The organism is Leifsonia sp. 466MF (assembly GCF_900100265.1).
In the GTDB taxonomy this organism is placed as follows: Bacteria; Actinomycetota; Actinomycetes; order Actinomycetales; family Microbacteriaceae; genus Leifsonia.
The window spans coordinates 2487069-2946557 of record NZ_LT629696.1 but is presented as its reverse complement, the minus strand read 5'-3'; the positions used below and the strand labels follow the sequence as shown (position 1 = coordinate 2946557).

At 69.7% G+C, this 459489-nt stretch carries 433 protein-coding genes, 4 tRNA genes, 1 other RNA gene and 1 riboswitch (2 of these 439 running past the window's edge); of the genes, 279 read left to right on the top strand and 159 right to left on the bottom strand.

Going from position 1 to position 459489, the window contains the following annotated elements; genetic code table 11:
• The 4 genes from BLR91_RS14045 to BLR91_RS14030 form a co-directional block, all read left to right on the top strand.
• On the top strand, window positions 1–484 hold the 3' end of the coding sequence (locus tag BLR91_RS14045; protein WP_089881153.1) for an ROK family transcriptional regulator. 695 nt of this gene lie to the left of the window's left edge; the window shows 484 of its 1179 coding nt (coding positions 696–1179); its start codon lies off the left edge, out of view; the stop codon is at window positions 482–484.
• A 377-nt stretch (window positions 485–861) separates the two neighbouring features.
• Entirely contained in the window at window positions 862–2091 is a 1230-nt protein-coding gene (locus BLR91_RS14040; protein ID WP_018189894.1) for a multidrug effflux MFS transporter, read from the top strand.
• Between the two features lie 121 nt (window positions 2092–2212).
• A complete protein-coding gene (locus BLR91_RS14035; RefSeq protein WP_197674297.1) occupies window positions 2213–2938 on the top strand; it encodes a phosphatase PAP2 family protein in 726 nt (241 codons plus the stop codon).
• 5 nt (window positions 2939–2943) lie between these two features.
• Window positions 2944–4845, top strand: coding sequence for a helicase HerA-like domain-containing protein (locus BLR91_RS14030; protein WP_089881156.1), 1902 nt, complete (start codon window positions 2944–2946; stop codon window positions 4843–4845).
• Between the two features lie 25 nt (window positions 4846–4870).
• On the opposite strand, the gene BLR91_RS14025 is transcribed toward BLR91_RS14030, so the two are convergent.
• The 5 genes from BLR91_RS14025 to BLR91_RS14005 all read right to left on the bottom strand — a co-directional run bounded on the left by BLR91_RS14025 (window position 4871) and on the right by BLR91_RS14005 (window position 8094).
• Complete coding sequence (locus BLR91_RS14025) at window positions 4871–5695, bottom strand: aminoglycoside phosphotransferase family protein (protein ID WP_089881159.1); 825 nt, start codon at window positions 5693–5695, stop codon at window positions 4871–4873.
• A complete protein-coding gene (locus tag BLR91_RS14020; protein WP_089881162.1) occupies window positions 5692–6519 on the bottom strand; it encodes a helix-turn-helix domain-containing protein in 828 nt (275 codons plus the stop codon). Before BLR91_RS14020 ends, BLR91_RS14025 begins: the two co-directional genes overlap by 4 nt.
• 63 nt (window positions 6520–6582) lie before the next feature.
• Complete coding sequence (locus BLR91_RS14015; RefSeq protein ID WP_231371091.1) at window positions 6583–7149, bottom strand: hypothetical protein; 567 nt, start codon at window positions 7147–7149, stop codon at window positions 6583–6585.
• A 91-nt stretch (window positions 7150–7240) separates the two neighbouring features.
• On the bottom strand, window positions 7241–7690 hold the full coding sequence (locus BLR91_RS14010; RefSeq protein WP_089881165.1) for an iron chaperone: 450 nt from the start codon (window positions 7688–7690) through the stop codon (window positions 7241–7243).
• Window positions 7691–7749: 59 nt separating this feature from the next.
• The gene (locus BLR91_RS14005; protein WP_089881168.1) at window positions 7750–8094 is read right to left on the bottom strand and encodes a metalloregulator ArsR/SmtB family transcription factor; all 345 of its coding nucleotides are present in this window, start codon (window positions 8092–8094) and stop codon (window positions 7750–7752) included.
• 66 nt (window positions 8095–8160) lie between these two features.
• Between BLR91_RS14005 and BLR91_RS14000 the strand changes: the two genes are divergently transcribed.
• The 7 genes from BLR91_RS14000 (at window position 8161) to BLR91_RS13970 (ending at window position 19331) form a co-directional block, all read left to right on the top strand.
• Complete coding sequence (locus BLR91_RS14000) at window positions 8161–9102, top strand: NAD-dependent epimerase/dehydratase family protein (protein ID WP_089881173.1); 942 nt, start codon at window positions 8161–8163, stop codon at window positions 9100–9102.
• Between the two features lie 145 nt (window positions 9103–9247).
• The gene (locus BLR91_RS13995; protein WP_231918925.1) at window positions 9248–9931 is read left to right on the top strand and encodes an AfsR/SARP family transcriptional regulator; all 684 of its coding nucleotides are present in this window, start codon (window positions 9248–9250) and stop codon (window positions 9929–9931) included.
• A 228-nt stretch (window positions 9932–10159) separates the two neighbouring features.
• A complete protein-coding gene (locus BLR91_RS13990; RefSeq protein ID WP_089881179.1) occupies window positions 10160–12616 on the top strand; it encodes a hypothetical protein in 2457 nt (818 codons plus the stop codon).
• Entirely contained in the window at window positions 12613–13869 is a 1257-nt protein-coding gene (locus BLR91_RS13985; protein WP_089881182.1) for a hypothetical protein, read from the top strand. Before BLR91_RS13990 ends, BLR91_RS13985 begins: the two co-directional genes overlap by 4 nt.
• A gap of 128 nt (window positions 13870–13997) precedes the next feature.
• The gene (locus BLR91_RS13980) at window positions 13998–14426 is read left to right on the top strand and encodes a hypothetical protein (RefSeq protein ID WP_089921695.1); all 429 of its coding nucleotides are present in this window, start codon (window positions 13998–14000) and stop codon (window positions 14424–14426) included.
• Window positions 14423–15568, top strand: a complete 1146-nt coding sequence (locus BLR91_RS13975; protein WP_020075528.1) for a hypothetical protein — start codon at window positions 14423–14425, stop codon at window positions 15566–15568. The genes BLR91_RS13980 and BLR91_RS13975 overlap by 4 nt, the downstream gene beginning before the upstream one ends.
• Window positions 15569–15581: 13 nt before the next feature.
• Window positions 15582–19331, top strand: a complete 3750-nt coding sequence (locus tag BLR91_RS13970; protein ID WP_089881189.1) for a D-Ala-D-Ala carboxypeptidase family metallohydrolase — start codon at window positions 15582–15584, stop codon at window positions 19329–19331.
• A gap of 26 nt (window positions 19332–19357) precedes the next feature.
• On the opposite strand, the gene BLR91_RS13965 is transcribed toward BLR91_RS13970, so the two are convergent.
• Window positions 19358–20065 carry a hemerythrin domain-containing protein gene (locus tag BLR91_RS13965; RefSeq protein ID WP_089881191.1) on the bottom strand — a complete coding sequence of 236 codons (708 nt, stop codon included), beginning with the start codon at window positions 20063–20065 and terminating at the stop codon, window positions 19358–19360.
• Between BLR91_RS13965 and BLR91_RS13960 the strand changes: the two genes are divergently transcribed.
• Window positions 20064–21437 (top strand): DUF445 domain-containing protein, encoded by a 1374-nt coding sequence (locus BLR91_RS13960; protein WP_089881194.1) that lies wholly within the window; start codon window positions 20064–20066, stop codon window positions 21435–21437. The two genes, BLR91_RS13965 and BLR91_RS13960, sit on opposite strands and share 2 nt — an antisense overlap.
• 8 nt (window positions 21438–21445) lie before the next feature.
• Here BLR91_RS13960 and BLR91_RS13955 read toward each other — a convergent pair whose 3' ends face one another.
• A complete protein-coding gene (locus BLR91_RS13955) occupies window positions 21446–22702 on the bottom strand; it encodes an amidohydrolase family protein (RefSeq protein WP_089881197.1) in 1257 nt (418 codons plus the stop codon).
• Between the two features lie 92 nt (window positions 22703–22794).
• Between BLR91_RS13955 and BLR91_RS13950 the strand changes: the two genes are divergently transcribed.
• Window positions 22795–23379: a TetR/AcrR family transcriptional regulator gene (locus BLR91_RS13950; protein WP_089881201.1), complete on the top strand. Its 585-nt coding sequence runs from the start codon at window positions 22795–22797 to the stop codon at window positions 23377–23379.
• Window positions 23380–23400: 21 nt separating this feature from the next.
• On the opposite strand, the gene BLR91_RS20045 is transcribed toward BLR91_RS13950, so the two are convergent.
• Together BLR91_RS20045 and BLR91_RS13940 are read right to left on the bottom strand one after the other, a co-directional pair.
• Window positions 23401–24204, bottom strand: coding sequence for a hypothetical protein (locus tag BLR91_RS20045; RefSeq protein WP_157694627.1), 804 nt, complete (start codon window positions 24202–24204; stop codon window positions 23401–23403).
• Between the two features lie 69 nt (window positions 24205–24273).
• Window positions 24274–24361, bottom strand: a tRNA-Ser gene (locus tag BLR91_RS13940).
• Between the two features lie 103 nt (window positions 24362–24464).
• On the opposite strand from BLR91_RS13940, the gene ffs reads away from it, so the two are divergent.
• The 23 genes from ffs to msuE all read left to right on the top strand — a co-directional run bounded on the left by ffs (window position 24465) and on the right by msuE (window position 53702).
• Window positions 24465–24561: signal recognition particle sRNA small type (gene ffs / locus BLR91_RS13935), an RNA gene on the top strand.
• Window positions 24562–24675: 114 nt separating this feature from the next.
• Window positions 24676–26007, top strand: coding sequence for a DUF1254 domain-containing protein (locus BLR91_RS13930; protein WP_089881207.1), 1332 nt, complete (start codon window positions 24676–24678; stop codon window positions 26005–26007).
• A gap of 1 nt (window position 26008) precedes the next feature.
• Window positions 26009–28144, top strand: coding sequence for a phosphate acetyltransferase (gene pta, locus BLR91_RS13925; protein WP_089881210.1), 2136 nt, complete (start codon window positions 26009–26011; stop codon window positions 28142–28144).
• Window positions 28141–29343 (top strand): acetate/propionate family kinase, encoded by a 1203-nt coding sequence (locus BLR91_RS13920; protein WP_089881213.1) that lies wholly within the window; start codon window positions 28141–28143, stop codon window positions 29341–29343. The genes pta and BLR91_RS13920 overlap by 4 nt, the downstream gene beginning before the upstream one ends.
• Before the next feature lie 16 nt (window positions 29344–29359).
• On the top strand, window positions 29360–30721 hold the full coding sequence (locus BLR91_RS13915; protein ID WP_089881216.1) for an acyl-CoA thioesterase/bile acid-CoA:amino acid N-acyltransferase family protein: 1362 nt from the start codon (window positions 29360–29362) through the stop codon (window positions 30719–30721).
• The gene (locus tag BLR91_RS13910) at window positions 30718–32019 is read left to right on the top strand and encodes an acyl-CoA thioesterase/bile acid-CoA:amino acid N-acyltransferase family protein (RefSeq protein WP_089881219.1); all 1302 of its coding nucleotides are present in this window, start codon (window positions 30718–30720) and stop codon (window positions 32017–32019) included. Before BLR91_RS13915 ends, BLR91_RS13910 begins: the two co-directional genes overlap by 4 nt.
• Window positions 32016–33254, top strand: coding sequence for an acyl-CoA thioesterase/BAAT N-terminal domain-containing protein (locus tag BLR91_RS13905; RefSeq protein WP_231918922.1), 1239 nt, complete (start codon window positions 32016–32018; stop codon window positions 33252–33254). Before BLR91_RS13910 ends, BLR91_RS13905 begins: the two co-directional genes overlap by 4 nt.
• Before the next feature lie 48 nt (window positions 33255–33302).
• Window positions 33303–35831 (top strand): DNA polymerase III subunit gamma and tau, encoded by a 2529-nt coding sequence (locus BLR91_RS13900; RefSeq protein WP_089881226.1) that lies wholly within the window; start codon window positions 33303–33305, stop codon window positions 35829–35831.
• A 3-nt stretch (window positions 35832–35834) separates the two neighbouring features.
• Window positions 35835–36431 (top strand): recombination mediator RecR, encoded by a 597-nt coding sequence (gene recR / locus BLR91_RS13895; protein ID WP_018189921.1) that lies wholly within the window; start codon window positions 35835–35837, stop codon window positions 36429–36431.
• Window positions 36432–36878: 447 nt separating this feature from the next.
• Window positions 36879–38165 (top strand): aspartate kinase, encoded by a 1287-nt coding sequence (locus tag BLR91_RS13890; protein WP_018189922.1) that lies wholly within the window; start codon window positions 36879–36881, stop codon window positions 38163–38165.
• 70 nt (window positions 38166–38235) lie between these two features.
• Window positions 38236–39321 carry an aspartate-semialdehyde dehydrogenase gene (locus BLR91_RS13885; RefSeq protein WP_018189923.1) on the top strand — a complete coding sequence of 362 codons (1086 nt, stop codon included), beginning with the start codon at window positions 38236–38238 and terminating at the stop codon, window positions 39319–39321.
• Between the two features lie 121 nt (window positions 39322–39442).
• Window positions 39443–40918 (top strand): malate:quinone oxidoreductase, encoded by a 1476-nt coding sequence (locus BLR91_RS13880; RefSeq protein WP_089881229.1) that lies wholly within the window; start codon window positions 39443–39445, stop codon window positions 40916–40918.
• A gap of 229 nt (window positions 40919–41147) precedes the next feature.
• Window positions 41148–42761, top strand: a complete 1614-nt coding sequence (locus BLR91_RS13875; RefSeq protein WP_089881233.1) for an ABC-F family ATP-binding cassette domain-containing protein — start codon at window positions 41148–41150, stop codon at window positions 42759–42761.
• Between the two features lie 27 nt (window positions 42762–42788).
• The gene (locus tag BLR91_RS13870; protein WP_089881236.1) at window positions 42789–43958 is read left to right on the top strand and encodes an Rv2578c family radical SAM protein; all 1170 of its coding nucleotides are present in this window, start codon (window positions 42789–42791) and stop codon (window positions 43956–43958) included.
• A 126-nt stretch (window positions 43959–44084) separates the two neighbouring features.
• On the top strand, window positions 44085–45359 hold the full coding sequence (locus tag BLR91_RS13865) for a sensor histidine kinase (RefSeq protein WP_089881239.1): 1275 nt from the start codon (window positions 44085–44087) through the stop codon (window positions 45357–45359).
• Window positions 45356–46600, top strand: a complete 1245-nt coding sequence (locus BLR91_RS13860) for a hypothetical protein (RefSeq protein WP_089881243.1) — start codon at window positions 45356–45358, stop codon at window positions 46598–46600. The genes BLR91_RS13865 and BLR91_RS13860 overlap by 4 nt, the downstream gene beginning before the upstream one ends.
• Window positions 46597–47301 (top strand): response regulator transcription factor, encoded by a 705-nt coding sequence (locus BLR91_RS13855; protein ID WP_231371087.1) that lies wholly within the window; start codon window positions 46597–46599, stop codon window positions 47299–47301. Before BLR91_RS13860 ends, BLR91_RS13855 begins: the two co-directional genes overlap by 4 nt.
• Before the next feature lie 44 nt (window positions 47302–47345).
• Window positions 47346–48020, top strand: a complete 675-nt coding sequence (locus tag BLR91_RS13850) for a thymidine kinase (RefSeq protein ID WP_018189930.1) — start codon at window positions 47346–47348, stop codon at window positions 48018–48020.
• Between the two features lie 46 nt (window positions 48021–48066).
• Window positions 48067–49374: a UDP-glucose dehydrogenase family protein gene (locus BLR91_RS13845; RefSeq protein WP_089881246.1), complete on the top strand. Its 1308-nt coding sequence runs from the start codon at window positions 48067–48069 to the stop codon at window positions 49372–49374.
• A gap of 67 nt (window positions 49375–49441) precedes the next feature.
• Window positions 49442–51319 (top strand): DUF4012 domain-containing protein, encoded by a 1878-nt coding sequence (locus BLR91_RS13840; RefSeq protein ID WP_089881250.1) that lies wholly within the window; start codon window positions 49442–49444, stop codon window positions 51317–51319.
• A gap of 52 nt (window positions 51320–51371) precedes the next feature.
• The gene (locus BLR91_RS13835) at window positions 51372–51935 is read left to right on the top strand and encodes a hypothetical protein (protein WP_018189933.1); all 564 of its coding nucleotides are present in this window, start codon (window positions 51372–51374) and stop codon (window positions 51933–51935) included.
• A gap of 77 nt (window positions 51936–52012) precedes the next feature.
• Window positions 52013–53023, top strand: coding sequence for an LLM class flavin-dependent oxidoreductase (locus BLR91_RS13830; RefSeq protein ID WP_089881253.1), 1011 nt, complete (start codon window positions 52013–52015; stop codon window positions 53021–53023).
• Between the two features lie 88 nt (window positions 53024–53111).
• Entirely contained in the window at window positions 53112–53702 is a 591-nt protein-coding gene (gene msuE / locus BLR91_RS13825; RefSeq protein WP_089881255.1) for an FMN reductase, read from the top strand.
• A 192-nt stretch (window positions 53703–53894) separates the two neighbouring features.
• Here msuE and BLR91_RS13820 read toward each other — a convergent pair.
• The 3 genes from BLR91_RS13820 to BLR91_RS13810 all read right to left on the bottom strand — a co-directional run bounded on the left by BLR91_RS13820 (window position 53895) and on the right by BLR91_RS13810 (window position 57539).
• Window positions 53895–53968: transfer RNA gene (locus BLR91_RS13820), tRNA-Pro, on the bottom strand.
• 68 nt (window positions 53969–54036) lie between these two features.
• Complete coding sequence (locus BLR91_RS13815) at window positions 54037–55017, bottom strand: metallophosphoesterase (protein ID WP_018189936.1); 981 nt, start codon at window positions 55015–55017, stop codon at window positions 54037–54039.
• Window positions 55017–57539, bottom strand: coding sequence for a transglycosylase domain-containing protein (locus BLR91_RS13810; protein ID WP_089881258.1), 2523 nt, complete (start codon window positions 57537–57539; stop codon window positions 55017–55019). The genes BLR91_RS13815 and BLR91_RS13810 overlap by 1 nt, the downstream gene beginning before the upstream one ends.
• Window positions 57540–57620: 81 nt before the next feature.
• Here BLR91_RS13810 and BLR91_RS20040 point away from each other — a divergent pair, with 81 nt between their 5' ends.
• Window positions 57621–57788, top strand: a complete 168-nt coding sequence (locus BLR91_RS20040; protein ID WP_157694628.1) for a DUF4177 domain-containing protein — start codon at window positions 57621–57623, stop codon at window positions 57786–57788.
• Window positions 57788–58258 (top strand): RidA family protein, encoded by a 471-nt coding sequence (locus BLR91_RS13805; protein WP_089881261.1) that lies wholly within the window; start codon window positions 57788–57790, stop codon window positions 58256–58258. Before BLR91_RS20040 ends, BLR91_RS13805 begins: the two co-directional genes overlap by 1 nt.
• Before the next feature lie 130 nt (window positions 58259–58388).
• Here the strand turns inward: BLR91_RS13805 and BLR91_RS13800 are convergent, their stop codons facing one another.
• A complete protein-coding gene (locus BLR91_RS13800) occupies window positions 58389–59057 on the bottom strand; it encodes a peptide ABC transporter substrate-binding protein (RefSeq protein WP_157694629.1) in 669 nt (222 codons plus the stop codon).
• A gap of 148 nt (window positions 59058–59205) precedes the next feature.
• Entirely contained in the window at window positions 59206–61155 is a 1950-nt protein-coding gene (acs, locus tag BLR91_RS13795) for an acetate--CoA ligase (protein WP_089881267.1), read from the bottom strand.
• Between the two features lie 346 nt (window positions 61156–61501).
• Between acs and BLR91_RS13790 the strand changes: the two genes are divergently transcribed.
• From BLR91_RS13790 to BLR91_RS13770, 5 genes are read left to right on the top strand one after another with little or no spacing between them, the layout of a single operon-like run.
• Window positions 61502–62518 (top strand): TadA family conjugal transfer-associated ATPase, encoded by a 1017-nt coding sequence (locus BLR91_RS13790; RefSeq protein ID WP_089881270.1) that lies wholly within the window; start codon window positions 61502–61504, stop codon window positions 62516–62518.
• Window positions 62515–63426 carry a type II secretion system F family protein gene (locus tag BLR91_RS13785; protein WP_231918921.1) on the top strand — a complete coding sequence of 304 codons (912 nt, stop codon included), beginning with the start codon at window positions 62515–62517 and terminating at the stop codon, window positions 63424–63426. The genes BLR91_RS13790 and BLR91_RS13785 overlap by 4 nt, the downstream gene beginning before the upstream one ends.
• Window positions 63427–63485: 59 nt before the next feature.
• A complete protein-coding gene (locus BLR91_RS13780; protein WP_089881277.1) occupies window positions 63486–63770 on the top strand; it encodes a DUF4244 domain-containing protein in 285 nt (94 codons plus the stop codon).
• A gap of 8 nt (window positions 63771–63778) precedes the next feature.
• Complete coding sequence (locus BLR91_RS13775) at window positions 63779–64120, top strand: hypothetical protein (RefSeq protein ID WP_089881800.1); 342 nt, start codon at window positions 63779–63781, stop codon at window positions 64118–64120.
• A gap of 8 nt (window positions 64121–64128) precedes the next feature.
• A complete protein-coding gene (locus BLR91_RS13770) occupies window positions 64129–64506 on the top strand; it encodes an Rv3654c family TadE-like protein (RefSeq protein WP_231918920.1) in 378 nt (125 codons plus the stop codon).
• 43 nt (window positions 64507–64549) lie between these two features.
• Here the strand turns inward: BLR91_RS13770 and BLR91_RS13765 are convergent, their stop codons facing one another.
• Window positions 64550–64795 (bottom strand): hypothetical protein, encoded by a 246-nt coding sequence (locus BLR91_RS13765; protein ID WP_089881283.1) that lies wholly within the window; start codon window positions 64793–64795, stop codon window positions 64550–64552.
• 296 nt (window positions 64796–65091) lie between these two features.
• Here BLR91_RS13765 and topA point away from each other — a divergent pair, with 296 nt between their 5' ends.
• The 6 genes from topA (at window position 65092) to BLR91_RS13735 (ending at window position 72214) form a co-directional block, all read left to right on the top strand.
• Window positions 65092–67872, top strand: a complete 2781-nt coding sequence (topA, locus tag BLR91_RS13760; protein ID WP_089881286.1) for a type I DNA topoisomerase — start codon at window positions 65092–65094, stop codon at window positions 67870–67872.
• The gene (tmk, locus tag BLR91_RS13755; protein WP_020075495.1) at window positions 67869–68489 is read left to right on the top strand and encodes a dTMP kinase; all 621 of its coding nucleotides are present in this window, start codon (window positions 67869–67871) and stop codon (window positions 68487–68489) included. Before topA ends, tmk begins: the two co-directional genes overlap by 4 nt.
• Before the next feature lie 57 nt (window positions 68490–68546).
• On the top strand, window positions 68547–69737 hold the full coding sequence (locus BLR91_RS13750) for a DNA polymerase III subunit delta' (protein WP_089881289.1): 1191 nt from the start codon (window positions 68547–68549) through the stop codon (window positions 69735–69737).
• The gene (locus BLR91_RS13745; protein WP_089881293.1) at window positions 69734–71308 is read left to right on the top strand and encodes an alpha/beta hydrolase; all 1575 of its coding nucleotides are present in this window, start codon (window positions 69734–69736) and stop codon (window positions 71306–71308) included. Before BLR91_RS13750 ends, BLR91_RS13745 begins: the two co-directional genes overlap by 4 nt.
• Before the next feature lie 63 nt (window positions 71309–71371).
• Complete coding sequence (locus tag BLR91_RS13740; RefSeq protein WP_231371085.1) at window positions 71372–72061, top strand: TetR family transcriptional regulator; 690 nt, start codon at window positions 71372–71374, stop codon at window positions 72059–72061.
• 80 nt (window positions 72062–72141) lie between these two features.
• Window positions 72142–72214 (top strand) — tRNA-Thr (locus tag BLR91_RS13735).
• On the opposite strand, the gene BLR91_RS20475 is transcribed toward BLR91_RS13735, so the two are convergent.
• The gene (locus tag BLR91_RS20475; RefSeq protein WP_442911337.1) at window positions 72170–72430 is read right to left on the bottom strand and encodes a helix-turn-helix domain-containing protein; all 261 of its coding nucleotides are present in this window, start codon (window positions 72428–72430) and stop codon (window positions 72170–72172) included. The two genes, BLR91_RS13735 and BLR91_RS20475, sit on opposite strands and share 45 nt — an antisense overlap.
• 142 nt (window positions 72431–72572) lie before the next feature.
• Between BLR91_RS20475 and BLR91_RS13725 the strand changes: the two genes are divergently transcribed.
• From BLR91_RS13725 to BLR91_RS13625, 21 genes are all read left to right on the top strand, one after another.
• The gene (locus BLR91_RS13725) at window positions 72573–72788 is read left to right on the top strand and encodes a hypothetical protein (RefSeq protein ID WP_089881297.1); all 216 of its coding nucleotides are present in this window, start codon (window positions 72573–72575) and stop codon (window positions 72786–72788) included.
• An 11-nt stretch (window positions 72789–72799) separates the two neighbouring features.
• Window positions 72800–73636 carry a helix-turn-helix domain-containing protein gene (locus BLR91_RS13720; protein ID WP_089938090.1) on the top strand — a complete coding sequence of 279 codons (837 nt, stop codon included), beginning with the start codon at window positions 72800–72802 and terminating at the stop codon, window positions 73634–73636.
• A gap of 145 nt (window positions 73637–73781) precedes the next feature.
• The gene (locus BLR91_RS13715; protein ID WP_089881305.1) at window positions 73782–74093 is read left to right on the top strand and encodes a hypothetical protein; all 312 of its coding nucleotides are present in this window, start codon (window positions 73782–73784) and stop codon (window positions 74091–74093) included.
• Window positions 74090–74437 (top strand): hypothetical protein, encoded by a 348-nt coding sequence (locus BLR91_RS13710; protein WP_089881308.1) that lies wholly within the window; start codon window positions 74090–74092, stop codon window positions 74435–74437. Before BLR91_RS13715 ends, BLR91_RS13710 begins: the two co-directional genes overlap by 4 nt.
• Window positions 74438–74725: 288 nt before the next feature.
• Complete coding sequence (locus tag BLR91_RS20190) at window positions 74726–74974, top strand: hypothetical protein (RefSeq protein WP_157694630.1); 249 nt, start codon at window positions 74726–74728, stop codon at window positions 74972–74974.
• Entirely contained in the window at window positions 74967–75668 is a 702-nt protein-coding gene (locus tag BLR91_RS13700; protein ID WP_172823220.1) for an HNH endonuclease, read from the top strand. Before BLR91_RS20190 ends, BLR91_RS13700 begins: the two co-directional genes overlap by 8 nt.
• 103 nt (window positions 75669–75771) lie before the next feature.
• Window positions 75772–76173: a hypothetical protein gene (locus BLR91_RS13695; protein ID WP_089881318.1), complete on the top strand. Its 402-nt coding sequence runs from the start codon at window positions 75772–75774 to the stop codon at window positions 76171–76173.
• A complete protein-coding gene (locus tag BLR91_RS13690) occupies window positions 76103–77563 on the top strand; it encodes a hypothetical protein (protein ID WP_172823219.1) in 1461 nt (486 codons plus the stop codon). The genes BLR91_RS13695 and BLR91_RS13690 overlap by 71 nt, the downstream gene beginning before the upstream one ends.
• Before the next feature lie 124 nt (window positions 77564–77687).
• Window positions 77688–78893 carry a phage portal protein gene (locus BLR91_RS13685; RefSeq protein WP_157694631.1) on the top strand — a complete coding sequence of 402 codons (1206 nt, stop codon included), beginning with the start codon at window positions 77688–77690 and terminating at the stop codon, window positions 78891–78893.
• Complete coding sequence (locus BLR91_RS13680) at window positions 78886–80685, top strand: head maturation protease, ClpP-related (RefSeq protein WP_089881327.1); 1800 nt, start codon at window positions 78886–78888, stop codon at window positions 80683–80685. The genes BLR91_RS13685 and BLR91_RS13680 overlap by 8 nt, the downstream gene beginning before the upstream one ends.
• Window positions 80686–80687: 2 nt before the next feature.
• Entirely contained in the window at window positions 80688–81017 is a 330-nt protein-coding gene (locus tag BLR91_RS13675; RefSeq protein WP_089881331.1) for a hypothetical protein, read from the top strand.
• Between the two features lie 2 nt (window positions 81018–81019).
• The gene (locus BLR91_RS13670; RefSeq protein WP_089881333.1) at window positions 81020–81394 is read left to right on the top strand and encodes a hypothetical protein; all 375 of its coding nucleotides are present in this window, start codon (window positions 81020–81022) and stop codon (window positions 81392–81394) included.
• A gap of 11 nt (window positions 81395–81405) precedes the next feature.
• On the top strand, window positions 81406–81813 hold the full coding sequence (locus BLR91_RS13665; RefSeq protein WP_089881336.1) for a hypothetical protein: 408 nt from the start codon (window positions 81406–81408) through the stop codon (window positions 81811–81813).
• Between the two features lie 6 nt (window positions 81814–81819).
• The gene (locus tag BLR91_RS13660) at window positions 81820–82203 is read left to right on the top strand and encodes a hypothetical protein (RefSeq protein ID WP_089881340.1); all 384 of its coding nucleotides are present in this window, start codon (window positions 81820–81822) and stop codon (window positions 82201–82203) included.
• Between the two features lie 2 nt (window positions 82204–82205).
• Window positions 82206–82562 carry a hypothetical protein gene (locus tag BLR91_RS13655; protein WP_089881343.1) on the top strand — a complete coding sequence of 119 codons (357 nt, stop codon included), beginning with the start codon at window positions 82206–82208 and terminating at the stop codon, window positions 82560–82562.
• A gap of 102 nt (window positions 82563–82664) precedes the next feature.
• Entirely contained in the window at window positions 82665–84557 is a 1893-nt protein-coding gene (locus tag BLR91_RS13650; protein ID WP_089881346.1) for a phage tail tape measure protein, read from the top strand.
• Complete coding sequence (locus BLR91_RS13645) at window positions 84554–85960, top strand: hypothetical protein (RefSeq protein WP_089881350.1); 1407 nt, start codon at window positions 84554–84556, stop codon at window positions 85958–85960. Before BLR91_RS13650 ends, BLR91_RS13645 begins: the two co-directional genes overlap by 4 nt.
• Window positions 85957–86724, top strand: a complete 768-nt coding sequence (locus tag BLR91_RS13640) for a hypothetical protein (RefSeq protein WP_089881355.1) — start codon at window positions 85957–85959, stop codon at window positions 86722–86724. The genes BLR91_RS13645 and BLR91_RS13640 overlap by 4 nt, the downstream gene beginning before the upstream one ends.
• A gap of 19 nt (window positions 86725–86743) precedes the next feature.
• A complete protein-coding gene (locus tag BLR91_RS13635) occupies window positions 86744–87370 on the top strand; it encodes a M23 family metallopeptidase (RefSeq protein WP_089881358.1) in 627 nt (208 codons plus the stop codon).
• A gap of 19 nt (window positions 87371–87389) precedes the next feature.
• Window positions 87390–87767 (top strand): hypothetical protein, encoded by a 378-nt coding sequence (locus BLR91_RS13630; RefSeq protein ID WP_197674296.1) that lies wholly within the window; start codon window positions 87390–87392, stop codon window positions 87765–87767.
• The gene (locus BLR91_RS13625; protein ID WP_089881362.1) at window positions 87764–87976 is read left to right on the top strand and encodes a hypothetical protein; all 213 of its coding nucleotides are present in this window, start codon (window positions 87764–87766) and stop codon (window positions 87974–87976) included. The genes BLR91_RS13630 and BLR91_RS13625 overlap by 4 nt, the downstream gene beginning before the upstream one ends.
• Before the next feature lie 43 nt (window positions 87977–88019).
• On the opposite strand, the gene BLR91_RS13620 is transcribed toward BLR91_RS13625, so the two are convergent.
• Both BLR91_RS13620 and BLR91_RS13615 read right to left on the bottom strand, forming a co-directional pair.
• Entirely contained in the window at window positions 88020–88217 is a 198-nt protein-coding gene (locus BLR91_RS13620; protein WP_089881366.1) for a hypothetical protein, read from the bottom strand.
• A 331-nt stretch (window positions 88218–88548) separates the two neighbouring features.
• Entirely contained in the window at window positions 88549–89403 is an 855-nt protein-coding gene (locus tag BLR91_RS13615; protein WP_157694632.1) for a tyrosine-type recombinase/integrase, read from the bottom strand.
• A 275-nt stretch (window positions 89404–89678) separates the two neighbouring features.
• On the opposite strand from BLR91_RS13615, the gene BLR91_RS13610 reads away from it, so the two are divergent.
• From BLR91_RS13610 to BLR91_RS13510, 24 genes are all read left to right on the top strand, one after another.
• Window positions 89679–92231 (top strand): PKD domain-containing protein, encoded by a 2553-nt coding sequence (locus tag BLR91_RS13610; protein ID WP_089874692.1) that lies wholly within the window; start codon window positions 89679–89681, stop codon window positions 92229–92231.
• A 38-nt stretch (window positions 92232–92269) separates the two neighbouring features.
• Window positions 92270–92482: a DUF2945 domain-containing protein gene (locus BLR91_RS13605; protein WP_089874694.1), complete on the top strand. Its 213-nt coding sequence runs from the start codon at window positions 92270–92272 to the stop codon at window positions 92480–92482.
• A gap of 153 nt (window positions 92483–92635) precedes the next feature.
• Complete coding sequence (locus BLR91_RS13600) at window positions 92636–94243, top strand: D-alanyl-D-alanine carboxypeptidase/D-alanyl-D-alanine-endopeptidase (protein WP_089874696.1); 1608 nt, start codon at window positions 92636–92638, stop codon at window positions 94241–94243.
• 40 nt (window positions 94244–94283) lie between these two features.
• Window positions 94284–94859 (top strand): isochorismatase family protein, encoded by a 576-nt coding sequence (locus BLR91_RS13595; RefSeq protein ID WP_089874697.1) that lies wholly within the window; start codon window positions 94284–94286, stop codon window positions 94857–94859.
• An 80-nt stretch (window positions 94860–94939) separates the two neighbouring features.
• On the top strand, window positions 94940–97141 hold the full coding sequence (locus BLR91_RS13590) for an MMPL family transporter (RefSeq protein WP_089874699.1): 2202 nt from the start codon (window positions 94940–94942) through the stop codon (window positions 97139–97141).
• Window positions 97142–97208: 67 nt separating this feature from the next.
• On the top strand, window positions 97209–98240 hold the full coding sequence (locus BLR91_RS13585) for a thiamine pyrophosphate-dependent enzyme (protein WP_089874701.1): 1032 nt from the start codon (window positions 97209–97211) through the stop codon (window positions 98238–98240).
• A gap of 10 nt (window positions 98241–98250) precedes the next feature.
• On the top strand, window positions 98251–99225 hold the full coding sequence (locus BLR91_RS13580) for an alpha-ketoacid dehydrogenase subunit beta (RefSeq protein ID WP_196802835.1): 975 nt from the start codon (window positions 98251–98253) through the stop codon (window positions 99223–99225).
• The gene (locus tag BLR91_RS13575) at window positions 99218–99541 is read left to right on the top strand and encodes a biotin/lipoyl-containing protein (protein ID WP_018189959.1); all 324 of its coding nucleotides are present in this window, start codon (window positions 99218–99220) and stop codon (window positions 99539–99541) included. The genes BLR91_RS13580 and BLR91_RS13575 overlap by 8 nt, the downstream gene beginning before the upstream one ends.
• A 6-nt stretch (window positions 99542–99547) precedes the next feature.
• Complete coding sequence (locus BLR91_RS13570; RefSeq protein ID WP_089874703.1) at window positions 99548–100276, top strand: alpha/beta fold hydrolase; 729 nt, start codon at window positions 99548–99550, stop codon at window positions 100274–100276.
• A 53-nt stretch (window positions 100277–100329) separates the two neighbouring features.
• On the top strand, window positions 100330–101010 hold the full coding sequence (locus tag BLR91_RS20340; protein ID WP_231918919.1) for a hypothetical protein: 681 nt from the start codon (window positions 100330–100332) through the stop codon (window positions 101008–101010).
• Window positions 101010–107201: an RHS repeat-associated core domain-containing protein gene (locus tag BLR91_RS13560; RefSeq protein WP_231918918.1), complete on the top strand. Its 6192-nt coding sequence runs from the start codon at window positions 101010–101012 to the stop codon at window positions 107199–107201. The genes BLR91_RS20340 and BLR91_RS13560 overlap by 1 nt, the downstream gene beginning before the upstream one ends.
• Window positions 107201–107668: a hypothetical protein gene (locus tag BLR91_RS13555; RefSeq protein WP_089874705.1), complete on the top strand. Its 468-nt coding sequence runs from the start codon at window positions 107201–107203 to the stop codon at window positions 107666–107668. Before BLR91_RS13560 ends, BLR91_RS13555 begins: the two co-directional genes overlap by 1 nt.
• 319 nt (window positions 107669–107987) lie before the next feature.
• Entirely contained in the window at window positions 107988–108683 is a 696-nt protein-coding gene (locus BLR91_RS13550; protein WP_089874707.1) for a hypothetical protein, read from the top strand.
• A 490-nt stretch (window positions 108684–109173) separates the two neighbouring features.
• On the top strand, window positions 109174–109701 hold the full coding sequence (locus BLR91_RS20035) for a hypothetical protein (protein WP_157694633.1): 528 nt from the start codon (window positions 109174–109176) through the stop codon (window positions 109699–109701).
• 25 nt (window positions 109702–109726) lie between these two features.
• Window positions 109727–110944 carry an RHS repeat-associated core domain-containing protein gene (locus BLR91_RS13540; protein WP_089874710.1) on the top strand — a complete coding sequence of 406 codons (1218 nt, stop codon included), beginning with the start codon at window positions 109727–109729 and terminating at the stop codon, window positions 110942–110944.
• Window positions 110945–110979: 35 nt separating this feature from the next.
• Window positions 110980–111615 (top strand): hypothetical protein, encoded by a 636-nt coding sequence (locus tag BLR91_RS20030; protein WP_157694634.1) that lies wholly within the window; start codon window positions 110980–110982, stop codon window positions 111613–111615.
• A 550-nt stretch (window positions 111616–112165) separates the two neighbouring features.
• Window positions 112166–112822, top strand: a complete 657-nt coding sequence (locus tag BLR91_RS20025) for a hypothetical protein (protein ID WP_157694635.1) — start codon at window positions 112166–112168, stop codon at window positions 112820–112822.
• Between the two features lie 77 nt (window positions 112823–112899).
• Window positions 112900–113028 carry a hypothetical protein gene (locus tag BLR91_RS20425; RefSeq protein ID WP_269457359.1) on the top strand — a complete coding sequence of 43 codons (129 nt, stop codon included), beginning with the start codon at window positions 112900–112902 and terminating at the stop codon, window positions 113026–113028.
• Between the two features lie 48 nt (window positions 113029–113076).
• Window positions 113077–113862 (top strand): hypothetical protein, encoded by a 786-nt coding sequence (locus BLR91_RS13535; protein ID WP_089874712.1) that lies wholly within the window; start codon window positions 113077–113079, stop codon window positions 113860–113862.
• 26 nt (window positions 113863–113888) lie between these two features.
• Window positions 113889–114434, top strand: coding sequence for a hypothetical protein (locus BLR91_RS20185; RefSeq protein WP_089874713.1), 546 nt, complete (start codon window positions 113889–113891; stop codon window positions 114432–114434).
• A 108-nt stretch (window positions 114435–114542) separates the two neighbouring features.
• Window positions 114543–115082: an Lrp/AsnC family transcriptional regulator gene (locus tag BLR91_RS13525; RefSeq protein ID WP_089874715.1), complete on the top strand. Its 540-nt coding sequence runs from the start codon at window positions 114543–114545 to the stop codon at window positions 115080–115082.
• Window positions 115082–116545: an NAD-dependent succinate-semialdehyde dehydrogenase gene (locus BLR91_RS13520; protein ID WP_018189967.1), complete on the top strand. Its 1464-nt coding sequence runs from the start codon at window positions 115082–115084 to the stop codon at window positions 116543–116545. The genes BLR91_RS13525 and BLR91_RS13520 overlap by 1 nt, the downstream gene beginning before the upstream one ends.
• A 1-nt stretch (window position 116546) precedes the next feature.
• Window positions 116547–117737, top strand: a complete 1191-nt coding sequence (locus BLR91_RS13515; protein ID WP_089874717.1) for a thiolase family protein — start codon at window positions 116547–116549, stop codon at window positions 117735–117737.
• Window positions 117738–117782: 45 nt separating this feature from the next.
• Entirely contained in the window at window positions 117783–118544 is a 762-nt protein-coding gene (locus BLR91_RS13510) for a 3-hydroxyacyl-CoA dehydrogenase (RefSeq protein ID WP_089874720.1), read from the top strand.
• A gap of 92 nt (window positions 118545–118636) precedes the next feature.
• On the opposite strand, the gene BLR91_RS13505 is transcribed toward BLR91_RS13510, so the two are convergent.
• Complete coding sequence (locus tag BLR91_RS13505) at window positions 118637–120091, bottom strand: XRE family transcriptional regulator (RefSeq protein WP_089874722.1); 1455 nt, start codon at window positions 120089–120091, stop codon at window positions 118637–118639.
• Between the two features lie 115 nt (window positions 120092–120206).
• On the opposite strand from BLR91_RS13505, the gene BLR91_RS13500 reads away from it, so the two are divergent.
• A complete protein-coding gene (locus BLR91_RS13500; RefSeq protein ID WP_089874724.1) occupies window positions 120207–122039 on the top strand; it encodes a phosphoenolpyruvate carboxykinase (GTP) in 1833 nt (610 codons plus the stop codon).
• Window positions 122040–122136: 97 nt separating this feature from the next.
• On the opposite strand, the gene BLR91_RS13495 is transcribed toward BLR91_RS13500, so the two are convergent.
• The gene (locus BLR91_RS13495) at window positions 122137–124128 is read right to left on the bottom strand and encodes an ABC transporter ATP-binding protein (protein WP_089874725.1); all 1992 of its coding nucleotides are present in this window, start codon (window positions 124126–124128) and stop codon (window positions 122137–122139) included.
• A 53-nt stretch (window positions 124129–124181) separates the two neighbouring features.
• Window positions 124182–124397, bottom strand: a complete 216-nt coding sequence (locus BLR91_RS13490; RefSeq protein ID WP_018189973.1) for a hypothetical protein — start codon at window positions 124395–124397, stop codon at window positions 124182–124184.
• 96 nt (window positions 124398–124493) lie between these two features.
• Between BLR91_RS13490 and BLR91_RS13485 the strand changes: the two genes are divergently transcribed.
• From BLR91_RS13485 to BLR91_RS13465, 5 genes are all read left to right on the top strand, one after another.
• Window positions 124494–125420: an ABC transporter ATP-binding protein gene (locus tag BLR91_RS13485; protein WP_018189974.1), complete on the top strand. Its 927-nt coding sequence runs from the start codon at window positions 124494–124496 to the stop codon at window positions 125418–125420.
• The gene (locus tag BLR91_RS13480) at window positions 125417–126298 is read left to right on the top strand and encodes an ABC transporter permease (RefSeq protein WP_018189975.1); all 882 of its coding nucleotides are present in this window, start codon (window positions 125417–125419) and stop codon (window positions 126296–126298) included. Before BLR91_RS13485 ends, BLR91_RS13480 begins: the two co-directional genes overlap by 4 nt.
• A 47-nt stretch (window positions 126299–126345) precedes the next feature.
• Window positions 126346–127125: an ABC transporter permease gene (locus tag BLR91_RS13475; protein ID WP_172823277.1), complete on the top strand. Its 780-nt coding sequence runs from the start codon at window positions 126346–126348 to the stop codon at window positions 127123–127125.
• A 157-nt stretch (window positions 127126–127282) separates the two neighbouring features.
• On the top strand, window positions 127283–127522 hold the full coding sequence (locus tag BLR91_RS13470; protein ID WP_089874726.1) for a helix-turn-helix domain-containing protein: 240 nt from the start codon (window positions 127283–127285) through the stop codon (window positions 127520–127522).
• Window positions 127519–128775 carry a type II toxin-antitoxin system HipA family toxin gene (locus BLR91_RS13465; protein ID WP_231918917.1) on the top strand — a complete coding sequence of 419 codons (1257 nt, stop codon included), beginning with the start codon at window positions 127519–127521 and terminating at the stop codon, window positions 128773–128775. Before BLR91_RS13470 ends, BLR91_RS13465 begins: the two co-directional genes overlap by 4 nt.
• Before the next feature lie 7 nt (window positions 128776–128782).
• Here BLR91_RS13465 and BLR91_RS13460 read toward each other — a convergent pair whose 3' ends face one another.
• Window positions 128783–130177: an MFS transporter gene (locus tag BLR91_RS13460; RefSeq protein WP_089874728.1), complete on the bottom strand. Its 1395-nt coding sequence runs from the start codon at window positions 130175–130177 to the stop codon at window positions 128783–128785.
• Between the two features lie 169 nt (window positions 130178–130346).
• On the opposite strand from BLR91_RS13460, the gene BLR91_RS13455 reads away from it, so the two are divergent.
• The 5 genes from BLR91_RS13455 to BLR91_RS13435 all read left to right on the top strand — a co-directional run bounded on the left by BLR91_RS13455 (window position 130347) and on the right by BLR91_RS13435 (window position 132807).
• Window positions 130347–130775, top strand: a complete 429-nt coding sequence (locus tag BLR91_RS13455) for a DUF2269 family protein (RefSeq protein ID WP_089874731.1) — start codon at window positions 130347–130349, stop codon at window positions 130773–130775.
• Between the two features lie 96 nt (window positions 130776–130871).
• On the top strand, window positions 130872–131228 hold the full coding sequence (locus BLR91_RS13450) for an ArsR/SmtB family transcription factor (RefSeq protein ID WP_089881377.1): 357 nt from the start codon (window positions 130872–130874) through the stop codon (window positions 131226–131228).
• Window positions 131225–131707, top strand: coding sequence for an SRPBCC family protein (locus BLR91_RS13445; RefSeq protein ID WP_089874733.1), 483 nt, complete (start codon window positions 131225–131227; stop codon window positions 131705–131707). The genes BLR91_RS13450 and BLR91_RS13445 overlap by 4 nt, the downstream gene beginning before the upstream one ends.
• 27 nt (window positions 131708–131734) lie before the next feature.
• Window positions 131735–132373 (top strand): dihydrofolate reductase family protein, encoded by a 639-nt coding sequence (locus tag BLR91_RS13440; RefSeq protein ID WP_089874735.1) that lies wholly within the window; start codon window positions 131735–131737, stop codon window positions 132371–132373.
• The gene (locus tag BLR91_RS13435) at window positions 132370–132807 is read left to right on the top strand and encodes a VOC family protein (protein WP_020075468.1); all 438 of its coding nucleotides are present in this window, start codon (window positions 132370–132372) and stop codon (window positions 132805–132807) included. Before BLR91_RS13440 ends, BLR91_RS13435 begins: the two co-directional genes overlap by 4 nt.
• Before the next feature lie 37 nt (window positions 132808–132844).
• Here the strand turns inward: BLR91_RS13435 and ribH are convergent, their stop codons facing one another.
• The 5 genes from ribH to BLR91_RS13410 form a co-directional block, all read right to left on the bottom strand.
• Window positions 132845–133321, bottom strand: a complete 477-nt coding sequence (gene ribH / locus BLR91_RS13430; RefSeq protein ID WP_089874737.1) for a 6,7-dimethyl-8-ribityllumazine synthase — start codon at window positions 133319–133321, stop codon at window positions 132845–132847.
• Complete coding sequence (locus BLR91_RS13425) at window positions 133318–134619, bottom strand: bifunctional 3,4-dihydroxy-2-butanone-4-phosphate synthase/GTP cyclohydrolase II (RefSeq protein ID WP_018189984.1); 1302 nt, start codon at window positions 134617–134619, stop codon at window positions 133318–133320. Before BLR91_RS13425 ends, ribH begins: the two co-directional genes overlap by 4 nt.
• Window positions 134616–135245 (bottom strand): riboflavin synthase, encoded by a 630-nt coding sequence (locus tag BLR91_RS13420; protein ID WP_089874739.1) that lies wholly within the window; start codon window positions 135243–135245, stop codon window positions 134616–134618. Before BLR91_RS13420 ends, BLR91_RS13425 begins: the two co-directional genes overlap by 4 nt.
• A 5-nt stretch (window positions 135246–135250) precedes the next feature.
• Window positions 135251–136339 (bottom strand): bifunctional diaminohydroxyphosphoribosylaminopyrimidine deaminase/5-amino-6-(5-phosphoribosylamino)uracil reductase RibD, encoded by a 1089-nt coding sequence (ribD, locus tag BLR91_RS13415; RefSeq protein WP_231918916.1) that lies wholly within the window; start codon window positions 136337–136339, stop codon window positions 135251–135253.
• A gap of 90 nt (window positions 136340–136429) precedes the next feature.
• A riboswitch (FMN riboswitch) is annotated at window positions 136430–136583 on the bottom strand.
• A 66-nt stretch (window positions 136584–136649) separates the two neighbouring features.
• On the bottom strand, window positions 136650–137675 hold the full coding sequence (locus BLR91_RS13410) for a sugar-binding transcriptional regulator (protein ID WP_089874743.1): 1026 nt from the start codon (window positions 137673–137675) through the stop codon (window positions 136650–136652).
• Window positions 137676–137821: 146 nt separating this feature from the next.
• On the opposite strand from BLR91_RS13410, the gene BLR91_RS13405 reads away from it, so the two are divergent.
• From BLR91_RS13405 to BLR91_RS20015, 4 genes are all read left to right on the top strand, one after another.
• A complete protein-coding gene (locus BLR91_RS13405) occupies window positions 137822–139561 on the top strand; it encodes a glycerol-3-phosphate dehydrogenase/oxidase (protein WP_089874745.1) in 1740 nt (579 codons plus the stop codon).
• 180 nt (window positions 139562–139741) lie between these two features.
• Complete coding sequence (locus tag BLR91_RS13400; RefSeq protein ID WP_020075463.1) at window positions 139742–140470, top strand: MIP/aquaporin family protein; 729 nt, start codon at window positions 139742–139744, stop codon at window positions 140468–140470.
• 72 nt (window positions 140471–140542) lie between these two features.
• Window positions 140543–142063, top strand: coding sequence for a glycerol kinase GlpK (glpK, locus tag BLR91_RS13395; protein WP_018189990.1), 1521 nt, complete (start codon window positions 140543–140545; stop codon window positions 142061–142063).
• Between the two features lie 208 nt (window positions 142064–142271).
• A complete protein-coding gene (locus tag BLR91_RS20015; RefSeq protein ID WP_157694637.1) occupies window positions 142272–143003 on the top strand; it encodes a hypothetical protein in 732 nt (243 codons plus the stop codon).
• A gap of 130 nt (window positions 143004–143133) precedes the next feature.
• On the opposite strand, the gene BLR91_RS13385 is transcribed toward BLR91_RS20015, so the two are convergent.
• From BLR91_RS13385 to sdhC, 12 genes are all read right to left on the bottom strand, one after another.
• Complete coding sequence (locus BLR91_RS13385) at window positions 143134–143865, bottom strand: HAD family hydrolase (protein WP_089874749.1); 732 nt, start codon at window positions 143863–143865, stop codon at window positions 143134–143136.
• On the bottom strand, window positions 143862–144455 hold the full coding sequence (locus BLR91_RS13380; protein WP_089874751.1) for a GNAT family N-acetyltransferase: 594 nt from the start codon (window positions 144453–144455) through the stop codon (window positions 143862–143864). The genes BLR91_RS13385 and BLR91_RS13380 overlap by 4 nt, the downstream gene beginning before the upstream one ends.
• A complete protein-coding gene (gene trpS, locus BLR91_RS13375) occupies window positions 144455–145465 on the bottom strand; it encodes a tryptophan--tRNA ligase (RefSeq protein ID WP_089874754.1) in 1011 nt (336 codons plus the stop codon). The genes BLR91_RS13380 and trpS overlap by 1 nt, the downstream gene beginning before the upstream one ends.
• A gap of 44 nt (window positions 145466–145509) precedes the next feature.
• A complete protein-coding gene (locus tag BLR91_RS13370; protein ID WP_018189994.1) occupies window positions 145510–146346 on the bottom strand; it encodes an exodeoxyribonuclease III in 837 nt (278 codons plus the stop codon).
• A 33-nt stretch (window positions 146347–146379) separates the two neighbouring features.
• Window positions 146380–147606: a YihY/virulence factor BrkB family protein gene (locus BLR91_RS13365; RefSeq protein WP_018189995.1), complete on the bottom strand. Its 1227-nt coding sequence runs from the start codon at window positions 147604–147606 to the stop codon at window positions 146380–146382.
• Between the two features lie 93 nt (window positions 147607–147699).
• Entirely contained in the window at window positions 147700–147852 is a 153-nt protein-coding gene (locus BLR91_RS20010) for a hypothetical protein (protein WP_157694638.1), read from the bottom strand.
• A gap of 286 nt (window positions 147853–148138) precedes the next feature.
• Window positions 148139–148483, bottom strand: a complete 345-nt coding sequence (locus BLR91_RS13360) for a DUF4190 domain-containing protein (protein WP_089874756.1) — start codon at window positions 148481–148483, stop codon at window positions 148139–148141.
• Between the two features lie 8 nt (window positions 148484–148491).
• Window positions 148492–148872 (bottom strand): hypothetical protein, encoded by a 381-nt coding sequence (locus BLR91_RS13355; protein WP_089874757.1) that lies wholly within the window; start codon window positions 148870–148872, stop codon window positions 148492–148494.
• A gap of 137 nt (window positions 148873–149009) precedes the next feature.
• Window positions 149010–149771: a succinate dehydrogenase iron-sulfur subunit gene (locus BLR91_RS13350; protein ID WP_089874759.1), complete on the bottom strand. Its 762-nt coding sequence runs from the start codon at window positions 149769–149771 to the stop codon at window positions 149010–149012.
• On the bottom strand, window positions 149771–151573 hold the full coding sequence (sdhA, locus tag BLR91_RS13345) for a succinate dehydrogenase flavoprotein subunit (protein ID WP_020075455.1): 1803 nt from the start codon (window positions 151571–151573) through the stop codon (window positions 149771–149773). Before sdhA ends, BLR91_RS13350 begins: the two co-directional genes overlap by 1 nt.
• A gap of 21 nt (window positions 151574–151594) precedes the next feature.
• Complete coding sequence (locus BLR91_RS13340) at window positions 151595–152038, bottom strand: succinate dehydrogenase hydrophobic membrane anchor subunit (RefSeq protein ID WP_018189998.1); 444 nt, start codon at window positions 152036–152038, stop codon at window positions 151595–151597.
• A gap of 1 nt (window position 152039) precedes the next feature.
• Window positions 152040–152456 carry a succinate dehydrogenase, cytochrome b556 subunit gene (gene sdhC, locus BLR91_RS13335; protein WP_081626591.1) on the bottom strand — a complete coding sequence of 139 codons (417 nt, stop codon included), beginning with the start codon at window positions 152454–152456 and terminating at the stop codon, window positions 152040–152042.
• 161 nt (window positions 152457–152617) lie between these two features.
• On the opposite strand from sdhC, the gene BLR91_RS13330 reads away from it, so the two are divergent.
• Window positions 152618–152842: a hypothetical protein gene (locus BLR91_RS13330; protein WP_018190000.1), complete on the top strand. Its 225-nt coding sequence runs from the start codon at window positions 152618–152620 to the stop codon at window positions 152840–152842.
• A gap of 16 nt (window positions 152843–152858) precedes the next feature.
• On the opposite strand, the gene BLR91_RS13325 is transcribed toward BLR91_RS13330, so the two are convergent.
• Window positions 152859–153998, bottom strand: coding sequence for a mannose-1-phosphate guanylyltransferase (locus BLR91_RS13325; protein ID WP_020075454.1), 1140 nt, complete (start codon window positions 153996–153998; stop codon window positions 152859–152861).
• A gap of 74 nt (window positions 153999–154072) precedes the next feature.
• On the opposite strand from BLR91_RS13325, the gene BLR91_RS13320 reads away from it, so the two are divergent.
• The 11 genes from BLR91_RS13320 (at window position 154073) to BLR91_RS13270 (ending at window position 165890) form a co-directional block, all read left to right on the top strand.
• Window positions 154073–155206 carry a glycosyltransferase family 4 protein gene (locus BLR91_RS13320; RefSeq protein ID WP_089874761.1) on the top strand — a complete coding sequence of 378 codons (1134 nt, stop codon included), beginning with the start codon at window positions 154073–154075 and terminating at the stop codon, window positions 155204–155206.
• 332 nt (window positions 155207–155538) lie between these two features.
• Window positions 155539–156672 carry a magnesium and cobalt transport protein CorA gene (locus tag BLR91_RS13315; RefSeq protein ID WP_089874762.1) on the top strand — a complete coding sequence of 378 codons (1134 nt, stop codon included), beginning with the start codon at window positions 155539–155541 and terminating at the stop codon, window positions 156670–156672.
• A 178-nt stretch (window positions 156673–156850) separates the two neighbouring features.
• Complete coding sequence (locus BLR91_RS13310) at window positions 156851–157933, top strand: BMP family lipoprotein (protein WP_018190004.1); 1083 nt, start codon at window positions 156851–156853, stop codon at window positions 157931–157933.
• 213 nt (window positions 157934–158146) lie between these two features.
• Window positions 158147–159667: an ABC transporter ATP-binding protein gene (locus tag BLR91_RS13305; RefSeq protein WP_020075451.1), complete on the top strand. Its 1521-nt coding sequence runs from the start codon at window positions 158147–158149 to the stop codon at window positions 159665–159667.
• Window positions 159664–160962: an ABC transporter permease gene (locus BLR91_RS13300; protein ID WP_089874764.1), complete on the top strand. Its 1299-nt coding sequence runs from the start codon at window positions 159664–159666 to the stop codon at window positions 160960–160962. The genes BLR91_RS13305 and BLR91_RS13300 overlap by 4 nt, the downstream gene beginning before the upstream one ends.
• On the top strand, window positions 160959–162251 hold the full coding sequence (locus tag BLR91_RS13295) for an ABC transporter permease (RefSeq protein WP_018190007.1): 1293 nt from the start codon (window positions 160959–160961) through the stop codon (window positions 162249–162251). Before BLR91_RS13300 ends, BLR91_RS13295 begins: the two co-directional genes overlap by 4 nt.
• Complete coding sequence (locus BLR91_RS13290; RefSeq protein WP_089874766.1) at window positions 162248–162685, top strand: cytidine deaminase; 438 nt, start codon at window positions 162248–162250, stop codon at window positions 162683–162685. The genes BLR91_RS13295 and BLR91_RS13290 overlap by 4 nt, the downstream gene beginning before the upstream one ends.
• A 16-nt stretch (window positions 162686–162701) precedes the next feature.
• A complete protein-coding gene (locus BLR91_RS13285) occupies window positions 162702–164009 on the top strand; it encodes a thymidine phosphorylase (RefSeq protein ID WP_089874769.1) in 1308 nt (435 codons plus the stop codon).
• Between the two features lie 10 nt (window positions 164010–164019).
• Window positions 164020–165138 (top strand): adenosine deaminase, encoded by a 1119-nt coding sequence (locus BLR91_RS13280; protein ID WP_089874771.1) that lies wholly within the window; start codon window positions 164020–164022, stop codon window positions 165136–165138.
• A gap of 24 nt (window positions 165139–165162) precedes the next feature.
• Window positions 165163–165621, top strand: coding sequence for a PTS sugar transporter subunit IIA (locus BLR91_RS13275; RefSeq protein WP_018190011.1), 459 nt, complete (start codon window positions 165163–165165; stop codon window positions 165619–165621).
• Window positions 165618–165890 carry a PTS sugar transporter subunit IIB gene (locus BLR91_RS13270; RefSeq protein WP_018190012.1) on the top strand — a complete coding sequence of 91 codons (273 nt, stop codon included), beginning with the start codon at window positions 165618–165620 and terminating at the stop codon, window positions 165888–165890. The genes BLR91_RS13275 and BLR91_RS13270 overlap by 4 nt, the downstream gene beginning before the upstream one ends.
• 1 nt (window position 165891) lies before the next feature.
• Here BLR91_RS13270 and BLR91_RS13265 read toward each other — a convergent pair whose 3' ends face one another.
• Window positions 165892–166194, bottom strand: a complete 303-nt coding sequence (locus tag BLR91_RS13265; protein ID WP_018190013.1) for an ArsR/SmtB family transcription factor — start codon at window positions 166192–166194, stop codon at window positions 165892–165894.
• 50 nt (window positions 166195–166244) lie between these two features.
• Here BLR91_RS13265 and BLR91_RS13260 point away from each other — a divergent pair, with 50 nt between their 5' ends.
• Window positions 166245–167432 (top strand): MFS transporter, encoded by a 1188-nt coding sequence (locus BLR91_RS13260; RefSeq protein ID WP_089874772.1) that lies wholly within the window; start codon window positions 166245–166247, stop codon window positions 167430–167432.
• 79 nt (window positions 167433–167511) lie between these two features.
• Here BLR91_RS13260 and BLR91_RS13255 read toward each other — a convergent pair whose 3' ends face one another.
• Window positions 167512–169233, bottom strand: coding sequence for a phospho-sugar mutase (locus tag BLR91_RS13255; RefSeq protein WP_089874774.1), 1722 nt, complete (start codon window positions 169231–169233; stop codon window positions 167512–167514).
• Window positions 169230–170063, bottom strand: a complete 834-nt coding sequence (locus BLR91_RS13250) for a purine-nucleoside phosphorylase (RefSeq protein WP_018190016.1) — start codon at window positions 170061–170063, stop codon at window positions 169230–169232. The genes BLR91_RS13255 and BLR91_RS13250 overlap by 4 nt, the downstream gene beginning before the upstream one ends.
• Window positions 170064–170147: 84 nt before the next feature.
• Between BLR91_RS13250 and BLR91_RS13245 the strand changes: the two genes are divergently transcribed.
• From BLR91_RS13245 to BLR91_RS13235, 3 genes are all read left to right on the top strand, one after another.
• Complete coding sequence (locus BLR91_RS13245) at window positions 170148–171581, top strand: NAD(P)H-quinone dehydrogenase (protein ID WP_018190017.1); 1434 nt, start codon at window positions 170148–170150, stop codon at window positions 171579–171581.
• 15 nt (window positions 171582–171596) lie between these two features.
• Window positions 171597–173528 (top strand): cation:proton antiporter domain-containing protein, encoded by a 1932-nt coding sequence (locus BLR91_RS13240; RefSeq protein ID WP_089874776.1) that lies wholly within the window; start codon window positions 171597–171599, stop codon window positions 173526–173528.
• A gap of 215 nt (window positions 173529–173743) precedes the next feature.
• Window positions 173744–174601 (top strand): hypothetical protein, encoded by an 858-nt coding sequence (locus BLR91_RS13235; RefSeq protein WP_089874778.1) that lies wholly within the window; start codon window positions 173744–173746, stop codon window positions 174599–174601.
• Between the two features lie 169 nt (window positions 174602–174770).
• Here BLR91_RS13235 and BLR91_RS13230 read toward each other — a convergent pair whose 3' ends face one another.
• A complete protein-coding gene (locus tag BLR91_RS13230) occupies window positions 174771–176534 on the bottom strand; it encodes an acetyl/propionyl/methylcrotonyl-CoA carboxylase subunit alpha (RefSeq protein ID WP_026307072.1) in 1764 nt (587 codons plus the stop codon).
• A gap of 94 nt (window positions 176535–176628) precedes the next feature.
• Entirely contained in the window at window positions 176629–177267 is a 639-nt protein-coding gene (locus tag BLR91_RS13225; RefSeq protein ID WP_172823276.1) for a Maf family protein, read from the bottom strand.
• Window positions 177268–177291: 24 nt separating this feature from the next.
• Here BLR91_RS13225 and BLR91_RS13220 point away from each other — a divergent pair, with 24 nt between their 5' ends.
• From BLR91_RS13220 to BLR91_RS13205, 4 genes are all read left to right on the top strand, one after another.
• Window positions 177292–178584 carry a class I SAM-dependent RNA methyltransferase gene (locus BLR91_RS13220; protein WP_089874783.1) on the top strand — a complete coding sequence of 431 codons (1293 nt, stop codon included), beginning with the start codon at window positions 177292–177294 and terminating at the stop codon, window positions 178582–178584.
• A gap of 136 nt (window positions 178585–178720) precedes the next feature.
• A complete protein-coding gene (locus BLR91_RS13215; protein WP_018190023.1) occupies window positions 178721–179380 on the top strand; it encodes a response regulator transcription factor in 660 nt (219 codons plus the stop codon).
• Entirely contained in the window at window positions 179367–180692 is a 1326-nt protein-coding gene (locus BLR91_RS13210) for a sensor histidine kinase (protein WP_089874785.1), read from the top strand. The genes BLR91_RS13215 and BLR91_RS13210 overlap by 14 nt, the downstream gene beginning before the upstream one ends.
• Window positions 180689–181711: a hypothetical protein gene (locus BLR91_RS13205; RefSeq protein ID WP_018190025.1), complete on the top strand. Its 1023-nt coding sequence runs from the start codon at window positions 180689–180691 to the stop codon at window positions 181709–181711. The genes BLR91_RS13210 and BLR91_RS13205 overlap by 4 nt, the downstream gene beginning before the upstream one ends.
• Before the next feature lie 356 nt (window positions 181712–182067).
• Here BLR91_RS13205 and BLR91_RS13200 read toward each other — a convergent pair whose 3' ends face one another.
• On the bottom strand, window positions 182068–182316 hold the full coding sequence (locus BLR91_RS13200; protein ID WP_018190026.1) for an acyl-CoA carboxylase epsilon subunit: 249 nt from the start codon (window positions 182314–182316) through the stop codon (window positions 182068–182070).
• Entirely contained in the window at window positions 182313–183935 is a 1623-nt protein-coding gene (locus BLR91_RS13195) for an acyl-CoA carboxylase subunit beta (protein ID WP_018190027.1), read from the bottom strand. Before BLR91_RS13195 ends, BLR91_RS13200 begins: the two co-directional genes overlap by 4 nt.
• Window positions 183936–184029: 94 nt before the next feature.
• Between BLR91_RS13195 and BLR91_RS13190 the strand changes: the two genes are divergently transcribed.
• Both BLR91_RS13190 and BLR91_RS13185 read left to right on the top strand, forming a co-directional pair.
• A complete protein-coding gene (locus BLR91_RS13190) occupies window positions 184030–184791 on the top strand; it encodes a biotin--[acetyl-CoA-carboxylase] ligase (protein ID WP_018190028.1) in 762 nt (253 codons plus the stop codon).
• A gap of 6 nt (window positions 184792–184797) precedes the next feature.
• The gene (locus tag BLR91_RS13185; protein WP_231918914.1) at window positions 184798–185346 is read left to right on the top strand and encodes a PH domain-containing protein; all 549 of its coding nucleotides are present in this window, start codon (window positions 184798–184800) and stop codon (window positions 185344–185346) included.
• Here BLR91_RS13185 and BLR91_RS13180 read toward each other — a convergent pair.
• Window positions 185308–185886, bottom strand: a complete 579-nt coding sequence (locus tag BLR91_RS13180; protein ID WP_089874789.1) for a GtrA family protein — start codon at window positions 185884–185886, stop codon at window positions 185308–185310. The two genes, BLR91_RS13185 and BLR91_RS13180, sit on opposite strands and share 39 nt — an antisense overlap.
• Window positions 185887–186004: 118 nt before the next feature.
• On the opposite strand from BLR91_RS13180, the gene BLR91_RS13175 reads away from it, so the two are divergent.
• A complete protein-coding gene (locus BLR91_RS13175) occupies window positions 186005–187147 on the top strand; it encodes a 5-(carboxyamino)imidazole ribonucleotide synthase (RefSeq protein ID WP_026307074.1) in 1143 nt (380 codons plus the stop codon).
• A gap of 42 nt (window positions 187148–187189) precedes the next feature.
• Here BLR91_RS13175 and BLR91_RS13170 read toward each other — a convergent pair whose 3' ends face one another.
• Together BLR91_RS13170 and purE are read right to left on the bottom strand one after the other, a co-directional pair.
• Entirely contained in the window at window positions 187190–188548 is a 1359-nt protein-coding gene (locus BLR91_RS13170; protein ID WP_018190032.1) for an LCP family glycopolymer transferase, read from the bottom strand.
• Window positions 188549–188558: 10 nt separating this feature from the next.
• Window positions 188559–189062 carry a 5-(carboxyamino)imidazole ribonucleotide mutase gene (purE, locus tag BLR91_RS13165; protein WP_026307075.1) on the bottom strand — a complete coding sequence of 168 codons (504 nt, stop codon included), beginning with the start codon at window positions 189060–189062 and terminating at the stop codon, window positions 188559–188561.
• Between the two features lie 149 nt (window positions 189063–189211).
• Here purE and BLR91_RS13160 point away from each other — a divergent pair, with 149 nt between their 5' ends.
• Complete coding sequence (locus BLR91_RS13160) at window positions 189212–190477, top strand: acyltransferase family protein (protein WP_231918913.1); 1266 nt, start codon at window positions 189212–189214, stop codon at window positions 190475–190477.
• Here the strand turns inward: BLR91_RS13160 and BLR91_RS13155 are convergent.
• The 4 genes from BLR91_RS13155 to rfbB all read right to left on the bottom strand — a co-directional run bounded on the left by BLR91_RS13155 (window position 190454) and on the right by rfbB (window position 194700).
• Window positions 190454–191641, bottom strand: coding sequence for an acyltransferase family protein (locus BLR91_RS13155; protein ID WP_020075438.1), 1188 nt, complete (start codon window positions 191639–191641; stop codon window positions 190454–190456). The two genes, BLR91_RS13160 and BLR91_RS13155, sit on opposite strands and share 24 nt — an antisense overlap.
• Before the next feature lie 76 nt (window positions 191642–191717).
• Complete coding sequence (locus BLR91_RS13150) at window positions 191718–192866, bottom strand: glycosyltransferase family 4 protein (RefSeq protein ID WP_089874795.1); 1149 nt, start codon at window positions 192864–192866, stop codon at window positions 191718–191720.
• Window positions 192863–193711 (bottom strand): dTDP-4-dehydrorhamnose reductase, encoded by an 849-nt coding sequence (rfbD, locus tag BLR91_RS13145; protein WP_089874796.1) that lies wholly within the window; start codon window positions 193709–193711, stop codon window positions 192863–192865. Before rfbD ends, BLR91_RS13150 begins: the two co-directional genes overlap by 4 nt.
• A complete protein-coding gene (gene rfbB / locus BLR91_RS13140) occupies window positions 193711–194700 on the bottom strand; it encodes a dTDP-glucose 4,6-dehydratase (protein WP_089874798.1) in 990 nt (329 codons plus the stop codon). The genes rfbD and rfbB overlap by 1 nt, the downstream gene beginning before the upstream one ends.
• A gap of 107 nt (window positions 194701–194807) precedes the next feature.
• On the opposite strand from rfbB, the gene BLR91_RS13135 reads away from it, so the two are divergent.
• Genes BLR91_RS13135 through rfbA form a run of 3 tightly spaced genes read left to right on the top strand, consistent with a single transcriptional unit; the run spans window position 194808 to window position 199359 of the window.
• Window positions 194808–197891 (top strand): rhamnosyltransferase WsaF family glycosyltransferase, encoded by a 3084-nt coding sequence (locus BLR91_RS13135; protein ID WP_089874800.1) that lies wholly within the window; start codon window positions 194808–194810, stop codon window positions 197889–197891.
• Window positions 197863–198486, top strand: coding sequence for a dTDP-4-dehydrorhamnose 3,5-epimerase family protein (locus tag BLR91_RS13130; protein ID WP_089874802.1), 624 nt, complete (start codon window positions 197863–197865; stop codon window positions 198484–198486). The genes BLR91_RS13135 and BLR91_RS13130 overlap by 29 nt, the downstream gene beginning before the upstream one ends.
• A 3-nt stretch (window positions 198487–198489) precedes the next feature.
• The gene (gene rfbA, locus BLR91_RS13125; protein WP_020075432.1) at window positions 198490–199359 is read left to right on the top strand and encodes a glucose-1-phosphate thymidylyltransferase RfbA; all 870 of its coding nucleotides are present in this window, start codon (window positions 198490–198492) and stop codon (window positions 199357–199359) included.
• Window positions 199360–199389: 30 nt separating this feature from the next.
• On the opposite strand, the gene BLR91_RS13120 is transcribed toward rfbA, so the two are convergent.
• The 8 genes from BLR91_RS13120 to BLR91_RS13085 form a co-directional block, all read right to left on the bottom strand.
• Window positions 199390–200763: a glycosyltransferase family 4 protein gene (locus BLR91_RS13120; protein ID WP_089874804.1), complete on the bottom strand. Its 1374-nt coding sequence runs from the start codon at window positions 200761–200763 to the stop codon at window positions 199390–199392.
• A 16-nt stretch (window positions 200764–200779) separates the two neighbouring features.
• On the bottom strand, window positions 200780–201637 hold the full coding sequence (locus BLR91_RS13115) for a glycosyltransferase family 2 protein (RefSeq protein WP_089874806.1): 858 nt from the start codon (window positions 201635–201637) through the stop codon (window positions 200780–200782).
• A 14-nt stretch (window positions 201638–201651) separates the two neighbouring features.
• Window positions 201652–202890 (bottom strand): ABC transporter ATP-binding protein, encoded by a 1239-nt coding sequence (locus BLR91_RS13110; RefSeq protein WP_020075429.1) that lies wholly within the window; start codon window positions 202888–202890, stop codon window positions 201652–201654.
• Window positions 202891–202900: 10 nt separating this feature from the next.
• Window positions 202901–203803 (bottom strand): ABC transporter permease, encoded by a 903-nt coding sequence (locus tag BLR91_RS13105; protein ID WP_020075428.1) that lies wholly within the window; start codon window positions 203801–203803, stop codon window positions 202901–202903.
• Between the two features lie 94 nt (window positions 203804–203897).
• Window positions 203898–205019 carry a glycosyltransferase family 2 protein gene (locus BLR91_RS13100; protein ID WP_231918912.1) on the bottom strand — a complete coding sequence of 374 codons (1122 nt, stop codon included), beginning with the start codon at window positions 205017–205019 and terminating at the stop codon, window positions 203898–203900.
• Window positions 205020–205027: 8 nt separating this feature from the next.
• Window positions 205028–207064 carry a glycoside hydrolase family 99-like domain-containing protein gene (locus BLR91_RS13095; RefSeq protein WP_172823218.1) on the bottom strand — a complete coding sequence of 679 codons (2037 nt, stop codon included), beginning with the start codon at window positions 207062–207064 and terminating at the stop codon, window positions 205028–205030.
• Window positions 207065–207084: 20 nt separating this feature from the next.
• Window positions 207085–207909, bottom strand: a complete 825-nt coding sequence (locus BLR91_RS13090) for a rhamnan synthesis F family protein (protein ID WP_089874810.1) — start codon at window positions 207907–207909, stop codon at window positions 207085–207087.
• A gap of 3 nt (window positions 207910–207912) precedes the next feature.
• Entirely contained in the window at window positions 207913–208149 is a 237-nt protein-coding gene (locus tag BLR91_RS13085) for a hypothetical protein (protein WP_020075424.1), read from the bottom strand.
• 232 nt (window positions 208150–208381) lie between these two features.
• On the opposite strand from BLR91_RS13085, the gene BLR91_RS13080 reads away from it, so the two are divergent.
• The 3 genes from BLR91_RS13080 (at window position 208382) to BLR91_RS13070 (ending at window position 213900) form a co-directional block, all read left to right on the top strand.
• On the top strand, window positions 208382–210379 hold the full coding sequence (locus tag BLR91_RS13080) for a hypothetical protein (RefSeq protein WP_089874811.1): 1998 nt from the start codon (window positions 208382–208384) through the stop codon (window positions 210377–210379).
• A gap of 72 nt (window positions 210380–210451) precedes the next feature.
• Complete coding sequence (locus BLR91_RS13075) at window positions 210452–212929, top strand: glycosyltransferase (RefSeq protein WP_089874813.1); 2478 nt, start codon at window positions 210452–210454, stop codon at window positions 212927–212929.
• Window positions 212926–213900, top strand: a complete 975-nt coding sequence (locus BLR91_RS13070; RefSeq protein WP_089874815.1) for a glycosyltransferase family 2 protein — start codon at window positions 212926–212928, stop codon at window positions 213898–213900. Before BLR91_RS13075 ends, BLR91_RS13070 begins: the two co-directional genes overlap by 4 nt.
• A gap of 1405 nt (window positions 213901–215305) precedes the next feature.
• Here the strand turns inward: BLR91_RS13070 and BLR91_RS13065 are convergent.
• The gene (locus BLR91_RS13065) at window positions 215306–216853 is read right to left on the bottom strand and encodes a DUF2142 domain-containing protein (RefSeq protein WP_231918911.1); all 1548 of its coding nucleotides are present in this window, start codon (window positions 216851–216853) and stop codon (window positions 215306–215308) included.
• Between the two features lie 180 nt (window positions 216854–217033).
• The gene (locus tag BLR91_RS13060; RefSeq protein WP_231918910.1) at window positions 217034–218419 is read right to left on the bottom strand and encodes a lipopolysaccharide biosynthesis protein; all 1386 of its coding nucleotides are present in this window, start codon (window positions 218417–218419) and stop codon (window positions 217034–217036) included.
• Between the two features lie 29 nt (window positions 218420–218448).
• Between BLR91_RS13060 and BLR91_RS13055 the strand changes: the two genes are divergently transcribed.
• From BLR91_RS13055 to BLR91_RS13045, 3 genes are read left to right on the top strand one after another with little or no spacing between them, the layout of a single operon-like run.
• Window positions 218449–219336, top strand: coding sequence for a glycosyltransferase family 2 protein (locus tag BLR91_RS13055; RefSeq protein ID WP_020075417.1), 888 nt, complete (start codon window positions 218449–218451; stop codon window positions 219334–219336).
• 52 nt (window positions 219337–219388) lie between these two features.
• On the top strand, window positions 219389–220126 hold the full coding sequence (locus tag BLR91_RS13050; RefSeq protein ID WP_020075416.1) for a glycosyltransferase family 2 protein: 738 nt from the start codon (window positions 219389–219391) through the stop codon (window positions 220124–220126).
• Window positions 220123–220524, top strand: coding sequence for a DUF2304 domain-containing protein (locus BLR91_RS13045; protein ID WP_020075415.1), 402 nt, complete (start codon window positions 220123–220125; stop codon window positions 220522–220524). The genes BLR91_RS13050 and BLR91_RS13045 overlap by 4 nt, the downstream gene beginning before the upstream one ends.
• A 33-nt stretch (window positions 220525–220557) precedes the next feature.
• Here BLR91_RS13045 and BLR91_RS13040 read toward each other — a convergent pair whose 3' ends face one another.
• From BLR91_RS13040 to manA, 3 genes are read right to left on the bottom strand one after another with little or no spacing between them, the layout of a single operon-like run.
• Window positions 220558–221847 (bottom strand): O-antigen ligase family protein, encoded by a 1290-nt coding sequence (locus tag BLR91_RS13040; protein ID WP_089874819.1) that lies wholly within the window; start codon window positions 221845–221847, stop codon window positions 220558–220560.
• Between the two features lie 9 nt (window positions 221848–221856).
• Window positions 221857–223200, bottom strand: coding sequence for an O-antigen ligase family protein (locus tag BLR91_RS13035; protein WP_089874821.1), 1344 nt, complete (start codon window positions 223198–223200; stop codon window positions 221857–221859).
• Between the two features lie 43 nt (window positions 223201–223243).
• Window positions 223244–224401, bottom strand: coding sequence for a mannose-6-phosphate isomerase, class I (gene manA, locus BLR91_RS13030; protein WP_089874824.1), 1158 nt, complete (start codon window positions 224399–224401; stop codon window positions 223244–223246).
• A gap of 115 nt (window positions 224402–224516) precedes the next feature.
• On the opposite strand from manA, the gene BLR91_RS13025 reads away from it, so the two are divergent.
• From BLR91_RS13025 to BLR91_RS13010, 4 genes are all read left to right on the top strand, one after another.
• Window positions 224517–225695: an acyl-CoA dehydrogenase family protein gene (locus tag BLR91_RS13025; RefSeq protein ID WP_018190068.1), complete on the top strand. Its 1179-nt coding sequence runs from the start codon at window positions 224517–224519 to the stop codon at window positions 225693–225695.
• 133 nt (window positions 225696–225828) lie between these two features.
• Window positions 225829–227049: a hypothetical protein gene (locus BLR91_RS13020; protein WP_089881387.1), complete on the top strand. Its 1221-nt coding sequence runs from the start codon at window positions 225829–225831 to the stop codon at window positions 227047–227049.
• Window positions 227046–227441, top strand: coding sequence for a hypothetical protein (locus BLR91_RS13015; protein WP_089874826.1), 396 nt, complete (start codon window positions 227046–227048; stop codon window positions 227439–227441). The genes BLR91_RS13020 and BLR91_RS13015 overlap by 4 nt, the downstream gene beginning before the upstream one ends.
• Entirely contained in the window at window positions 227438–227872 is a 435-nt protein-coding gene (locus tag BLR91_RS13010; protein ID WP_231918909.1) for a hypothetical protein, read from the top strand. The genes BLR91_RS13015 and BLR91_RS13010 overlap by 4 nt, the downstream gene beginning before the upstream one ends.
• 105 nt (window positions 227873–227977) lie before the next feature.
• Here BLR91_RS13010 and BLR91_RS13005 read toward each other — a convergent pair whose 3' ends face one another.
• On the bottom strand, window positions 227978–228475 hold the full coding sequence (locus BLR91_RS13005) for a hypothetical protein (RefSeq protein WP_089874830.1): 498 nt from the start codon (window positions 228473–228475) through the stop codon (window positions 227978–227980).
• Between the two features lie 94 nt (window positions 228476–228569).
• Between BLR91_RS13005 and galE the strand changes: the two genes are divergently transcribed.
• The 4 genes from galE (at window position 228570) to BLR91_RS12985 (ending at window position 234832) form a co-directional block, all read left to right on the top strand.
• On the top strand, window positions 228570–229532 hold the full coding sequence (galE, locus tag BLR91_RS13000; protein WP_020075405.1) for a UDP-glucose 4-epimerase GalE: 963 nt from the start codon (window positions 228570–228572) through the stop codon (window positions 229530–229532).
• A gap of 186 nt (window positions 229533–229718) precedes the next feature.
• Window positions 229719–230042 carry a WhiB family transcriptional regulator gene (locus tag BLR91_RS12995; protein ID WP_018190075.1) on the top strand — a complete coding sequence of 108 codons (324 nt, stop codon included), beginning with the start codon at window positions 229719–229721 and terminating at the stop codon, window positions 230040–230042.
• Window positions 230043–230115: 73 nt separating this feature from the next.
• Window positions 230116–233403, top strand: a complete 3288-nt coding sequence (locus BLR91_RS12990; RefSeq protein ID WP_089874832.1) for a glycosyltransferase — start codon at window positions 230116–230118, stop codon at window positions 233401–233403.
• A complete protein-coding gene (locus tag BLR91_RS12985) occupies window positions 233396–234832 on the top strand; it encodes a DUF5719 family protein (protein WP_089874834.1) in 1437 nt (478 codons plus the stop codon). The genes BLR91_RS12990 and BLR91_RS12985 overlap by 8 nt, the downstream gene beginning before the upstream one ends.
• A 41-nt stretch (window positions 234833–234873) precedes the next feature.
• Here BLR91_RS12985 and BLR91_RS12980 read toward each other — a convergent pair whose 3' ends face one another.
• Window positions 234874–235317, bottom strand: a complete 444-nt coding sequence (locus BLR91_RS12980; protein ID WP_089874836.1) for a metallopeptidase family protein — start codon at window positions 235315–235317, stop codon at window positions 234874–234876.
• Window positions 235318–235359: 42 nt separating this feature from the next.
• Here BLR91_RS12980 and BLR91_RS12975 point away from each other — a divergent pair, with 42 nt between their 5' ends.
• From BLR91_RS12975 to BLR91_RS12960, 4 genes are all read left to right on the top strand, one after another.
• Window positions 235360–235569: a DUF3499 family protein gene (locus tag BLR91_RS12975; RefSeq protein WP_026307082.1), complete on the top strand. Its 210-nt coding sequence runs from the start codon at window positions 235360–235362 to the stop codon at window positions 235567–235569.
• 66 nt (window positions 235570–235635) lie between these two features.
• Window positions 235636–237057, top strand: coding sequence for a phosphomannomutase/phosphoglucomutase (locus BLR91_RS12970; RefSeq protein ID WP_089874838.1), 1422 nt, complete (start codon window positions 235636–235638; stop codon window positions 237055–237057).
• Window positions 237058–237104: 47 nt separating this feature from the next.
• Window positions 237105–238583, top strand: a complete 1479-nt coding sequence (gene ahcY, locus BLR91_RS12965) for an adenosylhomocysteinase (protein WP_089874840.1) — start codon at window positions 237105–237107, stop codon at window positions 238581–238583.
• On the top strand, window positions 238583–239134 hold the full coding sequence (locus tag BLR91_RS12960; protein WP_089874843.1) for a GNAT family N-acetyltransferase: 552 nt from the start codon (window positions 238583–238585) through the stop codon (window positions 239132–239134). The genes ahcY and BLR91_RS12960 overlap by 1 nt, the downstream gene beginning before the upstream one ends.
• 13 nt (window positions 239135–239147) lie before the next feature.
• Here the strand turns inward: BLR91_RS12960 and BLR91_RS12955 are convergent, their stop codons facing one another.
• Both BLR91_RS12955 and BLR91_RS12950 read right to left on the bottom strand, forming a co-directional pair.
• Window positions 239148–239828 carry a cyclase family protein gene (locus BLR91_RS12955; protein WP_089874846.1) on the bottom strand — a complete coding sequence of 227 codons (681 nt, stop codon included), beginning with the start codon at window positions 239826–239828 and terminating at the stop codon, window positions 239148–239150.
• A gap of 41 nt (window positions 239829–239869) precedes the next feature.
• A complete protein-coding gene (locus tag BLR91_RS12950) occupies window positions 239870–240709 on the bottom strand; it encodes an RDD family protein (protein ID WP_020075398.1) in 840 nt (279 codons plus the stop codon).
• Between the two features lie 17 nt (window positions 240710–240726).
• Here BLR91_RS12950 and BLR91_RS12945 point away from each other — a divergent pair, with 17 nt between their 5' ends.
• Entirely contained in the window at window positions 240727–241722 is a 996-nt protein-coding gene (locus BLR91_RS12945; protein ID WP_018190085.1) for a stage II sporulation protein M, read from the top strand.
• A 13-nt stretch (window positions 241723–241735) separates the two neighbouring features.
• On the opposite strand, the gene BLR91_RS12940 is transcribed toward BLR91_RS12945, so the two are convergent.
• The 5 genes from BLR91_RS12940 to BLR91_RS12920 are packed head-to-tail and all read right to left on the bottom strand — an operon-like array spanning window position 241736 to window position 247338.
• Window positions 241736–243067, bottom strand: coding sequence for a DUF58 domain-containing protein (locus tag BLR91_RS12940; RefSeq protein WP_089874848.1), 1332 nt, complete (start codon window positions 243065–243067; stop codon window positions 241736–241738).
• An 8-nt stretch (window positions 243068–243075) separates the two neighbouring features.
• Window positions 243076–244083, bottom strand: coding sequence for an AAA family ATPase (locus tag BLR91_RS12935; protein ID WP_020075395.1), 1008 nt, complete (start codon window positions 244081–244083; stop codon window positions 243076–243078).
• Window positions 244080–245372, bottom strand: coding sequence for a DUF4350 domain-containing protein (locus BLR91_RS12930; RefSeq protein ID WP_231371077.1), 1293 nt, complete (start codon window positions 245370–245372; stop codon window positions 244080–244082). The genes BLR91_RS12935 and BLR91_RS12930 overlap by 4 nt, the downstream gene beginning before the upstream one ends.
• Window positions 245369–246028 carry a DUF4129 domain-containing protein gene (locus BLR91_RS12925; RefSeq protein WP_089874850.1) on the bottom strand — a complete coding sequence of 220 codons (660 nt, stop codon included), beginning with the start codon at window positions 246026–246028 and terminating at the stop codon, window positions 245369–245371. Before BLR91_RS12925 ends, BLR91_RS12930 begins: the two co-directional genes overlap by 4 nt.
• A complete protein-coding gene (locus BLR91_RS12920) occupies window positions 246013–247338 on the bottom strand; it encodes a hypothetical protein (protein WP_089874852.1) in 1326 nt (441 codons plus the stop codon). The genes BLR91_RS12925 and BLR91_RS12920 overlap by 16 nt, the downstream gene beginning before the upstream one ends.
• A 180-nt stretch (window positions 247339–247518) precedes the next feature.
• Here BLR91_RS12920 and mtrA point away from each other — a divergent pair, with 180 nt between their 5' ends.
• From mtrA to hpf, 5 genes are all read left to right on the top strand, one after another.
• Window positions 247519–248202, top strand: coding sequence for an MtrAB system response regulator MtrA (gene mtrA, locus BLR91_RS12915; protein ID WP_018190091.1), 684 nt, complete (start codon window positions 247519–247521; stop codon window positions 248200–248202).
• Between the two features lie 15 nt (window positions 248203–248217).
• Entirely contained in the window at window positions 248218–249852 is a 1635-nt protein-coding gene (mtrB, locus tag BLR91_RS12910; protein ID WP_020075393.1) for an MtrAB system histidine kinase MtrB, read from the top strand.
• Window positions 249849–251558: an LpqB family beta-propeller domain-containing protein gene (locus BLR91_RS12905; protein WP_231918908.1), complete on the top strand. Its 1710-nt coding sequence runs from the start codon at window positions 249849–249851 to the stop codon at window positions 251556–251558. Before mtrB ends, BLR91_RS12905 begins: the two co-directional genes overlap by 4 nt.
• 99 nt (window positions 251559–251657) lie before the next feature.
• Window positions 251658–252413: a ComF family protein gene (locus BLR91_RS12900; protein WP_089874855.1), complete on the top strand. Its 756-nt coding sequence runs from the start codon at window positions 251658–251660 to the stop codon at window positions 252411–252413.
• Window positions 252414–252504: 91 nt separating this feature from the next.
• Window positions 252505–253206 (top strand): ribosome hibernation-promoting factor, HPF/YfiA family, encoded by a 702-nt coding sequence (hpf, locus tag BLR91_RS12895; RefSeq protein WP_018190095.1) that lies wholly within the window; start codon window positions 252505–252507, stop codon window positions 253204–253206.
• 76 nt (window positions 253207–253282) lie between these two features.
• Here the strand turns inward: hpf and bla are convergent, their stop codons facing one another.
• Window positions 253283–254221: a class A beta-lactamase gene (gene bla / locus BLR91_RS12890; protein ID WP_089874856.1), complete on the bottom strand. Its 939-nt coding sequence runs from the start codon at window positions 254219–254221 to the stop codon at window positions 253283–253285.
• A gap of 156 nt (window positions 254222–254377) precedes the next feature.
• On the opposite strand from bla, the gene BLR91_RS12885 reads away from it, so the two are divergent.
• The 4 genes from BLR91_RS12885 to secA all read left to right on the top strand — a co-directional run bounded on the left by BLR91_RS12885 (window position 254378) and on the right by secA (window position 259740).
• Window positions 254378–255247: a LysR family transcriptional regulator gene (locus BLR91_RS12885; protein WP_089874858.1), complete on the top strand. Its 870-nt coding sequence runs from the start codon at window positions 254378–254380 to the stop codon at window positions 255245–255247.
• A complete protein-coding gene (locus BLR91_RS12880) occupies window positions 255244–256155 on the top strand; it encodes a serine hydrolase (protein ID WP_089874860.1) in 912 nt (303 codons plus the stop codon). The genes BLR91_RS12885 and BLR91_RS12880 overlap by 4 nt, the downstream gene beginning before the upstream one ends.
• Before the next feature lie 120 nt (window positions 256156–256275).
• Window positions 256276–256857, top strand: coding sequence for an RBBP9/YdeN family alpha/beta hydrolase (locus tag BLR91_RS12875; protein WP_089874863.1), 582 nt, complete (start codon window positions 256276–256278; stop codon window positions 256855–256857).
• 81 nt (window positions 256858–256938) lie between these two features.
• Window positions 256939–259740 (top strand): preprotein translocase subunit SecA, encoded by a 2802-nt coding sequence (gene secA, locus BLR91_RS12870; protein ID WP_018190100.1) that lies wholly within the window; start codon window positions 256939–256941, stop codon window positions 259738–259740.
• 61 nt (window positions 259741–259801) lie between these two features.
• On the opposite strand, the gene BLR91_RS12865 is transcribed toward secA, so the two are convergent.
• Complete coding sequence (locus tag BLR91_RS12865) at window positions 259802–260422, bottom strand: Rv3235 family protein (protein WP_231918907.1); 621 nt, start codon at window positions 260420–260422, stop codon at window positions 259802–259804.
• Between the two features lie 158 nt (window positions 260423–260580).
• Between BLR91_RS12865 and BLR91_RS12860 the strand changes: the two genes are divergently transcribed.
• The gene (locus BLR91_RS12860) at window positions 260581–262074 is read left to right on the top strand and encodes a sensor histidine kinase (RefSeq protein WP_018190102.1); all 1494 of its coding nucleotides are present in this window, start codon (window positions 260581–260583) and stop codon (window positions 262072–262074) included.
• A gap of 140 nt (window positions 262075–262214) precedes the next feature.
• Here BLR91_RS12860 and BLR91_RS12855 read toward each other — a convergent pair whose 3' ends face one another.
• Window positions 262215–262463, bottom strand: a complete 249-nt coding sequence (locus BLR91_RS12855; protein WP_018190103.1) for a WhiB family transcriptional regulator — start codon at window positions 262461–262463, stop codon at window positions 262215–262217.
• Between the two features lie 225 nt (window positions 262464–262688).
• Here BLR91_RS12855 and BLR91_RS12850 point away from each other — a divergent pair, with 225 nt between their 5' ends.
• The 7 genes from BLR91_RS12850 (at window position 262689) to BLR91_RS12820 (ending at window position 268985) form a co-directional block, all read left to right on the top strand.
• On the top strand, window positions 262689–263129 hold the full coding sequence (locus tag BLR91_RS12850) for a hypothetical protein (RefSeq protein ID WP_089874865.1): 441 nt from the start codon (window positions 262689–262691) through the stop codon (window positions 263127–263129).
• A gap of 35 nt (window positions 263130–263164) precedes the next feature.
• On the top strand, window positions 263165–263920 hold the full coding sequence (locus BLR91_RS12845) for a DUF1684 domain-containing protein (protein ID WP_089874867.1): 756 nt from the start codon (window positions 263165–263167) through the stop codon (window positions 263918–263920).
• Between the two features lie 74 nt (window positions 263921–263994).
• Entirely contained in the window at window positions 263995–265491 is a 1497-nt protein-coding gene (locus BLR91_RS12840; protein ID WP_231918906.1) for an ABC transporter substrate-binding protein, read from the top strand.
• 86 nt (window positions 265492–265577) lie between these two features.
• Entirely contained in the window at window positions 265578–266540 is a 963-nt protein-coding gene (locus BLR91_RS12835; RefSeq protein WP_089874871.1) for an ABC transporter permease, read from the top strand.
• A complete protein-coding gene (locus tag BLR91_RS12830; protein WP_018190108.1) occupies window positions 266537–267412 on the top strand; it encodes an ABC transporter permease in 876 nt (291 codons plus the stop codon). Before BLR91_RS12835 ends, BLR91_RS12830 begins: the two co-directional genes overlap by 4 nt.
• Window positions 267409–268224, top strand: coding sequence for an ATP-binding cassette domain-containing protein (locus tag BLR91_RS12825; protein WP_089874873.1), 816 nt, complete (start codon window positions 267409–267411; stop codon window positions 268222–268224). The genes BLR91_RS12830 and BLR91_RS12825 overlap by 4 nt, the downstream gene beginning before the upstream one ends.
• Window positions 268221–268985 carry an ABC transporter ATP-binding protein gene (locus tag BLR91_RS12820; RefSeq protein ID WP_089874875.1) on the top strand — a complete coding sequence of 255 codons (765 nt, stop codon included), beginning with the start codon at window positions 268221–268223 and terminating at the stop codon, window positions 268983–268985. Before BLR91_RS12825 ends, BLR91_RS12820 begins: the two co-directional genes overlap by 4 nt.
• Here BLR91_RS12820 and bcp read toward each other — a convergent pair.
• From bcp to BLR91_RS12795, 5 genes are read right to left on the bottom strand one after another with little or no spacing between them, the layout of a single operon-like run.
• Window positions 268982–269458: a thioredoxin-dependent thiol peroxidase gene (gene bcp / locus BLR91_RS12815; protein WP_089874877.1), complete on the bottom strand. Its 477-nt coding sequence runs from the start codon at window positions 269456–269458 to the stop codon at window positions 268982–268984. The genes BLR91_RS12820 and bcp overlap by 4 nt on opposite strands.
• Before the next feature lie 4 nt (window positions 269459–269462).
• Window positions 269463–270974, bottom strand: a complete 1512-nt coding sequence (locus tag BLR91_RS12810) for a DUF2142 domain-containing protein (protein WP_089874879.1) — start codon at window positions 270972–270974, stop codon at window positions 269463–269465.
• The gene (locus BLR91_RS12805) at window positions 270971–272014 is read right to left on the bottom strand and encodes a Gfo/Idh/MocA family protein (RefSeq protein WP_089874881.1); all 1044 of its coding nucleotides are present in this window, start codon (window positions 272012–272014) and stop codon (window positions 270971–270973) included. The genes BLR91_RS12810 and BLR91_RS12805 overlap by 4 nt, the downstream gene beginning before the upstream one ends.
• A complete protein-coding gene (locus BLR91_RS12800) occupies window positions 272014–273108 on the bottom strand; it encodes a DegT/DnrJ/EryC1/StrS family aminotransferase (protein WP_089874883.1) in 1095 nt (364 codons plus the stop codon). The genes BLR91_RS12805 and BLR91_RS12800 overlap by 1 nt, the downstream gene beginning before the upstream one ends.
• Window positions 273105–273659 (bottom strand): acyltransferase, encoded by a 555-nt coding sequence (locus BLR91_RS12795; protein WP_231918905.1) that lies wholly within the window; start codon window positions 273657–273659, stop codon window positions 273105–273107. The genes BLR91_RS12800 and BLR91_RS12795 overlap by 4 nt, the downstream gene beginning before the upstream one ends.
• A 300-nt stretch (window positions 273660–273959) precedes the next feature.
• Here BLR91_RS12795 and BLR91_RS12790 point away from each other — a divergent pair, with 300 nt between their 5' ends.
• Genes BLR91_RS12790 through BLR91_RS12780 form a run of 3 tightly spaced genes read left to right on the top strand, consistent with a single transcriptional unit; the run spans window position 273960 to window position 277385 of the window.
• Window positions 273960–275027, top strand: coding sequence for a UDP-N-acetylglucosamine 2-epimerase (locus BLR91_RS12790; protein WP_089874886.1), 1068 nt, complete (start codon window positions 273960–273962; stop codon window positions 275025–275027).
• A complete protein-coding gene (locus BLR91_RS12785) occupies window positions 275017–276327 on the top strand; it encodes a hypothetical protein (protein ID WP_231918904.1) in 1311 nt (436 codons plus the stop codon). The genes BLR91_RS12790 and BLR91_RS12785 overlap by 11 nt, the downstream gene beginning before the upstream one ends.
• Complete coding sequence (locus BLR91_RS12780; RefSeq protein ID WP_089874890.1) at window positions 276324–277385, top strand: glycosyltransferase family 2 protein; 1062 nt, start codon at window positions 276324–276326, stop codon at window positions 277383–277385. Before BLR91_RS12785 ends, BLR91_RS12780 begins: the two co-directional genes overlap by 4 nt.
• A gap of 9 nt (window positions 277386–277394) precedes the next feature.
• Here BLR91_RS12780 and rsgA read toward each other — a convergent pair whose 3' ends face one another.
• Together rsgA and aroA are read right to left on the bottom strand one after the other, a co-directional pair.
• Window positions 277395–278459, bottom strand: coding sequence for a ribosome small subunit-dependent GTPase A (rsgA, locus tag BLR91_RS12775; protein WP_018190119.1), 1065 nt, complete (start codon window positions 278457–278459; stop codon window positions 277395–277397).
• Window positions 278456–279823, bottom strand: a complete 1368-nt coding sequence (gene aroA / locus BLR91_RS12770; protein WP_089874891.1) for a 3-phosphoshikimate 1-carboxyvinyltransferase — start codon at window positions 279821–279823, stop codon at window positions 278456–278458. The genes rsgA and aroA overlap by 4 nt, the downstream gene beginning before the upstream one ends.
• Before the next feature lie 154 nt (window positions 279824–279977).
• Between aroA and BLR91_RS12765 the strand changes: the two genes are divergently transcribed.
• Together BLR91_RS12765 and BLR91_RS12760 are read left to right on the top strand one after the other, a co-directional pair.
• Window positions 279978–280589 (top strand): sigma-70 family RNA polymerase sigma factor, encoded by a 612-nt coding sequence (locus BLR91_RS12765; RefSeq protein ID WP_172823274.1) that lies wholly within the window; start codon window positions 279978–279980, stop codon window positions 280587–280589.
• Window positions 280586–280831 carry a zf-HC2 domain-containing protein gene (locus BLR91_RS12760; protein WP_018190122.1) on the top strand — a complete coding sequence of 82 codons (246 nt, stop codon included), beginning with the start codon at window positions 280586–280588 and terminating at the stop codon, window positions 280829–280831. The genes BLR91_RS12765 and BLR91_RS12760 overlap by 4 nt, the downstream gene beginning before the upstream one ends.
• 43 nt (window positions 280832–280874) lie before the next feature.
• Here the strand turns inward: BLR91_RS12760 and BLR91_RS12755 are convergent, their stop codons facing one another.
• Window positions 280875–281657 (bottom strand): VOC family protein, encoded by a 783-nt coding sequence (locus BLR91_RS12755; protein WP_018190123.1) that lies wholly within the window; start codon window positions 281655–281657, stop codon window positions 280875–280877.
• Between the two features lie 86 nt (window positions 281658–281743).
• On the opposite strand from BLR91_RS12755, the gene BLR91_RS12750 reads away from it, so the two are divergent.
• Window positions 281744–282649: a formylglycine-generating enzyme family protein gene (locus tag BLR91_RS12750; RefSeq protein ID WP_089874895.1), complete on the top strand. Its 906-nt coding sequence runs from the start codon at window positions 281744–281746 to the stop codon at window positions 282647–282649.
• Window positions 282650–282722: 73 nt separating this feature from the next.
• Here the strand turns inward: BLR91_RS12750 and BLR91_RS12745 are convergent, their stop codons facing one another.
• Window positions 282723–286595: a multifunctional oxoglutarate decarboxylase/oxoglutarate dehydrogenase thiamine pyrophosphate-binding subunit/dihydrolipoyllysine-residue succinyltransferase subunit gene (locus tag BLR91_RS12745; protein WP_172823217.1), complete on the bottom strand. Its 3873-nt coding sequence runs from the start codon at window positions 286593–286595 to the stop codon at window positions 282723–282725.
• Between the two features lie 136 nt (window positions 286596–286731).
• Between BLR91_RS12745 and BLR91_RS12740 the strand changes: the two genes are divergently transcribed.
• Window positions 286732–288171, top strand: a complete 1440-nt coding sequence (locus BLR91_RS12740) for a GuaB1 family IMP dehydrogenase-related protein (protein WP_018190126.1) — start codon at window positions 286732–286734, stop codon at window positions 288169–288171.
• 107 nt (window positions 288172–288278) lie between these two features.
• Here the strand turns inward: BLR91_RS12740 and BLR91_RS12735 are convergent, their stop codons facing one another.
• The 4 genes from BLR91_RS12735 to BLR91_RS12720 all read right to left on the bottom strand — a co-directional run bounded on the left by BLR91_RS12735 (window position 288279) and on the right by BLR91_RS12720 (window position 292754).
• Window positions 288279–289712, bottom strand: coding sequence for a DHA2 family efflux MFS transporter permease subunit (locus BLR91_RS12735; protein WP_089874899.1), 1434 nt, complete (start codon window positions 289710–289712; stop codon window positions 288279–288281).
• A gap of 77 nt (window positions 289713–289789) precedes the next feature.
• The gene (locus tag BLR91_RS12730) at window positions 289790–290341 is read right to left on the bottom strand and encodes a TetR/AcrR family transcriptional regulator (RefSeq protein WP_089874901.1); all 552 of its coding nucleotides are present in this window, start codon (window positions 290339–290341) and stop codon (window positions 289790–289792) included.
• Window positions 290342–290401: 60 nt separating this feature from the next.
• Window positions 290402–291439: a hemolysin family protein gene (locus tag BLR91_RS12725; protein WP_020075362.1), complete on the bottom strand. Its 1038-nt coding sequence runs from the start codon at window positions 291437–291439 to the stop codon at window positions 290402–290404.
• Window positions 291432–292754 carry a hemolysin family protein gene (locus tag BLR91_RS12720; protein ID WP_172823273.1) on the bottom strand — a complete coding sequence of 441 codons (1323 nt, stop codon included), beginning with the start codon at window positions 292752–292754 and terminating at the stop codon, window positions 291432–291434. Before BLR91_RS12720 ends, BLR91_RS12725 begins: the two co-directional genes overlap by 8 nt.
• A gap of 229 nt (window positions 292755–292983) precedes the next feature.
• On the opposite strand from BLR91_RS12720, the gene BLR91_RS12715 reads away from it, so the two are divergent.
• Complete coding sequence (locus BLR91_RS12715) at window positions 292984–293361, top strand: VOC family protein (protein WP_018190131.1); 378 nt, start codon at window positions 292984–292986, stop codon at window positions 293359–293361.
• Between the two features lie 37 nt (window positions 293362–293398).
• On the opposite strand, the gene BLR91_RS12710 is transcribed toward BLR91_RS12715, so the two are convergent.
• Together BLR91_RS12710 and BLR91_RS12705 are read right to left on the bottom strand one after the other, a co-directional pair.
• Window positions 293399–294478 (bottom strand): NADH:flavin oxidoreductase/NADH oxidase, encoded by a 1080-nt coding sequence (locus BLR91_RS12710; protein ID WP_020075359.1) that lies wholly within the window; start codon window positions 294476–294478, stop codon window positions 293399–293401.
• Window positions 294479–294486: 8 nt separating this feature from the next.
• Complete coding sequence (locus BLR91_RS12705) at window positions 294487–295104, bottom strand: HAD family hydrolase (protein ID WP_089874905.1); 618 nt, start codon at window positions 295102–295104, stop codon at window positions 294487–294489.
• An 84-nt stretch (window positions 295105–295188) separates the two neighbouring features.
• Here BLR91_RS12705 and BLR91_RS12700 point away from each other — a divergent pair, with 84 nt between their 5' ends.
• The 5 genes from BLR91_RS12700 to BLR91_RS12680 all read left to right on the top strand — a co-directional run bounded on the left by BLR91_RS12700 (window position 295189) and on the right by BLR91_RS12680 (window position 299436).
• Entirely contained in the window at window positions 295189–296046 is an 858-nt protein-coding gene (locus tag BLR91_RS12700; protein ID WP_089874907.1) for an ADP-dependent NAD(P)H-hydrate dehydratase, read from the top strand.
• 57 nt (window positions 296047–296103) lie between these two features.
• Entirely contained in the window at window positions 296104–297444 is a 1341-nt protein-coding gene (locus BLR91_RS12695) for a glycosyltransferase 87 family protein (protein WP_089874909.1), read from the top strand.
• Between the two features lie 15 nt (window positions 297445–297459).
• Window positions 297460–297768, top strand: a complete 309-nt coding sequence (locus BLR91_RS12690; RefSeq protein ID WP_018190136.1) for a thiamine-binding protein — start codon at window positions 297460–297462, stop codon at window positions 297766–297768.
• A 1-nt stretch (window position 297769) separates the two neighbouring features.
• Window positions 297770–298006: a hypothetical protein gene (locus BLR91_RS12685; RefSeq protein WP_089874911.1), complete on the top strand. Its 237-nt coding sequence runs from the start codon at window positions 297770–297772 to the stop codon at window positions 298004–298006.
• Window positions 298007–298143: 137 nt separating this feature from the next.
• Window positions 298144–299436, top strand: coding sequence for an MFS transporter (locus BLR91_RS12680; protein ID WP_089874913.1), 1293 nt, complete (start codon window positions 298144–298146; stop codon window positions 299434–299436).
• A 15-nt stretch (window positions 299437–299451) separates the two neighbouring features.
• On the opposite strand, the gene BLR91_RS12675 is transcribed toward BLR91_RS12680, so the two are convergent.
• The 5 genes from BLR91_RS12675 to BLR91_RS12655 form a co-directional block, all read right to left on the bottom strand.
• Complete coding sequence (locus tag BLR91_RS12675) at window positions 299452–300105, bottom strand: response regulator (RefSeq protein WP_018190139.1); 654 nt, start codon at window positions 300103–300105, stop codon at window positions 299452–299454.
• Between the two features lie 32 nt (window positions 300106–300137).
• On the bottom strand, window positions 300138–301355 hold the full coding sequence (locus tag BLR91_RS12670) for a hypothetical protein (RefSeq protein WP_018190140.1): 1218 nt from the start codon (window positions 301353–301355) through the stop codon (window positions 300138–300140).
• Window positions 301352–302518 (bottom strand): sensor histidine kinase, encoded by a 1167-nt coding sequence (locus BLR91_RS12665; RefSeq protein WP_018190141.1) that lies wholly within the window; start codon window positions 302516–302518, stop codon window positions 301352–301354. Before BLR91_RS12665 ends, BLR91_RS12670 begins: the two co-directional genes overlap by 4 nt.
• A gap of 16 nt (window positions 302519–302534) precedes the next feature.
• Window positions 302535–303740, bottom strand: coding sequence for a homoserine O-acetyltransferase MetX (gene metX / locus BLR91_RS12660; RefSeq protein WP_018190142.1), 1206 nt, complete (start codon window positions 303738–303740; stop codon window positions 302535–302537).
• A gap of 155 nt (window positions 303741–303895) precedes the next feature.
• The gene (locus BLR91_RS12655) at window positions 303896–305218 is read right to left on the bottom strand and encodes a bifunctional o-acetylhomoserine/o-acetylserine sulfhydrylase (protein WP_018190143.1); all 1323 of its coding nucleotides are present in this window, start codon (window positions 305216–305218) and stop codon (window positions 303896–303898) included.
• Window positions 305219–305358: 140 nt separating this feature from the next.
• Between BLR91_RS12655 and BLR91_RS12650 the strand changes: the two genes are divergently transcribed.
• On the top strand, window positions 305359–306132 hold the full coding sequence (locus BLR91_RS12650) for an SDR family oxidoreductase (protein WP_172823216.1): 774 nt from the start codon (window positions 305359–305361) through the stop codon (window positions 306130–306132).
• A gap of 1 nt (window position 306133) precedes the next feature.
• Entirely contained in the window at window positions 306134–306838 is a 705-nt protein-coding gene (locus BLR91_RS12645) for a potassium channel family protein (RefSeq protein ID WP_089874917.1), read from the top strand.
• Window positions 306839–306856: 18 nt separating this feature from the next.
• Here the strand turns inward: BLR91_RS12645 and BLR91_RS12640 are convergent, their stop codons facing one another.
• Both BLR91_RS12640 and BLR91_RS12635 read right to left on the bottom strand, forming a co-directional pair.
• A complete protein-coding gene (locus tag BLR91_RS12640) occupies window positions 306857–307651 on the bottom strand; it encodes an aminoglycoside adenylyltransferase domain-containing protein (protein WP_089874919.1) in 795 nt (264 codons plus the stop codon).
• A 2-nt stretch (window positions 307652–307653) separates the two neighbouring features.
• Entirely contained in the window at window positions 307654–309114 is a 1461-nt protein-coding gene (locus BLR91_RS12635) for an MFS transporter (RefSeq protein WP_089874920.1), read from the bottom strand.
• Between the two features lie 42 nt (window positions 309115–309156).
• On the opposite strand from BLR91_RS12635, the gene BLR91_RS12630 reads away from it, so the two are divergent.
• The 6 genes from BLR91_RS12630 (at window position 309157) to BLR91_RS12605 (ending at window position 312933) form a co-directional block, all read left to right on the top strand.
• A complete protein-coding gene (locus tag BLR91_RS12630; RefSeq protein WP_018190148.1) occupies window positions 309157–309678 on the top strand; it encodes a phosphoribosyltransferase in 522 nt (173 codons plus the stop codon).
• A gap of 8 nt (window positions 309679–309686) precedes the next feature.
• Window positions 309687–310379, top strand: coding sequence for a uracil-DNA glycosylase (locus BLR91_RS12625; protein WP_172823215.1), 693 nt, complete (start codon window positions 309687–309689; stop codon window positions 310377–310379).
• Between the two features lie 34 nt (window positions 310380–310413).
• Entirely contained in the window at window positions 310414–310992 is a 579-nt protein-coding gene (locus tag BLR91_RS12620; RefSeq protein ID WP_172823214.1) for a GNAT family N-acetyltransferase, read from the top strand.
• A 114-nt stretch (window positions 310993–311106) separates the two neighbouring features.
• Window positions 311107–312132 carry a hypothetical protein gene (locus BLR91_RS12615; RefSeq protein ID WP_089874925.1) on the top strand — a complete coding sequence of 342 codons (1026 nt, stop codon included), beginning with the start codon at window positions 311107–311109 and terminating at the stop codon, window positions 312130–312132.
• 19 nt (window positions 312133–312151) lie between these two features.
• Window positions 312152–312703, top strand: a complete 552-nt coding sequence (locus BLR91_RS12610) for a DUF2781 domain-containing protein (RefSeq protein ID WP_089874927.1) — start codon at window positions 312152–312154, stop codon at window positions 312701–312703.
• Window positions 312703–312933 carry a hypothetical protein gene (locus BLR91_RS12605; RefSeq protein ID WP_089874929.1) on the top strand — a complete coding sequence of 77 codons (231 nt, stop codon included), beginning with the start codon at window positions 312703–312705 and terminating at the stop codon, window positions 312931–312933. The genes BLR91_RS12610 and BLR91_RS12605 overlap by 1 nt, the downstream gene beginning before the upstream one ends.
• A 7-nt stretch (window positions 312934–312940) precedes the next feature.
• Here the strand turns inward: BLR91_RS12605 and BLR91_RS12600 are convergent, their stop codons facing one another.
• The 4 genes from BLR91_RS12600 to BLR91_RS12585 form a co-directional block, all read right to left on the bottom strand.
• A complete protein-coding gene (locus BLR91_RS12600; RefSeq protein ID WP_442911219.1) occupies window positions 312941–313285 on the bottom strand; it encodes a DMT family transporter in 345 nt (114 codons plus the stop codon).
• Between the two features lie 206 nt (window positions 313286–313491).
• The gene (locus BLR91_RS12595; protein WP_089874934.1) at window positions 313492–314265 is read right to left on the bottom strand and encodes a hypothetical protein; all 774 of its coding nucleotides are present in this window, start codon (window positions 314263–314265) and stop codon (window positions 313492–313494) included.
• On the bottom strand, window positions 314262–315179 hold the full coding sequence (locus BLR91_RS12590; protein ID WP_089874936.1) for an ABC transporter ATP-binding protein: 918 nt from the start codon (window positions 315177–315179) through the stop codon (window positions 314262–314264). The genes BLR91_RS12595 and BLR91_RS12590 overlap by 4 nt, the downstream gene beginning before the upstream one ends.
• Window positions 315176–315598 carry a GntR family transcriptional regulator gene (locus BLR91_RS12585; protein WP_018190157.1) on the bottom strand — a complete coding sequence of 141 codons (423 nt, stop codon included), beginning with the start codon at window positions 315596–315598 and terminating at the stop codon, window positions 315176–315178. The genes BLR91_RS12590 and BLR91_RS12585 overlap by 4 nt, the downstream gene beginning before the upstream one ends.
• 124 nt (window positions 315599–315722) lie before the next feature.
• Here BLR91_RS12585 and BLR91_RS12580 point away from each other — a divergent pair, with 124 nt between their 5' ends.
• From BLR91_RS12580 to BLR91_RS12570, 3 genes are all read left to right on the top strand, one after another.
• Window positions 315723–316865: an alpha/beta hydrolase family protein gene (locus BLR91_RS12580; RefSeq protein WP_231918903.1), complete on the top strand. Its 1143-nt coding sequence runs from the start codon at window positions 315723–315725 to the stop codon at window positions 316863–316865.
• A gap of 9 nt (window positions 316866–316874) precedes the next feature.
• Window positions 316875–318302 carry an amidase gene (locus tag BLR91_RS12575; RefSeq protein WP_089874940.1) on the top strand — a complete coding sequence of 476 codons (1428 nt, stop codon included), beginning with the start codon at window positions 316875–316877 and terminating at the stop codon, window positions 318300–318302.
• Window positions 318303–318380: 78 nt separating this feature from the next.
• Entirely contained in the window at window positions 318381–319757 is a 1377-nt protein-coding gene (locus BLR91_RS12570) for a pyridoxal phosphate-dependent decarboxylase family protein (RefSeq protein WP_089874942.1), read from the top strand.
• A gap of 12 nt (window positions 319758–319769) precedes the next feature.
• On the opposite strand, the gene BLR91_RS12565 is transcribed toward BLR91_RS12570, so the two are convergent.
• The gene (locus BLR91_RS12565) at window positions 319770–321566 is read right to left on the bottom strand and encodes a gamma-glutamyltransferase family protein (protein ID WP_089874944.1); all 1797 of its coding nucleotides are present in this window, start codon (window positions 321564–321566) and stop codon (window positions 319770–319772) included.
• Window positions 321567–321568: 2 nt separating this feature from the next.
• Window positions 321569–321943 carry a DUF1844 domain-containing protein gene (locus BLR91_RS12560; protein WP_089874946.1) on the bottom strand — a complete coding sequence of 125 codons (375 nt, stop codon included), beginning with the start codon at window positions 321941–321943 and terminating at the stop codon, window positions 321569–321571.
• Between the two features lie 268 nt (window positions 321944–322211).
• On the opposite strand from BLR91_RS12560, the gene infC reads away from it, so the two are divergent.
• From infC to BLR91_RS12495, 14 genes are all read left to right on the top strand, one after another.
• Complete coding sequence (infC, locus tag BLR91_RS12555) at window positions 322212–322868, top strand: translation initiation factor IF-3 (RefSeq protein WP_081626596.1); 657 nt, start codon at window positions 322212–322214, stop codon at window positions 322866–322868.
• Window positions 322868–323062, top strand: coding sequence for a 50S ribosomal protein L35 (gene rpmI / locus BLR91_RS12550; protein ID WP_018190164.1), 195 nt, complete (start codon window positions 322868–322870; stop codon window positions 323060–323062). The genes infC and rpmI overlap by 1 nt, the downstream gene beginning before the upstream one ends.
• A 33-nt stretch (window positions 323063–323095) precedes the next feature.
• Window positions 323096–323488, top strand: coding sequence for a 50S ribosomal protein L20 (rplT, locus tag BLR91_RS12545; RefSeq protein WP_026307091.1), 393 nt, complete (start codon window positions 323096–323098; stop codon window positions 323486–323488).
• Between the two features lie 154 nt (window positions 323489–323642).
• On the top strand, window positions 323643–324443 hold the full coding sequence (locus tag BLR91_RS12540; protein WP_089874947.1) for a TrmH family RNA methyltransferase: 801 nt from the start codon (window positions 323643–323645) through the stop codon (window positions 324441–324443).
• A gap of 85 nt (window positions 324444–324528) precedes the next feature.
• Window positions 324529–325569, top strand: coding sequence for a phenylalanine--tRNA ligase subunit alpha (gene pheS, locus BLR91_RS12535; RefSeq protein ID WP_089881395.1), 1041 nt, complete (start codon window positions 324529–324531; stop codon window positions 325567–325569).
• Window positions 325569–328112 carry a phenylalanine--tRNA ligase subunit beta gene (pheT, locus tag BLR91_RS12530; RefSeq protein ID WP_089874949.1) on the top strand — a complete coding sequence of 848 codons (2544 nt, stop codon included), beginning with the start codon at window positions 325569–325571 and terminating at the stop codon, window positions 328110–328112. Before pheS ends, pheT begins: the two co-directional genes overlap by 1 nt.
• Window positions 328113–328443: 331 nt before the next feature.
• Window positions 328444–329502 carry an N-acetyl-gamma-glutamyl-phosphate reductase gene (gene argC / locus BLR91_RS12525; RefSeq protein ID WP_089874951.1) on the top strand — a complete coding sequence of 353 codons (1059 nt, stop codon included), beginning with the start codon at window positions 328444–328446 and terminating at the stop codon, window positions 329500–329502.
• A gap of 55 nt (window positions 329503–329557) precedes the next feature.
• Complete coding sequence (argJ, locus tag BLR91_RS12520) at window positions 329558–330712, top strand: bifunctional glutamate N-acetyltransferase/amino-acid acetyltransferase ArgJ (RefSeq protein WP_089874953.1); 1155 nt, start codon at window positions 329558–329560, stop codon at window positions 330710–330712.
• Window positions 330712–331659, top strand: coding sequence for an acetylglutamate kinase (argB, locus tag BLR91_RS12515; protein WP_089874955.1), 948 nt, complete (start codon window positions 330712–330714; stop codon window positions 331657–331659). Before argJ ends, argB begins: the two co-directional genes overlap by 1 nt.
• 26 nt (window positions 331660–331685) lie before the next feature.
• A complete protein-coding gene (locus BLR91_RS12510; protein ID WP_089881398.1) occupies window positions 331686–332912 on the top strand; it encodes an acetylornithine transaminase in 1227 nt (408 codons plus the stop codon).
• 38 nt (window positions 332913–332950) lie between these two features.
• Window positions 332951–333889: an ornithine carbamoyltransferase gene (gene argF, locus BLR91_RS12505; RefSeq protein ID WP_089874958.1), complete on the top strand. Its 939-nt coding sequence runs from the start codon at window positions 332951–332953 to the stop codon at window positions 333887–333889.
• Window positions 333886–335355: an argininosuccinate lyase gene (gene argH / locus BLR91_RS12500; RefSeq protein ID WP_089874961.1), complete on the top strand. Its 1470-nt coding sequence runs from the start codon at window positions 333886–333888 to the stop codon at window positions 335353–335355. Before argF ends, argH begins: the two co-directional genes overlap by 4 nt.
• Window positions 335355–335477, top strand: a complete 123-nt coding sequence (locus BLR91_RS20420; RefSeq protein WP_018190175.1) for a hypothetical protein — start codon at window positions 335355–335357, stop codon at window positions 335475–335477. The genes argH and BLR91_RS20420 overlap by 1 nt, the downstream gene beginning before the upstream one ends.
• 1 nt (window position 335478) lies before the next feature.
• Window positions 335479–336108: a DNA-3-methyladenine glycosylase gene (locus BLR91_RS12495; RefSeq protein WP_089874963.1), complete on the top strand. Its 630-nt coding sequence runs from the start codon at window positions 335479–335481 to the stop codon at window positions 336106–336108.
• A 22-nt stretch (window positions 336109–336130) separates the two neighbouring features.
• On the opposite strand, the gene BLR91_RS12490 is transcribed toward BLR91_RS12495, so the two are convergent.
• Together BLR91_RS12490 and BLR91_RS12485 are read right to left on the bottom strand one after the other, a co-directional pair.
• Window positions 336131–336736 carry a hypothetical protein gene (locus BLR91_RS12490; RefSeq protein WP_089874965.1) on the bottom strand — a complete coding sequence of 202 codons (606 nt, stop codon included), beginning with the start codon at window positions 336734–336736 and terminating at the stop codon, window positions 336131–336133.
• On the bottom strand, window positions 336733–337401 hold the full coding sequence (locus BLR91_RS12485) for a DNA-binding protein (protein WP_231918902.1): 669 nt from the start codon (window positions 337399–337401) through the stop codon (window positions 336733–336735). Before BLR91_RS12485 ends, BLR91_RS12490 begins: the two co-directional genes overlap by 4 nt.
• A gap of 218 nt (window positions 337402–337619) precedes the next feature.
• Here BLR91_RS12485 and tyrS point away from each other — a divergent pair, with 218 nt between their 5' ends.
• The 8 genes from tyrS to xerD all read left to right on the top strand — a co-directional run bounded on the left by tyrS (window position 337620) and on the right by xerD (window position 345898).
• Complete coding sequence (gene tyrS, locus BLR91_RS12480) at window positions 337620–338858, top strand: tyrosine--tRNA ligase (protein ID WP_442911222.1); 1239 nt, start codon at window positions 337620–337622, stop codon at window positions 338856–338858.
• 22 nt (window positions 338859–338880) lie between these two features.
• Window positions 338881–339042, top strand: coding sequence for a hypothetical protein (locus BLR91_RS20180; protein WP_172823213.1), 162 nt, complete (start codon window positions 338881–338883; stop codon window positions 339040–339042).
• The gene (locus tag BLR91_RS12475) at window positions 339029–339829 is read left to right on the top strand and encodes a TlyA family RNA methyltransferase (RefSeq protein WP_089874968.1); all 801 of its coding nucleotides are present in this window, start codon (window positions 339029–339031) and stop codon (window positions 339827–339829) included. Before BLR91_RS20180 ends, BLR91_RS12475 begins: the two co-directional genes overlap by 14 nt.
• Window positions 339830–339928: 99 nt before the next feature.
• Window positions 339929–340846, top strand: coding sequence for an NAD kinase (locus tag BLR91_RS12470; protein ID WP_018190182.1), 918 nt, complete (start codon window positions 339929–339931; stop codon window positions 340844–340846).
• Window positions 340839–342581, top strand: coding sequence for a DNA repair protein RecN (recN, locus tag BLR91_RS12465; RefSeq protein ID WP_018190183.1), 1743 nt, complete (start codon window positions 340839–340841; stop codon window positions 342579–342581). Before BLR91_RS12470 ends, recN begins: the two co-directional genes overlap by 8 nt.
• Before the next feature lie 40 nt (window positions 342582–342621).
• The gene (locus BLR91_RS12460; protein ID WP_081626597.1) at window positions 342622–344349 is read left to right on the top strand and encodes a CTP synthase; all 1728 of its coding nucleotides are present in this window, start codon (window positions 342622–342624) and stop codon (window positions 344347–344349) included.
• Entirely contained in the window at window positions 344349–344996 is a 648-nt protein-coding gene (locus BLR91_RS12455) for an NUDIX domain-containing protein (protein ID WP_089874970.1), read from the top strand. The genes BLR91_RS12460 and BLR91_RS12455 overlap by 1 nt, the downstream gene beginning before the upstream one ends.
• A complete protein-coding gene (gene xerD, locus BLR91_RS12450) occupies window positions 344993–345898 on the top strand; it encodes a site-specific tyrosine recombinase XerD (protein WP_089874971.1) in 906 nt (301 codons plus the stop codon). Before BLR91_RS12455 ends, xerD begins: the two co-directional genes overlap by 4 nt.
• Before the next feature lie 101 nt (window positions 345899–345999).
• Here the strand turns inward: xerD and BLR91_RS12445 are convergent, their stop codons facing one another.
• Window positions 346000–346518 carry a GNAT family N-acetyltransferase gene (locus BLR91_RS12445; protein WP_231919000.1) on the bottom strand — a complete coding sequence of 173 codons (519 nt, stop codon included), beginning with the start codon at window positions 346516–346518 and terminating at the stop codon, window positions 346000–346002.
• 115 nt (window positions 346519–346633) lie between these two features.
• Between BLR91_RS12445 and BLR91_RS12440 the strand changes: the two genes are divergently transcribed.
• The 7 genes from BLR91_RS12440 (at window position 346634) to der (ending at window position 353270) form a co-directional block, all read left to right on the top strand.
• Entirely contained in the window at window positions 346634–347533 is a 900-nt protein-coding gene (locus BLR91_RS12440; protein ID WP_018190188.1) for a ParA family protein, read from the top strand.
• Window positions 347517–348368 (top strand): segregation and condensation protein A, encoded by an 852-nt coding sequence (locus BLR91_RS12435; protein ID WP_089874975.1) that lies wholly within the window; start codon window positions 347517–347519, stop codon window positions 348366–348368. Before BLR91_RS12440 ends, BLR91_RS12435 begins: the two co-directional genes overlap by 17 nt.
• A complete protein-coding gene (scpB, locus tag BLR91_RS12430; RefSeq protein ID WP_089874976.1) occupies window positions 348358–348996 on the top strand; it encodes an SMC-Scp complex subunit ScpB in 639 nt (212 codons plus the stop codon). The genes BLR91_RS12435 and scpB overlap by 11 nt, the downstream gene beginning before the upstream one ends.
• On the top strand, window positions 348986–349738 hold the full coding sequence (locus BLR91_RS12425; RefSeq protein WP_089874978.1) for a pseudouridine synthase: 753 nt from the start codon (window positions 348986–348988) through the stop codon (window positions 349736–349738). The genes scpB and BLR91_RS12425 overlap by 11 nt, the downstream gene beginning before the upstream one ends.
• A 277-nt stretch (window positions 349739–350015) precedes the next feature.
• A complete protein-coding gene (locus tag BLR91_RS12420; protein WP_089874980.1) occupies window positions 350016–351104 on the top strand; it encodes a prephenate dehydrogenase in 1089 nt (362 codons plus the stop codon).
• Window positions 351101–351772 carry a (d)CMP kinase gene (gene cmk / locus BLR91_RS12415; RefSeq protein ID WP_089874982.1) on the top strand — a complete coding sequence of 224 codons (672 nt, stop codon included), beginning with the start codon at window positions 351101–351103 and terminating at the stop codon, window positions 351770–351772. The genes BLR91_RS12420 and cmk overlap by 4 nt, the downstream gene beginning before the upstream one ends.
• Entirely contained in the window at window positions 351765–353270 is a 1506-nt protein-coding gene (der, locus tag BLR91_RS12410; RefSeq protein ID WP_018190194.1) for a ribosome biogenesis GTPase Der, read from the top strand. The genes cmk and der overlap by 8 nt, the downstream gene beginning before the upstream one ends.
• 118 nt (window positions 353271–353388) lie before the next feature.
• Here der and BLR91_RS12405 read toward each other — a convergent pair whose 3' ends face one another.
• Window positions 353389–355314: a hypothetical protein gene (locus BLR91_RS12405; RefSeq protein WP_089874984.1), complete on the bottom strand. Its 1926-nt coding sequence runs from the start codon at window positions 355312–355314 to the stop codon at window positions 353389–353391.
• A gap of 252 nt (window positions 355315–355566) precedes the next feature.
• On the opposite strand from BLR91_RS12405, the gene BLR91_RS12400 reads away from it, so the two are divergent.
• The 4 genes from BLR91_RS12400 (at window position 355567) to BLR91_RS12380 (ending at window position 361345) form a co-directional block, all read left to right on the top strand.
• Window positions 355567–358008, top strand: a complete 2442-nt coding sequence (locus tag BLR91_RS12400) for a glycosyltransferase family 2 protein (RefSeq protein ID WP_089874986.1) — start codon at window positions 355567–355569, stop codon at window positions 358006–358008.
• The gene (locus tag BLR91_RS12395; RefSeq protein WP_089874988.1) at window positions 358008–359618 is read left to right on the top strand and encodes a chitinase; all 1611 of its coding nucleotides are present in this window, start codon (window positions 358008–358010) and stop codon (window positions 359616–359618) included. The genes BLR91_RS12400 and BLR91_RS12395 overlap by 1 nt, the downstream gene beginning before the upstream one ends.
• A gap of 465 nt (window positions 359619–360083) precedes the next feature.
• Window positions 360084–360157, top strand: a tRNA-Pro gene (locus tag BLR91_RS12385).
• Window positions 360158–360568: 411 nt separating this feature from the next.
• Window positions 360569–361345 (top strand): DUF4241 domain-containing protein, encoded by a 777-nt coding sequence (locus BLR91_RS12380; RefSeq protein ID WP_089874992.1) that lies wholly within the window; start codon window positions 360569–360571, stop codon window positions 361343–361345.
• Between the two features lie 30 nt (window positions 361346–361375).
• Here BLR91_RS12380 and BLR91_RS12375 read toward each other — a convergent pair whose 3' ends face one another.
• The 4 genes from BLR91_RS12375 to BLR91_RS12360 all read right to left on the bottom strand — a co-directional run bounded on the left by BLR91_RS12375 (window position 361376) and on the right by BLR91_RS12360 (window position 367240).
• Complete coding sequence (locus BLR91_RS12375; protein WP_089874995.1) at window positions 361376–364855, bottom strand: DEAD/DEAH box helicase; 3480 nt, start codon at window positions 364853–364855, stop codon at window positions 361376–361378.
• Entirely contained in the window at window positions 364840–365451 is a 612-nt protein-coding gene (locus tag BLR91_RS12370) for a hypothetical protein (RefSeq protein WP_197674295.1), read from the bottom strand. The genes BLR91_RS12375 and BLR91_RS12370 overlap by 16 nt, the downstream gene beginning before the upstream one ends.
• Before the next feature lie 465 nt (window positions 365452–365916).
• Entirely contained in the window at window positions 365917–366183 is a 267-nt protein-coding gene (locus BLR91_RS12365; RefSeq protein ID WP_089875000.1) for a hypothetical protein, read from the bottom strand.
• 160 nt (window positions 366184–366343) lie between these two features.
• Window positions 366344–367240, bottom strand: coding sequence for an AraC family transcriptional regulator (locus tag BLR91_RS12360; protein WP_089875003.1), 897 nt, complete (start codon window positions 367238–367240; stop codon window positions 366344–366346).
• Between the two features lie 122 nt (window positions 367241–367362).
• On the opposite strand from BLR91_RS12360, the gene BLR91_RS12355 reads away from it, so the two are divergent.
• From BLR91_RS12355 to BLR91_RS12345, 3 genes are read left to right on the top strand one after another with little or no spacing between them, the layout of a single operon-like run.
• Complete coding sequence (locus BLR91_RS12355; protein ID WP_089875005.1) at window positions 367363–368142, top strand: SDR family NAD(P)-dependent oxidoreductase; 780 nt, start codon at window positions 367363–367365, stop codon at window positions 368140–368142.
• Window positions 368139–368972: an SDR family NAD(P)-dependent oxidoreductase gene (locus tag BLR91_RS12350; protein WP_089875007.1), complete on the top strand. Its 834-nt coding sequence runs from the start codon at window positions 368139–368141 to the stop codon at window positions 368970–368972. Before BLR91_RS12355 ends, BLR91_RS12350 begins: the two co-directional genes overlap by 4 nt.
• Window positions 368969–370165, top strand: coding sequence for a low temperature requirement protein A (locus BLR91_RS12345; RefSeq protein ID WP_089875009.1), 1197 nt, complete (start codon window positions 368969–368971; stop codon window positions 370163–370165). Before BLR91_RS12350 ends, BLR91_RS12345 begins: the two co-directional genes overlap by 4 nt.
• Here BLR91_RS12345 and BLR91_RS12340 read toward each other — a convergent pair.
• Window positions 370162–371115 carry a glycosyl hydrolase family 32 gene (locus BLR91_RS12340; RefSeq protein WP_089875010.1) on the bottom strand — a complete coding sequence of 318 codons (954 nt, stop codon included), beginning with the start codon at window positions 371113–371115 and terminating at the stop codon, window positions 370162–370164. The genes BLR91_RS12345 and BLR91_RS12340 overlap by 4 nt on opposite strands.
• Before the next feature lie 125 nt (window positions 371116–371240).
• Between BLR91_RS12340 and BLR91_RS12335 the strand changes: the two genes are divergently transcribed.
• From BLR91_RS12335 to BLR91_RS12315, 5 genes are all read left to right on the top strand, one after another.
• Complete coding sequence (locus BLR91_RS12335; protein ID WP_089875012.1) at window positions 371241–372686, top strand: GH32 C-terminal domain-containing protein; 1446 nt, start codon at window positions 371241–371243, stop codon at window positions 372684–372686.
• A gap of 43 nt (window positions 372687–372729) precedes the next feature.
• Entirely contained in the window at window positions 372730–374064 is a 1335-nt protein-coding gene (locus BLR91_RS12330; RefSeq protein WP_089875014.1) for an ABC transporter substrate-binding protein, read from the top strand.
• Between the two features lie 62 nt (window positions 374065–374126).
• Window positions 374127–375008, top strand: coding sequence for a carbohydrate ABC transporter permease (locus BLR91_RS12325; RefSeq protein ID WP_089875017.1), 882 nt, complete (start codon window positions 374127–374129; stop codon window positions 375006–375008).
• Window positions 375005–375910, top strand: coding sequence for a carbohydrate ABC transporter permease (locus tag BLR91_RS12320; RefSeq protein WP_089875019.1), 906 nt, complete (start codon window positions 375005–375007; stop codon window positions 375908–375910). Before BLR91_RS12325 ends, BLR91_RS12320 begins: the two co-directional genes overlap by 4 nt.
• A 37-nt stretch (window positions 375911–375947) precedes the next feature.
• Entirely contained in the window at window positions 375948–376994 is a 1047-nt protein-coding gene (locus BLR91_RS12315) for a LacI family DNA-binding transcriptional regulator (protein ID WP_089875021.1), read from the top strand.
• Window positions 376995–377163: 169 nt separating this feature from the next.
• On the opposite strand, the gene BLR91_RS12310 is transcribed toward BLR91_RS12315, so the two are convergent.
• The 3 genes from BLR91_RS12310 to BLR91_RS12300 all read right to left on the bottom strand — a co-directional run bounded on the left by BLR91_RS12310 (window position 377164) and on the right by BLR91_RS12300 (window position 380383).
• Window positions 377164–379767, bottom strand: coding sequence for a helix-turn-helix transcriptional regulator (locus BLR91_RS12310; RefSeq protein WP_157694639.1), 2604 nt, complete (start codon window positions 379765–379767; stop codon window positions 377164–377166).
• A 95-nt stretch (window positions 379768–379862) separates the two neighbouring features.
• Window positions 379863–380105 (bottom strand): hypothetical protein, encoded by a 243-nt coding sequence (locus tag BLR91_RS12305; RefSeq protein WP_089875024.1) that lies wholly within the window; start codon window positions 380103–380105, stop codon window positions 379863–379865.
• Window positions 380102–380383: a DUF4242 domain-containing protein gene (locus BLR91_RS12300; RefSeq protein ID WP_089875026.1), complete on the bottom strand. Its 282-nt coding sequence runs from the start codon at window positions 380381–380383 to the stop codon at window positions 380102–380104. The genes BLR91_RS12305 and BLR91_RS12300 overlap by 4 nt, the downstream gene beginning before the upstream one ends.
• Window positions 380384–380611: 228 nt before the next feature.
• On the opposite strand from BLR91_RS12300, the gene BLR91_RS12295 reads away from it, so the two are divergent.
• The gene (locus BLR91_RS12295; protein ID WP_231918901.1) at window positions 380612–381184 is read left to right on the top strand and encodes an RNA 2'-phosphotransferase; all 573 of its coding nucleotides are present in this window, start codon (window positions 380612–380614) and stop codon (window positions 381182–381184) included.
• Window positions 381185–381200: 16 nt separating this feature from the next.
• On the opposite strand, the gene BLR91_RS12290 is transcribed toward BLR91_RS12295, so the two are convergent.
• Window positions 381201–381419 (bottom strand): hypothetical protein, encoded by a 219-nt coding sequence (locus tag BLR91_RS12290; protein ID WP_018190213.1) that lies wholly within the window; start codon window positions 381417–381419, stop codon window positions 381201–381203.
• 101 nt (window positions 381420–381520) lie between these two features.
• On the opposite strand from BLR91_RS12290, the gene BLR91_RS12285 reads away from it, so the two are divergent.
• The 4 genes from BLR91_RS12285 to trxA all read left to right on the top strand — a co-directional run bounded on the left by BLR91_RS12285 (window position 381521) and on the right by trxA (window position 384774).
• Complete coding sequence (locus BLR91_RS12285) at window positions 381521–381970, top strand: GNAT family N-acetyltransferase (protein ID WP_018190214.1); 450 nt, start codon at window positions 381521–381523, stop codon at window positions 381968–381970.
• Between the two features lie 109 nt (window positions 381971–382079).
• Complete coding sequence (locus BLR91_RS12280; RefSeq protein ID WP_089875027.1) at window positions 382080–382637, top strand: PadR family transcriptional regulator; 558 nt, start codon at window positions 382080–382082, stop codon at window positions 382635–382637.
• Window positions 382638–382642: 5 nt separating this feature from the next.
• Window positions 382643–384361, top strand: a complete 1719-nt coding sequence (locus tag BLR91_RS12275) for an ABC1 kinase family protein (protein WP_089875029.1) — start codon at window positions 382643–382645, stop codon at window positions 384359–384361.
• 38 nt (window positions 384362–384399) lie between these two features.
• Entirely contained in the window at window positions 384400–384774 is a 375-nt protein-coding gene (gene trxA, locus BLR91_RS12270) for a thioredoxin (RefSeq protein WP_018190217.1), read from the top strand.
• Window positions 384775–385156: 382 nt separating this feature from the next.
• Here trxA and BLR91_RS12265 read toward each other — a convergent pair whose 3' ends face one another.
• From BLR91_RS12265 to BLR91_RS12255, 4 genes are all read right to left on the bottom strand, one after another.
• Entirely contained in the window at window positions 385157–386140 is a 984-nt protein-coding gene (locus BLR91_RS12265; protein WP_089875030.1) for a hypothetical protein, read from the bottom strand.
• Complete coding sequence (locus BLR91_RS20175; protein ID WP_172823212.1) at window positions 386137–386292, bottom strand: hypothetical protein; 156 nt, start codon at window positions 386290–386292, stop codon at window positions 386137–386139. Before BLR91_RS20175 ends, BLR91_RS12265 begins: the two co-directional genes overlap by 4 nt.
• 1 nt (window position 386293) lies before the next feature.
• Window positions 386294–386602, bottom strand: a complete 309-nt coding sequence (locus BLR91_RS12260; RefSeq protein WP_089875032.1) for a hypothetical protein — start codon at window positions 386600–386602, stop codon at window positions 386294–386296.
• Window positions 386603–386684: 82 nt separating this feature from the next.
• Window positions 386685–387704 carry a LacI family DNA-binding transcriptional regulator gene (locus tag BLR91_RS12255; RefSeq protein ID WP_089875034.1) on the bottom strand — a complete coding sequence of 340 codons (1020 nt, stop codon included), beginning with the start codon at window positions 387702–387704 and terminating at the stop codon, window positions 386685–386687.
• A 201-nt stretch (window positions 387705–387905) separates the two neighbouring features.
• Between BLR91_RS12255 and BLR91_RS12250 the strand changes: the two genes are divergently transcribed.
• The 8 genes from BLR91_RS12250 to BLR91_RS12215 all read left to right on the top strand — a co-directional run bounded on the left by BLR91_RS12250 (window position 387906) and on the right by BLR91_RS12215 (window position 399415).
• Window positions 387906–389219 (top strand): ABC transporter substrate-binding protein, encoded by a 1314-nt coding sequence (locus BLR91_RS12250; protein ID WP_089875035.1) that lies wholly within the window; start codon window positions 387906–387908, stop codon window positions 389217–389219.
• Between the two features lie 85 nt (window positions 389220–389304).
• Window positions 389305–390267 carry a carbohydrate ABC transporter permease gene (locus BLR91_RS12245; RefSeq protein WP_089875037.1) on the top strand — a complete coding sequence of 321 codons (963 nt, stop codon included), beginning with the start codon at window positions 389305–389307 and terminating at the stop codon, window positions 390265–390267.
• Window positions 390264–391097 carry a carbohydrate ABC transporter permease gene (locus BLR91_RS12240; protein ID WP_018190224.1) on the top strand — a complete coding sequence of 278 codons (834 nt, stop codon included), beginning with the start codon at window positions 390264–390266 and terminating at the stop codon, window positions 391095–391097. Before BLR91_RS12245 ends, BLR91_RS12240 begins: the two co-directional genes overlap by 4 nt.
• Before the next feature lie 5 nt (window positions 391098–391102).
• The gene (locus BLR91_RS12235; RefSeq protein WP_231918900.1) at window positions 391103–393424 is read left to right on the top strand and encodes an alpha-L-rhamnosidase; all 2322 of its coding nucleotides are present in this window, start codon (window positions 391103–391105) and stop codon (window positions 393422–393424) included.
• A gap of 67 nt (window positions 393425–393491) precedes the next feature.
• Window positions 393492–394655 carry an L-rhamnose isomerase gene (gene rhaI / locus BLR91_RS12230; RefSeq protein ID WP_089875038.1) on the top strand — a complete coding sequence of 388 codons (1164 nt, stop codon included), beginning with the start codon at window positions 393492–393494 and terminating at the stop codon, window positions 394653–394655.
• 2 nt (window positions 394656–394657) lie between these two features.
• Complete coding sequence (locus tag BLR91_RS12225) at window positions 394658–396694, top strand: bifunctional aldolase/short-chain dehydrogenase (RefSeq protein ID WP_172823211.1); 2037 nt, start codon at window positions 394658–394660, stop codon at window positions 396692–396694.
• Window positions 396691–398154, top strand: a complete 1464-nt coding sequence (locus tag BLR91_RS12220; RefSeq protein WP_089875042.1) for a rhamnulokinase — start codon at window positions 396691–396693, stop codon at window positions 398152–398154. The genes BLR91_RS12225 and BLR91_RS12220 overlap by 4 nt, the downstream gene beginning before the upstream one ends.
• Entirely contained in the window at window positions 398147–399415 is a 1269-nt protein-coding gene (locus BLR91_RS12215; protein ID WP_089875043.1) for an alpha-hydroxy acid oxidase, read from the top strand. The genes BLR91_RS12220 and BLR91_RS12215 overlap by 8 nt, the downstream gene beginning before the upstream one ends.
• A 542-nt stretch (window positions 399416–399957) precedes the next feature.
• On the opposite strand, the gene BLR91_RS12210 is transcribed toward BLR91_RS12215, so the two are convergent.
• Window positions 399958–400251, bottom strand: a complete 294-nt coding sequence (locus BLR91_RS12210) for a hypothetical protein (protein WP_020075312.1) — start codon at window positions 400249–400251, stop codon at window positions 399958–399960.
• Window positions 400252–400356: 105 nt separating this feature from the next.
• Here BLR91_RS12210 and BLR91_RS12205 point away from each other — a divergent pair, with 105 nt between their 5' ends.
• The 4 genes from BLR91_RS12205 (at window position 400357) to BLR91_RS12190 (ending at window position 403474) form a co-directional block, all read left to right on the top strand.
• Window positions 400357–400899 (top strand): MarR family winged helix-turn-helix transcriptional regulator, encoded by a 543-nt coding sequence (locus BLR91_RS12205; protein WP_089875046.1) that lies wholly within the window; start codon window positions 400357–400359, stop codon window positions 400897–400899.
• Window positions 400896–401582, top strand: a complete 687-nt coding sequence (locus BLR91_RS12200; RefSeq protein WP_089875049.1) for an NADPH-dependent F420 reductase — start codon at window positions 400896–400898, stop codon at window positions 401580–401582. The genes BLR91_RS12205 and BLR91_RS12200 overlap by 4 nt, the downstream gene beginning before the upstream one ends.
• Before the next feature lie 51 nt (window positions 401583–401633).
• A complete protein-coding gene (locus tag BLR91_RS12195; protein ID WP_089875051.1) occupies window positions 401634–402680 on the top strand; it encodes an LLM class flavin-dependent oxidoreductase in 1047 nt (348 codons plus the stop codon).
• Between the two features lie 134 nt (window positions 402681–402814).
• Window positions 402815–403474 (top strand): hypothetical protein, encoded by a 660-nt coding sequence (locus tag BLR91_RS12190; RefSeq protein ID WP_089875053.1) that lies wholly within the window; start codon window positions 402815–402817, stop codon window positions 403472–403474.
• A 128-nt stretch (window positions 403475–403602) separates the two neighbouring features.
• On the opposite strand, the gene treS is transcribed toward BLR91_RS12190, so the two are convergent.
• On the bottom strand, window positions 403603–405885 hold the full coding sequence (gene treS, locus BLR91_RS12185; protein WP_089875055.1) for a maltose alpha-D-glucosyltransferase: 2283 nt from the start codon (window positions 405883–405885) through the stop codon (window positions 403603–403605).
• Between the two features lie 78 nt (window positions 405886–405963).
• Window positions 405964–406377, bottom strand: a complete 414-nt coding sequence (locus BLR91_RS12180; RefSeq protein WP_089875057.1) for a Rho termination factor N-terminal domain-containing protein — start codon at window positions 406375–406377, stop codon at window positions 405964–405966.
• A gap of 102 nt (window positions 406378–406479) precedes the next feature.
• Here BLR91_RS12180 and BLR91_RS12175 point away from each other — a divergent pair, with 102 nt between their 5' ends.
• From BLR91_RS12175 to BLR91_RS12155, 5 genes are all read left to right on the top strand, one after another.
• Complete coding sequence (locus BLR91_RS12175) at window positions 406480–406833, top strand: ArsR/SmtB family transcription factor (RefSeq protein ID WP_089875059.1); 354 nt, start codon at window positions 406480–406482, stop codon at window positions 406831–406833.
• Window positions 406830–407744, top strand: a complete 915-nt coding sequence (locus BLR91_RS12170) for an SRPBCC family protein (protein ID WP_231918899.1) — start codon at window positions 406830–406832, stop codon at window positions 407742–407744. The genes BLR91_RS12175 and BLR91_RS12170 overlap by 4 nt, the downstream gene beginning before the upstream one ends.
• 31 nt (window positions 407745–407775) lie before the next feature.
• Window positions 407776–409668 (top strand): Na+/H+ antiporter NhaA, encoded by a 1893-nt coding sequence (gene nhaA / locus BLR91_RS12165; RefSeq protein WP_020075305.1) that lies wholly within the window; start codon window positions 407776–407778, stop codon window positions 409666–409668.
• A gap of 111 nt (window positions 409669–409779) precedes the next feature.
• Window positions 409780–410376 (top strand): YdeI/OmpD-associated family protein, encoded by a 597-nt coding sequence (locus BLR91_RS12160; RefSeq protein ID WP_018190241.1) that lies wholly within the window; start codon window positions 409780–409782, stop codon window positions 410374–410376.
• A gap of 82 nt (window positions 410377–410458) precedes the next feature.
• Entirely contained in the window at window positions 410459–411499 is a 1041-nt protein-coding gene (locus tag BLR91_RS12155) for a cupin domain-containing protein (RefSeq protein ID WP_089875063.1), read from the top strand.
• A 7-nt stretch (window positions 411500–411506) separates the two neighbouring features.
• Here the strand turns inward: BLR91_RS12155 and BLR91_RS12150 are convergent, their stop codons facing one another.
• From BLR91_RS12150 to BLR91_RS12135, 4 genes are all read right to left on the bottom strand, one after another.
• Complete coding sequence (locus BLR91_RS12150; protein WP_089875065.1) at window positions 411507–412223, bottom strand: hypothetical protein; 717 nt, start codon at window positions 412221–412223, stop codon at window positions 411507–411509.
• 1 nt (window position 412224) lies between these two features.
• On the bottom strand, window positions 412225–412743 hold the full coding sequence (locus BLR91_RS12145) for a hypothetical protein (RefSeq protein WP_089875067.1): 519 nt from the start codon (window positions 412741–412743) through the stop codon (window positions 412225–412227).
• A gap of 105 nt (window positions 412744–412848) precedes the next feature.
• Window positions 412849–414327 (bottom strand): MFS transporter, encoded by a 1479-nt coding sequence (locus BLR91_RS12140; RefSeq protein WP_089875069.1) that lies wholly within the window; start codon window positions 414325–414327, stop codon window positions 412849–412851.
• Window positions 414328–414347: 20 nt separating this feature from the next.
• Window positions 414348–415013, bottom strand: coding sequence for a TetR/AcrR family transcriptional regulator (locus BLR91_RS12135; protein ID WP_020075301.1), 666 nt, complete (start codon window positions 415011–415013; stop codon window positions 414348–414350).
• 59 nt (window positions 415014–415072) lie between these two features.
• Between BLR91_RS12135 and BLR91_RS12130 the strand changes: the two genes are divergently transcribed.
• From BLR91_RS12130 to BLR91_RS12115, 4 genes are all read left to right on the top strand, one after another.
• On the top strand, window positions 415073–415936 hold the full coding sequence (locus tag BLR91_RS12130) for an SDR family NAD(P)-dependent oxidoreductase (RefSeq protein WP_089875071.1): 864 nt from the start codon (window positions 415073–415075) through the stop codon (window positions 415934–415936).
• Window positions 415937–416054: 118 nt separating this feature from the next.
• A complete protein-coding gene (locus BLR91_RS12125) occupies window positions 416055–417398 on the top strand; it encodes an MFS transporter (protein WP_089875073.1) in 1344 nt (447 codons plus the stop codon).
• Window positions 417399–417486: 88 nt separating this feature from the next.
• Entirely contained in the window at window positions 417487–417690 is a 204-nt protein-coding gene (locus BLR91_RS12120) for a hypothetical protein (protein ID WP_018190249.1), read from the top strand.
• 56 nt (window positions 417691–417746) lie between these two features.
• Entirely contained in the window at window positions 417747–418535 is a 789-nt protein-coding gene (locus BLR91_RS12115; protein ID WP_089875075.1) for an EAL domain-containing protein, read from the top strand.
• A gap of 61 nt (window positions 418536–418596) precedes the next feature.
• Here BLR91_RS12115 and BLR91_RS12110 read toward each other — a convergent pair whose 3' ends face one another.
• Entirely contained in the window at window positions 418597–418854 is a 258-nt protein-coding gene (locus tag BLR91_RS12110) for a hypothetical protein (RefSeq protein ID WP_018190251.1), read from the bottom strand.
• Between the two features lie 125 nt (window positions 418855–418979).
• On the opposite strand from BLR91_RS12110, the gene BLR91_RS12105 reads away from it, so the two are divergent.
• A complete protein-coding gene (locus BLR91_RS12105; protein ID WP_089875077.1) occupies window positions 418980–419294 on the top strand; it encodes a DUF7882 family protein in 315 nt (104 codons plus the stop codon).
• Window positions 419295–419432: 138 nt separating this feature from the next.
• Window positions 419433–419690 carry a hypothetical protein gene (locus BLR91_RS12100; protein ID WP_018190253.1) on the top strand — a complete coding sequence of 86 codons (258 nt, stop codon included), beginning with the start codon at window positions 419433–419435 and terminating at the stop codon, window positions 419688–419690.
• 101 nt (window positions 419691–419791) lie between these two features.
• Here BLR91_RS12100 and BLR91_RS12095 read toward each other — a convergent pair whose 3' ends face one another.
• Complete coding sequence (locus BLR91_RS12095; protein WP_089875079.1) at window positions 419792–422350, bottom strand: DUF4062 domain-containing protein; 2559 nt, start codon at window positions 422348–422350, stop codon at window positions 419792–419794.
• 126 nt (window positions 422351–422476) lie between these two features.
• On the opposite strand from BLR91_RS12095, the gene BLR91_RS12090 reads away from it, so the two are divergent.
• Entirely contained in the window at window positions 422477–422752 is a 276-nt protein-coding gene (locus tag BLR91_RS12090; RefSeq protein ID WP_089875081.1) for a hypothetical protein, read from the top strand.
• Between the two features lie 39 nt (window positions 422753–422791).
• Here the strand turns inward: BLR91_RS12090 and BLR91_RS12085 are convergent, their stop codons facing one another.
• From BLR91_RS12085 to BLR91_RS12050, 8 genes are all read right to left on the bottom strand, one after another.
• Window positions 422792–423439, bottom strand: a complete 648-nt coding sequence (locus tag BLR91_RS12085) for an NADPH-dependent F420 reductase (protein WP_089875083.1) — start codon at window positions 423437–423439, stop codon at window positions 422792–422794.
• 52 nt (window positions 423440–423491) lie between these two features.
• Window positions 423492–424664 (bottom strand): OmpA family protein, encoded by a 1173-nt coding sequence (locus BLR91_RS12080; protein WP_231918898.1) that lies wholly within the window; start codon window positions 424662–424664, stop codon window positions 423492–423494.
• Window positions 424665–424771: 107 nt separating this feature from the next.
• The gene (locus BLR91_RS12075) at window positions 424772–425677 is read right to left on the bottom strand and encodes a hypothetical protein (RefSeq protein ID WP_089875087.1); all 906 of its coding nucleotides are present in this window, start codon (window positions 425675–425677) and stop codon (window positions 424772–424774) included.
• Window positions 425678–425687: 10 nt separating this feature from the next.
• A complete protein-coding gene (locus tag BLR91_RS12070; RefSeq protein WP_018190258.1) occupies window positions 425688–426041 on the bottom strand; it encodes a hypothetical protein in 354 nt (117 codons plus the stop codon).
• Window positions 426028–426702, bottom strand: a complete 675-nt coding sequence (locus BLR91_RS12065; protein ID WP_018190259.1) for a hypothetical protein — start codon at window positions 426700–426702, stop codon at window positions 426028–426030. The genes BLR91_RS12070 and BLR91_RS12065 overlap by 14 nt, the downstream gene beginning before the upstream one ends.
• 84 nt (window positions 426703–426786) lie before the next feature.
• Window positions 426787–427473, bottom strand: a complete 687-nt coding sequence (locus BLR91_RS12060; protein ID WP_089875089.1) for a glycosyltransferase — start codon at window positions 427471–427473, stop codon at window positions 426787–426789.
• The gene (locus BLR91_RS12055) at window positions 427470–428720 is read right to left on the bottom strand and encodes a PIG-L family deacetylase (RefSeq protein WP_231918897.1); all 1251 of its coding nucleotides are present in this window, start codon (window positions 428718–428720) and stop codon (window positions 427470–427472) included. The genes BLR91_RS12060 and BLR91_RS12055 overlap by 4 nt, the downstream gene beginning before the upstream one ends.
• Window positions 428721–428740: 20 nt before the next feature.
• Window positions 428741–429751: an acyl-CoA dehydrogenase family protein gene (locus BLR91_RS12050; protein ID WP_231918896.1), complete on the bottom strand. Its 1011-nt coding sequence runs from the start codon at window positions 429749–429751 to the stop codon at window positions 428741–428743.
• Between the two features lie 128 nt (window positions 429752–429879).
• On the opposite strand from BLR91_RS12050, the gene BLR91_RS12045 reads away from it, so the two are divergent.
• Complete coding sequence (locus BLR91_RS12045; protein WP_089875095.1) at window positions 429880–430695, top strand: ABC transporter ATP-binding protein; 816 nt, start codon at window positions 429880–429882, stop codon at window positions 430693–430695.
• Entirely contained in the window at window positions 430692–431486 is a 795-nt protein-coding gene (locus BLR91_RS12040) for an alpha/beta fold hydrolase (RefSeq protein WP_089881411.1), read from the top strand. Before BLR91_RS12045 ends, BLR91_RS12040 begins: the two co-directional genes overlap by 4 nt.
• Here BLR91_RS12040 and BLR91_RS12035 read toward each other — a convergent pair.
• The gene (locus BLR91_RS12035) at window positions 431479–432873 is read right to left on the bottom strand and encodes a DUF2252 domain-containing protein (protein ID WP_089875097.1); all 1395 of its coding nucleotides are present in this window, start codon (window positions 432871–432873) and stop codon (window positions 431479–431481) included. The genes BLR91_RS12040 and BLR91_RS12035 overlap by 8 nt on opposite strands.
• Before the next feature lie 100 nt (window positions 432874–432973).
• On the opposite strand from BLR91_RS12035, the gene BLR91_RS12030 reads away from it, so the two are divergent.
• Together BLR91_RS12030 and BLR91_RS12025 are read left to right on the top strand one after the other, a co-directional pair.
• Window positions 432974–433327 carry a hypothetical protein gene (locus tag BLR91_RS12030; RefSeq protein WP_089875100.1) on the top strand — a complete coding sequence of 118 codons (354 nt, stop codon included), beginning with the start codon at window positions 432974–432976 and terminating at the stop codon, window positions 433325–433327.
• 97 nt (window positions 433328–433424) lie between these two features.
• Entirely contained in the window at window positions 433425–434513 is a 1089-nt protein-coding gene (locus BLR91_RS12025; protein ID WP_089875102.1) for an ATP-binding protein, read from the top strand.
• A gap of 51 nt (window positions 434514–434564) precedes the next feature.
• On the opposite strand, the gene BLR91_RS12020 is transcribed toward BLR91_RS12025, so the two are convergent.
• The 6 genes from BLR91_RS12020 to BLR91_RS11995 form a co-directional block, all read right to left on the bottom strand.
• A complete protein-coding gene (locus BLR91_RS12020) occupies window positions 434565–435809 on the bottom strand; it encodes an AI-2E family transporter (RefSeq protein WP_089875104.1) in 1245 nt (414 codons plus the stop codon).
• Window positions 435810–435965: 156 nt separating this feature from the next.
• Window positions 435966–436457 carry an SHOCT domain-containing protein gene (locus tag BLR91_RS12015; protein WP_020075280.1) on the bottom strand — a complete coding sequence of 164 codons (492 nt, stop codon included), beginning with the start codon at window positions 436455–436457 and terminating at the stop codon, window positions 435966–435968.
• A gap of 116 nt (window positions 436458–436573) precedes the next feature.
• The gene (locus BLR91_RS12010) at window positions 436574–437446 is read right to left on the bottom strand and encodes an NAD(P)H-hydrate dehydratase (RefSeq protein WP_089875106.1); all 873 of its coding nucleotides are present in this window, start codon (window positions 437444–437446) and stop codon (window positions 436574–436576) included.
• Window positions 437439–438146 carry a histidine phosphatase family protein gene (locus tag BLR91_RS12005; RefSeq protein ID WP_089875107.1) on the bottom strand — a complete coding sequence of 236 codons (708 nt, stop codon included), beginning with the start codon at window positions 438144–438146 and terminating at the stop codon, window positions 437439–437441. Before BLR91_RS12005 ends, BLR91_RS12010 begins: the two co-directional genes overlap by 8 nt.
• Window positions 438143–439093, bottom strand: a complete 951-nt coding sequence (locus BLR91_RS12000; protein WP_089875109.1) for a hypothetical protein — start codon at window positions 439091–439093, stop codon at window positions 438143–438145. Before BLR91_RS12000 ends, BLR91_RS12005 begins: the two co-directional genes overlap by 4 nt.
• Before the next feature lie 9 nt (window positions 439094–439102).
• Window positions 439103–439960: a helix-turn-helix transcriptional regulator gene (locus BLR91_RS11995; RefSeq protein WP_089875111.1), complete on the bottom strand. Its 858-nt coding sequence runs from the start codon at window positions 439958–439960 to the stop codon at window positions 439103–439105.
• 101 nt (window positions 439961–440061) lie between these two features.
• On the opposite strand from BLR91_RS11995, the gene BLR91_RS11990 reads away from it, so the two are divergent.
• Complete coding sequence (locus tag BLR91_RS11990) at window positions 440062–440835, top strand: SDR family oxidoreductase (RefSeq protein ID WP_089875113.1); 774 nt, start codon at window positions 440062–440064, stop codon at window positions 440833–440835.
• A 36-nt stretch (window positions 440836–440871) separates the two neighbouring features.
• On the opposite strand, the gene BLR91_RS11985 is transcribed toward BLR91_RS11990, so the two are convergent.
• From BLR91_RS11985 to BLR91_RS11975, 3 genes are read right to left on the bottom strand one after another with little or no spacing between them, the layout of a single operon-like run.
• Window positions 440872–441957, bottom strand: coding sequence for a DNA glycosylase AlkZ-like family protein (locus BLR91_RS11985; RefSeq protein ID WP_089875115.1), 1086 nt, complete (start codon window positions 441955–441957; stop codon window positions 440872–440874).
• Between the two features lie 22 nt (window positions 441958–441979).
• The gene (locus tag BLR91_RS11980) at window positions 441980–442690 is read right to left on the bottom strand and encodes an alpha/beta fold hydrolase (RefSeq protein WP_089875117.1); all 711 of its coding nucleotides are present in this window, start codon (window positions 442688–442690) and stop codon (window positions 441980–441982) included.
• Window positions 442691–442736: 46 nt separating this feature from the next.
• Window positions 442737–443201 (bottom strand): DUF2000 domain-containing protein, encoded by a 465-nt coding sequence (locus BLR91_RS11975; RefSeq protein WP_089875119.1) that lies wholly within the window; start codon window positions 443199–443201, stop codon window positions 442737–442739.
• Between the two features lie 103 nt (window positions 443202–443304).
• On the opposite strand from BLR91_RS11975, the gene BLR91_RS11970 reads away from it, so the two are divergent.
• The 4 genes from BLR91_RS11970 (at window position 443305) to BLR91_RS11955 (ending at window position 450034) form a co-directional block, all read left to right on the top strand.
• Window positions 443305–443760: an Lrp/AsnC family transcriptional regulator gene (locus BLR91_RS11970; RefSeq protein WP_089875120.1), complete on the top strand. Its 456-nt coding sequence runs from the start codon at window positions 443305–443307 to the stop codon at window positions 443758–443760.
• Between the two features lie 56 nt (window positions 443761–443816).
• Window positions 443817–444635, top strand: coding sequence for an aldo/keto reductase (locus BLR91_RS11965; RefSeq protein WP_089875121.1), 819 nt, complete (start codon window positions 443817–443819; stop codon window positions 444633–444635).
• A gap of 110 nt (window positions 444636–444745) precedes the next feature.
• Complete coding sequence (locus BLR91_RS11960; RefSeq protein ID WP_089875123.1) at window positions 444746–447292, top strand: ATP-dependent Clp protease ATP-binding subunit; 2547 nt, start codon at window positions 444746–444748, stop codon at window positions 447290–447292.
• Window positions 447293–447556: 264 nt separating this feature from the next.
• On the top strand, window positions 447557–450034 hold the full coding sequence (locus tag BLR91_RS11955; RefSeq protein WP_089875124.1) for a transglycosylase domain-containing protein: 2478 nt from the start codon (window positions 447557–447559) through the stop codon (window positions 450032–450034).
• Between the two features lie 33 nt (window positions 450035–450067).
• On the opposite strand, the gene BLR91_RS11950 is transcribed toward BLR91_RS11955, so the two are convergent.
• The 4 genes from BLR91_RS11950 to BLR91_RS11935 all read right to left on the bottom strand — a co-directional run bounded on the left by BLR91_RS11950 (window position 450068) and on the right by BLR91_RS11935 (window position 453395).
• On the bottom strand, window positions 450068–450997 hold the full coding sequence (locus BLR91_RS11950) for a 3-methyladenine DNA glycosylase (RefSeq protein WP_089875126.1): 930 nt from the start codon (window positions 450995–450997) through the stop codon (window positions 450068–450070).
• On the bottom strand, window positions 450994–451602 hold the full coding sequence (locus BLR91_RS11945) for an HD domain-containing protein (RefSeq protein ID WP_089875128.1): 609 nt from the start codon (window positions 451600–451602) through the stop codon (window positions 450994–450996). The genes BLR91_RS11950 and BLR91_RS11945 overlap by 4 nt, the downstream gene beginning before the upstream one ends.
• A gap of 366 nt (window positions 451603–451968) precedes the next feature.
• Window positions 451969–453000: a zinc-dependent alcohol dehydrogenase family protein gene (locus BLR91_RS11940; protein ID WP_089875130.1), complete on the bottom strand. Its 1032-nt coding sequence runs from the start codon at window positions 452998–453000 to the stop codon at window positions 451969–451971.
• Window positions 452997–453395: a (deoxy)nucleoside triphosphate pyrophosphohydrolase gene (locus BLR91_RS11935; RefSeq protein ID WP_231918895.1), complete on the bottom strand. Its 399-nt coding sequence runs from the start codon at window positions 453393–453395 to the stop codon at window positions 452997–452999. The genes BLR91_RS11940 and BLR91_RS11935 overlap by 4 nt, the downstream gene beginning before the upstream one ends.
• A 53-nt stretch (window positions 453396–453448) precedes the next feature.
• Here BLR91_RS11935 and BLR91_RS11930 point away from each other — a divergent pair, with 53 nt between their 5' ends.
• Entirely contained in the window at window positions 453449–454141 is a 693-nt protein-coding gene (locus BLR91_RS11930; protein WP_089875134.1) for a DUF1345 domain-containing protein, read from the top strand.
• A 2-nt stretch (window positions 454142–454143) separates the two neighbouring features.
• Here the strand turns inward: BLR91_RS11930 and BLR91_RS11925 are convergent, their stop codons facing one another.
• Window positions 454144–454443, bottom strand: coding sequence for a DUF1905 domain-containing protein (locus BLR91_RS11925; protein ID WP_089875136.1), 300 nt, complete (start codon window positions 454441–454443; stop codon window positions 454144–454146).
• A 65-nt stretch (window positions 454444–454508) separates the two neighbouring features.
• Here BLR91_RS11925 and BLR91_RS11920 point away from each other — a divergent pair, with 65 nt between their 5' ends.
• Complete coding sequence (locus BLR91_RS11920; RefSeq protein WP_018190291.1) at window positions 454509–454895, top strand: DUF7144 family membrane protein; 387 nt, start codon at window positions 454509–454511, stop codon at window positions 454893–454895.
• Window positions 454896–454961: 66 nt separating this feature from the next.
• Complete coding sequence (locus BLR91_RS11915; RefSeq protein ID WP_018190292.1) at window positions 454962–455588, top strand: hypothetical protein; 627 nt, start codon at window positions 454962–454964, stop codon at window positions 455586–455588.
• Here BLR91_RS11915 and BLR91_RS11910 read toward each other — a convergent pair.
• The 3 genes from BLR91_RS11910 to BLR91_RS11900 all read right to left on the bottom strand — a co-directional run bounded on the left by BLR91_RS11910 (window position 455582) and on the right by BLR91_RS11900 (window position 458358).
• Window positions 455582–457039, bottom strand: a complete 1458-nt coding sequence (locus BLR91_RS11910) for a lipase maturation factor family protein (RefSeq protein WP_172823210.1) — start codon at window positions 457037–457039, stop codon at window positions 455582–455584. The genes BLR91_RS11915 and BLR91_RS11910 overlap by 7 nt on opposite strands.
• Window positions 457040–457109: 70 nt before the next feature.
• A complete protein-coding gene (locus tag BLR91_RS11905; RefSeq protein WP_089875140.1) occupies window positions 457110–457652 on the bottom strand; it encodes a cysteine hydrolase family protein in 543 nt (180 codons plus the stop codon).
• Window positions 457653–457680: 28 nt separating this feature from the next.
• The gene (locus BLR91_RS11900) at window positions 457681–458358 is read right to left on the bottom strand and encodes an endonuclease/exonuclease/phosphatase family protein (protein ID WP_018190295.1); all 678 of its coding nucleotides are present in this window, start codon (window positions 458356–458358) and stop codon (window positions 457681–457683) included.
• A gap of 154 nt (window positions 458359–458512) precedes the next feature.
• On the opposite strand from BLR91_RS11900, the gene ligD reads away from it, so the two are divergent.
• Window positions 458513–459489 carry the 5' portion of a non-homologous end-joining DNA ligase gene (gene ligD, locus BLR91_RS11895; protein WP_172823209.1) on the top strand. 43 nt of this gene lie beyond the right edge of the window, so the window shows 977 of its 1020 coding nt (coding positions 1–977); the start codon lies at window positions 458513–458515; the stop codon falls past the right edge of the window.

Sequence of the window (459489 nt, the reverse complement as noted above, 5' to 3'; positions counted from 1 at the left end):
GCCCCTCACGGGGATCAGCGGGTACGCGGGCGAGCTCGGGCACACCCTGGTCAACTCGGCGGGCGTCCGCTGCCACTGCGGCGCCGTCGGCTGCCTCGAGACCGAGGTGAGCCAGAGCGCGCTGCTGCACGTGCTCGGGATGGATGCGGCCGACCCCGAGGAGCTCGACCGGGCGCTCTCCGCGGCGATCGCGGCGGGCGATCCGGCCGTGACGGCGGAGGTCGACCGCCAGGTCGGCTTCCTCGCGACGGCGCTGCGCAACGCCACCAACGTCTTCGACCCGCAGCTGATCGTGCTGGGCGGCTTCCTCGGTGCGCTCCACGCGCTGGATCCCGAGCGGCTGCCACGGCTCGTGGGCGAGCAGGCTCTCGCCGCCAGCGCCGAGCGGCTCTCGATCGTCCGTGCGGGGCTGGGCTCGGACATCCTCATGATCGGTGCGGCGGAGCTGGCCTTCCGCCCGCTCCTGGCCGCGCCCGCATCCTGACCGCATTCCGCCCGCATCCTGTCGCGTCGCCTCCGTGCGCCTCCGCGGTGCTCGAGATTTGGCGCAAATCCACGTTCTGACGCCGCGATAACCGAGATCTGGCGCAAATCCACCTCCCCGCGGCGCTCTAAGCACCGAGGTGGGTGCCGAATGTGCGCTTTGCGACGCCATAACGCACATTCGGCACGAATCTCGGCGAAGAGAACCCGATGTGCACGTTCACATTCGGGGGCTGTACGGTATAGGATTCCTTGTAGTCGATCAATCGAATCGATTCGAACCACAATCCCGACAGCACCGCTTCCGCGCGGTGCTGTTGTCATTGCGTCCGACGGCGGGCGCGGCCTCATCCACCTCGACCTGCCAAGGACCCTTTCGTGACCACCGTCGTGCATCCCGGAGACTCGCTCTCCGGCCGCCAGCGCCTCGCCTACATCCTGATCCTCGGCGCGCTCACCGCACTGGGCCCGTTCACGATCGACACGTACCTGCCCGCGTTGCCGACGCTGCAGAACGACTTCAACGTCTCGACCGCGGCCATCCAGCTGACCCTCACCGCCACGACCATCGGCTTCGGCGTCGGTCAGCTGCTGGTGGGCCCGTGGTCGGACAAGATCGGCCGGCGCACGCCGCTCATGGTCGCGACCGGGGTGCACATCATCGCGTGTCTGGCGGCCGCGATCGCCCCGAACGTCGAGCTGCTCGGCGTCGCGCGTGCCCTGCAGGGCATCGGCGCCGCGGCCGGTGGCGTCGTCGCGATGGCCATGGTCCGCGACCTGTTCGGCGGGCGTCCGCTGGTCCGGATGCTGAGCCGCCTTGCCCTCGTCAACGGCCTCGCCCCGGTGCTCGCGCCCGTGCTCGGCTCCTGGCTGCTGCTCGTGATGCCGTGGCGCGGAATCTTCGTCGTGCTCGCCTGCTACGGCCTGTTCGTCGTCATCTGCGTCGCCCTGTGGATCGTGGAGACGCTGCCCAAGGCGCGCCGCCACGACGCCGGGCACTCGACGGTCGGCCAGCGGTACAAGGCCGTCCTCAGCGACCGGGTGTTCGTCGGCATCGCCATCGTCGGCGCCGCCAACTTCACCGGCCTGTTCTCGTATCTCTCGTCGAGCTCGTTCATCTTCCAGGAGATCTACCGGTTCAACGCGCAGGAGTACGGCCTGCTGTTCGCGATCAACTCCATCGGCATCATCATCGGCGTGCAGTCGGCCGCACGCCTCACCAAGTACGTCGGTCCGCAGTGGATCCTGGCGTGCTCCACCATCGTCATGTTCCTGGCATCGGTGACCATCGTGGTGCTCGACCAGTCGCACGTCGGACTGTGGGGAACGGTCATCCCGCTGTGGTTCTTCATTGCGGCGTGCGGTTTCGGATTCCCCTGCGTCCAGGTGCTCGCGCTCAACGGCCACGGTCACGAGGCGGGGACCGCGGCGAGCCTGCTCGGTGCGCTCAACTTCGGCATCGCCGGCATCGTGTCGCCGGTCGTCGGCATCCTCGGCGTCGGCAGTGCCGCCCCGATGGGCGCTGTCATGGCCATCTGCGCGCTCGTCTCGATCGCCTCGCTGTGGATCGTCGTGCGGCCGCGCACCGTCCCGCAACTCGCGCACTAGCCGCCAAGCCCCTACCGCCCACCGTCGAGTACGCGAAAACTGCACGCGCGCGCGGCGATTCGTGTGCAGTTTTGGCGTACTCGACGATGGGCGGACTGTGGGCGCGGGTACGTTTGGGCGCATGACAGAACCGCATCCCGCTCCGCCGCCGCCCGAGGATGCCGAAGGCCACGACGTCGTCAAGGCGGCGCGGGTCACGCGGAGGTGGCCGGTCGTGGCGGCGTCGGTGGCCGTCGTTCTCGTCGTCGGCCTCGGCCTCATCATCGCGCTCCGTCCTCGGGAGCCGTTCGCGATCGACGCCGAGTGGATGGGCGAGATCGTCGAGCATCGCTCCCCGCTCTGGCTCGGACCGGCGCTCTTCTTCAACTACGTCGGCGGCAGCATCCTCGGTTCGGTCGTGATCCCTGTCCTGATCTTCCTGCTGCTGGTCGCGTTCCGGAGGCCCTGGGGCGCCACCTTCTTCGCGATCGCCAGCGTGCTGTCGGTCGTCTGCGTACAGCTGATCAAGCACACGGTCGGACGAGCCCGCCCGACGGAGATCCTCGTGAACGCCGACACCGGTTCATTCCCGTCCGGGCATACGGCGAATGCGGCAACGATGGTGGTCGTGCTCGGCATCCTGTTCCCGAGGGTGTGGGTGTGGATCCTCGGCGTGGTGTGGGCAGTTCTCATGGCGGTCAGTCGCACGTACCTCGGCGCGCACTGGATCAGCGACACGATCGGCGGGCTGCTGCTCGGCGCCGGGGTCGCCGTGATCGTGTGGGCGCCGCTCGCGCACCGCCTCGCGAGAGAGGCGGCAGAGCCGCATCCATTCTGGCTCGCACGCCGTCACGCGCCAGTAGAGTGAGCCGCATGAGCGACGCGGACGCGCTGGCGAAGGCGCAGGCGGAAGCACTGGCGGCGGCCGAGGAGGCCGAGCGGCTGCAGGCGGAGGCGGCCGAGGCCGTCCGGAGGGCGCAGGAGGCGTCGGCCGCGGCGGAGGCCCAGGCCGCATCCCTGCGCGAGGCCGCTTCGACCGCGGCGGCCGCGGCGACTGCTGCAGCGGCAACGCCCGCGGCTCCCGAAGCCAGCACCCCGCCGACCACCCCGCCGCCGCCGACCTCCGGCCCGCTGGACGCCGCCGCGGTCGAGACGATCCGAGCCGGCTACGCGTTCGAAGGCGACGTGCTGGAGTTCGGCGCCCTCGTCAACGGCGATCCGCTGCCGGACGTGCCGATCCGCATCCCGATCGCCATGACCAACCGTCACGGCCTCGTCGCCGGAGCGACCGGCACCGGCAAGACCAAGACGCTCCAGGTGCTCGCCGAGCAGCTCTCGGCGGCGGGCGTCCCGGTGTTCGCGGCCGACATCAAGGGCGACCTCTCCGGCATCGCGGCACCAGGCGAGGCGAACGACAAACTGCTCGAACGCACCGGCGGCATCGGCCAGCACTGGGCACCGCACGCGGCGACGACCGAATTCTTCTCGCTCGGCGGCGTCGGCCGCGGGGTGCCGGTCCGGGCGACGGTCGCCGGGTTCGGACCGCTGCTGCTCTCGAAGGTGCTCGGCCTCAATGCGACGCAGGAGTCGAGCCTCGGGCTGGTCTTCCACTACGCGGAGCAGGCGGGGCTGCCGCTTCTCGATCTCGCCGATCTGCGTGCCGTGCTGACGTACCTGGCGAGCGACGACGGCAAGGAGGAGTTGACGGGGCTGGGCGGGCTCTCCGGCGCGACCGTCGGCGTCATCCTGCGCGAACTGATCGCGTTCGCCGACCAGGGCGCCGACGCCTTCTTCGGCGAGCCGGAGATCGACACGGCCGAGTTCCTCCGCACGGCTCCCGACGGTACGGGCGTCGTGAGCCTGCTGGAGGTGCCCGGCGTCCAGGACAAGCCGGCCGTCTTCTCCACCTTCCTGATGTGGCTGCTCGCCGACCTGTTCAACGACCTGCCCGAGGTCGGCGACCTCGACAAGCCGAAGCTGGTCTTCTTCTTCGACGAGGCGCACCTGCTGTTCCGGGATGCGTCGAAGGACTTCCTGGCGGCGATCACGCAGACGGTCCGCCTCATCCGCTCGAAGGGCGTCGGCATCTTCTTCGTCACCCAGACGCCGAAGGATGTGCCCTCGGAGGTGCTCGCGCAGCTGGGCTCGCGCGTCCAGCACCAGCTGCGGGCGTTCACACCGGATGACGCCAAGGCGCTGAAGGCCACGGTGTCGACGTATCCGACCTCCGGCTACGACCTCGCCCAGGTGCTGCAGTCGCTCGGCACCGGTGAGGCCGTCATCACGGTCATGAACGAGAAGGGCGCGCCGACGCCGGTCGCCTGGACCCGCCTCCGCGCACCGCAGGGCTCCACGTCTCCGGCTCCCGAGCAGCAGGTGGATGCGACGATCGCCGCCTCCCCGCTGCAGGCGAGATACGGCACCCCGCTCGACCGCGACTCCGCCCGCGAGATGCTCGGCCGGAAGCTCGACGCCGCCGCGGCCGCCGCAGCGAAAGCGGAGGCCGAGGAGGCCGCGGCCAAGGCGGCCGCCGAGGCGCAGAAGGCGGCCGAAGCGCAGGCCAAGGCCGACGCGAAGGCGCGCGAGGCCGCCGAGCGCGCAGCGCAGAAGGAGTATGACCGCATCCTGCGCCAGACCTCGCCGCGCAGCACGACGCGGCGCACCTCATCCGGCTCGTCGAAGACCGTCTTGGAGCAGGTGCTCGGCTCGAAGGCGACCCGCGACATCCTGGGCAGCGTGGTGGAGGGCATCTTCGGCACCCGCCGCCGTCGCTGAGCCGCGGCCGGAACGTGGAGCCGGGTCAAAGCCCGAGGAGCGTCCGTGCCCGCTGCGCCACACCGGCCGCCGAGGCGTGCGCGGCGCCGTCCTGCTCCGCCCAGACCGTGGACAGCGCGCCCCAGGCCAGCGCCCAGCGCAGCACCCTGTCCTCGCTCTGGCCGGTCTCCGCGGCGATCACCGCGACCGCGCGCTCCAGGCGACCCGGCGCGAGCGCCGTCGCGGGGTCGGGGTTGCAGAGGATGTTGGCCGCGTCGAAACCGGGGTCGCCGTGCAGCGGCTTCGGATCGATGGCCAGCCACCCGCGCGGCCCGAAGTCGAGCACGTTGCCGTGGTGCAGGTCGCCGTGCAGCACGACGTCCCCATCGGGATGCCGCAACAGCCCCTCGGCGACCCGCGCGGCGACGACGAACAGATCGTCGCCGGCCGCATCCCCTCTCTGCAGGAGATCGCGGAACCAACGACGGAGGTCGAAGAGGCCGTCCGGGCGCGGCCCGGTCCCCGCCGCATGCAGCCGACGGCCGGCCCGGCAGAGGATGCGCGTCGCCTCGTCGTCGCCCGCGGCGCCCGAGCGCGAGAGCTGCCCGAGGTCGCGGGCCCCGGTCGCACGCTCGAGGAGCACAGCATCCGCGTCGGCTTCGACGACGGCCGCGGCGCCCTCGCCGCTCCACCAGGCGATCACGGTTGCGCCCGCCCGTTCCTCCTCAGCGGTTGCGACCTTGAGGAAGAGGGGCTCCCCACGGCGCCGGACGAGCTGCAGAACACTGGACGGTGTGGTGAAGGCCTCCCCGTCGGGGTCGAGTCGCCACCGCTCGCGCCACGGCGCCAGCACGGCGTCGAGGTCGGTCACTCCGGTCCTTCGGCTGCGGTGTAGGCGCCGGGAGTTGAGCCGATGACCGACTTGAACTCCCGGCTGAAGTGCGCCTGGTCGGCGTAGCCCAGCTCCGCGGCGAGGTCCGCGAGCGAGGGAGGGGTGCTCGATCGCAAAGCGGCGGCCGCCTCCTGCAACCGGTACCGCTGGATGAGCCACTTGGGTCCGAAACCGATGTGCCCGGCGACCAGGCGCTGCAGGTGCCGGACGCCCAGCCCGAAGCGGTCGGCGAGCTGCTCGACCCGCAGGAGGGTGCGGTCCTGCTCCACTTCCGCGACGATGCGGTCGACCAGGCGCGCATCGTCGTCCGGTTCGGGGATGCCGCCCAGCCACTCCTCGAACGCGGCGATCGCGCTCGCGTCGTCGCCGTCGGCCATGCGCTCGCGGACGGCGGCGACCGTCCCCGCCGCGCCCTGCCCGATCGGCAGCCGGTCGAGCGGGACGGAAGGCGGCAGGCCGCGCAGGGAGATGCCGGCCCATCCCCGCGAGACACCGGGATGAAGGAGCACGCCGAACGCCCATCCCGAGCCCTCCAAGGTGCGCGAGCTCATCCCGCGGTGCGCCCGGTACAGCGCGGCGGACCGCTCTTCCATAACGAGGTTCGCCGTCGGGTACTCGAGCACGTCCTGTCGAATGCTCGTCCCGTCCGGGAGCTGCCAGCGGGGGAGCCAGTAGTGCCGCACGAACGCCGCCGCCCGACCTTCTGCGGCGTGCCGCGCGATGGATACCGGGGCGGCCGGGGCGATCCGGCTGGGCGTGAGCAGACCCTTGCTGCGCGGCTCGACCTCGGTGCGCGGCGTCACGCTGTCATCCTGCCACGCCCGCTGGGTGCGGGGCGTCGACTCCGGCGGGGAGCCGTCGGCGGCTCAGCGACCGACCGGGATGCGCTCGAACCAGTAGAGCAGGCGCGGCCACGCGCGGCGCAACTGCCCGTGCGTCATGGGCTCCTCGGGTCGGGTGACGGGCACATCCAGCTCCTCCGCGATGCGCTCCATGTCGTCCGCGGACCAGAACTGACCGCGCATGCGGATGAGCAGCCGCCCCTCGGGGGACGCCACGAAGAGCTGGGGGAGGACGTCGAGGGTGCTGCGCTCGTAGACCTGCACCAGGATCACCGCGCCCGCCTCGCCGTGGCCGACGCGTACCGTCCGCCCGAAGAATCCGCGCTCGCGCACGCCGTCCGGCCCGTAGGTGATGGTCGTGTTGAGGAACGACGCGACCCCGACGACCGTCGCCGCGATCACGACAAGGTGCGCGATGAGCACGAAGACCCAGGCTCCGGACGGGATGGTCAGCCAGTAGAGGACGGCGAACACCGGTGTGGTGAGGGCCAGCACCGCGACGATCCCCCGGGTGAACAGGTGCCGGTGCGGACGGAGGACGGTCTCACGGGTCGCTGCCACATCCGTCCCCACCTCGGCTGGTTCACTCACCAGACGAGCCTCGCCCAAACCGCAAGGGCTCGGTAGCGGCATTTTGGGGGACACCCATTCGTGGGACGGACGGCTCCCGTCGCCGCCCGGATCAGCCGGCGGCGGTGCGCACCAGCTCGCGGATGCGCTGCTCCTCCTCCGGTCCGAGGTCCAGAATGGCGAACGCCGTCGCCCACATGGGCCCGTCGTCCAGCTTCGCCGGGTCGTTGAAGCCGAGCGTGGAGTAGCGCGTCTTGAACTTCGACGCCGGCTGGAAGAAGCAGAACGTCTTGCCCCCGATGGCGTAGGCCGGCTGCCCGTACCAGAGCTTCGGCCAGACGTCCGGCACCGTCTCGGTGACGATCGAGTGGATGCGCTCGGCGAGCGACCGGTCGTGCTCCGGGAGCTCGGCGATCTTGGCGAGCAGGTCGCGGCTGTCGTCCTCGCGCGTGGTCTTGCCCTTGCGCGCGGTCTTCACCTCTTTCGACCGCTCCTTCATGGCGGCGCGCTCCTCGTCGGTGAAGGCGGGAGCCGTGGATGAGGTCTCGGTTGTCTTGGTCATAGTCCGACCGTAGAACGGGCGGGGTGCTGTGCGCTTCTCCGAAACTGCTCACCTGGCCGCTATGCGGTCGCCGCGGACTTCCGTCCGTCGGTCCGTCCCGTGCCCCGCTTGCGGACCTCTCGAAGGACGATCTGCTCGGGGCAGACGGTCGACAGGAAGTCGCCGACCGAGAGCGCCAGTCGTTCGCCCGCCAGCGAGTAGAGGATGCGGTTCGCATCCCGTCGTTCGGTGACGAGGCCCGCCTGGCGGAGCACGCTGAGGTGCCGGGAGATGGTCGGCCCGGTCGCGTTGAAGCGGGCGGCGATCTCGCCGGCCGCGAGCTCCCCGTCTTTCAGGTCCTGCAGGATCTGCCGCCGGGTCGGGTGGGCCAGCGCGGCGAAGATGTCGCTCGCTGAGTCTGTCATGTTTGCACTATAGCACCATTGCTATATACAGTTTAGCTACATTGCTAATAAGCGAAGGAGTGAAGGATGCGAACAGCCATCACCGGAGGGACCGGCTTCATCGGCCGCCATCTCGCAGAGCGTCTCGGCGACGAGGCCGTCGTGGTCTCGCGCCGCACCGGGGTCCAGATCGACGACGTGGATGCGCTCGCGGCGGCCTTCGCGGGCTGCGACACGGTCGCGCACTGCGCCGGGATCAACCGTGAGATCGGCGACCAGACGTTCCAGCGCATCCACATCGACGGCACCCGGGCCGTGATCGAGGCGGCGCGGCGAGCGGGTGTGCGCCGCATCGTGATGGTCAGCTTCCTGCGGGCACGGCCCGACTGCGGTTCCGGCTACCACGAGTCGAAGTGGGCGGCGGAGGAGCTGATCCGGGCCTCGGGCATCGACCACACCGTCCTGAAGCTCAGCATGGTCTACGGCCCCGGCGATCACATGGTGGATCATGTCACCCGCGCGGTGCGGACTCTTCCGGCCTTCGCGACGGTCGGGTTCCGCGAGCGGACCGTGCGCCCGGTCCCGGTCGATGACGCCGTCGACGTGCTGGTGGCGGCGCTGGAGGGCCGGGTCGCGGAGCCGACTGTCGCCGTGATGGGTGCAGAGGCGTTCACGCTCGGCGAGGCGGTGCGCCGCATCGCGCGGGTCGCCGGCCGTCGTCCGATCTTCTTCCCGGCGCCGGTCTGGACGATCCGCGCGCTGGCGCAGCTGACCGAGTGGACGATGGTGGTCCCGCTGGTGGCGAAGGCGCAGGCCCGGATGCTCGCGGAGGGCGTCGCCGAGTCCGCGCCGCATGCTCCCGAGCTGCCGGCCGACCTGCGGCCGTCGCGTCCGTTCAGCGACGACAGCATCCGCGCCGCGATGCCCGAGGGTCGCTTCTCTCTCGACGACCTGCGGATCGTGCGTCGCCTCGGGCGCAGGCAGGCAGCGGCCCGGCGCGTCCGGCCGGCCGCCGCCTCCCGTCGCTGACCGACCCGCCGGCGCCCGGCCGGATTGTGTATTGACGCGGGTGGAGGGCCGGGTCCACCCTTGAGGCGAGCGGCGGGGGAATGGCTCGCGTCGCGGGGAGATCACGTGCCGTGCCCGGGGCACGACGCGTCTGCAGGAAGCCGTCATGCCTGAGCCGACGCGGAGACTCGCTGTGGTCGGGGGACTGGGAGTGTTGCCCTCCGTCCGGCTGTCGCTGCCGTCGCGCCGCCTGCTCGCCTTCCTCGCGGTCGCCGGTCCGGAGGCCTCGCGCGGCGTCGTCGCCGGCCGGTTGTGGGCGGACATCCCCGAGACCCAGGCGCGGGCGAACCTCCGGCGCGCGATCTGGCAGTCGCCGGGAGGATGGGTGGTCGCCGACGGCGACGAGCTGCGTCTGGACGCCGAAGTCGACCTGACCCGGCTGCACGAGGTGGCGTGCGCCGCGATCGAGGGCGCCCCGCTGACGATGGACGAGATCGACCTGCTGTCGCGCGACCTGCTTCCTGGGTGGCATGAGGAGTGGGCGATCCCCGCGCAGGAGGCCTTCCACCTGCTGCGCGTTCAGGCCCTCGAGGCGGCGTGCGTGACCATGACCCAGCAGCGGATGCACGCACTTGCCACGCAGGCGGGCACGGCGGCGCTCGCGGCCGATCCGCTGCGGGAGTCCGCCGCCTACGCGCTGATCCTGGCGCATCTGCAGGAGGGCAACCGTCACGCGGCTGCCATGCGGTTCCGGGCGTTCGCCCGCACCCTCGAGGAGGAGCTGGGCGTCGCGCCCGATCCGCGGCTTGCCCGCGCGGTCAACTCCGCCGTGGCGGTCCGCTCGCTCTGAGCCCGACCCGGCTGCGGGCAGGCGGCTGCCCGCGCGACGCTCCGACGACGCCGGAGGCACGCCGGCCGGACGCACCGCGGACGCGGCAGGCAGCGGCTACCGACGCCCGCATCCCTCCGGCGCGACGGCCGGCGCACGGAAGTCGGTCGCTCGCGGCCACGGCGGAGGACGGGTCGTCTGGTGCAGTGGGACCACGGGGTTCGGATGCCGCCGGAGGGAGTTCGCGCGATGACCATCATCACGAACGAGGAGCAGTTCACGCTGGAGAGCCAGCCGTTCGCCGAGGCGGCTCCCGGGGGCGAAGCGGAGCAGACCGAGTCCCCGACGTCCGAGGGAGCGACGTCGGAGAGCCTGGCGTCGTTCTCGCCGTGGGCCGAAGGACTGACGCCGTTCTCAGAGGCGGGGTCGCCGGCGGGGGAGCAGGAGGCGCTGCTCGAGAGCGCGTTCGAGGCCGTGCGCGACGAGGCGTTCGACGAGGCCGTCTCCGAGCTGCTCGCCGAGACGGAGGACGCCGTCGGGCAGCGTTTCTCGGACGAGTCGCCCGCGACGGCGGGGGAGCGCGAGCGGCTCGCCGCAGCGCACCTGGCGCCGACGCAGTACGCAGCGGAGCAGTACCTGGAGCGGCTGAGCGAGGCGCTCGTCGGGCAGGACGTCGAGTCGCTCAGCGATGAGCAGCTCGACGAGCTGATGGATCGGGTGCAGCCGGAGCTGAGCGAGGTCTCGCCCGCGGGCGAGCAGTTCATCGGCGGTCTGATCCGGAAGGCCCGCAGTGCCGTCAGGTTCGTCGCCAACGCCGCCAAGAAGGTGGGCGCCGCCGCGGGAGGGCTGCTGACCGCGGGTCTGAAAGGTCTCACCAAGCTGGTGCGGCCGCTCCTCAAGCGGGTGCTGAGCTTCGCGATCGGACGCCTGCCTGCGCCGCTGCGCGCACCGGCCCGGCTGCTGTCGTCCAAGCTCTTCGGCGAATCCGAGGGCTTCGCCGAGACCTCCGCAGAGACCGAGGCCTTCGAGGCGGAGCGCGAGGGCGAGGCCTTCGCGATCTCCCCGGCCGTGTCGCGCGATACCGAGGCGCTGACCGAGTCGTTCGATGCGGCACTCGCCGAAGCGCTCGTTTCCGGAGAGACGGGCGAGGTGGGCTTCGCCGGAGAAGGGGAGGCGGAAGCCGAAGGCGAGAGCGAGGCCGCTCAGGGCAGCTCGGAGCTCGAACTCCTCGCGGAAGCGCGCGGACGCCTCATCGATGCGCTCGCGGAGGCCCGCAGCGCCGATGAGGTCGCGCCAGCGGTCGAGCAGTTCATCCCGGCGCTCCTCGGAGCGCTCCGGATCGGCATCAACCTGGTCGGTCGTCCCCGTGTCGTCGGCTTCCTCGCTAAGTTCCTGGGGAAGCTGATCGGCAAATGGGTCGGCCCGCAGCTGTCCGGTCCGCTCTCCAACGCCATCGTCGACACCGGGCTGCGGCTCATCTCGCTCGAGCAGCTCGAGCCCGAACTGGAGTCGGAGGCCGTCCCCGCGATGCTCGCAGGCACGATCGAGGACACTGTGCGGCAGCTGGCGGAGGCGTCCGAGTACGAGCTGGAGGACGAGTCGCTCATGCGGGCGGCGACGGCCCGCGCGTTCGACCGCTCGGTCGCCGCGACCTTCCCGCCGTCGCTCCTACGCTCGGGAGTGCAGCGCGGAGCGCAGCTCGGCGGCCGGTTCGTCACGCGCAAGGCGCGTTCGCCCCGGCCCTACCGGCGGTACAGCCGCTCGATCGACGTCGAGGTCACGGCGGGGATCGCCGACGCGATCGACACCTTCGGCGGTGTCAGCCTCGGGTCGAGCCTGCGCGCGGCCGGTCTGACGCTGCCGGCGCGGGTGCGCATCCATCTCTTCCAGGCGACCATCGGCACGTCGTTGCGGCGGATCGCGGCCATCGAGCGGACGCGCAGCGGTGTCCGCCTCTCGAGCTCGCAGCTGCACCCGCTGACGCCGAGGGCCGCAGGGCTGCTGCTGAAAGACCCGGGGATGGGCGTCGCCGTGCCCGCGGAGTTCCTGCGCAGCCGCGCCCGCGTCGCCGCAGGGCAACGGTTCTACTGGCTGGAGCCGCTCGACCAGACCCTGCTGCCGACCGTCGGCGGCCCGGGCAAGCGGAGCGGCGGGGAGCCGTCGCAGGGCTGGGTCGTGGTCGACACGCGAGCCTCCGTGATCCGGGTAGGACTGTTCTTCTCCGAGGCGGAGACGCAGACGATCGCCGCCGCCATCCGGGAGGGACGGTCCGAGGCCGTGCTGCTGCCGGCGCTGACGAAGGCCTACGACGGCCTCGCGCGCCGCTTCGCGCAGCGCACCGGCCGGCTGCGGATCCGCGCCGAGCTGGAGCAGTCCGAGGCCGTCTCGCGGCTACCCCGGGTGCTGGACCGCATCCCTCCGGGGGCAGTGGCCGGACTCACCGTCGCCCTGCGGCGCTGGCTGCTGCCCGCCTTCGCGATGTGGTCGCGCGAGGGCAGCGCCGAGTTCGCCCGCGCATCGGCCGACCCGCGGAACGGCGTGACCGTGACCGCCACCATCCGGTCCGCACCCGGCCTCGACCTGGTGCGGCAGGCGGCCTCCGGCGCGTTGAGCGCCGCGTCGCTCGCCGCTCTCGCGTCGGGGAGGGCCTTCCGCGGCGCTCCCGCGATCGCCGTCACCGCGCACCCCGGGCGGCGCCGGCCATGATCGCCGACGCCGCGACGCGAGCGGTCGCCGCCGACCTGGAGCGGCAGAGCGCGCACTGGGTCGCGGCTGCGACTACATTCCTCGACGCGGAGGAGTTCGCCTCAGAGGCCGCGTGGCGATCCGTCGAGACCTTCGTCGGGCTGCCCCTGCGGCGGCACCTGAAGGTCATCGTCGAGGAACTGATCGATATCGGCCGGGCGACGATCGCGCTGACGCGCGCCGCACGGCGGGATGCGCTCGCCCTCCCCGAGGCGATGGCAGCGGTGCAGAAGCTCCGCCGCCGGTACACCCAGGTCGAGACCACCCTCGACTTCTTCGGCGACGCCGTCTCGTCGCGCACCAGTCCGCAGCTCCGCGCAGCCCTGCAAGCGCTCGACGCCTTGGCCGGAGCCAGCATCGCACCCGTGCTCACCCGCGCCGGACTCGCGCCCATCCCGGTGCTCACCTATGTCGACAAAGGGATGGGCGCCTCCATCCTGCGCGCCGACATCCGGCTGTGGGCGCCGGGCAGCATCAACCCGGTCGCCGCGATCAAGATCGTGCGGCACAACCTCTACCGGCCGACATCGCTGTTCCACGAGGCCGGCCATCAGGTCGCCGCAGTGACCGGCTGGGTGCCCTCCCTCCAGGAGTCGTTGGGGCGATCGCTCGCCGGGGATGCGGAGTTGCGCGCGATGTGGCTGCCGTGGGCCTCGGAGATCGCGGCCGACGTCTTCGCGTTCGCGCATACCGGCTACGCGTCGGTCACGGCCCTGTTCGATGTGGTGGGGGATGCGCGCACGCTCCTCCGCTGGCCGATCGGCGATCCGCATCCCGTCGGCTGGCTGCGCACCCTGCTGGGCTGCGCGATGTGCCGCGCGGCGTTCGGAGCCGGGCCGTGGGACGACCTCGAGGCCGCCGTTGTGACGGGGTTCCCGCTGCGCCGGGCCGACCCGACGGTGCGCGCGCTCCTCGAACGCTCGCGCAGCCGGATGCCGGGCATCGCGGTCGCGTGCCTCACGGCTCCCGTCCCCGGACTCGGCGGCAGCCCGATCGGGGCTGCGGTCGACCCGGCGCGCGTCTCGCCCGCCGCACTGGCCGAACTGGAACGGACCGCCGGGGCCGCCCTGTGGACCTCGCCGCATTGGCGGCGCACCGAAGGCATCCGCATCGTCGCCCTCGCCGGGCTGCGCGAGGCGGAACAGCCCGACAAAGCGTCCGCGTGGATCGCGCGGGCCCGCGAATGGATGACCGCGACGCCGCTCGCGGCGTGACCGCCGACGGCGAGGCCGCCGGCGCTTCAGACAGAGAGATCGGAGACGAAATGGCCCAGTCAGCTCCCCCGGGAGGAGGCTCCTCGGGGTCCTCGGGGCGCCAGAATACGACGCAGCGGCTCGAGGCGATGGAGGCGCTGATCGCCGTCGAGACGGCGCGGCTGGCCGAGGAGCGCGAGGCGCTCCGCCAGGAGTACGAGCAGCTGCGCAGCGAGCAGTCCCAGCTCCGCCGCGAGTACGAGGACCGCCAGCGCGACCTGTTCCTGGTCAGCGGCCTGGATGCGATCAGCACGGTGCTCGAGAACGGCTTCGAGCAGGTGATCGGGCAGCTCGAGCCGCTGACCGAGTTCCGGCCGCCGAGCGGGGAGACCCCGCTCCCTCTGCCGACCCAGTACCGCTTCGCGTCGCTGCAGGCGACGCAGCAGCGCATCCAGGCCGACTCGTACCAGGTGCCGCTGGGCGAGTACGACGTCGGCTTCCTCAACGACCCGCGCGACCGGCCGGACACCGGCGCCGCCGGCTCGGCCGGCTACACCCAGGAGGGAATGCCGTCATGATCCCGCAGCTCACCAACCGTCTGCTCTCGCCGCCGTCGGCGCCCGGGCCCGTCCTCCCGATCGGGAACGCCGCAGACGCGGCCGCCGCCGTGCTGAAGGCCGACCCGCTCGACCTCGTGCTGTACCTGGAGGAGGTGTGGGACAGCGCCGACGTCTGGGCGCCGAACGGCTACCGCGCCGGACCGGCACGCAGCGCCCTCTTCGCCACCGGTCAGTTCGCGGGCTACGTCCCGGTCGCGGGGCCGGCCTGGGACCACTTCCTGTCCTCGTACGTGCTCGAGAACACCCGCATGGTGCAGATATTCGCCCGCGTCGTGAAGGAGTACCGCACGGGCGAGAGCCTCGGCGTGCCGTCCATCGCGACCCAGCGTTGGCTGGACACCACGGAGGCGCTGCTCCTCGGCGCATGGAATCCGCTGCCGCTCTGGCTGAGCACCAGTTCTGTGCGCACGGACCCCGAGGCGGTGCGCCGGAACGCGTACTGGCGGATGTTCGGGATGGACCTGTCTTTCGGGATGGACGACAACCGGCCGGCGACCTACGCCCGCTCCACCGCATCCAACTCGACGTTCGTTCGGCTGTTCGAGGAGCTGCTGTACGAGGTCTGGCAGGCGATGGTGAACCTGCGGAACGTCGCCGGCGTCAACTCCGCCGACAACGACCGCATCTACGCCATCGCCCAGGAGCTGAAGTACATCCTCCGATCGCGGCGGCAGAACGCCGTGCTCGCGCGCGAGGAGCTGGCGGCCGCCACGGTGGTCGGCTGGCTGAACCTCACACTGGACTCGAACACCTCCGTCATCACCGACCTCAAGTCCCAGGCGACGAGCGCGGGCGACCGGCTGCGGTTGGTCGGCGAACGGGTCGGCCTGGCGGCGCACTCGAAGTCGACATCGCTCATCACGATGGCACAGGACCTGTCCATCCTGATGCGGACCATCGAAGCCGACATCGTCACCGGGCCGGAGTTCGCCTGGGTGCTCTACGACACGGTCGCGCCCGGTCCGTCGCCGGTGCAGCCGCTCGGCTCCTACACGCGCCGGGTCATCACCGAGTGGTCCTCGGCCGCCGGCCGCGACCTGAAGGCCCGCAAGGCGCCGGTGGACACCCAGCAGCGCCGGCCCGCGGCCCTGGCACGCTGAGACGGAGGCGATCATGCCGACGCAGACCTTCGACGAGCAGCCGGTGCCCGGCGGGTTCGAGTCGCCGTTCGAGGTGACGCCCGGCGAGCGGTTCACCGTGAACGAGAGCGGATTCACGGCGGACGAGTCCGAGGAGTACGAAGGATACGAAGCGTTCGAGGGATACGAGGGCTTCACGCTCGAGGGTCCCTCCGCGGAGAGCGAGACGTTCCCCTCCGGGCTGGTGCTCTCGGAGACGACCGGCGCGACCGGTCCCGGGCAGGAGCACTGGGACCCGAACGACACCGGGATCCCGCTGCTCTCGACCGGCCCCGCTGTGCGATCGCAGAAGGTGTCGCGCAACTTCACCGTCGGCGAGTTGGTGCGCAGCGGCGGCGTGTACGCCGATCCCGCCCGCATCGCTCCGGCGCTCGTCGACCTGCTGCAGCGCATCCGCGACCGCGCAGGCAGGGCGGTACGGATCACCTCCGGCTACCGATCGTGGAAGCGGAACGGCGTCGTGTACAAGGGCTACGGCAAGCCGCCGACCCTGAGCCGCCACTGCTCGGGTCAGGCCGCAGACATCCGGATCTCCGGTTACAGCGGGATGCAGATCGCCAAACTCGCGATCGACGTCTGGGGACCGACGATCGGGGTCGGGATCGGCGGCGACTACGCCCACGTCGACGTGCGGCCGAGGTGGAGTCGCTGGACCTACCTGAAAGGGGAGGCGAACCGGCGTGCGATCGCCGAGATCGACGCGTATCGCGCGGCGAAGAAGGCGGGGAAGCTCCCGCAGCCGGTTCCGGTGCCCGTCCCTCCCGTGCCCGTCCCGATCGTCCCCGTCCCCATCGTCCCTGGCGCAACGGGAGCCGGCGGCCTGGTGATCCGCAGATCGCCGCTGCTCGCGTCGCACCGCGGCACGCATCCCGATCTGATCCTCGGCTGGAACGCGATGAGCTCTCCGACGGCGATCGACGTCGTCGTCCATCTGCACGGCTTCTCGGCGAGCGGTGCCGCCATGCGCCTCGACACCGAGAAGCTGCCGGTGAGCGGTCTCGGGCTCGGGAGCCGCGCCCGCCCGACGCTGACGATCCTGCCGCGCGGCGACTACTTCGGCGGGGACTCCGGGCGCGGCTACGATTTCCCCGCGCTGACCCCCGCCGGGCGGCTGGACGCGTTGATCGCATCGGCGTTCGCCGCGTTCACCGCCCGGACCGGGGTGGGAGCGCCGCGGGGCCGTCTCATCCTCACCGCGCACTCAGGCGGCGGGAAGGCGCTCCTCGCGATCCTGAACCACACCGATCCCGACGAGGTCTTCGTCTTCGATGCCCTCTACCAGCGGGCGACGGCGCTCGGCACGTGGATGGAGAGACGCGTCGCCAGGCACATCGCGTCGCCCTCCGCGCCTGCCCCGGCGCTGCGTGTGCTGTACCGCGCCGACGGCAAGAAGTCGACGCAGCCGTCGAGCGAGGCACTCGCCCGGCAGCTCGCCGCCGTGCTCTCCGTTCCCGCCGCCGCGCCGCTGCGACCGCGGTTCCGGGTGGAGCGCACCACGGAGCAGCACGGGACGATCCCGAAGCGGTACGGGAGCACACTGCTCGGGGACGCGGGCGCCGACCTGTCGGGAACCAGCCCGGTGCCCGGTGTCCAGCAGGAGGCGTTCGACGGGCAGGAGTCGCTGGCCTGGGATGCGTACGAGAGCCCGTATCCGGGCGAGAACCTGGACGAGGGCGAGTTCTTCGAACCCGAGTACTACGCGGAGTCGTTCGCCCTGGAGGGGCTCGACGAGGGCGAGGCAGAGTATCTGGACACCGAGGGGGAGGGGTTCGACGAGGCGGAGTCGGAGACCGAGGGCTTCGAGGAAGCGGAGGGGTTCGACGAGGGCGAGGCCTTCGATGAGGCCGAGGCCTTCGATGAGGCCGAGGCCTTCGACGAGGGCGAGGGCTTCGACGAGGGTGAGACCTTCGACGAGGGCGAGAGCTTGAATGAGGGCGAGAGCTTCGACGAGACCGGGGCCGGGGAGGCGGAGTCGTTCGACTCCGAGCGCGGCCACGACGAGTGGTCGGAGGCCGAGCAGTCCGGCTCCGAGGCCTTCACGCCTGCGGCGATGGTGGCGGAGGAGTCGGAGGACGAGGACGGCGAGTCGGAGGGCTTCGAGGGGCTGGAGGAGGGGTTCGTCACGACCGGCGTCGTCTATCCGTCCGGTCTGGTGCTCGCGCCCGCCCCCGCATCCATCGCCGCGGCTCCGGGATACGCCGACCCGAACAACACGGGCGTCCCACTGGTGGCGACGCCGCCGTCGACCCACCGGCAGAAGTTGGCGAGCAACTTCGTCGTCCGCGAGCTGGCGTCGAGCGGAGGAACGGCGTCGCCGTACTCGCGCATCTCGCCCGAACTGGTCCGCGTGCTCCAGGCCATCCGCTCGCGCCTGGGGCGCCCGGTGTACGTCGACTCCGGCTACCGGCGGTGGGCCCAGGCGCTGGCCGTCGCGGAGGCGCGCGGCGGCCATCCGAAGAACACCCGGCACGCCTCGGGCCAGGCCGCGGACATCCGCGTGGTCGGACTGACGGGCACCCAGCTGGCGCAGGCGGCGATCGACGCTGTCGACGACGACCTCGCGCTCGGCATCGGCGGCAACTACCTCCATGTGGACGTCCGCGGCACCTGGAACCTGTGGACGTACCTCCCGGGGGCAGCGGGCCTGGCGGCGAAGCAGGTCGTCCTCGCCCACCACGTCGCGAAGAAGGGCAAGAAGAAGCCGCAGCCCCATCCGAACCCGCAGCCGCAACCCACGCCGACGCCGGTCGTCGACGACCGGTTCCGGATCATCAAGCCTGCGTTCATCGCGGCGACCGACCCCGCGGCGCGGGCCGCCGTGCTGCAGCGCGGCATCGCGTTCGCCCGCACCCACGCCGCGCAGGCCCGTCGTGACGCCGGCAGACCGACCAGCCGGACCTCGACGTCCCGGCGGAGGATCGCCGCCGAGACCGGTGTGGACGCGGAGCGCAATCCGTACGCCGCGAACTCCACCGACGACCGGTTCGAGCAGGCGTATCGGGCGTGGGCGGAGAACCCCTTGCAGTCGGTCGAGCCGTGGACGCTGATGGCCCTCTGGGTGAAGGAGGGCCTCGGGCAGCCGCAGGTCGCCGGCGAGGTCGTCGCGACGAGCCCGGCGGACGCCCGCTCGATCTGGCGCTCGCGCTGCTACTTCGTCAACATGGGAATCGATCACTACATCCTGCTGAAACCCAAGCAGCCGAACCGCGACAACGAGATCGACGACAGGCCGGGCACCGGTACGCAGCACGACGCGATCCTGCGCGCTGCGGTCGCACAGCACGTCTCGGCGGGGAGGCTGCCACGGGATGTATCGGCGGAGATCGATTCCCAGCTGACGGTGAGCCGCGTTCCGGGGACCACGGACCGATTCACCGTGGTTCCCACCACCCGGTTCTTCGTCCTGTCGCTCATGCTGGTGGACGCGTTCTGGCGGCAGAACAAGGCCGACGTCGTGGCGGCGCCGGAGATCGCGGCGGCCACGCCGACCCCGCTCGACCTCGACGGTCTCACCTACATGCGATGGAACATGGTCGCCGAGTCGTTCCGGAAGTTCCGCCGCCGGGACATGTCCACGAGTGCCGATCCGGACGGCACCATCCCCACGCTGCCGGTGTGGGCTTTCCACCGCACGCCGAAGGAGGGCCAGTTCCGGCAGTCCCGCATCAATGCGATCAAGCTGCAGCACCTGATCTCGGTGCTCCAGGAGGCGTACGACGGCTGAGACGCCGGACGCGGAGCGGTGAGCGGTCAGGCCGCGGGCGTCACCCGCCCCTCGAGAGCGGCGCGGTACCGCGCGTACTTGCGCGAGCCGACCCACCGCCAGGCCAGGGCGACCGGTGCGGGGAGGTTCTTCCCGAGCCATTCCTTGCCGCCGTCCGGCTGCGCAGCGAGGATCGCACCCAGCATGTTCCAGGTCTGACCCTTGGGCGTGCTGGCGCGTCCGTGCTTCGCGAACCACTCGACCTCGGGCTTGGTGAGCGTGTACTCCATCACCGGAACGATGTTCGCCTCCTCGTCGGGGAGGTGCTCCTCCAGTGCGGCGTTGATGCCCGTCAGCGCCGCCTGCACCGGAGCGGCCGTCGTCGCGCTGGGCGCCGCCCTCCATGCGGGGACCGCGCGATCCAGCTCCTGAAGGTGGACGAGCATCGCGGCGTGCTGCTGTTTCATCCGCTCGACGTGCAGGGCGCAGGAGGGACGTCTCTCGTCGATCACCGGCCACAGCCGGGCGTCCTCTCCCTCGTGGTGGCCGTGGAGTGAGACCGAGAGGAGGTCGAGCTGTGAGGCGACGACGTCCGCGTGCGCGGTGTCGCCGTCGGCCACACCCTCGACCAGGCCGGGAGCCTCGGCGAAGGAGTGGCGGAACAGCCGATGGATCTCGATCATCCCGCTCGCGTCGCAGGTCTTCGGGCCGGTGAGGGGAGGTTCGCCGGAGGAGGGCAGGGAGGTCGCCGACATGGCGGAACTCTACGACCCCGCGGCGGGATGCGCGCTCCCCAATTTCCCGCGACGAGCGGCATCCGACGCTCACCGTGCGCTCTCGCCGGGCGTGAGTAGCATCCACAACGTGACCGCAACCCTCCCGACCGACGCCGAACGCCGACTCGCCCTGCGGCGGATGAAGGCCCTCGCGACGAGCCTGCTCGCCGTGGCCGCCGTGGTGTTCGCCGTCGCCTTCGCACTGCAGGACCGCTACCCGTGGCTCGGGTTCGTGCGCGCCGCCGCCGAGGGGGCGATGGTGGGGGCGCTCGCGGACTGGTTCGCCGTGACCGCCCTGTTCCGGCATCCGCTCGGGCTCCGCATCCCGCACACGGCGATCATCCCGACCCGTAAGGACGAGATCGGGGCGACCCTCGGGGATTTCGTCGAGACCAACTTCCTCTCCGACGAGGTCGTCGCCGGCAAGCTTCGGGGCATCGACCTCGCCGGGGCGGTCGCCGACTGGCTCTCCGAGCCGCAGAACTCGCGCCGCGTGGTGGCGGAGTCCTTCCGTGGCATGACCGGGCTGGCCGCGCTGCTCGACGACGATCGGATGCGGGAAGCGATCGAGGCGGTCGTGCGCACGCACGTCGTCGCGCCGGAGTGGGGTCCGCCGCTCGGACGGCTCGGGGAGCGTGTGCTCAGTTCGGGCGGCCACCATGAGGCGGTCGACCTGCTGCTGGACCGGCTGGATGAGTGGCTCGCGGCGAATCCGGAAGCGTTCGGCCCGGTGGTCTCGCGGCGTCTCCCGTCGTGGCTGCCGTCGTTCGTGGATCGTGTGATCGACGAGCGTCTCCATGCGGAGGCGCGCCGGTTCGTCCGCGAGATGCGGGACGACCCGGACCACCGCCTCCGTCGCTCGCTCGACGACTACCTCGCCCAGCTGACCGACCGGCTGCAGCACGACGAGGCGACCATCGAACGCCTGGAGGCGGCGAAGGGTCGCGCGTTCGACGACCCGCGGATCCGCGAGCTCGCCGCATCCACCTGGTCAGCCGCACGCACGGCCGCGCTGGATGCGCTCTCGGAGGAGGACAGCGACCTGCGCCGCCGCGCGGAGGCCTTCGTCGCCGACGTGGCGCGGCGCGTCCTGGCCGACGACGACATGCGGGCATCCCTCAACACCCGGCTGACCGACGCCGCCCTGCACCTGGTGACGAACTACCGCAGCGACATCTCGCACGTCATCACCGAGACGGTCCAATCGTGGGATGCGGCCGAGACCACCGACAAGATCGAGACCCAGGTCGGCCGCGACCTGCAGTTCATCCGCATCAACGGCACGGTCGTGGGCGCGCTCGCGGGCCTTGCGATCTACAGTGTGGCGACGGGTATCTCGGCGCTGCTCTAGCGTCGCGGTCACTCGTCGGCGAAGAGAGCGCTTCCGCGCCGCCAGACCTGGCGGATGTTGAGGGTGTCGGCGATCCGCGTCGTCGGGTCGCCGTCCACGAGCACGAGGTCGGCCCGCAGCGACTCCCGGATCCGTCCACGGTCGTCGAGGCCGAACCGTCGCGCGGGGACCGCTGTGGCGGCGCGCAGTGTTTCCGTGGGCGTCAGACCGGCGCGGACGAGGAGCTGGAGTTCGTGGTGGACGCTGGCCCCATGGGCCATCCCGCCGAGCGTGGGCAGCGGGAACGAAACGTCCGTACCGACGAGGATGTCGACGCCGGCTGCGTGGAGCGCGCGAACGGATGCGAGAACGTCGTCGAGGTCGCCCTGCGGGTACCGGTTGTAGCTGCTCTGCAGGGTGGAGATCCAGGCGTCGTCGAGCTTGGAGCGGACGCGCGGATCCTCGGCGAACTCGGCCGCGGAAATCCCCATCATGGAAGCGTTCAGGACGACGCAGGGTACGACGAATGCCCCGGATGCTGCGATGGTGTCGATGATCTGCGACGTGTGGGGGCGGTCCATGAAGAGGTGGACGAGTCCGTCGATGCCACCCGTGATCGCCGAGGCGGTCGCGTCCACGGTGAGTGTGTGGGCGACGGTCAGGAGGCCGCGGCGGTGGGCTTCTTCGACGCCGGCCGCGATCGTCGCGTCATCGAGCAAGGGGAGGCCGGGGGCGCCTTCGACAGTCCCGTCGTCGATCATGAACTTGATGTAGTCGGATCCGGTGGCCTGGAGCCGTGGGATGAACGCCACGGCCTCCTCGGGCGTCGTGGCGAACGGCATGACGATGTCGGCCCACTGGTCCGCGTCGGCATCATCCGCCTCCCACGGAGCCTCGTCGCCGTCGTCGTCGTGGCCGTCACCGCCCATCAGTTCGCTGGGATGTCCGCCGGGCGGGGTGATGCCGAATCCCGCAGAACGTACATCTGCGACCCGATCGTCATCGGTGACCTGGCTCCGTCTGTCCCGGGTGAACATCCCCTGCATCTCCAGTTCGGTCGTCACCCCGAAGGTGAGGGCCAGCTCGAGCCCCTCCAGGGACGTGTGGACGTGTGAGTCGATCAGGCCGGGGATCACTGTCCCGCCGCGGCCGTCCACGACGTACGCCCCGTCGGGGATGTCGTCGCCGATCGACCGGATCCTGGTTCCTTCGATCACAACCGACGCAGCGGGGAGCACCTCCTCGCCGTCGAAAATCCGTGCGCCGACGATCGCTGTCGTGTTCATCGCTTCTCCTTTGGTGTTCGTCCGATGCGGAACGTCATTTTCTGTAGTGACTACAGAAAACTAGTAATACCATAATTGAAACTGCTGCCTCGATGCAGTACGCTCGTCTCGTGGCAGCCGGTACGGGACTTCGCGAGCGGAAGAGGGCGCAGACCCGTCGCGCCCTTCACCGCGCCGCCGTCCGGTTGTTCGTGGAACGCGGATTCGATGATGTGACCGTCGCTGAGATCGCCGATGAGGCGAATGTCGCGTTGACGACGCTTTTCACGTATTACCCGGCGGGCAAGGTCGGCCTGGTCTTCGAGCAGGAGGAGGACCGCGCGGCCGCGCTGGTGCAGGCCATACGCGATCGCCCCGCCGGGACGGACCCACTGAGCGCCATCGAATCGTTCATGGAAAGCCGAGTCCCGTTCGACGACGGTGACCCGCGTTCCCGGGAGCTCCTCGATCTGATCTTCTCGACGCCGCAGCTCCGCGCCTACGTCCGGCAGAAATGGACCGACTGCGAAGATGCACTGGTCTCTGAGCTCGCCGCGGAGTGGCATGAGCCCGACGGTGCAAGCCTCCGCTCCCTCGCGCGCTTCATCCTCGAGAGCCCCGACATCGCCGCGCGCGAGCCAGCGCCCGAAGACGCGCTACGGCTCATCTTCACGAATTTGCGCCGCGGGTGGAGATAGCGCCGTCCCGGGTGACGTGGTTCAGGCGGCGGTGTTGGCCGCGGTCGCGATGGCGGTGAGGACTGCTGCGTAGAGCCTTCGCGTCACGTCGAGATATGCGCTTTGCTGGGCCTCGTCTTGGAAGACCAGGTCATTCCAGGACCCCATGCCTCCGAAGACCCATGCTTGAACTGCGGCGGCCAGAAGCTGCCGGTTCTCTGTGGGAGCAGTCGACGGGGCGAGGTCGGGGTTGTACGGGATCGCTGGTTCGCTCGTGTCGAGGAGTCCGAGTGCCTGAGCAAACCATCCCGCCCAGGAGCGGAGATCTGTCGATTGTGCAAAACGCTCGATGGCCTGCAGTGCAGTCCGGAGGTCAGTGCGCGCGGAGCCCAGATCAACGACCGGTTCCATCGCTGCGGGCAGGTCCCGGCTGGTCATCTCGACGGCCCAGATTCGATTGTTCGGGTCTGCCCGGTCTCGAACAGACCATGCGCAGAACCAGATCCGCGGCCGAGGGCCGTCGGTGCATATCGCCCAGCGACCGCCGTTCGCGAACGATGCCTCTATGTGGCCTGGAAGCCCACTGGACGCGGCGCCGTCTCCAATGAGCAGTGTGAGCCGCTGGCTTCCGCCTTCCTTGACATGCTGGAGCCAAGCGGCGACGCCGTCGCCCTCCCATGAACGGTGGCGGAACAGGCCGCGCTCCGAGCACTGCGACCGCCACGAGCTCACAAATCGGAAGGCCGAATTCGATGCATCCAACGCGGGTGCGGGCTCGGCGCTCCTGGACAGCCAGTCGTTGCCATGCAGGCACAGCGCAACAAGGGCTGCCAGTTCCCCGTTCATGCCTCGATCCTGCCCGAGAATTCCCGAACCCGGAGGACGCTGCGCGCGCACCAGGTGGCGCATCCCAATTGGCGGAGAATGGGGGATTCGAACCCCCGAGGGCTTGCACCCAACACGCTTTCCAAGCGTGCGCCATAGGCCACTAGGCGAATTCTCCTGGTCGTCGCCTTCCGCTGTCGCGGCCGGCGGCTCCCAGTATCTTACCCGAATGCCGGAGGGCCTCGCGCACACGGCTCCCATCCGTAGCCGCTACAATCGTTGATGGCTCCCCACGTGGCGCCATCCAGGCCAACTCCCCCAGGGCGGAAACGCAGCAAGGGTAACCGGGCTCTGGCGGGTGCGTGGGGAGTCTTTTCATGTCCAGCCGCGTGTCACCGCCGCCGCGTATATTGTGGCCACCAGTGCCGGACCTTCTACGCCCTGTAGAATGGTCCGTGTCTTCCGTGGAGCGATGGAGGGACGGGTGCCGCAGTGACCGATCAGCTGACCGAGCTGTCGACCGAGGCGTACGTGGTGGGCTTCCCGCTCGTGTTCGACCTGGAGCAGGTCGTCCGGTTCACGGAGGAAGGCATCGGGTCGGTTCCCCCGACTCCCTACAACTCGTTCGGGCACGCGCGCGAGCTGGCCGGACTCGACGACACATTCGTGTCGATCAACAACGACACCGTGTACTCGATCGCCCAGGTCGATCTGGGGGTCGGTCCGGTGAGGCTCAGCGTCCCCGCTGCCGGTGACCGCTATTTCGTCCTGCAGTTCGTGGACGCCTGGACCAACAATTTCGCCTACATCGGCACGCGGGCCACCGGGGGAGAGGGTGGCGAGTTCCTGCTGCTGCCGCCCGACGACGAGGCCGCGCCCGACACCTCCGGACTCCCGGCCATCCGCTTCCCCACACGCGTTGCGACGATCGTCGGACGGTGGGCGGTCGACGGCGCCGACGACCTCCCTGCCGTCCACGCGCTGCAGGACGCACTGACGTTGACTCCGCTCCACCAGACCCTCGTCCCGCCGCAGGGCGTCCCCTCGGTGGACGGTGGCCAGGGCGAGGCGCTCGACTTCTTCGAGAAGCTGCGGGTGTGGTCGCAGGCCTTCCCGCCGGCGCTGCGCGATCGGCCCGCGCTCGAGTCGTACGCGCCGCTCGGGCTGGTGAGCCCGTACACGATCGCCGAACAGCCGGAGGGGGTGCGCCAGGCGCTCACCGCCGGCTACGCCCTCGGCAAGGACGCACTGGAGTCGGCACTGCGCACCTCCGGGACGCTGACCGACCACTGGGCGGTCAACCTCCACGTCTTCGACTACAACCTCGACTTCTTCGAGCTGGGGGCCATCGACGCGCCCGAGTGGAAGCTGAACGACCCGCGCACCCGGTACGCGCACCGCGCTGCGGCGGCGCTCGGCGGGCTGTGGGGAAACCACGCCTATGAAGCGGCCTACATCATGACCTACGAGGACGCCGACGGCGAGCCGCTCAGCGGCGAGCACGTCTACCGCCTGCGGCTGAACCCCACGCCGCCGGTGGGCGCCTTCTGGTCGCTGACCATGTACGACCTCCCGCACTACTACCTCGTCGCCAACCCGATCGACCGCTACTCGGTCGGCGACAGGACCCGCGGGCTCGTGTACGACGACGACGGAGGACTGACCATCACGATGAGCGCCACCCGACCGACCGACGAGAAGGCGGCCGCCAACTGGCTGCCCGCACCGACCGGACGTTTCCGCCCGATCCTCCGCCTGTACCTGCCGGGTGACGAGGTGCTGGACGGCCGTTACGGCATCCCGGCGATCGAGCGGATCGGCTGACGTGGCGCGCTCCATCTACATCACCTCCGCCGAAGGGCACACCGGCAAGTCCACCGTGGCCCTCGGGGTGCTCGAGTCCCTGCGTCACTCGGTCGAGCGGGTGGGCGTGTTCCGACCGATCGCGCGGTCGACCGACGAACGCGACTACGTGCTCGAGCTTCTGCTCCAGCGGATCACGGCCGACATCTCGTACGAGGATGCGCTCGGCGTGACCTACGACGATGTCCATGCCGACGCGGATGCGGCCCTCGCCGAGATCGTGCAGCGCTTCCGCGCGGTGGAGGCGCAGTGCGACACCGTGGTGATCCTCGGCTCCGACTACACGGACGTCGGCAGCCCGACCGAGCTCGGGTACAACGCCCGGATCGCCGCGAACCTGGGCGCACCGGTGCTGCTGGTGCTCGGGGGCCGCATCGGCCAGGGTTTCGGGGAGCGTCTCGGGCAGGCCGACCCGCGCTCGCCTGAGGAGCTCCGCCAGCTGGCGGAGATCGCCGTCGCCGAGCTGCGGACGGAGCACGCCGGACTGCTCGCGGTCATCGCGAACCGGGCGGACGACGGGATGCTGGATGAGATCGTCGCCGCGGTCGGGTCGGTCGTCGGTGCGGCGGCGGTCGCGGCCGGCAGTGCGGACCGCCCGCCGGTGTGGGCCATCCCGGAAGACCCGTTCCTGGTGGCGCCGAGCATCCGCTCCATCATGGAGGAGACCGGTGCGACCCTGATCGCCGGCGAAGAGGCGCTGCTCACCCGCGAGGCGCTGGGCGTGGTCGTCGCCGGGATGTCGATGAACAACGTCCTCCCGCGCCTGGTCGACGGCGCGGTCGTCGTCGTGCCGGGCGACCGCACCGAGGTGCTGCTGGCCGTGCTGATGGCGAACGCGTCCGGCACCTTCCCGTCGATCGCGGGCATCGTCCTCAACGGCGGGTTCGACCTGCCGGAGCCCATCCAGCGGCTGCTCGCCGGCCTTCGGTCGCCGCTGCCGATCGTGCGGACCGGGCTCGACACCTACGACACAGTGGTGCGGATCACGCACGCGCGCGGCCGGCTCGCCGCCGACTCGCAGCGCAAATACGACACCGCGCTCGCCCTCTTCGAACGGCACGTGGATGCGGGAGCGCTCCTCGCGCGCCTCAACGTCTCCCGGCACGACGTCGTCACCCCGCTCATGTTCGAGTACGACCTGATCGAGCGCGCGCGGGCGGCGAAGAAGCACATCGTGCTGCCCGAGGGGGAGGACGACCGCATCCTGCGTGCCGCCCACACCCTGCTGGCGCGCGGTGTCGCCCAGCTGACCATCCTCGGCGAGCCGTTCGAGGTGCGTTCGCGGGCGATCGAACTGGGTCTCGACCTCTCCGGCGCCGAAGTGCTCAGCCCGTTCGACGATGTGATGCGGCTGCGGTTCGCGACCGAGTACGCCCGGTTGCGCGCGCACAAGGGCATCACGATCGAGCAGGCGTCCGACACCATCACCGACACGTCCTACTTCGGCACGATGATGGTGCACCTGGGGCTCGCCGACGGGATGGTGTCCGGCGCCGCGCACACGACGGCGCACACCATCCGGCCGGCTTTCGAGATCATCAAGACGACGCCGGGCGTCTCGGTCGTGTCCAGTGTCTTCCTGATGGCCCTCGCCGACCGCGTGCTCGTCTACGGGGACTGCGCCGTCGTCCCGGACCCGACCTCCGAGCAGTTGGCCGACATCGCGATCTCGTCCGCTCGGACCGCCGAACAGTTCGGGATCGAGCCACGCGTCGCGATGCTGTCGTACTCGACCGGCGACTCGGGCGCCGGGGCGGATGTGGAGAAGGTGCGGACCGCGACCGAGCTGGTGCGGGAGCGCGCGCCGCAGCTCGCGGTGGCAGGCCCCATCCAGTACGACGCGGCGGCGGATGCGGCGGTCGGCGCCGCCAAGATGCCCGGTTCGGAGGTGGCCGGTCGGGCGACCGTGTTCATCTTCCCGGACCTCAACACCGGCAACAACACCTATAAGGCGGTGCAGCGGAGCGCGGGCGCCGTCGCCATCGGTCCCGTCCTGCAGGGCCTCCGGAAGCCGATCAACGATCTGTCCCGCGGCGCGACCGTCGACGACATCGTCAACACCGTGGCGATCACGGCGATCCAGGCGGCGCTGTCATGAGCGCCGTCCTGGTCGTCAACAGCGGTTCGTCGTCGTTCAAGTACCAGCTGATCGACAGCGAGACCGAGGAGTCACTGGCCTCCGGGCTGGTGGAGCGGATCGGCGAGTCGAGCGGGCACACCACGCACCGCGGGCCGAACGGCACGACGGAGCGCACGCTCGAGATCCCGGACCACACGGCCGGGTTCCGTGCGATGCTCGACGCGTTCGCGGCGGAGGGTCCCAGCCTCGACGAGAACCCGCTGGATGCGGTCGGCCATCGCGTGGTCCACGGCGGCAAGCGCTTCTTCGAGCCGACGATCGTCACGCCGCTCGTCGAGATCAACATCGAGGACCTGTCCGACCTCGCGCCGCTGCACAACCCCGCGAACCTCGAGGGCATCCGTGCTGCCAAGAAGGCGTTCCCGGACGTGCCGCACGTCGCGGTGTTCGACACCGCGTTCCACCAGACACTGGCGCCGGAGGCGTACACATACGCCATCGACGCCGACCTGGCCGAGCGCCATCGTGTGCGGCGGTACGGCTTCCACGGCACGTCGCACAAGTACGTCTCCGAGACGGCCGCGGAGTTCGTCGACCGCCCGCTCGGCGAGCTGCGCCAGATCGTCCTGCACCTGGGCAACGGCGCGTCGGCGTGCGCGATCGATGGCGGACGCTCGGTGGAGACGTCGATGGGCATGACGCCGCTGGAGGGCCTGGTCATGGGGACGCGGTCGGGCGACCTCGACCCGGCGGTGCTCATCCACTTGGCGCGGCGCGCGCACCTGTCGACGGATGCCCTGGACGAGTTGCTGAACCGCCGGAGCGGGCTGCTCGGCCTCTCCGGCCGGGGCGACATGCGCGATGTCCGTCAGGCGGCGGGTCGCGGGGATGAGGCTGCGCGGCTCGCGCTGGATGTGACGGTCCACCGCCTGAAGCACTACATCGGTGCGTACACAGCGCTGCTCGGACGCCTCGACGTGCTGACCTTCACGGCCGGAGTCGGCGAGAACGACGCGGCACTCCGCGCGGAGGTGCTCTCCGGGCTGGAGGTGCTCGGTATCCGGCTCGACACGGAGCGCAACGCGAGCCCGTCGCGCGACGCGCGGGTCATCTCGGCCGACGACTCCGCCGTGACGGTGCTGGTGGTGCCGACGAACGAGGAGCTGGAAATATCCCGGCAGTCGCTCGAGGCGGTTCGGGCAGCGACCGGGGGCTGACGGGAGCAGAGAGGCCATGCGGCGACGGCGCGGCGACGGCGAACGGCACGGGATGCCGCGACGCGTGTCCGCCGCGCGCCGCCCCGGCCTGCTGCCGCGGATCGTGGCGGCCGTCGCCTCCGCACTCGTCGCGGTCACCGCGCTCGCCGGGTGTGCGACCGGGGACGTGGCGGCCGGCGCCCGGTTCGTGACCTCACCGCTCGTCCGCTACAGCGCCGTGCTCTGGCCCTTCCCACTGGAGCTGGTAGGCGCCGAGCCCGGGGCGCGCTTGCGGCTGACCGCGCGGCTCGCCACGGCGCACGGCACCTGGACGTCGGCGGCGACCTACACGGTCCCGGCTTCGGGGACGCTCGACCTCGCGGCCGCCCGGCCGCAGCTCGCACCGTTCACCGAGCCCGACTCGGCTGGGCTGTTCTGGACATTGCGTGGGCCGCAGCTGTCGGGTGAGGCGGCTGCCCGGCAGTGGATGCGCGACACCATCCGCGTCACCGTCGCCGCCTCCGACGCCGGCCGCGTCGTCGCCTCCCGATCGTTTGAACTCGACGGGCTGGCATCGTCCCTCGCGGTGCGCACCATCTACACGCGCGACCTCCGGCCGGCCATCGACCCGCGCTTGCCGCGGCAGACGCACGAGGACGTCGCACTCGCCACCTTCTACAGTGCGGCGAGCCTGGAGCACCCGCAGACGCCGGTGGTGCTGATGTTCGACGACGCGCGGCCGGGTGCATCCGGCGACTACGTCGCCCCGGTGATCGCGCAGTTCGGCGCCTCGGTGCTGCGCATCCCGGTCGCCGCGGCGGCGGACGGCGTGCGTTCGACCGGCATCGTCGCGGACACGACCGTGCAGGCCGTGTTCGACTGGCTGTCGGAGCGTCCCGACATCGAGCAGGACCGCGTCTTCGTCTACGGCACCGGGGCGGCCGAGCAGTTGGCCGTCTGGGCGGCGACACGGTTCCCGTCGCGCATCCACGGGCTGTTCGTCGCCGGGGGCGCGCCGGCGCTGCTGTGCCTGCCCGCGGCGAGGGTGGCCCCGGTCTTCGAGGATTCGTCCGGCCTTCCCTGCCTCACCGACGCGGAAACCGTCGTCCCCTCCGCGGTGCCGTCCATCGACGGCGTCGACGGCCCGGTCGTGCTGGCCTGCGGCACGCAGGACGCGACCTTGCCGTCGTCGTGCGCCTGGCAGCGCTCCCTGGCGGCCACCCGGGAGCCGCGCCCCGGCGACCGGACGATCTACGCCGACGGCGCGACGCATCCCGTCAGCGTGCCGCCGGGCCTGCCGATCGCCCTCCCGGCGACCGGCGGCCAGCCGACCGAGAAGGCCCGCATCGCGTTCTGGAACGCGGTCGGCCGCGACCTGCTCCGGGCGGTGCTCGGATGACCAGGCAGTGGGCGCTGCGACGGCTGCTGCGGGTCGCGGTGGTCGGAGCGGTGGCGGCACTCCTCCTCTCGGCCTGTGCGACGGGCTCGGGAGGGGGCGCGCGGTTCGTGTTCAGCCGGTTCGGCGACGGGATCACCGAGCCCGTCGGCATCCAGATCGTCGGCCTGGAGCCGGGCGAGCCCGTCGTGCTCACCGCACGCGCGCACTCCAGCGCCGGCTCGTGGTCGTCGCGGGCGGTCTACGCGGTTCCGCCCACGGGGAGCGTCCGGCTGTGGTCGCAGGAGCCGACGGCAGCGCCCTACCCGCGACCGGACAGCTCCGGTCTGCTGTGGAGCCTGACGGGACCGTCGCTCAGCCAGCAGCAGCTGGAGGCGCAGTGGGTGTACAGCCCGCTCGATATCCGGTTCTCGGCCGAGCAGGCGGGACACCAGGTGGCCTCCGGCGAGCTCCACCGCACGCCGCTCTCGGCGGGGACCATCAGCCGGGATGTGCTGGGCAGCGATCTCATCGACACCGGCGACCCCGAGGCGTCCGGGCTCGCGCCGACGGCCACCGTCGGGACGCTGGTCGACTCGGTGCCGACGCCGGTCGACCTGCGTCCCGGCGTGATCGTCATCGACGGCGACGACGGCGGAGCGTCCGGCGCGTTCGTCTCGCGACGGATCGCATCGGCCGGCTTCCCCGTCGTCGTGCTGCCGGCGTTCGTCCCGGCCGGACGCATCCCCGGATCCGCCGCGCTCTCGGTCGAGACGTTCGACGCCGTGCTGACCTGGTTCTCCTCTCTTCCCGTCGTGGATGAGGGACGCATCTTCGTCTACGGCACCGGTCGTGCCTCGTCGCTGGCCCTCTGGTTCGCCGCGAACGACCCGGATCGCGTCCACGGAGCGTTCGCCGCCAGCGGCGCGACGGCGCTGCAGTGCACGTCGTCCGCGGGCAGCCCACTGCTCATCCAGCACGGGCGGGCGTTGCCGTGCGCCAACCCGGAGCGCACGATCGCGGGCACGGACATCCTGCCGCTGCAGCGCATCAGCGGGCCGCTCGTGCTCGCCTGCGGCACCGACGACCGGCTGCTTCCGACCGCGTGCGACTGGACGCGGGCGGGGGAGCAGGTGCGCGGCGACGAACCGGGAGACGCCTTCCTCTACCTGGACGGCGCCGGCCACGACATCACCACGCCGCCCCTGCTGCCGATCGGGCTGAGCGACCTGGCTCCGGCGACCGCGCAGGCGACCGAAGCGGCGCGGGCGCAGTTCTGGCAGCTCGTCATCGCGAAGCTGGCGGGGGCGATGCGGCCATGAGGCGGATGGTGGCGGGCGTGGTCCTCGCGCTGCTGGTCGCATCCCTCGCCGCCTGCGTCGCCATTCCGGGCGCGGGCGGACCGCGCGTCGAGGTCAGCGAGGAGCCGAGCGGGGTGTGGAAGCCCATCCACGTCCGGGTCGTCTCGCTGCCGCCGGGTGGACGGGTGACGGTACGCGCGACGGCGCGGTCCGGCGCGGCGGCGGGTGAGCGGTGGAGCTCGCAGGCCGTCTACAGCGTCCCGTCGTCCGGCGTGGTCGACCTGGACCACGACGTGGCCGCCGAGGCCCCGTTCTCCGGAGCGGACGGGATGGGCCTGTTCTGGACGCTGCAGAGCGACTCGGGCCGCGAGGCGAACTCCCCGCATGTGTGGGGCGGCTCGACCATGACCGTCGACCTGGAGGCCGTCATCGACGGTCGCCGGGTCGCCGCCCGCCGCCTGCATCGGGTCGGGCTGACCTCGGTAGCGCCGTCACGGGCGGTGTTCGACGACGGCATCACGGGGGACTACTTCCAGCCCGCGTCGGCCGCCGCGGCGCCGCGCCCGGCGGTGCTCGTCTTCGACGGGACCGAGCCGGATGTGCAGACCGGCGTGCTCTCGGCGGCCACCCTCTCCGCGATGGGGTATCCGGCGCTCGCCCTCTCGACCTACGGGTCGGCGGGCCAGCTCGGGCCGGTCCGCGTGCTCCCCGCCGAGCGCGTCGTCGCGGCGCTGAACTGGCTGCGCGCACAGCCGGGGGTGGATGCGCGGCGCGTCTTCGTCTTCGGGACCTCGCGGGGCGCGCAGCTTGCCCTGTGGACCGCGGTCGCGCATCCCGAGCTGGTCTACGGCGCCATCGCGCCCGCCGGAACCACCGGGCTGGTCTGCCCATCGCCCGTTCCCGGCCCGGCGATCACCGTCGGAGGCTCGTGGGTGCCCTGCCTCAGCGGCACCCACGTGGTGACGCGGGCCGCCGTGCTCGACCTGGACCGCATCCCCGGTCCGGTGGTGCTGGGATGCGCGGGGGAGGACGAGCAGCTCGGGAACGGCTGCCGGTGGCTCGACGTCGCGGCCGAGGTGCGGCCGGCGCGCGGGGGAGACGCGTACGTCCGGGCGCCGAAGGCGACGCACACCTTCTACCTCCCGCCCTACACACCGCTCGACCTGCCTCCCGCGCCGCAGGCGCAGCCCACGGAGGACGCCCGGGCCGCCCTGTGGTCGGCGATCGGCCGTGCCCTCAACGTCCGGGGGCCGTGATCGTCGCCGACCCAGCCGAATGTCGGCGGCGGTGAGTAGCATGTGTGAGTGGTAACCGCCCTGTATCGCCGCTACCGGCCCGACACCTTCGCCGAGATGATCGGCCAGTCTCAGGTGACGGAGCCGCTGATGACGGCGCTGCGCACCAACCGGGTGAATCACGCCTATCTCTTCTCGGGTCCCCGCGGCTGCGGCAAGACCACGTCGGCCCGCATCCTGGCCCGCTGCCTGAACTGTGCGGAGGGCCCCACCGACACCCCGTGCGGGAAGTGCGCCAGCTGCATCGAGCTGAGCCGCGACGGCGGCGGCTCCCTCGACGTGGTCGAGATCGACGCGGCCAGCCACAACGGCGTCGACGACGCGCGCGACATCCGCGAGCGTGCGATCTTCGCCCCGGCCCGCGACCGCTACAAGATCTTCATCCTCGACGAGGCGCACATGGTCACCCCGCAGGGCTTCAACGCTCTGCTGAAGATCGTGGAGGAGCCGCCGGAGCACGTGAAGTTCATCTTCGCGACGACGGAGCCCGAGAAAGTCATCGGGACCATCCGCTCCCGCACCCACCACTACCCGTTCCGCCTCGTCCCTCCCGCGCAGATGCTGGAGTACGTGCAGAGCCTGTGCGACAGCGAGGGCATGACGGTCGCACCGGGCGTCCTCCCGCTGGTGGTGCGCGCGGGCGGCGGTTCGCCGCGCGACACGCTCTCCCTGCTCGACCAGCTGATGGCCGGGTCCGAGGGAAGCGCCATCGACTACGAGCGGGCGGTCGCCCTCCTCGGTTACACGCACGCCGCGCTGCTCGACGACGTCATCGACGCGATCTCGGCTCGGGATGCGGCGGGCGCCTTCGCCGCGGTCGACCGCGTCATCCAGACGGGGCAGGACCCCCGGCGGTTCGTCGAAGACCTGCTGGAGCGGCTGCGCGACCTGATCGTGGTCGCCGCGACGAGTGTCGAGGGGGCTGCGGCCGTGCTCCGCGGAGTCCCACAGGACGAGCTCGACCGGATGGGCGTGCAGGCCATGAAGTTCGGCGCGGCCGAGCTCAGCCGTGCCGCTGACATCGTGAACGCCGCGCTCACCGAGATGACCGGCGCGACATCGCCGCGGCTCCACCTCGAACTCATGATCGCCCGCGTGCTCGTGCCGTCGAGCGACGAGAGCGAGCGCGGTGCGCTCGCCCGCGTAGAGCGGCTCGAGCGCCGCGTCGGCGTGAGCGACGCCATCGGCTCCGAGCCCGGTCGTGCCGAGTCCGGTCGGACGGAGCGTGCGGCCGCCGAGCGCGGTGCGCCGGCCGCGGCGAACTCGGCTCCGCCGCGCGAGCCGGTTCGTGCCGCAGCTGCTGCCCCCGCTGCTCCCGCGCCGGAGCCCGCTCCTGCTCCCGTCGCCGCATCCACTGCGGGTGCCGCTCCGGCTGCCGGTGCTGCCCCGGCAGATGCGGGTGCCGAGGCAGAGCCCGCCGCAGAAGCCGCGACGGTCACGCCGCCGGCGGAGAAGCCCGCCGCGGCGCCGGCTCCCACGGAACAGCCCTCCGCGCCCGCTGCGTCTCCGGCTCCCGCGGCGGCCGCCGTCGGCCCCGTCACCACGCAGCAGGTCAAGGACGCCTGGCCGCAGATCCTCGACGCCGTGCAGCGGGCGAAGCGCAGCGCCTGGATGGTCGTGTTCACCGCGCAGGTGCGCTCGCTGAACGGCGACGTCCTGTCGCTGTCGTTCCCGAGCGACAACGACGTCCAGAGCTTCCGGCAGCCCGACGCCGGCGGTGCCCCGGGCGTCAGCGAGTACCTCCGTCAGGCGATCGTCGACGTCCTCGGCATCCGCGTGAAGTTCATCGCGAAGGCCGACTCGGCTCCCGGGTCGGGCGGGTCGCCCCGCCCCTCCGCCGGTGCGCCCGCCGCGCCCGCGGCCGAGACCTGGCCGGGCGCCGAGCCCGGCGACGCTCGCGAGGCGACGCCGGCCGCCCGCACGGCATCCGCTCCGAGCACTCCGGTTCAGCGCGACACCGCCTCCCCGAGGTCGACAGCAACCGACGCGGCGTCGACTCGCACCACGTCCTCGGACGCCGCCGCCCCGGCGGCCGTGGTCACGGAGTGGGCGACGGTCACCATCCCCTCGTCGCGCGAGACGGCCGAGGCGGCCGCAACGGTGACGTCCGCGGTGGCGACCATGGAGCGTCCGGCCGCGCCGGCGGCAGCACCTCAGGCACCAGCGCCTGCCGCCGCCCCGCAGGGCGCCCCAGCGCCGGAGGAGCCGCCGTACGACGACGTCCCTCCGCCCGAGATCGAGCCGCCGTTCGAGCCGCCCGTCCCGGAGGAGCCCGTGGGCGACTGGGCCGCCGCTCCGTCCGCGACGGCTGCCGCCGCTCCGTCCGCTGCCCCGTCGGCTCAGCCTGCGCGCAGTGCCGAGAGCGCATCGTCCGGCGATGCCTCACGCGCCGCGCGCCCGTCCTCCGCCCCGGCCGCAGGCTCCCGAACGCCGACCTTCCAGCAGCCGCAGCGGTACGGCGAAGCTGTGGTGCGCGAGATCCTCGGAGCCACCTTCATCGAGGAGCAGCCTGCACCTCCGACCCCGGGGATGAGGTAGCCGGTGTACGAAGGCATCGTCCAGGAGCTGATCGACGAGCTCGGGCGGCTGCCGGGCATCGGCCCGAAGTCCGCTCAGCGCATCGCGTTCCACATCCTGCAGACCGAGACGTTCGACGTCACCCGCCTCGCGGAGGTGCTGCTCGAGGTGCGCGACAAGGTGCGCTTCTGCGAGATCTGCGGAAACGTGTCGGAGGAGGTCACCTGCTCCATCTGTCGTGACCCGAGGCGCACACCGAACCTCATCTGCGTGGTGGAGGAGGCGAAGGACGTCGTCGCGATCGAGCGCACCCGCGAGTTCCGCGGGCTGTACCACGTGCTCGGCGGGGCGATCAGCCCCATCGACGGCGTCGGGCCCGACGACCTGCGCATCCGCCAGCTGATGCAGCGACTCGCCGACGGCACGGTTCAGGAGGTGATCATCGCCACCGATCCGAACCTCGAGGGCGAGGCCACCGCCACCTACCTCAGCCGCCTGCTCACCACGCTCGAGATCCGCGTGACGCGGCTCGCCTCCGGCCTGCCGGTCGGCGGCGACCTCGAGTACGCCGACGAGGTCACGCTCGGCCGCGCGTTCGAGGGCCGCCGCCAGGTCTCCTGACCTCGCCCGGCCTGACCACCTCCGCCCAGCCCCCACTCCCGCCCAGCCCCCACCTCCGCCCGGCCTGACCACCTCCGCTCAGCCCCCACTCCGCCCAGCCCCCACTTCCGCCGAGCCCCACTCCCACGGTGCAAAACGGAGGAGTTCCCACCTCCACGGCGGGGCATCGACCTCCGTTCTACGCAGATCCCGTCCATCTCGCGCGCAGACTCCTCCCTTCCGCATCACGTCGTGCCTCGTCCAGAACGGAGGAGTCCTCACCCGCCACGCCGTGTGCCGCTCCTCAACGGAGGAAGACGGCTCCGTAACGCCCCGCGAACTCCTCCGTTCGGGCACACCGCACGCACACGTCCTCCGATGACCGTCCTTGTCAACAGGTGTCGTCACATGAAGGAACGGTCATATCCCGATCGGTAGGATGGGAAGCCCGTGAGTTCAGGAGAGTCTGTGGCCCTCATCGTCCAGAAGTTCGGCGGTTCGTCCGTCGCGACAGCTGAGAGCATCAAGCGCGTCGCGAAGCGCATCGTCGAGACGCGCAAGGCCGGCAACGAGGTCGTCGTCGCCGTCTCCGCGATGGGCGACACGACGGACGAACTCATCGACCTGGCGCACGAGGTCACCCCGATCCCCGCGCCCCGCGAGCTCGACATGCTGCTCACCGCGGGCGAGCGCATCTCCATGGCGCTGCTCGCGATGGCGATCAAGAGCATGGGATACGACGCGCGCTCGTTCACCGGCAGCCAGGCCGGCATGATCACCGACGCGCAGCACGGCTCCGCGCGCATCGTCGACGTCACGCCCGGCCGCATCCAGGATGCGCTGACCGAGGGCGCCATCGCGATCGTCGCCGGATTCCAGGGGTTCAGCCGCGAGTCGCGCGACATCACCACGCTCGGTCGCGGCGGGTCCGACACGACGGCCGTCGCCCTCGCCGCCGCCCTCGGCGCGGAGGTCTGTGAGATCTACACCGATGTCGACGGCGTCTTCACCTCCGATCCGCGGCAGGTGCCGCTCGCCCGCAAGATCGACCGCATCACCAGCGAGGAGATGCTGGAGCTCGCGGCGGCCGGCGCGAAGGTGCTGCACATCCGCGCCGTCGAGTACGCACGGCGTCACAACGTGACCCTGCACGTGCGCTCGTCGTTCTCCAACAAGGAGGGCACGTATGTCCTCAACGAAGCAGCGGCCGCCGAGGCCGCCAAGAAGGATGGAACCGTGGAAGAGCCCATCATCTCCGGCGTGGCCACCGACCTGAGCGAGGCCAAGATCACCGTCGTCGGCGTGCCCGACGTGCCCGGCAAGGCCGCGCAGATCTTCAAGATCGTCGCGAAGGCGAACGCGAACGTCGACATGATCGTCCAGAACGTGTCCGCTGCGGCGACGAGCCTCACCGACATCTCCTTCACCCTTCCCAAGTCGGAGGGGCAGCGCGTGCTGACCGCCCTCACCGCCGAGCGCGACGAGGTCGGCTACCAGTCGCTGCAGTACGACGACCAGATCGGCAAGCTGGCCCTGGTCGGCGCCGGGATGCGCACCAACTCCGGCGTCTCGGCGAAGCTCTTCGAAGCGCTCTACGACGCGGGCATCAACATCGAGATGATCTCCACCAGCGAGATCCGCATCTCGGTCGTCACCCGCGCCGACACGGTCGCCGAGGCCGCCCGTGTCGTCCACACGGCCTTCGGGCTCGACGGGGACGAGAAGGCCGTCGTCTACGCCGGCACCGGCCGGTAGTTCGCTCGCCGAACGGGAATGGCCGCGCGACCGGCGCGGTTGACCACACGAAACGACCCAAGGGGCTGACATGACCGAGTTCACCGATTTCGACAGCAACGGCGTCCGTCTGGCCGTCGTCGGCGCGACCGGCCAGGTGGGCGGCGTGATGCGCCGCCTGCTGGAGGAGCGCGCGTTCCCGGTGAAGAGCATCCGCTTCTTCGCCTCGTCCCGTTCGGCCGGAACGACCCTGCCATTCAAGGGCCAGGAGATCACGGTCGAGGATGTGGCGACCGCCGACGTCTCCGGCATCGACATCGCGCTGTTCTCGGCGGGTGCCACCGGGTCGAAGGCTCACGCCCCCCGGTTCGCCGAGGCCGGCGCCATCGTGATCGACAACTCGAGCGGCTGGCGCATGGACCCGGACGTCCCGCTCGTGGTGTCGGAGGTCAACCCCGACGCCATCGCCGACGCGCGCAAGGGCATTATCGCGAACCCGAACTGCACGACCATGGCGGCCATGCCCGTCCTGAAGCCGCTGCACGACGAGGCCGGCCTGTCCCGCCTCGTGGTCAGCACCTACCAGGCGGTCTCGGGCTCCGGCCTCGCCGGCGCCGAGGAGCTCGCCGAGCAGGCGCGCGCCGCGATCGCGGACGAGCACCTGCTCGACCTGGTGCACGACGGCTCGGCGGTGACCCTGCCCGCGCCGGTCAAGTACGTCCGTCCGATCGCTTTCGACGTCATCCCGCTGGCCGGCTCCATCGTCGACGACGGGTTCAACGAGACCGACGAGGAGAAGAAGCTGCGCAACGAGTCGCGCAAGATCCTCGACCTGCCGGGTCTCCTCGTGAGCGGCACCTGCGTCCGCGTCCCCGTGTTCACCGGTCACTCGCTCTCGATCAACGCCGAGTTCGAGAAGCCCATCAGCCCCGAGCGGGTCGCCGAGCTGCTGGCGGATGCGCCCGGCGTGCAGCTGACCGACGTCCCCACCCCGCTGCAGGCCGCCGGAAGCGACCCCAGCTTCGTCGGCCGCATCCGCGCGGACGAGGGTGCACCGGAGGGCCGCGGTATCGCGCTGTTCATCAGCAACGACAACCTGCGGAAGGGGGCGGCACTCAACGCGGTGCAGATCGCCGAGCTGGTCGCCGAGCGCCTGACCAATCCCGTCACCGCCTGATCCACTCGGGCCGTTCGGTCGCGGCGAGCGGAGTTGTCTCGATATCGAGACAACTTCCTCGCCGTCGGCCGTGTCCGCGCCTGCGGGCGGTCGGATGGCCGCCGCATCATAGGATTGACGGGTGAGCAATTCTCCCATCGACGTCGTCCTGATCGGCGGCGGCATCATGAGTGCGACGCTCGGGGCCATGATCCAGCGTGTCCAGCCCGACTGGAGCATCCGCATCTACGAGCGCCTGGGCGAAGTGGCCCAGGAGTCGTCGAACCCGTGGAACAACGCCGGCACCGGCCATGCCGCCCTGTGCGAGCTCAACTACATGCCCGAGGCCTCCGACGGCACCGTCGACCCCGCCAAGGCGATCAGCATCAACGAGCAGTTCCAGCTGAGCCGGCAGTTCTGGGCGAGCCTCGTGGCCGCGGGCGACCTGCCCGAGCCGCACACGTTCATCAACTCAACGCCTCACATGACGTTCGTGCGCGGCCGGGACAACGTGCGCTACCTCCGGAAGCGCTACGAGGCGCTGAAGGACCAGCCGCTGTTCGCCGGCATGGAGTACTCCGAAGACCCTGCCGTCATCGGAGAGTGGACGCCGCTGCTCACCAAGAAGCGCAACGCGAAGCAGCGCATCGCCGCGACCCGTCAGACGTCCGGCACCGACGTCGACTTCGGCGCTCTGACGCGTGCGCTCATCGACAACCTGATCGAGAACGGCGCGGAGCTCGCGCTCAATCACACCGTCCGCAGCATCAAGCGCACCAAGGACGGCCTCTGGCGGCTCTCCGTCAAGCACGAGGTCGGCAACACCCCGCACGTCGCGACCGCACGGTTCGTCTTCGTCGGCGCGGGCGGCGGCGCGCTGCACCTGCTCCAGAAGTCCGGCATCCCGGAGATCAAGGGCTTCGGCGGCTTCCCGATCTCCGGTCAGTTCCTGCGGACCACCAACCCGAAGCTGGTCGCTCAGCACCAGGCGAAGGTCTACGGCAAGGCCGCCGTCGGGGCCCCGCCGATGTCGGTGCCGCACCTCGACACCCGTGTCGTCGACGGCCAGGCCTCGCTGCTGTTCGGCCCGTACGCCGGTTTCAGCCCGAAGTTCCTGAAGACGGGCTCCTGGTTCGACCTGCCCGGCTCCGTCCGCCCCGGCAACATCGGCCCCATGCTGGCGGTCGCCCGCGACAACTTCGACCTCATCAAGTACCTCGTCGGCGAGCTCCTCGCCAACCGCGCGAAGAAGCTGAAGGCGCTGCAGGAGTTCATGCCGACCGCCAAGATGGACGACTGGGAGCTGATCACCGCAGGCCAGCGCGTGCAGGTGATGAAGAAGGATGCCAAGAAGGGCGGCGTCCTCCAGTTCGGCACCGAGGTGGTCGCGGCGGAGGACGGCTCGATCGCCGGTCTCCTCGGAGCCTCGCCGGGCGCATCCACCGCCGTCCCGATCATGGTGGATCTGCTGAAGCACTGCTTCCCCGACCGTTTCGGCGACTGGCTGCCGACGCTGAAGGAACTGATCCCGACGGTCGGAACGACGCTGAACGATCGACCGGACGAGGCCAAGCGCGTGCTCGACACCACGGCGGAGACCCTGCAGCTGCAGCAGTAGTCCTCTGGACATGTCCTCTGGACAGCCGCGTGGACGGCCTGGTATGGTCGTCCACGCTATGAAGTGAGAACCTCCTGACGTCCCGCGCCTGAGGCGCCGTCGATGTGAGTGAGGACCCTTCGGTCGCTGCGCTGCCCGGTCAGGCACCTGGGCGCTCCGGCGCCACTCACGACGGAGATCGCCCGGCGGGAAACCGCTCCTCGTGGAGCGCCCGGAAAGGCGGTTCCCCATGCCAACGATCACTCTCACCCCGCTGCGCGCCGACGGCGTCTCGGTCACCTACGGAGAGCGTCGCGTGCTCACCGACGTCTCGCTGACCGTCGGCCCCGGCGCCCGGCTCGGCCTCATCGGCGAGAACGGTGCGGGCAAGTCCACTCTGCTGCGCGTCCTGGCCGGTGCCGAGACACCGGACGCAGGCGCGCTGACCCGGCCGGAACGGACCGGCTTCCTCTGGCAGGAGGTGCGGTTCGAGCCGGGCGAGACGCTCGCAGCGCTGATCGAGGATGCGCTCACCGATGTCCGTGCGATCGAGCGCGAACTCGAGGAGGCGGCCTCCGCGCTCGGCTCCGGCGACCCGATCACCGATGCTCGTTACGACGCTGCCCTCGCGGCGGCCGAACGCGCCGAGATCTGGAGCGTCGAGGCGCGCCGGGACGAGTTGCTCGACGGACTCGGGGTCGGTGACATCCCGCTGTCGCGGAGGCTGAGCGAGGTCTCCGGTGGTCAACGCAGCCGGTTCGCTCTCGCCGCGCTGCTCCTCGCCCGCCCGGAGGCCCTGCTGCTCGACGAGCCGACGAACCACCTGGACGACGAGGCGGCGGCCTTCCTGGAGCGACAGCTGCGGGGATGGGCGGGACCGGTCGTATTCGCCAGCCACGACCGCGCGTTCCTCGATGCGGTGGCCACCAGGCTGCTCGACCTCGACCCCGCGCGCTCGGGCACCACGGTCTTCGGCGGAGGGTACAGCGCGTATCTGGCCGAGAAGGAGGCGGAACGGGCGCGATGGGAGAAGCAGTACGCCGATGAGCAGCACGAGCTCAAGGAGCTCGAGCATGCCGTTGACGTTACTGCCCGGTCCATCGCCTGGTCGGGGAAAGTGCGCGACAACGACAAGTTCGCCAAGGCGTTCAAGGGCAACGCTCTCGATCGCCAGATCAGCCGACGTGTCCGCAACGCGGACGGGCGACTGCAGGAGCTGCGCGCCGACCAGGTGCGGAAGCCGCCCGCCCGTTTGGCCTTCGCGGGGATCCCGTCGGGGTTCCAGGTGCTTGGCGACGGTTCGGGGTTGCTCGTCCAGGCGCGCGGGGTGCACATCCCGGGCCGTCTCCGGGTCGAGGAGTTCGTCGTCGCGCCCGCGAGCCGCATCCTGGTGACGGGGGCGAACGGAGCGGGCAAGTCGACCCTGCTGTCGGTGCTCGCCGGCCGCCTCGAGCCGGCGAGCGGTGCCGTGCAGCGACGGCGCGGTCTCCGCGTCGGATTGCTGGAGCAGGATGTGCGGTTCGCCGATCCTGCGCTCTCACCGCGCCGGATCTACGAGTCGGCGATGGGGGAGCGGCGGTCGGAAGCGGTGCCGCTCACCTCGCTCGGGCTCATCGCCCCGCGCGACGTCGATCGGGCGGTGGGCACGCTGTCCGTCGGTCAGCAGCGCCGGCTCGCGCTGGCTCTGATCCTCGCCCGTCCGCCGCACGTGTTCCTGCTCGACGAGCCGACCAACCACCTCTCGCTGACGCTCGCGTCGGAGTTGGAGGATGCACTGGGCGCCTATCCGGGCGCGGTCGTGGTGGCGAGCCACGACCGCTGGCTCCGCTCGGGCTGGAGAGGAGAGACGGTGCATCTTGCTTAAGATTCGAACATATGTTCGAATAGGGACATGCGCTGGAGTGGTCAGGAGTTGTCGGTCGATGAGCCGTCCGCCCTGCCCGGGCTTGCGCGGCTGAACAACCTGGTGCGCTCGGTGCGCACTCCCGACTTCGCCGGCATCACGTTCCACGAGGTGCTGGCGAAGTCGGCGCTCAACCGCATCCCGGGTGGTGGAGGGCCGATGCCGTTCGGGTGGACGATCAATCCGTACCGCGGGTGCTCGCACGCCTGCGTGTACTGCTTCGCCCGGCCGACGCACACCTACCTCGACCTCGACTCGGGCAAAGACTTCGACAACGAGATCATCGTCAAGGTGAACGTGGCCGATGTGCTGCGCAAAGAGCTCGCCAAGCCCAGCTGGGGTCATCATCCGGTGGCTCTCGGCACCAACACCGATCCGTACCAGCGGGCGGAGGGGCGATACGGGCTGATGCCCGGGATCATCGACGCGCTCGCCGACTCGGGCACGCCGTTCAGCATCCTCACGAAGGGGTCCCTGCTGCGGCGCGATCTCGACCGACTGGTCGAGGCGAACAAGCGGGTGCCCGTCGATCTCGCCATGTCGATCGCGGTCTACGACGACGATCTGCAGCAGTCGATCGAGCCCGGCACTCCGACGACCAAGGCCCGCCTCGCCACGGTCACCGCGGTGCGCGAGCACGGCCTCGACTGCTCCGTGTTCCTGATGCCGATCATCCCGTACCTGACAGACACCCGCGCCCATCTCGACGAGGCGCTGCGGCAGGCGAAGGAGGCGGGTGCCACCTCCGTGCTCTATTCGGCGCTGCACCTGAAGCCGGGCGTCAAGGAGTGGTTCTACCTCTGGCTCGGGCAGGAGCATCCCGAGCTGTTGCCGCAGTATCGCCGCATGTACGGGCGCGGCACCTACGCGCCGCAGGAGTACCGCCGGTGGCTGGCCGGACGCATCAAGCCGCTGATCCGAGCGCATGGTCTGGAGCGGGGCCGCGAAGACCCGACGACCGGCGGGGTCCGCTCCAGCGCGCTCGGGATGCTGCGCGACGACGAGGGGGAGCGGCAGCTGGTGGGGTCCGCTGTGCGTGCGGCAGGGTCCGCGGCGGGGGCGGCGGGATCCGCTGCGTCGCACGGAGAGGCGCCGGATGCGGCGTCGATCGTGAGCGCCTCCCTGACCGGATTGGGGGTGCAGCCGACCCTGTTCTGAGAGTGGTCCTCTCGCAGGCAACTCCACAGAGACATTCGGGGGCAGCAATGTTCGGGCGACCGGGGTACGAGCGGCCGGGGTACACAGAGTCCGCGTCGGATGCCATAATCCGGGAGGGACCGATGAGTGCTCGGATCCGGAAGGGACGACGACGTGTCGCTCGGTCTGCCCAGCCATCTGGCACGACCCGCGAACTCGCGCGCCCTCGCCACGGCTGCCCGCTGGGCCGGCCTGATCTGCCTCGCCGCCGCCGTCGTGAACGTCGGCAGCGCTAGTCTGACCGACGGCAACGTGACCTCCTGGGTGACGCTGCTCGTGCTGGTGCCGATGGTGGCCCTGCTGCTGGCCCTGGCGCGCGGCCGCACCGCGGGACTCACGATCGCGTACCTGCTCGTCGGCACCGTGTGCACGTACTTCTACGTCGTCGCCCTGTTCACCAGCACGCCGGCGTACCGCGACACCAACCTCTTCGTGGTCGCTCTGCCGGTGGTCGCGATGACGCTGGTCGGCGGGACGGGTACGGGGGCGCTCGCCGGGATCCTCTGGGCGACTCTCGGCTTCGCCCTCGCGGAGGCGGCCGTGATCTTCGGTGCTGCGACGACCGAGCGCGCCTACATCCCCGACGCCATCTCGCTCGGGGCGTACCTGCTGCTGGTCGGTGTGCTGACGTTCGACGGGCTGACCCGCGGAACGCGTTCGCGCGCGCAAGCGGCTCTGCATCGCGCCGTGCGCGATGCCCGGCTTGTCGACCTCCGCCGGGAGCTGCTGGCCGCATCCACCGCCGACCTTCACGACACGGTTCTCAGCGAGCTGGTGGCCGTCGCCGGTGCGCAGCCCGGGCCTCTGGACGAGCGTCTCGCGCGTCGTATCGACGCCGACCTCCGTGGTCTCGCCGCTGGCGTGCCGGCAGCGGAAGGCGGCGGGGCCGAGGTGGCCGGGGTTGCCAGGGTCGCCGGGGTCGGGCTTCCCGATGCGGATCCCTGGTACGACAGCGAACTCCACCGCGCCATCGAGGCGGCTCGCGACGAGGGGCTCACGGTCGACATCTCGGGAGACCGCACGGCGTACACCACCCTCGGTGACGAGGCCCGTCGCGCCCTCGGGCTGGCGGTCCGGCAATGCCTCGTGAACGTCGTCCGGCATTCCGGTAGCCCGAGCGCTGAAGTGGCCCTGTCGGCCGGCGGCGGGTCCCTCTCCGTCATGGTGGTGGATGGCGGCAGCGGCTTCCCGGCGTCGGCCCCCGCAGCCGATCGCCTGGGGCTCCGCCAGTCCGTCGGCGACCGGATCGCCCGGGTGGGCGGCACCGTCGACATCTACTCGAGCGCCGATGTGGGCACGACCGTCATCCTGACCGTTCCGATCGGGCCGGAAGCCGCCGTCTCCGAGGGGCGCGCCGGATGACCGCACTGAACCCCCGCACGATCGTCGGGGCCCGATCGGTGACGCTCGAGCGGACGCCACAGCGGCTCGACCCGCTCGGAGCCCAGTCGGCGTGGCCGCTCGTGCCCCTGCTCGGAGCCGTCGCGCTGGCGTACGCGGTGTACTCCACGATCATCCACGCCGGCCAGCTGCGGAACACCTCCCTCGCGATCGTCGCCATCGGCGTCCTCCTCCTCGCCGTCGTGATCGCCGCCATCCGCACCCATCCCGGGTTCGCCCCGTTCGGGCGCTGGTCCCATTTCTCGGTCGTCGCGTTCGCCGTCACCGCCGCAGCGCTGTTCGACTCGGCCGTGTGGGGCCGCAACGAACGCATCCAAGACGACTGGGGACAGATCGCCGTCGCCCTCCTGCTCGTCGCGATGCCGCTCTATCGCCCGATCGGAGAGGTCGCCGGCTCGGCGCTCGTCGCCGCGATCGTCCTCGGCGGATTGGCCGCGGTCCAGCACTCGCTCGTCATCGCGAACGACCCCCTGGTGTACGCCACGGTGGCGGCGACGCCGATCCTCGCCTTGGCCGCAGGAGGTGCCGGGTACGCCTGGACGTTGACGGGGGAGACGTTGCGCTGGCGGGAGGTCGCGCGGGAGGGTCAGCTCCGGTTGGAGTCTGAGCTCCGCCAGGCGGCCGAGCGCATGATCGCTCAGGAGCGCATGACCGCGCTGAACGCGGAGGCTGTGCCGTTCCTGACGGCTATCGCCCATCGCGGCGCCGTGACCGAGGAAGACACCCTGCGCGCCCGAGCCATCGCCGAACGCCTTCGGGGGATGTCGGTGCGCGCCGTCTCGCGCACCTGGCTGGAGGACACCCTCGAGCTCGCCCTCGCCCCTCGACTGGTGGAGGCGCCCACCCCGCCCGTCGACGAGGAGACCGGCCCGCGGGTCGACGACCCGGACCGCCTCGAGCGTGTGCTGACCGCCGACCAGCGCGCCATCGTCGGAGCCCTCATCGCCACCGTGGCCGCTCGCCCCGGCCTCGACCCTCGCTCCGTCCTCCTCGAAGCAAGAGACCCCGAACAGCCGTCGTTCGCACTGCATGCGAAGATCGCAGAGCCCCGCGCAGAGCTGCGTCGCGAGCTCCTTCCGTTCGTCAGCTCCCTCAACTCCGTCGCAATGCGCGCCACGATGCGGTTGCGCGGTGGCGACGTCACCATCCGATTCGCCTACCCCCACGGCGGATTCCCCGACAGCGAAGGCAGAAGACGATGAGAACCATGCGTCCGGACGACCCCGGAGCGCCGGCGACCTCGGCCGCCGGACGATCCACGGAGCCGCCGATCCGTCTGGCGATCCTGGACGACCACGAGATCCTGCTCGACAGCCTGGCGTCGTGGATCGAGAAGAACGCCCCCGAGTTCGACCTCGTCGTCCGCGCCGGCAGCTGGCTGGAGCTGGTGCACAGCGACGCCTTCCCGACCGACCTCGTCATCATGGACCTGCAGCTGAAGGAGTCGGTATCCATCGGCGCCCGGGTCCGCACCTGCCGTGCTGCGGGCGCGAAGGTCGTCGTCCTCAGCGCCGTCGACACACCGGAGGACCGGGATGCGGCGCTCGCCGCCGGAGCCGTCGCCTACGTCACCAAGTCGCAGCCGATGACCGAGCTGGTCGCCGCAGCGCTGTCGGCGTCCGGACGCGGTGTCGGCCGGACCGCCGCACCGACAGCCTGGCGCCCGAAGCCCCTCATCCCCGAGTCCGCCCGGCCGCGGCTGAGCGACGGCGAGCGTCAGGCCCTCGTCCTCTACGCCGACGGGCGGACCACCTCCGAGGTAGCGCGCGCCATGAACGTGCAGTACGAGACGGCCAAGACCTACCTGCGGCGGGTGCGCGAGAAGTACGGCAAGGCCGGACGTCCGACGAGCTCCCGTGCCGACCTGATCCGCCGGGCTGCGGAGGACGGATACCTCACCTGACGCGCCATCGGGCTTCCGTCATCCGTGCCGCATAGGATCGGTGCGTGGCAAAACTGTATTTCCGCTACGGAGCGATGAACAGCGGCAAGAGCACGGCCATGCTTCAGGCCGCCTACAACTACGAGGAGCGCGGCCACCGCGTCCTGCTCACGAAGCCGTCGATCGACACGAAGGGCGACCTGGGCATCCTCTCCCGCCTGGGCGTCACCCGGGAGGTCGACTTCCTCATCGCGCCCGAGACCGACGCGTACGGCGCCTTCCAGCGGCACCGCGAACGCACCATCAAGCGCTTCGACACCGACGTCAGCGCGCTCCTGGTGGATGAGGCCCAGTTCTTGACGGAGGCGCAGGTCGACGACCTCCTGCGCATCGCGCTGCTCGACAACGTCCCGGTGCTCGCGTATGGCATCCGCACCGACTTCCAGACCGTCGCGTTCCCGGGGAGCCGCCGGCTGCTCGAGGTCGCGCACAGTCTGGAAGAGCTGAAGACGATCTGCCGCTGCGGGCGCAAGGCGATCTTCAACGCCCGCAAGATCGACGGGGTGTTCGTCTTCGACGGCGACCAGGTCGCGATCGACGGTGCATCGGTGTCGTACGAGTCCCTCTGCGGGAACTGCTACCTTCAGGAAAGTCGAGGGGTGCTCAACAACGGCCGGCGGCATTGGCCGGTCGAGGCGGCTCCCGCCTACGTCGACGAGCCCGACCCCGACTTCACCTGATCCGCACCACGCCCGAAGGCGACCTCACCCGAAGGAACTGCACACCATGAGAATCTCCGTGATCGGCTGCGGCTACCTCGGAGCGGTCCACGCCGCCTCGATGGCCCACCTGGGCCACGACGTCGTCGGTATCGACGTCGACGAGGCCAAGATCGCCCTCCTCTCCGCCGGTCGTCCGCCGTTCTTCGAACCAGGGCTGCCGGAGGTGCTCGAGTCGGCCGCGCCGTCCGGGCGCCTACGCTTCACCACGGATTTTTCCGCCGTGTCCGAGGCCGACGTCCACTTCGTCGCCGTTGGCACGCCCCAGGTGGCCGACGGGGATGCGGCAGACATGCGCTTCGTCGACGCCGCATTCGCTTCCCTCCTGGAGCACGTGAAGCCCGGCGATCTCATCGTCGGCAAGAGCACCGTCCCGGTCGGGACCGCCGCGCGTCTGGCGGAGCTGGTCGCGCAGGCGCAGCCGGAGGTCACACTCGCCTGGAATCCCGAGTTCCTCCGCGAGGGATTCGCGGTGAGCGACACCGTGAGCCCCGACCGCCTCGTGTACGGCGTTCCCGAGGGCGAGTCGGGGGAGCGCGCCGCACGCCTGCTCGACGAGGTCTACGCGTCCGCGGTCGCCGCGGGCACACCGGTCATCGTGACCGACTACGCGACCTCCGAGCTGGTCAAGGTCTCGGCGAACGCCTTCCTCGCCACGAAGATCTCGTTCATCAACGCGATGGCCGAGATCGCCGAAGTGACCGGCGCGGATGTGACCAAGCTGGCGGACGCGATCGGGCACGACGCGCGCATCGGGCGCCGCTTCCTCAACGCCGGCGTCGGATTCGGCGGCGGCTGCCTCCCGAAGGACATCCGCGCATTCAGTGCCAGGGCCCGCGAGCTCGGCAAGGGCGACGCTGTCCGGTTCCTCGACGAGGTCGATCAGATCAACCTGCGCCGTCGGACGCGTGTCGTCGAACTGGTGCGCGAGGAGGCCGGTGGACTGGCCGGCGTGCGTGTCGGTGTGCTGGGACTCGCCTTCAAGCCGCACTCGGACGACATCCGCGACTCCCCGGCGCTGGACATCGCCATGCGACTCGCCGACGCGGGGGCGATCGTCACCGCGACCGACCCTCAGGCCGTCGAGAACGCACGACGTCGTGCGCCCCAGCTGCGCTTCGCCGAGACGGCGGAGGACGCGGTCCGGGATGCGGACGTCGTCGTCCTGATCACGGAGTGGCCGGAGTTCACGAGCCTGGATCCGGAAGCGGTCGGCGAGCTCGTGGCGCATCGCACGGTGATCGATGGACGCAATGCGCTCGACCCGGCGGCGTGGCGCGGAGCAGGGTGGACGTATCGCGGTTTGGGCCGCTGAGCAGCCTCCGCAGAACTCGCCCCATTTGGGGGCCGCCAAAAAAGTGAGGATTTGTTAGATTTGTCGCATGGCGACAGGTCTCACGGAGCCGGACGCGCCGCCGCGTCCCGCGGTTGGGCCGTCGGTCGCGCCACGAAGACGTCGCAGGCTGCGGCATCCCGTCCTCGTCGGCATCCTCGTCGGGCTGGGCGCCATCCTGCTTTTCACCATCGTGTGGATCGGCGTCCGCGGCTTCCTGGCCCAGCGTGCGCTCACTGACGCCATCCCGGCAGCCGAGCAGGTGAAGACCGCGATCGCGACGGGGGACCTCGCCGCCGCGGGTCGCGCCGCCGACTCGCTCAGCCGGAAGACGCACGAGGCCGCGGCGCTCACCTCGGATCCGGTCTGGGTCACCGTCGAAGCCGTCCCGTGGCTGGGGCCGAACCTCGCGGCGGTCCGCACTGCTGCGGCCGCATCCGACGATGTGGCCTCGCGGGTCGTGCGGCCGCTGGTCGCCGCCGGCACCGGCGTGGACCTCCGCGCTCTGGCCATCACGGATGGCCGGATCGACCTCGCACCCATCACGGCGGCGCAGCCCGCGGTCGCGAAGGCCAGGGCGGCCTTCACCGACGCTCGCGCGAGCGTCGCGACCATCGAGACCGGCGCTCTCGTGAGTCCGGTCGCCTCGGGAGTGGATCGGCTGCACGATGTGCTCGACAAGGCGGCTCCGGAGATGGATGCGCTGGGCAACGCCGTCCGCCTGCTTCCTTCGATGCTGGGCGCCGACGGTCCGCGAGACTACCTCCTGGCCGCCCAGAACCCAGCCGAGCTCCGCGCGACGGGCGGTCTGATCGGCGCGGTCGCCCTCGTCCATGCCGACAACGGCGCTGTCACGCTGCAGCGCCAGGAGGCCGGCACCTCCATCGGTCCGTGGAAGACCCCGGTCGCCGACGTGCCGCTCAATACGGAGGGCCTCTACGGACCGCTCGTCGGCCGCTACCTCCAGGATGCCAATCTCACTCCGGACTTCCCGCTCGCGGCGGCGACCGCCTCGCGGATGTGGACGACGACTTACGGCGGCACCGTCGACGGCGTGATCGCCGTCGACCCGGTCGTCCTCAGCGGCCTCCTCAAGGCGACGGGCCCGGTGACGCTGCCGACCGGCGATCGGCTCACCTCCGCCAATGCCGTGAAGATGCTTTTGAGCGACGTCTATCAGCGCTACGAGGATCCGGCGCAGCAGGACGCCTTCTTCGCGTCCGCCGCGAGTGCCGTGTTCGACCGGATGTCGTCCGGGAACGTGGATGCGAAGAAGCTGCTGACCGCGCTGGCGGACGCCGGTGAGTCGCGCCGTGTGCTGATCTGGACCACGCACACCGAGGACCAGAAGGTGCTCGCGGGCACGACGCTCGCCGGGGGCCTTCCCGCGTCCGATCTGTCGACCGCGGGCATCGGCGTGTACTTCAACGACGCGACCGGCGCCAAGATGGACTACTACCTCCGCACCTCGGTCGCTGCCGGATCCGCCGTGTGCCGCGCGGACGGCAAACCGTCGACGGTCGTCACCGTGACATTGACCAACCGGGCCCCCGCAGACGCCGGGACGACCCTGCCTCGTTACGTGACCGGCGGTGGCACGTACGGCGTGACTCCCGGCAACATCCGCACGCGGGTGGCCGTCTATGGGCCGACGGGAGGGCTCCTGGCCGCGACATTGAGCGGCGGGGAGAACTACACCACCGTTGCGGGCGTCGATCGCTCGCGGCCGGTCAGTCTGTACACGGTCGAACTGGCTCCGGGGGAGTCGAAGACCGTCACCGTGCAGTTCCTGAACGACCAGCAGACGTCGTCGGACCTCAGTGTCGTGACCACGCCGACGCTTCCGGGGGACGGTACGACCCCCGATGTGGGGGCACGCAACGCCGTCGCGCCCATTGTCGTACAGTGCTCGTCCGTCGTAAAGTGAGTATTACTCAACTAACCCGACCGTGAGCCGGGCCCCAACAGAAAGGCGGCCGATGTTCAAGAAGATTCTGGCGGCTATCGCCGTGACCGCGGGGCTGCTGCTTGCGGCTCCGGCCGCGGCGAACGCCGTCAACTACACCGACGGCGCCCAGTGCAAGTTCGATGTCAGCGTCGCAGAGGCGGGCGGCACGGCCACCCTCATCTGCATCCCGGGCACGTGGTCGCCCGGTGAGGCGATCAACTGGACCGTGACCGGCCAGGACGGCGCGGGCTTCAAGCTCGCCTCGCTCCGCACCGCCGACAGCAGTCTTTCGTTCGTGAAGCACGCGAACGCGGACGGCAGCGACGTCCTCACCGTGACGCTCCCCGCGAGCGCCTCGGGTACCTACAGCGTCGTCGGACACGGACAGAGCAGCGGCCACGAGTGCCCCGCCTCCCTGACCGTCCTGCCGGCCGACCAGGCGAGCACCGTCCTCGACCCGGGCAGCAGCGACGGACTGGCCCACACCGGTTCCGTCGTCGCCACCTGGGCGGCATGGATGGGCGGCTCGCTCGTCATCCTCGGACTGATCGCCCTGGCGATCGTCGGCTGGGTGCGCAAGCTCAAGGCGTCCTGACGATCCATACCCGGTGATTCCCGGTCGGCCTCGCGCCGACCGGGAATCGCTGTGTCCGGGGCTGCGTTGCACCTGGGGTGAGCAGCATCCCCCTCAGCGTCCTCGACCTCGCCAGCCGCCCCGCCGGGGGCACCAACGCCGATGCCGTCGCCGGCACCATCCAGCTCGCGCAAGCGGCCGAACGGCTCGGCTACGAGAGGTTCTGGGTCGCAGAGCACCACGGCATGCCCGCCATCGCGTCGAGCGCCCCGGCTGTTCTCATCGCCGGAGTCGCGGCAGCGACCGAGCGCATCCGGGTCGGCAGCGGCGGTGTGATGCTGCCCAACCACGCGCCGCTGGTCGTGGCGGAGCAGTTCGGCACCCTGCGCGCCCTGTACGGCGACCGCATCGACCTCGGCATCGGCCGCGCGCCGGGAACTGACGGCGCCACAGCGATGGCTCTGCGCCGGAGCCCCGAGGGACTCGGCGTCGAGGACTTCCCACAGCAGCTCCTCGACCTGTACGGCTTCTTCTACGGCGGCATGAGCGACGCCAACCCTCTGCACGGCATCACCGCCATCCCCGGCCTCGGCGACGCGCCTCAGATCTGGCTGCTGGGCTCGAGCGGCTACAGCGCCCAGGTGGCCGCCGCCCTCGGCATCCCGTTCGCGTTCGCCCATCACTTCGCAGGCGAGAACACCGAGGCCGCGCTCAACCTGTACCGCTCGCGATTCGAGCCGAGTGACACCCTCGCCGAGCCGCACACGATGATCGCGGTCAACGTCATCGCGGACGAGGACCCGCAGACCGTGCGCGCCCTGTCCCTTCCCGGCCAGCTGTCCTTCCTGCGGATGCGTCAGGGACAGAAGCCCGAGCCGGTCAGCGTGGAGGAGGCGCTCGCCCACGAGTTCACCCCGCTGGAGGAGGAGTTCATCGCTGCCCGCAACGCCCGTCAGGCGATCGGGACGCCCGACGAGGTGAAGGCGCGACTCGAGGCGCTGCTGGCCTCCACCCAGGTGGACGAGCTGATGGTCTCGTCCGGCGCCGCGACGCTGGAGGGGCGCATCCGCTCGCTGGAGATCGTCCGGGAGCTGTACCCCGCAGCATGACGGACCGTGACGCCGCCCCGAGCGATGCGGGGCGGCTCCGGGTACCGTTGGGCGAAATCCCGGTCCCCAGCCAGAAGGCGGTTCCCACATGTCGCATCCACTCAACGTGGTCGGAGTGAGCGGAAGCCCGACCCACCCGTCGCGCACCACCGTGCTCGTGGACGAGGTCACGCGCGCCTATGCCGAGGCGTCCGGGGGCATCGCCCGCACGATCCGGCTGGCGCCCCTTCTGCCGGAGCTCGGCGCCGGTCCCTTCCGGAGCAGTCTCAGCCCGACGGTCACCGAGGCTCTGGAGGCGGTCGAGAACGCGGACATCCTCGTGGTCGGGTCACCCGCCTACCGGGCCACGTACACAGGCCTGTTCAAGCTGTTCTTCGACCACGTCGGCCAGTACGCCCTGGTCGACAAGCCGGTCGTCCTGACGGCCACGGGAGGCAGTGACCGGCACGCGCTGCTGGTCGAGCACCAGATGCGTCCGCTGTTCGGGTTCTTCCAGTCGCTGACCCTGCCCCTGGGCATCTACGCGGCCGAGAGCGACTTCGAGGACTACGAGATCCGCTCCCAGGACCTGCGGGATCGCATCGACACCGCTGTGGCTCGCACGCTGCCTCTGGTGCGTTCGGACGACTCCGTCTCGCGGCTGGCGGAGCCGGAGTTCGCCCGGCCGGACGCGTTTTAGGTCTACCGCTTCTCCACGGGCGTTGCGCGGTGCGCCCCACCCGCTACCCCGAACGCCGGTCCTCGCTGGCGCTCGGAGCGGCGCCCGGGGCCCCTCGCGGGCGGGGACCCCAATGGACATCAGCGAGTAATGGAGAAAGAGGAAGCCCCCGGCTCGCGATGCGAGCCGGGGGCTTCCTCTTTCTTCATTACGTCGGGGTGACAGGATTTGAACCTGCGGCCTCTTCGTCCCGAACGAAGCGCGCTACCAAGCTGCGCCACACCCCGAAGGCCTCATCCAGGATACACGAGCGGGGGAGTGGTCATGACCACAGCACCCTGCTCGGCACCTCGCTTCACGGCGCGGGCGTCAGCGTGACCAGCGACGCCTCCGGGCGGCAGGCGAAGCGCACCGGCGCGAAGATCGACGTGCCGAGGCCCGCCGACACGTTGAGGTACGCCGAGCGGAAGGCATGGCGCCAGACGCTCAACCCCTTCACCTGTGCGCGTGGGATGTCGCAGTTCGTGACCAGCGCGCCGAACCCCGGAACGCAGACCTGACCGCCGTGCGTGTGGCCCGCGAAGATCATCGACGCACCGTAGGTGACGAAGGCGTCGAGGATGCGACGGTACGGCGAATGCGTGACACCGATGGTGACCGCCTGCCGCTGCTCGCTCGGGCCCTCATCCGGCCAGGCGTTGTCGTCCGAGAACGGGTCGTCCTCGCGCAGCTGGTCCAGAGCGCCGGGGATGGCCTCCACCCGGTCGAAACGGATGTGCGGGTCGTCGACACCGAAGAACTCGAGGTGCGTTCCCCGGACCTCCAGGCCGGCCGCCCGGTTGTCCAGGTCGGTCCAGCCCAGATCGCGGAAGTACGCCGTCAGGGCGGCCGTGTCGAGCCGCGGGGCGGTCGACGGGCGCTTCTTCGACGGGCCGAGGAAGTACTTCAGCGGGTTCTTCGCCTGCGGGCCGAAGTAGTCGTTGGATCCGTGCACGAAGACGCCCGGGATGCCGCGGAAGCCGTCGTAGGCGGCACGGACGCCCTCGAGGCCCCGGGCATGGCCGAGCACGTCTCCGGTCTCGACGATCAGGTCCGGCTTCAGCCGGGCGAGGGAGCGGATCCACTCCTGCTTGTCGCGCTGCCAGGGCGCCATGTGCAGGTCGGAGAGGTGGAGAACGCGGATCGGCTGCGCCCCGGCCGGAAGGACCGGCGCGCTCACCTCGCGCAGCGTGTACGCGCGACGCTCCACCAGCGAACCATAGGCGAACGCGGCGGCGCCCGCCCCGGCGAGGAACGCCAGGGCGGACGCCGCCGGTCGGAGGACTCCGCGCGCCACTATCCGCCCGTGCCCGGTGTCGGCTGGACGGCGGGTGCGGTCAGGGTCAGGGTCACCTGGGTTCCCGGCTTGGCAGGGGCATTGCCGGCGGGATCCTGAGCCTGAACGGTCGAGGTCGGACTATTGCCGCCCGCGGTCTTCACCTTGAATCCGGCGGCAGTCAGCGTCGCGAGAGCGTCGCCGTACTTCTGGCCCACCACGTTCGGGACCGCCACGAGGGACCCGTTGCTGGTGAACAGGGTGATGGGCGTGCCCTTGCTGACCTGCGTACCGGCGGGCGGATCTGTCGCCGAGATCGTTCCGGCGGGGGCGACCGAGTCCTGCGGGCCGCCGTCGGCCGAGTCCAGCCCGAGGCCGGTCAGGATCGACTTCGCCTCGTCGGGCGTCTTACCCGTCAGGTCGGGAACTGCGACCTGGATGCCGCGCGTCAACTTGTCGGGCGCCGCCGGGAAGTCGTCGCCGCCGTACTTGCCGACCGCCGCGGTCATCATGATTCGCATGACATCGGTACGAGCCGACGCGGGCGACTTGCCGTGGGTCGGGTACACCTTGCGGAAGTCGACGTGGTTGTTGATGTTGCCGACCCAGTAGGCGCCGGCGACCTTCGTCGTGGCCGCCACGAGCCAAAGCTGGTCGTTGTACTCCGTCGTTCCCGTCTTGCCGAGCATGTCCTTGCCGGTGCGGTTCATCCCTGCCGCGGTGCCGTTCTGGATCGGACCCTGGAGCGCCTTCGCCATCGTGTTGGCGACCGCCGGATCGACGGACTGCGTGCAGGCGCTCTGCGGCACCTTCACGTCCTTGCCGTTCGCGTCGAGGATCTTGTCGATGGCGATCGGCGAGCACGTCATCCCGTTGTTGGCGATGCCCGCGAAGGCGGTGGCCATGGTCAGAGGGGCGATGTAGTTGGTGCCCAGCACCGACGCGGGGTTCGTGTCCAGAGGCTCGCCCTTGGCGGTGTGGACTCCGAACGCTTCGGCGTCCTTCTTGATCTCGCACAGGTCCACCTGGGAGGCCATCGAGATGAAGGCCGTGTTGATGGACAGCGTGGTCGCGCTCTGAGCGTTGCGGATGCCCGTCTCTCCCGGTGAGTCGTTCTGCGGCGTGTAGGTGCCGCTCCAGTTCCCGGCGCACGAGTCCTTGAACGACTTGTAGGTCCGGATGTTGGCGTTGACGGGCTCGCTGAGGGAGTGGCCCTGCTTGAGCCATTCGGCGAGGGTGAAGACCTTGTAGGTGGAGCCGACCTGGAATCCGCCCGAGCCGCCGTACTTCTGGTCGGTGGCGAGATTCACGGAGGAGAAGTCAGTGCTCGTGTTGAGCACCTCCGGGTCCTGGCTGTACTTCTTGTTCTGCGCCATGTAGAGCACGCGCCCGGTGCCCGGCTGCACACCCACCAGCACCCCGCCGATGTCGGCCTTGGGATAGGAGGCCGGAACGTAGGAGTTGATGGTCTCCTCGGCGACCTGCTGCAGCTGGAGGTCGAGGCTTGTGTAGATCTTGTAACCACCCCGGTTGAAGTTGGAGGCGCGAGTGTCCTCGTCGGCGCCGAAGGTGGGGTCGTTGAGGATGATCTTCTGGACGTAGTCGCAGAAGTACGCCGACCCGCCCGCGGTCTGACAGCCGCGCTCGGAGGGGGTGATCGCCGGCTGGATCGGGGTCTTGACCGCTTCCTCGTACTGCGCCTTCGTGAGGCGCTTGTACTGGTACATCTTCTGGAGGATGTAGTCGCGGCGCTCCTTGTTCTTCGCGTACCCGTTCGCCGCGCCGTTGGTCTCCGAACCGGGGTTGTCGATCTTCAGGCTGGTCGGCTCGTTCACGATCGCGATCAGGCTGGCCGCCTGCGCAGGCGTCAGCGCTGCCGCGGTGGTGTTGTAGTAGTAATGCGCTGCGGCCTCGATGCCGTAGACGGTGCCACCGAAGCCTGCGATGTTCAGGTACCCGACCAGGATCTGGTCCTTGGTGTACTTCTTCTCGATGCCGATCGCGTACTTCATCTCCTTGACCTTTCGGTCGGGAGACACGCCCGTGGAGTCATCCACGCACTGCTGGTACTTGGCCTTCTGCTCCTTGGACTTCACCGGGAGCGCCTCGCACTTCTGCAGCAGCACGTTCTTCACGTACTGCTGGGTGATCGAGGAACCACCCTGAACACCGCCACCGGCGACGGTGGAGAGCACACCGCGCACGGTGCCCTGGATGTCGACGCCGCCGTGCGTGTAGAAGCGAGGGTCTTCGCCCGCGATCGCGGCATCCTTCGCCGCCTGCGAGATCTGGTCGAAGGCGACCGGCAGGCGGTTCTGGGAGTAGAACGTGGCGAGCGGGACGTCCTGGTCGCCGTTCTTGGCATAGATGGTGGTCGGCTGAGCCAGCTGGTCGACGTTCAGGTACTCCGGGAGTCCCTCGAACACGCCGATGCTGTTATTGGCCGCCATCCCCGTCACAGCGATCGCAGGCGTGACGGCGGCGGTGACCAGAAGACCGGCCACAACACTCATGCCGATGAACGCACCGGCGGCGCCGAGCACACCTCTAGCCTGTGGTTTTTGCGCAGACATAGGATCAGAGTAGGTGATGAACCTGCAAAATCCCCCGATCCGAGGAGCACGATGCCGCGCTGGGAGTACCTGACCACCCCGCTGATGATCCACAACACCGCAGCGATCCTGAACAACTGGGGGTCGGAGGGCTGGGAGCTGGTGCAGATCGTCACCGGCCCGGAGGGCGGACTCGTCGCCTACCTGAAGCGCCCCGTGACGGATGGGGAGCAGGCCTGATGGCGGACATCGAGGCGCGTCTCGTCCAGCTCGGGATCGACCTGCCGGACGTGGTCCCGCCGGTCGCGGCATACACGCCGGCGGTGCTCGACGGGCACCACGTCTACACCTCGGGGCAGCTGCCGATGGTGGCCGGAGCTCTTCCGGCGACCGGCAAGGTCGGTGAGGGCGCCGGCCTCGTCGCGCCCGCCGATGCCAAGGAGTACGCACGGATCTGCGCGTTGAACGCGCTTGCCGCCGCGAAGAGCGTCCTCGGCTCCCTCGATCGAGTGACCCGTGTGGTGAAGGTCGTCGGCTTCGTCTCCTCCGACCCCGCATTCACCGGCCAGCCTGCGGTCATCAACGGGGCGTCCGAGGTGCTGGGCGAGATCTTCGGCGACGCCGGTGTCCACGCCCGCTCCGCCGTGGGCGTCGCCGTGCTGCCCCTCGACGCGCCGGTCGAGGTGGAGCTGATCCTCGCCGTCGACTGACGACGCAGAGTCTCGGTGATGACTCCGGCCATCACCGAGACTCCAAGTGCCACCGCTCAGCTTGCGTCCGTCGCCTCGAGTGCGGCCGCGCGCCGCTGGAGGTGGGCGGCACGCACGACGCCTAGCCCGGTCATGCCCTCTCCCCACGTCGACGCATCATGACGATGCCGGCGCCGGCGAGACCCGCCACCGCGGCTGCACCGCCGACGGCCGGAGCGATGACGGGGATCGCCGTGTCGTCGGCGGTCCAGGTGAAGATCGCGGTCGGCTGTACTTCGTCTGTGGAGAGCGTGGGAGTGGTGAGCGAGCGGTAGGCCACCAGATCAAAGGTCACGCTCCCCTGCTGAGGGGCCGGAGTCAGCTGCGAAACGGTGAGCGTCGGAAGGAGGAGCGTCGTGATCGTGTCCGCGTTTCCGGTGTCGGTTACCACCAGTTGCCACACGGTCGAGGGGTCAGAAGCGCGGTGGTACAGCTCCCAGTGACCGTTCCCGATCGTTCGTTCCCACCCACCGTCTGCGGACGCGCGCGGAGTGCCCGGCGCGCCGTGGATGTTGTTGAGCAGCTCGGTCCCTGCGGGAACGGTGACAGCGATCGTGGCCTGGTACGCCGCAGGAGACAGTGCCCAGGGCGCGCCCGTCATGGTCACGTCCAAGCTCTTGCCCACGGTCGTGGTCGCGTTGAGCATCGTTCCGCTTCGGTCGTTCACGGCCGCGAATGCGGGGCTGGCCGCCAGCACTCCAGCGCCTGTGATACCGAGCGTGAGGGCGCCGACCAAGGCGGCGTTACGCAGTTTCGTCAATTTCGGGTTCCTCTCGAAGAGGGCCCACGACGTGCGGGCCCTCTTCGAGCCTGCGTCCCCTTACACCCACTCAATCGCCGTGAACGACAGAGGAGTGGTGACTTGCGTGATGGACGCGCCGAATTTGAGTAGTGCTGTAGGCGGACTCTTAGGAGAGCTTTGCCTGGATCGAACTCATCACCGCGGTGTCCGCCAGGGTCGTGGTGTCGCCGACCTCTCGGCCTTCGGCCACATCCCGCAGCAGGCGCCGCATGATCTTGCCCGATCGCGTCTTGGGCAGCTCCGTGACGATGAAGATGTCACGGGGACGCGCGATCGCACCGATCTGCTCGGCGACGTGCTTGCGCAGCTCGGCCGCGACATCCATCGCGCCGGCCTGCTCCAGCTGGTTCTGCTTGATGATCACGAACGCGACGACGGCCTGGCCGGTCGTCTCGTCGTTCGCCCCGACGACCGCCGCCTCGGCCGTGAAGGGATGCGCGACCAGGGCGGACTCGATCTCCGCCGTCGACAGGCGGTGGCCGGAGACGTTCATGACGTCGTCCACCCGGCCCAGCAGCCAGATGTCGCCGTCCTTGTCGTAGCGCGCGCCATCGCCGGCGAAGTACTTGTCGCCGAACTTCGACCAGTAGGTCTCCTTGAAGCGCTCCGGGTCTCCCCAGATGCCGCGCAGCATGCTCGGCCACGGTTCCGTGACGACCAGCAGGCCGCCCTGGTCCTTGCCGACGGGTGTGCCCGACTCGTCGAGGATGTCGATCGAGATGCCCGGCAGGGGCACCTGGGCGCTCCCCGGCTTCAGCGTGGTGACCCCCGGGAGGGCCGAGACCATGATCGCGCCGGTCTCGGTCTGCCACCAGGTGTCCACGATCGGGGTCGTGTCGCCGCCGATGACCTCGCGGTACCACATCCACGCTTCCGGGTTGATCGGCTCACCGACCGAGCCGAGGACGCGCAGGCTCGACAGGTCGAACTGCTGCGGGTGCTGGCGGCCCAGCTTCATGAACGAGCGGATCGCGGTCGGCGCGGTGTAGAAGATCGAGACCTTGTACTTCTCGATCAGCTCCCACCAGCGGCCGGGGTGCGGCGTCTCGGGCGTGCCCTCGTACATCACCTGGGTCGCGCCGTTCGCGAGCGGCCCGTAGACGACGTATGTGTGGCCGGTGATCCATCCCACGTCGGCGCTGCACCAGTACACGTCGGACTCGGGGTGGAGGTCGAAGACGAACTTGTGCGTGAACGAGGCCTGCGTCAGGTACCCGCCGGTGGTGTGCAGGATGCCCTTCGGCTTACCCGTCGTGCCGGACGTGTAGAGGATGAAGAGGGGCTGCTCGGCCGGGAACGCCTTCGCCACGTGATCGGCGTCGACAAGCGCGAGCTCGTCGTGCCACCACAGGTCGCGGCCCTCGGTCCAGGCCACCTCGTTCTCGCCGCGCTTGACCACGAGCACGTGCTCGACCGTGGTCGCGTCGCCGGTGAGCGCCGCATCCACCGCGTCCTTCAGGGGGAAGACGCGGCCCTTGCGCCAGCCGCCGTCCGCGGTGATGACGAGTTTCGCCTCCGCGTCGTCGATACGCGAGCGGAGGCTCTCGGCGCTGAATCCGCCGAAGACGACGGAGTGCACGGCGCCGATCCGTGCGACGGCGAGCATCGCGATGACGGCCTCGGGGATCATCGGGAGGTAGATCGCCACGCGGTCGCCCGCGCGGATGCCCAGACTGGTGAGCAGGTTGGCCGCCTTCTTCACCTCGGCCGTCAGCTCGGCGTACGTGATCGTGCGGGTGTCGCCCGGTTCGCCCTCCCAGTGGATCGCGACACGGTCACCGTTGCCGGCAAGCACATGCCGGTCGAGGCAGTTGTAGGCGACGTTCAGCTCGCCGTCGTCGAACCACTTGGCGAAGGGAGGCTCGCTCCAGTCGAGAGTGCGCGTGAACGGCGTGTGCCAGTGCACCAGTTCGCGAGCCTGGTCGGCCCAGAATCCCAGCCGGTCGGCGGCCGCGCGCTCGTACAGGCCCGCGTCGGCGATCGCGTTCGCGGCGAACTCGTCGCTCGGTGGGAACCGGCGGGCTTCATGCAGCAGGTTGTCGATTGTGTTGCTCATGGGGAGTCTTTTCGCTCCTTTGCGATGCGGTCGATACGGGTCGTGGCGCGACAATGCCTGACTCTACAACCTGCTCGAGCGACCGCCCCAGGAGACTTGCGTTTGCATCGATTCTGCGTAAACTGGACCCCGGCCGAATGTAAATTCGTGCGTGCGGCGCAATCGATTCCCCCCAATCCTGCGCCGCAGTGGCCGCACCTGTTCCCCCCAATAGGTGCGGCCCCCCTTTTTTAACCGGCAGGTCGACTCCTCCGGGCGGTTGTTCACAGCTGGATGCGGCGGTGACTTCTCCACCGATGTGATGGAGAGTCGCCGGCCGTGGGTATGGCATCTCTAGCGTCGTCGCATGACGAACCACCAGCGCGGCGACGAGTCTCCCGGACTCTGGCGCACCTTCGGACCACTCGCTCCCTACCTCCTGCGCCCCGGGGTTACCGACCTCTTCGTGACCGCATCGGGGGAGCTGTGGAGCGATGGGCCACCGGACGGGTTACGGCGGGAGGGCGGCTGGCGCGCCGACCGGTCGAGCGCGCGCGAGTTGGCGGTGCGGCTGATCGCCGCGGGTGGTCGCCACATCGATGAGGCGACTCCGTTCGTCGATGTCCGGCTGACCGGCGGCGTGCGGGTCCATGCGGTCCTCCCACCGGTGTCGACCGGGGGCGCACTGCTGTCGATCCGCGTGCCAGCGCGGGAGCAGCCGACTCTGGACGAGCTGGTCGCCCGCGGCGGTATGGACCCGCTCGAACGGGATCGGTTGCTGCAGGCCGTCCGCGCCAGGACGAACCTGCTGATCACAGGCGCAGGTGGCGCGGGCAAGACCACGCTCCTGGCGGCGCTCCTCGGGAACGCCCCTCCCGATGAGCGGATCGTGGTGATCGAGGATGTCGCGGAGCTGCGCATCCGTCATCCGCACGTCGTCGGTCTCGAGACCCGGCAGCCGAACCTCGAAGGTGCCGGCGGCGTCGATCTGCGTCGGCTGGTGCGCGAGGCCCTGAGGATGCGGCCGGACAGGCTCGTGCTCGGCGAGTGCCGGGGTGAGGAGGTGCGTGACCTTCTCGCCGCTCTCAATACCGGCCACGACGGTGGCGCCGGGACTCTGCACGCGAACTCGCTGGAGGACGTTCCCGCCCGCCTCGAGGCGCTGGGCGCATTGGCCGGGCTGGACGACCACGCGTTGGCGAGGCAGGCGGTGAGTGCGATCGGGCTGGTCGTGCACCTGTCGAGGGCCGACGGCGTGAGGAAGGTCTCGGGCTTCGGACGGCTGCACCTGGATGGAGCGGGCCGGTTGGCGATCACACCGCTCGGCGCCGGCGGCGGTGTGGTCGGCGACGGCGGTGCCGCCCGCGCCGGGTCGGGACCGTGAGACGAGCGCGCGCACCGGCCGGAGCCCAGCCGGATGCGGTCGCCGCACTCGCCGAGTCGCTCGCCGTGCTGCTCGATGCGGGACTGCCCCCGCGGTCCGCCTGGGAGGCCGCCGCCGGGTACGGAGCGCATCCTCTGGCGGATCGGGTCGCGAACGCCCTCAGGCATCAGCCGTCGTGCGCGTCCGCTCTCGCGCAGGCGGCAGACACCGACGATGTCCGCATGCTCGCGGTGGCCTGGCGGGTCGCCGAACGGACGGGCGCGCCGCTGGGCCACACGTTGCGCGCGATGGCGGAGACGCTGAGAGACGCGGCGGAGACGGAACGGGAGGTGGACGTCGCCCTGAGCGGTCCCCGCGCGACGGCGCGGCTCGTCTCGTGGTTGCCGGCGGTCGGGGCGGTACTGGCTGGAGCGCTCGGAGCGGACCTCGCGGGCGCGCTGGGGTCGGTACCCGGCACGACATCCGTCGGTGCTGGCGTTCTGCTCATGCTGGCCGGCCGGTGGTGGATGCGTGCACTGGTCACACGCGCGGTCGCACGCCCGCTGCCGCAGGGGCTTGCCGAGGAGCTCATCGCCGTCGGATTGGCCGGTGGCGTGTCGATCGGCGCGGCGCGGGAGATCGTGAGGGAGGCCGCGGAGGAATCCGGGCTTGGCTCGCTGGATGAGCGAGGTGCAGCACGAGTACTCCGGCTGGCCTCCGCGGCCGGGGCACCCGCCGGCGAGCTGCTGACCGCCGCCGCGCGCCAGCAGCGCCGAATGGCCAGGGCCGAGGGTCGTCGACGCGCAACGACGCTCGGCGTCCGGCTGATGGTGCCCTTGGGCGCCTGTGTCCTCCCCAGCTTCCTGTTGCTGGCCGTGGCGCCGCTGGTGCTGTCCCTGTTGTCGTCCACAACGGCGGGTCTGCGATGACTGTCCACAGATCGGCCGTCCCGCATCCGCCAGGCGGCCCCGAACCGAAGGATGGAGTCATGAAGCACATGACGATCGAAGAACGAACTGGCGAGGGCGTTCCGCGTTCCCTCGGCGCCGACGGGCGATCCCCACTGCGGCGACTCGGGCGACGATTCGGCCGACGATTCGGCCGACGGTTCCGGCGACGACTCGCCGACGACCGGGGCGCGGCGACCGCCGAATACGCCATCACGATCCTGGCCGCTGTCGGGTTCGCCGGGCTCCTCGTCGCCCTGTTGAAGGGCGATGAAGTGAAAGGAATCCTCTCCGACCTGGTGCATCGTGCGCTGTCGGGCGGATGACGGTCCGCGTGGCGTCCGTCCGAGACCTCCGCGACGAGCGGGGCAGCGTGACGGCCGAGTTCGCGGTCGCACTCCCGGCGGTGCTCGCGTGTCTCGCGCTCTGCATCGGCGCTCTCCATGGAGCGGTTCAGTACGGATCGCTCGCGGCCGGGGCAGCCGCGGCAGCGCGGTTGGAGGGCAGGGGAGACGACCCGGGTGGTTCGATCCCGGCTGGAGCGACAGCGATGGTCGAGAGGGAGAGGCGGACCGTATGTGTTCGACTGACGGCGGCAGGCGACACGGTTCTCAGCCGTCTCGGCGTCCTGCTCAGCGCGAGGGCGTGCGCCCTGGACGAGGCGGAGGCGGGATGAAAGGGAGGGTGTCCGAGACGCCCGGTTGCCGGTCGGTGGTCGTAGCTGCACTGCATTCGGACCGGGGGAGCGGATCGGTTCTCGCGCTCGCAGCGGTGTGCGCGATCGTCACGGTGGCGACGGGCGGAGTCGCGGTGGTCGGAGCCGGAGCGGCGCACGCGCGCGCAGCCATGGCGGCCGACCTGGCGGCGCTGGCCGGCGCCGACGTGGCGAGCGGCCGTGCGGGAGGGGTGCCCTGCGACGTGGCCCAGAGCATCGCCCAGTTGAACGGAGCGGGGATGACCGACTGCCATCAGAACGGGACGGTGGTCACCGTGACCACATCCACGCCGTACCTCGCCTTCGCCTCGACGGCATCGGCGCGTGCCGGACCGCCCGGCGGGTAGGTTCCGAAGCCGGAAGTGTCCGCGCGACGCCGACGGGTTCCGATCAGTCGAAGACGGTCTCGAGGTAGCGGTATGAGACGGCGGTGGGGCGCTGCCCGCGGCCGTCGTCGGACGCGTATTCGAGCTCGGCCCCCGACGCTCTCACATAGAGGTAGTGCTTGGAGCCAAGGGGTGCCGAGATCTCCAGGCGAGGGCGGGCGTCGCCGGAGTCGAGGAAACCGGTCGAGATCGTCTTGCCCTCCAGGGGTCCGTCGATCAGTTTGGCGGTGTACATCATCGTCGTTGCCATACACGTATTGTCCTCCCGACGGGATCGTCGGCATAGGGTCGGCGGGTGCTCCGTCCCTGGGGCCGTCCGTCGGTCCGGCCGCCGGGACGGCGTCCGCCTGGGGCTGCGCCGACGGCGAACGCCGAACACTCGATTAGGCGGACAAGCGGCGAAGGTGTGTATGGTTTGCCTGTCGGCCGCACGGACCATCCCAACAATGGATCGGCGCCTTCAGGGGGAGCGCGCCACGCCGGTCCAGTCGTGACGACAACCGTGAGCTGTGGCGACACAGTGTGTGCATATATAAGAGGAGTCAGGTGCCTGACACGAAGAAGCTCGTCATCGTCGAGTCTCCGAACAAGGTGAAGTCGATCGCCCAGTATCTCGGCGACGGCTACGAGGTCATGGCCTCGGTCGGGCACATCCGCGACCTCATCGAGCCGAAGAACCTGCCGCCCGAGCTCAAGAAGGGGTCGCTGGGCAAGTTCTCCGTCGACGTCGAGAACGAGTTCGAGCCCTACTACGTGGTGTCCGACCAGAAGAAGAAGACGGTCGCCGACCTCAAGCGTGCTCTCAAGAACGCCGACGAACTCCTCCTCGCAACGGATGAGGACCGCGAAGGAGAGGCCATCGCCTGGCACCTCGTCGAGGTGCTGAAGCCCAAGGTGCCCGTCAAGCGGATGGTCTTCCACGAGATCACCCGCGAGGCCATCGAGAAGGCTCGCGACAACACCCGCGAGATCGACACGGCTCTGGTCGACGCTCAGGAGACCCGCCGCATCCTCGACCGGCTCTACGGCTACGAGGTGTCTCCCGTCCTCTGGCGCAAGGTCGGACCGGGCCTCTCGGCCGGTCGCGTCCAGTCCGCGGCCACCCGGCTCGTGGTCGACCGCGAGCGCGAGCGCCTGGCGTTCGTCCCGGCCTCGTACTGGGGACTGACCGCACAGCTGGCTCCGGAAGACGCGAACGCCTTCGAGGCACGCCTCGCCCGGATCGACGGCGACCGCGTCGCCACCGGCCGCGATTTCGACGACCACGGCCGCCTCACCACGAAAGCCCGGACGCTCGACGAGCCCTCCGCGACCACGCTCGCGGCGGCGATCCGTCAGCCGAGCACGGCCGTCGCCGTCTCCAAGGTCGACTCCAAGCCCTACTCGCGGCGTCCCGCCGCGCCGTTCACCACCTCGACCCTCCAGCAGGAGGCGGCGCGCAAGCTCCGCTTCTCCGCGCGGCAGACGATGAGTGTCGCGCAGACTCTCTACGAGAACGGGTACATCACCTATATGCGCACCGACTCCGCGTCGCTGTCGCAGCAGGCGACGAACGCTGCGCGGACGCAGGCGGCGAAGCTGTACGGCCCGGAGACGGTCCCCGACAAGCCGCGCACCTACGCATCCAAGAGCAAGAACGCGCAGGAGGCGCACGAGGCGATCCGTCCGTCGGGCGAGACCTTCCGCACCCCTGCCGAGCTGGAGCGCTCGCTGCGCGGACCCGAGCTGCGCCTGTACGAGCTGATCTGGAAGCGGACCGTCGCCTCCCAGATGGCCGACGCGAAGGGCCAGACGGCATCCGTCACCGTCGAGGCGCGCGTCTCGGAAGGACCGCTCGACGGCACCGTGGCCGAGTTCACGGCCAGCGGCACCGTGATCACGTTCCGAGGCTTCCTGAACGCCTACGAGGAGAGCCGGGACGAGGAGCGCAACAGCAGCGACTCGGCCGAGGCCAAGCTTCCGCCGCTCACCGAGAAGCAGGCCCTGACCGTCCGCGACATCGCCGCCGACGGCCACGAGACCACCCCGCCGCCGCGCTACACGGAGGCGAGCCTCGTCAAGACGCTCGAAGAGCTCGGGATCGGGCGCCCCTCCACCTTCGCGAGCATCATCTCCACCATCATCGACCGCGGATACGTGACCCAGCGCGGCCAGTCCCTCGTCCCCAGCTGGGTCGCCTTCTCGGTCGTCCGGCTGCTCGAGGACTACTTCGGCGACCTGGTGCAGTACGACTTCACCGCCGAGATGGAGGATGACCTCGACCGCATCGCCGATGGCGAGGCCGAGCGCATCGACTGGCTGAACAGCTTCTACTTCGGCAGCGACAAGCACAAGGGCCTCCGACGGGTCATCGACAACCTTGGCGACATCGACGCCCGCAGCATCAACTCCATCGCCATCGACGACGGAGTGACGCTCCGCATCGGCAAGTACGGCCCCTACCTCGAGGTGTCCGAGCCCGATGCTGGCCCCGACGCCCAGCCGCGCCGCGTCAACATCCCGCCGGAGCTCGCCCCCGACGAGCTCACGCCCGCCAAGGCGCACGAGCTGATCGAGGCGCCTGTCCAGACCGACCGCGTGCTCGGGACGAACCCCGAGAACGGCAAGCTCGTCCTCGCCAAGGACGGACGCTTCGGACCGTACGTCACCGAAGCCGACCCCGAGGACGAAGCGGCAGCCGATCCCAAGACGGGCGAGGTGAAGGAGCCGGCGAAGACCAAGAAGGCCGCCGCCGCCAAGCCGCGCACGGCATCCCTCTTCAAGTCGATGGATCTGGCGACCCTCGACCTCGACACCGCGCTCAAACTGCTCGACCTCCCGCGCGTCGTGGGAGCCGACCCGGAGAGCGGGGAAGAGATCCAGGCGCAGAACGGCCGCTACGGCCCGTACCTCAAGAAGGGTGCCGACACCCGGTCGCTCCCGAGCGAGGACGACATCTTCGACATCGACCTGCCGGGCGCGCTGGAGCTGTTCGCCCAGCCGAAGTACGGCAACCGCCGGGCGTCGAGCGCCCTCAAGGAGTTCGACGCCGATCCGGTCAGCGGCAAGCCGATCCGCGTGAAGGACGGCCGCTTCGGCCCGTACGTCACCGACGGTGAGACCAACGCCACGATCCCGCGCGGCGAGACCGTGGACGAGGTCGACTTCGACCGCGCGGTCCAGCTGCTCGCCGACAAGCGAGCGAAGGGACCGGCCAAGAAGCCGGCGCGGAAGACCGCTGCAGCCAAGACGACGGCGGCCAAGACGACGACGGCCAAGAAGCCCGCCGCCAAGAAGCCGGCGGCCAAGAAGTCCACGACCGCCGCGGCGAAGAAGTCCGCCGAGTGAGCGAGGGCCTCTTCATCACGCTCGAGGGCGGCGACGGGGTCGGAAAGTCCACGCAGGCGGCGCTCTTGGAGGAGTGGCTCACCGGGCGCGGCCGCACCGTCGTGCGCACCCGCGAGCCGGGCGGTACGGACGCGGGCGTCGAGATCCGCGAGATCGTCCTCCACCACCGCGGAGACATCGCGCCGCGCGCCGAGGCACTCCTCTACGCAGCCGACCGGGCGCACCACATCGCCACGGTGGTCCGTCCGGCCCTGTCCCGCGGCGACATCGTTGTCCAGGACCGCTACATCGACTCGTCCGTCGCCTACCAGGGCGCCGGGCGCGTCCTCGACGCCCAGCAGATCCGCGACCTCTCCCTGTGGGCGGCCGAGGGGCTGCTCCCGGACCTCACCATCCTCCTCGACCTCGACGAGGACACTGCCCGCACCCGCCTCGACTCCGCGCGCACCCGTTACGACCGCCTGGAGGCGGAACGCTCGGACTTCCACGCCCGCGTCCGCGCCGGCTACCTCGCGCTGGCCGAGCAGGAGCCCGAGCGCTTCCTGGTCGTGGATGCGAGCCGGCCCGTCGAGGAGATCGCCGCGGAGATCCGCGACCGCCTCGCCCTGCGCGTCTGAGGACCGTCGTGCGGAGACCGAGCAAGCGTGTCCGTCGTGCCAGCTAGCCTGGACACCATGACGGTGTGGGACGAGCTCACGGGGCAGGACGAGGCGATCGAGGTCGTCCGCGCTGCCGCGATCGGCTCCGCCGCAGGCAACGGAGCCGGTGCTCCCGGCCGCGGGATGACGCACTCCTGGCTCATCACCGGCCCGCCCGGCTCCGGCCGATCGAACCTCGCATACGCCTTCGCGACAGCGCTGCTCAGCCCCGGCACGCCCGAAGGCGACCTCGCCACGCGCCGTCAGGTCGACGCCCGCACCCACCCCGACCTCGCCGTCCTGAGCACCGAGCGCGTCATCATCTCCATCGACGAGGTCCGCGCCCTCGTCGCCAGCTCGCAGTTCGCCCCGTCGGTCGGCCGGTACCGCGTGATGGTGATCGAAGACGCCGACCGGATGACCGAACGCACCTCCAACGTCCTGCTGAAGGCGCTCGAGGAGCCGCCGGAGCGGACCGTCTGGATCCTCTGCGCGCCGAGCGACGCCGACCTTCTCCCGACCATCCGCTCCCGCGTCCGCACCGTGCGGCTGCGGGTGCCCAGCGTCGACGATGTCGCCCGCCTCATCCAGCGGCGGGACGGGGTGGATGCGGAGACCGCCGAGCGCGCTGCCCGCCACGCGCAGAGCCACATCGGCATGGCGCATCGCCTCGCCACCCACGAGGAGGCCCGCCGCCGGCGCCAGCAGACGCTCGAGCTGGCCCTCGGAATCCGCTCGGTCTCCGACGCCGTGCTCGCGGCGGCGACCCTGCTGGAGATCGCCGGCGCCGACGCGAAGGCGATCACGGAGGAGCGCGATGCGGAGGAGCGCGAGCACGCCCTGCGCTCGCTCGGGATCGAGCCGGGCGGCACGATCCCGCCGGCGCTCCGCGGCCAGCTGCGCCAGCTCGAAGAGGACCAGAAGCGCCGAGCGACCCGCAGCCTCCGCGACGGCATCGACCGCATCCTCGTCGACCTGCTCTCGCTGTACCGCGACGTGATGATGATCCAGCTCGGCAGCGACAGCGAACTGGTGAACCGCGAGCTGCGCGCCGAACTGGATGCTCTCAGCACCCACACGACTCCGGCCGCTACGCTCGCCGCGATGGACGCCGTCGCGACCGCGCGCGAACGCATCGACGGCAACGTCGCCCCGGCCCTCGCCCTCGAGGCCATGCTGACCACCATCCTGCGCGGCACGACCGCTCGAAAGGGGACCGACCTGTGATCACCCGACCCGGCCGTGCCCCGGTACGCGACCAGGCCGCAAGACGGCGCACCGCCCGCACCGCGGCCGTCGCGCTCGCCGCCGTCGTCGCCCTGACCCTCAGCGGCTGCGTGACCTGGTTCCTGCCCGCGAAGACGGTGACGACGTCCACTCCCGCTCCTGACGACGTCTCCGCCGAGTTGCAGCCGTACTACAGCCAGGTGCTGCACTGGACGAACTGCAGTGGCGGCAAGCAGTGCACGACCGTCAAAGCCCCTCTCGACTGGGACCACCCCGGCAAGGGCGACGTCGAGCTCGCGCTCATCCGTCAGCCCGCGAAGGGGACCAAGCAGGGGTCGCTGCTCACCAATCCCGGCGGCCCCGGCGCATCCGGCTTCGACTTCGTCAAGGACTCGGTCGACTTCGTCGCCGACGACACCCTCCAGCAGCACTTCGACATCGTCGGCTTCGACCCCCGCGGTGTCGGCCGGTCCACCGCGGTGAAGTGCTACGACGCCGAGCAGATGGACCAGTACCTGTACGGCATCACCCCCGGTGAGCGCGGCTCCGACCAGTGGATCGCCGAGAACACCACCATCGCCAAGGACTTCGGCGAGGCGTGCAAGAAGAACACCGGCGCTCCGCTGCCGAAGGTCGACACGGTCAGCGCCGCGCACGACCTCGATCTGCTCCGGGCGACGCTCGGCGACAAGAAGCTCAACTACCTCGGCTACTCGTACGGCACCTACCTGGGCGCCGTGTACGCGGGGCTGTACCCGGGGAAGACCGGGAGGCTCGTGCTGGACGGCGCGCTCGATCCCGCCGCCTCGAACTTCGACGTGACCGAGGTGCAGGCCAAGGGGTTCGAGAGCGCGCTGCGCGCCTACCTGACCGACTGCCTGACCCGGAAGGACTGCCCGTTCACCGGCACGGTGGACGACGCGATGAGCACGGTCGGGCAGCTGCTCGCGTCGGTCGAGAAGAGCCCGATCCGCAACTCCGACGGTCGCGAGCTCGGCGCGAACACCCTCGTGACGGCGATCATCACGCCGCTGTACGACGCGACCGCCTGGTCGTACCTCGACAAGCTGTTCGAGTCGGTCATGAAGGGGAGCGCATCCGTCGCCTTCTCGCTGGCGGACACGTACAACAACCGCGATGCCGACGGCACGTACTCGGACAACTCCACCGAGGCGTTCGTCGCCATCAACTGCCTCGACTACACCTACGACGCCGATCCCCCGCTGATGCGCCAGCAGGCGGCGGAGCTGGCCAAGGCGGCCCCCGTGATCGGGCCGTACATGGCCTACGGCGACATCGGCTGCGCCAACTGGCCGTACCAGTCGACCGGGCAGCGCGGTCCGATCTCCGCGGACGGCTCGGCGCCCATCCTCGTCGTCGGCACCACCAACGACCCCGCGACGCCGTACGTGTGGGCCAAGAACCTCGCCTCCGAGCTGCAGAACGGACACCTGCTCACCTATAAGGGCGAGGGGCACACCGCGTACAACAAGTCCAACTCCTGCGTGAACGACACGGTGGACGACTACCTCGTCAACGGCACCGTTCCGACCGACGGGAAGACCTGCTGATCCGTCGGTATCCGCCGTTCGGGTGAGTGGTGCAATTTTGCAGGGAGTGAAATAATCGACGTCGTGTCAGTGGCCCCCGATTCCACGCTGAACGAGCTCGGACTCCGCGAGCGGAAGCGCATCGCAACCCGTCGCGCGATCCAGCTCGCCGCCGTCGAGCTCGCCAGTGAGCGCGGATTCGACCGCGTCACGATCGACGAGATCAGTCACGTCGCGAACGTCTCGCCGCGGACCTTCTTCAACTACTTCCCCTCGAAGGAGTCCGCCATCATCGGCGAACTCCCGGAGCTTCCGGACGAGGAGACCATCGAGGAGTTCATCTCCGCAGGGCCCAGCCAGCCGATCCTCGACGGAATCAGCACCCTGCTGGTCGCCGCGATCGACCTGGGCGAGACCGTCGACGGGGAAGCCGAAGCGCCCCAGGCGCCCGAGAGCGTCCACCGCCTGCACACCCTTCGTCGGGCCCTCCTCAAGGACAACCCGGAGCTCTTCGCGCTGCGCATGGCCAGCATGCACAAGTTCGAGGATGCGCTGAGCGGCGTCGTCCAGCGCCGCCTCGCACACGACGACCCGGCTCTCGCTGCCGACGAGGAAGCCCTGCACCAGCGCGCCCGATTGGTGACCTACGTGGCCTTTGCGGGCATGCGGCACGCGTGGTCCTGCTGGGCCGACCACGGCGGCGTCGAGCCGCTCTCCGACCGCCTGCGCAGCTCGTTCGAGCAGCTCTCAGCGCTCGGAACGCAGGTCCGCTGACGCCGTCCCGGCATGGTCGGCAGCACCCCGCATGATCGGGTAAGCTATCTTCCTGTGCGTCGGACGGAAGTCCGGCCCACGCCGCCCTAGCTCAGTCGGCAGAGCATCTCACTCGTAATGAGAAGGTCGTGGGTTCGATTCCCACGGGCGGCTCTCACCGGCCCCATCCTCGGATGGGGCCTTTCCTGTTTTAAGCCACTCCATCGGAACGTCGAGAACCGACGCTAGCCCGAGCAGCGCCGGCCCGTCGGGAGTCGTGCGCCCGCCGATCCAGTTGCTGATGGTGTTGCGACTCACGTAGAGAGCGTCCGCCAGCTCCTGGTTGCCAATGTCTCGCACGCGCATCGCCTTACGGATGCGGTCGGCCATGTCCCATTCAAGGTAGGCGGTGCTCGGGTTGGTCATCGTCATGCACTAAGCATTGCACCGGCCACGCACCCATGCAAAGACATTTGCGACATGCCGCATTGGGTGTCGTCCCAAGTCTTGTGATTTGCACAAGCTTGTCCACATGTTGAAAACCGCCCCGGACGACGACGCTCCACGCATCATCTTCCCCGGCCAGCTCATTGGCTCGGTGACCGTCTGTGCGCTGCTCGGCATTGATCGGAGCACCCTTGTGCGACGCATCCAGCGCGGCGACATTGTGCCCCTGGCGCAGCTCGATGGCGCGACGGGCGCCTACGTGTTCGATCGGTTCGACTTTCCTGCCGAGGCGGCTCGGTGAGCGTCGAGTCAATGGCCATCGCCATGCATCACTCCAGGGCGCGCAACTCGACCGCCATAGCCGTGTTGGTCGGCATCGCCAATCACGATGGCGACGGCGGCGCCTGGCCAACCGTGGGGACGCTGGCGCACTACGCGCGAGTGTCGGAGCGTCAGGTGCAGCGGACGCTCAACGAGCTGATAGCGCTGGGCGAGATTCACCGCGATATCCAGGCTGGCGGAACGGTCGAGTTCGCGCCCACCGACCGCCCGAACCTCTATCACTTCACGCTGAAGTGCCCGCCGCACTGCGACAACACGCGCCAGCACCGCCTGATCTGTCAGGGGTGCGGCAAGCCGCTGCCTAAGACCTCTCAGACGGTCATGCGGCACCCGGCGTGCGAGCCGGCCTATCACGCCTCCGGGGAGGGGGTGACGCCCATGTCACCCGGTGACGCTGACGACACCCGGGGGGTGCCGCCGGTGACACCCAAACCATCCCTAGAACCATCCATTAACTACCCGCGTGAGGACTCTCCTGAACCGGCCTACGTAGGTAACCGTGCGCGTGCGCACGAGGGGGACGCCTCCGGCGCAGCGCTAGCCGCATCCGCTGGCGCGGCTGCTGAGCCGGCGCAAGCGCCGAAGATTGACGGCTCCGCCGACTCCCACCGGCCCGCTGGCGCGTCTGCCGCAGCCGGCCCTATCAGCTCGCCGGCCGACGCTCAGCGCGGCCCGCATGAGGACCCGAACGCATGCCCCAGGTGGCGCGGGTCCATGCCCCACACCATCGGCCGCGACGGCCGCTGCATCGACTGCGGGGCGAGCGTCCCCGGTCACATCGACACCGAGACAGGAGAGGTCCACTGATGCGCAAGCGAGTCACCTACCGACACCCCGAGTCCACTACGGCCCGAGACAGGATGAAGATGGCCGGCGCCGGCGCGCTGGTCGCAGCTGGGCCGGTGCTCGGCTGGATCATCCTCTCGGCCTACATGCCGATGGGAGCGGCCCTGTGACGCGCAGAGATGCGAACAGCGCCGTGGACGGCCTCCAGGCCATGGCGGCCCGGTTTGACGACGCAGCGGCCCGAGCGTTCACCGTGCTGGACCATGAGCAGCGCCAGCAGGACGCCAGGACGCTGCGCGTGGTCGCCGGCATGGTGGCCGACCGCCGCGCCGACGCCGGCGAGCTGGTGCAGCTGTGGCTGGAGTCGGCCGAGCGCATGCTGGCGTACTACGACGCCGCCGACATGGCCGTGGTGTACGGCGACCGCAGCCGGCGCCGGCAGTTGCGTGCCGTTGAGACCGGGGAGGCCGGCGCATGACGCCCGACCTGGACACCGACCCGGTGCTGTTGCTCGGTATCGCTGCCGTGCTAGGCGTGGTCGCCCTGGTGCTGTGGCTGCGCGAGCGGCGCACGCCGGTTCTCGTCGTGCTGCTGGCGCAGCGCCGAGAGGACGGCGGCGCGGATGATGGCGTACTGGACGAGCAGCCCAAGGGCGAGCAGCAGGACGGCGACAGCGAGGCCGAGGACGAGCGCGAGCTGGACGTTTTCGACTGGAGGCATGGCGTCAGCGTATCGGGGGGCCGGCTGCGGTTCGACTCGCCGCTGACGCCGGCCGACGCGGCCGAGATGCAGCGCCGTTGGAACGAGCGCCGGCATGGCTGAGCGGCGTGTCTGGGCGACGCCGGCCGACCTCGTGGAATGGCTCCAGCTTGGTGAGAAGGGCGAGCGCAAGCTGCGCGAGATGCGCCAGCGGGGCGAGGGTCCTCGGTGGGTGAAGCTCGGCCGGGACGTTCGCTACGCCTGGGCCGATATCCACGCCTACTACGCCGGCGCACGCCTCGGTGGTGGCGCAGCTGGCGGCGCTCCAGCGACGCGGAGCGACGCCAGGACGACCGCTACGCCGGCCCCTGGAGTGTTCGCTGGCGGCCGTCAACCGATGGATGACAGCCGGTGAGCGTCGAAACGCTGCCCTTCCTCGCCGCCGTTGGCCGCATGATCCGCTCGGCCGGCCGGCGCGTGGCCGAGGGGGACGAGCCTGAGCTGGTGGCGCTGCTGAAGCTGCGCGACGCCGTTGACGAGGCTATCCAGGCCGGGGTGGATGGCCAGCTCGCCACCGGCCGCAGCTGGTCGCACATCGGCGCCGCCGCCGGCATCAGTCGCCAAGCCGCACACAAGCGCTGGGGACGCGACCATGGCTAACCGAGGGGGCAGGGCATCCCAGCGCATGACCGAGCTGGTGCTGGAGACCTATGGCCGCAGGTGCTGGCTGAAGCTGCCAGGATGCACCGGCGTGGCGACGACCAAGGACCACGTAGTGCCGTTCAGCCATGGAGGCCCCGACGAGCTGGAGAACTACCGGCCGGCGTGCCGGCCCTGCAACTCCAAGCGCCAGAACCGCGTGCGGGCCGGCTACGGCGCCTCGGTCGTCGTCGTCATCGGGCCGCCGGCCGCCGGCAAGTCCACCTACGTGGCCGAGCACTGCAAGCCCGGTGACGTGACGCTGGACATGGACCGCATCGCACGTGCCCTGATGCCCTACGAGCCGGCCCAGAGTCACACCTACCCGCAGCACGTGCGGCACATCGCTGTCCGCGCCAGGAAGGCCGCCATTCACACAGCCACCCGGCTGAAGGAGCGCGTCACCGTCTGGCTGGTCCATGCCATCCCGACCGAGACCGAGCTGGCCGAGTACCGGGGCCTGGGCTGGCAGGTGGTCACCATCGACCCCGGTCGCGAGGTGGTGGAGCAGCGCGTGCGAGCTGAGCGCCCGGAAGAGATGATGCTGCACGTTCGCCGCTGGTACTCGACGCACGTAGACCCCTCGCCGGCCCCTGCCCTGGCCGGTTCGATCGCTGCGCCGGCCACGCCCTCGGATGGGGAGCCTGACTGGTGAACGCGCGTCCGTTTTTCTGGCTCGCGCGGCACTGGACACCCCGCGACCACCGCCCCCATCTCCCCAATCCACCACAGAAAAAAGAAAGCTGAGGCCGGCGCCGATGACCGACACGATGGCCCTGCCAGGACTCGAAATTCCAGGGCAAAACGCGGCGAATCCCGGCCATTACGGCCAGGGACCGACCGAGACCGAAACGCGCGCCGCGATTGAAGAAATCGAGGCCGACGCCGGCGAGCTCCGAGGCCCCAAGCGCACCATCAAGCAGCTGGCCATCGCCCTGGCCGTGAGCATCGACAAGGGCAACGCCAAGGGCCGCGCCGTCGCCAACGAGGCCGGCCAGCTGTTCGAGATGATGCAGCACCTGGCGCCGGCCATCGACGCCGCCGGCCCCACCGACGACACCCACCTGACCCCCGAAACGAGGCGACTCCTTGACGCTCTTGCAGCTCCCGCCACCCTTGACGCTGACCCCGCCCCGGAAGGTCACGCCGAGGGACTATAGCCGGCGCACGCACGGCCCCAAGGTCGCCGCCATCGCGGCCGAGATGGGGCAGCCGCTGCTGCCCTGGCAGCGATACGTGGCGGACGTGGCGCTGGAGGTGGATTCGTTCGGCCTGTTCGTCTACTCGACCGTGCTGGTGACCGTTCCGCGCCAGGCCGGCAAGACGACCCTGGACCTCGCCGCCTCTATCCAGAACGCCCTCATGGGCCGCAACCGGCGCACCTGGTACACGGCGCAGAGCGGCCAGCATGCCACCGAGAAGTTCCTGGAGATGGTGGAGCTGTGGGAGTCCTCGGCGTTGCGCGGCCTCGCCCCCAAGGCTCGACGCTCCAACGGCTCGGCCGCGCTGCCGTTCGTCAACGGCTCCAAGTTCCGGCCGTTCGCCCCGGTGGAGGGCGCCCTGGACGGCAAGCAAGCCGACAAGGTGAGCCTGGACGAGTTCTGGTACTGGACCGCCGCGCAGTACGCCATCCTCCGACAGTCGTTCTCGGCCACCAAGCTGACTCGCGAGATGGTCACCGGCCAGCGCCCGCAAACCTGGATCTTCAGCACCGAGGGCACCGTCGAGTCCACGGCGCTCAACGGCATGCTGGACGAGTTCCGCAGCGGCACCCCCGACCCCACCGTGGCCGGCTTCGACTGGGGCATCGGGGACGATGACGACCCGTTCGACCTGGACCGCATCTACGCCCGCCACCCCGGCGCCGGCCACCTGTTCACGCGGGAAGGGCTGGAGGCGTTCCGCGCCGAGTTCGCGGACTCGCCGGGGGAGTTTGCGCGCGCGTTCGGCAACCGCCGCACCGGCGCCACCGAGCGCGTCATCCCGGTGGGCGCCTGGAGGGATGCCGCGTGGAACGATCCGACGCCGCCGGCCCCTGGCCGCGTCTGCTTCGCCGCAGCGGTCGGCGTGGACGGCGTAGACACCACCATCACCGCCACCCAGGTGCACGGCGCCGGCACCCTGTCGGCCGTGGTGAAGGGCGGTTGGATGGAGTCCACCTATGGTGCCCTGGCCAAGCTGCGCGAGCTGCGCGCCAAGTACCCGGACGCGGGGTTCATCATCGACCCGAACGGCCCCTCAGCGGCCCTCCACGACGAGGTGCAGCGGGCCGGCTTCGAGCTGATCCCTGTGGGGACGCGCGAGGTTATCGCCGCGACCCAGGCGACGGTGGCCGGCATCACCAACCCCGCCGGCCCCACGTGGCGCTATAGGCCACACGACAAGCTGGAGGCCGCCGCCGAGCTGGCCACCAAGCGGTTCGCCGGCGACGGCACCTGGCTGTTCGGCCGGCGGGCCTCGGTCGGCTCCATCAGCGCGCTGGAGTCGGCCAACCTCGGCGCCTACGGGGTGCTGCACCTCCCCGCCGTGCGGTCGCTCCAGCTCGGCTAGCCGGCCGTCACGAAACGGCACGAAACGTCGCCACCCGGCGCGGGCCGGCGCCAACCGTCGCCAAGGTTGGAGCCGGCCGGCGCCGGCGTCCAGTCTCGTCGTCATGCCGAGCATCTTTAGCCGCGTGGCCCGCCTGTTCGCGTTCAACGCTGAGGCGGCCGAGAACCCCGGCACCATGCCGGCGCGACTGATGCCGGCACGCCGGGAGGCCGAGGTGACGGCGGAACGTGCCCTCACCCTTTCGACCCTTTATCGAGGCATCCAGATTCACGCGACCTCGGTCTCCCAGCTCTCCATCGACGTGGAGCGCAACGGGGTGGTGCTCCCGGAAACGCCGGCTCTCGCCCTGAAGCCGGACGTGGACGAGACCCGTAGCGCGTTCCTGGAGTACACCGTCAATTCGCTGTACCTGGACGGCAACGCGTTCTGGCGCGTCACGCGCGGCCCGCTGGGCGAGGTCATCAACCTGTCGGTGCTCAACCCCGCCGAGGTCACCGTGGAAGTCGTCTACGACGCCGCCGGCCTCGCCACTAAGCGCTACTGGTGGCGCGGCAAGCCGCTCGGGGCGCGCGACGTTCGCCACCTCCAGCTGCTGCGCATCCCTGGCGTGGCGCGCGGCCTCGGCCCCATCCAGGCCGCCCAGATCGAGGTGCGCGGCGCGCTCGACGCGCGCGACTACGGCGCGCTGTGGCTGTCGGACGCGAACCTCCCGGACGGCATCCTGAGCACCGACCAGGAGCTGGCGCCCGGCGACGCCGACAAGTACCGCAATGTCTGGTACGGCCGCAACCCGGACGGCACCGAGCGCGACGACGCCGCCGAGCGCAACATCACCGAACGGCTGCGCGTGCTCGGCAAGGGCTTGAACTACACCCCGCTGCTGCTGAAGCCCTCAGACATCCAGTTCCTGGAAACGCAGCAGTACACCACCATCCAGATGGCCCGCCTGATCGGTGCGCCGGCCTCCATCATGCTGGTGGCCGTCGAGGGCAACTCCCAGACCTACGCGAACGTGGAGCAAGAGTGGATCGGCTACGTCCGATTCGGGCTGATGAAGCCGCTGCGCGAAATCGAGGACGCCCTCAGCGAGCTGCTACCGGGCCGCCAGCGCGCCAAGTTCAACGTGGACGCCCTGCTGCGCACCGACACCAAGACGCGCTACGAGGCGCACGGCCTGTCGCTCGACCCTCAGCGCGGCTGGGCGACCGTGGACGAGGTCCGCGCCATCGAGCAGATGGCGCCGCTGACCGACGCGCAGCGCGCCGAGCTGGAGGCCCGCCGGCCGACCAAGACCACCAACACCGAGCAGGAGGCCCCGACCAATGCCTAACCCCATCACCGAGCGCCGCGACCGATTCGCGGCGGCCGTCCGGGACACCCCGGCGCGGTGGAACATCGAGACCACCGACGAGCCGCGCTCCAGCCGGCTGCACCTGTACGGCGCCATCGGCGGATGGTTCGGCGGCGTGGACGCGGCCGAGCTGGTGCCGGCCATCCGGGACATGGACGTGGACACCCTGGAGGTGTTCGTCAACTCGCCCGGCGGCGACGTGTACGACGCCGTGGCCATCCGCAACGCGCTGCGCCAGCACCCCGCCCGCGTGGTCGTCACCATCGACGGCCTGGCCGCCAGCGCCGCATCGTTCATCGCGTGCGCCGGCGACGAGGTGGTGATGGGCGAGAACGCCGAGGTGATGATTCACGACGCCTGGACCATCGCCATGGGCGACGCCGAGGACATGCGCAAGGCCGGCGACGACCTGGACCGGCTCAGCGACAACATCGCCAGCATGTACGCCGCCAAGGCCGGCGGCGAGCCGGCCGCCTGGCGCGAGCTGATGAAGGCCGAGACCTGGTATTCGGCGGCCGAGGCCGTCGCCGCCGGCCTGGCTGACCGGCTCGACTCCGAGACCACCACCGAGACCGCCGGCGACGAGGCGCCGGCCGGCAACCTGTTCGACCTGTCCATGTACGCCCACGCCGGCCGCCGAGCGGCCGCCGCGCCCATCCCAGCGGCCGCCCTGGCCACCAACCGAGAGGAAACCAACACCGTGCCCGAGATCACCGAGGACCGCATCGACCAGCTGCTGACCCAGCAGCGCAACGAGTTCGAGCGCATCGTTCTGGCCCACGCCGCAGCGCCGGCGCCCGCCGACGCCGGCCCGAGCTGGCCCACGGCCGGCGCATTCCTGAAGGACCTCGCCGGCGGTTCCAGCGCCGCCATGGCGTTCTACGAGCGCATGACCGCGGACGCCTACACCGGCGCCGGCACCGGCGACACCAACACCCCCAACACGTGGGTGCGGGACGCCATCCACCTCATCAACCGCAACCGCCGCATCATCAACACCTTCAGCCGCCAGCCGCTGCCGGCCGAGGGGATGACGCTCGAATACCTCCAGCTCTCCACCAACAGCATCAGCGTGAGCAAGCAGGCCAAGGAGGGCGACGACCTCCCCAAGGGCAAGATCACCCTGAAGGCCGACAGCACCCCGGTGGAGACCTACGGCGGCTACACCGAGCTGTCCCGCCAGGTCATCGACCGCGCGAACGCCGCCTACCTCACCACGGCCAACACGGCCATGGACCTGGAGTACGCGCGAGCGACCGAGGAAGTCGTCCGCGACCTCGTGCGCGAAATCATCGCGACGCAGCTCGCCGGCGACACCCACCCCCTGACCCTCGGCGCCGCCGCGACCGCCTACGACTGGCTGGACCTCGTGGTGGACGCCGCCGACCTGTTCGATGACCGCGGGTACACGCTCGACGGCAGCCTGGTCTCCAAGGACGTGTTCAAGAAGCTGATTCGCCTGGAGGACACCAACGGCAACAGCCTGATGCGCGTCTGGGGGCAGGGCACCAACCAGGTGGGTGAGCTGGACCTCACCGGCCTGAAGGGCGACCTGGCGGGCATCGAGTTCCGCATCCTCCCCGACGCGCCGGCCAACACCATCGAGTTCCACAACCAGCTGGCCGTCACCACCTGGGAGTCGGCCAACGCCCCGTTCAAGCTCCAGGACCAGAACATCCTGAACCTCACCGAGGCGTTCAGTAAGTACGGCTACCTGGCTGCGGCCTCGCAGTTCCCGGACGCCATCGAGGCCGTGAAGGTCGGCGCGTAACGATGGCAGAGGACAGCACGGCGCCCGCCGCCACCGACCTGAGCTGGTACGTCCAGGCCATCGGAGAGGACAAGCCCTACGCCGAGTCCTGCCAGGCCGAGGCTCAGCAGATGGTTGACGACTTCATCGGTGAGGGCAACCCGTTCGGGGTGCCCGAGTCGGTGGTGGCGCGCGCCGTGCTGGAGGTGGGCGCGGACCTGTACTACCGCAAGGCCAGCCGCAACGGGGTGGTGCAGCTCGACGGCGTGGAGCCGCAGCTGTTCCGCCTGAACCGCGACCCCATGGCCGCCGCCTACCCGCTGCTGCGCCGCTACCTCGTGATGGGGCTGTGACCATGAAAACGAGTCTCGACCTCGCCCACGAGCTGGTGGAGGACGTGCGCGCCGCACTCGACGCCGCCGGCCTGGAGGACGTGCACGCCACGCTGGACGCCGGGGAAATCCCCTCAGCCGCCCGCGCCGGCGTGGTGTGTGTCTCCGCCCCCACCATCACGTTCGAGTCCTGGAGCGAGCCGGCCATGGCGTTCGAGCTGAACGCCGTAGCCGGCCCCGCGGACAACTACCTGGCCGCCTGGGCGCGACTGGACCTGATCCTGAACGCCCTGCACGCCGGCCAGCTCAACCTGAAGCGCGCCGAACCCGGCGGCTTCGCCCAGCTCAACGGGCCGGTGCTGCCGGCCTACACCATCACCACCAACGACCTCGAATAAAGGAGACCACCATGACGACCCGTACCCTCGGCCCCGGTTCGCTGAAGATCGGAGAGACCGGCAGCTCACGCGAGTGGGCCGGCGACCTCACCAAGACGAGCCTCAGCCCCGACACCTCCAGCGAGGACCCCATCCCGCTGCTGGATGGCTCCAACCTGGACGGCGAGGACACCACCGCGTGGACCCTCGGCGGCACCCTCGTGGACGACTTCGACCTGGATAGCCTCCAGGCGTTCGCGCTCGAGAACGCCGGCAAGCTGCTGCCGTTCGTCTGGACCCCCAACGACGCCGCCACGGCCGACTTCAGCGGCGTCATCAAGATCCGTCCGATTGGCTGGGGCGGCGACGTGAAGAAGAAGAACACCCAGGACTTCGAGTTCCCGCTGATCGGGGACCCGACCCTGGCGCCGAGCGTCTAGCCGGCCATGGCCGAGAGCGTCTATCAGGTCGAGGGCGGCCGGCAGCTGCGCAAGAGTCTGCGCGCCGCCGGCGACGACCTCACCGACTTGAAGATCGTTCACGGCCAGGCCGCCGCCATCGCGGCGCGGCGCGCCGAGTCACGCGCGCCGCACCGCACCGATCAGTTGGCCGCCACCATCCGCAGCGCCGGCACCAAAACCGCCGGCATCGTCCGAGTCGGCAACAACAGCCGCGTGCCATACGCCCCAGTCATTCACTGGGGCTGGGCGCGCCGGCACATCGCACCAAACCCTTTCGCGTCCCAAGGCGCGCAAGAGTCCGAGTCCACCTGGCTGCCGCTCTACGAGCGCTACGTGGACAACGTTCTAGACACGATTGAAGGAAAGTAACCATGGCAGCTCGCAAGCTCCGTATCAGCCTCCCTGGAGGCAAGACCATCGACGTACAGCCGACCCTGGAGGACCGGCTCAACTTCGAGACCACGCTGCGCCGCAACCGAGGCTGGGGCGACCTGAAGGACAACGCCCTGAAGCTGGAGCCGTTCCTGGCCTGGTCGGCCGCCAAGCGCACCGGCGAGCTGGACCTGAGCTGGGACGAGTTCACCAGCGGCGAGACCGCCGCGCTCGACGTCGAGGCCGTGAAGGACGACGACGAGGCGCCGGCCGGCGACGACCTCACCGTGAACGAGACGGTGGGAAAAGGTACGCGCCGGGGACGCTCCACGAACTCTCCGTCGCCCTCGGCCTGAGGTTCCACGTAGCCCCCTGGGCGTGGCGCGGTGAGGCCGCGCCACGCCTGGAGGACTACGCCACCGCCCTGCACCTGATCGAACTCCTAGCAGAGGAATCTCATGGGTAAGACCGCCATTCTCGCCATCCGCATCATCGGCGACGCCACCGACGCGGTGGCCGGCTTCGGTGAGGCCGAGAAGGCCGGCAAGTCGTTCGAGGACTCCATGGGCAAGCTGAAGGGCGGCATGCAGCTGGCCGGCGCCGCCGCCGGCGCCGCCCTCGCCGCCGGCGTCTACGGCGCCGTGGAGAACGCCCAGGACCACAACCGCCTGACCGCTCAGCTCGGCCTGGACCCGGCCGAGTCTGAGCGGCTAGGCGGCATCGCCGGCAAGCTGTACGCCGACGCCTACGGCGACTCCCTCGCCACCGTCAACGAGGCCATCCGAGGGGTGGAGTCGAACATCGCCGGCATGGGGAGCGCCAGCGACGCCGAGCTGGAGAGCGTCACCGGCAAGGTCCTCAGCCTGTCCAGCGCGTTCGACCAGGACCTGGGCGCCACCACCACGGCCGTGGGACAGCTCATGCGCACCGGCATGGCCAAAGACGCCAGTGAAGCGCTGGACATCATCACCAAGGGCCTCCAGTCGAACGCCCGCGCCGGCGAGGACCTACTGGACACCTTCACCGAGTACCCGGCCCTGTTCCAACGGCTGGGCCTGGACGGCGAGACCGCCACCGGCCTGATTAACCAGGGCCTGGCCGCCGGCGCCCGGAACACCGACGTGGTGGCCGACGCGCTGAAGGAGTTCCAAATCCGCGCCACCGATGGCTCCAAGACCTCGGCCGCCGGATTCGAGGCCCTAGGGCTGGACGCCGCCGAAGCCACCGCCCGCATCGCGCGCGGCGGCGGCGACGCTGCGGCCGGCCTGGATGACGTGCTCGACCGTCTGCGCGGCATGACCGACCCGGTGGCCCAGAACGCCGCAGCGGTCGCCCTGTTCGGCACCAAGGCCGAGGACCTCGGCGGCGCCCTGTTCGCGCTCGACCCCTCCAGCGCCGTGGATGCCCTCGGCCAGGTCGCCGGCGCGGCCGACGCGCTCGACGGCGCCATGAGCAAGGACCAGGAGTTCGAGAAGCTTCAGCGCACCGTCACCCAGACGTTCACCGACATAGGCGCCGCAGCGCTCCCGGTCATCACCCCGATACTCGACGGGCTGCGCGAGTTCGCCCCGATCCTCGGCCCGCTCGCTGTGGTGCTCACTGGCGCGGGCGCAGCCGTCACCGTGATATCCGGCGCCATGAAGGTGTTTGCGGCCGTCCAGGCCGTCCAGACGGCCGCTCAGTGGGCGAACAACGCCGCCTGGCTCGCCTCCCCGATTACCTGGATCATCCTGGCCATCCTCGCCGCCATCGCGCTGGTCATCGCCATCGTCGTGCTGCTGGTGCAGCACTGGGACGAGGTGCAAAAGGTCGCCGGCGACGTGTGGGGGTTCGTGCTCGACACCATCAAAAACGTGGGCGATTGGTTCCGCTCGGTGTTCGAGGCCATCGGCCTGTACTGGGACTACCTGGTGGGCAGCTGGTCCGATGGTTTCGAGTCCTTCGTCGGCTGGATTCGAGAGGCCATCAAGTGGCTGGGCGACCTGGTGGCCGGCGCGATCCCCGGATGGGTGAAGGACCTCCTGGGGATGAATCAGACGTTCACCGCGCGCCTGGTCGTCGACGAGCCGACCGTCCAGCCGGCCATGCTGGCGTTCAGCGCCGCCGAGGCCGTCGAGGGCTTCAGCTTCCGCACGGCCGCCGTCGCCGCGCCCACCACGGTGGCGAGCATGGACGCCGGCGCCATCGCCGGCAGCGGCAAGGGCAAGGGCGGCGGCGACACCTACGTGAACGTGGAGTTCAACGGCCTGGTAACCGACCCCGAGGGAGTCGCCCGCGAGATTCGCAAGGTGCTGAACGACAGCGACAAGGCCAACGGCCGCACCATCGCCGCCGGCGGGGTGAACCGATGACCGCCGGCGCCATCGTCACCATCAACGGCCGGCCCATCGCATCGAGCTGGGACGGCACCGACCTGGTGGCCCTCGCCGGCCTCAGCATCCGCTGGGGCCGTGAGGACCCCTATGAGCAGCCGGAACCCTCCATCCTCACCATGCAGCTGGTGGACCGCCTCGGCAACTTCGTCACCGACGAGAACCGCGTAGGCCAGGCGGTCGTGGTGGCCATGGCCGACCCCTACCGCGTGCAGTTCCGAGGGTCGCTGAGCAAGCCGCGCGCAGAGCGCCGGCGCGTCCACAACCCCCTGACCAACCTGGACGAGACCGTATGGGTAGTCACGTTCACAGCGTCGGACGTGCTGGCCAACCTCGGCGCGGCCGTGTTCGCCGGCGACGCCGTGGACGGATGGGTGGAGGGCGCCGGCGGCTGGAGCGAGGCCCGCACGAACGTGCGGCTACAACGCCTGTACGACCGAGGCGCCAACGGCCTGGTGGAAGGAATCGACACCCTGCCGCAGGTTCTGCCGGCGAACGTGGACCGCATCATGCACGGCCAGGCCGCCAAGGATGCGCGCACGGCGCTGGAGCTGATTCAACAGGTGTACCGAACCCATCCCATGGGCGTGGTCAACTACGACCCGCACGCCAACCGCATCACGGTGGGGGAGTTCACGACGACCTCGCCGGTGGCGCTCGCCCTGAGCGCCGGCAAAGTGGTGCTGTCGCTGAGCGCCGGCCTGGTCGTGCCGGCCTCCAAGGTGGCCGTGGATTCGTACACCCTGGAGTCCACGGTGGCCGAGGCCATCGACGTGGTGCAGGTCGGCTATTTCTGGTACGGCAAGGACCCGGGCCTGACCGCCGGCGCCCAGAAGCGCACCATCTACACCGAGGGATTCATCGAGGGCCGCACGGCGCGCTACGACGCCCGCAGCCGGCGCGTGCTGCGCGTGGACACCGAGGACATCACGTTCGACCCAACCGAGTTCACCGCCGGCTCGGTGGATGCGTTCAACCGGTTTCCGGCGTGGTTGCTCGGCCAGGTGCTGGCGATCGTCAACGGCCTGAACGGCCAGCTCCGGCTGCCGCCGCTGCGGTTCGACGCCCGCCGGCTGCCGCTGCCGGCCGCGCTGGAGGCCGTCCTGTACCGGCCGACCGTCCAAAACGTCCCGCTGCACTTCGCCGGCAGCGTCTACGCCGGCATGGCGCACGTGGGGCCGCAGTTCCAAATCATCGGCGGCATCCTCCGCTATGACGGCGCCGGCTGGTCGCACGAGGTCAACGTGTGCGCCGCTCGGCCGAACCCCGCCGCCACGCTCACCGTGGCTCAGCTGGTGACCAACCCCGGCCCGACGCTGGCCGACTTCGACCCCGATATCAGCCTGGCCGACCTCGGCCTCGTAACGACAGGACTCGCATGACCGGCAAAACTCCCGTATACGCCATCCCGTACCCGGACGGCACCACCAAGGCGGTGAAGCTGGGCGACGAGCTGGGCGCGTTCGCGCTCGGCGTCGAGGCTGCGCTGCTCGCCGCCAATATCCCGGACGTGACCAACCAGGACCGCGCTGTGGCCGGCTCCGACCTCGCCCGAGACAACCATTTCGGTAAGCCCTCCACCGAGGCCGAACGCCTCGCCCTGCAGCGCGCCGGCGCCGAGTGCATCCGCACGGACAAGGGCTGGACGGAACGCTATTACGCAACGTTCGACGCCGGCACCAACCCCGCCGGCGCCCCGACCCCCGGCTGGTACCCGGTATCCGGTGCCATGCCGGCGTTCGTGTGCTCGACGCCGACCGCCCAGGCCGTCGCCGGCCCCTGGTCCTTCATCGCTGCGGCGTTCGCCAACCCGGCCAACAACAACTTTCCGACGCCGGAACTCAACCGTGGCTTTGCCTCGTTCGTGGGCGGCGTTCTCGTCGTGCAGCAGCCGGGCATCTACGACCTGGCGGCCGGCGTGGTGACGACAGTCAACGGCATCCAGTCGGTGGCCATCACCCTGAACAGTGCCGCCATCGGCAACGGCCTGTTGGCCCAGTCTCAGACCTCAGGAATCACGGCGGCGACACCTCCCCGCCCGGTACGCCTGAAGGCCGGCGACGAGCTGCGCATGTGGGCCGCCGCGCCGAGCGCATCGAGCATTCAGCCGGCCAGCTTCCTGTCGTGCGTCTACCGCTCGGCCTGACCCGTTTGGAGATCCCACCATGCTGCTGATCGACCCGTTCCCCGGCGCCTACGACGCCTCCGACCCTTACGGCAACACGGCCAAGCCCCGCACCTACGCCCACACCGGCTCCGACTGGATCGTGTCCGCCGGCACCGACGCGCCGGCCCTCGGCGCCGGCGTGGTCGCCAACAAGCAATGGCACGCCGGCAACGGCTACACCATCACGGTGAAGTTGGACGACTCGGACCTGTACTACGCCTACCTCCACCTCCAGGGGCCGGCCCTGCCGGCCGTGGGCGCCCACGTGGCGCGTGGCGACGTGCTCGGCAAGGTCGGCGCTACCGGCACCAACGCGCGCGGCGCACACCTCCACGTGACCGTGAGCGACGCGCCCACCGCCTACGTCGGCCTCGGCAACCGCCGAGACCCCTGGCAGCTCATCCAGGACCACCTGTTCAACACCGAGGGAGAAACCATGTTCATCCGCATCCAGTCGCCTAAGCGCGGCATCGCCCTGATCGGCCCCGGCTACTACCGCCACCTCCAGACCGACGAGGAGGTGGAGCAGTCGGCGCCGCTGGTGGCCAAGCACCTGACCGGCAATGACCGGCAGTTCGACCTGTGGCGCTCCATGGCGCTCGACGGCGCCGGCGCCAAGTCGTGAAGCGCTGGATGCGCGCCCAGTGGCGCGACTGGCTATGCGGGATTGGACGCTGCCCGCGCGGGCGAGCCGGCTACTGGTGCACCGGCGCCAAAGGACGCTGCGGATGGCCGGAGTGAGCGAGGGCAGCATCGTCACCATCGTGGTGGCCGTAGTCGGCGCCCTGGTCGGCCTCGGCTCGGCCGGCCTCGCCTACCGCCAGGCATACATCGCTCGGCGCGAGAACCGCCAGGAACGCCTGGAGGCCCGCCTGGCACGTGCCGAGCGCGATAACCGGCTGCTGTGGCTGTGGTCGCGGCGGCTGGTGGACCACATCTACCGAGGCGAGCAGCCGCCGCCCCCCGAGGCGCCGGCCGGCCTGTTCGAGGACACCGCACAACGAAAGGACGTACTCAAGTGAGCAGCAAGACCCCAACCCCCAAGGTGGTGGCCGGTGGCGCCGCCGGCGCCGCCGTCGTCGTCATCGTCTACGTGGCCGGCCTGTTCGGCTTGGAGGTCCCGGTGGAGGTCGCAACGGCCGCCGTCGTGCTGGTCAGCTTCGCCGCCGGCTACATAGTGCCCGACCGAAGCGCCGGCCGCCACGCGGCGAAGGAATCGGCACAGCGATGAGGCCCCTACCGCCGCTTGCCGGTAGGGGCCTCATCGTTGCCGGTTACTGGTCGATCAGCAGGCGACGCACATAGGGAGCGGTCAGGCCCATCCCGTCGGCAATCTCGGGAACCGTGAAGCCGTACATGAGCGCGTAGCGCGCGAATTGGCGCTCTTCGGCTACCTGCTGCTGGTGGTGCTTCCGGACGATGTCCAGGTGAGCCTGGACAGCAGCCCGGTATCGGTCACTACTATTGTTCATAACGCCTCCGTACTTAGACACTGCGGTTGAGCGATTCAGAAGCGGCCTGGTGTGCAACCACCGGGCCGTTTCGCTTGCCTCCACATTGTCTCGCGGCCTACTGGGTTTTCCCAAAGGTGTCTGTGGACAAATCTGGGGATAACCAGACGGTGGGGAGGGTGCAGACCCTGTGCAAACTCGGGAAATGCCATCGCGCTGGCGATCCACATATGCCCTCTGATCAGGCGTTACGGTGTCCACAGGCCCGGCGCACAAAAAAAGTCGCAAATGATCTTTATTGCGGGGCCGTCTAAATGGCGGATGTCGACAATTGCGGTAATTAACCCCTCAATTAGGCCGCACTCGGCAGCCTCAGGCGTTCGATTCCAGCGCGGCGCTTGTCGAGGTTCACCAGTGTGTAAATGGCCGTCGTGTCCAGCGACTTGTGGCGCATCAGCTCCTGGACCACGCGAACGTCCACGCCGCTGTCCAGCAGCGTCGTGCCATACCAGTGCCGCAGCTGGTGCGGGGTGCCCTGGACGCCGGCGCGCTCCATCACGCCCTTGATGGCCGCGTAGACGCCCTGCCGGCTGATATGCGCGTTGTCCGTCTGGGAGGCGTAGGCGGGGAACCAGTAGCCGTCGCGGGGGTACTGGTGGGCCTCGCGCACCAGGTCGGGGTGCAGCGGCACCATCTCGGTGCTGCCGCCCTTCCCGGTGATGGTCACCACCTCGTTGGCCAGGTCGAAATCGGCGCCGTGCACCTTGGCAATCTCGTGCACGCGCATGCCGGCGAGGGCGCCCAGCAAGATCATCGTGCGCGTCCGCCGGCGGTTCACGGTAGCCAGCATCAGCTCCAGCTGATTGTCGAACACCGGCCGAGGCTTACCCTTCGGCCGCTTCGGCGTCGGCGTTTTCAAGCTCGGATCATCGGCGCGGTGGTCGCTGGCCACCAGGAACTTGCAGTAGGCGCGGATGGAGGCGTGATAGGTGGCGCGCGAGGTGTCCGACAGCCCCGGCTGTGAGCAGTAAGCCATGATGGCCAGCGGCGAGAGCTGGAGGGGGTGCACGCCGGCGAACTCGACTAGCCGGGTGATGACGGCCGCGCGCTCGGCAATCGTGCGTGCTGATAGCCCCTGAGACTCCTGCCAGACGCGCCAGTAGTGAAGGATGGACAACAGTTCGGTGAGGTGAGCAGGATGGTGCATGCTGTCTACGGTAGACACGGCTGTCTGCTGCACGTTCACGACGAAACCGCCAATAGTTCACGCACGAACATATAGGCCGCGACGTAACCCGTAAGGGGGAGCGGCGCCGGCGAACCCTTGCGCTTGTAATGAGAAGGTCAAGGGTTCGATTCCCTTGGGCGGCTCCACCACTTCCTTCTTCCGAACATCCGGACAGATTCCTCGTGCACATGCGCGCCCCTCGGAGTAGCCTGAGGGCACAAACTGAGGATCAATCAAGTCTGCCCGAGGCTGTCATGGATGCAACATCGAAGTCCCGCCGGGCGCGTGCGCTCGGGCTGTTCACCGCGGTGCTGAGCGCGCTGCTGCTGATCGGGGGAGGTGTCGCAGGCCCGGCGTCGGCGGACACCATGCCACCCGATCCGAATGACCCCGCGTCTCCGCCCACTGTGGGGGCGACCGCGCTTCCCACCGTCCAGATCGACGGCGTCGCCTGGGCGCAGACCGTCGTCGGCGACACGGTGTACGTCGCGGGCAAGTTCGGCACGGCGCGCCCGGCCGGGTCGCCCGCCGGCTCGAACACGACGCCGCGCAGCAACTTCCTCGCCTACAACATCACGACGGGCGCCCTCATCACGAGCATCAACGTGCCGCTGAACGGGCAGGCGCTCGCGATCGCGGCGTCCCCCGACGGTTCCCGCGTGTATATCGGCGGCGACTTCACGTCGGCAGCCGGAGCCACCTACTACCGCATCGTGGCGATCAGCACGGCCACCGGCCAACCCATCAGCTCCTTCCGGCCCGTCATGGAGAGCCAGGTCCGTGCACTCGCGGTGACGAACACGGCCGTCTACGCGGGCGGCACGTTCTCCAGCGTGAACGGCGTCTCGCGCGGATACATCGCCAAGATCGACGCCTCCAACGGGTCGCTCGTCACCTCCTGGTCGGCATCGGCCGACAACGTGGTCGACGCGCTCGCGGTGAGCCCGGACGGGAACCGCGTCTACGCCGGTGGTCGCTTCAAGAACGTCAACGGATCCGCGCATTACGGGCTCGCGATGCTGAGCGGTTCGACCGGCTCGGCTCTGCCCTTCCCCGCGAACAGTGTGGTCCGGGATGCCGGGGCGAACGCCAGCATCACCTCCCTCCAGGCGACCAGCGACCGGGTCTACGGCTCCGGTTATGTGTTCGGCAGCGGGGGCAACCTCGAAGGGAGTTTCGCGGCGGACGGCGTGACGGGCGCCCTGATCTGGCTGGAGGACTGCCACGGCGACACCTACTCGATCGTTCCGCTCAACAATGCGCTGTATGCGGCCGGCCACCCGCATGACTGCCGCAATGTCGGCGGCTACCCGGAGACCAATCCGCGTACGTTCCACCACACGATCGCGTTCTCGAAAGCTCGCACCGGAACGCTGACCAACGACGGCAACTCGTCGTACGCGAACTTCCGCGGCCAGCCGTCGCCGACTCTCCTCAACTGGTTCCCCGACTACGTGACGGGGTCGTACACCGGTCAGGGTCAGGCGGCATGGAGCGTTGCAGGGGACAGCCGTTACCTGGTCGTCGGCGGTGAGTTCCCGGCCGTCAACGGGACGGCCCAATACGGCCTCACCCGCTTCGCGGCCGACTCGGTGGTGCGCAGTACCACCGGCCCGAACAACAATACGGCGCTGACACCGAACGCCACCTCGCCGACGGCCGGGCAGGCGAAGATCAGCTGGACGGCGACGTACGACCAGGACAACGTCTCCCTCACGTACGCACTCGCACGAGACGGCGACACGGCGCATCCCATCTCCCAGGTCACCCGCACCTCCACCTTCTGGAACCGGCCCGGGATGTCCTTCACCGAGGCGGGGCTCGCCGGCGGCAGCGCGCACACGTACACGCTGACGGTCACGGACCCTGACGGGAATCGGATCGCCCGGACCGGCAACCGCGTCGTGATCCTCGGCGGCGGAGCGAACCAGCCGCCGACGGCGAGCTTCACCGCCGGCACGAACGGCCTCGCGGTCGCGGTCGACGGCAACGCATCGAGCGACCCCGACGGCGCGATCGCCTCGTGGAACTGGAACTTCGGAGACGGCGGCACGGCCACCGGGGCGACCGCCGGACACACCTATGCGAACGCCGGCACCTACACGATCACGTTGACCGTGGCGGACAACGTGGGCGCCACCGCGTCGACGACGCGCCAGGTGACCGTCGCAGCGACCAGCGGAAGCACGGTCGCGAAGGACGGCTTCGAGCGGACGCTGACCAGTGGATGGGGATCTGCGGAAGTCGGCGGCGCGTGGACCGCCTCGGGCACGGCATCCTTCTACACGGTCTCGTCCGGCACCGCACGGATGAACGTCCCGGCCGGCTCGACCCGGACCGAGACGCTCGGCAGCGTGTCGTCGAGCCGGACGGACACGACGGTCACCTTCACGACGGACTTCGCCCCGACCGGCGGCGGGATCTTCGTCTCGGCGATCGGCCGTCAGCTCGGGTCGGCCGTGTACGAGGGTCGTGCCTGGCTCAGCGCCAGCGGAGCCGTGCAGGTGCAGTTGCTCGCCAACGGGACGACGGTGCAGGCAGTGCCTGTCAGCGGGCTGACCTACAGTGCGGGGCAGCAGCTCTCGCTGCGGGTCCAGGCGGTCGGTTCCTCGCCGACCACGTTGCGGGCGAAGGTCTGGCCGTCGACCCAGGCTGAGCCGGCCGCGTGGCAGGTCACGGCGACCGACTCGACGGCAGGTCTGCAGTCGGCCGGGGGCGTCGGCCTCCGTGCGTACCTCTCCGCCTCCGCCACGGCCACGCCGGTCACAGCGCGTTTCGACAACTTCCTCGTCACCGCGGTGCCCTGACCCTCGCGCATGGTCGCTGTCGGTGGTTGGCTGCGGTCATGGCGGACGAACCGAAGCACGGCGACCATGTCGAGTGGTCCTCGCACGGCGTGGATGTGCCGGGCGAGGTCGAGAAGAAGCTCACCGACGACACCGAAGCGGCCGGACGGACCGTACGGGCGTCGAAGGACGACCCGCAGTACCTCGTGAGGAGCGACAAGACCGGCAAGGAGGCCGTGCACAAGCCGGACGCGCTCCACAAGAAGAAGTGACGGACGGCTCCCGTCAGCCTCGAAACCATCCGTGCTCATACCCTCTACTGTCCGCAGGCGCGCGGATCGTTCCCTTTTTGTTCTGAGGGAGTCGTCGTGTTCGCCGGCCGAGGGAGCGTAGCAGCATTCAGAAAGCCCAGGTAACATACCCGGATGCACGAATCGGATCAGCCGGTCACCGGACCCGACCCGTCGAACCTCCCGACCACTCCCACTCCGCTCGCCGACTCCTCAGCCGGCTCGGAGCCGCCCGCGACCACAGGTTCCGGCCGTCGCGCCGCCGCGCGGCCCGCGAAAGCCGCAGGCCTGTCGGGTGTTGCGGCCGGGGTGCTCGCGACGATCCGGAAGCACCCGAAGACGTGGATGGCCGCAGCGGCCGCCGTCGTCTTCCTGCTGCTCGGAGGCGGCAGTGTTGCGCTCGGGGCCACCGTCGGCTCGCCGGCGGCCGCGGCGGGACCCGTCAGCAGCGCGACCCCCTCGCCGACTCGTACGGCGACCGCCACCCCCACACCCACCCCGACCGTCGACCCGGCGCGTCCCGTTCCGGCGAACCAGGCCGCCGCGACGCGCATCCGCACGTGTTCGGTCGCCGGTCTCGCGGCCGACGGCCGCCTCGGCAACCTCGAGGCGCAGGTCGTCAACGCCAAGACGGGTCAGACCCTGTTCGACCGCAACGGCGTGAAGCCCGGTCCGACCGCCTCGGTTCTCAAGACGCTCACCTCGGCCGCCGCCCTCGCGACTCTGGGACCGGACTACCGGGTCTCCACGACCGTGGTTGCGGGCAGCACGCCCGGCCAGGTCGTCATCGTCGGCGGCGGGGACGTGACCCTCTCCCGGCTGCCCGACGGCCAGGCGTCCTTCTACACCGGAGCGCCGAAGATCCAGGACCTCGCCAATCAGGTGAAGCAGGCTATGGGCGGCCAGCAGATCACCTCGATCGTGGTGGACGCGACCCTCTTCGGAGCTCCCTTCTGGCAGCCGAGCTGGGACGAGCGCGAGGAGCGCGTCGTCGAGGGTTCGACCCCGTACATGACGGCGCTCATGGTCGACGGCGACCGTGACGACCCGACCGCCGTCGAGTCGCCGCGCAGCACCGATCCGGTGGGTCGTGCCGTGCAGTACTTCCAGCAGTACCTCGGCACCAACGTCGGCGTGAGCCAGGGGGTCGCGCCGGCCGGTGCTCGCCAGCTGGGCGTCGTCCAGTCGCAGCCCGTCACGACACTGATCGATCAGGCGATGCGGGTCTCCGACAACACGATCATGGAGGAGCTCGCCCGCCTCGTCGCCATCAAGAACGGCGCGGGCAACACTTTCGACGCTCTGAACGCGGGCGTGCTCGCCGGGCTGAAGGGCTACGGGATCGACGCCTCCGGGATCCACATCGCCGACGGCTCCGGCCTCAGCGGCGACAACGCCGTTCCGCCGTCGTACCTGACGCAGTTGTTCATCAAGGTGCTCAACCGCCAGAACGGCCTCGGCGTCGTCTACGACGGACTGCCCGTGGCCGGCCAGTCGGGAACGCTCGGCCCCGGCTACAACCGGTTCACCGGAGCCAACTCCGTCGCGCGCGGCGCGGTGTTCGCCAAGACCGGCTGGATCGACAACGGGTACACCCTCTCGGGCATCATCAATGCGGCCGACGGCACACCCCTGACCTTCGCCGTGTTCGCGCTCGGACCGGTGAGCGACAACGCGAAACAGGCGATCGACACGCTCGTCACCGGCTTCTACAAGTGCGGTGACAACCTCTCCAACGGCTGAGCCGGCCGGCGCAGCGACGACCATCACCGGGAGGACGGGAATGGGCAAGGCGCTCTTCATCGTGGACGTGCAGAACGACTTCACCGAGGGAGGCGCGCTCGGCGTCGACGGAGGGGCCGCGGTCGCGGCGGGCGTCACCGCCTTCCTTCAGGAACACGCCGACGAGTACGAGGTGATCGTGGCCAGCCGCGACTGGCACGACGCCGACAACGACAACGGCGGCCATTTCGCGACCGACGACGAGCCGGATTTCGCGGAGAGCTGGCCGCGGCACTGCGTCGCGGGCACTCCCGGTGCCGAGTATCACCCGGCGTTCGACACCTCGCGCGTGACGTTGCACGTCCGCAAGGGCCAGGGCGTGCCGGCGTACTCGCTCTTCGAGGGCCGTACGGAGACCGGCGCGACCGTGCACGAGATCCTCGAGGAGCGCGGCATCCACACCATCGACGTGACGGGGATCGCGACCGACTACTGCGTTCGGGCGTCGGCTCTGGATGCGCTCGCCCACGGCCAGCACGTGCGCGTGCTGACCTCGCTGGTCGCCGGAGTGGCGGAGACGTCCTCGCAGGCGGCGCTCGCGGAGCTGGCGCACGCAGGGGCGGAACTGGTGGACTGACGCCCGCGGGCCTCCGCGTGGACGCTCGGCCGCATCCACGATAAGGTGATTGCTAGCTCATCTAGTAATCAGGAGGCGAAGTGTCGAAGGAAGCCCCCGAGCGGACCGCACCGGCCCGGGTGCCGGCGCGGTGGTTGCGCATCGTCGTGCCGACCGTGCTGGTGCTCATCTGGCTCGTACTCGCCGGTATCGGCGGTCCCACCTTCGGCAAGCTGTCCGGTGTCTCCAGCAACGACCAGGCGGCGTTCCTCCCGGCCAGCGCCGAGTCGACCGAGGTGCAGGACTGGCAGAAGCGCTTCACGGACTCCGGCTCCATCCCGGCGATCGTCGTCGTCGAGGCCGACGAGAGCATCCCGAAGAGCGAGCTGGGCACCACCTACGCCGACCTCGGCACGAAGCTGGGCGGAGTCGACGGAGTGGAGCCGGCACCCGAGGGGCAGACCACGAGCGTCGCCGGCCCCATCCCGTCCGAAGACGGGCGCGCTGTCGAGTACATCGTCCCGATCTCCGACTCCGACGAGCTGAAGACCGTGGTCGCCGACCTCCGCACGGTGGCAGACGACGCCGTGCCCGAGGGCGCCCAGGCATGGGTCACCGGTCCGGCCGGCCTCACCGCGGATCTGGTGAACGCCTTCGGGGGCATCGACGGCATCCTGCTGCTGGTCGCCGTAGCGGCCGTCTTCGTGATCCTCCTGCTCGTCTACCGAGCTTTGCTCCTGCCGTTCCTGGTGCTGCTGACCTCGGTCTTCGCCCTGTGCGCGGCGATCCTCATCGTCTACCTGTTCGCCCTCTGGGGATGGATCAAGCTGTCCGGCCAGAGCCAGGGCATCCTGTCGATCCTCGTCATCGGCGCTGCGACCGACTACTCGCTGCTTCTCGTCTCACGCTACCGGGAGGCGCTCGAGGTCGAGGAGTCGCGGTGGGTGGCCATCCTGCGCGCGTGGAAGGCGTCGTTCGAGCCGATCGTCGCCTCCGGTGCGACCGTGATCCTGGCTCTGCTGTGCCTGCTCTTCTCCGACCTGAACTCGAACAAGAGCCTCGGACCGATCGCGGCGATCGGCATCGTCTTCTCCCTGTTCTCGGCGCTGACCTTCCTCCCCGCCCTGCTCGCCGTGTTCGGGCGGGCGTCGTTCTGGCCGTTCCGGCCGGTCGTCGGCGGGCACGAGCACAAGCACGCCGACGGCACCACACTGACCGGCCTCGAAGGGGTTCGCGGCGTCTGGCGACGCGTCGGCGGCCTCATCGCCCGGCGCCCGCGCGTCACGTGGATCGTGTCGTTCGTCCTGCTCGTCGCGTGCGCCCTGGGGCTCACGCAGCTGAAGGCGAACGGCGTCCAGCAGACCGACGTCATCCTGTCGCAGTCCGATGCCGTCGACGGCCAGGCCGTGGTCGCCAAGCACTTCGACGCGGGTTCCGGTTCGCCGGTGCTCATCGTCGCGCCGGAGAGCGAAGCGGAGGCCGTGCTCACCGCGACCGAGAAGACGGACGGCATCGCCTCGGCCGCCTTCTACACCGGAGGAGGCCGGCCCCAGCCCGGCGCTCCGGCCGACCCCGTCGTGAAGGGCGGCCACGTGCTGATCCAGGCGACCCTCGCCTCCGAGCCCGACTCCGCTCAAGCCGAGAAGGTCGTGAAGGGACTCCGCGAATCGCTGTCGACCGACGGCTCGGTGCTCGTGGGCGGTGTCACCGCCATCGCGCTCGACACCAACGAGACGGCGCAGAGCGACCTGATCAGGATCATCCCGATCGTGCTCGCGGTGATCCTGCTCATTCTGATGCTGCTGCTCCGGTCGATCGTCGCGCCGGTGATCCTCATCGGCAGCGTCGTGCTGTCGTACGCGGCGGCGCTGGGCGTCTCGGCGCTCGTCTTCAACCATGTCTTCGGCTTCCCGGGGGCGGATGCGGCGGTGCCGTTGTTCGGGTTCGTCTTCTTGGTGGCGTTGGGTGTGGATTACAACATCTTCCTGATGACCCGGGTGCGGGAGGAGTCGCTGCGCATCGGAACGCGGCCCGGCATCCTGCGCGGTCTGGGGCTGACGGGCAGCGTCATCACGTCGGCCGGGATCGTGCTGGCTGCGACGTTCGCGGCGCTCGCCGTCATCCCGATCCTGTTCCTCGTGCAGATCGCGTTCATCGTCGCGTTCGGTGTGCTCCTCGACACGGTGGTGGTGCGCTCCCTGCTGGTCCCGGCCGTGTCGTACGACATCGGCCGCGCCATCTGGTGGCCGTCGAAGCTCTCGCGTAGCAAGATGCATAGTGAGAGGGCCGAAGTCTCGTCCTGATCGGACAGTCTGACCAGCTCGCACTGTGCGTGTTGCTCGATCGTGGGCGGTGCGCGAAAGTGGCGTCATGACCATGACCACCACCGAGCGCGCCGCCGCGGCGCGCCCCGACGACGCAGCGCTGCTCCGGCGGCTGTACCGGACGATGGCGACCGTCCGGCGCCTCGACCTCGACGGGGTCGCGATGCAGCGCCAGGGCATCATCCCCGGCTACGCCCCGATGCGCGGTCAGGAGGCCGCCCAGGTGGGCAGCGCCGCCGCACTCGACCTCACCCGCGACTTCGCCTTCCCGACCTACCGTGAGCTCGGCGTCGCGGTCGCCATGGGCGTCGACCCGGTGGCGTACCTGGCATCGCACCAGGGCGCCTGGCACGGCGGACTCTGGGATGCGGCTACCGCACGGCTCGCCCCGATCAACGCCGTGGTCGGCGGCGCCGTCACCCACGCCGTCGGCTGGGGGCTCGGCGCGAAGCTCGACCGCACCGGGGGAGTGGCGATCGCCTACTTCGGCGACGGCGCCAGCTCGCAGGGCGACATCCACGAGGCCATGAACACCGCGGCCGTCTCGCAGCTCCCCGTCGTGTTCTTCTGCCAGAACAACGGCTGGGCCATCTCCGTGCCCACCGAGCAGCAGGTCGCCGGCGGGTCCGTCGCTGCGCGCGGGGCCGGATACGGGATGCCGGGCGTGCGCATCGACGGAAACGACGTCCTCGCCGTCTACGACGCGACCACCGAGGCCCTCGAGCGCGCCCGTACCGGCGGTGGACCGACCATCATCGAGGCGATGACCTACCGCATGGGCCCGCACTCCACGTCCGACGACCCCGGTCGTTACCGCACCCTCGACGAGGAGCAGAGCTGGCTCGCGCGCGACCCGCTCGCCCTCTGTGAGCAGCAACTGCGCCAGACCGGGACCGTCGGAGACGAGTTCTTCGCCGAGGTCGCCGACACCGCCGGCGCCCTCGCCGACCGGGTGCGCGACGACGTCGCCGCCCTCGGCGGACGCCCCGCCGAGGAGATGTTCGACTTCGTCTTCTCCGACCCGCCCGCCGCCCTCCTCGGGCAGCGCCGAGCCTGGGAGGAGTCTCGCCTTGGCTGAGCTCAGCACGATGCAGCGCGCCCTGAACCGCGCTCTCGACGACGCGCTCGCCGCCGACGACCGCACCCTCGTCTTCGGTGAGGACGTCGGAACCCTCGGCGGCGTCTTCCGGGTCACGGACGGCCTGAAGGCCAAGTACGGCGGCGACCGCGTCTTCGACACCACGCTCGCCGAGTCCGGGATCATGGGCATGGCGGTCGGGCTCGCGATGGCCGGATGGCGGCCGGTGCCGGAGATCCAGTTCGACGGCTTCTCCTATCCCGCCGTCGACCAGATCGTGAACCAGGTGGCGCGTATGCACTACCGCAGCCGCGGCGCGTTCGGGATGCCGATCACGCTGAGACTGCCGAGCTTCGGCGGCATCCGCGCGCCCGAGCACCACGGCGAAAGTCTGGAGGCGCTGTTCGCGCACGTCCCCGGCCTGAAGGTCGTGGCGCCCTCGACGCCGGCTGAGGCCTACACGCTGCTGCGGCAGTCGATCGACGACCCGGACCCGGTCATCTTCCTCGAACCGAAGTCGCGCTACTGGCACAAGGAGCCGGTCTCGCTGGACGAGCCGGAGGAGCGCCTGCCCGTCGGGACCTCTCGCGTGGTCCGGCCCGGCAAGCACGTCACCCTCGTCGCCTGGGGCGCGATGGTCGCCCGCTGCCTGCAGGCAGCGGAGCTCGGCGCCGAGGACGGCGTGGAGATCGAGGTCGTCGACCTACGCTGGCTCAAGCCGATCGACGCCGACGGGCTCGCCGCCTCCGTCGCACGGACCCGCCGAGCCGTCGTCGTGCACGAGGCGCCGCTCACCGCCGGGCTCGGCGCCGAGGTGAGCACCCTCATCACCGAGCGCTGCTTCGACGACCTGAAGGCGCCCGTCCAGCGCGTCACCGGGTGGGACGTCCCCTATCCGTCGCCGGTGCTGGAGGATGAGTACCTGCCGTCCATCGACCGCATCCTGGACGCCGTCCAGAAGACCCTGGAGTACCGCCGTGGCTGAACGAACCTTCGACCTCCCCGACCTGGGTGAGGGCCTGCAGGAGGCGACCGTGCTGGAGTGGCTGGTCGCCGAGGGCGACCACGTCGAGCGCAACGCGCCCCTCGTCGAGGTCGAGACGACCAAATCGGCCGTCGAGCTGCCGTCCCCGCAGTCCGGCGTGGTCGCGCGCTTCCACGTCGCCGAGGGCGAGGCGCTCGAGGTGGGCGCCCCTCTCGTGACGTTCACCGTCGAGGACGACCAGGCCGGCATCGTCGGCACCGTCCCGACGGAGGAGGCCCCGCGCCGCCGCGTTCGCCTCTCGCTGCCGGAGGACTGACCCGGGATGCGCATCCACGTCGACAGGCACCCGGGCGACGACCCCGTGCTGCTGGTCCACGGCTTCGCGTCGACCGGCTCGCTCACCTGGGACGCGACCGGCTGGATCCGTGCGCTCGCCGAGGCGGGTCGCGGCGCGATCGTCCCGGACCTCCGCGGTCACGGCGCCAGCGAGGCGCCGCACGACGCCGACGCGTACTCGCCCGACATCCTCGCCCGCGACCTCCTGGCCGTCCTCGACGAGCAGGATGTCGAACGCGTGGATGTGATGGGCTACTCGATGGGCAGCTGGGTGTCGCTCGCGCTCGCCGCACTCGCGCCCGATCGCGTCCGCCGGCTCGTGATCGGCGGCGTCGGCACGGTCGAGCAGTTCGGTCACTGGGGCGTCTCGGCGGTGCAGTCCGCCCTCCGTGACGACGCCTCCGCCCTCGACCCCGCCAGCCCGCTGGCGCCACTGCTCGCATCGCTGCGCCAGGCTCCGGGCGTCGATCGCGAGGCGCTCGCGGCCTGTGCCGCCGGCATGGCCGCGCATCCGCTCCCGCTGGCGAGCTCCGTGCCCACGATGCTCGTCGTCGGCGATGCGGATCCGGTGGCGGACGGTGCCGACGAGGCCGCGCGTCTGTTGAGCGCCGAGCTCGTCGTGCTGCCGCGTCGCAACCACGTCACCACGCTGAGCGCCCGCGGCTTCAAGCAGGCTGCTCTGCCCTTCCTGGGAGCTTCGGTCAGCGTGCCGTAATCTTCTATCTGATATTCGCGTCATGAACGCGAACGAGGTGCGTCGTACTTAGTGTGCGGCGCATTTCTCATCTCCCCTCCGCAGCTTCCCGGCTGCTTCTCTCCGTCCTCGCCACGGCGCTGCTCTGCGCCGGGCTGACGCTGGCTGCTGCGCCGCTCGCGGCCACGGCAATCACATCCGCGGCGGCGCCATGTCCCGCCACGGCGGACGTCTCCGCCTGCGACGCCGATCGCGACACCGTCCCGGACACCGTGGAACGGGCCGTCTGCGGATCCGCCACCTGCGCATCCGGTCGTGAGGACCGCGACGATGACGGCGTCCCCGACTGGGTCGAGGTCATGGCGTGCGGCACGACCGCGTGCGCATCCCCGACGAAGGACTCCGTCGGCGATGGCATCCCGGACTTCGCCCGCCAGATCGTGTGCGGGTCTTCAACGTGCTACACGGGCAACGCCGACCTCAACGGCAACGGAGTTCCGCGCTGGGCGTCGGTCGTCATCTGCGGTACGACCGCGTGCGCGACCGGGCATGAGGACTACGACGCCGACGGTGTGTCCGACGCGATCGAGCTGGCCGCCTGTGTGATCGGAAGAGACGGTCTGGCCAGCACGGGGGCGACCATCGCGATCTGGCTGATCGCCGCACTTGCCGCCGGGCTGATCGCCACGGGGCTGGTTCTGGCGCGCAAGCGTCACCTGTTCGCCGCCGCCGTTCGCACGGACGCGGTCGTCTGATGCGCGCAACCATCCTGCGCGGCCTCGTGGCCGCGACGGCGATCACCGCGCTGACCGTCAGCGGCACGGCGACCCCCGCAGAGGCGTCGCCTTGGGAGACGGCGCGGCGTACCGCCGCCGCGACGCTCGCCGAGGTCCGCGCTGCGGCGACGGAATCCGCGGTCCGTATCGCGGCCGCGACGCAGCCGCCGGCGCCCGAGACCGAGGGCACCGTCCGACCGGACGCAGAAGTGACGATCTCCGCAAAGGACGCGGGTGTCTCGGCCACGTTCTCCGGCAACGATCTGCCCGGAGAACTGTCCGTCTCCGTCGGCGCGGCCGCACGAGACGCCCTCGTGTCCGCGCGGGCGGAGCAGCCAGGAGGCGGAATCCCGGTCTCCGAGCCGGTTCAGATCAGCGCGACCGACGCGGCGGGTGAACCCCACACCGCTTTCCCGGCCAAGCGCGTTCACACTCGTGGCGGTGGGAAGAAAGGCCCGATCGTCTCCGACATCGTCCCCGGAGTCGCGCTCTCCATCGCACCGGACACGGATGCGATCGAGGCGCAGGGCGTCGACCCGTCGAGCTTGAAGATCTACACCCGTGAGAAGGCGGGCGAGCCCTGGGCGGCCCTGCCGTCGTACTACGACGAGAAGAAGGGTGTGGTGCGAGGGGAGTCCACGCACCTCTCGCAGTTCGTCGTCATCGGCATCAAGTTCGTCCCGCCGCCGGGCCCGGTCGTCGTTCTCGACCCGGACAATGATGAGGGCCATGTGACGACGCCGGCGCCGCCCGTCTCAGAGCTCGGATACAACATCCGGCTGGCCCAGCAGGTGGCAGCGCTTCTGCGGCAGGACTGCCGCGCCTCGGTCGTGATCACCCGTGAAGATCCGTCCGTCCCGTTCATCAGCCGGGAGACGCGAGCCGGCATGATCACGGCGTCGAGCCCGGTTGCGACGTTGGGCATCGGCTTCAACACTCTCGACGGCGAATCGTGGGGTGGCGCCGATCCCGCGCTGGGCGGCTCTCAGGTCTACTCGCGCGGAAGGGCTCCTGACGACGCGCTGTCGAACTCGCTTGTCGGGAACCTGCCCACCTATACGACGCGACCGGCGAAGAACATGGGGAACAACGGCAACTTCCCCGGCAGCGAGTTCGACGGCGTGCCCGGGGCGTTCACGCATCTCGAAGCCCTGTTCCTCGACAACAACCTCGACCGCGCGATGGCGGATGCCGGCTTCTCCTACATCGCAAGCGGAGTGCTCACCGGCTTGGGTAAATGGCTCGAGACGCAGGGCTTCGACTGCACCGACCCCGTCACCGGCGGCTGGCCCGCGCCGCCGACGGCCGCGGAGATCGCCCGCTGGCGCATGCTCGGACTGCAGAACTACCTCACCTACGGCGGCGAACCGTTCTCCTTCTCCACCGGCAATCTCGTGGAGCAGGAGAAGCTCTTCTCCTTGCCCGGGCTCGGCGGATCCACCACCGAACTGACTCTCTTCTACAACTCGCAGGACGGCCGGCTCTCCCGCGTCGGGGCGGGATGGTCGTTCGGTCTGGGCGCGCGAGCCCAACGGTTCAGCGACGGCAGCGTGATGGTGGTCCGGGGCGACGGAGCGAGCTTCGTCTTCGCGCCGGACGGCCACGGAGGCTACTCCGCGGAACCGGGGTTGCATCAGACACTTTCCGAACAACCCGGCGGACACCTGCAGCTGAAGGATGTCTCCGGCGAGTCGTGGGTTTTCGATGCCGGCGACATCGAGGGCATCGGCGAGTTGATCTCTCACACGGACGCGAGCGGGAACACCACCGCGCTGAGCTATGGCCCTGCGAATCCCGAGGTGCACCAGTTCGCGCCGCTGAGCTCGATCACCGTCCCCGGAGGCCAGGTGATTCAGGTCGAATCGGATGCCGTCGGTCGCGTGGCGGCCTTCGTCCGACCCGGCGGAGACCGGTGGTCGCTGTCGTACGACGCGGCGGGTGACCTCACCACCGTGACTCTCCCGGACGGGCGGACGCATCGCTTCGGCTACGACGCCACGCATCAGCTGGTGACGGCGATCGATGCGACAGGCACGCAGTATCTGAAGAACGAGTACGACTCCGCCGGCAGGATCACCAAACAGTGGGATGCAGCGGGGAAGCTCCGGACGCTCGACTACTCCACCCCGGGCCAGACGACCTATACCGACACCCTCGGACGGGTCAGCGTCTACTCCTTCGACGCTTCGTTCCGGGTGACGAAGGTGAAGCATCCTGACGGCTCGACGGCATCGTTCCGCTTCGACGGCCAGAACAACGTCACGCGTTCGACGGACGAGAACGCGCACACCACGACGTACACGTACGACGGTTCCGGCAACATCCTGACCGAGACCGCCCCCAACGGCCGAGTGACCACGTACACCTACACACCCTCGGGTCGTGTCGCGACGAAGACGGACCCCGGCGGCGCGAAGGGTGCCGCCCGGACGTGGGCATACGAATACGACGGGGCCGGTCGCCTCACGGCGATCCATCAGCCCGATGGAACCACCGTCACGAACCGGTACGACGCGAGCGGCAACCTCGTCTCCGTCACGCAGCCGTCGGGCGCCGCGACGACCTACGGCCACGACGCGTCGGGCAACGTCACGACGGTCACCGACCCAACCGGAGCCATCACCCGCTACGCGTACGACGGTGCCGGCCGCATCACCTCCGTGACGGACCCGAACGGCCAGGCGACCGCCTACGGGTGGGACAGCGGCGACCGGCTGACGCAGGTAAGCGACGCCGCAGGCGGCGTGACCGCCTACAGCTACGAGCCGAACGATCACGTCGCCGCGGTCACCGATCCCCTCGGAGCGAAGAGCACGTTCGCGTGGGACGCGCTCTTCCATCTCACGTCGTCGACCAGCCCGGGCGGAGGGTCGATCGCCTATTCATACGATTCCGAGGACTCTCTGCTGGGCCAGAAGGATCCCCTCGGGGCCGCAACGACGTACGCGACAGACGGCCAGGACCGGGTGACCACGACGACCGATGCCAACGGCGGGACCTGGACCCGGGCATACGACGGCGTAGGGAACGTGACGTCGGTCACGTCACCGAGCGGCGCGACGACCACCTACCGGTACGACGCCATGGGCAACCTCACCGAGCAGAAGGACGCGACCGGCGCGACAACGCGCTACGGCTACGACGCTGTCGGCCGAATGGTTCAGCAGGTCGATCCGGACGGCGTCCGGACCCGTTACACGTACGACGTGCTGGATCGGGTCACCCGGATCACGGACGGCTTGGGCAAGCACACGGACTACGGGTATGACGTGGATGGCAACCTCACGTCGGTGACGAACCGCAATGGTCATGCCACGGTCTTCGCTTACGACGCGGCCGGTCGCGTCACCGCATCCACGTCGCCCCTCGGCGAGACCACCTCTTTCGCGTACGACCCGGCGGGAAACCTGACCACGACCACCGATCCGCTGGGCCGGATCTCGAGCACCGCCTACACGCCGACGGGCCAGGTCGCGTCCACGACCGACCCTGCAGGCAACGTCACGACCTACGACTACGACGCCGCCGGGCAGCCGACGTCGGTGACCGATCCCAACGGTCACACGACGCGGTTCGCGTTCGATGCAGACGGCAGGCAGATATCGGTGACCGACCCGACCGGCGCCGTCACCTCATACGGCTACGATGCCGCCGGCCAGCAGACCTCGGTGTCGACGCCGAATGGCAGCACGACGCGCTACAGCTACGACCCCAAGGGCCAACTGACCGCGGTGGTCGAGGCCTACTCGAAGGGCGGGAAGACCACTCCGACCGCGAACGTCACAACCGGCTACGCGTATGACCCCGACGGCAATCTGGCCCGAGTCACCGATCCGAACGGTCATGCCACCACGTACACGGTGGATGCCGCCGGCCGGGTCACGAGTGAGCGCAACGCCGTCGGCAACACGACCAGGACCACCTACACCGCGGCGGGCCGGACGGCGTCGGTCGTCGCCGGGACCGGCGCGACGACGGCGTACAGCTACGACCGTCGCGGAAGCGTGACACGGCAGGACGCGGCCGGCGCCGTAGCGACCTTCGAATACGACGCCGAGCAGAATCTCATCGCGGTGAAGGACCCGGGTGGCGTCACCGGCTTCGTCTACGACGAGGACGGGCGCACGACGACGCAGGTGGACCAGCAGGGCGGCAGGCTGTCGACCGCTTACGACAAGGCAGGTCAGACCACTCAGGTGACGCTGCCCACGGGCCAGAAGCTCGCGTACACCTACGACCAGGCGGGCAACGCGACGTCGCAATCGTCGCCGTGGGGCTCCCTGTCCTACCGGTGGGATGCGGCAGGGCTTCTGACGGAGCAGACACGCTCGACGGGCGTGACCAGTCGGTACGCCTATGACGCCGCCGACCGGGTGACCGGGATCACCCACACGACACCGCAGCCGGCAAAACCGTCCACGCCGTCGCCGACTCCGACCGCCGCGCCCTATGCGAAGGGTGATGCATCCGCAACGAAGTGCACGGGCGTCGCGGGCTACCTCGGTGCGCGCGCCCGGTCGACGAGCTCGGCCCCGCTCTGTGAGAGCACCGACGCCTACCTGAACGGTCGGGCGGTGCCCGCTCCCGCACATCCGGTGGCTGACGGCGGCTCGCTCTCGTACGGGTACACCTACGACGGAAACGGCAACGTTGTCGCGGCATCGCGGTCGATCCAGTCGGCGCCGAACCAGTTGGCGGAGGCCGGCTCCGACGTGCCGGTGAAGCCGGTCTCGGTGAAGAAGTCGACGGTGACCTATGCGTATGACTCGTTGGACCGGCTGACTGCGTCCAGGTCGTCGTCGGGTGAGAAGAACACGTACGCGTACGATCCGGCTGGGAATCGCACCGGGTGGTCGCGCTCGGGCGCGAAGGATGGCGATTTCCGTCAGCAGGCGACGTTCAATGACGCCAACCAACTGACCCAATCCGAGACGGCCGGCCGCGGTCGGGGCGTCGCGGCGGGGATCGCGTCGTACTCCTACGACGGCGCCGGCAACCGTGTCTCGCAGTCGGTGGGCGGAACCGCGACCCGATTCGGCTACAACCCGGCCGGCCAGACCACGCAGGTGAGCCGGGAGGGCCGGACCACCTCGTACGGCTACGACGGTCTGGGTCGCCGCACCACGGCGACGGAGCAGACTCGGTACGGCACCTCCACCACGCGTACGAGCTTCGACGGCCTGGATCCCGTGCAGTCGACCACGACTGGTGCCGGCACGACGACGCTGATCCGGGACGCGGTGGGTGCGTTGGCCGAGCATGTCACCGCGAACGGGGAGGCGACGTGGGATCTGCTGGACCGGCTGGGTTCCACCGTCGCCGGTGCGACCGGTGCCTCGATCACTCAATTGTCGTCCTACGACGACTGGGGTTCCCAGCAGTTCGAAACCACCGGCTGGTCCGCCCCGGAGAACTTCACCGGTGAAACCACCGACCCCACCCAGGGCCTGAACCACTACTACGCGCGCGCCTACGACCCGTCGGCCGCCGCCTGGACAAGCCAGGACCCGTGGCGGGGAACCACGGATGAGCCGCGGTCGCAGCACCGATACGGGTACGCCTGGAACAACCCGACCAGCAATCTCGACATCGACGGCAACCTCTGCGCACGCGTCAACCCGAAATCCGACGCCCTCCCCGTGGGTTGTGGTGCGACCCCCGTGCAGGCGCACACCAACGTCGCAGACCGCTCCAAACCACCCGTCGCACCGCAGTACCCCCGCGAGACCCCAAAGGTGGAGAAGCCGAAGGCGGTCGGGCCCAACTCGCAGAACAACATCCAGGATCGGCATGACGTAGATTGGAAAGCGGTTGTCTCCAACGTCCTTGGGATCGTCGGGTTTGTTGCGGGCATCCTTGGATACGCGCCCGGTCCAGTCGGCCTAATTGCGAAGGTTGTCGGCGCAATTGCAGGCGCAGTTTCCGCCTTCTTGGCGTGCACGCCGACCATCAATGCGTCGTGCATACTCAACATCATTGGCGCTGCTGTGGCGGGCGCGGGATTTGGTCTCGGTGTCGCTGTCGCGGTCAAGAAGGCGTTGGGGCAGTTGGTTCCAATATTGCTTCAAGCCTTCGACGGCGGGATGAGCGCGCTTGGCAATTCGACCGACCTATTCAACCTGATAACGGGAATGGGTTGCACCATCGAGCCCGGGAGATGTAAGCACTGATGGACTTCGCCTCGATAATCCTCTGGAACAAGAGCAAGCTGAACGGCGCACGGTGGGAATCCTGCATCCTGACTCTCGAAGCGGGGATGCTCGAGCTGCGAAACGATCGCGGCCTTGTATTCCGATCTCCGGCATCCCGCGTCACTTGCAGGTTCACGGTGCTGGGCTCGCTTGTGATCACCCTTCTCGGAGCCGAAGAGCCCTACGTACTGTCCGTCTATGGCAACTGGACCACGCCTCTCCCGACTGAGCGTCAGCTGGACCACTTGCGTCAGATTCAGGAGCGCCTGCACATCGCGCAGGTCCGCGGTTCAGTGATGACGGGATGGCACCGTGCCCTGACGTTGAACGGCGGTGAGGTGGTTGGGCGGAAAGGCAACGGCCTGGCATTCGTGATTGCTATCTGCCTGATCTCGATAGGCGCGTCGCTTGCGTTCATTGTTGCCGCAATCGTCGGCGCCATCTAAGTGGGGTTGCAGACGTGTGGCGCTGCCAGCCCTGCCGATGCGGCCTTCAGCACTTTCAATGGCTTCAGTATTGCTGGGTGCGCACTTGGCGCGATCGCTGCAGCGATTGGGGTAAGGCTGTCTCTGGCGAAGGACTTCATCCAAGGATTGACGCGGCGGGAAACCTTGGATGCGGTTCGAGCCTTCGAACGAGTAGTCGCCGGTGTGGGAGTCAACTTCGATCTGGCAGGGCTCCTTCTCACCCTGGGAGGCTTGGTTTCGAATGCCTGATCGTTGGACGTGGACGCAAAGGCGCCAGAGAGTTCGGATCATTGCAGTAGTGACCTGGTCCGTCTTCGTTGTTGTCGGCATGGCGGCCGCTCTGTTGCGTTGGCCGCTCCTCCCGGCCCACCCCTTTTTGTTTTTCGTGGTGATCGCGGCCTTCGTCGTTCCCCCGGCCTGGATCCACATTGCGTGGATTCATTTCCCGGGCTACCTCTTCATGTCGAACAGAATTCGCCGTTTGTACGCCAGCGACCTGGTTGAGTCTCAGATTTCGCGGAACAGCAATCGCGGAAACCCTTACGGTGTTCCCTCCTTGCCGAACGACTTGCGGACCGCTGCCGAGGTGCCGTCGGCGCCCAATCACGAGTCGCGTCAGCAGAACGTCACTTCGGCCCGAGTGGTGTGGGAGGAGTACCTACTCGTGTCCAGCAGCATCCTTTGGCCGGGGAGACCACTGCCGCACACGACCCAGGCTGCACGTCTCGATATCAGTGCGGACGCTGTGACGCTTTCGGCCGGTCGCTGGCGGCCGGGCACTGTGTTCGAGCTTCCGATATCGAGCATCGTCGGGGTGTGGGACGGCAGGAAGATCGCGACGATCGACTCTGGACGTGTGCTCGTCCTCGTTGTCGATACTGGCCAGGATCGGGTTCTGTTGCCGTTCGAAATCATGCGCGGGAAGGGACAGCCAAGGAACAGGGATGCCGTCAAGGATCTCGTCCACATTGTGAACCAGCGCAGGTGGCAGTGAGATTCGACAAACCGCCCGTCGCACCGCAACCTCCGCGCATCCAACCGTCTCCCGAGAAGCAGAAGCCGGTCGGGCCCAACAGCCAGAACGACGAGCAGGCACGCCACGCTCCAGAGGCAAAAGAACTTCGAAAGCAACTCCAGACTTGGGGCAATATCTTGGGGGTTATCAGCGGTGCACTTGGTTTCGCGGCACTGTTTGCAGGTCCAGTGGGCGCGATAATCGGCGCCATTGCGTCTGCAGTTCTGGGAATCGCGGGAGCGGTTCTGGGGTGTCTTGCGTCTGGGGTCAACGTCGACTGCATTGTCAACGTGATCCTCGCTTTGGTGCCTGCTGGCGCATCTGCGGTAACCCTGGGCCTCAGAAAAATCCTGACGCCCATCGTTCGTGCAGCTATCGATGCCGCAGGAGCAGCCATAGGCGGCCTAGGGGCATGGAAGAGTGCCGATGGCCTCGTGCCCTTGCGGTAGGGAAAGGTAGGGCCTTAACCGTGGAACCGATCTTGGTGGCACTGATTGTGCCGGCACTTGTAGTGGCCTTCTCTGTTGCACACGCTGTCGGCACTCGGCGTCAGTGGAAAGAGGGTGCTGCTCTTCGCAGAGCGAACGTACGCCAGCTACTCGGCGAGGTTCAGACCTACAACGTGGTTTGGGGCTTTGACACGAAGCGTGCCGTGACCAAGATCTCGCGGTTGCGGGACGAGGCTGTGAGACCAAAAGTGAGCCCGCATTTTGTGTTGGCGGTGTCGAGCGAGGGTCTCTGGTTGGTCCACGGAGCGCGCGGAGACCGAGGGGTGACGGCCGTGCACGCGGAGGAATTCAGGTCGATCGAAACCGGCACCTTGGGTCCCTCCGTGTTCACTGCCTGGTTTATCAAGTGCGTGATCCGAGACCAGACGATCACCCTTCCCGTCCGAGTGAGTGACCCATCCAGCGACTTTCTCAACGCCAATTTCAAATGGGCGGAAACGATTGCTGGTCTGATCGCGACGCAATTAGGGCCTGAAAGTGCGGACTGAGCTACCGACGGCAACCGCACTCAGGATGGCATCGCGCTATGACGGTCTGGGTCGCCGCACCACGGCGACGGAGCAGACTCGGTACGGCACCTCCACCACGCGTACGAGCTTCGACGGCCTGGATCCCGTGCAGTCGACCACGACTGGTGCCGGCACGACGACGCTGATCCGGGACGCGGTGGGTGCGTTGGCCGAGCATGTCACCGCGAACGGGGAGGCGACGTGGGATCTGCTGGACCGGTTGGGTTCCACCGTCGCGGGTGCGACCGGTGCGTCGATCACTCAATTGTCGTCCTACGACGACTGGGGTTCCCAGCAGTTCGAGACCAGCGGCTGGTCGGCCCCGGAGAACTTCACCGGTGAAACCACGGACCCCACCCAGGGCCTGAACCACTACTACGCGCGCGCCTACGACCCGTCCGCGGCCTCCTGGACAAGCCAGGACCCATGGCGGGGTCTGCTAGTGCGACCTCAGTCGCTGAACCGTTACGCCTACGTCGAGAACAACCCGGCCACGCTGACCGACCTGCTCGGCTTCGCGCCGATCTCGGACATCTTCAAGCGACCCGGAACCCAGCCGTGGCACCCGCCGCTGCTCCCGTCGACCAAACGCCCGGTCCCCGCCAACCCGCCGCCACCGGTCCCCGTCTTCGACAAGGGCGGCAAGCCCATCGGCTACAGCAAGTCGAAGGCGGTCGGACCCAACTCGCAGAACGACATCCAGGATCGGCACTTTCTAGAAGACGCAATTGCTGTAGTGAGCGCGATTGGAGCGATCGCGTCCGTCATAGCCACGATCTTCGATATCGCGGGGTGGGTGCTGCTATTGACCGGTGTAGGGGCCAAGCTTCACCCCGCTCGCATTCTTGATTGGAAAAATAGCGGGGGCCGTAGGAGCGATTGCTGGCTGCATCTCAAGTCTCGCCGATGCTGCGAAGGGAGCGTTCAAGGCTATTGGGATCGGTGGGTGTCTTCTGAGCATCGTTGCCGCAGCTATTGGCAAGAGCCTTCAATCCGTGAAGGAGATGATCACGGGTCTCACTCGGAGGGATCGGTTGGATACCGTACGCGCGTTCGAGCGTGTGGCCGCTGGCATCGGAGTCAATTTCGATCTCACTGGCCTTCTGCTTACCATTTCTGGATGGGTCGCCGATGTCTGAGAGATGGAACTGGGACGCGCGACGAAAGAGAATTCGTCTGTTCGCAATTGCCTGTTGGGCGGCATACGCGCTCGTTTCGGTAGCGATGAGTGTGTTGTTATTTGGGCCGATATTTTCCATGAGCCCTGGTCTTTTTTTTGCGCTGATTTTTCTCTTTATCGGGCCGCCCGCGTGGATTCACTACAATTGGGTGTTCGACCCGGGGTACCTGTTCATGTCGAACGGCATTCGCCGGCTACGTTTCAGTAAGGAGACCCAGGCGCAAATTTCCCAGCGGAACAATTCGGGCAACAACTTCGGTGTCCCGCTATTGCCCGTCGACTTGCATACTTCGGCTTCTGACTCCGATCTTGACCGCGCTGAATTGGAAAATTGGGTCAGATTATCGGCCCGGGTGGTCTGGGACGACTATCTCTATGTCGCGAGCGGCTTGCTTTTCCCGAGTATGCGGTTTCCGCGGACCAGCGTTCCCGCCTACCTCGAGTTGAATCCAGAAGGAGTGGTTCTCGCGGCGGGACGTTGGCGGCCAGGAATTCTCCTACAGATTCCCTATTCGCGGATCGTGGGAGTGTGGAACGGAAGTTCGATTCCAACGATCGCTTCCTCAAACGTTCTCGTTCTCGTAGTCGGCGCGGAGAACGACGAGGTGCTTCTGCCGTTTGAGGTCAAGCGCGCAAAGGACCGTACCAGTGGTTCGACGCAGGTAGCGAAGCTGGTTGCTCTCACCGAGAAGCATCGACGGCAGTGGGGCTGAGGTTTGCACTGACAGGTCGGCGAACCCGGTGTCGCTGAAGAAGTCGAGGGGGATCTATGCGTATGAAATGTCGGACCAACCGTCGGATCAGGTAACGCTCTGGGACTCGCCATGAGTGGGGTGACCGGTGTGTCGAAGCACGACCGTAGTCTTTCGAACGTTCTACTCGTCCCTGGACCGTGTGCTTCTGCCTTCGGGCCCAGCTGGTGCAATGAACGTGGTCCCGACCGCATGACGAGTAAACGAGCGAGTTTGGCAGCATCTGTGGGACGTGCTGGCAACCGGGTCTCGCAGTCGGTGGGCGGAACCGCGACCCGATTCGGCTACAACCCGGCCGGGCAGACCACAGAATCGCTATTTGGCTGCGTGCTGGGCGCTATTGGCTCAGTTCTAGGCATCAGCGCAAGTGCGTTCAGGGCGGCAATCGAAGCTCTTCTAGACGCGTCGCGGGTCTTGGACAAAGGCCTTGCAATCCTTGGCATCAAAGGTGACCTGGTGGGGTTCTTCGCGGGTTTGAGAGACCAGCTCGAAGGATAGCCTCCTCATTCTCATGAAAGTACGTAGGGTGAAGAAACGCTCCATCAGGGTGGCGGTTCCCGTCACGATTGGCATGCTCCTTGTAGGTGTTGACGTCGTCGGAGTTTTCTACAAGGCCTCGGTGGCGGGAGTTGACGCCCCGACCGTTCTTCTCGCGCTCCCCAGTTGCTTCGCAGTGGTAGCCGGTGGCTGTCTCGCGGGGGTGTCCCTGATCGGGCGGTCGCGTGCGGCGAGGACAGAGGCTCTGACGAGGATGTTCCCGGAGGCTGTGATCGAAAACGTCAACGACCAGCCGGGTAATCAGCTGTATCGGTTTCGCAGTCTTGTCAGCGACCCCAACCTTGTGTCCAGACGACGACTCGGGCGGCCAAGCGTGTCGATCGTTGTAGTTTCCGATTCCATTCAAGGGTGGGTAGGTTCTGCGCGGCCTCGACGAGCCTTCCTGCTTCCAAAGACATCAATTACCTCCATTTCGCTGAGCGAGCACCAGGCGACACCGATTGCGGCCAAGCCTTCAATGAAGGTCGGATTGAATATCGGGGGCACCATCGGAGAACTACACTTCGTTTTCGGCGGGGGAAAGTCGCGAAACTCTTGGTCGCTCATGAACGAGGCCCAAACTGGAGAGGTCGTCCGCAAGGTACAGACGAAGCTTGGTTGTCCACGTTGATCGAACTCGAAGGCGGACACCGCGTAGAGCCTCCGGGCCTGGATCGCACGTGGACACAACCCTCGAGTCTCGATTCGATGCCCGCGGGTAACCGGGTCTCGCAATCGGTGGGGCGGAACCCCGCCAGGTTCGGCTACAACCCGGCGGGGCAGACCACAGAGGTGAGCGGCACGACGACGCTGATCCGGGACGCGGTGGGTGCGTGACATCTCTGACCATCCAGTCCAAGGTTCAGCGGGAAGTGGCGAAAACCGATGTTTGATGACTGGGACTGGCAGGCACGGAAGCGATTTTTCTTCGCGGCCAAGCTGGCTGCGTGGGCGTTGTCGGTTCCCGTCATCTTGGTTCTGGTGAACCTCATGTTGCCGGGCATCTTCGCTGTACCCTGGCTCGCGTTTGTGGTCTGTGCGGGATTCTTGGCCGTACCCGCGTGGCTGCAGGTGATGTGGACGAACGAACCCGGCTACTTCATGATCTCCAGGCTGAGCTACGAGGACGCGGTCGCGCGTCAGGTCTCGCTGGCTGAACGCCGACGGTCGCTCGGGGCCGGGTCTGACCCCGAGTCAGACTGGAAGAACCTCGTCGTCAGCCAGCGAGAAAGCGGAGCACCGCATTTGCGCTTGTCCATCCGGACCGATTGGGACCAGTGGCTCTTCGTAAGCGCCATGCTCCTCGGCGTCGAAGACCCGGACCCACTTACGAGCTCGACTGCCCGAGTGGACGTGTCGCCCGAAGGCATTCGCATCCTGCCCGGTTACTTGTGGCCCGGCGTCATCCTCGATCTGGCCGCATCGGAGATCGTCGGCATCTGGATGGGCTCCGAGCTGACCACCATCGGCGGCAGGCAGGTTCTCGTCCTCACCGTCAGGAGCGGCGAAGATGAGATCCTTCTGCCCTTCCAGGTCCATAGCTGGCGAACGGAAGAGGGACGATCCAAGAACGTCGGTGACCTCGTGGCCGCCCTGGAACGCGTGCGGGGCGTGAGCAGGGATGTGCCCCCGCCCGCCCCGCCCATTCGCCCGCGCCGGATTCGATCGTGAAAAGCGGAAGCGCGGTGATGAATCCGATGGTCGAGCACAACGGGGTCGCCCTCATCGCTGTTGCAGTCGTACTGCTCGGCGTGCTCTCAGCGGCTGTCGCCCACGCCCTTGTCACCCGACGCACCTGGCGCGACGGTGAGCCGGCACGAACGTCGAATGTCCGAGATCTGGTGGGAGCGGCGCAGACGTTCAATGCCGTCTGGGGGCTGGACACCATATATGCGGTCAAGAAGATCGCGAAGCTCCGTGGCGAGAGCACACCCCCGCGGGTGAGCCCCCACTTCGTCGTCGCTGTGTCGAGCGAAGGTCTGTCCATCGTTCACGGGCATCGAGGCGACCAGGGGCTCACGATTGTTCATCCCGCAGAGTTCCGATCCATCCGGGCGGGCGTGGCCGGTCCCGGCGCTTACACCGCTTGGTACCTCTCCTGCGAAGTCGTGGGAGCAAAGGTCACGCTCCCGATCCGGGTGAGCCATCCCTCGAGCGACTTCCTCGTCGCCGAGTATGCCTGGGCTCAGGAGGCTGCTGCAGCTATTTCCGAGATCCTCGGACCACAGACTCCACCACGTTGAGCGCCCGCGGCTTCAAGCAGGCTGCTCTGCCCTTCCTGGGAGCTTCGGTCAGCGTGCCGTAGGCGCGTACCCTGCGTCGTACGATGTGCGAGGACCGAAGGAGGCCGCATGATCGACAAGCTCGACGCCGATCTGATCGCGCTGCTCACCGAGGAGCCGCGGCTCGGCGTGTTCGAGGCCTCGCGGCGTCTCGGGGTGGCGCGGGGGACCGTGCAGGCGCGGCTGGATCGGCTCCAGCGGTCCGGGGTCGTGCGCGACTTCGCGCCGACGATCGACACCGACCGGCTCGGGTACCCGGTGACCGCTTTCGTGACCGCGGAGATCGCCCAGGGCGACCGGGATGTCACCGTCGTCGAGCACCTGCAGGCCATCCCCGAAGTGCTCGAAGTGCACACCATCACGGGTGCCGGTGACCTGATGATCCGCGCCGTCGCCCGCTCCAACTCAGATCTGCAGCGGGTGATCGACCGCATCGTCAGCGATCCGGGCATCATGCGGACGTCGACGGTCATCGCCCTCGCCACCAAGATCGACCACCGGGCGGTGCCGCTCGTCCAGGCGGCGGTGGCCCCCGACGACGACACGAAGAACGACGACACCCAGAACGATGCGCAGAACGACGCGAAGAACGAGGAGGAACGCGGCTGATGGATGAGAAGGCTCTGCTGGAGCGTGTGCCGGACGGACTCTACATCGGAGGGGAGTGGACGACCGGTTCGGCGGGTACCTTCCCGGTGTACGACCCGGCGACGGGCGACAAGCTCATGGACATCGCCGACGCGTCGCCGGAGGACGGCATCCGTGCGCTCGACGCCGCCGTCGCCGCAGCCGATGCCTGGGCCGCGACGCCGGCCCGGACTCGCGGCGAGATCCTCCGCCGCGCCTTCGACCTGCTGCAGGAACGGCGCGACGAGTTCGCGCTGCTGATGACGCTCGAGATGGGCAAGCCCCTCGCCGAGGCGAGCGGCGAGGTCACCTACGGCGGCGAGTTCCTCCGGTGGTTCTCCGAGGAGGCCGTCCGCATTTCCGGCCGCTACGGGAGCAACCCGGAAGGCACCGGGCGGATGATCGTCTCGCAGCATCCCGTCGGCCCCTGCTTCCTGATCACGCCGTGGAACTTCCCCCTCGCGATGGCGACGCGGAAGATCGCTCCGGCGCTCGCCGCGGGCTGCACGGTCGTCATCAAGCCGGCGGAGCTCACACCGCTGACCACGCTCTACTTCGCCAAACTGCTGGAGGATGCGGGGCTCCCCGGCGGCGTGCTCAACGTCGTCACGACGACGACCTCCGGCAAGGTGTCGGCTCCGATCATCGCGGACCCGCGGCTGCGGAAGCTGTCGTTCACCGGCTCGACGGAGGTCGGCCGGAAACTGCTGCAGCAGGCGTCCGAGAACGTGCTCCGTACGTCCATGGAGCTCGGCGGCAACGCGCCGTTCGTCGTATTCGACGACGCCGACCTCGACAAGGCGGTCGACGGCGCGATGTTGGCCAAGTTCCGAAACATCGGCGAGGCCTGTACGGCGGCCAACCGGTTCATCGTGCACGAGGACGTCGCCGACGAGTTCGCCCGACGCGTGACCGAGCGCGTGAACGGGCTGAAGGTCGGCCGCGGGACCGACGACGGCGTCACCATCGGCCCGCTCATCAACGAGGATGCGATCGACAAGGCGTCGGAGCTGCTCCAGGATGCGGTCAGCCGTGGCGCGTCCGTGCTCACCGGTGGCTCGCGCGTCGGCGGGACGGGCACCTTCTTCGAGCCGACGGTCGTGACCGATGTGCGTCCGGGCAGCGAGATCCTCCGCCAGGAGATCTTCGGGCCGGTGCTGTCCATCATCCGCTTCTCCGACGAGGACGAGGCGGTGCGGCTCGCGAACGACACCGAGTACGGGCTCGTCTCCTACGTCTTCACCAAGGACCTGGCCCGCGGCCAGCGGATGATCGAACGCCTCGAGACCGGGATGATGGGCCTCAACGTCGGCGTCGTCTCCAACGCTGCGGCCCCGTTCGGCGGTGTGAAGCAGTCCGGGCTGGGACGCGAGGGCGGCTTCGAGGGCATCCATGAGTACCTGAACACGAAGTACACGCTCACTCCGAACCCGTTCGGAGCCTGACATGGCGCTGTCCGAAGCGGTCATCGTCGACGTCGTCCGCACCCCCTCCGGGCGCGGCAAGCCGGACGGCGAGCTGTCTGACATCCATCCGGCCGACCTCCTGGCCGGCGTGCTGCTCGAACTGGTGGGACGCACCGGCATCGATCCCGCCATCGTCGACGACGTGATCGGTGGATGCGTCACCCAGTCGGGCGAGCAGGCCGGCAACATCACCCGGACGGCGGTGCTGAGCGCGGGGTTCCCGGAGAGCGTGCCGGCCGTGACGATCGACCGGCAGTGCGGCTCCAGCCAGCAGGCCGCGGCGTTCGCGGCGCAGGGCGTGATGTCGGGGGCGTACGACGTGGTGATCGCCTGCGGTGTCGAGTCCATGAGCCGCGCGCCGATGGGGTCGAACGTGCAGGGCGCATCCCTCGGCGGCGAACTGCTGAAGACGCGGTACCCGGACGGACTGGTGAACCAGGGCGTCGCCGCGGAACTGATCGCCGACCGTTGGGGTTTCAGTCGTGCGCAGCTCGACGACTACGCCGCGGACTCGCACGGCCGCGCCGCCTGGGCCGCGGCGAGCGGCGCGTTCGAGGGGGAGCTTTTCGGAGTCCCGACGCCCGACTCCGGCAGCGTCGTCGCGGACGAGACCATCCGTCCGGGGACGACCGTCGAGAAGCTGGCGCAGCTGCAGCCGGTGTTCCGCACCGACCGCCTGGCGGAGCGCTTCCCGCAGCTCGAATGGCGCATCACCGCGGGCAACTCGTCGCCCCTGACCGACGGCGCCTCCGCCGCCCTGATCATGAGCGCGGATGCGGCCAAGCGGCTGGGCCTGCGTCCGCGCGCCCGCTTCCACTCGTTCGCCGTCGCCGGGAGCGACCCGTTGCTGATGCTGACCGGCATCCTTCCCGCCACCCGCAAGCTGCTCGACCGCAGCGGGGTGCGGATGGACGAGATCGACGCGTACGAGGTCAACGAAGCGTTCGCGCCCATCCCGCTGCTCTGGCGGGAGGAGTTCGACGCGGACCCGTCGCGGCTCAACCCGCACGGTGGGGCGATCGCGCTCGGGCATGCGCTCGGCTCGTCCGGCACGCGCCTGCTGGCGACGCTGCTCAACGAGGTCGAGTCGCGCGGCGGGCGCTACGGCCTGCAGACCATGTGCGAGGGCGGCGGCACCGCCAACGCGACCCTCATCGAAGTCCTGCGCTGACCGCGCATCGACGCAACGGCGCACAGAACGACACGAAGGAGAACCATGCAGCTCGACGGATGCTCGGCCATCGTCACCGGCGGAGCCAGCGGACTCGGAAACGCCACCGCGCGCGCACTCACCGAGGCGGGCGCCCGTGTCGTCATCCTCGACCTCCCCAGCTCGGAGGGCGAGAAGGCTGCGATCGCCCTCGGCCCCGGCGCACGGTTCATCGCCGCGGATGTCACCGACGAGGCACAGGTGCAGGCGGCGGTGGACACCGCATCAGGGCTCGCCCCGCTGCGCGTCGTCGTCAACTGCGCCGGCATCGCCACTGCCGAGAAGGTGCTGGGTCGCGACGGCGTCATCCCGCTCGAGCACTTCGAGCGCGTGATCCGCGTGAACCTGATCGGCACGTTCAACGTCGTGCGCCTCGCGGCTGCGGCGATCGCGCAGACCGAGCCGGTCGGCGAGGAGCGCGGCGTGATCGTCAACACGGCGTCGGTGGCCGCATTCGACGGCCAGATCGGCCAGCCGGCCTATTCCGCGTCGAAGGGCGGGGTCGCGGCCATGACGCTGCCGTTGGCGCGGGAGTTCGCGCGCAGTCTCATCCGCGTCATGACGATCGCGCCGGGGATCTTCGAGACCCCGATGATGGCGGGGTTGCCGCAGGCGGCGCAGGACTCATTGGCCGCGCAGGTGCCGCATCCCTCGCGACTCGGCCGGCCGGCGGAGTATGCCGCGCTGGTGCGCGCGATCGTCGAGAACCCGATGCTCAACGGGGAGACGATCCGCCTCGACGGCGCGATCCGGATGCAGCCGAAGTAGTCCGAGGTCCGCCCCGCGATTTGCGCCAAATCGCGGGAAAGGGCGGCCCAATCCCACGATTTGGCGCAAATCTCGCGCAATAGGCACGCGGGTCACGCGCCCGAGTGCGCCTCCAGGAACGCGTACACGTCGGAGTCGTCGACGCCCGGGAACGACCCGGACGGCAGCGGCGACAGGATGTGCGCGTGCAGCCGCGCGCTCGGCCACGCCTTGCCCGCCCACCGTCCTGACAGCGTCGCGGGCGGACGCTTGCAGCACGACTCGTCAGGGCAGCGCGATTCGGCGCGCACGGTCGTCTCGCGGCCGCGGAACCACTTCGCCTCATCGAACGGCACGCCGACGCTGATCGAGAAGCCGCCCTCCGCGGTCGTCCCGGTCTGCGTCGCGCACCAGTAGGTGCCGGCCGGGGTGTCGGTGTACTGGTACAGCTCCGTGGTCCGGTTGGTGTGGGTGAACGCCGTCCGCGCTCCCCACTTCCGGCAGACGACCTGGCCCTCGATGGATCCCGTCACATCTGTCGGCAGCGGGAGCCCGTCGTTCTCGTAGCCCTTGTACAGCGCTCCGTCGTCGCCGACGCGGAGGAAGTGCATCGTCATGTCGAGGTGGCTTGTCGCCAGGTTCGTCAGCCGGAGCGCGGCCGCCTCATGCGTGACACCGAAGGCGTCGCGGAAGTCCTCGACGGCGAGGTCCTTGTCCTTCTTCGCCTGTTGCAGGAATGCGACGGCGGCTTCGCGCGGCATGAGGCAGCAGGCCGCGAAGTAGTTGATCTCCAGCCGCTGCCGGAGGAAGTCCGCGTACGACGCGGGGCGGGTGTGCCCGAGCAGCCGGTGCGCCATCGCCTGGAGTGCCATCGAGCGGAGGCCGTGGCCACCGGGGATGGACGCGGGCGGCAGGTAGATCCGCCCGTTCTCGAGGTCGGTGATCGACCGCGCCGACCGGGGGAGATCGTTGACGTAGATGAGCTCGAAGCCCAGCTGCTCGGCCATGACGCTGACCTCGCGGTGCGTCAGGGCTCCGCGGACATGGCCCGACGCCCGGACCCGCTGCTCCGCGAGCTCCTCGATCTCGGGCATGTAGTTGTGCTGGGCGCGCATCCGCTCGCGCAGTTCGGTGTTCGCCCGACGGGCCTCCTCGGGCGTCGCGATCGCCTCGCTCGCCCGCCGGCTCAGCTCGCGGTGCAGGCCGACGATGGCCCGGAGCGTCTCGGTGGGGGTGCCCTTGGTCGGCTTGACCGTCGGCAGCCCGAGGGAGGCGTACAGCGGCCCGCGCTGCGCCCGGGCGAGTTCGATCTCGAGGGCGGCGCGCTCGTCCGGCGGCTCGGCCGACAGCAGGTCGGCCGGCTGGACGCCGAGCGCGGCCGCGAGCGAGCTCAGAAGCGAGATGCGGGGCTCGCGCTTGCCGTTCTCGATCAGCGACAGCTGGCTGGCGGCGACACCGGCCGCCGCGCCCAGGTCGTCGAGGGTCATGCCGCGCCGGGTGCGGAAGTGCCGGATGCGGTGGCCGAGCGTGGCGACGTCGATGTCGCCCGTGTCCACGGGAGTGCTCATCGCTTCACGATAGCGAAAGATTCGCGATTCTTACAGGGGAATTCGCGGTCACAACGCCCGGAACCTCGCGGATGCTCGAGGTGACTCCACTTCTTACGACGAAAAGGACTCCGTCATGAGCATCGCCGAGCTGACCCTCACCGACACGGCCCCGTCCGACGGGATGGACGCCGTGCGCGCCTGGGTCGACGACATCGCCGCCCTCACGCAGCCCGACGAGGTCGTCTGGTGCGACGGCTCCCTCGCCGAGACCGACCGGCTGACCAAGCAGCTCGTCGCGGAGGGCAAGCTCATCCGGCTGAACCCCGAATGGCGGCCGAACAGCTTCCTCGCGCGCACCGACCCCGGCGACGTCGCCCGGGTCGAAGACCGCACGTTCATCTGCTCGGCGGACGAGACAGACGCCGGCCCGACGAACAACTGGCGGGAGCCCGACGTGATGCGCGCCGAGCTCCGCGAGGTGTTCGCGGGCAGCATGCGCGGGCGGACGATGTACGTCGTCCCGTTCTCGATGGGACCGGTCGGCGGCCCGATCTCGCAGGTCGGCATCCAGCTCACGGACTCGGCGTATGTGGCCGTGAGCCTCGGGATGATGACCCGCGTCACCGAGACCGTGCTCGGTCTGATCTCGGCCGGGCAGCCGTGGGTTCCGACCGTGCACAGCGTCGGCTTCCCGCTCGTCGACGCCGAGGGGACCCGTCGCGACGATGTGCCGTGGCCGTGCAACACGACCAAGTACATCGTTCAGTTCCCGGAGACCCGGGAGGTGTGGTCCTACGGCTCGGGATACGGCGGCAACGCCATCCTCGCGAAGAAGTGCTTCGCCCTGCGGATCGCGTCGGTGATGGCGCGCGACGAGGGCTGGCTGGCCGAGCACATGCTCATCATCAAGGTGACGTCGCCCGAGGGCCGCGTCTTCCACTTCGCCGCGGCGTTCCCGTCGGCGTGCGGCAAGACGAACCTGGCGATGCTGCAGCCGAGCATCCCGGGCTGGACGGTCGAGACGATCGGCGACGACATCGCCTGGCTGCGCCCGGGTCCGGACGGCCGGCTGCGCGCGATCAACCCGGAGGCGGGCTTCTTCGGCGTCGCGCCGGGCACCGGCGAGAGCACGAACCGCACGGCGGTCGGGACGCTGTGGGGCAACACGATCTTCACCAACGTGGCACTGCGCGACGACGGCGACGTCTGGTGGGAGGGGCTGACCGACGAGCCGCCTGCCCACCTGATCGACTGGGAGGGGAAGGACTGGACGCCCGACAGCGGTCGCCCGGCCGCGCATCCGAACTCCCGCTTCACCGTGAGCGCCGCGCAGTGCCCGTCCATCGCCGACGACTGGGATGCCTTCGACGGGGTGCCGATCGACGCGATCCTGTTCGGCGGACGGCGTGCGACGAACGTCCCGCTCGTAGCGCAGGCGCGCGACTGGCGTCACGGCGTGTTCATCGGGGCGACGATCTCGTCGGAGCGCACCGCCGCGGCCGAGGGGACGGTCGGCGAGCTGCGGCGCGACCCGTTCGCGATGCTGCCGTTCTGCGGCTACAACATGGCCGACCACTGGGCGCACTGGCTGGAGATGGGGGAGCGGCTCGGCGAGCACGCGCCGGCCGTGTTCCAGGTGAACTGGTTCCGCACGGGGGACGACGGGCGCTTCCTGTGGCCGGGCTTCAGCGAGAACGCCCGGGTGATCGAGTGGATCGCCCGGCGTGTGGAGGGGAGTGCGGGAAGCGTCACGACACCGATCGGGCAGTTGCCGGTGGTGGAGGAGCTGGACCTGGAGGGACTCGATCTCCCGGAGCAGGACGTGGAGGCCCTCTTCGAGGTCGATCCGCAGAGCTGGCTCGCCGAGTGCGATCTGACGGACGAGTTCTTCGCCCGCTTCGGCTCCCGTGTCCCGGCCGCCCTCCGCGCCGAGCTCGCCTCGCTCCGCTACCACCTCCGCGCCTGACCGCCCCCAAGCCAACAGCTCCTGAGTTTTTCGCCCTTTTCGGTCGATCTGGGCGGAAAAACTCAGGAGCTGTTGGCTTGACGGTGGGGGCAGGGGGTCAGACGAGGAGTTGGTGCTTGGCGAGGTCGCGGTAGAGCGGCGTGGTCTCGACGAGCTCGGAGTGCGTGCCGCTGCCGATGACGCGACCGTGGTCGAGCACCACGATCTGGTCGGAGTCGACCACGGTGGACAGCCGGTGCGCGATCACAAGAAGCGTGCGGTCCTCCGCCACGGCGTCGATCGCCTCCCTCATGAGCTGCTCGTTGCGCCCGTCGAGGCTCGACGTCGACTCGTCGAGAAGCAGGACGGGCGGAGCGGCCAGCAGAGCACGGGCGATCGCGAGACGCTGCCGCTCGCCGCCGGAGAGCATGATGCCGTCCTCGCCGACAGGTGCGCCGAGGCCGAGCTCGCTGCGCTCCAGAACCTCGGTCAGGTTGACGGCGTGCAGGACGTCGATGCACTCCTGGTCGGTCGCGTCCGGCGCCGCCAGCGTCAGGTTGTCGCGCAGCGAGCCGGCCAGCACGGGCGCATCCTGCTCGACATAGCCGATCTGGGAGCGCAGGGAGACGCGGTCGAGGGTGCGCACGTCCATCCCGCCGAAGCGCACCTCGCCCGCCTGCGGGTCGTAGAACCGCTCGACCAGCGCGAGGATGGTCGACTTGCCCGCACCGGACGGCCCGACCAGGGCCGTCCGCTTGCCGCGCGGGACGCGGAAGCTGACGCCCTGCAGCACTCCGCCGTGCCGATGCGTCCCCTCGTCCGAGCCGGCTCCGGCCGCGGCCTCCGCCTCGGCGACGACGTCCGCTCCGGTCAGCGCTTCGAACGCGAGTCGCTCCGGTGTCGGCTGCTCGGGCGTCTGCTGCCGGCCGCCGCCGCTGGCCGGGCGGGACCCATCCGCCGTATCCTCCGGCGCGGTGCCCTCCGGGTACGCGAACCGCACATCCACGAACTCGATCGCGGGCGCCTCCGGGGCAAGCGCCTCGTTCGCGGCGCCGACGGTCAGGGCCAGCGGAGCGATCTCGCGGTCGTGCTGGTCCTCGGTCGGCAGGTCGAGGATCTCCTGGATGCGGCCCAGCGCCCCGAGCGCCGAGTTGACCGCCGCGATGGCGCCGAACGCCTGTCCGAGCGGCAGGATCATCATGAAGAGGAACAGGATGAACGCGACCAGGTTCGCGACCGTGATGGCTCCGCTGGCGACGCGGAACCCGCCGACGCCGAGCACGACCAGGAACGACACCTGCATCGCGATGCCGGCGACGGGGACGACGAGTGCCGAGATCTTCGCGACCCGGATGCCCATCCGCCAGGCTCCGGTAGCGTCCTCGTCCACCGTCGCGATCTCGCGCTCGGTGGCGTTGGAGGCCCGGATGGTCCGCACCGAGCTGATCGCGCGCTCGACCGCGGCGGCCAGGTCGCCGACCTTGTTCTGCGCCTTCTGGCTCGCGACGCGGATGCGGCCGGAGAGCAGCACGACGACGACGATCGAGACCGCGACGACGAGCACGGTCAGCCCGAGCAGCACCGGGTCGATGATGAGCATCGCGATCAGGGCGCCGATGAAGGTGAGCGCCCCGCCGATCGCCTCGACCAGGCCCTGCGTCAGGACGGCACGCAGCAGCGTGGTGTCCGACCCAACCCGGGAGACCAGATCGCCCGTGCGCCGGGTGTCGAACTCGCTGATCGGCAGCCGCAGCAGCCGCCCGACGAGCTTGCGCCGAGACGACAGCACGACGCCTTCTCCGGTGCGCTGCAGCAGATAGTGCTGGTACCCCGAGATGATCCCGGAGATCACCACGAGGGCGATGAGCCCCCAGACCAGGCCGCCGAGCGGCTCCTGCTTCCCGACCACCTCGATGACCTGGCTGACCAGGAGCGGCTGCGCGAGGCTCGCCGCGGCGCCGAGGATGCTGAGCACGATGACGAAGGCGAGGACGCGCTTGTGCTCCAGCAGGTACGGGAGCAGCTGCGAGAACCGCGCGCGGGGGCCGGCGTCGTCGGTGGGCCGCCCGAAGCCGCGACGGCGGCGGGCGGGGGCTGACGTGGTGGACATGACGGTGTCTCCGTTCGGGGGAGGAGGAGGGGCGTCGGGATCGTTGCTTTGCGCTAACTCCGACCGTACTTCTTGTGAACTGCCTGTTTGCTGACACCGAGGGCGAGCGCGATCAGCTGCCAGGTCGCGTTGGCGTTCCGGGCGCGCCGCACGGCGACCGCTTCGAGGCGGTCGAGCTCGCGGTGCATCTTCGCGATAGCCCGGAGGGCGACGATCGGGTCGTCGGAGTCGGCGTCGCCGGCGAGGGTCTGCAGTGTTCCGGAGTCCATGGCGTCAACCATAGTTGACCCCACGTGCAACGTCAACCTGGATTGACTTTCGCCACCCCCTCCGAATGTCCGCGGTCGCGGCTACAGTGCTGAACTATGCCAACGCCCGTCATCGCCGCCCGAGACCTGGTCAAGAAGTACAAGGACTTCCCGGCCGTCGACGGCATCAGCTTCGAGGTGGAGCCGGGGGAGTCGTTCGGGCTCCTCGGGCCGAACGGCGCGGGCAAGTCCACCACGATGCGGATGATCGGCGCGGTCTCCACCCGCACCGCCGGCTCGCTGAGCATCCTCGGTCTCGATCCCGACACGTACGGGCCGGAGATCCGATCACAGCTCGGCGTCGTGCCGCAGGCGGACAACCTCGACACCGAGCTCCGCGTGCGCGACAACCTGATCGTCTACGGGCGCTACTTCGGCCTGCCGTCCTCCCGCGTGCGCGCTCGGGCGGACGAGCTCCTCGCCTTCGCCCAGCTCGAGGACAAGGCCAAGGCGAAGGTCGACGACCTCTCGGGCGGGATGAAGCGCCGACTCACCATCGCCCGCGCGCTCATCAACGACCCGCGCATCCTGCTTCTCGACGAGCCGACGACCGGCCTCGACCCGCAGGCGCGCCACATCCTCTGGGACCGCCTGTTCCGCCTCAAGGAGCAGGGCACGACGCTGGTGCTGACGACCCACTACATGGATGAGGCCGAGCAGCTCTGCGACCGCCTGGTCGTGGTCGACAAGGGCACCATCATGGCGGAGGGTTCTCCGGCGGCCCTCATCCGCGAGTACTCGACCCGCGAGGTGCTCGAGGTCCGTTTCGGCTCGGAGCGCAATGCGGAGGTCGCGGAGCGGCTGGACGGCATCGGCGACCGCATCGAGGTGCTGCCCGACCGCATCCTCGTCTACAGCGACGACGGCGAGGCCGAGCTGGTCCGCATCGCCGAGCGCGGCCTGCACCCGCTGACGAGCCTGGTGCGGCGGTCGAGCCTCGAGGACGTCTTCCTCCGGCTCACCGGACGGAGCCTGATCGAATGAGCGTGGCAGTCGGCCCCGCCGGCGGAGCGGCCGGCGACCCCGGCCCCGAGACTCGCGCCGAGGCGCGGGAGGCGCTCGCCGCTGCCGCACGGCCACGGCGCTTCGGCGCCTGGTACGTGGCCGAGCACCGCTTCCGGGTGATGCGCTCGTACCTGCAGACCGTGCTGGTCACCGGGTTCGGCAACCCGCTGCTCTATCTTCTCGCGATGGGCCTCGGGCTCGGCTCCCTGGTCAGCGCCAACATGGGCCCGAACGCCGTGGACGGCGTGAGCTACCTCGCGTTCGTCGCCCCTGCGCTCCTCTGCACGGCGGCGGTCACCGTGGCGAGCGAGGAGTTCACCTACCCGATCATGCTCGGGTTCAAGTGGAACCCGACCTTCTATGGCATCAACGCCTCGCCGATCTCGCCCGGCCAGATCATCGACGGCGTCGTCATCGCCGTCGTCGCCCGCATCCTGGGCACGAGCGCCATCTACTTCGCGTTCATGGTGCTGTTCGGCGCGGTCCCGAGCCCGTGGGGCTGGGTCAGCATCCTGGTCGGCACCCTCGGAGGCCTCGCCTTCGGTGCGCCGATCATGGCGTACGTGGCGACGCTAGAGCAGGACACCGGCCAGATCGCCATGCTGATGCGGTTCGTGCTGCTGCCGATGAGCCTGTTCTCCGGGACGTTCTTCCCGCTGTCCTCCATGCCGTGGTTCCTCCAGTGGATCGGGTGGATCTCACCGCTCTGGCACTCCACCGAGTTGAGCCGCGTGTTCACCTACGGCATGAGCGAGCCGCTCTGGCTGTCGGTCGTCCACGTCGTGTACCTCGCTGCGCTCTTCGTCGCCTTCTGGCTGTGGAGCCGCCGCATCGCCGCGAGGAGGTTGAACAAGTGACCGCGACCGACCAGCGTCTCGCCGCCTCCACCGCACGCCCGCGGGCGATGCGTGCGCTGTACGCCGGCAACGCCCGCTCCGTGATGCAGCGCGGCTGGTCGGCGACGCGCAGCACCAACTGGCTGGTGATCGTGTCGGGCTTCTTCGAGCCGATCTTCTACCTGCTCTCGCTCGGGATCGGCTTCGGAGCGCTCGTCGGCGACGTGCAGACGTCGTCCGGTCAGACGGTCCCGTACGCGGCCTTCATCGCTCCGGCGCTGCTCGCGACCGCCGCGATGAACGGCGCCGTGTACGACTCCACCTGGAACGTCTTCTTCAAGATGCACTTCGCGAAGCTGTACGAGGGGATGCTGGCCACCTCGCTCGGGCCGCTCGACGTCGCGCTGGGCGAGATCCTGCTGGCCCTCCTGCGCGGTGCGCTGTACGCGCTCGGCTTCATGCTGGTGATGCAGGCGCTCGGACTCAACCTGTCGTGGTGGGCGCTGCTCGCGCTGCCCGCGGTGCTGCTCATCGCGTTCGGCTTCGCGAGCTTCGGGATGGGCATCACCAGTTACATGAAGACGTTCCAGCAGATGGACTGGATCAACTTCATCCTGCTGCCCATGTTCCTGCTGTCGGCGACCTTCTACCCGATCACCGTGTACCCCGAGCCGATCCAGGTGATCATCAAGGCGCTCCCACTGTGGCACGGCGTCGAGCTGGTCCGTGGTCTCACCACGGGCATGGTCGACTGGGGGATGCTCTGGCACGTCCTGTACTTCCTGGTCATGATCGTGCTCGGCCTGATCCTGACCACCCGCCGCCTGCGCGCTCTCTTCCTCGACTGAAACGGCGAGAGCCGCCGAGCGGTGACTCGATCGCGCGGCTGGCGGCGACGGGAATATCACCCTCACCTTGATTGACGGCGATTTTACCGTCACGACTCTTGACGGGAATTTGGACGTCATCTAGGCTGAAGGGAAAAATACCGTCACGGAGGTCGCAATGTCGCTGGTAGCGCGGATCGACTCACCCGAATCCCTCGGCCGAGCAATCGAGCAGGCCAGGCTGCTGCGCGGCCTCTCTCAGCGCGAACTGGCACGGATGCTGGGCACGGACCAGAAGTATGTGTGGGAACTCGAGAACGGCAAGTCGACGGTCGCGATTCAGCGCTTGCTCCGGGCGTCTGACATTCTCGGCGTCACGCTCCTCGCCGAGCTCGACGAGAAAGGCGCCGATCAGTGAGCGAGCGCCTGCTGGCTGTCGAGTTGTACGGGATGAGGCTCGGCACGGTGAAGGGAGACGATCGGCGGTTCGATTTCGAGCCGGAGCGCGATGCGATCGAGGCGTTCGGACTCGGCTCGACCGTGCTGTCCGAGTCCGTCCCCCTGAATGTGGTGACGCGACCAGCCGGGTGGAAGCGGCGGCAGAACTACTTCATCGAGCTCCTTCCGGAAGGCGAGCAACGCGAGTGGCTTGCGACAGAGGCCGGGCTGAGGCCGTGGCAGCATCTCTCGCTCCTTACTGAATACGGTCGCGACGTCGCAGGGGCGGTGCAGCTCTGGGACCTCGACGATCCAGGAGAGCCGCGAACGCCTCGGCTTCGACCGCTTGATGATTCGGGAGTGGCTGAGGTCCTGCGGAATCGGCGCGCGATGCCGCTGGGCAACGTCCCACACCGCGGCAAGTCAAGCCTTGTGGGTGTGCAGCCGAAGGTCGTCCTGGCCCGGGTTGGGGGAACCTGGAACGGCGTGGAAGACGGCTATCCGTCGACCCACATTCTGAAGCCCGTTCCCGAGGGTCATCCTGCACTGATCTTCAATGAGGAGTACGGGTCACGCATCGCTCGATCGCTCGGACTCCTCGACTACGAGGTCGTCGTGAGCGACTTCGCGGGGGAGCCCGCGCTCGTCATCGAGCGCTACGACCGTGACCCCGCTCTGCCCGACGGCCGGTTGCATCAGGAGGACATGAGTCAGGCGCTGGGCGCGCAAGGCAATGAGAAGTATCAACGGTTCGGGGGAAAGGTGACCTTGCGGCGGATCGCCCAGGTCTTCTCCTCCCGCGGGGACGCCGACTCGCTCGCTCGTCTAGCGCGCCACGTGGCCCTTTCCGTCGCCACCGGCAACCTTGATGCACACGCCAAGAATGTGAGCATGATCCATCGGCCGGATGGGCGGGTGACGTTGGCGCCGGCGTATGACATCGTCCCGCAGGCGCATGAGAGTAACGATGGCGAGATGGCCCTCGCCGTCAACGACCGATACGTCCACGCTGCGATCACCGCGGACGACCTGATTTCCGAGGTGAAGGGTTGGGGAGCGATCGACGCTCGCGCGATCGTGTTGGATGCTCTCGACAGGGTGGCGCACGCTGTCGAGACGCTGGAGCCCCACCCACACGCCCATCGGGGGGTCGCCGAGGACGTCGCGGGATTCACCCGCAACCTCCTTCGCGGCGATCCCGCCGGACGGGCTGTCTCAGCGGCCAGCCGATGAGAGCGCGTCAGCTCACGTTGTCGGTGAAGTCGATGTCGCGCGTCTCCTTCGAGAGCAGGAGGGCGATCAGCGTCAGCACACCGGCGAGCGACAGGTAGACGCCGACCCAGAATGTGCTGCCGTCCGCGAGCGTCCACAGCCACACCGCGATGGTCGGTGCGACGGCCGCGCCGAGCACGCTGGACAGGTTGTAGGAGATCGCCGAACCGGTGTAGCGGACGTTCGTCGGGAACAGCTCCGGCAGCTCCGCGCCCATCGGCCCGAAGGTGAGTCCCATCAGCGTGAAGCCGATGATGAGGAGCGCCATCGTGCCGACCGTGCCGCCCGCGAACAGCGGGACGAACAGCAGACCGAACACGATGATCCCCAGGGTGACCCAGATCAGCGTCTTGCGGCGGCCGAAGCGCTCGGCGAGCGGACCGGCGACCAGCGTGAAGATGCCGAAGAACACGACACCGATGATGAGCATGACGAGGAAGTCGTTGCGGCTGTAGCCGAGGCCGGGCACGAAGGTCGACGGGTCGAAGGGCTTTCCGGCCTTCTCCGCCGCGGCCTGCGCCTGCTGGGCGGACGCGGCCGTGGTGCCGTAGGTCAGCGTGAACGCCGTCATCAGGTAGAAGAGCACGTACGTGGCCAGCATGATGAAGGTGCCGAGCACGATCTGCCACCAGCTGGTGCGGAAGACGCGGGCGAGCGGCAGCTTGGCGACCTCGCCGGTGTCGACGACCTTCTGGAACGCCGGGGTCTCGACGAGCTTCAGCCGGACGTAGAGGCCGACGATGACGAGCACGGCGCTCAGCAGGAACGGGATGCGCCAGCCCCAGGCGGCGAAGGCGTCGGGGGAGATCGTCAGGCTGAGGATGAGGAACAGCACGTTCGCGACGATGAAGCCGATGGGAGCGCCGAGCTGCGGGAACGTCCCGTAGATGGCGCGCTTGCCGGCCGGGGCGTTCTCGGTGGCGAGCAGCGCGGCGCCGCTCCACTCACCGCCCAGGCCGAGGCCCTGGCAGAACCGCATCACGACGAGGAGGAACGGCGCCCAGAACTCCCAGCCCGGCACCTGCGCGGTCGGCAGGCACCCGATGAGCACCGTGGCGATGCCCATGGTGAGTAGCGAGCCGACGAGGGTGCCCTTGCGGCCGATCCTGTCGCCGAAGTGGCCGAAGAGAATGGAGCCGACCGGCCGTGCGATGAAGGCGACACCGAACACGGCGAACGACGACAGCAGGGCGGTCGTCGGGTTCTGGTTGGTGAAGAAGAGGGAGGGGAACACCAGGACGGCGGCGGTCGCATAGACGTAGAAGTCGTAGAACTCGATCGACGTGCCGATGAGGCTGGCGAGGATGACGCGTCCGCGGGTGTTCGCGGGCGCCGGGGTGGTGACGGGGGCCGTCGTAGACATGCGTGTGGAGAGCTTCCGGTGAAGGCGAGAGAGGCCGCATGGCGTGCGCGGCGTCGGTCGGGCGGAAGGCGCGCGTGGGCGGGAGGTCGGAAAGCGCTTGTGGCGCACCTCCTACCCTATGCGGCCTCACGCGAGCCCGCCGAATCGGTGTGCTCGGTACGCTGAGGGCATGGAAACACTGTTCGCTGTGCTGCACGTCGTGACCGCCGTGTTCATCGTCGGCCCGATGGCCATCCTTCCCATGACGGCGATGCGCGCTGTCCGCGCGGGCGACGCCCGCCAGGTCGAGACGCTCGCGAAGTCGACCAACCTGCTGTCGCTGCTCTCCCTGCTGGTCGTACTGTTCGGCTTCGGCGTCATGGGTCTGGCGGACAAGAAGTACGACCTCAGCGTGACGACGCCGTGGATCCTGTGGTCGATCATCCTCTACGTCGTCGCCCTGGGTCTGACGCTGTTCGTCGTCGTGCCGGCCATGCGCCGCGCCGCCGAGGCGCTGCGGGACGGCACCGCGTCCCGGTACCCGCAGATCGCCGCGGGGTCGGGGGTCGCGAGCCTGCTGCTTCTCGCGGTGGTCGTGCTCATGGTCTGGAAGCCGTAGTCGCATCCGATCGCTGCGCGCTCCGCTCTTGACGCGGGGCGCGCATTCTTCTACTCTCTTATTCAACAGAAACATTGATAAACGAAACGGTTGATCATGCAGGATGGGGACGGTCTCGACCGGGCGTTCGCCGCTCTGGCGGATCCGGTGCGCCGGGCGATCGTCGCCCGCCTCAGCCGGGGTCCGGCGACGGTGAACGAGCTCGCGGAGCCGTTCGATATCACCCTGCAGGCGGTGTCGCGGCACATCGCCGTGCTCGAGGCGGCCGGCCTGGTCTCGCGAACGCGCGAGGCCCAGCGTCGCCCCGTCCACCTCGACGCCGCAGCGCTCGAGCGCCTCACCTCCTGGATCGACCGCTATCGCCTCGAGGCGGAGTCGCGTTACCGCCGCCTCGACGCCGTCCTCACCCATCAGCAGACCAGCAGCACCCCCAACAGGGAGAAGAGATCATGAGCAACCCCGTCGTCATCGAAGCCGTACCGGGCACGTCATACGCCGACCTCACCCGGGAGTTCGACGCTCCCGCACAGGCCGTCTTCCGCGCCCACGCCGATCGCGAGTCCTTCGCCGAGTGGATCGGCCCGCGCAGCCTCAGCACCACCATCACCGAGTGGGACTTCCGCACCGGCGGCGCGTACGCCTACGAGCAGCGCGACACGGACGGATCCGTCTACGCGTTCCGCGGCGTGTTCCACAGCGTCGTCGAGAACGAGCTGATCATCCAGACGTTCGAGTACGTCGGGATGCCGGACGAGGTGGCGCTCGAGCGCATGCGCTTCGAGCAGCTGCCGGACGGCCGTTCCCGCCTGTCCGCCCGGTCGGTCATGAGCTCGCGCGAAGCGCTCGAGAGCATGATCGAGAACGGGATGGAGTACGGCGTCCGCGAGGGATACGAGAAGCTCGACGAACTGCTGCTCCGGCGCCGCGCGTAAGCCGCGGAACGGCAGAAGGGACGCGACATGAGCACGACCTATCTCCACGCGGTGGCGTCGCTCGACGGCTTCATCGCCGACGATCACGACGACGTCGGACCGCTCCACGACTGGTACTTCAACGGCGACCATCCGCTCGAGGTGGAGGACCATCCCGAAGTGCACAGCGGCCCGTTCCGGGTCTCTGCCGCCTCGGTCGACTACGTGAGCGGGATGTGGTCGCGGCAGGGCGCGCTCGTCATCGGCCGCCGGCTCTTCGACCTCACGAACGGATGGGAGGGGCACCCGCCCGCGAGCGAGCACGTGGTGGTCGTATCCCACCGTCCGAAGCCGGACGGCTGGCATCCCGAGGCGTCGTACCATTTCGTCGACTCGGTGGACGGCGCGGTGGCGCTCGCGCAGGAGCTCGCCGGCGACGGCGAGGTCGGCGTCACCGCCGGCGACATCGGCGGCCAGGCCCTCGCGCTCGGTCTCATCGACTACGTCGCGATGGATCTGGTGCCCGCCGTCTTCGGCAGCGGCAAGCGCTACTTCGGCTCGTTCCCGGGCGGACCGCTCGTGCTCGACGATCCGGACATCGTGATCCCGGGGGAGCGTGTGCTGCACCTGCGCTACCCGGTGCGCCGCGGACCCGCGTCGCAGAACACCCACCAGGAGGCATCATGACTACAGCCGACCCGACCGCCAATCCGACCGCCAATCCCACCCCGCCCGTGCCCGCCGGCGCGATGATGCTCGAACTGGTGATGCTGCCGGTCTCGGATATCGACCGCTCCCTCGAGTTCTACCGCGACCACGTCGGCTTCACACTGGATGTGGATGTGCGCCCGGCGGAGGGCGTCCGCGTCGTCCAGCTGACGCCGCCGGGTTCCTACTGCTCGGTCACGATGACGAGCGGGATCGGGCAGGCGCCGTCGGAGCCCGGCTCCGTGCGCGGACTGCATCTGGTCGTCGCCGACATCGAGGCGGCCCGTGCGGCGCTCGTCGAGCGCGGCGTCGATGTGTCGCCGGTCCAGGACATGGGCGGAGTGTTCTACGCCTGGTTCGCCGACCCCGACGGAAACACGTGGGCGCTCCAGCACATGCCCTGGCGGGCATAGACCGGAGCGCCCAGGCGCTTCGTCGTCTCGTGCGTGATCAGCCGCGCAGCGAGCGGAGGGCGATGGCCGTCGCGAGAGCTGCGTGAGCGGCCTCGGCGCCCTTGTCCTCCTTGGAGTCCTCGAAGCCGGCGCGGTCGATGCCCTGGGCCTCGTCATCGAGAGTCAGCACGCCGAACCCGACCGGCTTCCCGGTGTCGATGGCGACCCGGGTGAGGCCGTCGGTCGCGGCGGCCGACACGTACTCGAAGTGCGGGGTGCCGCCGCGGATGATCACGCCGAGCGCGACCACCGCATCCGCCCCCGCCTCCAGCGCGGCCTTGCTGACGACGGGCAGCTCGAAGCTGCCGGGAACCCGGACGAGCGTGTGGGTCGCGCCCGACGCATCCAGGGTCCGCTTCGCGCCGGCGATGAGGCCTTCGCTGATCGTCTCGTGCCAGCTGCCGGCGACGACGACGACGTTCAGGCCGCTCCCGTCGATCCGCTCCTCGGCGTTCGGGGCTCCCGCTCCGCTCATCGTGCAGTCCTCTCCGCCGCGAGTCCCGCGGCCGTCTCGGTGGTCGTGGACACCGGATCGATGTCCCCGATCGCGTGACCCATGCGGTCGCGCTTGGTCTCCAGATACCCCTCGTTGAAGGCGCCGACGCCGACGACGAGCGGAACGCGCTCCTCGACCTCGATGCCGTGCTCCTCCAGCTGGCGCACCTTCTCCGGGTTGTTGGTCAGCAGGCGCACCGACTCGATGCCGAGATCCTGCAGGATGGCCGTGGCCGCCCCGTAGTCCCGGGCGTCGATCGGAAGGCCGAGGGCGAGGTTGGCGTCGAGCGTGTCGAGCCCCTCCTCCTGCAGCTTGTACGCGCGCAGCTTGTTGATGAGGCCGATGCCGCGGCCTTCGTGTCCGCGCAGGTAGACGACGACGCCGCCCTCCCGCTGGATGGTGTCGAGCGCCGCGTCGAGCTGCGGACCGCACTCGCACTTCAGCGAGCCGAACGCCTCACCGGTCAGGCACTCGGAGTGGACGCGGATGAGCGTGCCCTCGCGCTGCGGGTTGCCCGCCACGATGGCGACATGGTCGGCGCCCGTCATGCGGTCGCGGTAGGCGCGCATCCGGAACGGCCCGTGCGTCGTCGGCACGGTCGTCTCGACCTCGAAGATCACGCGGGAGGTCTCGGGGATGGGCGTCACCGTCTCCAGGGGCTGGTCGCAGTGGAACTCCTGCAGGTAGGCGATCAGCGACTCGATCGTGACGACGAGCACGCCCTCGCGCCGGCCCAGTTCGATGAGACCGGGGAGGCGCATCATCTCGCCGTCGTCGGCGACGATCTCGGCGATGGCGCCGACCGGCGTCATCCCGGCGAGCTTGAGCAGGTCGACCGCTGCCTCGGTGTGTCCGTCGCGTTCGCGGACGCCGCCCTCCACCGCACGGAGCGGCAGGATGTGGCCCGGCCGGTGCAGGCTCGATGGCGTCGAGTCCAGGTCGGCGAGCACGCGGAGGGTGTGCGCGCGGTCGGCGGCGCTGATGCCGGTGGAGAGGCGGTCCGCCGCATCCACGCTGACCGTGTAGTTGGTACCGCGGGCGTCCTCGTTGTGGGCGACCATCACGGGCAGCTCGAGGCGGTCCGCGATCTCGTTCGTCATCGGCGCGCAGATGAACCCCGAGGAGTTCTTCACGGTCCAGGCGATCCACTCCTGGCTCGCCAGCTCGGCGGCGAGGACGACGTCGCCCTCGTTCTCGCGGCTCTCGTTGTCGACGACGATGACGGGTCGGCCGGCGCGCAGCTCCGCGAGGGCCTCGGGGATGGTGGCCAGGCTCATGATGCGCTCCGTTCGCTCAGTGCCGGTTCGAGCGCGAGCATGCGCTCCACATGACGGGCCAGGATGTCCGTCTCGATGTTGACCCTGTCGCCCACGACCCGGTCGCCGAGGGTCGTCGCGGCCAGCGTCTCGGGGATCAGCGAGACCTCGAACCAGCCGTCCTCGCGTCCGCCGCCCACGGCGCTGACCGTGAGGGAGACGCCGTCGATCGCGATCGATCCCTTGCGCGCGACCAGCGGCGCGTGCTCGGGGTCGAGGCTCAGCCGCACGACGCGCCAGGCGCTGCCGTCGGTGATCGCCAGCACGGTCGCCGTGCCGTCGATGTGACCCTGGACGATGTGGCCGCCCAGACGGTCGCCGACCTTCGCCGCGCGCTCCAGGTTGACGCGGCGGCCGGGCTGGACGCCGTCCAGCGTGCTGATCGCGAGGGTCTCGGCCATCACATCCGCCGTGAACGTCTCTGCGTCCTTGTCGATGACGGTCAGGCAGACACCGCTGACCGAGATGGAGTCGCCGTGCCGGGCATCGCTGACGGCCAGCGGGCCGCGCACGGTGACGCGGGCGGCGTCCTCGGTGTGCTCGACGGCGGTGATCTCGCCCAGCTCTTCGATGATTCCGGTGAACATGATCGTCAGCCCTCCTGGCCGGTGGGGATCGGGGGTGTGGGGAAGATGTCGGCGCCGGCCACATCGACGGGATCGTCGATGGGTGCGGCAGTGCGGGGTGCGCCGTCGGGGACGGGGACGGCTCGGATGAGCAGGTCGCCGCCGAGGCGCTCGACGTCGATCACGCGCAGGCGGCGCTGGTCGGCGATGGTCTTGACACCGAGGTCGCCGAGGGCCACCCGCGGGCCGCCGAGGAGCGTGGGCGCGAGATAGATCGCGTACTCGTCGACGAGGCCGGCGGCGACGAACGCGCTCGCCAGTGTCGGACCGCCCTCGACGTAGACGCGCCGGAAGCCGCGCTGGTGCAGATCGGCGACCACCTCGTCCAGGTCGTGCGTTCCCTCGAAGATGACCGGGTTGGGGTGGCGGAACACCGCCGCGTCCTTCGGGATGGCGCGGGTGCCCACCACGACCGGCGTCGGCTGGGCGCCCATCAGCTCTCCCGCGTCGCCCCGCGCCGTGAGGCTCGGGTCGTCGGCGAGCACCGTCCCGGTGCCGACGACGATGGCGTCGGACGCCTCCCGCTGCTCGTGCACGCGCTGCCGGGCCGCTGCGCCGGTGATCCACTTGCTGGTGCCGTCGGCCGCAGCGGCGCGGCCGTCGAGGCTGCTCGCCCACTTGACGACGATGTACGGCCGGCCGAGGCGGGCGGCGGTGAGCCAGTCGCCCAGGAAGGAGTCGATCTCGTCGCGCAGCACACCGCCGATGACCTCGACGCCGGCCTCGCGGAGGCGCTGGGCGCCGCCGCTGGAGTGGTGACCCGGGTCGTCGGTGCCGTAGACGACGCGGGCCACGCCCGCCTCGATGAGTGCCTCGGAGCACGGGCCGGTGTGGCCCCAGTGGTTGCACGGCTCGAGCGTGACGACGGCCGTCGCCCCGCGGGCGCCGCCGTCGGGCAGCTGGCTCAGCGCATCCACCTCGGCGTGCGCGGTGCCGACGCCGCGGTGCCAGCCCTCGGCGAGCACGTGGCCCTCCGCGTCGAGGATCACGCAGCCGACCCGGGGGTTGACGCCCCGGGCGGGACCGTTCGCGGCGAGCTCGAGAGCCGTGCGCATGGGGGCTTCCCACGTCATCCCGTTGCCATCCTGTCTCGTGTCGAGACGTGTCGCCGGGGTCGCGTGGGCGCCAGCCCATGCGGGCTGCCCACCGTGCTTCCTCCCATCCGGACTGAGCGAGCGGGCTTTCGCCTGCACGCATTACCGTCGGTGCCGGAATTCCACCGGCTCAGCAGGACGCCTGGGCGTCCCGCTCGCGGACTGTCACCGCCGGTTCGGACTTTCACCGACCCCGGAGCACGTATTTCGTTGTCGAGTCTAGATCAACGCGCCGTCGCGCCGTCTATTCCCTGGTCGGTGCGACGCCGCGTTACGCGGCGGCGACGGCGGTCGGCTCGCCCGCCGGCTCCACCTGCGCGGGCTGCGTCAGCTGCACGAGCGCCCGTGCCGTCCCCTCGTCGACGATCAGGTCGGTGATGAGCCCGGCGGCGAGGGCGCCACGGAGGCTGTGCACCTTGGACGGGCCGGAGACGATGCAGACCCGGCGCGGCACGCGCTTGATCAGGTCGATGTCCGGGCCGCTCGCCCGTTCGTTCAGCGGGATGCCGTGGTGGCTGCCGTCCTCGCGGAAGAAGACGGTCGCGACGTCGCCGACCACACCGGACTCGTCGAGCGACGCGTAGTCGGCCTGGTCGAGGTAGCCGCCGGCATAGACGTGCGAGCGGACCTCCGAGAACGGGGATCCGAGACCGAAGAGGGCGACATCCATGCGCTCCTGGATGTCGAGGATGCGCCGGGTGCTGCGCTCGCGCCACATGGCGGTCTTGGTCTGCGGGTCGTCGAACAGGGCGGGCACCGGGAACTCCTGGATGGTGCCCGAATACGTGTCGCCGAACCGGCGCAGGATCTCGGACGCGTACAGCACACCGGTCGTGTAGGTGTTGCCGGCGCCGTTGAGCTGCACGAACTCGACGTTGTGCAGCTCCTTCGGGATGAGGTGCCTGCTCAGGGCGCTCATGGTCGAGCCCCACGCGACCCCCACGGTCTGGTTGGAGTCGATGAACCTGTCGAGAATTCGTGCAGCAGAGATGGCGACGCGCTCCAGGCGGTCGACGTCGCTGATGGCGCTCGGCATGGGGACGATGTGGGCCGCGATGCCGAACCGGTCGTGGATCGCCTGCTGGATGCGGCTCGCACCTTCGTGCGGCTCGGCGATCTGGATGGTGACGAGTCCGGACGAGCGGGCGTAGCTGAGCAGCCGGGAAACGCTGGAGCGCGAGGTGTGCATCTCGTGCGCGATCGCTTCCATCGTGAGGTCCTGCATGTAGTACAGGTGGCCCGCCTTGAGGGCGTCGCGGACCTTGTCGGGCAGGTGCTCGGTGTCGGGCTGGGGCATTCGGGGCCTCTTTCTCCTCCGGCACGTTCTCTTCAAGCGGATCGGGGTGTGTGCACGTATGTGCATCCAGCTTGATCGAAGTTGTGCCGCCACGAAAACTATAGCTGCAGCACCACCCCAGAAGAGAAGCGATACAGGAGAAGACCGTGACGACGAAGTCGACCACACGCACCGAGGTCCAGCGCCTCCGCGAACGCCCCCGAGCACAGGTGCTCGTCGTCGGCGGCGGCATCAACGGACTCGGCACCTTCCGCGACCTCGCCCTGCAGGGCGTCGACGTGATCCTCGTCGAGCGCAACGACTTCGTCTCCGGCGCATCGGCGGCGTCCAGCCACATGATCCACGGCGGCATCCGCTACCTCGAGAACGGGGAGTTCCGCCTCGTCAAGGAGTCGGTGACGGAGCGCAACGGCCTGCTGAAGATCGCGCCGCACTACGTGAAGCCGCTCGAGACCACCATCCCGATCTTCTCCACCTTCTCCGGCATCCTCGCGGCCCCGCTCCGCTTCCTCACCCACAAGCAGGGCAAGCCGAAGGAGCGCGGCGCGTTCCTCATCAAGACCGGCCTGACGATCTACGACTCCTTCTCGCGCGACGGCGGCTCGGTGCCGCGGCACACGTTCCACGGCCGCAAGAAGTCGCTGGAGACCCTGCCGGCGCTCAACCCGGACCTCAAGTACACGGCCACGTACTTCGACGCATCCGTGCACGACCCGGAGCGTCTCGCCCTCGACGTCCTGGCCGACGGCCTCGCCGCCGGTCCGCACGCCCGCGCCGTCAACTACGTCGAAGCGATCGGCGCGCGCGACGGCGGAGTGCTGGTGCGCGACCGCGAGACGGGTGAGGAGTTCACCATCACGGCGGACGTCGTCGTCAACGCCTCCGGCCCGTGGACCGACCTGACGAACGAGGCGCTCGGACAGGAGACGCGCTACATGGGCGGCACCAAGGGGTCGCACATCGTGCTCGACAACCCCGCGCTGCTGGAGGCCTGCCAGGGCCGCGAGATGTTCTTCGAGAACAACGACGGCCGCATCGTCCTCATCTACCCGCTCAAGGGCCGGGTCATGGTCGGTACGACCGACATCGATGCCGACATGTCCGAGCGCGCGGTCATCACCGAGGACGAGATCGACTACTTCATCGAACTGGTCTCGCACGTTTTCCCACGCATCCCGGTCACCCGCGAGCAGATCGTCTACACGTTCTCGGGCGTCCGCCCGCTGCCGCACCACGACGACACGGCCCCCGGCTTCGTGTCGCGCGACTACCGGATCGTGCCGGGCACCGTCGCAGGCCTCGGCGACACGACGGTGCTCAGCCTGGTCGGCGGCAAGTGGACGACGTTCCGCGCGCTCAGCGAGCACCTCGCCAACGAGACGCTGAAGGCGCTCGGCGCGACCCGCACCGTCCAGACCCTCGGACTGCCGATCGGCGGCGGCGCCGGCTTCCCGACCACTCCGCAGGCGGAGCGCGACTGGATCGCCCGCTACGGCGCGGATGTCGGCGACGAGCGCGCCGCGACGCTGCTGCACCGCTACGGCACCAAGGCCACCTATGTCCTCGATGCGATCGCCGGCTGGGACGGGGAGGACGCCCCGCTCGCCGCAGCCCCGTCGTACTCCCGCGCGGAGATCGACCATGTCGTCCGGAGCGAGCACGTCGTGCACCTCGACGACGTGTTCCTGCGACGGACGAGCCTGGCGTTCACCGGTGCGGTGAACCTCGAGCTGGTGCACGAGATCGCCGAAATCACGGCAAACGCGCTCGGATGGTCGCCAAATCGACGCGCGGAGGAGGAAGATTCGTTCGTAGCGGACCTCGCCGACGCCCACCGGGTGCAGTTGAAGTCGGGGGACGGGAGCGAAGCCGCGGCGCTTCGATAATGCACGAACGTGCATGACACGGTTCTTGTCACGGTGGGCGTGACCGCAATAGCGTTCAAATGCCCACCCTGACAAGAGCCACACCAGAACGCACAACAGGGTGCGGGTCAACTGAACAACTGGAAGGTCAACGTGGACAATATCGGTGTAGATTTCCTGTCCGAGCTGGTGGGCACAGCAATGCTGGTCCTGCTCGGTACCGGTGTCGTGGCGAACGTCGCCCTCATCAAGAACAAGGGCTTCAACGGCGGGTTCCTGATGGTCAACTTCGGTTGGGGCATCGCGGTGTTCTCGGGTGTGGTCGTGGCCTACAACTCGGGAGCGCACCTCAACCCGGCTGTGACCCTCGGACTCGTCGCCAACGGCGCCAAGACATTCGGCTCCGCGGCGGCGCACACCCTGGTGCCGGTCAACTTCATCACGGTGCTGCTGTACATCCTGGCCCAGCTGATCGGCGCGATCATCGGCGCCGTGCTGACGTTCCTGGCGTACAAGCGGCACTTCGACGAGGAGCCGGACCCGGCGAACAAGCTCGGCGTCTTCTCGACCGGCCCGGCCATCCGCAGCTACGGCTGGAACCTGGTCACCGAGATCATCGGCACGTTCGTGCTGGTCTTCGTGGTGATCGCGTTCGGCCACCAGCCCGGCCAGGCGGCCGGCCTCGCCGCCCTCGGCGCTCTCCCCGTCGCCCTCCTCGTGATCGGCATCGGTGCGAGCCTCGGTGGTCCGACCGGGTACGCCATCAACCCTGCTCGTGACCTCGGTCCTCGCATCGCTCACGCGATCCTCCCGATCAAGGGCAAGGGCTCGAGCGACTGGGCCTACTCGTGGGTGCCCATCGTCGGCCCGATCATCGGCGGTCTGATCGCCGGATGGCTCGCGCTGGTGCTCCTCCCGCTCATCAAGTGACATCGGGGGCCGGCCGGGAGCGATCCCGCCGGCCCCTCTCCGTTCCACCCCCAAAGAACAAAGGAGTTACCTATGGCCGACTACGTCGTCGCCATCGATCAGGGCACGACCAGCACCCGGGCGATCATCTTCGACAAGTCCGGGTCGATCGTCTCGACCGGACAGCTGGAGCACGAGCAGATCTTCCCGAAGGCCGGATGGGTCGAGCACAACCCGGTCGAGATCTGGAACAACACCCGCGAGGTCATCGGCCAGGCGCTCTCCAAGGCCGACCTGACCCGCCACGACATCGCGGCGGTCGGCATCACCAACCAGCGCGAGACCGCGGTGGTGTGGGACAAGAACACCGGCGAGCCGGTCTACAACGCCATCGTCTGGCAGGACACCCGCACGCAGCCGATCGTCGACCGCCTGGCGGCCGACGGCGGCACGGAGCGCTTCAAGCAGATCGTCGGCCTCCCGCTGGCGACCTACTTCTCCGGCACCAAGATCGTGTGGATCCTGGAGAACGTCGAGGGCGCCCGCGAGCGCGCCGAGGCGGGCGACCTGCTGTTCGGCACGACCGACACCTGGGTGCTCTGGAACCTCACCGGTGGCCCGGACGGCGGTGTGCACGCCACCGACGTGACCAACGCCTCCCGCACGCTGTTCATGGACCTCGAGACGCTGAGCTGGCGCGACGACATCCTCGAGGTGTTCGGGGTGCCGAAGTCGATGCTCCCCGCGATCAAGAGCTCGTCCGAGGTCTACGGCCAGGTCGAGGCGTCCAGCCTCCTCCGCGAGGTGCCCGTCGCCGGCATCCTCGGCGACCAGCAGGCCGCGACCTTCGGCCAGGCTGCGTTCGACACCGGCGAGTCCAAGAACACGTACGGCACCGGCAACTTCCTCATCTTCAACACCGGTGAGGAGATCGTCCACTCGAAGAACGGTCTGCTGACGACCCTCGGCTACAAGCTCGGGGACGCGGCGCCGCACTACGCGCTGGAAGGTTCGATCGCTGTCACCGGCTCGCTGGTGCAGTGGCTGCGCGACAACCTCGGGATCATCTCGAGCGCGCCGGAGATCGAGGAGCTCGCCAAGACGGTCGACGACAACGGTGGCGCGTACTTCGTGCCGGCGTTCTCGGGCCTGTTCGCCCCGTACTGGCGGGCGGACGCGCGCGGTGCGCTCGTCGGACTCACCCGTTACGTGAACAAGGGCCACATCGCCCGCGCGGTGCTGGAGGCCACGGCCTTCCAGACCCGCGAGGTGCTGGACGCCGTCAACGCGGACTCGGGCGTCGACCTCACGGAGCTCAAGGTCGACGGCGGCATGATCGCCAACAACCTGCTCATGCAGTTCCAGGCCGACATCCTCGGCGTCCCGGTGATCCGTCCGGTCGTCGCGGAGACGACCGCCCTCGGTGCCGCGTACGCCGCCGGACTCGCGGTCGGGTTCTGGTCGGACCTCGACGACCTGCGCAAGAACTGGCAGGAGGACAGCCGCTGGACCCCGAACATGGATGCGGAGGAGCGCGACCGTCAGATCCGTCTCTGGAAGAAGGCCGTCACGAAGACCTTCGACTGGGTCGACGACGACGTGCGCAACGCTTGAGCCGTCCACTCCACGAAGCGCCGTCCGGCATCCGCCGGGCGGCGCTTCGCCGTTCAGGCGCCGAGCTTGTTGCCACGACACGCCGTCCGGGCGCTCTCGCCGACGGCGTGTCGCGTCAGCCCCCTGGCGCACGCACGTCCATTGCGGGCCAGCGGCGCCACGTCGGAGGCCGGTCCTATTCTGTTCGGAGCTGAAAGGATTGGGGACGATGAACGACCTATGGTCTACGTGGGGCTTCGTGGTAATTCTCGTCGCCCTTGCCACGCCGCTCATCGTGGTGGCTAGAAGACGGTATCTCCATTACTCACAAACGGTACTTTCGGAAGATGTGCTCGATGAGATGGCCGATTATCTGATCGGGAGTCTGCGCGGCTATTGCGGTGGTCCGGACCGTCCAATGACGCTTCCGCCTGCGCTCTGGCTCTCGTTCGGCTGGACGCATGCTGAAATCCTTCGTGTAATCGAGTATGCGGTAGCGCATGGATGGCTGACCGTGCCGAACTTCACAGTCATCACGGACGGTGTCATCTGGAACTCTCTGCCGCGGACCGCGGCGCTGACCCCCGATTCCTATGAACGCTGGTCTCCGCGCGAACCCGAGGAGCCGAGGTCAATCACCTTCAACGGCCCGACCCACCTCGGCGACGGCGACCTTGTGAACAACGGGAAGATCACATACGAGTGGACCGTCATTGAACGGGACGTGAGCAAACTCGCTCTCAGCTTGCATCGTGAGTCATTGCGTCATGAAGGCGAACTCGCGCAGCACCTGGAAGAGGCTGCTGAGACGCTGTCGAGAGCAGTAGAGGAGCAGAACCTACAGGATCCGTGGGTGAGACGAACCGTGAGGTGGGTCGCCGACCTGGCGAACGGTACCACGGCGAACCTCATCAGTGCAGGGCTCGTTGCAGCGGCAACGGCGCTGCTCGGAAAACTCTAGAGCACCCCTGCGAGCGTGTGTCCTTGGGGCAAGGCCGGAGAACGTGTTCAAGAATCCCTGTCACCAGTGTGGGTCGAAAACCTGAAGTCGCGGATGATCGCTCCGCCATTCATCGCACGTAGCTCCTCGATCAGGCCAGGAGCGGAGCGAGCTCGGCGAGCGAGGCGATGGTCCGGACGCCGGCGGTGGCCGCGTCGAGTTCGTCCTCGGGGGAGGGGACGGCATTCCGCCGGTTGAGCCACACCCCGGTGAGGCCGGCCCGTGCGCTCCCGATCGCGTCCGTGCGGAGCCGGTCACCCACGTAGGCGGCCTGATCCGGTCGCACGCTGAAGGCGTCACACGCCGCGTGGAAGATCGCCGCGTCGGGCTTGGCCACGCCGACCTCGCCGGAGGCGATCAGGTGCTCCATGCGAGCGTCGAGCCCGACTGCCTCCACCTTCCGGCCCTGGAAGGCCAGGTCGCCGTTCGTGATGAGGCCGAAGCGGACACCGGGGAGGGCGGCTTCCAGTGCATCCAGGGCAGGGAGGGCGTCGTCGTGCAGCGACCAGGCGGCCACGTAGTGCTCGAAGTAGTCGGCGAACCAGGCGCTCGCCTGGGCGTCGTCCAGCTCGACGCCGTGGCGGGCCGCGAAGTCGCGGGCGCGCGCCTGCCGCTGCCCCTCGAAGTCCAGGTCACCCGCGAGGTACGAGTGGTAGTGCTCCTCCTCGAGATCGTGCCAGAGAGTCACGACCTCGTCTGCCTCGGCCGTGCCGTAGGGCGGCCCGAGCGTCTCGGCAAACCGCAGGATGCCCGCCTCGACGGCCGCCCGGTGCGCGAACAGGGTGTCGTCGAGGTCGAACAGGACGACGCGGATGTCGCTCACGCCGGAACCTGGACGAACGAGACATCGGGCCAGTCGCCCGCAGGCCGTCCGGCGTCCTGCGGCAGGAGGGTTCCACGCCACTCATCGAACCGCTCGCCGCGCTGCTCGGCACCGCCCGGCACGATGCCGTCCCAGCGGAAGCCGGCACGGCGGGCGACGGCGGCGCTCGCGGCGTTCCCGGCGAGAGCACGCCACACCAGCTTTCGCAGGGCGAGTCCGCCCGGAGCCGGAGCGAAGCCGTAGTCGACGACCAGCGCTGTGGCCTCGGACATGATGCCCTTCCCGCGGGCCTCCGGCGCCATCCAGTAGCCGATCTCGCCCTGGTGCTCGCGGATATCGCCGATGCTGATCATGCCGAGCAGCACGTCATCGACACGGACCGCCCACGTGCAGACCCGGCCGCTCGCCCAGCCGTCGGGGACGACACTCGTCACGAATCCCACGGCGTTCTCGCGCGTGTACGGCGACGGCACGGTCGTCCAGCGGGCGATGGCCGGGTCGGCGCAGACCTCGGCGATCCGGTCGACATCCGCGTGCCCGGGCGTCGAGAGCGTCACCCGCGCGCCCGTCAGGACGACCGGCGCCGGCATCAGCGGGCTCGCCGAAGGAAGCCGATGCGGTCGTACGCCTTCTCGAGGGTGCCCTCGGCGACCTCGCTTGCGCGCTCGGCGTTGACCGCGAGAATGCGGTCGAGCTCGGCGGGGTCGGCGAGAAGGTCGAGCGCGCACTGGCGGATGGGAGCGAACTCCTCGACCACCACCTCGACGAGGCCCTTCTTGAAGTCGCCGTAGCCCTTGCCCTCGTACTCCAGCTCGATGGCCTCGATCGAGCGGCCGCTGAGCGCCGAGAAGATCGAGAGCAGGTTGGAGATGCCCGGCTTGCCCTCGCGGTCGAACGACACGACGCCGTCGGTGTCGGTGACCGCGCGCATGATCTTCTTGCGCGTCACATCCGGTTCGTCGAGCATCCAGATGATGCCGGCGCCCGACTCGGCGGACTTCGACATCTTCGACTCCGGGTTCTGGAGGTCGTAGATGCGGGCGCTGTCCTTCAGGATCATCGCCTGCGGCACGACGAACGTCTGGCCGAAGCGGCTGTTGAAGCGCTCGGCCAGGTCGCGCGTCAGCTCGACATGCTGGCGCTGGTCGTCGCCCACGGGCACGATCTCGGTGTCGTAGAGCAGGATGTCCGCAGCCATCAGCACCGGGTACGCGAAGAGTCCGACCGAGGTCGCGTCGGCGCCCTGCTTCTGCGACTTGTCCTTGAACTGCGTCATCCGCGACGCCTCGCCGAAGCCGGTGATCGTGTTCAACACCCAGGCCAGCTGCGCGTGCGCGGGCACGTGGGACTGCACGTAGAGGGTGGAGGCGGACGGGTCGATCCCGGCAGCGATGTACTGCGCCGCCGTGCGGCGCGTCTTCTCACGCAGTTCCGCCGGATCCTGCGCCACCGTGATGGCGTGCAGGTCGACGACGGAGAAGAACGCGTCGTGCGTGCTCTGCAGCTCTTTCCACTGCAGGAGTGCGCCGATGTAATTGCCGAGGTGCAGCGAGTCGGCCGACGGCTGCATGCCGGAGTAGAGGCGGGGGAGGGTTGTCATGGTTCTGCTTTCGAAATCTGGAGGGATGCGGAGGCTTAGGGCCGTCAGAGCGCGTAGTCGACGACCACAGGCGTGTGGTCCGACCATCGCTCGTCGTAGGCGGCCGCACGGTCGACCGACCAGCCTGTGACCCGCTCCGCGAGTGCGGGGGTCGCCAGCTGGTAGTCGATGCGCCATCCGGTGTCGTTGTCGAACGCCTTGCCTCGCCACGACCACCATGTGTACGGGCCCTCGACCTCGCCCGCGTGCTTGCGGACGACGTCGACCCAGCCGAGCCCGGCGCCGGCGTTGTAGGCCGGGTCGCCTTCGGCGCCGAGGATGCGGTCGAAGTACTCCCGCTCCTCCGGCAGGAAGCCGGCGCGCTTGACGTTGCCCTTCCAGTTGCGGATGTCGAGCGTGCGGTGGCCGACGTTGAGGTCGCCCATCACCACGGCGAGCTCGTTGTGCTTCTGCAACTCGGGAAGCCGCGCCTCCATCGCGTCGAGGAAGCGGTATTTCTCGGTCTGCTTCTCCGTGCCGGCCTCGCCCGAGTGGACGTACGCGCTGACGACGGTGATCACCGTGCCGCCGACCTCGTAGTCGGCCTCCAGCCAGCGGCCCGCGCTGTCGAACTCGCTCGGGCCGAGCTCCACGCGGTGGATGGATGCACGGTGCCTGCTCGCGATCGCCACTCCCGCACGGCCCTTGGCCGTGGCCGGGTCGTGGACGATGTCCCACTCGTCGCCGAGGAGCCCCTGAAGGTCTTCGGACGAGGCCCGGACCTCCTGGATGGCGAGGATGTCGACGTCGCGCCCGTCGAGCCAGGCGCCCATGCCCTTGCGGAAGGCGGCGCGGATGCCGTTGGCGTTGATCGTGGCGATGCGCAAGCGACTCGAGGGCATGGTTCCAGCCTACCGGGGGCGGCCGACACCGGTTCAGGCGACCGGTTCTCCGTCGAGGAGGTCGTTCAGCCGCTGCTCCGCCCGGGCGACGCGGCGCTGCGCGGGCAGCCGGGAGAACCACCTCGCCGTCGCCAGATCGTCCTGTGCCTGCGCCAGTTCCGATCGAGCGACCAGCACACGCGCCTCGTGCTCGGCCGCGGCGCGCTCCGCGGCCGCCTCCTCCGGCGTGACGGCGCGCGGCGAGAGGCCGCGGTCGGCCATCCCGATGGCGATCCACGACGCCGACAGCAGGATGACGCGCGAGATGAGGTTGAACCACAGCAGGAGACCGATGAAGACGGCGAAGGTCGCCAGGAGCGGGTTCTTGTAGGCGGCCCCGAGAAGCAGACCACCGAGGGCGCTCAGCCCGGCGAGCACGAGCGCGCCCAGCAGCGCGCCGAAGAACAGGTTGCGCCACGGGATCGCCACTCGGGACATGATGCGGAACATCGCCCCCAGCGTGACGATGTTGAGCGCGACCGACACGACGAGACCCGAGAGACGCGTCGCAGCGTTGGTCCAGAACGAGTCCGACAGGCCCGTCAGATCCAGAAGGAGCGTCAGCGCCTGCGTGCTGACGATCGTGAGCAGCGCCGACAGCACGAACAGCACGCCGAAGATGAGCGCGAGTCCGAGGTCGCGCACCTTCTGGAGCACATAGCTGGTGGTGTCGCGGCTGAGGCGGAACACCGCCCGGACCGCCTGCCGCGTGTAGTAGAGCCAGCCGATCGCGGTCCAGATCAGGCCGATGGCGGCGATGACACCCGTCCAGCCGAAGGAAGAGGCGTTGCGCAGTTGCTCCTGGGGGATCACCCCGACCGTGGCGCTGGTTTCGATCAGGCCGGGCACCGCCCGGTTGATCAGGGCAACGAGAGCGTCGAACACCGCCTCGTTGCCGGAGAGCCAGTAGCTCGCGACGGAGAATCCCACCCACACCGCGGCGAACACCGCGAAGAGCGACTGGTACCCCATCCCAGCCGCGCGCAGGTTGCCGTCCGAATACGAGTAGTTGATGTAGACGCGATACGGCCGCAGAGCCTTGACCCACTTCGCCCAGACCGAGACGCGCGCCACCGGACGCTCGAACCGGCGAACCAGGGGGTCGGCACGCTCCACCAGGCGCTCCCGCAGAGACTCGTCCACGTGCGGCTCAACGTTGCCCGCGGCGCGCTGGAGGTCCGGGTCCGGCGGGGAGGGCTCGCCTCGGGACTTCTTGGCCACGCCGTCAGGATAGCGAGCGGGCGTACCGCTCGGAGATGCACGACGGCCCGCTCCGATGCGGAGCGGGCCGTCGTGGACGTGTTTGCGGCTCGATCAGGCCTTGCCGCGCATGATCGCCTGCTTCACCTCGGCGATCGCCTGCGTGACCTGGATGCCGCCTAGCTCGTCGTGTCGCGGCTCAGCGCGAACCGCGCGGACCGCCTGCCATGTGTAGTACAGCCAGCCGATGGCAGTCCAGCAGGCCATTTGCGGCGATGACACCGGTCCAGCCCAACGCGGAAGCCGCATCCAGCTGCTCAATCCTGATCACGCCTGCCGTGGTCTCCGTCCCGATGAGCCCCGGGACGGGCGGTTGATCAGAGCGACGAGGCGTCGCACAGCTGCGGATTGCCGTGAAGCCATACGTTCGCGATAGACAAGCCCAGCCTGCCGCGGATCCCGGGTCGGGTGCGACCCAGGGACGGGGAGTAGTGACCACGACGCCAGACTAGCGAGAGGGTCTAAGGCCGGGAGAGGGGCGGTTACCGGCTGCTCAGGTGGCCAAGGAGGGGTCGGCCACGCTTGCAGCGATGCCGATAGCGATAACCACCGCGTACAGGAGACCAAAGAGGAGGCCCAGCGCGAGGAAGCAGTAGCCGACGATCACGCCGGCCAGCGCGAGTCCGCGGCCGTTCTCGCCGGTGCGTTTGATCTGGCCGAAAGCGATGTGCCCGCAGATCACGGCCGCGATCGGAAACACGAATGCCGTGACGAGCGAGACGACCGCCAGGACGTTCGTCCCCGCCGGTGCGGCGCCATAGATATACGGCGGGTATGGCGGATGAACCGGCCGCGGCGGCTGCTGGACGTGCTGTCGGTGCTGATCGACAGTGCTCATGGTGTCTCCTAACGGGCGACGCTGACGGCGAGGACGCCGGCGCGCTGTAGTGCCGAGTGGATGGCGTTCGCCGTTTCCTGGAACGCCCTGTTGACCTTGGCCGCTCCGACAGCGCCGCCCTTGAGTGCCCCCGCCGTCATGTCGCGGTTCAGGCGTGCCACCAGGTGACTCTCGGCGTCCACCATTAACTCGACGAGGAACGTCACTTGAAACTTGCTGCCGGCCAGCGCGCCCAAGAGCAAGGTCATCCCGATGCTCCCGCGCTTCGCGAGCAGTCCGCCTCTCGGCGTTGCTGAGACCAAGAATCCCTGCGCCTCCAGGGCGGACGCGACCAGACGTCGTCCAGCGTCGTGGTCACCCAGCAGGATGAAGTCGTGTGCAGCGGGCATGGTCTTCCATTCGGGTAGGGTGCGGCAAGGGCCGGCCTCGGCAGTCGTCATTACTTATAGACGGCAAAGCACCCCGGATATGACGCGAGCCCCGGACGCGGGTGCGCTCGGGGCTCGGAGTCGGGATGAGTGGCGGTCTACGGACGGCCGCGCATGATCGCCTGCTTCACCTCGGCGATCGCCTGCGTGACCTGGATGCCGCGCGGGCAGGCGTCGGTGCAGTTGAAGGTCGTGCGGCAGCGCCACACGCCCTCCTTGTCGTTGAGGATGTCGAGGCGCACCTGGGAGTTGTCGTCGCGCGAGTCGAAGATGAAACGGTGCGCGTTGACGATCGCGGCCGGGCCGAAGTACTGGCCGTCCGTCCAGAACACCGGGCAGGACGACGTGCACGCGGCGCAGAGGATGCACTTGGTGGTGTCGTCGAAGCGGGCCCGGTCGGCGACCGACTGGATGCGCTCCTTGCCCTTCTCCGGCTTCGAGTTCGCGACGAGGAACGGCTGCACCTCGCGGTACGACTCGAAGAAGGGCTCCATGTCGACGATGAGGTCCTTCTCGAGCGGCAGGCCCTTGATCGCCTCGACGTAGATCGGCTTCGAGATGTCGAGGTCCTTGATCAGCGTCTTGCAGGCGAGACGGTTGCGGCCGTTGATGCGCATGGCGTCCGATCCGCAGATGCCGTGCGCGCACGAGCGGCGGAAGGTCAGCGAGCCGTCCTGCTCCCACTTGATCTTGTGGAGGGCGTCCAGGATGCGATCGGTCGGGTACAGCTCGACGTCGAAGTCCTGCCAGCGCGGCTCCGTGTCCACATCCGGGTCGAAGCGGCGGATGATGAGCGTGACGGTGAACGACTCGACCGGGGCCTCGGGGGCGGGGGGAGTCTCGAGCACGGCGTTCGACATCAGTACTTCCTCTCCATCGGCTGGTAGCGGGTCACGACGACGGGCTTCCAGTCGAGCGTGATGTGGTCTGCCGCGTCCGACGAGTGCGGGTCGCCGGTGAGGTAGGCCATCGTGTGCTTCATGTAGTTCTCGTCGTCGCGCTTCGGGAAGTCGTCGCGCATGTGGCCTCCGCGCGACTCCTTGCGGTTGCGCGCGGAGTAGACGACGACCTCGGCGAGGTCGAGCAGGAAGCCGAGCTCGACGGCCTCCAGCAGGTCGGTGTTGTAGCGCTTGCCCTTGTCCTGCACCTGCACGTTGCGGTACCGGTCGCGGAGCTCGTGAATGGTCTGCGTGACCTGGGAGAGCGACTCGTCGGTGCGGAACACCTGGGCGTTCCGGTCCATCTCGTCCTGCAGCTCCTTGCGGATGGCGGCGATGCGCTCGGTGCCCGTGGAGGTGCGCAGTTCGTCGATCATGCGGCGGACGGCTCCGGCCGGGTCCTCCGGCAGCGGGACGGCCTCGGCGGTCTTGATGTACTCCACCGCGTTGTTGCCGGCGCGCTTGCCGAAGACGTTGATGTCGAGCAGCGAGTTGGTGCCGAGACGGTTCGAACCGTGCACAGACACGCAGGCGCACTCGCCCGCGGCGTAGAGGCCGGGGACGACGGTGGTGTTGTCGCGCAGCACCTCGGCGGCCGTGTTCGTCGGGATGCCGCCCATCGCGTAGTGCGCGGTCGGCATCACCGGGACGGGCTCGACCACCGGGTCGACGCCGAGGTAGGTGCGCGCGAACTCGGTGATGTCGGGGAGCTTCGTCTCCAGCACCTCGGCGCCCAGGTGCGTGCAGTCGAGCAGCACGTAGTCCTTGTGCGGGCCGGCGCCGCGTCCCTCCGCGACCTCCTGCACCATGCAGCGGGCGACGATGTCGCGCGGCGCGAGGTCTTTGATCGTGGGGGCGTAGCGCTCCATGAACCGCTCGCCGGAGGCGTTGCGGAGGATGGCGCCCTCGCCTCGGGCGCCCTCGGTGAGGAGGATGCCGAGGCCGGCGAGGCCGGTCGGGTGGAACTGGAAGAACTCCATGTCCTCCAGGGGCAGGCCCTTGCGCCAGATGATGCCGACGCCGTCACCGGTGAGGGTGTGGGCGTTGGAGGTGGTCTTGAAGATCTTGCCGAAGCCGCCGGTGGCGAAGATGATCGCCTTCGAGTGGAAGACGTGCAGCTCTCCGGTCGACAGCTCGTACGCGACGACGCCGGCCGGCTGGGGGACGCCGTCGACCTCGTTCATGATCACGTCGAGCACGTAGAACTCGTTGAAGAAGTTGATGCCGAGCTTGACGCAGTTCTGGAACAGCGTCTGCAGGATCATGTGGCCGGTGCGGTCGGCGGCGTAGCACGCCCGGCGGACCGGAGCCTTGCCGTGATCGCGGGTGTGGCCGCCGAAGCGGCGCTGGTCGATCTTGCCCTCGGGCGTGCGGTTGAACGGCAGGCCCATGTTCTCGAGGTCGATGACCGCGTCGATGGCCTCCTTGGCGAGGATCTCCGCCGCGTCCTGGTCGACGAGGTAGTCGCCGCCCTTGACGGTGTCGAAGGTGTGCCACTCCCAGCTGTCCTCCTCGACGTTCGCGAGGGCGGCGGCCATGCCTCCCTGCGCCGCACCCGTGTGGGAGCGCGTCGGGTAGAGCTTCGAGATGACGGCGGTGCGGGCGTGAGGCCCCGCTTCGATCGCCGCGCGCATGCCGGCGCCTCCGGCTCCGACGATGACGATGTCGAACTCGTGGTAGTGGACGCCGTCGATGACGGTGGATTCAGTAGCTTCTGTTGTCACAGGTCTTCCGTTGTCGAAGGATCAGCGTGCCGGGCAGAAGGACGGCAGGTCGGAGGCCGCGGCGCCGGCCGGGCACGGGTCGAACGTGAAGATCACGAGCGTTCCGAGCACGATCAGCACGACGACCGCGGCGAGGACGGCCCACTTGAGGATGCGGTTGACCACCCGGTTGTAGGCGTAGTCGTTGATGAGCGTCCGCATCCCGTTGCCGCCGTGGATCAGGGCGAGCCACAGCATCAGGAGGTCCCAGACCTGCCAGAACGGCGTGGCGTACTTGCCGGCGACGAAGGCGAAGTCGATCTGCTTGACGCCGTCGCCGAGGACGAGGTTGATCAGCAGGTGGCCGAAGATGAGGATCACGAGCAGGACGCCCGAGAACCGCATGTAGATCCAGCCCCACTTCTCCCAGTTCTTGCCGCGGGAGGATCGGGCTGCGGGGGTGCGCGGCGCCTCGATGGTCGTCACGTCAGTTCACCTCCGAGAAGATGTGGACGAGCTGGACGGGCACGAAGCCGGCCATCAGGATCACCCACAGCGCGATGACGATCCAGAACATGACCTTCTGGTACTTGACGCCCTTGCTCCAGAAGTCGATCAGGATGATGCGGATGCCGTTGAAGGCGTGGAACACGATGGCCGCGACGAGGGCGATCTCGCCGAGTCCCATGATCGGGTTCTTGTAGGTGCCGATCACCGCGTTGTAGGCCTCGGGGCTCACGCGGATGAGCGACGTGTCCAGGATGTGGACGAGAAGGAAGAAGAAGATGGCGACGCCGGTGATGCGGTGGAGGACCCACGACCACATCCCCTCACGGCCACGGTACAGAGTTCCGCCGGGCCGGGTCTTGGCCGGCTGCAGGGTCCCTGTCGCTTGGTCTGACACGGACAACCCTCCCTGGTTGCTGATCGCTGATGCGGCGCGGTGAGCGCAGCGCCAGTCTATGCCGGGTGGGGTCCAGCCGCCTCTTAGGGTGACCTCAGTTATCTCGATGTCGAGATAACCCGCCCTGTACGCCGGGATCGGCCGGGCGTACCGTCCACGCCATGACACAGGACGAACCGATCATGCAGGGAAGCACCGACGCGACGGACGAGAGCAAGGTCGCCGGCATCGTCGAGCAGGTCCGCGCGGACATGCAGCTGCGGGGCTCCGAGGACAGCGAGCGGCTGCTGAAACAGCGGCTCGACGAGGCGGGCATCCAGCTTCCGCAGGAGGAGGTCTCGCGGCTGGTGCACGAGGTGCAGAACGGACCGTCGGTCGTCGACTGACTGACTGACTGACCGACTAAAGGACGTCGGTGGATCCGGTGATCTTCAGCGCATCCACCACGGCCTTCACCCGCTGCGCGTTCTCGCTCGTGGTGACGAGCAGCGCATCTGGGGTGTCGACGACGACGATGTCCTTGACGCCGATGAGGCTGATCACCCGCTTGCTCTGACTCACCACGATGCCGCTCGACGAGTCGGACAGCACCCGGGCGTTCTCGCCGAGGATGGCGAGGTCCGACTTGCGGCCGCCCGAGTTGAGCTTCGCGAGCGACGCGAAGTCGCCGACGTCGTCCCAGTCGAAGTAGCCGGGGATGACGGCAAGCCGCCCGGCCGCGGCCGCGGGCTCCGCGACCGTGTAGTCGATAGCGATCTTCTCGAGCTCCGGCCAGATCCGGTCGACGGCGGGGCCGCGGGTCGCGGGGTCGTCCCACGCCTCCGCCAGCTCGAGCAGTCCGGCGAGCAGCTTCGGCTTGTTGCGGCCGATCTCCTCCAGCAGCTTGTCGGCCCGCGAGATGAACATGCTCGCGTTCCACAGGTACGAGCCGTTCGCCAGGTAGCGCTCGGCGGTCTGCAGGTCCGGCTTCTCCTTGAAGGAGTCGACGGCCAGCGCGCTGGGGGCACCGGCGATCTCGAGCCGCTCGCCGTAGTGGATGTAGCCGAACCCGACGGCAGGCTCCGTCGGCTGGATGCCGATGGTCGTGATGTAGCCCGCGCGCGCAGAGGCGGCCGCCTCGCGCACGGCCGACTGGAACAGCGGGAGGTTGTTGATCACGTGGTCCGCGGCGAACGAGCCGATGATCACGCCGGGCTCGCGGCGCTCCAGGATGGCGGCGGCGAGGCCGATGGCCGCGGTGGAATCGCGCGGCTCGGACTCCAGCACGACGTTCGGGTCGGTGAGCGACGGCAGCTGCTGCTCGACGGCGGCGCGGTGGGCGCGGCCCGTGACGACCATGATGCGCTGCTCGCCTGACAGGGGGGCGACGCGGTCCCAGGTATCGCGGAGAAGCGTCTGGCCGGAGCCGGTGAGGTCGTGCAGGAACTTCGGGGCGTCCGCCCGCGACAGGGGCCACAGCCGCGAGCCGATGCCGCCGGCCGGGATCACGCTGTAGAAGCGCTCGATGGGCGGGCCCTGTGTGATCCTGCGCTTCTGAGTCATGCCGAAAGGATAGCGAGCGTCGCCGGACACCGGCTGTTCACGGTGACGACACCGGCGCCGCCTAGCGTGGCGTCATGCGGGTCGCGGTGGTCAGCGAGAGCTTCCTCCCCACAGTCAACGGGGTCACGACGAGTGTGCTGCGGGTGCTCGACCATCTGGCGGCCGAGGGGCACGAGGCGATCGTGATCTGCCCGGACGCGGGGGCGCCGGCGGAGTACAACGGGTTCCGCATCCACCAGGTGCCGTCGGTCGCGTACCGCCAGTTCCCGGTCGGGCTGCCGAGCCCGCAGGTGCAGCGCATCCTTGCCGGCTTCGGCCCCGATGTGCTGCACGCCGCCTCGCCGTTCTTCCTGGGGGCGCAGGCGATCGCGGCGGCCAACCGGATGGGTGTGCCGTCCGTCGCGATCTACCAGACGGACGTCGCCGGCTTCGCGCGCCGCAACGGGCTGGGCGTCACCTCGGCCATCGCCTGGAAGTACGTCCGCTGGGTCCACGAGGGCGCCGACCTGACGCTGGCGCCGTCGGCGGCGAGCGAGTACGACCTCCGCACGGCCGGCGTCACGCGGGTCGCCCGCTGGGGACGCGGCGTCGACCTGGTGCGGTACCACCCCAATAAGAGGAGAACGTCGGCGGCGGCCGCTCTGCGGGAGCGCCTGTCGCCGGACGGCGAGACCGTCGTCGGGTACGTCGGCCGCATCGCCCCGGAGAAGCAGGTGGAGCGGCTGCGCGCGCTCCGCGGGATCGGGAGTGTGTCGCTCGCGATCGTCGGGGACGGCCCGTCGCGCGACGCCGTCGCCCGCGAGCTCCGCGGCATCCCGGTGACCTGGCTCGGCCGGCTCGGCGGCGAGGATCTCGCCGCCGCCTACGCCGCCTTCGACGTCTTCGCGCACACCGGATCCGAGGAGACGTTCGGCCAGACGGTTCAGGAGGCCCACGCGTCCGGGCTCCCGGTGGTCGCGCCGCGCGCGGGCGGCCCGATCGACCTCGTCGAGCACGGCGTGGACGGACTGCTATTCCGCCCGTCGGACGACCGCGCCCTGCGCGCAGCCGTCTCGATGCTCGTCCGCGACGGCGCCTTGCGTCGCCGCATGGGGGAGGCCGGACGCCGCGCCGTGCTCGGACGCAGCTGGGATGTCGTGTGCGGCGAGCTGACGCGCCACTACGAGCGCGTGATCCTGAGCGCGGTGACCGCGACGGCGGTCCGGTGACGGCGGAGCGCTCGATCTGCCGTCCGTCCGCCCGCCGAAACGGAGGTCGGCCGGCCATCGGAGCCCCACTCTGTCCTCCGTTCCTCGCGACGCGCCGAGCAGTGCGTGCTGATCGCCTCCCTTCTCTCTCGGCCTGTCCCGCGCACGAAAGGGAGGCGTATCCGTCGCGAGATCGGCGGATCGGCGCGAAAGGGAGGTGGATGGCGTGCGCCCAGGCGCGGGCGACCTCCGTGTCCAGCGTCCGGAGGGTTCGCGAGCGTACAGTTAGGTGGCCCCTCGGGCCGTCCTGAACTCGTGTCGACTCGACGTCGTCCGGACCACGGAGGTGACTTATGGCCAACCAGAACCGACGCGGCATCCCGATGCCCTTCGTGACGCGCACCCGCCGGGTCGAGCCTCCCTCTCCGGCCGTCGCGACCTCGCCGGTCGAGACGCCCTCGGGTCGGCGCAGCATGGTGGACAGCGCGATCTACGCCGACGGCGTCCGCGTCGCCTCCCCGACGTCTCTCGCCGAGACCTACGCGGCGCTCGATCGCACCCCGGGTGGGGTCGCCTGGATCGGCCTCTACCGGCCGAGCGAGCAGGAGCTGCTGTCGCTGTCGGAGGAGTTCAACCTCCACCCGCTGGCGATCGAGGACGCCATCGTCGCCCACCAGCGCCCCAAGCTGGAGCGCTACGACACCGTCCTGTTCGTGGTGCTCAAGGCGGCGAACTACCTGGACGTGCCGGAGGAGGTCGACTTCGGCGAGCTGCACCTCTTCGTCGGACGCAACTTCGTCATCACGGTCCGCCACAGCGAGTCGCCGGACCTCTCGCACGTCCGGCAGAGGATGGAGAGCGAGCCGGAGCTGCTCGCACTCGGGCCGCAGGCCATCCTCTATGCGATCATCGACGCGGTCGTGGATGCGTACAGCCCGGTCGTCGCGGGTCTCGCCAACGACATCGACGAGATCGAGACGCAGGTGTTCGGCGGGGACGCCCTGGTCTCCCGACGCATCTACGAGCTGTCCCGGGAGGTCATCGACTTCCAGCGGGCGACGCATCCCCTCTCGGCGGTCATGCTGGCGCTCGAGCGCGGCTCCGTGAAGTACGGCGTGACGCAGGAGCTCGAACGCCGGCTCCGCGACGTCGCCGACCACCTCACGCAGGTCAACGAGCGCGTCGACGGGTTCCGCTACCTGCTGCGCGACATCCTGACGGTGAACTCGACCCTCGTCTCCGAACGGCAGAACGAGGAGATGACGCGGTTGGCGCACTCCAGCAACCGGCAGGGCGAAGAGGTCAAGAAGATCTCCTCGTGGGCGGCCATCCTGTTCGCGCCGTCGCTCATCGCCGGCATCTACGGCATGAACTTCACGCACATGCCGGAGCTGTCCTGGCCGTTGGGATACCCGCTCGCGGTCCTCGCGATGCTCGGCCTGAGCGGTCTGCTGTACACCATCTTCAAGCGGCGCGGCTGGCTCTGAGTACCCCTCCCCGAATGGGGGACGGGCTGCTCGAATGAGCACGTGCCAACCGGGTGAGCGTTTGTAACGCTTGCATGAAGAACCCGGATTTTCGAACGGAGTGGTTCGTCACATTCGGTAACGTGAACCGCAGAAGCCTGCGATTACCCGCGCGGCTACGCATCTTGGAGGAACAACCTTGTCAATCACAGCCCGAAAGGCCGGACTCCTCGGCCTCGCGGCGGTCGGCGTCATGTCGCTGCTCGCTGCCTGCTCGGCTGCCCCGTCGGACAGCTCGTCCGGTGGCGCCGCGAAGAGCGACTTCCTGCCCTGTATGGTCTCCGACTCCGGTGGATTCGATGACCACTCGTTCAACCAGCTCGGCTACGAGGGTCTGCAGCAGGCCGCGAAGTCGCTCGACGTGAAGTACAAGCAGGCGGAGTCGAAGAGCGAGAACGACTTCGCTCCGAACATCCAGAGCATGGTCGACGCCAACTGCAACCTCGTCGTGACGGTCGGCTTCCTCCTCAAGGACGCGACCGAGAAGGCCGCGAAGGCCAACCCGGACGTGAACTTCGCGATCATCGACGACAACGAGATCCAGGCGAAGAACGTCAAGCCGATCATCTTCGACACGGCCCAGGCCGCGTTCCTGGCCGGCTACGCCGCCGCCAGCTACTCGAAGACCGGCATCGTCGGCACCTTCGGCGGAATGCAGATCCCGACGGTCACCATCTTCATGGACGGCTTCGCCGACGGTGTGAAGTACTTCAACGACCAGAAGGGCAAGTCGGTCAAGGTCGTCGGCTGGGATGTCGACAAGCAGAACGGCCTCTTCACCGGTGGCTTCGACGCCAACGAGACCGCGAAGAACACCGCTCAGGGCATCATCGACCAGAACGCCGACGTGATCATGCCGGTCGGCGGACCGATCTACCAGTCGGCCGCTCAGGCGATCAAGGACTCCGGCAAGCCGATCGCGATGATCGGTGTCGACGCCGACGTCTACGAGTCCGACCCGACCGTGAAGGACCTGCTCCTCACCTCGGTCATGAAGGGCATGAAGCCGGCGACCAACGACGTCGTCACCCAGGCCGCCAAGGACAAGTTCGACAGCACCCCGTACGTGGGCACGCTGAAGAACGACGGCGTCGGCATCGCCCCGTTCCACGACTTCGAGTCGAAGGTGGACTCGGGTCTGCAGGGTGAGCTCGACAAGATCAAGGCCGGCATCATCGACGGCTCGATCAAGGTCACCTCGCCCTCGTCGCCCAAGCAGTAACAGCGACGAGAACGCTCGACGGGGAGGTCAGCCACGGCTGGCCTCCCCGTTCCGTTCCCTCCCCGCCTTCCTCGCTCATCTGAGCACACACTGACATCTGCGCAGGAAGGTAGGGTTGAGGATGCGCGACGAGGCCACCAGCCGTTCCGCGTGCCCCCTCCTCACAAAGGCTCTTCGCTCCCCCCGGGCGAGTAGAGAAGGAAACCCACCCGAATGAAGCTCGAACTCCGCGGGATCACCAAACGGTTCGGTCCCCTGGTCGCGAACAACCACATCGATCTGACCGTCGAACCCGGTGAGATCCACTGCCTGCTCGGCGAGAACGGCGCAGGCAAGTCCACCCTCATGAACGTGCTCTACGGGTTCTACCAGCCCGACGAGGGCGAGATCCTGCTCGACGACGTCGTCCAGCACTTCTCCGGCCCGGGTGACGCCATGAAGGCCGGCATCGGCATGGTGCACCAGCACTTCATGCTCATCCCCGTCTTCACGGTCGCCGAGAATGTCATGCTCGGCCACGAGCAGACGAAGTTCGGCGGCCGTCTCGACCTCAACGCCGCTCGGGCCAAGGTCCGCGAGATCTCCGCCCGCTTCGGCTTCGACGTCGACCCGGATGCGCTGGTCGAAGACCTCCCGGTGGGCGTCCAGCAGCGCGTGGAGATCATCAAGGCGCTGTCGCAGGATGCCAAGGTGCTCGTCTTCGACGAGCCGACGGCCGTGCTGACGCCGCAGGAGACCGACGAGCTCATGGCGATCATGCGCCAGCTCAAGGAGCAGGGCACCGCGATCGTCTTCATCACGCACAAGCTGCGCGAGGTGCGCGAGGTCGCCGACCGCATCACCGTCATCCGACTCGGCAAGGTGATCGGCGAGGCGCAGCCCACCGCCACCAACGTCGAGCTCGCGTCGATGATGGTCGGCCGCGCGGTGTCGCTCACGGTGGACAAGAAGCCGGCGACACCCGGCGCCCCGGCGCTCGTGGTCAAGGACCTCTCGGTGATCGACCCGATCGGGCAGATCGTCGTGAACAACGTGAGCTTCGAGGTGGCCGCCGGTGAGATCCTGGCGATCGCCGGCGTTCAGGGCAACGGCCAGACGGAGCTGACGGAGGCGATCATCGGCCTCCAGCCGCGTGTGCAGGGCGAGATCCTGCTCGACGGTAAGCCGATCCAGGGCCACAGCGTCCGCAAGGTGCTCGACGAGGGTGTCGGGTTCGTGCCGGAGGACCGCAACGAGGACGGCCTGGTGGGGGAGTTCTCCATCCAGGAGAACCTCATGCTCGACCGCTCGACGAGCGACCCGTTCGTGAAGGCCGGCAACATCCAGTTCTCCTATCTGAAGCAGTTCGCCGAGGACAAGGTGCGCGAGTTCGACGTGCGCACGCAGTCCATCGACGAGAAGGTCGGCCGACTCTCCGGCGGCAACGCGCAGAAGGTGGTGCTCGCCCGCGAGCTCAGCCGCGAGCTGCGGCTCTTCGTGGCGGCGCAGCCGACCCGCGGTCTGGACGTCGGCTCGATCGAGTTCGTGCACAAGCGCATCGTCGAGACCCGGGATGCCGGCATCCCGGTGATCGTGGTGTCGACGGAGCTCGACGAGGTCGCCGCCCTCGCCGACCGCATCGCCGTGATGTACCGCGGCGGAATCGTAGGAATCGTGCCGGGCAACACGTCTCGCGACGTGCTCGGCCTCATGATGGCCGGCGAGTCGCCGGAGCAGGCAGGAGCAGCAGCATGACGGGGACCCCCACGCCCGGCCAGCCCGTGGCGTCGGCCCAGCCCGTGGAGCCCGGCACGCCGGCTCCCGCACCAGCGGGCGAAGAGCCCTCGCGCTGGAACCAGGCGGTCCGCGAGATCATGAGCGGGCCCGTGGTCATCTCGATCCTCGCGGTCGTCCTCGCCCTCATCGTCGGCGCCATCCTCATCGCGGTCACCGACCCGGAGGTGCAGCGCGCGGCGGGGTACTTCTTCGCCCGGCCCGGTGACACGATCGCCGCCATCTGGACGTCGGTCTCCGACGCGTACGTCTCGATGTTCCAGGGCGCGATCTACAACTTCCGCCGGCCGTCGTTCAGCGCGGGCATCCGGCCGCTGACCGAGACGCTCACCTTCGCCACTCCGCTGATCGTCAGCGGTCTCGGCGTCGCGCTGGCCTTCCGCGTCGGCCTGTTCAACATCGGTGGTCAGGGGCAGATCCTCATCGCCGCCGCCGCATCCGCCTGGGTCGGTTTCTCGTTCGACCTGCCGCCGGTCATCCACCTGGTGCTGGCCGTCGTCGCCGGCATCGTCGGCGGAGCGATCTGGGCAGGGATCGTCGGCCTGCTGAAAGCCCGGACGGGTGCGCACGAGGTGATCGTCACGATCATGCTCAACTACATCGCGTTCTATCTGATCTCGTACATGCTCCGCACGCAGGGGCTCCTGCAGGCGCCGGGGTCGAACAACCCGAAGGCGCCGGCGGTCCACGCCAACGCGATCTTCCCTCCGCTGCTCGGTGCGCAGTACAACCTCACCTGGGCCTTCGTGCTCGTGATCGGCGCGACGGTCTTCGTGTGGTGGCTGATCAACCGCTCGAGCCTCGGCTTCCGCTTCCGTGCGGTGGGCGAGAACCCGAACGCCGCACGCGTCGCGGGCATCAACGTCAAGAACGTGTACGTCTACGCCATGCTCATCGCCGGTGGACTGATCGGCATCACCGGCGCCAGCCAGGCGCTCGGTGTCTTCCCGCAGGGCATCAGCTCCGGTGTGGATGCGGGCATCGGCTTCGACGCGATCACGGTCGCGCTGCTCGGTCGGTCGCGTCCGTGGGGTGTGTTCATCGCCGGCCTCCTCTTCGGAGCCCTCAAGGCCGGTGGGTACACCATCCAGGCGGCGAACGACATCCCGATCGACATCGTCCTGATCCTGCAGTCCCTCATCGTCCTGTTCGTCGCCGCGCCACCGCTCGTGCGCGCGATCTTCCGCCTGCCTGCTCCGGGGAGCACTCCCCGGAGACAGCGCCCCATCGTCACGAAGGAGGTGGCGGCCAAGTGAGCACCACCGCCCCCGTCGTTCCCGACTCCTCGCCGATCGTCCTGGAGAAGGCGGAGATCCGCTCCTGGAAGGCGCCGATCGCTTTCGGCATCTTCGTGCTGGTCAGCCTCATCCTGTTCTTCGGGTTCTCCCGGCACGGTGAGAGCACGTTCCGCTTCTCGGAGAAGTCGGATGCCGTCCGTCTGCCCACACTGACGGTCGACAGCTTCGTCACCACCACGGTCGTGACCATCCTCCTGATCGCGCTCACCCTGTGGAGCGCGTACCTCTCCTACCGGGCACGCCGGACGCCGATCTGGGTCGTCATCGTCTTCTCGCTTCTGTTCATGTTCGGCTTCCTGACCTGGGCGGACTCGGGCAGCCCGTATCCGGTTCCGGTGACGGGCCTCCTGCTCGGCACCATCAGCCTCGCGGTCCCGCTCGTCTTCGGCGCGCTCGGCGGCGTCGTCTCCGAGCGCGGCGGCGTGGTGAACGTGGCCATCGAGGGCCAGCTGCTCGCCGGCGCGTTCGTCTCGGCCATGACGGCGACGCTCACCGGCAGCTGGGTCGTCGGCCTCATCGCCGCGATGGTCGCCGGTGTGCTGGTGTCCTTCCTGCTCGGCGCGTTCGGGATCAAGTACCTCGTCGACCAGGTGATCGTCGGCGTCGTGCTCAACGTGCTCGTCGTCGGTCTCACGAGCTTCCTCTACTCGAAGGTGCTCGCGGGCAACCCGCAGCTGCTCAACCACCCGCCGCGCCTGCCGAACTGGCCGATCCCGGTGCTCAGCGAGATCCCGATCGTCGGCAAGGTGCTGTTCGACCAGTCGATCATCGAGTACCTCATGTACATCGCCGTGTTCCTGGTCTGGTTCGGCCTGTTCAAGACGCGTTGGGGCCTCCGGCTCCGGTCCGTCGGCGAGCACCCCGAGGCGGCGGACACCGTCGGCATCAAGGTCAACAGCACCCGGTTCTGGAACGTCTCGCTCGCGGGCGCCATCGCGGGCCTCGGCGGCGCGTACTACACGCTCGGCTCCGTCGGTGCGTTCTCGAAGGAGATGACCGCAGGTCAGGGCTTCATCGCCCTCGCGGCCGTGATCTTCGGCCGTTGGGATCCCATCAAGGCCACGCTCGCCGCCCTGCTCTTCGGCTTCGCCACGAACCTGCAGAACGTGCTCAGCACCATCGGCTCGCCGGTCCCGAGCGAGTTCATGCTGATGCTGCCGTACGTCGTGACGATCCTCGCCGTGGCGGGCCTCGTCGGCATCTCGCGTGCTCCTGCTGCCGACGGAAAGCCGTACATCAAGTCATGAGCGCCGTGGACCAGAACCCCGATTCGATCGACTGGGATGCGCTGCGGTCCGCCGCGATAGAGGCCATGTCGCACGCGTACGTCCCGTACTCCAAGTTCCCGGTCGGTGCGGCGGCGCTCGTCGACGACGGCAGGATCGTCAGCGGCTGCAACGTCGAGAACGCCAGCTACGGCGTGACGCTGTGCGCCGAATGCGGGCTCGTCTCGTCGCTCGCGATGACCGGCGGCGGCCACCTCGTCGCGTTCACGTGCGTGAACGGCGACGGCGACATCCTGATGCCCTGCGGCCGCTGCCGCCAGTTGCTCTACGAACACTCGGCGGAGGGGATGCTGCTCGAGACGGTCTCCGGCATCCGCACCATCGACCAGGTGCTGCCCGACGCTTTCGGGCCGCGCCAGCTCGCCGCCTACGCGGCCGAGCACGACAACGACTGAACAGAGGAACACCTTCGTGACCGACCGTGCAGGAGAGGTCGAGGCGTTCGACGCCGTCGACCTGATCAGGACCAAGCGCGACCGCGGCGAGCTGAGCACCGCCGAGATCGACTGGCTCGTCGACGCGTACACCCGCGGCTATGTCGGCGACGAGCAGATGTCGGCGATGACCATGGCGATCTTCCTCAACGGGATGACGCGCCGCGAGATCAAGGACCTCACCCTCGCGATGATCGCCTCAGGCGAGCGGATGGACTTCTCGGGCCTCGGCAAGCCGACCGCCGACAAGCACTCCACCGGCGGCGTCGGTGACAAGATCACGCTGCCGCTCATGCCGCTCGTCGCGACCTTCGGCGTCGCCGTGCCGCAGCTGTCCGGGCGTGGTCTCGGTCACACCGGCGGCACCCTCGACAAGCTCGAGAGCATCCCGGGCTGGCGTGCGAACCTCAGCAACGAGGAGATGTTCGCGCAGCTCCGGAACGAGGGCGGCGTCATCTGCGCGGCCGGGTCGGGCCTCGCTCCGGCGGACGGAAAGCTCTACGCACTGCGCGACATCACCGGGACGGTCGAGGCCATCCCGCTGATCGCCTCCTCGATCATGTCGAAGAAGATCGCCGAGGGCACCGGCGCGCTGGTGCTCGACGTCAAGTTCGGCTCCGGCGCCTTCCTCAAGGACATCGAGCGCTCGCGCGAACTCGCCCGCACGATGGTCGAGCTCGGCCGGGATGCCGGCGTCGCCACCTCCGCACTGCTGACGGACATGAACGTCCCGCTCGGCCTCGCGATCGGCAACGCGAACGAGGTCCGCGAGTCGGTGGAGGTGCTCGCCGGCGGCGGGCCGGCCGACATCGTCGAGCTAACCGTCGCGCTCGCGCGCGAGATGCTGACCCTCGCCGGACGCCCAGACGAGGACGTCGAAGCGGCCCTCAAGGACGGCCGGGCGATGGACAAGTGGCGCGAGGTCATCCGCGCCCAGGGCGGCGACCCGGATGCCGACCTCCCTGTCGCGAAGGAGACGCACACCGTCGTCGCCGAGCAGGACGGCATCCTCGTCGAGCAGCAGGCGCTGCCCTTCGGCATCGCCGCCTGGCGGCTCGGCGCCGGACGCGCGCGCAAGCAGGACCCGGTGCAGCACGCGGCCGGGATCGACCTGCACGCGAAGCCCGGCGACGAGGTGCGGGCGGGTCAGCCGCTGTTCACCCTGTCGGCGGACGAGCCCGCCCGGTTCGAGCGCGCACTCGAGGCTCTGGAGGGCGCCTACCGGATCGCCGCCCCCGGCACCGCGTACGAGCGCGGCCCGCTGATCGCCGACCGCATCGCCTAGGGTTGGACTCATGAGCGACGCCTGGAACGAGTACACGCTGGCCGACGGCACGGAGATCCGCCCGCTGCCGAAGGTCTCCCTCCACGACCACCTCGACGGCGGCCTCCGGCCCGCGACGGTGCTCGAACTGGGCCAGGAGATCGGGCTGGAGCTGCCGGCGCAGGATGCGACCGAGCTGGGCCGCTGGTTCGCCGAGAAGTCGAACTCCGGCTCGCTCGTCGAGTACTTGAAGACCTTCGACCTGACCACGGCCGTGATGCAGTCCCGCGAGGGCCTCGTGCGGGTCGCCCGCGAGTCGGTCCAGGACCTCGGGGCGGACGGCGTCGTGTACGGCGAGCTCCGCTGGGCGCCCGAGCAGCACCTGTCCGGCGGCCTCAGCCTCGACGAGACCGTCGAGGCGGTCCAGGAGGGCATCGAGCAGGGCATCGCCGACGTCCGCGGCGCCGGGGGGCGCATCCGCATCGGTCAGCTCGTCACCGCCATGCGCCACAACGACCGCGGCCTCGAGATCGCCGAGCTCGCCGTCCGCCACCGCGACCGCGGCGTGGTCGGCTTCGACATCGCCGGTGCCGAGGCGGGGTTCCCCGCCTCCAACCATCGCGCTGCCTTCGACTACCTGGCGTCGGAGTTCTTCCCGGCGACCGTCCACGCGGGCGAGGCCGACGGCCTCGAGAGCATCCGCAGCGCCCTCCTCGACGGCCGGGCTCTGCGCCTCGGCCACGGCGTGCGTCTCGCCGAGGACATCACGGTGGAGCGCCAGGACGACGAGAACACCTATGTCACCCTCGGCACGCTCTCGCAGTGGGTCAAGGATCGGGAGATCGCCCTCGAGACGAGCCCGACGTCGAACCTGCAGACCGGCGCCATCGCCGCGTGGGGCGACGACATCCTCGACCACCCGTTCGACCTGCTCTACCAGCTGGGCTTCCGCGTCACCGTCAACACCGACAACCGGCTGATGAGCGGCACGACCCTGACCCGCGAGCTGAGCATCCTCGCCGACGCGTTCGCCTACGACCGCACCGACCTGGAGATCTTCCAGCTCAACGCCGCGGCGGCATCCTTCCTCCCGCTGGAGGAGCGCGAAGAGCTCGCGGAGATCATCACAGCAGGTTTCGAGGGTTCGTAACCCCTCGGGCGTTACGCTGAAGATATGTCACTGCCACCGCTGCCTGATTCCGCCATCACCGTCGGCGCGCACGCCGCCGACTGGCGTGAAGCAGTCGAGCTGGCAGGGCAGGCGCTGGCGCGCTCCGGAGCGACGGAGCAGGGCTATGCGCAGCGCATGATCCAGGTCATCGAGGAGTTCGGTGCCTACATCGTCATCGCGCCGGGTCTCGCTCTGGCGCACGCCCGACCCGGTCCCGACGTGAACGCGGACGGCCTCTCCGTCGTCACCCTCGACGAGCCGGTGGTCTTCGGTCACCCGCACAACGATCCGGTCTCGGTGGTCCTCGGCCTTGCCGTCTCGACGCCCGAGGCGCATGTGACGAGCGTGGCCGAACTGGCGAACGTCTTCAACGACCCGGAGGCGATCCCGGCCCTGGCCGCGGCGACCGACGTGGCCGACGTGCAGCGCATCCTCACGCTGAGCGAGGAGGCGTCGCGGTGAAGATCGTCGCGATCTGCGGCGTCGGGGTCGGCACGTCCGGCATCCTCAAGGTCAACGCCGAGCGCGTGCTCGACCGGCTGGGGATCGACGCGGACGTCACAGCCTCCGACGCGGCGAACATCGCCGAGGCGGCGTCCGACGCGCAGGTCGTGCTCACCTCGCCGGAGCTCGTCGACCGCATCGGTCGCACGAACGCCGATGTGATCGTGGTGGAGAACTACTTCGACCTGGATGAGCTGGAGCGGAAGCTCGACGAGGCGCTCGGCTGACTCAGCCCTGCAGAAGGGCCTCGACGAGCCCGGGGAAACGGTCGTCCAGCTCCTCCCGACGCAGCTGGATCTCGTGCGTGCGGCCGGAGACGATCGTGCGCGTGACACCGGCCTCGCGCAGCGTCTTGAAGTGATGCGCCATGGTCGACTTCTGGATGTCGACGCCCCACTCGGTCATCGACTTGGGATGCGGGCGGCCGTCCGCGAGGACCCGGACGATCTGCAGCCGGATGGGGTCGGCGAGGGCGCGCAGCACATCCACGAGCTGCACATCGGCCATGTCGGGCGTGGGGTAGTCGGTCATCTCACCACAATTGTTTGACAATCATCGAACAATAGTCGTACCGTAATGGTATGACGTTCATCGAACAATCATACCGCAGGACGCTTCCGGCCCTGCTGGTGCTCGCCCTCGCCCTGTTCGTCGTCGGCACGAACGCGTTCGTGATCGCGGGCCTCCTGCCGCGCGTCGGCGAGAGCATCGGCGCGACGGCGACTCAGGTCAGCTGGTCGATCACCACCTACTCGCTGGTCGTTGCGGTCGCCGCACCGGCCGTCTCCATCCTCCTTCCGCGCGTGCCGCGCGCGACCCTCATGGCCGCCGGACTCGCGGTCTTCGCCATCGGGACGGCCGCCTCGGCGCTTGCTCCGAACCTCCCGCTGTTCATCGCCGGACGCACCTTCTCCGGCCTCGGCGGTGCCGCCCTCGTCCCAACGGCCACCGCGGCGGCGGCATCGCTCGCCCGGCCGGGCAAGCGAGGACAGGCCCTCGCGATCGTGGGAGCCGGCTTCACGCTGGCCACGGCGGTCGGGTCGCCCCTCGGCACCGCCCTCGGCGGCGTCGCGGGCTGGCGCTTCGCGCTCTGGTGCATCGTCGGCATCGCCGTGGTGCTGGTCGTAGCGATCCCGCTCGTCGTTCGCGGCGCGCCCGTGCCTCCGGCGGTCAGCCTGCGTCGGCGGCTGGCCCCGCTGGCCGACCTCCGTATCGTGGCGCCGCTCGGAACTACGCTGCTCATGGTCGCCGGCTTCAACATCGTCTACATCTTCTCGGCGGCGGTGACCCATGCCTCGACCGGCGGCTCCGGGTCGCTGCTCGCCGTCCTGCTGCTCGCCTACGGCGTCGCCGGAGTCGCGGGCAACTCGGTCGCGGGTCCGCTCACCGACCGCTTCGGCAGCAGGATCGTCGCGATCGTCGCCCTCGCCGGACAAGCCGTGATGTTGGTGGTCCTCGCGTTCGCCGAGGCGTCCTTCGTCGCGTCCGTCGTCGTGTTCGCGCTGTGGGGCGTCGCGGCGTTCGCGATCGCCATCCCGGTGCAGCACCGCCTCGTCCACGTCGACCCGGAGAGCTCGGCTCTCGCGCTGTCGTGGTACTCGACGGCGATGTACGTGGGGATCGCGATCGCGCCGCCGATCGGGGCGCTCGCCCTGTCGGCGGGAGGGGCCGTGGCCGTGCCGCTGGCGGGAGCCCTGGTCACTCTGGGAGCGCTCGGCGTCTTCGTCGTCGGTTATCTGGCGCGGACTCCGCGCGCGGTGACCGTCTGAGGCGGGTCGAGCGGGTCTGAACCAGATCCGCTGGTCTGGCACGGCCCCGCGAAGGCGGGGCCGCGCCGGACCGTCGGGATCAGGCGACGAGCAGGCGCATCGCCTCGGCCAGTGCGGCGACCCGGTCGGTCGCCGTCTGCCGGCGCTGCTCGACCGTACCCTCGTCGCTCGATGCGTCGATGTAGATCTTCAGCTTGGGCTCCGTGCCGCTCGGGCGGACCATGACGCGGGAGCCGTCTTCCAGCAGGATGCGCAGCACATCGCTCGGAGGCAGTCCGCCGAATCCGTCGCGCAGGTCGTCGATCTGCGTCACGCGCACCTCGCCCAGATGGCTCGGCGGAGTGGACCGCAGCGCCGCCATGATCTCGCCGATGCGCGAAAGGTCCGTCACCCGTAGCGAGATCTGGTCGCTCGCGAAGAAGCCGAACCGCTCGGCGAAGGCCTCCAGGTGTCCGGCGATGGTGGCGCCGTCCGCGGCGAGTCCGTTCGCCAGATCGAGCAGGGCGACGGCGGCCGAGATGCCGTCCTTGTCGCGGACGGTGTCGGGGTTCACCAGGTAGCCCAGCGCCTCTTCGTAGCCGTAGACGAGGCCGGGGGCGCGGGACACCCACTTGAACCCGGTGAGGGTGTCGGCGAAGTCGAGCCGGTACGCGTGCGCGACCGCGGCGAGGGCCGGCGACGAGACGACCGAGCAGGCCAGCGTCCCGAAGGCGCCGCGCTCATCCGCCCGCTCCACAGCGATCTCGGCGGCGCGCCAGCCGAGCAGGGCGCCGACCTCGTTGCCGGAGAGCCGTCGGTATCCATCCGGACTCGACGGGTCGGGCACCGCGACGGCGAGCCGGTCGGCATCCGGATCGTTCGCGATCACCAGGTCGGCCCCGGCGTCACGGGCGGTCTGGAACGACAGGTCCATCGCGCCCGGCTCCTCGGGGTTCGGGAAGGCGACGGTCGGGAAGGCGGGATCCGGGTCGATCTGCGCCGTGACCGGGGTGGGGGTGGCGAATCCGGCACGCGCGAACACCTCGCGTGCGGTGCGCCAGCCGACGCCGTGCATCGCGGTGTACACGAACGACACCGCGTCACGCGGGGTGTCCGTGACGGCCACCGCGACGGTCGCGTCGATGTAGGCCTGCTCCACGTCGTCGGGGGCGATCTCGTAGCGGTCGGAGCGCGGCAGGTCGGCCACGCTGCCCTGAGCGACCTCGAGGATGTGCGCGGCGATCTCGGCGTCGACCGGCGAGACGATCTGCGAGCCGTGGTCGTCTCCGCCGAGGTAGACCTTGTACCCGTTGTCGTTCGGCGGGTTGTGGCTGGCGGTCACCATGACGCCGGCGCTCACATCCAGGTGCCGGACCGCGAACGCGAGCACCGGTGTCGGCAGGAGGCGGGGGAGCAGCACGGCGCGGATGCCCGCACCGGCCATGAGTTCCGCGGTGTCGCGGGCGAAGACGTCGGAGTTCTTGCGTCCGTCGTACCCGATCACGACCGACGGCGTTCCGCCCTCGGCGTGCTCCAGAAGCCAGCGCGCGAATCCTGCGGCCGCCTGGGCCACGAGCACGCGGTTCATGCGGTTGGGGCCTGCGGCGATGGCGCCGCGCAGACCGGCGGTTCCGAACGCGAGCCGCTCGTCGAACCGCGAGTGCAGGTCGGCGATCGCCTCGGCCGAGCCCGCCTCGGCGGCGACGATGAGCGCATCCAGCTCGTCACGGGTCTCCGGGTCGGGGTCCTGCGCAAGCCAGGCGCGGGCCTCGCTGAGCAGCTCCGGGGTGTCCTTCTTCGTGGACGTCGCGTTGTCGGTCACAGGGCCTCCACGATCTGGGCGAGAAGGGCGCTGATCACCGGCTCCGCGGCACGACCGGCGTCGATGACCTCCTGGTGGCTGAGCGGCGTCTTCTGGATGCCCGCCGCCAGGTTGGTGATGAGCGACATCCCGAGGATCTCCATGCCGGCCTGGCGGGCGGCGATCGCCTCGAGCGCTGTCGACATCCCGACGATGTGGCCTCCGATGGTCTTGGCCATCTGGACCTCGGCCGGCGTCTCGTAGTGCGGACCGCGGAACTGCGTGTACACGCCCTCGTCGAGGCTGGGGTCGATGGTCCGGGCGAGCGCACGGAGACGCGGAGAGTAGAGGTCGGTGAGGTCGATGAAGGTGGCGCCCTCGAGCGGGGAGTCCGCCGTGAGGTTGATGTGGTCGGAGATGAGGACGGGCGTTCCCGGCTTCCAGTGCTCCTTGATGCCGCCGGCACCGTTGGTGAGCACCATCGTGGTCGCTCCGGCGGCCGCGGCGGTGCGGACACTGTGGACGACCCGGCGCACGCCGTGCCCTTCGTAATAGTGGGTGCGCGCGCCGATGACCAGTGCGTGCTTGCCGTTCGGCAGTCGGATGGAGCGCAGCGTTCCGACGTGGCCCTCGAGAGCCGGCTTGCTGAAGCCGACGATCTCGGTGGCGGGGACGGTGGCGACGGTCTCGCCGATCAGGTCGGCGGCACGGCCCCAGCCGCTGCCCAGCGTGAGCGCGATGTCATGGCGCTCGACGCCCGTCTTCTCGGCGAGCTGGCCCGCGGCCTCCCGAGCGACCTCGAACGGGTCGGCAGAGGGGTCGTCGAGCGGGTTGGTGATGGATTCCAGCATGAGCCAACTCTACTGAGCGGCCGGCTTTCCACAGGCTCGGAGCCGAATGCGCATCGGTGCACCCCATACGGAAGAATGGAGCGTATGGCGTACGAATTCGAGCGGAAACAGCGCATCGCGGTCCTCGGCGGCGGCCCCGGCGGTTATGAGGCGGCGCTCGCGGGCGCGCAACTCGGCGCCGATGTCACGCTCGTCGAGCGCTCCGGCGTCGGCGGGTCCGCCGTCATCACCGACGTCGTGCCGTCGAAGAGCCTCATCGCCACCGCGGAGGCGACCAATGCGCTCGCCGAGGCGGCCGACCTCGGTGTCCAGTTCTTCTCGCGCGGCGAGACGGGCAAGCCGGTGCGTCCGGAGATCGCCGTGAACCTCGCCGCGGTCAACAAGCGGCTGATGGGCCTCGCGCGCCAGCAGTCGGAGGACATGCGGGCCGAGCTCGTTCGCGCCGGCGTCCGCATCGTGACCGGAGAGGGGCGGCTCGACGGGTCGAGCGCGATCATCGTCTCCACCTCGAAGGAGGCGGGGACCGACTTCGACCGGGTGGAGGCGGACACGATCGTCGTCGCCGTCGGCGCCCGGCCCCGCGTGCTGCCCTCCGCCGTGCCCGACGGGGAGCGCATCCTCACCTGGACCCAGCTGTACGACCTGCAGACGGTGCCGTCGCACCTCATCGTGGTCGGCTCGGGCGTCACCGGCGCGGAGTTCGCCTCGGCGTACACGGCGCTCGGCTCGAAGGTGACGCTGATCTCGTCGCGCGACCAGGTGCTCCCGGGCGAGGACGCCGACGCCGCGCGCGTCATCGAGAACGTCTTCAAGCGGAACGGCATGCAGGTCCTCTCGAAGTCGCGTGCCGAGTCGGTCGTCCGCACCGAGGACGGCGTCGTCGCCACGCTCACCGACGGACGCACGATCGAGGGCTCGCACTGTCTCATGGCGGTCGGCTCCGTCCCGAACACCGCAGGCATCGGGCTCGAGGAGGCCGGGGTGCAGGTGACCAACTCGGGGAACATCCGGGTCAACCGGGTCGCGCGCACGTCCATCCCGAACATCTACGCCGCCGGCGACTGCTCCGACTCCCTGCCGCTCGCCTCGGTCGCGTCGATGCAGGGCCGCACCGCCGTCTTCCACGCGATGGGCGACGCGGTCAACCCGATCGAGCTGCGCAACGTCAGCTCCAACATCTTCACCCAGCCCGAGATCGCCACGGTCGGCTGGAGCCAGAAGCAGATCGAGGAGGGCATCGCCCAGGGCGACATCTACAAACTGCCCCTCAAATCCAATCCGCGCGCCAAGATGCTCGGAATCCGCGACGGTTTCGTGAAGCTGTTCGCGCGCACCGGGTCCGGCACGGTGATCGGAGGCGTCATCGTGGCACCACGGGCATCCGAGCTGATCTTCCCGCTCGCGCTCGCCGTCGAGCAGCGTCTGACGGTGGATCAGGTGGCCCGGGCGTTCACGGTGTACCCGTCCCTCTCCGGCTCGATCACCGACGCAGCGCGCGCGATGCACATCGTGCTCTGACGGGAGGCCAGGGGGATGGAGGTCGGGCTCGTCATCGGAGTGCTCGCGGTGCTCACCATCGCCGCGGCGACGACGTTCGGGCCGCGGTTCGGCGTCGCGTCGCCCCTGATCCTGATGGTCATCGGCATCCTGGTGAGCCTGTTGCCGTTCGTGCCGGCGATCGAGCTCGAACCGGAGTGGATCCTCGCGGGGGTGCTCCCACCGCTGCTCTACTCGGCGTCCGTGTCCATGCCGGCCATGAACTTCCGGCGTGAGTTCGGGGCGATCGGCGGGCTCTCCGTCCTGCTCGTGATCGTGAGCTCCGTGCTGCTCGGGCTGTTCTTCGCCTGGGTCATCCCGGGCCTGGGTCTCGGCTGGGGGATCGCCCTCGGTGCCATCGTCAGCCCGACCGACGCCGTCGCCACCGGGATCGTCAAACGGGCGGGCGTCTCTCCGCGCGTCGTGGCCATCCTCGAGGGTGAGAGCCTACTGAACGACGCGACCGCGCTCGTGCTCCTGCGAGCAGCCGTGGCCGCCGCCGGCGCGTCGTTCACGGTCGGTGCGGTCACGCTCTCGTTCGTGTACTCGGTGCTCGTGGCCGTCGTCTTCGGCGTGGTGGTCGGCTGGCTGAACCTGCTCGTCCGTGCTCGCGTGAAGGACGCCACGGTCAACACCGTCATCTCGTTCACCGTGCCGTTCCTCGCCTCGATCCCGGCAGAGGCGCTCGGCGCCTCCGGCCTCGTCGCCGCTGTCGTCGCCGGCCTCGTGACCGGCAGCCGCGCGCCGCGCGTGCTCTCGCCGGAACACCGGTTGTCGGATGCGCAGAACTGGCGGACGGTCGAGCTCATCCTCGAGGGGCTCATCTTCCTGACGATGGGCCTGGAGCTGTTCGGAATCGTGCAGGACGTGCAGGAGGACCATTCCGGGGTGGCGCCCGCCATCGGAATCGCTGCGGGCGCTCTCCTTCTCACGATCCTGGTGCGCGCCGCGTTCGTCGCGCCCCTGCTCGCTCTGCTGGCCCGGCGCAGTAAGCGAAGGCAACGGATTCGGCCGCGCCTGGAGCAGCTGCAGGAGCACCTGACCGATCCGGAGGCGGTGCGGCGGGGGATCGCCGAGCGCATCGCGAAACCGGGGGAGCAGCGGGCGCTCGCGGCCGGCTCGTCGGCGGCCGCGGGGGAGGTCGGAGACGAGTCCGGCGCGGGATCGGGTGCCGACGTGCCGGCGGACACCTCGCCCGACCCTGCGCCCGCTGCGTCCTCCGCCGTCGCGGCGACCGTTGTGCCCGATCCGACATTCCCGGACCCCGCGTTCCCGGACCCTGTCTTCGGCGACTCCGCTGGCCGACGCCCCCTCTCGCCCAAGCAGGCCGAGCGACGGCGTCGCCTGCTCGCGCGTCGCGGCATCCCGACCGTCGAGAACCTGACCCGTTTCGGCACGCGCCTCCGACGACTGCTGGCCGACATCGAGTACTTCACGGGAGCCCCGCTCGGGTGGCGTGAGGGCACGATCGTGGTGTGGGCGGGGATGCGCGGCGCCGTCACCGTCGCGGCCGCCCAGTCGCTGCCCGACAACACGCCGGGCCGCTCGGTGCTCGTGCTCATCGCCTTCCTCGTAGCGACGGGGTCGCTACTTCTCCAGGGCGGCACCCTTGGGCTCGTGCTGAAGGCCGTCAAGCCCGCGGCGGCCGACCCGGAGGCCGAGCGGCAGGAACGGCGCAAGCTGATGGAACTCCTCTACGACGCGGCGAAGACCGTCCCGGTGTCGACGACGACCGAGCGCACGCCCGAGGCGTTCGCCGAGCACAAGAGGGCGCGGCTCGCTCAGCTGCGGGCCCAGCGCGATGCCCTTCTCGATGCGCGCGACGACGGCGCGTTCAGCGCCGACGTCCTCGCCGGCGCCCTGAGCAACCTCGACGCCGACGAGATCAGCATCGACCTGAAGGGCGACCCCACGGAGGCGACCGGCTGACGCCTGACGCTGGGCCGCCCGCGGAACGGAGGAGTTCCTGCGGGTTTCCCGTCCCCATCTCCTCCGTTCGTGGCGTTCCGGCGGCGTGTCGGCTGCGATCTCCTCCCTTTCCGTCCCGCGGGACACACGGTGTGCACAATCGACACCCGAGTGGATCTCTCCACAGATCGCCCCTGTCCGTCCTGACGGCAGCCGCCGTTCCGCAGTATGGGGACATGGATTGGATGACGGAACTCACTCGCCTCGGTGGCGCAGCGTCGCTCGGCCAATTGAAGGAGGCCGGGGCGCGGGGGCACGTCCTGTCCGCCGCCGTGCGCGAAGGTCGCCTCCTGCGGCCGCGGAACGGTCGCTATGCCCTTCCCGGGATCGGTGACGCCGCCATTTCAGCCCTGCGGGCCGGCGGGCGCCTCTGCTGTGTCACCGCCGCCCGCACATACGGATTGTGGGGCGGCCAGGACGAACGGACACATCTGCTGGTTCCTCCCCACGCCGGACGGGCAGGAGCCGCCGATGACCGGACGGTCCGTCATTGGGGTCGCGCAGAACGGCACAGCGAGGTGTGGCGTGTTTCGCTGGCCGATTGTCTGCGCAGCGCCGTGCGGTGCGCAGAGGACGAGACCGCCATCGCGGTGCTCGACACGGCGATCTCTACCGGCCAGGTGACACGCCACGGGCTGCGACGGGTGTTCGCGGATGAACCGCATCGGTCCAGACGTCTCGCCGAACGTGCGCGGCCCGGTTCGGACTCCGGCGTCGAGTCCCTCCTCCGGCAGCGTCTCACGGCTCGCGGTCACATCGTCGAGCAGCAGCTCGCCGTCCCTGGAGTCGGGCGCGTCGATGCCCGGGTGGATGGGGTGCTCTATCTGGAGATCGACGGATTCGAGTTCCACGCCGATTGCGAAGCGTTCGAGCGCGATCGCCGCCGCGATGTCGCCATGACACTGCAGGGTCTGCCGAGGTTGCGGCTGACGGCGCGTCAGGTACTTCGGAGCCCGGACGCGACGGTGGCGACCATCGAGGAGTTGCTCGGGTCGCTGGAAAGGGAGGAGTTGCGTCGTGCGGCGGCGGGATGACGCGCGAAAAGGAGGAGCTTCCGCCCGAATGTCGGCGGTGCTCCTCCCTTTCGGAAGATGGTTGGCGGCGCGTCGGGCGCGCGATATGGCGCGGCTCGCGACGCGGACGCCGGTCTCGGACGATGCGGTGGTGTCGGACGATGCGGTGGTGTCAGACGATGCGGTGGTGTCAGACGATGTTGAGCAGCAAGTGGCCCGACGAGACGGTCTCGCCGACGCTCGCGTTGATGCCGGAGACGGTGCCGTCCTTGTGGGCGGTCAGCGGCTGCTCCATCTTCATGGCCTCGAGCACCAGCACCAGGTCGCCCTTGACGACCGGGTCGCCGTCGGCGACGGCGACCTTCACCACGGTGGCCTGCATCGGAGCGGTGACGGAGTCGCCGGTCGCGGTGTCCACCGCGTGCGCGGCGCCGCGGCGACGCGGAGCGGGGGCACCGGACGGCTCGCCGGCACCACCACTGAGGAGACGCGCGGGGAGGGAGACCTCGATGCGCTTGCCCTCGACCTCGACGACCACATTGCTGCGGCGCTCCGCGGCCGGCTGGTCGCCGAGCTCGCCCGACCACGGCTCGATCTCGTTGACCCACTCGGTCTCGATCCAGCGCGTGTAGACGGAGAACGGCTCGCCGTCCTGCGGTGCGAAGGCGGGGTCGCGCACGATGGCGCGGTGGAAGGGGAGGACGGTCGGAAGGCCCGCGACCTCGAACTCGTCCAGCGCGCGGCGGGAGCGCTCGAGGGCCTCCTCGCGGCTGGCGCCGGTCACGATGAGCTTGGCCAGCATGGAGTCGAACGAGCCGCTGATCACGTCGCCCGCCTGGATGCCGCTGTCGACGCGGACGCCGGGGCCGCTGGGGGCCTTGAAGACATGCACGGGCCCGGGGGAGGGGATGAAGCCGCGGCCGGCGTCCTCACCGTTGATGCGGAACTCGAACGAGTGGCCGCGGGGAGCCGGGTCGTCGTAGTCGAGCTCGCCGCCCTCGGCGAGACGGAACTGCTCGCGGACGAGGTCGATGCCGGTGACCTCCTCCGAGACGCAGTGCTCGACCTGGAGGCGCGTGTTCACCTCGAGGAACGAGACCGTGCCGTCCTTGCCGATGAGGAACTCGCACGTCCCGGCGCCCTGATAACCGACCTCCTTGAGGATGGCCTTGGACGACGAGTAGAGCTTCTCGGTCTGCTCGGGGGTGAGGAACGGCGCGGGCGCCTCCTCGACGAGCTTCTGGTGCCGGCGCTGCAGCGAGCAGTCGCGTGTGGAGACGACGACGACGTTGCCGTAGGCGTCCGCGAGGCACTGGGTCTCGACGTGGCGCGGCTGGTCGAGGTACTTCTCGACGAAGCACTCGCCCCGGCCGAAGGCGGCGATCGCCTCGCGCGTGGCCGACTCGAACAGCTCCGCCACTTCCTCGCGGGCGCGGGCGACCTTCAGGCCGCGGCCACCGCCCCCGAACGCCGCCTTGATGGCGACAGGAAGCCCGTAGACATCGACGAAGTCGAGCACCTCGGCCGCGTCCTTGACGGGGTTGAGCGTTCCGGGGGCGAGCGGCGCCCCCACCTTCTCGGCCACATGACGTGCGGAGACCTTGTCGCCCAGGCGCTCGATGGCCTCCGGGGACGGGCCGATCCAGGTCAGCCCGGCGTCGATGACGGCGCGGGCGAAGTCTGCGTTCTCGGCGAGGAAGCCGTAACCCGGATGCACGGCGTCGGCACCCGAGCGGCGCGCGACCGACAGGAGCTTGTCGATGACGAGGTACGTCTCGGCGCTCGTGGTCCCGTCCAGCGCGTAGGCCTCGTCGGCGAGGCGGACGTGGAGGGCGTCCCGGTCCTGGTCCGCGTACACGGCGACGGAGGCGATCCCGCTGTCCTTCGCCGCACGGATGACGCGGACGGCGATCTCGCCGCGGTTGGCGATCAAAACCTTGGTGATACGTGGCACAGTTCCCTAGCCTATTGCTCGAAATCGGAGTGGATTTGGGCGATCCCCACAAAAATGGGCGACCGAAGACTCCGGCAGCCTACAACGGCTTGCGTCAGCGACCGCGGTTCCAGAGCGATGTCCACGGCACGCCGAGCTCGCGCACGAGCTCTCGCAGCGTCGAAAGGGAGAGGCCCACCACCGTGCTCGGATCGCCGTCCACCCGGGTGATGAAGGGTCCGCCGAGACTGTCGATCGTGAAGGAGCCCGCCACCTCGAGCGGCTCGCCGCTCGCCACGTAGGCGTCGATCTCGTCATCCGTGACGTCCGCGAACGTGACGGAGGCGACGGCGGTCGCGCCGGCCGCGGCGTTCTCCCGACCGTCGCGATGGTCGATCAGCCAGTGGCCGGAATGGAGGGTGCCCGTGCGTCCGCGCTGCTGCATCCAGCGCTCGCGGGCGACCTCGGGGAGGTGGGGCTTGCCGTGGATCGCGCCGTCGATCGCGAAGGCCGAGTCGCCGCCCAGGATCAGCCCGTCGATCGGCTCGCCGTCTAGGGTGCCGCGCACCGCTTCCGCCTTCAGCCGCGCGAGCAGCTGGACCATCGCGTCGGCGCTCAGCGGACCGTGCTCGGCCTCCGCCGCGGCGACAGCGGCCGGTTCGTCGACGTGCGAAGGAACGACCACCGGCTCGACGCCGGCGGCACGCAGCAACGCGAGGCGGGCGGGCGAGGTGGAGGCGAGGTAGAGGCGCATGGTCACCTGTGGGATGCTCGAAGGATGCCCCAGAAGGACGAGGTCGAGCTCGACATTACCAACGTGGCCCACGGCGGGGTGTTCGTCGCACGCCACGAGGGCCGGGTCGTCTTCGTGCCCGACACGATGCCGGGCGAGCGTGTTCGCGTCCGCATCGCGGACACCAGCCACGAGCGCTTCTGGCGCGGAGAGGTCGTCGAGGTCGTCGAGGCCGCGCCCGAACGGCAACCGCACGTGTGGGGAGCCGCCGCCATCGAGCGCCGGCCAACCGAGCGTGCGGGTGGCGCCGAGTTTGGGCACATCCGGCTCGACCACCAGCGCGAGCTGAAGCGGCGCGTGATCGAAGACGCCCTGCAGCGCACAGCCAAGCTGCCCCCCGAGGCGATCGCCGCAGCCGGGGTCGACGGCTCCCCGGTCCGCGTCGAGCCGGTGGAGGGCGAAACGGCCGACGGCACGGGATGGCGCACCCGCGTCCGTCTGCAGGTCGACGGCGCCGGCCGCCTCGGTCCGTACGTGCAGCGCTCGCACACCGTCATCCCGGTCACCGACCTGCCCCTCGCGACCGACGCCGTCCAGGAGGCCACCCCGTTCGGGCAGCAGTTCCCCGGAGCCGAGTCGGTCGACGTCGTCGCCACCGGGCTCGGCGCCTCCCACGTGCTCGTCAACGACAAGCCCGTGCGCTCCGGACGGCGGAACGTCCGACCGCGGCGCCGTCCGGTCCCCATCCGCGAGCGTGTCGGCGACCGCGAGTTCCGGCTGGATGCTCGCGGCTTCTGGCAGGTGCACCGCGGCGCCGCCCAGACCCTCACACAGGCCGTGCAGTCCGCGGTCGACGAGGCGCTCTTCGACCCCCGTGCGGCGAACCTCGACCTGTACGGCGGCGTCGGCCTCCTCGCCGCCGCGCTCGGCGACCGCTTCGGCTCGACGCTCCGCATCACCTCCGTCGAGAGCGACGAGGCCGCGACGGACGACGCGGCCGAGAATCTCGCCGACTGGGTCGGCGCCTCGGCGATCACCGACCGCGTCGAGCGCTACGTCACCCGGCTCGCCGGAGAGGCGTCGGCGGCGGAGCGCGCCCGGCTGCGCGCCGCGACGGTCATCCTCGACCCGCCCCGCTCCGGGGCCGGCCGCGAGGTCGTCGACGCGATCGCCTCCCTCTCGCCCGCCCAGGTGGTCTACGTTGCCTGCGACCCCGTCGCGCTCGCCCGCGACCTCGCCTTCTTCGCCGGCCACGGCTACGACCTGCGCGGGATGCGCGCTTTCGACCTCTTCCCGAACACCCACCACGTCGAAGCCGTCGCCACCCTCACCCGCTGATGGGCTGATGGGCTGATGGGCTGACGGGATGACGGGCTGACGCGCGGGGCGCGAGTCGACGACCGACACGCGCCCACACGGACGCGCTGACGTCCGGACGACCCTCCGCATGCATTCACCCCCTACGATGGTCAACATGGTGCGGGTGGCAATCGTCGACGATCACGAGTCCGTGCGTCTCGGGCTGAAGGCGGCCTGCCAGGACGCCGGCTACGACGTGGTCCTGACCGCTCCGACGGTGGACGACTTCGTCGCCCAGCTCGGCTCCCAGGAGTGCGACGTCGTCGTCCTCGACCTGTCGCTCGGCGACGGCTCCAAGGTGACCGACAACGTCAAGCGGGCCCAGGCGACCGGGGCCGCAGTGCTGGTGCACAGCATCGCCGATCGCGTGGCCAGCGTCCGCGAGGCGCTCGCCGCCGGAGCTGCAGGCGTCATCCCTAAGTCGTCACCCACGACGACGGTCATCAGCGCTATCGCGACGGTGGCCCGAGGCGACGTCCTCAACAACCTCGAATGGGCGACGGCGATCGACGCCGACAGTGACTTCGCCAAAGCGCAGCTCGGGCGACGCGAACGCGACGTCCTGCACCTGTACGCCTCCGGCCTCCCTCTGAAGGCGGTCGCCGCCCAGCTGGGCATCGCGAACTCCACCGCCCGCGAGTACCTCGACCGCATCCGCGTCAAGTACGTGGAAGTCGGGCGGCCGGCGCCGACGAAGGTGGACCTCCTCCGACGCGCCGTGGAGGACGGCATCCTTCCCGGGCTCGACCCCGAGACAGGCAATGAGCGCTCCTAGCGGGGTTCGACCCGGGGCGCCGCTCGAACCGGCCAAGCCCCGCAACCCCCTCAGCCGGGCGCGGATCGAGCGCATCGCCGACCGCACGGTGTCCGCCTTCGGGCTCGTCTTCGGTCTGCAGACCCTCCCGACGGCACTCGGCCAGCTCAGCGCGCTCCGCGAGCCGTGGGGCGCCGTCTGGATGATCGGGATCTTCGGCGGCCTCGCCCTCACCGTGATCCTCGCTGTCGTGCAGCGCGGGGTGAAGATCGCGATGGGCGTCCTGTCGGTTCTGTACCTCGCGGCGATCGTCACCTGGCCGCTGCTCGTCCGCGACCCGAGTGCGTTCAGCTCCGACAAGCCGTGGGTGTGGTTCCTGTGTTCCGTCTTCACGGCCTTCGCGGCTGTCGCCTACCCGCTGTGGCTCGCGATCGCCTACACGTTCATCGCGCCCATCGCCTACGGCGTCGTCCGGGCGCTTCCGGCCGGCGGCGGCGTCGGATTCGAGCTGGGTGCGCTCGACGCGATCTACGCCATCATCCTCGGCGGCGTCATCCTCGCGATCATCGCGATGATGCGCCAGGCGTCGAGCGCGGTGGATGCGGCCCAGAGCCAGGCGCTCGCCCGGTACGCCACCGCGGTCCGCCAGCACGCGACTGAGGTCGAGCGCGTGCAGGTCGACGCCATCGTCCACGACAGCGTGCTCACGACCCTGCTCTCGGCCGCTTCCGCGAGGACACCGGAGCAGAAGGAGCTCGCGGCGGCGATGGCCGCCGACGCGATCGGGCACCTGCACGCAGCCGAGGCATCCACGCCGGAGGACCAGTCCCTGGTCGGCCTCAACCAGCTCGCAGAGCGCCTCGTGACCTCCGCCAACGCGTTCTCATCGCCGTTCGAGGTCGAGGTGCGCGACGTCGAGGTGCACATGCTGCCTGTGAACGTCGCCGAGGCGGTCTACTCGGCCGCGGTCCAGGCGATGGTGAACAGCATGCAGCACGCGGGCGGCCCGGAGGTGCACCGCGGCCTGTCGATCCGCGGTGGCGGACCGGCGGCCACGGTCGAGATCATCGTCGGCGACGACGGACGCGGGTTCACCGAGGCGGAAGTGCCGGCGGAGCGGCTCGGCCTGCGCATCAGCATCCGCGACCGTCTCGCCAAGGTCGGCGGTCGCGCGGACATCCGCTCCGAACCAGGCGAGGGCACGACCGTCACGATCCTCTGGCCGTCCGCCGAACCGCAGCCCGTCGGCGCCCAGGCGCCCGGGGCGGCCCGCTTCGACCAGCAGGGTCCTTTCGCACCGAGAGAGGCGCGAGAGACGGAGGCGGCGGAGTGATCACCCTCAATCGCGTCCTCTTCCTCATCCTCGGCGCTCTTTTCTCCGCCTATCACCTCTTCCTCGCGCTGTCGTCGCTGTGGATGCCGCGCACGGCAGGCCCGATCGTCGTCGCGATGGTCTTGTACGGTGTCGCGACGGTGATGAGCCTGTGGCCCACCAGCCCGACCAAGATGCCGCTCTGGCTCGCCGCCTTCGACCTCGCCGTCTGCGTCGTCATCCCGATCCTCGTCACGAGCCAGCTGGATCCGTCCAAGGACAACGGATACGCCACCTGGTACGTCGCCGCCGTCGGCACGCTGATGACCATCTGCGCGGTCCGGCGGCAGCAGATCGTCGCGTGGGCCGGCGTCGCCTTCCTGGCCGTGCAGACGGTCGTCTGGGCCGGTCTCGGCGCGCTCGCGGGGCTCGGCGTCATCGGCTCGGTCGTGTGGGTCGGTGTCGCCGTCGTGATCTCTGGCTCGCTCGCGAAAGCCGGCCGCGATGCCCTCCAGTTCGCCCGTGCCGAGCGCGAGGCGACGGAGTGGCAGGCTGCCCAGGAGGCGCACGTCATGGAGCGCCAGCTGCGGCTCCGCCAGACCTACCGGGTCGCTGCTCCGATGCTCGCCGAGATCGTCCGCCGCGGGGGAGACCTCACCGAGGCGGAGCGACGTGAGTGCCGGTATCTCGAGGGCGCGATCCGCGACGAGATCCGCGGTCGCCGCCTGCTCAATGACGATGTCCGTCGCGAGGTGATGGATGCGCGCCGCCGTGGCGTCGTCGTCAGCCTGCTGGACGAGGGCGGCATCGACGACATCGACCAGCGTGGGCTCGAGACCGTGCTCCGGCGGCTGGCGGACGCCATCCGCGGGACGACGACGGACAAGCTGATCATCCGGACCGTACCCCGGTCGTCGAAGACCGCGGTGACCGTTGTGGGCCTGCGCATGTCGGACGACGGCGCGGCGAATGCACTTGGCGCGGAGTCGGAGGACGACGAGGTCGACCTCTGGCTGGAGATCCCCAGGCCGGTCGGCTGAATCTCGCCCGAGCTCGGTCGTCCCTGCCCGTGACGGGGAGAACGGCCCTTAACGAGGAGAAAGGGGCCGACACCCGAATTGTCGGCCCCTTTTCAAACCCCGAGTCAGGGCGACAACCCGAATATCGCCCTGACTCGCCCCCAAAGCACTCGCCCGCTTACCCTAGTCGGCGAGTGATTGGCGGTGTGACTCACGAGGAGAGACACCTAGCAATATCTATAGTGGCTGCGCTCTCAGAAAATACATAGTCGTCATTTTGGAGGACACCTGGGGGACATCTCACGACCCCCGTTCGCGGGACATGCCGAAGAATCCGCGTGTCCCTTACTCGGGGGACGCCCGGATCGGGGTACATCTCAGCCCGAGAACGACCGCCAGGCACCCGCTCCGGGCCGGAGCTCGCCGCGCAGGTTCCGCTGCGTGCGTGCCCAGGCATCCGGGCCCTGCTCGGCCCTGGCCTCCCGACCGGCGGCCGCCTGCTCGGCGGCAGCGGCGGTCAGGACGGCGGTGACGGCCGCGATCTCCTCCGCGGTCACGCCGCGGGTGAGGAACCGCAGCTGCGACGGATCGAGCGGCGCACCGCTCTGGGCCTCCTGGCCGGTCACAGCGGGATGTTCCCGTGCTTCTTCGGGGGCAGCGTGGCCCGCTTGGTGCGGAGCGCGCGCAGCGCCTTGATGACCGACACGCGCGTCGCCGCCGGCTCGATCACGCCGTCGAGTTCGCCGCGCTCGGCCGCGAGGAACGGGCTCGCGACGTTGTAGGTGTACTCGTTGGCGAGCTTCGTGCGGACGGCCGCCACATCCTCGCCGGCCTCCTCCGCGCGCTTGATCTCGCCGCGGTAGAGGATGTTCACGGCACCCTGGCCGCCCATCACCGCGATCTCGGCGGTGGGCCACGCGAGGTTCATGTCGGCGCCGAGCTGCTTGGAGCCCATGACGATGTACGCACCGCCGTACGCCTTGCGGGTGATGATGGTCACGAGCGGCACGGTCGCCTCGGCGTACGCGTACAGCAGCTTCGCCCCGCGCCGGATCACGCCCGTCCACTCCTGGTCGGTGCCGGGAAGGTAGCCGGGCACATCCACCAGGGTGAGGATCGGGATGCTGAAGGCGTCGCAGAAGCGGACGAACCGGGAGGCCTTCTCGCCGGCGTCGATGTTCAGTGTGCCCGCCATCGCGCTCGGCTGGTTCGCGACGATGCCCACCGACCGGCCCTCGACGCGGGCGAACCCGATGACGATGTTGGGGGCGAACAGCGGCTGGATCTCGAGGAACTCGCCGTCGTCGACCACGCCCTCGATGATCGTCTTCACGTCATAGGGCTGGTTGGGGGAGTCCGGGATGATCGTGTTCAGCCGGCGATCGGCGTCGGTGATCTCGAGCTCCGGCTCGGCCTGGAAGGTCGGCAGCTCGGCGAGGTTGTTCTGCGGCAGGTAGCTGAGCAGGGTCCGCGCGTAGTCGAGCGCATCCTCCTCGTCGCTGGCGAGGTAGTGGGCGACGCCGGAGACCTTGTTGTGGGTCAGCGCGCCGCCGAGCTCCTCGAAGCCGACGTCCTCGCCGGTGACCGTCTTGATGACGTCCGGGCCGGTGACGAACATGTGGCTGGACTTGTCGACCATGATGACGAAGTCGGTGAGGGCGGGGGAGTACACGGCGCCGCCGGCTGCCGGGCCCATCACGATGGAGATCTGCGGAATGACGCCGGAGGCCGCGGTGTTGCGGCGGAAGATCTCGCCGTACTTGCCGAGGGCGACGACGCCCTCCTGGATGCGGGCGCCGCCGGAGTCGAGGATGCCGATCATCGGAACGCCCGTCTTGAGCGCGTGGTCCATGACCTTGATGATCTTCTCGCCGGCCACCTCGCCGAGGGAGCCGCCGAAGATGGTGAAGTCCTGGCTGAACACCGCGACATTGCGGCCGTGGATGGTGCCGACGCCGGTGACGACCGCGTCGCCGTACGGGCGCTTGGCCTCCATGCCGAAGGCGTGGGTGCGGTGGCGGACGAACTCGTCGAACTCCACGAAGGAGCCCTGGTCGAGCAGGAGGTCGATGCGCTCGCGCGCGGTCAGCTTGCCCTTGGCGTGCTGCTTCTCGATCGCCGCCTGACCGCTCGCGGTGACGGCCTCGTGGAACCGTTCCTTCAGGTCGGCGAGCTTGCCGGCGGTGGTGGTCAGGTCGGGGAGCTGATCGGTCTGACGAGGTTCGGTGTCGGTCACGTCGTTCACTCTACCGGCCAGCCGAATGGCCGTGCCGTTGACGAAACCCTACAAATCCACCGGTCTGCGCTGGCAGACTGGCCCAGTGCGAGAGACTGACCCCGTGGACTTCCGACGCAGCCGAACCATCGTCCCCGTGCTCGAGGTGCTCCCCGAGGCGGGTTCCACCAACGACGTCCTGAGTGCCCGGGCGGGCGACCTCCCGGACCTCGCGGTGGTGATCACGGGCAACCAGACCGGAGGTCGCGGCCGGCTCGGTCGGGTGTGGGTGACGCCGCCCGGGAGAGCGCTGGCGATCTCCGTTCTGCTCAAGCCTGTCGGCCTGCCGCCGGAGTCGTTCGGCTGGTTCCCGCTGCTCGGCGGCCTGGCGATGAGCCGCGCGCTCGGCCGGTTCGTCCCCGGCGGCGTGCAGGTCAAGTGGCCCAACGACGTCCTCATCGAGGGCGACAAGGTGTGCGGCATCCTCGCCGAACTGCTGCCCGGGATGTCGGGGCTGGTGATCGGCGCCGGCGTCAACCTCACGCAGACGCGCGACGAGCTCCCGACCGAGACCTCGACCTCGCTGGCACTCGCCGGTGCGCACGATGTGGACGCGGATGCGGTGCTCTCGGCCTACCTCATCCAGCTGACGACGTTGTACCGCGAGTTCCTGGCCGCCGACGGCGATCCGCTCCGCAGCGCGCTGCGCGATGAGGTCGCCGAGGCCTGCCACACCATCGGCCGGCCGGTCCGCGTGCAGCTGCCGTCGGGCGACGACCTCCTCGGCACCGCCGTCGGCATCGACGAGAGCGGGAGGCTGATCGTGGAGTCGGATGCGGGCCGCACCGCTGTGGCGGCGGGCGACGTCACGCACCTGCGGTATTAATGGAGCATGAGCAGCAGCCCGGACGGGATACCCGCCCAGCCGCCCGAGCGTGTGGTGGCCCGGCTGCGTTCGAACGCCCGCCGGCTGTTCTTCCCGAGCCTCGTGCTGATCGCGACCGCCGGCGCGGTCGGGTACCTCGCGGGCCGGGTCGGTGAGGTCTGGGAGATCGTCCTGCTGTGGTCCGCCGCGGCCGCCGTCGTGCTCCTGCTCTTCCTCCTGCCGCTGGCGGCGTGGCTGAGCCGCCGCTACACGATCACCAATCGCCGTCTGATCATCCGGCACGGCTTCTTCGTGCGCGTGCGCCAGGAGCTGCTGCACAGCCGCGGCTACGACGTGAGCGTGCGGCGGACGTGGCTGCAGAGTATGTTCCGCTCCGGCGATGTGCTGATCAACTCGGGTCTCGACCATCCCGTCGTCCTGAAGGATGTGCCGAAGGCCGACCAGGTGCAGCGCGCGTTGTCCGAGCTGATGGACCACTCGCAGACCGTCGTGGCCGTGCGGCGTCAGCAGGCGCAGTCAGTCTCCGACGAGACCACGGTCTGGGGCGCTCGCTAGGGTCGAGCCGGTGATCGGCGCCTTCTCGCGGCCGCGGGCGGGCACGTGCCGGCTGTCCGAGACGGTGGCACGACGGCCGGAGCGAGCGATCGCGCGGTCGGGCGAGAACACCCACCAGCGGTAGAAGGCGAACCGGAACACCGTGCCGAGCGCGAGACCGACCACGTTGTTGGAGATGTTGTCGGCGAGCAGGCTCTGGTAGCCGAGCAGGTAGTGCGACACCCAGACGCAGAGGAGCGGGATGGCCATGCCCGCCAGGCTGACGATGAAGAACTCGATGCCCTCACGCGTGGCGTTCTCGTTGCGGTTGCCGGAGAAAGCCCAGTAGCGGTTGCCGATCCAGTTCGTGCCGATGGCGACCAGTGTCGCGATCGCCGTCGAGAAGAGCGTCTTGTGCGGCACGTTCACCAGCACGAAGAGCATCAGCACGTTGAACACGAGCAGATTGACCACGAAGCCGACGGCTCCGACCGCGCCGAACTTGATCAGTTGCGGGAGGAGCCGTGCGCGTCGCGCCGGTGTGCTGGTCTCGGTCGTCATGCCCCTGCCTGAGATGCGGGAAGATGGTCAGTACGTTCGTCACAGTACGCGGACCAGGTTTCGCGTTCCTGTGAGTCTTCCCGGCCAGCATGAAAAGTATCAGAGGAGCGGATGGTCCATGGCTAGTCACATCGTCGGAGTGATCGGCGGAGGTCAGCTGGCACGGATGATGATCCCCCCGGCCATCGAGCTCGGGGTCGACATCCGCGTGCTCGAGGAGGCGGAGGGCATGAGCGCCGACATCGCCGCGTCGGGCGTCGGCGACTACCGCGACCTCGACACCGTGCTCGCGTTCGCCGAGACGGTGGATGTGATCACCTTCGACCACGAGCACGTGCCGCAGGCGATCCTCCGCGAGCTGGTGTCCCGCGGCATCCCCGTGCACCCGGGACCCGACGCGCTCCTGTACGCGCAGGACAAGCTGCAGATGCGGGCCAAGCTCAGCGAGCTGGGGCTGCCGGTGCCGGACTGGGCCGCGGTGGAGTCCGCGGACGAGCTGGGCGCCTTCCTCGCCGATCACGGCGGCCGGGCCGTCGTCAAGACGGCGCGGGGCGGCTACGACGGCAAGGGCGTCCGCGTGGTGTCGGACGCGAGCGGGGCTGACGACTGGTTCCTGGCGCTCGCCGAGGACGGCCGTGGCGGAGCGCTTCTGGTCGAGGAGCTCGTGCCGTTCCGGAGGGAGCTCGCACAGCTCGTTGCGCGCCGTCCGTCGGGGGAGATCGCGGCGTGGCCGGTCGTCGAGACCGTGCAGCGCGACGGCGTCTGCGCCGAGGTGCTCGCGCCGGCGCCAGGCGCAGCCGGCCGGGTGGCGGAGGCCGCCGCCGACATCGCCCGCCGCGTGGCGGACGGACTCGGGGTCACCGGAGTCCTCGCCGTCGAGCTGTTCGAGACGACGGATGGGCGGGTGCTGATCAACGAGCTGGCGATGCGGCCGCACAACAGCGGCCACTGGTCGATCGAGGGCGCCGTCACCAGCCAGTTCGAGCAGCACCTGCGAGCCGTCCTCGACCTTCCGCTCGGGTCGACGGAGCCGCGCGCCGACTGGTCGGTCATGGTGAACATCCTCGGCGGTCCGTCGGAAGGCAGCCTCCAGGACCGCTACCCGGCCGCGCTCGCCGCGCATCCCGAGGCCAAGTTCCACGGCTACGGCAAGGAGCCGCGGCCCGGACGCAAGGTCGGTCACGTGACCGTCGTGGGCGGCGAGGACATCGAGGACGTCGTGTACCGGGCCCGCGCGGCGGCCGCGTTCTTCGAGGGCTGACCAGGCCGTGCAGGGCTGAACCGAGGGGCGGCGGGCCGCCGGTCAGCTCCCCTTCGGCTTCGCCGTCGCGGGGTTCACCGCCTGGCGCACCAGCTCCTGGATCTGTGCATAGTCCGGCTCGGTCGGGTCGATCGTCGGCGGCACCAGCTCCAGCTGTTGCACGGGCAGCTTGCGCGTCTTCATGCCCAGGTCGACGAAGTAGCCGAGCATCGACTGCGGGATGTCCGTCTTCATCACCTGCGCGCCGGCCGTCGCGATGCCCTGGAACTTCGACACCACGTTGACCGGGTTGACCTGCTTCAGGATGGCGTCCTGCAGCTGCCGCTGACGGGCCATGCGGTCGTAGTCGCTGGAACCGTGGCGGGCGCGGGCGTACCACTGGGCGTGGTAGCCGTCGAGGTGGCGCTTGCCCGGCTCGATCCACTCGGCGACGCCGTTGAGGTTCTCGTCGCCGCCGATCGGCACGCGGTCCGTGACGGTGACGTCGACGCCGCCGAGGGCGTCGATCAGGTCGGCGAAGCCCTGCATGTCGATGAGGACGTAGTACTGGATCTTCAGGCCGGTCGCACCTTCGAGGGCGTCGCGCATGGCCTCGATGCCCGGCTCGCTCTTGTTCTTCTTCGCGTTCGGGTACAGGTCCGGCTTGTACAGCTCCACCTCGGTGTAGATGGAGTTGAGCTGGCAGACGTCCACGTCGCAGCGGTCGTTGTAGCCGTAGCCGTCCGGATACTCGGCGTGCAGCGGGGACGAGGCCGGGAACGGCACGGGGTCGAGGTCGCGTGGCAGGCCGATGGTGACGGCCTGACCCGTGTTCGCGTCGATGCTGACGATGGACATGCTGTCCGGGCGCAGGCCGTCGCGGTCGGGGCCGGCGTCGCCGCCGAGCAGCATGATGTTGTAGCGGCCGTCGACGGGAGGCTGTGACGGCCCTGCCGAGAAGATGTCGCCGAGCGCACCCCGGGCGGACCCGGCGACGACCGACGCGTAGCCGGCGGTGCAGGCGAGCCCGACGAGGACGAGCACCGAGAACGCGGCGATCCAGCCGCGGGCGTTCGGTGCGGTGCGGATGAGGCGCACGAGACGCAGAGTGTCCAGTGTGAGCACGACCCAGAGCACCGTGTAGACGATCAGCAGTGTCTGGACGAGGGTCAGGCTGCCCGCCTGCGTGAACAGCGTGTAAATGGACGACGGCGAGACCAGGTAGACGACCAGCGTCACGATGCCGAGCAGCCAGAGCAGCAGGGTGGCGAGCACGCCGACCCGGCCGAGGACACGGTTTCCAGCGACGACCTGGGCGGAGCCGGGCAGCAGGATGTTCATGGTGACCAGCCACCAGCCCCGCTTCGTCATCGTCTGGGACGAGGAGGCGTCGGGGTGGCGCAGCGGCGTGGCGATCGTCATCGGGCGGTTCTCACAGCTGGGCTTGCAGGGCCCGGTTCTTCTGCTCGACGCTCGCCTCGAGGTCGGCGGCGAAGCGCGCGAGAGCCTCGGCGAGGGCGTCGTCGGAGGTGGCCAGGATCTTGACGGCGAGGAGTCCGGCGTTGCGCGCGCCGCCGATGGAGACGGTGGCGACCGGCACCCCGGCGGGCATCTGGACGATGGAGAGCAGGGAGTCGAGCCCGTCGAGACGGGCGAGCGGTACCGGGACGCCGACGACGGGGAGGGTCGTGACCGCGGCCAGCATGCCCGGGAGGTGAGCTGCGCCGCCCGCTCCGGCGATGATCACCCGGACGCCGCGTCCGGCGGCCTCCTTGCCGAACGCGATCATCTTCTCCGGCGTCCGGTGGGCCGAGACGACCTCGACTTCGTGCGCGACGCCGAACTCGGTGAGCAGGCGCGAAGCCTCCTGCATGACCGTCCAGTCGGAGTCCGATCCCATGACGACGGAGACCAGCGGTGACGTGGATGCAGGCATAGCGAACATGCTAGGTGCCGCCTCGCGCCTGACGGCGCCGCCACGCGGACGGCCGCTCTCTCGCATCCAGCTGACCCCTGAACGGGTCACAGGAACTGCCCAGGGCGCATGGGTACCGTCGCCCGCCTATGACGGGTACAGGTGTAACGGTGGCAGAAAAGACGAAACAGACGACGGGCGGCCGTTTGGCCGCGCTGGACGGTCTGCGCGGCATCGCCGCGGTGGTCGTCCTGCTCCACCACGCCATGTACACGAACCCGGACTTCCCGGGCGCGCCCGGCACCGGATCCGCGCCGACGGGCTCCGCGATGTGGTGGATCAGCTACACGCCGCTGAAGCTCGCGACCGCCGGTGTCGAGTCGGTCATCGTCTTCTTCGTGCTCTCCGGGCTGGTGGTCACGCTTCCCGTGATCCGTCACCGCGGCTTCGACTGGTTCGCCTACTTCCCGCGCCGCGCCGTCCGGCTCCTGGTGCCGGTCATGGCGTCCGTCGTGCTGGCCGCCGTCTGGGTGATGGCCATCCCGCAGGTGTCCACCCAGCCGAAGGGCACCTGGCTGAGCAGCTCCTCCACTCCGAACTTCAGCTGGGAGTACATCGTCAAGGCGTGGGACCTCCTCGGCGGCGACGGGCAGATCAACAACCCGCTCTGGTCGCTTCGCTGGGAGCTGCTGTTCTCGCTCGCCCTGCCGATCTTCGCGGTGGCGGCCCTCGCCGTGCGGAAGTGGTGGATGGGCGGCCTGGCCGCCGCGTGCGCCCTCACCTACCTCGGCGTGCACGCGGACTCCGGTGCGCTGCAGTACCTCCCGGCGTTCTTCGTCGGCGCGGTCATCGCGGTCCGCCTCGAGGCGGTGCGCAACGTCGCCGACCGGATCAACACGCACTGGTATCGACACCCGCTGTGGGCCGGGCTCACCGTGGCCAGTCTGCTGCTCCTGATCGCTCCGTGGCTGGTCGGGCCGAACGTCGGCGAGATCCCCGAACTCGAGCCGGTGCTGAAGGGCCTGGTGCCGCTCGCCGCGGCCGGGCTCGTGGTGGCGGCACTCGGCTGGAAGCCGCTCCGCGCCGTGCTCGACACGCGCCCCGTGCAGTTCACTGGGACCATCTCGTTCAGCCTGTACCTCGTCCACGTGCCGATCCTGATCTTCAGCACCTACCTCTTCGCGGACGAGCCCTGGTACGTCCCGCTGCTGTTCGGCATCCCGGTGGCGGTCCTCGTGGCCGTCGGTTTCACCTGGCTGATCGAGAAGCGCAGCCACGGCTGGTCGAAGGCCGTCGGCAACTGGGCGTCCGACCGGTACCGCACCTGGTTCGGTCGCGACGAGGAGGCCGAGGAGCGCCGGTCCGGCGACCAGGGCGAAGCGACCGGCGGCGGCCGGGCGGTCGAAGCCGGGTCAGCGCGAAGCGCGCGACGGTAGCTCGGCCGGCGCCGTCGGTTCCGCTGACGCCGCGACCTCGCCGGAGCGACGCTCGAAGGCGCGAGCAACCGTGGCACCGAACAGCTTCGACAGGGTGTGGGATCGCTTCTCGACCAGCTGGTAGAACAGCGTGCCGACGATGAGCGCGACCGGGATGGCGAGCGCGGCCACCTTGGTCGGCCCCCAGTCGCGCAGGGCGTAGCTCAGCGTGACGATGATCGGGACGTGCACGAGGTACAGGCTGAAGGAGATCTTCCCGGCCCAGCGGAACGGCTGGTGAGAGAGCAGGCTCGCAAGCGGCCGCCATTCCAGGCAGCAGATCAGCAGTCCGAGGGCGGCGAGCGGCTGGAGCGCGGTGAGGGCGAGCGGCACCACCCCCGGCCCGACCATCCAGTGGGCGATCAGGAGCAGAGCGGACCCGATCAGCGCGAGAAGCCACACCGCCCAGCCGAGACGCCAGCCGGAGACAGTGGCGCCCAGGCGGCGGATGCGCGGGAGCAGCACGGCCGCGACGACGCCGAGGAAGAATGGAGGGAGGTAACGCAGGCCGTCCGCCCCGGAATCCACGCCCAAGAAGACGGTCGCGGTGGCGACGAGCAGGATGAGCGGCCACACCCGCCGCAGCCAGACGGCCAGCCCGAGGAAGAGCGGCAGCATGACCGAGAAGGCTACCTCCCAGTAGATGGACCACAGCGGGTTGTTGAGCAGGTGGTACGTGCGGGTGGGGTCGAGTTGGCCGATGAACGTCTCGACGCTCAGGTCTGGTACCGAGGTCGTGGCGACCCAGCCGCTCATGGCGTTGGCGACGATCTGCGGGACGAGCAGGGCGAGGGCCGCGGCGAAGACCAGCGAGCACACCACCGGAAGTCCGATCCGGACGATCCGGCGTGGGTAGTACGCCATCCAGTCGAAGGCCCGCGGAGACAGCACGGGCAGGCTCAGCACGAATCCCGAGAGCACGAAGAACACGACCACCGCCTCCGGGCCGGCGGTGAACAGCTTGAGCGGCGTGTACGTGAACCACCAGGCCAGGCTTCCGGCGGCCGGCCCGGAAGACCCGGGTACCGGCACGTACGCCCCGGAGATCGCCGGGTTCAGCAGGGAGGCGTGGTGGGCGAGCACGATCAGTGCGGCGATGCCGCGCAGGCCGTCGAGCGACGTCATCCGGGCGGATGGGAGGGAAGGAGTTGGCATGAGGAGAAGGGGAGGTGCGACGGAGTGGTCGGAGCGAGGTCGTCGCTCAGAGGTCGGCGTGCAGCTGCCAGACGCGTTCTGCCGAATCCCGCCAGCTGAACGCGCGAGCGCGATCCGAGGCTAGCACGCGCAGTCGGGCGCTCAACTCGGCGTCTGACAGCACACGGCCGATCGCGGCTGCGAGACGCTCGGCATAGGGCTCGTCGTCCTCACGCGGTGCCGGACGCTCGACGACGACACTCGCACCCGCGGCGACCTCGACGAGGGCGGCGTCGCCCGAGTGGATGACGGGCAGACCGAACTTGAACGCCTCGACGATCGGGAGGCCGAACCCTTCGGCGATGCTCGGGTACACGAAGAGGGTGGCGCGGTCGAGGGCGACGGCAAGGTCTCCGTCGTCGAGACGGCCGAGCGGCCGCACGCGGTCCTCCGGAAGCCCGGCCGCTGCGGCGACCCCGGTCGCGGAGCGCTCGCCGACGCGGTCGCGGCCGGCGATCAGGAGGGGGATGCCCTGTGCCTCGGGTCGGGCGATGGCGCGGATCAGGGGAGCGATCCCTTTTCGCGGCTCGACCGTCCCCAGTGTGAACGCGTAGCGCTCGGGGAGGCCGAGGCGCTCCGCGCGCTCGTCGGCGTCCGGCGGCAGGCGCAGAGCGGTCGCGGGAGCCCCGCCGATGACGCGGATGCGATCGCCGAAGTCGAGGAAGTCGCCGAGCCGGTCGGCGACGGCGTGGGTCGGAACGACGATCGCGTCCGCGTGCTTCCTGGCTCGTTTCGCCATCGTCTTGGTCCAGATCGTCGCGGCGGAGCCGAGCGATTCGGGATGCGTCCACGCCAGGGTGTCGTGGATGGTGACCGCGATCTGCTGCGGGGTGTCCAGCTGCACGTGCTTCCGCAGCGGCGCGAGGAGGGTCGGAGCGTGCAGCATCCCGGGTGGGCCGCCCACCGAGAGGCCCGACTGCCAGGCCAGGGCCAGCTCCCGCCGGGCGAGAGGCAGGCGCGTGACCGCCGCGACGCCCGGCAGGCGGTCGCGGACCGCCTGCACCTGCTCGTCGCTCACGTTCGAGATGACGGCCTCGACGACGCAGTCGCGCGGCGCCGTGGCGATCAGCTGACGGGTCAGCTCCTCCGTGTACCGGCGCGCGCCGCCGGGCTCGTCTCCGACGAGCTCGTCGACGATCACACGGAGAGTGGTCATTCCGCGAAGAGGCCTTCTGCCGTCGCCGCGGCGAGGGCGTCCTCCCACGGACGCAGGGGGGCGAGGCCGGCACGGGCCCAGCCGTCGTGGGCGAGCACCGAGTACGAGGGACGCGGAGCCGGCCGGACGAAGGTCGAGCTGTCGGTGGGCTTCACGCGCTCCGGGTCGAGTCCGGCCTGGGCGAAGACCGCACGGGCGAACCCGTACCAGCTCGTCTGACCCGAGTTCGTGCCGTGGTACACCCCCGCCGGGGCGTCGCTGTCGAGGAGCGCGACGATCTGCGCGGCGAGGTCGCCGGTCCACGTCGGCTGGCCGAGCTGGTCGTCGACAACGCTGACGGTCTCGTGGCTGCCCGCGAGCTTCACCATCGTCTTGGCGAAGTTCGGGCCGCCGGCCCCGTAGAGCCAGGCGGTGCGCACGACGAATGTGCCGTCGGGATGCGCCGCGAGTGCGAGCTCCTCGCCCGCGGCCTTCGTGCGGCCGTAGGCGTTGATCGGGTCGCGCGGTGTGTCCTCGGCGTACGGCTCCGTAGCGTGGCCGTCGAAGACGTAGTCGGTCGAGACCGTGACGAACCGTGCGCCGTTGCGTGCGGCGGCGACCGCCAGGTTCTCGGTGCCCAGCGCGTTGATGGCGTAGGCGTCGTCCTCGTGCGTCTCGGCGTCGTCCACCTTGGTGTAGGCGGAGGCGTTGACGATCACGTCGTGGCCGGCGGCGGCCGCCAGCACGGCGTCACGGTCGGTGACATCGAGGTCGGCACGGGACAGCGCCGTGACGTCACGACCGGCCAGAGCCTTCTGCAGGTCCTGACCGAGCATCCCGGCCGCGCCGGCGATGAGGATGCGCATCAGTTGTCGAGCGCGGCGCGGGCCTTCAGCGGCTCCCACCACGCGCGGTTGTCGCGGTACCACTGCACCACGTCGGCGAGACCCTGCTGGAACGGCACCAGCGGCTCGTAGCCGAGCTCGGACTGGATCTTGGAGATGTCGACCGAGTAGCGGAGGTCGTGGCCGAGCCGGTCGGCGACGCGGTCGACGTACGACCAGTCCTTGCCGGTGGCGTCGAGCAGCAGCTGGGTGAGCTCCTTGTTGGTGAGCTCGGTGCCGCCGCCGATGTTGTAGATCTCGCCCGCGCGGCCGTTCACGAGCACCATCGCGATGCCGCGGGTGTGGTCGTCGACGTGCAGCCAGTCGCGGATGTTGTTGCCCTCGCCGTAGAGCGGGACGTGCTTGTCGTCGATCAGATTCGTGACGAACAGCGGGATGACCTTCTCGGGGAAGTGGTAGGGCCCGTAGTTGTTCGAGCAGCGCGTGATCGAGAGGTTCAGCCCGTGCGTGCGGAAGTAGCTGCGCGCGAGCAGGTCGCTTCCGGCCTTCGACGCCGAGTACGGCGAGTTGGGCTCGAGCGGGCGGTCCTCCGCCCACGAGCCCTCGGCGATCGAGCCGTAGACCTCGTCGGTCGAGACGTGCACGAAGCGCTTGAGGTTGTTGCGCAGCCCCGCGTCGAGCAGCTGCTGGGTGCCGAGCACGTTGGTCTCGACGAAGATGGAGGCGTCGCGCACCGAGCGGTCGACGTGCGACTCCGCCGCGAAGTGGACCACCGCATCCACCGTGGGGAACAGCTCGTCGAGCAGGCCGCCGTCGCGGATGTCGCCCTTCACGAAGGTGTAGCGGGGCGAGTCGGCCACCGACGCCAGGTTGGCGAGGTTGCCGGAGTACGTGAGCGCGTCGAGCACGACCACCTCGGCGCCCTCCAGGCCCGGGTAGGCATCCTGCAGGGTGCGACGGACGAAGTTGGAGCCGATGAAACCGGCGCCGCCGGTGACGAGAATCTTCATGGGGATGTTGGGTGCCTTCTCCTACGATGGTCGCGAGCAATCCTAGCGAAAGTGTTCCCGGGCCACCTGAGACTCTGCAGCGCACCCCCACGACGACTTGGAGACCGATGACCCGCCGCGTCGACCTGATGGACATGCTCGCGCTCTCGCGCGACTTCCTGCGCGACCCCGCGAAGCGGCAGGCGCTGCGGGCCGCGGCCGCCGCGTACGACGCGCAGCGGGGCGCTCAGGACGCGCCGGAGCCCGCCGGCATCGTCGAGGAGACGCCGGCCGCGCCCGCCCGCCCGTCGTCGCCGTATCGCGGGCTGACGCCGTTCTCGGAATCGTTCCTGCACTGCACCATCGCCGACGCCGACGCCGCGCTCGACCTGGTGCTGCCCGAGCTGCATCCCGACGGCATCTTCGCCGGGGTGAAGACGGCGCTCGAGTTCACCGCCGGCCTCGCCCGGCGTCTCGGCCTGCCGGTCCGGATCGTGCTGCTCAAGCCGACGGACCAGGCGGACGCGATCCGCGCGCGCCTCGACGCGTTCGGGATCGGCGAGGCCGCCATCGTGTCCGGCCACGAGATCGACTCCGCGACGTTCTCGCGGTCCGACCTCTGGGTCGCGACGCACTGGTGGACCGCGCACGCCCTGGATGTCGCCGCGCGCACGGGCCGGATCGACGCGTCCGACGTCGTCTACCTCATCCAGGACTACGAGCCGGGGTTCGTGGGCTGGTCGACGGACTCCGCGGTGGCCGAGTCGACCTACCGGGCCGGGTTCACTCCCGTGGTGAACTCGACGCCGGTCGCCGCCTACCTCGCCCGCAGCGGAGCGCCCGAGGTGGATCCGGCCTTCGTGTTCGCGCCCTCTTTCGACCTCGACGCCCTGCGGGAGACGGCCGAGGCGCGTCGCCGGGCGGACACCGTGCGCATCTTCTTCTACGGCCGCACCGCGCGCCCGCGCAACATGTACGGGCTCGGACTCGCGGCCCTGCGGTACGCCTCCCGTCGGATGGCCGCCGAGGGCATCCCGGCGTCGTTCGTCATGGCCGGTGAGGACGGCCCCGATGTCGACCTCGACGGCGCCGTACTGGTCAACCGCGGCGTGCTGACGCGCGACGACTACTTCGCCCTGCTCTCGGAGGTGGATGTCGGCCTGAGCCTGCAGGCCAGCCCGCACCCGAGCCACCCGCCGTTCGACCTGGCGATCTCGGGGTCCGTGTCCGTCACCAACGACGTGGACGGCGCGCGCGGCGGCCTCCACGAGCGGCTCCGTGCGGTCGAGGCGCGACCGGACGTGCTCGGGGAGGCGCTCGTGACCGCCGCCCGGCAGGCGCTCGCCGAGGAACCGGGGGAGTGGGCGGCGCCCGCAGCACTCGGCCGTCCCTTCGCCGAGGTCGTCGACGCTGTCGCCGCGGCGCTCGGCGACCGCCTCGGGCGGAGCGCCCGGCTCGTCGAGGTCGAGGCACCGGTGCCCGCGAGCGAGTCCGTCCCGTACCGGCCCGCCGCCGGTGCCGACGATCGCACCGCCGGGTCGACCACCGTGACCGTCGACCCGAGCCGGGGATCCGGCGACTCGTGGGCGTCGGAGGCCAACCGCCTGCTCTCCACGGTCTCCACGCGCCACGCGCTCCTTCTCGACCCCGCCGTCCGGCTGGGCGACGACGCGGCCGCGGAACTGCTGCGCGTTGCGGTCTCGACCGGCGCCGCGTTCGTCCAGCCCGTGATCGTACGGGAGTCGGGGACCGTCGTCGACGCCGGAGCGGTCTTCGCCTCACGCGGCGCCCCGCCGCTCCGGCTGTTCGAGGGGCACCTCCCCGCCGACCTGCCCGCGGGCGAGTCCCTGCCCGCGCGGGTGGTCGTCTCTCCGGCGGTGCTCGTCGACCTCGCCGTGTTCGACGGGTTCGCGCCCGGAGCCCCGGCCGACGTCGCGCTCGCCCGGGCCAGCGTCGGGAGCGGCGCCGTCGTCGCCCTGCGCGCTCGCGCCGAGATCGCCGACGCCGACAGCCGTCGGCTGGCCGCATCGCCCTCCAGCCGTTCGGCCTGGAGCGGGGTGCCGAGCGAGAGCCTGGTCGAGCCGACGCCGTCGGCGGTGTACGGGCATGCCGGCCTCGCCCTCGTCGGCCTCGCGGGCGATCCGGTGCCGGATCTGCGGCGCCGCATCGTGCGCAACGACTTCGACGACGTGGCGCGCCGCGCTCGGCCGATCCTGGTGCGTGAGGCCGAGCAGGGGCCGGCCGACGCCTCCCGTGCGCTCCGCTGGTCGATCCGCAGCGGCGCGCCCCTCGGTCCGGAAGGGCGCGTCTGGGGAGACACCTACTTCGCGGAGGACCTCGCCGCGGCCCTGCGCGAGCGCGGGCAGCAGGTCGTCATCGACACCCGGGAGTCGATGGTGCGGCCGGACTCCGACCACCTCGACGACGTGTCGATCGCGCTGCGCGGGCTGTACCGGCTGCCGACCAATCCGGCGGCCGTCAACATCCTCTGGGTCATCAGCCACCCCGAGCTCGTGACGCTCGACGAGATCGAGAGCTACGACCTGGTCTTCGCCGCCGGGCCGCGCTGGGCGGAGCGGATGGATGCGCTGTCGGCGGTCCCCGTGCGCCCTCTGCTGCAGGCCACTTCGCCTGCCCGCTTCAGCCCGGAGCGGTCGGACCCCGCGCTGGCCTCCGACGTGCTCTTCGTCGGGAAGACGCGCAACGTGTTCCGCCCGGTCGTCCGCGACGCCGTCGAGGCGGGCGCCGACCTGGCGGTGTACGGCGACGGCTGGGAGCGGTTCATCGATCCGTCGCACATCCGGGCGGAGTTCCTGGACAACGACCGGGCCTCCGCCGCCTACGCCAGCGCACGGATCGTGCTCAACGACCACTGGCACGACATGGCGGCGGAGGGATTCCTCTCCAACCGCTTGTTCGACGCGGTCGCGAGTGGGGCGCGCGTCGTGACCGATCCGATCGACGGCCTCGAGATCTTCGGGGGTGCTGCCCGCGCCTACACCTCGGTGGACGAGCTGCGCGGGCTGATCGGCTCGGACGCCGGCTGGCCCGACCGGGAGGCGATGGTCGGCATCGTCGAGAGTATCCGGCAGCAGCACTCGTTCGGTGCCCGCGCGGACGTCCTGATCGAGGCCGCCCGCGAGACGGCGCGGGTGCTCAGGAGGCCCTTGCTAGACTCCTCGGGTGCAAATCCGCGAGCTCTCCATCCCTGACGCCTACGAAGTGACGCCGCAGCAGCATGCGGACGACCGCGGCGTCTTCTTCGAGTGGTACCGCTTCGATCGGCTGGAGGAGGCGGTCGGGCACCCCCTGAACCTGCGCCAGGCCAACAGCTCGGTCTCCAAGCGCGGTTCGGTGCGCGGCATCCACTTCGCGGACATCCCGCCGAGCCAGGCGAAGTACGTCACCGCCCCCAAAGGCGCGGTCCTCGACTTCGTCATCGACATCCGCGTCGGGTCTCCGACATTCGGGAAGTGGGACAGCGTCCTGCTCGACGACGTCGACCGCCGCGCGATCTACGTGGCCGAGGGTCTCGGGCACTGCTTCGTCGCACTCACGGAGGGCGCGACCGTCAGCTACCTCGTCACCGACACGTACAACCCGACCCGCGAGCACGGCATCAACCCGCTCGACGCTGACATCGCCCTGCGCTTCCCGGACGAGGCGGGCGAGCCCCTGCTCTCCCCGAAGGACACCGACGCCCCCGGCCTCCACGAGGCCGCCGAGGCGGGACTCCTCCCGACGTGGGAGGCCGCACGCGCCTTCTACGCGTCACTCGACCAGGCAGCGAACCAGGGAGGCAAGTAACCCATGCGCGGAATCATCCTCGCCGGCGGATCCGGCACGCGGCTCTGGCCGATCACCAAGGGCATCTCGAAGCAGCTGATGCCGATCTACGACAAGCCGATGATCTACTACCCGCTGTCGACGCTGATGATGGCGGGCATCCGCGAGATCCTCATCATCACGACGCCGGAGTACAACGAGCAGTTCCAGGCACTGCTCGGCGACGGGTCGTCGCTCGGCATCCGGCTCGAGTACGCGGTCCAGCCGTCGCCGGACGGCCTTGCGCAGGCCTTCATCATCGGCGAGGAGTTCATCGGCGACGAGTCCGTCGCGCTGGTGCTCGGCGACAACATCTTCCACGGCGCCGGCCTCGGCTCGTCGCTGCGCAACCACAACGACATCGACGGCGCGCTGATCTTCGCGTACCACGTGAGCAACCCGAGGGCATACGGAGTCGTCGAGTTCGACGACAGCTTCACCGCGCTCTCCATCGAGGAGAAGCCGACCTCGCCGAAGAGCAACTACGCGGTCCCCGGCCTCTACTTCTACGACAACTCGGTGGTGGAGATCGCCAAGACGATCACCCCGAGCGCACGTGGCGAGCTGGAGATCTCGACCGTCAACGAGCGCTACCTCAACGCCTCGAAGCTGCAGGTGCAGGTGCTCGACCGCGGCACGGCGTGGCTCGACACCGGCACATTCGAGTCGATGATGCAGGCGTCCGAGTACGTGCGCGTGATCGAGGACCGCCAGGGTTTCAAGGTCGGCTGCATCGAGGAGATCGCCTGGCGTGCCGGGTGGATCGACGACGAGCAGCTCGCCGAGCTGGCCAAGCCGCTCGTGAAGAGCGGCTACGGCACGTACATCATGGCGCTGCTCGCCGCGGAGTCCTGAGCCTGCTCAGGCGGTAACGGCCCGACCGGCCTATTCGGGCCGTTCGGGCGCCCGCCCACGGAGGCGGGCAACCCACTCGCCGGCCAAGCGCAGGGGAGCGGTGACCCGCCACGACGAGCTCGACTCCATGCCCGCGATGCGCTTCCGCAGGTCGGCGGTGATCTGGTTGCGCTGGGAGATGACCCCGCGGACGCGGTCCGCCGCCGGGTAGGGGGCACGGACATAGCGCACCAGCGGTTCCAGGGTGGTCGACCAGTGCATCCGGCCGGCGAACGCCCGGACGTTCTCGCGGATCCGCTCTCGCTCCGCGTCGTCGAACAGCACCTCGCCGAGCGCGGCCTCCAGCGCCTCCACGTCCTGCGGCGGCACGACGCGTCCCAGCCCGTTGTCGCGGATGAGCGGCGCGAAGGTGTCCCCGTCGGTGGCGACGACAGGCAGGCCCGCCCACCAGTAATCGAGCACCCGGGTGCGGAAGCTGTAGGCCGTCTCGATGTGCTCGAGGTGGGTGCTCACGCCGAGGTCGGCATCGAGCAGGAAGTCGGCGCGCTGGTCGTAGGGCACCCAGGTCTCGTTGAAGAAGACCACGGAGTCGGTCAGGCCGAGCTCGTCGGAGAGGCGGCGCGCTGCGCGCTCCATCTCCATCTGCGGCACGTCCGGGTTCGGGTGCTTCACACCGAGGAAGAACAGCCGAACCTCGGGGTGGTCCTTCGCCAGCCGGCCGACCGCCGAGATCAGCGTGAGCGGGTCGAACCAGTTGTAGACGCCACCACCCCACAGGATGACCTTGTCGTCCGCTCCGATGCCGTCGACGACGCCGCGGATGCCGTGGGCCTTCTGCACGGGCGGGGCGTCCTGGATGCCGAACGGCGCGACATCGAGCAGATTCCGGAGGGTCGGGTCGGCCGCGTACGTGGCCGGGTTCACCCGGGTCATCGCCGCGAGCTGGCCGAGCCAGAAGTCGCGCTGCTTCTCGGAGGCGCAGACCATGAAGTCGGCGCGCTCGATCTGGTCGTTCATGACCTCGACGGAGTCGACGGAGGAAGCGTAGTAGTCGGCCTCGGGGAGGTCGCGGCCCTGCTCCAGCCACTCGAGGTGCACGGGGTCGTAGATGTCCGCGACGATCAGCACGTCCATGGCCTTCAGCCAGGTGTGCGTGCGGAGGATGTGGCCCTGGATGATCACGACGTCCGCCCATTCCGCGTGGGGCTTCAGGGCGTCCTGTCCGGCGTGGACGATGGTGAACTCGGGCGAGGTGACCGTAGCGCCGACCGTTGAGGCGAGCCGTACCTCTCCGACGGCGCTGAGCGCCTGGGCGACGTGCCACGCCCGGATGGCCGGACCCGCCATCCGCTCGCCGATCGTGTCCGGTGTCACGATGAGGATGCGTTTCGCGCGATTCTCCATCAGTCGGTCGTTCCTCTCATCGGGTGACCCACCACTGCCGGACGCGCAGGCCGACCCACAGGACCACGCGAACGGGCAGCAGGTACCAGCCGGTGTATTTTCGCGACAGGTAGCGGTACGCGCTCTCGTGGTGGACGGCCTCCATACGTCGGGAGGCGGTGCTCGTCGAGTGGGCCCCGGTGTGCACGACGCTCGCGGTCGGCGCGTAGAGGTTGGCCCAGGCGGCCTTGCTGAGGCGGGCGCCCAGGTCGACGTCCTCGAAGTACATGAAGTACGAGGTGTCGAAACCGCCGATCTGCTCGTAGGCGTCGCGGCGCACGACCAAGCAGGCGCCGGAGAGCCAGCCGACCGGGCGAACCGCGTCGCTCTCGTAGTCGACCCCGCGGTAGCGTCTCGTCCACGGGTTGCCGGGCCAGATGCGGCCGAAGATCGCGTGACCGACCCCCGTGCGGAGCGAGGGGAGGCTCCGGGCGGACGGGTACACGGTGCCGTCGACGTTGAGGATGCGCGGCCCGGCGGAGCCCGCGGCCGGCCGTTCGCGCAGCACACGCACCAGCTCGTCCACCGATCCGGGGGAGAACTCGACGTCCGGATTGGCGATGACCAGGAACTCCGCGTCGGGCGATCCGTGCCGGACGCCCTCCTCGATCCCGCCGCCGTAGCCCAGGTTCTCGTCGAGGGCCAGGAACTCCGCGCCGAACTCGGCGCACGCCTCCCGCTCGACGGTCGCGTCGGCCGAGGCGTTGTCGACGACGACGATCTCGGCGGGCTCGGCGGTCGCCGTCCGTGCCGAGCGCAGGAATGCGCGCAGCACCTCGCCGGTGTTGTGGGTGACGGTGACGATCAGGACGGAGGGGGAGTCGGCTCCGGGCATCTCAGCGCAGGGCCTCAGTCGTCGACGATCGAGAAGGTCGGCTTGGCGTACAGCATCCCCACTGTCGACGGGTCCTGAGCGACATCGAAGCTCGTCGCCTGGGGGAGGTCGGCGAAGTGGCGGCCCGTCGGGTCCATCAGGGACACGTTGACGAAGTACTTGCCCGGGCCGAACTGCGGCCGCTGCAACCGCAGCTGCAGGGTCTGCGGACCACTCGACGCGGGCAGCTCCGTCCCGGCGCGCGGCGTCGAGGTGCCCAGAACGACCTGGCCCATGGCGTTGTCGATCTGGACGCCGCAGGTCCAGCCCTCGACGGGCTGGTAGTGGTCGATCTGCATCGTGATGAGGAGGTCGTCGTCGCGCTCCAGCGGGGAGCCCACGGTCTTGCCGTCCGGCTTCGCGGAGACGACGTTGATGCGGGCCTCGCGCTCCGGGGCCGTCAGACGGCCGTTGGCGTCGACCTCCGTCACGCGGCGCTCCTCGAGGATGTCGCGGAACTGGGACACCGCGTCACGCGGCTCCCCGTCGAACACGATCTCGCCCTGGTTGAGGAGGATGGCGCGGTCGGCCAGCTCGATCACCTGGCTGAGGGTGTGCGTCACCAGGATGATGGTGCGCCCCTCCTCCTGGAACGAGCGGATCTTGTCGAGGCACTTGCGCTGGAACGCCTCGTCGCCGACAGCGAGGACCTCGTCGACGAGCAGCAGGTCGGGGTCGGTGTGCACGGCGACGGCGAAGGCCAGACGGACGTACATGCCGGAAGAGTAGAACTTCACCTGCGTGTCGATGAAGTCGCCGATGCCTGAGAACGCCACTATGTCGTCGAACCGGGCCTCGGTCTCGGCGCGGCTCAGCCCCATGATCGAGGCGTTGAGGTAGACGTTCTCGCGGCCGGTCAGGTCGGGGTGGAACCCGGCCCCCAGCTCCAGCAGCGCCGCGATGCGGCCGCGCCGGCTGACGGTGCCGCTCGTCGGGTCGACGATGCCGCCGATGACCTTGAGCAGCGTCGACTTGCCGGAGCCGTTGTGACCGATCAGGGCGACGGTGTGACCGGCGGTGATGGTCGCCGAGACGTTGCGGAGCGCCCAGAACTCCTCGCGGTGCTTCCGGCCGCGGCCGAAGGCGACGAGGCGCTCCTTGAGCGAGTTGTCCTTGCGCAGCACGAAGCGCTTGGAGACGTCGTCGATGACGACGATCTCCGGCGAGCTCTCCGCGGTGCGGGGCTCCGGGCGGGTGGTGAGTTTGTCCGTCATACCGTGCTTCCTAGAGAGCCTGCGCGAAGTTGCCCTGAAGGCGCTGGAAGACCCGCTGGAAGGACACCAGCAGCACCAGACCGATGACGAAGGCGATGCCGAGGCGCAGAGCGAGGCCGGCGGGGTACTCCGCGGTCGCCTGGCCGCCCATCCAGAACGCCTTCTGGAAGCCGAGGACCGCCAGCGTGATCGGGTTGTCGGTGTAGATCTCGAGCGCGAGACCCGGGCCGAGGATGCCCTTCACCATGCTCCACGAGTAGACGATCGGGGAGGCCCACAGCAGGAGGAGCAGCAGCACCTCGACGAGGTACTGGATGTCGCGCAGGTAGACGTTGAGGGCGGAGAGCAGCAGGGCGAAGGCCGTGCCGTAGACCAGCAGCACCAGCAGCGCCGGGAAGAAGTAGAAGAAGTCGGGCGACCACGGGAAGGAGCCGAGGATCGCTGTGAAGATCAGCAGGATCCCGAGCTGGATGGCGAAGTTGAACAGCGCGGATCCGACGCTCGCCAGCGGGAACACCTCGCGGGGGAGGTACACCTTCTTGATCAGTCCGGCGTTGCCCACGATCGACGCGGTGCCGCCTCCGATGATCTCGCTGAGGAGGCCGTAGGCCGTCAGGCCGGTGAAGACGTAGACCGCGAACTCGGGGATGCCGCGCTCGGCCGACAGGAACTTGCCGATGACGATGTAGTAGATGAACAGCTGCGTCAGCGGACGGATCAGGGTCCAGACGAACCCGAGGGCGCTGTCCTTGTAGCGGGACTTCAGGTCGCGGCGGACGAGCAGCGAGAGCATCTCGCGGTGCGAGAAAATCTCCTTCAACGCGGCGATCGACCGTCGGCCGGTGGGCGAGGCGGCTCCGACCGGCGCCAGTTTCTGGCGGGAGAGAGCCTCGAATCGCGCCTGGGCTGACATGCACTTCTTTTCGTCGGGGGCGGGGGACCTCGCAAGTATAGTCGGCCGCTCCCGGACCCGGCCGTGCGCCGCCTGAGTGCCCGGGACGGTGGAATCAGGCGTGGTCGCGGCGGCTGGAGCGCTGCCGGACGACCCGTGCGACCTTGGCCGAGAGCCGTTCGTCGGCCCGCTGCCGGGCCTCCGTCACCGCCGTGGAGAGCTCGGCGATATGCGCGTTGAGGGCGCCGACCTGATCGCTCAGGTCGAAGATCATGTCGCGCTCGCGCACGCCCTGGCGCTCCAGCTCGCGGATGCGCAGCTCCATCGCACCGAGCTCCCGGCCGTAGGCGTACTCCTGCGCGTACGCCTGCTCGTCCACGAGCTCGTCGGCGACGGGCGATGGCCAGCGGTCCGCGATGCGCCGCTCGAGACGGAAGGAGCCGTCGGCGAGCCCGCGCTCGATCTCCTCGGCGGTCGGATTGCGCACCAGGTAGGACGCCAGCAGAGTACCGGCGCGAAGACGGCGGTAGTCGCGCATCCCGTGATGGTTCGGACTCGGCGTGAGCTCCGGGTTGCTCTCGTACGCGCGCCCGGCGTTCTCGACCTTGTGCGCGAACTGCCGCCACGACCGCCACGGGAAGTGGAGCACCTCCACCGCGTAGGCGGGGTCGGGCTCGCCCGCGCTCTCGAGGTTGACGAAGTGGTTGCCCTGCGCGACCTCGATGTCGGGGTCGCCGACGTGCACGGCGTCCGGCGTGGAGTGGGCGTGGAGGCCGACGGCGTTCAGCTGCTCGACCGTCCGCTCGTCGCGGTAGATCAGCCGCTGGAGGCCGGTGCCGGCCAGTGCGGCCGGTCCGGTCATGTCCACGACCGGGACGGTGAATGCGCGGAGCGCCGGATCGATGTGCTCGAACGCCTGCTTGAGCGTGAGCGCCGGGTCGCGGGTGACCCAGAACTCGTCGGCGTCGGCATTGACGACCCAGTCCGCGCCGTACCGGGTGGCGGCGTCGCGCGCCATGCCCGTCACGACGGAGCTCTGCTGCTTGCGCTGCACGGGATCGTGGCGCAGGTCGATCAGGCCGCGCTCGGCGAACTCGCCGAGGATCTCCGCGGTGCCGTCGACGGAGCCGTTGTCCGTCACGATCAGGACGTCGACCCCTTGATCGAGATGGTGCTCGATCATCGGCCGGATGATGTCCGCCTCATCGCGGACCATCACCGTCATAGCGAGTTTCACGGGTTTCCTTACCTGAGGAGCGCATCCTTCACGGCGAGCAGGAACGTCCGGCCGAAGCGCTGCGACGGTTCGAGCACAGCAGACTCCGCCCACTCGTTCCATGCGTTCACGAAGACGATGCGATGTTCGGGTTCACGGTCGGCGACGGCGGAGATGGCCGAGTTCAACCAGCGCCGGAACGTGTACGGATTGGAACCATACCAGAGGTCGGGACGCCACTGGCGGCGCGCCGTGTTGTCGAAATTGACCATCACGCCCGGGTACCGCTCCTCCTCGACGGGCTCGCGGAGGACGAGCTCCGAGGTGACCGCCATCTCGGGATAGCTGAGCACGTGACCCTCGAAGCGCGGGTCGAAACGGTCGAGCTTCTCCAGGTCGACGGTGGTCCAGCGGCGGTTGTGCGGAGCGAACTCCAGGAAGGCGTCGATCCCGTAGTCCGAGAGGGCTCCGTCGATGCCGTCCATCTCGCGCCCGACGTCGACGGTCGCGATGTGGAGGCCGGGCAGGCCCTCCTCGACGGCGCGCTCCCGCCAGCGCTGCAGCGTCTTCGGGAAGTCGGGCAGCTGGGCGATCTTGTACACGGCCACCAGCGGCTTGCCGTCGACGCGGATGTACCGCGGATCGAGGAGCAGATGCATGACGTCCTCGATGAACTGCTCCGCCGGCACCTGGTCGTAGTCCTGGGCGATGAGGATGCTGGACTCGCTGCCGTCCCACCGGCGCGACCAGTTCTCGTTGGCCCACATCAGGCAGAACGGCTGGTCCCTGTCTGCCGCGTGCAGCCGCTCCACCGGGAGGTCCATGAGCTTCTTCCCGGAGAACCAGTAGTAGTAGTACATGAAACCCTCGATGCCGGCGGACCGGGCGAGGTCGTACTGCCGGTCTCGCACACCCTCCACCGAGAGGTCGTAGAAGCCCAGCTCCGACGGGAGCAGCGGCTGGTTGTGCCCTTCGAAGACGGGCCGAGCCGCCGTGACGTTCGACCACTCGGTGAAGCCCGGTCCCCACCACTGGTCGTTCTCGGGGAACGTGTGGAACTGCGGCAGGTAGAAGGGGATGACGCGGGCGCGCGGAGTGCGGTCGGCGTCCAGCTCGAAGTGCCGCCAGCTGTCGTCGGCGGGGGCATCGACGGTTCCGCGGCCGGTGATCCGGTAGCCCGCCTCGAGCGTCACCAGCCCGAGCGCTCGCTCGACCGCGTGTGCGGTCGTCCCGTCGACCTGACCGGCCTCGGGCTCGAAGTCCTCCGCATCCATGGCGAACGCGCGCAGCCCCTGGAGCAGGAAGCCGCGGATCCAGTACACCGAGCCGGAGGCGAAGCGGAGGTCGTGCTCGCTGACCGAGAGCTGGAGGCGGCGCATGAGTGCCCGCGTCCGCTCCAGGTCGCCGCCCCAGAACTCCGTGCCGACGATGTCCTCGTCCGCGGTGACGATCCCGATGCTCGGGTCCTCCGCGAAAGCGCCGAGCACGGTCTGCACGTTGTCGGCCGAGCCGAGCACGGTGCCGTAGAGAGAGGAACGCCAGTCGTCGCCCGTGCCGGACAACTCGGCGTGCTCCTCCCGCCAGGTGCTCTTCTTCGTATGCACCTTGAGGACCAGCTCGTACGGGTCGAGGAGTCCGGCGTTGACGACCTCGATCATCGGCAGGATGTCGCGGCCGTGATTCGCGACGGGCAGCACGGCGACGTGGCCGGCCAGCGGAACGTCCTCCAGGGGGAGGTCCAGCTCCTCGCCGCTCGCGTTGGTGACGATGAGGTCGAACGGCACGGGGATGTTCCGCAGCTGTTCGCACAGCTCGGGAACCAGATCCGTGTAGAAGACGTGCATCAGCACGCCGATGCGGGCGGGTGCCGCCGGGTACTCGTACCGCGAGGCCCAGGCGTCGGGCAGCGTCGGCCGCAGCTTCCCGGTGCGGCGGTCCACCCAGGCCGCGTGGTCCGCCGGGTGCGGCTGCGGCGGGATGACCGTCTCGCGCGGCGCGATGCCGCTCGCGGCGATCTGGAACGCTGCGCTGATGTTGCGGCGGATCTGCCGTCCTCTGGATGCCACGGGCGTTCCTTCCTGGCCGCTCACAGCCACTCGCCGACGTCGGCGCCGAACCGTTCGCGGATGATATCGGGGGCCAGACGGGCGTCCGGCGTGACGGAGGGGTCGCGCACCAGTTCCCGCTTGACGAACGGGAATCCGAGCTCGACCAGTCGCCGCCACCCGGTGATGACCGGGTTGTCGGTGGGGGAGACGACGCGCTCCGAGTCGAACCACGCACGGGAGGTCAGACCTTCCGCTCGCAGGAGGCGGCTGAAGCCCAGCTCGTAGTCGCCGATGATGCTGGTCTTGTCGTCGAGGTGCTTGATGTTGCGCCAGAACTGCCGGATCGCCGGGTCGGCGAGCACGCCCCCGTGGAAGCCGAGCAGGTAGCTCTGCAGGTGCGGCACGATCTGCCGCGTGTTCGTGGCGCCCCAGACGTCGGCGCCGGTGCCCTCGAAGGAGTCGATCATGCCGTCCAGCGGTGCGAACGGGCCGAGCATGGAATCGTTCACGAGGATCACATTGCGGCGCTTCGCGACGGAGCGGAACCGGTCGAGGCCGACGGCCCAGGAACCGAAGTCGTAGCCGATGTTCGGCTTCCGCACCACGATCGTCGACTCGGGCAGGGCGGTCGGCCAGCGCAGGGGGGCGTGGTCGTCGGAGGCGCGCACCACGATGGACGGGTACCCGGCCTGGTCGAGCGCGCGGACGAGTTCGCTGAGCGAACGGCTCACCCGGGCGTCGGTGCCCCAGCTGGCGACGATCGCGATGCGGTCGCCGGCGGGCGGCCGGGCGGGTCCGCGCTCGACGGTGACATCGCGGCGGACGAGATCGAGGACGCGCTCGGAGGCGCGGTTTCCGGCCACCCGTCAGCCTCGGCGCGCGAGCATGCGGAGCGGCTTGGTGATGCGCCACGACATCGACGAGCGCATCGCGGTGACCTGCTTCCTATAGCGCTCCGCCTGCTCCTCGGCCGCCGTCACCTGACGCCGGAGGTCGTCGATCGTTGGCGCGTTGGACGCGAGCTCGGCGCGCAGCGCGCGGATCTCCCGCCGGGCGGCGGCCAGCTCGTCCTCCGTGGATGGACGGGAAGTGGTGGAAGCCATCGGAACCGTTCTCTCTGCCGTGCGTATGCCGCTGCCATCTTACGAGGGCAGCCTCCGTGACCCTCAAAGAGGGGCAGTCAACGGAGCGCGACAACCCGCTCAAATGCTGGGAAAGCGCCGAGAGCTGACGTACTCTGGGGGCGGATGCGCCCGCCGACCCGGTGCATCCGGGCCGCCCGGCGCCGCGATAGTGCGCTGGGGAGCGCTCCCGCCGACCAGGGAACCCCCAACCATGAAGCGAGTCCTCTCCATCCTCGGGACGCTGCTGCTCGCCGTCGCCGTGCTCGTTCCGGTGACCCAGCTGCTGCCGGCTCCGTCGGCCGAGGCTGCGAGCGGAAGCGACTTCCAGCCGGGCTACATCATCAGCGATGAGAACTTCTACGATCCGGCCGCGATGACGACCGCCGAGATCCAGTCGTTCCTCAACTCCCGCGTGCCGAGCTGCCAGTCGGGGTACACCTGTCTGAAGAGCTACACGCAGAGCACGTACAGCCGTGGCGCTGACCCGATGTGCCGGGCGTACAGCGGCGCATCGAACGAGTCGGCCGCCCAGATCATCTTCAAGGTCCAGCAGGCGTGCAGCATCAGCGCCAAGGCGATCCTGGTCACCCTCGAGAAGGAGCAGGGGCTCGTCTCCTCGACCGCGCCGACCGCCTCCCGTTACCAGATCGCAATGGGGTACGCCTGCCCTGACACCGCGCCGTGCGACTCGGAGTACTTCGGCTTCTACAACCAGGTCTACAAGGCCGCGTGGCAGTTCAAGCGCTACGGAAACCCGGCGGGCACCAGCAACTTCTTCACCTGGATCCCGGTCGGAGGCGTCGCGAACATCCAGTACAGCCCGAACGCGGCCTGCGGCACCAAGGCGGTCCAGATCCAGAACGCCGCGACCGCGGCGCTCTACTACTACACGCCGTACACGCCCAATGCGGCAGCTCTCGCGAACCTCTACGGCACAGGCGATGGATGCTCGGCCTACGGAAACCGCAACTTCTTCCGCATGTACACCGACTGGTTCGGCTCGACCACCGCGCCGCACTACGGCTCGTTCGACAGCGCGGTCGGCACCTACAAGGGCATCCAGATCAGCGGTTGGTCCTACGACCCGTCGACCACGGCATCCTCGTACATCTGGGTGAACGTCGACGGGCAGGGCGGCCCGTCGAAGGCCGACAAGCCGCTGAGCTGGTTCAACGCCATGTTCCCCGGCTACGGCCCGAACCACGGCTTCTCGGAGCTGATCCAGGCGGCACCGGGCGATCACCAGATCTGCGTCTACAACGTCCGCGGGTCCGCGAACTCGCTCCTCGGCTGCAAGTACGTCACCGTGCCGTACGGCTCGGGCAGCCTGGACACGGCGACGGCGACCTGGGGCGGAGCGCGCCTGACCGGTTGGGCCGTCGACTTCGCCACCACGGCGCCGGCCTACATCTGGGTGAACGTCGACGGGCAGGGCGGTCCGTACAAGGCGGGCAACCCGACCAACTGGCTGAACACCTACTACCCGGGCTCTGGCACCGCGCACGGCTTCGACGTGACAGTGCCCGCGTCGCCGGGCGCCCACAAGTTCGACGTCTACGGCGTCTACGGGACGCAGAACGTGCTCATCCGCAGTGTCACCCTCACGGTGCCTCGCGGCACCGGGTCGTTCGACTCGGCAGCAGCGGTGCCCGGAGGGGTGCAGATCAGTGGGTGGTCCGCGGACTACACGTCGCCAAGCCAGTCGTACCTGTGGGTCAACGTCGACGGCGCCGGCGGTCCGTACAAGACGAACAAGAGCCTGAGCTGGCTGCCCAACCTCCTCCCCGGAATCGGTACAGGCAACGGATTCGATCTCTTCCTGCCCGCGACCAAGGGCACGCACCAGGTCTGCGTCTACGGGGTCGGCGGCACACAGCTCCTCGGCTGCAAGACGGTCACGGTGACGCAGTCCGACTCCGGTTCGCTCGACGGCGTCGAAGCGGTGCCGGGCGGTCTCCGGGTGCACGGCTGGGCCGTCGACCTCACGCAGCGCAGCGTTCCGTCCTACGTCTGGATCGATGTGAGCGGCGCCGGGGCGGCCGCGAAGGCGAACCTGCCGCTGAGCTGGTTCAACAACCTGTATCCGGGCGCCGGGCCCTACCACGGGTTCGACGTGACGATCCCGCGGCCTCCGGGCACGTACTCGGTCTGTGTGCAGACGAGCACCGGGTTCACTCAGATGGGCTGTCGCTCCGTGACCGTCCGCTGACAGTCGCGGCGCAGCCGTCGCCGAGGGGCCGATTGCTAAGATCGGTTTCCGCAAGCGAACAGGAAGGCCTCTATGCCGAACCTCCGTCCCGGCGTCGTCTCCGTCGTTCTCGTGAACTTCCGCGGGACCGACGACACCCTCCAGGCGATCCGTCATCTGCGTGAGCAGGACTGGCCCGCCGAGCGCCTCGAGATCGTCGTCGTCGAGAACGGTTCGGGGGACGACAGCGCCGAGCGGCTGCGCGCGATCGAGGGGATCACGCTGGTCGTCTCGAAGAAGAACCTCGGCTTCGCCGGTGGGTGCAACCTCGGCGTGCGGTCGTCCTCCGGCGACATCGTCGCGTTCCTCAACAACGACGCCCGCCCGGATGCGCGATGGATCGCGGCCGCCGTCGAGCGCTTCGGCGAGAGCAGCGCGATCGGCGCCGTCGCGAGCAAGGTGCTCGACTGGGACGGCGAGCTGGTGGACTACATCGGCTCGGCGCTGACCTGGTTCGGTCAGGGCTACAAGCCGCTCACCGCCCAACCGGTGCCCTCCAGCGCGGACGAGCCCGCCGACGTGCTGTTCGGTACCGGGTCGGCGATGTTCGTCCGCCGCGACGTCTACGACGCGCTGGGCGGATTCGACGAGCGCTACTTCATGTTCTTCGAGGACGTCGACCTGGGCTGGCGGCTCAACCTGCGCGGCTGGCGCTACGTCTACGAGCCGGGTTCGCTCGCGTACCACAAGCACCACGCCTCGATGAGCAAGTTCGGGGCGTTCAAAGAGACCTACCTGCTGGAGCGCAACGCGCTGTACACGCAGTACAAGAACCTCGGGGATGAGGCGCTCGCCGACGCGCTCCCCGCAACGCTCGCGCTGGCGGTCCGACGCGCGGTCGCCAAGGGCGACCTCGACTCCGCCTCCTTCGACCTCCGTCGGGGGATCGACGACGCGCCGACGCAGGAGGTGTCGCGCGAGACCCTGGCCGGCGTCTTCGCGATCGACCAGTTCGTCGAGACCCTTCCGTCGCTGGCCGAGTCGCGGCGCGAGATCCAGGCGTCGCGGGTCGTCTCGGACGCGCGACTGTGGTCGCTGTTCGGCGAGACGGACGCACCGTCGTTCCAGAACGACCATTACCTCGAGGGCTACGACAAGCTCGCGACCGCGTTCGCCGTCACCGAGCCGCCGCAGGTGACCCGCGTGCTGATCATCACGGGCGACCCCATCGGGGAGAAGATGGCCGGTCCCGCCATCCGGGCCTGGCACATGGCCGAGGCGCTCTCCGCCGACAACGAGGTCACCCTGGTCTCGCTCGCCGGCGTCGAGCCGGTCTCCGCGCCGTTCCGCGTCGCGCATGTCCGCCCCGGAGACGACCGCGCGATGAAGCCGTTCGAGCGCGAGGCCGACGTCATCGTCTTCCAGGGCCTGGCGATGGCGCTGTTCGACAGCATCCGCACCACCGACAAGATCATCGTCGCCGACATCTACGACCCCATGCACCTGGAGCAGCTGGAGCAGGGCCGCGAGCTCGGCGCGGCGCAGTGGAAGAAGCAGGTCGGCGACGCGACGGACGTCCTCAACGAGCAGCTCGAGCGCGGCGACTTCTTCCTGTGCGCGTCGGAGCGCCAGCGCCACTTCTACCTCGGCCAGCTGGCGGCCCTCGGCCGCATCAACCCGTCCGTCTACGAGACCGACCCCGACCTCGAGCGGCTCATCGACGTCGTCCCGTTCGGACTCTCCAGCACGCCGCCGCGGCACGAGCGCGAAGTGCTCAAGGGCGTCCGCCCGGGCATCGGCGTCGACGACAAGGTGCTGCTCTGGAGCGGCGGGCTCTACAACTGGTTCGATCCGACGTCCCTGATCCGGGCTGTCGCCGCACTGAACGAGACGCACCCCGACGTCCGGCTGTTCTTCCAGGGCACCAAGCACCCGCATCCCGGTGTCCCCGAGATGGGCATCGTCGCGGAGTCGCGGGCGCTCGCCCGCGAGCTCGGCGTGCTCGACAGCGCGGTGTTCTTCAACGACTCGTGGGTCGACTACGCCGACCGGCAGAACTACCTCACGGAGGCGGATGCGGGCGTCAGCACGCACTTCGCCCACATCGAGACGACCTTCTCGTTCCGGACGCGCATCCTCGACTATCTCTGGGCCGAGCTGCCCATGGTGGTCACCGAGGGCGACCACTTCGCCGACCTCGTACGCGAGGAGAAGCTCGGCATCGTCGTCCCGTCCGGTGATGTCGCCGCCCTGCGCGATGCGCTGGAGAAGATCCTCTACGACGAGGCGTTCGTGAAGGCCGCGAAGCGCAACATCCGTCGCGTGCGCGAGCGGTACTTCTGGGAGAACGTGCTGCGTCCGCTCACCGCGTTCGTCTCCGACGCCCGGCACGCGCCGGACCTCGTCGAGAGCGGTGCAGTGCGGTCGGCGCGTCCGGTCGCCGGGCGCCCTGCGCGCCGCAAGAAGCACGGCATCCGCCACGACGTCGGGCTCTTCTTCCACTACCTGAGCAACGGCGGTCCGAAGGTCGTCGCGAAGAAGATCACCAGCCGGGTCAAGCGGTCGCTGTGACCGGGCCGTCGGTCTCGGTCGCGCTGTGCACGTACAACGGCGCGGCCTTCCTCGACACCCAGCTTCGGTCGATCCGGGCGCAGACGCGACCCGCGGCCGAGATCGTCGTCTCGGACGACGGTTCGGCCGACACGACGATCGCCGTCGCGGAGACGGCGCTCGCCGGCTTCCCGGACGCCCGAATCCTGCGCAATGAGGTCGCCCTGGGCGTGGTCCGCAACTTCGAGCAGGCGGTCACGGCCACGCACGGAGACCTGATCGCGCTGAGCGACCAGGACGACGTGTGGATGCCCGACAAGCTCGAGCGGATGGCCGCGCGCTTCGCCGACGACCCGTCGCTCCTGTTCCTCCACACCGACGCGCGGCTGATCGACGGCGTGGGCCGGCCGGCGGGGACGACGCTCTTCGAGTCGCTCGAGGTGTCGCGGGCCGACCGCGACGGCATCCATGCCGGGGATGCGTTCCGGATCTACCTGCGCCGCAACCTGGCCACGGGCGCGACGGTGGTCTTCCGGAGGGAGCTGCTGGAGGCGGCGCTCCCGTTCCCCGAGGAGTGGGTGCACGACGAGTGGCTGGCGATCATCGCGGCGGCACTCTCGGGCGCCGACCTGATCGAGGAGCCGCTGACCGACTACCGGCGCCACGGTTCGAACCAGATCGGTGTCGCCGACCCGACACTGCGCGGCAAGGCGGCGCGCGTCCTGCAGGCTCGCGGCGACCGCAACCGCGGCCTCGCGCGGCGCGCCCAGGTCCTCGTGACCCGGCTCGAAGCGCTGGGGGAGCGCATCCCGCAGGATGCGTTGGAGCTCGCCAGACGGAAGCGGGAGTTCGAGACCGCACGTGCGGCCATGCCCGCTGCGCGCGTCCTGCGTGCTCCGACCGTGCTGCGACTGGCCGCACGCGGCGGCTACGCGCGGTTCGCGAGCCGTGGCAACGCGGACATCGTCCGCGACCTGCTGCAGCCCGCCTGAGCCCGTCGCGCGGAGTCGGCGAGATCTGCGCTGATACGATGTCCGGGCGGTCGATCGCCGCCGGCGCGGGAGGTCGAAACGCACCGCGCCCAGCTGGAGGGGAAGGGCGGAGCCTGTGCCTGGCTCACGGAGTGTCGTGTCGCGAGCGTTGAGTGTGCTCAGGGGAGTGATCGCTCCGATCCTGATCCTGATCGTGGCGAGCGCGGGCTTCGTCGCCTGGCAGAACTCTCACGCGCGGGCCCTGTCGCCCTACGACGAGTACGTCTACGTCGACTACCTGGCCAAGGTGCCGACCGAGGGTGTCGTCCGGAACGGTGAGGAGACCGGCGACGTCGCACGGCAGGCGCTGGCCTGCCTGGGCGTTCAGGAGTACACGATCGTCGTCCAGTCGTGCCGCGGCACCGACTTCGACAAGGACTCCCTCTACCCGTACGCGGGTCACACCGGCGCCGACATCTACACACCCGTCTATTTCGCCGTCACGTGGGCGCTGGCCCAGCCGTTCGTGTGGACCGGGATGGATCTCGTCCACGCCGGGCGACTGGTGGGGGCTTTCTGGCTCGCGCTCGGGACCGTGGGGGTCTGGCTCCTCATCCGGCTGCTCCGCGTCGACCCGCTCTACGGCCTGGTCGCCGGGCTCGTGGTGATCGCGACCCCCGCGGCGTACTGGTCGACCACGTACATCAGCACGGACGCGCCCTCGCTGGCCGTCGGCGCCTGGCTCGGCTGTCTCGGAGTGTGGGCGTGGCGACGCCGGCGGCCCGCGATCCTGCTGTTCCCGGTCGCCGCCATCGTCGCCGTGCTGCTCAAGGTCCAGAACCTGGCGGCGGTGGGCGCCGTCGGACTTGCACTGCTGGTGGGAGTGATCGTCGAGCGCTCGACCGCAGACCGCCCGCTGCGGAACAACCGTCTGGCCCGGATCCTCACCGACGGGCGCTCGCTCTCGGCGATCGCGGCGGTCATTCTCGCGCTGTGCGCGCAGGTCGGCTGGCTGGCGCTGCGAGCGGCTCTCACCCTGCCGTCGACCTCTCCCGGCGTCGACACCGTGCGACAGGAGCTGTCGCCGCGCGCCCTCGTCACGGAGGCGTTCCGGTTCCTCACGACGGTCGGCGGTCCGGTCAGCTTCTCCGGGGCGTTCGGGCTCGCCGTCTCCAGCGCACTCGTCGTGCTCACCATCGGATCGCTGGTCGGACTGATCGTCGGCTATCGGTTCTGGGGCGGACGCAACCTCGTGCTCGCTTCGAGCCTCCTCGCTGTGACCCTGCTCCTCGGCCCCGGGCTGGCGTTCTTCACCCGCGTGACGGTCGGCTACTACACCCCGCTCAGCGAGCGGTACGGGCTTTCGCTGCTGGCGCTGTTCATCGCGCTGATCGCCGTCTACCTGTCCGCCGCCCTCGGCCGGCGTTCACCGGACGGCTGGCGCGACGGCGACCTCCGCCTCCCGGCGAGGCCACGTCGCCACGGCGAGGAGCACGCCGGAGGCGGCGATCAGCACCGCGCTCAGGATCAGCCACAGCAGGTTCCCGCCGGGCGGTGACCACGGCGCATCTCCGAGAAGGAACAGCCGGAGGGTGCCGTTGCCGCCGACCGCGTAGCGGCGCAATGTGGCCTCGAACGCCCACCACTGCGCGCCGACGGCGAGGACGGACACGAGCAGGATGAGGCGCCGCATGGTCGTCGGGGCGACCAGCTCGACACGCGGGCCGAGGAACGCGGCGGCGCCCACGATGAGGCAGAGGAACAGCGGCAGGTTGTAACGGCCCTGCCAGATGAGGCCCCCGCCGTGGATGTAGGCAGCCTGCACGATTGCCGGCAGCAGCAGGAAGGCCGCGAGGAGGATGGCGAAGGCCAGAAGCCGCCGCCCGCGGAGGACGAGAAGCGCCGCGACGACCAAAGCGGCGATCCCCGCGCCGTAGAGATACACGACGACGTCCGGCGCCGGAGTGTCCAGCCAGCCGAAGAGGCCGACGAGGCCCTGACCGTAGCCCACTGTGCCGGTGAGGACGCGAAGGAAGCCGGTCAGCGGCGACGCGCCGACGCCCGGGAACTGGAGGGCCTCATCCGGCTTCACGATGGCGTTGGCCAGCGAGTTGGAGCCGAGGGTCCAGGCGAGCGCCCCGATGACGAAGAGCGCGGAGACCGCCATGGTGACGATCGTGGCCGGGCGGCGCAGGAGTGCGAGCAGGCGTGGCCCGGGGATCAGCACGAGGGGGACGCCGAGGGCGACCACCAGCCACAGGGGAGAGAGTCCGCGAGCGTTCACCGCCACGGCGATTCCGGCGCCGACGACCCACAGGTTGGAGCGCAATCCGGCGGCGGTCCGATCGAACGCGATCGCGAGCATCGCCACGAAGACCGCGAGAGTCGCGGCCGCCTCCAGGCTGTTGGGGTTGACCGTGCCGCCGAGGAACAGCATCATCGGCGTGATCGCCAGGGCGTACGAGAGCATCGCGAGGCGCCGGTGCGGCAGCGTCGTGGTGACCGCGAAGGCGAGGGCCAGGAACAGCGCCGTCAGGAGGGCGCTGACCGCACGCATGGCGTAGATGCCGCCCGTGTCGTGGACGACGAGCGTCGGCCATCCGACGGCGAGGTAGTAGAGCGGGTTGTAGAGGCCGGCGCTGGTGGTCGACCGCGTGTCGGCGTCCGGGTCGGCGGGTTCCTGGATGCCGCAGTCGGCGTCGACGGCGGGGTGGAAGGCGAAGCACGTGACGGCCTGCGACCGGGCGATGTAGGCGGGAACGGTCACGACGTTCCCCACTGGGCTCGGGGTGCCGACCCATTCGCCGCGCACGACGCTGGCCGCTCGCACGATGTGGGCGGGCTCGTCGGGCGAACCGGAGATCGGGGTGGCGAAGCTCCAGCAGATGCAGAGAAGGCTCAGGAGGGCCCACGACACAAGGAAGGCGCGTACCGGGAGGCGCGTCCGGGCGGCGGGTTCCTGTCGATCGGTCACGAGATCCGTCTCATCCGTGCCGCCGGCTCGTCGCTGGAGGACCGTCATGTCACCGCCGTACGCCCAGGTTGCACATCAACACCATAGGGGATTCACACCCGCGATCGCGTCATGATCGGCCCGGATGCACGTCTAGCGATCCCGCTACAGACCGACACCGACGCCCGTCGGCCGAGGCCATCAGGCCAGCGCGGTCGACCGCGATCCGCCCAGCATCCGCAGCGCCACGAGGTGCGTGGCGAGTCCGACCGCCGGGCCGGCGGCCAGGGCGAGCGCGGCGCGCTGGGGGAGCGGGAGCGGTAGGAACAGCAGCGCCAGCGTGACGAGCGACGCCGCCACCCAGCCCGCGGCGTAGAGCCCGTGCAGGTTGCGTGCGAGAACCGCCGAGCCGCTCACGAAAAGACCTCCGATGAGGCCTGACGAGGCGATCAGAGCGGCGAGCACGCCGGCGTCGAGGTCGAACTGCGGGCCGAACACGAACCGCATCACCGGCTCACCCCACAGCCAGGCCGCCGCGCAGAGCACGGCGATGACGGCGGCGATCAGCAGCAGGAGGTACGCGACCGTCCGGCCCGTGCGCTCCGGATGGTGCGAGAAGCGGCTCACCAGGAAGCTCGACAGCGCGGTGAGCGGCACCAGGATCGGCGCCCGCGTGAGCGTGACGGCGAGCACGAGCGACCCGAGCTGCGCATGGTTGTCCGGCCCGGCGAAGAACGAGAGGACGAGCGGGAAGCCGTTGATCAGGACGGCCGTGGCCGACGCGGCGAGCATCGTCCGGCCCGTGTTGACGACCAGCTCGCGAGCGGCGATCGGCACGCGTGCGTTCGCCACGAGGGCACGCGGTGCGCTGAGGAAGACGATCGCGAGAGACAGCGGGAAGGGCGCGATCACCGCGATCGCGAGCGGCACGATGTCGTCTGTCACGCTCAGGACGGCGGTCACGCCGACCACCCGGAGGATGCCGTCCAGCGCGACGGTGGCGGCCAGCTGGCGCCACATCCCGCTCCCCGCCATGACGCCGGATGCCGCCGCGACGACGCAGTTCAGCGCAGCCCCCGCCGCCACGAACCAGGCCAGCCCGGCGTTCTGGGCGCCCAGGCTCGGGACCGCCCAGAGCGGGCTCGTCGCGAGCACCAGCAGACCCACCAGCAGCGCCGCGGCCGCGGCGAAGATCCAGAGGGACGTCGAGCGCGTGCGAGCGGCGGATACCGTGGCATGCCGCTCTGTGTTCGCGGCGCGCTCCCTCTCCGTATGTGCCGTCGCCCGCGTCGCCTCCTGCTGGAGCCCGAACAGCACGCCCACCACGAGGAAGAGCGCGGACCAGAACACCGAGAAGACGCCGTAGCCCGCGGCGCCCGCCTCCGTGTAGACGCGCCAGGTCACCACGTACCCCGCAACCCCCGAGATCGCGGTCGCGGCGAGGATCAGGACGACCGACGACCGGGCGGATCGAGGGGCCCCCGGCTCCTCGGGATCGGGAATGGGTTCGTTCAGCGGTTCGAAAGCGGTGATGGGTGGCTCCCCTGAGCACATGAAAGGATGGAGGTCGACCGCGGCGCGCGGCACGCTTACCCTACGACGAAAGCCATTACGCAGTGACGATCGACATCATGATGCCGTTCTACGGTGACCCGGGCCTGTTCCGCGCCGCCGTGGAGAGCGTCCTGGCGCAGACCGACCCGCGGTGGCGACTGGTCGTCGTCGACGACGTCTATCCCGACACCGCGCCGGGCGAATGGGTCGCATCGCTCGGCGATCCCCGGGTGGAGTACGTCCGGAACGAGGTGAACCTCGGGGTCAACGGCAACTTCTCCAAGTGCGTCCGGCTCGTCGGTGCCGACTACTTCGTGCTGATGGGTTGCGACGACCTGATGGAGCCCGGGTACGTGGCGTCCATGCTCGCGGCCATCGAGACGCATCCGGGAGCCGCCTACCTGCAGCCCGGCGTGACCGTGATCGACGACGACGGAGCGGCGGCGATGCCCCTCGCCGACCGGGTCAAGTCCTGGTACCGGCCGCGCCGACGCGAGGCGACCGTCCTGACCGGGCAGCGGCTCGCCGTGAGCCTCCTGCGTGGCAACTGGACGTACTTCCCCTCGATCTGCTGGCGGACCGACACCGTGCGCGAGTACGGGTTCGACGCGTCATTCGACGTCGTGCTCGACCTCGCTCTGCAGCTCGACATCGTGCTCGACGGCGGCGACCTCGTCCTCCTCCCCGAGCACACCTTCTGCTACCGCAGGCACGAGGGCAGCGTCTCTTCGTGGACGGCGCAGGACGGGACCCGTTTCGACGAGGAGCGCGCATTCTTCCTCGACGTCAAGCGACGACTCCGCGCACGCGGCTGGCGGAGCGCCGCGCGGGTGGCTTCCGCGCACGTCTCCAGTCGGCTGAATGCCGCCACCCGGCTCCCGGCGGCCCTCTCCACACGCGACGGTGCCGGCATCCGCTCGCTGCTCACGCACGTCTTCCGCGGCTGGTGACGGCGCCGCCTTCGACGATTCCGGACACCCCCGACTGCTACAATCCCTCATCATGCCCACCTCGCTCGCACAGACGCTGATCGTCGTGCCCGCCTTCAACGAGGAGGCCTCCGTCGGTGCCGTCGTCCACGAGATCGCCGAGAAGCTGCCCGGCGTGAGCGTGCTCGTCGTCGATGACGGATCGGCCGACACGACCAGCGTCGTCGCGGCCGAGGCCGGTGCCGAGGTTGCGCGGCTCCCGTTCAACATGGGGGTCGGCGGCGCGATGCGCTTCGGCTTCAAGTACGCGCTGGAGCACGGCTTCAGCAACGTCATCCAGATCGACGCGGACGGCCAGCACGACCCGGGCAACGTCCCCGCACTGCTCGCGGCGCTCGAGAACGCGGACCTGGCGATCGGCGCCCGCTTCGCCGGCGCCGGCGACTACACGGTCCGCGGCCCGCGCAAGTGGGCGATGCGGATGCTGTCGCGCACCCTGAGCCGCACGGCCGGCACCACGCTCAGCGACACCACGTCCGGGTTCAAGGCGAGCGGTCCGCGCGCCGTCGCCCTCTTCGCCCGCAACTACCCTGCGGAGTACCTCGGCGACACCATCGAGGCGCTCGTGATCGCGGCTCGCGCCGGCTGCCGCATCGTGCAGGTGCCGGTGATCATGCGGCCGCGAGCCGCGGGCGTCCCGTCGCACAACCCGCTCAAGGCCGCGACCTACCTCGGCCGTGCCTTCCTCGCTCTCGGTTTCGCCCTCTTCCGCCCGATCGCCCCCGCCGAGAGGCAGCTGAACGCGTCGTGAGTCTCACCGCCTACATCCTCGGCATCCTCGCCGCACTGCTCACCCTGGGTGTCGTCATCGAGATGATGCGCCGCAAGAGGATGCGCGAACGGCACGCCATCTGGTGGCTGCTCGCCGGCACGCTGGCGCTCATCATCGGCGTGTTCCCGGGCATCCTGAACTGGACGGCCGAACTCCTGGGTGTCGGGGTCGGCACGAACCTCGTGTTCTTCGTCAGCATCGCCGTGCTGTTCCTGGTCTGCATCCAGGCGAGCGCCGAGCTCACGACCCTCGAGGACAAGACCCGGTCGCTCGCCGAGCAGACGGTGCTGCTGCAGCTGCGCGTCAAAGAGCTCGAACGGCGGCTCGGCGCCGACGACGATCGCGCGTCGGACGCGGGCACGCCTCCCGCGGCCTGACCTCCGACGCGGGGGCACGCTCGCGCTGCGGGCTCAGCTCGCGTCGCGATGCGGCAGACGGAGGCGCCAGCTCATCCCCTGCGACGCCTTGACCGTGCAGATGACGAGCACCATCCAGCCGGACTCGACCAGGATCGAGCTCTCGAAGACGCTCGTGACCAGCAGCGCGACGAGCACGAGCGGCGCCCAGGCGTAGACCACGCTGCGGCGGTTGGAGGCGAGCAGCCAGGAGCGGCTGAACGCCAGCGCGATCAGGGCGACGAAGAGCAGCAGGCCGATCACGCCGACCTGGAGGTAGACGTCGAGGTACGCGTTCAATCCGTCCGAGTGATAGACGCCGGTGTTCGCCTGGATGGCCGTGAACGGGTAGAGGTCCGTCGGCCACGCGCCGATCCATCCCCACCCGACCGTCTGCTGCACCGGGATCAGCTGCCAGATCTGGATCCACAGCTGGTAGCGCACCTGGAAGTCGGAGCGCGCGTTGAGCAGGTCGATCACGCGCGTGCGGTAGATGTAAGCCGTCACGAGTGCCGCGACGGTGAGGATCGCGAGTCCCCACTGGAAGTAGGGGCGCTGGTTCGTCGGCGCCTTTCGCAGCAGGTAGAGCGCGAGGGTGGCGAGGCCGACGACCACCGAGACCGCCGCGATGACGGGGGAGTGGGCGAGCAGGATGCACAGCCCGGCGAGCGTGATCGAGTAGGCCGCGACCGGCGGGCGCACCGATCGGGTGCGGAGTTCGACGAGGAACGTCACGAACGCGATCAGGGCCACGATGCTGAGCTGGTTGCGGGTGCCGAACAGCCCCTGGATCGGGCCGCCGAGGGCGATGTTGCCCTGGATGCCGAGGAACCGGATCGGCGCATCCAGCAGCAGTCCGCTCAGCACCTCGAGCGCCAGCGACAGCGTGAGCAGGAAGCGCAGGGCGTCGCCGACGACGCGGACGATCTGGATGGCGTCGCGAACGAGGGCGATGTACACGGCGAGGAAGGCGAAGATCAGCTGGTAGACCACCCCGGTGAGCGTCGCCCACTGGTACTGGCTCCACAGGATGGACGCGGCACACCATCCGACGAACAGCAGGGCCGAGATGGGCAGCAGGCCGTGCCACTCGATCAGCCGCCACTGCGCAGCGAACGACAGGGCCGCGAGCACCACAAGCACTGCCAGAGCGCCGATCAGGCCCGGCCAGCCGATCAGACCGCGGATGGCGTGCGTCGAGAACCCGGTGATCACCGCCAGCAGGGCGAGCGTCGAGGTGAAACGGGCGGAACCGAGGAACTCGATGGCCGCGGGCGGCACCAGGGTTCGACGGGGCGTTGCCATGCTCACAGACTACGGGGCCGTCAGGTTCGCGGCCCGCTTGGTGGCCACCGAGAGCGCCACGAGGAGAGCCCAGCCGCCTTCGATCAGGATGCGGCTCTCCGCGAAGCTCTGGGCGATCAGGGCCCCGAGGAGCAGCAGGGGAAGCAGCGCGACCGCGCGGTACGGCTGGTCGTCGACGATCGTGGAGCGGGGGCGGTCCACCGCGAGGAACCAGGCGCGGCCGAACGTGGTGAGGACCAGCAGGATGAAGACGACGAGCCCCACGATCCCGAGCTGCAGCCACACGTCGAGCCAGGCGTTGTGCGCCTGCAGGTATTCGACGCCGTTGCGGGTGGCCAGCCCGTCGAAGGGCTTCACCCACGGCGCCCAGTAGCTGACCCATCCCCACCCGAAGGCCGGGCGTTCCTGGGCCAGGCGCGTGACGGCCGCCCAGATGTCGAGACGCCCGGTGAGGTCCTCGCTCTTCCCGAACAGAGCCGGGATGCGCGAGGAGAACAGCGAGACGCCGACGATCACGGCCGCCACCACGACGATCGCCACCAGGTAGACGGGACCCCGTCGTTCGGCGCCGGCACGGCGGGCCCACAGCGCGAACGCCAGCACGACGGCGGTCACCAGCGCGGCGGCGATGACTGTCGCGGAGCGGGTCAGGGCGAGGGTCAGCACCGCCACGATCAGCCAGCCCAGCGCCGAGCCGTGGCGTGTCGTCCGGTCGGCGACCTGGATGGCGAAGACCACGATGGCCAGCAGCGCGATCATGGCGAGCAGGTTGCTGTTGCCGACGATGCCCTGGATCGGGCCGCCGTGGAAGAGCAGGTCGCGGCTCCAGTAGAACGCCTGGGGGAGCTTCCCCTCCGGCACCGCGTACACCGGGGTCAGAGGGAGTACCGGCCGCCGAACGAAGAGGGCGACGACGAGTTCGAAAACCAGCGAGAGGCCCAGGATCCAGCGGAACGCGTTGCCGAGAGCGCTGAGCAGACCCGGCCAGCCCAGTCGCACGCCGAGGAAGACGCCGGCGAGCGTCGTGACGAGCGTCGAGACGACGCCGAGCGCGCTCGCCCCCGGGTACGCCGACCACGCGATGGATGCGATCGCCAGAACAAGGAACAGCACGAGCGTCTTGGGCGTGGTCCGCCAGTGGAAGCGCGGCCGCGACCGCACGATGAGCACCGCGCTGCCGACGGCGAGCACTCCGGCGAGGACGAAGTACCCCGGCCAGCTGATCGTGTTGCGCCAGAAGTCGCCGGCGAACAGGGTGAACAGCACGAGCGCGGCGAACGCGTTCTCCGCCGTGCCGGTCGCGGTGCGCGCGACGGCGATGCGAGCAGGGAGCGTGGCGCGGGGCGATGTCACCTGGGAAGGATAGCCGACCGCGCCACGCGATCCCGTCGGCGGCTCAGGAGTTCGGGTGCGCGACGAACACCGTGCCGTGGCCGCTGACCGTGAGCTCGGTCTCGTCGATGACGACCGCCGACTCGCCGCGGGCGAGAGTCACCGTGTCGTTCGCGCCGCTCAGCTCCACCTCTCCGTCGGTGACGAGGGCGATGGCGGTGCCGGGGAGGCGGACCGTCGTGGGTCCTCCGTCGTCGACGACGATGTGCTCCAGGGCGAAGTCGGGCACATCCGGCCGGAAGGTCTCCACCCCGGCGGCCGGGTGCTCCGGGGCGAGCGGAGTGGCCTCGATCGGCGTGAAGTCGAGCACGCTCACCAGCTCGGGCACGTCGATGCGCTTGCGGGTCAGCCCGCCGCGGAGCACGTTGTCGGAGGCCGCCATGAGTTCAATCCCCAGACCGCGGAGGTAGGCGTGGATGTTGCCAGCGGGCAGATAGAGCACCTGGCCCGGGCGCAGGGTCGCACGGTTCAGCAGCAGGGCGAGAACGATCCCGGGGTCGCCCGGGAAGGCCTCGACGAGCATCCGCACCGTGTCGGCGTCGCGGTCGTCCGGTAGGGCGCGCGCCGCGCGGACCACCTCCGCGACGAGCAGGTCGACATCCGGGTCCTCGCCGAGCAGCCATTCGGTCGCCCGCCGCAGGACGGCGCCGGGCTCGCCGACGAGGGTGCGGGCGAATCCGGCGAGCACCGCGCCGCCGGGGGTGGCGGCCGCGAGGCGCTCGAAGGCCTGGCGCGACTCCTCCGGGTCACGGAACCCGCACAGGGCCTCGAAGGGATCGCTCAGCGCGAAGATGAGCTCCGGCTTGTGGAACGGGTCCTTGTAATTGCGCTCCGGAGAGTCGGGCGCGAGCCCTGCCGCGTTCTCCCGCTCGAAACCGGCACGGGCCTGCTCCGGCGAGGGATGCGCCTGCAGCGACAGCGGCCCTGCAGCGGCCAGCACCTTCAGCAGGTACGGGAGGTCGCTCGTGCGCTCCCAGGCGGCAAGATCGTGTGCGCCGCCGGCGAGTGCGGGGTCGAGCACCCGGGCGGGGGAGCCGGGATGCGCACCGAGCCACAGCTCCGCCTCCGGTCCGCCGCTCGGCTCCGTGCCGAGGAGGCCCGCGATCGCGGTCGTGGAGCCCCACGCGTAGTCGCGTGGGGTGTTGCCGATGCGCACAAACATCCGTCGCCATCCCTTTCGTTCCGTTGGACCAAACTACCAATCGCTTTGTCCGCGCCGCGCGCGTTCCTTAGGCTGACGGCGGCCCGACCATCCCTGTGGACGCAATGGAGCAGACATGCCCTTCGAGACCATCGCCGGCGACTTCTACGGCTTCGAGAACCTCCTCTCCGACCGCGAGAAGGACTTCATCACCACACTGCGCGCGCAGCTGGAGTCCGAGGTGAAGCCGATCGTCAACGAGTACTGGGAGAAGGCGGAGTTCCCGCACCAGATCATCGACGTGCTGCACAGGAACGGCGCCATCGGACTCGGATTCCCGGAGACCGCTCCGTTCGAGAACTCCGCCGTGTTCCGCGGCTGGGTCGCACTGGAGCTGGCGCGGGTGGACGCCTCGGTGAGCACCTACGTCGGCGTGCAGAACGGTCTCGCCCTCGGCGCGATCGGCGTCTGCGGCTCGGACGAGCAGCGCGCCGAGTGGCTTCCGAAGCTGGCGAGCGGCGAGGTGCTCGGCGCCTTCGGCCTCACGGAGCCGACCTCCGGCTCCGACTCCGCGCAGGGCCTCAAGACCGTGGCGACCCGCGACGGCGACAACTGGGTGCTGAACGGCTCCAAGCGCTGGATCGGCAACGCCACGTTCAGCGACATCACCGTGATCTGGGCGAAGAGCGCGGAGGACGGCCAGGTCAAGGGCTTCATCGTCCCCACCTCGACGCCGGGCTACACGGCCACGAAGATCGAGGGGAAGCAGTCCCTCCGGATCGTGCAGAACGCCGACATCACGCTCGAGAACGTCGTCGTCCCCGAGTCGCTCCGCCTGCAGAACGCGAACAGCTTCAAGGACACCGCCCGGGTGCTCCGCCTCACCCGCGCCGAGGTCGCCTGGGCGGCCGTGGGTGTCGCGGTCGGCGCCTACGAGGCCGCCCTGCGCTACACGAAGGAGCGCGTCCAGTTCGGCAAGCCGATCGCCTCCCACCAGCTCATCCAGGACCTCCTGGTCAAGTCGATCGGCAACATCACGGCCTCGATCGGTCTGTGCACCCGCGTCTCGCAGATGCTCGACGACGGCGAGCAGCGCGACGAGCACTCGGCCCTGGCGAAGGCCTTCGCGACGGCGCGGATGCGCGAGACGGTCGCCTGGTGCCGCGAGGCCCTCGGCGGAAACGGCATCGTGCTCGACTACGACGTCGCCCGCTTCTTCGCGGATGCCGAAGCCCTCTACTCCTACGAGGGCACGCGCGAGATGAACACGCTCATCGTCGGGCGCGCGATCACGGGCCAAGCGGCGTTCGTCTGAGCTCCTCCGCGGCTGCTGTCCTCAATCAGCGGCCGGGGCGCTCGGCTCGCTAATCTCGGTCAGACACGTTGACGAGACTTCACGCGACCCTGTTACAGGGCTCGGCGGGTAAAGCACGAAAGAGCCGGTGGCGATGGGCCTGATCTACGATTCTGCCGACTCGAGCGGCATGATGACGGCCCTCTCCGCGAATCTGTCGGCTGCTCGGTCGATGGTGGAAGACACGGAGAACGCCTGTCACCATCTGGTGGGCGCTCTGGGCACCGGCGAGCTGTCGGGGAAAGGCTATGCCGCAGTCGGATCGTTGTTCTCGCAGGCCATTGTGCCGGCTCTGACGACGACACAGGGTCAGCTGACATCCCTCCAGAAGGACCTCGAAACCTACCGGTGGGAAGACTCGAAGGTCAGCCGTTTCGGTGTGCTCAAGGAGGACGAGCTGACGGCGCAGCTGCACGCGACGAAGGCGCAGCGGGATGCGACGGAAAGCCTCATCGAGCTCAACAGCGAGGCAGCCACTGCGCTGGCCGCTGTGCCTGCGTTGGGCGAGGCCTTGGGGGTGGCGAATCGCCGACTGGAACTGGCGCTGGGGCAGCTGGAGAACGACATCCAGAACCTGGATGACCGGCTGCTCGCTCTCCGAGCGTTCGATGCAGCGACCAACGGACTCTTCCAGAACGAGCTGGTCGACACCGAGTCGCGCCGAGGGTCGCCACGCGGCGCCAGGGGAGGACGTCCGCAGAACGGGGGCGTCCAGCCTGCGTCTCTGGTCGCGCCTGCACCGGGGGCCAGCGCCCAGCAGATCGCGCAATGGCTGATCACCGGTGCCTACAGCATCGGCGCCCTCACTGCAGCTTGCGGGGGAGCGGCCGTCATGGCTGCAATCACCCTCATCACGATGACCGGTTCCGCCAGCGGATCTCGGTTCTACACGCGCGAGGAACGGGAAGCCCGTGCCTGGCTAGGGCTCTACTATTCCACGCACAACCTCGATGGCACCCCGAAGCAACATATCGGGTGGCGTGCTATCGACGGGCCCGCCGGTCAATATTTCAATGACGGTCAAAGCGCCGAAGAGCTGGATGCGATCCTCAAAGAAAAGACGAGCAAAAGTAAGAGTCGAAATGTTCGCCAAGTGGACACTCCGGAAGAGATTGAGGAACTCGGGAATGAACTCATCCAAGGGGCAGATAAGACGGACGCTTGGGGCGATTACGACGGCAGGGTCTACGAACAGCCTGATGGCACGCAGATCGGCATCAGGAACAAGAGCAAGTCCGGCGGACTCACGATCGACATAAAGTGGCCCGGCGGCACCGAGACGAAAGTGCATCTCCCGAGAGGATGGGGGAAATGATGGTCGAGCCGAACAGTTTGGCGCATCTGTATCTCAACATGGCAGGTGATGACTGGCTCAATATCTCTGCTGCCGACAGCGAAGCGAGAGAATTCTTCGAGCCGGACCCGGACAAGCGAAAGTCGCTCGTTCTGGACTCCGTACGTTCCCTGGCTCACGCTGGCTATATCAAGATCGGCGTGCTGAAACGTCCGGACCCGGAGAAACCGATCATCGACTTCTTCGAGTGGCCCGGAACGGTGGATGACCGGCTTGAGCACCTCTCTCAGGTGTACACGCCGGAACAGGACTCGAACGCGTGGGGTTGGTCCTGCGTGCTGGAGATCACGGACGAGGGGCGCCAGGCGGAGGCGTTGCTCCCAGAGCTCGATGAGCGGTTTAGAGACTGGTGAGCGGTGAGAATGCAGGTTTCGCGACATCGGGCGGCCTGAACGTCGAATTGGACGGATTGGCACATTTGGTGCTTCATCAGGCAGACGATGACTGGCTTGAGATAGGCAATCCGAACTACTACGCGGGCTTCTTTGAGCATGACCTGGAACGCCGAAGCGTGCTTGTCCTCAGTGTCGTCCGCGCGCTCGCCGAAGCTGGCTACCTCAGGATCGGCGAACTGAGCCGGGATTCCGACCACCTTGAGAACAGCGGCTGGGTGGAGTGGACAGGAACACTCGACGACCAGATGGATCGCCTGGCCGAGGTGTACAAGCCTGACGGTCCCGAGGATGACTGGTACTGGGCATGCTGGCTCCAGATCACCGACGCTGGACGCGCGGTTGTCGAAGCTCTCCCGAATCCCGCTGGCCGCTTCTTTCGAAAGTTGTAGGACAGGACGAACGCCCCTGATTGTCTGGATAGGAACTTCGCGGGCAGCGCTCATTGCGATGGAGCGAGCGGATGTCCTCAATGAGCGGTAAGCCTTGGGGGATGCCTAGCCTCGTGTGAGCTCCTCCGCGGCCTCCAGCCGCATCGTCAGCCGGTGGGCGAACAGCAGAGGGATGACCCCGAAGACACCGAACGACATGTCGATCAACTGCCAGCCGATCGGGATACCGCGCACAGCACCCGCGATCAACGCGAGCGGGATGACGCCGGCGCAGGCGATCATCCCGAACCGGATGACCCAGATGTTGCGGACGGGATCGATCAGCGGCCCGATGAACGCCACCGCGATGACGAGGTGCGCGAACGCGAGCCAGTCCGTCCCGTAGGCGAGGAACGGGTAGCGCGTCCCAGTGTCGGTGAGCGCATCGCGGACGCGGTCCACCCAGTGGACGAGGTCGGGCAGCAGCGCGGGCGCCGGAGTGGAGTGCAGGACCTGCGACGCCCAACGGAGCTCCGCCTCCAGCGGAAACGCGGTCAGTCCGCTGAGGACGAGTCCGACGACGAAGACGACGAGCCAGACCCGGACGGCCGTGATGGTGCGCATGCTCCGACCGTAGGACGGGGCGGGCGCCCGTCGCGTCCGTCGAGCGGACGATAGTCTGGCGGCATCCCGTTGACGAACGATCAGGAGGACCGCCGTGGCGTGGTTGGTGACCGGAGGCGCAGGCTACATCGGAGCGCACGTCGTGCGGGCGTTCCGCGACGAGGGGATCGACGTTGTCGTCGTCGACGACCTGTCGAGCGGTCACGAGGAGTTCGTGCCGGCGGATGTGCCGTTCTACCGGGGCACCATCCTCGACGGCGAGCTGCTGTCGCGCATCTTCACCGAGAACACGGTGTCCGGCGTCGTGCACGTCGCCGGCTTCAAGTACGCCGGTGTGTCCGTTCAGCGGCCGCTGCACACGTACGAGCAGAACGTGACCGCCACCGCGGTGCTGCTCGCGGCGATGCAGGATGCGGGCGTCGACGCCATCGTGTTCAGCTCGTCCGCCGCGGTGTACGGCACGCCGGATGTCGACATCGTCACCGAGACGACGCCCAAGAACCCCGAGTCGCCCTACGGCGAGTCGAAGCTGATCGGCGAGTGGCTGCTGCGCGACCAGGGCGTCGCCGCGGGCCTCCGCCACACCTCCCTGCGCTACTTCAACGTGGTCGGGTCGGGTGACCCGGCGCTGCGCGACACCAGCCCGCACAACCTGTTCCCACTCGTCTTCGACGCCCTGGTCGCCGGCCGCACCCCTCGCATCAACGGGAACGACTACCCGACCCCCGACGGCACCTGCGTCCGTGACTACATCCACGTCGCCGACCTGGCGGTCTCGCACGTCGCGGCCGCGAAGCGCCTCGACGCCGGCGAGGCGATCGAGCCCGTCTACAACCTGGGGAGCGGCGACGGCGTCTCCGTCGGCCAGATCATGTCGACGGTGGCCGAGGTGACCGGAATCGCCTTCACCCCAGAAGTGGGGCCTCGACGCGCAGGGGATCCCGCGAGGATCGTGGCATCGGGAGAGCTCGCAGCGCGCGATCTCGACTGGAGGATGCGTCACTCGCTCGAGGACATGGTGCGCAGCGCCTGGGAAGCACGCCAGGCGGCGTCCTGACACCGTTCCCGACAGGCCCGGTCGACCGGGCGTGTCGGGATTGTTGTCGTTCTCCGGCGCGTCGCGAACTCTCGACCTGCGGTCAAGGCTTTACGATTCGCGACTTGACGTGAGCGAATGACAACGGTGTAATTAGGGCAACGCGGGAATCTCGTGTTTCAGCAGTTCATGGGTGGGGAGACCGATATGCCAGTTCCTGAATATCGTTCTGGGGTACCCGACGACTGGTTCATCGACCCGGTCCGCCTCGGGGTCCCGGGCGTCCGACCGGCGGAGGTCGAAGAAGACAACCCGCTGGCCTGGCAGACCGACGCTCTGTGCGCTCAGACCGATCCGGAGGCGTTTTTCCCCGAGAAGGGCGGCTCGACCCGCGACGCGAAGCGCATCTGCACCTCGTGCGAGGTGCGGTCGCAGTGCCTCGAATACGCTCTCGCCAACGACGAGCGGTTCGGGATCTGGGGCGGCCTCTCCGAGCGCGAGCGCCGCAAGCTCCGCAAGCGCGCCGGCTGACTCGTTCGCTGAAACCGCGCCGCGCCCGACCCAAAGACGGGATCGGCGCGAGCCCGACCTAGGCTGACTGGCGATGTATCCGAGAGTCACCGCCATCGTCGTCGCCCACAGCGGCGGCCCCCGCCTGCAGCGCACTCTCGACGCCCTCGCGGAGCAGACCCGTCGACCGGACGCCGTGATCGCCGTCGACTGTGCGACCTCCGACGACGCCGCTCGTCTGCTCTCGGAAGCCCAGCCCACCCAGCTGCTCAACGTCCCCGAGAAGCTCCCGTTCGGCGCCGCGGTCGCGACGGCCGTGCGTGTCCTCCCTCCCGCTTCCGACTCGGGCCAGTTGCTCTGGCTCCTGGCTCAGGACACCGCCCCGGAGCCGGAGGCACTGGAGGCGCTGCTCGCGGCGCTCGAGGTGTCTCCCTCGGTCGCCGTGGTGGGCCCCAAGCTGGTCGACTGGGACGACCCGGCTCTGATCCGCGAGTTCGGCGAGGCGATGACCCCGTTCGGCGCCTCCGTGCCGTTGGTCGAGAACGAGCTCGACCAGGCCCAGCACGACGGCCTGAGCGACGTCCTGGCCGTGTCGAGCGCCGGGATGCTCGTCCGTCAGGCACTCTGGGAGCGGCTGGAGGGGTTCGACCCCGCGCTCCCGACCGTCGACGACGGCCTCGACTTCTGCACGCGGGCGCGCCTGGCCGGGTTCCGCGTCACTCTGGTTGCTCAGGCGCGCCTCGCCATCGCGGGCGACGGCGTTGCCGGGCCGAACCTCTCGTCGAAGTGGACGGTGCGCCGTCGTCTCTCGGGCGAGCGGCGCCGCGCGCAGCTGCATCGCCGGATGGTGTACGCCCCCGGATGGGCTGTCCCGCTGCACTGGCTGACCCTGGTGCCGCTCGGCATCCTGCGCGGGCTCCTCCGGCTTCTGCGCAAGGAGCCGGGCTCGGTGGGCGGTGAGCTCGGGGCTGCGTTCCGCGTCGCCTTCTCCGGCCTGGCGGTGAGCAGCGCCCGGCGGCGGCTCGCAGCCGCGCGTGAGGTGAGCTGGGCCGCAGTCGCCCCTCTGCGCATCCCGTTCGCCGAGGTGCGCCGCGCCCGCGCGCTGAAACGCGAAGCGGCGATGGTCCGCCAGCAGGGCGAGAAGCAGGACCTCGACTTCTTCGGGACCGGCGGGGGATGGGCGGTGCTCGCCGCACTCCTCGTCGGCGTCGCCCTGTTCTTCCCCCTCATCGGCTCCGGTGCCCTCTCCGGCGGCGGACTCCTGCCGCTCGATTCGTCGGTCGGCCAGCTCTGGGCGGACCTCGGCTATGGGTGGCGCGACACGAGCCTCGGGTTCGTCGGCGCCGCGGACCCGTTCTCCGCGGTGCTCGCGGTGCTGGGAACCCTCACGTTCTGGCAGCCGTCGCAGTCGCTCGTGCTGCTCTGGATCCTCGCCGTGCCGCTCGCGGCGCTCGGCGCCTGGCTCGCGGCCGCACGACTGACGACCCGGGCAACGCTGCGTGCGTTCGCCGCGCTCGCCTACGCGTTGGCACCGACCTTGCTGGTGGCTCTGCAGGGCGGGCGCCCGTCGGCGGTGCTCGCGCACATCCTGCTGCCGTGGCTGTTCTTCGCCGGCCTCGCCGCCCGCCGGTCCTGGGCGGCCAGCGCCACCACGGCCCTGCTCGCCGCAGCGACGGCGGCGTGCGCCCCGATCCTCATCCCGGCGCTCGTCATCGCGTGGATCGCAGCCCTGGTCTTCGCCGGCCGTCGCGCCGCGCGGATCGCGTTCATCCCGCTGCCCGCCCTCGTGCTGTTCGCTCCGCTCGTGGTGCAGCAGGGAGCACGGGGAGCCTGGCTCTCGATCTTCGCCGACCCGGGCGTCCCGCTGGACGCACGGCAGACGCCGGCCTGGCAGCTCGCGCTCGGATTCCCGGACGGCACCCTCGGCGGCTGGCATGCTCTCGCCACCTCCCTGCAGCTGCCGACGGCGTCGGCCAACCTGATCGTCCCGATCCTGCTGGCCCCACTCGGCGTGCTGGCGATCCTCGCTCTCTTCCTGCGGGGCACGGTCCGGGCGATCGTCGCCCTCCTGGTCGCCCTCGTGGGCTTCCTGACCGCCGTCGCCGCCCTCCACGTCCAGGTCGCGGTCTCCGGTGGCACTGTCGTCCCGATCTGGCCGGGCACGGCGGTCAGCCTCTACTGGCTCGGGCTCATCGGCGCCGCCGTCCTCGCGCTGTCCGCCATCGGACGCGCCGCCGTCTATCCGGCCTGGGTCGCGATCGTGACGCTCGCGATCGCCGTCGTACCTGTCGGGATCGTCAGCCTCACCGGTCACGCCGACGTCGCGGAGAGCGACGGCCGCACCATGCCCGCCGTCGTCACGGCCAAGGCGGCCACGCAGCCGCGCACCGGGACGCTGCGCATCATCCCGCAGGGCGAGGGCGGCATCCGCGCCGAGATCGTGCGGGGCAGCGGTCAGACCCTCGACGACCAGTCGACGCTCGCGGACACGCAGCGCACCCTCACGGCCGACCAGCGCGCTCTGGCGCAGCTGGCAGGCAACCTCTCCTCCCGCAGCGGATACGACGCCTCGGCAGAGCTGAAACGCCTCGGCATCGACTTCGTGCTGCTGACGCCTCCGCAGACCGCTCTGCCGGGGCAGGATGCAGCAGCGGGCGACGCCACACGCACGCGCGCCGCCGTGGCGATGGATGCGAACCCGCTTCTCGCGCCGGTGGGCGTCACCTCCACTGGCCGGCTCTGGGCGTTCGATCGCGGAACGTCCGATGTCCCCGCCGCCGCGCAGATCCCCGCGGACGCCGGAGGTATCTGGCGCGTCATCGTGCTTCTCGTGCAGGGCATCGTCATCGGCCTCACGGTGCTGATGGCCATCCCGACCACCCGGTCTGCGGACCGCATCTCCGAGCTCTCCGCCCGCCGGCCCGACCGTCGGCGCCGCGAGGAGGCCGCTGTCGAGCCCGACGACGAGCCGGAGGCACCGGCCGCCGCCGACAGCGTGGCGGACGAGAGCCTGGAGGAGTACGAGGCCGAACCCGACGACGAAGCGATCGTGGAGTCCGCCGAGGAGGAGGACGTGCCCGAGGTCGAGCCGGTCGCGGACAGCGAGCCGGTCGCGGAGGCCGAGCCGGTCGAGCAGAACAAGCCGGTCGCGCAGAACGAGCCGGTCGCGGAGCCTGAGCCCGAGCTGCCGCCCGCGTCGGACCTGGATCCGGAACCGAGCCGCGATGAGGCCGTGGACATGGGCAGCGACGACACCGATCGCCCCTTCGAGCGGGAAACGGAGCGCGTGACGACGCCGCCGTCGCCGACGACGCTCGAAGACGGACTGGAGGAGACCATCATCCGACCCCGACGCAGCTTCGAGGGAGGCGACCGTGGCTGACCGCAGAGGCATCGCCCGCATCGGTGCACGCGCCGTCGGCGGCTTGGTGGGCGTCGGCATCGCCGTCGTGGCGGTCGCCGGAGCCACCCTGCTCCCCCTTCCCGACTTCGCGATCGGAGCACCCGCCCAGGTCGTGACGCCCGTCCCCGCGGATCAGCAGCGCATCTGCCCCGGTCCGCTCCTGCAGCTGGCCGCCGACGCGGGGGAGGCGACCCGCCCGAGTGCTGTCGGCGCTCCGACCTTCACCTCCCACGCGGAGGGCGCAGACGTGAGCACCAGCACCCTGAAATCGGATGCCGACACGTCCTCGTCGGACGAGTCGCCCCTGGTGGCGACCGTGTCCACTCCGCAGGGCGCCACCAAACCTCCGCTGTTCGCCGCCGCCCAATCTCAGACGGCCGCCGCGGACGACCTCTTCGGGCTCGCCGCCGCAGCCTGCGCCGAGCCGAGCGCCGACACCTGGCTCGCGGCCGGCTCGACCTCCCTCGGCCAGACGAGCCTCGTGATGCTCTCGAACGCGAGCGAGGTCGACGCAACGGTCGACCTGACGCTGTACACCGAGACGGGCCCGGTCAGCGCACCGGGTGCCGCCGGCATCCTGGTCCCGGCCGGTTCCCAGAAGGTCGTCCCGCTCGCGGGGCTCATCCCGTCGGCATCAGCACCGGTCGTCCGTGTCCAGACGACCGGCGGCGAGGTCGCCGCATCGCTGCAGCAGAGCTTCGAGCAGGGCATCCAGCCGCGCGGAGCCGAGCTCGCCGGGCCGACCGGTGCCCCGGCACGCCAGCAGATCATCCCAGGGGTCACGATCGCCTCGATGGCGGCGGTCCAGGCGGAGCAGTCGGCGGAGGGCGTCGGGTTCACCTACCCGGTCGTCCGTCTCCTCGTTCCCGGCGACACCGACGCCCAGATCACGATCGGCGCCGTCGGCGAGGCCGGCACGGCAGCGGGCGACTCCTACGCGACTACCGTGAAGGCGGGAACGGTCGCCGAGGTCCCGCTCGACCACCTCAAGGACGGCAACTACACGGTCACCGTGAATGCCAACGTCCCCGTCGTCGCCGCGGTCCGCACCTCGGTCATCGGGACCAGGACGCGCGACTTCACCTGGTTCTCGTCGGCCCAGCCGCTTCAGAAGGACCTCCTCGCCGCCGTCCCGACGGACGGCGCCGCCACCTTCCACTTCGCCAACCCGGGCGAGGCCGACAAGACGGTCACGGTGCAGGGGCTCGCGCCCGGCAGCAAGCCCGCGACGCTGACGGTCCCGGCCGAGGGAGGCGCGCTGCTGCGCGTCGCGCCGGACAGCTACCGCATCACGGGCGCGGACGGCCTGCGCGGCAGCATCAGCTTCGCCGCGGACGGACGCGCGAGCAGCTTCGCACTCACTCCGCCCGGTCCGCTCGCCGCACCCATCACGGTCTACCCGAACTGACCGGAGGGGCGGATCGCCCCTCGCCGATCAGACGTGCCGGATCAGAAGTGCCGGTAGCGGTCGGGGGCGAGGTCCCACGGGTCCTTGCCGAGCAGCTCGGCGACCGCGCGGAATACGCATCCCTCGACGTACATGCGCCGGTGCAGCTCGTCGTCGTGGTGCAGCTTGGTCAGGCGCTGGATGGGCACCCGGTAGAGCACGATGCGCCGGTGGGCCGCATCCACCCGCCAGCGGTCGACGCCGTCGGCGCCCGAGTTGCCGATCGGAGTCGCCGCGACCTCGAAGTGCACGTTCGCCAGCTCCTCCGGCCAGACGCCCTTGAGGTAGTCGGCGGTGGATGCGACGGTCATGTCGAAGAAGTCGATCCGGTTCTGCAGCATCGGCAGGTGCGGGCCGGTCACCGGACCCCGCGCGCCTCGGCCGTGCCTGCTCCGCCAGCGGCTGGTCGCCGGGGTGGGACTGCTGGTGCGGCGGTTGCGGGGCATGTCGCCATCCTACGTCGGCCGCCGTCGGGTAGTCTGAGCCCGATGTTGAGCCGTCCCTGTTCCCGTGTCGCGTGTCCTCGCGATGCCGTTCAGACGCTCACCTACGTCTACGCCGACTCGATGGCCGTGCTCGGACCGCTGAGCCTGAAGCACGAGCCGCACTCGTACGACCTGTGCGCCATCCACGCCGAGCGGCTGTCCGCGCCGCAGGGCTGGCAGATCGTCCGGCACGTCAGCGTCGCCGACGCCTGACTCCGGCGCCTGACTCCGGCGCCCGGCTCCGGCATCCAGGGCGGCCGTCGCGATAGGTTAGGGGCCATGAGCATCACCGACCCGCGTCTGCAGTCCGTCGTCAAGACCTACGACATCCGTGGACTGGTCGGGAAGGACCTCACGGAGGAGGTCGTCGAGGCCATCGCCGCGGCGTTCGTCGACGAGGTCCAGGCCGCGGGGATCGACGTCATCGTCGGCCACGACATGCGCGACTCCTCTCCGGCTTTCGCCGCAGCCTTCGCCCGCGGCGCGCAGGAGCGCGGTGCCGACGTCGTGTCGATCGGGCTGTGCTCCACCGACGAGTCGTACTTCGCCTCCGGCTACCTGCAGGCGCCCGCCGCGATGTTCACCGCGAGCCACAACCCCGCGACCTACAACGGCATCAAGCTCTCCCGTGCCGGTGCCCAGGGCCTCAGCATGGACACCGGCCTCGGCGCGGTGCGCGACCGCGCCGCCGGGTACCTGCGCGACGGCATCCCCGCCGTCGACCGCCCGGGGACCTTCCGCGAGGAGGACGTGCTCGAGCGCTACGCCGCCTACCTGCGCTCACTCGTCGACCTGAGCGCCATCCGGCCGATCACGGTCGTCGTCGATGCGGGCAACGGGATGGGCGGGCTGACCGTTCCGGCCGTGCTCGGAGAGGCCGCTGGGCTCCCCGCGCTGCCCATCACCGTCATCCCGCTGTACTTCGAGCTCGACGGGACGTTCCCCAACCACGAGGCCAACCCGCTGGAGCCGAAGAACATCGTCGACCTGCAGCGCGCGGTCGTCGAGCACGGCGCCGACCTCGGTCTCGCCTTCGACGGCGACGCCGATCGCTGCTTCGTCGTGGACGAGCGCGGTTCGGCCGTCACGCCGTCCGCCGTTGCCGCGATCGTCGCCCTGCGGGAGATCGCGCGGGCACGAGCAGAGGATCCGGACGCGGAGATCACCGTCATCCACAACCTCATCACGTCGAACATCGTCCCCGAGACGATCGAGGCCGCGGGAGCCGTTCCGCTGCGGACCCGCGTCGGCCACACCCTGATCAAGGATGCGATGCGCCGCTCCGGCGCCGTGTTCGGCGGCGAGCACTCGGCGCACTATTACTTCCGCGACTTCTGGAGCGCCGACAACGGGATGCTCGCGGCGATGCACCTCCTCGCCGAGTTCGGCGCGCAGGACCGCCCGCTGTCCGAGCTGTCCGCCCGGTACACGCCGTACGCGATGTCGGGGGAGATCAACTCGACCGTCGCCGACGTGCCTGCGGCCTTCACCCGCATCGTGGAGGCGTTCACGCCGCGCGCCGACTTCGACGAGCTCGACGGGCTCACGGTCACCGGCCGGGTCGGGCAGGACGAGCCGTTCTGGTGGTTCTCGGTGCGCCCGTCCAACACCGAGCCGCTGCTGCGATTGAACGTCGAAGCGGCCGACCAGGCGACGATGGCGCGCATCCGCGACGAGGTGCTCGCGCTCATCCGCGCCTGAGCGTCATCCCCGGGACGCAGCGGGGAGGGCATGCCACAATAGAGGCCATGCCTGCTAGTGCCACCACCGCCCTGCCGTTCAAGGTCGCCGACCTCTCCCTCGCCGCCGCCGGGCGGCACCAGATCCGGCTCGCCGAGAACGAGATGCCCGGGCTGATGGCCCTCCGCGCCGAGTTCGGCGACGCGAAGCCGCTTGCCGGTGCGCGCATCGCCGGATCCCTGCACATGACCGTGCAGACCGCCGTGCTGATCGAGACCCTGGTCGCGCTCGGCGCCCGGGTGCGCTGGGCCAGCTGCAACATCTTCTCCACGCAGGACGAGGCGGCCGCCGCGATCGCCGTCGGTCCGACCGGCACCCCCGAGGCGCCCGCGGGCGTCCCCGTGTTCGCCTGGAAGGGCGAGACGCTGGAGGAGTACTGGTGGTGCACCCAGCAGATCTTCGACTGGTCGACGGAGGCCGCCGCCGACGGAGCCGACTACCTCGGCCCGAACCTGATCCTCGACGACGGCGGCGACGCGACCCTGCTCGTCCACAAGGGCCGCGAGTTCGAGCTCGCGGGAGCCGTGCCGGAGGACGCCGCCTCCGACAGCCACGAGTACCGTGTCATCCTGGCGGCTCTGCGCGGGTCGCTCGCCGCTTCCACCGACCGCTGGACCCGCATCGCCGCCGACATCCTCGGCGTCACCGAGGAGACCACCACGGGCGTGCACCGCCTGTACGAGCTGGCCAAGGAAGGCCAGCTTCTGTTCCCGGCGATCAACGTCAACGACTCGGTCACCAAGAGCAAGTTCGACAACAAGTACGGCATCCGCCACTCCCTCCCGGACGGCCTGAACCGCGCGACCGACGTCCTCATCGGCGGCAAGGTCGCGTTCGTCGCCGGCTACGGCGACGTGGGCAAGGGAGCAGCGGAGGCGCTCCGCGGCCAGGGCGCCCGCGTCATCGTCAGCGAGGTCGACCCGATCAACGCGCTGCAGGCGGCGATGGACGGCTACCAGGTCGCCCGGCTCGAGTCCGTGATCGACCAGGTCGACATCCTCATCACCGGAACGGGCAACGTCAACGTGGTCACCCTCGACCATCTGCTCGGCCTCAAGCACCTCGCCATCGTCGCCAACGTCGGCCACTTCGACAACGAGATCGACATGGCGTCGCTGGAGGCGCTGCCCGGTGCCGAGAAGGTGGAGATCAAGCCGCAGGTGCACGAGTGGCGCCTGCCGACCGGTCGCAGCATCCTGGTGCTCTCGGAGGGTCGTCTGATGAACCTCGGGAACGCCACCGGTCACCCCAGCTTCGTCATGAGCAACTCGTTCACCAACCAGGTGCTTGCACAGCTCGAGCTGTACGTGTCGCCGGAGAACTACCCGATCGGCGTGTACGTGCTCCCCAAGCACCTCGACGAGAAGGTCGCGCGCCTGCACCTCGACGCCCTCGGTGTCGAGCTGACGACGCTCACCGACGAGCAGGCCGCCTACATCGGCGTCCCGGTCGACGGTCCCTACAAGGTCGACCACTACCGCTACTGATGGCCCTCCACTTCGCCGACCGGGAGCTCCCCGGCGGCCTGATCCTCCGGGTGCGGAGAGAGCAGGACGCCGGGGCGCTCGCCGCCGCCTACCAGCGCAATCGCGGGCACCTGGCCCCGTGGGACCCGACCCGCACGGAGGACTTCTTCACGGAGGCCGGGCAGCTCGCCCAGACCCGTGAACTGCTGGCGCTGCGCGATATGGATGCGGCCCTCCCGCTCGTGATCGCCGACGGCGACCAGATCGCCGGCGGTGTCACGCTCAGCCACCTCGTCCGCGGTGCATTCCAGTCGGCGAATGTCGGCTACTGGCTCGACCGTGACCACGTGGGCCGAGGGCTCGCCTCTGCGGCGCTGGGTGCGCTCGTCGACGCGGCGCGCGACGAGTACGGCCTGCACCGCATCCAGGCGGCGACGCTGCTCGCCAACCACGCCTCGCAGTCCGTCCTGACGCGCGCCGGATTCGAGCGGATCGGCGTCGCCCCGAACTACCTCAAGATCGCGGGCCGCTGGCAGGATCACGTCCTGTTCCAGCGCATCCTGCACGACTGAGCGCGCCCGCGCGTCACTCGGCGGCAGGCAGCTCCGCGAAGGCCCGCACGGGGAACGTACCGAATCCTTCGATCGCGGGCGGCGCCGCCGTGAACAAAGCTCCGTGCTCGGGAAGCGCGCCGAGCCCGGTGAGGTGCTCGACGACGTGGATGCCGGCGGCGAGCAGGATGCTGTGCGCGGGCCGGCTGCCGCCCGACTCCGTGTCGTCGATGTTGAGCGAATCGATGCCGACGAGCGCGACCCCGGTATCGGCGAGCATCCGTGCACCGTCCTCTGTGAGGAAGGGCGCGCCGGCGGCGTACGCGGGCGTCCCGAAGTGCGCATCCCAACCGGTGTGCAGCAGCACCGCCGAGCCCGGCTCCGCTCGACCCTCCAGCGCCGACGCCGGGATGCCGCGTTCCGACCGCCCGGCCAGGTGGACGACCTCCGCCGGCAGACCGACGAGAGTGTCGAGGTCGAGGCCGGCAAGATCCGGGCCGTCCGCATAGCGGTGGAAGGGGCTGTCCAGGTAGGTGCCCGTGTTGCCGATCATGGTGATGACATCCATCGCGAACTCGGTCCCCGCGGCGTACACGGACCGGGACGCCTCGCGCGTCAGGTGCGGCTCGATCGTCGGCGCCGGGAGGCCGGGATAGGTCACGAGGCCCGCGTGGATGCGGTGGCTGAGGTCGACGATGCGGCGGCGGTGCGTCATGGCGTCTCCAGTCGGTGGGCGGGCGGCGACGGGGCGCGCGGTCAGCGGTCCGGGAAACCGTGGGGGAGGGCGCCGAGCACCGGGTCCAGCCGGTCGAGCCGCTGCTTCTCGAGCGCCAGCCCGCGGGCATCGCGGTCGCGGCGCAGCACGGCGACCGCGACGAGGAAGGTCTCGGCATCGACCGGGGGCAGCGGAGAGACGTACGGCGCGGCCTCGCGGGCGAGCTCGGTGCTGAGCCCGTGACGAGCCGCAGGGGTCAGATCGGGCGCCTGGCGGACGAACTGGGCGATGCGGCGCGACAACCGGTCGGGCAGGCGGGCGACATCCGCGGTCGCGGCCCAGGCACTCAGGTGCGGCGCGAGGTAGAGCGGGAGCGGTGTCGGCCGCGGCACACGGACGAGCTGGCTGTACGTGCCCGCGAGGAGGTCGCCGAGGCGCTTGGAGCGGCTGTTGAGGAGTCCGGTCAGTGCTGCGATGGACCCGAACGTCAGGAAGATCTCGAGCACGCCGACCAGGGCGCGGATGAACGCGTGACGGAACCCGGTGGCCCCGCCGTCGTCGCGGACGATCCGTGCCCCGACCGCCAGCTTGCCGAGGGATCGGCCATGCGACAGCAACTCGACCGTGGTGGGCAGGATCACCATCCCGAACACCAGGATCAGGATGATCAGCGCCCGCGCGAGGGCCTCATCCAGCCCGCTGCCCGTGGAGACGAGAAGCATGATGCACCCGAACATGACGAGCAGGTACGTGAGCCAGTCGATGATGGTGCCGGCGGCCCGGAGGATGTAACTGGCGGGCTTCACGTCGAGTGCGACGGCCTCACCCGTGACCAGTTCGCGGTCGTCCTGAGACACGTTCCCCGCCCCGGCCTGCATCATAGATATCATCTAAGCAGATGGACCTCGACGCCTACACCGCCGCGCGCAGCGCCGACTGGGAGGAACTCTCCCGGTTGGCGTCGAAGCGACGCCTCGACGGCCCTGAGGCGGACCGCCTGATCGATCTCTACCAGTCGGGAGCGGCCGACCTGTCGGCGATTCAGACGAGTGCCGGCGCGACGGCCGCGGGCGACCGGCTGTCGCTCGCGCTCTCCTCCGCGCGGCTGCGCTTCACCGGCGCCGGAGCCAACCTGTTCGCGCAGCTGCCCCGCTTCTTCGTGCTCCAGCTCCCCGCCGCGCTGTACCGGCTGCGGTGGATCGTGCTCGCGGTGGCAGTCGCCACGATCGTGATCGCGACCCTGTACGCGCTGTGGATCACCGGCAACCCGGATGTGCTGCGCAACCTCGGCGACGACGCGAACCTGCGTAAGTACGTCGAGCACGACTTCATCGACTACTACTCCAACAACCCGGCGGCGTCGTTCGCCGGGCAGGTGTGGACGAACAACGCGTGGATCGCCGCCCAGTGCATCGCCTTCGGCATCACCGGGCTGTATGTGCCCTACGTGCTCATCCAGAACGCCGTGGGCGTTGGCACGGCGGCGGGCGTGATGTTCGCCTACGGGCGTGGCGACGTGATGTTCTCGTACATCCTGCCGCACGGCATGCTCGAGCTCACGAGCGTCTTCGTGGCGGCCGCGGCCGGGCTCCGCATCTTCTGGGCGTGGATCGCCCCGGGGGCGCGGACGCGCGGACAGGCGCTGGCCGAGGACGGTCGGGCCCTCTTCACGGTCGCCGTCGGCTGCGCGATCTCGCTGTTCGTCTCGGGGCTCATCGAGGGCTTCGTGACGCCGTCCGGCCTGCCCGTGTGGGCGAAGATCAGCATCGGCGCGCTCGCACTCGCGGCGTTCCTCGCGTACATGCTGGTGCTCGGCCGGCGCGCGGTGCGGGCGGGGGAGACCGGCGACCTCGAGGAGTTCGAGGCGGGCGCGCGCCGCATCGTCGCCGCCTGACGACGGTCGCGTTTCAGAGCCGGCCGGCCGCCTTCAGGGCCAGATAGCGGTCAGCCAGTGCGGGCGGCAGATCGGCCGGCGAACCCGTCACGACGTCGCCGCCGAGGCGCTTCACCGCCGCGGCGACCCGGCTGAGATCGAGCAGCGAACGCTCCGCCGCAGCGGCGCGGTACACCTCGGTGCGGTCATGCCGCTCGCTGGTGGCCGCAAGTGTGTCCGGATCCGTGACGCTGGCCACGACGACCAGGTGCTTCGCCGTGAGCTGCGGGAGAACCGAGAGCAGCCCCCGCGAGCCCCCCGGGGACTCGATCGAGGTGAGCAGCACGACCAGTGAGCGCTGCGAGGTCAGGGCGGAGACCTGTGCCGGGATGGCGGACCAGTCCATCTCGATCAGGGCCGGCTCGATGCCGGCCATCGCATCCACCATCCGTGAGAGCAGCTCCGGACCCGTCGCGCCCTGCACGCGACCGCGCACCATGCGGTCGTAGGCGACCATGTCGACGCGGTCGCCCGCGCGGGTGGCGAGGGCTGCGAGGAGCAGCGCCGACTCGAACGCGGTGTCGATGCGCGGCTCGTCGGCCACCCGAGCGGCGGAGGTCCGGCCGGAGTCGATCACGACGATGACGCGGCGGTCGCGCTCGGGGCGCCAGGTCCGCACCATGACGCGTGCGCCGTGTCCGCCGTTGGGGTCGTGCCGCCGTGCGGTGGCTCGCCAGTCGATGGAGCGCACGTCATCGCCGCGCACGTACTCGCGCAGCGAGTCGAACTCCGTGCCCTGGCCACGGAGCAGGACGCTCGTGCTGCCCTCGAGCTCGCGCAGCCGGGCCAACCGGGATGGCAGGTGCTTTCTGGCGGTGAACGGCGGAAGCACGCGGATGCGGCCGGGAGCGTCGAGGGTCGCCTGGCGCGCCCACAGATGGAGGGGGCCCCACGACCGGACGGTCACGTTCCTCACGCGACGCTCGCCGCGACGCCACGGGCGCAGGGACGCCACGATCCGGCGCCGCTCGCCCGAGGGGATGTCGACCCTCGTCCGCGTCGGTTCCGCGGCGGCCGACGGCTCCCAGGCGTCGCGGACGGTTCCGCGCAGCGTCCGTCGGCCGGTGTTCGTCACGTACAGCTCTGAGACGGCCTCGGCGCCGAGACGCACCCGGCCGGGCAGGGTGCGCTCGACCGCGACCGCACGCGGGGACGCTGCCAGCAGGAGGTCGAGCAGCCCGAGGATGACGCAGAGCAGCAGCCAGCCGCCGAGCGCGGCGTACGCCATCCCCGTCGCACCGCCGAGCAGCACGACGGGAAGCACGCCGAGCGCGAGCAGGGCGACGAAACGTCCGGATACGGTCACAGCGGGGCCTAGATCGGAACCTGGACCTGCTGCACGATCGACCGCAGGATCGCGTCGGCGCCCACTCCTTCGAGCTCGGCCTCGGGGCGGAGCTGGATGCGGTGGCGCCACACCGGCACGAGCATCGCCTGCACGTGGTCCGGGGTGATCGAGTCGTAGCCCGAGAGCCACGCCCAGGCCTTGGCCGCGGCGAGCAGAGCGGTGGTGCCGCGCGGGCTCACGCCGAGGCGGACGGAGGGGCTGCGGCGGGTCGCGCGCGCGAGGTCGACGATGTAGGCCAGCACGTCGGCGTTCGCGCCGACGCGGGCGGCGGACTCGCGGGCCGCCTGGAGCTCGGCGGCGCTGAGCACCGGCGTCACCCCGGCGGCAGCCAGATCGCGCGGGTTGAAACCGGCGGCGTGGCGGCGGAGCACCTCCACCTCGGTGTCCCGCTCGGGCACGTCGAGCGTGAGCTTGAGCAGGAAGCGGTCGAGCTGCGCCTCCGGCAGGGAGTACGTGCCCTCGTACTCGATCGGGTTCTGCGTCGCCGCCACGATGAACGGGTCCGGCAGGCGGCGGCTGACGCCGTCGACGCTGACCTGGCGCTCCTCCATGGCCTCGAGGAGGGCCGACTGGGTCTTCGGGGGCGTCCGGTTGATCTCGTCCGCGAGCAGGATGTTCGTGAACACCGGGCCCTCTCGGAACACGAAACCGCCGGTCTGGGCGTCGTAGACAAGAGATCCGGTGACATCGCCCGGCATCAGGTCGGGGGTGAACTGCACGCGCTTGGTGTCGAGGCTGAGAGCCTGGCTGAGCGAGCGGACCAGCAGGGTCTTCGCCACACCCGGCACGCCTTCCAGCAGAACGTGGCCGCGGGCCAGCAGAGCGATCATGAGCCCGGTGACCGCGCCGTCCTGGCCGACGACCGCCTTGCCCACCTCGGTCCGCACGGCGGAGAGGGCGGAGCGGAGGCGCGCCGCGTCAGCGGGCGCGCCGGGTGAGGAGGGGAACGCCGTCCCCGTCGTGACGTCTGTCATTCATCCATTCTTCCGGTCGGGCCCGTGGAGGGCGTAACGGCGGATGCGGTGGCTCTCTCGAGCTCCGCGAGTTCGTCGGACAACGCGATCAGGTCGCGGTCGGTCTGGGGGATGCGCTCGACCAGAAGGTCGCGGACGGCCAGCCGGTCACGGCGGGTGAGCGCGGCGACGGCGTCGGCGACCTCCGGCACGGTTGCCGTGCTCGGCAGACCTGCGAGGGCGGAGAGTCGGCCGATGGTGCCGACGCGCAGAGCGTCCACCGCACGGAGCCGGGCGGACGACCGCTGGTAGAGCCGCGCCCTGCCTTCGCGGGTCTCGCCGGCGCGCACCACCACCGGCAGGCTCTCGACGACGAGCGGGCCGAAGCGGCGGCCGCGCCAGATCGCCGCCGCGATGAACACCACGACGAGCAACAGCATCACCGGGGTCACCCACCCGGGTGTGAGCTCGGCGATGTCCGGTGGTCCGCTGACCGGGCGGTCGTCGAGGGAGGGCAGGTACCAGACCAGAGTACTGTGGCCGCCGAGGAGGTTGAGGGCGAGCGCCGCGTTGCCGAGGCGGTCGACGCCGTCGTTGGTCAGCACGGCGGCCGACCCGAGCAGGTAGACGGGTGAGGCGTTGAAGGAGGTGCGCACGAGCGAGGCGCGACCGCCGGTGTCCGAGAAGCACGCGGCTGCATCGTCGGCCACCCGGAAGGTCCCGGGGACGACGACATCCTCCGTCGTGGACGTGGTGCGCGGGTCGATGCGCTCGGCGCGCTCTGCGGCCGGCACCGTGCAGTCGGCGGGAGCGGGACCGCGGGGTGCGCCCGCCGCCGTCACATCGCGATCGAGGGTCTGCAGCGCCTCGAAGTCCGGTTCGACGACGACAAGCGTGCGTCCGTCGCCGGTCAGGGCGCGATAGCCGTCCGAGGTCAGGTTGCCGAGCGGGTCGTAGACCAGCACGGTGGCGCCGTCCGCCGCGGCCGCCGTGGCGCGGTCGAGTGTCGACACGTTCCGCACATCCACCCCCTGCCCGCGCAGGACCTGCGCGACGGCCTTCGCTCCGGCGGGCGCGGGGTTGGTCGCGTCGAGCGTCGTGCCCGGCGCGACACGTCCGCCGGTGAGCAGCGCCCCGCCGAGGGCGATGACGATCGCGATCACGGCGAGCACGATCCAGGGGAGCGCTCGCCGTGCGGTCTGCCGGACCGTCAGGGTCTGTGCCGTCGCCGCCTGTGGCGTCGCCTGGCGGTCGCGCATCGTCTCGGGCTGGGCCGTCTCCGGGCCTCGGACGGGTGTCGGTGCGCTCATGCGTTCACCGCCGGCAGGGGGACGCGCACGCGCTGGAGCCGCTGATCCAGCGCGACGAGGTGCTGGTACGCCGCCTCGGTGCCGGGTCGGTCGAGGTAGCGGACCTCATCGAACGCGCGGGCGGCCTGCCGAAGCGCTTCGCCCTCGTCGGTCGCGATCCGGGCGGCATGCACGGCGAACTCGTTCGCCGTCGTTCCCGGCGTCACGTGGACGAGTGTGCGCTCGTCGAGGGAGACGGCGATCGCACGGAACTGCTCCTCGACAGCGGTCACCCAGTCGCCCTGACGTGCCGCCTGTTCTGCGGATGCACGCAGGTCGGCGGCGCTGCGCGCCTCGTCCGCTCCGAACAACGCGCGCCGATCGAGAGCGGAGCGGCGGTTGATCCGTGGCCGCCCGAAGAGGAAGAATGCGGCCACGATCAGGCCGGCGATCACCACGACGACGACCAGGAGCAGCACGGGCGCGGCGTCACCGCCCGCGCCCTGGAACAGCGACCCGATCCAGTCCTGCACCGCTTTGGAGGCGAGATCGAACCACGTCGGCTTCGCCGACTGGTATTCCGGGCGCGACAGTTCGTCGCGCAGCCAGTTCTGCGCTTCCGGCGAGCTGGGGTCGACCGGGACGTCGAAGCGGATCACGGTCAGGCGTTCGGCCACCCGGCGGGCGGCTGCGGAGGCTGGTGCTGCTGCGGTTGCTGCGCCTGCGGAAGATAGGGATCGGGCAGGTCTTGACCGGTCTGCCGCCCCTCGACGAAGCGCACCAACTGCAGGTCGAGTCCCTCCTTGCGCATACGGAGGTCGATGTAGAGGAGGGCGACGGCCGCCGTCTGGATGACGCTGCCGATCGCTCCGATGATCGACGTCACGATGCTGGAGAGCACGTTGACGCTCAGCTGCGTGACGAGGACCTCCTGCATGGGATCCGCCGAGGTCGCCGACGTCGGCGCGAACACCCCGCCTGCGAGTCCGCCGATCAGGCCGAAGGGGATCGCGACGGTCTGCGTGATGGCGTAGACGATCACCCACACAAGCAGGATGATGCCCAGCGTCCGCCAGAAGTAGCCGGTGGTGAGGCGCCACGACCGTGCGACCGCCTGCGTCAGCGGCAGGCGTTCGAGCACGATCACGCTCGGCACCATCGCGAGCTTGGTGTTGATCCAGAAGGCCAGCGGGATCAGGGCGAGGCCGCCGACGACGCCGACGAGTACGGCTCCGATGGCGCCGGCGGAGCCGCCCAGGGCACCCAGCGCGACCACGACGGCGACCACCAGGGCGATCGCGACGATCCAGGCGAGGGCGTAGAGCAGCGTCCAGCCGATCAAGGCCCCGATCCGACCGCGCACCAGCTGCCATAGCGCTCGGAACGTCAGCTTGTCGCCCAGGGACTCGCGGGCGACGTCGCCGACGATCACCCCCTGCAGCAGGGCGCTGAAAACCGTCGAGATGACGAGGGAGAGCACGCCGAGCAGGATCGCGCCTCCGACGAGGCCCGCCCGGAGCGCCGGCTGGTCTTGGGCCTCGCCCGAGAAGACGCGGACGGCCAGCAGCCCGATGCCGCCGGCGAGCACGACGCTGACCAGGATGGACGGGATGCCCTGCAGCAGCAACGCCGAACCGACCGTGATGCGCGGGTTGCGACGCAGTGCCTGGAAGGGCGCCGCGAGGAGCGGACCGAGCGTCAGCGGCCGCAGCGGGATCAGACCGGGCTTCGGCGGAGGAGTCCATGCCGGCTGCGCGCCACCCTGCGGGTAGGCCTGCTGCCATCCGGGCTGGCCCGCCGGCTGCTGCTGCCATCCCGGCTGCTGACCGTACTGCCCGTACTGCGGCTGACCGTACTGCCCGTACTGCGGCTGCTGCTGCCCGTACTGCGGCGGTTGCTGCTGCCCGTACTGCGGTGGCTGCTGCGGCCCGCCCTCCGGCGTAGACCCGTTCGAGCCGGGCGCCTGCCAGTTCTGTTCGTCGCTCACGCCGTACCTTTCGTTCCCCCCGTGCGTTGCTCCCATGCTGGCACAGTGCTCTCGCGCGCGCTGTCCCATCCACAGGGCACGTAATGGTTTCATTCAAGCTGGTAGCAGACTGCTCCATTACGCTGGTCATGTCACTTCACGGCCAGAGGCCGCTCGAGAGGGGTTCGGGGAACTTCGCACATGACTAGTCGCATCCTGGTTGTCGACGACGACACCGCGCTTGCGGAGATGATCGGCATCGTCCTCCGCACCGAGGGATTCGACCCCGTCTTCTGCGAAGACGGATCCCTCGCAGTGGACACCTTCCGGTCGTCCAAGCCCGACCTCGTCCTTCTCGACCTGATGCTCCCCGGCCTCGACGGCATCGAGGTGTGCGGTCGCATCCGGGCGGAGTCGGGCACCCCGATCATCATGCTCACCGCGAAGTCCGACACCGCCGACGTCGTGAAGGGGCTCGAGTCCGGGGCCGACGACTACATGGTGAAGCCCTTCAACCCGAAGGAGCTGGTCGCCCGCATCCGCACCAGGCTGCGGCCCGCGCCCGCCACCCCGCCGACCGACGAGCTGACCGTCGGCGATCTGGTCGTCGATGTCGCCGGGCACGAGGTGCGCCGCGGAGACACCCGCATCGCGCTCACGCCGCTGGAGTTCGACCTCCTGCTCGCGCTCGCCTCCAAGCCCCAGCAGGTCTTCACGCGCGAGATGCTGCTGGAGCAGGTCTGGGGCTACCACTACAAGGCGGACACGCGTCTGGTGAACGTGCACGTGCAGCGCCTCCGCGCCAAGGTGGAGCAGGATCCGGACAACCCGAAGATCGTCATGACCGTGCGCGGTGTCGGCTACCGCGCCGGCGCTGCGGCCTAGCGACCGGAGCCACGAATGGGCGCGCGGTGGCCGACTCGGGACTGGTGGCGCCAGGCGCCCACCCGTCTCGCGCGCCTGTGGCGCAGTTCGCTGCAATTGCGGACCGTCGCGATCACGCTGCTGCTCACCGGCGTCGCCATCCTCGTCACCGGCGTGTACATGTCGCTGAGCATCAGCAACGACCTGTACCAGTCGCGGCTCGACCAGGCGCTCCGCGATTCCAGCCGCGCGACCACCACCGCGCAGTCGACTCTGAACGCCTCCGACGTGTCGTCGGGGGATGCGGGCAAGAACCTGCTCAACACCGTCCTGCAGAGCGTGCAGGCCTCGACCTCGAGCCGCCTCGTCGCGGCATACCGCGTGCCCGGGCAGGACACCGGCATCCTCGCCCCTCCCGACCGCGGGAGCCCGGCCATGAACTCGGTCATCTCGCCCGAACTGCGCGAGAAAGTGCAGAACGGCGGATCGAAGCAGTACTACCAGTCGGTCGCGCTGCCCGCCGCGGGCGACACAGACCCGGGGATCGTGGTCGGATCCCAGCTCACACTGCCGTCGTACGGCAAATACGAGCTCTACATCGGTTACAACCTGCGCGATTCGGAGAACACGCTGCTCTTCGTGCAGAACACGCTGCTGCTGGCCGGCCTCGCCCTCATCCTGCTCATCGGCGCCATCACCTGGGTGATCGTTCGGTTCGTGGTGGAGCCGATCCGCGTCGCGGCGCGCACCAGCGAGCGGCTCGCCGCCGGTGACCTGGCCGTCCGCATCCCGGAGCGCGGGGAGGACGTGTTCGCGACCCTCGCGCGGTCGTTCAACGGGATGGCGGACAGCCTCCAGAGCCAGATCAACCAGCTGGCGACGCTGTCGCAACTGCAGCAGCGGTTCGTCTCGGACGTGTCGCACGAACTGCGCACCCCGTTGACGACCATCCGGCTGGCCGGTGACGTCATCTTCGACCAGCGGGAGGGGTTCGCCCCGGCCACCGCCCGGACGGCCGAGCTGCTGCACACCCAGATCGAGCGGTTCGACCGCCTGCTCTCCGACCTGCTCGAGATCAGCCGGTACGACGCCGGGTCGGTCGTGCTCGACGCCGAGCCGACAAACCTGGTGCGGCTGGCTGAGGACTGCGTCGACGAGCTCCGGACGCTCGCCGAGCAGAACGGCTCCGAACTGACGCTCGACGCGCCCGGCGGCTACTTCGACGTGCCGATGGACCCCCGCCGCATCCGCCGAGTCGTGCGCAATCTGATCGGCAACGCGATCGAGCACGGTGAGGGACGCCCGGTCGTCATCACGGTCGACAGCAACGAGAGCGCGGTCGCCCTCACCGTGCGCGATTACGGCATCGGGATGAGCCCGCAGGACACGGGGCACGTGTTCGACCGGTTCTGGCGGGCTGACCCGTCGCGCAAGCGGACCCTCGGCGGCACCGGCCTCGGGCTCGCGATCTCGCTGGAGGACGCGACGCTGCACTCCGGCTGGCTGCAGGTCTGGTCGGCACCGGGAGCGGGCTCGTGCTTCCGGCTGACCCTTCCGCGCGTCGTCGGACGCGAGATCACCGCGTCGCCCCTGCCGCTTCCCCCGGTGGACGCCGGTGCGACCATGCCGGCGGCGAACCCGGCCACGACCGGGAGCGAGGCCCACGCATGAACGGGCGCAGGCGGTCATGGGGCGTGCGTGCCGCGGTGGCGTCGGCGACCGCACTGGTGCTGGTGGCGCTCGCCGCGTGCGCGAGCATCCCGGATTCAGGCCCGGTGCGTCAGGGAGCGCCGGTGGCGCAGGTCAACGACCCGCTCGACCTGGACTTCAACCCGTCGCCGCCCGAGAAGGGCGCGACCCAGCAGCGCATCGTGCAGGGCTTCATCGATGCCGCCTCGAGCCCGAAGAACAACTTCGCCATCGCCCGCGAGTACCTGACCCGGTCCATGGCGGCCAACTGGAACCCGGACGAGTCGGTCACCGTCGACGACGGGCGCAACCGCAGCTACGACGATCAGGGCACATTGTGGCGCGTGGATGTGACCCCCGTCGCGAACATCGACGCCGTCGGTGCGTTCCACCCCGTGGGGAGCACGGCCCCGGTCGGCCTGAACTACCAACTGGTCAGGGAGAACGGGGAGTGGCGCATCTCCGTCGCCCCGAACGGCGTGGTGATCGACGATCCCACGTTCCGGGCCGTCTACACGCAGCAGACCCTGTACTTCTTCAGTCCCGGCTACGCCTACCTCGTCCCGGACGCGCGCTGGTTCCCGGCGCGGGTGGCATCGGCCGCGACACGCGTCGCGAGCTCCTTGCTCGCCGGCCCTGCGCCGTGGCTGACGGGGGCGGTGACGACCGCGTTCCCGAAGGGGACCGAACTCGCCGTGCCCTCGGTGACGACCGCGGGCGGAGTGGCGAGGATCGACCTCAGCTCGGAGGCGGCCCAGGCCGATCCCACCCAGCTGCAGCGGATGCAGTTCCAGCTCGAGCAGTCCCTCGGCAGCCTGGCTCAGAGCGTCCAGCTGTCGATCGAGGGCAATGTCCAGCAGGTCCCGTCGCTCAGTGCCGCCGCTCTGCCCATCCGGAATCCGTCCGTCGACTCGCATCCGTTCGTGGACCGCGGAGACGTGTTCGGCCCGCTCAACGGCGACACCGTGAGCGCGTTGAGCGGCCTCAGCGACAAGGTCGCGTCGCTGCACCCCTCGGCGATCACCCTCAGCGCCTCGCACGATCAGGCTGCTGTGCTGTCGCAGGCCGGTGTGTACTCGGTGCGCAAGAACGGCGATCCAGTGCGGGTGGATGCGCGGCCCGGCCTCATCGGACCGTCGCTCGACGCCGACGGCTGGGTCTGGTCGGTGCCCGCCGCGACGCCGAACGCCATCCAGGTCGCCACGGCGACCGGCGCAGAGCCGCATGCCGTGACGGCCGTCTGGCCGAACGCGACCGCCATCCTCTCGCTCGCGGTCTCCCGGGACGGCACGCGGATCGCAGCGCTCCTCAGGACCCAGACCGGCTATTCGCTCATGGCCGCGGGGATCGTGCGAGGGGGCAACATGTCGCCCACTTCTCTCACCGAACCGGTCGAGCTCGCGGTGCCGACGTCGGAGCCGCGATCAGCTGCCTGGACCTCCGATCTCACCATCGCGGTGCTCAGCTCGACGAACGGCGAAGCGACCAGCATCGCGCAGCAGACGGTCGGCGGCGAGCAGACGACGACCTCGGGCCCGGCCGGCGGTCGGACGATCGTCGGAGCGTCGGGCCTGGCTCCCTACGTCGTCCTCAGCGCGGACGGCACGCTTCTGGCGCCGACCGGCACGGGCTGGCAGGCGCAGACCGACAAGGTGGGTGCCGTGGCGGTGCAGCTCGGTCAGCCGTAGGCCGACCATCACGTGCTCACAGCCTCGGCGACGCGGGGGTTCTCCACAGATCGGGTGGTCGGAAGCCGGCCGACACGGCCTCACCGGGATGCTCGAACCATGACAGCTCACACCCTGGTCCGTGAATCCCTGCTCGACGCCGCCGCGATCGTCCTCCCCGTACGATGCGCCGGTTGCCGCCGCCCCGATCGCTCGCTCTGCGACGAGTGCGAAGCGGAGTTGAGTCCGGTCACTCGGCTCGACGCCGTCGGCGACATCCCGGTCTGGTCGGCGCTCAGCTACGAGGGCGTCGCCCGACGCGTGCTCCTCGCCTACAAAGACGGAGGGCGAGTGGATGTGGTGCGAGCGCTGGCGCGCGCCCTGCGGTCCGCGGTGGAGGAGGCGCAACGGCAGGCCGCCCGTGGAGCCGGTGATGCAGCAGGCGCTGCCGCCGCCGATGCGGCGCTGCTGCCGGTGCTCATTCCCTCCACCCGGTCCGCGTGGCGCCGGAGGGGCTACCACCCGAGCCGTTCGGTGCTCGCCCGTGCGCACATCCTGGTCCCGCCGCTCTGGCGAGCGCTCCGGCTGTCGCGTCAGACGGCCGACCAGGCAGGGCTGAATGCAGCGCAGCGATCCGGCAACCGGCGGGGCAGTTTCGTGGCTTCGAAGAGGTTGGCGGGCCGCACGTGCTTGATCGTGGACGACATCGTCACCTCCGGGGCGACCATCACCGAGGCGGCCAGAGCCATCCATGCGGCTGGTGGCCGCGTAGCGGGTGCGGCAGCGATCGCGCGGACGCCGCTCCGAGCCGGAGGACGTCTTCAGGGAGCACCCAGAAGACCCAGGGGGGATGCCGTATGTTTTCCGGTTTCTTAATGAGGTCGGCGGCACTACGGTAGTCGAAAAGGTGTGGTCGATCCGCCCTTCGTGATCCGGGCGGTCGTCACGCCGGAACAGGGAGGTCTCCATGGACATCAACATCATCGGACGCAACCTGGGTATCACTGATCGCTTCCGGGAGTACGCCACCGAGAAGTCTGAGAAAGTGGCGCACCTGGCCGAAAGGGCGATCTCGTTCGAGATCAAGGTCAGCAGGCACAACGAGAAGCTGGGCAGCCAGAACGGCGACGACCGGGTCGAGCTGACCCTCGTCGGCCCGAAGGCGGTCGTGCGGTCGGAGGCGACCGGACAGGACAAGTACGCGGCCTTCGACATCGCGCTCGGCAAGCTCCTCGAACGGGTGCGCAGGGCGAAGGACCGACGGAAGGTCCATCGCGGTCAGCACAGACCGACCTCGTTGCGTGAGGCGAGCACCGACGGCTTCAGCGCGGTCGGCCTCGCGGCGGCTCCCGTCGCGGTGCTGGACCAGGTGAGAACCGGCGCACTGCCCGCCGTGTCCGATGAGACGGAGGAGAAATCGGAGGCCGAGGAGGAGTACTCCCCTGTCGTCATCCGTAAGAAGGTCTTCGCCTCCGTACCGATGACCGTGGACGACGCTCTGTATTACATGGAGCTCGTCGGTCACGACTTCTACCTGTTCGTCGAGCAAGAGACCATGCGCCCGAGCGTCGTCTACCGACGCAAGGGCTGGGACTACGGCGTGATCTCTCTCGACGAGGCGGCCGAAGAGCTGCAGGAGGTCGCGACCGCGGCACGCAAGCTCGGCTGACCGCGGCGAATCCGCGGGAGCGTCGATGGCGGCCGCCCGGGCGGCGGCCGCCATCGACTCCGTCACGGCTGCGGCGTCACAGCCCCAGCGCCGTCGACAGGACCTTCGCGGTGTCCGCGACCAGCGCGTTGTCGTAGGCGGCGTCCTTGTCCGCTTTGCGGGAGAGTACGACCATCACGACCGGCGCATGGCCCGGTGCCGTCAACACGGCGATGTCGTTTCGCGTTCCGTAGGACGCGGCGCCCGACTTGTCGGACACGGTCCATCCGGTCGGCGCCCCTGCCCGGATGAGCGGGTCGCCCGTGGCGTTCCCGGTCATGTCGTCCACGAGGAGCTTCCGCCTGTTTGCGGGGAGCTCCTCGCCGAGGGCGTACGCGCGCAGATCGGCGGCGAGGGCGCGGGGAGTGCTCGTGTCGCGCGGGTCGCCCGGAGCGGCCTCGTTGAGGTCGGGCTCCGTGCGCTCGACCTCCGTCGTCTCGTCGCCCAGCGCGCGGAGTGACTTCTCGAGTTCGGCCGGCCCGCCCAGTTGACGGAAGAGCAGGTTCGCCGCGGTGTTGTCGCTCTTCTGCAGCGCCGCCGCGATGACGTCGCGCAGCGGCATCCCGGCGCCCGCCATGGTCTCGGTGATAGGAGAGTAGGAGACCAGATCGTCGCTGGTGTACGGCACCACGGCATCCAGCTGCTCGTCCGACGACCGCGCGAGCACTGCGCCGGCGAGCAGTACCTTCGAGGTCGACGCGTACGCGAAGCGGTCGTCCTGGCGGTAGCCCACAGACCGGCCTGTGCCGGTGTCCACCGCATACACGCCGACGGTCGCCCCGTACTGCGACTCCAGCTCGGCCAGCGCGCGCGCCGCCGCCTCGGAGCGTGGATCGGCGGCGCGCGTCGGCGTCGAGTGAGGCGACGCCGAGTGAGGCGACGTCGACGGCGACGCGACACCGGTGGTGGAACAACCGGTGAGCGCGACGACGGCGATGACGAGCGCGGTGAGTGAGCGGATCGGGCGATGGATCATGACAAAGAGTCCTTTCACGGGAGGTGCTGCTCCCAGGCAACCGCAGCCCGGCCGACGACGCTCAGACGCCCGCGCGCAGTTCGATGACGATCTGGCATGAGTCGCCGCCGACCTCTGTCTGCTCCCACGAAGCCCCGCTCGCTAGTATCCGGCCCCATGGATATCGTCGCCGCCTGCCGCGCGTTCGTGAGCGTCAGCGACCGCGGCAGCTTCACGGTCGGAGCCGCCGCCGCGGGGATGCAGCAGTCGGTCGCGAGCAGACGCATCGCCGCGCTCGAGGCACACCTCGGTGAGGCGCTCTTCGACCGCTCGACCCGCCGTCCGCAGCTGACCCCGTTCGGACGCGGTGTGCTGGGCGCCGCACGGCAGGTCACCGCGGCGGCCGGCGAACTCGAGGCTCAGGCGCGCCGCTCGCGCGCATCCGTTCTCCGGATCGCAGTCCCCGAGGGCTGCGCGCCCACCGCGGTCGGCGCCTTCATCGCGGCGAGCCGGGGGAGCGGCGTTGCGGTGGAGACGATGTCCGGAGATCCCGAGGCGCGAGCCGACGCCTTCGGATCGGGGGCCGTCCAGGCGGCCGTCCTGTCCGTGCCCCGGGAGGAGGCGCGGTGGCGCGTCCGACTCGGGGTCGCCTCAGCACACGCGGATCCCGGCCCCTTCTTCTTCGGCTCGATCCGACCCCGGCGGTCGGACGCCGACGCCCCGACGCGCCTGCTCTACGAGGCCGAGGACGACATCCCGGCCATCCGGGACCCCCTCACCGCGCTCCGGGACGCTCACGCGCTCCTGCCGCACCAGCTCGGGAAGGCCGGGTCGCTCTCCAGCACGATCGCCGATGTCCTCGCCGGCGACCTGCTGCTGAGCACCGAGGCCCGCGCGGCGGAACTCGGGCTGTCCTGGAGCCTGCTCGCCGAGCTCGACCTGGAACGCGGCTACGGCTTGGCCTCGGACGAGCCAGACCTCATCGGCCGCCTCGGTTCGCGTGCCGAGCGTGCGCTGGCACGCGCCCTCGGGCAGGGCCGCCCGTGATCGACGAGCAGCAGCTCATCGATCGGCTGGTCTCGCAGCTGCAGGCGGGCGGGTTGAGCGGCGCGTTCCTGGTGCGCGACCTGGCCACCGGAGACGAACTCGCGATCGACGCCGATACACCGCGTCCGATCGCGTCGCTGGTCAAGATCCCACTCGGCATCGCGACCCTGGAGCGTATGCGACGTGGGGAGCTCGCGCCCGACCAGCCGGTCACCGTGCCGCCCGGCCGCGTTTCCACACCGGGTCCGACCGGGATCTCCCGGTTCCGGCATCCCGCGACCGTCGCCCTCGAAGACCTCGTCTACCTCAGCGTCGCCCTGAGCGACGGGTCCGCCTCCGACGCGCTCTTCGCCCTCACCCCGCCGGAACGCGTCGCGGAACTCCTCGCCGAGCTCGGCCGTCCCGGGCTGATCATCCGGCACGATGCGGGGGAGCTCTCGCGGACGCTGGCGGAGCAGCTCCCGCCGACGGATGCGCACCTCGCGCACCGGCTCGCCATCGCTGGCCGCACGCCGGGCGGGGGGAACACCGTCGCCCGTCTCGGTGCCGCCGACGCCACGCGTGCGACCGCACGCGATCTGGCCGACTGGCTGGAGGACCTCTGGCGTCCCCGCGTGCCGGAGGCCGTCGCGTCGCGGATGCGCGAGCTCATGGCCGCGAACGTCCACCGCGCGCGCCTCGCACCCGAGTTCGTGTCGGACGCGTCGACCTGGTGGTCCAAGACGGGCACGCTGCTCACCCTGCGCCACGAAGCGGGCGTCGTGGAGCACGCGGACGGCTCGGCGTTCGCCGTCGTGGCGCTGACCGAGTCGAGCGTCGCCGCCGTGCAGCAGCCCGCCGCCGAAGCGCTCCTGGGGCGCGTCGCCCGCGAGCTGCATGACGAGCTCCGTCGACGCGCCTGGAGCTGACTCATCCCTCCGGCATAGACGACGTCGAGATTGCAGCCGACGCGCACGGTTTCCTACGATCGTGGTCAGCGACCGGTCGAACGGCACTCTCCACCATCCACAACAACCGGAAGGGCGTGCATGCGAACAGTCATCGTGCCGGGCATCGGAGGCTCGGATCGCGAGCATTGGCAATCGATCTGGGAGTCCCGTCATCCCGGGATGCGCCGCATCGAGCCGTCCTCCTGGGACGAACCGGATGCGGATGACTGGTCCCGTGCTCTCGATCGGGCGGTCGGCGGGGCCAGGGCGGTCCTGGTCGCCCACAGCCTCGGCTGCCTGCTCGCAGTCCGCTGGGCGCATCTCCATCCGGAGAACGTCGCCGGCCTGTTCCTGGTGGCAGCCCCAGATCCGGCAGGTCCCCGCTTCCCCCGGGAAGCCGAGTCGTTCTCGGCAGGGCTCGATGTCACGCCCGCCGCCCCTGTCCTCATGATCAACAGCAGCGACGACCCGTACTGCTCGCCGGAGCGCGCGGAGCGGTTCGCGGCTCAGTGGGGTGCCGCCAGCGTCTCGCTCGGCCCACGCGGTCACCTCAACTCGGCGAGCAACCTCGGCGACTGGGAGGAAGGAGCGCACCTCCTCACCGCGTTCGCCGCCGGCATCCAGAGTCCTCCCAGGCCGGGCAGGTCGAACGTCAGGGCGGAACAAGTAGCATGTCTCTAGCGTCGGCGGAGTATGCCGTCCGGCGTGCGTCCGCCGGGGCGCCGGGCTGTCAGCCCGACCGAGCGTAAGTGGAGTGCATCAGTGGCCTCAGTTCTGGAAAAGGTCCTCCGTGTTGGCGAGGGCCGTACCCTCCGTCGGCTGGAGGCGTACGCGAAGGCGGTCAACGCCCTCGAAGACGACTTCAGCGAACTCACCGATGAGGAACTCGCGCACGAGACCGTCGAGCTGCGCGAGCGCTACGGCAACGGCGAATCCCTCGACGACCTGCTCCCCGAAGCTTTTGCGGCCGTCCGCGAGGCGGCCAAGCGCACCCTCGGGATGCGTCACTTCGACGTGCAGATCATGGGCGGCGCGGCCCTTCACCTGGGCAACATCGCGGAGATGAAGACCGGTGAGGGCAAGACCCTCGTCGCGACCACCGCGGCCTACCTCAACGCGATCGCCAGCCGCGGCGTCCACATCGTCACCGTCAACGACTACCTGGCGAGCTATCAGTCCGAGCTGATGGGTCGCGTGTTCCGCGCCCTCGGAATGACGACCGGCGTGATCCTCGCCGGCCAGACCCCGGAGGAGCGCCGCGAGCAGTACGCGGCCGACATCACCTACGGCACCAACAACGAGTTCGGGTTCGACTACCTGCGCGACAACATGGCCTGGCAGGCGAGCGACATGGTGCAGCGCGGCCACTTCTTCGCGATCGTGGACGAGGTCGACTCGATCCTCATCGACGAGGCGCGCACGCCGCTCATCATCTCCGGTCCGTCCTCCGGCGAGGCGAACCGCTGGTTCAACGAGTTCGCCAACCTGGCGAAGCGCCTCACGCCGGACGTGGACTACGAGGTGGATGAGAAGAAGCGCACCGTCGGTGTGCTCGAGCCGGGCATTGAGAAGGTCGAGGACTACCTCGGCATCGACAACCTCTACGAGTCGGCCAACACCCCTCTCATCTCGTTCCTCAACAACGCCATCAAGGCGAACGCGCTGTTCAAGCGCGACAAGGACTACGTGGTGATGAACGGCGAGGTGCTCATCGTCGACGAGCACACCGGCCGCATCCTGGTGGGCCGCCGCTACAACGAGGGCATCCACCAGGCGATCGAGGCGAAGGAGGGCGTGGAGGTCAAGGCCGAGAACCAGACCCTCGCGACCGTCACGCTGCAGAACTACTTCCGTCTCTACAAGAAGCTCTCCGGCATGACCGGTACGGCCGAGACCGAGGCCGCCGAGTTCATGAGCACCTACAAGCTCGGCGTCGTGCCCATCCCGACCAACAAGCCGATGCAGCGCATCGACCAGTCCGACCTCGTCTACAAGAACGAGAAGGCGAAGTTCGACCAGGTGGTCGAGGACATCGTGAAGCGTCACGAGAAGGGCCAGCCGGTGCTGGTCGGCACCACCTCGGTCGAGAAGAGCGAGTACCTCTCGCGTCTGCTTGCCAAGCGGGGCGTCCGACACGAGGTCCTCAACGCGAAGAACCACGCGCGCGAGGCCGCGATCGTCGCCCAGGCCGGGCGTCTCGGCGCCGTGACCGTGGCCACCAACATGGCCGGCCGCGGTACCGACATCATGCTCGGCGGCAACTCCGAGTTCCTCGCCGTCGCCGAGATGAACGCCCGCGGTCTGTCGCCGGTCGAGACACCGGACGAGTACGAGGCCGCCTGGGAGGGCGTCTTCGAGAACGTCAAGGCGCAGGTCGCCGAGGAGGCCGAGAAGGTCATCGAGGCCGGCGGTCTCTATGTGCTCGGCACCGAGCGCCACGAATCCCGGCGCATCGACAATCAGCTCCGCGGTCGTTCCGGCCGTCAGGGCGACCCGGGCGAGAGCCGGTTCTACCTGTCGCTCACCGACGATCTGATGCGCCTCTTCAACGCGGGCGCGGCGGAGAGCCTCATGGGCCGCAGCAGCGTCCCGGACGACATGGCCATCGAGTCGAAGGTCGTCAGCCGCGCCATCCGCAGCGCGCAGTCGCAGGTCGAGGCCCGCAACGCCGAGATCCGCAAGAACGTGCTCAAGTACGACGACGTCCTGAACCGCCAGCGCGAGGCGATCTACAGCGACCGCCGTCATGTGCTCGAGGGCGACGACCTGCACGAGCGCGTGCAGCAGTTCCTCACCGACGTGATCGACGACATCCTCGACCAGCACACCGGCGAGGGCAGCGGCGACGACTGGGACTTCGACGCCCTGTGGGCCGAGCTCAAGACCCTCTACCCGGTCGGTGTCAGCATCGACGAGGTGATCTCGGAGGCCGGCAACAAGGGCAAGATCAACCGCGAGTTCATGCGCCGCGAGATCCTCTCGGACGCCCGGATCGCCTACCAGCGTCGCGAGGAGTCGCTGGGCGCCCCGGCGATGCGCGAGCTGGAGCGCCGCGTCGTACTCTCGGTCATCGACCGCCGCTGGCGCGACCACCTCTACGAGATGGACTACCTGAAGGACGGCATCGGCCTCCGTGCGATGGCTCAGCGCGACCCGCTGGTCGAGTACCAGCGCGAGGGCTACGCCATGTTCCAGCAGATGATGGGCGCCATCCGCGAGGAGACCATCGGCTTCCTGTTCAACCTGGAGGTCGAAGTCAACCAGGCCCCCGGAGAGGTCGAGGCTCCTGCCGTCGCCGCGAAGGGCCTCGCGCGGGGCGAGAGCGACACGAAGCTCAGCTACTCGGCTCCCGCCGAGCAGGGCGGCGTCGAGGTGCGCAACCAGCGCGGTCAGCTCGAGCAGGCAGCGACCGCCCGTGCGCAGCGCGCTCAGCAGCAGGCCGCCCCGGCCGCTCCGCCCGCGCAGGCGTCCAACCAGCGCGGTGCCTTCGGCCAGCGCGTCGAGTCCTCGGACGAGGCCCCCGCGAACCGCGCAGAGCGTCGCGCGCAGGCGAAGAAGCGCTGATCGCGCAACCGATCACCACGACGATGGCGGCCCTGCGGGGCCGCCATCGTCGTCTTCCTGGCTAGAGGACGTTGATGGCCGTGGCGCGCCAGCGGGCGCGGTGTCGCTCCAGGCGGATCGCCACGGCGCGGGAACGAGCGGGCTGGTGGACCATGACGACCGCTTCGACGACGCCATCGACCGGGAACGCCAGGACAGGATCGCCGATGGTCATGCGCGGTCGCAACGGATTCTCGGCCGCCGTGGTCCGCGCCTGGACGGTGAGCATGGTGCGTCGCAGCAGATGGACGTAGACGGAGTCGCTCACCCAGCGGCCGATCTGATCGAGCGGACGCGCGCCCGCGAGGATCTCCACGACCGATCTCGCGAGGTTGGAGCACAGCGTCGCCGGACTCGGCTCGTCGCCCGTGGGGAACTCGACGATGGTCCCTTCGCCCGTGCGCGTCTGCCCGAATCCGGTGACCGCAATTGGCGTGCGGCGGTCAGAGCGGCCCGGCGTCAGCCACCCGGCAGGATGTTCGTGCGGCAACGCGACAGCGGCCTCGGGCATCCCCGGATGGGGAGCCGGATAGGCGACGGAGCGGTCTCCGGGTCGGATGCCGGAACGGCCGGGATCCGCGGCCCGCTCACCGGGAATTCCGGCGGTGGACGGGGTCGCGGGTGCGAGGGCGAGGTGGTGCATTTTTTCTCCCGAGGGGGTGTGTCGGTGGTCGGTGCTGAAATAGACCCGTGATATGTACGATGCCTCACTCAAACAGGTCGGCGCGCGGCGGACCAGGGCATAAACGCGTTGTGGATAACTCTCGTCATGTCTGTCGGAGCGCCGTTTAGGATGGGGTGATGTCCACCCTCAGCGATCTCGTCCACGCTCACGGCCGCTCCTCGGAAGAGGACGTCGAGTGGCTGCACGGCCTCGTCGGCGACTGGCAGCTGCTCGCCGACCTCGCCTTCGCGGACATCGTGCTGTGGGTGCCGACCGCCGATGACGACTTCGTCGCGGTGGCGCACGCCCGTCCGTCCTCGGCGGCCACGCTCTTCTACCGCGACTTCGTTGGTCAGCGCATCAAGCCGGAGTGGCGCCAGCAGGTGACCGACGCCTATCGGTCGAAGCAGATCATCGACACGTCAGCGCCGGATTGGTACGAGGAGACCCCGACCCGGGTGCGCGCGGTTCCCGTGATCCGTCGCCTGACCGTCCACTCCCCGGACACCGCGCCGGAACCCGTGGCGGTGATCACGCGCCACACCAACCTGAGCGAGGCGCGTACGCCGAGCCGGCAGGAGCTGACGTTCAACGAGTGCGCCAACGATCTCTTCAACATGATCGCGACCGGAGACTTCCCGGACCTCGGCGCCCCGGCCGCGCCTCGCCGAGGGGCGCCTCGCGCGGCTGACGGTCTCATCCGGCTCGACGTCGACGGGGTCACCACATTCGCCAGCCCCAACGCGCTGAGCGCCTTCAACCGGATGGGCTTCACCGGCGAGCTCGAGGGGGAGTCCCTCGCCACGGTGACGACCGGTCTGCTCGCCGGCACGATCACCGTCGACGAGTCGCTGCCGCTGGTGGTGACCGGCCGCGCCCCCTGGCGCACCGACATCGAGGCCCGCGGCGTCACGGTGTCGCTCCGCGCCATCCCCATCCGGAACCGCGGTGAGCGCGTCGGGGCCATCGTGCTCTGCCGCGACGTCTCGGAGCAGCGCCACCAGGAGCGCGAGCTGATCACGAAGGATGCGACCATCCGCGAGATCCATCACCGGGTGAAGAACAACCTCCAGACCGTGGCATCCCTCCTGCGCATCCAGGCGCGCCGCACCCACTCGGAGGAGGCGCGCGAGGCTCTCAGCCAGGCCATGCGCCGCGTCGCGGCCATCGCCGTCGTCCACGACACCCTGTCGACCGGGCTCGCGCAGATCGTCGACTTCGACGACGTCTTCGATCGCGTGCTGCTGCTGGTGGCCGAGGTCGCGGCGAGCCACACCACGACCGTGCACCCGAAGAAGTCGGGCACCTTCGGCCAGCTGCCGTCGGAGTACGCGACGCCGCTCGCACTGGCGCTCACGGAGCTCGTGACCAACGCGGTCGAGCACGGGCTGGCCGGGCGCGAAGGGGAGGTCGAGATCGTCGCCCACCGGTCCGAGGAGTCGCTGACCGTCAAGGTCGTCGACAACGGCTCGGGCCTCCCGGAGGGCAAGGTCGGGACCGGCCTGGGGACGCAGATCGTCCGCACGCTCATCCAGGGCGAGCTCGGCGGTGCGATCGACTGGCACACGATGATGGGGCAGGGCACCGAGGTGACCATCGAGGTCCCGTTGCGCTACCTCACCAAGATCTGACCGGCGACCAAGCCGCGTAGGAATCCGGGCATGAAAAATGCCGAGGGGCGCTCGATGCTAGGTGTGTGAGCGCCGCCTCGGCTGTGTCGGACGCGCGGGAGGGTATGGCCCGCGCCGACGAGTGGAAAGCGGGTGGAGCGTCAGGACGCGCGGCGTGCGCGCGCAGCGCGGCGCTTGAGGGCGCGGCGCTCGTCCTCGGAGAGCCCGCCCCAGACACCCGAGTCCTGACCGGTCTCGAGGGCGTACTGCAGGCAGATCTCGGTCACGGTGCAGCGTGCGCAGACCGCCTTGGCCTTGTCGATCTGGTCGACCGCAGGGCCGGTGTTGCCAACCGGGAAGAAAAGCTCGGGGTCCGCGGTGAGGCAGGCGGCTTTGTCGCGCCAATCCATGAAGATGTGCTCCTTGTTTACTGGGGTTCCTGACCTGAGAGGGCCATAGAATGCAGATAAGCAGTCGGGTTGCAGGGTGCTTAGATCCGTGGGGAATCAGACCTGCCCACGACCCTGTGAGCGTTAACTCGACCGTTGAATATGCTCCCATAGCGGTTATTGCGAATCAATAGTTTTGTATGGGATAACGCTGAGAACACGAGCCGGAAACGTCAGGATGCTATAGTGCCCGACCCCCAGAACGCCCCGGAGGCGGCCACGGAGCGCCGCCCGTCGCGTCCACCCCTCCTCACGGTGCTGACGGTCATCCTCGCCCTGGAGACGGTCCTCGTGGTCGGTGTCGCCTGCTGGCTGGTGTACGAGCTGCTCACGCAGAAGCCCGAGTCGTACCCGTCCGCGGTCGCGATCGCGGTCCTCGTCCTGCTCGCGGCGGCCTGGCTGATCGCGACGCTCGTCGGCATCCTGCGGCTGCGGAGCTGGGCACGCGCGTCCGCGCTGACCATCCAGATCCTCCAGCTCGCCGTCGCCATCGGATGCTTCCAGGGGTTCTATGCGCGGCCGGACGTCGGCTGGGCGCTCCTGGTGCCGGCGGTCGTCGCGGGCGTCCTCGCTGTCTCCCCGGCGGTGGTCCGGGCCACGGCCCGCAACATGGAGCAACACGAATAGCGTCCACCGGGAACAAGGCGGAGACTCGGATGGTTATGTCCGGCATCGTGACTGATATCTCCACACAGACCTCCGCTTCCTCCGCGACCATCGAGCGCGCCCGCGCAGGCTGGGACGCCTGGCGTGCGAACCGCCTGAGCAGCGTGACGGCGCCCACCGGCAACCTCGCTCTGATCGAGACGCGGTGGCTGCAGGAGGGCGACACCACGACTCCGGGGGAGGCCCTGGCCGGCCACCCGGCGACGGTCACCGCTACAGAGCTCACGCGCCGCAGCCTGGAGACCGGAGAGGTCGAGCGCGGCATCCGGCTCTGGGATGCGGCATCCCCAGCCATCCAAGACTTCGAGACCATCGAGGTCTTCCCCTTCGACCCCAGCTGGGTCATCGAGGCGACGTTCACGCCCGTCAGCGACGACCGCACCATTCCGTTCGAGCACATCCGTGACAACGGGCTGACCCGCGAGCTGGTGGTGCCTGGCGACATCACGTTCGAACGGGACGGCGTCGCGTACACGTTGAGCGCCTTCGACGACGACGGGACGCTGCTCCTGGTGTTCGGCGACCCGACCAACGGCGCCGAGGGGGAGGACGGGACCTACGCGTCCGGCCGCTTCCTCTTCGTCGAGCACGTCGATGACCACGTCGTCCTCGACTTCAACCGCGCCTTCGTGCCGCCGTGCGGGTTCTCGGACCAGTACAACTGTCCGCTGCCGCCGCGCAACAACCGCTTCCCCGTCGCGGTCACCGCGGGGGAGAAGCGCGTGGCCTTCCGCGGCGGCGCGCACCACTGAGCGGGCCGCGCGCCCGAAGCACCGAAGCACCGAAGCACCGAAGCATCCACCCCCCCACACACTGGAGAACCACCGTGAGAAAGACCCCCTTGTTCGCTGCGCTCGCGATCGGCCTGGCGTCGGCCTTGACGCTCGCGGGCTGCGCGGGCGGCTCGTCGTCCGCCGGCGGTGACGGCGCGACCATCGCGATCGGCTCGCTCTACGAGCCGGTCAACCTCGACAACACCGCCGGAGGCGGCCAGGGCGTCACCGAGGCGCTCAACGGCAACGTCTACGAGGGGCTGTTCAAGCTCACCGACGAGGGCAAGGTGGAGCCGCTGCTCGCGACGAAGTACACCACGAGCGCCGACGGCCTCACGTACACGTTCACCCTGCGTGACGGGGTGAAGTTCCACTCCGGCAAGCCGCTCACCAGCGCCGACGTGAAGCGCAGCATCGAGCGCGTCACGTCCGACGACTCGCAGTCGGCGCGCAAGTCGCAGCTCGAGGTCATCAAGAGCATCGACACCCCGGACGACAAGACGGTGACCATCACCCTGTCCTCGCGGTCCATCTCGCTGCCCTACAACCTCAGCTACGTGTGGATCTACGGCCCGGGCACCTCGAATTACAAGACCGCGGAGGACGGCACCGGCCCGTACACGCTGGGCACCTGGAAGCGCGGCAGCTCGCTCAGCCTCGAGCGCTGGAGCGGCTACTGGGGCGACAAGGCGAAGAACAAGGAGGTGGAGTTCGACTACTTCACCGACGCCTCGGCCCTGTCGAACGCGCTCCAGACCAAGCAGGTCGACATCGTGACGAGCATCCAGAGCCCCGACGCCCTCAGCACCTTCAAGGGAAACAAGGACTACACGATCTCCGACGGCAAGTCGACGACCAAGGAGCTCCTGGCGTTCAACGACAAGGTGGCCCCCTTCAACAACGTCGAGGTCCGGAAGGCGGTCTACTCGGCGATCGACACCAAGAAGCTGCTCAACTCGATCTGGGGCGACTACGGGACGTTGATCGGCTCGATGGTGCCGCCGAGCGACCCCTGGTACGAGGACCTCACGAAGGTCAACCCGTACGACGTGAACCTCGCCAAGAAGGAGCTGGCCGAGGCCGGTCTCGCGAACGGGTTCACCTTCACGCTCGACACGCCCACGTACGACCCGCACCCCGCGGTCGCCGAGTTCCTGAAGAGCGAGCTGGCGAAGGTCGGCATCACTGTGAACATCAACTCCATCTCGGCGGACGAGTGGTACACGAAGGTGTTCAAGAACCACGACTTCACCGCGACGCTGCAGGAGCACGTCAACGACCGCGATGTGGTCTGGTACGGAAACCCGGACTTCTACTGGGGCTACGACAACCCGCAGGTGACCGCCTGGGTGAACGAGGCCGAGCAGGCGAGCACGACGGCAGATCAGACCGCCAAGCTGAAGCTGGTCAACGAGCAGATCGCGAAGGATGCGGCCAGCGCCTGGCTGTACCTGTACCCGCAGATCGTCGTCGCTGACAGCGACGTGAGCGGCTACCCGGTCAACGGACTGAACTCGCAGTTCTTCGCGTACGACATCGTCAAGAAGTAGGCCGGTTCTCCACAAGGACCGCTCTTCCACAACCCTGATGCTCGGGGAGCCGACCGGCTCCCCGAGCATCTACGCTGAAAACCACCATGGCTCTCTACCTCCTGCGTCGCACCGCGTTCCTCGTGGTGTCGCTGCTGCTGGCCATGGTCGTGCTGTTCTTCCTGCTCCGTGTGCTGCCGGGCGACCCGTCGAACGCGCTGCTCTCCGTCGGAGCGACGAAGGAGCAGATCGCAGCCGCGCAGCACCAGGTCGGCAGCGATCAGCCGTTGCTGCAGCAGTTCTTCTCGTGGTTCGGCAGCCTGGTGTCGCTCGATCTCGGCGAGTCGTTCATCAGCTCGCTGCCCGTCGGCCCCGAGATCGCCGCGCGGCTGTCCGTGACCATCCCGCTGACGCTCCTCTCGTTCGTCCTGGCGCTCGTGCTCGCGCTGCCGATCGGCTTCGTCGCGGCGTGGAAGGCCGACCGCTGGTACGGCGTCCTGCTGTCCGCGTTCTCTCAGCTGGGCATCGCCGTGCCCGTGTTCTGGGTGGGCATCCTGCTGGTCGATGTCTTCGCGATCACCCTCGGGTGGTTCCCGTCCGGCGGATTCCCGCGTGACGACTGGTCCGATCCGGCCGAGGCCCTGACCTCTCTCGCCCTGCCGGTCGTGACGATCGCGATCGTGATGAGCGCCTCCATCTCCCGTTATGTTCGGAGCGCGACGCTGGATGTGATCGGCAGCGACTATCTGCGCAACGCCCGCGCACTGGGGTCGGGTTTCGCGGGAGCGATGTGGCGCCACGGTCTGCGCAATGGCGCTGTGCCCGTGATCTCCGTGCTGGGGATCGAGCTCGCCACGACGTTCCTCGGAGCGGTCGTCGTCGAGAGCGTCTTCACCCTGCCCGGGCTCGGCAGCATGCTGCTGAAGGCCATCGAGCAGCACGACTACCCGAACATCCAGGGCATCCTGTTCGTCTCGACGCTGCTCGTGCTGATCGTCGGCTTCCTCGCCGACATCGCACAGCGGCTCGTCGACCCGCGCCTCCGTCGCAGCATCTCGGGGAACACATGAGCGCGATCGTCGAGCAGGCGGCCGAGGCGGCCGCACCAGAAGCGCGGGGGCGGCGCCGCGCCCGCCGTTCGCTGACGCTCGGCATCGGGCTCGTCCTGGTCGGCCTGGTGGTGATCGTCGCCGTCGTGTCGTTCTTCTGGCTGCCGTACGCACAGTCCGACACCTCCGGCACGCGGCTCGAGCAGCCGAGCGCGGCGCACTGGCTGGGAACGGACCGGTTCGGGCGCGACCTGGTGACCCAGCTGATGATCGGGGCGCGCATCGCCTTGGCCGTCGGCCTCGGTTCCGTCGCGATCGGTGCGGTGGTGGGCGGAACCCTCGGCCTGCTCGCCGCGTTCGCGACCAAATGGCTGGACGACACGCTGTCGGCCGTGCTCGACATCCTGATCGCCTTCCCCACATTGCTCCTGGCGATGCTGATCGTGGCCGCCCAGGGGGCGTCGCTCGGCACGGCCATCGTCGCGATCGGGCTCGCCATGTCGGCGGTCGTCGCCCGGCTGACGCGTGTACTCGCCAAGCGGGTGCTGTCGCAGCAGTACGTCACGGCCGCGCGCACCTCCGGCACCTCGTGGCCGGGGATCATCGCACGGCACATCCTGCCGAACATCTGGCCGACGCTCAGCGTGAACCTCGCGCTGCAGTTCGGAGTGGCCGTGCTCGCCGAGGCGAGCCTCTCGTACTTGGGGCTCGGGGCGCCGCCTCCCAACGCCTCCTGGGGGCGCCTGCTGCAGGAGGCTCAGGGGACGGTGTCCACGGCTCCTGCCGGTGCGATCGCCCCTGGCGTTGCCCTGGTCGTGCTCGTGATCGGCGTCAACCTGGTGGCTGACGGTCTTCGGGATGTGGCCGACCCGACCCGCAGGAGGTCGCGATGACCACCCACAACAGTGCGGCGCGCGGCCTCCTCGAGGTCGACGGCCTGAGCATCGCGACACGGGACGGCGACGTGCTCGTACGCGACGTGTCGTTCCGTCTCGACGCGGGGGAGCGGCTCAGCCTGATCGGCGAGTCCGGCTCGGGCAAGTCGCTGACATCGTTCGCCCTCACCGGTCTACTGCCCGAAGGACTGCACGCGACCGGCAGCGTCCTGCTCGACGGCGTGCCGGTCATCGGCGCGCGGGAGCGCGAGCTCGTCGCGCTGCGCGGCCGGGCGGCGTCGACCGTCTTCCAGGAGCCGATGACCGCCCTCGACCCGCTGATGCGTCTCGGGCGCCAGGTGGCCGAGCCGCTCCGCCGGCACCTCGGGCTGCGCGGCGATGCCCTGCGTCGGGCGGTGCATGACGCGCTCGCCGAAGTGGGCCTCCCCGAACCGGGGCGCATCGCGCACGCCTACTCCTGGGAGATCTCCGGGGGTCAGCGGCAGCGCGTCGCGATCGCCGCGGCCCTCGCCTGCCGGTCGCAGCTGCTGATCGCCGACGAGCCGACGACGGCGCTCGATGTGACTGTCCAGGCAGACGTGCTGGCGCTGCTCGAACGCTTGGTTGCAGAACGCGGGATGGCGCTCCTGTTCGTCAGCCACGACCTCGCCGTCGTTTCCCGTATGGCGCAGCGGGCGCTCGTGCTGCGTCAGGGTCGCGTCGTCGAGGAGGGTGCGATCGACGGCCTGCTGTCCGACCCGCACGACCCGTACACCGCCGAACTCGTGCGCAGCGCCCGCGAGCTCGATTCCGCGCTGGAGCTGCCATGACGCCCATCCTCGAACTGCGCGACGCGGGCTTCCGGTACCGCCGGGCTGCGAACCCGGCGCTGGATGACGTCTCCTTCACCGTGGAGCCGGGACGGAGCCTCGGTCTGGTCGGAGAGTCCGGGGCGGGCAAGACGACGGCTCTCTCGCTTCTGCTGGGCCTCACGACGCCCACCGGCGGCAGCGTGCTCTTCGACGGCCGGCCGCTGAACCCTCGCGATCGCGCTCAGCTGCGCGACTTCCGCCGCAGCGTCCAGCCGGTCTTCCAGGACCCGTACTCCTCCCTCGACCCGCGCCAGAGCGTCGGCCGGATCGTCGGCGAACCCCTCGCCTCCCTCGGCCTCGCGGCCGGCGAGGAGGCGCGGGAACGTGTCGCGCAGGCGCTGCACTCCGTCGCCCTTCCTGCCGACGCGGCGCGTCGCTACCCGCACGAGTTCTCCGGCGGCCAGCGGCAGCGCATCGCCATCGCCCGGGCGATCGTGTCACGGCCGCGCGTGCTGCTGGCCGACGAGCCGGTGAGCGCGCTGGATGTGACGACGCGCATCCAGATCATCGACCTGCTCGGCGAACTGGCGGCGAACGAGGGGATGACCGTCGTCATGGTGTCGCACGATCTCAGCGTCGTCGCAGCCCTCTGCGCTCAGACCGTCGTGCTGCGCGGCGGGCGCGTCGTCGAGCAGGGCGCCACGAGCGAGGTGCTCAGGACGCCGCGCGACGACTACACCCGCCGCCTGCTGGCGTCGGTGCCCCGCTTGCCGGCTTAGGCGTCGATCCCCAGCTTCTTGCGCAGCGAGGCGACGTGTCCGGTCGCCTTGACGTTGTAGAGCGGCAGGCGGAGCGTGCCGTCCGGGTCGACGACGAACGTCGACCGGATGACACCCTCGACGGTCTTGCCGTAGAGCTTCTTCTCGCCGTAGGCGCCGTACGTGCGGTGCACGGCCAGGTCTTCGTCGGACAGCAGCGGGAAGTTGAGGCCCTCCTGCTCCTGGAACTCCTTATTTCTCGCCGGCACATCCTTCGAGATGCCGATCACCTGGTATCCGGCCGACTTGAGCGAGTTCAGGTTGTCGCGGAAGTCGCAGGCCTCCGTCGTGCACCCCGGGGTCATCGCCGCGGGGTAGAAGTACACGATCACGTTCTCGCCGGCGAAGTCGGAGAGCGAGACGGTGGTACCGTCCTGGTCGGTGAGTGTGAAGGCGGGGGCCGGAGTGCCGGCCTCGAGTCGAGCGTCAGTCATGGGTCTATTCTCCTGCCACGGTGGTCTCGAGCGCGCGGTACCGGAAGCCGCGCAGCGCGTTGCGGCGCGCGGTCGAGAGCCCGAGCACCACGGCCGCCGCGACCGAGACGGCGAAGGCGAAGGCACCGAGCACCCACCACTGCATCGGGTGCAGCGGGATGTCCCACCACCAGGCCACGTTGGTGTTCAGGTTCAGCGTCTTGACGTCCGTCCCGGTCGTGTAGCGGTGGATGTTGACGTAGAGCGCGATCGTGAAGCCCGCGATCAGTAGGCCTCCGATGACGACCAGCTGAGTGCGGCCGAGACCGAGGTCGAACCGATTGAGTCCGTACAGGCAGAGCCCTACGAGCAGAATGAGCAGGGGGTAGAGGTAGCGAGGCTGCACGCCGGTCCCGACCCAGATCTGGTCGTGCATCAGGATGTAGATCGGCACGAACACCAGGGCGAATGCCGCGATCCCCACTGCCCAGAGCTTTCGGCGGGTCATCCGCCCGATGCCCCAGAAGATGAGACCGCAGACCACCAGCGAGATCGTGCCCCAGACGGTCACCGGCATGAAGGTGTCCAGCCACCCCAGCGGCGCGTAGCCGAACGCCCCCACATAGAACCAGGGGAGGTCGAGCAGGTCCTTCCACAGCAGCCAGACGAAGTCGTAGGGGGAGAGCGCGGTCGTGGCCCGCGTGACGATCCCGCCCTGCGAAGCGCTGAAGTACAGCAGCACGCTGACGAGGGAGAGGGCGGCCGGCAGGATTGTGCGCAGCCAGAACGCCCGGGTGCGTTCCGCCTTCAGGACGACGACCAGGATCATCGCGAGGACACCGTAGGTGGCAGCATCCGCCCGGGCGCCTGCGCCCATCAGCACGCTGACCGTGGCGAGCACCCCCAGTCCGATCCGTCTGCCGAGCCCCCTCACCTCGAAGTAGCCCAGGAGGGCGAGCCAGAGCGTCGTCGCCGATGTGATCGCCCATCCACTGGGGTTCGTGCTGGCGATGAGGAAGAACCCCAGAGGGATCAGCGTGGCAAGAGCCGACCACACGAGGAGACCGCGCCGCCGTGCCGGGAGCAGGAGAAAAAGCGCGGTGAGCATCGCGACGTACAGGAACGCATTGAAGATGCGGATCGTCAGGACGGCCGTGGCCTCATGCGTCGAGGCGAAGACGCTCATGACGGCGTAGTAGATCGGCGGGTAGCCGTGATCGTTGAAGTTGCCGCGGTCGGTGGTGACCAGCTCATCGGACTTCGCCACGGGGCAGTCGCCCGGGATCTCGGAGTGATGCGCGTAGCAGAGCGACGCCAGAACGGTCCCGCGCGGAACCGAGCGCTCGTTCGCGTCCGCTCCCGGCTCGCAGAGCCCCGGGCGGTCGCCCTGGGCGCACCAGATGCTCGCCAGATGGTAGTCGTCGTCGGGCGCTGCACCGACGGGCGAAGCGAATGCCCAGCTGACGAGGCTCATCAGAAGTGCGACGGGGATGAGCGCTGCGACGACGATCCGCCACGGCCTCCACGCCGGCCTCATCGTGTCGTGCCGTTCCCGGCGAGGCGGCCGGCGAGAGCGCTGGGCAGAGTCTCCGGGTCGATCTCCACCTCCCGCTGCTCGTCGGCGGACCGCATCACGGCCTCGGCTACCGCGAGCGTGGTGAGACCCTCGTCCATCGTCACGATGCCGGGTCGGCCGTGGAGGATGGCATCGCGGAAGGCTTCGTGCTCGATGCGCAGCGGCTCGCGCTTCTTCAGCGCGAACCTGATGACGGATCCCTCGGCGACCCCACGGAAATTAGAGACGGCGTCCCATTCGGTCGCGTCGGTGCCGTTCTCGTAGTAGGTCAGATCGCCGCTGAGCGTGTCGGCGACGAACGCGCCGCGCTCGCCGGTGACGACCGTGATGCGCTCCTTCATCGGCGACAGCCAGTTCACCAGGTGGTTGGTGATGATCCCGTCGTCGAGGCGGCCGTTGAAGGCGACCATGTCCTCGTGCGGTCGGCCGCTCCGGCGGGAGGTGTTGGCGTGCACGGCCCGGAAGGGACTCTGCGCCAGCCAGGAGGTGAGGTCGATGTCGTGCGTCGCGAGGTCTTTGATGACGCCGACGTCGGCGATGCGGATCGGGAACGGTCCCTGTCGGCGCGTGGCGATCTGGTACACCGAGCCCAGCTCGCCGGCCTCGACGCGGCTCCGCAGGTTCTGCAGGGCCGGGTTGAACCGCTCGATGTGTCCGACCGCTCCGACGAGACCGTTCCGGCGGAAGGCGTCGGCCATCCGGCGTGCTTCATCCAGATCGGCGGCGATCGGCTTCTCGACGAGGGCGTGGACGCCGGCATCGGCGAGCTCGAGTGCCGTCGACTCGTGCAGCGTGGTCGGCACGGCGACGACGGCGGCGTCGACGCCCGCCTCGATGAGCTCGGCGACGGAACGGTAGACCGGGGCGTCGATGGAGGCGGCGCGCTCGGGGGCCGTCTCCACCACGCCGGCGAGCTCGACGCCGTCCAACTCGCGGACCACGCGCGCGTGGTGCGATCCCATCACCCCGAGGCCGACGACGCCGACCCGCAGCGCGGCCATCAGCTTCCCGCCTTCGCGAGCGTGTTCACAGCGGACACGATGCGGTCGACGTCACGCTCGCTGAGCGAGGGATGCACCGGGAGCGAGAGCGCCTCGCGAGCGGCCCGTTCGGTCTCCGGCAGGTCGAGCTCCAGCCCGAAGACCGGGAGCCGGTGCACAGGAGTGGGGTAGTAGACGCCGGTGCCGATCCCGTGCTCCTCGCGGAGCGCTCGAGCGAACCCGTCGCGGTCCTCTGCGACGCGGATCGTGTACTGGTGGTAGACGTGCTCTGCACCCTCGGCGACCGGGGGTGTGACCACGCCCGTCAGCTCGGCGTCGAAGCGGGCTGCGTTCCTGCGCCGCTGCTCCGTCCAGCCGGCCAGCTTTCGGAGCTGGGCACGGCCGATCGCGGCGTGCAGGTCGGTCATGCGGGCGTTGAACCCGGCGATCTCGTTCTCGTACGGCCGGGCCATGCCCTGGTTGCGGAGCAGGCGGACGCGCTCGTCGGTGGCAGCGGAGGCGGAGACGACCATCCCGCCCTCGCCCGAGGTCATGTTCTTGGTCGGGTAGAGGCTGAACATCGCCCAGTCGCCGAAGGTCCCGACCTGTCGCCCGTCGAGGGTCGCGGCGTGGGCCTGCGCGGCATCCTCGAACAGGGCCAGCGAGTGCTCGGCTGCGAGGGCGGACAGGCGGCCCATGTCCGCAGGGTGGCCGTAAAGGTGCACGGGCATGATCGCCGCGGTGTTCGGACCGATCGCTCGCGCCACGGAATCGGGGTCGAGGTTGAACGAGTTCGGCTCGATGTCAGCGAAGACCGGAACGGCGCCCGCGAGCACGACGGCGTTGGCAGTCGCGGCGAAGGTGAAGGAGGGGACGATGACCTCGTCGCCCGGGCCGATGCCCGCGGCGAGCAGGCCGAGGTGGAGACCGGACGTGCCGGAGTTCACCGCCGCCGTCGGGCGGCCCGCTACCAGAGCGTCGGAGAACTCGCGCTCGAAGGCGGCGACCTCGGGGCCCTGCGCCAGCATCCCGCTCTGCAGCACGGCGTCGACCGCCGCGCGCTCCTCGTCGCCGATGAGCGGCCGGGCGGCCGGGATGAACTCCAGATCGGTCACACGACCACCTCCAGCTTCTCGTCGTTCTCGCGGTAGCGTTCGCCGGTCGTCGGGCAGACCCATCCATCGGCGTCCTGGACCAGCGGGATGCCCGCGCGGCCCACCCAGCCGATCCTCCGTGCGGGGACGCCGGCGACCAGGGCGAAGTCTGGCACATCCCGCGTCACGACCGCCCCAGCGGCCACGGTCGCCCAGGAGCCGATCACCACGGGCGCGATGCAGACAGCGCGGGCGCCGATGGATGCTCCGGAGCGCACCACGACGCCGACCGGCTCCCAGTCGGCGGCCGACTTGAGCGTGCCGTCCGGGTTCACGGCGCGCGGGAACGTGTCGTTGGTGAGGACCACGGCGGGCCCGATGAAGACGCCGTCCTCGAGCACCGCGGGCTCGTAGACGAGCGCCTGGTTCTGGATCTTGCAGTTGCTGCCGACGCTCACGCCGGAACCGATGTACGCCCCTCGCCCGACGATGCAGTCCTCGCCGATCGTGGCGTTCTCTCGCACCTGTGCGAGGTCCCAGATCTTCGTTCCGTCACCGACCGCGGCGGACACGGCGACATCGGCATTCTCGGCAACAAACAACGAGTTTCTTCCTCCCCTGCGCCCGGGCTCCCTGGGGGAGTCTTCCGTCTCGGCGCGCGTCGTCCGGCCACGTCGGGCAGACCAAATAGAATGTATCATCGAGTGGCTTCCGGTTCGGCTGGAGGCTCGGGCTCTCCACAGCATCTGCGCGGTCGGACGGACGCAGGCGGATGGTGTGGGATCACCCAGGTGTCACAGCGCCGATCCCAACGGTGGAGCGGTCAGCTCGCGACATGAAGCTCTCCGACCCAGAAGGCGCAACACTCGACCATGATCGTGTTCATCTACGGAACGACGGCGGAGGCCATCAAACTGGCCCCGGTCATCCGCCGGCTCCGTGAGCGAGGTGTTGCGACCCAGCAGTGGGTGACGATGCAGCACACCGAGGCTCTGATGACCGCAATGGAGCAGCTGGGACTCGGTACTCCCGATCAGGTCATCGCCCACGGTGCCGCAGGCAAGCCGCTCCGGGGCACCGGCGACGTCGTCCGCTGGGGCATGACAGTGCTCGGCTGGCTGCGGAAGAACCGCAAGCGGGTCGCGGCGTCGCTGCCGAAGAACACGGTCATCGTCGTGCACGGCGACACCATGACGAGCGTCGTCGGCGCCTGGATCGCCAAGCGCATGGGCTTCGACTGCGCCCACATCGAGGCGGGTCTCCGCAGCGGCAACTGGCGGCACCCCTTCCCGGAGGAGCTGGACCGGCGCATCGTCGGGACCATGGCGACGGTGCACTACACGCCGTCGATCGAGGCGACCGAGAACCTGAAGAAGCGTTCAAACGTCGTGTACACGCACGGCAACACGGCCCTCGACGCTGTGCTCGACCACGGGATGCGCGCTGCCGGCACGGACGCGCCGTACGGCGTCGTGCTGCTGCACCGGTTCGAGTTCATCTCCAACAGCCAGCTCGTCGACGACACCCTCGAGGTGCTCGCGACCAGCGAGGTCCCGTTGCGGCTCATCGTCGACGCCTACAACAGGGAGACGCTGGAGAAGCTGCTCGCCAATCAGGGCGGCGACCGCATCACCGTCCTCCCCAAGCTGCGGCACGACGAGTTCGTCGCCCTGCTGGAGAACGCCGCGTTCGTGGTCACGGACTCCGGCGGAATCCAGGCCGAGTCGGCGCTGCTCGGCGTCCCGACGCTCATCCACCGCAAGACGACGGAGCAGGGTGAAGGCATCGGCCGCAACATCGTGCTGTCCGAATGGGACCTCGGCCGGCTGCGTTCGTTCCTGAGAGATTACGAATCTCTCCGGCACGAGCCCGACCGCCCGGAGCGGTCGCCGTCGGACATCATCGTCAACGACCTGATCAGCCGAGGGTATGCCGACTAGCGGGGGCGGCGAGCAGCCGCAGCGTCGGGCGCCGGGGATGATCAGCCGTCACGGTCGCGCGCTCGCCGAGATCGCCGGCGTCAGCATCGTGGGGATCGTGGCGACGACCGCGTTCCAGCTCATCACGATCCGTGGTCTCGGGCCCGCTTCGTACAGCCTCCTCGCTGCGGCCCTGGCACTCATCAACGTCGCGGCGATCGGCAGCTCGGCGCTCCGCAACTCCGTCGCGGTCACGACGGCCGAGGCGCTGCACGCGCCGCGCAGCATCCCCGGCGATCGCGTCCGCCGGGTGGACGGCGCCCTGGTCGAGGCGCTCGTGCTCGGAGGGATCGGCACGCTCGGCGTCTTCGCCCTGTCGTCGACCCTCGCTGCTCCCGGCGCCACCGGTGTCCTGACCGTCGTCCTCACGGCCGCTGCGATGATCCCGAACTTCCTGTTCGCGCTCGCTCAGGGGCGCCTGCAGGGGGCAGGCGACTCCCGCTCCGTGGTCTGGTGGTCGACGGGTGCCCAGGTCGCGCAGGCGGTGCTCGCCCTGATCGCCATGCTCGCCCACGCGGGCTCCGCGGCGATCCTGGCCATCCTCGTCCTGACCGCCCTCACCGGCGCGATCGGCGCAGGTGCCGTGGCCCGTCGCCGGTCCCTGGCGGTCGGCCGGTCGCCGTTCACGATGCAGAGTACCGTCGTGCTGCTGCTCACCGTCGGGTTCGCGTGGCTCACGAACGCCGACGTTGTGCTGGTCCGGGCCGGAACGCCGGAGGAGCTGGCCGGAGCGTACGCAGCGGCCGCCGTGCTGGTGAAGACGACCCTCATCATCCCGGCGACCTTCTCGCTGTACCTGCTGCCGCGGTTCGTCCGCAGCAAGGGCAATGCCGCGCTGACGAACCTCGGTGTGACCGTGATCCTCGGAGTGACGCTGCTGACCGGGGTGGCGATGTTCCTCCTGGTCGTGCTGTTCGGGCCGTGGATCGTCGGCCTGCTGTTCGGCTCGCACTACGCCGCGACGGCGCAGATCGTGGTCGGCTTCTCCCTCGCCTGGATCCCGTGGGCGCTGGCCCAGGGTGTGCTCGTGCGCATCACGGCCGCGGCGTCGAAGGCGGCGCTCGCCGTCTTCCTGCTCGCCGCCGTCGCCCAGTGGCTCGTCGCCTCCGCGACATTGCCCGACGTCGATGCCTGGCTGGTCGGCAACGGGCTCATCGGGTTGGTGACCTTCCTGGCGCTGTACGGCATCCACTGGGGACTCCTGCTCCGCAGCAGGCGCACCGGCAAGACGGCGGTCGTCGAGGAGCAGCCCGCGCCATGACCTCGCCTGCCCTCAGCATCGTCATCGCGTCATACAACTCGGCGCCCTGGCTCCCCACCACGATCGGATCGCTGACGACCGCCCTCGGCAACAGCTCGGTGGATGCAGAGATCGTGGTCGTCGATGACGGCTCCACCGACGACGCCGCCGCCGTGCTCGCGGGCATCGCGTCCTCGTCCCCTGTTCCGCTCCGCGTGATCTCCCAGCCCAACAAGGGGCGGTTCCTCGCGCGCTGGGAGGGCGTCCAGGCGGCGCGAGCCGACCGCATCCTGCTGTTCGACTCGCGGCTCCTGATGGCTCCGGACGCGTTCGCCTACCTCGAGAGCGTGGACGCGCTCCGCCCGGACGCCCGCGCGTGGGTCGGGCACGTGCCGACGGACCCTGCGGCACCGCTCGTCGGACGTTTCTGGGAGGTGCCCACCCACGTCTTCTGGGGCGGATACCTGGCGCATCCCGCGCCGACAGACATCACTCCGGAGAATTTCGACCGCGTGCCGAAGGGCACGGGGTGCCTGGTGATCGACCGTGCCGCCTTCGCCGACGCCTGCCGTGCGGCCTGGCCGGAGGAGAACGCCGATCTCGTGTCGGACGACACGCGGCTGCTGCGGTACGTCGCCGACCACGGCGCCCTCCGCATCGACCCGGGCTTCCGTGCGCTCTACCGTCCGCGCATCACGGTGCGCGGCTTCCTCCGTCACGGTTTCGTGCGGGGCACGCTGTTCGTCGACAGTTACGCAGGCACCAGCCTCCTCCGCAACCTGGTCCTCGTCGCACTGGTCGTCGCACCCGTCGTCGCGCTCATCCTGCTCGTGCTCGCGATCGCGTTCGGCCTCTGGTGGCTGGTGATCGTCGTGCTGGCCCTGGCCGTCTCCGGCATCCTCGCCCTGGTGCTCGTCTCGGCGGCGCGAGCGGCGGCGGGGCGCGCCGTGCTGTCGTTCCTGCTCTACGTCATCCCGTTCGGTGCGGTCTTCTGGGCCGGACTCGGGCGCGGCGTCTGGGTACACCGCGCGGCGTTCCGCGGATCGCGGACGGACGCTCAGTCCAGTTCGACGCCCTGAGTCGGCGGTTCAGCGCGCGAAGGTCTCCAGCAGGCGCTGCAACGAGTCGAGGCGCGCGCGCCCGGCCTCGCCGAGCTTCCCGGCCTCGACGGCCTCGATGATCGCGCAGTCCGGCGCATCGGGAAGGTGTGTGCACCCGCGCGGGCAGTCCTCGGCGAGCTTCGCGAGATCGGTGAAGGCCTTCAGGATGCTGTCGGTGTTCACATGCCCGAGCCCGAACGAGCGGACGCCCGGGGTGTCGATGACCCAGCCGTGGCGTCCCTCGTCGTCTTCGACGCGGAGGGACACGGTCGACGAGGACGTGTGCCGTCCGCGACCGGTGACCACGTTGACGTGACCGGTGGCGCGGTGCGCGCTCGGGACGATCGCGTTGACCAGGGTCGACTTGCCCACCCCGGAGTGCCCGACGACGACCGTGTCGTGCCCGATCAGCGCCGCCGTGATGTCGTGCAGCGGGATGTCGTCCTGGCGGCTGGTGAAGACGGGCAGGTCAAGGCCGGCGAAGTTCGACAGGAACGGCTCGGGGTCGGCCAGGTCGGTCTTCGTCACGCACAGCATCGGGTCGATGCCGGCGTCGTAGGCGGCGACCAGGTAGCGATCGACGAGGCGTGTGCGCGGCTCCGGGTTGGCTGCTGCCACGACGATGAGCATCTGGTCGGCGTTGGCGACGACGATGCGCTCCACCTCGTCCGTGTCGTCGGCGCTCCGCCGGAGCAGGGTCGTGCGCGGCTCCACCCGGACGATGCGGGCGAGCGTGCCCTCCTCGCCGGTGGTGTCTCCGACGACGGCCACGCGGTCGCCAGTGACGATGGGGTTCCGCCGCAGCTCGCTGGCGCGGGCCGCGGTGACCTGCCGCTCCTCAGGGGTGTCCTCGTCGAGCAGCACCGTGTACCGGCCGCGGTCGACGCCCAGCACGCGAGCGATCTGCGCGTCGGCGTGCTCCGGCCGGGTCTTCGTCCGCGGGCGGTTGCCCTTCGGGTTCGGGCGGCTGCGGATGCTGGACTCGTCGTAGAGGTCGAGCTCGTCGTCGTCCTCGTCGTCGTCCGCCCACCAGGAGCCGCTGTTGTCCGTCACGCGACGTCGGCGCCCTTCTGCAGCATCCGGCTCCACAGCTGGGTGAACTGCGGGAGCGTCTTGGCCGTCGTGGCCACGTTCTCGATCTCGACGCCGGGGACGACGAGCCCGACGATCGCGCCGGCCGTCGCCATGCGGTGGTCCTCGTAGCTGCGCCAGACGCCGCCGTGGAGCGGGCGCGGGTCGATGCGCAGGCCGTCCTCCAGCTCCGTGACGGCGCCGCCGAGGCCGTTGATCTCGGCGGCGAGGGCCGCGAGGCGGTCCGTCTCGTGGTGGCGGATGTGGCCGATGCCGGTGATCTCGCTCGGGCCGTCGGCGAGGGCGGCGATCGCCACGAGGGCGGGCGCGAGCTCGCCGCCCGTCGTGAGGTCGAGCGTGATGCCCGTCGGGCGGTCGGGCCCGGTGACGGTGAGGCGGTCGCCCTGGCGCGTGACCGTCGCCCCGAAGAGCGGCAGCAGGTCGGCGAGGTCCGCACCGACCTGGGTGGTGGACGCGGGCCACCCGGTGATGGTCACCGTCCCACCCGTCACGACGGCCGCGGCGAGGAAGGGGGCGGCGTTGGAGAGATCCGGCTCGATGTCGACGTCGCGGGCGGCGATCGTGCCAGGCGAGACGATCCAGCGGCCGACCTCCGGCGACTCGACGGTCACACCGCGGGCGGCGAGGGCCGCGATCGTCATCTCGATATGGGGGAGGCTGGGGAGCCGCTCGCCGGCGTGCGTCAGATCGAGACCGTCGTCGAAGCGGCTGGCCGACAGCAGGAGCGCGCTGACGAACTGGCTGGAGCTGGACGCATCCACCTCGACCGCGCCGCCCGCGACCCGGCCGGTGCCGTGAACGGTGAACGGGAGGGAGCCGCGGCCGTCATCGTTCACGTCGACGCCGAGCGCGCGCAGGGCGGCGATGATCGCGCCCATCGGACGGCCGCGGGCCGAGTCGTCGGCGTCGAACATGGTCGGACCGAGCGCCAGCCCCGCGATCGGCGGGACGAACCGCATCACGGTGCCGGCCTGACCGCATTCGATCGTCGTGCTGCCGAGCAGCTCCTCCGCGGGCGTGACCAGCAGGTCAGCGCCGAACTCGCCGTCGCCCGGCTTCTCCTCGACCGTCACGCCCAGGGCGCGGAGGGCCTCCACCATGTTGGCGCTGTCGCGCGAGTGCAGAGGCGCCCGCAGCAGCGACGGTCCGTCGGCGAGGGCGGCGAGCACCAGCTCCCGCGCGGTCAGCGACTTCGAGCCGGGCAGGGACACGGTCGCGGCGACCGGACCGCCGGCCACCGGGGCGGGCCACAGCGTGTTCGGCTCCTCGACGCGGTTGTCGCCGTACGGGTCGAAGTCGGGGGCGGAATATTTCGAGATCAGCATTGTTGTCCAGATTATCCGTGTTCCCGGTATCAGGAAGGATCCGCCCGTGGCCGCCACCGCCGTGCTCGACGCCCCCAGCGACACATCGCACGACCTCGTCGACCCCGAAGGCCTTCTCAGCGCGTCGCTGGCGTCGCAACTAGACTGGCCGGTGATGAGCACCGAGACCGAGGATCTGGGCCACCTCTTCGAGGATCAGGCCCTGCCTTTCATGGACCAGCTGTACGCGGCTGCCCTGCGCATGACACGCAACCCGTCCGACGCGCAGGACCTCGTGCAGGAGACGTTCGTGAAGGCCTATGCGGCGTTCGGCCAGTTCCAGCAGGGCACGAACCTGAAGGCGTGGCTGTACCGCATCCTCACCAACACGTTCATCAACACGTACCGCAAGAAGCAGCGTGAGCCCTACCAGGGGACGATCGATGAGCTCGAAGACTGGCAGCTCGGCGGCGCGGAGTCCATGTCCTCGTCGTCCAGCCGCTCGGCTGAGGCCGAGGCGATCGACCACCTGCCGGACAGCGCCGTCAAGGACGCGCTGCAGGCCATCCCGGAGGACTTCCGGCTGGCCGTGTACCTCGCCGATGTCGAGGGATTCTCCTACCAGGAGATCGCCGACATCATGAAGACCCCGATCGGCACCGTCATGAGCCGCCTCCACCGCGGCCGTCGGATGCTCCGGGAGCTTCTGACCGACTACGCGCACGAGCGCGGTCTCTCCGCCGTCCAGGGGGACCGGGCCGTGCAGACCCCCAGGAGCAAGAGATGACCGACTGCGGTTGTGAGAAGGCCAAGGCCGAACTCGAAGAGTACCTGCGCAACGAACTGTGCAGCGAGGATGCTGCCGACGTGCGCGAGCACCTGGCGAACTGCACCGGGTGCTCCGACGAGGCGCACCTGAATGTGGTGCTCACCGAGGTGGTTCAGCGGGCGTGCAAGGAGACGGCGCCCGAGACGCTGCGCACCGAGGTGCTGCTGCGCATCCGCTCGTTCCAGGCGAGCGTGCACTGAGCCCATTCAGCGCTGTCAGCGCGGTGCGCCCGGCTGCGACCGCCTAAGCGGAGCCGCCCGTCCCGACCTCGTGGAGGAAGAACAGGCCGCCCAGCGGGTCGGTGACCTGCGCGAAGCGGCCGAACTCGCTGTCCCACGGATCGCGGATGACGGTCCCGCCCAGCTCGATCACGCGCTGTGAGGCGGCCGCCGCGTCCGCGACCCCGAAGTAGACGACCCAGTGCGACGGGACGCCCGGCGGGAGCATCCCGTCCGCGTCGTAGACGCCGCCGGCGGGCGAGTCCGGGTCGCCGAAGGTGACGTACCGGAAGTCGGCGGTGTCGCCGAGCACCTGCGTCCTCCAGCCGAAGACCCGGGTGTAGAAGTCGACCTGCGCAGCGTAGTTGCGCGCATAGAGCTCATGCCAGGCGATGCCCCCGACCTCGGCGACCAGCTCGAAGCCGCGGTGCTGCTCGGGATCCCACAGTCCGACGACCGCTCCGCCCGGGTCGGCGATGACCGCGAGCCGGCCCTGGTCGCCGACCGTCATGGTTGGAGCGATCACCTGTGCGCCGGCCTGGAGCGCCGCCTTCTCGGCCGTGTCCGCATCCTCGACGAGGAGGTAGGTGAGCCACGTGTTCGCCTGGGCGTCGCCCATCGTCGGACCGAGGCCCGCGACCGTACGTCCGTCTCGCCGGAACGTCACGTAGCCGCCGTACTCCTCGCCGGCGGTCTCGGCCGTCCAGCCGAACAGGCTCGTGTAGAACTCGGTCGCGCGCGGAACGTCGGAGCTGGTGTAGTCGACCCAGCAGGGCTCGCCGAGGCGGTGGGTGGTGACGACGGTCATGCGCTCACCATACGCCGCAGGCCGCCGGACCGGCCAGCGGTGACGGCGGTCTGTCCGCGAGCCTCCGGGGTCGATAGCGTGAGGCCATGGACGACATGGTTCCCCTGCCGGGCGGACGGTTCCGGATGGGCTCCGCCGAGTTCTATCCGGACGAGCAGCCCGTCCATGAGCGCTCTGTCGACGCGTTTCGCATCGACCGGTTCGAGGTGACGAACGCCGACTTCGCCGCGTTCGTCGCCGACACCGGCTACGTCACCGTCGCCGAACGTCCCCTCGACGCGGCGGAGTTTCCTGAGCTGCCCGACGACGACCTCCTCCCGGGTGCTCTGGTGTTCACGGCGACGGACGGGCCGGTCGACCTCTCCGAGTGGCGGCAGTGGTGGCGATGGGAGCCGGGAGCGGATTGGCGGCATCCCGAGGGGCCGACGTCCGGCATCGACGAGCGGATGGACCGGCCGGTCGTGCAGGTCGCCTATGAGGATGCGGTCCGCTACGCCGCCTGGGCCGGGAAGCGCCTCCCGACCGAAGTGGAGTACGAGTACGCGGCCCGAGGCGGCGTGGACGGCGCCCGCTTCGCGTGGGGCGACGAGGCCTACCCGGGCGGGGAGGCGCAGGCGAACTCGTGGATCGGGCACTTCCCCTACGACAACCAGGGACGCTTCGGGGCGACCCCGGCGCCCGTCGGGTCGTACCCGACGAACGGCTATGGGCTGCACGACCTGATCGGCAATGTGTGGGAGTGGACGAGCGACTACTACACGCCGCGGCATGTCATCCCCGGCCAGAGCGCACCGGACGCCGGCGGACGGCTGAACCTGCTCGGGGCGAGCAGTGCGGAGCCCGGGTCGGACATCCCTCGCCGGGTGCTGAAGGGCGGCTCGTACCTGTGCAGCCCCGAGTACTGCCTCCGCTTCCGGCCGGCGGCACGGTCGCCGCAGGCGGAGGACACGGCGACCACCCATATCGGGTTCCGCTGCGCGGCCGACGTCTGAGTCGCCGGCACGCGGTGCAACGGCGGGAGCCCCGGTCCTGATCGGACCGGGGCTCCCGTGACGCGCGTGCGGACTACAGCGTGAGCGCCCGCTGGATCAGCACCTGCTGCTCCTGAGCGTGACGCTTCGCCGACCCAGCGGCGGGCGACGCCGACGGCGGACGCGACACCACACCGAGCGGCCGCGGGCCGAGCTTCGACGTCTCGAGGATCATGAACGGCCAGGCGCCCTGGTTCTCCGGCTCGTCCTGCACCCAGACCAGTTCGGCGTTCGGGTACGAGTCGACGACCGCCTTCAGCTCGGCGGCGGGCAGCGGATAGTACTGCTCCACCCGCACCAGCGCGATCTCCGGGTTGGGATTCTTCTCGAGCTCGTTGAGGAGGTCGTAGTAGAGCTTCCCGGCCATCAGCAGCACCCGCTTCACCGAGCCCTTGTCGCTGATGCGCGCATCGTCGATCACCGGCTCGAAGCGGCCGTTGGTGAAGTCCTCCACGTTGCTCGCCGCGCCGCGCAGTCGCAGCATCGCCTTCGGGGTGAAGACGACGAGCGGCCGGCGCGGACGGGCGTACGCCTGGCGGCGCAGCAGGTGGAAGTACGACGCGGGCGTCGACGGACGCGCCACGGTCATGTTGTTCTCGGCGCACATCTGCAGGTAGCGCTCGATGCGGGCGCTGGAGTGGTCCGGTCCCTGTCCCTCGTAGCCGTGGGGGAGGAGCAGCACCAGCGACGAGCGCTGGCCCCACTTCTGCTCGGCGGAGGAGATGAACTCGTCGATGATCGTCTGGGCGCCGTTGGCGAAGTCGCCGAACTGCGCCTCCCACAGCACGAGGGCGTCCGCGCGCTCGACCGAGTAGCCGTACTCGAAGCCCATCGCGGCGTACTCGCTGAGGAGCGAGTCGTAGATCCAGAACTTCGCCTGGTTGTCGCTGAGGTTCGCGAGCGGCAGCCACTCCTGGCCGTTGACCCGGTCGTGCAGCACCGCGTGGCGCTGGACGAAGGTGCCGCGGCGCGCATCCTGTCCGGCGAGGCGCACCGGGGTGCCCTCCACCAGCAGCGAGCCCAGGGCCAGCAACTCGCCGAAGCCCCAGTCGATGCCGCCGTTGCGGCTCATCTCGCTGCGCTTGTTGAGCAGTTGCTGCAGCTTCGGGTGGACGGTGAAGCCGGCAGGCGGGTTGTTGAACGCGTCGCCGATCATGCCGATGACCTGCTCGCTGACCGCCGTCGTCTCCGGCTCGCCGACGTTGTCGTTGGCGTCCGACTGCGCCGGCTTCTCCAGATCCGCGGACTCGTCGGAGTTCAGCACCGGCGTGGAGTTGGTTTGAGCCGCGTGCGTCTCCATGAACGCGCGCTCGAGGCGGTCCTGGAAGTCGCGGTGCGCCTGCTCGTACTCCTCCTCGGTGATGTCGCCGCGGCCGACGAGCGCCTCGGTGTAGAGGCGGCGGACGGACCGCTTCGCCTCGATGAGGCTGTACATCAGCGGCTGGGTCATCGAGGGGTCGTCGCCCTCGTTGTGTCCGCGGCGGCGGTAGCAGACGAGGTCGATGACGACATCGCGCTTGAACTCCTGGCGATAGGCGAACGCGAGTTCCGCGACGCGGACGACGGCCTCGGGGTCGTCGCCGTTCACGTGGAAGATCGGCGCCTGGATGGTCTTGGCCACGTCGGTCGAGTACACCGAGCTGCGGGCCTCGCCGGGAGGGGTGGTGAAGCCGACCTGGTTGTTGATGTTGACGTGGATGGTGCCGCCGGTGCGGTACGCCCGCAGCTGCGACATCTGCATGGTCTCGACCACGACGCCCTGACCGGCCATCGCCGCATCGCCGTGGATGAGGATCGGCAGGGTGAGGAACGTGCCCGCCGGGCGGCGGTCCTGCTTCGCGCGGACGATGCCCTCCAGGACGCCGTCCACAGCCTCCAGGTGCGAGGGGTTCGCGGCCAGGTAGACCGGGATCTCCTCGCCGCCGGCACCCTTGAAGGTGCCCTCGGTGCCCAGGTGGTACTTGACGTCGCCGGAGCCCTGGACGGTCCGCGGGTCCTGCGTCCCCTCGAACTCGCGGAAGATCTGACCGTAGGTCTTGCCCGCGATGTTGGTGAGGACGTTGAGGCGGCCGCGGTGCGCCATCCCGATGGCGACCTCGTCCATCCCGGCCTCCGCAGCGCCCTGCAGGATGGAGTCGAGCAGCGCGATCGTGGACTCGCCGCCCTCCAGGCTGAAGCGCTTCTGGCCGACGTACTTGGTCTGCAGGAAGGTCTCGAACGCCTCGGCCTCGTTGAGCTTGCCGAGGATGCGCAGCTGCTCGTCGTGGGTCGGCTTCTCGTACGGCCGCTCCAGCTTGTCCTGGAACCACTTGCGCTGAGCCGGGTCCTGGATGTGCATGTACTCGATGCCGACGGTGCGGCAGTAGGAGTCGCGCAGCACGCCGAGGATGTCGCGCAGCTTCATCTTGCGCTTGTCGCCGCCGAACTGGCCGGTGACGAACTCACGGTCGAGGTCCCAGAAGGTGAGGCCGTGGCTCTCGATCTCGAGGTCGGGGTGCGACCGCTGCTTGTACTCGAGCGGGTCGATGTCGGCCATCAGGTGGCCGCGCACGCGGAACGAGTTGATCAGCTCCTGGACACGGGCCGTCTTGTCGACGGCGCTGGCCAGGTCGACGCTGATGTCCGGGTTCCAGTGGATCGGCATGTAGGGGATGCGCAGCTCGGCGAAGATGTCCTCGTAGAAGTTGCGCTTCCCGATCAGCATCTCGTGCACGATCTTGAGGAACTCACCCGAGCCGGCGCCCTGGATGACGCGGTGGTCGTAGGTGCTGGTCAGCGTGATCGTCTTGCCGATCGCGAGGCCGGCGAGCGTCTTCTCGCTGGAGCCCTGGAACTCGGCCGGGTACTCGAGGGCGCCGGCGCCGATGATGCAGCCCTGCCCCTTCATGAGACGCGGGACCGAGTGGACGGTGCCGATGCCGCCCGGGTTGGTGAGCGAGAGCGTGGTGCCCGCGAAGTCGCCGGCGGCGAGCTTGTTGTTGCGGGCCTTGCTGACGAGCTCCTCGTACGCGGCGAGGTACTCGCCGAAGCGCATGGTGTCGGCCCGCTTGATGCTCGGGACGAGCAGCGCGCGCGTGCCGTCGGGCTTCGGGATGTCGATCGCGATGCCGAGGTTGATGTGGGCCGGGGCCACCACGGAGGGCTTCCCGTCGACCTCGTCGTAGTAGACGTTCTGGCTCGGGAACTCCTTGAGCGCCTGGATGAGCGCCCAGCCGATGAGGTGGGTGAAGGAGACCTTGCCGCCGCGGGCGCGCTTCAGGTGGTTGTTGATGACGATGCGGTTGTCGATCATCAGCTTCGCCGGGATGGTGCGGACGCTGGTCGCGGTCGGCACCGTGAGCGACGCATCCATGTTGGTGGCGAGCGTCTTGGACATGCCGCGCAGCGGGGTGACCTTGTCCTCTTCGGCGGCCTCGACGGTGGCGTTCGGGGCGGTCACCGGGGCGTCGGCGGGAACCGGCTGCGGCTTGGGCGCGACCGAGGTCGTGCGGGCGACGGGCTGCTGACCGATCACCGGGATGGGCGTGGTGACGGGCTTCGGCTCGTTCGGGTGCGGGGCGGGGGCACCGCCCGCCGGGGGAGCCGGTGTCGACGGCTCGGACGGGCCGGGCGCTGTCGGCTCCGACGGGGTCGGGACCGTCGGCTCGGCCGGGCTCGGGGCCGTCGGCTCCGACGGGGTCGGGATGGTGGGCTCCGACGGCGTCTCCGTGGGGGTCTCACCGGGCGACGGGATGGATTCGTCCTTCACCGCCGGGTGGTAGTTCTCGAGGATGGGCCACCACGACCTGTCGACCGAGTTCTTGTCGTGCACGAACTGCTCGTACAGCTCGTCCACCAGCCATTCGTTGGCTCCGAATTCGCCCGCGGCGCCGTCTTCGGTCCCTACTCCGGTCAATTGGCTCGACACAGCCGATCGCCCACTCTCTCCATCGATTTCGTCGTGACCGGGCGGCCTGTCACCGCCCGCTTCCATCCGATCCTCAAGCCTAATCCCATCGGTACTCGCGTGCGGGCGCTCAGCCGAGCGGGATAGCGTTATTCCCATGCAGTTCTATGGAACATCGCCGCGCCACGATCTCACCTACTCGGATGTCTTCCTCGTGCCGTCGCGGTCGAACGTCACGAGCCGTCTCGACGTGTCCCTCGCCCCCAACGACGGCACCGGCGCGACCATCCCGATCGTGTCCGCGAACATGAACTCGGTCACCGGGAAGCGGCTCGCCGCCACCCTCGCCCGTCGCGGCGGTCTCGGCGTCCTCCCGCAGGACATGCACCTGCAGGACCTCGACGAGGCGATCCGCTGGGTGAAGGCGCAGCCGGTGATGTTCGACACCCCGTACGAGGCCCACCCGGATGAGAGCGTCGCCGACGTGCTCCGCCGCATCCCGGCCGTCGAAGGGCACGGCATCGTCGTCACCGGCGACGACGGCGCGTACCTCGGCTGCCTCGCGGCCGTCCAGCTCGGGTCGGCGCTCGCCGATGCGCGGGTCGGCGACCTGCTGCACGGCGCCCTGACCTCGCTCGATGCGGAGGACCTCTCCGATGGGCGCGCGGCGTTCCAGGTGATGGATGCGGCCGGCATCGACTTCGCGCCGGTCCTCGACCACGGCCGTGTGGTCGGAACGCTGTCGAAGCGCAGCGCCCTCCGCTCCACCATCTACACGCCGGCGCTGGATGCGCACGGCCGGCTCCGCGTCGCCGCGGCGGTCGGCATCAACGGCGACGTGGCCGGCAAGGCGAAGGCGCTCGCCGCAGCGGGCGTCGACGTGCTCGTCATCGACACGGCGCACGGCGACCAGGACGGAATGATCCGCGCGATCCGCACCGTCAAGGAGCTGGGTCTCGGCCTGCCGATCGTCGCGGGGAACGTCGTCACCGAGCAGGCCGTCCGCGACCTGGTCGCGGCGGGCGCCGACATCCTGAAGGTCGGCGTCGGCCCCGGCGCGATGTGCACGACGCGCATGATGACCGCCGTCGGCCGTCCGCAGTTCTCGGCGGTGCTCGAGACCAGCGCCGCCGCGCGCGAGCTCGGGGCGCACGTCTGGGCGGACGGCGGTGTGCGCTACCCCCGCGACGTCGCGCTGGCGCTCGCCGCCGGTGGCGCATCCGTGATGATCGGCTCCTGGTTCGCCGGGACGATCGAGGCGCCCGGCATGCTCGACCGCGACGCGAACGGCGGCCTCTACAAGGAGAGCTGGGGCATGGCGTCCACGAAGGCGGTGAAGGGCCGGTTCGAGCGGCTCGACGCCTACGAGCTCGCCCGAAAGGAGCTCTTCGCCGAGGGCATCTCGAGCTCGCGCATCTACCTGGACCCGCTGCGGCCGTCCGTCGAGGACCTGCTGGACATGATCACGACCGGTGTGCGAAGCTCGTTCACGTACGCCGGCGCACGTACCCTCGCGCAGTTCCACGAGCGCGCGCTGGTCGGCATCCAGTCCGCCGCCGGCTACGAGGAGGGCAAGGCGCTCCCCGTCAGCTGGTAGCCCCCGGCGCCTCCATCCCCCCCCGTCGAGTACGCACAAACTGCACGCCGAGCGTGTGGCTGGCGTGCAGTTTGTGCGTACTCGACGGAGGGACGGAGGCCGGAGGGTCAGTTGGAGCGGGAGCGGACCAGTGCCGTGATCGCCGCACCGACGACCGCGAGAACCGCGGTGCCCAGGAACAGCAGGAGGAATCCGCCGGCGGCGGCGTCGGACCCGCTGCTTCCCGCGTCCAACAGCGCGGAGGTCCGGGCGGAGGCGATGCCGCCGAGGACGGCGAGGCCGAGCGCGCCGCCGATCTGCTGCGCGGTGTTGACCAGACCGCTGGCCAGGCCGGACTCCGACTCCGGCACACCACGGACGGCGAGCTGGGTGACAGTGACGAAGGAGGCGCCCAGACCGAGACCGATCACGATGCTCGGCAGGATGAACCCGGCGATGAATCCGGTGCTCCCGGCGAGGGCGAACCATACGACCCCGGCGGCGAGCACGACGAGCGCACCGGCGAGCGTCGTGCGGAGGCCCACCCGGGCGACGACGGCCGGGATCACACCGGCGATCGCGACGAGCGCGATGGCGAGGGGCAGCTGGCTGAGTCCGGCGGACAGCGCATCCAGGTGCAGCACCTCCTGCAGGTAGACCGAGAGCGCGAAGAACAGCGCGACCGTGGCGCCGCCGACCAGCAGCATCACGATGTCGCCGGCGAGGGCGTCGCGATTGCGGAAGAAGGAGAACGGCAGCAGGGGGTGGGCGGTGCGGCGTTCGATCAGCACGAATGCGGTGAGAAGGACCACCGCGGCGACAGCGAGCCCCAGGACGATCGGGTTCGTCCAGCCGAGCGTGCCGCCCTCGCTGAGGGCTGCGACGGCCGCCGCGAGTCCGAGGGTCGCGGTCGCGGCTCCCGCCGCATCCATCCGCTCGGCATCGCCGGCCGGGTCGCGGTTGATGAGGAACGGGATGACCGCGAGCACGAGGATGCCGACGGGCACGTTCACGAAGAAGACGGCGGACCAGCCGAAGGCCGCGGTGAGCACACCGCCGAGCAGAACGCCGGCCGCGCTGCCCATCCCGGCCACCGCACCCCAGAGGCCCAGTGCCTTCCCGCGCGCCTCGGCGTCGGGGAAGAGCTGCGTGAGGAGAGCGAGGGATGCGGGCGCCAGCAGGGCGGCGAACGCGCCCTGCACGGCTCGTGCACCCAGGAGCATGGTGCCGTTCACGGCGAGACCGGCCGCGAGCGACGCCAGTGCGAAGCCGGCGACGCCGATGAGGAAGACCCGGCGGTGCCCGAACCGGTCGGCGAGACGTCCGCCGAGCAGGAGGAGACCGCCGAAGGGCAGGACGTAGGCGGTCACCACCCAGGCGAGCGCCGCGGTGTCGAGACCGAGGGCGGTGCCGACGGTCGGCAGTGCGATGTTGACGATGGATGCGTCCAGCACCACCAGGAACTGTGCGAGGGCGAGCACGCTGAGCGCCCACCAGCGGTGCGTGCTGCGGGGAGTGGTCGCGGCGGCAGGTGCCGCCGCGGTGGCGAGAGACGTTTCCATGGGACTGTCCTTTCGTTGTGAGTGATCGATCAATCACTCTTGGGAGCCGGGTGATGGCGGTGGGGTCGAAGGGGGGATCAGGGGTGCTGGATGCCGTTCGTGAGCGTTCGTGCCCATTCCTCGGGCACGTCCTCCAGGCCGGCCGTGACCACTAGGTGGCACAGCTGCCCGTAGGCGATGAAGCGCTGGACGGCGTCGGGCTCGGCGCCCGATCGGATCGTGGCGAAGCGGGTGATCCGGGCGAGTCCGCGCCGGAGCGCCTCCCGGATCTCCGGGACGTCCGAAGCGGACTGCGCGTGCACCTGCAGCATCAGGAGCGAGCGGTCTCCGATGAGCTCCGCGTACGCGTCGCCCATCCGGTCGAGGATCACCGTCGGCGTCTCGCCGTCGGCGCTCCGGGCGCCGGACTCCAGCGCGTTCTCGATCCGCTCGAAGCAGCGCTCCAGCGCGGCCACGAACAGACCCTCCTTGCTCGGGAAGAGCTTGAAGACGTAGGCGGGGGAGATGTCCGCATCCTTGGCGACCGCCGCGATGGGGGTGCCCAGGTAACCGCCGACGGCGAAAACTGCGATGGCGCTGTCGAGCACCGCCTCGCGGCGGTCGTCTGCGGTGGAGAGTGTTCGTGCCATGTGAGTGACTGTACACTCACTCTTGCGACGAGGTCAAGAAGTTTGTGGGGGAGAGCCGGCTCAGGTGCGCCGGGTCGCGTCCTGGACCTCGCCGACGAGCTCCTCGATGATGTCCTCCAGGAACAGCACTCCGGCGGTGGCGCCCTCCGCGTCGACGACCCGGGCCAGGTGGCTGCCGGACCGGCGCATGGTGGCCAGGGCGTCCTCCAGGTCGCTGCCGGCGAAGACGGTCACCAGGCGACGGATGCGCTTGGCCGGCACGGGGAGCTCGAAGCCGGTCTCCTCCAGGTCGAGCACGTCCTTGAGGTGCAGGTAGCCGGTCGGCTCGCCGTCGGCGTCCGGCACGACGTAGCGCGAGAAGCCGTGCTTGGCGACGGCCTTCTCCACGTCGGCGGGAGTCGGGGCGGACGGAAGGGTCACGAGCGCGTCGAGCGCGACCGCGACATCCCGCACCTTCTTCTCGGTGAACTCGAATGCCGCCGTCAGGGCCCCGGTGCGATCCGTCAGCACGCCCTCCCGGGTCGACTGCGACACGATCGTCGCGACCTCGTCGAGGGTGAACGTGCTGGCCGCCTCGTCCTTCGGCTCCACCCGGAACAGGCGCAGCACCGCGTTCGCCGTCGCGTTCAGGGCGACGATGATCGGGCGGACAGCACGGCCGATGCCGACGAGCGGCGGAGCCAGCAGCAGCGCGGCCTTATCGGGCATCGAGAACGAGATGTTCTTCGGGACCATCTCGCCGAACACGACGTGCAGGAACGACACGACGATCAGCGCGACGATGAACGCGATGGTGCCGATGACCTCCTCGGACCACCCGGTCGCGTGCAGCGGCACCTCCAGCAGGTGGTGGATCGCCGGCTCCGAGACGTTCAGGATCAGCAGCGAGCACACGGTGATGCCCAACTGCGTCGTGGCGAGCATCAGCGTCGCGTGCTCCATGGCGTACAGAGCGGTCTTGGCGCTGCGCTTCCCGCGCTCCGCCAGGGGCTCGATCTGGGAGCGGCGTGCGGAGATCACGGCGAACTCGGCGCCGACGAAGAAGGCGTTGACCGCGAGCAGCACGACCAGCCAGGCGATTCCGGCCCAGTCACTCATGAGCCGCCCCCTCTCCGTTCATGCCCTCTGTGACGGGCACCGGATCGGGCGTGTAGCGGATGCGGTCGACCCGGCGGCCGTCCAGGCGCTCGACGCGCAGGGTGCCGCCGTCGATCACGACCTCGTCGCCGACCTTCGGCAGCCGGCCGAGCTCGTTCATGACGAAGCCGGCGACGGTCTCGTACGGCCCCTCCTCGGGGACGGTGACGCCGGCGCGTTCCTCCAGCTCGTCCGGGCGCAGGATGCCGGGGAAGGTGATCGAGTCTCGCCCTCGGATGACGCCCGCTCGCGTGCGATCGTGCTCGTCCGCCACCTCGCCGACGATCTCCTCGACGAGGTCCTCCAGCGTCGCGATGCCCGAGGTGCCGCCGTACTCGTCGACGACGACCGCGAGCTGGTACCCGCGGGCGCGCAGCTCGCCGAGCAGCGTGTCGAGACCCATCGTCTCGGGAACGCGCAGTGGGTCGGTCATCAGGGCGGAAGCGGGCACACGCGAGCGTCGCTGCCGGGGGACGGCGACGGCCTGCTTGACGTGGACGACGCCGAGCACGTCGTCGATGTCGTCGCCGATCACCGGGAACCGCGAGTATCCGGTCTTTCTCGCCAGCTCGCTGACCGCCTGGGCCGGATCGGTGCGCTGCACCGCTTCGATGCGCGGCCGTGGCGTCATCACATCCGAGGCGGTGCGGCTCGAGAAGGCCAGCGTGCGGCTGAGCAGGGTGGCGGTGTCCTCCTCGAGGACACCCGCGCTCGCCGACCGGCGCACCAGCGACGACAGCTCGTCGGCGGTGCGCGCACCGGACAGCTCCTCCTTCGGCTCGATGCCGAGCAGACGGAGGATCCCGTTCGCGGTGCCGTTCAGCAGGGCGACGAACGGCCGGAACACCGTCGTGAACACCGTCTGGAACGGGATCACCAGCTTGGCCGTCGCGAGCGGAAGGGCGAGGGCGAAGTTCTTGGGCACGAGTTCGCCGAGGATCATCGACAGCAGGGTCGCGACCGCGATCGCCACGACGGACGCGATCGGCGTGACGGCGCCCTCCGGCAGCCCGGTCGCGGTGAGCGGTCCGCGCAGCAGAGAACTGATGGCCGGCTCCATCGTGTAACCGGTGAGCAGCGTTGTCAGCGTGATGCCGAGCTGTGCGCTCGACAGGTGCGTCGAGGTGATCTTCAGCGCGGCGATGGTCATGCTGAGGCGCGACTCGCCCCGCTCGCGACGTGCCTCCAGATCACCGCGATCGAGGTTGACGAGGGCGAACTCGCTGGCGACGAAGAGCCCGGTCCCGACCGTCAGCAGCAGGCCGACGGCGAGCATGATCCACTCATAGAGCACGGCCGTCACCTCGCTCGCATCCCAGCGGGCTCGACACGGGCAACGGGCTGGCAGAGGGAGGGTCGTCCATTTGCCCGCCAGTATATCGAGGCGGAGAGCGCTGGAGCCGGGGTTTCCGGGGCGGATTCCCAGGCGGCGTAGACCCGCGATTCCAGTGGCCCCGAACGCGACGCACGCGCGTATGGTGCCGCCTGGATGAAGGAGGATCCCCATGTTGGAGTCTTATGTGACGTACTCCGTCCTTCCTGCTTCCGACCTGCAGCGGGCCATCGAGTGGTACCGCGACAAGCTGGAACTCGAACCGGAGCGGACGACCGAGGGCGGTGTGCTGTACGGCACCGGGTCTGAGGCGAAGATCTTCGTGTATGAGACCGGGAACGCCGGCACCGCACAGAACACGGCGATGTGCTGGCTGACGCCGGACATCGAGGCCACGATGGCCCACCTGAGGGAGCGGGGAGTCACGTTCGCGGACTACGACTTCCCCGGTCTGCACACCGAGAACGGGATCGCGACGGACGACATGGGCCGGTCGGCGTGGTTCCAGGACAGCGAGGGCAACTACCTCTGCCTCACAGAACCGGCCTGACCGTCGGTCCGACGGTTGACGCCGGCCGGCGCGCAGCTCAGCGCCAGCGCGCGCGGAGGTACTGCGGCGGCCAGTAGCCGATCTCGACGCCGAGCTCGTGAGCGGCCCGCAGCGGGAAGTGCGGGTCGCGCAGGAGTTCGCGCGCCAGCATGACCGCGTCCGCCTGGCCGCTCTCCACGATCTCCGCCGCCTGCTGCGGCGAGGTGATGAGCCCGACCGCGCTCACATCCACGTCGGATGTGCTGCGCACGTGGTGAGCGAACGGCACCTGGTAGCCGGGGCCGAGCGGGATGCGGATGCCGGCCTGGATGCCGCCGCTGGAGATGTCGAAGAAGTCGGCTCCGGCCTCTTCGGCCCACGCGGCCACCGTCGCGGTCTGGTCCTCGTCCCATCCGCCCTCGGTCCAGTCGCTCGCGGAGAAGCGGACGAAGAGGGGCGCGTCCGGCGCCTCCTCGCGGACCGCCGCGATGATGCGAAGGAGCAGCCGAGCGCGGTTCTCCAGCGATCCGCCGTACTCGTCGGTCCGCCGGTTGGAGATCGGGGAGAGGAACTGGTGCAGCAGGTAGCCGTGTGCCGCGTGCAGCTCGATCACGCGGAAGCCCGCCTCAACCGACCGGCGCGCGGCCGAGCGGAAGTCGTCCACGATCGTGTCGAGACCGGCCGCATCCAGCTCGTCGGGAGTGTCGAGCCCGTCGAACGCGATGGGAGACGGTGCGACCGTCCGCCAGCCGCCTTCCGCCTCGGGGACGGAGCCGGTGCGGCCCTCGAAGCCCCACGCCGGCCACGACGACGCCTTGCGGCCGGCATGCCCGAGCTGGATGCCGGGAACGGCGCCCTGACTCTCGATGAACGCGGTGATCGGCTTCCAGGCGTCCCGCTGCTCGTCTGTCCAGATGCCGGTGTCGCGCGGGCTGATCCGCCCCTCCGGGTTGACCGCGGTGGCCTCGGTGAAGACGATGCCGCTGCCGCCGGTCGCGAACGATCCCAGGTGGATCAGGTGCCACGTGCCGGGGACGCCCGACTGGTCGAGCACCGAGTACTGGCACATCGGCGAGGTCCAGATGCGGTTGCGGGCGGTGACGCCGCGCAGGGTCAGGGGATCGAAGAGAGAGGGCATACCTCCATCTAAGCGCCGAGACCTTCCAGATATGCCCGGAGGCCGCTCGGCGATGTGAACACGTGCCCGGAGATCCCGAGCGCTTCGGCGCCGCGGACGTTCGCCTCCTTGTTGTCGATGAAGACCGTCTGCTCCGGCGTCACCCCGAGTTCGGAGAGGACGTGCTGGAAGATCTCCGGGCTGGGCTTGATCGTGCCGAGCTCTCCGCTGACGAACACCTTCTCGAACAGGTCGCCGAGGGTCCCATGACGGAAGTAGGAGCCGAAGTCGCGGCCGGCGTTCGAGAGCAGCGCCATCCGCGTGCCGCCCAGCTTGAGGTCGAGGAGGACCTGGAGGGTGTCGTGGTCGATCGTCAGCCAGCTCCGGAAGTCGGCGAGCCACAGCCGGTGGATCTTCGCGTCGCCCCAGTTCTCGCCGAGCTCGCGCTCGATGCCGCGCCAGTACGACTGGATGCTCAGCGTGCCCTGGTCGAGCGCATCCCGGTGTCGCCAGTACGCCGGCCAGAACACGTGCGGGTCGCCGCCCGCGAGTTCGGTCAGGGCGGCGCGGTCCTCGTCGGACGGGGTCACCGAGATGACCTCGCCGTAGTCGAACACGATCACCTTTCCGGGGATGCTGATCGCCATGCTCACAACCTATCGTGAGGTCGGTAGGGGTTCGATGGGCCTGGGCCGGTGTGCGGCCGACAGGAGTGACGACGGGAGGCGCCGATGACCGACTGGCAGAACTGGGACGAACGGGATGCCGCGGCATGGATCGCCGTGCCGCAGGAGTCGAGTGACAAGTATTCGCGCGGTGTCCTCGGGGTGGTGACCGGATCCGACCGCTACCCCGGCGCGGCGGTGCTCGGGGTGGAGGGCGCTTCGCGCACCGGTGTCGGCATGATCCGCTATCTCGGCGCCGACCGCCCGGCCGAGCAGGTGATGCGCCGCCGACCGGAGGTCGTGACCGCCCCCGGACGCGTGCAGGGCTGGCTGATCGGCTCCGGCATGGATGCGGCCAGTCGTCCAGCGGATGACGCCCAGCGCCTGCGTTCGGCTCTCCGCGACGGGACGCCGCTCGTGATCGACGCGGGAGCGCTCGACCTCGTCGGTCGCGCCTCCGCACCGGTGGTCGTCACGCCGCACTTCCGCGAGCTGGCGACGGTGCTCGCCGCCGGGGCGGACGACGACTCGGACGCGGTGACCGCCGACGACATCGCGGCCGACCCGGCCGGCTGGACCATCCGTGCCGCCGAGAGCCTGGGCGTGACCGTCCTGCTCAAAGGCCACACGACCTACGTCGCGGCGCCCGGAGGCCCGCGGTACGCCGTCACCGCCGGTCCTGCGTGGCTTGCGACGGCCGGGAGCGGAGACGTGCTGGGCGGCGTGCTGGGCGCCCTCGTGGCGACGCATGCCCGCGAGATCGACGAGGATGGCCACACGGCGCTCGCCGCGCTCGCCGCGACCGCCGCGTGGGTGCACGGCCGGGCGGGGGAGCGGGCGTCCGACGGCGGGCCGATCGTCGCCCTCGACATCGTTGGGGAGCTCCCCGGGGTGGTGCGCGAGCTGGTGCGTGCGGCGGGCTGAGAGACCGCGCAGCGCGGTTCAGGAAGGCGCCCATCGCATCCCCTAGGATGTGGCGCTATGGGGATGGATGCGGTGCCGCTGAGCGCCGCGCCGACCCCTCGGGCACAGCCCGGCCTGCTGCAGCGGGTGGCCTACAGCCCGCTGTCCCTGTGGATCGCGTTCCTCGCCGTCCACCTGATCATCAGCGGCCTCGCCCTCGACCAGGGCAAGGGCCTCGGCGACGTCTTCCTCGTCTACAAGCCCTGGGCCCAGCTCGCGGCGCAGGGCACCCAGATCGTCGGCGTCGACTCCGACTGGGTGTATCCCTTCGGCGCGATCGTGCCGGTCATGCTGCCGCTGCTGTTCGGCGCGGACGGCTATGTCTGGGCGTGGCTGAACATGGTGCTGCTGCTGAACGCGGCGGCCTTCGCCGTGCTGATCGTCGGGCGTGAGCGGCGCCGGCTGATCGCGGCCTGGTGGTGGCTGGCCTTCCTGCTCCTGCTGGGGCCGATCGCCGTCGGGCGCCTGGACTCGGTCTCGGCGTCGCTCGCGATCGTCGGGCTGCTCTGGCTGACCCTGCACGAGCGCGCGGCGGTCGTCGTGCTCACCGCGGCCACGTGGATCAAGGTGTGGCCGGCCGCCGTCCTGCTCGCCGCGGTCGTCGCCCTCCGCTCGCGCCGGCACATCGTGCTCGTCGCCGTGGCAACCTCCGCGGTGATCGCGGCGGTGCCGCTGATCTTCGGTGCAGGCTGGCACATCCTGAGCTTCATCACCATGCAGACCGACCGCGGGCTCCAGATCGAGGCGCCGGTCAGCACGTTCTGGATGTGGCAGGCCGCGTTCCACGTGCCAGGTGCGGAGGTCTACTACGACCGTCAGCTGCTCACGTTCCAGGTCAGCGGTCAGGGGACCGCCGCGGCCGGCGCGCTCATGAACCCGCTGTTCGCGGCGACCGCGATCGTCGTGCTGCTGATCGGCGTCCGGGCGTACCGGAGGGGCACCCCGTACACGCGCATCCTCCCGGAGCTGTCGCTCGCTCTGGTGACCGCATTCATCGCCTTCAACAAGGTCGGCTCACCGCAGTACGTCGTGTGGCTGGCCGCACCGGTCGTCATCGGGTTGGTCTATCAGGGTCGGGGGTTCCGCATCCCGGCGCTCCTGGTGCTGGTCACCGCGGGGCTCACCCAGGTCTTCTATCCGTTCCTGTACGACTGGCTGCTCGTGCCGGACCCGGGGATGGTCGCCGTGCTGACCGTGCGCAACGTCATGTACTTCGTGATACTGGGGTGGACCGTTGCGGCGCTCTGGCGCCGGCGTCACCGCCAGGAGGCGGCAGGCGACCTGGTTCCGGCCCACGCGTGGCCGTTCCGCTCGGCCCCGGGAGCGCATCCCGAGCCGGTCGGCGGAAGCGCACGCTGAAAGATGGAGGAAGACATGCTGGTGGCGTTCTCTGTTGCGCCGAGCGGCGGTGAGGGAGCGGACGCGTCGGTGCACGACGCGGTCGCCGCGGCCGTGCGCGTGGTGCGCGAGTCGGGCCTCCCGAACCGTACGGACGCGATGTTCACGACGATCGAGGGGGAGTGGGACGAGGTCTTCGACGTCGTCCGCCGCGCCACCGAGGCGGTCGGCCGATACGGGTCGCGCGTCTCCCTCGTGCTGAAGGCGGACATCCGTCCCGGGTACTCCGGCGAGCTCGACGGCAAGGTCCAGCGGCTCGAAGCCGCGCTGGAGCGAGGCGACTGACGTGGATGTCGACACCCTCCTGCTCCTGCTCTTCGGCCTGTTCGTGCAGTTCGGACCCTTCCTGATCATCGTCGCGGTGCTGGTGGGCGGCGTCCTGCTGGGCTGCGTCGTCGTCGCCATCGTCGGCGCGGTGCGGGCCGGGGTGTCGAAGCCCGAGGAGACCCGCGACGTGGATGTCGCCCAGTTCTTCGAGGAGCAGACGGCCGCGGCCGCCGCCGCCGGCGACCGCCGCGCCTAGCCTCCTCCGCCTCCTCCTCTCCCGCGGTCGCGAGATTCGTGCCGAATGTGCGCTTTGCGCCGCGCATTCCGCACTTTCGTGCCGAATGTGCGAGGGGGACCGCCGCGGGTCGAAACGATTCGATATAGGCTGGTGCGGTGACCCCGCTTATCGACGGGCCGACGAAGCTGTCGTCGGCCCGTATCCGTCTTGCGCTGCTGGCGCTCGCCCTCGGTGGATTCGGCATCGGATCGACCGAGTTCGTCGCGATGGGCCTGCTGCCCAACATCGCGCACGACCTGCTGCCGCAGCTGTACGCCGCCTCGCCGACCGACGCCAACGCGCAGGCCGGCTGGATCATCTCGGCGTACGCGCTCGGCGTGGTCGTCGGCGCGCCCACGATCGCGGCGGTCGCCGCGCGCTGGCCGCGTAAGAAGCTGCTGCTCTGGCTGCTCGTGGCGTTCACCGTCGGCACCCTCGCCTCGGCGGTCGCCCCGACGTTCCAGCTCGTGATGCTCGCGCGCTTCATCTCTGCGCTGCCTCACGGCGCCTACTTCGGCATCGCTTCGCTCGTCGCCGCCTCGCTGATGGGGCCGGGCAAGCGCGGGCGCGGGGTCGCCTTCGTGCTGTCGGGCCTGACGATCGCCAACGTGATCGGCGTTCCGACGATCACCTGGATCGGCCAGCACAGTGGATGGCGCATCGCCTACCTCGTCGTCGCCGCGATCTTCGCGCTGACGTTCGTCGCCGTCGCGCTACTGGTGCCCTGGCAGGCGGGCGACGCCAAGGCGACCATGAAGAACGAGCTGCGGGCGTTCACCCGGCTGCAGGTGTGGCTCGCGCTGCTCATCGGCGCTGTCGGCTTCGGCGGCTTCTTCGCCGTGTACACGTACATCGCGCCCATCGTCACGACGATCACCGGGATGCCCGAGTCGACCGTTCCGCTGGTCCTCGTGCTCGCCGGCCTCGGAATGACGGTCGGCAACATCCTCGGCGGGCGTGCGGCCGACCACAGCGTCCCGCGCAGCATGCTGCTGTTCTTCGCGATCCTGCTGGTCGGCCTTGCGGCCCTCTGGCTGACCGCATCCACCATCCCCGGCCTGCTGATCTCGGTGTTCGTCGTGTCCGGAGCGTGCTCGGCGCTCTCGCCGACCATCCAGACCCGGCTCATGGATGTTGCGCGCGACAGCCAGTCGATCGCCGCGGCGCTCAACCACTCGGCGCTCAACATCGCGAACGCCGCCGGAGCGTTCTTCGGCGGCCTGACGATCGCGGCCGGTCTCGGCTACCTGTCGCCGGTCGTCGTCGGCGGACTGCTCGCCCTCGGCGGCATCGCGCTGGCGCTGATCTCGTTCGGCATCGACCGCTCGCGCATCCGGCGCGGTGTCGCCACCGGTTCGGTCGCGGCTCAGCGGCCGGAGCGGACTCCGGTCTCCGCGCCCGTCGACTGACGGACGCGGGTTCCGTCAGTCGTTCTGCAGCAGGATGCCGTCCTGGATGGCGCGCTTGCGCAAGGCGACCTTGGTGCCGACGTCGTAGCCGGCCACGCGGTACTTCTCGCGGATACGCTTGAGGTAGCTCTTGGCAGTCTCGTCCGAGATGCCCAGCTGGAAGGCGACCGCCTTGACCGGCTCACCGGCGCCGTAGAGCGCCATCACGCGACGCTCCTGCGCGCTCAGCTTGGGGGCGCCGCCGACCTCGCCGGCGTTGAGCGCCAGGTCGAGTTCGGCCGAGATGAACGACTCGCCCTTGCGGGCGGCGCGGATCGCCTCGACGATCATCTCCGCATCCTCGCTCTTCACCAGGTAGCCCATCGCTCCGGCCGCTAGCGCCTCCCGGACCACCGCGGGCTCCGAGTAGGTGCTCATCAGCACCGTGGCGACACCGGTCGTCTTCAGCGTCGAGAGCTTCAGCGAGATCGGGATGTTGTCCTTGAGGTCGAGGTCGAGGAGGACGACGTCCACCGGGAACTCGGGATGCGTCAGCAGCTCCGGCCAGCTCGCGACGGCTGCGACCATGCTGATGTCGTCCGCTGCACTGCGGATCCACTCGGTCAGTGCTCCCAGCAGCATCTTGTGGTCGTCGACGATCGCGATCCGGATCGGGGGTTCCTCGGCCATGGGGTGCCTCTCTCTGTATCGAACCAGCTGGGTCAGACCAGCTCGGCTGATGTGTCGCTCACCGTCGTGATCTCGATGCGCAGGGTCGAACCCGAGAACGACTCGACGTAGCGGCCCACTTTACGGATAGCTTGCCATGCCGCGGGGTCTACCCCGTTTCGCGGCACACCGCTGGTCGAGATCACGATAGCCATTGTGGCCCCAGGATTCGCCGTTCTCGGGTAGGTGCCGACCGGTCGTGTCAGATCGAGCGTCAGCGTCCGCGGCTGGCCGGCCCCGCTGCGGACCGGGTCGCTGATGAGCAGCCAGACCGCGGTGAGGAGGCCGTCGCGCTGCTCGCGGTTGAGGCCGGCGGCGAGCCCGTCCGGGTCGGTCAGCGTCACCGACGGCCCGAGGAGGGCGGACTCCGTGACGGCGTGGTACAGCCACGTCTCCCGGCGGCCCTGGATGAGGTGGAGGCGCAGCTCCGTCGCGATCGAGGCCGCGGCGTCGGCGGTGTCCTCGTCGAGCGGCAGCGCCGTGCGGCCCGTGGCGACGCCGTCGAGCAGTCGCTCGGCGGCGAGGTCGAGGCGGGCGAGCTCTTCGGAGGCCAGCATCCCGATGGCGTAGCCGGGGGAGACCACGGTGCTCTGCACCTGGACGAGGTCGAGCTCCAGCTGCACCAGTGTGCGGAGCGACCGCACGATCTGCACGCCGACGAGCGGAGGCGCGACCGCGATGGCGACCGTGACCAGACCCGGGCCGAGGAGCTGCAGGTTCGGCAGCGACCGCCAGATCTCGACGACGGCGAGCACGACGCCCAGCACCGCCGTGGCGAGGACGATGTCGCGCGCCGGGCGCACCGGAACGCACAGCAGGAGCGTCGGGCCGACGGCGGCGGCCGCCGTCAGGGGGACGATGGCCCCGCCGATCGGCCAGGTGCCCGCGATGTCCAGCGCCACGGCGGCGGCCCAGACGCCCAAGGCGCCCAGGAAGAGCCACGACGGCAGCTCGTCGGGCAGCCGGAAACGGAGGACGAGGGCGGCCACGAGGGTCACGGCCACCAGCACCCAGGCGGTCACCGTGAAGCCCAGCAGCGGGTACTCGGCGATGTTCAGGCCGAACAGCGTGAGCAGGAACGCGATGAAGGCGACCGTCGCCACGTTGAAGCCGAGGTCGAGGCGTGCGCGGCCGAGCGCATCCCGCTCGTCCCCGGCGGCGCCGCGCGCCAGCGGGCTGCGGGGAACGGTCCGCTCGTCGACCCGGGTCACTTCGGCACCTCCAGCACGACGGTCGTCCCGCTGCCGGGCGACGAGAACAGGCGGGCGTTGCCGCCCACATCGCGGAGGCGCGCCACGATCGACTCGGTGAAGCCCAGCCTCCCGGTGTCGATGGAGGCGACGTCGAAGCCCTTGCCGGCGTCCGTCACCATGGCGCGCACGTTCGTCTCGTCGTCCGTGATCGTCACGTGCGCCTCGAGAACGCCCGAATGCCTGCGTACGTTCTCCAGGCACTCGCCGAGGGCGAGGAGGAACGCGTCGAGGACGTCGCTGGGGAGCAGCACCTGACCGGCGCCGTGCCAGTTCACCTCGAGCCCCATGCGGCGGAAGCGCTGCTTCACCGACTCGAGCGTGTTGCCCAGCGTGGACTCCTCGACCGGCTTGAGCTTGTAGTCGCCGGACCGGGCCGGGTCGGGCGTGAAGCCGAGCCGCAGCTGGCGCAGAAGAGCAGCATCCTCGGCGGCCTGCTCGCGGAGGGCGCCGTGGCTGACGCCGACACCGGAGTGCGCGAGGAGCGTGAGCGTCGCCAGCACCGTGTCGTGCAGCAGTCGCGCGCTCTGGCGACGGCGGGCCTCCGTCTCGCTCGCCTGGCGTTCGACCCGGTAGGCGCGGCTCATCGTCGAGATGCGCTTGAGGGTCCGCGGGACGGTGCGGGAGAGCCAGACGCCGGTGGCGGTCAGGGCGATCCACCCGGTCATCGTGAACACGAGCGTCTCGACCATGCGGGATTGGGTCACCCCGAGAGTGACGCCCTGCGCGGTCACCGTCACGGCCGCGGCCGCCACCAGCAGCACGAGCCGGCTGCGGGAGCTCACGCCGACAACGCACACGCACGCGACCGATGCCGCGCCGATCACGCTGACAGCGCTGATCGCGGACGGCCCGAGCGCGGTTCCCGGCAGCAGGTGGATGAGGATGAGCGCGACGCCCGCGACCACGATGACCCACATCCACAGGGTCAGTCGCAGCAGGCCGGCCAGCTGCCACTGCGCGTAGCCGAGGCACACGATGAGCACCAGCGACGCGAGGTACAGGGGGAGCGGAAGGGAGCCCGGGATGCTCAGGCAGAAGAGCGCTGTGACCGTGGCCGTCAGCCCGACGGTGCGGGCCGTCGCAGCGAGGAGTCGATCACGCTCCTTCTGGATGCGCGACATGCCCCTCCGTCCTCCGTCACACGTCGAGCAGTCGCCTCAGCTGGGCGCTGACGGCGTCGTCCTCGATCAGGAACCCGTCGTGGCCGAAGTCCGACCGGATCACCACTGGAACTCTACCGTCCAGCGTGACCGGAACATGGTAGGCGATCTGCTCCTGTCCCTCGACCGGGAACAGGCGGTCGCTGTCGATGCCGACGACAAGGGTGCGCGCCGTCACCCGTGACAGCGCTGCGGCGAGGCCACCGCGGCCGCGTCCGACGTCGTGGGAGTTCATCGCCTCCACCAGCGTGATGTAGCTGTTCGCGTCGAAGCGGCGCGTGAACTTGTTGCCGTGGAAGTCGAGGTACGACTCGACGGCGAACCGTCCGCCGCCGCCGAGCGGGCTGATCTCGCTCTGCCATGCCCGCTGGAAGCGTTCGTTCAGCTCGGACGGGCTGCGGTAGTTCAGCAGGGCCATCCGCCGCGCGAGCGCGAGTCCGCGGTGCGGGCCGTCGCCGTCCTCGGCGTCGTAGTACTGGCCGCCGCGGAACAGCGGATCGGTGCGCACCGCCTCGATCTGGACCGAGTTGAGGGCGATCTGGTCGGCGGTCGAATACGGGGGAGCGGCGATCACCGCGAGCCGCTCGACGCGCTCCGGGAACATGACCGCCCACTCCAGCGCCTGCATCCCGCCCATCGAGCCGCCGACGACCGCAGCCCAGCGGTCCAGCCCGATGGCGTCCGCGAGGGCGGCCTGCGCGGCGACCTGGTCGCGGATGGTCGTGAACGGGAAGCGGGCGCCCCACTCGGCGCCGTCCGGGGCGAGGGAGGCGGGACCGGTCGTGCCCTGGCAGCCGCCCAGCATGTTCGGCGCCACGACGTACCAGCGGTCGGTGTCGATCGCCTTGCCGGGTCCGATGATGCCCTGCCACCAGCCGGCCGTGCGGTGTCCGCGGCCGGCGGGCCCGACCGCGTGCGAGTCACCGGTCAGGGCGTGCAGCACGAGCACGGCGTTGTCGCGCTCCGGCGACAGCGTGCCCCAGGTCTCGTAGGCGACCCGGACGAACGGGAGGGTCTCGCCGCTCTCGAAGGAGAACGCGCCGATCCCCGCGAACTGCCGGTCGCCGGCCGGATCGGACTCCTTCCAGGCGCCGCTCGCCGGCGGCTTCCCGAGCAGCGTCCTCGCCTGCGCCTCCGTGATGAAACTCGACGGCGCCGTGTCGGCGGATGTCTGCCACTCCATACCGCTCATTCTCCCGGACGCCGCGCTCCGCCCTCGCTCTGTTACGCCGCGCACGCCCACCCACCGTCGAGTACGCAAAAACTGCACGCGAAACCGGAGTTTCGCGTGCAGTTTTTGCGTACTCGACGGTGGGCGCCGAGCGGAGGGGCGGAGGGTTACGCGCGGGCGGCCTCGGCGACGGAGCGCGCAGCGGCGAGGCCCGCGGAGAGGTCCGCCTTCAGGTCGTCGACGTTCTCCAGACCCACCGAGAGGCGGACGAGGCCCGGGGTGACGCCGGCGGTCAGCTGCTGCTCGGGCGTGAGCTGCGAGTGCGTGGTCGACGCCGGGTGGATGACGAGGCTGCGGACGTCGCCGATGTTCGCCAGGTGGCTGAACAGCGAGAGGTTGTCGACGAGGGCAGCGCCCGCATCCACACCGCCCTTGAGCTCGAACGAGAGCACCGCGCCGACACCCTTCGGGGCGTACTTGTTGGCGGTCGCGTACCACGGGCTGGTCGGCAGACCCGAGTAGTTGACCGACGCGACATCGGGGTGCGACTCGAGGAACTCGGCGATCTCCTGCGCATTCTGCGTGTGACGCTCGACGCGGAGCGACAGCGTCTCGATGCCCTGGATGAGCTGCCAGGCGCTCGCCGGTGCGATCGCCGCACCGAGGTCGCGGAGCAGCTGCACGCGCGCCTTGATGATGTAAGCGAGGGCGTCTCCGACCGCTGCGGTGTAGCTGGCGCCGTGGTACGACGGGTCCGGCTCGGTGAGGCCCGGGAACTTCTCGACGTTCTTCGACCACTCGAACGAGCCGCCGTCGACGATGATGCCGCCGATGACCGTGCCGTGACCGCCGAGGAATTTGGTCGCCGAGTGGACGACGATGTCGGCGCCGTGCTCGAACGGGCGGATCAGGTACGGCGTCGCGATCGTGTTGTCGACGATCAGCGGGACGCCCGCCTCGTGCGCGACCTCGGCGACGAGGGCGATGTCGAGGATGTTGATCTTCGGGTTGCCGATGGTCTCGGCGAAGAACAGCTTGGTGTTCGGGCGGACCGCGCGGCGCCACTCCTCGGCGTCGTCCTGGTTCTCGACGAAGGTGGTCTCGATGCCGAGCTTCGCGAGCGTGTACTTGAACAGGTTGTACGTGCCGCCGTAGATCGAGCTGGAGGAGACGATGTGGTCGCCGGCCTGCGCGATGTTCAGCACCGCGAAGGTCTCAGCGGCCTGACCGGAGGCGACGAGGAGGGCCCCTGTGCCCCCTTCGAGCGCGGCGACGCGCTCCTCGACGACCGCCTGGGTCGGGTTCTGGATGCGGGTGTAGATGTTGCCGAACTCGGCGAGGGCGAACAGGTTCTTCGCGTGCTCCGCGTTGTTGAACACGTACGACGTGGTCTGGTAGATCGGGGTCGCGCGGGCGTTGGTCACCGGGTCGGGAGCAGCGCCGGAGTGGATCTGCTTGGTTTCGAACTGCCAGTCTGCGGCGTCGGTCATGGCGTCTCTCCTTCGGGTCTGTGAGCGCATGATGCGCAGGGTCTGCGAGCGGTCGGCCACCGCCGTTGTCAGCAGGCTAGACGCGCCGTCCCACGCGGGCAACGTATCCGAAACACGCCGTAACCCGCGACAATGAGGGCATGAGCAGACGTGTGGTCGTGACGGGAGCGAGTTCGGGCATCGGGGCGGCGACGGTCCGCGCCTTCCGCAGCGAGGGCTGGGACGTGGTGGCGGTGGCCCGCCGGGAGGACCGCCTGCGGGCGCTGGCCGACGAGACCGGCGCCGAATTCGTTGTCGCCGACCTGACGAAGCAGGATGACGTGGATGCGCTCCGCGACCACTTGGCGTCGACCGGCGGCATCCACGCGCTCGTCAACAACGCGGGAGGCGCGCACGGGCTCGACTCCGTTGAGGCCTCCAGCGTCGACGACTGGGTGTGGATGTATGAGATCAACGTCATCGGCACGAAGCGGGTCATCTCCGCCCTCCTCCCGCTGCTGCGGGACGGCGCGACCGAGACGGGCCACGCGGACATCGCGGTCGTCACCTCCATCGCCGGCCTGACCACGTACGTGGGCGGCGGCGGGTACAACGCCGCGAAGTTCGCCGAGCACGCCCTCACCGAGGTGCTGCGGCTGGAGCTGAACGGCGAGCCGATCCGCGTCGTCGAGATCGCGCCGGGGATGGTGGCGACGGAGGAGTTCTCGCTGGTCCGTTTCGGCGGCGACAAGGCCAGGAGGGACGCGGTCTACGAGGATGTGCCCGAGCCGCTCTCGGCCGAGGACGTCGCCGACACGATCGTCCACGCGCTCACCCGCCCCCGCCACGTCGACCTCGACCTGATCGTGGTCAAGCCGGTCGCCCAGGCGGCGCCGTACCGGCTGCACAAGGGCGAGCTGACGGTCCGCGGCTGACATGACCGACGAGGACGACGCGAAGCGCCTCCGCTGGGAGCGCGCGACCGCCTGGCCCGGAATCGCCGCCAGCGCGCTCTTCCTCGTCGCCTACTCCTGGAACATCCTGGACGAGTCCCAATCGACCGCCGTGCACGCGACACTGATCGTGGTGCTCGTTGCGGTGTGGCTGTTCTTCTTGATCGACTACGTGATGCGCCTGCTGCTTGCCAAGCACAAGCGAGAGTTCGTCCGCCGCAATCCGGTCGACTTGCTGTCGGTGTTCATCCCGATGGCGCGACCCTTCCGCCTGCTGACCGGGCTACGCCATCTGAACGGGCTGCAGGGCAACAGCGGGTCTCACCTGCGGCGTCGCATCGTCATCATCGCATCGAGCTTCATCGTCATGTTCATCTATGTCATCGCGCTGGCCGAGTTTCAAGCCGAGCGCTACGCGCAGGGATCGAACATCCGCTCCTTCGGCGACGCGGTGTGGTGGGCGTGCGTGACCATGGCGACGGTCGGTTACGGGGACTACTACCCGGTCACCATCCCGGGCCGGGTCCTCGCGGTCGTCCTCATGATCGGCGGCGTCGCGATCGTCGGAACCGCGAGCGCGACGATCGTCAGCTACCTGAACGACCGCACGCAGCACCTGCGCCGCCACGAGCCGCGGCAGGACGACGCGCATCCTGGCCCGGAGGAGCAGAACGACGCCCCGCGCTGACGCCGCGGCCCACGCGCGTCAGCCGTCGGTGACGGCCACGCACGCCCGCAGCAGCTGGATGGCCTGGCGCGCGTCCCGCACCGTGAATTCCTGACGCTCGCCCGCCCGGTCGCGCACCGCCCGCTCCAGCAGCTCGGCGTGCTCCGGCCAGCGTTCGGCGGCGAACGCGGCAGCGGCGGTCTTCGAGAGCACCTCGCCCGTCTCGATGGTGGCGACCAGCCGGATGGGGCCGAGCGCCACCCAGCGCACGGTCTCCGCGCGCACGGGGCCGTCGTCCGGCCTGTCGGCGAGCTCGGCTTCAAGGCCGTCGCCGATCCGCTGCCAGTAGTCGAGCAGGTTGTCGCGCGAGAACGCGACGACCCCCTCCGCGGTCTGCGGGTGGCGGTCGGCGACCGGCGACCAGATGACGTCGCCGCCGTCGACGATGCCCTGAACGCCAGACTCCAGCTCCCGCCAGGTGATCCAGCTGAGCTGCGCGCCCGCGAGCGCGGAGACCAGCACGCCTTCGACCACCTGGGGAGCGGTCTGGACCACATCCGGCCCGCGTGCGATCTCCGACTCGGTCAGGTAGACGCCGTCGATGTGCGGCTGGGAGGAGGCGTGAAGCTCCGCGAGGGCGGGCAGGTCGTCGACCGGGTCGCGGGTGACCACGAACACCACATCGATGTCGCTGACCCCCGGATGCCAGTCCCCGGCCACAGCGGATCCGGTGACGATCGCGCGGCTCACGAGTCCGGGCGCGAGGCGTCTCTGCTCCAGGAGGAACGCGGTGAGCGCGTCGGCGACGGCGGGCGGGAGCTGCTGCTCGGACATGGTCACTCCAGGGCGGGTTCGGGATCCGCGAACGCGAGCCGCGGCACGAAGAAGAGGAGCACCGCGGCGACGAGAGCGCCGAGGCCGCAGATGGTCCAGACGAGCATGTAGCCGAAGAGGCTGGCGGCCGTGGCCGTCACGGTGGCGGCGCCGGCGAGCAGCACGACGCCGAAGACGGCGGATGCGAACGATCCGCCGATGGTCTTGGTGGTGTTCGTCAGGGCGGTGGCGACGCCGGTCTGCCCGCGCGGTGCGGCGGCCGCGGCTGCGGCGGGGAGCGCGCCGACGAGCGCTCCGGAGCCGATTCCGGCGATCGCCATGTTGGTGAACACCTCCCAGGTCTGGAGGTGGAACGGCAGGAACATCAGGTACCCGATCGCCACGAGGAAGGCGGCGCCGATCAGGGTCACCCGCGGCGTCAGCCAGGACGACACGAGCGGGAACAGCAGCGCTCCGACGATCATCGAGATGAGGTACGCGCCGATCAGGATGCTGCGCTGGCCGGCCGAGAGCCCGAGCCCGTAGCCGTTCGCCGGATCCGTGCCCGCATACGTGCTGAGCGGCGCCTGCGCGCCGAGGAGGCTGATCCCGATCAGGCCGGCGGTGAGCTGCACCGGCCACATGGTGGGGCGCCGGAGGACGCGCAGGTCGATGGCGGGGTCGGCCTGGCGCAGCTCCCAGCGCCCGAACGGGAGGAACGCGAGCACGCCGACGGCGATGAGCACCCACACCCACCACGTCCCGACCCCGTTGAGGCGGAGGAACGTGAGCCCGGAGGTGATCAGCAGCAGGCCGAGCGCCAGCAGGCTGAAGCCGACGCCGTCGAGGCTGCGGCCGGGGACGGGCTCAGACTCGGGAACGCCGAAGAGGATCGCGAAGAATACGAGCGTGACCGCCACCGCCGGCACCAGGAGGGTGAGCGTCACATCCCCGCCGAGCGCCTCGAAGAGCAGTCCGGCGCCCACCGCGCCGACGATCGCCCCGGCCTCCAGGGCGACGACGAGCAGACCGGCCGCCCGTCGCGTGCCCGACGCGGCCGTCCCGGTGCGGCGTCCACGGTCGAAGATCAGGGCGACCTCCAGCGGAAGCCAGACCACATAGAAGCCCTGCAGCGCGAACGCCAGCAGATAGGTCGTGAAGTCGCCCGCGAAGGCGAGCCACCACGTCGAGAGGGCGGTAACGGCGGTGGCGATGAGCAGGATCCGCTTGTGCCCGAACATGTCGCCGAGCTTCGCCAGCACGGGCACCACCAGGGCGGAGACGAGCAGCTGGGCGGCCTCGAACCAGTTGTAGTCGGCGTCGTGGATGCCGAGATGCTTCACGATGTCGGAGATCAGCGGGACGTAGTACCCCTGCAGGATGCCGCTGGTCAGCTCGACGAGGGCGAGCCAGCCGATCAGGCCCGCCGTGGTGCCGATCACGACCGCCGCCCGGCGTTGGGCCGACGTCTTCTCCGAAGTCATGCGCGGATGCTAACACCCGGGTGGCCCCGGTACGGTAGAGCAATGGCCAGCGAACTCGACGATTCCGGTGCAGACGTCCTTCAGGAGGCGGAACGGGAGGTCCTCGGCTGGTTGGAGTTCGGTGAAGCATCACGTCATCTGGCCGGCGAGGTCGTCGAGTCCGGGTTCGAGCCGGACATGGTGGTCGCGATCGCCCGCGGCGGCCTGCTGCTCGCCGGAGCCATCTCGTATGCCCTCGGCATCAAGGCGTGCGGCGCCCTGAACGTCGAGTTCTACACGGGCGTCGACACGCGTCTCCCCGAGCCCGTCGTCCTCCCGCCGATGCTCGACTCCGCGGCCCTGCAGTCGAAGCGCGTCCTGCTCGTCGACGACGTGTCCGACTCCGGCCGGACCCTCGCGATGGTCGTCGACCTGATCGCGGCCTCCGGCGCGGACGTCCGCACCGTGTGCCTCTACTCCAAGCCGCGGACCGTGCTCGAGCCCGACTTCGTCTGGCGACGCACCGACCGCTGGATCACCTTCCCGTGGTCCGCCCTCCCGCCGGTGACGGCCGCGACCCACTGAGCGGGACCGTGCCGAAGACGCTGGCGGAGCTGGCCGCCGACGGTTCGATGGACCCGGGATGGGCGGCCGCCCTCGAGCCGGTCGCCGACCGCATCGCCGCGATGGGCGACTTCCTCCGCGCCGAGGTGGCTGCCGGGCGCCCCTACCTGCCCGCCGGCGACGCCGTCCTGCGGGCGTTCCGCGCTCCGCTCGCCGACGTCCGCGTGCTGATCGTCGGACAGGACCCGTACCCGACGCCCGGGCATCCCATCGGGCTGTCGTTCGCCGTCGACCGGCACGTGCGCCCGCTGCCGCGCAGCCTCCAGAACATCTACCGCGAGCTGCGCGACGATCTGGGCGTGGTGCCGCCTCCGCACGGCGACCTGGGCGCGTGGGCCGACCACGGGGTCATGCTGCTCAACAGGGTGCTCACGGTCCGGCCAGGGGAGCCGGCTTCGCACCGCGGGAAGGGATGGGAGGCCGTGACGGAGCACGCCATCCGCTCGCTCGTCGCGCGCGGCCGGCCGTTCGTGTCCATCCTGTGGGGGAGGGATGCGGCGACGCTCACTCCGCTGCTCGACGGCAACCCGGTGATCGAGTCGGCGCACCCCAGCCCGCTGTCGGCGTCGCGCGGCTTCTTCGGGTCGAAGCCCTTCTCGCGCGCCAACGCCCTGCTCACGAAGCTGGGCGAGAAACCGGTCGACTGGTCGCTCGAACCGTAACCCGCACGCAATACGCGCGACGTAGGCTTGACGGGTGCTGGAAGAGGAATACCAGGAACGTCGGGTGCTGCCGCGGCACCTGCGGAAGCCCGCGCCCACGGAGGCGCCGTTCGAGTACGCGATCCGCGAGGCGCGGCCCGAGGATCTCCCGCACATCCGTGAGATCTACAACCACTATGTGGCCAACAGCACCGTCACCTTCGACGAGGATGCGATGACGCTGCGCGAGTGGAAGAGCAAGTACGCTTACCTCAAGAAGCTCGGGATGCCGTTCATCGTCGCCGAGTCGCCCTCCGGCCAGATCCTCGGGTACGCGCTGGTGCAGCCGTGGAAGCAGAAGCGCGCGTACCGGTTCACGGTCGAGAACTCGATCTACCTGGGCGCCGCATCCACCGGCAAGGGCCTCGGTCCGGTCATGATGCAGGAGCTGATCGACCGATCCAAGGCGGCGGGTCTCAAGGAGATCATCGCGGTGATCGCCGACAAGGGCGCAGAGGCGTCCATCCGGATGCACGAGAACTTCGGGTTCACCGAGATCGGCCGGATGGGCCGCGTCGGCTACAAGTTCGATCGCTGGCTCGGCACGGTGCTGATGCAGAAGTCGCTGAAGTAACGCTTCGGCAACGCCCGGTATCACGGGCTCGGGCATCCACTAGCGTTCTCCTGAGCGCCCGTTCCGGGCGCATGCCGAGGGGGGAATATGAACGGCCGCATTGCTCGAAGTCTCGTGGTTTCCGCTGCGCTGGCGCTGATCCTGACCGGATGTGCACACAGCGTTCCCGGGGCTCAGCCGACGCCTCATACGGCGTCGCCCACTCCGACGCCGACCCCGGTCATCACGACGCAGCCCGTCCGCGTCCCGACCACGTGCGACCAGCTCGTGCCGGCGGGAGTGCTCGCGCGGATCGGTACGGGTCTCGTTCCCGAGGAGGCGTCGCACACCCCGTACCTGTCGTCGTGGATGAACGAACGCGTCGGCGCGCTCACCTGTTCGTGGTCGAACGGTGCGGGCGACTCCAGCGCCGACCTTCTGCGACTCGTCGTGACGATCGGCCCCGAGGTCACGCGCGAGGGCTTCGAGGGATTCCTCAACGGAGAGCAGGGCTCAGGGATCCACTACCCGGCGGGCGGACCGGACTCGTACACGTTGCGGGTGCAGGACAGGCCCGTCGGCTTCCTTTTCCTGACCCCGCACTACGGGGTCGCCGCGAATCTCGTGGCCGGCCTGGGTGCACACTTCCCGTCCGACGCGGACGCCATCGCCCTGAGCCAGGTCTCCGGCGTGGTCTCCGCTCTCGCATCCCCTGGTCCGCTGTGGACGCCGTCTCCGACCCTGACCGGCGCGACGGGATGCGACGGGCTGGCCACGGCGGACCAGCTCGGTTCTCTCGGCGGCCTGCCTTCCGCGCGGGTGGTCAAGAGCGATGCCGGGGAATACTCGGTGTCGCTCTTCGACATCGACCGCCAGGTCGGCGGGTACTGGTGCACGTGGCTGTCTGAGGATGCATCGGACACTGCCTCGATCAGCGTCAGCGTACTGCCAGGAGGGGCGGAGTACGCGAAGAAGGTGCGCCCAGCGGGATCCGTCGACGTTCCGGGAGTCGGGGCATCCGCGTACCGGAGCCCGGACGGCGAGCTGAATGTGATCGCGGACGGCGGCTGGGTACAGGTGCACGGCTACGACGGCGTCACGCCCGAGCAGCAGACGGCGTTGGCGAAACAGGTGCTCCTCAACGTCGGCTACACCGGCTGACGGGCGCTAGGCTCGCCGCGTGAGCACCGTGACCCCTGGAACCGCGACGAGCGGAGTCGCCACCGCACCGGTGACGCCCGCCAACCTGCCTCTGCGCAAGCGTCCGGTCGACATCTTCTTCATCGTGATGTTCTCGCTGTTCATCGTGACCTGCATCATCAGCGACGCGATCCCGACGCTCGGGATCCCGCAGACCGCGACGACGACGAACATCCTGGCGCAGTGGAACTACACGTACTCGTCGCAGTACGACCCGCTCTACATGCAGGAGCCGCTCTGGCTGCGGTTCATCACCGGGACGAGCGCCTTCGTCTATCTGCCGTTCTACGTGCTCCTGGTCATCTGCCTCGTGAAGGGCTTCAACTGGATCCAGCTGTTCGCCGTGATCTACGCGACGATGATCATCAGCCTCACGGCCATCCCGATCTTCGGGGTCGAGTTCTTCGGTCCGGTGGGGCAGCGCACGCCCAACCCGGTCGTCTTCCTGCTCTACAACGGGCCGTACGTGCTGGTGCCGTTGCTGCTGCTCATCCGGATGCGCAAACCGCTGCCGTTCACGAGGAGGTTCTGATGCCGCTGCTGGAAGACCTGACCGTCTACGAGGACGGCGATCGCTACGACGTCTACGACCACTCGTTCCCGGACGAGGATGCGGAGCTCGGCCGCGGCCGTCTGCTCGGCGCGGTGACCGTTACGCCGGAGGGGGAGTACATCCCGTCCGGGGAGGGCGCCCGCTACGAGTACATCGCCCCCGCCCGGACGCTGGACGAGGCGCTCGGCGCGTTCGTCGGCTCGGCCTGACCGACCGCTAGGCCGGGTGCTTCGCGCCCAGCTCGAGCAGTCCGACGCCGCCGATCACGAGCACCAGTCCGGCGATCTGCACCCAGGTGAGCGACTCCTTAAAGAACACCCAGGAGATGATCGCGATCGCCGCGACGCCGACGGCCGACCAGATCGCGTAGGCGATGCCGAGGGGCACGCCGCGGCCGAGAGCCAGGGACAGCGCGAAGAACGACGCGACGTAGCCCACGACGACGATGACGAAGGCCCACCACTTCGGGTTGTCGCCGGAGGTGAACTTGAGGAACGTCGTCGCGACGACCTCGGTCGCGATGGCGACGGCGAGAAACAGGTAGCCCAGCACGGAAGACACGCTAGCGAACGGTGAGCGGGATCTCGCATCCCGCTATGAGTTCACCGCACGTTCTGTCGCGCGTCGCAGGAGCGGCTTAGCCTGACCTCGACGACATCGTCGGACGGCGTGGAGACCGCGCCGGCCGAGTGAGGCCGATGGCATGAAACCGTGGCCGGGAGCGCGAGACTCCCGGCCACGTCCATGCCCGGCATCCGCCGGTCCGCTCAACTGCGCGGGGTCGCCCGCCCGAGCACCGCGTACCCGGCGATCGCCGCCACCGCGGTCGGGAGCAGTAGCCACGCGGAGACACCGAAGGGGCCGTTCGCGGCGAACCAGTCGCCCACAGCCGGCCAGCTCTGCGTGAGGGTGATCAGCGCGATGGCGCCGACCACGAGCAGGATGAAGACCGCACCGGCAGCGAGGATGCCGTTCATCCGCCAGCGCATGAAGAGCGCAGCGGAGAACGCACCGACGGCGAAGAAGAACAGCATGGCGGCGAACACCGTGAAGAGGCGGCCGCCCAGACTCTCCCCGTCGAAGTAGACCGACGTGAACAGGTGGCCGCCGAGGCCCCAGCCGTTCGTCCACTCCTCGATGGCCGACAGCAGGGTGAACCCGACGGCATAGCCGGCGGCGAGCATCAGGAAGGTCAGCCCGGAGCCGAGTGCGAAGTCGCGCCGCGTTGTGCTGTAGCCGAGCGCGAAGGGGAACGTCCCCGTGATGACCTGGGCGGCCACGACCAGCATGTAGACGAAGATGTAGAACGCTCCGCCGTTCCACTGCGTGCCGTCGACGGCGTCCGCACGGTCGGCCGGGGCGGCCGCAGCCCAGATGATCCACCAGATCAGCCAGTTCACCAGCCCGATGAAGAGCATGATCATGGCCGGGATCCAGATCACGGTCCACTTGTTGACGAGATTGAGGCGCACGACGCGCCAGACGCGGCGCCCCAGCGCGGGAGCGGCGATCAGCGCGGGTGCGGGGTTCGCGATGGTCATGCGGTCTGCTCGATTCCTGTCTCACGGACATCCGTCCTGCGGACGATCAACTGCTGGAGGGACACCGGCGCGAGTTCGAGCCCCGCTGCCGCTGCCTGGGAACGGTCGGAGGCGCTGAGGCCGGCGACGGTCACGGAGGCGAGGCCGCCGACGCCGTCGCGGTGCAGCACGTCGTGGGCCCGGACGAACTCGTCGACGGCTCCGCGCGGGCCCACCACGGTGGTGGCGGAGGTGCGCAGGGTCTCGGCGTCCTCATCCATCAGGATGCGGCCCTGGTCGATGACGATGACGTGCTCCAGGAGGTTCGCCACCTCGTCGATCAGGTGGGTCGAGAGCACCACGGTCCGTGGATGCTCGGAGAAGTCCTCGAGGAGGCGGTCGTAGAAGAGCTGGCGCGCGACGGCGTCCAGCCCGAGGTAGGGCTCGTCGAAGAACGTCAGCGGCGCGCGCGACGCCAGTCCGACGATCACGCCGATCGCCGACAGCTGCCCGCGGGAGAGCTTCTTGATGCGCCGGTTGAGGGGCAGCCGGAACTCGTCCACGAGCTGCTCCGCGTACTCGGCGTCCCAGTTCTCGAAGAACCAGGGCGCGCTGCGCAGGACGTGCTTCGGCTGGAAGTCCTCGGGGTACCGCTGGCTCTCTTTGATGAAGCAGACGTTCTGCAGCACGTGCGGGTTCTCGGTCGGCTTCTCGCCGAAGACGTGGATGTCGCCCTGCGTGGCGAAGTCCTGCCCGGTGATGAGCTGCATCAGCGTCGTCTTGCCTGCGCCGTTGCGGCCGAGGAGGCCGTGGATGCGGCCCGGCTTCATGGTGACGGACACGTCGTCGATCGCGGTGAACGATCCGAACCGTTTGGTCAGGCCCGACACCTGCACCGCCGGAGCGATGGAGGTCGGGGCGGGGGCGGCGCTCATGCGCTCACTCCTTTCGACGGGGACGCCGTCGGCGTCGTCTGGATGTGCGGGGTGGCCGGTCGCTCATCGGCGGCCGTCTGGATCATGCGGGTCAGCTGCTCTGCGCCGATGCCGAGCTTCGCGGCCTCGGCGAGCAGCGGGCGGAGGTACTCGTCGCTGAACGCGTCGCGGCGCTTGGCGACGAGCCGCTCGCGGGCGCCGTCGGAGACGAACATTCCGATGCCTCGTTTCTTGTAGAGGATTCCGTCGTCGACCAGGAGGTTCACGCCCTTGCCCGCCGTCGCCGGGTTGATCCGGTAAAAGGCGGCGAACTCGTTCGTGGACGGCACCTGGGTCTCGGCGGGGTAGACCCCGTCGATGATGTCGTCTTCGATCTGCTCGGCGATCTGGACGAAGATCGGCTTGCCTTCGTCGATCACGCGAGCTTCACCGGTTCATTACTCATGTAACTAACCAACCAGGCTGAAGTGGCAATGTCAAGAGCCGGTTTCCGCGTCACGAAGCGGCACCTCGTCTCGTCCCCCGGGTATGGGGTGGATTCTCGTGGCCGTCGCAGCGGCCGGCCTGCTCTGGGCCGGCGGGCTGTGGTGCGTCCGGCGTGCCCGAGTCGCGCTCGCGCGTGCAATCGTCGCGCCCGGCCCGCGGCCGCAGACCCGCATCCACGGCAGCACCGACACGACCGTCACGCTCGAGGCCGACCGGCGCACGCTCCACCGGGGCCAGTTCGGCCTCTGGTTCGGCGACGGCGGGCACGCCGTCGTCGGTCACGCCGTCGCCTACGACCGCGACGCGGGAACCGTCGCCCGAGAACTGCTGGAGGTCACCGGCGACCTGTCGGCGGCGGACGAGGGGGTGTGGACGGGACACCTCCACCCCGATCCGGCCGCGCTCCGGCGGCGATACGGGGAGGTTCTGCTCCCGGTGCCGGGCGGAGCGGCGCCGGCGTGGGTGATCGTGCCGGAGGAGCCCCGGCATCCGGTCACCTGGGCCATCCACATCCACGGGCACAACAGCACGCGCGTGACGGCCCTCCGCTCCGTGCCGGCGACGGACGCGCTCGGCATGACCTCCCTGGTCGTCTCGTTCCGCGGCGACGGGGAGGGGCCGACCGTGCCGGGCGGCGCCTCCCAGCTCGGGCAGAGCGAATGGGAGGACGTGGATGCGGCGATCGCCTTCGCGCTCGCGCACGGCGCCGAGCGGGTAGTGCTCGTCGGCTGGTCGCTCGGGGGAGCGCTCGCACTGCAGCTCTCCGAGCGGAGCGCGCACCGGGCGGCCATCGATCGGCTCGTGCTCGTCGCGCCGGTCACCGACTGGCGCGCGGCGATCCGCAACGTGGCAGCCGAGCGCGGGCTTCCCGGGTGGGTCGGGTCGCTCGCGATCCGGGCGCTCGCCGATCCGGTCGCGGCCGCGAAGTCGGGCCTGCCCGAGCCGATCGACTTCGACCTGCTCGACTGGTCGCGACCGGGGAGACTCACCGTCCCGACACTCGTGCTGCACTCCGATGGCGACCGCGAAGTGCCGCTGTCGTCGTCCCTCCTGTTCGCCATGGCCAACCCGCGCCTGGTCCGGCTCGTGGAACTCCCTCCCGCCGAGCACACGTGGGAGTACAACGTCGACCCCGCTGCGTTCAACGTCGCCGTGATCGAGTTCCTGCAGCCGGCGCGGGAGGACGGCGCGGTCGGCTAGCCTGGCCCCATGGCCGACCTCCACGAGCTGACGGCGCTCGCACTCTGGCAGGAACTCCAGTCCGGGCGGGTGTCGCCCCGGGAGCTCGCCACTCACTACCTGGACCGCATCGAACGCCTGAACCCCGAGCTGGGAGCATTCGTCACCGTCACCCGCGAGCGGGCTCTCGAGCGGGCCGACGAGGTGGCCGAGCGCGTGCCCAAGACCGCCCCGCTGTGGGGGCTGCCCTCCGGCGACAAAGACCTGTGGATGCGCGCCGGCGTTCCCACCGGGTTCGGCTCCCGCGCGATGGCCGGCTTCGTTCCCGACACGAGCGACGAGATCGTCGAGACCCTCGATGCGGCGGGTGCGGTGAGCCTCGGCAAGACGAACGCGCCCGAGTTCGGGCTCCCGGCCTACACGGAGTCGCTCGCCGCGCCGCCCGCCCGCAACCCCTGGAATCCGGACCTCGGCGCTGGCGGGTCCAGCGGCGGGGCCGCGGTCGCGGTGGCGGCCGGGATGCTGCCCTTCGCCCCCGGGTCCGACGGCGGCGGCAGCATCCGCATCCCCGCCGCCGCGTGTGGACTCGTCGGACTGAAGCCCTCCCGCGGGCTGGTGCCCGCCGGCAGCGGGATCGAGTCGCTCGCGGGGCTCGTCGTCGACGGGCCGATCGCGCGCACCACGGCGGATGCGGCGCTGCTGCTCGACGGGATCATAGCGAAGCGCAACGGCCGGATCGACCACCACTACACGCTGCGCGCGCCCTACGACGACGATGGTCCGTTCCTCGGGACCGCCGTGCGCGGGGAGGGCAGGTTCCAGCTCGGCGTGATGACGACGTCCGCCTGGGACAGCGCCTACGACATCCACCTCTCGCCGGAGGCGCGCGAGGCGCTCGCCGTGGCCGTCGATGCCGTCTCGGCCCTCGGGCATGGCGTCGAGGAGACGGCGCTCGAGCCGGACGACACATACGCTCCGGCGTTCCGCACGATCTGGCAGGCGGGCGCGGCGCGCATCCCGGCCGAGGGGGAGACGCTCGCGCTGCTCGAGCCGCTGACGGCGTGGCTGGTCGGGCGCGGCCGCGCGCTCAGCGCCCGCGAGCTCAGCGAGGCCCTTTCGGCGCTCACCGCGTACGAGCGGTCCTTCATCCGCCAGCTGTCGTCGTTCGACGCCGTGCTGACGCCCGCGATGGCGCTCACCCCGCGCCCGGTCGGCTGGTACGACCAGGAGGACGGGGAGCGCAACTTCGAGCAGCAGGTGCAGTACACGCCCTTCACGTCCATGCTGAACGTCACCGGCCTCCCGGCGATCGTCCTCCCGGTGTCGCAGACCGCCGACGGCCTGCCGATGGGTGTGCAGCTGATCGGGCGCCCCGGCGGCGAGCGGACGCTGCTCTCGCTGGCCGCGCAGCTGGAGCGCCGCCTCCGCTGGACGGATCGCCGCCCGCCCGTCTGGTGACGAGGCGCTCGACGGCGCGGCATTCGGCCCCCGAAACGCAGCATCAACGAGCACCACGGGCCGCACTAGCATGCGCGTGTGACTGATCCGGAGGGATTTCGGGAGCCGCTCGACGAAGCGGTGCGGTCGGCGGAGCGTTGGCTCGGCGGCATCCGCGACGGGCGCATCCCGCCCGAGACCGACGTGGAGCGGGTGAAGGATGCGCTGGGCCGCGCCCTGCCCGACCGCGGCCCGGCCCCCGTCGAGGTTATCCGCAGGATGTCGGCGGCGATCGAGCCGGGGCTCATGCGCATCCACTCGCCCCGGTTCCACGGCTGGGTGATGGGAGGCGCGCAGCCGGTCGCGTTGGCCGCCGACTGGCTGACGTCGGCGTGGGACCAGAACACGGGTCTCCGCTCCGTCACGCCCGGTGTCGCCGGCGCGGAGGAGCTCGCGGCCGAGTGGCTCCTCGACCTGCTCGCGCTGCCCGACACCGCGGAAGTGGGGTTCGTCACGGGCGCGACGGTCGCGAACGTCGTCGGACTGACCTGCGGCCGCGACGAACTGCTGCGACGGGCCGGATGGGACCCAGGCGACGGGTTGGCGGGGTCGCCGCGCATCCGCGTGCTGGTCGGCGCCGAGCGGCACGGCTCGGTGGACAGTGCCGCCCACCTCGCCGGGCTCGGGCGCGGGAGGGTCGTGGCGGCCGACGCGCAGGGGCGGATGCTGCCGGACGCCCTGCGCGAGGCCCTGGCGGACGGCGATGGCCCGGCACTCGTCGTGCTGCAGGCGGGCAACATCCACTCGGGCGCGTTCGACCCGTTCGCGGAACTGATCGAGATTGCGCACGACGCCGGCGCCTGGGTGCACGTGGACGGCGCCTTCGGGCTCTGGGCCGCCGCCGCCCCGGGCCTGCGCGCGCTGACCGACGGCATCGAGGGTGCGGACTCGTGGGCGACGGATGCGCACAAGACCCTGAGCGTCCCCTACGACTGCGGCATCGCGGTCGTCGCCGACCCCGCCGCCCTGCACAGTGCGATGGCCCAGCACGCGGCGTACCTCGCCTCCTCCGCCGACGTGGCCGACCCGAGCGACCGCGTCCCGGAGCTGTCTCGCCGCGCCCGCGGGCTGACGACGTACGCGACGCTCGCGCAACTCGGCCGCCTCGGCGTGGCCGAGCTGGTCCAGCAGCTGGCGGACGCGGCGACGGTGATCGCCCACGGCATCCGCGGCATGCCCGGTGCGGAGGTGCTCAACGAGGTCGTCTACACGCAGGTGTGCGCGTCCTTCGGGAGCGACGACCGCACTCGCGGGGTCGGGGCGGCGCTCCTCACCGATGGTGTCGCCCTCGCCTCCCCGTCCACCTGGCAGGGCCGGGCCGTCTTGCGCTTCTCCGTCAGCAACTGGCTGACCGACGCGGAGGAGGCGGGCCGAACGGTCGCCGCCGTCCGTCGCGCGGTCGAGGCCGTGGCCTGACGCGCCGCGAGGTCAGCGACCGGCCGCGTAGCCCTGCTGGCCGCGCGGGTTGGCGGCGGCGCTCAGCACGCCCGTCTGCGGGTCGCGGCCGACGGACGACAGGCGGCCCAGCGTCCACTCGCCGGCGCGGGTGACTTGGTGGCCGCGCGCCTCCAGACCCGCGATGACGTCGTCGCCGAGGCGATCCTCGACCACCGCGCCGGCGGGAACCCAGGTGCGCGGCCAGAACGACTCCGCGATGGAGGTGGTGTGCAGCGCCGGAGCGTCGACGGCCTGCTGCGGGGAGTAGCCGCCCACGATCGTGCGCAGCAGGTACAGCAGTTGCCACTGATCCTGCTGGTCGCCGCCGGGGGAGCCGAGTGCGGTCACCGGGACGCCGTCGCGCAGCACCAGGGTCGGCGTCAGCGTCGTGCGGGGCCGGCGCCCGGCCGTCAGGGTGGACGCGGAGCCCTCCTCCAGCCAGGTCATCTGCAGGCGGGTGCCGAGGCAGAACCCCAGCTCCGGGATGGTCGGGGACGACTGCAACCAGCCGCCGGACGGCGTCGCCGAGACGATGTTGCCCCAGCGGTCCACGACGTCGATGTGGCAGGTGTCTCCGCGCGTCTCGCCGGTCCGCGACACCGTCGGCTCTCCGACGCCCTCCGCCGCGACGCCGGACGGCGGGGTGTACGCCGTGCGCAGTGGCGGTGTGAAGGGCTCGCGGCCGGGGAGCACCCCCGGGCGGAACTCGGCGGACGCCCGGTCGCCGATCAGCGCGCGACGCTCGGCCGCATAGGCGGGCGAGAGCAGCGTGCCGAGGGGCACATCGTCGTCGCCGAAGTAGGCGTCGCGGTCGGCGTAGGCGAGCTTCTGCGCCTCCAGCACCGTGTGCGCGCCGAGCTCGGTCGACGGATCGAGGCGGTCGTCGTCGAAGCCGTCCAGGATGGCGAGGGTCGCGAGCAGTGCCGGCCCCTGGCTCCACGCGGCTGTCTTCGCGATGGTGTTCCCGCGGAACTCGAGGGTCACCGCCGGCTCGTACGACGCGCGGTACCCCGCGAAGTCCGACGCCGCGATGACGCCGGCATGGTCGCCTCCGTCGGAATGGCGGTGCGGGGTGCGCACGAACTCCTCGACGGCCCGGGCGACGAATCCCGTCGCCCACTCCGTGCGCGCCGCCTCGATCCGCTCCTCCCGGCTCGCTGCGCCGTCGCCCGCGGCGATGAGGCCGCGCAGCACCCGCGCATACGCCGGGTCGACGATCAGCTCGCCGGGCACCGGGATGCGGCCGCCGGGCATCCAGCGCTCGGCCGACGTCGGCCAGTGCTCGGTGAACAGGGGTGCGACGCGTTCGATCGTCGCGCACACCCGCTCGAGTACGGGATGCCCACCCTCGGCGTAACCGATGGCGAACGCGAGCACGTCCGCGAGCTCCCAGGTGCCGTGGTCCTTCAGCAGGAGGAGCCACGCATCCACCGCGCCGGGGACGGCCGTGGCCAGCGCGCCGGAACCGGGCACCAGTTCGAGCCCCTCGGCGAGGTAATGCTCGCGGGTTGCTCCGGCGGGTGCGGGGCCCTGGCCGGACAGCACGACCGGCGTCGGGTCCTCCGCCGTGGCGAAGAGCGCCACGAGGTCGCCGCCCGGGCCATTCAGGTGCGGTTCGACGACGTGCAGCACGAAGGCGCCCGCCGCTGCCGCATCGAAGGCGTTGCCGCCGCGCTCCAGCACGGCCTGGGCGGCCGCTGTCGCGAGCCAGTGCGTCGACGCGCTCATGCCGAACGTCCCCTGCAGGGTGGGACGCGTCGTGAACGCGGGAGGCGGCGTGAACGCCATGGTCAGCTGACCGGGCCGGTGTACTTCTCGCCGGGGCCCTCGCCGATCTCGTCCGGGATCGCGGACGCCTCGCGGAAGGCCAGCTGCAGCGAGCGGAGTCCGTCGCGGAGGCTCCTGGCGTGCTGGTCGCCCACGTGCGGCGCGCTCGCCGTGACGAGGCCGGCGAGGGCGTCGATCAGCTTGCGCGCCTCATCCAGATCCGTCTGGTGCTCCGGGTCGTCCGCGAGGCCGCACTTGACGGCGGCGGCACTCATCAGGTGCACTGCGGTGGTGGTGATCACCTCGACGGCGGGCACCTCGGCGATGTCACGGGTGGCCTCGGCCACACCATCCTCGTCGTGGCCGGAGTCGTCGAAGGTGAAGGATGTGTCGCTCACTGCATTCCTCTGTTAGAATCGTTCGGGCTCCGGGACTTCTGTCCCGGTACGAAAGTGGAGATTCCTCCCACCCGCGCTTGACCGTTTTATAGGTTACCGGGTCGTTGCACTCCGCCACCGCGTGCGAACGCGAGGGTAGTCAGGGTGCTGTACCAGGCCTGTGATCGTCAGATCGCAGGCCACGCTGGTGCGTGGAACCTCCTCTTTCGCCGGACCGTCACCGACGGCCCGTGGCTCGCGAAGAATCGCTTGATCAGAGGAGACAGACATCAGCGAACCCCGTACGAATGACCGTATCCGCGTCCCCGAAGTACGACTCGTCGGCCCCAGCGGAGAGCAGGTCGGTGTCGTCAAGATCGAGGTCGCATTGCGACTCGCGCAGGAGGCCGACCTCGACCTGGTCGAAGTCGCGCCCAACTCCAAGCCGCCGGTCGCCAAGATCATGGACTACGGCAAGTTCAAGTACGAGGCTGCGCAGAAGGCCAAGGAGGCCCGGCGCAACCAGGCGAACACGATCCTCAAAGAGGTCCGTTTCCGCCTCAAGATCGACAAGCACGACTACGAGACCAAGCGCAAGCGCGCCGAAGGCTTCCTGAAGTCCGGCGACAAGGTGAAGGCCATGATCCTCTTCCGAGGCCGCGAGCAGTCGCGTCCGGAGCAGGGCGTGCGTCTGCTGCAGCGCTTCGCGGAGGACGTCGCCGAGCTCGGCACGGTGGAGTCCAACCCCACGATCGACGGGCGCAACATGGTGATGATCATCAGCCCGGTGAAGAACAAGTCCGAGGCCAAGGCCGAGGCCAACGCAGTACGTGCCGCTACCAAGGCGCGCGCCCAGGGGCGCGACCAGGACGCGGTTGCTGAGACAGCCGACGCTGCTCAGTCCGACGAGAGTTCGCCCGCCCAGGCGACGAACGAGGAGAAGTAATGCCCAAGCAGAAGACCCACTCCGGCGCCAAGAAGCGCTTCAAGATCACCGGCAGCGGCAAGGTCATGAAGCAGCAGTCCGGCATGCGCCACAACCTGGAGCTCAAGTCCAGCCGTCGCACCCGCCGGCTGAACCAGGAGCAGGTCGTCCCCGAGGTGGACGCCAAGGTCATCCGCCGGATGCTCGGCAAGTAACCCCCGACACGCACTTAAGAAGGAAATCGACTAATGGCAAGAGTGAAGAGGGCGGTCAACGCCCACAAGAAGCGTCGGGTCATCCTCGAGCGCGCCGAGGGCTACCGCGGTCAGCGGTCGCGCCTGTACCGCAAGGCCAAGGAGCAGGTCACCCACTCCCTGGTCTACTCCTACAACGACCGCCGCAAGCGCAAGGGCGACTTCCGTCGTCTGTGGATCCAGCGGATCAACGCGGCCTCCCGCGCCAACGGCCTCACCTACAACCGCTTCATCCAGGGCCTGGCCCTGGCGGGCGTCGAGGTGGACCGTCGCATCCTCGCCGAGCTGGCCGTGAACGAGCCCGCGACCTTCGCGGCCCTCGTCGAGACCGCCAAGAAGGCACTGCCGGCCGACACGTCGGCCCCGAAGGCGGACGCCGCGGCGTAACACACGCATCCACGAACGGCCCGGTCGACTCACGTCGGCCGGGCCGTTCTGCGTGCCGCGGGACTGCTGTGGGTCGCAACACGCCGTTATGGCCTGGTCATAACGGCGTGTTGCGACCCACGGGCGCGGGGCCGTCCGCCCCTAAGCTGGTGCCATGCTGGACAACCCGCGCTCACCGCGCGTCAGGGCCGTCGCCAAGCTCGCCAAGCGCCCGGCCCGTGCCGAGACCGGGCTGTTCCTCCTGGAGGGGCCGCAGGCCGTCGAGGAGGCCCTCGCCTTCCGTCCGGAACTCGTCGTCGATCTGTTCGCGACGCCGACGGCGCTCGAGCGGTACCCGGAGATCGCCCGCGCGGCGGCCGACGCCGGGATCGAGGTGGAGTTCGTCTCCGAGCACGTGCTGGATGCGATGGCCGACACCGTCACGCCGCAGGGGTTCGTGGCCGTGGCGCGGCAGTTCCCGACCTCGATCCGCGACATCTTCGCCGGCTCGCCCCGGCTCGTCGCCGTGCTCGAGGAGGTGCGCGATCCCGGAAACGCGGGCACGATCATCCGCGCGGCCGACTCGGCGGGGGCGGATGCGGTGGTGCTGAGCGGCCGCACGGTCGACCTCTACAACCCCAAGGTGGTCCGTTCGACGACCGGATCTCTCTTCCACCTGCCGGTCGCAGTCGGCGCCGACCTGGGCGACGTCGTCGGACGGGCGCACACTGCGGGCCTGCAGGTGCTCGCGGCTGACATCAAGGGGGAGGACCTCTTGTCCGCCCGCCGTGACGGCGAGCTGGCGCGGCCGACCGCGTGGGTGTTCGGCAACGAGGCGCATGGGCTCGCCGACGAGCTGCTCGAGCTCGTGGATCGGGTGGTCACCGTCCCGATCTACGGCAAGGCCGAGTCGATGAACCTGGCGACGGCCGCCTCCGTCTGCCTGTACGAGTCGGCGTTCGCACAGCGCTCCTGAGCGCGATTTCTCCACAGACAGGCTCCATCCACAGGCCGGTCGCCGCGCCGAGACCGCGGGCTCGCGCCGACTAGACTGGGTGACCGTGTCAGATTCCACGGAGATCACCGAATCCGCGGTCGAGTCGGCGGTCAGCGCGGCGCTCGCCGCGATCGACGCCGCACACGACTCGGCGGCCCTGAAGGCGGTGCGCCACGACCACACGGCCGAGGGTTCGCCCCTCGCCCGGCTGAACGCGAGCATCCGTTCGCTCCCGGGCGATCAGAAGGCGGCCGCGGGCAAGCTCGTCGGCGGCGCACGCGCACGCGTCACCCAGGCGTTCACCGCCAAGGAGGCCGAGATCGCCGCGGCGGAGGAGGCGGCTCAGCTCACCGCCGAGGCCGTCGACGTCACGGCGCTCCCGTCGCGCTGGACGCCCGGCGCCCGGCACCCGCTCAGCCTGCTCCAGGAGCGCATCGCCGATGTCTTCGTGGGCATGGGCTGGGAGGTCGCGGAGGGCCCGGAGCTCGAGAGCGAGTGGTACAACTTCGACGCGCTCAACTTCGACGCCGACCACCCGGCGCGCGCCATGCAGGACACCTTCTTCGTCGAGCCGACGGACGCGCACCTCGTGATGCGCACGCACACCTCCCCGGTGCAGCTGCGCGCCCTGCTGGGCGACGACCTGCCGGTGTACCGGATCGCCCCGGGCCGGGTCTTCCGCACCGACGAGTTCGACGCGACGCACCTCCCGGTGTTCCACCAGACGGAGGGCATCGCGGTCGACAAGGGCCTCACCATGGCCCACCTGCGCGGAACGCTCGACCACTTCGTCAAGACGCTGTTCGGCGACGAGGCGCGCGTGCGCCTGCGCCCCAACTACTTCCCGTTCACCGAGCCGAGCGCAGAGCTCGACCTGTGGCATCCCACGTTCAAGGGAGGCGCCCGCTGGATCGAGTGGGGCGGCTGCGGCATGGTCAACCCCAACGTCCTGCGCTCCGCCGGCATCGACCCGGACGTCTACTCCGGCTTCGCGTTCGGGATGGGCGTTGAGCGGGCCCTGATGTTCCGCAACGACGTCAAGGACATGCGCGACATGGCCGAGGGCGATGTCCGGTTCTCCCAGCAGTTCGGAATGGTGGTCTGATGCGCGTCCCCCTGAGTTGGCTCGGCGAGTTCGTCGACCTGGAGCCCGGCACGACCCCGGAGGAGGTGCACGCCGCCCTCGTGTCCGTCGGACTCGAGGAGGAGGACATCCACACCTTCGAGCTGAGCGGCCCGATCGTGGTGGGCCAGGTGCTCGAGTTCGTCGAGGAGCCGCAGAGCAACGGCAAGACCATCCGCTGGTGCCAGGTGCGCGTCGCCCCCGAGGGTCAGAGCGCCGCCGACGGCGGTGCCGACGTGCGCGGCATCGTCTGCGGCGCCCGCAACTTCTTCGAGGGTGACAAGGTCGTCGTGACCCTGCCCGGCGCCGTGCTGCCCGGTCCGTTCCCGATCGCCGCGCGGAAGACCTACGGGCACGTCTCCGACGGGATGATCGCCTCGGCCCGCGAGCTCGGCCTCGGTGAGGACCACGACGGCATCCTCCGCCTGTCGACGCTCGGTCTCGACCCGGAGGTGGGGACGGACGCCGTTGCCCTCCTCGGGCTGGACGACGCTGCCGTTGAGGTCAACGTCACGCCCGACCGCGGGTACGCGTTCTCGATCCGCGGCATCGCCCGCGAGTACTCGCACGCGACCGGCGCGGCCTTCCGCGACCCGGCCGATGCGGTGCCCGTCGGTTCCGTGGCCGATCACCCGAGCGGCTTCAGCGTGACGGTCGACGACACCGCGCCGATCCGCGGCCGTGTCGGCGCGAGCGTCTTCGTGACCCGCGTCGTCCGTGACGTCGACGGGTCCCGCCCAACCCCGCCGTGGATGATCGCGCGCCTCAAGCTCGCCGGCATCCGGTCGATCTCGCTCATCGTCGACATCACCAACTACGTCATGCTCGAGCTCGGCCAGCCGATCCACGGCTACGACCTCGACAAGCTGTCCGGCGGCATCGTCGTGCGACGCGCGACGCCGGGGGAGAAGCTCGTCACCCTCGACGACCAGACCCGCACCCTCGACCCGGAAGACCTCGTCATCTCCGACGACTCCGGCGCGATCGGCCTGGCGGGCGTCATGGGCGGCGCCTCCACCGAGATCGGCGACGGCACTCGCAACGTGCTCATCGAGGCCGCCAACTTCGACCCGGTGTCGATCGCGCGGACGGCACGCCGTCACAAGCTGCCCAGCGAGGCGTCCAAGCGCTTCGAGCGCGGGGTCGACCCGCAGGTCGCCGTCGCCGCGGCGGCACGCGTCGTCCAGCTGCTCGAGCAGCTCGCCGGCGGCCGCGCGGATGACCTCGGCTCGCTGCTGGACGCCTCGGAGACCGCCGAGGCCATCCGCCTGCCGAAGGGGTACATCGCCTCGCTGATCGGCGTCGACTTCACCGACGACGAGGTGCGCGGAGCGCTCGCCGAGATCGGCGGGACGGTGACCGAGTCGGGCGACGACCTGCTGGTCGTGCCGCCGACGTGGCGACCCGACCTCCGCGACAAGTCCGATCTGGCGGAGGAGGTCGCCCGCATCGTCGGCTACGACCGCATCCCGTCGGTGCTGCCGGTCGCGCCTCCCGGCCGTGGGCTCACGCGCGAGCAGCGCCTGCGTCGCGCCGTCGCGCAGACGCTCGCCGACAATGGCGCAACCGAGGTGCTGTCCTTCCCGTTCGTGAGCGAGGCCCAGAACGACCTCTTCGGCTCCGCCGAGGCGGGCGGCGTGCTCGCCGTACGGCTGGCGAACGCGCTCGACGCCACCGCGCCGTACCTGCGCACGTCGTTGCTGCCTGGCCTGCTGGATGCGGCCAAGCGCAACCTCGCGCGCGGGCTCGTCGACCTCAAGGTCTACGAGCTGGGCACCGTCTTCCGCCCCTCGGAGGGGTCGATCGGCAGCGAGACGCTCCCGCCGGGCGCCGCGCTTCCCGGAGCCGACATCCTCGCCGGGCTGAACGCGGGCATCCCGGCGCAGCCGCGCCACCTCGCGGGCCTCGTCGTCGGCAACGCCGTCGAGAAGCAGCCGGGCCTGACCGCCGTGCCGGCCGGACTGGTGGATGCGCTCGACATGGTGCGGCAGACCGCCGCAGCCGTCGGCGTGACGGTCGACCTCGTGCAGTCATCTCACCAGGCGCTGCACCCGGGCCGCACGGCGCGCCTGGTCGCCCTCGGCGCCGACGGAGCCGAGGTCCCGGTCGGCTACGCCGGAGAGCTGCTCCCGGCCCTGGCCCACGACCTCGACCTGCCACGCGTCGTCGCCGTGTTCGAGCTCGACCTCGACGCTCTGATCGCCGTTGCACCGGTCGACATCGTCGCCGGTGTCATCGCGGGCTTCCCGGCCGCGACGCAGGACCTCTCGCTCGTCGTGCGCGAGGACGTCCCGGCAGGAGAGCTGCTTCGCGCCGTCCGCGCGGGTGCCGGTGAGCTGCTCGAAGACATCCGGCTGGTCGACGACTATCGCGGCCCAGGACTCCCGGACGGGCACAAGAGCCTGACCTTCGCTCTGCGCTTCCGCGCGGACGACCGCACCCTCACCGCCGCCGAGGCGAGCGAGGCCAAGCTGGCCGGAGCCGCGCGCGCCGGCGAGCTGTTCGGCGCCACGATCCGCGAGTAGCCGTCACGCGATCCCGACGCGACACACCCGACCGGTCCCGGACCGCAGCGAGACACATCCCTTCGCCGCGGACCCGGACCGGTCGCGTGCATACCGGTCGCGTGCATCCCGGTCCGGATTTGGTGACCGCCCGGGCAGGAGCGCTAGGGTTGTCCCATGCTTTCCGTCCGGTGCACCGTTTCGACGCGTGCGGCTCTCGCCGCCCGCGCCATGCGCCGACGCCTGCGCGACCGCCGAAGCTAGGCGGCGTTCCGGGCGGTCCTGACCAGTGGATCGACGTGGGCGCCGCCGTCGCCGAGACAACCGTCGTCCACTCGAACAAGGAACAAGCATGACTTTCTCGGTCGCCGTCGCAGGCGCTTCCGGATACGCGGGCGGTGAACTGCTGCGCATCCTCGCCGGGCACCCCGATTTCGAGGTCCGCACCGTCACCGCGCACCAGAATGCGGGCCATCCGCTGATCGCGCACCAGCCGCACCTGCGCTCGCTCGCGCACCTCACCCTGCAGGAGACGAGCCCGGAGACGCTCAGCGGGCACGACGTCGTCTTCCTGGCGCTCCCGCATGGCACGTCCGGCGAGATCGCGGCGCAGCTGCCGGACGACACGGTCGTGGTCGACTGCGGCGCCGACCACCGGCTGGAGGACCCGGCCGACTGGGCGGCGTTCTACGGCGGCGAGCACTTCGGCGCCTGGGCGTACGGCGTGCCGGAGCTGCCCGTTGGCAGTGGCGCCGCAGTGTCGGGCAAGCAGCGCGACCACCTCGTCGGCGCACGGCGGATCGCCGCTCCCGGCTGCAACGCGAGCGCGGTCTCTCTCGCCCTCGCTCCCGGCATCCAGGCCGGGCTGATCGATGACGAGGACATCGTGGCGGTTCTCGCGGTCGGCCCGTCGGGCGCGGGCAAGTCGCTGAAGACGATGTATCTGGCCAGCGAGATTCTCGGCTCCGCCAACCCGTATGCGGTGGGCGGAACGCACAGGCACATCCCCGAGATCCAGCAGAACCTGCGGAAGGCGGGCGCCGGATCGCCGACGCTGTCGTTCACGCCGGTGCTGGTGCCGATGTCACGCGGGATCCTCGCGACCTCGACCGCGCGGGTGAAGCCCGGCGTCACCGCCGCCCAGGTCCAGGCCGCGTGGGAGGAGGCGTACGCCGGGGAGCCGTTCGTGCAGGTGCTGCCGGCAGGCGTGGTGCCGCGCACCTCCGACGTGCTCGGAGCGAACACCGTGCTGATCGGAGTGGCGCTGGATGCCGCAGCGGGCCGGGTCGTGACCGTGCTCGCGATCGACAATCTGTACAAGGGGACGGCCGGAGCGGCCATCCAATCCGTCAACATCGCCCTCGGACTCGACGAGACCGCGGGCCTGACCGTGAACGGAGTCGCACCGTGACGCGAACGTTGAGCCCTGCCCAGACGGCGGAACCGCCGGCGACGGGAGCACACTCGTGAGCGTCACCGCAGCCTCCGGGTTCGCCGCGGCGGGCGTCGTCGCCGGCCTCAAGGCCAGCGGGCGGCGCGACCTCGCCCTCGTGAAGAACCTCGGCCCGCTGAACGCTGCGGCCGCGGTCTTCACCACCAACAGGTGCAAGGCCAACCCGGTGCTCTGGAGCGAGCAGGTCATCCAAGACGGCGTGGTCTCCGCCATCGTCCTCAACTCGGGCGGGGCCAATTGCTACACCGGCTCGCAGGGCTTCCAGGTGACGCACGCGACCGCCGAGGCCGTCGCCACCGAACTGAGGGTCTCGGCCGGTGACGTCCTCGTCTGCTCGACCGGTCTGATCGGCGACCAGTTGCCGCTGGACAAGTTGGTCGCCGGTGTCTCGACGGCCGCCAACGCGCTCGCCCGCGATGCCGGCCTCGGCGCGGCGGAGGCCATCATGACCACCGACACCCGCGCCAAGGAGGCGCAGTTCCGCTCGCCGAACGGCTGGACGGTCGGCGGCATGGCGAAGGGCGCCGGGATGCTCGCGCCCGGTCTCGCCACCATGCTCGTCGTCATCACGACCGATGCCGTGCGGACCTCTGACCAGTTGGATGCGGCCCTACGCCGGGCGACGCGCGTCACGTTCGACCGCCTCGACTCGGACGGCTGCATGTCGACCAACGACACCGTCGCGCTCCTCGCCTCCGGAGCGAGCGGTGTCGAGCCGGGCGACGACGAGTTCGCGCGTGCGCTCACGGACGTCTGCCGCGACCTTGCCGAGCAGCTGCAGGCCGATGCGGAGGGCGCGTCCCACGACATCGCGATCGAGGTCGTGAACGCCGCCAGCGAGGACGACGCGGTCGTCGTCGGCCGGGCGGTGTCGCGCAGCAACCTGTTCAAGGCCGCGATCTTCGGTAACGACCCCAACTGGGGCCGCGTGCTCGCCGCCGTCGGCACGACCGACGCCGAGTTCGACCCGTACGGGATCGACGTCGCGATCAACGGCGTGCAGGTGTGCACGGCGGGCGAGCCCGACCAGCCCCGCGAGCTGGTGGACCTGACGCCGCGCGCGGTCCACATCCTCATCGACCTGCACGCGGGCGAGGAGACGGCGACCATCCTGACCAACGACCTCACGCACGATTACGTGCACGAGAACAGCGCGTACGCCAGCTGATGACCGCGACGGACGACATGGACACCGACCAGACCGAGAGAGACCTGGCTGCGGACGCAGCCGAACGCGACCACGCGGCCGCGGCGGCGAAGGCCGAGACCCTCATCGAGTCGCTGCCGTGGCTCAAGACCTTCCACGACCGCATCATCGTGGTGAAGTTCGGCGGCAACGCCATGGTGAACGAGGAGTTGCAGCGCACCTTCGCCGAGGACATGGTCTACCTGCGTTACGCCGGTCTCCGCCCGGTCGTCGTGCACGGCGGGGGTCCGCAGATCTCCGCCATGCTCGACCGGCTCGGCATCGACTCGGAGTTCCGCGGCGGCTACCGCGTCACGACCCCGGAGGCCATGGAGGTCGTCCGGATGGTGCTGACCGGGCAGATCAACCGCGACATCGTGGGCAACATCAACAAGCACGGCCCGCTCGCGGCAGGACTTTCGGGCGAGGACGCCGGGCTCTTCCAGGGCCGGCGCCGCGCGGCGGTGATCGACGGCGAAGAGGTCGACCTCGGCCTCGTCGGAGACGTCGTCGCTGTGGATCCCGAGGCCGTGCTGGCGCAGCTGGCCGCCGGACGCATCCCCGTCGTGTCGTCGATCGCGCCGGACATCGACGACGCGGCCCAGGCGCTCAACGTCAACGCGGATGCGGCGGCGGCGGCGCTCGCGGTCGCGCTGGGGGCCGCCAAGCTGGTGATCCTGACGGACGTCGCCGGGCTGTACAGCGACTGGCCGAACCGCGACTCGCTGCTGTCGAAGATCGGTGCGGACGAGCTCCGCGACCTGCTGCCGTCGCTGGAATCGGGCATGATCCCGAAGATGGCGGCGTGCCTCGACGCGGTCGACGGTGGAGTGGAGAAAGCGGCGATCATCGACGGGCGGGTGCCGCACTCGATCCTGCTCGAGGTGTTCACGCAGTCCGGCATCGGGACGGAGGTGGTGCCCGCGTGAGCGAGGACCAGGAATGGAACAGGACCATGACGGAAGAGCCCGAGAGCCCGGCGCCCGGAGCGCAGTGGCGCGACGGTGCTTGGCGCACACCGTTCGGCGAGACGATCATGCGCACGCTGGCGACGCCCAAGGTGATGCTCTCGCACGGCCAGGGCTGCCGGGTGTGGGACGTCGACGGTAACGAGTACCTCGACTTCCTCGCCGGGATCGCGGTCAACTCGCTCGGGCACGCGCATCCGGTGCTGGTGGATGCGGTCAGCCGTCAGGTCGCGACGCTCGCGCACGTCTCCAACTACTTCTCGACCGCTCCGCAGCTGGAGCTCGCCGGCCGTCTGCGCACCATCACGGGCGCCGGCGACCGCGGGCGAGTGCTGTTCGGCAACTCGGGCGCTGAGGCCAACGAGGCCGCGTTCAAGCTCGCCCGCTTGAACCGCGGCCCGCACGGGCGGAAGACGCGAGTGCTGGCTCTCAACAACGCGTTCCACGGCCGCACCATGGGGTCGCTCGCGCTCACCGGCAAGCCGCCGATGCGGGAGGCGTTCGAGCCGCTGCCCGGGGGAGTGCAGCACATCGACTCCACGATCGCGGCGCTCGAAGCGGCCATCGACGATCACGTGGCCGCGCTCTTCGTCGAGCCGATCAAGGGGGAGGCCGGGGTCCTCGACCTGCCGGCGGGCTTCCTGAAGCGGGCGCGCGAGCTCACGGAGCAGCACGGAGCGCTGCTGATCATCGACGAGATCCAGACCGGGGTCGGCCGCACCGGCGCCTGGTTCGCGTACCAGCACGAGGGCATCCTTCCCGATGCCGTCACCGTCGCGAAGGGCATGGCCGGCGGTGTGCCGATCGGCGCCCTGGTGACGGTCGGCTGGGCGTCCGACCTGTTCACCCAGGGTCAGCACGGATCGACGTTCGGCGGCAACCCGCTCGCGACTGCGGCGGCCAACGCCGTGCTCGCCGAGATCGAGCGCTCCGACCTGGTCGGCAACGCCGCCCGGCGCGGGGAGGAGCTGAAGGAGATCATCCGGTCGCTCGAGTCGCCTCTGATCGGGGATGTGCGCGGCCACGGGCTGCTCATCGGCATCGGCCTCACGGACGGCGAGGCGCACCGCCTCTCCGACGCCGCGCTCGCCAACGGTCTCATCATCAACGCCCCCAACGAGTCCAGCATCCGCCTGGCTCCGCCGCTCATCGTCGGCGACGCCGAGCTCGCGGAGTTCCGCGACCGCTTCGCTCGGGCTCTCGCCACCCTGTAACTCCGCGCCGACCACCCCCGACCCACGAAAGGGCCAGCATGACCCGGCACTTCCTCCGCGACGACGACCTCACGCCCGCCGAGCAGGCGGAGATCCTGGACCTCGCAGCCGCGTTGAAGCGCGACCGCTTCTCGGCGAAGCCGCTCGCCGGCCCGCAGACCGTCGCGGTGATCTTCGACAAGACGTCGACGCGCACCCGCGTCTCGTTCTCCGTCGGCATCGCCGATCTGGGAGGCAGCCCGCTGATCATCCAGAGCGGCGAGAGCCAGCTCGGCGGCAAGGAGTCGCTGGCCGACACCGCCCGCGTGCTGGAGCGCATGGTCGCCGCGATCGTCTGGCGCACCTACGCGCAGGCGGGACTGGAGGAGATGGCCGAGGGGACGCGCGTCCCGGTCATCAACGCGCTGTCGGACGACTTCCACCCGTGCCAGATCCTCGCCGACCTGCTCACCGTGCGCGAGCACAAGGGCCGTACGGCCGGGCTCACCATGAGCTACTTCGGCGACGGAGCGAACAACATGGCGCACTCGTACCTGGTGGGCGGGACGACCGCGGGCATGCACGTGCGTATCGCGGCGCCGGCGGAGTACGCGCCCGCCGAGGCGATCGTCGCGGATGCGCGCGCCATCGCCGAGCGCACGGGCGGCTCGGTGACGGTGCTGACCGATCCGGCCGAGGCCGCCGCCGGTGCGGACGTCATGGTCACCGACACGTGGGTGTCGATGGGCAAAGAGGACGAGAAGGCGGAGCGCGTCGCCGTCTTCGGCGACTACACGGTCGACGAGCGGCTGATGGGGCTTGCCGCTCCGGACGCCGTCTTCCTGCACTGCCTGCCCGCCTACCGCGGCTACGAGGTGAGCGCGGAGGTGCTCGACGGCCCGCAGTCCGTCATCTGGGACGAGGCGGAGAACCGCCTGCACGCGCAGAAGGCGCTGCTCGCCTGGCTGCTCGCGAAGAACGAGGAGACCGCAGCATGACCGACACGGGCGAAACAGGCGAGACCGGCGGAGTCGGCCGCACCGGCGAGGGGTCCCTCTGGGGCGGCCGCTTCGCCGGCGGTCCATCGCCCGAGCTGGCGGCGCTGAGCAAGTCGACCCACTTCGACTGGCAGCTCGCCGCGTACGACATCGCCGGGTCCCGGGCGCACGCCCGCGCGCTCGCCGCGGCGGGGTACCTCACGCCCGAGGAGCTCGACGGGATGCTGGCCGCTCTCGACAAGCTCGATCGCGATGTCGCGTCCGGCGCCTTCGTCGCGGCCGAGACCGACGAGGATGTGCACGGAGCCCTCGAACGCGGACTGATCGAGCGGGCGGGGGCGGAGATCGGCGGCAAGCTGCGCGCCGGCCGCAGCCGCAACGACCAGATCGCCACGCTCGTCCGGATGTACCTGCGTGACCACGCCGGCGTCATCGCCGAGCAGCTCATCGCTCTGATCGACGCCATCGCCTCCCAGGCGGACGCGCATCCCGCCGCCATCCTGCCGGGGCGTACGCACCTCCAGCACGCCCAGCCGGTGCTGCTCGCGCACCACCTGCTCGCGCACTGCTGGCCGCTGGTGCGCGACCTGGAGCGTCTGGCCGACTGGGACCGCCGGGCCGACGTCTCTCCGTACGGCTCCGGCGCCCTCGCCGGTTCGACCCTCGGACTCGACCCCCTGCTCGTCGCGCGCGAGCTGGGCTTCGCCCGCAGCTCCGAGAACTCGATCGACGGCACGGCGGCACGGGATGTGGTGGCCGAGTTCGCGTTCGTCGCCGCCCAGATCGGTGTCGACCTGTCGCGGTTCGCCGAGGAGATCATCCTCTGGAACACGCGCGAGTTCGGGTTCGTCACCCTCGATGACGGCTACTCGACGGGCTCGTCGATCATGCCGCAGAAGAAGAACCCGGATATCGCCGAGCTCGCGCGCGGCAAGGCCGGTCGCCTCATCGGCAACGCCACGGGTCTCCTCACCACCCTCAAGGGACTGCCGCTCGCGTACAACCGCGACCTGCAGGAGGACAAGGAGCCGGTGTTCGACTCGGTGCGGACGCTCGAGACGGTGCTTCCCGCCTTCACCGGCATGGTCGCCACGCTGCGCTTCCACACGGACCGCATGGCGGAGCTGGCACCGCAGGGCTTCTCGCTCGCGACCGACGTGGCCGAGTGGCTCGTCAAGCAGCACGTTCCGTTCCGCACCGCCCACGAACTGAGCGGCAGCCTGGTGCGCTTCGCCGAGGAGAACGGGCTGGAGTTGCACGAGGTGGACGACGAGCAACTGGCGGCGATCTCACCCCTGCTGACGCCCGAGGTCCGCTCCGTGCTCTCGGTGGAGGGATCGGTGGCGAGCCGCGACGGCGTCGGCGGCACCGCGCCCGACCGTGTCGCCGAGCAGCTGGCGGCTCTCACCGACCATGTGAGGAAGGCCGCGCTGGCCCTCCGCGCATCCAGAAGGGACCTGGTCTGATGGCGCGTTTCGAACCGGAGCGGAAGCGACCCTGGATCATCCCGGCCGTCGTGGTGCTCGCCGTCGCGGTCATCGTGATCGGGCTGGTCGTCGCCGTCGCCGCGGGCGGCCGGATCTTCTGACGTGACGCTGTACCGGCCCGAGCGCGACGTCTTCCTGGCGTCGTCGCTCGAGGTCGCGCCGCAGCTGCTCGGCGCCGTTCTGCGGCACGAGACGCCGGAGGGGACGGTCGGGCTGCGGATCACCGAGGTGGAGGCGTACATCGGCGACGGCCTCGACCCCGGGTCGCACGCCTTCCGCGGCCGCACCCGCCGCAACGCCGTCATGTACGGGCCGCCCGGCCATCTGTACGCCTACTTCACGTACGGGATGCATGTGTGCGCCAACGTCGTGTGCTCGCCCGAGGGCGAGGCGACCGCCGTGCTGCTGCGCGCGGCGGAGGTGATCGAGGGGGAGGACCTCGCCGAGCTGCGGCGCGTCGGGGGCAGCGGCCGCCGCATCCCGCACCGCGACCTCGCGCGGGGACCGGCACGACTCGTCGTCGCCGCCGGGATGAGCCTCGCCGACGACGGCGCCGACCTCTTCGGCCCGCCGTTCGAGCTGCTGCTGCCGACGGAGCAGGCGGAGTACTCGACCGGACCGAGGACGGGAGTCTCCGGGGCGGGCGGCGGACTCGCGTACCCGTGGCGCTACTGGCTGACGGGCGACCCCACCGTTTCGCTGTACAAGCGGCATCCCAAGTCCGACGACTGACGGGATGCCGTGGCGGCGCGGTTCAGCCGGCCACGATCCGGAAGACGGCCGCGCAGACGCACGCCCAGATGATGCTGGTCAGGGTGCCGATGATGAAGCGCTCGCGCGCCTCGGCCTCCTCGAGTTCCGTGAACCGGCCGACGCCCTTGATGGCGACCAGGACGGCCAGCCCCTCGGGGAAGCCGGCCATGATCGTCCCGGCCGCGGCCAGCCGCTCCAGAAGGCCGATGGTGGTGCCGCCTCGGAGTACCTCGCGGGTGGTCGTGCCGCCTTCCGGCGTCACCGCTCGCACCAGGATGCCGCCGTGGGCGCTCGGCTCGGTCGTGCTGCGTGTGGCCAGCGCGAGGACCAGTTGCGAGACGGGCCAGCCGCCGAGCACCGCCAGGGCGAGGGTGGCTGCACCGATCAGCAGTCTGAGCACGAAGGGCGCGTGCTGCGCCGGGATGAGGACGATCACCAGGGAAGCGGCCAGCAATGCGGTCGCGCAGTAGACCAGCGGGCGACGCGGTGTCCGCAACGTGGCCACGATGCAGCCGAGTGAGGCGAGCAGCAGGAGGAGGGCGAGCACCCAGAGCGCGTGCGGCGCCACCTGGTTCAGCAGCACTGGCACCGGCGGCCACGTGGTCATGCGTCCTCCTCGGCTGTCCGCCGATCGGCCTGGGCCGCGTCGGCACGTGCCAACAGCCTAGTCAGCGCCGGGATGGCCGCCAGTTCTGCACGGAGCGCCCCGGCCCGCGCACGATCGCTGGCCGACTGCGGGGTGATGCCGAGCCGGGCGCCCGCCTCGGCCTGGGTGAGTCCGGACGAGACGAGGTCGTAGAGCTCCCAGCCGGCGGCGGTGCGCCCCTCGCGGAGGGTCAGCAGCAGGGTGAGCAGCGCCTCCGCATCTGCTGCGGGCTCCTCGGCGGCGACCGCCTCGACGGCGAATCGGGCGGGGGCGCGTTTTGCGCGGGTGACCGCCGCGCGCGCCGCGATGAACGCATCCCCGGTGGCCTCCCGGGTGTTGTCCGGCAGGGGGAGGCGCACGTCGCCCAGCCCGAGCCCCACGCTCCAGGCCCCGTCGCGGGTGAGATCGAGGACGAGGTCGAGTGCCGTCGCCGGATCCGCCGTCAGCGTCTGCAGCTCGTCTCCGGCGTTGCGGTCCGGTGGCAGGGCGAGGCGCTCGCCGTAGCGCTCATGGATGGTGTCGAGCGTCGGGGCGACGATGTCGGCGCGCCGTCGGCTGTCGACCTGGTCGGCGGTGATCACGAACATCCGGGCCTCCTTCATCAGGGCCGTGGGCCTGATGAGCATGATATCAGGTCTCTCAGCCTGATGACCAGCACATCAGGTCTGCTGCCCTGATCGAGGGACGCCCGCCCCGCTGCATCCGCCGGGACACCCGCTGATAACCTGAACGCGTGTCAGAAACCGCCCTCTCCCGCGATCCGAGCAGCAGCGCAGACAGCGTCCGCGCGCACGGGCTCGCCGCACAGGCCAACGACGCGTCCTTCGACGACGTCTGGGACGAGCTGAAGTGGCGCGGACTCATCCACGTGTCGACGGATGAGACCGCCCTCAAGGAGCTCCTGGCCGGCGGCCCGATCACGTACTACTGCGGCTTCGACCCGACCGCGCCGAGCCTCCACCTCGGCAACCTGGTGCAGCTGCTCACCATGCGGCGCCTCCAGCTCGCCGGCCACCGGCCGCTCGGGCTGGTCGGCGGTTCCACCGGGCTGATCGGCGATCCCCGGCCGACGGCCGAGCGCACCCTCAACACCAAGGAGACCGTCGCGGAGTGGGTCGGCTACCTGCAGGCGCAGGTCACCCGCTTCCTCTCCGACGAGGGCGACAACGCCGTCCGGCTGGTGAACAACCTCGACTGGACGGCGCCGATGTCGGCGATCGACTTCCTGCGCGAGATCGGCAAGCACTTCCGGGTCGGCACCATGCTCAAGAAGGATGCGGTGGCCGCGCGCCTCAACTCCGACGAGGGCATCTCGTACACCGAGTTCAGCTACCAGATCCTGCAGGGGATGGACTTCCTCGAGCTCTACCGCCAGTACGGCTGCGTGCTGCAGACCGGCGGAAGCGACCAGTGGGGCAACCTGACCAGCGGCACCGAGCTCATCCGCAAGGTCGAGGGCGCGCACGTTCACGCCATCGGGACGCCTCTGATCACCAACAGCGACGGCACCAAGTTCGGCAAGAGCGAGGGAAACGCCGTCTGGCTCGATCCGACGCTGACGACGCCGTACGCGATGTACCAGTTCTGGCTGAACACAGACGACGCCGACGTGATCGACCGGCTCAAGATCTTCACCTTCCTGTCCAGGGCCGAGATCGAGGAGCTGGCGCAGAAGGTGGCCGACGAGCCGTTCAAGCGCGAGGCGCAGCGACGGCTGGCGTTCGAGGTCACCTCGCTCGTGCACGGCGTCGCGGCGACCGAGGCGGCCATCGCGGCCTCCCAGGCGCTCTTCGGCCAGGGCGAACTGGCCGACCTGGACGCGGCGACGCTCGAGGCCGCCCTCCGCGAACTCCCCAACACGACCACCACCGCGCCGTCGACGACGGTCGCGCAGGCGCTCGTCGACACGGGGCTGACGTCGAGCCTCGGCGAGGCGCGGCGCGCGGTCGCCCAGGGCGGCGTCTCCGTCAACAACGCAAAGGTCGAGGACGCGGAGCAGCCCATCGGCTCCTCGGTGCTGCCCGGGGACATGGTGGTGCTGCGACGCGGAAAGAAGACCCTCGCGGGTGTCTTCGTCGCGTGAGGCGCTGACGTACGGTTGAGCCATGTCCGATGAACCGCAGGGATCGGTCGGCGAGGGCGGCCTCGTCGACCGGCTGGATGTGATCGAGGAGCAGCCGCTGGCCGCACGGGCCGACGCCTACGCGAACCTCCACGAGCAGCTCCGTCGCACCCTGGAAGGCGACGACGACCATGGCCGGAGCTGAGCGGCGGCTCGACGTCGCCCTGGCCGAGCGCGGCCTCGCCCGCTCTCGGTCGCACGCGGCCGCTCTGATCGCGGAGGGGCTGGTCACCGTCGACGGGCAGCCGGTGGTCCGCGCGGCGGCGAAGGTCGGCGACGGGCAGGAACTGCGGATCGCCGGAGCCGACCACTACGTCAGCCGCGGCGCTCACAAGCTCATCGCCGCCCTCGACGGCTTCGGAGTGGACCCGGCGGGCCGGATCGCTCTCGACGCCGGCGCATCCACCGGGGGCTTCACGCAGGTGCTGCTGGAACGCGGCGCCGCCCGCGTGATCGCCGTCGACGTGGGGCACGGCCAGCTGTCGCCCGCGCTGGCGGGGGAGGAGCGCCTCGAATCGTACGAGGGCGTCAACGTCCGCTCCCTCTCGCCCGAGGTGCTCGCCGGTCTGACCGGCGACGACGTGCGCCCGGACCTCGTGGTGGCCGACCTGTCGTTCATCTCGCTCACGCAGGTGCTTCCCGCACTGGTGGCCGCGGCCGTCCGCGGCGCCGACTTCCTCCTGCTCATCAAGCCGCAGTTCGAGGTCGGACGGCAGGGCATCCGCGAGGGCGTGGTCCGGGATGCGGGCCTCCGGGCCGACGCGGTGTCCGACGTGCTGTGGGCGGCTCACGACGTCGGCCTCGGAACGGCGGGCCTCATCCCGTCGCCGATCGCCGGAGGGCACGGTAACCGCGAGTTCCTGGTCTGGTTGCGCTCGGGCGCGCCGGACCCGTCCGGACTGCGCGACGAGGTCGTGCGACTTTCGCGCTAGGTGAACGTTCTCCACAAACCTGGCCGCGTGGCCTCGCCCTGCGCGTGAAAACAGACAGAATGGGAGAACGGCTTTTCGACAGGAGGGAACGTGACACTGATGGGTGCAGCGACGCGGTACATCCTCGTCGTCGCGCACACCGGTCGTCAGGACTCCCTCGAGGCGGGTGTCCGGGTGTCCCGGCAGCTGCTCGACGCGGGCGTCGTCCCGGTGCTGAGCGCCGATGAGCGACGAGATCTGCTGGAGGCCGATCCGTCGCTCGACGCGGTGGCGGTGCTCGGCGACGACGTGGCCCCGAGCGAACTGGAGCTCGTCATCGTCCTGGGCGGCGACGGCACCATCCTGCGTGCGGCCGAACTGGTGCGCGGCTGCTCGGCCCCGCTCCTCGGCGTGAACCTCGGCCATGTCGGGTTCCTCGCCGAGAGCGAGCGCGACGACCTCGAGACCGCGGTCGCCCGCGGGCTGGAGAAGGACTACGAGGTCGAGGAGCGCATGACGCTGTCGGCCCGGGTGAAGGTCGGCCGTGAGGTCGTCTACGAGAGCTGGGCTCTCAACGAGGCCACGGTCGAGAAGGCCAGCCGCGAGCGGATGCTCGAAGTCGTGATCGAGGTCGACGGCCGCCCGATGTCGAGCTTCGGCTGCGACGGCGTCGTCATGTCGACGCCGACCGGCTCGACGGCGTACTCGTTCTCCGCGGGCGGCCCGGTGGTCTGGCCCGGCGTCGCCGCGCTGCTGCTCGTGCCGCTGAGCGCACACGCCCTGTTCTCCCGGCCTCTGGTGGTGGATGCGGACTCCTCCCTCGCGGTCGAGCTGCTCGACCGTGCGGGCGGCGCCGGCATCCTCTGGTGCGACGGCCGCCGTCCGTTCGACCTCCCGCCGGGGGCGCGTGTCGTCGTGCGGCGCTCGCCCATCCCGGTGCGGCTGGCTCGGCTCCACCCTGGGCCCTTCACCGACCGTCTTGTGCACAAGTTCGACCTCCCCGTGACGGGTTGGAGGGGGCCGGTCGGTCGTGACTGACGCACGCGGAGGCATCGAGGAGATCTCGATCAAAGACCTGGGCGTCATCGCAGACGCCTCCCTCCCGCTCGGCGCGGGATTCACGGCCATCACCGGCGAGACCGGCGCGGGCAAGACCATGGTGGTCTCGGCGCTCGGCCTGCTGCTTGGGGAGCGTGCCGACACCGGCGCTGTCCGCCTCGGCAGTCCGCAGGCCTGGGTGGAGGGCCGTTGGCGCGTGCCGTCGTCGGGCGAGGTCGTCGCACGTGTTCGCGACGCCGGCGGCGACGTCGACCCCATCGACACCGCGGAGGCGGAGCTCGTGCTGAGCCGTTCCGTCTCGGCCGAGGGCCGCTCGAGGGCCGTCGTCGGCGGGCGCAGCGCGCCCGTCTCGGTGCTGACCGAGCTCGGCGAGCAGCTCGTGGTCGTCCACGGGCAGTCCGATCAGATCCGGCTGCGCTCGGCGATCGCCCAGCGGGCCGCCCTCGACCGGTTCGCCGGTCCGCAGTTCGCGGAGCAGCTGGCCACCTACGAGCAGGTCTTCCACCGCTGGCGCGACAACCGCGCCGAACTCGACGAGTTGATCGCCGATCAAGACCGCCGCGCGCGTGAGGCGGAGGACCTGCGGGTCGCGATGGCCGAGATCGAGTCCGTCGCACCGCAGCCGGGAGAGGACGACGAGCTGGCCGAACGCGCCGAGCGCCTCACCAACCTGGAGGACCTCCGGCTCGCCGCGGGCGCCGCCCGGGAGTTGCTGAGCGCCGAGGAGTCCGAGGGCACGGACGCCCTAGGCCTGCTCGACAACGCACGCCGCCAGCTGGAGCGCGTCGCACCCCACGACAGCGCCCTCCAGCCGCTCGCCGAGTCGGTCGCGGAAGCGAACTACCTGATCTCCGACATCGCGGCGCAGCTGTCGACCTACCTCGCGGCGCTCGACGCCGACGGGGCCAACGAGCTGGAGGTGGTGCAGGAGCGCCGCTCGGAGCTCGCGATCCTGATCCGCAAGTACGGCCCGACCCTCGACGACGTCATCCGCACGCTCGAGACGGGCAGCCTGCGCCTGCTGGAGCTCGACGGCGACGCCGACCGCATCGGAGAGCTGACGCAGGAGGTCGAGGCGGATGCCGCGCTGGTCGCCGAGCTCGCCGCCGGCCTGAGCGCCGAGCGCACGGCCGCCGCCGCACGCCTGTCCGAAGCGGTCACGGAGGAGCTCTCCGCGCTGGCCATGCCCGACGCGCGCATCGTCGTCGAGGTGACGCAGCGCGACGACGCAGACCCGCAGGCCTACACCGCGAGCGGCCGCGACCAGGTCGCCATCCTGCTTCAGCCGCATCCCGGCGCCGAGCCCCGCCCGCTCGGCAAGGGAGCCTCGGGCGGCGAGCTGTCGCGCGTGATGCTGGCGATCGAGGTCGTCATCGCGGGCAGCGACCCGGTGCCCACCTTCATCTTCGACGAGGTCGACGCCGGCGTCGGCGGCGCCTCCGCCATCGAGATCGGCCGCCGCCTCGCGCGGCTCGCCGAGACCGCGCAGGTCATCGTCGTCACGCACCTGGCCCAGGTGGCCGCGTTCGCCACCAACCACCTGACCGTGGTCAAGGGGAGCGACGGCGCCGTGACGGAGTCGTCCGTCCGCCGCCTCGACGGCGACGAGCGCATCGCCGAGATGGCCCGCCTGCTCTCCGGCCTCCCGGATTCCGAGAGCGGCCTCGCCCACGCCCGCGAGCTGGTCGACATGGCGTCCGCCGCGCGGCGCTGACGGTCAGCCGGAGTCCCGGCGGGTGATAGGCTATAAGCCCGTGGTGGATTATTCAGACGCGGGCACATCGAACGGCACTACCAAGCACATCTTCGTGACAGGTGGTGTCGTTTCTTCGTTGGGGAAGGGCCTCACGGCAGCCTCCCTCGGCAACCTTCTGACGGCCCGCGGTCTCCGCGTGGTCATGCAGAAGCTCGACCCCTATCTCAACGTTGACCCGGGGACGATGAACCCGTTCCAGCACGGTGAGGTCTTCGTCACCGACGACGGTGCGGAGACCGACCTGGACATCGGGCACTACGAGCGCTTCCTCGACATCAACCTCGGGCAGTCGGCCAACGTCACCACCGGGCAGATCTACTCCAACGTCATCGCGAAGGAGCGCCGCGGCGAGTACCTCGGCGACACCGTCCAGGTCATCCCGCACATCACCGACGAGATCAAGCGCCGGATGCGGCTGCAGGCGCAGCCCGGACCGGACGGAGAGCCTGCGCCAGACGTCATCATCACCGAGATCGGCGGCACCGTCGGCGACATCGAGTCGCAGCCGTTCATCGAGTCGGCCCGCCAGGTGCGTCACGAGCTCGGCCGCAAGAACTGCTTCTTCGTGCACGTCTCGCTCGTCCCGTTCATGAACGCGTCCGGCGAGCAGAAGACCAAGCCGACGCAGCACTCGGTCGCCGCCCTCCGCTCCATCGGCATCCAGCCGGACGCGCTCGTCCTGCGCAGCGACCGCCCGGTGTCGGACAGCAACAAGCGCAAGATCGCGCTGATGTGCGACGTGGATGAGCAGGCCGTCGTGAACGCCGTCGACGTGCCGAGCATCTACGACATCCCGACCATGCTGCACGAGCAGGGCCTCGACGCGTACATCATCGACCAGCTCGGCCTCGACAAGGCCGCCGACGTCGACTGGGACGGCTGGGCGCGCCTGCTGGAGTCGGTCCACGACCCCAAGCACGAGGTCACCATCGGCCTGGTCGGCAAGTACATCGACCTGCCCGACGCCTACCTCTCGGTCACCGAGGCCCTGCGGGCCGGCGGGTTCGCCCACCGCACCAAGGTGAAGCTGAAGTGGATCGCCTCCGACGAGTGCCAGACGCCCGAGGGCGCCGCGGCGCAGCTGTCGGACGTCGACGCCATCTGCGTGCCCGGCGGCTTCGGCGTTCGCGGCATCGAGGGCAAGGTCGGCGCTCTCCGGTTCGCGCGCGAGAACGGCATCCCCGCGCTCGGCCTGTGCCTGGGCCTCCAGTGCATGGTCATCGAGTATGCCCGGCACGAGGCCGGTCTCGGCGGCGCGTCGTCGTCGGAGTTCGACCCGGACACCGAGTTCCCCGTGATCGCCACCATGGCCGAGCAGGTGGACATCATCGCCGGCGGCGACCTCGGCGGCACCATGCGTCTGGGCCTGTACCCGGCGAACCTCGCCGAGGGCTCCCTGGTCTCCGAGCTGTACGGCTCGAACGAGGCGTCGGAGCGTCACCGCCACCGTTACGAGGTGAACAACAACTACCGCGAGCAGATCGCCGACGCGGGCCTCTGGTTCTCCGGCACGTCGCCGGACGGCCACCTGGTCGAGTACGTCGAGCTGCCGCGCGACGTCCACCCGTTCTACGTCGGCACGCAGGCCCACCCCGAGCTCCGCTCGCGCCCGAACCGCGCGCACCCGCTCTTCGCCGGGCTCGTCGGCGCCGCCCTCGACCGTCAGAAGGCCAGCCTCCTGTTCGAGGTCGCCGAGGCGGACGCCGAGATGGTCGCCGAAGCCTGATGACGGAGAACGTCGAGACCGCCGCAGCCGAGCTGAACGACCAGCCCTTCCGCCCGGAGATCGTCTCGTCCGAGACGGTTTTCGAGGGTGCGATCTGGAACGTCCGCCGTGACGTCTTCCGGTACAACGGCGACGAGATCACCCGCGAGTACATCGATCACACCGGCGCCGTCGGCATCCTCGCGCTCGACGACGACGGCCGCGTGCTGCTGATCCGCCAGTACCGGCACCCGGTCCGTCACCGCGACTGGGAGATCCCGGCCGGGCTGCTCGACATGTCGGGCGAGAGCCCCCTGGAGGCCGCGAAGCGCGAGCTGGGTGAGGAGGCCGACCTCCAGGCCGACGAGTGGAACGTGCTCGCCGACGTGTTCACGAGCCCCGGCGGCAACGACGAGGCGATCCGGATCTACCTGGCCCGTGGCATCCACTCGACCGGCTCCGCGTTCGCCCGCGAGGCCGAGGAAGCCGACATCGAGGTGCGCTGGGTGCCCCTCGACGAGGCGGTGGAGGCGGTGCTGCAGCGCCGCGTCCACAACGCTCCGCTGATCATCGCCCTGCTCGCCGCCCGCACCGCGCGCGACGGCGGATGGACCACGCTCGGCTCGGCGGACGAGCCCTGGCCGAGCCACCCCAAGCTCGCGAGATGACCGTCGCGGCCGATGTCGACGCCTTCCTGAGGCATGTCGCCATCGAGCGCGGCCTCTCGGCGAACACCGTGGCCGCCTACCGCCGCGACCTGGCCGTCTACGCCTCCTGGCTGGAGGAGCAGGGCATCCGGGATGTGTCGGTCGTGTCCCCGGCGACCCTCTCGGAGTTCGCCCTGCATCTCGGGACGCGGGAGGAGTCGCCGCTGACGGCGTCCTCCCTCGCCCGGATGCTGTCCACGGTCCGCGGGTTCCACCGGTTCCTGCTCGAGGAGGGGCGCGTGCAGGCCGACGCGGCCCGCGACCTGCGCCCGCCCAAGCTGCCGAGCCGCCTGCCGAAGGCGATCACCGTCGACCAGGTGGCGGCGCTGCTCGCCGCGACGGACGGCGACGACGTGGCCGCGCTCCGCGACAAGGCGCTCCTCGAGCTGATGTACGCCACAGGCGCCCGGGTCAGCGAGGCCGTCGACCTGAACGTCGACGACGTGATCGACACGGATGTCGTCAGGCTGACCGGTAAGGGCAGCAAGCAGCGCATCGTGCCGCTGGGCGGTTACGCCCAGGCCGCTCTCTCCGCCTACCTGGTGCGTGCCCGGCCGGTGCTGTCCGCGAAGGGACGCGCCACTCCCGCGCTGTTCCTCGGGATGCGCGGGGCGCGGCTGTCGCGGCAGAACGTGTGGCTGATCATCCGGGCGGCTGCGGAGCGGGCGAAGCTCGACCTGGAGATCTCGCCCCACACGCTGCGGCACTCGTTCGCCACGCACCTGCTGGCCGGGGGAGCGGACGTCCGGGTCGTGCAAGAACTGCTCGGCCACTCCTCGGTCGCGACGACGCAGATCTACACGCTGGTGACCGCGGACACCCTCCGCGACGTCTACACCGCCTCCCATCCCCGCGCCCGCTGAACCCTGCGAGCCGCCCTCCGTCCCGCAGTCGGGAGTCGCGAGATTTGGCGCAAATAGCGGTTTTGGCGCTGCGATAACCGCGATTTGGCGCAAATCTTCGCCTACGGAGCCGTGCGATGCCGGCGGCGCGGGGCCCGGCAGCGCAGCCACACGAACACGGAGCGTGCGTCCCCGCCGGCGCGGCGCGTCCCGGCGAAGCCGAGCTTCGCGAGCACACCGAACGAGGGCGCGTTCCACGTCGCCACCGTCGCCCACAGGGTCGGGAACCCCGCGTCGAACGCCGCGTCCGCGACGGCAGCCGCGGCCTCGGTCGCGTAGCCGTGCCCGACATGGCCCCGCAGCAGCTCGTAGGCGATCTCCGGCTGGGATGCGCTGGCCCGCCCGACCACGAGCCCGCAGTACCCGACCGCCTCACCCGTCGAGGCGAGCTCGATCGCATACAGGCCGAAGCCGGATTCCTTGAACCGCCGGTGCTGCGCATCCAGGCGCTCCCGCTCGTCCTCCACCGAGCCCGGAGCCCGGCCGAGGGGATGCTCGGCGAGCAGTGCGAGGTTCCACTCGGCATCGCGCCCATCGCGCGGGCGCAGACGCAGGCGCGGGGTCTCGAGGGCGGACGGCATCGGCTGCACGCCGCCAGCGTACCGAACCGCCGGGCGCGCGCCCCGCAAGCGGGGCACGGCGCGGATAGACTGTCCCCTTGAAAGACCGGCCACGAGAGGGACGAGGAACACCCAGGTGACGCGCAACGACGAGGTCGAGACCGAGCTGCCGGGCATGGATGTCGCATCCATCGCCACGAAGCCCGGACCCACCGGCCGTCCGCAGCGTGCGTTTCCGGTGCCCGCTCCGCTGAAGCAGCACGGTCCGGCGAAGATCATCGCCCTCTGCAACCAGAAGGGCGGCGTCGGCAAGACGACGACCAGCATCAACCTCGGCGCTTCCCTCGCCGAGTACGGCCGTCGCGTCCTCGCGGTCGACTTCGACCCGCAGGGTGCGCTGTCCGCCGGCCTCGGCGCCCACACGCACGACGCGACGACCATCTACGACCTGCTGCTGAACCGCAACGCGGACGTGCAGGGAGCGATCCAGACGACGTCGACGCCCGGGCTCGACATCATCCCCGCCAACATCGACCTTTCCGCGGCCGAGGTGCACCTCGTCAACGAGGTCGCCCGCGAGCAGATCCTCGCCGGCGTACTGCGCAAGGTCGCCAACGACTACGACGTGATCCTGGTCGACTGCCAGCCGTCGCTCGGCATCCTGACCGTCAACGCGCTCACCGCCAGCCACGGCGTGCTCATTCCGCTCGAGTGCGAGTACTTCGCCCTCCGCGGCGTCGCCCTGCTCATCGAGACGATCGACAAGGTGCGCGAGCGGCTGAACCCCGCGATCGAGCTGGACGGCATCCTCGCCACCATGTACGACTCGCGCACGCTGCACTCGCGCGAGGTGCTGGAGCGCGTCGTCGATGCCTTCGGCGACCGCGTGCTCGAGACGGTCATCTCGCGCACGGTGAAGTTCCCGGACGCGTCGGTCGCGGCCACCCCGATCACGCAGTTCGCGCCCGAGCACCAGGCGGCGGAGGCGTACCGCCAGCTGGCGCGGGAACTGGTGTTCCGTGGCGCCGTCGCCTGATACGAGCGAACCGGGGACGACCGAACCGGCGGCGACCCTTCCCGCCGAGGAGTCGTCCGGTTTCCGTGTCTCCCTCGGCGACTTCGAGGGCCCGTTCGACCTGCTGCTCTCGCTGATCACCAAGCACGAGCTCGACATCACGGAGATCTCGCTGAGCCGGGTGACGGACGAGTTCATCGCCTACCTCCGCCAGCTCGACACCGACGAGAGCCTCGACGAGGCCAGCGAGTTCCTGCTGGTCGCGGCGACCCTGCTCGACCTGAAGGTGGCCGGTCTGCTGCCCCAGGGCGAGCTGGTGGATGCGGAGGACGTCGCCCTGCTCGAGGCCCGCGACCTCCTCTTCGCGCGGCTACTGCAGTACCGCGCTTTCAAAGAGGCGTCCGCATGGTTCGCGCAGCGGTTGGAGGCCGAGGGCGCCCGTCATGCCCGGCTGGTGCGTCTGGAGGACAAGTTCCGCCAGCGCACGCCTGAGCTCGTCTGGACGCTCAGCCTCGACGACTTCGCGGCCCTCGCTACCCTGGCTATGACGCCGCGCGAGGTCCCCGTCGTCGGGCTCGACCACCTGCACGCGCCGCTCGTCAGCATCCGTGAGCAGGCCGCCGTGGTCGTCGGGATGCTGCGCCACGGCGAGCCGATGAGCTTCCGGCAGCTGGTGGCCGGCGCCGAGCAGAAGGGCGTCGTCGTCGCACGCTTCCTTGCCGTGCTCGAGCTGTACCGGCGGGCGGCGATCGCCTTCGAGCAGCTGGAGCCACTCGGCGAGCTCACGCTGAGGTGGACCGCCGAGCACTGGTCAGAAGAGAACCTGTCGAATCTGGGAGCCGACTATGACGGTTGAGAACACGGACGTCGCGGACGCGACCGAGACGACCGAGGTGACCGACACCACGGAAGTGCCCGCGCCGGTCGAGGACGCGCAGATCGAGCGCGCCCTCGAGGCGATCCTGATGGTCGCGGACGAGCCGATGAGTGTGGTCACGCTGGCTACGGCCGTCGGAGCGCCGGTGAAGCGTGTCCGGGCGGCGCTCGCCACGATCGTCGCCGACTTCGACGGCGAGGGCGGCGATGTCCGCCGCGGCTTCGAGCTGCGCGAGGTGGGCGGGGGATGGCGCATCTACGTCCGCGAGGAGTTCGACCACGTCGTGGCCGACTACGTGCTGCAGCAGAACCCGACCAAGCTCTCGCAGGCGGCACTGGAGACCCTTGCGGTGATCGCGTACAAGCAGCCGATCAGCCGCGGCGCCATCGCATCCATTCGAGCCGTCAACGTGGACTCCGTGGTGCGGACGCTGCTGGGCCGTGGCCTGATCACCGAGCTGTTCACCGACAGCGAGACCGGCGCGATCAACTACGGCACCACCGATCTGCTGCTCAGCCAGCTGGGCATCAACTCGATCGACGAGCTGCCCAAGATCTCTCCGTTGCTCGCGGATGGCGCGGACGGGTTCGAGGGCGATGTCCGCTGAGTCGATGCAGGGCGAGCGCCTGCAGAAAGTGATGGCGGCCGCCGGTGTGGCCTCGCGCCGGGTGTCGGAGGACATGATCGTGGCGGGCCGCGTGACGGTCAACGGGAAGGTTGTCCGCGAACTCGGAACGCGAGTCGACCCGGAGGTGGATCAGGTGGCGGTGGACGGCACGGCCGTCCAGCTCGACACCTCCCGCCGCTACGTGATGCTCAACAAGCCGGTGGGCGTTGTGAGTTCGATGCGCGACGAGCAGGGCCGGCCCGACCTGTCGCGTTTCACGGCGGACTACCCGGAGCGGCTGTTCAACGTCGGCCGGCTGGATGCGGAGACCTCCGGGCTGCTCATCCTCACCAACGACGGCGAGCTGGCGCACGTGCTCGCGCATCCGTCGTTCGGGGTGACGAAGACCTACATCGCTCGCGTGCGCGGCGTCGTCACACCGCAGACCATCGGACGGCTGACGAAGGGCGTCGAGCTGGAGGACGGACCGATCGCCGCCGACAAAGCCAAACTGCTGCAGTCGAACCCGCGCGGCGACGACTCGCTCGTCGAGATCACCCTGCACTCGGGCCGCAACCGGATCGTCCGGCGGATGCTCGCGGAGGTCGGGCACCCGGTCGTCGAGCTCGTTCGCCGGCAGTTCGGCCCGCTGCACCTCGGCACGCTGAAGTCCGGCCAGCTGCGCGACCTCACGAAGGCGGAACTCGGTCGGCTGCTCACCATCTCGCGCGAGAACCGCTGAGCGCTCTCCGGCTCATCGCGGCAGCCTCGGCGCGAACGGAGGAGGTTCGGCGCGTGCGCGCCGCAACGACCTCCGTTCGTGGTCGCGCGCCGGCGTGTCGGCCCCGGACTCCTCCGTTTGCGCGTACTCACCTCAGCTGTGGCGAACGGAGGACTTCTCCCGCGCCGCGCCGGGCGCACGCCGAAAACGGAGGGGATCCGTGACGGATATCGACGGAGCCTCCTCCGAGACCGGTCGAGTGTGAAAACGGGCGGCACGCGCTGGCTAAGGTGGACGGGTGACTGAGATCTCCGCCCGCCTCTCCGGCCCCGTCCGCGTCGTCGGCGCGGGGCTGCTCGGCGCATCCGTCGGACTCGGGCTGCGCGCCCGGGGCGTCGACGTGCTGCTCGCCGACGCGTCGCCCGCGCACCTGCGGCTGGCGGCGGACTATGGGGCGGGTCGGCTCGACGACGGGGGAGCGGAGCCCGCGCTCATCGTGGTCGCCGTGCCGCCGGACCTCACCGGGAAGGTCGTGGCGGAAGAGCTGGCCGCGCATCCCGATGCCATCGTCACCGATGTCGCCAGTGTGAAGGTCGCTCCGCTCGCCGAACTGCAGGATGCCGGGGTCGACCTCGCCCGCTACGTCGGGGGCCACCCGCTCGCCGGGAGGGAACGCGGAGGGCCCTCGTCGGCGCGCGCCGATCTGTTCATCGGCCGGCCCTGGGTCGTCGCCGCGCGCCCTGAGAACCCGCGACCGGCCGTGAGCCTGGTGGAGGCGCTGATCCTCGACCTCGGCGCCACCCCGGTCGAGATGGATGCGGCCGAGCACGACGCCGCCGTCGCTCTCGTCTCGCACGCGCCCCAGCTCGTCTCCTCTCTCATGGCGAAGCGCCTGGCGGACTCACCGGACACAGCCCTCGCCCTCGCGGGGCAGGGCGTCCGCGACGTCACGCGCATCGCCGCGAGCGAGCCGGAACTGTGGGTCCAGATCCTCGGGGCGAACGCGCCCGCCATCGTCGAGATCCTCCGCGCCTACCGCGACGACCTCGACCGCGTACTCATCGCCCTCGGCGACGTCGACGCCGCGGGAGCCCGCCGCACCATCGCGGAGGAGATCGCGGGCGGCAACATCGGGGTGTCCCGGCTCCCGGGCAAGCACGGCCAGGACCGGAAATATTCGCGCTTCGTGGTGATGGTGGAGGACCGCCCGGGCGAACTTGCGCGCCTGCTGCACGAGCTCGGCGAACTCGGCGTGAACATGGAGGACCTGCGCCTGGAGCACTCGCCCGGCGCGGCCTTCGGCCTCGCCGATATCGCGGTGCTGCCCGAGGTGCTGCACCGCACCGTCGAAGACCTGACCGAACGTGGATGGAGGATCACCGGATGACCGAGACGATCGTGGTCGCGGTCGACGGACCGGCCGGCAGCGGCAAGTCGAGCGTGAGCAAGGCGGCCGCCAAGCGGCTCGGCTGGGCCTACCTCGACACCGGCGCCGCCTACCGTGCGCTCAGCTGGTACGTCGTGGAGCGGCAGGTCGACCCGACGGACGGCGCGGCGGTGATCGACTCCCTTCCCGACTTCGACTACCGGATCGGCACCGACCCCGACACGTACCACGTGTTCGTCGGCGACTCCGACGTGACCGAGGCCATCCGGACGCCGGAAGTGACCGCCGTCGTCAGCGCGATCGCGCGGGTCCCCGAGGTGCGCGAGTTCCTCACCGGGCTGTTCCGGCACATCATCCGCACGACCGACCGCGACGGGATCGTGGTCGAGGGTCGCGACATCACGACAGTCGTCTGCCCGGATGCGCCGGTGCGCATCCTGCTGACCGCCGACGAAGCCGTTAGAATGGCCAGGCGTTCCGCCGAGCTGGCCGGCCATTCCGCCGCCCACGTCGGCGAGGCACTTCGGAGACGCGACGAGGCCGACGCCCGTGTCGTCGACTTCATGAACGCCGCGGACGGTGTGACCACCGTCGACTCCACCGACCTCGACTTCGACCAGACCGTCGACGCGGTCATCCAGGTCGTACAGAAAGCAGCACATGTCTGACATCGAAAACGAGCCGACCGGCGACGACGACCTCGTCACCCGGCTTTCCGAGCTCGACGAGGAACTCGCCGTCCAGCGTGCAAACGCGCTGCGCAGCGGTCTCGAGGAGTACGAGCTCGACGAGAGCGACCTCGACATCCTCGAGGTCGCCGGCGAGGACGTCGACGGCATCACCTACCTGCCGGCACTGCCGGTGCTCGCGATCGTGGGGCGGCCGAACGTCGGCAAGTCCGCGCTCGTCAACCGCATCCTCGGCCGCCGCGAGGCGGTCGTCGAGGACACTCCGGGTGTGACGCGCGACCGCGTCTCGTACCAGGCGGAGTGGAACGGTCGCCGGTTCACCCTGGTGGACACCGGCGGCTGGGAGCCCGACGCCCGCGGGATCGACGCCTCGGTCGCCGCGCAGGCGGAGGTCGCCATCGACCTCGCAGATGCGGTGCTCTTCGTCGTGGATGCGACGGTCGGCGCGACCTCGACCGACGAGCACGTCGTCCGGCTGCTCCGCAAGACCAAGAAGCCTGTCTTCCTCGCCGCGAACAAGGTCGACGACGCACGCCAGGAGCCGTATGCGACCGAACTGTGGTCGCTCGGCCTCGGCGAGCCGCATCCCGTCTCCGCCCTGCACGGCCGCGGTGTCGCGGACCTGCTGGACGAGCTCCTGAAAGCGCTGCCGGAGGTCTCTGCGGTCGCTAAGCAGGAGGTCGGGGGCCCGCGCCGCGTCGCGATCCTGGGTCGGCCGAACGTCGGCAAGTCGTCGTTGCTCAACAAGGCCGCGGGGGAGGAGCGCGTCGTCGTCAACGAGCTCGCGGGCACAACGCGCGACCCGGTGGACGAGCAGGTCGAGCTCGGCGGCCGCATCTGGCGGTTCGTCGACACCGCCGGAATCCGCCGCCGCGTGCACCTGCAGCAGGGCGCCGACTTCTACGCGTCGCTGCGCACATCCACCGCGCTGGAGAAGGCGGAGGTCGCCGTGGTCGTGCTCGATGTGAGCGAGCCGATCAGCGAGCAGGACGTCCGGATCATCGACCTCGTGCTCGAGTCGGGCCGCGCGCTCGTGCTCGCGTTCAACAAGTGGGATCTCCTCGACGACGACCGTCGCCGGTACCTGGAGCGGGAGATCGAGCAGGATCTGGCGCACGTCTCCTGGGCGCCGCGGGTCAACATCTCCGCGCGCACCGGGCGCCACCTCGAGAAGCTCGTCCCTGCGCTGGAGCTCGCGCTCGAGTCGTGGGACACCCGCATCCCGACCGGCAAGTTCAACGCGTTCCTCGCCGAGCTCACGGCCGCGCATCCGCACCCGGTCCGTGGCGGCAAGCAGCCGCGCATCCTCTTCGGCACGCAGGCGACGAGCCGCCCGCCGACATTCGTGGTGTTCACGACCGGGTTCCTCGACCCGGGCTACCGGCGGTACATCATCCGCCGCCTCCGCGAGGTCTACGGCTTCGAGGGCACCCCGATCGTCCTCAACATGCGCGTCCGCGAGAAGCGCAAGCGCTGACCCCTCCCACCCGCCGTCGAGTACGCAAAAACTGCACACAAAACCGCCCCGCGGCGTGCAGTTTGTGCGGACTCGACGTTGGGGCTGTGGGGCGGAGTGGCGGCGCGGAGGGGCGACGTCAGCGCTGGCGGGCGACGTCGAGGATGGGGTCGAACGCGTCGGGGGCGTGGACGACCACGACCGGGGCGGTTCCTCCCGGGAAGAGGCGGCGCACCGCATCCGGATCGGCGCGGTCGTCGACCGTGATGTCGATGGACTCGCGCCAGCGCCCGTCCGAGAGCCGCTGCACCGTCGCCTCCCAGGTGATCCCGGGCGTCGACCGCGCCTGCAGCCGCAGGTGGATGCCGACAGCGCGCCGCCGCGCGAGCAACGACAGCAGTCCCCGGTACACCGCGGTGCGTCCGGCGGCGATCAGCCACGGATCGAGCTCGCGGACCAGCATGTCGGCGTTCCACAGGATCGTCGTCGCGAACCCGCTGCGCGACTGGTAGACGTCCACCGCGATCACGCCCGGCAGCCGTCGAACGGTCTGCCGAAGCGTCCCGCGCGTGATGCCCTCCTCGACCGTGCTGTGCAGGTACAACGGCACCGACGGCCGCGGCGGCAGCCCGCCCGCCCGCACGGCGGCCCGGTCGTGGATGCGCTGGCCCGGCCCGAAGAACGGCGCCAGCCCGGCGAGCAGCAGGGCGACCGACGGATCCGGCGGGTCGGCCTCCACCATCGCCGCCGTGTCCGCGTAGGCGGTCGACTGGTGCAGCGCTCCGATCCGGAATCCGAGCGACAGCGGCGGCCGCGCCTTCACCGTGAGGAAGGGCGCCCCGAGCGACCCGCGAAGCGGATTCTCGCGCCCTTCGATCCGCGGAACCGGATCGAGCACATGCTCCAGCGCCAGCACGCTCACCGTCGGCGGCACGACGATCCGCCCGAGCGGTGAGCCCGCCACCACCAGATGCGTGACGTCGAGCCCGTCGGCGACCGCCGAGGCGGCGATCTGCGCGGCGACCATCCCGCCCAGGCTGAACCCGGCCAGCAGCACGGGTTCGCCCAGCCGGATGCCCGCCTCCCGCATCGCCGCCAAGCTCGCGCGAGCCACGGTCGGCTCGTCGCCTGCCCCGATCAGCAGGTCCGCCGTGAGGTCGTTGGGCGCCGCGCCGGCCCGTGGGTGCCAGGACTTCGTGCTCGCGAACTGCACGATCCAGCGCCGGCCGGAATGCCCGGACGGCGGCACCTCCACGATCCGTACGGTCGCGACGTCGGCGCGGTCGTCGAGGTCCGGGTCGCAGAGGTCGTCGATCTCGCGCTGGCTGAGCAGCACATCCCGCAATGAGCGGATCGACCGTCGCCGCATGGCTCCGGCAGCGATGCCCGGCTGCCCCAAGGGATCGGGGGAAGGGCCCAGCGGCAGCCCCAGCAGTCCCGCGGGCACGTCGGGCAGTCCCGGCGTCGGTGTGTAGTCGTCGCCGGCGAGCGGGTCGTTCCACCAGTCGAGGACGTCACGGATGAGCGGGAACGCTCGCCCGAGGAAGTCGTCGTAGCCGGTCAGCACCGCGTCGTGGCCGTCACGCAACAGTCCGCGCCTCCGGCCGAGGTTGACCACCTTGCGCAGCAGCGAGGGCAGCGTGAACACCGCGAAGTAGGGTTTCGCCCGCCAGCGGGGGAGGAACAGCCCGACCAGCGACACCAGCAGAGCGAGCGGCGAGAGCAGCCACCCGGTGACGCGTGCGACGCCTCCGACGGTCCGCGGCACGAGCGACAGGTACAGGCCACTGAGCGCGACGCGTCTGTTACGTCGGGTTGTGGGCGGCGGTGCGCCGAAGGGATACGGGATGCGCCGGGTGCGCTGCACCGCGTACCAGACCCACGCCGCCGCTACGGAGAGCAGCCAGCCGACCGCCGCGAGGACACCGCCGAGCACACCGAGAGCCAGGAGCAGCATCCCGAACAGCAGGGCCACGGGGATTCCGACCGCCAGGCCCACGATCAGGAGCAGAGTTCCGGCCGGGCTGCGCCCCCGCCACAGCTGCGGTGACGGCTGCGACGGCATGCGGCCAGCCTAGACCGCACCCTCCGACACGCTCCCGACCTTTGATGCATATGCATGGAGATCGATCAGCGCAAGCGCGACACACCGGCCGAATCTGAGAAAGGAGACAGGGAAGCCACCCCAAAGAGGGGGCGACCCTAAAAGGGGTATTTGTACCCCGGATTGTCCTCACTAGTGTGGACAACCGGGAGCCACCCGACCGTGCCCACCCGAGGGCCGGGCTCCCGTCTTCTGAAGGACGCATACCCGATCATGAGTTCTACAACCGCATACACCCCTGCCCGAAAGCGCCAGCTCGGCTCCGAGAAGCGCACAGAACCGCTTCCGACGGTCCACCCGAAACCCTCCGACCGGAAGATCACCTGGAGCCGCGTCGCCATCGTGCTGACTGTCCTCTTCTGGGCGATCTACGTGGTGACCACGATCATCCGCCAGTTCATCGACAGCGGCAGCCAGAACTTCCGCTTCACGATGGAGGCCATCGGCTACACGGTCGTCGTCACCTTCCTCACCTTCTCCGCCCTCATGTATCTGGTGGCCCGGCAGGGAGCGCTCCAGCGCTTCCAGAAGCACGTCCGCGTGCCGCGTGCCGAGCTCGACCGCCACTTCGCCGACAACCAGCCGTCGATCACCGTCCTGGTCCCGTCGTACGCCGAGGAGCCCGAGGTGGTGCGGATGACGCTGCTCTCCGCCGCCCTGCAGGAGTTCCCGTCCAAGCGCGTCGTGCTGCTCCTCGACGACAACCCCGACCCGAGCGACCCGGATGTTCGCGAGCGCCTCGAGGCGACCCGCGACCTCGCGCACGACATCAGCGCGACGCTGGCCGAGCCCCGTTTCCGGTTCTCCGACGCGCTGATGCGCTACGAGCTCGGCGACACCGGCGTGTATGCGACCGACGAGGCCGCGCGGGAGCTCGCCGACCACTACCGCTGGGCCGCCCAGTGGCTGTACGCCCAGGCGGACGCCCACACCGTCGAGGACCACGTCGACGTGTTCTTCGCCGACCAGGTGCTCCGCGCTCTCGGCGACGACCTGGCGCTGACCGGCGAGGCCGTCTCTGCTGCGATCGCCGAGGGCGCCTCGCTCACCAGCAAGCGCGTGGCGCAGCTGTACCGCCGCCTGTCGTGGACGTTCGACGCCGACCTCGCCGTCTTCGAGCGCAAGAAGTGGGCGTCCCTCTCGCACGAGGCGAACAAGGCGATGAACCTCAACGCCTACATCGGCCTGATGGGCGGCACCTACCGCGTCGAGGAGACGCCGGAGGGACAGATCCTCAGCCCGGTCGCCGCCGGCCAGCGCCGCCCCGGTGACATCGAGATCCCGGACAGCGACTTCCTGCTGACGCTGGATGCCGACTCCATCCTGCTGCGCGAGTACTGCCTCCGGCTCACCTACTTCCTGCAGCAGCCCGACAACGCCCGCGTCGCTGTGACGCAGACGCCGTACTCGTCGTTCCGCGGCGCCGGCACCCGCATCGAGCGTCTCGCCGGTGCGACCACCGACATCCAGCACATCCTGCACCAGGGCAAGTCGTATTACGGCGCGACGTTCTGGGTGGGCGCGAACGCGGTGATCCGCAAGAGCGCGCTGGACGACATCGTCGAGACCGAGTTCGTCGGCGGCTTCGAGGTGCGCCGCTACATCCAGGACCGCACCGTCATCGAGGACACCGAGTCGAGCATCGACCTGGGCACCCACGGCTGGACGCTGTCCAACTACCCGGAGCGCCTCAGCTACTCCGCGACCCCGCCGGACTTCGGTTCGCTGATCGTGCAGCGTCGCCGCTGGGCGAACGGCGGTCTGCTGATCCTCCCGAAGCTGTGGCGCCAGGTGAAGGAGCGTAAGCGCCGCGGCGAGACCGTCTCGCGCATCGAGCTGCTGCTGCGCGTCAACTACATGGCGTCGATCAGCTGGGCGAGCTTCGGCCTGATCTTCCTGCTGGCGTACCCGTACGACGGCCGGCTGCTCAGCCCGATGGTGCTCCTCGCCGCGCTGCCGTACTTCATCAGCCAGGCGGCCGACCTGCGCTACAGCGGGTACAAGGCCACCGACATCTTCCGGATCTACGGCTTCAACCTCATCCTGCTGCCGGTGAACCTGGCCGGTGTGCTGAAGTCGATCCAGCAGTCGCTGACCGGCAAGAAGATCCCGTTCGCCCGCACGCCGAAGGTCAAGAACCGCACGGCGTCCCCGCTGCTGTACGTGATCGCGCCGCTCGCGATCGTCGCCTTCTCGCTGTTCACGCTGTGGCGTGACGTCAACGCGCAGAACTGGGGCAACGCCGCGTTCGCCGCGTTCAACGCCACCCTGGCGATCTGGGCGATCGTCGCCTACATCGGCATCTGGAACACCATCGTCGACATCTGGATCGGGATGACGAAGCCGCTCTACGTGGACAAGTCGCGCCGCCGTTCGACCGAGGAGGCCGCACCGCAGACCGCATCCATCGACTGGCGTTCCGTGCTCTACCACGGCCACGCGGGCGGCGAGGTGCCGCACCTCGCCCGGGTGGGCGCGGTCGTCGACGCTCGGACCGAGGACGCCGAGGTGTCGCTGCAGGGCTCGGAGGTCGCCGTGGATGGCGCTGCCGCCCAGGCGGTGGAGGCGTCCGGCGCCGAGGGCTCCGAAGCAGCGGCTGCCACGAACGGATCCGCTCCGGCCGAGTCCGTCTCCGGCGAGAGGCAGGCCGCCTGATGGCTCGCGCATCCCAGAAGAAGGTCTCGGCGGACGCCGTCGAGCGCGCGCAGGCTCCCGAGTCCGCGAGCGGCCGCCGCCTGTCGCCGTGGCGCGTGATCGGCGCCGCTCTCGTCGCCATCGTCGTCGTGTCCGCCGGCGCGGTCGGCCTGCAGTGGTGGAGCGCCCGCGCCGCGGTCGACGCGAAGCCGTGGTTCGCCTCCTACGTGGATGTGACGGCGACGCCCCGGTTCGCGTTCGAGAACCTGGGCGGCACGACGACGAAGGATGCCGTCCTCTCGTTCGTCGTGTCGTCGCCGTCGGACCCGTGCGCGCCCAGCTGGGGCGGCGCCTACTCGCTCGACCAGGCTCGTGGCTCCCTGGATCTTGACCGCCGCATCGCGCGCCTCCAGCAGCAGGACGGCACCGTCGCGGTGTCGTTCGGCGGCCAGCGGAACGACGAGCTGGCTGTGCACTGCGTCGACCCGTCCGCGCTGAAGAACGCGTACGCGTCTGTCGTCGACCGCTACAAGATCGGAACGATCGACCTCGACCTCGAGGGCGGCGGACTCTCCGACAAGAGCGCCGCCGCTCGCCGCGCCGAGGCGATCGCCGCACTGCAGCAGGAGCGCCGTGCCGCAGGCAAGAGCCTCGCCGTGTGGCTGACCCTGCCCGTGGCGCCCACCGGGATGACCTCGGACGGCACGGATGCGATCGCCGCCATGCTGAAGGCGAAGGTCGATATCGCCGGCGTCAACGTGATGACCATGGACTTCGGCGACGCCAAGGACGCGAAGACCTCGATGGCGAAGACCGCGGAGTCCGCCGTGTCCGCTGCCCAGCGCCAGCTCGGCATCCTCTACGACCGCGCGAAGCTGCACCAGAGCGACCCCAGCCTGTGGGCGAAGCTCGGCGCCACCCCGATGATCGGCCAGAACGACATCGAGGGCGAGGTGTTCACTCTCGCGGACGCCGCCTCCTTCAACAGCTGGGCGGTGTCGAACGGCCTGGGGCGCATGTCGATGTGGTCGGCGAACCGCGACAAGACCTGCGGGTCGAACTATGTGGATGTGACCGTCGTCTCCGACGCGTGCAGCGGCGTCGACCAGGGCAAGAAGTCGTTCGCGACCGTCCTGGCGAAGGGCTTCGACGGACACATCGCGCTGGGGGAGGGCGCCGTCACGACGGCCGAGCCGACCTCCACGGCGACCGCGGACGACCCGGCCCACTCGCCGTACCCGGTGTGGGCGTCGAAGAACTCGTACCTCAAGGGGACGAAGGTCGTCTGGCACCACAATGTGTACCAGGCGAAGTGGTGGACGAAGGGCGACGTGCCCGACAACCCCGTGCTGAACGCGTGGGAGACGCCGTGGGAGCTCGTCGGCCCGGTGCTCCCGGGCGAGACGCCCATCCCGCAGCCGACCCTGCCCGCCGGGACGTACCCGACCTGGGCCGGGACCAGCGCCTACGACAAGGGTCAGCGCGTCCTCTTCGACGGGGTACCCTACGAAGCTAAGTGGTGGACGCAGGGCGACAGCCCCGAGGCCGCCAGCGCAAACCCCGACTCGTCGCCCTGGACCCCGCTCAGCCAGGACGAGGTCGACCAGATCATCGGCGGCTCCAGCCGCTGAACCCAGCTCGGCGGCGGGACGCTGACTCCCCCCACTCGCGCCCCGTCGCCGACTCATACCTGGACACCCGCTGCGGGGCGGGGCGGTCCGGGCGCCCGTTCGCACAGGTCATTCGGCCGCTGCGACGGCGCAGTGCCGGCGGGGATCCGTGTGCCTTCGGGTGGCGCACCGCATCCCTGCCGGCACGAAAGGAAGGCGGTAACGCTCCCGTCGGGGGCTGACACCGACGGTGACCGTGACGTCCACCGTCACAGCGACGCCGGCTCCGGCCACCGCGTCGCCCGACGACCCGCTCGACGCGCGGGCAGCGTGGTCGTCATCTGTCACCTCGGCGGCACCCTGGGCTCGCCGAAGCTGATCGATTGGGCGACGAAGGACATCTGACCCGGCGTGCGCGGGGCACCTCTCCGACACGGTAGGATGGTCGAGTTGCCCCGCGCGGAGCCTCGGCTCGGGCGGCGACAACGGGCTGTGGCGCAGCTTGGTAGCGCACTTGACTGGGGGTCAAGGGGTCGCAGGTTCAAATCCTGTCAGCCCGACGCAACGAAAGAGCCGGTGGGCACGAAGGTCGCAAAGCGACCACGTGCCCACCGGCTCTTTCGTTGCTCGCTGCTGTCTATTGGGGTCCCCGCGCGCGAGGGGCCCCGGGCGCCGACCCGAGCGAAGCGAGGGCCGGCGTCTGGGGGAGCGCGTGGGGCGCAGCCCGACGCAGTGCGCCGTTTGCGTAACTGTTTACGAAGCCGGCAAAAAGAGAATCGCCCCGGAGTAACCTCCGGGGGCGATTCTGCGACATCTACGAGCGCCGCGCAGCCGACAAAGTGCTGCTGCTCAGCTACAACGACTGGCTTCCCCGGTCAGGCTGCTGAACGTTCTTGACTCGCAGTTCGAAGGGCGCTGTCGGCGGCATCGTCCAGGATGAGGATGGAAACAGCGCAGGAAGGGTGGTTCGCATGCCGGAGTGGGTAAAGGAGTGGGTGCCTGTCCTGCAGCTCCTACTGAACGCCGGCGCTCTGATCGGGGGTGCGATCATTTGGAAGTTGTACGTGGACAATCTCAAGGCGGCTAGCGCGGTGAAGGACGCGACGATCCAGAGTGTCGAGAAGAGCCGGGACCACTGGCGCGAGATAGCTGAAGAGCTGGAGAAGCGCAGCCCCGAAGCGGTCGAAAAGAGCCTCGCGGAGCGCATCCAGATTAGGGACGCTGAGATTACGCGGTTCAGAGCGGACAAGGAGTTCGACCAGATTGCGCTTCGGGCGTTGGAGGTGAAGAAGGCGGAGCTAGAGCGGGATTTGTTCCGGACGCGGGGATTCCGCGCGATGCTAGCGCTCGAAGACGGCTACGAAGGCGACGGTGAGCCGAGCGACGCGGTTGAGTCGGCCGTCGATGAGACCTCGAAGCGTGTCGAGGTGGTCTACATCGGCGAGGTCGGCGTCGACAGCGGCCAACTCATGGTCACTGATCCCTGCTACATCGATCAAGAGTGGAAGCGCGAGCCTTTCAGCGTCGCGCGTGATCAGGAACACTCCGTCGATGCCATATTTCCCTACTCATATAACGGGGCATGCAATGCAACCCTGAACGGCGTGGGCCACGGTCAGCTTGGGTACGCGATGGGCCACGCCGGCGCGGGCGTCGCTTTTAGGACTGCCTGGGGAGACGGGGGATACCCGGTGTATGCAGAGAAGCATGACGGGCGCATCGTGCGGGTCTATGTGAACGTCGGCTGACCCTCAGGGCTAGCTTCGAACATGCGACCTCTAAGGTTCTAGGCTCACCCTCAGCCGTTGCTTCGTGGCAGACAAGTCCAGCTCAACCGTAAGCGCAAAGCCACTATCGATAATGCTGGCGACGTCTGCATGGTCTTCTGTGGCGACGTATGCGAATAGCTTGCCCGCAGCATACACACCAAACGGCCTCGGATCCGGTTCATCTTTCGCCTCGCGGATTTGCAAGTTACTGAAACTCGAAGGCCATTCGAACGCGGCTAGGGCGATGTACGTCACACCAGATTCCAAGAGCTCGGTCAGAAGATTGCGCTTCCTCCTCCGGGTGAACTCCAGGAGGTCAATCAAATCCGAGGAGTTGGCGTCAAAGTAAGTTCTCCAGTCGCTGATCGTCATCAGCGCCAAACGGCTTCGAAGTGCAGCTTCGTCAGAATCTCGTGTTTCCGGTAGCCGCATCGCGATCGTGTTTGCAAGGCGACGCGACCTCAGCCCTGCGCGCAGAAGGCGGAGAGCGGCCTCGTTCGAGACCCCGAATCGGACGAATGAGCCCAACTCTGGGCATATCAAGTTCTCCGAGCCCAATTCCTCGAGGCGGCTGTTGACCAGTTCGACGAGCGCTCCCAGTAGCCAAGCTAAGTAGTGCTCGAAATGTTGCGATACAGCACCGACGACCTGCTCAGAGCGAAACTCGTCGTCTTCCACCTCCTTCAAGAACCTGCTGGCGATTGATGGCAAGCTCGCCCCATCGATCCAGGCGCCCAACATTGCGACCGGGTCAACATCGATGTCGCGAGGTGAGCGCGAGGTCGGCTTGAACTTCCACGGGGGGGCTTCCTGCAAGCTATACAGATCCCGAATGACGTCGGAGAGGTAGTCAACGGCTCTCCCTGGGCTTCCAACGACAATCGTATCTCGGGAGAGTTCGCGGGCCACGGACTCCGCGATTTGGTCGAGGATCCGAGCCGACCCGATTGATGTTCCGGGTTGTGCCCATCTAAGCCGTGCCGCTGCCGGCGCGGTGATGTAGCGCCGCTGAACCGCTCGAGCTGAATTTTGAAGCAACTGTAATTGCGCGGGGTCGGCCTGATTCCCAGCTAGGGTCTCCGCCACAATATTCGAAATGTCCAAAGAGGCCGGATCCAGAGCACGCCGCTCGACGACGCTTAGCGTCGTCCAAATGAAGCTGATGAAGTCTGCGGCAACATCTTGTTCACTGAAGATGGCGTCGGCGTCGGCGCTAAGTCTCGTCTCCGCGGCCGCGAGCGCGGCCAGAGACGAGTCGACTAGGAGAGAAGACCGCACCTCCAGCCGATCGGCCGTAGGGTTCAACTCGTCGAAATGGTCATCCGACGGGGATTGAGTTCGTATCAGGACAATCCAGCCTTCGGTCTCAATGCCCGCACGACCGGCTCTACCGATGGCGTTCACGAGTCGCGCGCCAGCGAAGCGGCTTTCCTCTGGCTGCCCAGGGTATGGCGCGTCGTAAATCACGACCGTTCGGACGGGGAGGTTGACTCCGTCTGTAAGCGTTGAGGTGCAAGCTAGATATGCAAGTCGCTCGTCGCGTACTGCTGTTTCGAGCGCCTCCAGAACTTCCACGGGCAGGCCAGCGTGATGAAAACCAACACCACTTCGCAAACAAGCGACTAGCGGATGCGCGTCCCCCAGTTCCTGGCGAACGAACTCTACAAGCCCATCGAGGCCATCCTGGGGGCCGTTCAGCCGGGCGAGTTCACGTGCCAAACGTTGCGCATCAGCCTTCGTCGATGTCACGACTAGGACCGAGCCAGCATGACCCAACGCCTCAATCATTTCCGCCGCGATGACGTACTGCTTCGTCGACGTGGCGTCTGTGCTGAACGACGCAGCCGGAGATGATAGCTCGCGGGCTTTGCGCACGAGCCGCCATCCAGTATCGCCTTGAGTTACCAACCGTTCCACACGTCCGTTTGCCAGGCGCACGCGAATGACACCCTTCAGCTCAGTGATGTGCCTGTATTTCCAGACGGTCCCCGAGGTCTTTTCTATCTTCGTGGTAGACCATTCAGCCTCGGTCGAGAAGATCGCGTGCAGTCGTCGAGGACCGCGCCAATCCGAACGGAAGACCAGGGGAGTCTGGTTTTGGGCGACCCATTGAGCAATCCCCCCGCTGTTACCCATAGCCGCCGAGATAAGCATGATCTTGTGTTCGGTGGATTGTGTCAGGACGTGCAGGAGCGAGATGGCAGACTCCAGGATGAAGCCGCGGCCCTGCTCTGCGAGGAGTTGGGCCTCGTCGAAGATGAACATCCCGAATGTTCGTAAGACCCCGTCTGCATCGTGCCTTAGAAGGTGCGCCAGCCGCTCGGGCGTCATGACTTCGACGTCTCCGAACGGCTCGTCCATAGCGTTGATTAGATCCCACAACGAGTTGTAATCGGGCTGTTCAGCTTTTACTTCGCGCTGCAATACCCGCACCCTCTTCGACATGCCGGCGCGAACTTCTCGGGCGAGACTGCGTGTTGGCACGACGTAGCAGACACCTCTACCGGTTCTGGCTAGCTGCTCGACAGCGAGTATCTGAGCAACCAGGCTCTTTCCACCACTGGTAGGCACGGCCAGGACCATGCGCGTTGTCTGCGGGTCGTACGGACTGGGACTCGACGTGAGTAGCTCTCTTTGCGGCTCCCAGAGAGTGAAGACAGGCGAGCCGCCCGTGGTGAAAGCGCTTCTTACAATCGACGCAGCCGAGTCAGGCAACACCGAGGGGTTCCAGAGGGAACCTTGTAGCGCTGCCTCACCGAAGGCGAAAAGGTGCGCGGCTACCCACCGAGCGTCCAGGGAGTTGGTCTTGACGTCGTCCGATGCTGCGAGGCGCAACAGGTTCATGCCGCGTTCGTAACGTTCAGCATTACCGCGTGCGAAGTAGTAGAGGAGATCCTCGGCTCCGAGAATCAAGAACTGCAGGCTGCCCAGCGAGGTAACGCTCAGATCAACCAAGTCGGATGCATCAGCGAGGAACTCAAGCTGGCGTCTCCATGCGGACAGAAGAGGGAACAACCGTCTGGCGTTGAGGGTGAGGAAGGCCAGTCCTATCCGACTTGGCAGCAGCTCTATGCCGGACATATTGTCGGCGACTTGATACAAATCTTCCCCGAACCGCTGGGCGATAGCCGCTGCGTTGGGGTCCAAGCCGCCACGGCGGTAACCAATCGCTGCGGCGAAGCCCCAACTCTGGCGCTCGTACACTGAAGCGTCGGCAACACTCAACGCTAGGTCGAAAATGTGGGCGCTTACTTGAAAGGCACGGCGCTGCTGAGCGAAGGAGTAGAGGTTGCGAGCTTCCTCTACTGACGCAACGGCGTGCAAATACCACGCCGTTTCGATGAGCTTTGGCTCCATCGAGGCTCGCCGAAGCACTAGCGCTATCTCGACCTGTGCGAGCATCTCCTGGAGTTCTTCGGCTGATGGGAGGCCATTGTGGGCTCGACCCAAAGCCTCGGCGAGGATGGCTGCGTCTAAAGCCCGCTCCACACGATCTCCTTCACACGGTCGGCGAAACCCGCAAAGTCAGGCAGCGCCACGACCAGTCCTTCGGTCTGAGTCGCTGATGTGAACGCGGGGAACCTTGTTCGGATGGACCTAAAAGTTCGCCCGTCTCGGGGTGCGTTGTCCTTGGTGGTGCCGACAGCAACTCCGACACCAGCCCTGACACTTCGATCGAACCAAAGTTCCACCATCTCGCCGTACAGGTCGAGCAGCTCACCTTCGGCGGTGAGAGTTTCGGGAGCGGCTAACTTAGCGAGGTACTCGTGACCGCGCCCCTCCAACTGTGAACTTGCCCGGTTGATTGTCGCCGAAATCCGTGCAGTTGCCGCGTGCTTCTTGATCTCCCACAGGCGGAAGACCAAATCACCGTCCGAATCTCGGTAGATGACCAGCCCATCGCCACCGGGTTCGGTTGGGTCGGCCTTAACTGAGTGCGCCTTCACTAGTCGGCGACCATCCACGCACGTCTCGCGTTCGCCGAGTACGCGATTCCAGATCAACTCCGCCACATGCCCCTGAAGGTGGTCGGTATTTGGCGGAGCTCCGGGTAGGCCGAAGGCGATGGAGGCATACGTCTCCACGGCCTGCCTGCGCACAGGAGGGTGTGGTGCGCCACCGTCCCGTCGCGCACGCCAGCTGCCGAGTACGGGGGCGTTGCCGCATGCCACACGCATCCCGTCATCCGCAATCAATTGGGCGGCGACTTCGCGAGCAGGTTCCGCCAGGTTAGCTCCCCCAATGAAGTATGAAACGCGCGATCCCGCTGGGGACTCGGAAAGGTCGAGCAGTGGCGTTAGAGTTGCCGGCTTCACATGAGAAGGTTCGCACAATCGCACCCGATGGCCCGCGCAGCACGCTGACCGCTCGAGATGAAACGCCGGAGAAAAAAACCGGGCCGACGGAGCAAAGGAAGAGGTTCCATGACTGCCGGCCCCGGGCGCCGTGCCTCGCTCTGCGAGGCTCGGCGTTTGGGGGAGCGGGTGGGGCGCAGCCCGACGCAGATCGCGCACGGCGCCCCGGACGCGGAGCGATCCCCACAAGTCAACCTAATCGTCGCCCATCCGGTGAGGACGAGGCGGCCCATAGGCACCCGTCCGGCGTCGCCGATCCCGCAGCGCGACGACGAGGTAGAGCCCAGCGACCGCCAACGCCCAGGTGGCAGCCAGGATCATCACCCACCAGTGAGGAACGCCCCGTAGCGCGTAATCGACGCAGAGCGCGATGCCTCCCACGCCCAGGATTCCCCAGAGAACCGCGTGCACGATCCGAGGCTGGCCGAACGCCACCCGAAACCAATGTTCGCGTGCGCTCATGTGGCTTCCCGCCTTTCGATTCTCACCCACGGCATGCGGTCAGGTTGGTCGGATCAAGCGGGTGCCCTCCAGCTAATGAGACGTAGACGTCACCCGATCGTGACGCGACGAAAGGATTCCCGAGTTCACCTGGCGACCCGCCACATCATCCCGAAGAGGATCACACCCGCGCCACCCCACGCAGCGCGACCGCGTCCTCGCTGGGCGAGGCCCCGAACTCGCGCCGGTACTCCCGGCTGAACTGCGACGGGCTCTCGTAGCCGACCGCGTAGGCCGTCGCTCCGATGTCGCCCGGGTTCGCGATCAGGCGCAGCCGCGCCTCCTGCAAACGGATGCTCTTCTGGTACTGGATCGGGCTCATCGAGGTGACCGCGTGGAACGCTCGGTGAAATGCTGAGGGGCTCATCCTCGCGCGTTCGGCGAGCTCGTCGACGCGGAGCGGCTCGGCGAAGTGCTCCCGTATCCAGCGAACGACGTGGCGGACGCGGCTGAGGCTGCTGTCGGCGAGTCCCAGCTGTCGCACGGTCGCGCCCTGGTCGCCCGACATGATCAGCCAGAGGATCTCCCGCTCGATCATGGGGGCGAGCACCGGGATGTCCCGGGGGTGGTCGAGCAGTCGCAGCATGCGGATGGTCGCGTCCAGCAGCCGCGGCGAGGTCTCCCCTACGGCGATCGCCGGAGGGGATGACTCCCCGCGCGACGGCCGCGGGAACTCTGCCGCCGAAGCAGTCAGCATCAGTTCGGCGATCACCTCCGAGCGCAGCTCCAGACCGAATCCGAGCGCAGGATGTTCGGGGGTGGCGTCGGTGAAGTGCCCGGAGACCGGGAGGTCCACGGAGGCGACCAGGTATTGGCCGGCCCCGTAGTCGTGGACTGTTCCTCCCACCGAGAGTCGTTTGGTGCCTTGCGCGACGATGGCGAGGATCGTGCCCGTCGTGGATTCGTCCTGCGAACCGCCGTGGTCCATCCGCGACACGACCACGCCGGGGATCGCCGTCGAACTGACGCCACCCGGGGCGTGTTGCGCCACGAGGGCGCGGAACTCATCGAAGGACATGGCAAAAGTGAAACATCATCCCTCGAGGAAGGCATCCATTCCTGTCGAAGATGACAGTTTTGTGCAAGGAGTCGATGGGATTCCCCTAACTCGCCGCAGGGGGCTGACGGTTGTGTTGAAGCATGAGCGAACAGACATCCGACCAGAAGATCGTCGTCATCACCGGAGCGAGCTCCGGCATCGGGCGCGGCGCCGCCATTGAGATCGCCGCCCGCGGAATGGGCGTCGTCATCACCTACAACGTGCGCCCAGAGGGCGCTGAGAGGACCGTCGAGGAGATCCGGGAGAACGGAGGCACGGCGGTCGCGCTGCCGCTCGACATCAGCCGCACGGACACCTTCCCCGACTTCGCGAACGCGCTCACCCGCGTGGTGAGGACCGAGTGGGGTGCGGATGGCATTCATGCCCTCGTGAACAACGCCGGTTTCGGCGGCGGGATGAGCTTCGAGGAGATGACGGAAGACGCGTTCGACGCGTACTACCGGGTGCTCCTGCGCGGCCCGTACTTCCTCACCCAGGCCCTCCTGCCTCTGATCGAAGACGGCGGCGCGATCGTGAACACCTCCAGCAGCTCCGTGCGCCCCGGCGACACCGAGCCCGGCTACTCCGGGTACGCGGCGATGAAGGGCGGTCTCACCACGGCGACACGGTACTTGGCCAAGGAACTCGCCGGCCGGTCGATCCGCGTGAACTCCATCAGCCCCGGCCCGACCCGGACGCGCCTCGGAGACAACGCCTTCGAGCGCTTCCCCGAGGTGATCGACGGGCTCGCAGCGAAGACCGCCTTCGGCCGCATCGGTGAGCCGGCCGATGTCGGGAAGGTCATCGCGTTCCTCGTCTCCGACGACTCGGCGTGGATCACGGGAGAAGACATCCTGGCGACCGGCGGGTACGCGCTGTGAGCGCCGGGTTCGGGACGGTCGTCCTCACCGGGGCGACCAGCGGCATCGGCGAGGCGACCGCCCTCCGACTCGCCGGCATGGCGACTACCCTGATCGCGCTCGGCATCGAATCGGAGCGGGATGCCGCTCCCGCCCTCGAACGGATCCGCCGGGCGGGGAGCGCCGAGGTCCACTATGTCTCGGCGGACTTCACCCGCCTCACCGACGTCGTCTCGGCAGCGGAGCGGGTCGGCACGGTGGCACGATCGATCGATCTGCTCATCAACGACGCGGGTGTTCCTGGAGCTCCGGAGCGGATCGTCACCCCCGACGGATTCGAGCGCACGTTGCAGGTCAACGCACTCGCACCGGCGCTGTTCACCCGCCTCCTCATCCCCCGACTGGCCGAGGGCGCCCGGATCGTCAACGTCGGCTCCTCGGCGCACCGCGTCGAGCACTTCGACTTCGACGACGTCGACCTGGAACACGACTACACCCCGATCTCCGCCTACGCGCGGGCGAAACTGGCGATGGTGACGTGGTCGTCGCTCCTCGCCGAGGAGGAGGCCGCCTCGTCCCACGATGTCGTCGCGCTGTGCCCGGGGCTCAACGACACCCCGCTCAGCGCCGCGATGATGGGTCGCATCGGCGGCCCTGCGTCGCGCGGCGCGGAGCTGGTGCTCGCTGCGAGCCGCGCAGCGGTTCCGTCGGGCAGCTACCTCGAGAACGGCCACGTCGTCCGTCCCAGCGCCGACAGCATCGATCCGGGCAACCGCGCCCGGCTCGCCGCAGTGTTCCGGGAGCGGCTGTCGCCTTTCGTCGTTCGCGGCGATGTCCGGGCCACGCCATGAGAGGGCGCCAACAGGGTTCAGGTGATCCGCTGATCAGAGCCGTCACCAGTCGCGAGGGCGACCGCGTCACCACGCTCGAACTCTTCTTCGACCTCGCGTTCGTGTTCGCCTTCACTCAGCTCAGCCGCCTGATGGCGCAGCAGCACGATGCCCTCGGCATCCTTCAGGCGCTGGTCATCCTCGCCCTGCTGTGGTGGGCCTGGACCGCCTACGGGTGGCTCTCGAACATCGCCCACGCCGACCAAGGCGTGGTCCGCGTGGCCATGATCATCGGCATGACGGCGATGTTCGTTGCGGGCATCGTCGTCCTGGAGGCCTACGACGACCTGCCCGACGGCCTGTTCGGCCCCCTCGTGTTCGTCGGCGCCTACCTCGTGGCTCGGATCACCCACGCGATCGTCTTCGTCTGGCTCGCCGCCCCCGAGCTCCGCCGACGCACGCTGATCACCGTCACTCTCTCCGTCGTTCCGTCCGGAGGACTGCTGGTCACCGGAGCCCTGCTCGGTGCCCCGTGGCAGATCTGGTGCACCATCGCCGCGGTCGTGATCGAGCCGATCGTCTCCTACCGCACCAGCGTCGGCGTCGCCTGGCCGGTGCGCTCCACCGCTCACTTCACGGAGCGACACGGACTGATCGTGATCCTCGCCCTCGGCGAGTCCATTCTCGGAATCGGCACAGGGGCATCAGCCGAGCCGATCAGCCTCGCCATCCTCCTCGGCGTGGTGTTGTCGATGCTGATCTGCATCGCTCTGTGGTGGGCCTACTTCACCCGGCTCGCCGGCGACGCCGAGCGGTCTCTCATGGCTGTCCCCGCCGTCGACCGCGGCCGGGCTGCCACCGACGCGTACACCTACCTCCACCTGGCCCTGGTCGGCGGCATCGTGCTCGCGGCGCTCGGCCTCGAGGTCGCGATGGCACACGCCGAGTCGAACGAGGGCCTCGGACTGTTCGGCGCCGCCGCGCTCAGCGGGGGAGTCGCCTGTTATCTCGCGGGGACCGCAGCGTTCGCTCGACGCCTTCTCGGCCGCTGGAATGTCGTCCGTCTCGCGATCGCCGCGGCCTTCGTCGCTCTCGCGCCCGTGCTCGGCATGCTCTCCCCACTGGTCGCGCTTGCGAGCGTGGTGGGCGTACTCATCGTGTTGTTCGTCGCAGAGCGCAACCTGCCGACTCTCGCACCGAGTGGCGAGCGCTAGAGTCCCGTCGCCACCACCAGCCGGCCGCCGTCCCACGCCACCGGCAGGGGATCGGTGATCTCGCCCACGAAGGGTGTGTCCTCTCCCGTGAGGCGGAAAGCGAGCATCGCCCACGAGCCGTCTCGGCGGCGGGCGAGACGGCCGCTGTACAGGCTCGCATCCGTGATCGGATAGGCGGCATCGATGTCGTATGGGCCGACGAGTCCGCCGGCCGGCGCAGCCCACACGCCGCCGGTGTGCTCGCGACGCGCGGCGCTCGCGTGTTCCGCCAGACACGAGAAGATCAGCACCGACTGACCCTCCACCGACTCGGTCTGAGTGACCTCGAGCTGCCCGAAACCGTGGTCGACGGGGGAGGTGAGTGGAGGCTGCAGAACCCAGCGGTCCAGGTCCGTGGAGGTCGCGTGTCCCACGACCCCTCGGCTGAACGGGTCGCCGGTCTTCGCGCGCGCGGTGATCAGCATGTGCCACCCTTCGCCGGCGGGATCCCGGAACACCCAGGGGTCGCGGAACGCTTCGTCGTGCCAGTCGGGGGAGAGGGTCTCGTACCATCGCGGGTCGGCGGTCAGAATCGGGTTCGCGGCCGATTTCGTCCAGCCGTACAGGTCTTCCGAGGTGGCGACGCCGATCGACTGGATGTTCTTCACCCCATCCGGTGCGAGCGTCGACCCGGTGTAGAACATGCGCCAGAGGCCGTCGTCGCCGCAGACGATGGAGCCCGTCCACGTGGCGAGGTCGTCGAACGCGGGTGCGTCCGATCGCACCAGGGCGTCCTCCACACGGGTCCAGTCGGTCAGGTCAGTGGACACCGCATGCCCGATGGACGCCCGATAGTGGCGGGCTTCGGGATCTTTCAACGCGCGCGATGCGTAGAGGAAGAACAGGTGGTGCCGCTCGCCGTCGTCGGCCAACCAGAAGTCCCACACCCAGGAGTCCGGCAAAGAGAACATCGTGAACCTTTCGTGACATCGTCGTCTGCTTAAACGCTTGACCAGGATTGTAGCCTGAGTTATCGTGAGCTGGTCAAACGCTTTAGCAGGACTCGCTGGTGGGTTCAGAAAGGTCATCGACGCCGATGCCACGCCCCGTCTTCTTCCGCCCGGCCAACGGCTGGGTAGGAGACATCATCCCGTTCGAGAAGGACGGCAGGTTCTTCCTCTACTACCTCCATGAGCTCCGGGAGACGCCGAAGCCGGGGACGCCGTGGAACCTCGTCGTGACCGACGACCTCGTGACTTTCCACGACCGCGGTGTCGCTCTTCCGGCCGGCAGCGCCGAGGATGCGGATTTCAACGCGTACACGGGAAGTGTCGTGGAGGGGCCGGACGGGCTCGTCCACCTGTTCTACACCGCACAGAACCCACACAAGCTGGGCGCGGATGGGCTTCCGCTTCAGCTGGTCGCACACGCGACGAGTTCGGATGGGATGGCGACGTGGGAGAAGCATCCCCGGCTGACGTTCGGTGCTCCATCGGGATACGAGCCCGCTGACTGGCGTGACCCGTTCGTGTTCTGGGATGACGGAAAGGGGCTGTGGCGGATGCTGGTCGCCGCCCGTCACGCGGACGGCGCGGAGCGTCGCCGCGGCGTCATCGCGGAGCTGCGATCGGCGGACCTGTACACCTGGACGCCGACAGCGCCGTTCTGGGATCCGCGCCGGTACATCACCCATGAATGCCCTGACGTGTTCCAGTGGGGTGACTGGTGGTACCTCGTCTACTCGGAGTTCTCGGAGTCGTTCACCACCCGGTACCGGATGGCCCGGACCCCTGACGGTCCGTGGGTCGTTCCCGACCACGACAGCATCGACGGCCGCGCGTACTACGCGGCGAAGACGGCGGAACGGGACGGCCGCAGGTTCTTCTTCGGGTGGATCGCCACCAAGGAGGGCGACGTCGACGACGGGCCCTGGCAGTGGGCCGGAACCATGTCGATCCTCGAGGCGACGCAACGTGGTGACGGGACGCTGGGCTTCGGATTCCCGCGGGAGCTCGTCGACAGCTTCGATGAGGAGGTTCCGCTGCGTTTCCCGGAGCCGCTGCCGGTCGGCTTCTCCACGCCGGACGGGTACGCCGACACGGTGTCCATCGATGAGCTGCCGGACACCTTCTACGCTCGTGCGGAGATCGACATCGAGCCGGACACGACGGAGACGGGCTTCCTGCTGAGGGCGACCGATGACGGCGACCGCTCCTACGTCCTCCGGTTGGAGCCCCGCCGGAACCGCGTCGTGTTCGACCGGTGGCCCCGGGAGCAGACCGGCGATGCTCAGTGGCACATCTCCGGCGACGTCCCGTTCGAGATCGAGCTGGAACGGCCCTGCACGCTGGAACCCGGTCGCCACACCGTGGAGATCATCGCCGACGACGACATCCTGGTCGCCGTCATCGATCGGGCGGTGTCGCTGAGCACCCGCATCTACGGCCACCCGGACGGGCGGCTCGGATTCTTCGCCGGAGAGGGCGGCGCGACCCTCCAGGCGCTTCACGTGTACCAGCGCGCCGACACCCTGCACCAGTAACCCGAACCGCCTAGCGATTCCAATCAAAGAAGATGGAGACACCATGAAGAAACTGCTCGGGACCATCGCCGCGACCGCGGCGGTCGCCCTCGCGCTCGCCGGTTGCAGCGGCGGAGGAGGAGGCAACGCCGGCAACGTGAACCCCAGCGGGGAGATCAAGCCGCGGCAGATCTCCTGGCTGTTGTCCCGCCCCGCCGACGGCGGCGTGATCACCACAATGAAGCAGATCGCAGCCGACTACGCGAAGAAGCACCCCGGCTTCTCGCTGAACCTGATCACGACCCCGGATCGCCCCTCCTACATCCAGAAGTACGAGACCCTCGCCGCAGCCAACAAGCTTCCCGAACTGTTCGACACCGACGCCACACCGTTCGCGGCGAAGCTGGCGAAGCAGGGCAGGATGATCGACGCGGAGAAGCTGCTAAAGAGCCTCGGCCTGTACGACGACTACCGGCCGGCTGCGCTGAACTATCAGCGTTTCGACGACGGGTCTCTGTACATGGTTCCGTTCGAGTTCCAGCTGGAGTTCTTCTGGTACAACAAGGCGCTGCTGGAGAAGGCGGGCGTGGCCGTGCCGACGTCGCTGGATGACATCCCGGCCATGTGCACCGCCCTGCGGAAGGCGGGGATCACCCCGATCGCGCTCGACGGTCAGGACCAGTGGCCGCTGGAGCGATACATGGCCTATCACCCGTTCCGTACCGCCGGCCCCGACTACATCACCAAGCTGAAGAAGGGTGACGCCAAGCTCAGCGACTCCACCGGCACCGCCGCCGTCGACTGGCTGGACCAGCTCGGCCAGGCGAAGTGCTTCGAGGACGGGTTCTCCTCCACCGGCTACTCGGATGCGCAGGGTCTCTTCACCTCCGGCAAAGCGGCCATGTACAACATCGGCACGTGGGAGCTGGGCAGCCTTGCGACCGACAAACTCGACCCGTCGGTCCGCTCCGACGTCGACTACTTCACGCTCCCGACCACGAAGAACTCGGTGACCGCGGCGAACGAGTACGTCTCTCCCTCCGGCATCGGCATGGCCGTGAACGCGAAGACGTTCGACCCGCTCGTGCGCGACTTCCTGAAGTATGCGCTGACCGAGTACCCGAAGCGGTACGCCGCGACCGGTGCGCTGTCTCCGACGTCGAACGTGGAGACGACCATCCCGGACAATGCGACGCCGTTGTACAAGAAGGCGGTCGACCAGGCGAACGATCTCGGCGACAAGATCGCCATGCCCTGGGACACACAGCTCGACCCCACCTCCAACACCCGGCTGCAGCAGGAGCTGACCCTCCTCGTGCAGGGGAACATCAAGCCGGAGGAGTTCATCAGCACGATGGATCAGACGATTCAGCAGAACGGTCCGAAAGCGTTCAAGTAACCCGAGCTCGGTGAGGGCGGCGCATCCCCGGCGCCGCCCTCACCAGCCCTGAAAGGCATCCCATGCTTCCCAGCCGCTCCCGGCTCTCGGTGCTGGTCTTCCTGATCCCACCACTGGCGCTGTACTGCATCGCCGTGCTGTTCCCGATCCTGCAGTCGCTCTTCCTCTCCTTCTTCGAATGGGATGGGATCAGCGACCTCCAGTTCGTGGGAGTCGAGAACTACGTCCACATGTTCACGGGCGACACGGTGTTCTGGCGGGCGTTCTTCAACGCGCTCGGCTACCTGTTCATCTGCCTCGTGCTCCAGCTCGGCGGTGGCCTCGTCGTCGCCAGCCTGCTCACCTCCCTCCGCCAGGGACGGGAGTTCGTGAAGACGCTCTACCTGCTGCCCGCGGTGATCAGCACGGTTGCGATCGCGTTCCTGTTCGCCCGCATCTACTCGTCCGACCCTGTCGGCCTGCTGAACCAGGTGCTGCAGTGGGTGGGACTGGGCGACCTGGCTCGGCCGTGGCTGTCGGATGTGAGCACGGTGCTGGCCGCGGTGTCCATCCCGGAAGGCTGGCGGTTCACCGGGCTGTATGTGCTGATCATCTATGCGGCTCTGATCGCTGTACCCGCCGAGCTGGAAGAGGCCGCCCGGCTGGACGGCGCGAACGCGTGGCGGATCTTCACCAAGATCCGGTTCCCGTACATCCGGCCGGTGTGGATCACCACGGTCATCATGGCGACCACCTACGCGTTGCGCGGCTTCGACATCCCGTACCTGCTCACCAACGGTGGTCCGGGCCAATCCTCCGAGCTCCTGACCACCTACATGTACAAGACCGCATTCACCAGCACCAATTACGGATACGCCAGCAGCATCTCCGTCTTCATCGTCGTCGAGTGCCTGGTGGCCGTCGGTCTGATCTTCGTACTGCTTCGTCGAAAGGCCGACGCATGACCGCCCAGCTGACCCGCCCCGCTCCGTCACCGACCGCGACGGCGGCGCCGCGCCGACCGGTCCGCCGGCGGCGCCGGCCGAACATCTACCGCAGCCTCAACGGCGTGATCATCGCCGTCATCGTTATCGTCCAGGTCTATCCGCTGGCTTGGCTGTTCCTCACCAGCGTCCGGACCGAGCACGACTTCACCACCGGAAACCCGTTCGCCCTGCCGACCTCGTTCACCCTCGACAATTACGCGCGCGCGTTCGGCACCGGCAATCTGGGCCTGAACATCCTCAACAGCTTCATCGTGACGATGGGCGCCAACATCCTCATCGTCATCTTGGGGATGATGGCCGCCTACGCCATCCAGGTCCTGGGATTCCGGTTCAGCCGGGCGGTGCGGGGGCTGTTCCTCATCGGCATCATCGTGCCGGTGCAGATCGCCCTCGTGCCGCTGTTCATCGACTATTCGTCGGTGAACCTGCTGGACACGTACCAGTCGATGATCATCCCGCTCGCCGGTTTCGCCCTCCCGATGTCCGTGTACCTGTTCTCCTCGTTCTTCGAGTACATCCCGCGCGAGACCTACGAAGCGGCATCCCTCGACGGAGCCGGCCCGTACCGGATCTTCGGCCAGATCACCTTCCCGCTGTCGGTCAACACGATCGTGACGGTGGTGCTGGTCAACAGCATCTTCATCTGGAACGACTTCATCTTCGCGAACACGTTCGTCCTCTCCGACGGGTTGAAGACGATCCCGCTGGGGCTGCAGAACTACATCGGCGCGATGGGGAAGGTCGATTGGACGGCGACGTTCGCCGCGGTCTGCGTCACCATCACCCCGCTGCTCCTGGTGTTCCTGGTGCTCAACAAGGCGATGCGGTACGGCTTGGAGAGCGGCGCGACCAAGGGGTGACGGCGTGCGCGTCGCTAAGCTGAAGCAGGAGGGGGCAATGACGTCCGAGACAACCCAGCATTCCGGGCATCCGGTGACGATGCGCGACGTGGCCGAAGCAGCCGGCGTCTCCATCGCGACGGTGTCGCTCGTGATCAACGACAAGAAGAACGCCCGCATCGGCGACGACGCTCGCAGGCGCGTCCGTGAGGCGATCCGCACCCTCGGCTACCGGCCGAATGCTCTCGCCAAGAACCTCGTCAGCGGGCATTCGAAGTTCATCGGCCTGGTCGCCGACGCGATCGCCACGACCCCGTTCGCCGGCCAGATCATCCACGGCGCTCAGGACGAGGCGTGGAAGCACGGGTACGTCCTCCTGGTCGCCAACACCGACGGCAACGCCGACGCCGAGCGCGAGGCGATCGGCATGATGCTCGAGCACAAGGTCCGCGGGATCCTCTACTCCACCTGGTACCACCGGGCGGCGGCCGTCCCTGAGCCGCTCCGTGAGACGGACTTCGTCCTCGTCGACTGCTTCTCGCCCGACGGCGACGCCCCCGCCGTCGTCCCGGATGAGGTCCAAGGGGGTCGGGCAGCGACGCAGCTGTTGATCGACAGCGGTCACACGCGGATCGCCATCATCAACACGACGACACCGTCGCCGGCGCATGAAGGTCGCCTCCTCGGGTATCGCGAGGCGCTGGAAGATGCAGGCATCGCTTTCGATCCGTCCCTGGTCTTCGACGCGCTGCCTGAGCAGGAAGGCGGATACGACTCGGTCGACGCCCTCCTCGCGAGCGGTGCGACCGCGGTCTTCTGCCACAACGACCGCGTCGCAATGGGGCTCTACGACGGTCTGCGCCGCCGGGGGCTCTCGATTCCGGAGGACATGGCCGTTGTCGGCTTCGACAACCAGGAAGTCATCGCCGCTCACCTGCGCCCACCACTGACGACGGTCGCGCTCCCGCATTACGAACTGGGCGCAAAGGGTGTCCGGATGCTCCTGGGAGTGGACGACCACCGACGCGACGAACTGGTGACCGTCGCGTGCCCGCCTGTTCTTCGCGAGTCGATCGGCGAAGCCCACCGCGTGCCGACGGCGTAGCGCAACACTGATCACGCGCACAGGCGGCATCCTGAAGCGTTACCCCACGAGCTGGCCATTCGTGCACTGGCCGGCGAGGTGGGCGCCTCGCGCTCACTCCCCATCGCGTCGGCATCTGCAAGACCGGTTCGATCGATGGCTGGAGAGCTGGTTCATGAGGTTGTGACTGTCAGATCAGTCCCAGTTCGGCCGCTGCCCTCACGACCTCCCTGCGATTGGAGACGCCGAGCTTGCCGAGCACCGCTGACACGTGGTGGTCAGCCGTCTTGGGGGAGATGTAGAGGCGCTCGGCGAGCTCTCCGTTCGTGAAGCCCTTGGCGATGAGGCGTGCGACGTCGAGCTGGCGGTTCGTGAGGCCGGCCGGGTTGGAGCGTGTCGTGCGCCGCGGAGGTGCGGGAATGGTGCGGATACCCCGGTGGAGCAACAGTGCGCGCGCCCGGGCGGCAGTGGCATCCACCTGGAGCTGCTGCAGACGGAGGAGCGCGGAGACCGCCACCTCAGGAGACTCGTCGTGCACGCCGGCCAGTGCGGCATCGAAGGGTGCGCCGATCTGGAGCCAGGCCTGCACCGCGTCGCGGTGGTGGCCCTCGAGCTCCATCCGGTACGGCTCGGCGATCTGCTTCGCGGACACGTGCACGTCGAGTCGGTCGAGCCACACCAGAAGGTCACCGATGGCCCAGGCGTTGCCGGGCCGCGCGTCGGCTGCAGCGACGTACGCGGGCGCCTCGTCGAGCAGTGGGTCGTGGTCGCCCGTGAGCCACGCGAGTTCGGCGCGGGCCGAGAGCACCGCGAGCAGAAGCGGTGCCTCGCCCAGCTCGGTCGCGTACGCCCAGGCGAATTCCAGATGGCGCTCGATCATCGCCCGGTCGCCGCCCTGTCGGGCTGCGAGGAGTGCAGAGAGGATATGAGGCCAGACGAGCGCGAGGGGCGCGCCGTGTCCCTCGAGAACAGTGTCCGCGTCCTCCGCCGAGGCGGTCCAGCGTCCCCGGATGAAATGCAGGCGGGCGCGCATCCCGGTCTGCCACTGATTGCAGATCGGAATATCGCGCGTGATCGTGATCGGGATCGACTCCGCCAGAACCGCCTCCGCCTCCGCCAGTCGACGATGCTCGATATCGATCGCCGACAGGTTGGAGTGCGCGGTCGTCCCGATCTCGTCGAGGGAGACCTGGAACGCGGCGGCCGCCTGCATGAGAAGGCGCGTTCGGCTCGCCACCGAGCCTTCGAGCAGGTCCGACGCCGCCTCGGTGATCTCGATGCGGCGGCGGGCGGCATCCGCGGCGTCATCCGCGCTGTGGACGAGCCGACGTGCGGCCGATGCGATCGTGCGCGCCGTGTCGACGTCCTGCCGGCGGTAGGCGAGATAGGCGCGTGTGGCATGCGCGGACGCGGCCGCGGCGGCTCCACCGCCCGCGTGCGCGGCGAGGTCCGCCTGTTCCTCCGCCTCTCGGCGTCTCGCTGAGTAGTACTCGATGATCGCGCGTCGCTCGTGCGCGGCGGCGACGCCGTCAGGATCGGCGAGTCGTTGGAGGAGGTCCAGGGCGGCGCGGGCGGACTCGCGTGCTTCGGCGAGGCGGCCGACCATGTACTGCTCGTCGCTCAGTACGACAAGCAGCTCCGCGCGATCGACGGAGTCGGCGGTCAACCGCTCGAGCGCCAGCGAGAGGAAGGCGACCGCTTCGGAATGGGCCCCGGCACGGGTCGCCTCCGCGGCAGCGAGGCGCGCGTATCGGAGGGTGCGCTCCGGGTCCGCTGCGCTGACGGCGTGATGCGTCAGCACCGCGTGATCGGTCGATCGGACGGCTTCGAAGGCCTCGAGCAGACGCTGGTGCAAGAGCCGGCGGACCGCCTCCGCAGTGCCGTCGACGATCGCGAGACGAGCGAGCTCATGCCGGAAGGCGATGCCGCGACGCGTGCGCACCAGCAGCCCGCTCGACTCCAGGCGGCGAAGAGTCGGGACATCGATGCCCAGGCTCGGCAGGAGGCGGTCGTCGAGGGCGTCGGGAGCGGCGGCGATGAGCTGGAGGACCTCGACGTCCTCCGGGGCCAGGCCGGACGTGCTGGCGAGCACGGCGTCCCGGACAGTGCGTGGCATCCGCTCGTCCGGGTGCCGTGCGATCTCGGTGACGAAGAAGGGATTGCCGCCCGTGACCTCGTGGACGCGCACGGCATCCAGTCCGTCGTCGCTCAGGACGGCGCGGACCCCGTCGACCGAGAGCGGGCGCAGGGCGACGTGTGCGGAATGGTCGCTGCGCGCGATCTCGCCGAGGAGCGGCAGCAGCGGATGCCCGAAGCCGACATCCGCCTCGCCGTCCCGGTAGCTCAAGATCAGAACAAGCGGGAGCCGGTCGATCCTCCGCGTGACGAACCGCAGCACCTCCACCGATCCGGCGTCGATCCACTGGGCGTCCTCGATCACGACGACTGTCGGCTCCTCGCCGACACGGTCGAGGAATCGACGCTCGACCGACGACGGGTCGTCGAGGTTCGGCCTGGAACGGCCGTCGAGCTCCGCGAGGATGTCACGGATCGGTCCGAGCGGCCGTGGCGTGCCGAGCGGGTCACACAATCCGCGAAGCACCCTCGTTCCGTCCCTGCCCAGGAGGGCACCGGCACCGGACGGTCCGTCGCCGCCGCCGAGTACGGCGGCGAGCAGGGCGGTCTTCCCCGATCCGGCGTCGCCGGTCAGCGTGACGACGCGGCCGGCCTCGTACAGTCCGGCGAGCTCTCTGCGCAGCGCTTCGGCCTCGAGGCCACGCTCGAACAGCCCCATGGCAGCATGGTAGACGCCACGGGGCTGTTGCGGGCCGATCGTTTTCGCGAGCGCATCGCTCCTCGAGTTGCGGGTGGCGGCGTCCACCGTCCGGCTCAGAGCACCTGCCGCGCGATGAGGACGCGCGCCCGCTCGGTGCTCACTCGCTGAGCGTCGCGTGCGCGGGCCTCTTCGCGCTGGATACGGGCCGTCTCGTGCGTCATCGACGGTCGCGATGAGCGGATCGTCGCGAGGCGAGCGCGCAGCACTCGGCCGAGCGAGATGCGCATCCGGCTGGGGCCGGCCGGCCGGTGCTCGGTGCGCGCGCCGGACGAGGCGAAGGCGGGCACGGCGTTCATGCGGCGTCCTCCGCCGTCTGCGGGCCGAACTCGGTGACGACCTCGGCGACCAGGTTCGCCGGGAAGCCTCCACGCCGTGCGTGCTCGCGGACGAGTTCGGCGCTGTCGGTTGTGTGCAGGCAGTAGAGCTTGTCGCCCGCGACGTACGTCGTGATCCACTGGTACGGGACACCGAGGGACTCGACGGCGGCGTTCGAGGTGCATGCGATCTCGACAAGTTCGTCGTGGCTGAGGGTCGAGGCGCCGGGCACTTCGCGTTCGATGAGGAAGGTTTTCATGAGGGATCCGTTTCTCTTGGACCGGTGTTCACCGGAGTGGATCCATGGTCATGCGCGCCGCCCTGCTGTCACATCGGAGGTGGTTCCCTATGTTCCGCGGGCCGCATCCCTATCTTCCGCAGGCAGATCGGCCGCGGAGGTCCGGGCGACCTGATGCAGTCGCCGCGGCTTGGCGGTACGGTGAGGGGCCGCCTCGATGGAGGCGAACGTCGGGGAGGGGTCATATCGGTGTTCAGCGAAACGCAACTGAGTCGGGCGGTGACCCACGCATTGCGTCATGCGCCGGGCGAGTACGGGCTTGCCGTGGACAACGATGGCTGGGTGGAGATGCGGTCGTTGGTGAACGCGCTGAGCGCGGCCGGCTTCGATGGTCTGACGGAGGACGCGGTCCTTCGGATGATCGCGAACTCGTCGAAGGTCCGGCACGAAGTCGTGGGCGACCGGATTCGCGCGACGTATGGTCATTCGATCCGCATTGCGGATGATCTCGTCAACCAGGAACCACCGGTGGAGCTCTTCCACGGCACGGTCGCCGAAGCGGTCAGCAGCATCCTGGAGGCGGGAATCCTGCCGATGAAACGCCAGCATGTTCACCTCTCGCCGGATTCGGCAACGGCGTACGAGGTTGCTCGTCGGCACGGGACGGACACGGTCCTGCTGACCGTTCGAAGCCGCGAAGCGTTCCAGGCCGGTGTTCGATTCCAGCGGCGTGGAGAACTCATCTGGATTGCCGACGCCATACCGCCGGCATTTGTCAGCCGGACAACGAGCGGACTCCGTGAAGAGAAGCCAGGCGGATGACTCCGTCCGCTTTTCCCTACGACGCCTGCTCCCGCATCACCTGACGCAGCGCCCGACGCAGCTCGGCCTCGATGACGCGCGCCTGCTGCGCGGTCACGCCCTCGTTCTGGCTGCGGCGCTCGGAGCCGGCGCAGCGCTCGCCGTTCCCGGTGAAGTGGATCGCCGTCCGGCCGTCCGCGAGCACCGGCTGCTGCTCGCCGCAGTGTGCGCATTCCCTGAACGTGAACGAGGTCATGAGACCACGGTACGGAGGGGGTATTTCGGCAGCGTTGCGCGTTGAAGAAGAGACGATGACGGGGTCGGCCCTATGTCGGTGGATCGCGCTACCGTCCACCCATGGACCTGCGCATCGAAGAGCTGTCGACGTCGAACCTGCGCGGGCTGCGCGACCTGCGGCTCGCGCCCGGCCAGGAGCGGTTCGTCGCTCCGGTCCTCGAGTCGATCGCTGAGGCGTACGTCACGCCGACGGCGTGGCCGCGGGCCATCGTCGGCGACGGCGAGGTGGTCGGCTTCGTGATGGCGAACTGGGATCCGGACAGCGAGCTGGAGGCGTTCCGCGCGGGCATCTGGCGGCTCAACGTCGACGAGAAGGCGCAAGGTCGCGGAGTCGGTCGGTTCGCCGTCAATGAGGTCGCCGCGGAGGCGCGACGGCGCGGCATCCCGCGCATCACCGTGCTCTGGGAGCGCGGCGACGGCGGCCCTGAAGCCTTCTACCTCGCCTGCGGGTTCGTCCCGACCGGGGAGGAGCTGTTCGGCGAGGTCGTGGGTGTGCTCGACCTGACCTGAGGTCGCGATGAGTCGCGCGCTGGATGTTCGCTCGGAACCGCGTGAATCGCTTCCCGTCGAAGCGTCAGCGATATATCGTTGACTATCGCTATCTGATCGAGGAGGCACCATGTCCAACTCATTCCCCACCGGCGGGTTCGGCGCCCGCATGGACCCGGACGCCATGTGGCAGGCGTTCGAACAACTGCGGTCGACGTTCGAGAAGAAGGTCGGCACCCGCATGGGCCGCGGCGATGTCCGCGCGGCCGTCCTCTCGCTGCTCAGCGAGAAGCCGATGCACGGCTACCAGATCATCCGCGAGATCGAGGAACGCAGCGGAGGCAGCTGGAAGCCCAGCGCCGGCTCCGTCTACCCGACCCTGCAGCTGCTCGCCGACGAAGGGCTCATCTCGGCCGAGGAATCCAACGGGCGCAAGACCTACGCGCTGACCGAGGCGGGGCGCGAGGTCGCCGCGGCTGAGGCATCCACACCCTGGCAGACCGGCGCGAGCGACTCCGGAACAACGACCGGAGAACGTCGCGGAGCCAACCTCCCGAAGGCCGGCGTCGAACTCGCCCAGGCGGCCGCACAGGTGCACCGCAGCGGGACGCCCGAGCAGGTCAAGGAAGCCGCCGACGTGCTCGACGAGGCACGCCGGAAGCTGTACGCGATCCTCGCCCAGGGCTGACCGGGGTGACGTCGGACCAGGCGCCCGCCGCGCCGTCGAAGGCGCCGGCGGGGACGCCGGCCACCCGCGCGCGCTACCGCCGCATCCTCCGGTTCGCCGGCTGGAATCTCGCCGTGACCTGGTGGTACGAGCTGTTCCTGCCACGCATCGGGCTCGCCAGCGTCGCCGCGCGCAGCCGGCCGCGGCGGATGCGGCGGTTCGCGCAGCGGTTCCACGGGCTCGCCGTCGAGCTGGGCGGCCTCATGATCAAGGTCGGGCAGTTCATGTCGTCCCGGCTGGATGTGCTGCCGCCCGAGATCACCAGCGAGCTGGAGGGGCTGCAGGACGAGGTGCCGGCCGTCCCGTTCCCAGCGATCCGGGCGCTGGCGGAGGCCGAGCTCGGCGTGCCGCTGGAGAGCGCGTTCGCGTTCATCGACGAGACGCCGGTGGCCGCCGCATCCCTCGGGCAGGCCCACCGCGGGCGCCTCACCGCCGAGGTGGCGGCGGAAACCGGGCAGGACGCCGTGGTGCTCAAAGTGCAGCGTCCCGGCATCGACACCATCGTGGATGTGGACCTCGCCGCCCTGCGCAGGGTCGGCCGCTGGCTCAGCCATGTCCGGCTGGTCTCAGACCGCGTCGACGCACCCGGACTGGTGGAGGAGTTCGCGCGCACCAGCCTGCAGGAGATCGACTACCTGCACGAGGCCGCGAACTCCGAGCGGTTCGCCGAAGAGTTCGCCGGTGACGACCGCGTCGCCGTCCCCGCCGTGGTCTGGGAACGGACCACCCGCCGGGTCCTCACCCTCCAGGACGTGACGGCGATCAAGATCACCGACGCCGAAGCGTTGCGCGCCGCGGGCATCGACCCCGCCGAGGTCGCGCCGGTGTTCGCCGAGGTGATGTTCGACCAGCTCTTCACCAACGGGTTCTTCCACGCCGACCCGCACCCGGGCAACATCTTCGTGACGCCGCGGCCCGCGGTGGCGGGGGAGCGACCCTGGCTGCTCACGTTCGTGGACTTCGGGATGATGGGCGAGGTTCCCGCGGGCACCCGCAGCGGGCTCCGGAAACTGCTCATCGCCGCCGCATCGCGCGACGGGAAGGGCCTCGTCGATGCGATCCGCGACGTGGGCGTGCTCCTCCCGACCGCCGACACGGCCGAGCTCGAGCGCGCGATGACCCACCTGTTCGCCCGGTTCGGCGGCATGGGATTCGCCGAGCTGCGCGAGGTCGACCCTCGCGAGTTCCGGGAGTTCGCGGTCGAGTTCGGCGACGTCGTCCGCTCGTTGCCGTTCCAGCTGCCCGAGAACTTCCTCCTCATCATCCGGGCGATGTCGCTGACCTCGGGCGTGTGCAGCGCGCTCGACCCGGCGTTCAACCTGTGGGACTCGGTCGAGCCGTACGCGGCCCAGCTCCTCCGCGACGAGCGCGGCAACCTGGTGCAGGACCTCGGGCAGCAGGCGCTCGAGATCGCCGGGATCGCCTGGCGGTTGCCCAAACGATTGGATGCGCTGGTCACCCGGGTCGAGGACGGCACGGTGGCGGTCACCTCGCCACGGCTCGAGCAGCGGGTCGGCCGGCTCGAACGCGCGGCGCGGCGTCTCGTAGCGGCGGTCGTCTTCGGAGGGGTGATCATCGCCGGAGCGATCGTGCACGCGTCGGACGCGGTGCTCGGCTCGGTGCTGATGATCGCGTCGGTCGTGCCTCTCGCATTCACCGTCTTCACAGGCCGGCGGGGGAGCTGAGCCGGAATACTGCCTGGTGAGCTTGCGTTTCATCCACCATGGCAACCACAGAGATCACGTCGACCAACCACGACCAGGCCGTCGCCGACGGCATCGTGCTTCTCGACTTCTGGGCCGACTGGTGCGGCCCGTGTCACATGTTCGCCCCGATCTTCGAGAAGGCGTCCGAGCAGCACTCCGACATCACGTTCGGCAAGATCGACACCGAGGCCCAGCAGGCCCTCGCCGCTTCGTACGGCATCCAGTCGATCCCGACCCTCGTCGCGTACCGCGACGGCATCCCGCTGTTCTCGCAGGCAGGCGCCCTCCCGGGCGAGGCCGTCGAGAACCTCATCGAGCAGATCCGCGCCCTCGACATGACCGAGGTCCGGAAGCAGTACGACGAGCTGAAGGCGGCGCAGCAGCAGAGCTGAGCGCGGCGACAGCCTCGGGCGCGGCCCCGTCATCCGACGGGGGCCGCGTCTTCGTCGTTTTCGGAGGCGATCCGCGCCGCACGGGATGGGAGGGCCTCCGTTTCCCGCTCGGCGGCGGCGTGTCGAATCGCAAGTCCTCCGTTTCCGTCGCGGTGGGAAAGGGAGGACGCGGCGGCCGACACGCCGCCGCCGAGCGCGAAACGGAGGGGCCGGCGGACCGAGCGACCCGGAAGTCCTCCGTTTGCGGCGCGCGGGAAACGGAGGTCACCGCGTGCGACGCGCCCGGGTGCGACCCGAAAACGGATGCCGGAAAGGGAGGACGTCACCGGGGCGGAGCGGCGGGTGTCCTCCGTTCGCGGCGGTCGGGGCCGGTGCGCGCCGGTCATTCCTCCGAAAGAGGGCGCTCGAGGGCCTCGATCTCGCCGGAGAGGACGTCCGGCTTGCCGACGCGCAAGCGCCGGAGCTGCATCGCGTAGACCGCCTGGGCGGCGTCCGTGTCGCACTCCAACAGGGCGGAGATGCGGGAGAGTGCGGTCGCGTCATCGGGCGCGTCCGTGATGGCGGCGACGACCTCGTCGATCGCATCACGCCCGGCTTGCATCGCATGCAGCACGCGCAGGCAATCGGTCGCCGCATGACGAGGGTCGTGCGGCGCGGGAGGGGGATTGGGAAGCCGCGGACGATGCGCCTCGATCACCTCGGCTGTGAGGTCGACCCGCAGCGGCTCGGACGTCAGCCGAAGATCGGGGGTGTACGCCACGATGTCGTGCGGCCCCGGCTTCAGGTCGCGCCACCGGCCGCTCTCGATGCGCGCGGTCACCCGTGCGTAGTCGCCGGGATCGAGCGGGACCGTGCCGCCGTCACCGGTCCAGCCGAAGTAGAGGTCGCTGGCACCGCCGACGACGGGCACGATCGACGCGAACGTGTTGAACGTGTCGCCGGTGGGCAGCCAGCGGGTCGACCCCTCGTTGACGATGTCGATCGACAGGCGATCGACGTCGGCCAGTTCGCGCGTCACTGCCGGCCAGCGGAGCACCAGGCCGCCGCGGCGTTCGGCGACGCTGGGGCGGACCGGCAGCGCATGCGGATAGAACGAGACTCGCGCGGGAGCCCCGTCCCGGGCGCCATACACCTGCCCAACCGACCACGACCGATGGTCGCTGGAAACGGGTGCGCCGATCAGCAGGGGAACCCGCGCGGCAGGCGGCGGGCCGAGAACGCGCCAGCCGTTCGGCACGACGTCCCCGCCCTCGAACTCGGAAACCCCGAGCCGCGCCAGCACGTCAACGAGCGGTTCGCCATCGCCAGTGAGCGCCGCCGCGTCGACATCGTACGAGCCGATCTGCGGCGACGTGTCGTCCCTCACTCGACCACCCTGTCGCTCGCCGGCGAATCGCCGGACGCGCCGCGCGCATCCCGGATGCCGTCCGCCACCCCGCGGCGGACCAGCCAGTAGAGCGCATACAGAGCAGCGCCGGAGAGGGTAATGGATAGGGCGAGGGCGCTGAACGGATCCACGTCAGCTCTCCGGGACGCCGGTTTCGTCGGCTTCCGCATCCACGCGCACCCCAAGCAGGCGAGCGATGTACGCCATCACCACCGAGGCGGCGATCAGGGCGATCCCGAGCGGAAGCAGCGTCTGTCGGACGAGGTCGAGCACCACACTCAAGGCCGTGAGCATCCCCTGGTCCACACGGGTGGATGCATTCACCTGCACGGTGAGCGCATAGCCGACCTGCGGCAGCAGCAGGTTCAACAGCAGGCCGGCCGCAGAGAGGCCGATGCCCCACCACAGCACCACCTTCGGTCGCAGCCTGGATTCGGTCACGAGCGTCCCCCTTCGTCGCGGTGTCCGTGTCGAGACTAGCGGGCCACGCGCCGGCCGGGGCAGAACCGCCGGGACGAACGCGCTACTCGACCGCGTCCGCCGAGCTGCTCCCGCGCACGACGAGCTCCGGCTGGTACAGCACATGGCGGGGTTCGAGCTCCGGGTCCTGCGCCTCCTCGATGAGGATCTCGACGCCGGTGCGACCGATCAGAGCGCTGGGCTGCCGGATGGACGTGAGCGGCACGACGGACGCGCTCGCGAACATGATGTCGTCGTAGCCGACGAGGGAGATGTCCTCCGGGATGCGGATGCGGCCGTTGATGAAGAGCCCTTGCAGCAGTCCGACGGCGATGAGGTCGTTGGCGGCGAAGACGGCGTCCGGGCGGCGGTTCGCGCTCCGCTGGACCAGCTCCTCTCCGGCCCGTCGTCCCTCCAGCACGGTGAGGGCGTCGACCGGGACGACTTCGAGGGAGACGCCGGGGTGCCTCTCGACCTCCTGCCGAGCCCCCGCGAGGCGGTCGCTCACCTGGCGGATCTGCAGTGGGCCGCCGACGAACGCGAGCCGCGTCCGTCCCGATCGGATGAGGTGGGCCGCCGCGAGAGCGCCCCCGGCCACGTCGTCGACCGAGACGGAGCTGAACGAGTCGTCGCTGCTCACGCGGTCGACCAGCACGGCGGCGATCCCGCGATCCCGCAGCTGCCGCAGCCGGCGTGCCGGATCGCCGACGGGGGAGAGCAGCACGCCGCGCACACGCAGCTCTTCGAACAGATTGAGGTATCCCGACTCGCGGGTCGTGCTCTCGTTGCTGTTGCCGACGATGACGCTGTAGCCGGCGTCCGCGGCCGCATCCTCCGCCGCCGTGGCGAGGTCGGTGAAGAAGGGGTTGCCGCCGCTCAATGTGACGAGCCCGAGCGCCTGGCTGTGCCCCAGCCGCAACTGTCGCGCGGCCTCGTTGCGCACGTAGGAGAGCTTCTGCATGGCCGACATCACGCGCTCGACGGTCTCGGGCGCGACGATCTCCGGACGGTTGAGCACGTTCGAGACGGTGCCCACCGAGACCTGCGCCAGTGCGGCGACGTCTTTCACGCTTGCGGAAGCCATGCGATTCCTCCCTGGCTGCGATCGTAGCGGATGGATGCATTGAATCGATCAATCCTGCAGGATCGGAACGCGTGTCTTGAATCGTTATATTCCCCGCTTGACGGGAGCCGACGAATGCATTTATGGTCAGTGAAGCGTTTCAAGCGGACCCGAAAATTCCCCCCGGGGCGTCGACGCTCACAAAATACAAGGAGGTATTTGATGTTCTCTCGGAGGACGGCGACACGGGTCGCCGCCACGCTCGGCGGCGTCGCGCTCATCGGCGCTGCTCTGGCCGGCTGCAGCTCATCCGGCGGGTCCGGCAGCACCACCATCTCCCTGCTCGCCGCGGGCAACGACCCGGCCAGCACCAGCTTCGCGAAAGACCTCTCCAAGGCGTTCCACAAAGCCAACCCGTCCATCACTGTCAAGGTCGAGACCCGCCCCGGCGGAACCGACGGCGACAACCTGGTGAAGACGCGCCTGTCGACGGGAGACATGAACGACGTCTTCCTGTACAACTCCGGTTCGCTGTTCCAGGCCCTCCGCCCGGACAGCCAGCTCCAGCCCCTCACCGACGAGTCGTGGGCGAAGGATGTGACGGACGACTTCAAGAACTCCGTCAGCACCGACAAGGGCCTGTACGGAGCGCCGACCGGCACCACCTTCAACGGCGGCATCATGTACAACAAGAAGGTCTACGAGAAGCTCGGGCTGACCGTTCCGAAGACCTGGAGCGAGTTCATCTCGAACAGCGAGAAGATCAAGGCCGCCGGAATCGCGCCGATCATCCAGTCGTACGGCGACACCTGGACCAGCCAGCTCTTCGTGCTCGGCGACTTCGCCAACGTGAGCGCGCAGGACCCGAACTGGGCGAAGGACTACACGGCCAACAAGGCCGACGCCAAGTACTCGAAGGAACCGGCGTTCGCCGGCTTCGAGCACACCCAGGAGGTCTTCGACAAGGACCTGCTGAACAAGGACTACGCGTCGCTCACCAACGTGAACGCCCTGAAGATGCTGGCGACCGGTGAGGGCGCGCAGTATCCGATGATCACCGCGGTCATCAGCAACGTGCTGCAGAGCAACCCGGACCAGATCAACGACATCGGCTACTTCGCGATGCCCACCGACGCGGGCGAGCCGCACGCGACCGTCTGGGAGCCCACCGCGGCGTACATCCCGAAGTCGACGTCGGGCGACAAGCTGACGGCCGCGAAGAAGCTGGTGGCCTTCATCAACACGTCCGAGGGATGCGACATCCAGAACAGCGCGGGCACCCCCGCCGGGCCGTTCGCGATCAGCACCTGCACGATCCCCGACGACGCCCCTGCGCTCGTCAAGGACGAGCTGGCCTACCAGGACGCCAAGAAGACCGGGCTCGCGCTCGAGTTCCTCTCGCCGATCAAGGGCCCGAACCTGGAGAAGATCCTGATCCAGGTCGGTTCCGGGATCTCCTCGGCCAAGGAGGGCGCCGCCCTCTACGACCAGGACGTCAAGGCCCAGGCCCAGCAGCTGGGGCTCAAGGGCTGGTGAACCGCCCGGCCGGGTCGGCGGATGACGTCGGCCCGGCCGCAGGCACCCGGTAACGGCCACACGAGACACTCGACGAGGAGCGGACATGTCGACGGCTACCCCTTCGACCGCGGCACAGGCGGCCGAGATCCTGACGGACGTGAAGAGTCCAGGAGGGAGGAGGCCCGGCGGGCGGAAGACAGCACGCAAGGCCATGCGGTCGCACTACCCGACCTGGTTCTTCATCCCGGCGCTGGTGCTCTACGCGGTCTTCTTCGCCATCCCGTCGCTGTCGTCGTTCTACTTCTCGCTCACGCGGTGGTCGCTGTTCGACGCCCAGTTCATCGGGTTCGCGAACTACGTCCAGTTCTTCCAGGATCCGCAGCTCTACACCAGCTTCATCCACACGCTCGTGTACGCGGTCCTCACCTCCGGAGCCAAGGTCATCATCGGCTTCTTCCTCGCCCTGCTGCTGACCTCCCCGGTCGTCGGTCGCGGCTACCTCCGGGCCATCGTGTTCTTCCCGGTGCTGCTGTCGACGATCGGCGTCGGCATCCTGTGGAAGGCACTGCTCGACCCGTTCCACGGCATGGTCAACGGGGTGCTCGGGTTCTTCGGGCTCCCGCAGCCCGGTTGGTTCACCGACCCGAACCTGGCGCTCTACACGATCGCCGGCGTCGACATCTGGAAGGGCGTCGGCATCGCGACGCTCATCTTCATGGCCGGCATCGTCGCCATCCCCGGCGAGTACTTCGAGGCGGCGAGGATGGACGGGGCCAGCGGCTGGCGGATCCTGCGGGATATCACCATCCCGCTCAGTCGCGGTGCGACCGCGACGGTCATCATCCTCTCGCTCATCGGCGGGCTGCGCTCGTTCGACATCATCTGGGCGACCACCGGCGGCGGTCCGGGCTTCACCAGCGACGTGCTCGCGTCGGTGATCTACAAGCAGTACCAGGCGGGCTTCTACGGCCTCTCGACCGCCGGCAACGTGGTGCTGTTCCTGGTCGTGACGATCATCATGGTGCCGCTGTCGTACTTCCTGAACAGAAAGCAGGTGGAGCTGTGAAGCGGCAGCGCATCCGTTCCTGGACGATCGGGATCATCGCGATCGCGGTCTCCGTCATCGTCTTCCTCGTCCCGCTCGCCTTCGTGCTCCTGCAGGCGGCGAAGACGCCGGACGACGCATCCAGCCTCGCCTTCACCTGGCCGAAGGAGTGGAGCTTCTTCCCGAACCTCGTCGCGGTGCTGGAGAGCGGCGACGGCCTGATCTGGCGCGCGTTCTTCAACTCGGCCGTCCTGACCGTCTTCTCGGTCACGCTGATGGTGATCATCGCGGCGATGGCCGGCTACGTGCTCGCCCGCAAGCGCAGCAAGTGGGGCCCGGTCGTCAACTTCTTCGTCCTCGCCGGCCTGATCGTGCCGCCGGCGGTCGTGCCCACCATCTGGGTGCTGCAGGGTCTCGGGCTGTTCAAGACGATGCCGGGCATGATCCTCATCGAGACCACCTTCGGGCTGTCGTTCTCGATCCTGATGTTCCGCGCGTTCTTCGGGACCGTCCCCCGCGAGGTCGACGAGGCCGCTGTGCTCGACGGTGCCGGACGGGTCCGGATGTTCTTCCAGGTCATCCTCCCGCTGCTGCGGCCGGTGATCGTGACGGTCATCGTCGTGCAGTCGGTGTTCGTCTTCAACGACTTCCAGAACCCGCTGTACTTCCTCCCCGGCGCCGACAACGCGACGGTCCAGACGACCCTGTACAGCTTTGCCGGGCAGAACCTGAGCTTCTACAACCTGCTCTTCATGGACTTCCTGCTCATCACCATCCCGCCCCTTGTCGCCTACATCTTCTTCAACCGGCAGATCATCGCCGGCATGACGAGCGGCGCGGTCAAAGGCTGACCGCCATGAGCACCGACACCGCGAACGACACGACACAGAACCGGAGAGACAACGCAATGAACTGGCACGCCCGCATGATCGCCGCTGGAGAGACCTTCGACGGAGCACCGCTGCTCCGACGCGAGTTCGCGCTCGAGACGGGACACGGGGCGGTGACGCGTGCGACGCTGCACCTCACCGCGCACGGCATCGTCGAGGCCTGGATCAACGGCCGTCCAGTGTCCGGAGACCTCCTCACCCCCGGATGGAGCGCCTACGAGTGGCGCCTCCGGTACGCGGACTACGACGTGACCGAGCTGCTCGAGGACACGTCGGTGCTCGGGCTCGCCCTCGGCAAGGGCTGGTTCGGGGGCCGCCTCGGCTGGGCCGGCGGCGGCTCGTACTACGGCGACAGCCTCGGTGCGTTCGCCCAGCTGGAGGTCGAGTTCGCCGACCGCACGACGCAGCTCGTCGTGACCGACCAGGAGTGGACCTCCGGCCCGAGCGCCGTGCTCGCCAACGACCTGTACGACGGTGAGACGATCGACGCCCGCCTGCGGGACGACGCGTGGAAGCGCCCCGGCTTCTCGGGCGACGGATGGACCGGCGTGCGCGAGCTCGAATTCGACACGGCGTCCCTGACGCCGTACATCGGCCCGCGCGTGACCCGCTGGGCGGCGCTGCCCGTGCAGGGGATCACGACCTCCCCGTCGGGCAAGACCCTGGTCGACTTCGGCCAGAACCTGGTCGGCTGGATCAAGCTGCGTGTGCAGGGCGAGGCCGGAACGGAGATCGTCGTCCGGCACGCCGAGGTGCTCGAGCACGGCGAGCTGGGTACCCGTCCACTGCGCAGCGCCAAAGCCACCGACCGCTACATCCTGAGCGGCGGGGTCGACGAGTTCGAGCCGACGTTCACCTTCCACGGCTTCCGCTACGCCGAGATCGAGGGATGGCCGGGCGAGCTGAAGGCGGAGGACCTGACGGCGATCGCGATCGGCTCCGAGCTGACGCGGATCGGCGAGTTCCGCACCTCCGACCCGCTGCTCAACCAGTTCCACGAGAACGTGGTGTGGGGGATGCGCGGCAACTTCGTCGACGTGCCCACCGACTGCCCGCAGCGCGACGAGCGTCTCGGCTGGACGGGCGACATCGCCGCGTTCGCGCCGACCGCGGCCTTCCTCTACGACGTCGACGGCTTCCTCTCGGACTGGCTGGTCGACCTCGACCTGGAGCAGCAGCACCACGACGGGATCGTCGGCTTCGTCATCCCCGACATCCTGAAGATGATCGACCAGCCGACGGACTTCGGACCGGTCGATTCGACGGCGATCTGGAGCGACGCAGCGGTCTGGGTGCCGTGGACGCTGTACCAGGCGTACGGCGACGACGCGGTCCTGCGGCGGCAGTTCGGCTCGATGGCCGCCCACGTCCGTCGGGTGGAGTCGCTGCTCTCGCCCGCCGGGGTCTGGGACACCAGCTTCCAGTTCGGCGACTGGCTCGACCCGGACGCTCCGCCGGAGGACCCGGCGAAGGCGAAGGCCGACACGGGCGTCGTCGCGACGGCCTGCGCCTACCGCTCGGCGACGATCGTCGCCGAGACCGCGAAACTCCTCGGCCGCACCGAGGAGCAGGCGGAGTTCGAGGCCCTGGCCGCGCGCCTGCGTCAGGCCTTCAACGCCGAGTACGTGCGCGACGGCGTCGTGAAGAGCGACTGCACGACCGTGTACGCCCTCGCCATCGTCTTCGGGCTGCTCAGCGTCGCCGACGAGGAGTTCGCCGGCACCCGGCTCTCCGAGCTGGTCGCCGAGGCCGGCTACCGCATCTCGACCGGATTCGCGGGCACGCCGTTCATCACCGACGCCCTCACGCAGACCGGCCACCTGGATGACGCCTACCGGCTGCTGCTCGAGCGCGAGTGCCCGTCGTGGCTGTACCCGGTGACGATGGGTGCGACGACGGTCTGGGAGCGCTGGGACTCGATGCTGCCGGACGGCACGATCAACCCGGGCGAGATGACGAGCTTCAACCACTACGCCCTCGGCGCCGTGGCCGACTGGATGCACCGCGTCGTCGGCGGCCTGTCGGCCCTGGAACCCGGCTACGCCCGCGTGCTCGTCGCACCGCAGCCCGGCGGCGGTCTGACCGAGGCCGAGACCTCACTGACCACCCCGCACGGCACCGTGAGCGTCCGGTGGACGCTCGACGGCGACGACCTCACCGTCGAGGCCGAGCTTCCCGACGGCGTGGAGGGTGTGCTCCGGCTCCCCGGACGCGACGACCAGACCATCGGCGCCGGGCGCACGACCGAGACGACCGCCCTCCCGGCCGTCGCCGACGTGGCCCGCTGACCGGCGACCGCTCCGACCACAACCGCGGCCGCGCATCCCGCAGCGGCAGAGAGAAAGCGAAACTCCCATGACCCTCCCCGTCGAGATCCGGGACCAGCTAGCGCTGCAGGCGATCGAGCTGCCGAGCTGGGCGTTCGGCAACTCGGGCACGCGGTTCCGCGTGTTCGGGACGCCAGGCACCGCCCGCGACCCGTTCGAGAAGATCTCGGACGCCGCGCAGGTGCACAAGCGCACCGGGCTCGCGCCGACGGTCGCGCTGCACATCCCGTGGGACCGGGTCGATTCGTACGCCGATCTGCGTAAGCACGCGGAGGACAACGGGGTCGAGTTGGGGACGGTGAATTCGAACACGTTCCAGGACGACGATTTCAAGTTCGGTTCGGTCACCCACGCGGATGACCGGATCCGGCAGAAGGCGATCGATCACCATTTCGAGTGCATCGACGTGATGAACGAGACCGGGTCGCGGGATCTGAAGATCTGGCTGGCGGACGGGACGAACTATCCGGGTCAGGATTCGATGCGCGCCCGGCAGGACCGCCTGGCGGACAGTCTGCAGAAGATCTACGAGCGGATCGGCGAGGGTCAGCGGCTGGTGCTGGAGTACAAGTTCTTCGAGCCGGCGTTCTATCACACGGATGTTCCCGACTGGGGGACCAGCTTCGTTCAGACGCAGGCGCTGGGCGAGCGCGCGGTGGTGTGCCTAGACACCGGGCACCACGCACCCGGGACGAACATCGAGTTCATCGTGATGCAGCTGCTGCGGCTCGGGAAGCTGGGGTCGTTCGACTTCAACAGCCGGTTCTATGCCGATGACGACCTGATCGTGGGCGCGGCGGACCCGTTCCAGCTGTTCCGGATCATCTTCGAGGTGATCCAGGGCGGCGGGTACGCGAACCCGGAGGTCGCGTTCATGCTCGACCAGTGCCACAACCTGGAGGCGAAGATCCCGGGCCAGATCCGGTCGGTGCTGAACGTGCAGGAGGCTACGGCGAAGGCGTTGCTGGTGGACACCGAGGCCCTGGCCGCCGCGCAGGCCGCGAACGACGTGCTGGCCGCGAACACGGTGTTCATGGATGCGTTCAACACCGACGTGCGCGCCGATCTGGCTGCATGGCGGGAGTCGCGTGGGCTGCCCGCCGATCCGATGGCCGCGTACAAGGCCTCCGGATACCAGGAGAAGATCGAGGCCGACCGCGTCGGCGGCACCCAGGCCGGATGGGGGGCCTGAGCATGACGAACGACGCTGTCGCATCCCTGCTGGCCCGCTCGAACCGTCTCGGGTCGGACCCGGCGAACACGAACTACGCGGGCGGGAACACGTCCGCGAAGGGGACCGAGATCGACACGGTGACGGGTGAGCCGGTCGAGTTGCTGTGGGTGAAGGGCTCGGGTGGTGACCTGGGCACGCTGACCGAGACCGGCCTCGCTGTGCTGCGGCTGGACCGTCTCCGCGCCCTGCAGAACGTGTACCCGGGTGTGGAGCGTGAGGATGAGATGGTTGCCGCGTTCGACTACACGCTGCACGGGAAGGGTGGTGCGGCGCCGTCGATCGACACGGCGATGCATGGGCTGGTGGATGCGGCCCACGTGGATCACCTGCATCCGGATGCGGGTATCGCGATCGCGACGGCGGCGGACGGGGAGGAGCTGACGGCGAAGGTCTTCGGCGGCCGGGTGGTGTGGGTGCCGTGGCGGCGTCCGGGGTTCCAGCTGGGCCTGGATATCGCGGCGATCAAGCAGGCGAACCCGGAGGCGATCGGCACCATCCTGGGCGGGCACGGCATCACGGCGTGGGGGGACACGAGCGAGGAGGCGGAGGCCAACTCGCTGTGGATCATCCAGACCGCTGCGGACTACATCGCCGCCAATGGTCGTCCGGAGCCGTTCGGGCCGGTGTTGCCGGGTTATGAAGCGTTGCCGGAGGGCGAGCGGCGGGCGAAGGCGGCGGCTTTGGCTCCGCACCTGCGCGCGATCGCATCCACCGACCGGGTGCAGGTGGGGCACTTCACCGATTCGGATGTGGTGCTGGAGTTCCTGGCGGCGGCGGAGCACCCGCGGTTGGCCGCGCTCGGCACCTCGTGCCCGGATCATTTCTTGCGCACGAAGGTGAAGCCGCTGGTGCTCGACCTGCCGGCGGACGCATCCATCGAGGACTCGGTGGCGCGACTGGAGGTCCTGCACGAGCAGTACCGGGCCGACTACCAGGCCTATTACGACCGGCACGCGACTGCGGATTCGCCGGCGATCCGCGGGGCCGATCCGGCGATCGTCCTGATCCCCGGGGTGGGGATGTTCTCCTACGGCAAGGACAAGCAGACGGCGCGGGTGGCGGGCGAGTTCTACGTCAACGCGATCAATGTGATGCGCGGGGCGGAGGCCCTGTCGTCGTACGCGCCGATCGATGAGGCGGAGAAGTTCCGCATCGAGTACTGGGCGTTGGAGGAGGCCAAGCTGCAGCGGATGCCGAAGCCGAAGCCGCTCGCCGGGCGCATCGCCCTGGTCACCGGCGCCGCGTCCGGGATCGGCAAGGCCATCGCGACCCGGCTCGCCGCCGAGGGCGCGTGCGTGGTCATCGCCGACCTCGACCTGGTCAAGGCGCAGGCCGCGGCGGCCGAGATCGGGACCGCGGACGTCGCGATCGGTGTCGCCGCGGACGTGACCGACGAGAAGGCGGTCGACGCGTCCATCCGGGAGGCGCTGCTCGCGTTCGGCGGGCTCGACCTGGTGGTCAACAACGCCGGCCTGTCGATCTCGAAGCCGCTTCTGGAGACCACGAACGCGGACTGGGACCTGCAGCACAACGTGATGGCCAAGGGGTCGTTCCTGGTCTCCCGCGCCGCCGCGCGCGTGCTGATCGACCAGAAGCTCGGCGGGGACATCGTCTACATCTCCTCCAAGAACTCCATCTTCGCCGGACCGAACAACATCGCCTACTCGGCGACGAAGGCCGACCAGGCGCACCAGGTGCGGCTGCTCGCCGCGGAACTCGGCGAGCACGGCATCCGCGTCAACGGCATCAACCCCGACGGCGTCGTCCGCGGGTCCGGCATCTTCGCCGGCGGCTGGGGCGCCAAACGCGCCGCCGTCTACGGGGTGCCGGAAGAGGAACTCGGCCAGTACTACGCCCAGCGCACCCTGCTCAAACGCGAAGTGCTGCCCGAGCACGTGGCCAACGCCGTGTTCGTGCTCTGCACCAGCGACCTCGACCACACGACCGGCCTGCACATCCCGGTGGATGCGGGAGTCGCAGCCGCCTTCCTCCGATGAACGCCGCACCTCTCGGGGCCGGCACGGTCGCCGCCGTCGACCTCGGCGCGACCAGCGGACGCGTCATGCACGCCCGCGTCGGCGCGAACACGCTGGAGCTGACCGAGGCCGCCCGGTTCCCGAACACGCCCGTGCGGGTGTGGGAGGGGGATCGCGCTGCGCTGCACTGGGACCTGACCGGGCTGTACGCCAACGTGCTCGACGGCCTCGGCTCGGTCGCGCGATCCGACCCGGCGCTCGCGAGCATCGGCGTGGACGCGTGGGCGGTCGACTACGGCCTGCTGCGCGACGGGCGGCTGCTGGGCGAGCCGTACCACTACCGTGACGAGCGCACGGCGGCCGGGGTCTCGACGGTGCATGCCGCCGTCGAGCCGGGGGAGCTGTACCGCGAGGGCGGACTCCAGTTCCTGCCGTTCAACTCCCTCTACCAGTTGGCGGTGGATGCCGCGAGCGGCTCCCTGGAGCGCGCGGACCGCTTCCTGCTCGTCCCCGACCTCCTCACCTTCTGGCTGACCGGGGTCGCGCAGGCCGAGCGGACCAACGCCTCCACCACCGGGCTGCTCACGGCCGACGGCGCGTGGAACGACGCCCTCATCGCGCGGCTCGGGCTTCCGCGGTCCGTGTTCCCGCCGCTCGTGGATGCGGGGACGCCGGTCGGGCGCCTCCTGCCGTCCCTGCGCGGCGATCTGCCGTTCGACGGCGAGGGCCCGGTCGTCACGGCGGTCGGCTCGCACGACACCGCGTCGGCGGTCGTGGCCGTGCCGATGGACGCATCCCGCGCCGCGTACATCTCCTGCGGAACCTGGGGACTGGTCGGTGTAGAGCTTCCTCAGCGCGTCGTGTCGGAGGAGGGCCGGGTCGCGAACTTCACCAACGAGGGCGGCGTGGATGGGCGCATCCGCTACCTCCACAACGTCATGGGCCTCTGGTTGCTCAGCGAGTCCGTGCGCGAATGGCAGCGCCGCGGGCTGCGGGTGACCCTGGAGTCGCTGCTCGCCGAGGCGGCCGAGCTGCCCCGGCCGTCGGACCTCTTCGACCCCGACGACCCGCGCTTCATGGCGCCGGGCGACCTTCCGTCGCGCATCGCCGAGTGGTTCGCCGAGCACGGGTCGACCGCGCCGGCGTCGCCCGCTGGGATGGTGCGTGTGATCGTCGAGAGCCTCGCCGCTGCCTTCGCCGACGCGGTGCACCGCGTGGCCGCGCTGACGGGCGTGGGTGTGGACACCATACACATCGTCGGCGGGGGAGCCCGCAACGCCCTGCTCTGCCAGGCGACCGCCGACCGGAGCGGCCTGCCCGTGCTCGCCGGACCGGTCGAGGCGACCGCCATCGGCAATGTGCTCGTGCAGGCGCGTGCCGTCGGCCTCCTCACCGGAGACCTCGAGACGCTCCGCGCCCTGGTCTCCCGCACCACTCAGATCACACGCTATGACCCCGTTAGGATCCTTGCCCATGGTTGATCGCCAGTTGCCTCGTCCGGCGGAGTTGTTGGAGTTGATGCAGTTCCGCAGGCCGGAGCTGAATTTGAAGAAACGGCGGCTGGAGTCGGCGCTCACGATCGAGGACTTGGCCAGGATCGCTCGCCGCCGGACCCCGAAGGCGGCGTTCGACTACACCGAGGGCGCCGCGGAGGGCGAACTGTCGCTGGCCAGGGCCAGGCAGGCGTTTCAGGATGTGGAGTTCCATCCGTCGATCTTGCGGGACGTGTCCACGGTGGATACGTCGTGCCGGATTTGGGGTGGGCCGTCGGCGTTGCCGTTCGGGATCGCGCCGACCGGGTTCACGAGGTTGATGCAGACCGAGGGGGAGACCGCCGGTGCCGGGGCTGCGGGGGCGGCGGGGATCCCGTTCACCCTGTCCACCCTGGGCACCACCTCGATCGAGGGGGTGAAGGCGGCGAACCCGCACGGCCGGAATTGGTTCCAGTTGTATGTGATGCGGCAACGCGAGATCAGTTACGGGTTGGTGGAGCGGGCGGCCGCGGCGGGGTTCGACACCCTGTTCTTCACCGTGGACACCCCGATCGCGGGGGCGCGGTTGCGTGATAAACGCAACGGGTTCTCCATCCCACCCCAGCTCACCCTCGGCACCATCGTGAACGCGATCCCTAGGCCGTGGTGGTGGTACGACTTCCTCACCACCCCCAAGTTGGAGTTCGCGTCGCTGTCCTCCACCGGTGGGACCGTCGGCGACCTGCTGAACGCGGCGATGGACCCGTCGATCAACTACGACGACCTGAAGATCATCCGGGACATGTGGCCCGGGAAACTCGTGATCAAGGGCGTGCAAACCCTGGAGGATGCGCGCACCCTGGTCGACCATGGGGTGGATGGGATCGTGCTCTCCAACCACGGCGGCCGGCAACTCGACCGGGCCCCGATCCCGTTCCACCTGCTCCCGTCCGTTGCACGGGAAGTGGGCCGGCACACGGAGATCGCGATCGACACCGGCATCATGAACGGCGCCGACATCATCGCCGCCTACGCGTTGGGCGCGAAGTTCACGTTGATCGGACGGGCGTACCTCTACGGGCTGATGGCCGGCGGCCGGGCGGGTGTCGACCGCACCATCCAGATCCTCACCGACCAACTCACCCGCACCATGAAACTCCTCCAGGTCACCTCGCTCGCCGAGCTCGGCCCGCACCACGTCACCCAGCTCGCCCGCCTGCAGCCCCTCCGCAACGCCCCCGTCCCCGCGCGCGAGGACGCCGACGCCTGATCCCGTCGCGAGATTTGCGCCAAATCGAGGCAACGCACGCCACCTCCGCGTGAGATTTGCGGCAAATCGCGGGAATGCGGCGCCCAAACCCGCGATTTGGCGCAAATCTCGCCGTGACGTGACGCCCAAACCCGCGATTCGACGCAAATCTCACAGCGACGTGACGCCCACACCCGCGATTGAGCGCAAATCTCGCGCCGCGGAGTCGGGCGAACGCCGTAAGGGCGCCCACATTCGCGCCGAATGTGCGCTTTGCGCGCGGCATTCCGCACATTCGGCACGAATCTCACGGAAATCAGCGAGAGGTGCGCACTCGGAGACGACGGATCAGCTCCAAGGATTTGCGCCAAATCGTGGGAATGCGGCGCCTAAAACCGCGATTTGGCGCAAATCTCGCGGGGACGTGACGCGCAGAACCGCGATTTGGCGCAACTCTCGCGCCGCAGAGACCGGGCGAATCGCCGTAGGGGCCGGCGCACATTCGTGCCGAATGTGCGCTTTGCGCGCCGCATTCCGCACATTCGGCACGAATGCCGCGGGCGTCAGCGCGGGGTGTACTCGTAGACGACGGCGGACCAGTGGTCGCCGAGCTCGTCCCATGATTCGGGGCCGTGGAACGCCAGCCGATACTGCACGTTGAGCAGCGGGCCGAGCACATCGAGCACGTCCGGCTGGAACGGGGTGCCGGGCGGGAAGCCGAGGCCGAAGCTGTGGATGATGCTGTCGTCCGCCGCGCGCAGCCACACGCCCCAGCCCTGCGAGACCGGCATCGCGACCACGCGGAAGACGTGGGCGGGGTCGTAATCGGCGGGGAGGGCGTCGGGCAGATCGCTCATGATGCAACGCTACAAGGCGCGCGCCATGGCGGGAACAAATCCACTCGGCCAGCGGTTGATTGACATGTCAGCTATCCGGCTGGCGTGATCGAGAACGAGGACCGTATGACCCCCACCGCAGCCACTGAGCGACTCACCGACCGTGAACTCGCCGTGTGGCGCTCGCTGCTCGACACGACCGGCGAGCTGCGCCGGCTGTTGTCGTCCGAGCTGCAGCGCGTGGAGCTCTCGACCGGCGACTACGCGGTGCTGCTCGCCCTCACGGAGGCGGCCGACCGCACGCTGCGGTCGTCCGAGCTGGCCGATGCGATCGACTGGGAGCGCAGCCGGGTGTCGCACCACCTGGGGCGCATGGAGAAGCGCGGCCTCATCCGCCGCACCGAGTGTCCCGGCGACAACCGCGGGGCGCTCGTCGTCCTCACCGAGGACGGCTACGAGGCCATCCGCCGCGCGTCCGGACCTCATCTGCGGGCCGTGAAGCGGCTCTTCGCCGACGCGCTCCGCCCCGACCAGCTCGACGCCCTCGCGGGCGCGCTCGAGAGCATCCAGAACCACCTCGACCGCGCCGCGGCCGACCCTGACATCAACACCGACCCTGACACCAACACCGACACCGACACCGACACGACAGAAGGACACCGCCGATGACCACCACCGCTACCGCGCGACCTCGCGTCGCGATCCTCGGCGTCGGACATGTCGGCTCGGCGCTCGCGCGCATCCTGCTCGACGCCGGCTACGAGGTGGAGGTGGCGGCCTCGGGCGACCCGCAGCGCATCCAGCTCATCGCCTCGGTCGTCATGCCGGGCGCCCGTCCGGCGTGGGCCGCGGAGGCCGTGTCCGCGGCGGATGTCGTGATCCTCGCCATCCCGCTGCACCGGTTCTCCGGACTCGACCGCGGGATGCTCGCCGGCAAGCTGGTCATCGACTCCATGAACTACTGGGCGCCGACCGACGGCGTGCAGTCGCTGTTCGAGGACCAGTCCCTCACCAGCAGCGAGATCGTCCAGCGAGAACTCCCGAACTCCACCGTCGTGAAGACGTTCAACCACATCGGCTACCACGAGATGGAGGAGGACCGCCGCCTCGCCGGAGACCCGGACCGCCGCGCTCTCGGCGTGGCCTCGGACGACCCGGAAGCGGCCGCACTCGTCGCCTCTCTCATCCAGGACGTCGGCTACGACACCGTGCTCGTCGACAGCCTGCGCGACGGCGTCGCGTTCGAGCCGGGCGGCCCGGTCTTCGGCGCGCGCCTCGACGCGGGCGGCTTCCGGGCCGCCGTCGCGGGCGAGAACGCGCCGGAACTCGCCTCCGCCGAGGCCGCCGCCTGACCCGGCGGCGACCGCATCTTTTCCCTCGCATCCACACCCGAAAGCACACAAATGAACACCGCACCCCAGAGCTTTCCGCTCACCTTCGGCCTGAACACCTTCGGCGACGTCACGAGCGACGCCGACGCTCGGCCCATCTCGCACGCCCAGACCGTTCGCGACCTCGTCGGCCACGGCGTCGCCGCCGAGCAGGCGGGGATCGACTTCTTCGGCATCGGCGAGCACCACGTCGACGACATGCCCCTCTCGGCGGCCGACATCGTGCTGAGCGCGATCGCCGCACGCACCGAGCGCATCCACGTCGGGTCGGCGGTCACCGTGCTGAGCTCGGACGACCCCGTCCGGGTGTTCCAGCGCTACTCCACCCTCAACGCGGTGTCGGACGGCCGCGCCGAGATCATCCTCGGCCGCGGTTCGAGCATCGACTCGTTCCCGCTGTTCGGCTTCGATCTGTCCGACTACGAGGAGCTGTTCGAGGAGAAGACGAACCTGTTCGCGCACCTGCGTGAGGGCGGACCGGTCACCTGGGAGGGGAGCACACGCAGCGGACTTCGCGAGCAGGATGTGGTGCCGCACCTCGAGACACCGCTGCCGACGTGGATCGGCGTCGGCGGCAGCCCGGAGTCCGTCATCCGCACCGCCCACTACGGCTTCTCGCTCATGCTGGCCGTGATCGGCGGACCGGCCTCCCGCTTCGCGCCGTACAGCGAGCTCTTCCACAAGGCGCTGGAGCAGTTCGGCCGTGAGCCGCAGCAGATCGGCCTGCACTCGCCCGGCCACGTGGCGGCCACCGACGAGCAGGCGCGCGAGGAGTTCTGGCCCCACTACCGCGACATGATCACGAAGGTCAGCGCGACGCGTGGCTTCGCGATCCCGACCGAGGCGTCGTTCCAACGCGAGCTGGGCCCCGACGGCAGCCTCTACGTGGGCTCGCCGGAGACGGTCGCCGCGAAGATCGCCGCCAACATGCGCGTGGTCGGCGCCAACCGTTTCGACCTCAAGTACGGCATCCCCGGGATGACGAACGAGTCGCTCCTCACGGCGATCCGCCTGTACGGCACCGAGGTCGTCCCGCGCGTCCGCAGCCTCCTCGCCTGACCGCGTCCCTCGCGGATCCGCCCACCGTCGAGTCCGCACTTTTTGCACACTCCGACGGCGCGTCGCGTGCAAAGTTCGCGGACTCGACGGCTGCTAGCCTGCACCCAACCGACACACCGAGCTCAGGAGGACGCATGACGACGCACGCCGACAAGACCTACGCCCGCATCACCGGCTCCCCGGCGCCGCGCGACCTGGAGTGGACCGAGTTCATCAGCTTCTGGCAGGACCGCGCCGACCAGGTGGAGCAGGAGACCGGCGATCGTCTGGCGGTGAAGCTCAACGGGCACCGCGAGGTCTTCCGGCGTCAGCACGACGGCCGCGTCTCCATCGAGGACATCGAGCGCGCACGCCACCTGCTGGCGGCGACCCCGGAGCCGAAGGGCCACGGCGACCTGCTCGCGGTCGCGATCGACGCCGAGCATGCCCGCATCTTCGACTTCGACCTGGATGCGCGCACCGTCAGCGACACGGAGCACACCGTCGCCGACGAGGACCGTCACGCCCACCACCTGCGCACGGTGGAGCGGCACACCGGTCACGACGACGAGCGCGACCTCAGCCACTTCTTCGACGCCGTCGCCGAGGCGCTCCGGTCGACCGCCCCGGAGCGCTCGTTCGTCGTGATCGGGCACGGGTCGGGCAAGGCGGATGTCGCGGCCGAGTTCGTGGAGCGGTTGCGGGCGGCCCACGCGGATGTCGCGGCTCGCGTGACCGCGCTCACCGAGCTCGACCTCAGTGCGGCGAGCGACGCCGACATCGAGGCCGCCGCCCAAGCGGCCGTCCGCCTCTAGCCGCCCGCGCATCCCGCCCCCTCCCGTCCCCTCCCACCGTCGAGTCCGCAAACTTTGCACGAGACGCGCCGTCAGAGCGTGCAAAATTTGCGGACTCGACGGTGGGGGATAGAGCGAGGGGATGGGCGCTACTGGTCGAGGGGGGTGCGGCTCAGGATGAGGAAGCGCGCGCCGTAGGCGGGGACGCTCACCGGGAAACTGGCCAGGTCATCCACCGTGCCGACCTCGCTGCCGTCGGCGGCATCCGTCACCGTCGCCCGATGCGGCAGTGCCTCCGAGCGGACGGTGCCGTCGACCGCTGCGTCGGTCATGTTCAGCACGGTCAGCTGGACGATGGGCAGCTCCTGCTCGTCGAGCGTCTCGAGTTCGTGCACCATGACGAGCATGCCCGGGTGCGCGACATCCGGCACGTCGACCTGGCGCGCGCTCGCGATGCCCCAGCGGTCGCGGATGCGCAGCAGCTCCTGAAGCCGGTTCGCGAACGAGTCGCGGTTGCGCAGCTGCTGGGGGAGCGGCCCGTACAGCGAGCGCGCCCGCGGCATCCCGTAGGCGGAGCGCTCGGCGTCGGGGGCGGACCCCAGCAGGTCGTGCGCTCCCCGCTCGACCCAGCGCGTGTCGCCCTCCGCGATCAGGTCGGCCACCTCGCCGCGGGGCACGGTCAGTGCGCCCAGCAGGTCCCATCCCGACAGCGCGAAGACGCCCGGCTGCCACGCGTTGAACGCGGCGAGCAGCAGGTGCGCGTCCCGGATCGCCGGGATGTCGTCCTCGGTGATCGAGTCGAGGGTCGCGTGCCCCTGGGTGGCGGCGATGAGGGAGGCCGACGTGCAGGCGATCCCGTTGGTCGTGAACACGAGGTTGTAGTCGGCCGTCGGCTCGGTGATCGCCTCGACGAGATCGGCGCGGATGCGCTGGGCCAGCTCGCCGCCGCTGATCTCCTCGCCGCGGAATGTGTAGAGGTCGTTCTGGTGCAGCGTCGCCCAATGGACGAGCTCGTAGGTCAGCTCGTCGTGGTTCTGCATCCCGTGCACCAGGCTCACCGGCTCGACGCCCAACTCAAGTGAGGTGCGCAGCGTGAGGCGCAGGAACTCGGTGTCGCCGGTCGCGAGGGCGTGGTGGTACGCCGGGCGGTTGATGAAGTCGTAGGAGAGGTCCGCGCCGACAGCGCCGGTGTCGCGGATGTCCTCCACGGTGAGGTTGAGCTCCTGGAAGGTGAAGCCGCCGACCTTGCGCACCATCCCGGCGATGATGTGGTTCGCGGCGTGCGACAGTGGGTGCCCCTCCGACCAGGCCGGCATCCCCTCCGCGCTCTTCTCGACCCCGAGGAAGCCGTTCGCATCCAGTCGCAGGGCGCTCGTACCCAGGTCGCCGAGCGAGTGCAGGGCGTCGCCGATGACCAGGCGCATGCCCGAGAACGTCGGGTCGAGCCAGTTCACCGACGGCTGGCCCTCCTTGAAGTAGTGGAGGTACACCCAGCGTCGGGTGATGCCGTCGACGCCGATGACGGGCGCGGTGGCGCTCCAGTTCGTCTCCTTCACCCCGGGGGCGTAGAAGATGACGCGTTGCAGCTCGCCGATGATGTAGCCGCGCTCGGCGAGCGCCGCCTCCGTGGACTCGTCGAGGTTGACGGAGTCGCGGCCCTCTGGCACCTCCGGCAGCAGGTGCCACTCGTCCGGAGGGATCTCGACCATGTGGTAAATCCCGGGGTAGTCCTTGTAGGCCATCTCGGCGAGGCGAAAGTCGGCGCCCTTGCCGGTGTGGCCCGGCACGATGTCGTCGATGACGCTGCCGCCGTGCTCCTCGGCGACGTCGGTCAGCCGCCGGAACGTCTCCTCGTCGCCGAACGCGGGGTCGATCTGGGTGCCGATGCGGTCGAAGTGGCCGTCGACGCTCGGGGTCTCCTGCCAGCCGCGGATGCCGCCGGCCCGCTTGACCGGACCGGTGTGGATGCCGTTGATCCCGATCCGCTGGAACGCCCGCCACAGCTCCGGGTCGGCGAGCGCCGTGAGGAACGACTCGCCCGGTCGTGTGATCAGCGAGATCGGGTACGCGGTGAACCAGACGTCCGAGGTGGAGACGGCGCGGCGGGCGTCCGGCCGGGCGTAGGGGTTGCGCCACATGCTGGGTGAGCCGGACAGCTGCCGGCTGAGCACGTCCGCATCCTTCAGCATGGATTGGCGCACCAGCCACTCGACGTAGGCCGGGTTCTGGCCGTTGGCCGCCCGGGGGTCGGAGAACGTGCGGCGGATGCTGCCGCCGCGCAGGTTGGCGCGCGGGCGCAGCCGGCGGGGCCGGGCGGGGTAGAGCTGTTCGTCGTAGGTGATCTCCTCCGGCGCCGCCTGCTCTTCCGCAGCTGCCTCGTCGGGTGCCGTCACCGCGTCCTGCTCCGTCACCTCGAGTGCCTCGTCGTCCACCTGGTCTCCTTCCGTGACTGCAAACGTAACCCCCGAAACGGTCCGCGTCTGCCGAACGGCGCGGTGGGATTCACCAGGTCATTCGCTGAGGCGCTCGATCAGCTGCCCTTTGGTCAGCCGGGAGACGTTCAGGAGGCCGCGGGCGCGTGCCGCATCGCGCAGGGCCTGCACGGTCAGCTGGTCGAGTTCCGGGTCGTGCGTGACGGATGTGGTGACCGATCCGGCGAACTCGACCGTCGCCTCCACGGTCTCGTCGCGGACGGAGGGGAGCGGCGGGGTGAGGTCGAGGTCGGCCGTGTCCGCAGCGCTGTCGGTGTGCTCGGCCTTGCTGCCGCCGGCGAGCGTCGCCAGCTCCTTCTCCAGGGCGCGAACACGCTTCTTCGCCTTCTTCTTGTCGAGCTTCTCGGCCGCTCTCCTGGCGTCGGCGACGGCCGCCTCCGCCCGCTCGAACGCCTTCTTCGCTGCCTTCTCGAGCTTCTTCTGCTTCGCCATGCGCGCTCCGTTCCGTCCCGTTCACCGTGCACGCTGCCACGTGTCCGCCGAAGGGGCAAGGCATGCCTACGTCATATCAGTGAGCGGTGATATCATGCACCCATGAACTCGTTTGCGGTGCTGGCGGACCCGGTCCGTCGCCGGATGGTGGAACTCCTCTCCGAGGCGGAAGCGCCCGCCGGTCGGATCGGCGCCGTCGTCATGGCGGAGTTCGGGATCGGCCAGCCGGCCGTCTCGAACCAGCTGCGCGTGCTCCGGGAGGCGGAGATCGTCTCGGCCGAGCGTCAGGGATCGCAGCGCATCTATCGCATCGTCCCCGGCGCGCTGGACGATATCGCGGCCTGGGTGGACCGGTACGGGCGGCTGTGGTCTCAACGGCTCGACGCCCTGGAGACCGAGCTCGCCCGCGAGAGCAGCGGCGGACACGGGAGCGCACGGCCCGACGGGGGACGATGATGGATGCGCGCACGATCCGCGCTCTCGTCGGCACCGACGACCATCCCGAGCTGATCCTCCGCCACGAGTACCGCTCGACCGCCGCGGAGCTGAGGGACGCATGCACGTCGCCGGAACGACTGTCCCGCTGGTTCGGCGTCGTCGCGGGCGAACCGTCGGGTGTCGGGTCGGAGTTCACCGTGCAGCTCGACGAAGACACCCGAGCGCAAGGCCGGGTGCTGCAGTGCGGCACGGACGCCCTGCGGGTGTCCTGGATCGTCGATGGGGAGCCGCCGAGCATCGTGACCGCCGAGTGGAGGGACACCGCCGACGGACGCGCCGAACTGACCCTGCACCATCGGCTCGCAGGGCGAGACGAGATCGTGACGGCGGGCGGCGGATGGGATGACGTGCTCTCCGTACTCGACGGGGTGCTTTCGGGCCGGGAGGATGACGCAAGCGGTTCTGCCGGACGCGCGGCCGGGCGAGATGTCTGGCGGACGCTCGCCTCGCATCCCCTCGAACTGACGCGCACGATCGATGCGGACCGGTCCCGGGTCTGGAGCGCCATCGCCTCGGCCGATGGACTGCGCACGTGGTGGTGGCGGCACTGGCACGACGTGTCGATCGTCGCGGACGTGCGGGTCGGAGGCGCCTACCGGATCGTCGCACCAGGCGCGAGCATCGTCGTGGAGGGGCACTATCTCGCGGTCGAGCCGTTGGAGCGCCTCGCGTTCGAATGGAGGTGGAGCGACGACGACGGGCCCACGGCCGACGAAGCAGTGGAGTTGCGGCTGACCGACGACGGCTCCGGCACACGGCTCGTCGTTCGCCACACCGGGCCCTGGACGGATGCGTCGCCCGCCGAGTCGTACCGGCAGGGCTGGAGCTTCACCCTCGGCGAGCTCGCGGCCGTCCTCGCCGCCGAGTGACCGCGGGCGCGGGAGTCGCTAGAGTTTTTCCGTGACCACCCCGCTCACGCTCATCCAGCGTTCTCCCGACCCGGAGTCGGTCGGGCAGTCGCGCGACCGCCGGCCGAGCATCGCCGAGCGCTTCCGCTCGATGGGCCGGAGCCGGATCGGCGCGCTGCTGCTCGTCGCGGCGACGCTCATCGCGATCGTGTGGGCGAACATCTCGTTCACGGGGTACGAGCAGTTCTGGGACACGCACCTGATCGTCGGGGTCGGCGACCTGCAGCTCGACTTCACCCTCCACGCGCTCGTCAACGACGCCCTGATGGCGATCTTCTTCTTCACCGTCGGCCTGGAGGTGCGGCGAGAGTTCGCGATCGGGGAGCTGACCAGCTGGGCGCGCGCCGTCGTCCCGGTGGTCGCAGCCGTCTTCGGGCTCGCCGTCCCCGCGGTCATCTTCGTGCTGTTCACCCTCGGGACGGGCATGGAGCACGCGTGGGGAGTCGTCATCTCCACCGACACCGCGTTCCTGGTCGGTGCCCTGGCCCTCATCGGCCCGCGCGCGTCGGGCCGTCTCCGGGTGTTCCTCCTGGCGCTCGCCGTGGTGGATGACATCGGCGCCTTGAGCATCATCGCGCTCGTGTACACGGAGAACTTCAACCCGTATCCGTTGATCATCGCTGCGGTCGGCCTGGTCGGCGTCTACTTCACCCGCTACCTGCGCGGCGGCCGCGGCCCGGTCTACGCGACCCTCGCCATCATCGTCTGGCTCGCGTTCCTCGCCTCGGGCGTGCACCCGACGCTGGCCGGTGTCGCGATCGCCCTGCTCGTGCCCGTCTACCGGCCCAACCGGCGGGATGTGGAGCACGCCCTCGATCTCGCCCGCACCTTCCGGCAGTCACCGAACACGGAGTACGCGCGGGCGGCGGCGAACAGCCTGCGCGAGTCCATCTCCATCAACGAGCGGCTGCAGTCGGCGTGGGGTCCGTACGTGGCGTATGTCGTGCTGCCCCTGTTCGCCCTCGCCAATGCCGGCGTGCGGCTGGACGGCGACATCCTCGCCGGCGCGCTCGTCTCGCCGATCGCGTGGGGTGTGCTCGCCGGCCTCGTCGTCGGCAAGTTCGTCGGCGTGTTCGGCTCGGCCGCGGTGCTGCGCCTGCTCAAGATCGGCGACTTCGGGCCGGGGCTCACCCTCGACCGCCTGGCCGGGGGTGCGGCGCTGTGCGGCATTGGCTTCACGATCTCGCTGTTCATCGTCGACCTGGGCGTCCCGGATGAGGCGGCGCAGAACGCCGCCCGCGTCGGCGTGCTCGCGGCGACGATCGTGGCGTTCGTCGTCGCGACCATCGTCTTCCGGATCTCCGACGCGCGCCGGCCGAAGGAGGAGGCGGGCCTGACCCTGGTGCGCCCGGTGGACCCGGCACGCGACCACATCTTCGGTGCGCTGGACGCGCCGTACGAGATCGTCGAGTACGGCGACTTCCAGTGCGGCTTCTGCCTGAAGGCGACGGGTTCGGTGTTCGAGGTGCAGCGGGAGCTCGGCGACCGGTTGCGCTACGTGTGGCGGCACGCGCCGCTGACGCGATACCACCCCAACGCCCTCGCCGCGGCGGAGGCGTCGGAGGCGGCGTCGCGCCAGGGCAAGTTCTTCGAGTTCGAGCGTGCCCTCTTCGCCGACCAGGAGCACCAGCTGCCGTCCGACATCCTGCGTCGTGCCCAGGAGCTCGACCTCGACCTCGATCGCTTCGAGGCCGACCTGAGCTCGCCCGAGGTGGCCGCGCGCGTCCGCGACGACATGCTGGATGCGGAGGCGATGGACATCACGGCCGTCCCCACCTTCTTCATCAACGGCCGCCGTCACGTCGGTCCGTACGACGCCCAGTCGCTGATCCGCGCGCTGCAGGCGACCGAGGACACCGACACGGCGGCCACCGCGCAGCCCTGAGCGCGCCTGCCCGTCCCTGATCGCGCCTGGCCGTCCCTGATCGCACCTGGCCGGGCCGGCATAGCGGCCACGCCGCCGCCCGGCGTCGGCGGTCGCCCCTACGATCGGGGCATGGCCGACGACCCGCAGCGAACAGCTCCCGAACCCCTGGTGGTCGCCGACCAGGCGGCGTGGCGCGCCTGGCTCGACGAGAACGAGCAGACCTCCGACGGTGTGTGGCTGGTGCTCGCCAAGAAGGGTGTCACCGACCCGACATCCCTCGGCTATCAGGAGGCCCTGATCGAGGCACTCTGCAGCGGCTGGATCGACGGACAGCGCCGGTCCCGCGACGACACGACCTTCGTGCAGCGGTACACCCCGCGGCGCAAGACCTCGCTGTGGTCGGAGCGCAACATCGGCATCGTCGAGACGCTGATCGCCGAGGGGCGGATGCGGCCGGCCGGGCAGGCGGAGATCGATCGGGCCAAGGCGGACGGTCGTTGGGAACGCGCGTACGCGGGCGCCGGGCGGATCGAGATGCACGAGGATCTGGTGGCCGCGCTCGAAGCGTCACCGGCGGCAACGGCCACGTTCGAGCGGCTCAACGCCCAGAACCGCTACGCCGTGCTCTGGCGGGTGACCACCGCACCGAACGCCACCACCCGCGGCAACCGGCTGGCGAAGCTGATCGGGATGCTCGAACGCGGCGAGACGCCTTACCCGCAGTAGGCGTGCCAACACAAGCGTTGTCCTGACGGCCCGGTCGCCCCTAGCGTGACGGTGACACAACACCATCGACAGGGAGACCCGCATGCCCACGACCTCGCCGCACGTCGCTTCGCTCACCGATGCCACAGACACCTACGAGAACGACTTCGGCAGCATCTCGCAGCTCACCGCCGACGACTTCCCGATCCTGAAGCGCATGTCGCTCAAGCGCATCGTCCTCGAACCGGGGGGCGTCCGCGAGCCGCAGTGGAACGTGAACGCGAACCAGATCGCCTACGTGGTGCGCGGGACGGTGCTGGTGTCGATGCTGGCGAACGCGGACGAGTTCGCGTCGTTCGTCGTGAAGGCGGGGCAGATGTACCACGTCGCGTCCGGCGCGATCTACCACATCGAGAACGTGGGGGAGGAGACCGCGGAGATCATCGCCTCCCTCCGCACCTCGCGTCCGGCGCATTTCTCGCTGCAGAACAGCTTCAATGCGATGACGGATGCGGTGCTCGGCAACACCTACGATCTCCCGTCGTCGGCGTTCGCCGCCTTCGACCGGCACGACGCGCAGCAGATCGTGCGTCGGGAGGGCCCGGCCCGCATCCCGGACACCGCCGGCCTGCCGAACGCCCACCTGTTCGATGCCGCGGGGCAGAATCCGCCGCTCTCGTACGCGTACGGCAGCGCGCGGCTCGCGCGCAAGCAGTTCTGGGCGGCGCTCGACGACCTCTCCATGTACTCGCTCGAGATCGCGAACACCGGGATGCGCGAGCCGCACTGGCATCCCGTCACGGCCGAGCTCGGGTACGTGCAGAGCGGGCACGCGCGGATGACGGTGCTCGACCCGGACGGCTCGCTCGACACATACGAGCTGGAGCCCGGGAACGCCTACTTCATCCCGCGCGCGTACCCGCACCACATCGAGGCGTTGGGCGACGAAGGCATCCACTTCCTGATCTTCTTCGACCAGCCCACGCCCGGTGACATCGGATACCGCGCCACGGCATCCGCCTTCTCGCGGGAGGTGCTGTCGTCGGCGTTCGGGGTGCCGGAGGCGCAGCTCCCGCAGTTCCCGTTCACGCCGGTCGATCCGCTGATCGTCGGGCGCACCAACCCCGTCGACCCGGTGAAGTAGCGTCGGGTCAGCTCCCCGAGCGGGTCAGGCCGCGGAGCTCACCGGTCGACGATCCGAAGTCGATGTGGATGTGCGTGCAGTAGTCGGCGAAGCGCGAGATGTTGCGCAGCGGCGGCATCCAGTACGCCCCGCAGCCGTCGGCCCCCGAGGCCTGCCCCGCGCGCGATCCGGCCGGCAGGAAGGAGTCGAGGAACGGGAGCAGGATGTTCGTCGGCCCGTCGTTGCCGCGCGTCCTGGCGGAGCCGATGTAGGTGAGGTCCATCGCGTTGGGGGCGCCCGGCGGCGTGCAGTGGCGGGAGGTCGGGTTGCTCGCGCAGGTGGCGACGCCGTCGTTGGCGCAGTGCCGGTTGAGGTCGCTCACCTGCACCGAGCCGTAGTTGCGGATGATGATCACCAGCGTCTGCAGCGTCCGCTTGTCGATGTTGCACTGCGGTGTCTGCCCGATGGTGCCGTTGGCGATCGGCTGCAACTCGTTCGGGATGATGGCGCGCTCGGCCCATTCGATGATGAGCGTTCCCTGGTTGTAGTCCTCGAGCAGCTTCTGTGCTGCGGCCTGCGCCGTCGCGGGCACATCCACGCACGTCTCGACACAGGTGCTCTCCGCCGGCTGCGCCAGGGCGGCTCGGGCGGAGGGCGCGGGCGCGGCGGCGGAGAACCCGGCGACCACGAGCAACGCGATCAGCGCGAAGGCGACGCGGAGGGACGTTCGGCGGAGGCGGCGCATGTCAGTCCTGACTCACGGTGACGCCGGCGAGCGTGAAGCAGTCGCGTGCGACGGCGGAGGAGTCGTCCACCGTCTTCTGCGGGCCCGCGCCGGTCTCCGGATTGATGGGGTTGGCATTGATGAAGGCGAGATTCGCGGCCAGCGGCTTCCAGACGCCGTCCTTCTCGGCGGCAGCGGCGGCGAGGGGCGTCGCGGCGGCGACTCGCGTCGCGGCGAAGCCGTCGGCGACCTGCTGGCACGCCTGCACGGCCAGCGCCTTCGCCCCGGCGGTGTCGACGGGCGCCCCGGTCGGTGCGGGCGCGTCCGGCGCGTCTGTGGCATCCGGGCCGGTCGTCGGCGCGGGAGTCTGCGTCGCGGGGGCCGTCGGCGTCGGCGTCGGGCTGGCGGTGAGCGTCGGCGTCGGGAACGGCGTCTGGGTCCCGGCGTCGGCGCCGGACTTCGGCGCGCAACCGGCCAGCGCCAGCGCGAGCACGGCCGCCGCCACGGTGAGCGCGCGCACGCGCCCGAGCTGCGAGACCATCGGAACCACCCCATCCCCGAACGGGCGTAAATACTTGCATAGGCTACGGCGTCGGTTGCGCCGATCGGCGGAGTGACGCGCGCTCTGCGGGGAACGGCTGCCGGGTCAGACGCCGGTCTTCCCTGCCTTCTTGCGGGCACGGAGGTCGACCAACCCGACGACGAGGGCGACCGCGAGCAGCGCGAGAGTGACGAGGTAGCCGTCCCGGACCGCCTGGTGGTACTGATCGATCGGATGGTTGCCGCCGCCCGGGACGGTCGCGAAGAACACCGCCGTCACCAGTGCGACGCCGACGGCCGTTCCGACCCGCTGGCCCAGCTGCGCGATCGACCCGGCCGCGCTGCCCTCCTCCGGCGGCACCTCCGAGAGCGTCAGCGTCTGGTTGGGGGAGATGACGAACCCGCCGCCGATGCCGCCGACCAGAGTGGATGCGGCCATCAGCCATTCCGCCGCGGCCGGCGGTGCCAGGGTCGCTGAGGCGAGCAGCGCGCCGATGCCCACGATCACGATGACGAGCCCCACGACGACGAGGGCGCGTCCGAAGCGCTGGACGAGACGGCCCCCGATGAACGCCGATACCGCCGCGCCGAGGGCGAAGGGGACGCTGACGAGACCCGCGGCAAGCGGCTGAGCGTGCAGCCCCTCCTGGAGGAACAGGGTGGTGACGAGGAAGCTCGCCGGAAGACCGGCGAAATACACCGCGGCGATGAGGATGCCGTTGCGGTACGACGCCAGCCGGAACAGGTCGAGGTGGACGATCGGCGAGAGCCCGCGCTTCGCATAGCGGCGCTCCCAGAGGAGGAATGCCGACCCGAAGGCCGCGAACGCGATGAGCCACAGCCAGCGGAGCGGGTCGTCGGTGGGGGAGCCCGTGGTGAGCAGGAAGGGCAGCATCAGGCCGAGGATGGCCCCGGCCAGCAGGATCAGCCCGACCGGATCCAGCTGCGTCCCTCCCGCGGGCCTCTCCTGTCTGCGCGGCAGGAACCGCAGAGCGAAGAAGAGCGCGACGGCTCCGCATGGCACGTTGAACCAGAAGAGCAGCCGCCAGCCCTCCTCCGCGCCGCCGAGGGCGATCAGGGAGCCGGCGAGGCTCGGGCCGATCGCCGTGGCGATGCCGACCATCGCACCGAAGACCCCGAACGCGCGCCCGCGCTCCGGTCCGCGGTAGAGCTGCTGGATCATCCCGAGCACCTGGGGCATCTGGACGCCGGCCGCGGCCCCCTGCACGAAGCGCGCGATGGTCAGCCAGAGGATGTTCGGGGCGAGCGCGCAGAGGGCGCTCGCGAGGCTGAAGCCGACCAGGCCGATGACGAACATCGCCCGGCGTGATCGGGTGTCACCGAGGCGCCCGGAGGGCACGAGCGTGAGGCCGAAGGCGAGCGCGTAGCCCGCGACGATCAGCTGCAGCTGCGTCGAGTCGGCGTGCAGGGAGCGCTGGATGGACGGCAGCGCGACGTTCACGCCGGAGAGATCGAGGATGGTCAGTGCGCCCACGGCGATGCAGACCGCGAAGGCCGGACCGCGCGCCGCACGGGTTCCCTGAGCGGTGTCCTCTCCGGAGGGGCCCTGTGAAACGTCGGTCACGCCGACACCGTACGCCCCGCTCAGTCGGCGAGCGCTCCGGTCAGGTATGCGCGGAGGATGCGGCGGAGCCGCGGCTCCAAGTCGATCAGCGCGTGCCCGAGCCGCGGGTCGGTCCGGTAGAGCTCGGCGATCTCCGGCGGCGGGGTGGAGATCTGCCAGAAGGTGCCGGCGAGGGAGGTGGCGGCGGCGACCAGATCGCGTGCGGCGGTGTCCGAGAGGGCCGGGAGCGCATCCCGGACCGCGTCGCTGATCGCCGCGAGGCTCTCGCCGCTCGTGAGCTTGTAGCTGCGCACGGCCTCGACGGAGACGTTGCGCTCGAGGTTCAGGGGCGCCTGCGCGAGCAGGTCGCAGAACGCTCCGCGCGCGGCGAGGGTGGAGGCGAAGGCGGTTGCGACGCCGTCGGCGGTGGAGGCGCGACGGACCCGCTCGCACAGCACGGGCGTCCACTCCCGCCACGCCTCGGCCGTGAGACGGAGGAAGATCTCCTCCCGGGTCTCGAAGTACCGCAGCATGGCCGACTTGTGCATCCCGACCGCGTCGGCGATGTCGGTCAGAGTGACCGTGCGGATGCCACGATCGCGGCCGAGGGCGCGGGCGGCGTCGAGGATCGCCTGCTCGCGGGCGGCTTTCGCCTCGGGGGATCGGGCTCGTCGCTGCCCGCTCTCTCGCGTCTCCTGCTGGGTCATGCCGCCAGTTTAGCGCAACCGAGTTGCATTATTTAAAGAAACGGTGTTTCATTAACGTCATGGAACAGACATGGTTCATCACAGGCTCCTCCCGCGGCTTCGGCCGCTCCCTCGTCGTCGCCGCGCTCCGCGCCGGTGACCGCGTCGCCGCCACCGCCCGTCGCCCAGAGCAGCTCGACGACCTCGTCGCCGAGTTCGGCGACCGCATCCTGCCGCTCCGGCTCGATGTCACCGACCCCGCCCGCGCCGCCGAGGCGCTCCGCGAGGCGCACGACCGGTTCGGTCGGCTCGACGTGATCGTCAACAACGCCGGCTACGCGAACGTGTCGCCGATCGAGACGACGGACGACGCCGACTTCCGCACCCAGTTCGAGACCAACTTCTGGGGCGTGTACAACATCAGCAAGGCGGCCATCCCGCTGCTGCGCGCGCAGGGCGGCGGGCTCGTCATCCAGTTCTCGTCGGTCGGCGGGCGCGTCGGCGGGTCGCCCGGCATCGCCTCCTACCAGGCCGCGAAGTTCGCGATCGACGGCTTCAGCCGCGTGCTCCGGACGGAGACGGCTCCGTTCGGCGTGAAGGTCCTCGTCGTCGAGCCGAGCGGCTTCCGCACCGACTGGGCGGGCTCGTCGATGGAGGTGCGCGAGATCCCCGAGGGATACGAGAGCACCGTCGGCGCGATGAACCGCCGGGTCCGTCAGTCCGACGAGGGCCCGGCCGGCGACCCGGACCGCGCGGCCGAGATCCTCGTCCGCCTCGCCAAGAGCGACGACATCCCGCAGAACCTCCCGCTCGGGGTGAACGCCACCGAGATGAGCGTCGCGCAGGACCGTCGCCTCCTGGCCTCCGACCTCGCGTGGGCGCCTGTCTCGCGCTCCGCCGACGCCGCCGAGCCCTACCCCGTCCCCTTCCCGCCCGCCGCCTGACCCCCTCGCGCCCCTCCGCCCCACCGTCGAGTCCGCGAACTTTGCACATCCCCGCGGCGTTCCGCGTGCAGTTTGTGCGTACTCGACGGTGGGGCGGAGGGGCGGGTAGGGTTCGCGTATGACGGCGGCGTCACCGGAGCGGGGCATGCGCACCTTCGCGCAGGTGCTCGTCAACACGGCCGTGGCCAACGTCACGACGAGCTACCTCTGGTTCGCCCTGACCTTCTGGGTCTACCTCGAGACCCGGTCGGTGCTCGCGACCGGCATCGTGGGCGGTGCCTACATGCTCCTGGTCGCGGTGTTCTCCATCGTCTTCGGCACGATCGTCGACCGGCATCGCAAGCAGTCCGTCATGATGCTCGCCTCGCTGCTGACGCTCGCGTCCTTCTCGATCGCCGGTGTGCTCTATCTGATCTTCCCCGAGGAGGCGCTGCTCGACCTGGGCGGCCCGATGTTCTGGATCTTCGCGGGCATCATCCTGTTCGGTGCCGTCGTCGAGAACCTCCGCAACATCGCCCTGTCGACCACGGTCACCCTGCTCGTCCCCGTCGAGCGCCACGCCAACGCCAACGGGCTCGTCGGCACCGTCCAGGGTCTCGCCTTCATCGTCACCAGCGTCTTCAGCGGCCTCTCGATCGGCCTGCTCGGGATGGGGTGGACGCTCGTCATCGCGATCGTCCTGACCGGGCTGGCCGCCCTCCACCTGCTCATGCTGCGCATCCCCGAGGAGCTCCCGGAGCGCGACGCGTCGGCGTCGGCCGTCGACCTGCGTGGGAGCATCGCGGCGATCCGCCAGGCGCCCGGACTGTTCGCCCTCATCATCTTCTCGACGTTCAACAACCTGATCGGCGGCGTCTACCTCGCGCTGATGGACCCGTACGGTCTCGAGCTCTTCGCCGTGGAGGTGTGGGGCATCGTCCTCGGTGTCGCCTCCACCGGGTTCATCATCGGCGGGCTGGTCGTGGCGAAGTTCGGCCTCGGCAAGAACCCCATCCGGACCATGCTGATCCTGGTCGCCATCATGGGACTGCTCGGCGCGACCTTCACCCTCCGTGAGTGGTGGCTGCTGTACGCGGCCGGCATCTGGGCGTACATGGCGCTCATCCCGGCCGTGGAGGCGTCGGAGCAGACGGTCATCCAGAAGATCGTGCCGTTCGCCCGGCAGGGTCGCGTGTTCGGTTTCGCGCAGGCGCTGGAGTCGGCCGCGGCCCCGATCACCGCGTTCCTGATCGCGCCGGTGGCGCAGTTCCTGATCATCCCGTACATGGCGTCCGAGTCGGGTTCGGCGACGTGGGGCTGGCTCCTCGGCGACGGCAGCGCGCGGGGGATCGCCCTGGTGTTCCTCGTCTCCGGCCTCATCATGGTCGCGCTGGCGCTCGGCGCGTTCCTCACCCGCTCCTACCGCCTCCTCTCCGCGGAGTACCGGGGGAGCGCCACGGATGCGGTGATGACGATTCGGTGAACAGGCCGAGTCGGGTCTGCCCCGTAAGCTGTGGACTGGCTATGCTTCGGATCGTTCGGGGGGAAGGCCATCCGGAGGGGGAAGGGCCATGTACGGTCTGTCATCGGCGGGAGCATTCGCCGCAGCGGTCGCTGTCGCGGCGATCGTCCTGCTGCTCGCGCCCGTGGGCGAGGCGGTGTCGCCTGTCGTCCAGGCGGTGGATCTGGTGGTCGCCGGGGTCGCGGGGGCGGCCGCAGCGACGTTCTTGAGCATCGCGGGAGGTCAGCGGCACCGCCGCCGACGCGCCCGCTAGCGCCACACCCCTGTTCTCCGCAAGGGGTCCCTCAAAAGTTGACAACCTAGCCTGGCGTGGGAATCATCACGAAGGTGACGTTGGTGGACGGGACCCTCGAGGACTTCGCCCGCGATTTCGAGATCGCGCTGGCGCAGCGCCAGGTCACGGCCGCCTACCAGCCGCAGATCGACGTCGCCGACGGCACGGTCGTCGGTGTGGAGGCGCTCGCCCGCTGGACGCATCCGGAGCACGGTGAGGTCGCTCCCGACGTCTTCGTCGACATCGCGCAGAAGACCGGCCTGCTCCCGCTGCTGACGGCTCGGATCATCTCCGACGTGACGTCGGAGTACATCCCGGGCTGCACCATCGATGTGGCGGTCAACGTCTCGGCGACCCAGCTGGAGGATCCCTCCCTCTACGACATGTTCGAGGGCGCCTTCGCGACCGGCCGGTGCGACCCGGAGACGCTCATCGTCGAGGTGACCGAGAGCTACAGCATCGAGCATCCCGAGCGGGTCGCTGCTCCACTGGAGGCGCTCGCCGCGGCCGGCGTCACGATCTCGGTGGACGACTTCGGGACAGGGCATTCGTCGTTCGCGCGGGTCGAATCCCTGCATGCCAGCGAGCTGAAGCTCGACAAGAGCCTGGTGCAGGCGGATGACCGGGTTCACGAGGTCGCCCAGATCATCGGCGAGGCGCACCGCCGCGGCATCCGCGTCGTCGGCGAGGGCGTCGAGAGCCGCGGGCAGCTCGACCGGCTTGCCGCCGCGGGCTGCGACCGTGCCCAGGGGTACTGGATCGCACGCCCGCAGCCGGCCACGTCGCTGCTCTCGTGGTACCGGATGCGCACCCGCGAGTCCTGACACAGAACGCGCCCGGCCTGTGGTCAGGCCGAGCGCGTCCAGGTCGTCCGGTGAGCGGTGCTCAGAGTGCGTCGAACGAGTCGATGTCGACGCGCGACTCCTCCTGACGGGGAGCGGGCGGGTCGACCTCGATCTGCGCCCAGGTGACCGGCATGCCGGGGGAGAAGAGCACGTCCACGCCGGGGCCGCCGCGGAGCGGGGGGATGGTGACGTAGCCGCCGCCGGCTCGTACGGCCTCGAGGATCTTCCCGCGCAGGTCGTCCACCGGATCGGGGAGGAAGTAGTCCTTTCCATCGACCGTGAGGCGGTGAACGATCATGCGGCGATCCTTTCCGTGGGGATGATGTAGAAGACTATCGCGCGGTCACGATACACCTGTATTCCGGACGGGTAAGCTCGCAGCAGCGCCGCAAGGCGCCACGAACGACCAGAGGAAAGGCATCCGTGGGCACACTGCGCTACGACGGCGAAAGCTACGAACTCGACGACCGCCTGCTGTTCCACATGCAGATCGCGATCAGCACCAAGCTCCGCCGTGGGGAGAACTTCTTCCTCACCTGGCCGGTGCCGGCCGAGCTCGGCAGCGGTCGTCACACCGTCTGGGTCGACAACGGCGTCCCCCTGCACATCTTCTTCTCCGGCTCCAAGGTCCCGACTCTCAACAAGGACTGGATCGAGGCCATGATCCAGACCGCCAGCAGGGCCTCCGGGATGATCGTGATGGAGGAGTCCGAGATCCGCCCGAATCCCCGGGGTTGAGGCTGGCCCAGCGCTTATAGCGGAAGCGTTTCACGAAAACAAGGCCCCCCGATTTTCTTGCTTCACCGAGCGGGTAGTTCGATCATCTAACTAGATCTTCGAATCGCACCACGACGGAAGAGAAGTTAGGAAAGAGCCATGGCCGAGTCCCTCGCAGAAATCGTCGACCTGCCCACCGAGTACGTCTCGTGGCACTCGCCGGCGGCCGCCCTCTGGGTCGCCTCGACGCCGACCGCGTACGTGGGCATGGTGGACCGCAACCACGACGGTTTCGTCGCCACCGACTGCACCGGCCGTGAGCTGGGCGTGTACGGGACGCTGGAGTCCGCACGCGTCGCCGTCTACGGCGCCTGGGTCGCACCGGCACCGGCCGAGGAGCAGGCGCTCATCGCCTGACCCCCTGAACCATCCCGGCCGGCGTTTCGGGTGCGCCAACCGGGATCCGACGGAGCCCCGGCACCTCCTCTGGTGCCGGGGCTCCCATCGTTAACGAGCGCTCAGTTCAGGCTCGGCTCCGCGAGGGCTTCGGCGACGGCCTGCTCGACGCTGAGCTCGCGACCCTCGGACACCGCGGCCGCCAGCCGCCCGGCCGGCGCCACGGAGGCGAGGCGGTCCAGGTACCGCTGGTGGAAGGTGAACGTCGGCCCGTTGTGGGTTCCCGACCGCTCCCGCAGTGCGTGTGCGGCCCCGGCGAGGCGCCCGGCCCGCTCGACGTCGCCGGCGAGGGCGGCCACGGCCGCAAGGCCCTCGAGCCCGTATGCGATCCCCTCGATGTGTCCGAGCGACGTGGACAGGGTCACACTCAGCGAGAAGTCCTTCCTGGCGTCCTCGGGCGAGCCGAGCAGGAGGTGCGCCCAGCCCAGGTGATAGGAGGCGATCCGGCCACCGACGGCATCCCCGGCCCGCTGCGTGAGGGCGAGGGACTCGTCGAACCGCTCGAAGGCGGCGTGCAGCTCCTGCCGCAGCAGCGCTACCCGGCCGAGGAGCACGAGCGCCATCGCCTCGCCCCACACGTCGCCGGTCTCGCGGAACAGCCGCAGGCTCCGCTCCATCACGTCCGATGCGCGGTCGGTATCCGGTTTCTCGCCGGCGAGGAGCGCGAGGGCGAGGGAGATCTGCGCCATCGCCTCGCCGGAGCGGTCGGCGCAGCGGCGGAACAGGTCGGCGCTCTCCGCGAGATCGGCGGCGACGCGTCCGTCCGGGTCCTTCCAGAACCGGATGGTCCGCGTGAAGTAGAGCGCGACCGCGCGCGTGCGGTCGTGGAGGGCCTCACCCGACTCGAGCGGTTCGTCCATCCACGTGCGCACCTCGCCGAGCAGGCCGATCACCCAGAAGTACAGGAAGAGGTTGAAGGCGAGCTCGGCTGCCCGGTCCCAGTCGCGGGCGTCCAGCAGGTAGCGCTCGGCGGCGCGGAGGTTGTCGCGCTCGTCGCCGAGCCGCTGCATCCACTCGCGCTGCCCTCCGCCCTTCAGCGGCAGCCGCGCCCGTGCGCCGAGGTCGATGAAGTACCTGGCGTGGGCGTCGCGGGCGCTCTCGAGCTCGCCGTCGCCGTGGAGCTGCTCCCTGGCGTACTCGCGGACGATCGCCTGCATCGTGAAGCGCGGCCGGTCGTCGCTGTCGTGCTGGGCGACGAGGCTGGAGTCGACGAGCACGGCGAGATCGGACAGCACGTCGGCATCGTCGCCGTCCGCGCCGACGAACTCCGCCGCCTCCAGGGTGAAACCGCCCTCGAACACTCCCAGGCGGGCGAGCAGACGGCGCTGCTCCGGCGCCAGCAGCTGCGTGCTCCACTCGATCGTGCGGCGGATCGTCTGCTGCCGCTCCGGGAGGTCGCGCGACCCGCCGACGAGCACCGAGAGTCGCCGGTCGAGGCGGTCCAGCAGCTCAGCGGGGGAGAGCACCCGGATGCGCGCGGCCGCGAGCTCGATCGCCAGCGGCACGCCGTCGAGCGCCGTGCACACACGGGCGACCGCGTCGGCGTTCTCCGCGGTGATCTCGAAGTCGGGCTTCACGGCGTGCGCCCGCTCGACGAAGAGATTGACCGAGGAGTCCTCGGCGAGCGGTCCGACGTCATAGCTCTGCTCGGCGCTCACCCGCAGCAGCGTCCGGCTGGTCACCAGCAGTGCGACGCCGGGGGCGGCCGCGAGCAGACCGGTCAGCAGGGGCGCCGCATCCAGCACCTGCTCGAAATTGTCGAGGACCAGCAGGATGCTGCGGTCGCGCAGCGCCGTCGCGAGGTTGTCGAGGATGGGCGCGTCTCCGGTGTCGCGCACGCCCAGGGCCTGCGCGATGCGGTTCGGTACCCGCTGCGGGTCGTGCACCGCCGAGAGGTCGACGAACACCGCTCCGTCGTCGAAGTGCTGGGCGGCGGCGCGCGCTGCCGCGATCGCGAGCCGGCTCTTCCCGATGCCACCTGGGCCGACCAGCGTCACGAGGCGGGTGCCGCGCGCGAGCCGATCGCCGATCGCCGCGATGTCCGCCTCCCGCCCGACGAGCCCGGTCAGCGGGACCGGCAGTCGCACGGGCTCAACGACGCGGTCGGCGTCGCTCGCCACATCGGCCGTGATGAGGGCACGGCTCTGGTCGAAGCGCTCGGCGAGCAGCGTGGCGAGGTCGTTCTCGATCAGCTGCGCGAGCTCTTTGGGCGTCTCGAAGTACTTGTATGCGGCACGGTCGTCGTCGCGGATGCGCGCAAGCAGTGTGGCGAGGCGCGGCTCGCGGTTGTCGGCCGGGCTCTTGACGTAGAGCAGGCGAGGCAGCTCGGTAGGGCAGAGGTTGTACTCGTCCTCGAGGCCGGAGACCTCCTCGTCCGGGGCGACCCAGCCGTAGCGCTCCCAGTACAGACCGAGGAAGACGTCGCTCTGCTCCAGGTAGGCGCGGTAGAGCTCGCGCGGAGGATGCGGCCGGGCGCCCAGTTCGAACATGACGGGGGCGAGATGCAACCGCTCGATGGCGGTCCGCGCTGCCCGGCGCTCAGCGGCGAGCTCCTGCAGCGTGGAGGAGACGAAGATCCGCAGCCGCTGGTCCGGCGTGCGGATTACATGAGGGTGGCTCATGTCACGTCATTGTGTTGCTTCGATGTGCAAATGTACAGAGGGCGTGCCGCGCGAGCCCACTAGCACTCCGGATCCGTCATGCGCAAGGAGGTTTAGAGGATCCGCGATCGGAGGTTAGCTAGGAAGGTGAAGGAAATCGCGTGGTACGTACTGGGCTTCGCGCTGGCGGTCTGCGCCATCGCCGTGGGGCTGCTCCTGGCGCCCGACGCCGCCGACGCCACCGAGGGTCCGGGCGGCCTGCTGCAGCATCTGACCCCCACCGAGTGGGCCGATCTCGTGGTGGCCCTGGTGTTCGCCGCGATCGCGTTCGTCAGCGGCAGCTACCTGTCGTCGCGTGCGGCTGCGGAGGCCGACGACACCGCACTGACGGTGGAGCTCGTCACCGCGCAGCGCGCGGGCTGACGGGCCGGGGCGCGACGGGATGACGCGCCCCGGCTCTCGTCACCTGTCGCGGTAGCGCTTCGCGGCGGCCAGCGCCTCACGCAGGCCGGCGGCGTCGTAGCGGCGGACGTAGGCCGGTGTGTCTCGCTGGGCGCGCCATCCCTCGGACAGCTCGCCGACGTCGACGGTGTCGAATCCGAACTCGTCGATCAGCGCGGCGACGCGCTCGCGGGCGGCCGGGTCGTCTCCGGCGACGATGAGGGCGCGGCGGTCCGGGGTGCCGGCGGGCAGGCTCTGGCTGGTCAGTTCGGCGGCGCCGATGTGGTTGAAGGCCTTCACGACGTGCGACGTCGGCAGCACCTTCTGCAGGCGCTCGGCGACGGTGGTGGACTCGTCGTCCAACTCCGCGATGTGCCCGTCGCGCTGTGGGTAGTAGTTGTTCGTGTCGATGACGATCTTGCCGGCCAGCTCCTCGACCGGCAGCGTCGCCTCGGCGGCGAGCGGGGTCGTGACCACGACGATGTCGCCGGCGGCGGCCGCCTCGGCCGGGGTGGCGGCTCGGGCGTGCTCGCCGAGCTCGTCCACGAGGCCGCTCAGCGTCTCCGGGCCGCGCGAGTTGCTGAGCACGACGTCGTAGCCGCGGGCGACCGCGAGGCGGGCGAGCTGGGAGCCGATGTGTCCTGAACCGATGAATCCGATTGTCGTCATACCTGCCGGAACCGGAACGGGCTCTGGATGATTCCCGCCGGCCGCATCCCGATCAGCCGCAGAGCCCGACGCCCGCCGAGGTGAGGATGACGGTGCGGTTCTGCTCGGCGACGGCGTCCGAGTACGCACCGGACGCGTCGGTCTCCTCCTTCCAGCCGCACCATTCGAAGCCGACCCCCGCGGTCTGGAGCAGCGTGGCGGGCACGCCGAGACCCACCAACGCCGCCTTGACCGCATCCGCCCGCTTCAGCGAGAGCGCGGTGTCGGCGGTGTTGTCGGTCGCCTGGTCCTTGGATGCGGTGCCCGTGATGGTCACCGGCTTGCCGTTCTGCTCGATCGCGGGCACGAGCGTCGCGAGCACCTTCTGGGCCGCGGCCGGGTCGGAGAAGTCCGCCGTGTCCTTGGTGAAGAGCAGCTCGCTGTTGCGGATGACGACGGGCTTCGACCAGTCCGTCTTCGTGGCGACCGGCTCGATGGTCACCGGGGTCACGGCCGGGAGACCGGCGGCCGCGTTCCCAGAGGCCGGCTCGGGCAGCAGGGAGAGGGTTCCGCCGGCCGCCGTGATCACGGCGGACCAGATCGCCTCCAGGTTGCTGCGCGCGGGGACGGTCAGCGGCTGCTGCGCGCCCGCGGTGTCGCCCATCCCGGACCAGTACACGGTGACGCCCTTCAGGTCCGTCGGGAGCAGCTTCCGGGAGGTCAGGTCGGAGACCACCTGCGCCGGATCGGCGTAGAGCAGGCCGGTTCCGGCGAAGTTCAGCGGGTCGGTGGTCTGCAGCCCGCTGCCGACGACGATGACGCCCATCGGGTCGCTGCCGAGGTTGCGCGACGCCTGGTCGATGGCGCCCAGGTAGTCGACCTCCGGCGCCGACGCCTTGAGACCGTCGATGTAGGAGGTGATCTGCGTGAGCTTGGTGCGCTGGTCGTTCTGGCAGACGATCGCATCCTGGGCCGACGAACCGAGCGCGGTCGTGCCCATGACCTGCGGGGTGCCGGACGGCACGACGACGGTCACGCTGCCGTTCGTCTTGCCTGCTGCCTGCAGCTGGGCGGACGCGGATGCGGGGATGCTCACGGCCGGCGCATTCGCCGTGCTCCCGGCGACGACCCCGAGGTTGCGCTTGTGCGACTGGTCGCACGCCTCGCCGGATGCCGTCGCCGGCGCGCACGCTGCGAGTCCCGCGACGACCGCCACGACGACCCCTGCAACTGCTCCCGCCCGCATGCCGCGCTTCCCCCACCGTCGAGTCCGCGAAGACTGACCGCTCTCGTGGCGCGTCGCGTGCAATGTGTGCGTACTCGACGGGGGGAGGTGGGGCATGTGGGAGCCTTTCACGCGGTCGGGGAGGTGGGGGAGGAGGGGGAGGTGGGGGATGCGGAGGCCCCGGGCGGCAGGGGTGGGGCGAGGTCGGGGGTCTCGACGCTGCGGCGGGCGCGCAGCTCGCGGATGATCTGGCTGGTGCTCTCCGGGTCGCGCTCGCGCTGCGCCAGACGGGTCGCGAGCTGGGCGCGCACCACATCCATCCGGGAGTGGAACGTCACGCGGGCGCCGGTGTAACGGACGGCGTCGTGCGCATCGAGCTGCAGGGCCAGGCGCGTGCGCTCCTCCGCGGCGACCGCCTCGCCGTGCAGCCGATCGCGAAGCAGCCGCAGCCGCGCGGCCTGCGCGTGCGCCTTCTCGGCCGCGGTGAGGAGCGGTTTCGTCGTCAGCCACGCCACGACGAAGCTGAGGGCGCCAGAGGTGGCCAGCACACCCAGCATGAGGAACGCCATGATCGTATCCGGCGCTGTCCACGAGAACCCGGCAGGCGCTGCCGTCTGCGCACCGCCCACGAGCCCGGTGAGTCCGCCCGCGTTCTGCGCGTCGATGCCCGCTTTGATCCGGGCGATCGTGATGGCGGCGAGGATGGCGGCCCAGACTAGTCCGAGCACGACCGAGGTGATGATCCACCTGCGCGACATGACGCCCGCCTGGACGCGGCGGAGCAGGATGGCCACGACGTGCGGCAGCGTGACGACCGCGAGCGAGATGCCGAGCGTGATGACGTACATCTGCAGCCCGATCGACCCGTACTGGCTGTCGTTGCGCAGCAGCAGGGTCAGCGCCTGGGCGAGCAGGATGTAGTCCACCGCGATCATGGCGACGAGCAGCACGTAGACCATGACGTGGGCGAACGGGGAGACGTGGCCGACGTGGGGACGCAGGCGCGGAGGGCGGGTGACGATGTCGCGAGCCATGGGCGGCCTCTCAGGCGTAGGAGTGGAAGTCGGGGTCGTGACCGGCCAGCTTGGCGTCGAGCCGCTCGACGTCCTGGTCGGCCCGGCGGATGTCGTCCTCGGCCCGTTGCAGCGCCCGGCGGATGAGCTCCTGCCGCGCCTGCGCTTCGGCGACGCGGGCCGAGGCCGCTGCGACATTCCGGGTGCGCTGCCGCTCGAGCTCGGCGACCCCGGCGCGCTCGAACGCGGCGAGCTCGTGCTCGAACACCTCCAGGGTCTCGACGTCGACGGCGTGGCGCATGCGGCGCAGCCGTCGGAGCAGCCGTCGGCGGAGGCCGCCGGTGGCGGGGACGCGGTAGTCGGTCAGTCGGTCACGCCGAGGCATCGGTCCTCCTGTGGTGGTCGTCGTTGCCGGCGGCGGCGACGCCGGCGGTCTCCTCACCCGCGGTGCGGGCTGCGGCGATGGGGTGCAGGGCGTCGACGGCGGTGCCGCGCGAGGTGAGCCAGCCGGAACGCTGCAGCGCGGGTGGATGCGCGGACACGCGTCCCGATGTCGCCTGGCGGAGGGCGCCCCAGTACACGGCGGCCTTCTCGTCGGAGCGGTCGAACATCCGTGCCGCCCGCAGTTGCGCCGCGGTGAACCGCGCGTTGATCAGGGCACTGAGCTCGTCGCTGCGCCGGTGTGCCCGGCGGATGCGCCGCTCCAGCCGCCGCAGCTCCTCGAACGCGGTGCCCTGTCCTTCGGCGATGCGGAGCCGGTCGCCCTCGGGAAGCCGGTCGATCCGTTCCTCGTACGTGTCGAGGTCGGAGCGGAGGGCGGAGGTGAGGACGCGGTGCTCGGTGAGCTCGCGACGCATGCTGCGAAAGAAGCGCTGCTCCTCCCGGCGGGCGAAGGCGTCGGCCCTGGCCTGCAGGGTGGCGACGGTCGGCGATGTCCGGTCGCCCGCATCCACCTCGGTGTCATGGACGGTGGCCGCGTCGCGGCGCGCCAGCCGGACCAGGCGGCGTCGGGCGAACGGCCCGAGTCTCAGCGGCTGCGTCGTCATAACGGGCGAGCGTAGGGAGTCGGCCTGTGCGTCCCCTAGGTGTAGGTCGAAGGAAGCCCGAACGTGACCCAACCGTGACCGCGGTCAGCGGTCGGCCGCCAGCGCCTCCAGATAGCCCGCGTACCCCTCCGGTGCACGCCCGCGCAGCCGGGCGGAGGTGACGACCGGCTCGTGCTCGGACGACAGCATCACGATGCCCGATTCCCGCAGCCGCGCGGCCAGGCGGACGTCCTCCGCGGTGGCGAGCGGCGGGAAGCCGCCGGCCCGGCGGTAGGCGGATGCCCGCATCCCCAGGTTCGCGCCGTGCACGTGGCCGAGGGTGGCGCCAGGGGGATGCCGGTCCTCCCAGACGCGGCGGCGCTCGGCGTCGAGATCGTCGAGCACCGGGACGACGGCGCCCGTGTAGGCGTCGGCGTGCCGGGCCGCGCGCAGGTGCTCGGCGAGCCACCCGCGCGGAACCGTGCCGTCGGCATCGGTGAACGCCAGCCACACGCTCTCCGGGCGCTGTCTACTGCCGGCGAGCGCCGTCTCGACGCCGAATGCACGGCTGCGGCCGACGTTCCCGAACTCCACGGTCACCGTGCGAACAGCAGGATGCCGTGCCGCGATCGCCGCCGAGCCGTCCGTGCACGCGTCGAGCACGAGGACGATGTCCGTCGGCACCTCGACGATCGCGCCGGCGGCCTCGACCGACGCGAGGCAGGCGTCGAGTGTCGGAGCCTCGTCGCGGGCGGGGATCACGACGACCGCTCGACGGATGGCGGGCCTCATCGCAGGACCTCCAGCACGAACTCCTCATCGCGATGCACGACCGCAGTCCGCAGACGGGAGCGCTCGCGGAACCGGTCGTGCGCTGCCTCTCCTGACTGGGCGAAATCGTCGGAGTCGCCCGTCCAGTGGCAGAGCAGCACCTCGCCGCCCGGCGCGAGGGACCCGACGATGCGGTCGATGACGGCATCCCACTCGTCTTCGGCAAGGTAGTACGCCAGCTCGGAGACGATCACGAGGTCGGTGCCGTGGTCCGCGGCCACCGGCCACTGCTGCGGGACGCGCATGCGCTCGACCACGACGTTCGGCCGGTCGCGCAGCCGCTCCGCCGCGGCCTCCACGGCCGACGCGGAGCCGTCCACCGCGATGAGCTCATCGCACCGATCGGCGAGCACCAGTGTCGTCTCCCCGATCGAGCAGCCGAGCTCGACTGCTCGGCCGTACCGCTCGCGGGGGAGGGAGGCGGCGAGCACCGCCCGTCGCCTCCGTTCGTACCAGCGCGTGCGGACACGCCACGGGTCGTCGCGTTCGTGGTGCATCCGCTCGAAGTGCTGATCCGCCGGCTCGGGCGGCTCGATGACGACCTCGCGGCCGTCGGCCGCACGCGCCACGAAGCCCGGCTCCAGTACACCCTCCGGGTTTTCGGGGGTTCGCAGCTGCGAGGGGAATGCAGCGAGAGCGGTGCGCTTGCTGGTCCGCTCGCCGGCGTCGAGGACGACCTCGCGCACCCGCCGCCACGGGACGTCGGCCGGAGTGCCCCACTGCCAGAGCCACACCGGGTAGAGCAGGATGCGCAGTCCGCGCTCCCGGGCGGCCGCGACGACCTCCCGCCCGAGGGTCCGGTGGTCGCCGTGCCGGTCGCCGGTCCACGGCGCGAGCACCAGGCGGTTCCGCGCCTCCGACGGCGCGTCGAGGATCTCCGCGATCGCGGCGCGGAGGTCAGCCGTGTGGTGTTTCAGGGCGCCGTCGGGCAGACCGAGCGGCACGACGGGCTGCGCCGCGGGAGTCGTGGGGAGGCCGAGGGACGCGAGTGCGGCATCCAACTCATCCAGCCTTCCGTCATCGCACGCGGCGGCGACCACGACCCGGGCCGGGAACCCGGCCCCGGCGGCACGCGCGAGCAGACCACCGACGCCGAGCGTCTCGTCGTCGGGGTGGGCGGAGAAGACGATCAGTTCGTCCGGCTGTTCGTCGAACGCGGGGACACCGGACCACTCGTCCAGCGCCTCCCACGCTTCCGGGTCCGTCACGGCTGTCCGCGGGTCGAAGCTCACCACCAGACGGACCGCGCATCCAGCTGGGCGAGCCGCTTCGCGAGCGACTCGTCGTCGCGGCCGCGGTGGTACTGCGACACGTACAGTTCGAGGTCGGCGGCGCGGCGGGCGTGCGCCTCGTCGAAGGCGAGGGCCGCCGGTCCGAGCAGGTCGCGCACGGCCGCGAGGGTCAGCACGACCGCGTCGGCGACCGTTCCGCGCACGGTGTGGGCGAGCGCCGCCGCCTCGTCGCCGTCCACTCCGGCGTCGATCAGGCCCGCCGCGTTCTCCAGCTGGAGGCGCCCCGACTCCAGCGCGCGGTACAGTTCCCCGACCCGGGCGGCAAGGAGCGGATTCCCGGGGGCGGCGGCCCGCGTCGTCAGGGCGCGGAACAGCGGGAGGCAGCCGCCCCACCAGCACGCGGCGACGCCGATGCCGCCCCAGCGGAATCCAGGTCGATCCAGATACCAACCGGCCGCGCCGACCGGTTCAGCGGCGGCGTTCTCGAAGCGGAGCGGACCGCTCTCCACCTCGGCGAGCCCGCGCGCGACCCAGGCGGCCGGCTCGGCCGTGACGGCGTCCTGGCGAAGGTCGACCGCGAACATCCTCCGCTCGTCGCCGACGGTCGCGGTGACGAGACCGTGGGTCAGGTGACCGCCGAGCGAGCACCACGGCTTGGCGCCGTCGAGTGTCCATCCGTCGGCACTCCGCACGGCTTCGAGGGCCGTGCCCGGGGCCTCCGCCGCGAACACGCCCCACGTCGTCCCTGTCGCGGGGTGTGGGAGCCCGGCCTCAGCGAGGATCGCGAGCGCATCGAGGTGCGGTTCGAGCACCCGCGCGGCCGTCAGGTCGATCGCCGCGATCCGCGAGAGCGTGCCGAACCGCTCCGCCGTCCGCCCGCCGCCGGGCAGAGGGACCGCATCCGGTGGCACGTGCGAGAGGGCCCCCAGCAGCGGGACCACCCGGCCGGGCGACTCCGCCGCGACCTCCTCGTATCCGGCGAGGGCGGTCGGCGTGGGGGTCGTCATATCCACACCGTCGCACGATGCGGGCGTCCGGACGAGTCCCTTGACGGCGACCGGGTGGATGCGCAACGCCCTCGCCGCCCGATAAGGCGCCGCCCCGGACAGGGTGCCGCCCCGGATAGGGTGAATCGGTGACCCCGACCGCCGCAGACAGCGTCCTCGAACTCCGCGATGTCACGTTCCGCCGTGACGGCACCCAGATCCTCGACGGGATCGACCTCACGGTCCGGGCGGGAGAGCACTGGGCACTGCTCGGCCCGAACGGCGCGGGCAAGTCGACGGTGCTCGGGTTCTGCGGCGCCCTCACCTTCCCGACCTCCGGGACCGTGGATGTGCTGGGCCGCCGGCTGGGACGCGTCGAGCTGCAGGAGCTGCGGCGGCACATCGGGCACGTCAACCCGCGGCACCCCGTCCGGTCTCCGCTCACCGTGACCGAGGTCGTGCTCACCGGCATCACCGGCACACTGGAACTGCCGATGCGGTGGGAGCCGACAGAGGAGGAGGTCCGCCGTGCGCACGATCTCATCCACTCGGTCGGTCTCGACGAACGCCGGGAGGCGCGCTGGCCCACGCTCTCGCAGGGCGAGCGCGGGCGCTCACTGATCGCGCGGGCCCTCATCTCGGAGCCCCGGCTGCTGCTGCTCGACGAGCCGACGACCGGCCTCGACGTCGCGGCGCGGGAGCAGCTGCTGGAGACGATCGACGGGCTCGCGCACACGGCGCCGGAGCTCGCCAGCGTCCTGGTCACCCATCACCTGGAGGAGCTGCCGGAGACGACGACGCACGCCCTGCTGATCGCGCACGGACGCATCGTGGCGCGGGGCGGCATCGACGAGGCGGTCACGACGGAGACCGTCACGCGGGCCTTCGAGCACCGCATCCGGGTCGAGAAGGCCGACGGCCGGTGGAGTGCGCGCGCGGTGCGGGAGCGCGCGATCCCCGCATGAGCAGCTTCGCGACAGCCGACGACGGAACGCCGATCGCCTTCGACGAGCGCGGCGTCGGGGTGCCGGTGCTGCTGATCGCCGGGCAGGCGACCGGGATGCACGGCTGGGGCCCGTTCGCCGACGCGCTGGCGCAGGACTTTCGCGTCATCGTGTTCGACCATCGCGGGATCGGGGCCAGCGGCGAGGGCGACACCACACGTTACTCGACGCGCGAGTTCGCCTCCGACGCGATCGCCGTGCTCGATGCCGCAGGCGTCGCCGCCGCCCACGTCATCGGCCACTCGATGGGCGGCCGCGTAGCGCAGTGGATGGCCGCTGAGGATCCCGCGCGTGTACGGCGGCTGGTCCTCATCGCCACCTCCGCCGGCGACCGCACAGCGCAGCGCCGCGATCCCTCGGCGATCGCCGACCTTCTGAGCGGCGACCGCGACCGCATGCTGCCGCAGTTCTTCGACGATGCGTGGGCGGCCGAGCATCCTGGCGACGTAGACCGCTTCTTCTCGCGCGTCGCCGGCCGTCCGGCGCTCCGCGGGCACTTCGCCGCCAGCAGGGACCATGACGGGACGGACGCGCTGGCACGCATCCGCGCCGAGACGCTGGTGATCCACGGCACCCGGGATGTGCTCACCCCGCTGGAGCACGCGCGCCTGCTCGCGGGCGGCATCCCGAACGCGACGCTGCTCGAACTCGACGCCCGCCACGGCCTCCACCTCGACACTCCGGCGGTCGAGGACGCCGTGCGGGCATTCCTCGACCGTGGCGCCGCGGGACTCCGCCCCGCCGTCAGCTGACCGCGAACCCTCCCGCTCGGGCGACCTCGACGAACTCGCGGTAGTCGGCCTCCGCCTGATCGGCGTATCGCTCCGCCCACGTCGTCGCGGCGTGGGCGAACGCCGGTCCGGAGCCGAGGTAGCCGGAGACGAACGCCGACTTCGGAGAGCGCGCGTGCGCCCGGGCCAGTACGACGGCGCACACCCGGGCGTAGTCCGAGAACTGTGCGGCGTTCATCGACGGGATGTCGAACGACGCGTTGCGGTTGCGGAACTGGCGCAGGTAGAAGGCGAATCCTTCGACCCGGATGAAGCCGAGGAACGGGTCGGACACCGCCTGCAGGATGCGCTGGCACGCGACGACGCGGTAGCCCTGGTCGTCCGGGAGCAGGGAGAGGTCGAGGTAGCCGGGCAGAGGTGCCACCCCGCCGAACCGTTCGACGACCGAGGCGCTCGCCTCCTTCAGCTGCAGGATCACCGGCTCGCCGATCGGCCCGCGCAGCGCGATCACGAAGCAGCGCGTGCCGACGCTGCCCACTCCGACGACGCGCCGGGCCACGTCGTCGACGCGCAGCTGCGAGGCGAGGAGGGCGGTGTTGGGCGGGAGCGTGCGGCGGTAGCGGTCGTACGCATCCTGGGCCAGGGCCTGGATCTCCGGCTCCGCCCGCCGCAGGATCGGCGGCCGGTCGACGAAGCGCAGCACACCGTCCTCGTCGGCGCGGAGCGTGCGTCGGGCGGCATGCTCGGTCGTCCGCTTCTTCGACTCCTTGGTGACCTGGCGGATCAGCTGCTCCATGTCCGCGCTGAGCCGTCCGTGGCCGGACGTCACGGAGGTCGGCGTGAAGTAGCGGGCGGTCAGCGGCTCGGTCAGCGCCTCCTGCAGCCAGCGGCGGTAGGCCTCCCCGGCCGACCGCGTCGTGTCCCGCACGAATTCGGGCGACATCCCGAGCGACCGCCCGGCGAGGACGATGCTGGTGAGCATCCGCTTGACGTCCCACTCCCACGGCCCGACCGTCGACTCGTCGAAGTCGTTGATGTCGAACACCATCGCGTTCTCGGGTGAGCGGTACATCCCGAAGTTGGAGATGTGGGCGTCGCCGCAGACGACGACCTCCGCACCCGTCGTGGGTGCCGCGGCCAGGTCGGCGGCCTGGATCGCCGCCGTGCCGCGATAGAAGGCGAACGCGTCGGCGCTCATCCGCTCCACCCGCAGGTCGACGAGATTCTGCAGGCGGTCCTCGTGCTGGGAGCGGAGGATGCCCATCGGGTCGCGCCCGGGCGGGGGCACGTAGTCCGCGTGGGCGGAGCGCGGCAGCGTGGCCCGGGCTGCACGCCCGGCCGCGGCCAGCTCCTCGGGAGTGAGCGGGGTCTCCGCGCGCTCACCCGCTTCTGCGACATCCAGAGTCATGCCGCACCTCCTTCGGGAGCGACGTGCCCGCCCTCGCCGTCGGCTCTTCCGGCGAGCACGCGCTCATCATAGGTCGCGGTCTGCCGCTACGGTAAGCAGGATGCGGGAACAGATCGAGCAGGAGTGGATCGAGCACCGCCGTGAGGACGGCGAGCGCGTGGGCTGGCTGCGCCCGGACGGCGACGGCTTCGTGCCGATCGACCTCCTCGGCCGCGAGCTATCCGGCCCGACCGACTGGCTCACCGGCGAGGAGATGCTGGAGTCTGCGGGCATCGGCTACCTCGCCGACCGCTACCAGCTGCGCCTGGACGACGGCCGGTGGATGCGCGTGCGCATCACCGAGGTCTCCATCGACCGCATCGTGGTCAAGAAGGACGACTTCGGCGCCATCGACGCGCCCCAGATCGTCTACACGCTGCCGTTCCCCCTCCCGGAGAACCTCCGCCCGGAGTGATGGGCCGCCGGATTCCGGTCTGTCCGCGACGGGTGGCCCCGCGCTAGCATCGGCGCCACGCGGACGGGACACGGCCGCAGAACGGGGGACGAGCCGGATGATCCCGCTCACTGTCGGCACCACGGTGGATACACCGGAACGACCCGCCATCATCGACGGCTCGCGCTTCAACAGGCACACGTTCTGGTGCGGCCAGAGCGGCTCGGGCAAGACCTACGCGCTGGGCGTGGTGCTGGAGCAGTTGCTGCTCCACACCGAGCTGCCCGTCGCCGTGCTCGACCCGAACGCCGACTTCGTGGAGCTCGCGCACACACGCGACGGATCCGACGGAGACGCGGCCGAGCGGTGGGAGGGCTTCGACATCCGCGTGCTGCACTCCAGCACTCCGCGGGAGCCGCAGGTGCGCATCCGCTTCATCGACCTCAGCGTGCGCTCGAAGGGAGCCGTCGGCCGGCTCGACCCCATCGCGGACGCGGAGGAGTTCAACGCGCTGCTGCATCTGGAGGCGCGGCCGGAGCACTTCGAGCGCGGGACGTTCCTCAGCTCGCTGCTCGAGGCGGACGACCCCGCCCACCGGCGGCTCGGGCTGCGTATCGACAACCTGCAGATCCTCGACTGGCCGCTGTGGGCGATGGGCGGTGGATCCGCGGCCTCGGTCGTCGACGAGCGGCCGCGCGCCACCGTGCTCGATCTGGGCGGCTTCTCTCACCCCGGGGAGCCGCAGGCGGCGGCCCTCGGCATCCTCGAACAGCTGTGGGAGCGTCGGATGGAGCGGCGGCCGCTCCTGATCGTCATCGACGAGGCGCACAACTTCTGCCCGCCGGTCGCTCGCACCACGGTGGAGGCGCAGGTCACCGAGCAGCTCATCCAGATCGCCGCGGAGGGCCGCAAGTTCGGGCTGTGGCTGTTCCTGTCGACCCAGCGTCCGACCAAGATCCACCCGAACGTGCTCTCCCAGTGCGACAACCTCGGCCTGATGCGCATGAACTCGCCGCGCGACCTCGCGGAGCTGGCCGAGGTCTTCGGCTTCGTGCCGCACCACCTGCTGGAGCAGTCGCCGACCTTCCGCAAGGGCGAGGCGCTCTTCGCGGGCGCGTTCACCGAGGAGCCGCAGCTGGTCCGCATCGGCCGGCGCCTGACCGTCGAGGGCGGGGGCGACCTGTCCGTGCAGGGCAGCGGGGTCTAGTCCGGCGTCTCGTCCCCGGGGCGTCGCGGGTTCGCGAAGCCCCGCTCCCCACTACTTCTGCGCGTGCTGCTGCTTGCGCTCCGTCTTCCGCTCGACGGCTTGCTCCTTCATCAGCTCGCGCGTGTGCGTGAGGTCGCCGATGATCGGCCGCCACAGGCGGGACCTCGGGTCGGAGTCGACGAGCACCGCGCGGACGAGCAATGTCAGCGGGATCGCCAGGATGGCGCCGATCGGGCCGAGGACCACGGCCCAGAACAGCACGGAGAAGAAGGTCAGAGTCTGGCTGAGGGCGACGGCGTTGCCGACCACCTTCGGCTGCACGATCGACTGCACGACGGCGTTGATCACCCCGTAGATCACGATGATCGCCACGACCGTGCCCCACCCGCCGGTCAGGAACCCGAAGACGAGGGGCGGCACGATGGCGATGAAGTAGCCGACGTTCGGGATGAAGCTGCACAGGAAGGACAGGATCGCCCACAGCAGAGCGGCCGGGACTGCGAGCAGCCACAACGCCACCCCGTTGATCACGCCCTGCACGATGCCGAGCAGCGTGGTGACCACCATGTACCGACGCACCGAGTGCGCGAAGCCGCCGAACGCGTAGACCAGGTTCGGCCGGGTCGGCTGCAGCTGTCGCAGCAGGGTCGGCGTGTATGCGGCATCCGCCGGCATGAGGATGAGCATCGTCAGCACGATCACCAGGAACGCGACCAGCCCCAGCGCATTGCCGAGGAGGCCGCCGAAGAACGACAGGAAGGTTCCCGGATCGAAACCCGCCTTGATCTGCTGCACCTGCTGCTGCCCGACGCCGATGCTCTGCAGCCAGTTCGTGAACTCCGTCCCGAGCTGCTGGAGCTGCGGCTTGTACTGCGGCAGCATCCCGATGAACTGCGCGGTCGCGATCCACAGCACGGCGATGAACCCGGCGAGCAGGGCGAACACGGTCAGGCCGACCGCGCCCGTGGCGAGGCCCTGCGGGGTGCCGTGGCGTTCCAGCCAGACCCGCACCGGCTGGGCGCAGATCGTCAGGACGAGCGCGAGCAGGGTCGGGGCGAGGATGCCGCCGATCGCGGCCATCCCGAACGAGATCACCACACCGGCCGCCAGGCCGAGCAGGATGCGCACGCCGCGCCCCATGCCGCCGGCCGGCCCCAGTTCGGTGTCCGGGTCGACGGGCTCCGCCGGTGCGACGGGGTGCTTGCGCCTGCGCGAGAAGGGCCAGCGACGGCCGGTCCGGTGGTCGGGCTCCGCCGGGGCCGAGGGCGGTGCCGGGATGGGGGCATCCTGGGTCATGAGCCGCTCCATTTCTGCGTCAAGAGCCGCGAAGCGGCCCGCGTGTGCGCCGGCTCATCCGCCGGGAGGGCGTGGCCGGACCGGACGCGACGCCGCAGTCGTCTGGCGACTGCTGCGCCGCGCCCGTTCGTCACGACGAACGCCCGACCGCGGGGGTCAGACCGTCGGCGCTGCCGGCGGCGGTGTCGCCGGTCCGGCCGGTGCGGCGGGTGCCGCGGGTGCCGCTGCGGAGGCGGCCGGAGCCGACCCGCCCGTCGCACCGTGGCTGCTGAGTGCGTGCGCCTTCAGGTGCGCGAACTCATCGGGAGTGATCGCGCCGCTGTCGAGCAGCGCTTTCGCCTTGGCGATCTCGTCCGCCGGGCTCGATCCGGCGACCTGCCGGATGTAGTCGTCCGTGGCCGCTTGATACTGCCTGGCCTCCTTCTGGTTGCGCTCCGCCATGCCGGGGCCGCGGGCGATCAGGTACACCAGCGCCGTCAGGAAGGGCACGAAGATCAGGAAGATGATCCACAGCGCCTTCCACCACCCGTTCAGCTTGTGATCACGGAACAGGTCGCTGATGATCGCGAACAGTGCGAACAGATAGGCCACGAAGGCGAAGCTCCAGAAGAAGAGCCAGATGACGCTCCAGAAGTTGCTCCAGTCCATGTTCGGTTTCCCCTCTCCACTCCAGCTCGGCGAGCCTGGATGTGGGCTGAGAGTAACGCCGCACCTGTTCGCGCGGCTAGACATATTCCGCGGCTGATGCCGAACTGCCGCCGGGGTCAGGAGAGGGCGTCGAGCTCCACGGTGAGGCGGTCGACGATCTCGGAGGCCAGGTAGCCGAGCCGGCCGACACTCGCGGCGAGCGCGTCGCCCGCCGAAGCGTGCAGGTAGGTGCCCCACACGGCGGCCTGGAGAGGGTCGGCGCCGCGCGCGGCAAGCCCGGCGATCGCGCCGGCCAGCGCATCCCCGCTGCCGGAGGTGCCGAGGCCGGGGTCCCCGTTGCCGACGGTCAGCAACCGGCCGTCGGGGGAGGCGACCCGTCCGAAACAGCTCACGGTCGCGCGGTAGCGGCGGGCGAGTTCGAAAGTGTCGGCATCCAGGTCGTCGGTGTCCCGGCCGAGCAGCCGCGCCGCCTCCTCGGTGTTGGGAGTGAGGATGCGCGGGACGTTCCCGACCAGCCGCGGATGCCCGGCGAGGGCTCCGAGGGCGTAGGCGTCGAGGACGAGCACGGTGTCGTGGCCTGCGGCGTGTGCGGCGCGGGGCAGCATCCGGGCGGTCTCCGCAGCGTCGTCCAGTCCCGGCCCGATGAGGACGGCGTCTGCGGACGCCAGGTCGGCGGCCGCGGCGCGGACACCGGCACCGCGCACGCTTCCGGACGAGGTCTCGGGAAGGGGCACGACGCCGCACTCCGGCAGGGCCACGGCGACCGGGGCGGCGACGGACGCGCCGACCGCGAGCGTCAGCCTCCCGGCTCCGACCCGCAGGGCCGCACGCCCGGCGAGCAAGGCGGCGCCGGGGGAGCGCAGGGCACCGCCGACCACGAGCACCTCGCCACGGGACCGCTTGGATCCGGACGGCTGGGGCAGCGGCCAGGCGCGCAGCAGCTCGGGGGTGACGCGCTCCGGTGCGGGCGTCGTCGTGCGCTCACGCATCGGTGCGCGCCTGGCCGGGGTGCTGGGTGGCGGGGAGCCCGGCCACCGCGAGGTGGGCGTCGTCGGCGAATGCCCGCAACGTCCACTCGGCGCCGTCGCCGGTCAACTCGGTGACCGAGGCGTTCGCGACGGGATGCGTCAGCAGGTGCTCGGCGAGCTGCCCCTCGGTCATGCGCAGCAGCACGTACAGGAAAAGGCTGACCACGGCGTCGTGGGCGAACACGACGACCGTGCCGGTCTCCGGGAGATCGCGCAGGAACGAGCGGATGCGCAGCGCCACATCCGTCCACGACTCGCCGCCCGGCGGGCGGTAGTAGAACTTGCCCGCCCAGCGCCGGCGCTCGGCCTCCAGCGGAAGCCGCCGCTCCACCCCGAGGGCGGTGAGGCGGTCGAGGATGCCGAGCTCGCGGTCGCGCAGGCGCTCGTCGAGCCGCAGCGGCACCTCCTCGCCGAGCGCGAACCGGGCGGTCTGGATGGCACGGCGGTAGGGCGAGCTGAATAGAACGGCGTCCGACGGGAGCGCGTCGCGAAGCCGGGCGCCGAGGGCGGCGGCTTGCAGCTCGCCGAGCGGCGAGAGCGTGATGTCGGGGTCGCGCGCCTCGACGGAGATCACTTCGGCTCCGGCCACCTCCGCGGCGGCCGCGGCCACGTTCGCCGTGCTCTCGCCGTGCCGGATCAGGAGCAGGGTGCGAGCGGTCATGCCCTGGACTGTACGCCCGCCCAGTCGAGCACGCGCAAGGCCCGCAGCGTGTTCCAGCGGCTGGGCTCGCCGATCTCCTCGAGCGGGATGGCCGGCCGGCCCGGCAGCAGCCGGTCGAGCGTCCAGCGACCGTCCGGTCCGCGGCGGGAGAGCACGGCCTCGACCGCTTCGGCGATGCGCTCGGCGATCCACCCCTCGGCCGTGAGGCCGGAAGCGCGCAGGTGGTCGAGTCCGCGCAGCACGTCGTAATGCCAGTAATAAGGGAAGGAGAAGCGCAGCCACTGTTCGTCGATCAGCTCGCCGGTGGACCGGCGCCGCATCATCCCGCGCACCAGCAGGTAATCCTGACCGCGCTTCAGCGGATCGTCCAGATCGGTGCGCCCGGTCGCATCGCGATAGGCGGCGAGGCCCTCCACGACGCAGATCGTGCTGTGGAACGAGCCGGGCGCATCCTTCGTCTCGGCGTAGCAGTTCCACCCGCCGTCGGTCTGCTGGCCGTCGAGCAGCTTCTCGACGAGAACGTCCGCGGGCCGGCCGAGCGCCGCCGCCGCGGTGAGCACCCGGCCGTTGATGCACGGCTCGACCTCTCCGTCGAAGAAAGGGCTGTCATCCCACTCCTCGCCCCAGTCGACGTTGGCGGCCACGCGGTCGATGGCTTCGCGCGTCCGCTCGCCCTCCGCGCCGAACAGCCCGAGCAGCAGCACGATGCTGTCGGTGGCGTCGCGGTCCTCCGGCTTCCACACCGTCCCGCCCCACGTCCCGCGGTCGTCCTGGCGGCGCAGCAGCTCGGCGCCCCAGCCATCACGCTCGACGCGGGAGCGCTCCTCGGCCACCTCGTCCGCCGGCGCTCCGAGCAGATCCTGCAGCGTCTGCCAGCGGATGGCGGGGTCGCCCTCCAGCAGCCAGCGGATGACCGCGTCGTCCCGGCTCCATCGCGCTTCGCCCACGCGGCCAGGCTACTCCCGCGGTGTCGCGGCGGCGAACGACTGGGTGCCCAGCACGCTGAGCAGCGCCAGCTTCTCGGCGGCCTCGGTGCGCGGAGCGGCCGTCAGCACCAGCAGGCACTGCGACTGGTCCTCGGTGAACAACGCCTGGCAGTCGAGCTCGATCGCGCCGAGCTCGGGATGGAGGAGGGTCTTGTGGTCCTCGAAGCGACGGGCGACCTCGTGACGCTCCCACAGCTCCGCGAACTCCGGGCTCTCCGCCAGCAGCGCCCGGACCAGCTCGCCGGCGCGCGAGCGCGGACCGAGTGCTCCGTACGCATCCCGCAGCGAGGCGACCTGTGCGCGGCTCTGGCGGGCGCGGTCCTCCTCCGGGTACTGCGCTCGCGCGTTGTCGGGATCGGTGAACCAGCGGTAGTACTCGCTGCGGGCGAGACCCGTGTAGCCGGAGCGGTCGCCGAGCAGCGCGACCGCCATGCGGTTCTGGACGAGCGTCTCGCCGAGATTGGAGAGCACCAGCGCCGGGGTGTCCTCGAGCCGGTCGAGCACGCGCTGCAGCGCGGGGGAGACGTGGCCGCCGCCCGAGAACCGGTCGGGGGTGTTGTGACCCGCGACCCGGTACAGATAGTCGCGCTCGTCGTCGGTGAGGCGGAGCGCCCGGGCGAGCGACGACAGCATCTGCTCGCTGGGCTGCGGCCCCCGGCGCTGCTCCAGCCGCGTGTAATAGTCGGTGGACATCGCGGCGAGCAGGGCGACCTCCTCGCGACGGAGCCCGGGCGCGCGACGGCGGAGTCCGTTCGGGAGTCCGACGTCCTCCGGGCGCAGCGTCTCGCGGTGGCGGCGCAGGAAGTCGGCGAGTGCGGCACGGTCCATCTCTCCATGATGACGCTGACCGCTGCCGCGAACCAGGGATCGGCGATCCCTGGATGACCGCTCCACTTCCTCGCCTGGCACGGCGCTCGCACAGTGGAGGCATGAACATCACAGGGAACACCGTCTTCATCCCCGGCGCCACCAGCGGCATCGGGCTCGCCCTCGCCGTGGCTCTGCACGAGCGCGGCAACTCCGTCATCGTCGGCGGCCGACGCACCGAGCTGCTCGAGCGGATCGCCGCGGAGCACCCCGGCATCGACACCGTCCGGATCGACACCGCGGACGCCGAGAGCATCCGCACCGCGTCCGCCGAGGTGCTGGCCTCTCATCCCGACCTCAACGTGCTGATCGCGATGGCCGGAATCATGCGCGTCGAGGACTGGCACACGCCCGCCGGATTCCTCGCCTCCGCCGAGTCGGTCGTGACCACCAACGTTCTCGGGCCGATCCGGCTGATCGCCGCTTTCGTCGAGCACCTGCAGACCCGTCCGGACGCGACCATCGTCACCGTGTCGTCCGGCCTGGCGTTCGCGCCGCTCGCCGCGACGCCCAGCTACAACGCCAGCAAGGCGGCCATCCACATGCTCAGCGAGAGCATCCGGCTGCAGCTGGCGGACACGACCGTGAGGATCGTGGAGCTCGAGCCGCCGTCGGTCCGTACGGGCCTCCTGCCGGGCCAGGAGGAGAGCGCGGTCGCCATGCCGCTCGACGAGTTCGTCGGCGAGGTCATGACGCTCATCGAGACGCAGCCCGACGCGAAGGAGCTCCAGGTGGAGCGCGTGAAGTTCCTGCGCTACGGCGAGGCGCGCGGCGACTACGACCGCGTGGTCGAGGTGCTCAACGCGTCCGACCCGCATGGCAAGGACGCGGCCTGACCCTGCGCCGCAGGGCGGTCCGGCACCGCCGGGCGGTCAGTCTCGGGTGACCGTCAGCCCCAGCCACGCGGCCAGGTCGTCGATCGCGGCATCGACGGCGTCGCGTGTGCTGGGGCCGAACGGCTCGTCCTCGTGGACCGCGGCGACGCGCAGCACTCCGGCCTTCCGGTCCGCCACGGCGTCGAGCTTACCGACCAGGCGGTCCTCGTGCAGGATCGGCAACGCGAAGTAGCCCCAGCGGCGCTTCGCGGCCGGTTTGTACATCTCCAGCAGGTACTCGAACCCGAACAGCTCCTGCGACCGCACCCGGTCGTGGATGAGCCGATCGAAGGGCGACAGCAGCGCCGTGCGGCCGGCGAACGGGTGGCCGACAGCGGCGGGATCGACCCGCCACTCGCGGTCGCTGCCCTCGACGCGCACGGGGACGCCCGCGTCTCCGACGAGCTGCGGACGGGCGATGCCGAGGGCGCGCAGGCGGCGCTCATCGCGCAGCCGGGTTGCCTCCGGTTCCGGGACGACCTCGATGCCGGTCGGGTACACCCGTTCGGCGAGGTCCCACGTGCGCTGGCGGCCGATCCGCCCGGCGACGGCGACCTCGCCCAGACCCTGCAGCAGTTCCAGCATGTGGGTGACGTTCTTCTCGTGCGTCCATCCACTCGACTGCCAGGGCACCTCCGCCGTGTCCGGGATGTCCTTCGAGAGCAGCGGACCCGCGTCGCGCAGCCGGTCGAGCACGTCGCGCCGGAACCTCGGGTTCGCTTCGAGCCACGCCCGCCACCCGCGGTGGATGGGACCGGCCGCCATCCGGTCCAGGTTCAGCCCGAGATCGGTCACCGGGCGGACCATGGCGAACGGAGGCTGCACAGGGTCGTCCTGCGCCTTCAGTTCGTACAGGGTGCGGTCGTGCTCGACCGCCTCGGCGAGCTGCTCCGGTCGATACGACGCCCCGAGTCGCGTGAAGGCGATCAGGTCCGCACTCGGGGCGATGGCGGCGGTCGGGTCGAGCTGCAGGAAGGTCAGGTGCTCGACCAGCGGGACGAGGCCGACCGGCCGTTCGGCGTCGAGCCGTTGCGCGCGCACCGCGATGCGGCGCGCCTCGTCGCGATCCAGCATCTCCGTCATGGCTACGGCGATCTCGCAGCGCTCAGCGGTCCGCGAGCTCTGCCAGGAGCGCGCCCAGCTCCGACGGCCGGGTGAACATCGGCCAGTGCCCGGTCGGCAGCTCCACCACGTCCCAGCGCTCAAGGCGCCCGACCTCGGCAACGGCCGGCTCGCCGCCGTCGAGCCACGAGCGCAGGTCGGCGGGCGTGAACTCGCACGCGACGATGGTGGCCGGCACCGCGCGCCGGCGGGAGTCGTCGGCGAGCTCGATCGGACCGGCGACGACATCGGCCGGTTCCGGCACGGCGATCCGGCGGAACTCGTCGCGCTGCTCGTCGGTCAGGTCGATGAGGTCGGCATCCTCGAAGTCCTCCCAGTCGGGAAGCTCGACCTGGCCGTCGGCCGCCGGCAGGTCGGGTGCGACGGACCCGCCGGGCCCGAGCGGCCAGGAGTCGACGTACACCGTGCGCGCAACGCGATCCGGACGTTCGCCGGTGGCCGCATAGGCCAGGGGGCCGCCGCCGGAATGACCGACGAGCACCACATCCCGCTCGTCGCCGCCCAGCTCGTCGATGGCGCGCACGATCGCATCCACATGGTCGCGCACACGGATGCGGCTGCGGTCGGTGTCGCGCGACTCGAGGCCGGGAAGCGTGAGCGGATGCGCCGTATGGCCCGCGCTCTCGATGGCCGGGATCACCTCCCGCCACGCGTCGGCGCCGAGCCAGAAACCGGGGACGAGAACCATCTGCATGGGGCGACGCTACCGCGGGGCACCGACATCGGGCAGGGGCGCGCACTCAGAGCAGGGCGAGCCGCCCTACGATCTTGTCGACGCGGTTTCGGGGACCCACCACGCTCACCGCGTAGCAGGGGAGGGCGTCGGATGCTGTCCCGGCGACCGTCTCGAGGTATTCGTCGTAGACCCGCGTCAGCTGCGCGGCGGCGGGCATGTCCGCAACGAAGACGCCCTCCGATGCGGCCGCCTTCGCCCGGATCGCCGCCAGCTGCTCACCGCTCGCGCGAAGCACCGAGCATCCCGCCCACGGGAGCCCGGGATGCGTGCTGCCGTCCGCATCCACCGCGTCCGGTCCGAGCAGCCCGGTGACGCCCGCAGCCGTCGCCGCTGCGGTGCAGATCGCCGCGTTGGCCGCGATGCCCGTCGGAAGGGACTCGTCGACGACGACGACCCACTTCAGGCGCGCCGCGCGCGTGGGCGCCGCCGTGTCCACCTCGTCGGGCAGGAAGCCGACCTGATCCGCCATTCGTAGTCCTCTCGTTCGGTGAGATGGGGTCGAAGCTACAGAATCCGAGGAGACAGCGCTTGAACCCCGAACTTCGTTCGGCGCGTGCTCTATCCTGGGCGTCATGGACGAACTTGATCGGGCGATCCTGCGCGAACTGCAGTCGGATGCACGGAAGAGCAATCGCGACGTCGCCGCGGCCGTCGGCGTCTCGCCGAGCACCGCGCTGGAACGGACGCGGGCGCTCCGGCGGAAGGGAATCATCCGCGGGGCGGTGCTGGATGTCGACCTCGCATCCATCGGCCGGCCCGTTCAGGCGCTCATCGCTGTGCGCATCCGCCCGCCGTCCCGGCCGGTCATCGAGGGGTTTCGCGACTGGGTGGCCTCACTTCCCGAGACCCTCGGCGTCTTCGTCACGAGCGGCAACGAGGACTTCATCGTCCACGTCGCCGTCGCCGACAACGAGAGCCTGTACGCGTTCGTGATCGACCGGCTGACGCAGCGCCGGGAGATCGCCGATGTGCGCACCAGCGTCGTCTACGAGCACCTGCGCAACGGGAGCCCGGAGCCGGTGGACTGATCCCGCGCGCGGGCTACGATGTGCGGCACCGCATCCTTCCGAGAGAGGAACAACGCATGCCCGCACTCACCGACACCTTCACCCTGTCGAACGGCGTCACCATCCCGAAGATCGGGTTCGGCACCTGGCAGATCCCGGACGGCTCCGAGACGTACGACTCGGTCCGCACCGCTCTCGACGCGGGCTACCGGCACATCGACACCGCGCGCGCCTACGGCAACGAGGCCAGCGTCGGCCGCGCGGTCCGCGACAGCGGCATCCCGCGCGAAGAGCTCTTCATCACCACCAAGTGCCCCGCCGAGGTCAAGGATGCGGACGGCGCCCGGCACGCCTTCGACCGGTCCACCGCGCTGCTCGACCTCGGCCCGATCGACCTCTATCTCATCCACGCGCCGTGGCCGTGGAACGCCATCGGCAGCGACCACCGGGCGGGCAATATCGAGGTGTGGAAGGTCTTCGAGGAGCTCTACGAGCAGGGGCGCACCCGCTCGATCGGCGTCAGCAACTTCGAAGTCGCCGACCTCGAGTCGCTGATCGACGCCACCGAGGTGGTGCCGCACGCGAACCAGATCCGCTGGTTCGTCGGGAACACCCAGCCCGAGACGACGGCGTACAGCAAGGAGCACGACATCCTCGTCGAGGGCTACTCGCCGCTCGCGACCGGGCGCCTGCTCGACAACCGCGACATCAAGGAGATCGCCGACAAGTACGGCAAGTCGGTGGCCCAGGTGAGCATCCGCTACCTGCTGCAGAAGGACATCCTGCCGCTGCCGAAGTCGACGACGCCCGAGCGCATCCGCGAGAACGCCGACGTCGACTTCGAGCTGTCGGCGGAGGATGCGGCCGCGCTCGACGCCCTCGATTCGGGTGAGTGACGGGTCGGGAGGCTTCGGGGCATGACGGAATCGGGCACACGGGAATAAGGCCGCCCCTCCTGCGTTGGACTTGAGTGCACAAGGCTCAACTTTCAGAAACAGGAGAACACGTGCCTGAGAACTTCACTCCCGACGGTGACGGCGCCAACTCGTTCGACGAGTTCCTCGCCCGGTACCTCGCGGGTGAGCGTGCGCGTAACGCACGCTCCATCGACATCAGCCGCTTCCTCAGTCGGCGTACCCAGGAGATCCTGGCGGAGGCCGGACGGTTCGCGCTGCAGCACGGCCACAGCGAGCTCGACGCGCTGCACGTTCTGCGCGTGATGGCCGAGCAGGAGCCGGCCGCCGACGCCATGCGCCGCATCGGCGTCGACCCCTCCCGGGTGGCCGAGGCCGCCGAGTCGCGCCTGCCCGCTGCGGGCGACGTGATCCAGGCGGACGGCGCATCCATCACCGGGCCGCTCCAGCGTGCCCTCTTCCACGCGTACCAGGTGGCGCAGGCCTCCGGTTCGACCTACATCGACCCCGAGCACGTCTTCTTCGCGCTCGTGATCGGGCGGGACGCCCCGGCCGGTCGCGTGCTGCAGGCCGCCGGCGTGACGCCGGAGGCCCTGACCGAGGCGATGCGTCAGAGCACCACCGTCGGCGCCGGCCAGCCGGGCGACGCGGACGCCGCGCAGGACGACTCGCAGACCCCGATGCTCGACCAGTTCGGCACCGACCTGACCGCGCTCGCCCGCGACGGCAAGCTCGACCCGGTGATCGGACGCCTGGACGAGATCGAGCAGACCGTCGAGATCCTCTCCCGCCGCACCAAGAACAACCCGGTGCTGGTCGGTGAGGCCGGCGTCGGCAAGACGGCGATCGTCGAGGGCCTCGCCCGCGCGATCGTCTCCGGCGACGTGCCCGAGCAGCTGCAGGAAAAGAAGGTCGTCTCGCTCGACCTGGCCGGCATGGTCGCGGGGACCCGGTACCGCGGCGACTTCGAAGAGCGGCTCACCAAGCTCATGGACGAGATCAGCGACGGCAAGGACGAGCTGATCGTGTTCATCGACGAGCTGCACACCGTGGTCGGCGCGGGAGGGTCCGGCGAGTCCGGCGGGATGGACGCGGGCAACATCCTGAAGCCCCGCCTGGCCCGCGGCGACCTGCACCTGGTCGGCGCGACGACGCTCAAGGAGTACCGCCGCATCGAGAAGGACCCGGCGCTCGAGCGCCGGTTCCAGCCGGTGACCGTCGGCGAGCCGTCGGTGGAGGACGCGGTCCTCATCCTCGACGGCCTCCGTGCCGCGTACGAGGAGCACCACGGCGTGACCTACACGGCCGACGCGATCCGCGCCGCCGTGGAGCTCTCCGACCGGTACATCTCCGACCGCTTCCTGCCCGACAAGGCCATCGACCTGATCGACCAGGCCGGAGCGCGTCTGCGCCTGTCGCTGGGCAAGCGCGTCGACACGTCCGCTCTGATGGAGCGCCTGGCCACGCTGGAGTCCGAGAAGAACTCCGCCGTCGCGGCCGAGCACTACGAGGAGGCGTCGCGTCTGCGTGACGAGATCGAGGCCGTGCAGCGTTCGCTGGACGAGCTCGGTTCCGCCCCGCGGGTCGAGGCCGTCGTCGGCGAGCCCGAGATCGCGGCCATCGTGTCCCGGTCGACCGGCATCCCGGTGTCGCGCATCGGTGAGGCCGACCGTGAGCGCCTCGCGCGTCTCGAGTCGGAGCTGCACCACCGCGTGATCGGTCAGGACGACGCGGTCGTCGCGGTCGCGAAGGCCGTCCGCCGCAACCGCACCGGCCTCGGTGACGAGCGCCGCCCGGTCGGCAGCTTCCTCTTCCTCGGCCCGACGGGCGTGGGGAAGACCGAGCTGGCGAAGTCGCTCGCGTCGTCGCTGTTCGGCGACGAGAAGGCGATGCTGCGCTTCGACATGAGCGAGTTCGGCGAGCGCCACACGGTCGCGCGTCTGGTCGGCGCCCCTCCCGGGTACGTCGGCTACGACGAGGCCGGTCAGCTGACCGAGCGCGTGCGCCGCAACCCGTACTCGGTGGTGCTGTTCGACGAGATCGAGAAGGCCCACCCGGACGTGTTCAACCTGCTGCTGCAGGTGCTCGACGACGGCCGCCTTACCGACGGCCAAGGCCGGACGGTCGACTTCCGGAACACGGTCGTCATCATGACCTCCAACCTGGGCTCGGAGTTCCTGGCGTCGCGGAGCGGCGCGCTCGGCTTCGTCCCGGCCGGCTCGGACGGCTTCTCCTCGGAAAAGGACATCCGCGACCGGGTCATGGGCAAGCTGCGCGAGGCCATGCGCCCCGAGTTCCTGAACCGCATCGACGAGATCGTGCTGTTCCGGAAGCTGGATGCCGAGCAGCTCCGCGACATCGTCCGCCTGCTGCTCACCGCGACGGCCTCCCGGCTGTCCGCCCGCGACATCGCCTTCGAGGCGACGGATGCGGCAGTCGCCTGGATCGCCGACGCCGGCTACGAGCCGGAGTACGGCGCCCGCCCGCTCCGCCGCGTCATCCAGCGCGAGGTCGACGACCGCATCGCCGAGCTCATGGTCAGCGGCGAGCTCTCCGAGGGCGGCCGTGTGATCGTGGACGCCGAGGCCGGCGACCTGCGGGTCGCCGCGGCTCCTGCGGCACTCCCGCTCGCGGCGTAACCGCCCCGCACCTCCCACCGAAGCGCCGGTCCTGTTCGCAGGGCCGGCGCTTCGTGCGTCCGCCGCCACGCATCCGTGGGTCGCAACACGCCGTAATGCGCGCGCCGTAACGGCGTGTTGCGACCCACGGATCCGGAGGCGGGCGCGGTAACGGCGTGTCGCGACCCACCGGGCGGGGCGGGATGTGCGCATCCTGAACGTCTCCAAAGCGACGCACACCCAAACCCCTGGACTCATCCAGGGTCGGCTGGTTTGTTGGAGGGCGTGCCCGCATCCGATCGACCCCGCAATCCCCGCCTGGCCGCCATCGACGAGCGGCTGGAGCCCGTCAAGCGCTTCGAGCTGAAGCCCGCGCGCACCCGCGGCGGGCTCATCGCGCAGTTCCTCGGTCTCGCGCTCGTCGCAGCCGTGCTCAGCTCCCTGTTCGTGCTGCCCGGTTTCCTGGGAATCGGCGTGGCGGCGGCGGCCGGCGCCAGCGACTTCAACGCGCTCCCGGCGGACCTGCACATCCAGCAGTTCGCGCAGAACTCGACGGTGTACGCGAAGCAGGGCGGTCAGGATGTGCCGATCGCCACGTTCTACGCCCAGAACAGGCAGGACGTCACCTGGGACCAGATCGCCCAGACGGTGAAGGATGCGACCGTCTCGGCCGAGGACCCCCGCTTCTACACCGAGGGGGCCGTCGACATCTGGGGCACCCTGCGCGGCGCCGTCTCCACGGTCGCGGGCGGTGACGTGCAGGGCGGGTCGTCGATCACGCAGCAGTACGTGAAGAACGTCGAAGTGGAGAAGTGCGAGGCGCTCACCAGCCAGAAGAAGGTGCAGGCCTGCTACGCCGACGCCGCCGGAGTGACCCTTCAGCGCAAGGTGCAGGAGATGCGCTACGCGGTCGAGGTGGAGAAGACCTACACCAAGAAGGACATCCTCACCGGCTACCTCAACGTCGTCGGCTTCGGCGGCCAGGTGTATGGCGTCCAGGCCGCTGCCCAGTACTACTTCAACACCACCGCCGCCAAGCTGGATCTGGCCCAGGCGGCGACGCTCGCAGCCATCCTGAACAACCCGGCCAACCTGCGCATCGACCAGCCGGACAGCAAGGACAACGGCGCCGCCAACGGCTACAAACTCACCAAGGAGCGGCGCGACTACGTGCTCGACCGCATGTACATCACGCACACGATCACGAAGCAGCAGCGCGACGCTGCGAAGGCCACGCCCATCCAGCCGGCGATCACGCCGACGACCCAGGGATGCGCGGCGGCGCAGCAGTACAACGCCGCGTTCTTCTGCGACTACGTGCGCGACGTGATCCTCACCGACCCCGCGTACGGCGCGACGGCGGACGATCGCTGGCAGACCCTCAACCGCGGTGGCCTGAAGATCTACACCACCCTCAACCTCGACCTGCAGCAGGTGGCGCAGGCCTCCCTCAGCAAGTACATCCCGGGCTCCCGTCCGGGCATCGACCTGGGCGCGAGCAACGTGGCGCTGGAGCTGGGCACCGGCCGCATCGTGACCATGGTGCAGAACCGCAGCTTCAACAACACCGACACACCCATCGACGGCACGACGGCCGTGAACTACAACACCGACGAGGACTACGGCGGATCGCAGGGCTTCCAGACCGGGTCGACGTTCAAAGCCTTCGACCTCGCGGCATGGCTGGAGGCCGGCCACAGCCTCTACGAGACGGTGAACGCCTCGCAGCACGTCTTCCCGACCTCCGACTTCACCAACACCTGCGCGAACATCGACGGCCCCGACTGGCCGGTGACCAACGACGAGGGATCGGCCAGCCGGCTCTCGGTGATGGCCGCGACCGCCGAATCGGTCAACACCGCCTTCGCCGAGATGGGCACGAAGGTCGACCTGTGCTCGATCGTGAACGCGGCGAAGGGGCTCGGCGTGCATCCCGCCTCGAAGAGCAACCCGTGGGTGCAGACGCCGTCGATGATCCTCGGGACGAACTACATCTCGCCTCTGACGATGGCCACCGCCTACGCGGGCATCGCCAACAACGGCGTGGTCTGCACGCCCGTGGCGATCGACCGGGTGGTGAACGCCGACGGCAGCGACCACAAGGTCAGCAAGACCACCTGCACGCAGGGCCTCAAGCCGGAGATCGCGGCGGGCGTGACCTACGCGCTGGAGGGCGTCATCAAGGGCGGAGGGACGGCGGCGAGCGCCAACCCGTACGACGACATCCCGATCATGGCCAAGACCGGCACCACCGACGACTCCCTGGAGAACTGGCTCATCACATCCACCACCAAGGTCGCGACGGCCACGTGGGTCGGGAACGTCTCGGGCTCGACGCCCCTCCGCTCGCTGTATTTCAAGGGCATCGGAGGGGGCAACGTGAAGTTCTCGATCGCCAAGCCGATCCTGAAGGCCCTGAACGCGGCGTACGGCGGCGGCGACTTCACCGAGCCGACGGACGCCGTGCTCTACGGCGACCAGATCACGATGCCGGATGTGACGGGCAAGGCCCCGGACGTCGCGCAGAAGCTGCTCGAGGGCCTCGGTCTCGACGTGACCGTCGACTCCGCGCCCGTGCCCAGCGACCAGCCGGCCGGGACGGTCGCCTCGAGCGACCCCGCCGCCGGTGCGTCGCTCGAAGACGGGGATTCGGTGACGCTCACGATCAGCAACGGGCAGGGCGCTGCCGCGACGGGCAACCCGACGCCGGGTGGCGGCAGCACACCGACGCCCACGTCGCCGGGGAAGAAGAAGGGCGGCTGAGCTGAGAACTGAGGCGCGGCCGGGTGGATGCGTTCAGCCGGCCGCGCGCGCGGGGTCGGGCGCGGCCTCGGCCTCGTCGCCGCGCCACGCGGTGAGGATGCGGCCTCGCAGTGCATTCGAGCGCTCGGCGAACGCGCGCTGCCGCCGGACGTACTCGGCTTTGCCCTCCGCCGTCTCGATGGCGACCGGCTCCGCGCCCCACGGCCGCATGTCGTAGGGCGAGGCCTGCATGTCGAGAAGCCGGATGTCGCGGGCCAGCTCGAACGCATCGAGCAGCAGCTCACCGGGCACCAGCGGGCCGAGCTTCATCGCCCACTTGTAGACGTCCATCCCGGCATGCAGGCATCCCGGCTGTTCCAGCTCCGGCTGCGTCTCGCGCGTTGGCGCGAATCGGTTGAGCGGTACCGCGTCCGGAGTGAAGAACCGGAACGCGTCGATGTGGGTGCAGCGCAGCTCGTGCGACTCCACCACCGCATCCGTCGCATCCTGACCGAGACGCAACGGCACGGGATGCCGGTGCTCGTCCTGCCGGTAGACCATCGCCCACTCGTGCAGACCGAAGCAGCCGAACCGTCCCGGCCGCGCGGCCGTCGAGCGGAGGATGCGCTCGACGCCGCGCAGCAGTGTCGCCTTCTCGTGCTCCAGGCCGACGCGGTCGACGACGAGTGAGCCGGGCATGGACCCGGCTGTGTACCAGCGCCAGGCGGCACGCGGATCCTGGTCCGCTCCCTCCAGCTCGACGCCCGGGCCCGGATGCCAGCGGCGCAGTTGCGCCGGCGCGTACGAGTAGTACGTGAACAGGAAGTCCCACACCGGGTGCTTCTCGCCGCGTGCCGCCCGTTCGCGGTGCGCGGCCGTCAGCGCGTCGGCGCGCTCGATGTGCGCCTGCTCGCGCGAACGCCACTCCGACTCCGCCAGCCGGGTGGGCGCCAGCGTCGGGCGCTCGGCGAGGGAGAGGGTCACCCTTCGAGGATACGTTCCAGCGGGTTGTCGCGGAGCTTCCGCTGCACCCCGCCGTCGACGAGCCGGCGGGCCGACGTGTCCGGCTTGCGCTCGGCCTGGTCGACGACGCACGAGCCGAACTCGGCGGCCAGCTCCAGCCGCGGGTACGCGGTCACCACCTCGCGGAGGAACTCCGGGGGAAGCTCACTGTGGCGCGCCCCGGAGATGTCGAGGGCGGTCGCGATCTCGAGCAGGTGCCCCTCGACATCCATCGCCGGGTCGACCTCCGGCCAGTTGTGCCGCACGATGACCTCATGGGCGCGCACGCGGCGGTCGGCAGGCCATCCCGCGCCCGCGGTGAGGGCGATGGCGACGTGACCGGCCGCATCCTCGTAGGCGAGCGTGTTGTTGTCGAATTCCGGCGCGATGCCGAGATCGTGGAGCAGCGCCGACACGTAGAGCAGCTCGTGATCGGGCTCGAACCCGCGCACAGCGGCGAACGCCTCCGCCCACAGCCACGACCGCTGCACGTGGTTCAGCAGCGAGGGCGTGTGGTATTCGGTCGCGATCTCGAGGGCCGCGCGGGAGGCGTTGGTGTCGGGGCGGGGGAAGTCGGCGATGCGCATGTGCTCATCCTGCCGGATGGGAGGGGGATGCGGGCTGGCGGGCGTAGCGGGGTCGCTCCGGCTCGACGGATTCGCCGTCCGGATGCTCCGCGGAAACGGAGGCGATTCCGCGTTCTTCGGCCTCCCAGCGCCTCCGTTTCCCGCCTGAACGGGCGGGGTGAAGCCGGATCGCCTCCGTTCCCGTCCGCGCGGTGGACCGGTTCCGGAGGCGGGGACGGCCGCGGGGACGGCGGCCGCGGGTCGTGGGAAACGGAGGGGATCCCGCGGGACACGCCGGGCGGACGCGGGAAAGGGAGGACGCAGGCGGCTGCGGGCCGCTCGGCTCCTCCCTTTCCTGCGGGCAGGCCGTGCGGAGCCGCCGCCGCGTCAGCCCGCGGGGTGAAGCACCGCGATGCCGGTCGGCGGCGCGGTGTCCGCCGTTTCGAGCAGGTGCGCGGCCTCGGCGAAGCCGACGGCACCGCCGACCAGCTGCTGCGGGGTCAGACGGCCCGCGGCCACCAGGTCGAGCATCTCGGGGTAGGCGGCTGCGGCCATGCCGTGGCTGCCGAGGATCTCGAGCTCCCATCCGATGACGCGATCCAGCGGGAGCTCGGGCACGGCGGCGGCCAGCAGCCCGACCTGCACATGACGGCCGAGGCGGCGCAGCGAGCGGATGGCGGTCGTCGCGGTGTCGGGGGAGCCGACCGCGTCGATCGTGGCGTGCGCACCTCCGCCGGTGAGGTCGCGCACGCGGTCGGCGGTGTCCGCGGCGGCGACGACCGTGTGCTCCGCTCCGAGACGCGCGGCCAGGTCCAGGGCGGCGGGGGAGCGGTCCACGGCCACCACCCGCGCGCCGAGCGCCGAGGCGACCATGACCGCGCTCAGGCCGACGCCGCCCGCGCCGTAGACCGCGAGCCACTCCCCAGGCTGGATGCGCGCCCGAGCTGTCACCGCTCGGTACGCCGTGGCGAACCGGCAGCCCAGGCTCGCGGCGGCGTCGGCGGAGAGGCCGTCCGGCACGCGCACCAGGTTGGTGTCGGCGGCGCGCACGGCGACGAGCTCGGCGTGCGATCCCCAGTGGGTGAAGCCGGGCTGCGTCTGCTCCGGGCACACCTGCGCCTGCCCGGCGCGACACCATTCGCACTCGCCGCATCCGTTGACGAAGGGAGCCGTGACCCGGTCGCCCGGCCGCCAGCGCGAGACACCGCTGCCGACCGCCTCGACGACGCCCGCGAACTCGTGACCGGGGACGTGCGGCAGGGCGACCGAGTCGTCGTGGCCCGCCCACGCGTGCCAGTCGCTGCGGCAGAGACCGGACGCTTCGACCCGGATGACGGCACCGCCGTCGGGGACGGCCGGGTCGGCAAGCTCCGCGACCTCCACCGGCCCGCCGAAGCGTTCGTAGTACAGGGCTCTCACGTGACCTCCCGGGTCAGTACGGCGACGGCGGCGAGGTCCGCCTCCGCCCAGTCGAGCTCGCCGAGACGCTCGATGGGCATCCAGCGCAGTTCGTCGTGATCGGTGCTCGCGACCGGTGCGTCCCCGTCGAGCCGGCAGTCGAAGCAGGCGAGGTCGATCGCGCGGCCGCCTGCGCGCGCGGTCACCGTGCGGTCGAGCAGCGCACCGACGTGGATGCGCACCCCGAGTTCCTCCGCGATCTCCCGCGCGAGCGCGGCCTCCGGCGACTCTCCGCTCTCGACCTTGCCGCCCGGGAACTCCCAGCGTCCGGCGGCATCCTTCCCGGGCGCCCGACGGCAGGCCAGAACGCGGTCACCGTCGCGGACGACGGCCGCGACGACGATGAGAGGCTGCACCACTCCATCCTGCCCTGCGCAGCGATAGAGGATGGCACCGCTAGCATCCAGGTATGTCGCAGAGCGCGCCCGTGCGGCGGCCGTGGGTCGTCCTCGGCCTGGCCGCGAGCCTCCTGGCCCAGCTGGCGATGATCGTCGTGGGTGTCTGGCTCGTCGTGCTCGCCGAGGACGATGCCACGACGCTCGAGCTCCTCGCGACCTGGTGCGGCATCGGGACGATCTACCTCATCGTCGTGCTCATCGTGCTCGGACGTGTCGCGCGACGCCCCGCCCCTCCCGGCGGTCGCCCGGCCCGCTGGGAGACCGGACGTCTCGCTCGTGTCGTGTCGATGACGGCCACGATCCTCTCGAGTCTGATCGGGCTGGCTGCCGCGATCCAGGTGCTCGCGCTCCACAACGACCCGCAGATCGGGTCGGTCACCGACTTCGTCGGCGTCTGGTCGATGCTGCTCGCCTGGGGGTTCCTGCACTGGGGCTTCTCGCAGATCTATTACCAGCGCTACTTCGCCGCCGCGGAGCCGATGCTGCGGTTCCCGCACCCCGACGGCACCCCGGCGCCGGTGCCGCGGTTCGTCGACTTCGTGTACTTCGCCTTCACCATCGGCACGACGTTCGCGGCATCCGACGTGGAGGTGCTCAGCACCCGGATGCGCTGGACCATCGTCTGGCACTCGGTGCTGAGCTACTTCTTCAACGGGCTGATCATCGTGCTCGCGCTGAACACGATCATGTCCGGCGCGCGGTAGCGCTAGAGCAGCGTCTCGACGCCGATCCGCACCCGGTCGCCGAGCTTCACGCCCTCCGCCCGCCGCACGGCGCTCTTGATCGGCACGACGTACGTGCCGTCCGCCTGCGGGAAGATCGACGTCGACCAGCGCGAGCCGCCCAGCGTCACCGACACCTTGACGGAATCGAAACCGGCGGGTGGATGCGGCTGCAGCCGGATCTCCTCCGACACCTCCTCGGGCAGCTGCGCGAAGACCCACAGCTCCCGGCGGGAGGCCCAGCGGAACAGCTCCGCCTCGAACTCATAGCGATAACCGGCCATATCCGCCAAGCTACCGGTGAAGCGCCCGGGCGAGAAGAGCACTGCGGCGGAGTGGAGGGGTCGGCATGGCGGTACGTCCCGGGTCGGTCACGTTCGTGGCCGTCCTCACCTACATCAACGGCATCCTGAACGTCATCGGCGGGGTGATCCTGCTGATCACGCGCGATCAGGTGGCCGGCTCGGCGGGCGGAGGTGTCGCCGGCATCACGACGGCGGCCATCATCTCGATCCTGCTCGGCATCATCGTGATCATCGTGGCGCGCGGACTGCTGCGCGGCAGCCCCGGCGCGCGCGTCGTGGTGACGGTGGTGATGATCGTCGACATCGTGAACGGCGTCATCCTGCTCTTCTCCGGTCAGCTCGCGAGCGGGATCGTCCAGATCCTGTGGTCGCTGCTGATCATCGTGCTGCTGTTCACGCGCCGTGCGAACGGGTTCTTCACAGGCCGCTGAATCCCGCGAGCCGATCGGCCAGAATGGGAGGACGGCGTCGTACGGGCGCCGGGTTCGAGGAGTCCCATGCGCTGGCCGAAGTGGTTCCGCAGGCGTGTCGAGAAGACGACACGCACGCGTCCGTTCGACGAGCACGCCCTGCCCGAGCCGCCCGCGCCGAGCCTCGAGCAGTCCGTCGAGGAAGGCATGCTGCTCGCGGAATACGCCACGCGCATGGCGGTAAAGAACCACATCGTCGTCGACACGATCCAGTACGGCAACTCGTACGACCCGGCGATGCATGCCATGGAGGCGGCGGCGATGCTGCGCGAGCTGGCCTCCGAGCAGGGCGTCGCGGCCGGGCGGATCGAGGAGGAGCTGGAGGCGGCCGAGAAGCTGAGCGGCGACGCCGAGCACCCGCACGACTACCGCCGGGTCGATGCCGACAACCTGCGGCTGCGACGGGATGCGGCCATCCAGCTGGCGGCGGCGCTGCGGGCGAAGGCCGACTCGGAGGAGGAGCTGCTCGCCCTCGTCGAGCGCGGCCGGCAGGATGCGTGGGACGAGGTCGGGCGCGCCATCGAGGCGGGGCTGGACGCGTTCTCGGGCGCCGAGGCGCTGAAGGCCGACTACGAGCGCGAGAGGCCGGCGCGGCTCAAGCTGCTCATCTGGCGGGATCTCGCCAAACTGGAAGAGGAGCGCACCGGCTACTGACCGCTGCGCAGGCTCACCGGCGGCACCAGGTCGCCGACCTCCGACCGCACCCACACGTCGCCCGTCTCCCGCTTCTCGGCGTGCGTGCTGAAGCGGTACAGGAACATCCGGGCGCGGATCGCCCGCGGCGGCTCCCCTCCGAAGGGATCGTGCCGGAGCAGCTTCAGGGTCGGCCGGTCCGCCTCGAGCAGACGCAGCAGGAGCACCTCGAACCAGGGCGAGTCACGCGAGCCGAGCGCCAGGAACCACATCAGCCAGTCGAGCCGCAGGTGGTACGGCGCGAACTGGCGGGGGATGCGGTGCACGTCGCCGGGTTTGCCCTTGAAGGCGTACTCCAGCCAGCGCGCCTCCGGGTCGCCCGGGTCGTCGGTCGTTCCCTCGACGACCACCTCGTAGCGCTCCTTGGTGACACTGCCGAACGCGCCGTAGGCGTTCACCAGGTGCCAGCGGTTGAAGCTCGCGTTCATCAGCTGGCGGCGTGAGAACAGGTTCTTCAGTGGCGGCCAGCTCAGGACCACCAGGAACACGGTCGCCGCCACCGCCACCACGGCGTACCAGAGCGGGACGTCGGCGGCGCCGATCCCGCCGACCTCAGCTCCACCGAACAGCCACGAGAACACCGGGTCGCTGATCCCGGCGAACGCGAGCACGATCGTGATCCAGTTCAGCCACGCGAAGTTGCCGGTGAGCACCAGCCACAGCTGCGTGAGGATCATGACGCCCGCGGCGACGCTCGCGACCGGCTGCGGGAAGAACAGGAACCACGGGACGATCAGCTGCGCGAAGTGGTTGCCCAGCACCTCCACCCGGTGGAACCACTTCGGCAGCAGATGCGCCGAGCGGCTGAGCGGGTTCGGCATGGGCTGCGTCTCGTGGTGGTAGTACAGCGCGGTGAGGTCGCGCCACGACCGGTCGCCGCGCATCTTGATCATCCCGGCGCCGAACTCCAGCCGGAACACCAGCCAGCGGATGAAGAAGACGATCGTGATCGGGGGAGCGGTGTCCCACGCGCCGAGGAAGGCGACGATGAACCCCGCCTCGCAGAGCAGGCTCTCCCAGCCGAAGCCGTAGAACGTCTGCCCGATGTTCACGATCGAGAGGTAGAGGAACCACACGATCAGGAAGAGGGGGACGAAGACGTAGGTGGGCGCAAGCTGCACCACGCCCGCGACGATCAGCGCAGAGAGCGCCGCGCCTGTCCAGGCGACCGTGCGCAGCAGCCGGTCCGAGTAACGCCAGCGGAACAGCGTCGGCTGCTTCCGGGCGTAGGGATGTCGCAGGAAACGCCGGGCGGGCAGCAGCCCGTTGTCGCCGAGCAGGGCGGGGAACTGGTTCACCGCCGACACGAACGCCACCAGGTACAGCGCGGCGACACCGCGCTCCAGGATCTCGCGCGCGATCGTGTAGTCGTCGCCGGCCAGCCAGTCGGTCAGCCACGCGGGGAACTCCATCGACACCACCCCAGTCGTCGAACGCCCTCACCGTACGCCCGGGGCGGCGGGACGACGAGTCCCCGCCGGGTCAGAGGGGAACGGATGCCGCCTCGGCCACCCCGAACAGCTGGCCCGGGTAGCGGAGGCCGTCGAAGTACCGGTTCGCGTGCGCCACGATCTGCTCACCGGTGAGCTCCACGCCGCCCCACTCGCTGTCGGTGGTCGTGTGGGCGTCGGAGACGAGCACCACGTCGTAGCCGCGCACGGCCGCGCTCTGCGCCGTGGTCCGCACGCAGTAGTCGCTCTGCGCTCCCGTCACGACGAGGCGACCGACGTCGAGACGCTCCAGCACCTCGTCGAGGTCGGTGTCGGCGAAGGAGTCGCGATAGTGCTTCAGGATCCGGGGCTCGCCGTCGACAGGGACGAGCCCGTCGGCGAGCTGCCAGGGCTCGCTGCCCTCCTCCATACCGTCCGCCTCGTGCTGCACCCAGACCACCGGGGTGGCGGCGGCGCGGGCGCGGTCGACGAGCTGCCGGACGCGGGAGAGCACGCCGTCAGCGTCGAAGCAGCCGGGCAGCACGCCCTTCTGGAGGTCGATGACGAGCAGGGCGGAGGGCACGGTGTCGGTCACGCCACCATCCTGCCAGCGGTCGGCGCCGTCAGGCCGCGAGCTCGGCGTCCAGCCGGATGGGCCGGTGGTCCGAGGCGCCGGCGGGCAGCACATCCACCCGCTCGATCTCGAAGCCGGTCGACGTCACGAAGTCGAAGTAGCCGGAGAAGAACTTGTAGCGCAGGTAGGTCGGCTGCGTCGTGCGCTTCAGCGTGTAGCCGGAAGTCGTGAGGTGCCGCTCCAGGCCCCGGATGAACCAGGGGTAGTTGAAGTCGCCGACCATGACCGCCGGGGTGTCGGGGGCGAGCGAGCGCATCCCGTCGTGGGCGGCGGCGATCTGCTTGCGCCGCAGCGAGTTCAGCGCGGTGAGGGGTGCGGCGTGGAACGACCCCACCAGGATCTCCTCACCGTTGTCGCGGTCGCGGAGGTGCACGGCCAGCAGGCGCTCGTTGGCCGGCGCCAGCACGCGGTCGTGCAGCGACTTCTGCACGGCGAACACCTGGCTGTGGAGGATCTCGTAGCGGTCGTCGCGCACGTAGACCGCGAGGCCCAGCCGGTTGGCCCGGGTGGTGTCGGCGAGCACCAGGTGGTGCAGGCGTTCGGGAAGGGCGTCGCTGTCGCATTCCTGCAGGCACAGGACGTCGACGTCGTACGCCTCTGCGATGCCCGTCAGCTCCCCGCTCGCGGCGTGCTTGCGGAGGTTGTAGCTCACGATCCTCAGGGTCATGCACCTCTTCTCGAAGGACCTCGTTCGCGGGCGGCACGGATGCGCGCCCGCTCTGCCATTCTGTCCCACTTGTGAGACCGCTCAAGCGACCACGTGTGATCCCACAAGGAATTCACATCACGGACACCGGCGGTTCGGGCGGTACGGTGGTCGCATGGCAGGCGGCGCTGTAGTCCTCACGGTCCCGGGTCCCGATGGCGACAGGGAGGTGCGGATCTCGAGCCCCGAGCGGGTGATCTTCCCCGGGGCCGGCATCACCAAGCTCGATCTCGCGAACTATCTCGTGGAGGTCGGCGACGCATTCGTCCGCGCGAACGGCGACCGGCCGGTGTCGCTTCAGCGGTTCCCGGAGGGGATCGACGGGGAGCAGTTCTTCTCGAAGAACCCGCCGCGCGGGGTGCCGGACTACGTGCGCTCCGTCACGGTGACGTACCCGAGCGCCCGCTCGCATCCACAACTCGTGATCGACGAACCGGCCGCCGCCGTGTGGGCCGCGCAGATGAACACGGTGGTGTTCCACCCCTGGCCGTCGCGCGCCGAGGACTCGGACAACCCCGACCAGCTGCGCATCGACCTCGACCCGCAGCCGGGTACCGGCTTCGCCGACGCCGTGCCCGCCGCCATCGAGCTGCGGAAGGTGCTGCAGGAGGCCGGGCTCACGGCGTTCATCAAGACCTCCGGCAATCGGGGACTGCACGTCTTCGCGCCGATCGTGGCGCAGCGCGAATTCCTCGACGTCCGGCACGCCGTGATCGCCGCCGCGCGCGAGCTCGAACGACGGATGCCGGACCGCGTGACCACGGCGTGGTGGAAGGAGGAGCGCGGGGAGCGCATCTTCGTCGACTTCAACCAGGCCAACCGCGACCGCACGATGGCCGGCGCCTACAGCCCGCGGGCGCTCCCGCACGCCTCCGTGTCGGCCCCGATCACGTGGGAAGAGCTGGAACACGTCGACCCGCGCGACTTCACGGTGCTCACCATGCCCGAGCGACTGCGCACGGTCGGCGACCCGTGGGAGCACTTCGCTGCGGACCCCGGCACGATCGACGTGCTGCTCGGCTGGTGGGAGCGCGACCTGTCGAACGGCCTCGGCGAGCTGCCGTTCCCTCCGGACTACCCCAAGATGCCGGG

Coding starts and splice junctions, on each gene's coding strand:
- BLR91_RS14035 (WP_197674297.1), top strand. CDS start 2,213: ATGACAGAACCGCATCCCGCTCCGCCGCCGCCCGAGGATGCCGAAGGC.
- BLR91_RS14030 (WP_089881156.1), top strand. CDS start 2,944: ATGAGCGACGCGGACGCGCTGGCGAAGGCGCAGGCGGAAGCACTGGCG.
- BLR91_RS14010 (WP_089881165.1), bottom strand. CDS start 7,690: ATGACCAAGACAACCGAGACCTCATCCACGGCTCCCGCCTTCACCGAC.
- BLR91_RS14005 (WP_089881168.1), bottom strand. CDS start 8,094: ATGACAGACTCAGCGAGCGACATCTTCGCCGCGCTGGCCCACCCGACC.
- BLR91_RS14000 (WP_089881173.1), top strand. CDS start 8,161: ATGCGAACAGCCATCACCGGAGGGACCGGCTTCATCGGCCGCCATCTC.
- BLR91_RS13995 (WP_231918925.1), top strand. CDS start 9,248: ATGCCTGAGCCGACGCGGAGACTCGCTGTGGTCGGGGGACTGGGAGTG.
- BLR91_RS13990 (WP_089881179.1), top strand. CDS start 10,160: ATGACCATCATCACGAACGAGGAGCAGTTCACGCTGGAGAGCCAGCCG.
- BLR91_RS13985 (WP_089881182.1), top strand. CDS start 12,613: ATGATCGCCGACGCCGCGACGCGAGCGGTCGCCGCCGACCTGGAGCGG.
- BLR91_RS13980 (WP_089921695.1), top strand. CDS start 13,998: ATGGAGGCGCTGATCGCCGTCGAGACGGCGCGGCTGGCCGAGGAGCGC.
- BLR91_RS13975 (WP_020075528.1), top strand. CDS start 14,423: ATGATCCCGCAGCTCACCAACCGTCTGCTCTCGCCGCCGTCGGCGCCC.
- BLR91_RS13970 (WP_089881189.1), top strand. CDS start 15,582: ATGCCGACGCAGACCTTCGACGAGCAGCCGGTGCCCGGCGGGTTCGAG.
- BLR91_RS13960 (WP_089881194.1), top strand. CDS start 20,064: ATGGCGGAACTCTACGACCCCGCGGCGGGATGCGCGCTCCCCAATTTC.
- BLR91_RS13965 (WP_089881191.1), bottom strand. CDS start 20,065: ATGTCGGCGACCTCCCTGCCCTCCTCCGGCGAACCTCCCCTCACCGGC.
- BLR91_RS13955 (WP_089881197.1), bottom strand. CDS start 22,702: ATGAACACGACAGCGATCGTCGGCGCACGGATTTTCGACGGCGAGGAG.
- BLR91_RS13950 (WP_089881201.1), top strand. CDS start 22,795: ATGCAGTACGCTCGTCTCGTGGCAGCCGGTACGGGACTTCGCGAGCGG.
- BLR91_RS20045 (WP_157694627.1), bottom strand. CDS start 24,204: ATGAACGGGGAACTGGCAGCCCTTGTTGCGCTGTGCCTGCATGGCAAC.
- BLR91_RS13920 (WP_089881213.1), top strand. CDS start 28,141: ATGAGCGCCGTCCTGGTCGTCAACAGCGGTTCGTCGTCGTTCAAGTAC.
- BLR91_RS13915 (WP_089881216.1), top strand. CDS start 29,360: ATGCGGCGACGGCGCGGCGACGGCGAACGGCACGGGATGCCGCGACGC.
- BLR91_RS13910 (WP_089881219.1), top strand. CDS start 30,718: ATGACCAGGCAGTGGGCGCTGCGACGGCTGCTGCGGGTCGCGGTGGTC.
- BLR91_RS13905 (WP_231918922.1), top strand. CDS start 32,016: ATGAGGCGGATGGTGGCGGGCGTGGTCCTCGCGCTGCTGGTCGCATCC.
- BLR91_RS13885 (WP_018189923.1), top strand. CDS start 38,236: ATGACCGAGTTCACCGATTTCGACAGCAACGGCGTCCGTCTGGCCGTC.
- BLR91_RS13875 (WP_089881233.1), top strand. CDS start 41,148: ATGCCAACGATCACTCTCACCCCGCTGCGCGCCGACGGCGTCTCGGTC.
- BLR91_RS13870 (WP_089881236.1), top strand. CDS start 42,789: ATGCGCTGGAGTGGTCAGGAGTTGTCGGTCGATGAGCCGTCCGCCCTG.
- BLR91_RS13860 (WP_089881243.1), top strand. CDS start 45,356: ATGACCGCACTGAACCCCCGCACGATCGTCGGGGCCCGATCGGTGACG.
- BLR91_RS13855 (WP_231371087.1), top strand. CDS start 46,597: ATGAGAACCATGCGTCCGGACGACCCCGGAGCGCCGGCGACCTCGGCC.
- BLR91_RS13845 (WP_089881246.1), top strand. CDS start 48,067: ATGAGAATCTCCGTGATCGGCTGCGGCTACCTCGGAGCGGTCCACGCC.
- BLR91_RS13840 (WP_089881250.1), top strand. CDS start 49,442: ATGGCGACAGGTCTCACGGAGCCGGACGCGCCGCCGCGTCCCGCGGTT.
- BLR91_RS13835 (WP_018189933.1), top strand. CDS start 51,372: ATGTTCAAGAAGATTCTGGCGGCTATCGCCGTGACCGCGGGGCTGCTG.
- msuE (WP_089881255.1), top strand. CDS start 53,112: ATGTCGCATCCACTCAACGTGGTCGGAGTGAGCGGAAGCCCGACCCAC.
- BLR91_RS20040 (WP_157694628.1), top strand. CDS start 57,621: ATGCCGCGCTGGGAGTACCTGACCACCCCGCTGATGATCCACAACACC.
- BLR91_RS13805 (WP_089881261.1), top strand. CDS start 57,788: ATGGCGGACATCGAGGCGCGTCTCGTCCAGCTCGGGATCGACCTGCCG.
- acs (WP_089881267.1), bottom strand. CDS start 61,155: ATGAGCAACACAATCGACAACCTGCTGCATGAAGCCCGCCGGTTCCCA.
- BLR91_RS13790 (WP_089881270.1), top strand. CDS start 61,502: ATGACGAACCACCAGCGCGGCGACGAGTCTCCCGGACTCTGGCGCACC.
- BLR91_RS13780 (WP_089881277.1), top strand. CDS start 63,486: ATGAAGCACATGACGATCGAAGAACGAACTGGCGAGGGCGTTCCGCGT.
- BLR91_RS13765 (WP_089881283.1), bottom strand. CDS start 64,795: ATGGCAACGACGATGATGTACACCGCCAAACTGATCGACGGACCCCTG.
- BLR91_RS13750 (WP_089881289.1), top strand. CDS start 68,547: ATGACGGTGTGGGACGAGCTCACGGGGCAGGACGAGGCGATCGAGGTC.
- BLR91_RS20475 (WP_442911337.1), bottom strand. CDS start 72,430: ATGGCCGACCGCATCCGTAAGGCGATGCGCGTGCGAGACATTGGCAAC.
- BLR91_RS13725 (WP_089881297.1), top strand. CDS start 72,573: ATGTTGAAAACCGCCCCGGACGACGACGCTCCACGCATCATCTTCCCC.
- BLR91_RS13720 (WP_089938090.1), top strand. CDS start 72,800: ATGGCCATCGCCATGCATCACTCCAGGGCGCGCAACTCGACCGCCATA.
- BLR91_RS13710 (WP_089881308.1), top strand. CDS start 74,090: ATGACGCCCGACCTGGACACCGACCCGGTGCTGTTGCTCGGTATCGCT.
- BLR91_RS13700 (WP_172823220.1), top strand. CDS start 74,967: ATGGCTAACCGAGGGGGCAGGGCATCCCAGCGCATGACCGAGCTGGTG.
- BLR91_RS13695 (WP_089881318.1), top strand. CDS start 75,772: ATGACCGACACGATGGCCCTGCCAGGACTCGAAATTCCAGGGCAAAAC.
- BLR91_RS13680 (WP_089881327.1), top strand. CDS start 78,886: ATGCCTAACCCCATCACCGAGCGCCGCGACCGATTCGCGGCGGCCGTC.
- BLR91_RS13675 (WP_089881331.1), top strand. CDS start 80,688: ATGGCAGAGGACAGCACGGCGCCCGCCGCCACCGACCTGAGCTGGTAC.
- BLR91_RS13670 (WP_089881333.1), top strand. CDS start 81,020: ATGAAAACGAGTCTCGACCTCGCCCACGAGCTGGTGGAGGACGTGCGC.
- BLR91_RS13665 (WP_089881336.1), top strand. CDS start 81,406: ATGACGACCCGTACCCTCGGCCCCGGTTCGCTGAAGATCGGAGAGACC.
- BLR91_RS13660 (WP_089881340.1), top strand. CDS start 81,820: ATGGCCGAGAGCGTCTATCAGGTCGAGGGCGGCCGGCAGCTGCGCAAG.
- BLR91_RS13655 (WP_089881343.1), top strand. CDS start 82,206: ATGGCAGCTCGCAAGCTCCGTATCAGCCTCCCTGGAGGCAAGACCATC.
- BLR91_RS13650 (WP_089881346.1), top strand. CDS start 82,665: ATGGGTAAGACCGCCATTCTCGCCATCCGCATCATCGGCGACGCCACC.
- BLR91_RS13645 (WP_089881350.1), top strand. CDS start 84,554: ATGACCGCCGGCGCCATCGTCACCATCAACGGCCGGCCCATCGCATCG.
- BLR91_RS13640 (WP_089881355.1), top strand. CDS start 85,957: ATGACCGGCAAAACTCCCGTATACGCCATCCCGTACCCGGACGGCACC.
- BLR91_RS13635 (WP_089881358.1), top strand. CDS start 86,744: ATGCTGCTGATCGACCCGTTCCCCGGCGCCTACGACGCCTCCGACCCT.
- BLR91_RS13620 (WP_089881366.1), bottom strand. CDS start 88,217: ATGAACAATAGTAGTGACCGATACCGGGCTGCTGTCCAGGCTCACCTG.
- BLR91_RS13615 (WP_157694632.1), bottom strand. CDS start 89,403: ATGCACCATCCTGCTCACCTCACCGAACTGTTGTCCATCCTTCACTAC.
- BLR91_RS13610 (WP_089874692.1), top strand. CDS start 89,679: ATGGATGCAACATCGAAGTCCCGCCGGGCGCGTGCGCTCGGGCTGTTC.
- BLR91_RS13605 (WP_089874694.1), top strand. CDS start 92,270: ATGGCGGACGAACCGAAGCACGGCGACCATGTCGAGTGGTCCTCGCAC.
- BLR91_RS13600 (WP_089874696.1), top strand. CDS start 92,636: ATGCACGAATCGGATCAGCCGGTCACCGGACCCGACCCGTCGAACCTC.
- BLR91_RS13595 (WP_089874697.1), top strand. CDS start 94,284: ATGGGCAAGGCGCTCTTCATCGTGGACGTGCAGAACGACTTCACCGAG.
- BLR91_RS13585 (WP_089874701.1), top strand. CDS start 97,209: ATGACCATGACCACCACCGAGCGCGCCGCCGCGGCGCGCCCCGACGAC.
- BLR91_RS13580 (WP_196802835.1), top strand. CDS start 98,251: ATGCAGCGCGCCCTGAACCGCGCTCTCGACGACGCGCTCGCCGCCGAC.
- BLR91_RS13570 (WP_089874703.1), top strand. CDS start 99,548: ATGCGCATCCACGTCGACAGGCACCCGGGCGACGACCCCGTGCTGCTG.
- BLR91_RS13560 (WP_231918918.1), top strand. CDS start 101,010: ATGCGCGCAACCATCCTGCGCGGCCTCGTGGCCGCGACGGCGATCACC.
- BLR91_RS13555 (WP_089874705.1), top strand. CDS start 107,201: ATGGACTTCGCCTCGATAATCCTCTGGAACAAGAGCAAGCTGAACGGC.
- BLR91_RS13540 (WP_089874710.1), top strand. CDS start 109,727: ATGGCATCGCGCTATGACGGTCTGGGTCGCCGCACCACGGCGACGGAG.
- BLR91_RS20030 (WP_157694634.1), top strand. CDS start 110,980: ATGAGCCCTGGTCTTTTTTTTGCGCTGATTTTTCTCTTTATCGGGCCG.
- BLR91_RS20025 (WP_157694635.1), top strand. CDS start 112,166: ATGAAAGTACGTAGGGTGAAGAAACGCTCCATCAGGGTGGCGGTTCCC.
- BLR91_RS20425 (WP_269457359.1), top strand. CDS start 112,900: ATGCCCGCGGGTAACCGGGTCTCGCAATCGGTGGGGCGGAACCCCGCC.
- BLR91_RS13535 (WP_089874712.1), top strand. CDS start 113,077: ATGTTTGATGACTGGGACTGGCAGGCACGGAAGCGATTTTTCTTCGCG.
- BLR91_RS20185 (WP_089874713.1), top strand. CDS start 113,889: ATGGTCGAGCACAACGGGGTCGCCCTCATCGCTGTTGCAGTCGTACTG.
- BLR91_RS13525 (WP_089874715.1), top strand. CDS start 114,543: ATGATCGACAAGCTCGACGCCGATCTGATCGCGCTGCTCACCGAGGAG.
- BLR91_RS13520 (WP_018189967.1), top strand. CDS start 115,082: ATGGATGAGAAGGCTCTGCTGGAGCGTGTGCCGGACGGACTCTACATC.
- BLR91_RS13515 (WP_089874717.1), top strand. CDS start 116,547: ATGGCGCTGTCCGAAGCGGTCATCGTCGACGTCGTCCGCACCCCCTCC.
- BLR91_RS13510 (WP_089874720.1), top strand. CDS start 117,783: ATGCAGCTCGACGGATGCTCGGCCATCGTCACCGGCGGAGCCAGCGGA.
- BLR91_RS13505 (WP_089874722.1), bottom strand. CDS start 120,091: ATGAGCACTCCCGTGGACACGGGCGACATCGACGTCGCCACGCTCGGC.
- BLR91_RS13500 (WP_089874724.1), top strand. CDS start 120,207: ATGAGCATCGCCGAGCTGACCCTCACCGACACGGCCCCGTCCGACGGG.
- BLR91_RS13495 (WP_089874725.1), bottom strand. CDS start 124,128: ATGTCCACCACGTCAGCCCCCGCCCGCCGCCGTCGCGGCTTCGGGCGG.
- BLR91_RS13490 (WP_018189973.1), bottom strand. CDS start 124,397: ATGGACTCCGGAACACTGCAGACCCTCGCCGGCGACGCCGACTCCGAC.
- BLR91_RS13485 (WP_018189974.1), top strand. CDS start 124,494: ATGCCAACGCCCGTCATCGCCGCCCGAGACCTGGTCAAGAAGTACAAG.
- BLR91_RS13480 (WP_018189975.1), top strand. CDS start 125,417: ATGAGCGTGGCAGTCGGCCCCGCCGGCGGAGCGGCCGGCGACCCCGGC.
- BLR91_RS13475 (WP_172823277.1), top strand. CDS start 126,346: ATGCGTGCGCTGTACGCCGGCAACGCCCGCTCCGTGATGCAGCGCGGC.
- BLR91_RS13470 (WP_089874726.1), top strand. CDS start 127,283: ATGTCGCTGGTAGCGCGGATCGACTCACCCGAATCCCTCGGCCGAGCA.
- BLR91_RS13460 (WP_089874728.1), bottom strand. CDS start 130,177: ATGTCTACGACGGCCCCCGTCACCACCCCGGCGCCCGCGAACACCCGC.
- BLR91_RS13455 (WP_089874731.1), top strand. CDS start 130,347: ATGGAAACACTGTTCGCTGTGCTGCACGTCGTGACCGCCGTGTTCATC.
- BLR91_RS13450 (WP_089881377.1), top strand. CDS start 130,872: ATGCAGGATGGGGACGGTCTCGACCGGGCGTTCGCCGCTCTGGCGGAT.
- BLR91_RS13445 (WP_089874733.1), top strand. CDS start 131,225: ATGAGCAACCCCGTCGTCATCGAAGCCGTACCGGGCACGTCATACGCC.
- BLR91_RS13440 (WP_089874735.1), top strand. CDS start 131,735: ATGAGCACGACCTATCTCCACGCGGTGGCGTCGCTCGACGGCTTCATC.
- BLR91_RS13435 (WP_020075468.1), top strand. CDS start 132,370: ATGACTACAGCCGACCCGACCGCCAATCCGACCGCCAATCCCACCCCG.
- ribH (WP_089874737.1), bottom strand. CDS start 133,321: ATGAGCGGAGCGGGAGCCCCGAACGCCGAGGAGCGGATCGACGGGAGC.
- BLR91_RS13425 (WP_018189984.1), bottom strand. CDS start 134,619: ATGAGCCTGGCCACCATCCCCGAGGCCCTCGCGGAGCTGCGCGCCGGC.
- BLR91_RS13420 (WP_089874739.1), bottom strand. CDS start 135,245: ATGTTCACCGGAATCATCGAAGAGCTGGGCGAGATCACCGCCGTCGAG.
- ribD (WP_231918916.1), bottom strand. CDS start 136,339: ATGCGCACGGCTCTCGAGCTCGCCGCGAACGGTCCCGCCCGGGGCGTC.
- BLR91_RS13410 (WP_089874743.1), bottom strand. CDS start 137,675: ATGCCCCAGCCCGACACCGAGCACCTGCCCGACAAGGTCCGCGACGCC.
- BLR91_RS13400 (WP_020075463.1), top strand. CDS start 139,742: ATGCTGGTCCTGCTCGGTACCGGTGTCGTGGCGAACGTCGCCCTCATC.
- glpK (WP_018189990.1), top strand. CDS start 140,543: ATGGCCGACTACGTCGTCGCCATCGATCAGGGCACGACCAGCACCCGG.
- BLR91_RS20015 (WP_157694637.1), top strand. CDS start 142,272: ATGAACGACCTATGGTCTACGTGGGGCTTCGTGGTAATTCTCGTCGCC.
- BLR91_RS13380 (WP_089874751.1), bottom strand. CDS start 144,455: ATGCCGGCGCCGGTCGTCCTGACGGGCGCGCGGGTGACGCTCTCGACG.
- trpS (WP_089874754.1), bottom strand. CDS start 145,465: ATGACAACCCTCCCCCGCCTCTACTCCGGCATGCAGCCGTCGGCCGAC.
- BLR91_RS13370 (WP_018189994.1), bottom strand. CDS start 146,346: ATGCCCTCGAGTCGCTTGCGCATCGCCACGATCAACGCCAACGGCATC.
- BLR91_RS20010 (WP_157694638.1), bottom strand. CDS start 147,852: ATGGCCTGCTGGACTGCCATCGGCTGGCTGTACTACACATGGCAGGCG.
- BLR91_RS13360 (WP_089874756.1), bottom strand. CDS start 148,483: ATGAGCACTGTCGATCAGCACCGACAGCACGTCCAGCAGCCGCCGCGG.
- BLR91_RS13355 (WP_089874757.1), bottom strand. CDS start 148,872: ATGCCCGCTGCACACGACTTCATCCTGCTGGGTGACCACGACGCTGGA.
- BLR91_RS13350 (WP_089874759.1), bottom strand. CDS start 149,771: ATGTCGAACGCCGTGCTCGAGACTCCCCCCGCCCCCGAGGCCCCGGTC.
- BLR91_RS13330 (WP_018190000.1), top strand. CDS start 152,618: ATGACACAGGACGAACCGATCATGCAGGGAAGCACCGACGCGACGGAC.
- BLR91_RS13325 (WP_020075454.1), bottom strand. CDS start 153,998: ATGACTCAGAAGCGCAGGATCACACAGGGCCCGCCCATCGAGCGCTTC.
- BLR91_RS13320 (WP_089874761.1), top strand. CDS start 154,073: ATGCGGGTCGCGGTGGTCAGCGAGAGCTTCCTCCCCACAGTCAACGGG.
- BLR91_RS13315 (WP_089874762.1), top strand. CDS start 155,539: ATGGCCAACCAGAACCGACGCGGCATCCCGATGCCCTTCGTGACGCGC.
- BLR91_RS13305 (WP_020075451.1), top strand. CDS start 158,147: ATGAAGCTCGAACTCCGCGGGATCACCAAACGGTTCGGTCCCCTGGTC.
- BLR91_RS13300 (WP_089874764.1), top strand. CDS start 159,664: ATGACGGGGACCCCCACGCCCGGCCAGCCCGTGGCGTCGGCCCAGCCC.
- BLR91_RS13290 (WP_089874766.1), top strand. CDS start 162,248: ATGAGCGCCGTGGACCAGAACCCCGATTCGATCGACTGGGATGCGCTG.
- BLR91_RS13280 (WP_089874771.1), top strand. CDS start 164,020: ATGAGCGACGCCTGGAACGAGTACACGCTGGCCGACGGCACGGAGATC.
- BLR91_RS13275 (WP_018190011.1), top strand. CDS start 165,163: ATGTCACTGCCACCGCTGCCTGATTCCGCCATCACCGTCGGCGCGCAC.
- BLR91_RS13265 (WP_018190013.1), bottom strand. CDS start 166,194: ATGACCGACTACCCCACGCCCGACATGGCCGATGTGCAGCTCGTGGAT.
- BLR91_RS13260 (WP_089874772.1), top strand. CDS start 166,245: ATGACGTTCATCGAACAATCATACCGCAGGACGCTTCCGGCCCTGCTG.
- BLR91_RS13250 (WP_018190016.1), bottom strand. CDS start 170,063: ATGCTGGAATCCATCACCAACCCGCTCGACGACCCCTCTGCCGACCCG.
- BLR91_RS13245 (WP_018190017.1), top strand. CDS start 170,148: ATGGCGTACGAATTCGAGCGGAAACAGCGCATCGCGGTCCTCGGCGGC.
- BLR91_RS13240 (WP_089874776.1), top strand. CDS start 171,597: ATGGAGGTCGGGCTCGTCATCGGAGTGCTCGCGGTGCTCACCATCGCC.
- BLR91_RS13235 (WP_089874778.1), top strand. CDS start 173,744: ATGGATTGGATGACGGAACTCACTCGCCTCGGTGGCGCAGCGTCGCTC.
- BLR91_RS13225 (WP_172823276.1), bottom strand. CDS start 177,267: ATGCGCCTCTACCTCGCCTCCACCTCGCCCGCCCGCCTCGCGTTGCTG.
- BLR91_RS13220 (WP_089874783.1), top strand. CDS start 177,292: ATGCCCCAGAAGGACGAGGTCGAGCTCGACATTACCAACGTGGCCCAC.
- BLR91_RS13215 (WP_018190023.1), top strand. CDS start 178,721: ATGGTGCGGGTGGCAATCGTCGACGATCACGAGTCCGTGCGTCTCGGG.
- BLR91_RS13210 (WP_089874785.1), top strand. CDS start 179,367: ATGAGCGCTCCTAGCGGGGTTCGACCCGGGGCGCCGCTCGAACCGGCC.
- BLR91_RS13185 (WP_231918914.1), top strand. CDS start 184,798: ATGAGCAGCAGCCCGGACGGGATACCCGCCCAGCCGCCCGAGCGTGTG.
- BLR91_RS13180 (WP_089874789.1), bottom strand. CDS start 185,886: ATGACGACCGAGACCAGCACACCGGCGCGACGCGCACGGCTCCTCCCG.
- BLR91_RS13175 (WP_026307074.1), top strand. CDS start 186,005: ATGGCTAGTCACATCGTCGGAGTGATCGGCGGAGGTCAGCTGGCACGG.
- BLR91_RS13170 (WP_018190032.1), bottom strand. CDS start 188,548: ATGACGATCGCCACGCCGCTGCGCCACCCCGACGCCTCCTCGTCCCAG.
- purE (WP_026307075.1), bottom strand. CDS start 189,062: ATGCCTGCATCCACGTCACCGCTGGTCTCCGTCGTCATGGGATCGGAC.
- BLR91_RS13155 (WP_020075438.1), bottom strand. CDS start 191,641: ATGACGTCGCTCGACGGCCTGCGCGGCATCGCCGCACTGATCGTGCTC.
- BLR91_RS13150 (WP_089874795.1), bottom strand. CDS start 192,866: ATGACCACTCTCCGTGTGATCGTCGACGAGCTCGTCGGAGACGAGCCC.
- rfbD (WP_089874796.1), bottom strand. CDS start 193,711: ATGCGCATCCTCATCGCCGGCGCGGCCGGGATGCTCGGTCAGGACCTG.
- rfbB (WP_089874798.1), bottom strand. CDS start 194,700: ATGAAGATTCTCGTCACCGGCGGCGCCGGTTTCATCGGCTCCAACTTC.
- BLR91_RS13135 (WP_089874800.1), top strand. CDS start 194,808: ATGACCCGCCGCGTCGACCTGATGGACATGCTCGCGCTCTCGCGCGAC.
- rfbA (WP_020075432.1), top strand. CDS start 198,490: ATGCGCGGAATCATCCTCGCCGGCGGATCCGGCACGCGGCTCTGGCCG.
- BLR91_RS13120 (WP_089874804.1), bottom strand. CDS start 200,763: ATGGAGAATCGCGCGAAACGCATCCTCATCGTGACACCGGACACGATC.
- BLR91_RS13115 (WP_089874806.1), bottom strand. CDS start 201,637: ATGCCCGGAGCCGACTCCCCCTCCGTCCTGATCGTCACCGTCACCCAC.
- BLR91_RS13110 (WP_020075429.1), bottom strand. CDS start 202,890: ATGACGGACAAACTCACCACCCGCCCGGAGCCCCGCACCGCGGAGAGC.
- BLR91_RS13105 (WP_020075428.1), bottom strand. CDS start 203,803: ATGTCAGCCCAGGCGCGATTCGAGGCTCTCTCCCGCCAGAAACTGGCG.
- BLR91_RS13085 (WP_020075424.1), bottom strand. CDS start 208,149: ATGGCTTCCACCACTTCCCGTCCATCCACGGAGGACGAGCTGGCCGCC.
- BLR91_RS13080 (WP_089874811.1), top strand. CDS start 208,382: ATGAAGCGAGTCCTCTCCATCCTCGGGACGCTGCTGCTCGCCGTCGCC.
- BLR91_RS13075 (WP_089874813.1), top strand. CDS start 210,452: ATGCCGAACCTCCGTCCCGGCGTCGTCTCCGTCGTTCTCGTGAACTTC.
- BLR91_RS13050 (WP_020075416.1), top strand. CDS start 219,389: ATGCCCACCTCGCTCGCACAGACGCTGATCGTCGTGCCCGCCTTCAAC.
- BLR91_RS13040 (WP_089874819.1), bottom strand. CDS start 221,847: ATGGCAACGCCCCGTCGAACCCTGGTGCCGCCCGCGGCCATCGAGTTC.
- manA (WP_089874824.1), bottom strand. CDS start 224,401: ATGTTTGTGCGCATCGGCAACACCCCACGCGACTACGCGTGGGGCTCC.
- BLR91_RS13025 (WP_018190068.1), top strand. CDS start 224,517: ATGCCCTTCGAGACCATCGCCGGCGACTTCTACGGCTTCGAGAACCTC.
- BLR91_RS13020 (WP_089881387.1), top strand. CDS start 225,829: ATGGGCCTGATCTACGATTCTGCCGACTCGAGCGGCATGATGACGGCC.
- BLR91_RS13015 (WP_089874826.1), top strand. CDS start 227,046: ATGATGGTCGAGCCGAACAGTTTGGCGCATCTGTATCTCAACATGGCA.
- BLR91_RS13005 (WP_089874830.1), bottom strand. CDS start 228,475: ATGCGCACCATCACGGCCGTCCGGGTCTGGCTCGTCGTCTTCGTCGTC.
- BLR91_RS12995 (WP_018190075.1), top strand. CDS start 229,719: ATGCCAGTTCCTGAATATCGTTCTGGGGTACCCGACGACTGGTTCATC.
- BLR91_RS12990 (WP_089874832.1), top strand. CDS start 230,116: ATGTATCCGAGAGTCACCGCCATCGTCGTCGCCCACAGCGGCGGCCCC.
- BLR91_RS12980 (WP_089874836.1), bottom strand. CDS start 235,317: ATGCCCCGCAACCGCCGCACCAGCAGTCCCACCCCGGCGACCAGCCGC.
- BLR91_RS12975 (WP_026307082.1), top strand. CDS start 235,360: ATGTTGAGCCGTCCCTGTTCCCGTGTCGCGTGTCCTCGCGATGCCGTT.
- BLR91_RS12970 (WP_089874838.1), top strand. CDS start 235,636: ATGAGCATCACCGACCCGCGTCTGCAGTCCGTCGTCAAGACCTACGAC.
- ahcY (WP_089874840.1), top strand. CDS start 237,105: ATGCCTGCTAGTGCCACCACCGCCCTGCCGTTCAAGGTCGCCGACCTC.
- BLR91_RS12960 (WP_089874843.1), top strand. CDS start 238,583: ATGGCCCTCCACTTCGCCGACCGGGAGCTCCCCGGCGGCCTGATCCTC.
- BLR91_RS12955 (WP_089874846.1), bottom strand. CDS start 239,828: ATGACGCACCGCCGCCGCATCGTCGACCTCAGCCACCGCATCCACGCG.
- BLR91_RS12950 (WP_020075398.1), bottom strand. CDS start 240,709: ATGATGCAGGCCGGGGCGGGGAACGTGTCTCAGGACGACCGCGAACTG.
- BLR91_RS12945 (WP_018190085.1), top strand. CDS start 240,727: ATGGACCTCGACGCCTACACCGCCGCGCGCAGCGCCGACTGGGAGGAA.
- BLR91_RS12935 (WP_020075395.1), bottom strand. CDS start 244,083: ATGACAGACGTCACGACGGGGACGGCGTTCCCCTCCTCACCCGGCGCG.
- BLR91_RS12930 (WP_231371077.1), bottom strand. CDS start 245,372: ATGAGCGCACCGACACCCGTCCGAGGCCCGGAGACGGCCCAGCCCGAG.
- mtrA (WP_018190091.1), top strand. CDS start 247,519: ATGACTAGTCGCATCCTGGTTGTCGACGACGACACCGCGCTTGCGGAG.
- mtrB (WP_020075393.1), top strand. CDS start 248,218: ATGGGCGCGCGGTGGCCGACTCGGGACTGGTGGCGCCAGGCGCCCACC.
- BLR91_RS12905 (WP_231918908.1), top strand. CDS start 249,849: ATGAACGGGCGCAGGCGGTCATGGGGCGTGCGTGCCGCGGTGGCGTCG.
- BLR91_RS12900 (WP_089874855.1), top strand. CDS start 251,658: ATGACAGCTCACACCCTGGTCCGTGAATCCCTGCTCGACGCCGCCGCG.
- hpf (WP_018190095.1), top strand. CDS start 252,505: ATGGACATCAACATCATCGGACGCAACCTGGGTATCACTGATCGCTTC.
- bla (WP_089874856.1), bottom strand. CDS start 254,221: ATGATCCATCGCCCGATCCGCTCACTCACCGCGCTCGTCATCGCCGTC.
- BLR91_RS12885 (WP_089874858.1), top strand. CDS start 254,378: ATGGATATCGTCGCCGCCTGCCGCGCGTTCGTGAGCGTCAGCGACCGC.
- BLR91_RS12875 (WP_089874863.1), top strand. CDS start 256,276: ATGCGAACAGTCATCGTGCCGGGCATCGGAGGCTCGGATCGCGAGCAT.
- BLR91_RS12865 (WP_231918907.1), bottom strand. CDS start 260,422: ATGCACCACCTCGCCCTCGCACCCGCGACCCCGTCCACCGCCGGAATT.
- BLR91_RS12860 (WP_018190102.1), top strand. CDS start 260,581: ATGTCCACCCTCAGCGATCTCGTCCACGCTCACGGCCGCTCCTCGGAA.
- BLR91_RS12855 (WP_018190103.1), bottom strand. CDS start 262,463: ATGGATTGGCGCGACAAAGCCGCCTGCCTCACCGCGGACCCCGAGCTT.
- BLR91_RS12845 (WP_089874867.1), top strand. CDS start 263,165: ATGTCCGGCATCGTGACTGATATCTCCACACAGACCTCCGCTTCCTCC.
- BLR91_RS12835 (WP_089874871.1), top strand. CDS start 265,578: ATGGCTCTCTACCTCCTGCGTCGCACCGCGTTCCTCGTGGTGTCGCTG.
- BLR91_RS12830 (WP_018190108.1), top strand. CDS start 266,537: ATGAGCGCGATCGTCGAGCAGGCGGCCGAGGCGGCCGCACCAGAAGCG.
- BLR91_RS12825 (WP_089874873.1), top strand. CDS start 267,409: ATGACCACCCACAACAGTGCGGCGCGCGGCCTCCTCGAGGTCGACGGC.
- BLR91_RS12820 (WP_089874875.1), top strand. CDS start 268,221: ATGACGCCCATCCTCGAACTGCGCGACGCGGGCTTCCGGTACCGCCGG.
- bcp (WP_089874877.1), bottom strand. CDS start 269,458: ATGACTGACGCTCGACTCGAGGCCGGCACTCCGGCCCCCGCCTTCACA.
- BLR91_RS12810 (WP_089874879.1), bottom strand. CDS start 270,974: ATGAGGCCGGCGTGGAGGCCGTGGCGGATCGTCGTCGCAGCGCTCATC.
- BLR91_RS12805 (WP_089874881.1), bottom strand. CDS start 272,014: ATGGCCGCGCTGCGGGTCGGCGTCGTCGGCCTCGGGGTGATGGGATCG.
- BLR91_RS12790 (WP_089874886.1), top strand. CDS start 273,960: ATGATCGTGTTCATCTACGGAACGACGGCGGAGGCCATCAAACTGGCC.
- BLR91_RS12785 (WP_231918904.1), top strand. CDS start 275,017: ATGCCGACTAGCGGGGGCGGCGAGCAGCCGCAGCGTCGGGCGCCGGGG.
- BLR91_RS12780 (WP_089874890.1), top strand. CDS start 276,324: ATGACCTCGCCTGCCCTCAGCATCGTCATCGCGTCATACAACTCGGCG.
- aroA (WP_089874891.1), bottom strand. CDS start 279,823: ATGCTGATCTCGAAATATTCCGCCCCCGACTTCGACCCGTACGGCGAC.
- BLR91_RS12765 (WP_172823274.1), top strand. CDS start 279,978: ATGAGCACCGAGACCGAGGATCTGGGCCACCTCTTCGAGGATCAGGCC.
- BLR91_RS12760 (WP_018190122.1), top strand. CDS start 280,586: ATGACCGACTGCGGTTGTGAGAAGGCCAAGGCCGAACTCGAAGAGTAC.
- BLR91_RS12755 (WP_018190123.1), bottom strand. CDS start 281,657: ATGACCGTCGTCACCACCCACCGCCTCGGCGAGCCCTGCTGGGTCGAC.
- BLR91_RS12750 (WP_089874895.1), top strand. CDS start 281,744: ATGGACGACATGGTTCCCCTGCCGGGCGGACGGTTCCGGATGGGCTCC.
- BLR91_RS12740 (WP_018190126.1), top strand. CDS start 286,732: ATGCAGTTCTATGGAACATCGCCGCGCCACGATCTCACCTACTCGGAT.
- BLR91_RS12735 (WP_089874899.1), bottom strand. CDS start 289,712: ATGGAAACGTCTCTCGCCACCGCGGCGGCACCTGCCGCCGCGACCACT.
- BLR91_RS12730 (WP_089874901.1), bottom strand. CDS start 290,341: ATGGCACGAACACTCTCCACCGCAGACGACCGCCGCGAGGCGGTGCTC.
- BLR91_RS12725 (WP_020075362.1), bottom strand. CDS start 291,439: ATGAGTGACTGGGCCGGAATCGCCTGGCTGGTCGTGCTGCTCGCGGTC.
- BLR91_RS12720 (WP_172823273.1), bottom strand. CDS start 292,754: ATGCTCGCCGTCGGCCTGCTGCTGACGGTCGGGACCGGGCTCTTCGTC.
- BLR91_RS12715 (WP_018190131.1), top strand. CDS start 292,984: ATGTTGGAGTCTTATGTGACGTACTCCGTCCTTCCTGCTTCCGACCTG.
- BLR91_RS12710 (WP_020075359.1), bottom strand. CDS start 294,478: ATGCCCTCTCTCTTCGATCCCCTGACCCTGCGCGGCGTCACCGCCCGC.
- BLR91_RS12705 (WP_089874905.1), bottom strand. CDS start 295,104: ATGGCGATCAGCATCCCCGGAAAGGTGATCGTGTTCGACTACGGCGAG.
- BLR91_RS12700 (WP_089874907.1), top strand. CDS start 295,189: ATGACCGACTGGCAGAACTGGGACGAACGGGATGCCGCGGCATGGATC.
- BLR91_RS12695 (WP_089874909.1), top strand. CDS start 296,104: ATGGGGATGGATGCGGTGCCGCTGAGCGCCGCGCCGACCCCTCGGGCA.
- BLR91_RS12690 (WP_018190136.1), top strand. CDS start 297,460: ATGCTGGTGGCGTTCTCTGTTGCGCCGAGCGGCGGTGAGGGAGCGGAC.
- BLR91_RS12675 (WP_018190139.1), bottom strand. CDS start 300,105: ATGGCCGAGGAACCCCCGATCCGGATCGCGATCGTCGACGACCACAAG.
- BLR91_RS12665 (WP_018190141.1), bottom strand. CDS start 302,518: ATGTCGCGCATCCAGAAGGAGCGTGATCGACTCCTCGCTGCGACGGCC.
- metX (WP_018190142.1), bottom strand. CDS start 303,740: ATGGAGTGGCAGACATCCGCCGACACGGCGCCGTCGAGTTTCATCACG.
- BLR91_RS12655 (WP_018190143.1), bottom strand. CDS start 305,218: ATGACCGACGCCGCAGACTGGCAGTTCGAAACCAAGCAGATCCACTCC.
- BLR91_RS12650 (WP_172823216.1), top strand. CDS start 305,359: ATGAGCAGACGTGTGGTCGTGACGGGAGCGAGTTCGGGCATCGGGGCG.
- BLR91_RS12645 (WP_089874917.1), top strand. CDS start 306,134: ATGACCGACGAGGACGACGCGAAGCGCCTCCGCTGGGAGCGCGCGACC.
- BLR91_RS12640 (WP_089874919.1), bottom strand. CDS start 307,651: ATGTCCGAGCAGCAGCTCCCGCCCGCCGTCGCCGACGCGCTCACCGCG.
- BLR91_RS12635 (WP_089874920.1), bottom strand. CDS start 309,114: ATGACTTCGGAGAAGACGTCGGCCCAACGCCGGGCGGCGGTCGTGATC.
- BLR91_RS12630 (WP_018190148.1), top strand. CDS start 309,157: ATGGCCAGCGAACTCGACGATTCCGGTGCAGACGTCCTTCAGGAGGCG.
- BLR91_RS12605 (WP_089874929.1), top strand. CDS start 312,703: ATGCCGCTGCTGGAAGACCTGACCGTCTACGAGGACGGCGATCGCTAC.
- BLR91_RS12595 (WP_089874934.1), bottom strand. CDS start 314,265: ATGACCATCGCGAACCCCGCACCCGCGCTGATCGCCGCTCCCGCGCTG.
- BLR91_RS12590 (WP_089874936.1), bottom strand. CDS start 315,179: ATGAGCGCCGCCCCCGCCCCGACCTCCATCGCTCCGGCGGTGCAGGTG.
- BLR91_RS12575 (WP_089874940.1), top strand. CDS start 316,875: ATGGCCGACCTCCACGAGCTGACGGCGCTCGCACTCTGGCAGGAACTC.
- BLR91_RS12565 (WP_089874944.1), bottom strand. CDS start 321,566: ATGGCGTTCACGCCGCCTCCCGCGTTCACGACGCGTCCCACCCTGCAG.
- rpmI (WP_018190164.1), top strand. CDS start 322,868: ATGCCCAAGCAGAAGACCCACTCCGGCGCCAAGAAGCGCTTCAAGATC.
- rplT (WP_026307091.1), top strand. CDS start 323,096: ATGGCAAGAGTGAAGAGGGCGGTCAACGCCCACAAGAAGCGTCGGGTC.
- BLR91_RS12540 (WP_089874947.1), top strand. CDS start 323,643: ATGCTGGACAACCCGCGCTCACCGCGCGTCAGGGCCGTCGCCAAGCTC.
- pheT (WP_089874949.1), top strand. CDS start 325,569: ATGCGCGTCCCCCTGAGTTGGCTCGGCGAGTTCGTCGACCTGGAGCCC.
- argC (WP_089874951.1), top strand. CDS start 328,444: ATGACTTTCTCGGTCGCCGTCGCAGGCGCTTCCGGATACGCGGGCGGT.
- argB (WP_089874955.1), top strand. CDS start 330,712: ATGACCGCGACGGACGACATGGACACCGACCAGACCGAGAGAGACCTG.
- BLR91_RS12510 (WP_089881398.1), top strand. CDS start 331,686: ATGACGGAAGAGCCCGAGAGCCCGGCGCCCGGAGCGCAGTGGCGCGAC.
- argF (WP_089874958.1), top strand. CDS start 332,951: ATGACCCGGCACTTCCTCCGCGACGACGACCTCACGCCCGCCGAGCAG.
- argH (WP_089874961.1), top strand. CDS start 333,886: ATGACCGACACGGGCGAAACAGGCGAGACCGGCGGAGTCGGCCGCACC.
- BLR91_RS20420 (WP_018190175.1), top strand. CDS start 335,355: ATGGCGCGTTTCGAACCGGAGCGGAAGCGACCCTGGATCATCCCGGCC.
- BLR91_RS12490 (WP_089874965.1), bottom strand. CDS start 336,736: ATGACCACGTGGCCGCCGGTGCCAGTGCTGCTGAACCAGGTGGCGCCG.
- BLR91_RS12485 (WP_231918902.1), bottom strand. CDS start 337,401: ATGCTCATCAGGCCCACGGCCCTGATGAAGGAGGCCCGGATGTTCGTG.
- BLR91_RS20180 (WP_172823213.1), top strand. CDS start 338,881: ATGTCCGATGAACCGCAGGGATCGGTCGGCGAGGGCGGCCTCGTCGAC.
- BLR91_RS12475 (WP_089874968.1), top strand. CDS start 339,029: ATGGCCGGAGCTGAGCGGCGGCTCGACGTCGCCCTGGCCGAGCGCGGC.
- BLR91_RS12470 (WP_018190182.1), top strand. CDS start 339,929: ATGGGTGCAGCGACGCGGTACATCCTCGTCGTCGCGCACACCGGTCGT.
- BLR91_RS12455 (WP_089874970.1), top strand. CDS start 344,349: ATGACGGAGAACGTCGAGACCGCCGCAGCCGAGCTGAACGACCAGCCC.
- xerD (WP_089874971.1), top strand. CDS start 344,993: ATGACCGTCGCGGCCGATGTCGACGCCTTCCTGAGGCATGTCGCCATC.
- BLR91_RS12445 (WP_231919000.1), bottom strand. CDS start 346,518: ATGCCGTCCGCCCTCGAGACCCCGCGCCTGCGTCTGCGCCCGCGCGAT.
- scpB (WP_089874976.1), top strand. CDS start 348,358: ATGACGGTTGAGAACACGGACGTCGCGGACGCGACCGAGACGACCGAG.
- BLR91_RS12425 (WP_089874978.1), top strand. CDS start 348,986: ATGTCCGCTGAGTCGATGCAGGGCGAGCGCCTGCAGAAAGTGATGGCG.
- cmk (WP_089874982.1), top strand. CDS start 351,101: ATGACCGAGACGATCGTGGTCGCGGTCGACGGACCGGCCGGCAGCGGC.
- der (WP_018190194.1), top strand. CDS start 351,765: ATGTCTGACATCGAAAACGAGCCGACCGGCGACGACGACCTCGTCACC.
- BLR91_RS12405 (WP_089874984.1), bottom strand. CDS start 355,314: ATGCCGTCGCAGCCGTCACCGCAGCTGTGGCGGGGGCGCAGCCCGGCC.
- BLR91_RS12400 (WP_089874986.1), top strand. CDS start 355,567: ATGAGTTCTACAACCGCATACACCCCTGCCCGAAAGCGCCAGCTCGGC.
- BLR91_RS12395 (WP_089874988.1), top strand. CDS start 358,008: ATGGCTCGCGCATCCCAGAAGAAGGTCTCGGCGGACGCCGTCGAGCGC.
- BLR91_RS12380 (WP_089874992.1), top strand. CDS start 360,569: ATGCCGGAGTGGGTAAAGGAGTGGGTGCCTGTCCTGCAGCTCCTACTG.
- BLR91_RS12365 (WP_089875000.1), bottom strand. CDS start 366,183: ATGAGCGCACGCGAACATTGGTTTCGGGTGGCGTTCGGCCAGCCTCGG.
- BLR91_RS12360 (WP_089875003.1), bottom strand. CDS start 367,240: ATGTCCTTCGATGAGTTCCGCGCCCTCGTGGCGCAACACGCCCCGGGT.
- BLR91_RS12355 (WP_089875005.1), top strand. CDS start 367,363: ATGAGCGAACAGACATCCGACCAGAAGATCGTCGTCATCACCGGAGCG.
- BLR91_RS12345 (WP_089875009.1), top strand. CDS start 368,969: ATGAGAGGGCGCCAACAGGGTTCAGGTGATCCGCTGATCAGAGCCGTC.
- BLR91_RS12340 (WP_089875010.1), bottom strand. CDS start 371,115: ATGTTCTCTTTGCCGGACTCCTGGGTGTGGGACTTCTGGTTGGCCGAC.
- BLR91_RS12335 (WP_089875012.1), top strand. CDS start 371,241: ATGCCACGCCCCGTCTTCTTCCGCCCGGCCAACGGCTGGGTAGGAGAC.
- BLR91_RS12330 (WP_089875014.1), top strand. CDS start 372,730: ATGAAGAAACTGCTCGGGACCATCGCCGCGACCGCGGCGGTCGCCCTC.
- BLR91_RS12325 (WP_089875017.1), top strand. CDS start 374,127: ATGCTTCCCAGCCGCTCCCGGCTCTCGGTGCTGGTCTTCCTGATCCCA.
- BLR91_RS12320 (WP_089875019.1), top strand. CDS start 375,005: ATGACCGCCCAGCTGACCCGCCCCGCTCCGTCACCGACCGCGACGGCG.
- BLR91_RS12315 (WP_089875021.1), top strand. CDS start 375,948: ATGACGTCCGAGACAACCCAGCATTCCGGGCATCCGGTGACGATGCGC.
- BLR91_RS12310 (WP_157694639.1), bottom strand. CDS start 379,767: ATGGGGCTGTTCGAGCGTGGCCTCGAGGCCGAAGCGCTGCGCAGAGAG.
- BLR91_RS12305 (WP_089875024.1), bottom strand. CDS start 380,105: ATGAACGCCGTGCCCGCCTTCGCCTCGTCCGGCGCGCGCACCGAGCAC.
- BLR91_RS12300 (WP_089875026.1), bottom strand. CDS start 380,383: ATGAAAACCTTCCTCATCGAACGCGAAGTGCCCGGCGCCTCGACCCTC.
- BLR91_RS12290 (WP_018190213.1), bottom strand. CDS start 381,419: ATGACCTCGTTCACGTTCAGGGAATGCGCACACTGCGGCGAGCAGCAG.
- BLR91_RS12285 (WP_018190214.1), top strand. CDS start 381,521: ATGGACCTGCGCATCGAAGAGCTGTCGACGTCGAACCTGCGCGGGCTG.
- BLR91_RS12280 (WP_089875027.1), top strand. CDS start 382,080: ATGTCCAACTCATTCCCCACCGGCGGGTTCGGCGCCCGCATGGACCCG.
- trxA (WP_018190217.1), top strand. CDS start 384,400: ATGGCAACCACAGAGATCACGTCGACCAACCACGACCAGGCCGTCGCC.
- BLR91_RS12255 (WP_089875034.1), bottom strand. CDS start 387,704: ATGGCTTCCGCAAGCGTGAAAGACGTCGCCGCACTGGCGCAGGTCTCG.
- BLR91_RS12250 (WP_089875035.1), top strand. CDS start 387,906: ATGTTCTCTCGGAGGACGGCGACACGGGTCGCCGCCACGCTCGGCGGC.
- BLR91_RS12245 (WP_089875037.1), top strand. CDS start 389,305: ATGTCGACGGCTACCCCTTCGACCGCGGCACAGGCGGCCGAGATCCTG.
- BLR91_RS12235 (WP_231918900.1), top strand. CDS start 391,103: ATGAGCACCGACACCGCGAACGACACGACACAGAACCGGAGAGACAAC.
- rhaI (WP_089875038.1), top strand. CDS start 393,492: ATGACCCTCCCCGTCGAGATCCGGGACCAGCTAGCGCTGCAGGCGATC.
- BLR91_RS12225 (WP_172823211.1), top strand. CDS start 394,658: ATGACGAACGACGCTGTCGCATCCCTGCTGGCCCGCTCGAACCGTCTC.
- BLR91_RS12220 (WP_089875042.1), top strand. CDS start 396,691: ATGAACGCCGCACCTCTCGGGGCCGGCACGGTCGCCGCCGTCGACCTC.
- BLR91_RS12215 (WP_089875043.1), top strand. CDS start 398,147: ATGGTTGATCGCCAGTTGCCTCGTCCGGCGGAGTTGTTGGAGTTGATG.
- BLR91_RS12210 (WP_020075312.1), bottom strand. CDS start 400,251: ATGAGCGATCTGCCCGACGCCCTCCCCGCCGATTACGACCCCGCCCAC.
- BLR91_RS12205 (WP_089875046.1), top strand. CDS start 400,357: ATGACCCCCACCGCAGCCACTGAGCGACTCACCGACCGTGAACTCGCC.
- BLR91_RS12200 (WP_089875049.1), top strand. CDS start 400,896: ATGACCACCACCGCTACCGCGCGACCTCGCGTCGCGATCCTCGGCGTC.
- BLR91_RS12195 (WP_089875051.1), top strand. CDS start 401,634: ATGAACACCGCACCCCAGAGCTTTCCGCTCACCTTCGGCCTGAACACC.
- BLR91_RS12190 (WP_089875053.1), top strand. CDS start 402,815: ATGACGACGCACGCCGACAAGACCTACGCCCGCATCACCGGCTCCCCG.
- BLR91_RS12180 (WP_089875057.1), bottom strand. CDS start 406,377: ATGGCGAAGCAGAAGAAGCTCGAGAAGGCAGCGAAGAAGGCGTTCGAG.
- BLR91_RS12175 (WP_089875059.1), top strand. CDS start 406,480: ATGAACTCGTTTGCGGTGCTGGCGGACCCGGTCCGTCGCCGGATGGTG.
- BLR91_RS12170 (WP_231918899.1), top strand. CDS start 406,830: ATGATGGATGCGCGCACGATCCGCGCTCTCGTCGGCACCGACGACCAT.
- BLR91_RS12160 (WP_018190241.1), top strand. CDS start 409,780: ATGGCCGACGACCCGCAGCGAACAGCTCCCGAACCCCTGGTGGTCGCC.
- BLR91_RS12155 (WP_089875063.1), top strand. CDS start 410,459: ATGCCCACGACCTCGCCGCACGTCGCTTCGCTCACCGATGCCACAGAC.
- BLR91_RS12150 (WP_089875065.1), bottom strand. CDS start 412,223: ATGCGCCGCCTCCGCCGAACGTCCCTCCGCGTCGCCTTCGCGCTGATC.
- BLR91_RS12145 (WP_089875067.1), bottom strand. CDS start 412,743: ATGGTCTCGCAGCTCGGGCGCGTGCGCGCGCTCACCGTGGCGGCGGCC.
- BLR91_RS12135 (WP_020075301.1), bottom strand. CDS start 415,013: ATGACCCAGCAGGAGACGCGAGAGAGCGGGCAGCGACGAGCCCGATCC.
- BLR91_RS12130 (WP_089875071.1), top strand. CDS start 415,073: ATGGAACAGACATGGTTCATCACAGGCTCCTCCCGCGGCTTCGGCCGC.
- BLR91_RS12125 (WP_089875073.1), top strand. CDS start 416,055: ATGACGGCGGCGTCACCGGAGCGGGGCATGCGCACCTTCGCGCAGGTG.
- BLR91_RS12120 (WP_018190249.1), top strand. CDS start 417,487: ATGTACGGTCTGTCATCGGCGGGAGCATTCGCCGCAGCGGTCGCTGTC.
- BLR91_RS12110 (WP_018190251.1), bottom strand. CDS start 418,854: ATGATCGTTCACCGCCTCACGGTCGATGGAAAGGACTACTTCCTCCCC.
- BLR91_RS12100 (WP_018190253.1), top strand. CDS start 419,433: ATGGCCGAGTCCCTCGCAGAAATCGTCGACCTGCCCACCGAGTACGTC.
- BLR91_RS12095 (WP_089875079.1), bottom strand. CDS start 422,350: ATGAGCCACCCTCATGTAATCCGCACGCCGGACCAGCGGCTGCGGATC.
- BLR91_RS12085 (WP_089875083.1), bottom strand. CDS start 423,439: ATGACGACAATCGGATTCATCGGTTCAGGACACATCGGCTCCCAGCTC.
- BLR91_RS12080 (WP_231918898.1), bottom strand. CDS start 424,664: ATGCGGGCGGGAGCAGTTGCAGGGGTCGTCGTGGCGGTCGTCGCGGGA.
- BLR91_RS12075 (WP_089875087.1), bottom strand. CDS start 425,677: ATGGCTCGCGACATCGTCACCCGCCCTCCGCGCCTGCGTCCCCACGTC.
- BLR91_RS12070 (WP_018190258.1), bottom strand. CDS start 426,041: ATGCCTCGGCGTGACCGACTGACCGACTACCGCGTCCCCGCCACCGGC.
- BLR91_RS12065 (WP_018190259.1), bottom strand. CDS start 426,702: ATGACGACGCAGCCGCTGAGACTCGGGCCGTTCGCCCGACGCCGCCTG.
- BLR91_RS12060 (WP_089875089.1), bottom strand. CDS start 427,473: ATGAGGCCCGCCATCCGTCGAGCGGTCGTCGTGATCCCCGCCCGCGAC.
- BLR91_RS12050 (WP_231918896.1), bottom strand. CDS start 429,751: ATGACGACCCCCACGCCGACCGCCCTCGCCGGATACGAGGAGGTCGCG.
- BLR91_RS12040 (WP_089881411.1), top strand. CDS start 430,692: ATGAGCAGCTTCGCGACAGCCGACGACGGAACGCCGATCGCCTTCGAC.
- BLR91_RS12035 (WP_089875097.1), bottom strand. CDS start 432,873: ATGACTCTGGATGTCGCAGAAGCGGGTGAGCGCGCGGAGACCCCGCTC.
- BLR91_RS12030 (WP_089875100.1), top strand. CDS start 432,974: ATGCGGGAACAGATCGAGCAGGAGTGGATCGAGCACCGCCGTGAGGAC.
- BLR91_RS12025 (WP_089875102.1), top strand. CDS start 433,425: ATGATCCCGCTCACTGTCGGCACCACGGTGGATACACCGGAACGACCC.
- BLR91_RS12020 (WP_089875104.1), bottom strand. CDS start 435,809: ATGACCCAGGATGCCCCCATCCCGGCACCGCCCTCGGCCCCGGCGGAG.
- BLR91_RS12015 (WP_020075280.1), bottom strand. CDS start 436,457: ATGGACTGGAGCAACTTCTGGAGCGTCATCTGGCTCTTCTTCTGGAGC.
- BLR91_RS12010 (WP_089875106.1), bottom strand. CDS start 437,446: ATGCGTGAGCGCACGACGACGCCCGCACCGGAGCGCGTCACCCCCGAG.
- BLR91_RS12005 (WP_089875107.1), bottom strand. CDS start 438,146: ATGACCGCTCGCACCCTGCTCCTGATCCGGCACGGCGAGAGCACGGCG.
- BLR91_RS11995 (WP_089875111.1), bottom strand. CDS start 439,960: ATGGACCGTGCCGCACTCGCCGACTTCCTGCGCCGCCACCGCGAGACG.
- BLR91_RS11990 (WP_089875113.1), top strand. CDS start 440,062: ATGAACATCACAGGGAACACCGTCTTCATCCCCGGCGCCACCAGCGGC.
- BLR91_RS11985 (WP_089875115.1), bottom strand. CDS start 441,957: ATGACGGAGATGCTGGATCGCGACGAGGCGCGCCGCATCGCGGTGCGC.
- BLR91_RS11980 (WP_089875117.1), bottom strand. CDS start 442,690: ATGCAGATGGTTCTCGTCCCCGGTTTCTGGCTCGGCGCCGACGCGTGG.
- BLR91_RS11975 (WP_089875119.1), bottom strand. CDS start 443,201: ATGGCGGATCAGGTCGGCTTCCTGCCCGACGAGGTGGACACGGCGGCG.
- BLR91_RS11970 (WP_089875120.1), top strand. CDS start 443,305: ATGGACGAACTTGATCGGGCGATCCTGCGCGAACTGCAGTCGGATGCA.
- BLR91_RS11965 (WP_089875121.1), top strand. CDS start 443,817: ATGCCCGCACTCACCGACACCTTCACCCTGTCGAACGGCGTCACCATC.
- BLR91_RS11945 (WP_089875128.1), bottom strand. CDS start 451,602: ATGCGCATCGCCGACTTCCCCCGCCCCGACACCAACGCCTCCCGCGCG.
- BLR91_RS11930 (WP_089875134.1), top strand. CDS start 453,449: ATGTCGCAGAGCGCGCCCGTGCGGCGGCCGTGGGTCGTCCTCGGCCTG.
- BLR91_RS11925 (WP_089875136.1), bottom strand. CDS start 454,443: ATGGCCGGTTATCGCTATGAGTTCGAGGCGGAGCTGTTCCGCTGGGCC.
- BLR91_RS11920 (WP_018190291.1), top strand. CDS start 454,509: ATGGCGGTACGTCCCGGGTCGGTCACGTTCGTGGCCGTCCTCACCTAC.
- BLR91_RS11915 (WP_018190292.1), top strand. CDS start 454,962: ATGCGCTGGCCGAAGTGGTTCCGCAGGCGTGTCGAGAAGACGACACGC.
- BLR91_RS11910 (WP_172823210.1), bottom strand. CDS start 457,039: ATGGAGTTCCCCGCGTGGCTGACCGACTGGCTGGCCGGCGACGACTAC.
- BLR91_RS11900 (WP_018190295.1), bottom strand. CDS start 458,358: ATGACCCTGAGGATCGTGAGCTACAACCTCCGCAAGCACGCCGCGAGC.